A 450,875-nucleotide genomic window follows, 5' to 3' on the forward strand; every position below is an offset into this window, starting at 1 on the left:
TCGTTCGGGTCAGCACCCGGCGACAACCTGTGAGCTGACGAACGGGATCGTCTCGATCCCGGCAAGGCTTCTGACCACGAATACGGGGAAATAATAACCATGTCCGCAATAAATGAAAAGGCGGTAAACGGGACGCAGCTGCAACGCACCCATAAAAAAATCTACCGCCATTTGATGCCGCTGCTTATCGTGGCGTACATCATCAGCTTTATTGATCGTACCAATATTGGCATGGCGAAAGCGACCATGTCGGTGGATATCGGCCTTTCCGCAACCGCATTCGGCCTCGGGGCCGGGTTGTTTTTTCTCACCTACGCAGTGCTGGAGATCCCCAGTAACCTGTTTCTCACCCGGATTGGCGCACGGCGCTGGATAGCTCGCATCATGATTACCTGGGGCATCCTCTCCTGCGGTATGGCGTTTGTCACCGGGCCTACATCCTTTTACGTGATGCGCCTTCTGCTCGGCGCCGCCGAAGCGGGACTCTATCCGGGCATTATTTACTACCTCACCCTCTGGTTTGGCCGCGAAGAGCGCGCAAAAGCCACCGGCCTGTTCCTGCTGGGGGTCTGTCTGGCCAATATTATCGGCGCGCCGCTGGGCGGATTGTTATTAAGCCTTGATGGCATGTCCGGCTGGCACGGCTGGCAGTGGATGTTCTTTATCGAAGGGCTGCCTGCGATAGCGCTGGCGTTCGTCGTCTGGCGCAGACTGCCGGATAAACCAGCCGACGCCCGCTGGCTGGACAGCGACGATGTGCAAGCCATTAACGCAGTACTGGCGAAAGAAGCCGAGGAAACGCGCCATACGCCGAGCCGTTTCTCCCTGAAAACCGCGCTGTCCACCCGAGTGTTTTTGTTGCTGGTGCTGATTTACTTTACCCACCAGTTTTCGGTTTACGGCCTGAGTTATTTCCTGCCGGGGATCATCGGTAGCTGGGGCCAGCTTACTCCGCTGCAGATTGGTCTGCTGACCGCCATCCCGTGGATTGCCGCCGCCGCGGGTGGGATCCTGCTGCCGCGATTCGCCCGCACGGAACAGCGTTCCCGCAGCATGCTGATGGCCGGATATCTGGTCATGGCGACCGGCATGGCGATTGGCGCCATTGCCGGCCACGGTGTGGCGCTGCTTGGCTTCTCGCTGGCCGCTTTCATGTTCTTCGCTATGCAATCCATCATCTTTAACTGGCTCCCGTCCATCATGAGCGGGCATATGCTGGCGGGCAGCTTCGGCCTGCTCAACTGCCTCGGGCTGTGCGGGGGCTTTCTCGGGCCGTTTATTCTCGGCGCGTTTGAGGACCGCACCGGTGCGGCAACGTCCGGCTTATGGTTCGCTGTCGCGCTATTGATTATCGGCGCGCTGGTGTCCCTGTTTCTCAAAAGTTCCTCATCCCCAGGCTCCGTATCGGCGAAACAGGCCCACGGCGAAAAAGTGTAATCAGGAGGCCATTATGCGCATTGAAGTGTTACTGGATTTAAAAACCCGACTCGGCGAAAGCCCGGTCTGGGATGTCGAACAGCAGCGTCTTTGGTGGGTGGACAGCCTCGACGGGCGCCTGTTCGCCTGCAACGCGCAGGGCGGCGCGATCAAGAGCTGGGACGTGCGACAGAAAATTGGCTCTTTCGCCCTGCGCCAGAACGGCGAAGGCGCGGTGGTGGCGCTGCAGAATGGCGTTCATCTGCTCGACTTCGCCAGCGGCGAGCTGACGCTGTTGCACCATCCGGAAGCGGACCGACCCTTTAACCGGCTCAACGACGGCAAAGTCGATCGTCAGGGACGCTTTCTGTTCGGGTCAATGGATATGCGCGAAGAGGAACCGAGCGGCGCGCTATATCGCCTGGACCCCGATCTGTCCCTGCACGTGCTGAAGAAAGACATTATCGTCTCTAACGCCCCCTGCTGGAGCCCCTCCGGCGAGACCTTCTATTTTGCCGATACCTGGACGGGCGAAATCTGCGCCTGGGACTACAACACCGCGACCGGCGATCTTTCCGGCGAACGGGTCTTTTGCCATGTCGATCGCAGCGAAGGCGGCGCGGCGGACGGCGCCACCGTGGACAGCGAAGGCTATCTGTGGAACGCGCTGGTCTACGCGGGCAAGCTGGTGCGCTATACCCCGGAGGGCAAGGTCGATCGCATCATTGAGATGCCGGTGAAAAAAGTGACCAGCGTGATGTTCGGCGGCGAAAACCTTGATGTGCTGTACGTCACCTCCATGGCGCAGCCGCCCCTGCCGCGCTTCCCGGCAGATAATCAGCTGCGCGGCAGCCTGTTCGCCATTTACGACCTGGGCGTGACCGGCGTAGCGGAACGGCGCTTCGCCGGCTAAACGAACCACCGGCTCGCCGCGATAACAATAATACCCGGCGAACTGACTCTGACCCTGACACCAGGCGGCGCGCATCATGCTGTCGCGACGCCGCGGAGTAAACACGACTATGACAACAATCAATCACACACCTGCCGGCGAACAACGTGGCAAAAAGCGGCTGATACATCGCTTCTCCTGGGTTTCGCTACTGGTTTGCTGGCTAATCTGGGTGCTTAACGCCTACGATCGCGAGATGATCCTGCGCCTTGGCCCGGTCATCTCTAAGGAGTTCTCGCTCTCGCCGGAACAGTGGGGCAATATCGTCGCCCTGATCATGGTAGCCCTTGCGGTGCTGGATATTCCCGGCTCCATCTGGAGCGATCGCTACGGGTCTGGCTGGAAACGAGCGCGCTTTCAGGTACCGCTGGTGCTGGGCTATACCGCGCTGTCTTTTATTTCCGGGATTAAAGCGATCAGCCACGGGCTGACGGCCTTTGTGCTGCTGCGCGTGGGCGTCAACCTTGGGGCCGGCTGGGGCGAACCCGTCGGCGTCAGCAACACCGCGGAGTGGTGGCCGAAAGAGAAGCGTGGTTTTGCGCTGGGGGTGCATCATACCGGCTATCCGATTGGCGCGCTGCTGAGCGGCGTGGTGGCAAGCCTGGTGCTTGCCACGTTTGGCGAAGGCAGCTGGCGCTACTGCTTCCTGCTGGCGCTGCTCGTCGCCATCCCGCTAATGATCTTCTGGGCAAAATATTCTACCGCCGACCGCATCAACACGCTTTATCAGCATATCGACAGCCAGGGGTTGACGCGCCCGGCGACGCAGGAAAGCAGCCATGTCGCCAAAGGCGAAGGGATGAAGACCTTTTTACGCACCCTGCGCAACCGCAATATTTCGCTGACGGCGGGCAATACCCTGCTGACGCAAATCGTCTATATGGGCATTAACGTTGTACTGCCCCCGTATCTTTATCACGTCTCCGGCCTGTCGCTGGCGGCGTCCGCCGGGCTGAGTATTATCTTCACGCTTACCGGTACCCTGGGTCAGGTAATCTGGCCCTGGCTGTCGGATAGCTTTGGCCGTAAACGAACCCTGATCGTCTGCGGTCTGTGGATGAGTATCGGCATTGCGCTGTTCTATTTCGCCACCAATATGCCGTGCCTTATCGCCATTCAGCTATTTTTTGGCCTGGTGGCCAATGCCGTGTGGCCTATCTACTACGCCATGGCGTCGGACTCCGCCGAAGAACGCGCCACCTCTACCGCTAACGGAATTATCACCACGGCGATGTTTATCGGCGGCGGCATTTCGCCATTGCTTATGGGCTGGCTCATTCAGTTTGGCGGCGGCTGGGAAAATCCAGCGGGTTATATCTACGCCTTCTTTACCATGGCGGGATGTGCGCTGCTGGGGATGTTATTACAGCTCATGACCACCGATAAAACGCCGCGCAAAGCGCATTAACGCAGGAGAACGTATGAAGATTGTTATCGCGCTGGATTCGTTTAAAGGTAGCTGTAGCGCGCAGGCCGCTTGCGCAGCGGTAGCCCAGGGATTGCGCCGGGTTGACCAGACGCTGGTGCTGGTCGAAATGCCCGTGTCCGACGGCGGAGAGGGACTGCTGTCGACTCTGGCGGATAGTCCGTTGCTTGAGGGGGCGGTGTGGCAACAGCAGCGCTGTACCTCGCCTTATGGCCTCTCCCTGCAGGCGGATTTCCTGATCCTGCCCGGCGAGCGGGCCATTATCGAGATGGCGCAAAGCTGTGGGCTCGAACTCACGCCGCCAGCGCAGCGGGATGTGCGTCAGGCCAGCAGCTACGGGCTGGGCGAACAGGTAAAGGCGGCGCTGGACGCCGGGTGTCGGCATTTGATTATCGGCCTGGGCGGCAGCGCGACCAACGATGGCGGCATCGGTTTTGCCCAGGCGCTCGGCGCGCGCTTCTGGCGTAAGGACGGCACCCTGCTGCCGGCTCCCGCGGCAGGTCAGGACCTGGCGCATATTCAGCGCATCGATTTGAGCGGTCTGGACCCGCGTCTACAGCAAAGCGAAATACAGGCCTCCTGCGATGTCACTAACCCTCTGCTTGGCGAGCATGGCGCCACCTGGGTGTATGGGGCGCAGAAAGGCGCGGACGAGGCGGCGCTCAGCGAGCTGGAGGCGGGAATGGCGCATTATAGCCAGCTGCTTACGCAAACCCTCGGATTCGACGTCAGCGGACGGCCCGGCGCCGGGGCCGCGGGCGGTATGGGGGCTGCGCTTATCGCCTATACCGGCGCCACGCTGCGTCCGGGCATTGACCTGGTGCTGGAGCTGCTTAACGCCGACGGCCATCTTCGCGATGCCGCGCTGACGATCGTGGGTGAAGGCTGGCTCGATCGGCAGAGCGCCTTTGGTAAGGCTCCGGTGGGCGTGGCAGGCAAAGCCGCACGCCATGGCGTGCCGGTTGTGGCCCTTTGCGGCGGGCGTGATGAGAGCAGCCGGCAATTATATCAACACCATATTGACGCAATGTGGTCTATTTGCCAGCGCCCTATGGCGCTGGCAGAGTCGATGAACACATGCGAACCGCTCCTCGCCGACGCCGCGGAGAATGTTCTACGAACCTTTCTGAGCGGGTGGCGCGGAGAGGCACATAAGCGGATAACTGTATGATTATTACAACAGCGCTGGCTAATGAAATTGTCGCCCGGGCAATGGCGATAATTCATCATAACGTGAATGTCATTGACCATCATGGACAGATCATTGCCTCAGGTGAACGGCATCGTATCGGCGAACAGCATGAAGTCGCCCGGGAGGTAATACGCACCGGGAAACGCATTTGTATTAACAACGCCGCGGAAGCCGCGCGTTTTCACAACGTGCATCCTGGTATTAATCATCCCATTATCTATGACGATCGCGTGGTGATGGTGGTAGGCATCAGCGGCGATCCCGCGGCGATAAGCCGCTATGCTGAACTGGCGGTGCTCACCGCCGAACTGCTGGTCCGCCAGGCCATAGAGATGCGGGAAACCAACTGGCGGCAACGTCTGCGTGACACCTTGTTTTGTCAGTATCTGGAACAAGGGGCTACGCCCGCCGGGCAAGAAGCGCTTCATCGCCTGCTGGAACTTGGTTTCGATTTTGATACACCGCGGGTTCCGATCGTAGTGACCGTGCAGGTCGAACAGCATCAGTTAAGCGACATACTGAGTACGCTGTTGCGGGAATTCTCGCAGCTCTCCGGCGTAAGTGACGTTATTTTGCTGGGCAGCCATGAAATATTGATCCTCAACGCGCTAAGCGAAGCCCAGGAAACCCTGCTGCGGGGCATTGAGTTTGTACTGAGTAATCAGATAAGCCATTACCATATCGGGATTGGCGTGCAGGCGGACAGCGCCCCGGACATTCGCGAGGCCATTCGGTTCGCCCGCTCGGTGATCGAAGTGGGTAGCAAAGTGCAGCCGCAGCGGCAGATCTACTACTTTCGCGAAATGGCAATGCTCTGCCTGTTCAGGGTGCTGGAAGACAGCTATATGGTCAATTTTTTTATCAATAACGTACGCCAGCTGCTTGAGCATGATTCCGGCGAAGTACTGCTGGATACCCTGAGCAGCTTTATTGCCAATAATGCCGAACCGGGCAAAACGTCGCTGCTGTTGGGGATTCATCGTAATACGCTCACCTATCGGCTGCAGCAAATTAAAAAGCATATACAGCTCGATCCGATGGTCTTCACCGACCTGACGCAGCTGGCGGTGTCGGTACACTGTTATCGCCGGCTGAATCCGCGCCAGAGCGAATGGATTGATAGCTTAAGCTAACGTACGGTAGATTCGAATTGATGCCCCATCCGCCAGGATAAGTGGCCACCATGGCCACTTCTTTCCTGGCGTGGGTAGGAAACTACGCTTTTGACGACGGCGACAGCCACTGATATACCGCAGACAAATCCTCTCCGGCATATCCCGCGTCCGCCGCCTGCTGCCACAGTTCGGCGATGTTTTCCAGCCCCGGCATGGTGTGCGGCTCGGCCAGGGAAAGCGCCAGCCGGGCATCTTTCAGGGCATGCGCCAGCTGCATCTGCGGGGTAAACTGCTCGCTGGCGATGGCGTCCAGTTTCACTTTGACATAGGGCGCCGCCAGCGGGCCGCCTTCCAGGGCGCTCCACAGCTGGTCGGGGGTGAAGCCCAGCGTCTTCGCCAGCTGGGCGCTTTCCGCGATGCCCTGCATCATCGAAATCAGCCAGGCATTGAGGACCAGCTTCATTTTCTGGCTGTTGCCCGCCTCGCCAAACCACAGCGTCCCGCGGGAGATAGCCGCAAACACCGGTTCGGCAGCGGCGCCCTTTTCCCTATCGCCGCTGGCGAGCACCAGGATCTGTGCCTTCTCCGCTGGGGCTTTGGTCCCCGACACCGGGGCATCGATATAGGTCATCGCTGGCTGAAGTTCCCGCAACAACGCGATGGCCTGCCGGGTCTCCGGCAGGCCAATGGTGCCCATCTGGCAATAGATCGCCTGCGGCTGACAGGCGGGCGCGATTTGCGCCAGTACCTCGAGGGTGGCCTCGCCGTCGGCGAGCATACTGATGATCACCTCGGCATCGGCCACCGCCTGCTGCGGCGTGGCGTGCAGAGATAACCCATGCGCCTGTAAATCTTCGCCGCGGGCTGGCGAACGGTTCCAGCCGGCAACGGTAAAGCCGTTTTTCAGCAGGTTACTGGCAAAAGCGTGTCCCATGGCGCCGAGTCCCAGCACCGCGACCTTTGGTAATGTACTCATCTTGTCTGTCCTGATTCGCGTCTTAATAAAAGCGGACCTCTACTATCGCATCTCTGGCACGGATGTCAGTAGCAATAACGGGCATGAAAAGTGACACTGTCACTGATGTTCTCAAGGCTGACGAAGCCATTCCAGTAAGCGGCGCATCGCTGGCGACAGGCTGGCGTCATCCTGGTAGCACAGGCACAAACGGCGCTGCGCCCAGCGGTCCTGTAACCCGATGACGGCAAACGAATAGCGCTGCCGGTAACGCTCGGCAATAACGCGCGGCAGGATCGCCCCGCCGGCGCCGTGCGCCACCATCTCGCAAAGCCCTGCAAAATGGCTCATCCTGACCCGAACGTTTAGCGCCTGGCCGAGTTCAGCTGCGTGCTGTTCGATATGCTGCTGTAGCGCACTGGTCTGATAGAGGGCGACCAACGGCTCGTTGAGCACCGCCGCAAACGCCACTTCCTCTTTTTCGGCCAGAGGGCGAGCTGGCGGCACGATCAGCACCAGCGGGTCGTCAGCGACGGGATCGAGGCGCAGCGGCCCGGGGTCGACCGCATCGGACACCACTCCGGCCTGCGCCACGCCCGCCAGGATACAGCTGACGATATCCGCGCTGGTGCGTTCTTCGGTTTCGATCTGCACCGCCGGGTGCGCTGCCATCCAGGCGGCGAGCTTCCCCGGCAGAAAAGCCGACATCGCCGAGGTGTTGGCGAACAGGCGCAGCGTCCCCCGCTGACCGCAGGCGAAGGCGTGCATCGCCTGGCGCAGACGCTGCTGCTGCGCAAGAAGCGGGCGGGCATGGCGCGCCAGTACCTCCCCGGCCTCTGTCATCGTCACTCCGCGGGCATGACGGTGCAACAGCGGCACGCCGATCTCGGCCTCCATCTTGCGCAGCCTCTCACTGGCGGACGCCAGGGCCAGATGGGCATTCGCCGCTCCGCCGGTGATACTGCCGGTATCCACGATGGCGATAAATAGCCGCAGATCGGCCAGATCCAGTCGCATCAGGCCCTCCTTTCCCTTCGGTTTTTCCGTAGTCTATGGCCAACATACCGCATTGTGGCCCTCACGACCAGCTGTTTCAATGCCCCTTTCTACCCTGAAAAGTGAGCCATAATGTTCGATTTACACACGATCTCTTTCCTGTTGATCTTTATTGCCGCCGGGCTGGTCAAAGGGGTGACCGGCATGGGATTGCCCACCGTGGCGATGGGCCTGCTTGGCCTGCTGATGCCGCCGCAGGCCGCAGCGGCGCTGCTGGTGCTTCCCTCGCTGCTCACCAATCTCTGGCAGTTACTGGCAGGCCCGGCGCTGGCGCAGATTGTACGCCGTCTCTGGCTTATGATGACCGGGATTATTATTGGCACGTTGGCCGGGTCCTCACTGCTGATCGGCCTCAATCCTCGGTGGTCGGCGCTGGCGCTTGGCGCCGCATTGATAGTCTATGCCGGGTATGCGCTCTGCAGTCCGGTGTTTCAGGTTTCCGGCCGCGTGGAGAAGTGGCTGTCGCCGCTCATGGGCGGGCTGACCGGCGTTATCACCGGGGCGACCGGGGTATTTGTTATTCCGGCCGTTCCCTGGCTACAGGCGCTGGGCTTTCGTCGCGACGAGCTGGTGCAGGCCCTGGGGTTGTCGTTCACCCTTTCCACTCTGGCGTTGGCGGCCGGCCTCGCCCTGCACGATGGCTGGCATGATGATGCATGGCTATTGTCTGCGCTGGCGCTGTTGCCGGCGCTGCTCGGCATGTGGCTGGGACAGCGGATCCGCTCGCGTCTCAGCCCGCAGCGCTTTCGTCAGGGCTTTCTGTTGTTCCTGCTGGCGCTGGGGATAGAGCTGATCGCCCGGGGATGGCTGGTCTGAATCCTCTAGCGGCGGGTAATGTGCTTCACATTGTACTTACTGGTGTTCTGGTAGATCTCTGAGAAATCGACGATCGCCCGGTTCTGGGCGTAGCTGATCGACTGCACCCGCAGCAGGAGGCTGTTTGGCGCCACCTGCAGCAGCTCCGCCTGCTCACGGGTCGCCAGCACCGGGGTATAGCTGCGGTGGCTCTCGATGATGGTGATATGGCACTCTTTTTTGAAATAGTTGAACTTAGACTGCTCGAGGTTACCCACGCTGAGCCAGGGGAAGGTGGCGAAGGGGATATAGCTGTTTTCCACCAGGATTGGGACCTCATCGATCAGCCGCAGCCGTCTGACGTAATACACTTTCTCCCCCGGCTGGATCTTTAACTGCTGGGCAATGGCTGGCGGGGCATCAAGCAGCGTAAATTCAATAACTTTGTTACGGTAGTTGGTGACGCCCACCACCTGCATCTGGTAGTTAAAGCCCTCCAGTTCCCCGCCATGATAGTTACTTTTACGCACAATACAGGTTCCGCTGCCGTGCCGCCGCGCGATCAGCTTTTCTTCCTCCAGTAGCGCCAGCGCTTTGCGCAGCGTCATCACCGAGACCTTCAGCTCCGCGGCGAGCGCTTTTTCGCTGGGCAGCATATCGCCGACGGCATAGTCGTCGCTGTTGATGCGGGTCCTCAGTTCAGTGGCAATCTTTTTATAAATCACTTTTAGATGTCTCGATGGAGTGGCGCCAGTCAACGGTAACCATGAATAACTTCATGTAATTAGATGATTATTTTTATCTTGCAGCGAAAAAATCAACAATGACACATCTATAAATCACGCCATATTTATATATCTGTCCAGCAATAATATATATGACTTTCGTCACAGATGGCCCTTTTCCTGCTCGGGATCCCGGTGGTCTGCTCCTAGTCTGATAAGCCTATTCATCAGGTGATGACAGCGGTCTGCAAAGACGAGAGGACAACCATGATTGGAGTGAAAAAGCTTCAGGACTTTTCCAAGGCGATGATCGGGCCGGTGCTGTATCTGCCAGCTATCGGCCTGTTGATCGCCCTGTTCAGCATGACGACCAACCGGCTGTGGGTGGATGAAAGCAGCGGGCTCTACCTGATGGGGAAATTTGTCTCCAGTATGCTCTGGGCGCTGATGAACCATCTTGGGTTTCTGTTCTGCCTTGGGCTGGCCAGCGGTCTGGCGAAAACCCGCAAGGCCGAAGCGGCCTTCGTGGCGGCCATGACCTGGCTGATGTACCTGGCGGCGAATAATAGCTGGCTAACCCTCACCCATCGCCTGGCGACCGGAACCACCAACGCGCAACTGTACGGCAGCGGACAAACTTTTATCTTCGGTTTTCAGGTTATCGATATGGGCGTATTCCTTGGGATTATCCTTGGCTGCGCTGTCGCCTTTGTCCATAATCGCGTGGTTGGGATTGAGTTTCGCGGCGCGCTGTCGATCTACGGCAACAGTAAGCTGGTGCTGATCGTGATGCTGCCGCTGGTTGGCATGTTCGCCATCGCCACCGTCTATCTCTGGCCGGTAGTGGAGCTGGGCATCTCGGCGCTGACCGGCTTTATGAAATCCTTTGGCGCCATCGGGGTCTTCCTGTACGGCTTTCTCAACCGGTTCCTGATCCCCACCGGGCTGCATCATCTGATCTGGTCGCCGTTCGTTTTTACCTCTATCGGCGGTCAGCTGCTGATCGATGGTCAGACCGTCATTGGCGCTAAGCCTATTTTCCTGGCCGAAATCGCCCGCCACCCCGTTGACGCGCTCAGTGATTCCGCCCGTTTCCTCACCTATGGGATGGTGAAGATTTTTGGCACCGCCGGCATGGCGCTCGCCTTCTACCGTACGGCGAAAGCGGAGAATAAGCAGCGGTTGAAAGTCACGCTGATCCCCTTGATTGTTACCTCCGTCCTGGTGGGGATCACCGAACCTTTTGAGTTTCTCTTTATCTTCACCGCCCCGTTGCTGTGGCTTATCTACTCCCTGCTGGACGGTTTTTTCCAGATGCTGGCCTGGCTGCTTCACGTCAGGGTCTGCGCCACTAACGGTCTCATCGATTTCGTCGTCTATAACCTCCCGGCGGGAGTCAGCGCGACGCGCTGGCCGGTGTTTGTCGCCCTCGGTCTGCTGGAAACCGCGACCATGTACCTGGTCGGCACCTTCTGTATTACCCGTCTGCGGCTGCTCACCCCGGGCCGCGAAACCGCAGCCGAAGATGAGCATTCGCAACAGGCTAATAGCGAGCATCCGGATAAAGGCGCGCTGGTGATTGCCGGGCTGGGAGGAAAAGAGAATGTCTGTGCGGTGGGCAACTGTTTTACCCGTCTACGGGTTGATGTGCGGGACCCCGCCCTTATCCAGCAGACGCTGTTGAAAGAGAGCGGCGGGAGCAGCGTGCTGATTAAAGGAAACCATGTCCAGGTTATCTATGGCCTGGGAGTTAACAAAATTCGAACGGCGGTCAACGCCAGTCTGGGTGTTATTGAATAACGAGGTGGTAAATGAAAGATAATTTTGTGGTCACCATTGCCGGCGGCGGCAGTACTTATACCCCTGGGATTGTGATGATGTTACTGGAAAATATGTCGCGCTTTCCCCTGCGGGAGATCCGTCTGTATGACAACCATCACCAGCGTCAGAAGACTATCGGCGACGCCTGCGCCATCCTGGTGGCTGAACGCTTTCCACAGGTTAAGTTCAGCTATACCACCGATCCGCAGGCGGCCTTTACCGACGTCGATTTCGTGATGGCGCATATTCGCGTTGGCCTGTATGAGATGCGGGAAAAGGATGAAAAGATCCCGCTGAAATATGGCGTCCCGGGCCAGGAGACCTGTGGCCCGGGTGGGATTGCCTACGGTATGCGCTCGATTGCCGGGGTGCTGGAGCTGGTCGATTATATGCAGCAGTACGCTCCAGGTGCCTGGATGCTCAACTACTCCAACCCGGCGGCTATTGTCGCGGAAGCGACCCGTCGCCTGCGGCCCGACGCGCGCATCATCAACATCTGCGATATGCCGGTGGCTATCGAGGGTCTGTTCGCCGACATCCTCGGCCTGCCGTCGCGCAAAGCGCTGAACGTTCGTTACTATGGCCTGAACCACTTCGGCTGGTGGACCAGCATCACCGATAAAGCCGGTAACGATTTGATGCCGGCGCTGAAGCGTCACGTGGCGGAGCAGGGATACAGCAGCCCAAAAGAAGACTTTCAGCATAAGGCGCCGAGTTGGATCGAGACCTTTAAAAAGGTGAAGGATGTGTTTGCCCTCGATCCGACGACGCTGCCTAACACCTATCTGAAATACTATCTCTACCCGGACTATGAAGTGGCGCATTCCGACCCGGAGTTTACGCGGGCCAACGAGGTGATGGCCGGACGCGAAAAAGAGGTCTTTGATATGGCCCGGGAGATCACCCGTCGCGGCACGGCGGAAGGCGCGCATTTCCATGCCGGGGCCCATGCCACCTTTATCGTCGACCTTGCCTGCGCCATCGCCTTTAACACCCAGGAGCGGATGCTGTTGATCGTCGAGAACAACGGAGCCATCGCCAACTTCGATGAGACGGCGATGGTGGAAGTCCCCTGCCTGGTGGGCGTCAACGGTCCGGAACCGCTGGCGATGGGGAAAATCCCGGCATTCCAGAAAGGGTTGATGGAGCAGCAGGTGGCAGTTGAGAAACTGGTGGTTGACGCCTGGATTGAGGGCAGTTACCAGAAACTGTGGCAGGCCATCGCCCTGTCGAAAACGGTGCCCAGCGCTTCGGTGGCGAAAGCCATCCTCGATGAACTGATCGTCGCCAACGAAGGCTACTGGCCCGCACTGCACTGATCTTTTTCGTGATGGGTAAGATGCAGAGAATCCCCCTTCTCTGCATTTTTACCCGGTGTTTCCCCCGGTGATGCATTCATCCTTAACCTCCGCCCCCGTGGGCAAAGCGAACCGCTCATTTCCCCTTCAGACCGGAGGTAAAAGGCCTCTATCTTCATTTTGCCCCGATCGTGACAATGAAATATAAATTCTATTCTTCAATATTATGGCGTAAAAATGTGATCTGCGTAGTATTCTCCGATTTACATTAACCCACTGAAAACAACATCGTTATTACCTCACTGTAAATTTAACCTGCTTTTCATGGGGATATACTCCCTTTAGCCTTTGTGATTGGCTTCATGCATTTACCATTCTGCAACACTGATTTGAAATTAAATTTTCATAATGTGATCTTGTTGCATGTTCATTCCATTTCTTTGTGCCATATTCTTACCACGGTAAATCGCCGGAGCGACAGCAACGTGCCACACCAGAGCGCTGTTCATCGGCAAATGTCGTCGCGACTGACGCACTAAAGACCGCTAACCCGCAAAGGAGAACGGATATCGACTACATCCATGTCAACACCAAGCCGTAAACCTCTTTGACCGCCATTGCTTAGCGTACCCTGCCTTGTGCTGAGCAATTACACAAAGAAGAAAATCATTTAATTCAGTTAGATACGACAACACAGGCGTGATAAATCCTGACTGGGGAGATGTATTTTTATCTTGTGTCGTTCAACAAAATAAAGGGACTACCATGTCATTTATAACAAACCTGAACCAGCAACAGAGAAAACGACTTCATCAGATCACCTTAGTGGCCACCTTCGGCGGCCTGCTTTTCGGTTACGACACCGGCGTTATCAACGGCGCCTTTTCCTCACTGAAGCAGTACATGGCGCTGACCCCAACCACCGAAGGGCTGGTAATGAGCGTTCTGCTGGTCGGCGCCGCGCTGGGAAGCGTGTTTGGCGGCAAATTTGCCGATTACTTCGGCCGGCGTAAATATTTACTCTTTCTCTCCTTTGTTTTTCTCATCGGCGCGTTGCTTTCCGCCGCGGCCCCCGATATCACTACCCTGCTGATTGCCCGCGCCCTGCTGGGCTATGCCGTCGGCGGCGCTTCGGTCACCGCCCCCACTTTTATTTCAGAAGTGGCGCCTACCGAGATGCGCGGCAAGCTGACCGGCCTGAATGAAGTCGCCATCGTCATTGGCCAGCTGGCGGCGTTTGCCATCAACGCGATCATTGGCATCATCTGGGGCCATCTGCCGGACGTCTGGCGCTATATGCTGCTGGTACAAGCGATTCCGGCCATCTGCCTGTTCGTTGGCATGTGGCGCGCGCCGGAAAGCCCGCGCTGGCTGATCAGCAAAAATCGTCATGATGAAGCGCTGCATATCCTCAAACAAATCCGCCCGGCGGAACGCGCGCAGAAGGAGTACGATGACATCTCTACCCTGATCAAAATTGAAGCTGGTAATAAGTACAGCGCCCAGAGCACCTTTGCGACGATTGTCAAAACACCCTGGATCCTCAAAATTTTGCTGGTCGGCATTACCTGGGCCGCACTGCAGCAAACCACCGGCGTTAACGTCATTATGTATTACGGTACGGAAATCCTGAGTGCCGCCGGTTTTTCCGAACGAACCTCGCTGATCTGCAACGTGCTGAACGGTGTTTTCTCCGTGGGCGGTATGCTGATCGGGGTACTGTTCCTTGTCGACCGCTTCAAACGTAAGACAATCATCATCTACGGTTTCGCCATTATGGCAACCCTGCATCTGATTATCGCCGCTGTCGATTACACCCTGGTGGGTGACCTGAAAGCTACCGCCATCTGGCTGCTGGGCGCGCTGTTCGTCGGCGTGATGCAGGGCTCCATGGGCTTTATTACCTGGGTGGTATTAGCCGAACTGTTCCCGCTGAAATTCCGCGGACTGTCGATGGGGATCTCGGTATTTTTCATGTGGATCATGAACGCGGTGGTCAGCTATCTGTTCCCGCTGCTGCAGGCAAAACTGGGCCTTGGGCCAGTCTTCTTTATCTTCGCCGCCATTAACTATTTAGCCATTCTTTTCGTGGTCTTTGCCCTGCCCGAGACCTCCAATAAATCGCTTGAGCAGTTAGAAGCAGAGCTGTCAGCAAACCATGAAGATAAAAAATCCACTCGTCTCACCAGGGAGGTTGGTTATGATCGATAACATCACGCTGGATAATCTGCATATTGGCTGCAAAGCCAGTAATAAAGCGGAAGTCATCGCCATGATCGGCGCGGAGTTTAAAGCCAAAGGCTATGTCAATCAGGAATGTGTCCACTTTCTGCTGGAGCGTGAACATCAGGTCTCGACCTTTTTAGGCAATGGCATCACCCTGCCGCATTTGCCGAAATCCGCGACGGATATCATCCTTAAAACCGGGATTGAGATCTATCAGTTTCCTGATGGCGTAATCTGGGATCGGAGCAATGTAATGTTTATTGCCATCGGCGTGATCGCGAAAGAGAAAGAGCATATTGACGTACTCAAGGAAATTGCCTCGATATTTAGCGATGAGCTGATCGCTAACGCACTGTCATTAATCTCCGACAAACATGATTTCCTGAAAATTCTGCAGCATAACGCCTTGCCCCATTAAGTATGACACCGACCGGAGCTCTGGCCCCGGTCGGATTTTCACCCCTCGCCCAGCAAACATGGCGAATAATCTGATTCTCCCCGTTATAACCTCAATGGTAATAATAACCAGAGAAACCAACGTATTGCTACTTGCTTGAAGTACGCGCATTAGCGCAGGCATCTCATAACTAAAAAACCATTAAAACAATGAGTTAAATATTCTCCAGGGCTACTGACCCTCAGGTTTATTGCTCGCGCTGTTAGCACCGTACGCCAGTGATTCCTGCGGTATTCCATTAGTTTTGATTTATATCAATACCTGTTCGATCGTTAAAATGCATTTTACAGCGCGATTATTTTAGCAGGGTGAATACGACATTGGTTTTACGATTGGGATATTTATTTAGCCGACCCGCAAGTCTGTGGGGATGGCTGATGTGTAATGCGTTTAACGGTATTGCGATTGTCCTCTGCTTTCGTGGCATAAGCAGCGTCACCGGTTTCAGCGAGGCGATCTGGCAGGTCATCATCACGCTGGCTATTATCATATCGACCTGGTACAGCGCTAACTATTTTGCTGCGCTGGAAGCTCGACGCGATAAACGACGCTATCTGCTGCTGGCCTGGGTGGTCATGACCATTCTGTTGAATTTTATTCACCTTGGCGGTGGTTAACGCCATTTATTAAAGGATCATACCATGACGCTGGCGATGCTGTTGGTGCTTATCAGCCACCATAAAGGGCTGACGCTCTTGCTGATCGTAATTATTGCGCTGCTGTTTATTGCGCTCACTCCGCTGGTCAAAAAACTGTTGAGTCACCTTCACGATCGTTCCTGAATTTTCTTTTATGACCGCCTACAGGGGGCCTTCTCTTCGTCATCTCCGTTTATCCCGCCACCCGCTCCCCCAGAATACAGTTTGTGGCAACGCCAGAAAAAGAAATGAGAACCATTATCATAAAAGCTGTGCTAACGTGTCAGCCCAACAATAACGCCAGAAGCAACAAAACAGGGGGACAGACGAGGTGAAGTTGAGTTCAGGGAGCATCACAACAGGTCGTACGAGCGGGCTGCTGACGCTGGCGATTGGCGCACTCTTCTACAGCAGCGGCAGTATTGCCCGGCCGGATCTTCAGCCGCTGGGGCCGAACGTTGCGGATAAAGGGTCGGCGTTTTACCACTTTACGCAACGCCAGTATGACTCTGCCGATGGCGAACGTCACTACCGGGTATGGACCGCAGTGCCGGACAAAGCCCCGCCCGCCGCCGGCTATCCGGTACTATATATGTTGGATGGCAACGCGGTGATGGATAAACTCGACGACGCGTTTCTGCAGCAGCTCTTCGCCGGCTCCCCGCCGGTGATCGTCGCTATCGGCTACCAGACCGCGCTGCCCTTTGATACCGCAGCCCGCGCCTGGGATTACACCCCACCGCTAAAGACGCATGAGCCTCGCGCCGGGAAACCCGCGCTACCGCCGCGTAAAACCGGCGGCAATGATGCTTTTCGCCAGCTGCTGACCGAAACGATGGTTCCCCAGACGGAAGCTAACCTGAAAATAGATCCCCACCAGCGCGCTATCTGGGGCCACTCCTACGGCGGATTGTTTGTGCTCGACGCGTGGAGGAAGGCTTCGCCGTTCGGGATCTACTATTCCGCCAGCCCGTCGCTAGGTCAGGCCCTGCAATCGCCTTTGCAGGCAAGCCAAAGTCTTGATGCCGTCCGCTTTCGCGGGAAATCGCTGTACCTACTCGAGGGTGACGGTAAAGCCCGTGGAGAGCCGTCCGGGCACGAGGCCTCGCTTGAGGTGTTGCGTCAAACCCAACAGCAGCTTGCCAGTAAAGGGTTGACCGTAGCCTTCTGGCGCTACCCCGGTCTGACGCACGGTCAGATGTTCGAGGTCTCGCTGCGTTCGGCGCTGCTGCATCTTTCCGGGCAGGCAGCGCTTGCGCATCAGTAACGCCCTTACGCCCACCAGCGGAGGGTGGGCGCATCAGCGCCGGTCGGGCAGGTGTTTGATATCGACCGGCTCGCCGAACAGAAATCCCTGCATCTCGTCACATCCCTCCTCTTCGAGGATCTGCAGTTGTCCAGCCGTTTCCACCCCCTCGGCGATAAGCGGCGTATTGATCGAATTGCCCAGCGAAATAATGGCTCGCACGAATGAGCGTACCTGAGGGTTGCTCTCCACATCTGTCATAAAGCTGCGGTCGAGTTTGATGACGTCGAAATGAAAATCGCGCAGCATGCTCAGGGAGGAGTAACCGGTGCCAAAGTCATCCAGCGCAATACTGATCCCCATTTTTTGCAGATGATGCAGAACGCTGAACGCCAGCTGTTTATTGATCACAAACGCCGTTTCGGTGACCTCAAACTCCAGCAGACTGACCGGGTAGGCGGTACGCATCAGGATCTCGCGGACTTTTTCGATAAAGCTACGATGGCGCAACTGCACCGGAGAGATATTGACCGAAACTTTTCTGTTCAAACCATTTTCCAGCGATTCGTTACACACCTGCTCGAGCACCCAGTAACCTAAGGGCACGATAGCGCCGCTCTCTTCGGCGATGGGAATAAACACGTCCGGCGGGATCGTCCCCAGCTGCGGATGCTGCCAGCGCAGCAGCGCCTCGTAACCGGTGATGCTACGATCTTTGATGTTGCGGATAGCCTGATAGTGGAGCGAAAACTCCCCGGCGTGAATACCGCGCCGGATATCGGCGGCCATCATATTGCGCTGCCGCGTCTTGTCATCCATTTCACGTTCATACCAGCAAATCTTATGGTCGAGGCTGCTTTTTGCCCGATACATAGCCAGATCGGAATTGCTCAGTATCGTATTAATATCCGTGCCGTCCTCCGGGTAGACTGAGATGCCAATGCTGGCGGAGAGAACCACTTCCGTCGCGGCAAACGTCTGCTTACCGCTGAAGCAGTGCCACAGGCGCGCAGCAAAGGCATCCACTTCACCCTCATCGGAAAAAGGTTTAACGGCCACAAACTCATCGCCGCCGAAGCGGGCGACCATCTCCTCCTTCTGCAGCGTTTTGAGCACGGCGCCCGCCACGCGCTGCAGCAGCTGGTCACCAATCAGATGGCCCTGCAGATCGTTAATCTCTTTAAATTTGTCTAAATCGATCGTGAAAATGGCAAAGCGGCGGGCATCATTTCCAGTGATCAGCTTCTCCACCCGATCAAAAAACTCCACTCGATTGGGTAAACCGGTTAACGCATCGTAGCGCGCCATCCAGGCGATGCGGTCGTTAATCGCCTTCTGTTCACTAATGTCGCGGGTAATTTTGGCAAAACCCAGCAGGGTGTTCTGCTCATCGCGGATGGTATCGATCATGACATGCGCCCAGAATCGGGACCCGTCTTTGCGATACCGCCAGCCTTCCCCTTCAAACTGCCCGCTACGCAGGGCGATTTCCAGGTTTTTTGCGGGTACACCGGAGAGTTGCTCAGCTTCGCTATAGAAGAGACCGAAGTGGCGACCGATGATCTCGTCGCTCAGGTACCCTTTTGCCCGGCGGGCGCCCTCATTCCAGCTAATGACCGTGCCGTCGGCGCTCAGCATATAGATGGCATAATCTTTAACGCTTTCAATAAAGTGGCGATAGGCAATATCCGTCAGGTGATCGTTACTCATGGTACAGCGCTCTCTGTGGCTCGGTCGTGGCAAAACGCATTAGATATAGCAGAATTACGCCTATTAAGAATACAAGGATATGGCCTTTTGTTGGCCTCTTTCTGACCCGGACACCGCAGTAGGCGCGGCGGACGCTCTCGTTAAGCGTAGTGGACCAGGCCGTCCGAAGGAGTGATATTCCCCGCGATTTTTGCACTTAGGTCGCCCACTAATAGTTACTTTTATTGATTAAAAAGTTTGATTGAAAGAATAAATAAAAGGAGTAATGTTAATAATACTTTCTATGGAGGTTAAATATGTTGCGTGATTATTTAAAAGTGGAAAAAGAAGACCAGCTTGTTGAACAACAGAGTCGGCATGACAATAGCCAGCATTATTCTTCGGTGACCGAATGGGTTATTTTAAGTAAAGATGGCCAGCGCAAAGGCCGGGTATCCCTGTTCGACCGCTTCACCACCCGCCGCTCCTGGAGCGACAGTTTCCGCATTACGCAGTTCGATAATGCGGGTAAAGTGGTGGTGGATAAACTCACTGACGCGCTGTAAATCCTTCGGATTCCCGGCCTGACGGGAGAATATTAATACGCAAAATTAACACCTGCATAAAATATATTGATGCGTCGCCATCATGTTATTTTCTTTCTGCATACCGATAATCTAATGGGTAATTTTCGCCATGGTGCACAGCGCGAATTTTTAACCCGAAAAAATGCTGAATATAAGCCCGCTGGTCGGGCTTTTTTGCATGGTGCTCGCCATCCACGCCACAAAATGCCAAGGACATCCCGCGCTGGATTGTATACGATGTATATACGAATCATTACGGTATATATCTATGGGAATCGTCAAAATCTCCGATCTGCTGCACGATGATATTCGTGATGCCAGCAAAGCCATGTCCCGCTCCGTCAATGCCCAGGCGGAATACTGGATCCGTCTGGGCATGATGAGCGAACTCTACCCTGAGCTTAACCACCAGCAGATCAAACTGCTGATGCTGAAATCCGGCTCTGACCGTCTGCTGGAGGTGATCAATGCCATCAATAATCATTAAAACCGCCGACGAACTCGCCCGGCAGCGCCATGCCGGCCAGCTGCTGGCGTCAGTGTTTGATATGCTGGATACTTTTATCGTTCCCGGCGTAACGACGATGGCGATTAACGATCGAGTGGAAGATTTTATCGTCAACCAGCTGCACGCCCGCCCGGCCAGCAAGGGGCAATACGATTTTCCCTATGTGTTGAACACTTCCATTAACGATGTGGTGTGCCACGGGATCCCCAAAGCGACCGAACATCTGCGCTCCGGGATGATTGTTAACGTCGATATCACCCTCGAGAAAGCGGGCATGATTGCCGACTCCAGTAAGATGTACCTGATAGGCGATGTCTCCCCGCTGGCCCGCCGGCTGGTAAAGACTACCTATGAAGCGATGTGGAAAGGCATTGAGGTGGTGAAGCCTGGCGCGACGCTGGGCGATATTGGCCACGCTATTCAGCGCTGGGTGGAGGAACATGGCTATAGCGTGGTCAGAGAATATTGCGGTCACGGCGTCGGTCAGGAAATGCATGAGGAACCGCAGGTGCTGCATTACGGCCGCCCCGGAGAAGGCGCCGTGCTGCAGGAAGGCATGGTGTTCACCATTGAGCCGATGGTCAACCAGGGCGACAGCCGTATCAAAACCAAAAAAGATGGCTGGACGGTGGTTACCCGCGATAAAAAACTCTCCGCGCAATGGGAGCACACCGTGGCCGTCACCGCCAACGGTTTTGAGGTGCTGACGTTACGCGACGATGAACAGTCTCGGATCCGCTGAGTTGCTTCCCTTTCTCTATGACGGTGGGCCGCTTTCCGATCCCGGAGCTCGCTTGGGCGCCAGACGACACCTGATTCTGCCGCCGGGCGGCGGCAATAATTGTTTTCATGAATGATTTGCTGCGCGCGCGTCTGCCCGCTGGTGATGCGCGCATAAACCGCACAACGGTTTATCCTTTACCTCCTTGCATCAGCTTATTCTTCATTGCCTTTATCCCGCCTTAGCGATAGCGAATAATGACATCCGCTTCACTATGCTGCGCATTTCGCCAGTGAATACTGACCTCACCACGATTGTCCGGCATGGCGTAGCGAGGACGGTTGTTTGTCAAGGCGACCTGTTCCGGTGAATGGTGCTGGCACGAGACATCGATACGATCGTGCCGGGGGGCGATAACACAGGCCGGATTGATGACCCGTCCTGAAAAATGAACCTGGCCGGAAAGCGCAGCAGACGACGCCAGCGGCGCCAGGCACAGACATAGCAGAGCGAGACGGAATGGAGACATAGCAATCTTCCTTGATAACGGGTGACACTGCGCGGCACAGCATCGTTTCTGTGCCCTACAACCTGCGGCTTCCTGCCGTCACTCCACGCTACTGCAAAATAGCGGCAGCGTAAATGATTATTCCGGGCCACCCGGTCAACTGCCGGGAATAACAGCAACTTTTTCGTAAAATTTGCTCAGAACAGTTATCTCCCGGAAATAATGCATTATACGTATGGGACTCTTTTTAATATTTAATGAGATTATACTTACACCAAAAAATAAATAATGTTACAGCTTAACACATCTTATCAATGGGCCTTTACGATGTTCTCCGTATAATCCCGCCCCCGACGGTAATATACATTAGCGATGCTTACCGTTTTTTGTGAACAGAAATAAAAAACATGCTTTAAAAATGTTAAACGCTTTTGTTAACTTGTGATTATTTAATAAGGTTTGAGTATGAAAGAAAAAGGCACCCTGCTGGTTGTTGGTTCACTGCTGGCCTTAAGTCTGGCTACTGTGACCACCGCCCGCGCGGCGGGTACACTGAATTTCACCGGTAAAATTATTAACGAGTCCTGCCAGATCGCCAATAACGGTGGCGATGTTAATGTCGATTTTGGCAACGTCGATATGTCGGCGCTGAAATCCCATGAAGCGAAAACCGCAGAAACGCCGTTCACCATCAACCTCACCGGCTGCCCACTGGCGCAGAACATCAGTATCAGCCTGGAAGGTACTCCGGACACCAACGCTAACGGCACCAGCGCCGCCGTGCTGGCGCTCTCTGACGCCGCGGATACCGCCAAAGGGGTGGGCATTGAAGTCTTCTCTTCCCCTGACGGCTCAACGGAAGGCACTCAGCTGACCTTTGACAAGCAGAGCAAAACGGCGGTTTCGCAAGCCGACGAAAACGGTGATATTGCATTTAACTTTATTGCCGATCTGAAGAGCGATTCCTCACAGGATGTCACTGCCGGCAATATTAATGCCACGGCCAATATTGATATTGTGTACGAATAGAATGTCCTGATTGCCACTTTTCCAAGGGCAGCGTCCCCCTGCCCTTATTCTCATTCCTCGTGACCGGATCCTCAATTATGCAGTGTTATAAAGCGGCTTTTATCCTGAGCCTTCTCTTTTGCCCGTTCCTGGCGTCTGCCGCCGGGGTTGCCATTGCCGGCACTCGTGTCATTTATAATGAACAAAGCCATGAGGCAGACATCACGGTAAAAAACACCAATCCTCACGATCCGGTGCTTATTCAGAGCTGGGTAGGCGATCTGGCTGATAATAATAAATCACCGTTTATCGTCACCCCGCCATTGTTCCGTCTGGATGCCGGAGACAGCAACGATCTGCGCGTGTTATTAACCTCGGCGCAACTGCCAAACGATCGGGAAAGTTTGTTCACCCTGAATATCAAAGTGATTCCTGCCAATACCGCGCCGGCTGGCGAGAACATTCTGCAATTTGCTATTAAGAATCAACTGAAGCTCATTTATCGCCCGGCAGGGCTCCCTGGCTCGGCGCTCGACGCGGCGCAGCACCTGCGCTGGCGGGTCAGCGGCAACCACCTGCAGGCGGAGAATGCCTCCCCCTATTATGTGACTATCACCACGCTCACCTGCGCGGGCCAGAACCAGAAAACGCCGCTTGAGCGCAGCGTGATTGCTCCTCACAGCCGTGAAGAGTATTCCCTCCCCGGCGAGGCCTGCGCCCGCGAGGTGAGCTGGCGCACTCTGGATGACTTTGGCGCTGTGCAGACGTTTAGCGCCCCCGTTTCGGCGCAATAAGCGTCTGATGTCGCGATGCGCCACGGCCCGGCTCATACCGTTACCGTCGTCAGCCTCTCCATCCTGCTGGGCGGACAGAGCGCGCTCTTGCACGCCCAGGCGACCTTTAATATGGATCTGCTGGAGAAAAACGACCATTTGCCGGCAGTGGATCTGCAACGCTTCAATCAGCAGGCGGGCCAGCCGCCAGGCGCCTATCCGGTGAGCTGGCAGGTCAACGGCGTCACGCTGGACGCCCGTAAGACCGTCACGTTTCGCCAGAACGATCGCGGACAGCTCATGCCCTGCCTTAAGCCGGAAGATCTGCTGCAGGCCGGAGTTAACCCGGCCGTGCTGTCCCAGGCGCCCGGCGCAACGTCCCGCTCATGTCCCGAACTCAACGCGCTGCTGCCGGGCAGCACGGTCAATTTCGATTTTGCTCATCAGCGGCTGTTAATGACCATTCCTCAGGCGCTGATGACGCACCGGGCGAGGGATAATGTTCCCTCTGCGCTGTGGGACGAAGGTATTAGCGCCTTTCAGAGTAACTATCGTTATTCAGGCGCCAGCCAGCGTACCCGCGAGGGCAGCACCGAGCGCGATAACTATCTGATGTTGAAAAGCGGCGTGAACGTCGGCGCCTGGCGCCTGCGCGCCAGCAATAGCCTGACCGCCAACAGCGATGATAAGCCCCAGTGGACGACCAGCGGCGCCTGGCTTGAGCGCGACCTGACGCGCTGGCAGAGTGAACTGACCCTCGGGGATACCTTCACGTCGGGCGATGTGTTTGACGCGGTACAGTTTCAGGGAATATCCCTCGCCTCCAGCGATGCGATGCTCCCGGACTCGCAGAAAGGTTTTGCCCCGACCATCCGCGGGATTGCCAGAACCAACGCCCAGGTCACGGTTCGGCAAAATGGCTACGTGCTGTATCAAACCTACGTCACCCCCGGCGCGTTCGTGATTGACGATCTTTATCCCACCGCCAGCAGCGGCAATCTTGAGGTTGCCGTCAAAGAGTCGGATGGCGAAATCCGCCGCTTCACCCAGCCGTATGCTTCGGTGACCAGCATGCAGCGCGAAGGCAGCCTGAAATACAACCTGGTCGCCGGGCGCTACCATAGCGACGATGCCAGCCAGCGGCCGTTGATGATGCAGCTGTCGCTGATGCGCGGGTTCGCCCATAACCTGACGCTGTTTGGCGGACTGCAGAGCGCGGCGCAATACCATAACCTCTCGCTCGGCGCAGGACAGGGGCTGGGAGAAGCCGGGGCGCTCTCGCTGCAGCTGTTAAACGCCCGCGACCGGCACCAGCAGGATCCTATCGATGGCCGGGCCTGGCAGCTCCAGTACAGCAAAGGTTTTGATCGTCTTGGCACGCAGTTCACCTTCACCGGCTGGCGTTATTCGCATCAGCGCTATGCCACGCTGAGCGAGGCGTTTTCCAGCCCGGGTAGCGAAGACGACCTGCAGGATAGCGACAACAAAAAAGCAACCCTGCAAATCACCGCCAGCCAGAGCCTGCCGTACGATATCACCCTCTATCTGAGCCTCGACCAGGACAGCTACTGGTCAGGGGGCGCCTCACAGCGTACCGCCAATATGGGGATCAGCAGCCAGGTTCACGGTATCGCGTGGTCGCTCAGCTACAGCGACTCCCGCAGCAGCCACGGTGACGAGGAGGATGACGAGCCGCATTCCGACAAAGTGGTGACATTGTCACTTTCCGTGCCGTTGAGCCACCTGCTGCCGGGGAGCTATGCCGGCTATACCCTGACCTCCTCCCGCCACAGCGTTGGCAGTCAGATGGTCAGCCTCAACGGCACATTGCTGGACAATCACGCGCTTAGCTACGCCGTCAGCCAAACCCGCGATCGGCAAAACGGGTCCAGCGGCAGCCTGACGGCCGGGTACAGCAGTGGAAGAGGCGATCTGAATCTCGGCTACAGCCACGATTCGCAGGCCGCTCGTCTGAACTACGGCGCCAGCGGGGGCATTCTGATTCACCGCCACGGGGTAGTCTTTACACCGGAAATGAATGGCGCTGTCGTCCTGATTGACGCCGGTGGCGCCGGGGGTGTGACCCTCGCCAACCAGAAAACCATCGCCACCAATGGTGACGGGTACGCCGTGCTGCCCTTCGCCACCGCCTATCACCGCAACGACGTGTCTCTCGACAGCCATTCGCTGCCGGAGAATGTGGATCTGGCCAACAGCACCGTGACGCTGGTCCCTACCAAAGACGCGGTGGTTCTGGCGCGCTTTCACACCCACGTTGGCTATAAGGCGCTGTTTACGCTGCAGTCGCGGGGACAACCGCTGCCCTTTGGCAGCGAAGTACGCGCTAAGGACACCAACAGCATCGTTGCCAGCGAGGGTCAGGTGTACCTGGCCGGCCTGGCGCCAAAAGGCACCCTGTATGCGCAATGGGGGCCAGGCCCTCAGCAGCGCTGTAGCGCCCGCTACGATCTCACCCCGACGCTGGCGCAGACCCCCCATCCACTCATCTTACAGCAGACGTTATCATGTCCTTTTTAACTCTCCTGCGTCGGGTCGCCCTGACGCTGTTATTTATTCTGTTACCGGCCGCCAGCGGATGGGCCTGTACGCCAGTGTTTGTCCGCGGCCAGGCCTCCCCCCTTCGGCTGAACGTGGGGCAGCTCACGGTTCCGGCTGACGCCAGACCCGGCACCCCGCTGTATCATAAAAGTTTCGCCTGGAACCGCCTTAGCGACGGCGGCGAACAGTGGATCCGCTGCGCGGACGATCCGCACGGGCTGTCACCGCTGCTGCTGGACAGTCTGCTGTCCGGGGGAGTGACGCGACCGACGGTTTATCAAACTAACCTCGCCGGCATTGGCGTTCGCGTATCGCTGCGCGCTATCGGCGGCTATGGCGGCTTTCCTGACCGGCCGACGCCCTCGCCGTTTAGCCAACGGGTGGACAATCCCGCCGCCTTGCCCGATGCGGTGTGGAAACTGGGCTATTTCCGCCTGACGATTGAGCTCATTAAAACCGGTCCCGCGGCGACGCCGGGCGAGCTTGAGTATCACAGCGAGCGCTTTTTAATGGCGGAGCATACCCCGCTGGCCGCGTTAGACTTAACCGGCAGGATCAGCACCGCGGGATGTTCAGTGAATGACGCCACGCCAGCCCTGATCAAGCTCCCTGCGGCGATGCTTGACCACTTCGGCGGCGTCGGCAAAACCACCGGCGACACCCCTTTCGCGCTGCAGCTGGATTGCAACAGCGCGGTCACGATTTCCCTGCTAGTTGACGGCGCGGAGCCCCTCACCGCCCGGGGGCATGGCGTTCTGCGCAATGACGCCACCGACGATCGGGCGCAGGGTATTGGCGTGCAGTTGCTTTACCATCGTCAGCCGGTCGTACTGAATCATGAGATGACGCTGGGCAGCGCGAGCGCGGGCCGGTTTACCCTGCCGCTCACTGCCCGCTACTACCAGACACGTTCCCGGATCACCGCCGGCCAGGTGTCGGCCGTCGCGACCTATACCTTGCATTATGACTAGGCGATGGCGAACCGACGGATGAAGCGGATGAAGGAATTGCTCTGACCGGCGAATAGTAAGAGAATAGCGCCTACACGCGACGATCTGAGTACACGGGAGTTCATCATCAGCCATTCTCGTCGATTCCCCTTAGCCAGCAAAGTGGCGCTGGCAGGCGCGGCGCTCATCGCCGCTGGCATGCTGTTCAGCTGCACCAGTAAAGCCCCTAAATCCCTTGTCACGCCGCCGAACGCTGCCGCCGTCAAAGCCGGGCAGGCGCACCGGGAGCCGGTGCGCGGCGTGTGGCTCACCACCGTTTCGCGCCTTGACTGGCCGCCGGTCGGGTCGATTATCGCCAGCACGCCGGAGAGCCGCATCACGCAGCAGAAGCTGGCGCTGATCGCTAAACTCGATAACCTGCAGCGCCTGGGGATCAACACCGTCTTTTTCCAGGTGAAACCGGACGGTACGGCGCTCTGGCGGTCTGATATTCTGCCGTGGTCCGATATGCTGACCGGCAAAATCGGCGAATATCCTGGCTACGATCCGCTGCAGTTTATGCTGGATGAAGCGCACAAGCGCGGCATGAAGGTTCACGCGTGGTTTAACCCCTATCGCGTCTCGGTCAACACCAAACCGTCGACGATTGCCGAGCTGAACAACACCCTCACCCAGGTACCGGCCAGCGTGTTCGTCCTGCACCGTAACTGGATCCGCACCGCCAGCGATCGCTTTGTTCTCGACCCGGGCATTCCCGAAGCGCGTGACTGGATCACCAGCATCGTCGCTGAAGTGGTGCAGAACTACCCGATTGACGGCGTGCAGTTCGACGACTATTTCTATACCGAAACCGCCTCTTCCCCGCTTAACGACAACGAGACTTTCCGCCGTTACGGGCAGGGCTATGCCTCGAAGGGCGACTGGCGGCGGCATAACACCCAGCAGCTCATAGCCCAGGTTTCCACCACCATCAAAAAGCTCAATCCGAACGTCGAGTTTGGCGTGAGCCCGGCCGGGGTGTGGCGCAACCGCTCGCACGATCCGGCGGGGTCGGATACCCGGGGCGCGGCCGCCTATGATGAATCCTATGCCGATACCCGCAGCTGGGTGCAGCAGGGACTGCTCGACTACATCGCGCCGCAGATCTACTGGCCGTTTGCCCGCGATGCCGCGCGCTATGATGTGCTGGCCAACTGGTGGGCCGAGGTGGTTAAACCGACGCATACCCGGCTGTATATCGGCGTGGCGCTGTACAAGGTGGGTGAACCGTCCAAAAACGAGCCTGACTGGACGGTGGATGGCGGCGTGCCGGAGCTGAAAAAGCAGCTCGATCTCAATGAGACTCTGCCGCAGATCCAGGGCACCATCTTGTTCCGCGAAAACAACCTCAATCAGCCGCAAACCCGGCAGGCGGTTAACTATTTGCGCAGCCGCTGGGGGCAGCCGCAGAGCTAGCCGCCAGCCGGCTCTGCTATAGCGCCTGCAGCCCTTGCTGCAGGCGGGCGTGCAGCTTCAGCATGTTCTCTGTAATGGCCTGCCAGACGTGGCTGGAAAAGTCCGCCGGCAGCGTCCGGCGAGCGCTTTCGATTGCCTGCGGCACATGCCCGGCAAACTCCTGGAGGATCGCCAGCATCTGCTCCCGGGGAAAGTTCACCGCTTTGGCCGTCGCCAGAAAATGACGCGGATAGATGGCGTTAATCTCTGTTTTACGCCCTTTTGTGGCATTGAGCCCCATCGACAGCTTCAGATCGCGCAGATGCAGTCCCGTGCCGCCCAGCACCGGAAACGCCGAAATAATGTCGTAGAACGGTGTTAAGCGGTAGCTGCCGCCGGGCAACAGGTAAATTGAGAAGTTTTTTGCGTGACCGTCCGTCGCCCCCGTCAGCCACTGGAAGACCATGAACTTCATAAAGTCATAGCGATCTTTCAGCGCTTCACTCGAGCCCAGCAGAAAGGTCATGATCGCGGCGATACCCGGCCCGCCGTCAGACTCATATTTCATCGCTGAAGGAAGACCAAAAGCCTGACACAGATCCTCCTGCGGCAGACGCAGCAGCACCCGTCCCTCCTGCGCCCAGCGCCGGTCGAAGCGGGTTACCGCCAGGGCGCGGATCCGCGGGGTGGTGATGATCTCCGCTTCCGGCACCGCCAGGCCCAGTTCTCTGGCCAGCGCCAGGCACAGATACTCATTATCCACGCTTTCACGCAGATCCAGCGTCGCATTGGGCTGCTTGATCTCGCCGATGGGCAGCTTAATGATATGCGTGGTCGGCGTGGCGCCCTGCGGAATACACCACTGCTCGCCCATCCGCAGCAGCGCCGTTTTCTCCTGGGCGCCGGCCACCGAGATACGGAAATCGTCCTGGCTGGTAATCATCCCGAGGGGGATATCCGACTGGTAAGCGGTCAGCAAAGCGGTGAGCTGCGCCTCGTCCAGCGTCTGCCAGCGTAATCCTTCCAGGTGCGCCTCTTCCCCCGGCGGCAGGAGGGTCACCGCCCCTACGCTATCCCGCCCGACTTCGGCCAGCAGATCGAACGGCTGCTTCGAGCGCGCCTGATAGCGCCTGACGATCCGGTCGCGGACCTGCGGGCTGTCGGGCAGCAGGTTATCAAAATAGTGATACACCGCGTCGGCAGTGATATTGCCATACTGCAGCGGCAGTGAGAGGGAGAGCGGTCTGGCGCGCGGGCTGCGCAGCCACTCTTCGTCATAGCGAAAACTGTGCGCCCCGTTAGCCTGGCGGGTTAAGGTTCCCACGCGCACATTGTTCATCCAGGTGGTAAGCGTCGCCATTACCAGTCAAGGTCCGTGTTGTTATCGGGAGCCGGCGCCGTCTCAGCAGCTTTGGCGTTCAGCGTCATCACCACCCCCAGCGACTGGAGGATCTTAAACAGCGTGGTTAAGGTGGTTTTGTCGGGGTGATTTTCAAAATTGGACAGCGTGGCCTGCTTAATGCCGATCCGCCTGGCCAGCGCATCCTGGGTCCAGTGGTTCTGCTGGCGCAGCAGCTTCAGGTAATTGGCCAGCTGCACGGGACTGTATATCTGCGGGGAATTCATCGCCTTGTTCCTCACCATCATTTATCCCCCTGTCGGGATAAACTTGGTTTTATACCCTACAGGGGATAATGTCAAGGATATCCCCTGGTGGGGATAAGAGAATAATTATCCTTGTGTGGGGATAAAACAGGAAGGATGATCGCCGGAGCCACCTGTACATGCCCGGTGGCGGCTGCGCCTTACCGGGCCTACGGGCTGTCTCTGCCCGCTCCGTAACGATCCAGGCCGGGCAAGCGCAGCGCCGCCCGGCAGCGGGCAGCCAGCTCTGTTGCCGGTTTAATGCCCGGTGGCGGCTGCGCCTTACCGGGCCTACGGGCTGTCTCTACCCGCTCCGTTACGATCCAGGCCGGGCAAGCGCAGCGCCGCCCGGCAGCGGACAGCCGGCTTAGCTGCCGCGGTAGGTCGACCACCCGCCCGGGGCGATGAGAAACGGCAGATGGAAATGGTCCTCTGCCGCCTCGCCGATAACAAAATCAATCTGCGCCCGGGTAAAGACGCTCTCGCGCCCGGCGCGGGCAAACCACGCCCCGGTTTCCGCTGTTAAGCAATAGCGCCCCGCCGGCAGCGGCGCGGCGCTAAAGGTGGCGATACGCCCCTGGGCGTTGGTCACCAGGTTCGCCAGCGTCTCGCCCTCCCGGCTCAGGCTGACCGTTACGCCTTCTGCCGGCGTACCGGTGGAAATATCCAGAATATGGGTGCTCAGGGTGCTCATTCGCCAATCACTCCTTCCAGTCTTAACATCGTAATCTCTCGCAGCTGGGCAAGCGCCTCGGCCACTTCTTCGTCGGCGGTATGCTGCAGCCGGCGCGTCAGCGCCTGCAACATCTCATCGCCGCTGCGCCCTTTGGCGCGGATTAAAAACACCCGGCCAAAGCGGGCTTCGTAGCGGGCATTCCCCTCCCGCAGGGCCTGCGCGAGCCGCTCATTCTCGCTGTCCACCGCCGACTGCTCCTGGCGCGACAGCGCCGCATGCGCCTGGCCGCCGGTCGGCTTTTCACCGATCCGCGGATGGGCGCTGAGCGCCGCGTTCAGCTCGTCCTCTCCCCAGTTAGCCATCGCCTCCCGGGCGGCCTGCAGCAGCGCATGGCGGCTGGCGAAAGGTCGCAAGCTCACCAGCGTCTCGCCCCAGGCCGGGATCGCCACGCAGGGGGCCAGCAGCCCCGCCGCCTCATCTTTGCTCAGGCTGTTAAACTGACTCAGCGCGATCATCCTGACTCCTTAACGATTTCGTCGCCGCCTGCTCCTGCGGCAGAATAAGGTTCAGCGCTATCGCTACCAGCCCACCGCTGGTGGCTGCCGAACCGAACAGATCGCCGACCATCGGCGGAAAATGGCTGAGAAACGCCGGCACCGACTCCACGCCAAGACCCGCGCCAAACGCCAGCCCCACGATCAGCACATCGCGACGGCTCAGCGGGGTCTGGGTAATAATCCGGATCCCGGCCGCCACCACGCAGCCAAACATCACCATCGTGGCGCCCCCCAGCACCGGCGCCGGGATCTGCCGCAGCAGTTCGCCCACCGGGGGAAACAGCCCGAGCAGGATCAGAATCACGCCAATGTAGCGTCCGACATAGCGGCTGGCCACCCCGGTCATCTGGATCACGCCGTTGTTCTGCGCGAAGGTGGTGTTCGGAAAAGCACAGAGCATGGCGGCCACCATACAGCTGACGCCATCCGCCAGGATACCGCCCTTCAGCCGGTTACGGAAAGCGCGATCGTCAACAGACTGTTGCGAAATCAGCGAGTTGGCCGTCAGATCGCCCACCGCCTCCAGAATACAGACCAGCGACACCAGGGCGACCGGCAGAAATATCGCGCTGTTAAACTGAAAGCCGAACGGAAACAGCGTCGGCAGGCGAAACAGGGTGTCGCCCAGGCTGTGAAGATGGAACTGACCGCTCAGCCCCGCTGCGATGCAGCCCACGGCAATGCCCACCACCACCGAGGAGAGCCGCAGCCAGCGGTTTTTGGCGCAGCTCAGCAGGACGATAACCCCGAGGGTGCCCGCCCCGAGCGCGATGTTGCTCATGCTGGCGAAATCCTCTGCCTTTTCCCCACCGCACCAGTTGATGACGCTGACCTTGATCAGGCTGATGCCGATCAGCGCAATCACGCTGCCGGTAATGATGGGAGTAAAGATTTTCTTCAGCGGTTCGATAAAGCGGCTGACAATCACCGGCACCAGAGCGGCGACAAAGTTAACGCCAAACAGCATCGCCATCATATCCTGCGGCCCGCCGCCCTGCGCTTTTACCCACATCCCTCCGGCCACCGTCACGCCGAGGAAGGCAAAACTGGTGCCCTGCATGCAGATCATCCCGGCGCCGATGCCCCATACCCGATTGGACTGCAGAAAAGTGCCAATGCCCGAGGCCAGCAGCGACATACTGATGAGATACGGCAGCCAGTCGCCAAGCCCGAGGGTAGCGCCGATGATCAGCGGCGGCGTGATGATCCCCACCAGGCCCGCCAGCACATGCTGGAGAGCGCTGAAAAAGGCCGGAAGCGGTGGGATCCGCTGTTCAAGGCCGTAAAGCAGGCCACTGTGATGTTTGTCAGACATAGTGATATCCCGTAGCAAAGAGAAGTGCATGGGCTAGTGCACAAAGCAGGCCAGAGACGATAAAAGGGCACCAATAAATTTATTATCACTCCAAAATCATCAACTTAGATTACGCTCGTGATGCATCACCCCTCTCCGCTGCTGAACCAGGCGTCTGAAACGATAGATTCTTAATGCAACATACAGAAACTTTTGATTCATAAAAAGGCAACCAATACCTCATATTGCACCGATGCGGTGCGTCATGAGCCATCGCTGTGCCTCAGGCAGGCGGTTTTCCTCCCTCCGGCGAACTGGTACGCAAATTGCTGTAGTCAGTCACAACATCGGGAGAAGGAGAAAAAAATGAAAGCAATCGTGATTGGCGCCGGCATCGGCGGTTTAAGCGCGGCAGTGGCGCTCAAACAGTCGGGGATCGACTGCGACGTCTATGAAGCGGTGAAAGAGATCAAACCGGTCGGCGCAGCGATTTCCGTGTGGCCCAACGGCGTGAAGTGCATGGCCCACCTCGGCATGGGCGACATCATGGAGACCTTCGGCGGGCCGCTGCGCCGGATGGCGTATCGTGATTTCCGCAGCGGCGAGAACATGACCCAGTTCAGTCTCGCCCCGCTGATCGAACGCACCGGCAGCCGCCCCTGCCCGGTCTCCCGGGCAGAACTGCAGCGGGAAATGCTGGATTACTGGGGACGGGACAGCGTGCAGTTCGGCAAACGCGTCACCCGCTGTGAAGAAGACGCCGACGGCGTGACGGTATGGTTTACCGACGGCAGCAGCGCCAGCGGCGATCTGCTGATTGCCGCCGACGGCAGCCATTCCGCACTGCGTCCGTGGGTGCTGGGCTTTACCCCGCAGCGCCGCTACGCCGGCTACGTCAACTGGAACGGTCTGGTGGAGATAGATGAAGCGCTGGCGCCCGGCGATCAGTGGACCACCTTTGTCGGCGAAGGCAAGCGCGTCTCGCTGATGCCGGTCTCCGCCGGCCGGTTCTACTTTTTCTTTGATGTGCCGCTTCCGGCGGGTCTGGCGGAGGATCGTGACACCCTGCGCGCTGACCTCAGCCGCTACTTTGCCGGCTGGGCGCCGCCGGTGCAGAAGCTGATCGCCGCCCTCGACCCGCAGACTACCAACCGCATTGAAATCCATGATATCGAACCTTTCAGCCGCCTGGTGCGCGGCCGCGTCGCGCTGCTCGGCGATGCCGGACACAGCACCACCCCGGATATTGGCCAGGGAGGCTGCGCGGCGATGGAAGATGCAGTGGTGCTGGGCGCCGTTTTCCGCCAGACCCGAGATATTGCGGCCGCCCTGCGCGAGTATGAAGCCCAGCGCTGCGACCGGGTTCGTGATCTGGTGCTGAAGGCGCGCAAGCGGTGCGATATTACCCACGGGAAGGATATGCAGCTCACCGAAGCCTGGTACCAGGAGCTGCGTGAGGAGACCGGGGAGCGCATTATCAACGGCATGTGCGACACCATCCTCAGCGGGCCGCTGGGCTGACCGTCGCCATGGATTCGATCACCGCACTCAGCGTCTGAATGGCCATTTGCGCGGGCCGCGAAAGCTGACGCGAGGGCGCAGTACACAGCGCCAGGGTCAGCGGTCGCAACAGCGTACTGCGCAGCGGGACAAAGGCCAGCTGTCCACGCTGGACCTCGTCCAGCACGTCGAGCAGGCTAAGGAGCGTCACGCCGCTGCCGCGTAGCACCAACGACTTGATAAGCCGGATATCATTGCAGCTGATGGTATTCTCCGGCGCAAAGTCATGGTGGCGATAGAGGAGCGCCACCCGCTCATGGACGATCAACGGCGCGCCGGGCACGATATGCCGCTCCAGGCTGAGCTCGCCCAAAGACAGCGCCTTCGCCCCCGCCAGGGGATGGTCCGGACGCATCACAATCCCCACCTCCAGTTCGGCAAAGGCCAGCACGCTGAGTCCAGCCTGCCCCTGCGGATCGAGGATCAGGCCGACGTCCAGGTCCGCCTGACGCACTTTCTGGCTGACGGTGTGGCTGTCAGCCACCTGCAGATCCAGCTCCAGCCACGGCCAGCTGGCGATGATCTCCGCCAGCGCGGCGGCGAAGCCCCCTTCCGCCAGCGCCTGCACCATGCCAACGCTAACGCTTCCGCGCTTCATCCCCTGCAGCTCATCGAATTTCTGCCGCGTCTGGCGAAACTCCTTTTGCCAGCGCAGCAGGTTGTCATACAGCAACTCACCGGCGGTGGTCATCCGCAGTCCCTCCGGCAGGCGCTCGAACAGCGGGGTGCCGAAGGCCTCCTCGGCCTGCAGGATCTGGCGGTTAATCGCCGAGGCGGAAATATGCAGCTGCTCGGCGGCCCGGCGCAGACTGCCGCAGCGGGCCACGGCGATGAAATAGTGCGCGAAACGGGAAAATGGACTCATGGCGCCCCTGTACTCTTTTTTGCAACAGCAGAGTGAATTAATGGTGATGGATGTGAACACCCTAATATGACAACAATAATCTCACAACAATAAAACAATCACCGATGTGAGCAGGAAGAGAAATCATGAAGACAACCACCCCCACGCCCCCCGCCCATTGCACCTTTGACCCGGAAGACTGGCTGCGGCTGGCCCGCTGCTGGCACCCGGTGGCCCGCGCCTGCGATATTGCCGGCGCCCCGGTGAAAGCCACCTTGCTGGACGAACAGCTGGTTATCTATCGTATTAAAGGCCAGGTGGTGGTCGCCCGCGACGTCTGCCCGCACCGCGGGGTGCCGCTGACCCTGGGATTTCATGAAGAGGAAGGTATCGTCTGCCCCTATCATGGCCTGCGCTTTGGCGAGGATGGCCGCTGCAACCGCATCCCCTCCAGTCCGGGGCAACCCATTCCGGCCAAACTGCATCTCACCAGCTTCGCCGTGGAGGAGCGCTACGGGCTGATCTGGACCTGCCTGGCCTGCGATCCGGACAATCCGCCGCCGTTACCGACCATGCCGCACTGGGACGACGCCGGCTTTCAGCAAATCAACTGCCCGGCCTTCGAGGTAAAGGGATTTGCCGGCCGCCAGGTCGAAGGCTTTCTCGATGTCGCCCACTTCGCGTGGATCCACACCGACACCTTCGCCGATCCGGACAACCAGCAGGTGCCGGACTATACCCCGCAGGAGACGCCGTTCGGCTTTGTTGCCGACTACTGGAGCTCGGTGGGCAATTACCCGGCCAGCTCTGATTTCCGCGCGCCGGAAGGGTTCCAGTGGCTGCGTCACTTTGAAATGCATCTGCCGTTCACCGCTACGCTGACCATCCATTTTCCCGCCGACGCCAGGCTGGTGATCATGAACGCCGCCTCGCCGGTGTCGTCCCGGGTGACGCGGATGTTTGCCCCTATTGCCCGCAACTTCGATCTGCACGTGCCGGTGGAAGACGTACATGCGTTCAACCTGCGGGTATTTGAAGAGGACCGCCTGATGGTCGAGACCCAGCGTCCGGAACGGTTGCCGCTGGATCTGACCCTGGAGGCGCATATTCCGGCAGACCGCAGCTCTATCGCCTACCGGCGCGGGCTGAAGAAGATGGGTTTTGGCGATTTCTTTCTGGTATGAGTGGAGGTCATATGCGCGACATACTCCCGGTGGTGGTCGATGGCCTGTGGCGCCAGGGCGCGAAAAACCTGGCCGTTCGTCTGGTGAGCGCCGAGGGGCAACCGCTGCCGGCGTGGACGCCCGGCGCCCATATCGATCTCCATCTTCCCTGCGGGCTGATCCGTCAGTACTCCCTGACCGGCAGCCCGGCCGAACGGGATCGCTATCTGCTCTGCATCGCCCGCGAGTCGCAGTCTCGCGGTGGCTCCCGTTATATTCATGACACCCTGCGCCCGGGACAGCCATTGATGATCTCTGCCCCGCGCAACCACTTTCCGCTGCACGAGGGCGGCCATGTGGTGCTTCTCGCCGCCGGGATCGGCATTACGCCGCTGCTGGCGATGGCCCACGCCCGGGCGGCGGGCGGCGCCAGCTTTACGCTGCACTATTACGTTAGCCGTGCGCAGGAGGCCGCCTTCGCCACCGAGATCGCCCGCCAGCTAGCGGGTGGAATCTGCCAGATCCACTGCTCAGACGAGGGGCAGAGTCCGCGCCAGCGGCTGGCGCAGGATCTGGGGGCTCCGGACGCCGACACCCGGGTCTACTTCTGCGGTCCGCCCGGATTTATGGCCCGGGTTCGCGATACCGCGCGGGCGGCCGGATGGGAGGAGGCGCAATTGCACAGCGAAGCGTTCCAGCCGCCCGCCCCGACGGCGGCGTCGGCGGCGGACGGAACCTTCACCATCACCCTCACCTCCACCGGGGAGCGCTGGCCGGTGCCGGGCGACAAAACCATCGCCCAGGTGCTGCAGGAGCATGGCGTCGCGGTGCCGCTCTCCTGCGAGATGGGGATCTGCGGCGCCTGCCTGACGCCGGTACGCGAGGGAACCGTCGACCACCGGGATACCGTGCAGTCGGAGGCGGAAAAACAGGCCGCAGAGCAGCATATTGCGCTGTGCTGCTCCCGCAGCCTGTCGGCCAATTTAGTTATCGATCTCGCGGGATAAGCGGCCCGTCACCGGCTGGTCGGCGCGGGCGACCGGTTTCACCCGTACGGCGGCGAAGACAATCACCATCGCGCTCAACAGCAGCAGACCGCTGCCGGTGAAGACGCCGCTGGCGCCGTGCAAATCAAACACCGCCCCGCCGCCGGCGGCCCCGGCGCTGATGGCCAGCTGAATAGAGGCGACCAGCAGACCGCCCGCGCTTTCTGCTTCATCCGGCACGGTGGTGGCAAGCCAGGTGGACCAAGCCACCGGCACCAGGCCGAAGGCAAATCCCCACAGGGCGACCAGCAGCCCGGCCAGCACGGTCAGATGGCCAAACGTCACCATCAGCAGCGCCAGAACGCTCATCATCAACGGCACCAGCGCCAGGGTCAGGCGCAGGCTACGGCTCAGCAGATAGCTCGCCACCGAAGTGCCGATAAAGTTAGCGACACCGAAGCCGAGCAATATCAGTGAAACCCCTTCGATACTGGCCTGCGCGACGGTCTCAAGGAACGGCCGCAGGTAGGTAAAGAAGGCGAAATGGCCGCTGAAAATCAGGATCGTCGCCAGCATGCCGCCCAGCATACCGGGACGGCGCAGCACCCTGAACAGCGTGGAGAAGGTCCCGACGCTCTCCGGGCGCATGGAGGGCAGCACCCACAGCTGCCAGAGCAGCGCCAGCAGGCTGGGTATCGCACAGAGAATAAACACGTTGCGCCAGCCGATCAGCTCCCCGAGGTAGCTGCCGAGCGGCGCGGCCACCACCGTGGCGACAGACACCGCGGAAAAGATGATCGCCAGCGCCTTTGGCACATGGGCCGCCGGCACCAGACGCATCGCCGTGGCGGTGGACATCGCCCAGAAGCCGCCGATGGCGATCCCCAACAGCAGACGGCCCAGCAGGAGAAACGCCAGCGAATCGGCAAAAGCGACCATCAGGCTGGAGACTATCTGCAGTACGGAAAAGAACATCAGCACCCAGCGGCGATCGATATTGCGGGTGGCGGTGGCGATCAGCAGGCCGGTAACTAACGCCACCAGCGCCGTCGCGGTGACCGCCTGTCCGGCCATCCCTTCACTGACGCCGAGGCTGCTGGCCATCGGCGTTAACAGGCTGGCGGGCAGAAACTCGGCCACGATCAGGCCGAACACCCCGAGGGCCAGGGCATAGACGGCGCGCCAGGCAGGTTTGGCGGGTGACAGGCTCGCGTCAGCAGCTATGCAGGAACTCATATACAACTCTCCAGGTTTATTAACATCCTGGTCATCTTAGGGACTTACTTTCGGACGATATATGATGCATACTCTTCAGTTATTGATTATTCGTCCGGAATTGCCATGAGCCAGCCTGCCATCGACCTGACCAGCGAACTGTTGCGCGGTATGCGCCTCTCCGGCGTTAACTACCGGCGCATCGAAACCGCACGCCCGTTCGGCGTCGGCTTTAGCGCCGTGGCGGGTAAAGCCCAGTTCCATTTCATCAGCCGCGGGCCGGTGCTGCTGCGCATGGCCAGCGGAGAACAGTTCACCCTCGAGAGCGGCGATGCGCTGTTTATTCCCAACGGCGACGGGCACGCCCTGCTCTCGGATCCGCAGGCCACGGTGGTCAATGTGGCGCAGCTGCCCAGCGAAACGGTGTGCAGCACGGTAAGTTGTATCAACGCTGGCGACCAGCCTGACTGCCCGGAGCGCGCCGTCATTTTCAGCGGTTGTATGGACTTTGAGCTCGGCGGCATGCAGCCGCTGGTCAAGGCCATGCCCGAGGTGATGCGGGTCAGCAGCCTGCTAAACACCTGGCCGGAGATCCAGCCGCTGTTGGTAGCGATGGAGCGGGAATCGCTCACCCGCCAGGCAGGCTATGCCGGGATCCTCGCCCGGCTGGCGGACGTGGTGGCCGCGCTGATTGTCCGCGGCTGGGTAGCGTGCGGGTGCGGCAACGCCACCGGCTGGGTACAGGTCCTGCGCGATCCCCGGCTGGCGAAAGCGATCTACGCCATGCATCAGCGCCCGGGGTTCAACTGGAAAGTGGAAGATCTGGCGCGGGAGGCGGGTCTTTCACGTTCGCTGTTCGCGGAACGTTTTCTCGCCGCCACCGGCACCACCCCCGCCCGCTATCTCACCGAGCTGCGTATGCGGCTGGCGGTGCAGTACATCACCCATGAAGGCCAGGCGCTGGAAAAAGTCGCCTTCAGCCTCGGGTATCAGTCGCTGGCGGCCTTCAGCCGGGCTTTCAAACGCATCACCGGCCAGCCGCCGGGGGCCCTGCGCGCCACGGCACGCTAGAGTCAGCCTTTATGTAAAGCGATACACGCCGTTGCCGACACGAAAGCGCTGCCCCTTAAGCGCCGGGTTGGCGACGCGGAACACCAGTTCGGTCAGCTGGTTGGCAGCCCCTTCACGGAAGATAAATTGCTGGCCGCCCACGTCCAGTCCCTGCTCCCCCAGTGGCGGAAAGCCCAGCAGCGCCTGCCAGCGATCGCGCACCGCCTGCGGATTGACCACCTCGAACACCGCCTGCTCAAGCGTAATGTCGCCCAGCGGATGCGGCGCGTCCAGCCTCTGGGCGCGCAGCCGCGTCAGCCGGGTGGCGTCGTCTTCTCCCCACTGCAGCACAAAGGGATAGACCAGCCCGGCAGTGTCGCCATCGATGGTGAAGATCCGCCAGCGGATGATATTGCCCTGCGGATCGTTGCGCTGGCCATCGACAATCGGTGACACTGTCACCCCTGTGCGACGCAACTGGTCATGGGTGGCGTCGATGTCGTCGCTGCGCAGCGCCACCCGAAACAGCGCCTCATTCTCCGGCAGCAGCCGTGCGGCGTCGCGCGAAAGGAGGAATTTGTCCGTCGCGGCGCGCAGTTCGTCCGGGTCGGCAATGGCGAGGAATTCGATATACGTCAGGCCAAAATAGCTCAGCGCATTACGGGTTCCCCACCCCGGATGCCGCCCTCCGGCCACCGCCCGCAGCTGCTGCCCGGCAAAGATTTCAATCGCCGCTTCCGGCTGATTCACAAACTGTACGGCGTGGTCCCACTGTAAGGTTGCCATGATCTCTCCCGCGGTTGTGCCTGGTCAGGCGTCTGCGGCAAAAGATAGTGCCGGGATGATGGGATTGGCAAACAAGAATTAAATATATCGAAAGCAGGATAGGTAATTTATATCAACGCGGTATGTCGCATCTGACGGGCGATGAAACGGCGGGCAAAGAACCGCCCGCCGCGGGGTCAGACCGACCCTTCTTTCTCAATCACCAGAATACGCGCCGCCCCCTGCGGGTGGGCGACATGCTCGCATCCCACCCCGGCGTAGAAGATATCGCCGGCGTTTAGCATGATGATCTGCTCCTCGCCGTCGACTTTCACATGCATCGCCACCTGACCATCCATCACGGCAAACACCTCCTGACCATCATTGATGTGCCAGATATAGGGTTGGTCGGTCCAGTGTAGACGCACGGTGGTGCCGGAAAAATTGGCAATATCCAGCGCGCCCCACGCGCGGTCGGCGGTGAAATCTTTACTGCTCCAGCTCTGCATGATGGTGTCCTGTGGTAAGGGTTATTTTTTCTGCCAGTTTGCCCAGGGATCCGCTTTCTCCACCGGCGCGTCATCATCAAGGGAGGCGAGATACATAGCCTCCACCTCTTTGCGCGCCCACGGCGTCCGGCGGAGAAATTTGAGGCTGGACTTAATGCTGGGATCGCTTATAAAGCAGTTAATGTTGACCTGGCGGGCCATTTCCGCCCAACCATAGCGCGCCACCAGGGCATTGAGCAGCGCTTCCAGCGTCACGCCGTGCAGGGGATCTTTCGAGCTATGCATTACGATACGTCCGTTCCGCATTAAAAAGTGCGCCTACCTTACTGGCTCTCACCGACGGGCGCAACAGACTTCATTACGCGCTTCGCGCCTATATCTATTTAACGCAAAAGCACTGAACCCCGCGCGGTCATAAATTAGAAAATAACGTTATTGGTTGCTTATTTGGCCTTGAGGCAAGCTGTGTTCAGCCCCGGACAGAGGAAATCACCATGCGCTGCTGTTGTGCCCGAACCCAGAACCTGAATCTACCCATAACTTATTACCCCGTTTTCGGAGAACACAATGAACGCGACCACCCTGCCGATTCTCGACCTGGCCCGCTACGCGGACCCCGCGGATAAAGCGGCCTTCCTGGCCGACCTGCGTCATGCCGCCCGCGACATCGGCTTCTTCTATTTGATCAACCACGGTGTCGACGACGCGCTTCAATATGAAGTTCAGCGCCAGTCCCAGCGCTTTTTTGCTCTCGATGAGGCGCAAAAACAGCAGGTGGCGATGATCCACTCCCCCCATTTTCGCGGCTATAACCGCGCGGCCTCTGAGCTGACGCGCGGCCAGCCTGACTGGCGAGAACAGTTTGATATCGGCGCCGAACGTCCGGCGCTGACCCTCAGCGACGACGCCCCGCGCTGGCAGCGCCTGCAGGGTCCGAATCTGTGGCCTGCCGCTCTGCCGTCGCTTAAACCGGTATTACTTCACTGGCAACAGCAAATGACCCAGGTGGGCATCCGCCTGCTGCGCGCCTTTGCCGAAGCCCTGCAGCTCCCTGAGAATGCCTTTGACCGGCTCTACGGCGAGAAACCCAACGAGCATATCAAACTGATCCGCTATCCCGGCCAGCAGGAGACCCAAAGCAGCCAGGGCGTCGGCGCCCATAAAGATTCGGGGTTTCTCAGCTTCCTGCTGCAGGACGAGCAGAAAGGACTGCAGGTAGAGGTCGCGCCTGGAGAATGGATCGACGCCGTGCCGCTGGCCGGCAGCTTTGTGGTCAATATTGGCGAACTGCTGGAGCTGGCGACCAACGGATATTTGCGCGCTACCGTCCATCGCGTGGTGTCGCCGCCGGCGCAGCAGCAGCGCCTCTCCATCGCCTTCTTCCTCGGCGCCCAGCTTGACGCGGTGGTGCCGGTTTACACCCTGCCGCCCGAGCTGGCGCGTGAAGCACGAGGGCCGGACAGCGACCCGCACAATCCGCTGCTGCGCGATGTCGGCTGGAATTATCTCAAGGGCCGTCTGCGTTCCCATCCGGACGTGGCGGAACGCTACTATCAGGACGTGTTTCGCGAACGCGCCGAGCAATTGATCGTTTAACCATAACTAAAAAGGAACACACCATGAAATATGCCGCTTTTAAACTGGCAGGGGTCGCACTGTCTCTTTCTCTGGCATGGACGTCTGTCCAGGCTGCCGCGCTGCGCGTCGCCGCGGACCCGGTTCCCCACGCGGAGATCCTCAACTACATCAAAAAAATCGATCCCAGCCTCGATCTGAAGGTGGTGGAGCTGACCAGCGGGGTCAACGCCAATGAACTGCTGGCCAGTGGCGATGTGGATGCCAACTACTTCCAGCATGTCCCTTACCTGAAGGATCAGGAGAAAGCGCTGGGTAAAACCTTTGCCGTCGCGGCCACCGTGCATATTGAGCCGCTGGGGATCTATTCGCATAAGCATAAAGATTTCTCATCACTGCCGGAAAACGCCACCGTGGCGGTGCCGAATAACACCACCAACCTGAGCCGGGCGCTGTTCCTGCTGCAGGCGCAGAAGCTTATCAAGCTGGACCCCAAATTTACCGACCCGGCCACCACCCTGGCGACGCCGAAGGATATTGTCGAGAACCCGAAACACCTGAAGATTCTGGAGATTGAATCGCCGCAGATCCCGCGCTCCCTCGACGATGTCGACCTGGCGGTGATTAACGGTAACTACGCGCTGGAAGCCGGCCTGGTGCCAGCGAAGGATGCCCTGGGGCTGGAAAGCGCCGAGCATAACCCGTACGCCAATATTCTGGTGACCACCCCAGCCCTGGCGAATGACCCGCGCATTAAGGCGCTGGCGAAAGATCTGACCTCGCCGCAGGTGGCGGAGTTTATCCGTAAAACCTACAACGGCTCGGTGATCCCGGTGGCCCCTCAGTCATGATAACCATCGAAGGGCTGAGCAAAACCTACGCCGGAACCGGCCGACCGGCGCTGAACGATATCGCGTTGCAGATACCGAAAGGGGCAATATACGGCATTCTCGGGCGCAGTGGCGCCGGCAAAAGTACGCTCATCCGCTGTCTCAATTTACTGGAGCGGCCCACCTCGGGCCGCATTCTGGTGAACGGACAGGATATTACCCAGTTGAACAAGGCGGCGCTGCGGGATTATCGCCTGCGCACCGGGATGATTTTCCAGCACTTCAATCTGCTGCATGCCCGCACCGTCGCTGACAACGTCGCGGTGCCGCTGGAGATTGCCGGAGTGCCGAGGGCCGCTCGCGAGGCCCGGGTGCGCGAACTGCTGGCGCTGGTGGATCTCAGCGAAAAGGCCGCCGCCTTCCCGTCGCAGCTTTCCGGTGGGCAAAAACAGCGCGTCGGCATCGCCCGGGCGCTGGCCGCCCGGCCGGAAGTGCTGCTGTGCGATGAGGCGACCAGTGCGCTGGATCCCGAGACCACCGCCTCGGTGCTGGCCCTGCTGGCGGATATTAACCAGCGCCTCAATCTGACCATTGTGCTGATTACGCACCAGCTGGAGGTGGTGAAAACCATCTGTGACCACGCGGCGCTGCTGGAACAGGGCGAGATTGTCGAAAGCGGTAAACTCGCCGACCTGCTGGTGACCCCATGGTCGCGGCTGCGCCAGTCGCTGCTGCACGACCCGCAGGCTGAACAGGAATTTCTTACCCGCCACGGCGTTCAGGGGAGGCCATTATGCGGAGTAGCATGAGCTGGGAAGATTTGTGGCCGTTATTACTCGACGGCACGCTGGATACGCTTTATATGGTGGGCCTGGCGACCCTGTTTACCGTGCTGATCGGGCTGCCCACCGGCGTGCTGTTGTTTATTTCCCGCGCCAACGGGCTGGCGCCGATGCCGAAACTGAACGCGCTGTTAGGCGCGGTGATCAACATCGGCAGGTCGCTGCCGTTTATCGTGCTGCTGATCGCCCTGATCCCCTTTACCCGCCTGATCGTCGGCACCACGCTGGGCAGTACCGCCGCCATCGTGCCGGTGACCATCGGCGCCTTTCCGTTCTTTGCCCGTCTGACGGAAAACGCGCTCGACGAGGTGGACTACGGGAGAATTGAAGCCATTCTGTCGATGGGCGGCAACGTCTGGCACGTCATTTTTAAATCCCTGCTGCCGGAAGCCCTGCCAACGCTGCTGGCCGGGATCACGCTGACCATCGTGATGCTGATTGGTTTCTCCTCCATGGCCGGTGTGATCGGCGGTGGTGGACTCGGCGACCTCGCCATCCGCTACGGCTATCAGCGGTTTAATAATGAAGTCATGTTTGGCACAGTGCTGATCCTGGTGGCGATGGTCCAGGGGGTGCAAATGGCCGGCGATCGGCTGGTGCGCCGCCTGGCCCACCGCCGCTAGCCGTCAGTCATTAGTTCCAGCCGCTCTCTTCCGCCAGCTGGCGGATCAGAGTGGCGGCGTCACACTCGCGGATCAACCCCACCCCCTGCCCGGCCCAGTGGGCGCCATACTCATGGACGCCCTGGGCTTTCGCGGCGGCGGCCAGCGCTTTGCCGATATCATACGCCAGCGGATAATCCGGCACGGCGCTCGCCGGATAGCCTTCCCCCAGCGCACAGAAGGCATTCGCCAGACAGCGTGCCGGACGCCCGGATATCGCGGAGGTCAGCACCGTACGCCCGTCAAGACTGTTGTGGATCGCCGCGCGGTAGCCGGCGTCGGCGGCCGATTCCGGACACAGTAAAAACGCCGTACCGAGCTGTACGCCCTGCGCCCCCAACTGCATCACGCTGGCGATCCCCGCTCCGTCCATGATGCCTCCGGCGGCCACCACCGGGATGGTTAGTCGACGCCGCAGAAGTTGCACCAGGGTGAAGGTGCTCAGCTGCGCGTCAGGCGCCTGCGGAGCAAAGATCCCCCGGTGCCCGCCCGCCTCATAGCCCTGAGCGACCACCACGTCGATCCCCTGCTGTTCAATCAGCAGCGCCTCCTGGAGCGAAGCCGCTGTCGCCAGGGTAACGATCCCCTGCCGCCGCAGACGCTGGATCGTCTCACCTTCAGGAAGACCAAAATGAAAGCTCACCACCGCCGGCGACAGGTCGAGAAGCAGCTCCAGCATCGGCGCATGACCGATAAATGTCTGGTAGATCTCGCTTAACGAATCCGGTGGCGTACTGCCATAGCGGGCAAAATGGGGACGTAATGTTGTTGCCCAGTCGGCTTCCCGCCGGGCGTCGCGCCGGGGCGGCGCATGGCAGAACAGATTGACATTGAACGGACGGTCCGTCAGCTGGCGGGTGGCGACTATCATCGCTTCCGCCTGGGCAACGGTTGAAGCGCCCAGCCCCAGCGAGCCCAGCGCGCCGGCATTACTTACCGCGGCAGCCAGCGCGGGGGTGGAGACGCCCGCCATCGGGGCCTGAATCAGGGGATAATCAATATCAAGAAGCGAAAGCAGCGGGTTGCTCATGGTTTCCTCATGCATTAACGATGCCGGAGGCTTACCATCTCCTTTAAAGATGGTAAGATCAACATTATTATCGTATTGAGAAGAAAAATATGAACCACAGCACACTCGAGATCTTCATTCAGGTGGCAGAAACGCAGAGCGTCACCCAGGCAGCAAAACGGCTGGGCCGCGCACAGTCCAATATCACGACCCGCATTCAGCAGCTGGAAGAGGAGCTTGCCGTTGAGCTCTTCGTTCGCGGCAACAAAAAAATGGTGTTGTCCCCGGCAGGCGTGCAGTTTCTCAGCTATGCCCGGCGGATCCTGAGCCTGGCGGAAGAGGCAAAGCAGGCTCTGCATCCGACAACCCCAGGCGGCAGTCTGCGTCTGGGCGCGATGGAGGCGACCGCCGCCAGCCGGCTGCCGCCGCTGCTTACCCGCTTCCAACAGCAGTGCCCGCAGGTGGATATCACCCTCATCACCCAACCGACCCGCCAGTTAACCGAGGGGGTGTTAACCGCCGCCCTTGATGCCGCGCTGGTCTGCCTGCCGCCAGGGGCCGATGGGCAACCGGCCTGTCCCGCCGAGCTGGCATTCACCCCGGTGTTTTATGAAACCCTGATGCTGGTCCGTCCGCAGACCCCGGGTCCGCTGCGGTTTGCGGCATTTGCCAGCGGCTGCAGCTACCGCGCGCTGGGAGAACGCTGGCTGGCGGAACAGCAGGCGGCCGTCGAGGTGCATGAGGTCAATTCCTATCACAGCATGCTTGCCTGCGTGGCGTCCGGGCGCTACGCCTGCCTGCTGCCGGAGAGCGTGCTGTCGCTGATGACGCTTCCCGAAAACTGCCTTAGCGAACCGCTGTGCGAGGCGACCACCCAGCTTATCTGGCGCAGCGGCTTGAGCGCCCCCGCCCTGAGCGAGTGGCGCAAGCTGCTGCAAAGCGTGGCGATTGGCTAAGCCTGGCGTTCGGTAAAGACCAGCCCTGCGGCAATCAGCAGCGCCAGCGCCGCGGCATAGAGCGCCGGGTTAAATGAAGCCGCGATCTGATACAGCGCGCCGGCGATAAGCGGCCCGGCAATCTGTCCCACACCGTACAGTGCAGTCATCGCGGCAATCATATTGAAGCTCACCTGATGGCTGAGACTTTTCGCCTTCGGTAGCGCAATGGTTACGGTGCCCATAAAGGTAAAGCCCACCAAAAGCGCGCTTAGCACGCAAAACAGCAATGAAGCGCTGCAGGCTGGAAGGATCACGCCAAGCGCCTGGACGAGCAGGTTGCGGGTCAGCGCTTGCCGGTATCCCCACTTTAGCACCAGCTTATGCCAGATGAGGCAGGACGGCGCGGCCGCCAGACCAAACAGCGCCCACAGATGGACCGGGTCAACGCTCTGCAGCGAACCGGACAGAAACAACGGCAGATAAGTGGCGGTGATGATATAGCCGAAGCCCGCCAGACCGTAAACCATCAAGAGTCGCCACGCCGCGTGACGGGTATCGCTCCCGGACGCAGGCAGGGAGGTCTCAACATGGGAAACCCTCACCAGTGCAGCCGGCGGAGTCAGTAGCCAACGGATCGCCAGCGCCAGCAGCAGACCGGCGCATAATGCGCAGAGCAGCCAGATCTGCTGGCTGGTGAGGTTCAGGGCATGTCCAAGGGCGATCCCCTCCGCGGAGATAAATATCCCCAGCCCCACCCCGGCATACAGCAACGGCGCCCCGTGATGATGCCCCATATGTTCCAGCAGCCACAGCGAACCTGCAATTAGCGTTATCGCGCTCAGCGCGCCGGCGACGGCGCGCAGCGTAATAATGGTCCACGGCGAGCTCACCCAGGCCAGCAGCGCCAGGCTGGCGATGGTCAACCCGGCGGAGATAATACTCAGTCGGGTGGCGGCCCCAGGCTGCACCCGCGCCAGCAGCAACGCACCGACCAGATAGCCAGCGTAATTGGCCGACGCGGCGAGATTGCCCTCGTGCAGGGTTAACAGACCTTCATTAGGCATAAGCGGCAGCACGCCGGTGAAGGCAAAGCGCCCGTAGCCCATGCCGATCATCAGTACTATCGATCCAGCCAGTGCCAGCCATAAGGCCTGGCGCGATTGGTTATTCATCCACCACCCCACAATGATTCTCAATTTAAGAATAATAAGATTGAATTATTCTTTTTTTATTATGATGAAGAGGTATTGTTGGCGCAAGGCGGATGTTAATCCGCTATGGTATTTACAGAGAGAAGGTGGCGCCTGGGCACGTCTTAACACACGCCGGGCCGATTTACCGGTACAGTATCAACTCAACTTATGCTCACGGGAGTCATTATGTCGTTCTGTCATATGCGCATTGCCAGGCCGGTCAGTGAACTGGACACCACCGCCAGCATGTATTGCGCCGGGCTGGGACTCGAGCAGCTCGGCAGCTTTACCGATCATGAAGGATTCAGCGGGATAATGCTCGGCGCGCCCGAAGCGGGCTGGCATCTGGAATTCACCCACTGCCGCCACCATCCCGTCACCCCCTCGCCAGGCGATGAAGATCTGCTGGTGCTGTACTATCCACAGCAGGCGGCATGGGAGGCACAGTGCGCAGCCATGGACGCCGCCGGATTTCTGCGCGTTACGGCGTTTAACCCTTACTGGGAGGTCAATGGCGTCACTTTCGTCGACCGGGACGGCTACCGCACGGTATTGCAAAACCGCGCCTGGGGCATGGTGTGTGATTCGTCGGGTATGGCGGCGAGCTGACGCTGAGCGAGGCGGGCGTTAAGCGCTGTAAAAGCAGTTATTTACATTCGTACAAATATCGTTCCCGTCGGTTACCGATAAAACGCTGTCGCGCCTCGCCAGCGTCCTCACGGCGCGCTATGCTACACATCCCGTTGTATTAACCTCTTATCCCTATGAGCACTTCCGTCAGCACTACACAACTCAATTTGCGCATTATTTCGATCGTTGTTTTTACCTGTATCTGCTATCTCTCCATTGGTCTGCCGCTGGCCGTACTGCCGGGCTATATTCACTATCAGCTGGGCTACAGCACCTTTGTGGCCGGAATTGTGATCAGTCTGCAGTACATATCGACGCTGATAAGCCGGCCGCACGCCGGGCGCTACACCGATATCTGGGGGCCGAAAAAAGTGGTCAGCCTTGGGATCGTCTGCTGCCTGCTCAGTGGCGCCTTCACGCTACTGGCGGTAGTCCTGCAGGCAACGCCGATGCTGGCCATTGCCGCGCTGCTGGCGGGCCGGGTGTTTCTCGGCGTCGGCGAGAGCTTTACCGCCACCGGCGCCACCCTGTGGGGGATCAAAACCGTCGGCGCGATCCACACGTCACGGGTTATCTCCTGGAACGGCGTGGCGACCTATGTGGCGATGGCGGTCGGGGCGCCGCTGGGAGTTACCCTCAATCACTATTTTGGCATCAGCGGCTTTGCTACGGTGGTAGTGCTGGTCGCGGCCATCGGTCTGCTGTTCGCTCGTACCCGCCAGGACGTCAAGGTGACCGCCGGCGCCAGAGCGCCCTTTCACGCGGTGGTGCGAAAAATCTGGCCTTACGGCCTGGGGCTGGCCTTTGGCACCGTCGGTTTCGGCGTTATCGCCACCTTTATCACCCTCTACTTCGCCGCGCACAGCTGGCAGGGCGCCGCGTTTACCCTTTCGCTGTTCAGCGTCGGCTTTATCTGCGTTCGCCTGGTGCTGGGAAATACCATTACCCGCTTTGGCGGAGTCCCGGTCTCCCTGGCCTGCTTCATCATCGAAAGTCTCGGCCTGCTGCTTATCTGGCTGGCGCCATCAGCATGGATGGCCGGCGTCGGCGCCTTTCTCACCGGTTCGGGTTTCTCGCTGGTCTTTCCGGCTTTAGGAGTTGAGGCGGTAAAACAGGTGGAAGAGCAAAATCAGGGAACCGCCCTCGGCACCTACTCGGCGTTTCTTGATCTGGCGCTGGGCCTGACCGGGCCACTGGCCGGCTGGGTCGCCGGGTTCTACGATCTCGCCACGCTGTATATGCTGGCGGCGATCGTGGTGGCGCTCGCATTCCTGCTGATTTTCCGCGTACATCGGCAACAGCGGCTTGTCGCCAGAGAGTAGTGTGGCTCGGCTCGCGGGCCGCCGCGGTCCGATGACGCCGGCAAAAAATGAATCGGCAATTGACGACGATTCGGCTTCCGTGCCAACATCCCGTCAGCGTCTGGCAACAGATGCATGGACGGTACTGGTAGACAACAGAGTTCGCGCAACGATCCAGCCCGGTACCGTAGTCCAATCCGAATCACTGACCCACACGGTGAATTCCTGATTCTGGCGGGAAACACAGACATGCACCAAAGTTTTAATCAGCGCGTTCATTTCTATTACTGCGTCCTGGTCGCGCTGAAGATGCACGGAAAATCGAAAAAAGCGGGTGGTATCAGGGGAAAGAATAACTTTCTGCTGAAATGGCTGCGCCGGGCGCAGGATAACAACATTTTTCCTCCCGATATCACCAGTGAAATCGAATGGCTGCGAGGAAAAATTATTCAGGCTGGCTATGACACCGATCTCGAGCCGATGCTGGATTTTGTCTACGCCACCGCCAGCCGCGCCGAGGCGCTCAAAAACGCCGAATAGGCTCCTGCGCCCGCCACGGGCGCAGAGACGTTCCCTGCCATGTCTCAATCCCAGGTTCGGCCAACAGCGCAGGCGCAATCCAGCCACGTTCTATTTTGTGACACTGTCACGCACAAAGGTGACCGCTGAGGTTCATTAACCGCTGACATGCCGCCTGACGCGTTCTATGCTTTACCCTGTCTCCCTCCTCACACAGGAACTGCACCCGATGGCCGACTGGAATCCTTCGTTGTATCTGCAATTTGACGCTGAACGTACCCGCCCCGCGGCCGACCTGCTCTCGCGTATTGCCCATCTGCAGGTCGAGCACGCCGTCGACCTCGGCTGCGGGCCGGGAAACAGCACCCGCCTGCTACGCGCCGCCTGGCCGTTGGCGACGATCGTCGGTATCGATAACTCCCCGGCCATGCTGGTCCAGGCGGCGCAGGCCTTACCCGACTGCGAATTCATTGATGCCGATATTGCCCGCTGGCGGCCTGCGCAACCGCCAGATGTGATCTATGCCAACGCCTCTCTGCAGTGGCTGACGGATCATGAGACGCTTTTCCCCCATCTGGTAAACCAGCTGGCGGACAACGGAACGCTGGCAGTGCAGATGCCGGATAACTGGCAGGAACCTTCCCATACCCTGATGCGTCAGGTTGCCAGCGAGATGGGGTTGCCGGACCGTGGACGCCAGCCGTTACTCCCGCCCGCCGCCTGGTACGATCTGCTCAGCCGCCAGGGTTGCGAAGTTGATATCTGGCGCACCACCTATTTTCATCCCCTTGCTTCTCATCAGGCGATTGTCGACTGGCTGCAGGGCACCGGGTTACGCCCCTATCTGGCAGGCCTGGACGAGCAGGCCGGAAGCGCGTTTCTCACACGCTATCTCGCATTGCTGGCCACACACTACCCGTTACAGTGTAACGGGAAGGTGCTCCTGCGTTTCCCACGGCTGTTTATCGTGGCGCGAAAGATCGCCGCCTGACCGTTGGGATAGGTGGGCAGAAAAGCGGAGTGATGAAAGGTGTAAAGGAACGGCTATACCATCCTGATTTTCAGGATTGATAATCCCGAACGTTGCGATATTCAATATCTTAGTCAGCGTGCGACAGTGATGACTCCTTTAACCTGCAAAGAGAACCACTATGAGTACTCCTCCTGTCGATCGCCGAACGCTGGCTGCTATCGCGCCAAAGCTAGCCGAGCTTACCGAAACGGTGCTGTTTGGCGATATCTGGGCGCGGAGCGAGCTGTCGCCCCGCGAACGCAGCCTGATCACCCTTTCCGCCCTGACGGCGCAGGGCAAAACTGAACAGCTGCCGTGGCACATCGCGTTCGGCTATCAGAATGGCCTGAGCCGGGAAGAAATTGTCGAATTGTTTACCCATCTGGCGTTCTATGCCGGTTGGCCGGCTGCGGCCAGCGCCCTGACCTGTCTGAACGCGCAGGAGGCGTCATGCCCCTGACCCGAATTTCGCTTGGCACCGCCTGGCATCCCGCGGAGTTTGCTCAATTGTCGGCGCTCTTTCATGAGTGTCTGGTGGCGGAGTTCGACGTTCCGTCAGCAGACAGATTTCAGTTTATCGAACGGGCCGCCGATGAGCAGCGCATTTACGACCCGCACTACCTCAGCGAAGGACGCAGCGCCCGCTTCGTGCTGTTTCATATTTTCGCTGGAAAACCGCGCAGCCGGGCGCAGAAACAGGGACTCTATCGTCGGCTCTGCGCGCGGTTAGACGATGAGATGGCGGTCAGCCCGCAGGACGTGATGGTGGTTATCCAGTTTAACCAACTGGAGGACTGGAGTTTTAGCGCAGGGAAGATGGCGGATGAATGAGACAGGCGGCGCCGCAAGAGGCGCCGCGTTTCAGCACTATATCATTTGCTACCATGCACAACAGCGATCGTTCCATGAATCACGATACATGATGTTCCCTTCTGTGTATATCCAGGTGATCGTCTCATAACGGAAATCAATGTCTTCAAGGTGAGTACTTGTCATTCCGGCCGGATGTAAATTTGGTGTGATTGTCGTAATCTTAATATTCGCCATCGCTATGTTAAAATATTCAACCTCCAGTCCCGCCTCATTTATTCTGTACATTTTTAGCGTTGCCGATCTTAATGTTCGACCTTCACAAAGAGCCCTAAATAACAAAAGTGTTGTTCTGTCAAACTCTTTTTGAATTTTAACCGGTGTATGAAGACGGGTTCCCGTCAGCTTTCCTGTATTATTATCGGTAGGTAATCAAACATGATGATTCACTGCGCGCAATTCGATGGAACCCGTGCGTGTGGGCATCAGGCAAGAACCTATAATAGGCGAATCATTCTCATCAGTTAACCATAAACATGCTGGATTTGACATTACCCCTCCTCTTTCATATCAGTTTTTAACTTTAAACCAAACGACAACGTGAAACCCAATGATTAATAAAACATAAAGTCCTATTAAGTTAATGGCAATATCAGGAAAAAGAGAGACTGCAATCATGCTAAATATAATGATTAATAATACAATACCCCATCCCCATAAAAAAAGAATGAATTCTTCTTTTAACCATCTTTTCAAGAAATCCATCCATTCACCTCATTAATTTAATAAGTAATTCAGCAAGTTCATCATCAGAAATAATCATCGGATTTAAATAAGGAACGCCTGTGATGACAGATTAGATCATTCATTGTTCCGGCACATATTTCTTATGTTCATCTGGCCTTTCAATATACTTATAAAACGATGGCCTTGATAGTAATATTGACTCTACTCTTTTGTTTATATTCCCTCGCACCCTGCCCGGTTTAAAATATCTCGGTTAGCTATTACTTCGTATTGTTTCATATTTTCGCTGGAAAACCGCGCAGCCGGGCGCAGAAACAGGGACTCTATCGTCGGCTCTGCGCGCGGTTAGACGATGAGATGGCGGTCAGCCCGCAGGACGTGTGGTGGTTATCCAGTTTAACCAACTGGAGGACTGGAGTTTTAGCGCAGGGAAGATGGCGGATGAATGAGACAGGCGGCGCCGCAAGAGGCGCCGCGTTTCAGATGATATAATTTACTACCACGCGAGATGATGCACCAGCGAGAGATCCCAGGCCGTTGCCAATAGCGAAAGAAACATAATCACATTGACCACTGTTTCAAGACGTTTTTCCATCGTTGCTTCTCCTGAGCCTGTTTCCCCTGTTATAGCGGGAAAAGCTTAACAACCTCTTACCGCTTCAGGACTCAAGCGTGATCCTGTAGCGTACGTAATCGTCAGCCGGGGTAAACTCATCATACAGATGACGGGCGGGATTATCACGGCGCGTATGCCAGTACAGCCGCGACCAGCCTTTGTCCGCCCCTTCGCTTTGCAGCGACTTAATCATGGTTCTGGCAATACCCTGTCCACGGAAGGCGGGATCGACAAACAGATCCTCCAGATAGCAGATCGGCGTGGTAACCCAGGTTCCCTCATGAAGAACACAGATAGCGAAGCCGACCACCGCATCATCCACCACCGCGACTCTACCCAATACAGACGAGTTTACATCCAGCATCCGCTGCCAGGTGCATTCGGTCACCTCTTCCGGCTGCGGGCAACCGTAAAAACGAGTGTAGCCTTGCCAAAGCTGAAGCCATTCGGCTTTGTCGTGGGGCCGTACTTCCCGGATATCGATGACCATGAGAGTTTCCTTACAGATGAATGCATTAGCCTGCGAATATTGGCAGGAGATATGAGTTGAGGTCATTATTTTCCTGCGCAGATATTTGTTCAAGCGCTTCGGCCATAATTCTCCTGCTGTTCGGAACGATTTGGCACTAAAAAGCCGTATGCAGAGGAGCCACTGACCGGCTGTTACAGGTTAGTATAATAGTATGTTGTAACTAATAAAAATCCTGCACAACCCGGCCGCAGCCGGGTGTATAGATGGACTATCAGCAAAGAGGTTTGACGGCGTCGCGCATACCGCAGGTCAGGATAGCGTCAAGGTCGGCAGTCACCAGCTCCACCAGCCCCGGGATCTGGCTCAGATCCTGCTGCCAGTGATCCGCCACGCTGAGCACGGCGGTGACCAGCTCGCGAGTGCTCATCTGGCCATCGCGATGGCGGGCCCACAGCGTTTGATAGCGCGATATCCAGTCGGCGTCATCCTGTACTGGATAGCTCTCACCATCCCGCTCTCCCCGGTAAAAGGCGATCAGCGCCGCCAGGGCAAAGGTCAGACGCGGCGGCAGCGCGCCATGCGCTTTCTGCCCCGCCAGCAGCTGCGGCAGAATACGGGTGCGGTACTTGGTCATGCCGTTGAGCGCAATCGAGAGCAGCTGATGTTTAATATAGGGATTACGGAAGCGCCCTGTCACGGCGCTGGCGAATGACACCAGCTCATCGCGCGGCAGATCCAGCACCGGAATAATCTCGTCATAAATCGCTTTTTCGACAAACGCGCAAATCTCCGCATCGTTCATCGCCTCACCCACGGTGTCGATCCCGGCCTGGAAGGCCACCGGCACCAGCGCGGTGTGCGCCCCGTTAAGGATCGCCACTTTGCGTTCTTTATACGGCTTGATATCGTCCACAATGCGCACATTCAGCGGCAGTTTATCGAGACGCAGCTCGGCCTCCAGCGAGGCAGGTCCCTGGATAACGAACAGGTAGAAATGCTCAGCGGTATCAAGGAAAGCATCTTTATAGCCGGTCTGCGCCTCGAGAGCCTCCACTTCATCACGCGGATAGCCGGTCACAATGCGATCCACCAGCGTCGAACAGAAGGTATTCGCTGAGGTCAGCCAGGTGATAAATGCCTGCGGCAGTTCCCATTCGCTAGCATAGCGCAGCACCAGCGCCTGCAGCGCCTCGCCGTTATAATCGATCAGCTCGCAGGGAATAATCACCCATCCCTTGTCGGCCGCACCGGCGAAATGCTGGTAACGCTCAAACAACAGACGGGTCAGTTTCGCCGGATAACTGACCGGCGGCGCGTCGTCAAACCGATCCCCGGCATGGTAGCTGATGCCCGCCTCGGTGGTGTTGGAGAAGACAAACCGCATCTCCGGGTTATGCGCCAGGCGTAAAAAAGCGTCGAAGTCTGCGTAAGCGCTGATCTCCCGGTTGACCGAGCGGATAAGACGCGCATCGCTGACCGCTTCGCCCTGCTCGTTCAGGCCGCGAATAATAGTCGTGTACAGGCCATCCTGGGTGTTCAGCGAAGGCGGAAAATCTGTGGCGATAGGCCGCACGACCACGATGCCCGCATTCAGGTCGGTATGCTCGTTGAGCAGGTCGATCTGCCAGTCAACGAATGCGCGCAGGAAGTTACCTTCCCCAAACTGGATGATACGGTCAGGGTACTGCGCGCCGGGGAAATCACGACGGTTTAAAGTTTTCACAATGGGTTCCCTCTAATAGTAGTCATACAACCTGAGTAATTGGTCCAATAAGTTATCAGGTTTTGCTACCAGTGAAACCCTGTTTTGATCAAAGCAATCTGCAATAGCGGCCGTCAGGGCAGAAACTTATAGAATAGTGAGGTGGCAGTCATTTCGCCGTCGGGCATCAGCGCATAGCGCGGAATTTCCCCCACTTTTTCCCAGCCGCAGCGGGCATAGAACTGTTCCGCCCCGCTACCGGTCGCCGTGTCCAGCACCAGCACCGTCTTCCTTTCCCGCCGGGCAATGCGCTCCAGCTCGCTCATCAACGCCTGGGCGATCCCCTGGCGGCGGACATTTTGGTGAACCAATAATTTGGCGACATCCGCTCGATGGGGCTGGTTTTCCGGTTGACTGGTGATAAGTTGCACGGTGCCAACGGGACGTTCTTCCGCGTCGAAGGCGGCCAGCACAATGCGCTCCCCGGCCGCCACGCTGTCGGCAGTGCGTTGCCAGAACGTTATCGCCGTTTGCGGCGCGAAAGGCAGCATAAAGCTCACCGAGGCGCCGCCGTTGACGCAGCTTGCCAGGATCTCGCTTAATGCCGGGAGGTGATGGAGAATATCGTCACGCGAGAGCGTGCGCAGTGAAAAGGATGTGGTCATAAAAGCTCCCTGTTATCGACCACATCACTATGTTTTTAACCAAAAATTAGCACAAGCAGGATCCCTATAGGATTTTCTTATGGCGCGCTTTCGGTCAGCGTCGGCATACAAATTTGGTTACGACCGCTCTGTTTGGCTTTCACCATCTCATCGTCCGCCGCCAACAGCAGCTGGTTAAACAGCTCGGTGATGCGGGCGTGGCCTACCTCGCGCGTCTCCAGTCCCAGACTGATGGTCAGGTGGATCGGGTTCTGGCCCAGGCCGAAAGGCTGCGACTCCACCCCGTGACGGATCTTTTCCGCCAGCAGATAGCCCTGCTGGGCGCTGTCGACGACGGCGGCCACCGCAAACTCTTCGCCGCCGATACGGGCCACCATCCCCTGCTCACCCACCAGCTGTCGAACCTGCTGGGCAAACTGGGTCAGCACGCAATCGCCGCCTTCATGGCCCAGAGCATCATTCACCCGTTTGAAGCCATCGATATCCAGCACCATCACCGTCAGCAGCTTATCCGCCGGCAGCGTCTGACGCTTCAACGCTTCGCTCAGTCCGGAACGAGAATAGACGCGGGTCTGAAAGTCAAAATCGGCGCGCAGGGCCAGCTGCTTCACCAGCGTGTTAATCGCTTCGACACTGGATGCGACAATCACCGGGCTAATCAGCATGGCGGCAATTCCGAGGCGGGTGGAGAACAGCTGCCACGGCTGCATTCGCGCATCTGGCGAAAAGTGAATTAACGAATTAGCGACCAGCAGTATTTCGCCGATGCCAGTGAGAAAAGTCAGCAGACAGGTCAGCGGCAGCGGATAGCGTACAGCGCACCAGATCAAAGCCGGTAACGGGAAGGTAATGCTGCCCGCGCCGCCTACCGCCACGCCAAGCGCAATTGACAGGACCAGCGCCAGCACCGGCAGCAGCTGGCGAAAGCGAAAACCGCTTAATGCCGAAGGCAGCGTCAGGGTCAGAATAAAGGGCAGGATTAATACCGCCGTCGAGAACTGTTCGCTAAACCAGTCCGCCAGCTGGGGAACGAAGGTGGCGCGTTCAACATCCACCGACCCCAGCGCGCCGACCGCTGCGCACAGTAAGGCGGCTAACAGGCAGAAACAGAATAAATTAAGCGCGTTTATCGGGCCCGGCATGGAGTCGGCGCGACGTTTATCCCACAGTACCAGCTGCGCCAGCGTCACAATAAAGACAATATTGGAAAAGTTAATCAGCAATGAGGCAAAGCCCATACCCCAGCGCGAGGTTAATCCGTCATAGACCAGCATTGCCGCAAAACAGACGGCATAAAAATAGCTGCGGTTAAGCCATACATAGCGTGCAAAAATCCCGGCCATCACTGCATTGAGCGGCCAGAAGAAAGAGAGCTCCTGCACCAGACGCAGCATAGCGCCAAGAAAATGCAGCAGTAGCGTTAACGTAAATAAGACCAATGCATCGCGCACGGGTTGTTCTTCACGAAACAGCGTAAATGACCGAATCGACAGTGAAGACATTCAGTAATTATCCGTCTAATTGTTTCAGGAAATTATTATGTTAATAGTTAGTTAGCGGATTATCATAACATGAGAATATTTATCAGGCATACTCCGGCGCCGATCAAATGCAAATTAGCGCACAGACGGCGCATTCATTTGTAGCACCAGCCAGCGGTGGATGACCTGCACGATATAGTCCTGCTCCGGCTCGCTCAGCGCGCGGCCGTGGGGAATGGCATGCCATTTTTCCAGGCAGCCGCGACAGCAGGTAGCGGTTGCGTGCTGGGCGATAAACACCGGGTGACCGCGCATCGGCGTCTGCTTGCCATCATTGATCGGCGCAGCGGGCGCCAGCCGCTGGCGAATAAAGTCTGCGGCATGCCGATCGATAATCTCCGGTCCCTTATCGAGACAATATTGCCGCTCTTTCCCCCCCAGACGGAAGCGTGAGCGAAACGTCGAGCGCGCCAGGCGCGCAAACAAGCGATCCTGATCGACCATCAGAACACCGACCTCCCCATCCGCTGAGTCAGTTTTTCCAGCATCGCCACGCCGGCCAGCGAGTTCCCGGCGTCGTCAAGCTCCGGGCTCCACACGGCGATCGCCATCTCCTGCGGAACAATCGCCACGATCCCGCCGCCGACGCCCGATTTCGCCGGCAGGCCAACGCGCCAGGCGAATTCACCGGCGTTCTGGTACATGCCGCTGGTCATCATCAGGGCATTCACCTGGCGGGACTGGATGGGCGCAATAACCGGCGCGTCGAGATGCGGGGCAATGCCGCGGTCGGCGAGAAACAGAAAGGTTCGCGCCAGCTCAACGCAGCTCATCTCCAGCGAACAGTAGTGGAAATAGTTCTGCAGCACGGTGGCGACGTCGTTATGGAAGTTACCAAAGGATTTCATCAGCCAGGCGATGGCGGCGTTGCGCGCCGAATGCTCAAACTCTGAGCGAGCCACCACCGGATCGTAGGCGATATCGGCCACGCCGCTCAGACGGCGGACAATCTCCAGCATCCGCTGACGCGGGGCGCTGAGTCGGCTCTGCAGCATGTCGCAGACCACCAGTGCCCCGGCGTTGATAAACGGGTTGCGCGGTTTGCCCTGCTCGATCTCCAGCTGCAGAAGCGAGTTAAAGGGCTGGCCGGAAGGATCTTTCCCCACCCGCTGCCAGATCTCCTCCTCCTGATAGTGGTTCATGGCCACCACCAGGCTCAATACCTTGGAGATTGACTGGATGGAAAAACGTTCATGGGCATCGCCAGCGGCAAAGTGCTGACCGTCCACCGTACTGATCGCGATACCAAGCTTGTCGCCGCTGACGCTGGCCAGCGCCGGAATATAATCCGCCACTTTTCCGCGGCCAATCAGCGGCCTGATTTCTGCCAGAATGGCTTCCAGCATTGCATTATTGATTACCGTCGCCACACGCGGCTCCTTGCCCACCATCAAAATTCGGTGGGCGAGTATAGCAGACGTGGACGACGGTCGTCAGGGGCTAACGTTGATTAGCGACGGTCTTTCCAGACGGTCTGCGCATTACAGAACTCGTGCAGGCCAAAATGCGACAGCTCGCGGCCAAAACCGCTCTTCTTCACGCCGCCGAAGGCCACGCGGGCGTCGCTGGCGCAGTAGCCATTGAGGAAGACGCCGCCGCACTCCAGCTCGCGGGCAAAGCGCTGGGCCTGCGCCTCGTCGGTGGTATAGACCGTGGCGGACAGGCCAAACTCGCTGTCGTTGGCGAGGGCCAGTGCATGGTCAGCGTCGCGAGCGGTGGTCAGGGTTGCTACCGGACCAAACAGCTCCTGACGAAAGCCGGTCATCCCGGCGGTGACGTTGCCCAGCACCGTTGGCGCATAGTAGTTGCCCGCCCCTTCGATTTTTTCCGCGCCCAGCAGCAGAGTCGCTCCTTCATCAAGGGTCGCCGTTACCTGCTGGTGCAGTTCATCGCGTAAATCGAACCGCGCCATCGGTCCGACGTAGTTTTGCTCATCGCGCGGGTCGCCCATCTTCAGCGCTGCCACGGCGTCGACAAATTTGCGGGTGAAGGCCTCGGCAATGCCGGCTTCGAGAATAAAGCGTTTCGACGCCGCACACACCTGGCCGCTGTTCTGATAGCGGCCGGTGACGGCGGCTTTTACCGCTTCATCGAGATCGGCATCGTTGAGCACGATAAAGGGATCGGATCCTCCCAGCTCAAGCACGCATTTCTTCAGCGCCGCGCCCGCCTGGGCGCCAATCGCCTTCCCGGCGCGGACGCTGCCGGTGACGGTCACCGCCGCGATGCGGTCGTCATTGATAATCTGCGAAACGCCGTCATTGGTGGCGTTCACCCAACCAAATACACCATCCGGCAGGCCGGCGGCGGCAAAAATTTCGCCCAGCAGACCGGCGCTGCCCATCACGTTCGGGGCATGCTTCAGCAGATAGCTGTTGCCGGCCAGCAGGATCGGCACCGCGCCGCGCATCACCTGCCAGACCGGGAAGTTCCACGGCATCACCGCCAGTATGGCGCCCAGTGGACGATACTCAATTACCGCCTGGTTATTTTCCACCAGGGTAGCTTCCGTCGCCAGCATCGCCGGGCCGTGTTCAGCGTACCAGTCGCAGAGGTTGGCCGATTTCGCCACCTCGCCGCGCGCCTGAGCGATCGGCTTGCCCATCTCAAGGGTGATCATCTGGGCCACCTCTTCGCCACGGGAGCGCAGCGCGGCCCCGATGCGGCGCAGGGCGTCGGCGCGGTCGGCAAGCGGCGTCTGACGCCACTGGCGATAGCCCGCCGCGGCGAGCGCGATCGCCGCGTCGACCTCGCGTTCGCTGGCCCACGGCAGCGAGGAGACCACCTCACCGGTAGTCGGATTGACGGAGACGGCGTGCGTTGCAGATAAATTCATCATTATTCTCTCTCGTTGCTTGCGAAGTGTCCGTATTCTGGCTTACCTTTCCATTCATTGAAAATGAATAATATTAAGCAACACATTCACAAAAGAAGAATATCATGGACCTGACTCAGCTAGAGATGTTTAACGCTGTCGCCAGCACCGGCAGCATTACCCAGGCGGCGCAGAGAGTGCATCGCGTGCCGTCCAACCTCACCACCCGCATCCGCCAGCTGGAGGCCGACCTCGGCGTTGAGCTGTTTATCCGCGAGAACCAGCGCCTGCGCCTGTCGCCTGCGGGACACAGTTTTTTGCGCTATAGCCAGCAGATCCTCGCCCTGGTGGACGAGGCGCGAATGGTGGTGGCGGGCGACGAACCCCAGGGGCTGTTTTCACTTGGTTCGCTGGAGAGCACCGCGGCGGTACGGATCCCCAGCACTCTGGCCCACTTTAATCAGCGCTACCCGAAAATTCACCTGGCGCTCTCAACCGGCCCTTCCGGGACGATGATCGACGGCGTACTGGAAGGCGCCCTGAGCGCCGCGTTTGTCGACGGCCCGCTGGTGCATCCGGGCCTGGAGGGGCTGCCGGTGTTCCCTGAAGAGATGATGATCGTCGCCCCCTACGGCCACGCACCCATCACCCGCGCCAGCGAAGTGAACGGGGCCAACGTCTACGCCTTTCGCGCCAACTGTTCCTATCGCCGGCATTTTGAGAGCTGGTTTCATGCCGACAGAGCGACCCCGGGCAGGATCCACGAGATGGAGTCTTACCACGGGATGCTGGCCTGCGTCATCGCCGGCGCCGGCCTGGCGTTGATCCCGCGCAGCATGCTGGAGAGTATGCCCGGCCATCAGCAGGTTTCCGCCTGGCCGCTGGCCGAAGAATGGCGCTGGCTCACCACCTGGCTGGTGTGGCGCCGGGGCGCCAAAACCCGCCAGCTGGAGGCGTTTATAGCGCTGCTGAACGAAGATCGGCAAACAGTGGTTTCTCCATAAACACGCTGAGCGGATCGGGTTGATACGGCGCAAACGCGCAGCGGGTCTGGTAGCCGTTGCGCGTGTAGAGGGCGATGGCCGCATGCTGATGGATACCGGTCTCCAGGCGCAGGGTATGGCAGTCGCGCTGACGCGCTTTCGCTTCCAGCGCCGCCAGCAGCTTTTCTCCCAGCTGCTGGCCGCGGTGCTGAGGATCGATATAGACCCGCTTCATCTCGCCAAAGCCTTCCTCACTGAGGACAATAGCCCCGCAGCCAACGGCCTCGCCCTGCGGGCTGCGGATCGCCAGGGCGATGACCGTCTGCGGCGGCAGCTGGCTAAGGTCCAGCAGGTGGTTGCTCTCCGCCGGGTAGAGGGTCTCCTGCCAGGCGTCGAGGGCGGCAATCAGGGCGATAAATTCGGCGTCGGTAGGGGCGATGTCGGTGATGGTGTACATAGGTGAGCTCCTTTTTTACCCCACTGTAGCGCGGCCGGCGGCTTTTCCCGACATAGCATTAACTTATATTGCCGCCCACCTATTGCGCTAACCCACTGAAACACAGTAATTTTATCCCCTGCCGTTCGTACTTGAGATCTGAATATGCACACCAAAGCCCGTAAAGTGATGATTATTGGCGCCGGCAATGTCGGCGCGTCGGCGGCCTACGCCCTGCTCAACCAGAGCATTTGCGAGGAGCTGATCCTCGTCGACCTTAACCAACAGCGCGCTGAGGCCCACGCTCAGGACCTGAGCGACGCCGCGGCCTACCTGCCGGGGATGATGACCATCTCCACCCGCGAGGCCAGCGACTGCGCCGATGTCGATATCGCGGTGATCACCGTCTCCGGCGGCGCGCTGCGCCCCGGCCAGAGCCGGCTGGATGAACTGACCTCCACCGCGAAGATTGTGAAGAGCATTGTGCCGACGATGATGGCCAACGGATTTAACGGCATCTTTCTGGTGGCCACCAACCCCTGCGACATCATTACCTGGCAGGTATGGCAGCTTTCCGGCCTGCCGCGCAGCCAGGTGCTGGGCACCGGCGTCTGGCTGGATACCACCCGCCTGCGTCGCCTGCTGGCGCAGGAACTGGAGATTGGCGCCCAGAGCATCGACGCCTTTATCCTCGGCGAGCATGGCGATACCCAGTTTCCGGTGTGGTCGCACTCCTCGGTATATGGCACGCCAATCGCCGACCTCTACCAGCAGCGCACCGGCCTGCCGCTCGATCGCGAGGCGATGGCTGACAAAGTGCGCAAGCTGGGATTTGAGATCTACGCGGGTAAAGGCTGCACCGAATATGGCGTGGCAGGGACCATCGCCGAGATCTGCCGCAATATCTTCACCGGCAGCCACCGCGCGCTGGCGGTCTCCTGCATTCTTGACGGTGAGTACGGGGTCAGCGGCGCGGCGGCTGGGGTGCCGGCGGTGCTGGCCCAGGGTGGCGTGAAGCAGATCATTGAACTGCAGCTGGCCGGCGAAGAGCAGGCGAAGTTCAGCCAGTCGATCGCGGTGATCAAGGCCAATATCGCCCGTCTGCCCTGACGGCAGCCTGCGAGTCAGTCGGCAATGATCAGCTGCGGGGAAAGGGTCTCCAGCGCCTCGCGGGTTTTATCCGGCAGGTGGGCGTCGGTCACGATATCGGTCAACGACGCCAGCGGAGCGATGTTGAACAGTGACCAGGCGCCGTATTTGGAGCTGTCCGCCAGCAGGATACGCCGCCGGGCATTGGCCATCAGATCGCGCTTCAGGGCGGCCTTTTCCTCCGTCGGGGCGGTGATCCCCTTCTCAAGGTCCCAGCCGTTGCAGCTGACGAAGGCGAGATCGGGCCAGATGGTCTGCAGCAGGCGGCGGCCGTGATCGCCGATGCACGACTGGCTGCTGTCATCGATGCGCCCGCCGATAATCGTCACTTCGATCTGCTTAAATTCCGATAGGAACAGCGCGATATGTAAATCGCTGGTGATCACCCGCAGCGGCAGATGGGTGATCTGCCGCGCCAGCTCAATCATGGTGGTGCCGGCGTCAAGCACAATGGCGTCGCCGGCTTTCACCAGCGCTGCCGCCGCACTGGCGATAGCCTGCTTCTCAAGCGGACTGCGCTGGGCTTTCTCCAGCGTCGTCGGCTGGGAAGGAATAAACCGGTTCAGCGTCACCCCGCCGTGCGTTCGGCTGATCACCCCTTCCTGATCGAGTTTGATCAGGTCGCGGCGAATGGTGGCCGGCGAGGCGTTGGTCGCCGCCACCAGCTGGTCGACTGTCACCAGATTATGGCTTTTCAGGAAGTCCATAATCTGCTCTAACCGGTTATATCCCTTCATGTTATTCCTGCGCGATGTGCATGGCGAGCTCAATGGAGGTTGCCATGCTCTCAGACTTCGCTTTACCTGTCCAGGCAATATCAAACGCAGTGCCATGATCCGCGGAGGTACGGATAAACGGCAGCCCGGCGGTAATATTCACCCCGTCATAGAATCCCAGCAGCTTCAGCGGAATATGCCCCTGGTCGTGATACATCGCCACTACCATGTCGTACATGCCTTCGTGACACTGCATAAACACCGTGTCCGGCGGACAGGGGCCGGTCACCTCCACTCCCTTCGCCCGCATGGCGGCGACCGCCGGGGCGACGATACGGATCTCTTCATCGCCAAACAGGCCGTTCTCCCCGGCGTGCGGGTTAACGCCGGCGACCGCGATGCGCGGACGCGGATAGCCGACGCGGCGCAGAAAGCGATCCGCCACGCCAATCACCGTCTCAATCCGCGGCTGGTTGAGGGTATCGAGGAACTGGCGCAAGGAAATATGGGTAGTGATATGGATAACCTTAAGCTTCTCGGTATAGAGCACCATGGCGTAATCGGTAGTCTGCGTCAGGTGGGCCAGCAGTTCGGTATGGCCGGGATAAGCGTGCCCGGCGAGATGCAGCGCCTCTTTATTCAGCGGCGCGGTAGCGATGGCCGCGACCGCGCCCTCCAGCGCCAGCGCGGTCGCCCGCCTGATGCAGCGAAACGCGAGATCCCCTGCCTGGGCCTGGACTTCGCCAGGGCGCAGCCCCTGCGGGTCGCTGAGTGGTTCATCAATGACGTTGATGGTCGCTGGGGAAAAACTCGCCTCGGCGGGATGGTCAATGATGCGCAGCTCCGCCCGCGGCGTGATATTTAGCGCCAGGATCCGCCGCAGCGTCTGCGCGCAGCCCACCACCACCACCGGCGCGCCGCTCAGCGCCCCCTCGGCGAGGGATTTGATAATAATCTCCGGACCAATCCCTGCAGGGTCGCCCATTGTCACTGCAATCATCTTAGACACTCAGTTTCTCCTCAATAAAATTCACAACATGTAATAGCGTGGTGTCGGTGCCGAATCCTCCGGCTTTGGTCATCACCGGCCGCGACCAGCGGCCGCCGAGAAAATGCCCGTATGGAACGCACTCCGCCACCCGGCCGCGGATCTGAAACCCTGTGGCGCCGAGCGCGTGTGCGACGGCGATGGCCACATCGCCGCCGGAAAGATACAGCGCGCCAGGGGAAGACTGCGCCACCGCCTGCGCCGTGACGTCGGCAAGCCAGGCGCAGATGTGCTCCCCGTAGGCGGCGCGGCTGAGACCGCGTTCACGGCACCGGGCTTCAATCCCGTGCCGGGCGGCGTGATTCGGGCGGGTGGTCACCACGCAGTGCTGGCCCTCGCGCAGCACCTCGGCGATCCGTGAAGCTTCCTCCTTCGGCGATCCGCTAAAGGTCTGTTCGACATCAATTTCAATCACCCGTACTCGGGAATGGACCTGCAGCGCAGCAACCTGACGCTGCGCCATCTCGCTCATCGAACCGACCACCGCCAGCAGCGGGCCCTGCTCGCTGCGGCGCAGGCGGCGAGCCAGCGCCTCGCAGAGACCCGCCGAGCCGACCAGCAGGGTCTCCCGCGCATGGGGCGCAACGGCGTCGATCACCTGGTCCAGATGGCTGTCTTCCCAGGCGTCGACAATCAACACTCGCTTCTCCTCGCCCGCCGTCGCTAATGCCGCCGGAAGCTGGCCAGCGTTCAGGGTCAGACAGGGAAGACGGCTCTGCATGGCGATAATTTCGCTAATCTCCGCCCGGCTCACCGGCGTTTTCGGATCGCTGGCAAATTCGGTCTGATCGAGGGGCACACCATGCACATAGCAGCGCCCGTCCCGGGTATGCCGCCCGGCTGCCGGATAAGCCGGGGCCACCACCGCCATCCGGCAGCCTTGCGCCGCCATCATTGCCTCCAGTTCGCCGCCGGGATTACCGCGCAGCGTGGAGTCAATCTTCTTTAACTGCCAGTGCGGGACGAATGTCGCCGCGCCGCGCAGCAGAGCGGCGACCTTGTCCGCCGCCGCCGCGGCGCTCATCGCCCGGCTGTCGCTGTTGAGAATTAATGCCCGGGCGGTTGATGGCTGTCCGGCGGTGAAGGCCACTTCCACCGACATACCCGCCTCCGCCAGGCTGACCCCGGCGTCATTGGCCCCGGTAAAGTCATCCGCCAGCACCAGCACTCTGTTATTGCCGTCGTTCATTGTCCTGCCTTGTAGTCGATAAAATCTTAAATTGATTATATTCAATCATATTTGATTAAATGTGATCAAGCTCAAGTTATTAAGCTGCCGTATAAATTATAACTTTTCCCCATCAGACGAGTGGAAAGATTTATGAATGATTGAATTCAATCAATTACTACCAAGGAGAAACGCGTGGCGACGATACACAGCACAATCATCAGCGGGGCTGGCGCCTCATCGGCCCTGCTCCCGCTGCTGGCCGGTAAAACCTCAATCCTGCTGGTGACCGACAAGAACGTCGGGGCGCTGGAGGCAACCCAGGCGATTCATCGCCTGCTGGCGGCTGAAGGGCGTGAAGTTGAGGTCATTGACAGCGTGCCAGCGGAGCCCAACCATCACGATGTTACGCAGATCGTCAGCCAGCTGGGCGCCAGCCAGCCGCAGATGGTCGTTGGTATCGGCGGGGGGAGCGTACTGGATGTAGCAAAACTGCTGTCAGTACTTCTGCACCCTGAGGCGCCCTCGCTGACGTCCCTGCTGGCAGGCGAGCAGCCGCAACGACGAATTTGCTCATTGTTAATCCCGGCTACCGCGGGCACCGGATCCGAAGCGACGCCGAACGCCATTCTGGCGATCCCCGAGCCGCAGACGAAGGTGGGGATCATCTCCCCGGTGCTGCTTCCGGACTATGTCGCCCTGCTGCCGGAGCTGACCACCAGCATGCCGCCCAGCATCGCGGCGTCGACCGGAATCGATGCTCTGTGTCATCTGCTTGAGTGCTTTACCTCCACCGTCGCCAACCCGGTGAGCGATAACGCGGCGTTAATCGGTTTACACAAGCTGGTACGCCATATCGAGCGTTCGGTAAATCAGCCGCAGGATCTGACGGCGAAGCTGGAGATGCTCTGGGCCTCGTGGTACGGCGGCGCAGCGATCAACTATGCCGGCACTCACCTGGTGCATGCGCTCTCCTATCCGCTTGGCGGTACCTGGCACCTGCCGCACGGGGTGGCCAACGCCATTCTGCTGGCGCCCTGCATGCGGGTGGTCCGCCCTCACGCGGTGGCGAAGTTCGCTCAAGTCTGGGACCTGATCCCCGATGCAGATCGCACGCTCAGCGCGGAAGAGAAATCCCATGCGCTGGTCGCATGGCTGGCGGCACTGGTCAAACGACTGCCGCTGCCGGACAACCTGGCCGCGCTAGGCGTGCCTCAGGAGAGTATTTCCGCCCTCAGCGCAGCGGCGCAAAACGTCAAACGCCTGATGAACAATGCCCCATGCAGCGTCAGCCGCGAAGAGATCGCGGCCATCTACCAAACGCTGTATCCAGAACATGCCTAACAGGAGAAAGTTAAATGAGGAAAGCTATTAGCGGCGTACTCACCGCCATTGTCACTCCCTTTACCGCCGAGGGAGCGCTTAACTTGCCGGCGCTACGCCAGCAGGTGCAGCGCCAGCTCGCCGCAGGCAACGGTATTTTCTGCGGCGGCACCAACGGCGAGTTTTTTGTCCTCAATGAGGAAGAGAAGATCGCCATCGCCAGAACCTGCGTGGAAGAGGCGGCCGGTCGCGCGCCGGTGGTGGCCCATATTGGGGAGGTTTCCACCCGGGAGACGCGCCGGCTGGGCCAGCAGATCGCCCGCCTCGGAGTTGACGCGGTATCGGCCATTACCCCGTGGTTCGTGCCCTTGAAGCAGGAAGAGCTGATTAACCACTATACGGCGATCGCCGACGCGCTGAGCGTCCCGCTCTTTCTTTACAACATTCCCGCCCGCACCGGCAACACTATTGCCCCGGAGACCGCGCGCCAGCTGGCCCGCCACGAGAATATCGTCGGCATTAAGGATAGCGCCGGCAGCTACGACAGCCTGAAAGGCTTTCTCGACGCGGTGCGCGATATCGACGGTTTCGACGTTCTGAACGGGCCGGACTCGCTTATCCATCAGGGATTTGTCGACGGCTGCTCGGCCTGCATCTCGGGGCTTGCCAACGTCGCCCCCGCTGAAATTAACGCCATCTGGTCGCGCTTTCACGCCGGGGATATCGCCGGATCGCGCCAGGCCCAGGAGCAGGTAACGGGCCTGCGCACCGATCTGTATAAAGTGGCGTTCTCGCCTGCGGCGGTGAAGAAAGCCCTGCAGCTAATGGGTCACGAGGTGGGCGACAGCCGCTACGCGGTGCAGTTTAGTGACCACCAGCTGCAGCAGATTAAAAATATCATTAACACCTACCTTCACTAATTTACGTATCCGCCCCGGCCATCACTGGCTGGGGCAAGGTCTTGTATTTGCGACGCTCATTGTCGCCAGTAAACAGGAAACGGTTATGAAAGTAATTTGCACCTCGCCCTCATTCGCCAAATACGACGATGCGCCCATTTCGGCACTGAAAGAGGCCGATCTTGAACTGGTCATGTTGCCTGCCGATGCCTCTATAGAGATGCTGGCTCAGCATCTGCCTGATGCCATAGCGATGATTGTCGCCTTCACCGACATCAATGAATCGCTGCTGGCAAAGGCCCCGAGGTTAAAAATTGTCTGCAAACACGGCGTTGGTGTGGATAACATCGATCTTAACGCTACACGTCAGCGCAAAATTTTTGTCACTAACGTTCCTGATGCCAACAAGCATGCGGTGGCCGATTTTGCTTTTGGCTTAATTCTCAATACTGCCCGCCAGATTTATCAGGCAATCAGTGAAACGAAAGCAGGCAACTGGCCTCGTATTTTTGCCACTGATGTATATGGCAAAACCCTGGGGATCGTCGGTTTAGGCCATATCGGTAAGGAAGTGGCGCGACGTGCGCGCGGATTCAATATGCGAGTGCTCGCCACCGACGCCTGGCCAGACAGAGAATTTGCACAACAACACCAGATTGAATATGTCTCACTGGATACCCTGACGGCGCAAAGTGATTTTATTAGCCTGCATACCCCTTTAACCCCGGAAACTGAAAATATGTTTAATGCCGCCCGGCTACAGCAGATGAAATCAGGGGCATTCCTGATCAATGTTTCCAGAGGCGGTATTGTTGATGAACAAGCGTTGTATGAAGCACTAAAATCAGGACACCTCGCCGGAGCCGCAGCTGACGTTTTTCTCGAGGAACCTTGCGCTACGCACCCTTTATTTACCCTGGCGAATTTTGCGCCAACATCTCATATTGCTGGATATACGGATGGCGCAATTAGCAATATTAGCGCGCGCTGCGTCAACAATATTATTACCTGCGTCTGTGGTGGTGAACGACCTGAAAACATTATGAATTCGCTGTAAATAACGAGGTGGGAAGCATGCCATTCCCACCAATATAACGAACATCTACTTAGAGCCGAATATATGAACACGACAGCTAACACTACTCGTATTCGCTGGTGGATAGCCGGGTTAATGTGGTTGGCTATTGCCATCAACTATATCGACCGGACAGTATTATCTGCCGCAGCCCCACATTTAATCGATGAACTGAAACTCGACCCCGAAATGATGGGGTTTATCATGGCTGCTTTTTTTTGGTCATACTCGTTATTACAGATCCCCGCCGGGTGGTTCGCCGATCGTTTTGGTCAGAAAAAAGGTCTTGGTTTAGCCGTCGCCTGGTGGTCAATTGCCACCTCGATGATGGGTGTTGCCACGGGTTTTAAATCACTTCTGGCACTGCGTCTGGCTTTAGGTGTTGGCGAGGCCGCCGCCTACCCCAGCAACGCAGGGATCGCCGCACGCTGGTTTCCGGATAAAGAACGTGCCACCGTATCCGGACTCTTCGATAGTGCGTCCAAATTTGGCGGGGCGATTGCCATGCCGCTTATCGTCTGGATGATCTACACCTTTGACTGGCGACTGACCTTTTTGATTATCGGCAGTGTGGGCATTTTATGGGTTATCGCCTGGTATTTTATCTATGCTGAAAACCCGGAAGAACACAAACGCATCAGTCCTTCAGAAGTGCGTATTATTCGCGATGGCCAAAAACAACATCACGGCGACAAAACTGTATTGCCCATGAAATGGTATAAGCTCTTGCGTTATCGTAACATTTGGGCAATGTGCATCGGCTTTTTTACCATCAATTATACCTCCTATTTTTTTATTACCTGGCTTCCTACTTACCTGGTAAAAGAAAAAGGTATGGATTTTATTAAAATGGGAATGGTAGCCGCTCTGCCTTTATTATGCGGGATGGTGATTGAAGTTTTTGCTGGCTGGGCCTCGGATCGTCTGGTACATAAGAAAGTACTGTCTCTAACAGCGACCCGTAAACTGTTTTTGACTATCGGCTTGCTTATGGCACTTTGTATCGGCTTTGCACCATTTACCGACTCTGTGTTTATGACCGTCTTTCTCTTGTGTGTCGCAAAATCAGGCACGACGGTCGCCGCATCGCAGGTTTGGGCCTTACCGGGTGATGTTGCACCCAAAAATAGCGTCTCAATTGTCGCTGGGCTGCAAAATACGGTTTCGAATATGGGAGGCGCAGTCGGTCCGATCATTACGGGTGCGATCGTTGCTGCGACAGGCTCATTCAACTGGGCACTGATTTTCTCGGCCATTCTTGTCGTTATCGGGATAATCAACTACCTGTTCCTGATGGGTAAAATTGAACCTATCAATGACAAAGGTGGAAAATCACCCGTCCTTAATGCCGCAGAACAACATTAAGTCCAATCCGCCCGGTAGAGGACGCCACCGGGCGTAAACACATTGTTAACCTCGCAGGTAAACCGTTCCGCGCATATAGGTGGTGGCCTGGCCGCTAATCAGCACTCGGTCGCCCTGCCACTGGCAGCGCAGGTCGCCGCCGCGGGCGGAGCCCTGGCGCGCCATCATGGTGGTTTTCCCCAGTTTTTCGCCCCACCAGGGGATCAGCATGCTATGGGCGGAGCCGGTCACCGGATCCTCCGGCACCCCTTCACCCGGGCAGAAGAAGCGGCTGACAAAGTCATACTCCTCATCCGGCGCGCTGACGCAGATCATTTTGCCAAGCGTCTGCAGGCGCGCCATGTCCGGCCGCACCGCTTCAACCTGCTGACGATCCGCCAGCAGCACCAGATAATCGCGCCCTTCACGTACCTCGACGGCGGCCTCGAGTCCTAGCCCGGTCAGCAGATCCGCCGGCGGGTTTTCCACCGGAGAGGTCGACCACGCAGGGAAATCGAGCGTCAGCCAGTCGCCATTACGGGTGACCCGCAGCTCACCAACAAAACGGGTGCTAAAGAGAATCGTCGCCGAAGGATGGTCGAGATATTCGAAAATAACGTGCGCAGCGGCGAGGGTCGCGTGGCCGCAGAGATTGATCTCAGCGAGTGTGGTAAACCAGCGCAGCTCATAGCCCTCGTCGGTACGGACAAAGAAAGCCGTTTCGGATTGATTATGCTGCTGGGCCATTTTCAGGAGCACATCGTCGGCTAACCACTCGCTGAGCGGGCAGACGGCCGCGGCATTGCCGCCAAAGTTTTTATCGCTGAAAGCATCGACCAGATAAAATTGAATTTCCTGCATACCCTGTCCTTACTTTTTTTACTTTCCTTCAACATGACATAAAAGCGCCCCCTTGACACTATCCATAGCAAAATTAATCGCTTAACCGCAGCCAGCCCCTTGCGATGAAATGAGACGCAGATCACAAAATGATTGTCTTTTCGCCAACAATCGTTTTAAGATCAGCGTCACATCTTTCCCTGAATCACCAGTCCAGAGCTTATGACTACGAATACGGTCTCACGCAAGGTAGCGTGGCTACGTGTCGTGACGTTGGCCATCGCCGCGTTTATTTTTAACACCACAGAATTCGCCCCGGTCGGTCTGCTGTCGGATATTGCCGACAGCTTCGGCATGGAAACTGCCCAGGTGGGCATGATGCTGACCATCTACGCATGGGTGGTGGCGTTAATGTCGCTGCCGTTTATGCTGTTGACCAGCAAAGTGGAGCGCCGGCGGTTGCTCATCGGCCTGTTTATTCTGTTTATCGCCAGCCATGTGCTGTCGTTCTTTGCATGGAATTTTGACGTGCTGGTCATCAGCCGCATCGGCATCGCCTTCGCCCATGCGGTGTTCTGGTCGATAACGTCGGCGCTAGCCATCCGCATGGCCCCCCCGGGCAAACGGGCGCAGGCGCTCAGTCTGATCGCCACCGGTACCGCGCTGGCGATGGTGTTTGGGATTCCGATCGGCCGCATCATCGGCCAGTATTTTGGCTGGCGAATGACCTTCCTGGCGATCGGCCTGGGCGCGTTAGCCACCCTGGTCTGCCTGGTGAAACTGCTGCCGACTCTGCCGAGCGAACACTCAGGCTCGCTGAAGAGCCTGCCGGTGCTGTTCCGTCGCCCGGCGCTGGTCAGCGTATACATTCTGACTGTGGTGGTGGTGACCGCACATTATACCGCCTACAGCTATATCGAACCCTTCGTCCAGACGGTGGCGGGTCTGAGCGGCAATTTTGCCACCGTGCTGCTGCTGATCCTCGGCGGGGCCGGGATTATCGGCAGCATTCTGTTCGGCAAGCTCGGTAACCAGCACGCTTCGGGGCTGATAAGCCTCGCCATCGGCCTGCTGCTGGCCTGTCTGCTGCTGCTTCTGCCGGCCTCGCATAACCCGCACCACCTGATGCTGCTCAGCATCTTCTGGGGGGTGGCGATCATGATTATCGGTCTCGGCATGCAGGTGAAAGTGCTGGCCTCCGCCCCGGACGCCACCGACGTCGCCATGTCGCTGTTCTCGGGCATCTTTAATATCGGCATTGGCGCCGGCGCGCTGGTGGGCAGCCAGGTGAGTCTGCATCTCTCTATGGCCTCCATCGGCTATATCGGCGCTATCCCGGCGCTGGCAGGCCTGATCTGGGCCCTGCTGATCTTCCGCCGCTGGCCGGTATCGCTGGAAGAACACCAGCCGCACCACTCTTAATTTAGCCGCAAAAAAAGCCCGCCGGTATCGCTCCGGCGGGCTGTTGTCTCTCTGCGCATCACCGCGGTCAGGGATGCCAGGTCGAAATGATCTCCAGCACGCCATTAATAATAAATTGCACGCCCATGCAGACCAGCAGGAAGCCCATCAGTCGTGAGATGGCCTCAATGCCGCCTTTGCCTACCAGACGCATAATCGCCCCCGAACTGCGCAGGCAACCCCAGAGAATGATCGCCAACAGGGCAAAGATAATCGGCGGCGCCGCCAGCACCACCCACTCCGGGAAGTCCACCCCGTGTTTAACGGTCGAGGCGGAACTAATGATCATCGCGATGGTGCCCGGACCGGCGGTGCTTGGCATCGCCAGCGGCACAAAGGCGATATTGGCGGTCGGCTCATCCTGTAGTTCTTCCGATTTGATCTTCGCTTCCATCGAATCGTGGGCTTTTTGCTGGGGGAACAGCATACGGAAACCGATAAAGGCCACAATCAACCCCCCGGCGATTCGCAGCCCAGGTATTGATATGCCGAATGTATTCATCACCACCTGGCCGGCATACCATGACACCATCAGGATGGCGAAGACATACACCGAGGCCATCAACGCCTGCTTGTTACGCTCGGCGTTGTTCATATTGCCCGCCAGGCCGAGGAACAGCGCCACGGTAGTCAGCGGATTCGCCAGCGGTAAAAGCACCGCCAGGCCGAGCCCTATCGCTTTAAACAAATCGAACATAGTTAAATAAAGTCCCGTAAATATTCATTTTTTAAAGATGGTTTCAGTCCGTGAGTATACCGGCTTCAACAATTCCAACGCCAGCCAGCTGATAAATCACTTTCGACAAAAATTAACAAGCGTTAGAAAATTCACAAACAGTGACACGCGTCGAATTTTTTTATTTTAGCAAATCGTGGCATCGGCTAATTCATAATGTTGACTTATGATTGCCTGGGCAATAGTATCACTCGCAACTAAATCATTGCCTGGGCAACCATCATGAAAAATACCAGCGACCTGTTCAACGAGATGATTCCGCTGGGCCGCTTGATCCAGATGGTTAACCAGAAAAAAGATCGCCTGCTCAACGACTACCTCTCACCCATGGATATTACCGCGACCCAGTTTCGGGTGCTCTGTTCCATTCGTTGCGAGGTATGTATTACCCCCGTTGAGCTGAAAACCGTGCTTTCCGTCGACCCGGGCGCGATGACGCGTATGCTCGACCGCCTGGCGTGTAAAGGCTGGATTGAACGGTTACCCAACCCCGCTGACAAGCGCGGTGTGCTGGTGCAGTTGACGCCAGACGGCGCAGCCCTTTGCGAGCAGTGTCATCAGGTTGTGGGTCAGAAGTTACACCAGGAGTTAACAAAAAATCTGTCGGCGGACGAAGTCGCCATGCTTGAGCAACTCCTCAAGAAGGTCCTGCCGTAAAAATAAGAAGAGGTAAGATGATGTCCAGACGTAATAATGACGCCATCACTATCCATAGTATTTTGTCGTGGATCGAGGATAACCTGGAATCGCCCCTGTCGCTGGAAAAAGTGTCTGAGCGCTCAGGTTACTCCAAGTGGCACCTGCAACGTATGTTTAAGAAAGAGACTGGCCATTCCCTCGGCCAGTACATCCGCAGCCGTAAGCTGACGGAGATTGCGCAAAAGCTCAAGCAGAGCAATGAGCCAATCCTGTACCTGGCGGAACGCTACGGTTTCGAATCGCAGCAGACCTTGACGCGAACATTTAAAAACTATTTTGATGTTCCGCCCCACAAATATCGCATAACGAATGTACCTGGCGAATCCCGCTATCTGCATCCGCTAAATAACTGATGTTAATCGCCTGTAATATCAAAGACGTATTGAGGAAATCATGAAACTATTCGCTGCCGCAGCTATCGTCCTTCTGTCGCTGGCATCCAGCTTCAGCTTTGCGGAGCAAACCACCACGCCGGTGCGTCAAAACCAGCGTGATACAATGATTATCCCTTCCGAACATAATGATTCGCCGTTTGATTTCAATCATATGGCGGCTGGTAATGATAAATCTGACGAACTTGGCGTGCCGTACTACCAGCAGCACGACCTGTGATGCCATTACACGCATAATTGTGTATAGCCCCGTCTCCGGGGCTTTTTTTTATCCGCGCGCCATGCCAGGCCGCACCAAACGTAAGCCAAAGACATTAATGTAGAGCCCGGCCATAATCAGCACCGCCCCGGTGAGCTGCAGTCCGCTCAGCGTCTCCCCGAGCAGCAGCGCAGCGCTGGCCATTCCCACCACCGGCACCAGCAGCGACAGCGGCGCCACCCGCCAGGTTTCATACCGCCCCAGCAGCGATCCCCAGATGCCATAGCCGACGATAGTGGCGATAAACGCCAGATAAAGCAGCGACAGTATCGTCAGCAGATCGATGTGTTACAGACTCGCCAGCATGGTCTGCGGACCATCGATCAACAATGAGGCCAGCATAAACGGCAGCACCGGGATCAGCGCGCTCCAGACCACCAGCGACATGATTGGCGGCCGGCTCGTCTGGGACATGATTTTCTTGTTGAAAATATTGCCGCAGGCCCAGCTGAGCGCCGCCGCGAGGGTCAGCATAAAGCCCACCAGCGGCACATGTTCCCCGCCAAGGCTGCCCTCCACCAGCACCAGCACGCCAAAGATCGCCAGGGCGATCCCCGCCAGCTGCTTGCCCTGCAGACGTTCGCCAAAGACGAAGGCGCCAAGGATGATGGTGAAGAAGGCTTGCGCCTGCAGCACAAGGGAGGCCAGCCCGGCCGGCATACCCAGGCCGATAGCGCAGAACAGAAAGGCGAACTGACCGAAACTTATGGTCAGGCCATAGCCCAGCAGCAGGCGCAGCGGAATAGCTGGCCGGGCGACAAACAGCAGCGCCGGGAAGGCGACCAGCATAAAGCGCAGCCCCGCCAGCATCAGCGGCGGCATATTGTGCAACCCCAGCTTAATCACCACAAAGTTAAGCCCCCACACCACCACTACCAGCAGCGCCAGTAGTCCATCTTTCCTCGTCATACCCCTGCCTCTGTCGTTATTGGAATTTTTGTGAACAAAATCAAAGTAGCGAAAAAGCGGCCGCCGGGATAGATCATTATTTTTGGCAGGCCCGGAAGTGCGCCCGTCGACCGCGATGACCTGTACAAGGCGTAATGACCGTGTTATTTGTGATCGAAGACATAAAATTATAACAACATGACAGGCAAGGAAATCATGATCACCACTCTCCGGCGCTCCACCATCGCGCTGCTGGCATCGTCGTTACTGTTGACTATCGGCCGCGGGGCCACACTGCCGTTTATGACCATCTATCTCACCCGACGCTTTCAGCTGGAGGTGGATGTGATTGGCTATGCCCTGTCGCTGGCGCTGGTGGTTGGGGTGTTGTTCAGCATGGGTTTTGGCATCCTCGCTGACAGGTTCGATAAAAAGCGCTATATGGTGTGGTCAGTGCTGGTGTTCATTCTCGGCTTCAGCGCAATACCGCTGGTCAATAACGCCCTCCTGGTGGTGATCTTCTTTGCGCTGATCAACTGCGCCTACTCGGTCTTTTCCACCGTCCTGAAAGCCTGGTTCGCCGATCGGCTGACGGCAGAGAAAAAAGCGCGCATCTTCTCGCTGAACTACACCATCCTCAACATCGGCTGGACCGTTGGGCCGCCCATCGGCACCCTGCTGGTAATGCACAGTATCAATTTGCCGTTCTGGCTGGCGGCCGCCTGCGCCGCCTTTCCGCTGGTGTTTATTCAGCTGTTTCTTCAGCGGGATGACGCCGCCGCGGCCCAGCCGGGCGCCGCGCCCTGGTCGCCTTCGGTGTTGCTGCGCGACCGGGCGCTGCTGTGGTTTACCTGCTCCGGGCTGCTGGCCTCCTTCGTCGGCGGCGCCTTCGCCTCCTGTCTCTCGCAGTATGTGCTGGTGGTCGCCAGCAGCGATTTCGCCGAGAAAGTGGTGGCCGTGGTGCTGCCGGTCAACGCCGCGGTGGTGGTTGCTCTGCAGTACGCGGTTGGCCGGCGGCTGAGCGCGAGAAATATCCGCCCGCTGATGACCTTCGGCACCGTCTGCTTTGTGATCGGCCTTGTGGGCTTTATGTTCTCTGGCGCCAGCCTGTGGGCGTGGGGGATCTCGGCGGCGATCTTCACCCTCGGGGAAGTGATTTATGCCCCCGGGGAGTATATGCTGATTGACCATATTGCCCCGCCGGGGATGAAGGCCAGCTACTTCTCCGCCCAGTCGCTGGGGTGGCTGGGGGCGGCATTCAACCCGATGCTGACGGGGTTGATCCTCACCCATCTGCCGCACTGGTCGCTTTTTGTCATTCTTATCGTGGCGATTGTCGCCGCCTGGCTGATGATTTTCCGCGGGATCAATGCCCGCCCCTGGCAACCGGATTCTCCGCTGGCCAACGCCTGACGCCAGCTGGCATGCGGCTGTCAGGTTGCTGTCGGGCCGTTGTCGGGTCGCTGTCGTGGTGGCTGGCGGCCCGGTTCACCATACTCCATCACAGGTTTACATCCGCAGAACGTTATGGAGCATACGAATATGAACAGCAACAATCAGGTCAAACAATTACGGCTGCAGCGCGCCTGGTCCCAGGAGCAGTTGGCCGAAATGGCGGGTCTCAGCGTCCGCACGATCCAGCGCATTGAGAATGGCGAACGCCCGGGGCTGGAGACCCTCAGCGCCCTCGCCGCGGTCTTTGAGGTGACGGTGGCCGAGATCGGCGGCGAAGCCCGGCGGGAAGACGCGCCGGGCCAGGAAGCCTCACTGGATCTGCGCATAGAGGAAGCCAAAGCGCGGGTGCATCAGGAGAGCCGCTTTTTCCGTTCGCTGTCGGTGGCGCTGGTGGTTTGCGTGCTGCTGGCGGTGCTTAACCGCTTCACTAATCCACAGTACTACTGGTCCGGCTGGGTCGCCCTGATCTGGGGCGCCCTGCTGGTGGTGAGAGGATTACGCCTGTTCGTGTTCGGCGAATGGATTAAAAACTGGCGCCAGGCGCGCCTGCAGCGGCTGCTGCGCAAATAGGCCGCAAACCGGCGGCGCGACCGCCGCCGGCATGGTCAGATGGTCACCATGGCGCGCACGCCGTCGCTCTCCATATCACCACCCTTGCCTTGCTGGACGATGGCGCCGCGCGACATCACCAGGTAGTGGTCCGCCAGTCCGGCGGCAAAGTCATAGAACTGCTCCACCAGCAGGATCGCCATGTCTCCGCGGCTCGCCAGCTGGCGGATCACCTCGCCAATCTCTTTGATGACCGAGGGCTGGATCCCCTCGGTGGGTTCATCAAGGATCAGCAGCTGTGGGCGGCTGGCCAGCGCGCGGCCAATCGCCAGCTGCTGCTGCTGGCCGCCGGATAAGTCACCGCCTCGCCGCTGCTTCATGGTCCTGAGCACCGGGAAAAGCTGGTAGATCTCCTCCGGCACCTGCTGCGCTTCGCGGGCGGGAAAGCGCGACAGCCCCATCAGCAGGTTTTCTTCCACCGTCAGGCGCGGAAATATCTCGCGCCCCTGGGGGACGTAGGCGACCCCGGCCTGCACCCGCTGGTGCGGTTTGCGATGGGTGATGTTCTGATCCTGCCAGCGTACCTCACCGCTGCGCGCCGGGATCAGCCCCATCAGGCATTTCAGCAGCGTGGTCTTACCGACGCCATTGCGCCCCAGCAGGCAGGTGACTTCGCCCTGGCGGGCGGAAAAATCCACCCCGCGTAAAATATGGCTGCCGCCGTAGTATTGATGTAGCTGACTCACCTGTAACATTGGCGCTCCTTAACGTCCCAGATAAACTTCAATGACCTGCTCATTGGCCTGTACCTCCCGCAGCGATCCCTCCGCCAGCACCTGGCCCTGATGCAGGACCGTCACCCGGTCGGCGATGGTCTCGACAAATCCCATGTCGTGCTCCACCACCATCAGGGAGTGCTGTCCAGCCAGGGTACGAAACAGCTCCGCCGTATACTCCGTTTCCGCATCGGTCATGCCGGCCGCCGGCTCATCAAGCAGCAGCAGATGCGGCTCCTGCACCAGCAGCATGCCGATCTCAAGAAACTGTTTCTGACCATGGGACAACAGACCGGCCTGGCGGTAGCGCTCGCCGTCAAGACGCAACAGGCGCAGCACCTCATTCAGCCGATCGTCCTGTTCGCTGCTTATCCGGGCGCGCAGGCTGGCCCACACCGATTTATCCCCCTTCATCGCCAGGGCGAGATTTTCCGCCACCGTCAGCGCTTCGAAGACCGTCGGCTTCTGAAACTTGCGCCCGATGCCCTGGCGGGCGATGGCCACCGGGTCAAGAGTGGTCAGATCCACCGACTGGTCATAGAGCGCTTTGCCGCTTTGCGGCCGGGTCTTGCCGGTGATCACGTCCATCAGGGTGGTCTTGCCCGCCCCGTTGGGGCCGATCACACAGCGCAGTTCGCCGACGCCTATCGCCAGCGACAGATCCGTCAGCGCCCGGAAACCGTCAAAGCTGACGTTGATGTTCTCCAGCTGCAGCACCGGATCGGTTTGTTCGCGAAAGCGATCGCCGGGCAGCTGGCGGGTAAATAGTCCTTCATCCGGTTGCATTAGCGGTCTCCTCGACGCAGCAGGCCCATCACCCCGCGGGGTAAAAACAGGGTCACAATGATGAAGATGAGGCCGAGAAACAGCTGCCAGTACTCTGGCATCGCCACGGTGAAAATGCTTTTCGCACCGTTGACCAATCCGGCGCCAAGCACCGGGCCAATCAGGGTGCCGCGCCCGCCGAGCGCCACCCAGATGGCGGCCTCGATGGAGTTGGTCGGCGACATTTCGCTGGGGTTGATGATCCCCACCTGCGGGACATATAACGCCCCCGCCAGACCGCAGAGCACCGCCGACAGCGTCCACACCAGCAGCTTGAAGCCGCGCGGGTCGTACCCGCAGAACATCAGCCGGTTTTCGGCGTCACGCACCGCGGTGAGGATCCGGCCAAACTTACTCTGCGCCAGCGCCGAGCCCAGCCACAGGGTCAGCAACAGCAGCAAAACCGTGGCCATAAACAGGCTGGCGCGGGTGCCGGTGGCGGTGACAGGAAAGCCCAGCAGCGTGGTAAAACCGGTGAAGCCGTTATTCCCGCCAAACCCGGTCTCGTTGCGAAAGAACAGCAGCATACCGGCATAGGTCAGGGCCTGGGTCATGATCGAGAAATAGACCCCTTTGATCTTCGAGCGAAAGGCAAACCAGCCGAAAACCAGGGCCAGCAGACCGGGAACCAGCACCACCAGCGCCATCGCCCAGGCGAAATGCTGCGTGCCCCACCAGAACCAGGGCAGCTCGCTCCAGGAGAGAAAAGACATAAACGCCGGCAGACCGTCGCCCGCCGCCTGGCGCATCAGGTACATCCCCATGGCGTACCCGCCGAGGGCAAAGAAGATCCCGTGCCCCAGCGACAGCATGCCCGCATAGCCCCAGACCAGATCCAGCGCCACCGCCACAATGGCGTAGCAGAGGATTTTGCCGCTCAGCGTCAGCAGCCAGCTCGGCACCGCCAGCGGATGGGAGGCCGGCAGCAGCGCCAGGAATGGCATACTCAGCAGCCCCAGCACCAGCAGGATCCCCAGCCAGCGCAGAGGCCGCGGCGCGCGCTGCGCCAGCGTTAAGGTGATTGGTTGGCTCATTAGTCGATAACCCTCCCTTTCAGCGCGAACAGACCCTGCGGTCGTTTCTGAATAAACAGAATAATCATCACCAGGATCAGGATCTTGCCCAGCACCGCGCCCATTTGCGGTTCGAGAATTTTGTTGAAAATGCCCAGCCCAAAGGCCGCCGCCACGCTGCCGGCCAGCTGGCCGACGCCGCCCAGCACCACCACCAGAAACGAGTCGATGATGTATCCCTGACCCAGTTCAGGCCCGACGTTGCCAAGCTGCGACAGCGCCACGCCGCCCAGCCCGGCAATACCGGAGCCGAGGCCAAAGGCCAGCATATCCACCCGCCCGGTAGGCACGCCGCAGCAGGCGGCCATCGCCCGGTTCTGCGTCACGGCGCGGACGTTCATCCCCAGACGGGTGCGGTTCAGGATGAGCCAGGTAAAGCACAGCACCAGCAGGACGAACGCCAGTACCGCCAGCCGGTTCCACGGCAGGATCAGGTTCGGCAGGACCTGCACGCCGCCGGAGAGCCAGGCCGGGTTTGCCACCTCCACGTTCTGCGCGCCAAACAACATCCTCACCAGCTGGATAAGCATCAGGCTGATCCCCCAGGTGGCGAGCAGCGTTTCCAGCGGCCGACCATACAGATGACGAATAATGGTGCGCTCCAGCGCCATGCCGATCCCGGCGGTCACCAGAAACGCCACCGGCAGCGCGACCAGCGGATAAAAGGCCAGCCATTGCGGCGCGAGCTGCGCCAGCGCCTGCTGTACCAGCCAGCAGCTGTAGGCGCCGATCATTAACATCTCGCCATGGGCCATGTTAATCACCCCCAGCAGGCCATAGGTGATCGCCAGCCCCAGCGCGGCCAGCAGCAGCACCGAGCCCAGCGACAGCCCCATAAAGGCCTGGCCCAGCAGATCGCCGAGCAGCAGACGATGTTTGATCTTTTGCAGGCTATCGCTGGCCGCCTCGCGCACCGCCGCATCCGGCTCATGCTGGGCATCGGTAAAGGGGATCAGCAGCGCCTGGGTTTCCGGATCCGCGGAATGGCCGAGCATCGTCACGGCGGCCAGCCGCGCGCTGGCCTCAGGCTGAGTGAGCTGCAGGCGCGCCAGCGCCACCTCCAGCAGACCCCGCACATTATCATCGGTTTCCGCCTGCAGCCGCTGTTGCAGCAGCGCGGCCATGGCCGGAGTCGCTTCCCGCTGTAGCGTTCGTGCGGCGGAAGCTCTCTCCGTGACGTTGTCACTTAAAATAAGGTGGCTGGCCAGCGCGCCGGCAGCCAGATTGCGCAGCCGGTTGGTCAGACGGACCGGCCGGGTTTCGCCCTGCGGCGCGGCGACAGCGCCCAATGGCTGTAATCCGCCCTGTCGGGTGCGGAAAGCATGTTTTCCGTCGTCCATCACCAGGCTCTCGGTGGTCAACGCCCGCAGCAGCGGCAGACGATCCGCCTGCGGCGCTGCCGCCCACTGGGTCAACAGCTGCGCCTGCTGGCTGCGACTGGCGGCAACGAAGTCGTCCGCCTCCGCGGCCTGCGCCCGCCATGGCAGCAAGGTCAGCAGTAGCGCCAACACACTCATGAGACGCAATGCGTTCATGTCGTTCTCCTCTGGTCAGCGGCCGACGGGCGCGACGCTCCCGCCCCGTCGGCCGTGGCGCTTACTGGCTGACGGTTTTCACCGGATGGTCAGGTTTCTTATCATTACCGGGGATCCACGGGCTCCACGGCTGCGCGCGGACGGGCTCATCGGTCTGCCAGACCACGTTGAACTGGCCGTTGCCTTCAATTTCACCGATCATCACCGGCTTATGCAGATGGTGGTTGGTGGCATCCATGGTCAGGGTAAATCCGGACGGCGCTTTGAAGGTCTGCCCGGCCATCGCCTCGCGTACTTTGTTAACATCGGTGGTGCCCGCTTTGGTCACCGCCTGCGCCCACATATGCAGGCCCACCCAGGTCGCTTCCATCGGATCGTTGGTCACCACCGTATCGGCATTCGGCAGCTTGTGCGCTTTGGCATACGCGCGATAATCGGCGACGAAGGCTTTGTTGGTCGGATTATCGACGGATTCAAAGTAGTTCCATGCCGCGAGGTTGCCGACCAGCGGTTTGGTATCGATGCCGCGCAGCTCCTCTTCCCCCACCGAGAAGGCCACCACCGGTACATCGGTCGCTTTCAGACCCTGGTTAGCCAGCTCTTTGTAGAACGGTACGTTGGAATCGCCATTGATGGTGGAGACCACTGCCGTTTTGCCACCGGCGGCGAATTTTTTGATATTGGCGACGATGGTCTGGTAATCGCTGTAGCCGAACGGGGTGTAGACCTCCTCGATATCTTTGTCCTGGATCCCTTTGGCATGCAGAAAGGCGCGGAGGATCTTGTTGGTGGTGCGCGGATAGACGTAGTCCGTCCCCAGCAGAAAGAAACGTTTAGCGCCGCCGCCGTCCTCGCTCAGCAGGTATTCCACCGCCGGGATAGCCTGCTGGTTAGGCGCCGCGCCGGTATAGAAGACGTTGGGGGACATCTCTTCCCCTTCGTACTGCACCGGGTAGAACAGCAGGCCGTTCAGTTCCTCAAACACCGGCAGGACCGATTTACGCGAGACCGACGTCCAGCAGCCAAACACCACCGCCACTTTATCCTGGGCCAGCAGCTGGCGCGCCTTCTCGGCAAACAGCGGCCAGTTGGAGGCCGGGTCGACCACCACCGGCTCCAGTTTCTTGCCCAGCACCCCGCCTTTGGCGTTGATGTCGTCGATGGCCATCAGCGCGACGTCTTTCAGCGGCGTTTCGGAAATCGCCATCGTCCCGGAGAGCGAATGCATGATCCCGACTTTGATGGTGTCGGCGGCATAGGCCTGAAAGGAGAGACCCATAGCCATAACAGAGGCGGAGAGTGCAAAAGCTTTTAATAACGTTCTACGTTGCATGATTCACTCCTGAGTAGCGCAAAAAATAAAGAATTAACAGCTAACCAGAGGTGATAAGGCAAAAAAGGTGCCAGGTTGTGAAAACAGCAGGATGCGGCGCAGGTGGGCGATAGTGGCGAAGAGGATGGCAGCGTTGCCTCATCACGGTGCAACGCTGCGCTAAGAAAGCAATTACCAGACGTCGGCGGCGATGGAGGTCACCAGACGGACCTTTTGCCATTGCTGGTCTTCGCTGAGGGCATTCCCCTCTTCAGTGGAGGCGAAACCGCACTGCGGGCTGAGGCAGATCTGCTCGAGCGGCACGTACTGCGCGGCCTCGGCGAGACGCGCTTTTACCCCTTGCGGATTCTCCAGCTCGCCGTTTTTGGTGGTGATCAGCCCGAGGACCACCTGCTGGTGGCCGGGACGAATAAAGCGCAGCGGCGCGAAATCCCCGGAGCGGTCGTTGTCGTACTCCAGGAATAAGGCATCGACATTAACGCCGCCAAACAACACCTCGGCAACCGGCTCGTAACCGCCTTCCGAGATCCAGGTTGAACGGAAGTTACCCCGGCAGACGTGCAGGCCCACCGTCAGATCGGCCGGCTTACCCTCCAGCGCCTGGTTCAGCACCCGGGCATAAATACGCGCCAGCGCATCCGGATCCTCGCCGCGCTCGCGTACCTGCTGGCGCTGGGCATCGGAGCACAGATAGGCCCACACGGTATCGTCCAGCTGCAGATAGCGGCAGCCGGCGTCATAAAACGCGCGGATGGCGTCGCGCCAGGTGGTGGCCAAATCGTCGAAGTAGTCGCTAAGATCCGGGTAGACCGTGGCATCGATATCTTTCCGCCCGCCGCGGAAGTGCAGCACGCTCGGGCTGGGAATGGTCATCTTCGGCTGCGCGTCGCCGCTGATGCTTTTCAGATAGCGGAAATCCTCCAGCATCGGGTGGTCGCCAAACGCCAGCTTGCCGGTGACGCGAACGCCGTGCGCTTTGGTCTGCACGCCGTTGAACTGGATCCCCTGCTCGGCATCGTAACGTTCAACGCCCTGCAGGCCATCGAAGAAATCGAAATGCCACCATGCGCGACGAAACTCACCGTCGGTGACCACATGCAGGCCGCAGTCGCATTGCTGCTGAACCAGATGACGGATCGCGTTATTCTCAATCTCGCGTAGCTGAGCGGCGTCGATAATCCCCTCAGCCAGCTGCTGACGCGCCTGTTTAATGCTGTCCGGGCGCAAAAAACTGCCGACGATGTCTGCGCGGAACGGGGCCTGTTGACGTTGCATGCTGTCTCCTTAGCGGTGGGCGCGTTAGTTGCCCACCGTGATAGTTCATTATTTGAATTTTTAGACTTCTGGATGGCTATATGTCCAGATACTGGCATGCAGAGTGGTGGGCCGCAAACGAGAATATTTCATGGTACATGAAAAAATTTCATTTACCGGAAACAAACGCATAGCCCTCATCTTCCCAGCCGGTGAGTCCGCCGAGCATCATTTTCACCGGCCGCCCGAGCTCAGCCAGCTTCAGCGCGGCAACGTCAGCGCCGTTGCAGTGCGGCCCGGCGCAGTAGACCACAAAGAGGGTATCCGCCGGCCAGGCGGCCATTCGCTCGGCGGTGATCTGGCTGTGCGGGAGATGCTGCGCGCCTGGCAGGTGACGTCTGGCGAAGGCTTCCTCACTGCCGACCACGTGCAGCAGGACGAAGTCGACCTCGCCGGCACGCTGGGCGCTGTGCACATCGGCGCAGTCGGTCTCAAGATGCAGCTTATGGCTGAACCAGCGGATAGCCTCAGCGGAGGTGGCGGGGGTAAATTGGGTTACTACACTCATGGCGTCTTCTCCTTGTCTGTGATAACACTACTTTACTGACGCCCATCACCCTGATCTGCCGGCAACCATGACAGAAAACGCTAACATTCTGACAACCCCTTCTGTGACACCGTCACGTCATCAGGTGATCGCCCTCGCCTACGATGGCCTGTGCACCTTTGAGTTTGGCGTAGCCGTGGAGATCTTCGGCCTGCCGCGCCCGGAAATGGGCGACAACTGGTACCAGTTCGCCGTCGCCGCCGTCGATGAAGGGCCGCTGTGCGCTACCGGCGGCATCCGCCTGATGACCGACGGCGGTCCTGAACTTCTCGCCCAGGCGGATACGATCGTGGTCCCCGGCTGGCGCGGCGTCGACGCCCCGGTCCCCGAGGCGCTGTGCGCCGCGCTGGCTTCCGCCCACGCCCGCGGATGTCGGATTATTTCTATCTGTTCCGGGGTGTTCGTTCTCGCCGCCGCCGGGCTGCTCAATGGCCGCCAGGCGACAACCCACTGGCGCTACACCGCGGCGCTGCAGTCCCGTTTTCCGCAGATCCAGGTGGTGGAGGACGTCCTTTACGTGGGCGATGCTTTGCTGATGACTTCCGCCGGCAGTGCGGCGGGGATCGACCTTTGTCTGCATCTGGTGCGTGAAGATTTCGGCAGCGAAGCCGCCAACGTCGTCGCCCGCCGCCTGGTCGTCTCTCCCCATCGCGACGGCGGTCAGGCGCAGCAGGTCCTGCGCCCGGTAGCCCGCAGCCGGGAGAGCCTGCGCCTCGGTCAGCTGTTTGACTATCTGCACCAGCATCTTGCCGCCAGCCATACCGTCGCTTCCCTCGCCCAGCGCGCCGGCATGGGGACGCGCACCTTTTTGCGCCGCTTTGAGGAGGCCACCGGTAAAACGCCCGCCCGCTGGCTGCTGGAGGAACGACTGCTGCGCGCCCGCCAGCACCTGACGGAGAGCACGATGGGCATCGATCAGATCGCTGAGCGCTGCGGGTTTGCCAGCGCCGGCACCCTGCGCCACCATTTTCGCCAGCACTTCGCGCTCAGCCCGCTGCAGTACCGTAAACAGTTTACGCCTTCTCCGATTGCAAAATCGTCGCAGCCACGGACAATAGACGGCCACAGTAAACCGGTCGCCAGGAGGGTCGATGATGAAGAAAGAGTGTCGGGTAGTGATCTATAAAGAGGGGCTGCTGGGCAGTCTGTTTTTTGGCGAAGCCAAGGCCGACCCTGACAAAATGAGCCAGTTTCTCAGCAGCTATACCCGTGAGGGATGGGAAGTGAAAACCATGTCGGTGGAGCGCCGCCGTACCGCCCTGTTCTGGTCGCGGGAAGCGTATCTTTTCGTGCTCGAACGCCCCCTCTGACAGCCTGCGCCTGGTTTACACGTTTAAGCCAGGCGTTTCTAAGCGTCACCTTTCAGGGCTGACGGATATAGCCCTGCTCCTGCATTTTCTGCATGCCTTCCTCGCTGGCGCAGACCATGCCGGTAGTCAACATGGCAAAGCCAAAGCGCTGATAAAACGTAATTTTATCGGCCACCGCATAGATAAATATTTTGCCAAAGGGCAGGAGTTGCTCCCGGATGGCCAGCATCAGCTGTTGCCCGTAGCCCTGTCCCTGACGAGCGGGGACGATCGCCACATCCGCCAGATAGCTGCTCCAGGTGCAGTCGCTGATGGCTCGCGCCACGGCAATCAGCTGACCGTTCTCATAGCCAAACCAGCAGAAGGTGCTCTGGCGGAACGCCTGCTCCAGTTGCTGAACATCACGCTCATTCAGCCCGGCCTCGGCGATGATCGTTCGCACTCGCTGCCAGTCCACCCGCACGATCGCCTCTTTACCCTCAATCACCATCATGACCTTGTCTCCCGTCGTCTCCCGGAAGCAAGATCTAGCATGCCGCGGCAGGATATGCCAGATGGAAAGCCGGACTGAAGCAGTCGGTACAGGGTGGAAGGGGCAAAAAAAAAACCGCCATATGACTGGCGGTAAATCAATGCTTGCATGGATAGATTGTGTTTTGCATTTTTCGCAGACAGATAAGCTTTACCTCTCTACGTTTGCTGCCGAAGTTAGCATGCTCAACTTCAATAAAGCCTCAACGACCAGCAGCTAAAGCTTCTCCACCAGCGCTTTCAGCTGCGCCAGGGTCTGCTGCCGGTCCTCCGCGGCGGCGACAGGCCAGGCCGACTGGCGCACGATGAGCCGGGTCGGCAGCAGCTCGCGGATCCGCAGCTGCGGGGCCGCCATCAGGGCAATCAGCCGCTCCACCGCCCTTTTGCCCAACAGATCGAAGTCCTGCGCCACCGTGGTGAGCGGCGGCTGGAAGTAAAGGCTGTCGGCGGTGTCATCGTAGCCGGTCACCGATACCGCCTGGCTGCCGCTGCGATTGAGCTGGGCCAGCGCGCTGAGCACGCCGAGCGCCATCTGATCGTTTGCCACCACTATGGCGCTGATCCGCGGCTGCAGGTGGAGGAGCTCGAAAGTTTTCTGCCAACCGCTGGCGGCGCTCCAGTCGCCAAACACCGTAGTAGAGCGGGCAATATTCAGACTGTGCAACGCCTCGCGCCAGCTGGCGAGACGCAGACGGGCGGAAACCGAACTTTCCGGTCCCGCCAGCAGACCAAATTCGCGATGCCCCAGCTCCCACAGGTGGCGCACGCAGGCCCCGCAGCCGTCGCGGTGGTCGAAGCGCACGCAGCAGACATCGGCCTCCGGGGAGACATCGAGAAACAGGCAGGCCATATCCGGATTGTCTTGCACCAGCCGCTCGGCAGTGGCGCTCTCCAGCGGCAGACTGACGATCACCCCGCGAATATGCTGGGCGCGCAGCTCGTCCAGCCGGGCCTGCAGCGCGACAAAATCAGCCTGCGCCGGCATCGCTATCGCCACTTCCAGCTGATGCAGGCTGGCATGGCTCTTTATCGCGGCGGCGATCTGCGAGGGGGCGTGCAGCGTCAGCGAGGCGGTAATCAGCCCGATGGAGGGCGCCGCTTTGCCGGCAAGCAGCTGCGCCGAGCGGTTAGGCACATAGTGCAGCGCCTGCATCGCGCGGATCACCTGCTCGCGGGTGCGGGCTGACACCACCTCAGGACGGTTCAGCACCCGGGAGACCGTCTGCTGGGACACGCCCGCGGCGCGGGCGACATCCTCCAGGGTTGCGGTACGACGCGGCATCTTTTCTCCTCAGCAATAACAATGTCGTGCGCTAACATTTTATGTTTAACGCGCGACAAAAAACAGCGCTTCGCCCCCGCTTTCGTGATCGTCTGTTAATTTCGATTCCCCCGAGATTGCTGGACAAAACAAATTGCCCGATAACGTTAACCATCCTGTTTAGCGAACGACAATTTCTGACTTACCGGGGTTTAATATGCAAATTAGCGATACCGGCCGCAGCCACATTCCTGACTTTCACGCCGTCCTCGCCCGTGAAGACTGGCAGAACCAGACCATTACCCACCTTAACCGCCTGCCAGCGCATCCCGTTTTCGCCAGCTGGCGCGATGAGCTTGCCGCCCGCGATAACCTACCTTCATCCCGCCGCCGTCAACTGGACGGCGAGTGGCAGTTCTCTTACGCCCGTAGCCCGTTTGCCGTCGATGCGCAGTGGTTGACGCAGGATCTACCGGACTGCCGCGGCACGCCTGTGCCTTCCAACTGGCAGATGGAGGGCTATGACGCGCCGATCTACACCAACGTCCGCTATCCCATCGACACCACCCCACCGCGGGTGCCGGAGGATAACCCGACCGGCTGCTACTCCCTGCACTTTACGGTTGAGGACACATGGCGCGAGAACGGGCAAACGCAGATTATTTTCGATGGCGTCAACTCGGCGTTTCATCTGTGGTGCAATGGCGTGTGGGTCGGCTATTCGCAGGACAGTCGCCTGCCGGCGGCGTTCGATCTCAGCCCCTTTCTGCGTCCGGGCGACAACCGCCTGTGCGTGATGGTCATGCGCTGGAGCGCCGGCAGCTGGCTGGAAGACCAGGATATGTGGCGGATGAGCGGTATTTTCCGCTCGGTATGGCTGCTGAATAAGCCGCAGCAACGGCTATGCGACGTGCAGTTGACGCCAGCCCTTGACGCCCTCTATCGCGACGGCACTCTGCAGGTCCAGGCGACCGTCGAAGCGACTGAGGCGGCGCTTGCCGGGCTCAGCGTCGGGGTTAGCCTGTGGCGCGGCGAGGAGCAGATCGCCGCCGGGCGGCAGCCGTTAGGTACCCCGACGGTGGATGAGCGCGGCCACTACGCGGAACGGGTCGATTTCTCCCTGGCGGTGGCGACGCCGGCGCACTGGAGCGCGGAAACCCCGAACTGTTATCGCGCCGTGGTCACCCTGTGGCGCGGCGACGAACTGCTGGAGGCCGAAGCGTGGGACATCGGTTTTCGCCGCATCGAGATTGCCGATGGCCTGCTGCGTCTCAACGGTAAACCGCTGCTGATCCGCGGCGTTAACCGCCATGAGCATCATCATTTGCGCGGGCAGGTGGTCACCGAGGCGGATATGGTGCAGGACATTCTGTTGATGAAGCAGAACAACTTTAACGCCGTGCGCTGCTCGCACTATCCCAACGCGCCGCGCTGGTATGAGCTGTGCAACCGCTACGGTCTGTACGTGGTCGATGAAGCCAATATTGAAACCCACGGCATGGTGCCGATGAATCGGCTGTCCGACGATCCGGCGTGGCTGCCAGCCTTCAGCGCCCGCGTCACCCGGATGGTACAGAGCAACCGCAACCATCCGTGCATTATCATCTGGTCGCTGGGCAACGAGTCCGGCGGCGGCGGCAACCACGAAGCGCTGTACCACTGGCTGAAACGCAACGATCCGAGCCGTCCGGTGCAGTACGAGGGCGGCGGCGCGGATACTACCGCCACCGATATTATCTGTCCGATGTACGCCCGCGTCGAACGCGACCAGCCGATCCCGGCGGTCCCCAAATGGGGGATCAAAAAATGGATCAGCCTGCCCGGTGAGCAGAGGCCGCTGATCCTTTGCGAGTACGCCCACGCGATGGGCAACAGCCTCGGCAACTTCGCCGATTACTGGCAGGCCTTTCGCGAGTATCCGCGGCTGCAGGGCGGGTTTATCTGGGACTGGGCCGACCAGGCGATCCGCAAAACCTTTGCCGACGGCAGCGTCGGCTGGGCCTATGGCGGCGACTTTGGTGATAAGCCTAACGATCGCCAGTTCTGTATGAACGGTCTGGTGTTTCCCGATCGCACGCCGCATCCGTCGCTGGTGGAGGCGAAGCACGCCCAGCAGTATTTTCAGTTCACGCTGCTGTCGACCTCGCCGCTGCGGGTGCGCATCATCAGCGAATACCTGTTCCGCCCAACCGATAACGAAGTGCTGCGCTGGCAGGTGCAGGCGGCCGGTGAACCCCTGTATCACGGCGACCTGACCCTGGCGCTGCCCCCTGAGGGCAGCGACGAGATAACGCTGCTCGATAGCCTGATCCTGCCTGAAGGCGCCCGCGCGGTGTGGCTGACGCTGGAGGTGACCCAGCCCCAGGCGACCGCCTGGTCAGAAGCGGAGCACCGCGTCGCCTGGCAACAGTTTCCCCTGCCCGCCCCGCTGGCGCTGCCGGCGCCCACCGTGTCTGCCGGCGCTCCGGATCTTATCGTCAGCGATGAGGTCTGGCAGATCCGCGCCGGTTCGCAATGCTGGACCATCGATCGCCGGACGGGTCTGCTGAGCCGCTGGTCGGTTGGCGGTCAGGAGCAGCTGTTGACTCCCCTGCGTGACCAGTTTATTCGCGCGCCGCTCGACAACGACATCGGGGTCAGCGAAGTAGAGCGTATCGACCCCAACGCCTGGGTGGAGCGCTGGAGAAGCGCCGGCCTGTACGATCTTGAGGCGCACTGCGTCCAGTGCGATGCGCAGCGCCTGGCAAATGAAACCCTCGTCGACTGCCGCTGGCACTACCTGCGCGGCGAAGAGGTAGTGATTGTCAGCCACTGGCGCATGCACTTCACTGCTGACGGAACCCTGCGGTTGGCAGTGGACGGCGAACGGGCGGAAACCCTGCCGCCGCTGCCGCGGGTCGGGCTGCACTTCCAGGTGGCGGATCGGCAGGCGCCGGTGAGCTGGCTGGGTCTGGGGCCGCATGAGAACTACCCCGACCGGCGGAGCAGCGCCTGCTTCGCCCGCTGGGAGCAGCCGCTGGCGGCGATGACCACCCCCTACATCTTCCCGACGGAAAACGGCCTGCGCTGTGATACCCAGGCGCTGGACTGGGGGCGCTGGCACATCAGCGGTCATTTCCACTTCTCCGTTCAGCCATGGAGCACCCGTCAGCTGATGGAGACCGACCACTGGCACAAGATGCAGGCCGAAGACGGCGTGTGGATCACCCTCGACGGCCTGCATATGGGGGTGGGAGGCGATGACTCCTGGACCCCCAGCGTGCTGCCGCAGTGGCTCCTGAGCCAAACGCGCTGGCAGTACGAGGTCTCATTGCGTTGCTTTTAATCCGTGGGGGCGACAGCCCCCACCCCACAAACAGAATAACAAGGGATCATGGTGATGAAATTCTCAGAACTGGCGCCACGAGAACGGCATAATTTCGTCTATTTCCTGCTGTTCTTTTTCTTTTACTATTTCATTATGTCGGCCTACTTCCCGTTTTTTCCGGTGTGGCTGGCGGACGTTAACCATTTAACTAAAACGGAAACCGGGATCGTTTTCTCGTCTATCTCGTTATTCGCCATTATTTTTCAGCCGGTGTTCGGCCTGATGTCGGATAAGCTCGGCCTGCGCAAACATCTGCTGTGGACCATTACGGTACTGTTAATTCTGTTCGCGCCATTCTTTATTTTCGTTTTCTCTCCGCTGCTGCAGATGAATATTATCGCTGGTTCGCTGGTAGGCGGGATCTACCTGGGGATTGTTTTCTCCAGCGGCTCCGGGGCGGTGGAAGCTTATATCGAACGCGTCAGCCGGGCCAACCGCTTTGAATATGGCAAAGTGCGGGTCGCAGGCTGCGTCGGCTGGGCGCTATGCGCCTCGATAACCGGCGTGCTGTTCGGCATCGATCCCAATATCACCTTCTGGATCGCCTCCGGCTTTGCGCTGGTGCTCGGTCTGCTGCTCTGGCTGTCGCGGCCGGAAAGCAGCAACAGCGCCCAGGTTATCGAGGCGCTGGGCGCCAATCGCCAGGCCTTTTCGCTGCGTACGGCGGCAGAGCTGCTGCGTATGCCGCGCTTCTGGGGCTTTATCGTCTATGTGGTGGGTGTCGCCAGCGTCTACGACGTGTTTGACCAGCAGTTCGCCAACTTTTTCAAAAGCTTTTTCGCCAGTCCGCAGCGCGGTACCGAAGTGTTTGGCTTCGTCACCACCGGCGGCGAGTTGCTCAACGCGCTGATCATGTTCTGCGCGCCGGCCATCGTTAACCGCATCGGCGCCAAAAACGCCCTGCTGACCGCGGGGATGATCATGTCGGTGCGTATTCTCGGGTCGTCCTTCGCCTCATCGGCAGTCGAGGTGGTGATCCTCAAGATGCTGCATATGTTTGAGATCCCCTTCCTGCTGGTGGGAACTTTTAAATATATCTCTTCCGCCTTTAACCCGCGCCTCTCGGCCACCCTGTTCCTGATCGGTTTTAATCTGTCAAAACAGTTGTCCGGGGTGGTGCTTTCCGCCTGGGTGGGCCGGATGTACGACACCGTCGGCTTCCATCAGGCCTATCTGATCCTCGGCTGCATAACCCTGAGCTTCACCCTGCTCTCGTTCGTCACCCTACGCGGCGGCAACCGTCTGCTGCCGACCGCAGAGACGCAGAGCCCCGCCTGACTCCAGCGCCCCCGTCAGGGATGACGGGCTTCACTCGACAATCCGCGTCTCACCGCCGCGATTCTCCAGCGCATAGCGCTGACAAGGCGCCCCGGCGGCGATAAGCTCCGCCAGCTCCGCCGAGTGGCTGGTCAGCCAGATCTGGCTGTAGCGCGAGGCCTCGATAATCAGCCGGGCCAGCGCGGGCAACATGTCGCGATGCAGGCTGTTCTCCGGTTCATTGATCGCCAGAAACGCCGGCGGGCGTGGACTGAGCAGCGCGACGGCGAGGCACAAAAAGCGCAGCGTACCGTCGGACATCTCCGCCGCCAGCAGCGGGCGGCGGATCCCTTCGCGACGCATTTTCAGAGCGAAACGCGAGTGCTCGTTTTCACAATAAAACTGGCAGCCGGGAAAGGCGTCGGCAAGGATTTCATGCAAAATCTCCTCCGCGCCGATCTCGACAATGGTCTGAAAGGCGGCGGCGAGATTCTGGCCATCGCTGTCGAGGACTGGCGAACGGTAACCCACGGCCGGCTGACGCAGCGGCGAATGACGGCCAATCGCGAATTCATGATAAAACCGCCAACGGCGCAAGGTCTCCCGCACTCGCGATACTTCGGGGAAACGGTGCGGCTCGCCAAGCTGACCGAACACCGACTCATTTTCATAAATACTCTCGGTGAAAGTACTTTTCTCCCCGGTGACATCGACGAGAAACGCCGCCTGATTCTTGCGCTGCAGTACGCGGGAGGAAGGCCGGCGGGAGTAGCCGGCCAGCCAGATATTCTCTTCTTTAACGATAGGATCGAGCATGAATTGCGTCGGATAGGGCAATTTTTCAGGGAAGCCTATCTGCAGCTCATAATCGAAGCTGTCGGTCCGGCAGGCGATTTGCAGCCGGCGGGGGTGACGATCGAGGGGCGAACGCTCCCCGGACCACATCATATTCTCCAGACCGCCCTCTTCGCTGATAAACCCCGAAAGCCTGCCCTCAGCGGCAGCGGTCAGCAGGTGGATGGCGTTATAAATATTGGATTTACCGCAGCCGTTAGGGCCGAAGACAATGTTCAGCGGCCCGAGCTCCAGCGCGATATCCTTCACTGAGCGAAAATTTTGAATACGAATGTACTGAATCATTATGCGTCCGGCCCTGGAAATAGAAGGCTGCCACAGTAGCACAGCGGCGCCCGGCATACCCTCTTACGCCCCCTTTCGGGCAGGGTTTAACAGAACATTTTTTTCATTCCACGGGTCAGGGCGACCCGCGTCAGCTTATCGCTATCCTGATGGGCGTCGCTGAAAACGCCAAAAAAATAGCGTTCATCGTCAATGGTTTGGCTAACAATTCGGTAGCTCAACGGTTGCCCGGATAGCGCACCGTACTGCGCAGGCGTCACCGAGACCTCGGTCGCGTCATCGGCGACGCTGACCAACAGCCCGTCCGCCTTACCGCCCACCAGCATGACCTTAATTATCGGGTGCACTAGTTCCTCCCGGGATGGCATATAGCGTTGGCGAACCGCAGGGACCGGCGGGCGTGGTGATCGGCAAACAGCGACGCCCGACAGAGTGCGGTACTTAGTACTTTCTTATAGTTCATCACGGCCTTGAGTCAAAAAATAGCGTGCTTAGGCAGGGCTAGATATTGATTATTCGAAATAAAAGATGACAAATGATGAAGGAAAAAAGAGGAATTGTGAATCAGCAAAACGCCGGGTTATTCTTATTTGTCGCTTCTTTACTCGCCTTTATCGGCCCTCACTCAAGGATGTATTGTGGTTATGCGTTATATTCGCCTGTGTATTATCTCCCTGTTAGCCACCCTGCCGCTGGCGGTACACGCCAGCCCGCAGCCGCTTGAGCAAATTAAACAAAGCGAAAGCCAGCTGTCGGGCCGCGTAGGCATGATAGAAATGGATCTGGCCAGCGGCCGCACGCTGACCGCCTGGCGCGCCGATGAACGCTTTCCCATGATGAGCACCTTTAAAGTAGTGCTCTGCGGCGCAGTGCTGGCGCGGGTGGATGCCGGTGACGAACAGCTGGAGCGAAAGATCCACTATCGCCAGCAGGATCTGGTGGACTACTCGCCGGTCAGCGAAAAACATCTTGCCGACGGCATGACGGTCGGCGAACTCTGCGCCGCCGCCATTACCATGAGCGATAACAGCGCCGCCAATCTGCTGCTGGCCACCGTCGGCGGCCCCGCAGGATTGACTGCCTTTTTGCGCCAGATCGGCGACAACGTCACCCGCCTTGACCGCTGGGAAACGGAACTGAATGAGGCGCTTCCCGGCGACGCCCGCGACACCACTACCCCGGCCAGCATGGCCGCGACCCTGCGCAAGCTGCTGACCAGCCAGCGTCTGAGCGCCCGTTCGCAACGGCAGCTGCTGCAGTGGATGGTGGACGATCGGGTCGCCGGACCGTTGATCCGCTCCGTGCTGCCGGCGGGCTGGTTTATCGCCGATAAGACCGGAGCTGGCGAGCGGGGTGCGCGCGGGATTGTCGCCCTGCTTGGCCCGAATAACAAAGCAGAGCGCATTGTGGTGATTTATCTGCGGGATACCCCGGCGAGCATGGCCGAGCGAAATCAGCAAATCGCCGGGATCGGCGCGGCGCTGATCGAACACTGGCAACGCTAACCCGGCGGTGGCCGCGCGCGTTATCCGGCCCGCAGCACCTCGCAGGCGTGCCGGGCGATATGACTGGCGGCGGCATCGGAAAGATGCCGGTCGGTAATGATGGTGGTGAACCGGGTCAAAGGTAACGCCATAAACGTGGCCACCTGATTGTATTTCGAACTGTCGCACAGCAGGATGCTTCTCGCGCTGACCTGGCTGACGGTCTCCTTGACGGTAACCTTGTTCTCATCAGGGGTGAATATCCCGCGACTGTCCCAGCCGCTGGCGGAGATAAAGGCCGTATCGATAGCCAGGTGGCGTAACGTACGCGCCGCCGATTCGCCCACGCAGGAGCGGTTCTCCCGGCACAGAGTGCCGCCGGTGTGGATCACGCCGCACTGGCTGGCATCGATCAGCAGCTGGGTTATCTCAAAATCATTGGTGACCACCTGGAGATCGTTCCGGTCGAGGATCGCCCGCGCCAGCGCCAGGGTGGTAGTCCCGGCATCCAGATAGATGCAACTGTTTTTAGCGATATGACTCGCCGCCAGCGCGCCGATCGCCTGTTTCTCCTCACTCTGCAGCGTGCTTTTCACCAGATGACTGGGTTCCGCAGCCAGCCGGCTGACGGCGCGCACGCCGCCCGAGACGCTGACCAGCAGCCCCTGCTCCTCCAGTTTACTGACGTCCCGACGGATGGTCATATGGGACACGCCGAGGATCTCCGTCAGCTCGTTAATGCTTACCGCCCCACGCTGCTCCACCAGGGCTAAAATACGCTGATGTCGTTCTATTGGAATCACCGCTCTCCCCTTACCATTTTTTCACACCAGGCGTCACCACCCAGGCTACGGCCCTGGCGACACCCGGTGTTGTTATCGCGCTTTGCCGCTGTTTTTACGCTATTTTAGGGCAAGAATCGCCGTTGTGCAGCCTCTTTCCACCTGTGAATTTTTTATATTCATGTGGGTTATTCGTGATAACTCTCACATATTTTCACATGATAACGCTTTATTCTATCATTAAATCACATTAATTAACTAATATTCACAAGGAGACCAGCATGGCTGCACACACTAATGTCTGCGTGATTGGACTGGGTTCAATGGGCATGGGCGCCGCCCGCGCCTGCCTGCAGGCGGGCCTGAACACCTGGGGCGTTGACATCAATCCCGACAACTGTCGCGCACTGCTGGCGGCGGGCGCCAAAGGCGCGGGCCCCAGCGCGGTGCCGTTCGCCGCGGAACTGGATGCAGTTGTGCTGCTGGTGGTCAATGCCGCCCAGGTGCGGGGGATCCTGTTCGGCGAGAGCGGCCTCGCCGCCCATCTGAAGCCGGGCACCGTCGTGATGGTGTCGTCCACCATCGCCTCCGCCGATGCTCAGGCCATTGCCGAGGCGCTGGCGGAGTACCAGCTATTGATGCTCGACGCGCCGGTATCGGGCGGCGCCGTGAAAGCGGCCGCCGGCGACATGACGGTGATGGCCTCCGGGAGCGATGCCGCCTTTGCCCGCCTCGCGCCGGTGCTGGACGCCGTGGCCGGCAAAGTCTACCGCATCGGGAGCGACATTGGTCTTGGCTCGACGGTAAAAATTATCCATCAGCTGCTGGCCGGGGTGCACATCGCCGTTGCCGCCGAAGCGATGGCGCTTGCCGCCCGCGCCGGGATCCCACTGGAGACGATGTATGACGTGGTCACCCACGCGGCGGGTAATTCCTGGATGTTTGAGAATCGCATGCAGCACGTCCTGGATGGCGATTACTCGCCAAAATCCGCTGTCGATATTTTTGTCAAAGATCTCGGGCTGGTGAATGACACTGCCCGGGCGCTGACCTTCCCGCTGCCGCTCGCCACTACCGCGCTGAATATGTTCACCTCCGCCAGTAATGCCGGATTCGGTCGGGAAGATGACAGCGCGGTGATCAAGATTTTCAACGGCATCACCCTGCCGGGCCATAAACAGTGAGGAGAGACAACATGCAGCTTGGTGTCATTGCCGATGACTTCACCGGCGCCACGGATATTGCCAGCTTCCTCGTGCGCAACGGCATGCCGACGGTGCAACTGAATGGCGTGCCGACCCGCGATCTTCCGCTGACCAGCGAGGCGGTGGTCATCAGCCTGAAAACTCGCTCCTGCCCGGCGGAAATGGCCGTCAGCCAGTCGCTGGCGGCCCTGCGCTGGCTGCAGGCCCAGGGCTGTCAGCAGTTTTATTTCAAGTACTGTTCCACTTTCGACAGCACCGCGCAGGGCAACATTGGCCCGGTGCTGGATGCCCTGCTGGCCGAGCTGGGTGAGACGCGGACGGTGATTTCCCCGGCGCTGCCGGTTAACGGCCGCACGGTCTATCAGGGATATCTGTTCGTCGGCGAGCAACTGCTGAATGAGTCCGGGATGCGCCACCATCCGGTGACGCCGATGGAGGATGCGCACCTGGGCCGCTTAATTGAGCGCCAGGGGCGCGGAAAAGCTGCGCTGATTGCCTGGCCGATTGTCGCCCGGGGGCCGGAGGCGGTCGCCGCCGCGCTGGCGGCAGTCAACGATCCGGCGGTGCGCTATGTGGTGCTAGACGCCCTCAGTGAACAGGATCTGCTCACCCAGGGCGTGGCGCTGCGGGAGATGAAGCTGGTCTCCGGCGGTTCCGGCCTCGCCATCGGCCTCGCCCGCGACTGGGCGCAGCGCCATGGCGCCCGGGGTGAAAGCGCTCAGGCCGGCATGCCGCTGGTCGGCCCGGCGGTGGTGCTCTCGGGCTCCTGCTCGGTGATGACCAACAGCCAGGTGGCGGCCTATCGTCAACAGGCCCCCGCCCGCGCCGTCGACTTAAGCGCCTGCTTTACCGATCTGGAGAGCTACGTCAGGACGCTGACTGACTGGGTGGACGCGCAGCGCGATGCGCCGCTGGCGCCGATGATCTATGCCACCACCGAGCCGCAAACGCTGCAGCGGATCCAGGCGCAGTATGGCGACAAGGCCAGCAGCGAACGGGTGGAACAGCTGTTTGCCGCTCTTGCCGCCGCCCTGAAGGCGAAAGGATTTACCCGCTTTATTGTGGCCGGAGGGGAAACGTCGAGCATTGTGGCGCAGACCCTGGGGGTTGAGGCGTTCCATATTGGGCCGACCATCTCCCCTGGCGTGCCCTGGGTGCGTGACACCCGCCAGCCGCTCTCCCTGGCGCTGAAGTCAGGTAACTTCGGCGATATCCAGTTCTTTGCCCGTGCCCAGCAGGAGTTTCGTCATGACTGAGCAACAACTGCGAGAGGAAATGGTGCAGATTGGCGCCTCGTTATTTAGCCGCGGCTATGCCACCGGCTCCGCTGGCAATCTGTCGCTGCTGCTGCCGGACGGCAACCTGCTGGCGACGCCGACCGGCGCCTGCCTCGGCGAACTGCAGGCTCAGCGGTTGTCGGTGGTGACGCTGCAAGGAGAATGGATCTCCGGCGACAAACCGTCGAAAGAGGTCACTTTTCACCGGGCAGTCTATTTGCACAACCCGGCCTGCAAGGCGATCGTCCACTTGCACAGCCACTATCTGACCGCGCTCTCCTGCCTGCAGGGGCTCGATCCGCACAACTGTATCCGCCCCTTTACCCCCTATGTGGTGATGCGCGTCGGCGACGTCCCGGTGGTTCCCTACTACCGGCCGGGCGATGACCGTATTGCCCAGGCGCTGGCCGGGCTGGCGCCCCGCTATAACGCCTTTTTACTGGCCAACCACGGACCGGTGGTTACTGGCTCATCGCTGCGCGAAGCCACCAACAATACCGAGGAACTGGAAGAGACCGCACGGCTGATATTTACCCTCGGCAACCGCGAGATCCGCTACCTGACCGCTGACGAAGTGAAAGAACTGAGATAAAACCATGCCAAAATTCGCTGCAAATTTATCCATGCTGTTTACCGAACTGCCGTTCCTGGAACGCTTTGCCGCCGCTGCCCGGGCGGGATTTGAAGCCGTTGAGTTTCTGTTTCCCTATGAGTATGCCGCCGGGGAAATCAGACAGCGCCTGCAGGAGAACCAGCTGCAGCTGGTGCTGTTCAATACCCCACCCGGCGACGTCAACGCCGGAGAATGGGGGCTCGCCGCCATCCCCGGGAGAAGCGCGGAGGCCCGACGCGATATTGAGCTGGCGCTGGAGTATGCCTGCCAGCTCGGTTGCCCGCAGGTGCATATCATGGCCGGCGTGGTGCCGCCGGGAGCGGATCGCGCAGCCTGCGAGGCCGTGCTTATCGATAATCTGCGCTACGCCGCGGAGTGCTTTGCCCGCCACGACAAGCGGATACTCATCGAAGCGCTGAATCCGCAGACCAAACCGGGCTATCTCTACCACAGTCAATATCAGACGCTGGCGATGGTGAAACGGGTCGACAGGCCGAACCTGGCGGTGCAGTTAGATCTGTTTCACGCGCAGAAGGTGGACGGCAATTTAAGCCATCTTATTACCGAATATGCCGGCCAGTATCGCCATATTCAGATTGCCTCCCTGCCCGACCGTCATGAACCGGATGAGGGCGAAATAAACTATCCGTGGCTCTATGCGCTACTGGATAAAACCGGTTATGACGGCTGGATCGGCTGCGAATATATCCCCCGGACAGACACGCTTTCCGGGCTGGGGTGGTTCTCGCCCTACCGGAAAAAATAAACGCCGTTTTCTAAAAAAATAACTCTCTGTACACCTGTTAATACCCGAGGCAAACCTATGTCGACATCGGCGCTGTTACTTATTGCGTTAGCCAGCGTAGTGCTGTTGCTCCTGTTAGTGATCAAAGCGAAAGCACATCCTTTTGTGGCGCTCCTGATCGTCAGCCTGCTGGTGGCATTCGCCGCCGGCATTCCGGCAGATAAAATTATAACCACCATTGAAAAAGGCATGGGCGGCCTGCTTGGCCACATCGCCAGCATTATTATTCTGGGCTCAATGCTGGGGGTGCTGATTGAAATGTCCGGCGGCGCCGAATCGCTGGCGAAAACGTTGACCGGCGTACTGGGTGCAAAACGAACCATTGCCGCCTTAACCATTGTGGCTTTTATTCTCGGCACCCCGGTCTTTTTTGAAGTCGGCTTTATCATCATCATTCCGTTAATCTACGGCTTCAGCAAAGTCGCCCACGTGTCGCCGCTGAAGTTTGGCCTGCCGATGGCCGGCGTGATGTTAACCGTCCACGTGGCGCTGCCCACCCATCCTGGCGCAGCGGCTGCGGCAGGCATTCTGCATAGCGATGTCGGTTGGCTGATGCTGGCGGGGATTGGGGTGTCGGTGGTCGTCGGTATCGTGGGCTATTTTGTCGCCCGGTTTATCAATCGGCGCCATTATCATCTGTCGATTAACGTGCTGGAGCAGCAACAAACGGCGGAAGTACCGGATCTCTCGGTTAACGCGCAGCAGACCCGTCTGCCGCCGCCGAATGCGCTGGTTATCGGTGGGCTGATCGTGGTGCCCATCATGCTGATTGTTTCCGGGACGCTGTGTCAGGCGCTTCTGCTGCCGGAAAACGCGGTTCGCCAGCTGATGACCGTCATTGGTACCCCGCCGGTCGCCCTGCTGATCTCCCTGGGCCTGGCCAGCTGGACGCTGGGCATCCGTCGGCGGATGAGCCTGAAAAAGCTGGGCGAAGTCACCGGCAGCGCGATCCCCTCGTCGGCGGACGTGATCCTCGTCGCCGGCGCCGGCGGCGCCTTTGGCGGCGTACTGGTCGCTTCCGGCATCGGTAATGCCTTAGCCGAGGCGCTGGAGACAATACATCTGCCGCTGATGCCCGCCGCTTTTCTGCTATCGCTGGTGCTCAGAGCCTCGCAGGGTTCGGCCACCGTGGCGATCCTCACCACCTCCGGTCTGCTGTCGCAGGCGGTTGTCGGTCTGGAGCCGCTGCAGCTGGTGCTGGTGACGCTGGCGACCTGCTTCGGCTCGCTCGGGCTGTCGCACGTCAACGACGCCGGGTTCTGGGTCGTCACGCGCTATCTCGGACTCTCGGTGCCGGATGGACTCAAAACCTGGACCGTCTTGACAACCATCATGGGGGTGACGGGCTTTCTCATCACCTGGCTGCTGTGGTTTGCGCTTTGATGTTAACCTGGGTGGCTCCGGCCACCTTAACTTCGCCCCGGCACAGGCCCTGACCCACTACCGCTGTCAGACCGCAGACCCGCTGCCGACAGCGTCACCGGGATAAAATAGCGTACGCGATAGCGCCTGTCCCCTGCCTCTTCGCCTTCCGCATGGCGGGTTATAAAACATTCAATGTCATAGCCGTCCCGACGACTTACCCCCAGGGATGGCAGCAGTTCCATATACAGATCGCTGGATAAACGAGCATAACGTGACCAGCTGCCGTAGAATTCAACCCCGACATAAAGCCCTGACCGGGTGGTCAGCGAGCTGTTCATGGCCAGCGCGGGGGGCAGCTTTCCCGCCTCATGACAGCCGACAAAAGCGTTAACCTCGACGTTAAGCTCATTTTTGCTCGCCGCGGCGTAGTCGGAAAGTACGGAAAGCGAGCCTCCGCCAGCGGTGAAAAAACGGTCAACCTTTTGTCTGATGCTCGTCTTAGCGGTGCTTTGCAACACCAAATCCGACAGGCGCAGTTCATACTTCATCGGATAGCCGTAATAGACCTGTTCCGGCAGAGAAAAAAAACGAGCCAGAGGTAGGCTCTCTCCGTCCGGGTGAAACTTTTTCAACAGCTTTGCCGTGTCCCAGTGCGCCGCGCAACGGTATTCACGTGGCGAGAGCGAAAAGCGCTTCTTAAACTCCCGGGAAAAGGTCTGCGGCGAGTCATAGCTTAACTGCCAGGCAATAGCGGCGATCGGTTGCCGTGTTAAGCGCAGACTGACCGCTGCGATGGTCAACCGCCGCAGACGAATATACTGCCCGATGGGTAACTGGCCATACTGGTAAAACACGTCGTACACAAACCGACGCGAATAGCCCATATACTGCGCCAGGTCATCGATCGCCGGGTTACAATAGATATTATCCTCCAGCCACGCCAGCATTTTCAAATAGAGCATCTGCTTCATGAGTACGGCATACATCCTGTATTCTTGTCCTCCGCTAATTTTAACAACAGAGCGCGGCTATCACTAAGCTTTTTATGCATCGCAAAAATAAAAAAACAGCAAACGGCTTTAAATAGTGAAAAATATATGCTTAAGGTTTTGTTTATTAGGAACTTTCGCATATCAATATACCGTTATCTCACTTTCTCCACCAGATATTGCATTAATGGAAAACATCCCTTAGATTACGACGGCTAAAAATAGTACCTGCATCATCATTATATTCTTTAATTTATCCAGATATGTTTTTTAATGCCCACAGGGAAGTTATATGACTAATTTTTTGTTCAATATAAAAAATCACTATTTGCGAGTCGCTATTGCTGAACTGGTTGATGAAGCGATGAAGGCCGCCGGGCGGCCACACTATCAGTTTTCTCAACAATGGGATGCAGGATCGATGGCGCAAGCTGATGTGATATTCACGGAAATGGTCGCGGGGGAGTGGTACTTGTGCCAGGATCTTTTTCAGCATGCCCCGGAACAATATACGCTTTTTATTTTCCCGGACAATGAACACGCTACCGTAGATGAGGGTTTACCGAATTGTCTGCAGCATGCGGTATTTATGCCGCCTCACGCTCGCGTTCAGCGGCTGAAAGATGAGATAGCTAACGCCATTGAGCGTCCGCTGCTACCGCGGCAAGACCCGCCGTTCAATCGTCTGCGGCGTTGCATTAATTGCGCCTGCAGGTCGGTCAGCGACGCGCAAACCAAAGTCATTTACGCGTTCAGTATTGGCCTGAGCCCGCATGAAGTCGCCGCTGCGCTAAATATTAGTCCCAAAACGATTCATTCACATAAAAAGAATATTATGAGTAAATTTAATTTGAATAGCCGTCAGCAGTTTAACAACCTTGTGCAACTGCTCGCCAAACGCTGATACAACTCGTCATTTTATTCTGTCAAACAATCATCTTCTGGAACGGAAAACATACCGTCTCTTGCGCCTTTCCTGAATATAGGAAAAGCCACTCCATAAAGAAATGATGGGACATAAAATCAGACACAAAATAATAAAGAAGTCGCTCATATCAAACCTGACAAAAGAATTTAATTTAGAGTGATAATATTCACTCGATTATATTCAGGCAAGACCAGCGCCTCATTTTTGAGAGTGGGAAATAGAATGGTAGGATAATTCCTGGTAGCGAATATTAACAGGTAAAATAAGACGCAGCGCCAGTGTCTGAGGAGGGAATGAGAGGCCTGTTAGCGTCTTTTTGCATTGAGGATGAGAAAAAGATAGCCAAATGTGTAATTCCCTGTACAGTGAAGGGAATCACAAAGTGAAGCTCGCGTTCCGCGTAGCGGACATCACGGTTGGTTGAATGTTTGTACATATCAGCCTCGCCCTCCTTTAGGGTCAGGCCATACTCATCTTGCATGCTGAGCGCGGATGTCCTTACGCCGCGGGAGCGATCGTAACAACTATGCTAACCACCCTGATTTACCGCAGCCAGGTTCATCCTGACCGCCCGCCCGTCGATCTCGACGCTTTAGTCCATCGCGCCAGCAGTAAAAATTTGCCCCTTGGCATCACCGGCATTCTGCTGTTTAACGGCCTGCAGTTTTTCCAGGTCCTGGAAGGGACTGAGGAGGCACTTGAGTCGCTGTTCAGCGAAATCCAAAGCGACCCGCGTCATCGCGACGTAGTGGAGCTGATGCGCGATTACTCAGCCTACCGACGTTTTCACGGCACCGGAATGCGCATACTGGATCTCCGGCTGTTTGAAACCGATGGCGCGCTGGAGGAAATTCTGCGCTTTAGCACGTTTGGGGTCACCGAACCGGTCAACGACCGGATGTTCCGGCTGCTTAGCGCCTTCATTGCCGACGGCGGCCGCTATTGCCTGCCCGAGCCGCTGCAGCCCTCTCGCTGGATGATGATGCCCGCGTCAGGTACGGCCGCGCCGCAGCACCTGCCCGGTCAACCTTGCCAGTTTGCTCTGCAGGCTATTGTCGAGCCGGCTAAAAAGCGAGTTTCTTCCTTTGAGGCTCTGATCCGCAGCCCAACCGGCGGCTCTCCCGTGGAAATGTTTGCCGCCATTGCGGCGGAGGATCGCTACCGTTTTGATCTTGAAAGCAAAGCGTATGCATTCGCTCTCGCCGGCCAGCTGCCGCTCGGGAAACATCAGCTGGCGATTAACCTGTTGCCCGGATCGCTGTATCACCACCCTGACGCCGTAGGCTGGCTGATGGACAGCCTGCTGGCGGCCGGCCTCAGACCGGATCAGGTACTGATCGAGGTGACCGAAACAGAGGTGATCACCTGCTTTGACCAGTTCCGCAAGGTGCTCAAAGCCCTGCGCGTCGCGGGCATGAAGCTGGCCATCGACGACTTTGGCGCAGGTTATTCCGGCCTGTCGTTACTGACCCGTTTTCAGCCTGATAAAATCAAAGTGGATGCGGAACTGGTACGCGATATCCATATTAGCGGCACCAAACAGGCGATTGTCGCCTCGGTCGTTCGCTGCTGCGAGGATCTTGGCATTACGGTGGTGGCTGAAGGTGTCGAAACCCTGGAGGAGTGGTGCTGGCTGCAGTCGGTGGGCATTCGCCTGTTTCAGGGCTTTCTCTTTTCCCGACCCTGCCTTAACGGCATCGGGGAGATCTGCTGGCCGGTAGCGCGCCAGGCAATGGACCTGTAAGGCCGCGCACCCGGGCATCGTCACTGCCAGTGGGGAAGCTTTTCGCTCAGCGCCGCCAGGGCATATCGTACCGCTTTCGCCACCACGGTCTCACAGTCGCCGGCAAAGCACATCCGTTTGGTTTCAGTCTGGCCGCGAAAATTCCAGGCAAACCATACCGTGCCGGCGGGGGTACCATCTTCCCCGCCCTCCGGTCCGGCGTAGCCGCTGACGGCGATGGCGATATCGGCCCCGGCGAGCGCCAGAATACCAGAGGACATTTCCTGAACGCAGGCTTCGCTGACGGCGCTGTGTACCGCCAGGGTTTCCGCGCGAACCTGCAGCACGTTGCGCTTGGCTTCATCGCTGAAGGTCACTACGCCGGTATCATAAAATGCCGCGGTATCCGCCTGGGCACAGAGCGCTGCCGCCAGATTCCCTCCGGTGCAGGACTCCGCCGTGGTCAGTCGCCAACCGCGCGCGATCAGCGCCCGAGCCACTTCAGCGGTTAGTTCATGCGTACTGTTTGCGTCGCTATCGATCTCGTCAGTCATTCTTCCTCCTCGCCGAAATTGAAAGAAATAGCAGACTCACTGCGTCTGTTAACAGAATAGCATATCGATTTCTTTGTCGTCGGGAGGCCATTTATATTTTCAGGGGGGAAAGGATAAAGGCCCGCAGGGCGGGCCTTTAAGGTAACATCCTCGGAACAACGGTGAATCAAACTTTATGTTCTATCACGCGCCCCTGATTCTCGATCGCAATTTTACGCGGTTTTTCGCTCTCCGGGATCTCCTGGTGGATGGCTATTTTTAAGATGCCGCTATCCAGCTGCGCCTGATTAATTTGGGCGTGTTCAGGAAGAGAGAAACTGAGCTGGAAATTAGCGCGGCGGATACCTTTATAAATCCAGCGTTCACCGCTGTCTGTCGAGGCATCGGTTTCCTGGCGTTTCCCGGAAATATGCAGATTCCCCCCTACGGTTTCTATTTCCAGCTCATCATCTTTCCAGCCAGGCACGCTGACGCTGAGCAGGAAATTGCTGTCGTCGACTTTCTGTAAATCATAAGCCGGTAAAGTGCCCACCGGCGTATCGCCCGTTAACTGGCTGAAAAGACGGTCAATACGATTAAAGCGATCGGCAAAAAGAGAATCAGCAAATACCGGGAGTGCTGACAAGGTTTTGAGTGCCATAATTAACCTCCTGAATATCCATTCAAAAGCTCAACATAAAGGCAAGCATTGCTTGTCCGCTATATAAAATAATATCTAAGGCGCGTTTTTCAAGACCCGAAATAAAAAAATTTTCTTCGCCAGCCTCAGTGAAAAATAAGCATGCCGGTGGCGAAGTTACCCCCGCCCGACGGCGGGGGCTGTGGCGCTTCTGAGTCCCATAACTGATGCTGTTTAACATTCAATAAACAGAAGCGACATGTATATATAACTTGTTTAAGGGGATGTCAACGTCCGAATCGCTCCCCCCTTGCCGTTGTGTATTCTCCCCTTGAACAGCGCGGTTAGCAACCCGGCTGCCTGTCAGAATCCCCTTGCCAACAGCGGCGCTTCGACGTGGTATTCGCCTTGTTGCCGTCAACCGGACGCCGCTGGTGAAAATATACCCGGCCGGGTAAGGAACCTTTCATCCGACACCGTGCCTAATGATCTGCATACGCACTTTCTGAGGCACCGCCATGGCCAGCATTTTTATCTCAACCACCCTGTTCGCCCTCTTCGCGTCGATGTTGATCGGCCTGGGAATGGTGTGGAAAAGCATTTCCAACAATCCTGATAACTGATTCTGTTGTACGCCGTTGCTGTTCACCCTCCGCAGCGGCGGGTCTACCCCGCCCCTTTTTATCAATGACCACCCCAGGTTTCGCTCAGGCGCAATCTCCTCAAGGACCCGCGCCTGCAAAAGGTATTTTTGGAAAAGCAATTCATACAGTGAATAAGTAACTCTGATTAATATATTTGAGACCAGAATTAACGCATGCAATATAAGCAATTTAAGCAGTTTGTGCCAAATTAGCGGTCATGCTCGCGCAACGCTAAAAAATAAGTCATTGATTAATATACCATTAATTTTACTCGCCAGCTCAAAGTCCAAAATTAGACTTATTGCATTTGTTGATTATTAGAAATATCCTAAAGGCATACGCATTTAATGTTCTCCACTTTAAATGCATGACAACTTTCACGATCGCCATGACTATGCCTGATATTTTAATTAACACTGAAAACATATTTCTTAATCGCGGAATTTGCGAACTGCTTAGCGAGATCGCGAAAGAAGAACACATCCGTGAACCGTATTCCGTTGTGGACTGTTCCACAGATATATTAGGTCCGATTGATATGCTGTTCACAGAAATGGCCGCTGGTGAACATTATCTATGCCACCCGTTTTTCAAAAAACTTCCTCCGCACACGTCTATTTTTATTTTCGTCGCCACCGACAGCGCTTTGCAGGTTGAACAGTTACCACTTTGTCTACGCGATGCCACTTTTATCAGCATGAACAGCGGCTTGCGCCGCGTAAAAAATCAGATTGCAAAACGTCTGACGGAGTCGACAACATCTAGTTGCGGTGGGCTGGAAAAAGACAGCAGACGCTGTGTCAAATGCCCTCGGTTAACCTTGACCAAATCACAACTTTATATTATCGATGCGATCAGAACGGGAATGAACAATCAGCAGATAGCGCAAAAACTGGGCATCAGTCATAAGACGATCTTCTCTCACAAAATCAATATTATGAAAAAATTCCAAATAGCTACCAAACAAGAGTTAACGAGATTCTCATCTGTTGCTCTTGCGCTTTCCGCAGGAAGGATCGGTTAACGTCGGAATTTATTAAAGCGCATCTTCATTTTTCTTCTTTCTCTAACATAGGACAGGCCAAAAAACAAAGATGTAAACAATAACACCACCGCCAGGACTAATAATAGTAAGTTACTCATAACAACCTTTTAAAAGATAAAGATGACTTTTTAAATAATAAGGGGTGGATATTTTCAAATACAACCCAGCGACAACCATTTCAAACAAAGGTAAAACTCTGTGCGATAATTCTGAAAGATAATAAAAAGAGTAAAAACGATTTCCTTTATCAGACAGGCGTTAGGGTAATAACGATGAAGCATAAACGGACAATGCCAGGCCTAACGCCCAGCGTGTACTGTCGCGACGTCAGGCAAGATGACGGCCTGAAATAATGGTCTACTAACGTGGAAGGAGCGTGGTATTTGGGCAGGTGAAAACACCGTTTTGCAGCTGATCTATACTGTTAGTCAGACATCACGCTGGAGGTGGCTATGTGCGGACGTTTTGCGCAAGCGCAAAGCCGGGAGGAATACCTGGCGCATCTCGTTGAAGCGGCCGAACGAGATATTGCCTGGGACCCGGCGCCTATCGGGCGCTATAACGTCGCGCCCGGGACAAAAGTTTTACTCCTCAATGAACGCGATGAGCAACTCCATCTCGATGCCGTTTACTGGGGCTATGCGCCAGGATGGTGGGATAAACCGCCGCTGATTAATGCCCGGGTTGAGACTGCAGCCTCCAGCAGGATGTTCAAGCCGCTGTGGGAGCACGGACGGGCGATCTGCTTCGCCGACGGCTGGTTTGAGTGGAAAAAGGAAGGAAATACAAAGCAGCCATACTTTATCCAGCGTAAGGATGGCCAGCCAATTTTTATGGCCGCGATTGGTCGGACTCCGTTCGAACGTGGGGACCATGCCGAAGGATTCTTGATCGTGACGGCCGCCGCCGATCGCGGTCTTGTCGATATTCATGACCGTCGGCCGTTGGTCCTGGCGCCTGAAGCCGCCCGGGAATGGATGAGGCAGGATGTCACCGGCGCGGAAGCGGCGGAGATTGCCAGCATCGGAGCCGTCCCCGCCGACGATTTTACCTGGCACCCGGTAACGCGGGCGGTCGGCAATGTGAAAAATCAGGGGCCCGAATTACTTGCCCCTCTCAGCCCATAACAAACGTAATCAAAGCGGCGGATAACGCATCATGTTCAGCGAAGAGATAATTAAATTTTATACCGCCCTGGAGTAGTGCCGAACATCCGACGGAACAAGGCTATGAAGGCACTCACATTGTCATATCCCAGATCCAGCGCTATCGCCGTCACTGGCTTGCCGGCAGCCAGTAGCTCAAGAGCCCTGAGTAAGCGTATCCGCTGTCGCCATTCATTGAAGCTAAAACCCGTTTCGGCTCGGAATCGTCGCGTGAGCGTGCGTGATGACATGCCGGCCCAGGCTGCCCATTCTTCCAACCTGCGCCCGTCGTCCGGGTTTGCTGACAGCGCCTGCGCGATTCTGAGCAATCGGCTATCTTGCGGCATTGGAAGCCCAAGATTAACCCTGGGAAGGGAACCAATTTCATCAAGAATAACGCCAGCTAAACGTTTTTGGGACGCAGTAAGCTCTACACCTTGCCATGCAGCCGCTCGCGTTATCGCTTCACGCAGCAGATTTGTCATTGAGAGAACAGATGGCTTATCAGGTAGCTCGCCACAGGCTTTGGCAGAAACATAAACACTCCATCCTGAATATGGACCGTGCGAGCGCAGGCCGTGCGGAACACCTGGCGGTATCCAGACGGCATGTGTTGCCGGTACCACCCAGCGACAATCACCGCCATCGACCGTAAGTAGCCCACGTATGGCACCGATTAACTGCCCACAGCTGTGATGGTGGCGTGGAGTCTCCCGTATTACCTCAGACTGACGTACCGCGACGAGTAAAGTGGGTCCCTGGGGTGAAAACACCGGTTCGAATGGAATCAATGGATCGTGCATATTGGCGTGTTTGAGGTGTTTAATGTCTTTTATACCGTACTGAAGCCAGTTAGTCGATTGTAAAGTATTCATCACTTTCACAGAGGACTAACCATCAAAATGATTACTATTACTAGGGTATTGGATGACATTATCAACCACCAACAGATACCACTGGATCGGATACTCAGTCGCTATTTTAGTCCCGGTTTTCGGCAGCGTACTGATAACAAGTGGGAAGGATTAGATGGCTTTGCTCAGCATGCGCGTAGACTCCGGGAAATTATCGCCTTCGCTAAAATTGAGTTACATGACGAACTTCGTAACGGGAATCTTTATGCCACAAGGCATCGCGTTCTGTGCACCAGGCGCAGCGGAGAAGAGGTGGACATGGAAGTTTATATGTTCGCTGAAATAGATGATTCCGGGCGCTTCATTCGTATCGAAGAAGCCACGCTAATGCTTAAAGGGAGAGAGAGCGATAAAGATTTAGGCAGCGTGAGGTAAAAGAAATATAAGGTTACGACTAGATCAGACAAAAAACCGGGCAGCGCGCCCGGTTATCTTGTCAGACTAAAATTGCCCTACGCACTCAACCCGCGATTTTTCAGCATCGGCTCAATCTGCGGATCGTGCCCGCGCCACTGGCGATAAAGTTCAGCTAAATCAGTGCTGTTCCCGCGTGATAAAATCGCCTCACGGAAACGCTGACCGTTCTCACGGGTCAAACCGCCCTGCTCCACGAACCATTGATAGCCGTCGTCGGCCAGCATCTGGGTCCACAGATAGGCGTAATAGCCTGCCGCATAGCCGCCGCCGAAGATATGGGAGAAATAGCTGCTGCGATAGCGCGGGGGGACCGCCGCCAGATCCAGGTTCTCTTCCCGAAGCACCAGTTGCTCAAACGCGTCCACCTCCTCCGGTAATGCCGAGGTCGACAGGCTATGCCACCGCATATCGAGTAACGCAGCAGCCAACAGCTCGCTCATGTCGTACCCTTTATTGAAGGTTGCCGCACGCAACATATTGTCGCGTAGCGCCTGCGGCATCGGCTCCCCGGACTGGTAGTGCTTCGCGTAGTGGGCAAACACCTGCGGCTGGCTGGCCCAGTGTTCGAAGATCTGCGAAGGAAATTCGACAAAATCGCGCGGCGTATTGGTCCCCGAGAGACTGGCGTAGCGCTGGCTGGCGAACAGCCCATGCAGGGTATGGCCGAACTCATGAAACAGGGTGATCACCTCATCCCACGACAGCAGCGCGCTCTGCCCTGCCTGCGGGCGGACGTAGTTGCAGACATTGTAGATAACCGGGCGCTGCGCGCGCAGAGTCGACTGTTCGACAAACACATCCATCCATGCGCCGCCGCTCTTTGAGTCACGAGCGTAGTAGTCACCGTAAAACAGCGCCATCCCTTCGCCGTTGTGATCGAAGATCTCCCAGACCCGCACATCCGGGTGATAGACCGGTATATCGAAGCGCTCAACAAAGCGCAGCCCAAAGAGCTGCGTTGCCGTCCAGAAGACGCCGTCGTGCAGCACCCGCTCGAGGGCAAAATAGGGTTTGAGCTGCGCGTCATCAATGGCATAGGCAGCCCGCCGCACCTGCTCGCTGTAGTAAAGCCAGTCCCATGCCGTCGCGCGAAAACCCCCGCCTTCGTTGTCGATCACCTGCTGGATGTCCGCCAGCTCTCGTTCCGCCCGCGCCCGCGCCGCCGGCGCTATCCGGCGCATAAAGCCCAATGCCTCCGCCGGGGAAGCCGCCATTTGATCGGTCAGCGCCCAGCTGGCGTAATCAGCGGCGCCCAACAGCTCAGCCTGCTGCGCGCGGATCGCCGCCAGCCGCAGTACCAGGTCACGCGTATCATGCTCATCGCCCTGCTGATTGCGGGTCCAGCCGGCGGCGAAGAGATTCTCCCGCGTTTGCCGGTCGCGCAGCGCAAGCAGCTGCGGCTGCTGGGTGGTATTGGTCAGCGTCAGCAACCAGCGGTCGCTAAGCCCTCTTTCACGCGCTGCGTCAGCCGCCGCCGCTATCTCCTCATCGCTCAGGCCAGCCAGTTGATGCCGGTAATCAACCACCAGGCCGCCGCTTTTTGCCGCTCCCAGCAGTCGCTGCTGGAACTGACTTTGCAGCGTAGCCGCTTCGGTGTTCAGTGTGCGCAGCGCCGCCTGCTGCTCGGGAGCCAGCGTCACCCCGGCGTGAACAAAACGTTGCCACGTCAGGGTCAGGAGACGATAGGACTCGCTGTCCAGCGCCAGCGCGTCGCGCTGCTCGTAGACGCTGTTCACGCGCTGAAACAAGGCCGCATTAAGCCAGATGTCATTCCCCAGCTCGGCGAGTTCGGCGGAAAATTGTTCATCCAGTGATTGAATATAAGGATTGGTATGGGCGCCAGCCATGGCGAAAAAGACCCGCGTCACCCGCGCCAGCAGCTGACCACTCTGCTCCAGCGCCTCGAGCGTGTTGGCGAAACTGGCCGGCTGCGGATTGTCGATAATAGCGCGAATTTCGGCCCGCTGCTGCCGGACGCCCTCATCAAACGCCGGGCGATAGTGGCTGTCGTCAATCACATCGAACGGCGGCGCCTGGTAAGGCAACGTACTGACGCTAAAAAAGGGGTTTCGTTCGGACATCTTTCTCTCCTGTACAGGCTAATGCTGTAAGATTAGGCCTCTCCTTAAGGGGTCGCAATGATTTCCGTTACCGGTCGCCGCCTGTGCGTGCTATGGTATGAAAACACAAAAAGCGTTGAGGAACAGTAAGATGATTATCATGGTCACCGGCGCCACCGCCGGTTTTGGTGAAAGTATTACTCGCCGTTTTATCGCTAACGGTCATAAAGTGATTGCCACCGGTCGTCGTGAAGAGCGCCTGAAGACGCTGAAAGACGAGCTGGGCGATAACCTTTATATCGCGCAACTTGACGTCCGCAACCGCGCCGCCATTGAGACGCTGATTGCTGACCTGCCCGCCGAGTGGCAGGCTATCGATGTGCTGGTGAACAACGCCGGCCTGGCGCTTGGTCTGGAGCCGGCGCACCGCGCCAGTGTGGAAGACTGGGAAGATATGATCGACACCAATAATAAAGGGCTGGTGTACATGACCCGCGCCGTGCTGCCGGGGATGGTGGAGCGCAATCGCGGCCATATCATCAATATCGGCTCTACGGCAGGCAGCTGGCCTTACGCCGGCGGAAACGTCTATGGGGCGACCAAAGCCTTTGTCCGTCAGTTTAGCCTCAATCTTCGTACCGACCTGCACGGCACCGCGGTGCGCGTGACCGACATCGAGCCGGGTCTGGTGGGCGGCACCGAGTTTTCTAACGTCCGCTTTAAGGGCGATGACGCTAAAGCCGAAAAAGCTTACGAAAATACCCAAGCGCTAACGCCGGAAGATGTGACCGAGGCGGTCTGGTGGGTCGCCACCCTGCCGAAACATGTCAACATCAACACCCTGGAGATGATGCCGGTGAGTCAGAGCTTTGCCGGACTCAGCGTTCACCGTCAGGGCTAACCGTCAGCCACCCGGCCTGCGGGCCGGGTATGGGCGGAAACGCAAAAAACGCGTAAAATAGTGCGCATAACCCCCTAAAAAGTAACCATCAATGGCCGCAGAATCGCAACTGAATCCGACGCAACCCGTCAATCAGCAAATTTATCGCATCCTCCGCCGGGATATCGTTCACTGCCTGATCCCGCCTGGTACACCGCTGTCGGAGAAAGAAGTCTCCGTGCGTTTTGCGGTGTCTCGTCAGCCGGTGCGCGAAGCCTTCATTAAGCTGGCGGAAAACGGACTTATCCAGATTCGTCCCCAGCGCGGTAGCTACGTCAATAAAATCTCATTGTCGCAGGTGCGTAATGGTTGCTTCGTCCGCCAGGCGATTGAGTGCGCGGTGGTTCGCCGTGCCGCCGGCATGATTAACGAAGAGCAACTTTATCAGCTGGAACAGAATCTTCACCAGCAGCGTATTGCCGTTGATCGGCAGCAGTTAAACGACTTTTTCCTGCTCGATGATGAATTTCACCAGAAGCTTTCGATTATCGCCGACTGTCAGCTGGCCTGGGAGACGGTGGAAAATATTAAAGCCGCCATCGATCGCGTCCGCTATATGAGTCTGGACCATGTCACCTCTCCGGAGATGCTTCTGCGCCAGCATCATGAGATTTTCACCGCGCTGGAAAAACGCGATGCCGAGGCGGTAGAAAAAGCCATGAGTATCCATTTGCATGAAATCAGCGAATCCGTACTGCTGATTCGCCAGGAGAACCGCGACTGGTTTAGTGAAGAATAAGAGCCAGACGGCTGCCGGCATGGCCGACGCAGCCGTCGTCATTGAAGGGATTATCTAACGACCAATACCGGCGTTTTGGCGTAGCGCAGAATTGACTCGGCGTTGGAGCCCAGCAGATGGGTGGAGATCCCCGGTTTGCGGGAACCAATCACAATGACATCGAACTCTTCGTTGTTACTGAGAGCCAGAATTTCGTCACGCACGTTGCCAAAGACTACGCGGGTATGGATCCGCGTCATGGGGATGGCGAACAGTCGCGCCACCTCGCGCATTTTTTTCTCCGACTCTTCTTTCATATAGGCTTCAAACTTACGAATATCCGCCGTAAAACCGCGCAATAGCGAACGGCTGCTGTTCGGCAGAACGTTGAGCAAGGTGATCTCGCCATTTTCGGCCGAAGCGAGAAATTCCGCGTGACGCACCGCTTTATCGCTTAAATCCATTTCAAAGACATCAACAGGCAATAAAATTTTTTTATACATGGCCCGTACTCCTTTCGCAGAGAAAGTTCTTTTTCAATAACTTAACTATGCCATTATTGCGGTGAAATACCAGTCATTGTTCGGAAAAATAACAGCTAATTATCTTTAGTAAATCAGGGAAATATAGAGTTATGTATAGACATTGCGTTCGATCATATTCTGCGTCTGCTAAAACCGATCGCTAGCAAAAAATAGACATCAGCGGAGTATCGTAGAAATAACTGAAGAGCCGGTGTCGACCCCGGGACCGACACCGGAAAAAGATTATTGCGCGGCGGCCCACGCGGCGACGGTAGCTTTAGCCCCCTGCCGCTGCAGCGCTAAGTAGGCGCGGGTCACCGCCGTGACAAAGCGTAACTCCTGCGGCAGTTCGACGCCGAAAATCGCCTCAATACCCAGCAGCGCTTTGACTCGCGCTTCGCCATCGGCGCTGGCAGCCACCGCTTGCTGGATAACCGGCAACAACGGGTCGCATATCTCGATTGCCTGGCCCGCATCGTCAACGCCGCCAACGTAGCGCATCCACCCTGCCACGCCCAGCGCCAGCAGTGTAAAATCACGCTGATGCACCAGATGCCAGCGTATTGAGTCCAGCATGCGCTGGGGCAACTTCTGGCTGCCGTCCATGGCTATCTGCCAGGTGCGGTGCTTCAGCGCCGGATTGCAGTAACGGTCAATCAGCAAACTGGCATAGCGTGACAGATCCACCCCCTGCACCTTCAGCGTTGGTGCCTGTTCGTCCAGCATCAACGACAGCGCCGCGCGACGGTAGTTATCGTCCTGCATACAGTCGTTGATATGCTGATAACCGGCCAGATAGCCGAGATAAGCGAGGAACGAATGGCTACCATTGAGCATTCTCAGCTTCATCTCTTCGAAAGGCACCACGTCGGCGACCAGTTCCGCTCCCGCTTTCTCCCACTGCGGACGTCCGGCAACAAAGTTATCCTCAATCACCCACTGACGGAAAGGTTCGCAGGCCACCCCGGCCGGGTCGCGAACCCCGGTCAGCTGGGTAATTTTATCGAGGGTTTCGGCAGTCACCGCCGGGACAATCCGGTCCACCATGGTCGACGGAAAGGTGACATTCTGCTCTATCCATGCGGCAAGATCCTCGTCTAAAGCCCGGGCGTAGGCGCAGACGACGTTGCGCATCACGTGACCATTTTCCGGCATGTTATCGCAGGACATCACGGTAAAAGCAGGCAGGCCGGCCGCCCGGCGGCGAGATAAGGCCTCCACCACTACCCCCGCCGCCGATTTTGGCTGGTGCGGGTTATGCAAATCGGCGGCGATCAGCGGGTGATCGAGCTGCAGTTCGCCGCTGGCTGGCGAATGGCAATAGCCTTTCTCAGTAATCGTCAGGGAGACAATGGCCACCTGTGGCTGACACATCGCCGCCAGCACCGCTTCGAGACCATCAACCCCGGCGTGCAGCGCCTGCTTCACCACACCAACCACGCGCGCGGTCCAGGCGTCGGCGGACATTTCGGCGACGGTATACAGCAGATCCTGCTGCTGGAGATCGGCGATCTGCTGCTCGCCGCCAATCAGATTAACTTCGGTGTAGCCCCAGTCGCTGCCGTGCTCGCTGGCCAGTATATCGGCATACACAGCCTGATGAGCGCGATGAAACGCGCCAAAACCAAGATGAACGATACGGGGGATCAGTGCGCTGCGATCGTAGGTCGGCAGCGTGGCGTTAGCGGTTAAGAGGGTGTTTTCCATGATGACTCTCGTTGTTATGTAGCCCATCAACCATTCTCGGGGAGAACTCTCGAGGAGAATGCCTTTGTGCCTCAACCATCTCACGCAATTGGTATAACATCTTTGATTTCTGTCAACTACCATACAAGAAGATCTCGCCTGATAAAGCACAGGGCACATGGCTGCAATCGCCGCAGTGACAGGATAGCGCAGGTAACGGGAGGAGAAGAACATGGCGGCCGCGCGTCCCTGCGGGCCTGCTGTTGACGAATCGCCGAGCGTTGCTAATCGATGCGAGTTTTGACGATAAAGAAGTAGCACAGCGCCCCGGCAAAGGTCACCCCGGCGGCGATCACCAGCGCCAGATTGAAAGAGTGAGTCGTATCCACTACCCAGCCGGTCACGATCGGCGCGAAAGAGGCAAACACAAAGCTGCCGAAGTTCTGGATCGCCGCCACCGAAGCCACTTTATGCTCCGCCACCATTACCTGCACCAGCCCCCAGGCGGACGTCCCGGCAAAATGAACGCAAAACAGCGCCATGGAGATAAAAGCCACCGCCTGGGCTGGCGTGGACGATTGCACCACCAGCAAGGTGCCCAGCGCCGACAGCACCAGACCGATAACAATCGCCGTTTTGCGGGTTTTCGCCTGATCGTAGCCTCTGCGCGCCAGGGCATCGACCACCAGGCCGTTGACCCACATCCCCACCGCCGCGGCAAGAAACGGGATCGCCGCCACCCAGCCGGTACGGGCCAGGCTTAACCCCTGCTGCGCCTGCAAATAGCCGGGTAACCAGGCGATATACAGCCAGCCGGTGTAGTTCACACCGGAAAAGCCGAGGATCATCCCCCAGGTAGTCCGCCGTTTAAACAGAGCCAGCCATTCGCTAAACTTCAGCGCCGGGCGGGCCGCCTCCTCACTGGCCAGATACTGCTGCTCCTCCTCCTGCAGGGTAAACTGCCGACGGTTACGGTAGCCCACATACCAGCACAGGCCGACCACGATCCCGGCTAAACCAATCACCACAAACATCGTTCGCCAACCCCAGGCCAACTGCATGATGACCAGGGCCGGCGGGGCGATAGCCTGGCCCAGCACCGTCGAGGAGTTGAATATTCCCACCGCCGTGCCGCGCTCTCTTTGCGCATACCAGTCGTTGATCGATTTCACGCCGGCTGGCATAAACGGCGCTTCGCCGATCCCGAGGCCAATGCGCAGCAGAATAAAATGCGAGAACGAATTGACCATCCCGGTCAGGGCCTGCATTGCGGACCAGAAAATCAGCCCGGCGCCCAGCACAATCCGTGGCCCCAGGCGATCCAACAAAATACCGGAGGGCAGTTGCGCGAAGCCGTAGGAGAGCGAAAAGGCGGAGAGCAGCACCCCGAACTCGGTGGCGCTAAGGCCCAGGTCGGCGCGTATCGCCTCCCCGGCGACGCTCAGCGAAGAGCGGTCAAGAAAGTTGACGATACCGGCGATAAACAGCAGCGTCAGGGTGATCTTCTGCACCCGACGGATGCGTAACGGCGTCGCCCCGGTCCGGGCGGCAAGAGTCTCGATAGCCATCGTTGTTCCTTACAGAGTCATATGAAATAGGATGTCTGATAAGTAAGGCAACAGGTCGACTACCATACAAGAATTAGGGTTGAAAAAAGCGGCAGGGATCACACATGACGGGCTTAGGCCCGTCCCCACCCCGCCACGATGATTAGCATGCCGCACAGGGCGATGGCCGCGCCCGCCCAGTCATAATGGGTTAATTTTACCCCATCAACGACCCGCAGCCAGAGCAATGCGGTACAAACGTACACCCCACCGTAGGCGGCATATACCCGCCCGCTGGCGGCCGGATGGAGCGTCAGGAGCCAGACGAATAGCGCCAGCGCCAGGGCGGTGGGGATCAGCAGCAGCGGCGTTGCCCCGCGCTTGAGCCATAGCCACGGTAGATAACAGCCGACGATTTCACACAGAGCGGTAGCAAAGAACAGCAGCGTTGTTTTGAGCATTAAAAGATTCGTAAAAGAGACAAAGCGTTGAACCATTCTACGCGATAATGGCCTCTGCCCCACGCTGTTTTGCCGGCTATGCCCGACAAAAGAGCTGTAGTAAACTGAACCTGAGGGTTAACCCATCACTTAAAGGAAATCGTGATGAACATGACACTGAATAAACGCTGGTGCCTGACCGCCATTCTGGCGTTAAGCGCTGTGGTCTACACCTCCAGCTCCTATGCCGCCACCGACCGGCTGGTGATTGAATCTGGCGACAGCGCGCAGAGCCGTCAGCAGGCGTCGATGGAAAAAGAGCAATGGAACGACACCCGCAGCCTGCGCCAGAAGGTGAACAAACGGGCGGAAAAAGAGTGGGATAAAGCCGATGTCGCTTTCGACGCGCAGGATAACTGCCAGAAGAGCGCCAACGTCAATGCCTACTGGGAGCCAAACACTCTGCGCTGTCTTGACCGTCGCACCGGCCGCGCGATCAATCCCTGAGCCGCTCCCTGACCACGCTGGCGCCTGCGGGCGCCGCCTTTCTGTAATCCCTTTTCCGTTTTGACCACAGGAATCTCCATGACCGACGCGCTACACGTCAAACTCCGCCCGCTTGAGCGCGAAGATTTGCGCTTCGTCCACCAGCTCGATAACAACGCCAGCGTCATGCGCTACTGGTTTGAAGAGCCGTACGAGGCCTTCGTTGAGCTCTCCGATCTGTACGACAAACATATTCACGATCAAAGCGAGCGCCGCTTTGTCATCGAATGCAATGGCGATAAAGCCGGACTGGTGGAGCTGGTTGAAATCAACCATGTGCACCGCCGGGCCGAGTTTCAGATCATCATCTCCCCCGACTTCCAGGGAAAAGGTCTCGCCACCCGCGCCGCACGCCTGGCGATGGACTATGGCTTTACCGTGCTAAATCTGTATAAGCTGTATTTAATCGTTGATAAAGAGAATGAAAAAGCGATCCATATTTACCGCAAGCTCGGCTTTATGGTCGAGGGTGAACTGATCCATGAGTTTTTCATTAACGGCGAGTACCGCAACACCATCCGCATGTGCCTGTTCCAGCACCAGTATCTGGCCGAGCACAAAACGCCCGGGCCGTCCCTGCTGAAGCCGACGGCTCAGTAATAATCAATACGGTTTTTAATGGTGTAGTGGCGGGTCAGCGGCGGCTGGACGCTTTCATCGATCACCTGCAGCTCACAGCTCAGCGGATTGTCGTGATCGTCGTAGTCGCAGGTCTGACGCACCGTGCCCAGCGTGCGATCGTTGAAGGTGCTGATGGCGGTATAGTCCAATTTCTTACGCGGATCCTTTGACGGCGTTGAGGCGACGGTAAATCGCTCCTCTTTGGCGGTGGTGGTTTTTCCCAGCGGATAGCCATCGCTGTCATAGCGGTAGGTGGCGGTGGTCTCTTTGCCGCGTGCGCTGATAATAAAACCGTTATCATCCGTCTCCCAACTCACCCCGGCGGCAGGCATCTCCGCCAACTGACACTTGCCCTGCAGGCGCAGCCGCTTCTCGTGGGTGCGCCCGTCGACGTAATAGTTGGCGTCCAGCAGCAGCGTGGCGCCGGTTTTGTTCTCCACATCTTCCAGGGTCAGCAGATCGAAACACCCTTCCCTGGAGAGCTGAGCGCTCACCTTCTTGACCACCACATCGTGTTCATCCAGCAGCGTCTGGCTAAAATCTTTCACCGGCCCGCGCAGGGGATCAAACTCAAACTCATTGGAAAAACTCGCCATCTCCGGGGTGAAGGCGTCCGGGGCGCTTTTACGGTCGCATGCCGTCAGCAGCAGCGCTGCCGGGATCAGCCAATACAATCTTTTCACAGACGATTCCTTTTGTGTACATCCGATCATATTAGCAAATACAATTGTTTACACCAGTTCTGCTATGCTTAAATCTGGATAACATCGATAAGGAGCGTAAGATGAAACTATCCCTCTGCACCGGCGCTGCGCTACTGCTGTGCTCCACGGCCGTACTGGCGGCTCCCGACTCCTGTGAACGGGTCAAAAGCGACATCCAGCAGAAGATCATCAACAATGGCGTACCGGAAACCGCCTTCAGCCTGGCCATTGTGCCAAACGATCAGGCAGACCAGCCCGGGGTTCAGGTGGTCGGTCATTGCGCCAACGACACCTTCAAAATCACCTATACGCGTAACAGCGACAGTCCCGCCGAAAACGACGCTCAGTAAGCCCTCTTCGGTTTCAAATGAAAGATCTTATCCCTGCATTGACCAGGGATAAGGTCTACTGGCTACCCATAACGTATTATCGCTCACCCCTGCGTCTGTTAATGGCACAGCGGCCCTTCTCCGTACAACATAACGATCATGGAGTGAGCAATGTCGAATCAGGAATCTCCCGGCGGCGTCAGCCGACGCGCGCTACTCAAATCCACAGCCCTCGGTTCCCTCGCGCTGGCCGCCGGCGGGCTGACCCTGCCCTTTACGCTGCGCCGCGCCGCGGCGGCGGTACAACAGGCTACCGGCGACAACACCCGCATTGTCTGGGGCGCCTGCTCGGTTAACTGCGGCAGCCGCTGCGCCCTGCGGCTGCACGTGCGTAATGATGAAGTGGTTTACGTCGAAACGGATAATACCGGCGACGACCGCTACGGCGACCATCAGGTCCGCGCCTGCCTGCGCGGGCGTTCGATTCGCCGGCGCATTAATCATCCGGATCGCCTTAACTATCCCATGAAGCGCGTCGGCAAGCGCGGAGAAGGCAAATTTGTCCGCATCAGCTGGCAGGAGGCGCTGGATACCCTCGCCGACCGCCTGAAGAGCGTGGTAGCACAGTATGGCAACGAAGCCGTATACATTAACTACTCTTCAGGGATCGTCGGCGGCAACATCACCCGTTCGTCGCCTTCCGCGTCGCCAGTGGCGCGTTTAATGAACTGCTACGGCGGCTCGCTTAACCAGTACGGTACCTACAGTACTGCGCAGATTGCCTGCGCCATGCCCTACACCTACGGCAGTAACGACGGCAACAGCACCTCGGATATTGAAAACAGCAAGCTGGTAGTGATGTTGGGCAACAATCCGGCGGAGACCCGGATGAGCGGCGGCGGCATTACCTGGTATCTGGAGCAGGCCCGCGAGCGCTCTAACGCGCGAATGATCGTCATCGATCCGCGCTACACCGATACCGCCGCCGGTCGGGAAGATGAGTGGATCCCCATTCGCCCCGGCACCGACGCCGCGCTGGTGGCCGGTATCGCCTGGGTGTTGATTAACGAAGATCTGGTGGACCAGCCTTTCCTTGATAAATACTGCGTTGGCTACGACGAGAAAACGCTCCCGGCCGGGGCGCCGGCGAATGGTCATTACAAAGCCTATATCCTCGGCGAGGGCGACGACGGGATCGCTAAAACGCCGCAGTGGGCCTCGCGTATTACCGGTATCCCCACCGAGCGCATCATTAAGCTGGCGCGCGAAATCGGCATGAGCAAGCCGGCCTACATTTGCCAGGGCTGGGGGCCCCAGCGCCAGGCCAACGGCGAACTCACCGCCCGGGCGATCGCCATGCTGCCGATCTTAACCGGCAACGTCGGCATCAACGGCGGCAATAGCGGCGCCCGCGAATCAACCTACACCATCACCATTGAGCGCCTGCCGGTGCTGGAAAACCCGGTGAAGACCGCCATCTCCTGCTTTACCTGGACCGACGCCATCGCGCGCGGTCCAGAGATGACCGCCAGCCGCGATGGCGTACGCGGAAAAGAGAAGCTGGATGTGCCGATCAAGTTCCTGTGGAACTACGCGGGCAACACCATCATCAACCAGCACTCCGACATCAATAAGACCCACGAAATTCTGCAGGATGAAAGCAAGTGCGAAACCATTGTGGTTATCGACAACTTTATGACCTCGTCGGCGAAATACGCCGACCTGCTGCTGCCCGACCTGATGACCGTTGAGCAGGAGGATATCATTCCTAACGATTACGCCGGCAATATGGGCTATCTGATTTTTATTCAGCCCGCCACCTCAGCGAAGTTCGAACGCAAACCGATTTACTGGATCCTAAGCGAAGTGGCGAAACGACTCGGCGACGACGTGCATCAACGTTTTACCGAGGGACGTACCCAGGAACAGTGGCTGCAGTATCTGTACGCCAAAATGGTGGCGAAAGATCCGGCGCTGCCGGCCTACGAGGATCTGAAGCGAATGGGCATCTACAAGCGCAAAGACCCGAACGGCCACTTCGTCGCCTATCGCGACTTCCGGCGCGATCCTGAAGCGCATCCGCTCAAAACCCCGTCCGGCAAAATTGAAATCTACTCCAGCCGACTCGCAGAGATTGCCGCCCGCTGGCAGCTGGAGAAAGACGAAGTTATCAGCCCGCTGCCGGTCTACGCCTCCACATTTGAAGGCTGGGACGATCCGCTGCGCAGCCAGTATCCGCTGCAGCTGTTTGGTTTCCACTATAAAGCGCGCCCCCATTCCAGCTACGGCAACGTTGATGTATTACAAGCGGCCTGTCGCCAGGAAGTATGGATCAATCCGCTTGACGCGGAAAAACGCGGGATTAAAAACGGCGATATGGTGCGCGTTTTTAATCAGCGCGGCGAAGTCCGTCTTCCGGCGAAAGTGACGCCACGCATCATGCCGGGGGTCTCGGCGATGGGCCAGGGCGCCTGGCACGACGCCAATATGACCGGAGATCGGATCGACCATGGCGCCTGCATGAATACCCTGACCACCCACCGCCCGTCGCCGCTGGCGAAGGGGAATCCACAGCATACCAACCTGGTCGATATCGAGAAGGTTTAAGGAGTAAACCATGAGCACGCAATATGGATTCTTTATCGACTCCGCTCGCTGTACCGGATGCAAAACCTGCGAGCTGGCCTGTAAGGACTACAAGAACCTGACTCCGGAGGTCAGCTTCCGCCGGATCTATGAGTATGCCGGCGGCGACTGGCAGGAGGACAACGGCGTCTGGCAGCAGAACGTGTTTGCCTATTACCTCTCCATCGCCTGTAACCACTGTGAAGATCCGGCCTGCACCAAGGTCTGTCCGAGCGGCGCGATGCATAAGCGCGAAGACGGTTTTGTGGTTGTCAACGAAGAGGTATGCATTGGCTGCCGCTACTGCCATATGGCCTGCCCGTACGGCGCCCCGCAGTATAACGCCGACAAAGGCCATATGACCAAATGCGATGGCTGTCACGAGCGCGTCGCCGAGGGGAAAAAGCCGATCTGCGTCGAGTCCTGCCCGCTGCGGGCGTTGGATTTCGGGCCAATTGCCGAACTGCGCGCTAAGCATAGCCAGCTGGCCGCGGTAGCGCCGCTGCCGTCGGCGCACTTTACCCGGCCGAGTATCGTTATCAAACCTAACGCCAATGCCCGGCCGTGTGGCGATACCACCGGTTACCTGGCGAACCCGAAGGAGGTGTGAGATGGGAAACGGATGGCATGAATGGCCGCTGGTGCTGTTTACGGTGCTGGGTCAGTGCGTGGTCGGCGCGACCATCGTCAGCGGTCTTGGCTGGCTGGCGCTGGGGGACCAACGGGAAGCCCGGCGGCGGCTGGTGCGCAATATGTTTTTTATCTGGCTGTTGATGGGCATTGGTTTTCTTGCTTCGGTGATGCATCTCGGTTCACCGCTGCGCGCGTTTAACTCGCTGAACCGCATCGGCGCCTCGGCGCTGAGCAACGAAATCGCCAGCGGCGCTCTGTTCTTCGCCGTGGGCGGATTCTGGTGGCTGCTGGCGGTGCTGGAAAAAATGCCGGCGACGCTGGGTAAAGTCTGGCTGGCGATCGCCATGCTGTTAGGGCTGCTGTTTGTCCTCGCAATGACCCGGGTTTACCAAATCAATACCGTGCCAACATGGTACAATGGCTACACCACCAGCGCGTTCTTTCTGACGGTGCTCCTCAGCGGGCCGCTGTTTGCCGCCCTGCTGCTGCGGCTGGCGAAAGTCGACTTTAACGGCTGGTTTTTTGCCGGACTGAGCGTGGCCGCGCTGGTCATCAGCGCCGCAGTTATCATTATGCAAAGCGCCGGGCTCAGTACCCTTCACAGCTCGGTTCAGCAGGCGGCCACCCTGCTGCCAGATTACGGCAAACTCCAGGCGCTACGCCTGGTACTGCTGGCGCTGGGCCTCGGCTGCTGGCTATGTCCGCTGATCCGCCGCCAGCCGCCGCGCGCTACGGGGCTGCTGATCGGCCTGCTGCTGGTCTTGATCGCCGAATGTATTGGCCGCGGCCTGTTTTATGGTCTGCATATGACCGTCGGTATGGCGGTTGCCGGTTAATGAGACGGCGCGCAGGCGCGCGCCGCAGAAAGGAATAAGTGATGATGCCGATCCCAAATCGCGACGCCGTCGCGTTAAGCGCCCGCACCCTGGGCGCGCTGTTCTCTTATGCGCCGAATAGCGCGGAAATTGCGCCGCTGGTCGCCGCCTTCCAGGACGGGAGCTGGCAGCAGCAGTGGCCCTTCCCGGTCGCAGCCCCGCTGGCGTCAGGGTTTGCCGCATCGGCTGAAGAAACGTTGCCGGAAGCCTGGCAGCGCCTGTTTATCGGGCCATGGGCCCTGCCGGCGCCGCCCTGGGGCTCTGTCTGGCTGGATAAAGAGTCTGTGCTGTTTGGCGATTCCACGCTGGCTCTGCGCCAGTGGATGCGCGAGAACGGTATCGCGCTGGAGGCCGATGGCAACGAACCGGAAGATCATTTCGGCACCGTGCTACTCCTGGCGGCATGGTTGTGCGAAACGGAGCAGGATGCGTTGTTCGCTCAGCTGCTGGCCTGGCACCTGCTGCCGTGGTCCGGGCGTTTCCTGAGCGTCTTTGTCGACCATGCCGCCCACCCCTTCTATCAGGCGCTGGGTCAGCTGGCGCAGGCGACTCTGGCGCAGTGGCAGGAGAATCTGCCGATCGCCGTGGCGCAAAAACCGCTCTATCGTTAACCCTTCGCCGCGCCGGTATCCGGCGCGGTTTTATTTTGCCGCTTCCCAGCCTTTCACCCGCACTTATCGCTTTTGCATCTAAGGTTATTCCCTATCACAATAAGCCAATGTTTTCTGAACCTCGCCGTGACTAATGCATCGTCTTCATCCCTATCCTGATGTGCAGGTGATGTTTCGCCGCCTGCTGATCGCCACCCTGATTGGCCTTCTCGCCGCCCTGGCGGTGGCGCTGTTTCGCCACGCTATGGTGGTGCTGGAAACGCTGTTGCTCAGTAATGACAGCGGGAGCCTGGTCAACGCCGCACAGTCGCTGCCGGCGTGGCGTCGGCTGGTTACCCCCGCGCTGGGCGGCCTGACGGCGGGAACCTTACTCTGGCTCTGGCAACGACGCAGCGTCGCGCGTCCGCATGCCGCCACCGATTATATGGAAGCCCTGGAGACCGGCGACGGCTGTTTCGATACGCCGGCAAGCCTGGTGAAATCACTGGCGTCATTGCTGGTCGTGGTGACCGGCAGCGCGATTGGCCGGGAAGGCGCCATGATCCTGCTGGCCGCGCTGGCGGCCTCGCTGTTTGCCCGTCGCTTCACGCCGCAGAGTGAATGGAAGCTATGGGTCGCCTGCGGCGCGGCTGCCGGGATGGCCAGCGCCTATCATGCCCCGCTGGCCGGCAGCCTGTTTATTGCTGAAATTCTCTTTGGTACGCTGATGCTGGCCTCGCTTGGGCCGGTGGTGATCTCGGCGGTGATCGCCCTGCTGTTGACGCAGTTTCTTAATGGCGGCGCCGCGCCGCTGTATCACGTCGTGTTACAGCAAAACCTCAGCGCCCTGCACTATGGCTTAATGCTGGCGACTGGCCTGCTGGCCGGGCTGTGCGGGCCGCTGTTTATCTGGCTGATGGACTACAGCCACCGCGGGTTCGTTAAACTAAAGCTGGCGCCGCCGTGGCAGCTGGCGCTGGGCGGGCTAATTGTCGGCGGCTTATCGCTCATCACCCCGGCAGTATGGGGCAACGGCTACAGCGTAGTGCAAAGCTATTTGCTGCTGCCGCCGTCCGGTGCGCTGCTGGTGGGCATATTTATCTGCAAACTGCTGGCGGTGCTGGCCAGCAGCGGCTCCGGCGCGCCTGGCGGGGTCTTCACCCCGACGCTGTTTGTCGGCCTGGCGATGGGCATGCTGTTTGCCTGCTTCAGCAGGCTGTGGCTACCGGGAAGTGAAGAAATGGCCATCATGATGGGTCTGACCGGCATGGCGGCGTTTCTGGCCGCCACGACCCATGCGCCGATCATGTCAACCCTGATGATTTGCGAGATGACCGGGCAGTATACGCTGCTGCCCGGTCTGCTGATAACCTGCGTCGTGTCGTCTGTGCTGTCGCGGACGTTACGCCGGGATTCGATCTATCGCCATCACGTTGCCGAGCATGTCTAAGTCGACGTAGCGGCTCAGCTCACGCTGTTCGGCGCGCGGTAGATAAGGCAGCTCGCCGATCAGCGGCGCCGGCAGCTTTTTGCTGAGGACATCGATGATTTCGGCGTAGTGCGCCAGACCGGGGTTGATCCGATTGGCCACCCAGCCAATCAGCGGTAAACCGTCATTGGCGATCGCCTGGGCTGTCAGTAGCGCATGGTTGATGCACCCCTCCTGGATCCCCACCACCATCAGCACTGGGAGCTGCTCCTGAACCACCCACTCGGAGAGCGGCCGCAGGTCGTTCATCAGGCTGCGCCAGCCGCCGGTGCCTTCAACCACCACGTGTTCGACCTGCGCGGCCAGACGCTGCAAACCATCGGACAGCAGACCGTAGTTGATCGGGCAGCTATGCGCCACGCTGCTCTCGTCTTCGCTTAAGGCGATGGGGTTGACAGCCTCATAGGGTAAGGCCAGCGTGGAGACGCTCTGCAACACCAGCGCATCTTTGTTACGTAAACCGTCCGGCGTCTCTTTGCTGCCCTTCGCCACAGGCTTATACCCGGCCACGCTTTTGCCTCTGGCAGCAAGTGCCTGCAACAGCGCACGGGAAACCACTGTCTTCCCGACAGAGGTGTCTGTACCTGTAATAAAGAAACGCTTAAACATCACTAACCCCACAGTTTTGTCGATGAAATATACGGGAGAGAAATAATCAACGGTGGGCAAAGTCTACGTGAAGCCGTCTGAGGTCAGCTTGAGATAGCGCAATTTTTGGTGTGACTATGAAAAAATGTTAACCCTGTAACAGTCGTATGAGTAAGGATCCGTTATAGAGCGCATCTTTAACCAGCGCCGCGCCAGCCATCGTTCCGCGGTTGGAGAACTGAGTACTTTCAACGGTAATATGCCGGCTATAGGCTGGGAGAGATTGTTGCCGAATACAGCTGGAAATTGCCGGAAAAAGAATTTCTGCCGCCAAATTGAACGGCGAGCCAATCAGAATTTTCTGCGGATTAAACAGATTGACCATGATCGCCAGAATCCGCCCAACGTGATTACCCACGTCGCTGATGATGTCCCGGGCTAACAAATCGCCCTGCAGCGCCGCCTGACAAAGCCACTCCACGCTCAGCGGACGCTGGTGCAGCAGCGAGCTCATCGACTGCGCCATGCGCATCTGCGCCAGCTCCAGCACGCTTTCTACGCTGGCAATTGTCTCCAGGCAACCATGGTTGCCGCAGTAACAGCGTTTGCCGTAGGGATCGACCTGGGTATGGCCAATCTCCACCAGGCTGCTGCTGCCGGCGTGCAGCAGGCGCCCATCGGTGATCACCCCGGCGCCGACGTTATGATCGATGACCACCTGAATGACGTCCCGGGCGCCGCGCGAGGCGCCAAACAAAGATTCCGCCATGGTCCAGGCGCTGATGTCATGCTGAATATAGACTGGCACCCCGGTATGATTGGCCAGCGCTTCGCCGAGCGGGACATCTTTAACATCCTCATAAAACGGCATGCGATGAATAATGCCATTTTCGGTATCGATAATACCGGGCATCGTCATGGCGATGGAGGTAAGGCGTTCCAGCTTCTTTTGATGGCGAATAAAGAAGCGATCAATATGGTCGATAACGCGCGTCAGAAACGGCGTGCTGTCGGTGAGCGCCAGCTCCAGCTGATCCTCCACCACCAGCTGACTGCTTAAATCACGCAGCGAAAGATGGATCTCACCGCGGCTGATGCGCACCGCCAGATAGTGCCATGCCTCGGTCTCCACCATCAGCCCCACCGCCGGGCGGCCGCGGCTGCCGGGCTCCTGGATCTCGGTCTCCTGAACCAGATGCGCTTCCAGCATTTCGCGGACGATTTTGGTGATGCTGGCCGGCGCCAGTTGCGCAAATCGGGAAAGGTCGATACGCGATACCGGGCCGAGCTGATCAATCAGGCGATACACGGCGCCCGCATTGGTCTGCTTTATTTGATCGATATGGCCTGGTTGACTATCCGCTACCACCATTGACTCCCTTATTTTCGCGCTTCGAAATAAACTTTCGGCTATGGTGAAGCACTTCGATGGTGAACGTCAAATTTTTACTTAGCCTTGTGATTTACCGCACATTTCCAACCCCTTTTCGCCTCAATTATGCTCGCTTTTCCAGGAGAGCAGCGCCTCACGAAAGCGTTTTGCCAGTGCCCCTTGCTCATGGTGTTTAGACCACACCAGCCACATCTCCGATACCGCATCCTGTTCGTCGATCGGCAGCCAGCGCATTTCACTGAGCTGGACGCGCTGAAAGGAGGCCGGGAGGATCGATACCCCCAGGCCGGCGGCCACCAGACCAATAATCGTCATTGCCTCCCCCACCTCCTGGGCAATCTTCGGCGTGTGGCCGTAGCGGCGCAGCAAGCCGAGGATGTCGTCATACAGGCCAGTGCCGACGTGCGGGTCGAAAAAGACGAAGGGCTCGCGCGCCAGCGCCGCCAGGCTGACCGAGGGCTGGCGGGCCAGCGGGTGATTCGCCGGGACCATCGCCAACAGCGGCTCGCGCAGAACCCGCTCCCACGCCAGGGTGTCCGGCAGTTGAGTATTGCGCAGCAGCCCCAAATCCAGAGCCCCCTCGCTCAGGGGCACTATCTGTTCGCGGGTGTTAGTCTCGCGGGTGAGAATATGCACATCCGGAAGGCGTTGGCGAAACATCGATAGCGTATCGGAGACGGCCTTAATAAAAGGGGCCGAGGAGGTAAAGCCGATGCGCAGCTCACCCGTTTCGCCATGGTGTAGACGGGCGGCGCGAGCAGCCGCCTCATCCACCTGGGCGAGGATTTGTCGGCTATCGGCGAGAAACTGCTTTCCGGCCGCCGTCAGGCTGACGCTGCGGTTGGTACGGGCAAACAGGCGAGCGCCGGTCTGCTGCTCAAGGATCTGAATCTGCTGACTTAGCGGTGGTTGAGAGATGTTCAGTCGCGCCGCGGCGCGGCCAAAATGTAGCTCCTCGGCGACGGCGACAAAGTAGCGCAAATGACGCAACTCGATATTCATATTTAAAACGTCTTATTTGAGATTATTAATATATTAGACAGAATATTTACATTTTCATACCCTAAAAATGTGAGCTGAATGGTCACAACACTCTGTTGGTAAGCAGCAACTTCTACGCAAGGAATTCTCTGTGAGTCGTACAACAACCGTTGACACCGTGCCGGCGGGCGAGGTCAGCGTCGCTGGTGCATCCCGCCCGGATCCGTTTATTAAACGTGGCACCCCGCAGTTTATGCGCGTCACTCTCGCGCTGTTCTCCGCCGGTCTGGCCACCTTTGCCCTGCTCTACTGTGTGCAGCCGATCCTGCCGGTGCTGTCGAACGAGTTTGGCGTGTCGCCGGCCAGCAGCAGTATTTCGCTTTCAATTTCCACGGCGATGTTGGCGGTGGGCCTGCTGTTTACCGGCCCGCTGTCGGACGCTATAGGCCGCAAGCCGGTGATGGTCACCGCCCTGCTGCTGGCCGCCTGCTGTTCACTGTTGTCGACTATGATGACCAGCTGGCACGGCATCCTGATTATGCGCGCTCTCATCGGCCTGTCGCTGAGCGGCGTAGCGGCGGTCGGCATGACCTATCTGAGCGAGGAGATCCACCCCAGTTTCGTCGCCTTTTCGATGGGACTCTATATCAGCGGCAACTCCATCGGCGGCATGAGCGGCCGCTTGCTGACCGGGGTCTTTACCGATTTCTTCGGCTGGCGCGTGGCGCTGGCGGCGATCAGCGGCTTTGCGCTGGCCGCGGCGATTATGTTCTGGCGTATCCTGCCCGAGTCGCGCCATTTCCGCCCGACCTCGCTGCGACCGAAAACGCTGCTGATTAACTTCCGTCTGCACTGGCGCGACCGTGGCCTGCCGCTGCTGTTCGTCGAAGGTTTTCTGCTGATGGGCGCTTTTGTCACCCTGTTTAACTATATTGGCTACCGGCTGATGATGTCGCCGTGGTCGTTAAGCCAGGCGGTGGTAGGCCTGCTGTCGGTAGCTTATCTCACCGGGACCTGGAGTTCACCGAAGGCAGGGGCCATGACCGTACGCTTTGGCCGCGGGCCGGTGATGCTTGGCTTTACAGCGGTGATGCTCTGCGGCCTGCTGCTGACGCTCTTTTCTTCCCTGTGGCTTATTTTCATCGGCATGCTGCTGTTTTCCGCTGGCTTCTTCGCCGCGCATTCCGTCGCCAGCAGCTGGATTGGCCCACGCGCCCGCCGCGCCCGCGGTCAGGCATCATCGCTGTATTTGTTCAGCTATTATTTGGGTTCAAGTCTTGCCGGGACGTTAGGCGGGGTATTCTGGCATCACTACGGCTGGAACGGCGTCGGTGGGTTTATCGCGCTGCTGCTCCTTGCCGCGCTGTTGACCGGCACCTGCTTACATCAGCGACTGAAATAGTCGCGTGTGACGTGGCCTGTGGGCCACGTTTCACCACATGCCCATTATGGAAGACAAGCCCATCAGCTCTCTGACGGCATCAACGGACAGCAGTGCAATAAACAGCCAGGTGAACGGATTCATAAACCACCCCCGAACCTCCAGACCTGTGTAATCGATCACAGTTTAGTACCGTTATGTTACCGTTTTCTGTCACACCGATCACAGAGGTGAGCTTATTCTCCCGCCATGTGTCTTTCCCTTCCCCTGTGCGCAACGCTCGACCCGCCGGGCGTATCAGGATAGTGTAGAGGCAAAGCGATAATCTCTTTATTCACCTGTCACGGACCGAACGCCACTATGACTGAAAATACGCCTTATCAGCAGCTTACCCGTACCTTTCAGCGCCTGTCGCGCTTTTCGCATCTCGCCGCCATCGCCGGCTGGGATATGTTCGCGATGATGCCTCCGGGCGGGAGCGTCGCCCGCGGCGAAGCGCTGGCCGAGCTCCGCGTGCTGCAGCATCAGATCCTGACCGATAAAAAAGTGGGACAATGGTTACAGGAGGCCCGCCAGCAGGATCTTAATGATGTTGAACAGGCCAACCTGCGGGAAATGCAGCGTCAGTACGATCAGGCGGCGCTGCTGCCGGAGAGCCTGGTGGAAGCAAAATCGCTGGCCGGCAGCCGCTGCGAACATGCCTGGCGCAGCCAGCGTCCCGCCAATGACTGGACGGGCTTTGCCGACAACCTACGCGAGGTGGTCAGACTGAGCCGTCAGGAAGCGCAGATCCGCGCCGATGCCAGGGGCGGCTCACGCTACGACGCGCTGCTGGATATTTTCGAACCGGATATGACCAGCGCGCGGCTGGACAGCCTGTTCGCCGATCTCAAATCGTGGCTACCTTCCCTGCTTAGCCAGGCGGTGGAGAAGCAGGCGAAGCAGACGCTAATCGCCCCGCAGGGGCCTTTCCCCATTGCTGAACAACGGGAGCTGGGCCTGCAGGCGATGCGTATCCTTGGCTTTGACTTCGACGGCGGGCGCCTCGACATCAGCGCCCACCCGTTCTGCGGCGGCGTACCCCAGGATGTGCGCATCACCACCCGCTACAACGAAAACGACCTGCTCAGCGCTCTGTTCGGCGTGATCCACGAAACCGGCCACGCCCGCTACGAGCAGAATCTACCTCGCCCGTGGGTCGACCAGCCCGTAGGACTCGCCCGCTCCACCGCTATCCACGAGTCGCAGAGCCTGTTTTTTGAAATGCAGCTGGGACGCAGCGAGCGTTTTCTTAATCGCCTGTTACCGGCGGTGCGCGAGCGGTTTGGCGATCGGCCGGCCTTTAGCCAGGACAACTTTGTCGCCTGGAATCAGCAGGTGAAACCCGGCTTTATTCGCGTCGATGCCGATGAGGTGAGCTACCCGGCGCATGTCATCCTGCGTTATGAAATTGAACGTGCGCTGATCGACGGCGAGATTGAGGTAGATGATATCCCGTCGCTGTGGGACGAGAAAATGCATCACTGGCTGGGGCTGTCGACCACCGGAAACTATCGGGATGGTTGCATGCAGGATATTCACTGGACCGACGGCGGATTCGGCTATTTCCCTTCCTATACCCTGGGCGCGATGTATGCCGCGCAGTTGATGGCCGCGGCCCGCCGCGCGCTGCCGACATTAGATCGCGATATTGAGGAAGGCGATTTCAGCGCCCTGTTCGACTGGCTGCGGCAGAATATCTGGCAGCATGGCAGCCGCTTCACCACCTCGCAGTTGATTCAGCAGGCCACCGGTGAGGATCTTAATAGCCGCTACTTCCGCGAGCACCTGACCACTCGCTACCTGTAATCATACGCGCCGGGCTACCCGGCGCGTCCTGTCGTTCCCGCCTTGTACATTCGGTTACACGCCGATACCAAACACTCACGGAAAGCTCGAAAAGACAAGCATATAGTGATTTCACCGGCCCCGCAGTGGGGTTGAAATTAAGAAAACTTTTCGAGGATATCAGAATGAAAAAAGTATTAGCTCTGGTCGTTGCCGCTGCTATGGGTCTCTCTTCCGCCGCTTTCGCTGCTGACGCAGTAAGCACCACTCAGGCACCGGCTGCCACCCACAGCACGGCTGCCAAGACCACCCATCACAAAAAACACCACAAAGCCGCGGCAAAACCGGCCGCAGAGCAGAAAGCTCAGGCTGCCAAAAAACACAAAAAAGCAGAAGCTAAACCAGCCGCTGCTCAGAAAGCCCAGGCCGCTAAAAAACACAAAAAAGTAGCAGCTAAACCAGCTGCTCCGCAGAAAGCTCAGGCGGCGAAAAAGCATCACAAAGCTGCGGCTAAACCGGCAGCCCAGAAAGCGCAGGCAGCGAAAAAACACCACAAAACCACTAAACACCAGGCCGCTAAACCGACTGCACAGCCGGCAGCATAATTCCTCCCGGTGAACCAACCTTCTTAATAATCGGCGCTGTTTCAGCGCCGTTTTTTCTGGAGAGCACTATGCTGCGGCGCTATCGTTTTGAGCTCATCCTGATCCTGCTAATTATATGCGCAGTGGTTGCAACCCGTTTTTTCCTCTCTTAATTATTTATCCCGCGCCCGCATTTTGCTGCTTCTACCAGCTTTTCATTAAAATGAATACCGTGCGGCTATCGCTGACCCGCTCCCCGCTTCCCATTATCCTGTGACTCTCTGCGGCGCAAAAAAATGTCCGGCGCCAGAAGACGCCAGACATGTTAGTCGTAATATATCGCACGCCTGGCCCTTGCCGGGTGGCGCGCCCATCACAATGCACGCACGGCTTCCATCACCAGATAGCCGGTCGCGCCCCAGATAGCGACTGAGACCAGGGAAACATAAACCAGTGCGCGAATACCTTTTTTAGACATAAGCCCTCCGAACGCAGGGGAAATAGAGTTCAGGCTATCATCGCCGGTACTACCTCTCTATTTACTCAACGGCAGGGCGACGGTAACAACGTTTTCGGTGAGAAAATGTTTCGCATTGAAAATAATTACGAGAGGCGTAAAGAAGTGCGAATTCCGGTGAAGATCTGGTGGGTAAAAGTATTATTTTTGGGCATTATGCTGACAAACCAGGAATAATCCCACGGATGAATTGCTGCATTATTAACCGAATTCAGTACGTTCTGATACATGAATTTTGTTGCGCAAGACGCCACTTTCTGCGGAAATAGCACAAGCAGAACACTGGTATTAACCGCTTGAAATCAGGAGGTTTTACCAGCGCCAGACCCCACCGCGCGCTGATGTGGTATACGGTTTGGCCTGTTTAGAATTATTGTTTACTTTCAAAAACTTAAATCTCCTGCTACTGTCAATAGACATCATAGCCTCCCCAGAGAGTGATATGCGTAGAGACGTTCTGTTATTACTGTGTTCATTTTATCTGTTACCTCTGGGCGCACATGCCGATGATAGCGGACTGAGCGCCAAAGATATTAAGACGTTGTTTTTCGGTCACGATGACCGCAAAGCGGTGAACCGCCCCGAGGAGAGTCCGTGGGACGCGATTGGCCAGCTGGAAACCGCCAGCGGCAATCTGTGTACGGCGACGCTCATCTCTCCGCATCTGGCGCTGACCGCGGGCCACTGTCTGTTAACGCCCCCGCGCGGCAAGCCGGACAAAGCGGTCGCCCTGCGCTTTATTTCCCGCAAGGGCAACTGGGTCTATGAGATCCACGGCATTGACGGGCGAGTCGATCCCAGCTTAGGCAGACGCCTGAAAGCCGATGGCGACGGCTGGATTGTCCCTTCCGCTGCGGCGCCGTCCGATTTTGGTCTGATCGTGCTGCGCTATGCTCCGTCTGGCATTACGCCGATCCCGCTCTTTCCGGGCAGCAAGGCCGATCTCACCGCCGCGCTGAAGGCGGCGGACCGTAAAGTTACCCAGTCTGGCTATCCTGAAGATCATCTCGATAATCTTTACAGCCACCAGGATTGCATCGTGACAGGGTGGGCGCAAACCAGCGTACTGTCGCATCAGTGTGACACCCTGCCTGGCGACAGCGGCTCGCCGCTGCTGCTGAAAACGGAGGACGGCTGGCAGGTGATCGCCGTGCAGAGTTCGGCCCCCGGCCCGCAGGATCGCTGGCGGGCGGACAATCGCGCCATTGCGGTGACTGGCTTTCGCGATAAGCTGGAGGCGCTTGCCGGTGAGTAATGGACCGAGGCCGGTGAAGAATATCATTATTGACATCGTCCTGGCGGAAATGATTTTCCGCCAGCCGAAAGCAGTGAACCTGCGCAGCCCTCAGCGTCACCTGACACAATTACAGCGGGGCCAGGCGTGAAGGAAGTTTCCATTTGCCGCCTGGCTTTGCAGGCGGCGAGACGTCAGGCGAGTTTAATTAACACCATGCCGGCTACCAGCAGGATAACCCCCGCCCAGCCTTTGTTATTCAGACGCTGACCAAACAGCACCCAGCCGGCGGCGATGGTCGCCGCGATACCGAAGCCGCCCCACAGCGCATAGGCGACCGAGAGATCGATCCCTTTAACCGCCTGCGACAGGGCGCTGAACGCGCCCAATACTGCCGCCAGGGACAGGATGCCGTAGATCTTGCGGCGGAAGCCGTCGGAAAACTTCAAAAAGACGTTGGCAATAATTTCCAGCACAATGGCGATTGCCAGCCAGGCGGCGTGGATCCACTCAAACTGCTGCATGGGCCACCTCCTGCTTGGAAGACGCTTTTTTCTGGGTGCCGGACTTAATTAAGACGATCCCTATCACCAGGGTGGTCAAGCCGGCTATTTTCAGCAGGGACAGACTCTCATCAAACAGCAGCACGCTGAACAGGGTAATCAGTAAAATACCGATCCCTTCCCACAACGCATAGGCCACACCGAGGGCAATCTTTTTAACCGCAAAGGCAAGAAAAATATATGACAGGGCAATCATGGCCAGCATTAAAATAAAGCCGGTGTGCCCGCCGCTCACGCTTGCCCATTTCATAGACAAGGTGCCGGTAATTTCAGCAATAATTGCTAAAGCTAATAAAATCCAATAAAACATGATCCCTTCTCCTGCTTGAGAATATAATCCATTACCGTTTACGCGAGACGTAAACAGGAAAATTTCTGACGTAGATATCGCTGTGCGCTTGGCGCCAGCTCAGGCAGAAAGAAGGTGACTATAGCGCCGAATGCCAGTGCTGTTCGCCGGCAAAACGGGAAAAAGTGAGGGATACTGCGGGGTGATTTAAAATATACATCCTGAACTGATTGTCCATAAAATTACAATTATCCGCGGTGTTGCTTCTCGTCCGGTGCGGATGAAAATTGTCCTCAGTAGTTAAACACAGGTAGATTTGTAGCATAGTGCTACATTTAATTCAAAGACTTTGCAATTCTTTACGCCGCGGTTTTTGTTCAATGCGTTTGTTCTGCAAAAAAGCGTCATTATGCTAATGTAACGCAACCTGTTAATAGGCAAGGAAGTTTGAGGTCGGGATCCTATGGCTAAACCCATTATTACACTTAACGGATTAAAGATGGTCATCATGTTGGGCATGCTGGTGATCATCCTTACCGGCATTCGCTTTGCGGCGGACATAATCGTCCCGTTTATCCTGGCGCTTTTTCTGGCGGTGATCATCAATCCTCTGGTCCAGCTACTGGTCCGCTGCCGGGTGCCGCGCGTGCTGGCGATCTCGCTACTGATTGGCCTGATTGTTATGTTAGCCATTGTGCTGCTGGCCTCGCTGGGGACCTCGCTCAACGAGCTGGCGCGCACCCTGCCGCAGTATCGCAACTATCTCTATGAGCCGATGCAAACCATCGCGCCCTGGCTGCAGCGTATGGGATTCACCGTTTCGGTGGTCGAGCTCAATAAGTACATCGACCCTAACGCCGTAATGACCCTGGTCACCAGCCTGCTCACTCAGCTGTCGAATGCCATGTCCTCTATTTTTCTGCTGCTGCTGACGGTGGTGTTTATGCTGCTGGAGGTGCCGCAGCTTCCCGCTAAGCTGCAGCAGTTAATGTCCAGACCAGTAGAAGGCATGGGCGCCATCCAGCGGGCCATCGACAGCGTATCGCATTATCTGGTGCTGAAAACTGCGATAAGCCTGATCACCGGCCTGGTGGTCTGGGGCATGCTGGTGCTGCTGGATGTGCGCTTCGCCTTTATGTGGGGGCTACTGGCCTTCGCGCTGAACTATATTCCCAATATCGGTTCCGTGCTGGCGGCCATTCCGCCGATCCTGCAGGTGCTGGTGTTCGGTGGTCTGTACGAGGCGCTGGTAGTGCTGGCCGGCTACCTGATCGTCAACCTGGTATTCGGCAATATTCTCGAACCTCGTATCATGGGGCGCGGGCTGGGCCTCTCGACGCTGGTGGTATTCCTGTCCTTAATCTTCTGGGGATGGTTGCTGGGTCCGGTTGGCATGCTGCTCTCGGTGCCGTTGACGATTATCGTCAAAATTGCCCTCGAGCAGACCAGCGGCGGGCAGAGTATCGCTTTCTTATTAAGCGATGTCAGTAAACAGTAGTCCTTCCGCAGGCCGGCGAAGCGCCGGCCTGCTCCCTGCCCTACACTCTCTCCGTAGACCACTACGCCTTATGTATTATTGATCCGCATCACAAACGTTGCGGCGAAATCGTTACTCTGATGCTAACGATCGGCCACCGCGCTTAATTGATGCTCATAGCCTCGCGTCGCACACTAATCTCCACCAGGACAAACAAAACGATTTGTCGAATCAGGAGGTTATTAATGAATGCCGAACAAACGACGGGGCGGGTCTGGAACCGTCGCCGAACGGAAAAACAGCGGCGGCTGGCCGAGGCGAACATGCCAGGTAAGGTCATCCCGACTGACCAGTTGGTCAGCGTACTGGAAAACCTGCTCGCCCCCGGCGACCGGGTTGTGCTGGAAGGCAACAACCAGAAACAGGCCGATTTCCTCTCGCGCATGCTGGCGGAAGTTAATCCGCAAAAAATCCACGACCTGCATATGATTATGCCCAGCGTCGGGCGCAGCGAGCATCTGGACCTGTTTGAAAAAGGTATTGCCCGCAAGCTGGATTTCTCTTTCTCCGGCACCCAGAGCCTGCGTATCTCGCAGCTGCTGGAAGATGGCCTGCTCGAAATCGGCGCCATCCATACCTATATCGAACTCTACTCGCGCCTGTACGTCGATCTGTCGCCAAACGTCGCGCTGATTGCCGGCTATAAAGCTGACCGCAAAGGCAACCTGTATACCGGACCGAGTACCGAAGATACCCCGGCGCTGGTGGAAGCCGCCGCCTTCCACGACGGCATTGTGATAGCCCAGGTCAACGAACTGGTGGACGACGAATGCGATCTGCCGCGCGTCGATATTCCCGGCTCGTGGATCGATTACGTGGTGGTTGCCGACAAGCCGTTCTTTATCGAACCGCTCTTCACCCGCGATCCGCGCCTGATTAAGCAAGAACACATACTGATGGCGATGATGGCGATCAAGGGCATCTATGCGGAACATCAGGTGCAGTCGCTTAACCACGGTATCGGCTTTAATACCGCCGCCATCGAGTTGCTGTTGCCGACCTATGGCGAGCAGCTCGGCCTGAAAGGCAAAATCTGTAAACACTGGACCCTGAATCCGCATCCAACCTTAATCCCGGCCATCGAGAGCGGCTGGGTGGAGAGCGTGCACTGCTTCGGCGGCGAACTGGGGATGGAAGAGTACATCCGCGCCCGCCCGGATATCTTCTTTACCGGCCCGGATGGCTCGATGCGCTCTAACCGCGCCTTCTGCCAGCTGGCGGGCCAGTACGCGGTAGATATGTTCATTGGTTCAACCCTGCAGGTAGATGGTCTGGCTAACTCCTCGACCGTCACCCGCGGCCGTCTTTCCGGCTTCGGCGGCGCGCCGAACATGGGCCACGACCCGCACGGTCGCCGCCACGCCACCCCGGCATGGCTCAATATGATCACCGAGCCGGACCCGATGCAGCGCGGGAAAAAGCTGGTGGTGCAGATGGTCGAAACCTTCCAGGCCGGCGTGAAACCAACCTTCGTTGAGACGCTGGATGCAGTTGAGGTGGCGAAAACCTCCGGCATGCCGCTGGCGCCGGTAATGATTTATGGTGATGACGTCACCCACGTCCTGACCGAAGAGGGTATCGCCTACCTGTACCGTGCGGAGAGCCTTGAAGAGCGCCGGGCGATGGTCGCCGCGGTGGCCGGGATCACCGATATCGGCCTTGGTGTGGACGCCAAACGCGTCGCCGCGCTGCGTCAGAGCGGCAAAGTGGTCTACCCGGAAGATCTCGGGATTCGCCGCAGCGATGCCACCCGCTCCCTGCTGGCCGCCGGCAGCGTCGCCGACCTGGTGGAGTGGTCCGACGGACTGTACAACCCACCGGCAAAATTCCGGAGCTGGTAATGAAAAATCTCTCCCCCCTGCACGCAGAAAGCCGCGTCAGCTGGCTGGCGCATACCGCCAGCGCCTGTCTGATTGACGAAGCCCGTCTGAGCCCGAAACCGGGTCTGGTGGATAGCCGCGGCAACGGCGCGCATCAGGACCTGAATCTGGCGCTGATGGAGCGCTCCGCCCGCAGCCTGCAGCCGACCTTTCACGCGCTGGCCGAGCAAAGCTGGCGTCGCCCGGCGGACATCGCCCTGCGCGAAACCGTCGGCCGCCTTGGCCGCGAAGGCGAAGCGCAGATGATGCTGGCGACGGGTGGGGTTAACACCCACCGCGGCGCTATCTGGGCGCTAGGCCTGCTGGTCAGCGCGGTGGCGATGTTGGGTGGAGAGGGTCAGTCACAGGCGATCGCCGACGCCGCCGCCGCCCTCGCCCGCCTGCCCGACGGCTTCGCGCCGAAAAGCTTTAGTAAAGGGCTTCGCGCCAGCCGCCGCTGGCAGGTGCCAGGCGCCCGCGAGGAAGCGCAGTGTGGTTTCCCGCATATCACCCGCCTGGCGCTGCCGCAACTACAGCAAAGCCGGGCGCGAGGCGCCAGTGAGCCGCAGGCGCAGCTTGATGCGCTGATGGCCATCATGACCTCGCTGAGCGATACCTGCGTGCTGTCGCGCGCCGGTATGGCCGGGCTGCAGGCCATGCAGCAAGGCGCTTGCGAGGTGCTGGCGGCTGGCGGTTGCGCCAGTTTCGTCGGGCGCGCCGCCCTGGCCCGCCTGGACGCAATCATGCTGGCGCAAAACGCCTCGCCGGGAGGCGCCGCCGATCTCCTTGCCGCCACCCTGTTTCTCGACAGAGTTGGCGGCTAACGCATTCAGAGGATGTTATGGAACAGATTACATTGTCATTTCCTGCCAGCCGCGCCCTGAGCGGCCGAGCGCTGGCAGGAGTCGTGGGTTCAGGCGATATGGAAGTACTTTATACCGCCGCACAGAGCGCCACGCTCAACGTACAGATCACCACCTCAGTGGATAACAGCCAGGCGCGCTGGCAGGCGCTGTTCGACAGGCTGAACCTGATCAACGGCCTGCCCGCCGGGCAGTTGATTATCCACGACTTCGGCGCCACGCCGGGCGTCGCTCGTATTCGTATTGAACAAGTATTTGAGGAGGCCGCTCATGCGTAACGATCGCAGCTTTATCGAACTGCGCGCTCGCGAACGCGCCCACGCTCTGCTGGACGACGGCAGCTACCGCGAACTGCTGGATCCGTTTGAAGGCATTATGTCGCCGTGGCTCGGCGCCCAGGGCATCGTCCCGCAGTCCGACGACGGTATGGTGGTCGCCAAAGGCACGATCAACGGCCAGCCTGCGGTGGTGATTGCCATCGAGGGCACCTTCCAGGGCGGCAGTATGGGCGAAGTGTCCGGCGCCAAAATGGCCGCCGCGCTGGAGCTGGCGGCGGAAGATAACCGCAACGGTATCCCGACGCAGGCGGTGCTGTGCCTCGAAACCGGCGGCGTACGTCTGCAGGAGGCCAACCTCGGTCTGGCCGCCATCGCTGATATTCACGCGGCGATTGTCGATCTGCGCCGCTACACGCCGGTAGTCGGCATCATCGCCGGCACCGTCGGCTGCTTTGGCGGTATGTCTATCGCCGCCGCGCTGTGCAGTTACCTTATCGTCACTCGTGAAGCCCGTCTCGGCCTCAACGGCCCGCAGGTTATCGAGCAGGAAGCCGGCATTGAAGAGTACGACTCCCGCAACCGGCCGTTTATCTGGAGCATGACCGGCGGCGAAATTCGCGCCGCCAGCGGACTGGTCGACGCGCTGGTTAACGATGGCGTTAACGCCGTTAAAACCGCAATGAATGAGGCGATCGCCAAAGGCGTACCGGTACAGCACCGCAGCGACAACTATGACGATTATCTGCGTCGCTTGAGCCAGTTCGACACCCGCCAGCAGGCGGATACCGCGCAGATTAAACAGCTTTTTGCCCGGGAGGATAAATAATGAGTCAGTTCCCAAACCGCGCCGCGCTGTGGCTGAACAAACTGGCGCCCGACGCGCCGCTGATGAGCGGCCTGTGCCCTTCCGTCCAGGTGGCAGACGGCCAGATTAATGGCGAAAACGTGCGTTTTATCGCCGTGGTCCCGGATGCTAACAACCACTACCCGCGCGCCGCCGGCGGCGAAGTTGGCCTGCTGGAAGGCTGGACGCTGGCGAAAGTGGTTAATGAAACCATTGCCGCCGACGCCGACCAGCCAGTCAAACGGCCGATCGTCGCCGTGATCGATGTGCCAAGCCAGGCCTATGGCCGCCGCGAAGAAGCTTTCGGCATTCACCAGGCGCTGGCCGGGGCGGCTGGCGCTTATGCCAAAGCCCGTTTGGCCGGCCACCCGGTAATTGGCCTGATCGTCGGCAAAGCGATGTCCGGGGCGTTTCTGGCCCACGGCTACCAGGCCAACCGCCTGATCGCCTTTAACGATAGCGGCGTGCTGGTCCACGCGATGGGTAAAGCGTCGGCGGCGCGCATTACGCTGCGTACCGTAGAGGCGCTGGAGAAACTGGCGGCTACCATTCCGCCAATGGCCTACGACGTCAGCAACTATGCGACGCTCGGCCTGCTCTCCGCCCTGCTGGATATTAATAATCCGGATGCCCCTGACGACCACGATCTGTCGTTGGTCAGCAACACGCTGCGCGACGCCATCGCTGATGCGCGCACCGATGCCTCACTGAAGTGCCGCCTGGGCGCGGAAAACCGCCGCAGCTCGCAGCTGGTCCGCGATCGCATGCGCGCCAGCTGGTAAGACGTTCGTACGTAAGTAGTAGAAGAAAACCTGCCGGAAGCCGTCCCCCGGAGCGCGTAATAACCGCGCCGGGTAGGGACGGCTTTTAGAAAAAATAACAATCGCGCCAGTACTCTATCTTATTTACAGGTGATTTATGACTTATGTGATTATTCATGCTCTTGCCCCGATTTTCGTTATCATGCTGCTGGGCTTCTGGGCCGGTAAGGCCGGGATGGTAGATAACAAAAACGTCTCGCTGCTTAATATTTTTGTAATGGATTTTGCCTTACCCGCCACGCTGTTTAGCGCGACGGTACAAACGCCGTGGGCCGGGATCGTCGCCCAGTCGCCGCTGGTGCTGGTGTTGACCGGCGCGATGTGGATCACCTATGCCGCGATCTACTTCCTCGCCACCAGCGTGTTCAAACGCACGCCGCAGGATGCCGCGGTGCTGACCCTCACCGTCGCCCTGCCAAACTATGCCGCGTTAGGTCTGCCGATCCTCGGCAGCGTGCTGGGTGAAGGCGCGTCAACCTCACTGTCGGTGGCGGTCTCTATCGCCTGCGGCTCGGTGCTGATGACCCCGTTCTGCCTGCTGATTCTGGAACGTGAAAAAGCCCGCGCCGCGGGAGAAAACAGCGGTTCTACGCTGGCGATGCTGCCGGTGCTGATGTGGCGTTCGGTGAAAAAACCGATCGTCTGGGGCCCGCTGCTTGGGGTGGTGCTTTCCGCGATCGGCATTAAAATGCCGGACCTGCTGCTGGCGTCGATCAAACCGCTGGGCCTGGCCGCCACCGCCGCCGCGCTGTTCCTCACCGGGGTGATCCTGTCGGCGCGTAAACTGCAGCTCAATGCGCTGATCGCTACATCAACCATCGTGAAACTGCTGGTGCAGCCGTTTATTGCCTGGGGTCTGGTGATGTTACTTGGGCTGCACGGTTCCATTGCCATTACCGCGATCCTGATGATAGCCCTGGCCGCCGGCTTCTTCGGCGTGGTCTTCGGCAACCGCTTCGGCGTCCAGTCTCCGGATGCTGAAGCCGTGCTGCTGTTGAGCTCGGTTCTGTGTATCCTGTCGCTACCGCTGTTTATCTCTTTGACTTCAGGACTGTAAACCATGTCAGCAACGCCGCGTCCCCATGATCTAGTTTGGTTAAACCACGCCAGCGCCCTGGAAGACATTGCCGAGCCGTGGGTGGCTCAGCAGTGGCGAGCCGCGCTGCCGGTGGTGGTGAGGCGCGACGTTGACGACCAGGCCCGCGTCCCGGTTGGGGTGCGGGGCATGAAGCGCGAGCAGCGCGCCGCCGGCTGGGTACAGGCGCGCAATATCGTGCGCAGCGTCACCCCGGAGATGCTTGTTGATCGTGAGGTCTTACTCCATTCGCCTTTTGTCTCGCAGCCGCCGGTCCAGGGGGCTATCGCCCTCACCTTACACCGCTGGCCCTGGGGCTGGGGCGTCACCGGCAGTACCGGCTACGCGCTGGCAACCGAGATCCCGGTGCTGCATGCGGCCAGCGATCTGGATCTGCTGATCCGCGCGCCACAGCCGCTGGACCGCGAGGCGCTGCTGGAATGGCAGACCCGGGTGGCCCAACTCCCATGCCGCGCTGATACCCAGGTCGAAACGCCGTACGGCGCCTTCGCCCTTAATGAATGGCTGCGCGACGGGCGCGCGCTGCTGAAAACGTCCCGCGGCGCGCGCTTAACCGCGACGCCGTGGCACAGGGAGGAATAATGAAGATTTTATTTACCTTTCCCGGTCAGGGCGGCCAGCGTCCCGGCATGCTGGCGATGATCCCCGATCGCGAGGCGATCCTCACCCAGGCGCGCGCCGTGCTGGGGGATGAAGTCGCTACTCTCGATAGCGCCGACGCGCTACAACACACCCGTGCGGTCCAGCTCTGTCTGCTGATCGCCGGTGTCGCCTGGGCGCGCGAGCTACAGCGTCAGGGCGTGGATCCGCAGATGGTCAGCGGCCTGTCCATCGGCGCGTTTCCGGCCGCGGTGATTGCCGGCGCGCTCGATTTCGCCAGCGCGCTGCGGCTGGTAGCCCTGCGCGGGGACTTAATGGAACAGGCGTATCCTGAAGGTTACGGACTGACGGCGATTATGGGCCTGACCCGCCCGCGGATTGAAGCCCTGCTGCAGGGCCACGAGGTTTATCTCGCCAACCTGAACGCCGAAACGCAGTTCGTGATTGCGGGCCGTGATGAGGCAATGGCCGAGGTGGCGCAGCTGGCGCTGCGGGCTGGCGCCAGTATAGCCCAGCGGCTGGCGGTCAGCGTGCCCTCGCACTGCGCGCTGCTGGATAAACCCGCCGCTGAGCTGGCGAAAGCTTTTGCCGGCGCCAGCTTAAGGCGCCCACGGTGCGCCTATTTAAGCGGCTCGACGGCGCGCGTGCTGTGGGATCCGCAGCGGATCGCCGACGATCTGGCGATGAACATGGCGCGCCCGGTCCACTGGCAGGAGGCGATGGTCGCCGCCGATGAGCGCGATGCGCGCTTAGCCATTGAGATGCCGCCCGGCGGGGTGCTCACCTGCCTGACCCGCCAGGCGGGCTGGCGCGGGGAGACCATTGCGCTGGAGCGCAGCGGCCTGGACGTCGCCCGCCATCTGGCGCAGCGGCTTAGCGATTAATACTGCGGGCGTACATGCGCCCTTCCGCCGCCAGCGCCAGCAGGTCGGCATCGCGCTCGCGATGGTGCGAATAGACGATAGAGATCAGCTGGCGCATCTGGTAGGGTTCCGCCAGCTTTAGCAGCTGTACATCCTTCTCATAAACTTTCTTCATCCGCCCCGGCAGCAGGGCAAAACCGACGCCAGCCTGCACCAGGCTAATCATCGAGAAAATATCATTCACCCGGGTGACGATCTCCGGCTCGAAGCCGGCGATGTGGAATGCTTCCCGGAATCCGGCATAGGTGGCGAACCCCTCCGCCAGCGAAACAAACTTGCGGTCGGCGTAATCGCGCAGATCGGCGAGCCGTGAGGCATCCAGCCGTTCGGTCGCCGGGGCGGCGAGAAAAATATCGTCCTCAAACAGCGGCACCACGTCGAAAGCGGTATTATTGAACTCCCCTTCGTTGGTGGCGATCAGGATGGCATCGAGGGCATCGTCTTCCAGCATATCCAGCAGCATCTGATTTGAACCCATCGTCAGGTCCAGCTCCAGCTCCGGGCGACGCAGCTTCATCCCCATAATGATGCGCGGAACGGTTTCCAGGGTCAGCGAATAGAGGGTACCGATGCGCAACCGCCCCTGACCGACGCCTGCAACCTTGCGCGTCGCCTCGAGCCCGCGGTTCATCAGACTTATCACATCCTGGCAGTATTCAAGCAGCGTCCACGCCGCCTGCAGCGGCAGCAGGTTGCGCCCTTTGTGGACAAACAGCGGGCAGCCCACCCCCTCTTCCAGGGTATGCAGCGCGCGGTGAACGCTGACGCTGCTGAGTTTCATCGCTTCGGCGGTTCTGGCGATATTACCTTTCGCCATAAACATCATAAAGACCGACAGCTTGCGGAAGGTGATCTCCTGGTTAATATCCTCTTGCATGGCCCTTCCACACTCCTGGTTTAATTTTCTTATTTCAATTCAAACCAGTATAACAATAACCACGAAAACTATTTTGATTGCGACCACTATTGTCGACCGATGCCACCAGCAACCAAAAAAATCACGTATCACCTTGTGAATTTAATCAGTTGTCCGCCGATCATCGGACCGCAATCGGCGTAATCACTTTCACGATACGCAGATATGGGCAAAAAAACGCGCGCTCTCGCCCGCACCAGCCTTAACACGGAGCAGGTGCCCAGTGCCTGTAAAACACGACAGCCGGTCGCTTATCGGGCCCATACCAGCTGTACGTACGCAAAACCATCAGAAATCCGGTGATAATGAGATCGGCTTCGCCGACAATTGCGTGGCCAACATCGGCATTACTGGCAAGGAGATATCAATAGATACTAAGGTGAAGACTATCAGGCCGCTCAAAATCAAGTTAAAGATAATCTTTTAATAAGGTTGACCTTAATTTTCGTCCCGGACAGGCGGTTATGTAAATAACGAAAATAATGAGGTTGAGCCTTTCCCGGAAACGACTGCTTCAGACATTGTACAGTACCATCAAAAACGGGGATGTGGGTTGGGTATGAATGTTGTATGATGCCGGCAAGGATAGCCGCTTAAACATTGAGGGATTAATGATGGCAGTTTACAAGCTTAGTACACGAATAAGATCTAATGTTCCAACAGATTCTTTGCTTTATGACCTGTGTATTTATCGTATGGACTCTCGCAGGAATAAATATTCCCTGATAGATGTGAAGCAACAGCCATTTTCTGGAACTTATGAAACACAAACTCACATGACAGGAAATGTAGATGAGTCACTCTCGACAATTTATATTATGGAAATGAATCTTTACCGCAAAACCATGTTGCATACGGTCTGTGTGACCCCCGTTCCATTCACTAAAATGTACACACTTGAAGCCTTTGCATCAGGCAACGCCTGGTCTTCGGTAAAGCGAGAGAACCTCTGTTATTTTGAGACAAAAGGCACAATGAAGCCTGCAAGCGAGGGTGGGGAAACAAAGGAGATAAGAATTACTATTCCTGAACGTCCATTTATTGCGCGAGAGTATCCCATAGGTTCACCGCAAGATCCGTTTAAAAAAAAGAAGATAGAATCAGAAATTCAGGACAGATTCTATAATCTCTCATATCCTTCTCAGTCCGGAGCGAGCGTGTGCGGCCCTGCTGCATTCTTTTACTGTCTGCAACAAGACCGTCCTGATGTATATGCCCAGGCCGCCAGGGAACTGTGGCGATATGGAAAAACTAAAATAGGCGCACTGACAATCTCACCAGGAGAGGGATGTAGACATCCAACGGGTATGTTTTTTACCAGTGATGGGCAGCCAAGAATATTAGGACTAGACTGGATAACGCTTGCTGGCCTGAGGGATTCAGAGAATGCAGCGCTGAGCTTCGATGCTCTCGATTCTCCAGTGGCAGGTATCACCATGTGGCCCACACTAGCGGAATGGTTTGAAAAAGCAGGTTATGAAATGGTCTTTAGTAATGTAGGAATCACTCAAGCTGGTGTCCAAGGAATCCGAGATTTAAATAGGTATGTAGCGCAAGGCTTTAAAGTCGTCACATTAATAAATGACGGACTGCTCGAAGGCAGTACAAATAACACAACGTTACCTACACACTGGGTTGTATGGGATAGTTCTGTAACACAAGACGATAATGGATATGTTAATTTAAAATTATTTTCTTGGGGCCGTTCAACTTACTGGATAAAAAAGGGAAAAGATGTGCGTTTTTTTTCTCAACAGATTCTTTGGGGGAATGGTTTTCAAGCCATTGAAGTGATTATGAAAAAATTGAGCGTTGTATGTATTACCTCTTTATTGTCAGCTTGTGTTTTACATGCTGACGTTACTCCATATGGTAGCTCACTTGCTGATGCAGCAGTTGGGAAAGCTTATTCCAGTGAAATAATAATAAAGGGAGGCGCCGTATCAGCTTTAGATGAAAACGGGAAGGAAAGATTTGTAGGTGAAATAACCCCATCCGACACCGGATTAACTTTGAGTTATTGTAATGATTCTCCTGCGCATAATTGTGTCAGGGTGCAGGGAGTACCCGTAAAACATGGGATCGTCACCATACGAATATCAGGCGGACTGTTTGGTACAAATGTAGCGACAGGCGGAGAATTTGATAAAACCTATACGATTAGGATTAAGAATTCAGAAGATTCTTCTTAAGATATTTTATGAGGTGCTGTTGCCATCATGCATCAAAATACCTTGCCCCCAGGTAATTAACAAAATAACCAGGAAGTTCAATAATTATCGAAATCCAAACTGATGCCAGTCGCAAAGGGAAGACCATGGTCTTCCCTTTTGTTCACTGTCGAGTTTGCTTTTACAGCGCCATATCGTGCTGCGGCGAGGCCTCGCGCGGCGTCTCTGCCGGCTTGGCGGTCGCGGTAGGCGCAGCCGCTGGCATCTGGATCACCGGCGGTTTCGTCAGCTGCAGGGTCGCAGCGGTGTCATCCCAAACCTGCTGGGTCAGCGCCACGTTACCGTTCAGCTTCTGGCCGTAGCTCGGCACAATAGCGTGAATGCGGCTCTGCCACTCCGGCGAGTTAAACTGCTGCGGGAACATCTGCTTGAGCACGTTCAGGGTGATCGGCGCGGCGGTGGAAGCCCCCGGCGAAGCGCCGAGCAGCGCGGAAATGGTTTTCTGCTGATCGACCACCACTTCGGTACCGAGCTTCAGCACGCCGCCCTTCTCTGCGTCTTTCTTGATGATCTGTACGCGCTGGCCGGCCTGGATCAGTTTCCAGTCTTCTTTACGCGCGTCCGGGTAGTACTCTTTCAGCGCAGCGAAACGGTCATCATCGCTGAGCATCACCTGGCTAACCAGGTATTTCACCAGATCGAAGTTGTCGAGACCGACGTGGGTCATCGGCAGCACGTTATTGGTGGTGGTAGTGCTGAGCAGGTCGAAGAACGAACCATTTTTCAGGAACTTGGTCGAGAAGGTGGCGAATGGCCCGAACAGCACCACGCGCTTACCGTCGAGGTAACGAGCGTCAAGGTGCGGCACCGACATCGGCGGCGCGCCGACTGAAGCCTGGCCATACACTTTCTCCAGGTGCTGCGCAGTGACCGCCGGGTTCTCGGTCATCAGGAACGAGCCGCCCACCGGGAAGCCGGCATAGTTGTCCGCTTCCGGGATACCGGTTTTTTGCAGCAGCTTCAACGCGCCGCCGCCGGCGCCGATAAAGACGTATTTGGCGTCAATAGTCTGCGCTTCCCCGCTCTGCACATTCTTAATCGTTACGTGCCAGGAGTTGTCGGCATTACGTTTGAAATCCGTTACCTCAGAGGAGGTCTGCAGGGTGAAGTGGTTATTTTTCTTCAGGCTGCCGATCAGCTGGCGAGTGATTTCGCCGTAGTTGACATCGGTACCCACCGGCGTCCAGGTGGCTGCCACTTTCTGCTGCGGATCGCGGCCTTCCATCACCAGCGGCGCCCACTGTTTAATTTGCGCGTGATCGGTGGAGAATTTCATCCCCTGGAATAAGGTGGTCTGCTGCAGCGCGTTATAACGCTTCTGCAGATAATCCACATTATCACCCCAGACGAAGCTCATATGCGGCGTGGAATTAATAAACGAGTGCGGATCGTGCAAAATACCGCGTTTCACCTGTGCCGACCAGAACTGACGGGAAATCATAAACTGCTCGTTAATATCGAGCGCTTTGCTGACGTCAATCGACCCGTCCGCCCGCTCCGGCGTATAGTTCAGCTCCATATTCGCCGAGTGGCCAGTACCGGCATTATTCCAGCCGTTGGAAGACTCCAGCGCCACGCCGTCCAGTTTCTCCACCATGGTCAGATCCCAGTCCGGCTGCAGCGCCTGCAGCCAGGTGCCGAGCGAGGCGCTCATGATCCCGCCGCCAATCAGCAGGAAGTCGGTTTTTTTCGAGGTATCCGCTTCAGCATGCGTCGCCGCGCTGACGAACATCGCTAATGCGGTTAAGGAAATAATCGTTTTTTTCATTGCAGGCATAATAGAATTATCACGTAGCACACGGTCATAAGAGGCAGCATATTAACGCACTTTTACTTTATTTTAAAATATCATTTACACTCTCGCATTTTAAACCAAACAGTTATTTAACTTAAAAAATCAATTTTAAAAATAGAGCGAAGACGGATAAAAAATAAGGTCGAAAATTCAATATCTATTGCCGGGTAAAATAAAAGATAAGAATTTCTTTAATTACAAAAGTCCAGGCGCGCATGCTCATCGCGCGCCTGGCAGAGAAGGGATTACTGGGCGGGAGTGACAGCGCTACGCTGGGCTTCACGCAGGGCGAGACGCAGATGATCGTGATGTTTGGTTAGCAGCTCCCGCGCGTGCCAGGCGTCAAGCCCGCTGAGCAGCATCAGGATCGCGGTGCGGCAGTGCTGATGACAGCTGGCCAGGGCGGCCTTTGCTTCACTGCGCGTGCAATCGGTGGCCGCCATCACAATCGCTATCTGCCGCTCCGCCCAGTGCGAATTGTCAGCCTGCACGTCCACCCGCAAATTGCTGTACACCCGACCGTCACGGATGGCGAGTCCGGTTGTCAGCATATTGACGATCTGCCTCTGGGCCAACTGAGCCTTCGGATTGGCTAACCCCGCCACCGCCTCCGGCCCGGTCTGCGGAGCAATAATGATATCCGCCAGCTGCGCCGCCTCGCTGGTCGGCTGCTGGGTGATGACCGCTATCGGGGCGCCCAGCGACCAGGCGTGGCGCATCGCCCCCCACACCCATGGCGTCTTGCCGCTGACGGTCAGCGCCAGCAGCATATCGCGGTTGCTGAAGTCCAGCGACTGCAGCTCAAAGGCGCCCAGGTCATAATTATTCGCTGCAGTCTCCCGCTCGGCCATCGCCGTCGTCTGCCCACCGGCAATCAGCCCCACCAGCGCGTGTTTACCTTCCGGCGAATAGTCGCTGACCGCCTCAATGGCCGTCCGGCCCGAAGCGCCGGCGCCAATAATGACCAGGCGCCCTCCCCGGCTTATCGTCGCGGTGGCGATATCAATCAGCCGGGCGATATCCGGCAGACAGGCGCCGACCGCCTCCGATATCTGCTTATCATCCTGATGCAGCATCGCCAGCATATCGGCGGTGGCGAGGCGATCGATGTGGGTGGTCTCCGGGTGACGACGAGCCTGCATTGACGCGGTTAGCGAACTGCTCATAACAACCTCCATTTACGACAGAAAAAGCGCATCTCGGCAAAATCAGCGGCCTGATGCATATCCTTATATTCATCAGGACTATTTAACCTCTGCCGCCACTATAAGTGGAATGTTCTGCGCTTTACCGCCGTCGGGGTCACAGTTTACCGTCCCCAACGCGCGTTTACGGGTGATTGTCGGTTATCTGAGCAATTCTGTCTGAGGTCTCATCTTCACCACCCGCCTGCATAGCCAGCCAGAAGGATTGCTGGCAAAGGTTATAAAACTGTTTGCGCATCGGGTTGATCTCCTGGCCGGCGGCGTCGATAACCTGCCAGTCAATCCAGCACTCCGGGCAGGATGCGCTATCCTGCTGCGCGATCTCGAGCTCATAGCGGCGCTGGATCACCACCCCGCTGCGATGCCGCCAGCGGGCGATCTCCCACTCTGCTTCCGCTTCATTATCCTGTTCACGATGCTGCGCCAGACGTTCAACGTGCCGCTGCCGGAGGATATCCCGGACCAGAGAAGCCAGTTCCATAGTGTCTCCCTTAAGCCTGTGGCGAAAAGTCGCAGTGTACCGCGCGCTGGAGGAGTCTGCCGTAGCAAAAGCGGCCTTTTGCTTTGATTACACGGCTTTATGTATGCCGCGCTATCGGCGATAATAATCTTTCACTGAATCTACCCGGGGTCGTCATGAAGGCTTCAGAGCACCCGCCTCGCGTTCGCCAACGCGCCTTACCGTTAAAGCTGAGCACCGCCGTGTCCTTGATGATCGGCAGCGTCATCGGCGCCGTGCTGCTGCTGGTGTATGCCTTGTGGTATATGCAGATCAGCAACGCCACCCGCGACGGTCTGAAAGAGACCGCGCTGGCGGTGGCGCGCACCATGGCCGATATGCCGCAGGTGAAGCGCGGACTGGAGGCGCCCCCGCAGCAGCAGATCATTCAGCCGCTGGCGCAGGCCATTACCCGCCGCAACGACCTGTTGTACGCTATCGTCACCGATATGCAGGGTATTCGCTATTCGCATCCGGACAGCTCAATCATCGGCAAACCGTTCATCGGCCACGATATTCAGCCGACGCTGCAGGGGAAAGAGAATGTCGCCATCAACCACGGGGTGCTGGCCCCGGCGCTACGGGTGTTTACGCCGGTGTTCAACGAACGGCATCAGCAAATCGGCGTGGTGGTGGTCGGCATTTCACTGAGTAAAGTGGACGAACAGATCGCCAACAGCCGTTGGGACGTGCTGCTGACCATCCTGTTCAGCGCGCTGGTCTGCGCGCTGGGCACCTGGAGCCTGGTTCGCGGCCTGAAGCGCGTGCTGCTGGGGCTGGAGCCGCACGAAATATCCACCCAGTTTCAGCAGCGTCAGGCCATGCTTCACGCCCTCAAGGAGGGGGTGGTAGCGGTCGATGCCCATGGCGAGGTAAATCTCATCAACCCCGCGGCGGAAGAGATCCTCTTTTCCGGCCCGGATAAGACTCTCGTTCACAGCCCCCTGCTCGACGATCTGCAGACCGTGCTGCAGAGCGGCGAGCCAATGTTCGACCGCGAACTGGGGTGCAATGGTCTGCTGCTGATCGGCAATACAGTGCCCATTCGCAGCCAGGGTGCGGTGGTCGGCGCCATCTGTACCTTCCGTGATAAAACGGAGGTCAGCCAATTGCTGCAGCGACTGGACGGCATGATGAGCTATGTGGATGCCCTGCGCACCACCTCCCATGAGTTTATGAATAAACTGCACGTGATCCTCGGTCTGCTGAATATGAAAAGCTACGGCAAACTCGAGGAATACGTGCTGCAGACCGCCCACCGCTACCAGGCGGACATCGGCGACATTCAACATCGCATTAAATCCCCGGTGGTGGCCGGCTTCCTGATAAGTAAAATTCAGCGCGCCACAGAGTGCGGCTTTACCCTGACGCTGGCGGAGGAGAGCCTGGTGCCGGATTGTCCGAACGAGAAACAGGTCACGGTGCTGGTGACGGTGCTGGGCAACCTTATTGAGAACGCGCTGGACGCCATGAGCGGCCAGGCGGAGGGTGAGATCGGCCTGCTGCTGCACTACCAGGACGGCTGGCTAAGCGGTGAAGTGAGCGACGATGGGCCGGGGATCCCGGAGAACAACATCGACGCTATCTTTAACAAAGGCTTCTCCACCAAAGGCGAGAATCGCGGCGTCGGGCTGTTTCTTGCTAACCAGCAGTTGCGCGAGCTCGGCGGCACCCTCGCCGTCGAATCGGAACCCGGCGTATTTACCCAATTTTTTGTTCATCTCCCCTGGGATAGTAAAAGGAAACCTGCGTGATAAATGTTTTAATTGTTGACGATGATGCCATGGTGGCCGAACTGAATCGCCTGTACGTGGCAAGGGTTCCCGGCTTTCGTTGCAGCGGGAGCGCTTCGACGCTCAGTCAGGCCCAGGAGATGATTAACGATCCGCAGCAGGAGATCGATCTGGTGCTGCTGGATGTCTACATGCAGCAGGACAGCGGGCTCGATCTGCTGCCAACCATCCGCGAGTCGGGGCGCGCCATCGACGTTATCATGATTACCTCGGCGGCGGATGCCGCCACGGTACAGACCGCGATGCATTACGGGGTGGTCGATTACCTGATTAAACCCTTCCAGTTTCCGCGCTTTGAAGAGGCGCTCACCACCTGGCGGGAGAAGCGCAAGCTAATAACCGGCCAGCCCTATTACGAACAGGCCGATGTCGACCGCCTGCTGCACGGCGGCGCGCCGGAGGCCAGCGACGCGCGCAAGCTGCCTAAAGGGTTAACCGCGCAAACGCTGCGCACACTCTGCCAGTGGATTGACGCCCATCCGGATGTCGAATTCTCTACCGATGAGCTGGCGGCGGCGGTGAATATCTCCCGCGTTTCCTGCCGCAAATATCTGATTTGGCTGGCGCAGATCAATATTCTCTATACCACTATCCACTACGGCGCTACCGGGCGGCCGGTCTATCGCTACCGCCTGGTCGCCGAACAGTACAGTTTGCTTAAGCAGTACAGTCAATAACCCGATAGCCGCTGTCCAGCGACGCAAAACGCAGCCGCTGCGGCGATGAGAGAATAATGTCGCGATTTTTGGTAACGAAAATCGCGTCGATATCCTGCCGCTGACGCAGCGCTGCGCAGCCCTTCTCCACGCCGAGGCCGAACAGCAGCGTGGTCCAGATGTCGCCGTCTAAAGAATCCGCGGAAATGACCGTCACGCTGTCGAGTTCGTTGTCCAGCGGATAACCGCTGCGCGGGTCGAGAATATGGTGCCAGCGTTTGCCATCCTGTTCGAAATAGCGCTCGTAGGTCCCGGAGGTGACTACCGATTGCCCGTTGACCGTCAGGGAACCGATCAGCGCCTGCGCGTCGGCAAATGGTTTTTTCAGGCCAATGGCCCATTCGCCGAGGGTATGCACATTGCCGCCGAGGTTGATCAGCGCCTTCTCCACCTGCTGCTGACGGAGAAAATCGCGCACGCGGTCAGCGATATAGCCTTTGGCGATCGCCCCGAGATCCAGCTCCATCCCCGGCTGTTGGAGAAACACGCTGCAGGTTGCCTCATCAAGGATCACCTCCTGTGGGCGGGTCAGCGCCAGTCGGGCTCTGATATCAGCCGCGTCAGGCACGCTGTGCCCGTGAAAACCAATTCGCCACAGCTTCACCAGCGGGCCGATGGCGAGGTTAAAGGCGCTGTCGCGCACCATGCTGGCTGCTTTGGCGCACTGGATCAGCTGAAAGACCGGTCGGCTGACGGTGACCGGATGACGCCCGGCGGCATGGTTGATATCCATCACCTGCGACTCGGCGCGGTTAACGGTGAGCAGGTCTTCGTAGCGCTTGATAAGCTGGAAAACGCGGGAGGCCATCGCCTCATCGTGGGAACAGAGTTTGAGCAGGATGGGCGAGCCCATCAACACGGCGGAGTAGCTATAGACGCGGTTATCGGACATCGGGCTCTCCTTAGAAGGGGCAAGCCGGGCGGCGAAAGCGCCAACCCGGCAGGAGCAAGGTTACAGGTTATCCTCTGGCACGTTTCGCCGCCTGATGGCCCGCGAGGGTACCGAAGATGATGATATCCGCCACCGCGTTACCGCCGATACGGTTGCCGCCGTGGATCCCGCCCACCACTTCACCGGCGGCGTAGGCGCCGCGAATCGGCTGCTGCGCCACATTCAGCACTTCGCCATCGGTATTAATGGTCACGCCGCCCATGGTGTGGTGCACCCCGGGTGCGATGCGAATGGCGTGGAACGGGCCTTCGTTAATCGGCGCGCGCAGCGCGGTGGTCCGGCCAAACTGTTCATCATGCTGTTTTTCCACCGCCCCGTTGTAGCATTCGAGGGTGGCGAGGAAGGCATGGTAATCCATCCCCAGTTTCTCCGCCAGTTCCCGCGGTGAGCTGGCGCTGGTGACGAAGCCTTTGGCGATGTACTCGTCGGCAGCTTTGTTTTTCGCCCGCACATGCTCGTCGAAGACGATGTAAGCATAGTGTTCCGGCAGAGCGATAATCGCCGCCGAGACTTTATCGCGGGTCTCCATCTCGTTGAAGAAGCGGTTCCCCTGCTGGTTAACGAGAATAGCGCCGCCGCCGCGAATCGATTCGGAAATCAGATACGAGGTCTGCTGCTCGACGGTCGGGTGAATCTGAATTTCGCCCATGTCCACGGTGCCGGCGCCGATGCGTTCCAGCAACGCGATACCGCTCCCGGTAGCCCCTTTGTGGTTAGTGGTGACGAAGCCTTCAAGGTCAGGACGATACTTCCCGACCATCGCGCTGTTAGCGCTGAAGCCGCCGGTGGCCACTACGATGCTTTTGGTCTGTACTTCAATGACCTCTTTTTCGTCGTTGATCAGACGTACACCGCTAACCTCATCCCCGCGCATCAGGATCTCTTCCACCGAGGTATCCAGCAGGACGTCAATACCGCGTTTGGTGATGTTGCGCACCAGGCCGCTAATCAGATAGCCGCCGACCGCTGACCCGTCGCGCGGACGGTGGGTACGGTCAATGCTCATCCCACCGGTGGTGGTAATGTCGTTGAGCATAATGCCCCGGTCCGCCAGCCACTCAATGGCTTGCGGCGCGTTTTCAACGAAACGGCGCAGCAGCTGCGGGTTGTTTTTGTTGTGGCCGCCCTTCAGGGTTTCCTGATAGAACAACTCCTTACTGTCTTTGATACCTTTCACGCGCTGGAAGCGGGTTTCCGCGGCGTTCATCCCGGCGGAAGCCTTGATGGTGTTCCCGCCGATGGTTGGCATTTTTTCAACGATCAGCACGCTGGCCCCTTCGTCGTGTGCCTGAATGGCTGCCGCCAGACCGGCGCCGCCGCTGCCGACTACCACCACATCATAGCTTTTCGGCGCGGCGTCATTGCCGCCCTCTTCCGCCGCCAGCGCTTTACTCGATTTCAGCATCGCTTTGGCGACCGCTTTTTTCACCGCCTCGCTCTGGCTGGTGGCCCCGGAAATGGCATCGACGTGCGGGGTATTGGCGGTGAGAATACGTTCGCGGATCTCTTCGAAGCTGGTGGTGAATTCCACGGTCTGGACCGGGCTCGCCGCCAGTTCGATATCGGCAATATGGTCATTTTCGAGGCTGACGTTGATCACCAGCTCATTGGCGTCATCGTGGACGGTCTCAACAAACATCCCCGGTTTAAATTTGGCGTCGCCCATGCTCATGTCGCGGATCATCGCTTCCACCAGCGAGAAACGCCATAGCGGTTCCGGAATGTGCAGCGCTTCACGCTGGGTGCTGTCGATAAACAGCTCCAGCTCTTCGCCGGCGGCGATACGTGACGCCCAGTCCGGATAGGCGATGCAGGCGCGGCCCACGGCGATCAGGTCATAACCATGATCGAGGCCCTGCTCGGCATCAGCGGCGTTCACCACCCCGCCGACGCCCATCACCGGCACCTGGGCGAGGATGTCAGAGCGCATCGCGCAGTATTTCTCGATCAGCGGCGTCGCATCGCTGGTATCGACGATAGACGGACGCAGGGTGGCACCCACCGAGAAGTGCAGATAGTCGACACCGCGGGCGGCCAGCTTTTCCAGCAGATACATGGTGTCGTCAAAGCGGATCCCCGGGACCTCCATCTCCTCCGGCGAGAAGCGATAGCCGATGATAAAGGCATCGTCAGCATACTGGCGGGCCATTTTGTGGGTAATATCCAGCACCGCCAGTGGGAAACGGGCGCGGTTGTCGCGGCTACCGCCCCACTCGTCATCGCGCTGGTTGGAGTTCGGCGAATAGAACTGCTGAATGAGATAGGTATTGGCGCCGTGAATTTCGACCCCGTCGAAACCGGCGAGAATGGCGCGACGAACGCCGTCGCCAAACTTGGCGATCATCCCTTCCACTTCTTCTCCGCTCAGCGCCCGCGGCATGGCGGCGCCCTCACGCGGCGCGGCAATAGCGCTCGGCGCCACCGGCTGGCGCCCCCCGATCAGCTGCGGGTCGACCATACGGCCGCCGTGGTAGATCTGCAGAATCGCTTTTGAACCCTCGGCTTTGATCGCCTCAGCGATTTTCGCCAGGCCGGCAATTTTTTCATCATTATCAATGCCGATCGCGCCCGGGAAGGCCAGACCGTAGTCATCAATAAAGCAGCACTCGACAATAATGGTACCGATGCTTCCGGCGCGCGCGCGGTAGTACTCCACCAGCTCGCTGGTGACAGTACCATCGAAATAACCGGTGCAGGTGGTCATTGGCGCCATGAGCAAACGGTTTTTCAGCTCGGTACCATTTGGTAAAGTAAATGGCTGCAAAATACGTTCGTTACTGGTCATAAGTTACGCTCCAGATTTTAAAATATTAAAAGCTCAGAATGAGGTGACGGAATCATTAATGGTTTTGGTTTTTTAATTCCTGTTGTCATGCCAATAATATAGCGCGTTTTTTAATTACTAAACCAATTACATTAGTTATAAAACTATTTAACCCCAGCAATAACATCGCTACCTCTATTGTATTATTAAAATAATAAATAGCATTTACATAATACAAATGCGTGATAACAATTAGGATACTTTTGTTAACATAAACAATGACAAAGAAACAACAAAAAATACAATAAAATCATAAAGATACTAAAACATAAAATAATTTCAGCATTTATTGTTCATTTTTCTTTTAACATCTATCGATATTTTAGCCCAAATAACACCTCATCATATAGGGTTATACTGATAATAAAAAAATAGTGAAATCACCGGCTTTTATTGATCTTGATCAATTGCAACGGCCATTGAAAGCGCAATATATAAATAACCAACAAATTTAATTTAACGCCTCATAAAACGCGTTAAATAAGCGCCCTGTCGATACTCAGAAATGCAAAATAAAAACTAAAGTAACTTTTGTAATTAAAGAAACCACTGAGCAAGACGCTGGCGTAAACGTTATTTTCAACAACTTGCAGATACTCATTATGAAAGAGAAAAAGACAACCATACCGCCTGCCGGTGCAGTCAAGCCAACGACTGCGAATAAAAAACCTCTCCTGATGATGGCGCTGCCGATTATCGTTGCCGTGCTGTTATTGTTCGTCCCGGTCCCCGAAGGCCTGCCGCCGTACGCCTGGCACTACTTCGCTATCTTTGTCGGGGTGATCGTCGGGTTGATTTTTGAACCGCTGCCCGGCGCCGTTATCGGTATCACCGGCGTGGTAGTTATTGCCTTGTGCAGCCAGTGGCTGCTGTTCAGCCCGGATCAGATGGCCGCGCCAGGCTTCAAAATGGCTGGCGCCTCCTTTAAGTGGGCGGTGAGCGGCTTCGGCAACTCCACCGTGTGGCTTATCTTCGGCGCGTTCATGTTCGCCGCCGGCTACGATAAAACGCAGTTCGGCCGCCGCCTGGCGCTGATTCTGGTGAAATATCTTGGCCGTCGCAGCCTGACGCTCGGCTACGCCATCACCTTCGCGGATCTGCTGCTGGCGCCGTTTACGCCGTCTAACACCGCACGCAGCGGGGGGACTATCTACCCGATTATCGCTAACCTGCCGCCGCTGTACGGTTCAAAGCCAAACGATCCGAGCGCACGTAAAATCGGTTCCTATCTGATGTGGGTAGCGATCACCGCCGCCTGTATTACCAGCTCGATGTTCCTGTCGGCTTTGGCCCCGAACCTGCTGGCCCTGGCGCTGGTCAAAAGCATTGTTGGCATCAATATCTCCTGGGGCACCTGGTTCATCGCCTTCCTGCCGCTGGGTATCCTGCTGATTCTGGCTATGCCGCTGCTGGCCTACTGGTTCTACCCGCCGGAAGTGAAAGTCAATAACGAAGTGCCACTGTGGGCCGCGCGTGAACTGGAAAAACTGGGCAAACTGTCGCGCAATGAAATTCTGCTGCTGGTATTCGTCTGCTTCGCGCTGATGATGTGGATCTTCGCCGCCGACTGGATCGAACCGGCGCTGGCTGCCCTGCTGGTTATCGTGCTGATGCTGTGGACCGGCGTGCTCTCCTGGAGCGATATCACCAACAACAAAGCGGCATGGAACACCTTTGTCTGGTTCGCCACCCTGGTGGCACTGGCCGACGGCCTCTCCTCCACCGGCTTTATCGCCTGGCTGGGTAAAGAGGGCGGCGCGCTGATGAGCGGCATCTCCCCGGGGATGGCGACCATCGTCCTGCTGCTGGCGTTCTACCTGCTGCACTATCTGTTTGCCAGCACCACCGCGCACACCACCGCGCTGCTGCCGGCCATGCTGACCATTGCCTCGACTATCCCGGGAATGAATATGGAAGTGTTTGTCCTGCTGATGGTCACCTCGCTGGGCGTGATGGGGATCATCACCCCGTACGGTACTGGCCCAAGCCCAATCTACTACGGCAGCGGCTACCTGCCGACCAAAGATTACTGGCGCCTCGGCACCATCTTTGGCGCCATCTTCCTGGCCGCCCTGCTGCTGATTGGCTATCCGTGGATGTCCATGATGTTCTGATTCATAACCGCCGGGACTACCCCGGCGGTTTTTATCTTTATGGAGTAAGTGACTATGTCGACTAAACCGTTTGTTTATCAGGATCCGTTTCCGCTGGCGCACGACGATACGGAATACTATCTGCTCAGCAAAGAGCACGTCTCCGTCGCCGAATTTGACGGCCAGCAGGTCCTGAAAGTAGAGCCGCAGGCGCTGACCTTGCTCGCACAGCAGGCCTTCCACGACGCCGCCTTTATGCTGCGCGTCTCCCATCAGCAACAGGTCGCCTCGATTTTGCTCGACCCGGAAGCCAGCGATAACGATAAATATGTCGCCCTGCAGTTCCTGCGCAACTCGGAAATTGCCGCCAAGGGCGTGCTGCCCACCTGCCAGGATACCGGCACCGCGATCATTATGGGGAAAAAAGGCCAGCGCGTCTGGACCGGCGGCGGCGATGAAGCCGCCCTGGCGCAGGGCGTTTACAACACCTATACCGAAGATAACCTGCGCTACTCACAGAACGCGCCGCTGGATATGTATAAAGAGGTTAACACCGGCACCAACCTGCCGGCGCAGATCGATCTCTACAGCGTCGACGGTGAAGAATATAAGTTCCTGTGCATGGCGAAAGGCGGCGGTTCCGCCAACAAAACCTATCTGTACCAGGAGACCAAGGCCCTGATCACCCCGGCGAAGCTGAAAAACTACCTCGTTGAGAAGATGCGCACTCTCGGCACCGCCGCCTGCCCGCCGTACCACATCGCGTTTGTGATCGGCGGCACCTCGGCGGAAGCGACGCTGAAGACCGTCAAACTGGCCTCGACCCGCTATTACGACGGTCTGCCGACCGAAGGTAACGAACACGGTCAGGCATTCCGCGACGTGCAACTGGAGCAGGAATTGCTGCAGGAAGCGCAGAACCTCGGCCTCGGCGCGCAGTTCGGCGGGAAATACTTCGCCCACGATATCCGGGTGATCCGTCTGCCGCGCCACGGCGCCTCCTGCCCGATCGGCATGGGTGTCTCCTGCTCCGCCGACCGCAATATCAAAGCCAAAATTAACCGCGACGGTATCTGGATCGAGAAGCTGGAGAGCAATCCGGGAAAATATATTCCTGAACATCTGCGTCAGGCCGGCGAAGGCGAAGTGGTAAGCATCAACCTGAATCAGCCGATGAGCGAGATCCTGGCGCAGCTGTCGGCACATCCGGTCTCCACCCGCCTGAGCCTTAACGGCACCATTATCGTGGCCCGCGACATCGCCCACGCCAAGCTGAAGGAACTTATCGACAACGGCGAGGCGCTGCCGCAGTACGTCAAAGATCACCCGATCTACTACGCGGGCCCGGCAAAAACGCCAGCCGGTTACGCTTCCGGCTCCCTCGGCCCAACCACTGCCGGCCGCATGGACTCTTACGTTGATCTGCTGCAGTCCCACGGCGCGAGCATGGTGATGCTGGCGAAAGGCAACCGCAGCCAGCAGGTGACCGATGCCTGCCATAAACACGGCGGCTTCTACCTTGGAAGCATCGGCGGCCCGGCGGCAGTGCTCGCCCAGCAGAGTATCAAGAGCCTCGAGTGCGTGGCCTATCCGGAACTGGGGATGGAAGCTATCTGGAAAATCGAAGTGGAAGATTTTCCGGCGTTTATCCTCGTCGATGATAAAGGCAACGACTTCTTCCAGCAGATCCAGAATAAGCAGTGCGCGGGCTGTAAACAGCACGGCTAACGCTATCCTCTGACGCTGATATCAGGCCGTCGCCGTTTGGGCGACGGCTTTTTTATGTCCGCGTTTCCCCAGCTTGAATTCACTTCGCACCAGGCTATGCTCAACTACAAGCCCTCCGTTTTTTACTGAAAAATAACAATAATTCTTATCTCAGGTGCCTCAATGAACAGGATGAGCATCGTTATCCTCTGGGCGCTGGCGCTGCTGGTGCTCCAGCCGGCGCTGGCCGCCGAACCGCGACAGCAGCCAACCGCGCGCGAGCAGGCACGCACGGTCACGATTTTCCACCAACCTGTCGTCATGTTGCAGGCCACCTTTGGCCAGACCACGCCCGAAGAGCGCGTTTTGCGCACCCGCAGCGCCCTGCGCGCCTTCACCGAAGATGATATTCGCCAGCCGCTGCGGGTCGTGCCGGTTATCCGCTATGGTCAGCCAGGCAGACTGTTTCTGATGAACGGCAAACCGGTGCTGCTGCTGAGCCAGGCGGATCTCGACGAGGGCGATGATTTAACCCTCGACCAGGCAGCCCAGCGGGTGCTGGCGCGTATGGAAGCCCAGCGCACCAGCCTCCAGGAGCAGTTCAACAACCGCTATCTGTTCATCTCCGCCGGTAAAGCCCTGGCCGGGGCGCTGCTGCTGGCGCTGTTCCACTACGGTGCCTTCCGCGCCTGGCGGCGGGTGCGACGCTTTTTCCTGCTGCAGATCCTCGAAAAACGTAGCGCCATACCCCAGCACTGGCGGCGCTATCTCGGCAATATTGAAGTTCGACTCTATGCTGTGCTGGTCATCTTTCTCGGCATGCTGGCCTGTTATCTCTGGCTGAGCTGGGCCTTCAGCCTGTTTCCCTGGACGCGGGTGTGGAGCGAATCGCTGGGGGACTGGTCGCTGGGGGTGATCCGCGACCTCTCTCTGTCGATTGTCGCCTCCCTGCCGGGGCTGATGATCGTGGTGCTTATTTTCCTTCTCACCTGGCTTATCATTCGCCTGGTGAAGGTGGTTCTCGACCAGGTCGCCGCCGGCCGCATTCAGGTTCCCGGCATTCATCCGGAGACCGTTAGCGCCACCCGTCGACTTATCTCGGTGGTCATCTGGTTGTTTGCCCTCTCCGCCGCCTACCCGTTCCTTCCCGGCGCCAACTCTCTCGCCTTCAAAGGCATTAGCGTGTTCTTCGGCCTGATGCTGACCCTCGGGTCAACCGGAGTGATGACCCATGCGATGAGCGGCCTGGTGCTGATCTACTCTCGGGCGCTGCGCAAAGGGGATTGGATCCGCCTCGCCGATAATGAGGGTCAGGTCAGCGAGATTGGCGTACTGGCAACCAAAATTCTCACCCGCGAAAATTACATCGTTACCGTCCCGAACGCGGTGGTGGTGAGCGGGAAAATTATTAATCTCAGCGCCGAAAGCGCCGACGGTGGAGTCAACCTCACCACCAGCGTCACCATCGGCTACGATACGCCGTGGCGTCAGGTCCATGCGATGCTGGAGCTGGCGGCGAGACGCACCCCGGGGATCGATCAGCAAATTGCGCCGGTGGTGCGTAAGCTGGGATTGCTCGACTGGTATACCTCGTATGAGCTGCAGGTGCGCTTACTCCCCACAACCAAGCTGCCGGATGGCCGCAACGCATTGCATAGCAGCATTATTGATGTGTTTAACGAATTCGGCGTGCAGATTATGTCGCCGAACTTTGTGATGCAGCCAAAGGCGGCGGTAGTTGTGCCGCAGGAAGCCTGGTACGCCGCCCCGGCCGTCGCGCCGCAGGAGCCTGAGAAATAAGGGTTAACGTAGCGGCATTTTCGCCGGGTGGCGGCTGCGCCTTACCCGGCCAGGGGTTCGTGCGGCCTGTCACTCATTTACCCACTTGCGCGACTGAAACTGCCGGTGCTGGCGGCCTCAACATCGCTGAGATGTTCCCGGAAGGCCGGGGCAGCCCGCATGGATGCGGGCTGAGGGCCGTGTTTTGCAGGGACGCTGCCTCGGCCCGACCCGCAGCCTGCAGGGATAAGTCGAAGGTACCGCGCAGCGGCGATTTTGCTGGCCGGAGCCCGGGGGTACAGGGGGCGGCGGCGACTGGCCGCCCCCTGTGCGCTCCCTGCGCCATACGAAACATAACGCAGAAGATCAACCGGGAGCGCAATCTGCCCGGAATTAACATAGAAGTTGTAGCCCTGCCAAACGTTGTGGCCCTGCCAAACATAGTGCGAACAGGGACATTTCCGGTTGTGCCTTTATTTCGCCGGGTGGCGGCTACGCCTTACCCGGCCTTCGGGGTCTACAGGCGATCTTCGCTTCCCAGGCCCGGCAAGCGCTGCGTCGGAGGGCAATCTATCGGCGCCGTACCCGCCATTTCGCCGGGTGGCGGCTGCGCCTTACCCGGCCTACAACGACTGCCGGGCAATCCTACTCGGACGACGACTCAACCCTGCGCGGCGTCGATGTCGTCAAACACCTGCTGCGCCAGATGCATCGTGGCATTGGCCGCCGGCAGCCCGCAGTACAGCGCAGAGTGCATGATCAGCTCTTTCAGTTCATCGCGGGTCACCCCGTTGTTAAACGACGCGCGTAGATGCATCTTCAGCTCCGCCTCGCGATTGAGAGCGATCAGCATGGCAATAGTGATCATGCTGCGGGTATGGTGATCGAGCCCCGGACGCGTCCAGGTCTCGCCCCAGGCATAGCGGGTAATAAAGTCCTGAAACTCATCATTCAACGGCGTCAGATGCTGCAGCGTACGGTCGACGTGGGCGTCGCCCAATACTTTGCGCCGTACCGCCATCCCGTCCTGATAGCGCTGTTTATCATCCATGGCGTTCCCCCTGGAAAAAGCTCAGCAGCGCCGAAGTAAAGCTTTTCGGCGCCTCAATGTTAGACAGATGCGATGCCGCCAGAACCACCACCTCGGAGGCGGGGATCTGCTGCTGCAGGAAATGAGCGTCACCGACCGTGGTGACAGGGTCACTTTCCCCGGCGATGATTAGCGTCGGCAGCGGGATCTGCCCCACTTCGCCCCGCAGGTCGGCGGCGGCCAGCGCCTCACAGCAGGCGGCATAGCCTTCAGCATCGGTATGGGTCAGCTGGTGACAAAGCGCCTCGACCACCTCCGGCGCCTTCTGGCGAAACGCGTGGGTGAACCAGCGGTCTGCCGCTCCGGCGGCCACCACCGCCATCCCCTCCTGACGTACGGCCCGCGCCCGCGACAGCCAGCTGGCCTGATCGCCAATGCGCGCCGCGGTGTTGGCGACCGCCAGACCATGAAAACGCTCCGGCGCAAAGCGTCCCAGCCACAGGCCGGTCAGACCGCCCATCGAGATCCCGCAGAACCAGGCGCGGTCGATATTCAGGTGATCGAGCAGCGCAATCACATCCTCCCCCAACTGGGCGAGGGTCACTTTGCCATTTTTTGTCGTTTTACCGTGGCCGTGCGTGTCGTAGCGCAGCACCCGGAAATGGGCGGTTAACGCCTCGATCTGCGGCTGCCACATCGCCCGGGTGGTGCCCAGCGAATTGGAGAGGACGATAACCGGCGCGCCATCCGGCCCGTCGAGTTGATAATCAAGATTCATCACGTTGCTCCTGATAACGCGCCAGCACCTGGCGCACAAAGCGTTCGGCGCTGCCGGTCGCCGTTGCCGGGTCCAGCAGCGTGGTTAAGCGTTCACGAGAGAGATACTGACTGACCTGTGGGTCAGCCGCGAGCAGATCGACCAGCGGGTAGTGACGGTCCAGCGCCTGGCGGCACAGCGCTTCGATGTGATGATGCGCCTCGGCTTTGCCAATGAATTCCGCCAGCGCCAGAGTCACCGCCTCAGCCATAATCAGCCCGTGGGTGATATCGAGATCGGCGCGCATTTTCTGCGGGAAAACCTGCATGTCGCGCACCAGCGCCTCGCTTTGCGCCAACGCCCCGCCCACCAGGGTAATTAGCTCCGGCAGGGTCTCCCACTCCGCCTGCCAGCCGCCCAGCGCCCGCTCATGCTGCTGGAGTTGGCTGGCGTAGAGCGTCGCCATCAGCCCCGGCGTACGCTGGGCGGCGGTCAGGATCGCCGCGCAGGCCACCGGATTGCGCTTATGCGGCATCGTCGACGAGCCGCCGCGGCCTTCCGCCACCGGCTCGCCGATCTCAGCCACTTCGGTCTGCATCAGCAGGGAGAAATCGTTAGCGAATTTCCCCAGCGTGCCGCAGACGCCGGCGAACCAGGCGCCCGCCTCCAGCAGCCGATCGCGCTGGCTGTGCCACGGAGTATCCGGCAGCGACAGACCGAGGATCTGCGCCAGCGCCAGGCCAACCGCCGGCCCTTTCTCTTTTAGCGCGTCCAGAGTGCCCGCGGCGCCGCCAAACTGCAGCGCCAGCAGCCGCGGACGCATCTCGCGCAGCCGCTGCTGCCAGCGCAGGAGCGCGTCGAGGGTGCCCGCCAGCTTCAGGCCAAAGGTCACCGGCAGCGCGTGCTGCATCCAGGTCCGGCCCGGCATCACGGTATCGCGATAACGATCCGCCTGGAGAGCCAGGGCCGCCAACAGCTGCTCAAGCAGAGTCTCAGCGGCATCCAGCGCCCCGCGCAGCTGGAGCACCAGTCCGGTGTCGATGGCGTCCTGGCTGGTAGCGCCCCAGTGAACGTAGCGCGCAGCCTCGGGATCTTGCGCTTTTACCTGCGCCGTCAGCTGTTTCACCAGCGGGATGGCCAGATTACCGGCTCCCACCGCCGCCTCGCCCAGCGCGGCAAAATCGATGGCCTCGTGGCGGCAGGCCGCGACAATTGGCCCGACCGCTTCCGGCGGCACCATCCCGCAGGCGGCCTGCGCTTGCGCCAGCGCCGCTTCAAAATCCAGCATGCCCTGCACCCGCTGCGCGTCGCTGAACCAGTCGGTTAGCGGACTGCTGCGCAGCATCGGGGTCAACAAACTCATTCTGGCTCCTTAAACGCGTTCAATAATCAGGGCGATCCCCTGTCCGACGCCGATGCACATGGTGCACAGGGCGTAACGACCGCCGGTCCGTTTCAGCTGATAAGCCGCGGTCATCGCCAGCCGGCCGCCGGAGGCGCCGAGCGGGTGGCCCAGCGCAATCGCCCCGCCGTTAGGGTTCACGTGGGCGGCATCGTCCGGTAAGCCCAAATCACGGGTCACCGCCAGCGCCTGCGCGGCGAAGGCTTCATTCAGCTCCATGACATCCATCTGGCCTAATGTCAGGCCGGTCTGCGCCAGCACCTTGCGCACCGCCGGCGCCGGGCCAAAGCCCATGATCCGCGGCGCCACGCCAGCCGTCGCCACGCCGACCACCCGGGCCAGCGGCTGAAGATCGTTAGCCGACAGCGCCGTCTCGCTGGCCAGCAGCAGCGCGCAGGCGCCGTCGTTAACCCCGGAGGCGTTACCGGCGGTAACGCTGCCGTCGGCGCGCACCACGCCGCGCAGTTTAGCCAGCGCCTCCAGCGAGGTGCTGCGCGGGTGCTCATCGCGGCTAAACAGCAGCGGCTCGCCTTTGCGCTGCGGCACCTGGACGGCGATCAGCTCATCGGCGAAACGCCCCGCCTCTTGCGCCGCGGCGGTGCGCAACTGACTGCGTAAGGCGAACGCGTCCTGATCGGCACGGGAGATGGCAAACTCATCGGCGACGTTTTCCGCCGTCTCCGGCATGGAATGCACGCCGTACAGGGCTTTCATCTGCGGGTTAATAAAGCGCCAGCCGATGGTGGTATCCTCCATCTGCATGCTGCGGCTAAAGGCGCTCTCCGCTTTCCCCATCACAAACGGCGCGCGGGACATGCTCTCCACCCCGCCGGCGATCATCAGCTGCGTCTCCCCGCTTTTAATCGCCCGCGCCGCAACGCCGATCGCGTCAAGGCTGGAACCGCACAGGCGGTTGATGGTGCTCCCGGGCACGCTCTCCGGCAGGCCGGCCAGCAGCAGCGCCATTCGCGCCACGTTGCGGTTGTCTTCCCCGGCCTGGTTGGCGCAGCCAAAGATCACATCGTCAATGCGCGAGGGATCCAGTCCCGGGTTCCGCGCCAGCAGCGCTTTCAGCGGCAGCGCCGCCAGGTCGTCAGCGCGCATCGTCGCCAAGGCACCGCCGAAACGGCCAAAGGGTGTACGCACCGCATCACAGATAAATGCCTGATTCATCATAGGTTCCTTACGCGCTTTCCGCCAGTTGTTGAAAGGTCAGCGCCACCGGAGTGATGCGCTGCAGCTCTTCAAAAGAGAGGCCGTTAAAGATTTCCCGCACCACCGGGCCGCGGTCGGTGATGTCGATCACCGCCAGGTCGGTATAGATCCGGCTGACGCAGCCGACGCCGGTCAGCGGGTAGCTGCACTGCGCCACCAGCTTGCACTCGCCGTCACGGGTCAGGTGGTCCATCATCACAAACACCTGGCGGGCGCCGATGGCCAGATCCATCGCCCCGCCAACGGCCGGGATCGCATCCGGCGCACCGGTGCTCCAGTTGGCGAGGTCGCCGCTGGCGGAAACCTGATAGGCCCCCAGCACGCAGATATCGAGATGACCGCCGCGCATCATGGCGAAGGAGTCGCCGTGGTGGAAATAGCAGCCGCCCTGCAGGAGGGTGACATACTCTTTACCGGCATTGATCAGCTCGGGATCTTCTTCCCCGGGCTGCGGTTTCGGCCCCATCCCCAGCAGGCCGTTTTCGCTGTGCAGGAATACCTCTTTGTCAGCGGGCAGGTAATTGGCGATGCGGGTCGGCAGGCCGATGCCGAGGTTGACGTAAGCGCCTTCGGGAATATCGCGGGCCACGCGCTGGGCCATTTCGTCACGGGTCAGTTTTTGCATGTCGGGCTCCTCAGGCGCGTTGTGCGGCAGTCAGGTTTTCCAGCGAGAAGACGCGCTGGACGAAAATGCCGGGGGTGATGATGTGTTCCGGGTCGAGGTCGCCCAGCGCCACCAGCTGCGAGACCTCTACGATGGTGGTTTTCGCCGCTGTCGCCATGATCGGGCCAAAGTTGCGCGCCGCCTTGCGATAGACCAGGTTGCCCCAGCGGTCGCCCTGGTGGGCTTTAATCAGCGCGAAATCGGCTTTGATCGGGTACTCCAGCACGTAGTGGCGACCGTCGATTTCCCGTGTCTCCTTGCCTTCCGCCAGCGGCGTGCCGTAGCCGGTGGGGGTAAATACCGCCCCCAGCCCGGCGCCAGCCGCCTGGATCCGCGCCGCGAGGTTGCCCTGCGGCACCAGCTCCAGCTCCACTTTGCCGCGACGGTAGAGATCATCGAAAATCTGCGAATCCACCTGGCGCGGAAAGGAGCAGATCATTTTGCGCACCCGGCCCGCCTTGAGCAGCGCGGCGAGCCCCACTTCCCCGTTGCCGGCGTTGTTATTTATGATGGTCAGGTCGCGAGCGCCCTGGTCAATCAGGGCGTCAATCAGAAAGGTCGGCTGGCCGGCGGGGCCAAAGCCGCCGATCATAATAGTCGCCCCATCGTGGATCCCGGCGATGGCCTCGCTCAGCGTCGATACGCTTTTATCAATCATCAGGTCGCTCCAGTGATGTGCGGTAATCGCACTTTTATTCGTTGTTCGCACAAAATGTGACCTGCTTAACGATGTCGGTCAAGGGCGATAATCGAAATATGGTGCGATAATCGAACATCGGTTATCTTTAGCGAAAGAATGTGATCGATGGCAAATATGGGGAACAGAAATGGACAAGCATCCAGACGATTTACTGACCGGCGACGGCGATCCGTTTAAAGGCGATCCTAACTTTATGGCCTCCCTGGCGCGGGGTCTGGAGGTGATTCAGGCGTTCACGCCGCAGCGGCCCCTGCTGTCTATCTCACAGATCAGTCAGAAGACCGGCATTCCGCGCGCCGCGGTGCGCCGCTGCCTGTATACCCTGAGCAAGCTGGGGTTCGTCTATGCAGAAGACGGTAAGAATTTCCAGCTGCGGCCGCGGATTCTGGCGCTGGGCCACGCCTGGCTGGCCTCGACGCCGCTGGCGCGTTCGGCGCAGCCGGTGCTGCGGCATCTGAGCGAAATGCTCAATGAGTCCTGCTCCATCGCCACCCTCGACGGCGACGATATCCTGTATATCGCCCGCGCCTCCAGCTCGCGGATTATGACCATCGACCTGGATATCGGCAGTCGCCTTCCGGCGTGGGCGACCTCGATGGGCCGGGTGCTGCTGAGCCATCAGCCGGAGGAGAAGCTCAACGATATGCTGGCCCGGGTGACCATGATCCGCTATACCCCACAGACGGTGGATTCGGTGGCGAAGCTGCGCGCCGAACTGAAACGGGTGCATCAGCAGGGGTATGCCCTCAACGATCAGGAGCTGGAGATGGGGCTGCGCTCCCTCGCGGTCCCGCTGTTTAACGCTCAGGGGCAGGTCCAGGCGGCGCTCAACGTCGGGGTGCATGCGGGCCAGATGACGGCCCGCGAGATGATCGAGCGCGTGCTGCCGGAGCTGCAAAAAGCCGCCCGCGAGCTGACGCTGCTTCTGCGCTAACGACTGCGCTTGGCGTGCTGCTCCCAGGTCTCCTGCTTCGCCTGCGCCGATTTACGCAGCGCGACATAGCAGGCGCCGCTGCCGCCATGATGCGGAAGCGCGGCGCAGAAGGCCTGCACCTCCGGCAGCTCTTCCAGCCAGCGCGCCAGATAGCTGCGGATAATATTGGCGTGGGACTGGTCGTCGCGGCCTTTGCCGTGAACGATCAGCACATTGCGTAACCCCTCTTTCTGCGCCTGCACCATAAAGGCGAAGAGCATCTGCCGGCACTGTTCCACCGGCTGGCGCAGCAGGGAGAGGCTCGCCTGCTGGCTGTATTTCCCCCGCCGCAGCTTATCCAGCACGCCGCTCTGCAGCCCTTCTCGCTTAAACTCCAGCGGCGTGGCGAGCGGCACGATATCGAGATAGCCGGTGGTGAGAAAATTATCCAGCTGCAGGGTATCGACGCGTTGCGGGGCCCGGCTGTTACGCCCGGGATGCCAGTGCACGTCATTATTACGTTTCAGAGGCTGGACATCTTCCATGGCGTCAAGAAACAGGGATTTGTCATCAAGGTTCATGGGCTCTCCTCCAGCGGCTGTCGCCAGCTACTATAGCCGCCTCGCGCTCCCCTCTCAACGCGTTTAGCCGCGTTCGCTGGCAAAGTGAGCGCGACGGACGATTAAGGAAACAATTGTCGGCTCTGGCGGCGGAACAGGGTGATTAACGACGCCGTGAGCGGCGTCTGCCGGGTATCGCGCCGCTGGATCAGATAATAGGTGGCGGTGGGTAACACTTCACGGATGGGGATCATCACCAGTTTGTCGGCCATCAGCGGGTCGTTGCCCAGCTCCACCGGCAGGATGCTGAGAAAATCACTTTTCACCACCAGGCTGATGCAGGATGAGAACGTTTCGCAGACGATCCCCACCTTTGGCTCCCGTCCCAGCTGTTCGAAGCGCTCCTGCAGCTGCTTGAAGTAGCTGCCGCGCGGCGTCGGCATGGTCCAGTGGTGATCCATCAACTCCCCCAGCGAGGTGGCCTGCGCCGCCGGATGGCCCGCGCGGGCGAACACCGCGAACGGTTTCTCAAACAGTTTCTCAAAGCTGAACTCATGGTCGTACGGCCCGGGGTAATAGGTATTGATGGTGAAATCCAGCTCTCCCTGGCGCAGCTCATTGATCATCGCCAGCAGTTGGCCCTCCATGATCCGCACCTTTACCTGCGGATGCTGCTGATGAAAGCGGCAGATCACCGACGGCATCAGCGACCGGGCGACGCTGGCGCCGAGGCCAATATTAATTTGCCCGGCCTGCTCGCCCTGGCGCTGCAGCAGTTCGTCCTGCGCCGCCCGCAGCTCCTCAAGGATCAAGCTCGCATGTTGGTAAAAGCTTTCGCCGTTTTCGGTCAGCGCCACCCCCTGACTGCGGCGGACGAACAGCTGGGCGGAAAGCCCCTCCTCCAGCTCTTTAATCGCTTTGGTCAGGGCCGGCTGCGAGACCGCCAGCGCCCGGCTGGCACCGCGAATACTCCCTTCCCGGGCCACTTCGACGAAGGCGCGGATATGATGAAATTTAATCTGAAATGCCATGCTTTCGGTGATAACCATTGTTTATCAGACAGAAGAAATTCACATCTACTGTAATCCATCAGGCTGTGGCAGGTTAAGTGGGATACGGCCTGTAAAACGCAAGTGATAAACAAAAGCTATCACATCGTGAACGCCGTCACATTTTTTACTTATGACAGGATAAGCTATGCCGCAACTTGATGAATACCTCCGCCAGCTGGCGCCCTCCATGACCCAATGGCGCCGCGATTTTCACCTGCACGCTGAATCCGGCTGGCTGGAGTTTCGCACCGCCAGTAAGGTCGCGGATATTCTTGACGGGCTCGGCTATCAGCTGGCGCTAGGCCGCGACGTCATCGATGCCGACAGCCGGATGGGGCTGCCGGACGAGGAGACCCTGGCCCGGGCTTTCGAACGCGCCCGCGAACAGGGCGCGCCGGAGCGCTGGCTGCCGGCGTTTGAAGGTGGTTTCGCCGGCGTGGTGGCCACGCTCGACACCGGGCGGCCCGGGCCAACCCTGGCCTTTCGCGTCGATATGGATGCCCTCGATCTCAACGAACAGCATGACGATAGCCACCGCCCCCATCGCGATCATTTCGCCTCCTGCAACGCCGGCATGATGCACGCCTGCGGCCATGACGGCCATACCGCCATCGGGCTGGGGCTGGCGCATGTGCTCAAGCAGTATGCCGCCCAGCTCAATGGCGTCATTAAACTGATTTTCCAGCCTGCTGAAGAGGGTACCCGCGGCGCCCGCGCGATGGTGGCCGCCGGCGTGGTTGATGACGTGGATTATTTCACGGCGATCCATATCGGGACCGGCGTGCCGGCAGGTACCGTCGTCTGCGGTGGAGACAACTTTATGGCCACCACCAAATTCGACGTGCAGTTCAGCGGCGTGGCCGCCCACGCCGGCGGCAAGCCCGAGGACGGGCGCAACGCGCTGCTGGCCGCCGCCCAGGCCGCCCTTGGCCTGCACGCCATCCCGCCGCACAGCGCCGGCGCCTCGCGGGTCAACGTCGGGGTGATGCAGGCCGGTACCGGGCGCAACGTGGTGCCCTCTTCCGCGCTGTTAAAAGTGGAAACCCGCGGCGAAAGCGAAGCCATTAATCAGTACGTGTTCGAGCGGGCGCAGCACGTCGTCGCCGGGGCGGCGGCGATGTACGAAGCCCGCTACGAACTGCGCATGATGGGCGCGGCGACCGCCAGCGCACCGTCGCCGGCGTGGGTGGACTATCTGCGCGAACAGGCCGCCCGGGTGCCCGGCGTGCAACAGGCGGTGGATCGCATCGCCGCCCCGGCGGGCTCCGAAGACGCCACCCTGATGATGGCCCGGGTCCAGGCGCGCGGCGGCCTCGCCTCGTACATGATTTTCGGCACTGAACTCAGCGCCGGTCACCACAACGAAAAGTTTGACTTCGACGAGAGCGTGATGGCGGTAGCGGTCGAAACCCTGGCGCGCGTCGCGCTTAACTTTCCCTGGCAGCGGGGGGTGTAATGGAAGCCATTTTTCAGTTTGTGGACGAGGTGGTTGAGGCACAACGCGACACTTACTGCGCCATCGCCGACGACATCTGGGACCACCCGGAGACCCGCTTTGAGGAGTTCTGGTCAGCCCAACGGCTGGCCGACGCCCTGGAGGCGGAAGGTTTTCAGCTCACCCGCGATGCTGGCGGGATCCCGAATGCCTTTATCGCCAGCGTCGGTGAGGGCCAACCGGTCATTGCCCTGCTCGGCGAATTTGACGCCCTGGCGGGACTCAGCCAGCAGGCCCACAGCGCGGAACCGACGCCCTTGACACCGGGAGCCAACGGCCACGGCTGTGGGCACAATCTGCTCGGCACCGCGGCATTCGCCGCGGCGGTCGCCGCCAAAGGCTGGCTGCAGCAGCACGGCGACAGCGGCACTCTGCGCTTCTACGGTTGTCCCGGCGAGGAAGGCGGTTCGGGAAAAACCTTTATGGTGCGCGAAGGGTTGTTTGATGATGTCGATGCGGCGCTGACCTGGCATCCGGAAGCCTGGGCCGGGATGTTCAGCACCCGCACCCTCGCCAACATTCAGGCGGCATGGCGATTTACCGGCACCGCGGCCCACGCCGCTAATTCGCCGCACCTGGGCCGGAGCGCGCTGGATGCCGTCACCCTGATGACCACCGGCAGCAATTTCCTCAATGAACATATCATCGAGAAGGCGCGCGTCCATTACGCCATTACCGATACCGGCGGCGTCTCGCCCAACGTGGTGCAGGCGCAGGCGGAAGTGCTGTATTTGATCCGCGCGCCGGAGATGGCCGACGCTGAGCAAATCTTCGCCCGCATAGAGAAGATTGCCCAGGGGGCCGCGCTGATGACCGAGACCCAGGTCAGCTGCCGCTTTGAAAAAGCCTGCTCCAGCTATCTGCCCAACCGCACGCTTGAGGCGGCGATGTATCAGGCGGTCTGTCATTACGGTACCCCCGCCTGGAGCGACGAGGAACGCGCTTTTGCCGCGGCGATCCGCGCCACTCTAAGCGCCAACGATATTAACAACAGCCTGAACAATATTGCCGGCACCAGTGGCGAGGAAGGCAAAACGTTCGCTCGTCGCCACCGCGACACCTTGCTGATTGATGAGGTGGCGCCCTGGGTGGCCACGGATAACGTCCTCGCCGGATCCACCGACGTCGGCGATGTTAGCTGGAAAGCGCCGGTGGCCCAGTGCTTCAGCCCGTGCTTCGCGGTGGGTACCCCGCTGCACAGCTGGCAGCTGGTGAGCCAGGGCAGAACCTCCATTGCCCATAAAGGGATGTTGCTGGCGGGGAAAGTCCTCGCGGCGACCGCCATCCGTTTATTCAGCGACAGCGCCCTGCTGGCGGCCAGCCAGCAAGAGCTCAGGCAGGTACTGGCCGAACGCCCCTATCGTTGCCCGATCCCGGCGGAGGTGAGTCCGTCCGTTTTACGATAACCACTTAAGACAGGCTACTCCTGGCCAACGCTGACCGGCATCGCGGCACGCACCGACCATAATAACCGCCGGCAGTACGGGAGCAGGCCTGCCCAACACAACAACGACAACAGAGGAATGCCCATGAGTATGTCATCCATACCGTCATCTTCCCCCGGCGGAAAGCGCTATGGCTGGGTAGAGAAGATCGGTAACAAGGTCCCGCACCCGTTTTTGCTGTTTATCTATCTCATCGCCGTGCTGATCGCTGCCACGGCAATCCTCTCCGCCCTCAACGTTGGGGTACAAAACCCAACTGACGGTTCGCGGGTGGTGGTCAAAAACCTGCTCAGCGTGGAAGGATTGCACTGGTTTTTGCCGAACGTGATTAAAAACTTCAGCGGTTTCGCGCCGCTGGGCGCGATCCTCGCCCTGGTGCTGGGCGCCGGCTTTGCCGAGCGGGTGGGCCTGTTACCGGCGTTGATGGTCAAGATGGCCTCGCACGTCAGCGCCCGCTATGCCAGCTATATGGTGCTGTTTATCGCCTTTTTCAGCCATATCTCTTCCGATGCGGCGCTGGTGATTATGCCGCCGCTGGGGGCGCTGATGTTTCTTGCCGTCGGTCGGCATCCTGTCGCTGGTCTGCTGGCGGCGATAGCCGGCGTGGGCTGCGGCTTTACCGCCAATCTACTGATTGTCACCACCGACGTGCTGCTCTCCGGGATCAGCACCGAGGCGGCAAAGTCCATCGATGCCTCTTTGCACGTCAGCGTGATCGACAACTGGTACTTTATGGCGACCTCGGTGATCGTTCTGACGCTCGTCGGCGGACTGATCACCGATAAGCTGGTCGAGCCGCGGCTGGGCCAGTGGCAAGGCAGTCGTGATGAAAAGCTGCAGACGCTGACGCCCGGGGAGCGGTTCGGCCTGCGCATCGCCGGCGTGGCGACGCTGGTATTCGTGGCGGTCATCGCCCTGATGGTGGTCCCCGAAAACGGTATTCTTCGCGATCCGGTTCAGCATACGGTCATGCCCTCGCCGTTTATCAAAGGCATCGTGCCGCTAATTATCTTTTTCTTCTTTGTCGTGTCGCTGGCATACGGCATCGCCACCGGCAAAATTCGCCGCCAGGCCGACCTGCCGCAGTTGATGATTGAGCCGATGAAAGAGATGGCCGGGTTTATCGTGATGGTCTTCCCGCTGGCGCAGTTCGTGGCGATGTTCAACTGGAGCAACATGGGCAAGTTTATGGCCGTCGGGCTGACGGATCTGCTGGAGAGTTCAGGCATGAACGGTGTTCCGGCGTTTGTCGGTCTTGCGCTGCTGTCGGCTTTTCTGTGTATGTTTATCGCCAGCGGCTCGGCCATCTGGTCGATTCTGGCGCCGATCTTCGTGCCAATGTTTATGCTGTTGGGCTTTCACCCGGCGTTTGCGCAGATCCTGTTTCGTATCGCTGATTCATCGGTGCTGCCGCTGGCGCCGGTGTCACCGTTTGTGCCGTTGTTTCTCGGCTTTCTACAGCGCTACCGGCCGGATGCCCGCCTCGGCACCTACTACTCGCTGGTGCTCCCTTACCCGCTGATTTTTCTCGCCGTCTGGCTGCTGTTGCTGGTGGGCTGGTATCTGGTGGGACTGCCGATCGGCCCTGGCATCTATCCGCGGCTGTCTTAACCCACCGATGCGCCAGGGACGGCCGCCTTAGCTTAACGCGATATCTTCACTTTGAACTTACGGGTCGCTTCCCCGGCTCCGGCGAATATGCCGAAAAGCGCGCGATACCCTCGCTCAAGCAACAGCGACATACCGTGAATAACCAGACCGCTGAAGATCAGTACGATTACGCCAGTCAGTATATATTGCATAGCTCCACCTCTGAGTTATTAACCGCGCCGCGCCGACGCGGTAGCACTTTCCCGAGCGCGCACAGCGGCGCGGAGGACCGACGTCGTCAGCTTAAAAGTAGCAAAAACCCTGTCCGGTAACCCGCCAGGATCGATCCAAAAATAAATCATCGTGGCGATCGCAGAATGCCTCCACGGCGGATAGCCCGCCGTGCTATCTGGCGATGCGGTTTTACCTTTTGGGAGTATAGTTGACTGCCGTCAGCGCGTGGTATCGTGTGCCTCTCATGTACGATGGTGGATGACAGAAACGATGTTGACCTTGCTGCAGGATAAAATGGATACCCCGCTGGGGCCGTTGTGGGTGCTTTGCGACGAACAGTTTAATTTGCGCGCCGTCGAGTGGGACGAGCACCGCGATCGGATGGAAACGCTGCTCGACGTTCACTATCGCCGGGAAGGCTATCAGCGCGTCGACTGCCGCAATCCCGGCGGTCTCAGCAGTAAGCTGAGCGACTATTTTGCCGGCGATTTAGCCATTATCGAGACTCTGCCTACCGCCACCGCCGGCACCCCTTTTCAGCGCCAGGTCTGGCAGGCGTTACGCGATATCCCCTGTGGCCAGGTGATGCACTACGGCCAACTGGCCGAGGCGCTCGGTCGTCCCGGCGCCGCGCGCGCGGTGGGCGCCGCCAATGGCGCCAATCCGGTGAGTATCGTGGTGCCCTGCCATCGGGTCATCGGGCGCAACGGCACCATGACCGGCTATGCCGGCGGCGTACAGCGTAAAGAGTGGCTTTTGCGTCACGAGGGCTATCTGTTGCTTTGACTGAAAATGCCTTTTCTGGAATTTTCAGGTAATTTTACAATCAAAAGTGGCGTAATAATCTGTTTTTAATCAAATAGATACACAAGCAATTTGATTTACCCTGCTGATATTACGTGTTTCCGGGCCTGAAGACTTACCTGCTGATCAAAAAGATGTTAAAATTGACCAATATCAATTAAGGCCTGAGCAGACATATGATCCCTGAGAAGCGAATTATTCGACGCATTCAGTCTGGCGGTTGTGCAATCCATTGTCAGGATTGCAGCATTAGCCAGCTCTGCATCCCCTTTACTCTGAACGAGCATGAGCTTGATCAGCTGGATAATATTATCGAGCGGAAAAAGCCTATCCAGAAAGGTCAAACCTTGTTCAAAGCCGGTGATGAGCTGAAGTCGTTGTACGCTATTCGCTCCGGGACCATCAAAAGCTATACCATCACCGAGCAAGGTGATGAGCAGATCACTGGCTTCCATCTGGCGGGCGACCTGGTGGGCTTTGACGCCATCGGCACCGGTCTGCACCCGAGCTTTGCGCAGGCGCTGGAAACCTCAATGGTCTGCGAGATCCCCTTCGAAACCCTTGACGATCTTTCCGGAAAAATGCCCAATCTGCGTCAGCAGATGATGCGCCTGATGAGCGGTGAGATTAAAGGCGACCAGGATATGATCCTGTTGCTTTCCAAAAAGAATGCCGAAGAGCGCCTGGCCGCGTTTATCTATAACCTTTCTCGTCGTTTCGCCCAGCGCGGCTTCTCACCACGTGAGTTCCGGCTGACCATGACCCGCGGCGATATTGGCAACTATCTCGGCCTCACCGTCGAAACCATCAGCCGTCTGCTGGGCCGTTTTCAGAAAAGCGGCATGCTGGCGGTGAAAGGCAAATATATCACTATTGAAAACAGCGATCTGCTGGCCCAGCTGGCCGGGCAGGCGCGCAACGTCGCTTAATCTCTGCGCAATACCTGGTCACGATCGGCAATTTTTTCAGATTTGTTGATCTGACCAGGCTCCTCCCCTGTTTCAATTCATCCATATAGGTTATCTTTTTAATAACTGACGGTAGCTGCAGTTGTAAGGAGACCCTGTATGGCGAAGTATCAGAGCATGCTGGTAGTAATCGATCCTAACCAGGACGACCAGCCGGCGCTAAGGCGAGCGGTGTACCTGCACCAACGGATTGGTGGACGCATCAAAGCCTTTTTGCCGATCTATGATTTTTCCTATGAAATGACCACCCTGCTGTCGCCGGATGAGCGGACGGCAATGCGCCAGGGCGTCATTGCCCAACGAACGGCCTGGATCCGCGAGCAGGCGAAATTCTACCTGGAATCGGGCGTGCCGATTGACGTGAAAGTGGTGTGGCACAACCGCCCCTTCGAAGCGATTATTCAGGAGGTGGTCAGTGAGAAACACGATCTGCTGCTGAAGATGGCCCACCAGCACGACAAACTGGAGGCGGTGATCTTTACCCCGACGGACTGGCATCTGCTGCGTAAATGCCCTTGCCCGGTGTGGATGGTCAAAGACCAGCCGTGGCCGGAAGGCGGCAAAGCGCTGGTCGCCGTCAATCTCGCCAGCGAAGAGAATTATCACAACACCCTTAACGAGAAGCTGGTTCGCGAGACGCTGTCGCTGGCGGAAGAAGTCAACCACACTGAAGTGCACCTGATCGGTGCCTACCCGGTGACGCCGATCAATATCGCGATAGAACTGCCGGATTTTGATCCCAGCGTCTACAACGACGCGATCCGCGGCCAGCATCTGCTGGCGATGAAAGCGCTGCGGCAGAAGTTTGGCATCGATGAAAAATTCACCCACGTCGAAAAAGGACTGCCTGAAGAGGTGATCCCGGACCTCGCCGAGCATCTGCAGGCGGGGATCGTGGTGCTGGGAACGGTCGGACGTACCGGCCTGTCGGCGGCGTTCCTCGGCAATACCGCGGAACAGGTTGTCGACCACCTGCGCTGTGACCTGCTGGTGCTGAAACCGGAGGCCTACCAGACGCCGGTGGAACTGGACGACGACGACGACGATTAACCGCCACCGCTCATCTTCCCCCGCCTCGCGGGGGATTTTTTTGCTTGCTGCCAGCCAGGCACAAAAAAAGGGCCGTTGGCGGCCCCTGTCGCTGTCCAGCGAGAATGGCTTAGTGGATACCCAGACGCCAGGCCAGATCGATCTCTTCTTTCAGCTCCAGCGAGGAGAGCGCCATCAGGTCAGCAAACTCCAGCTCCAGCAGTTTAAGTTTTTTCAGATACTGCGCTGGGGTCATGACGGTAGTGTCGCGGCGTAAGAATTCGATGGCCATCTGCGTTGGGGTTAACTCGGTATCCATAATATCCTCTGTCTGATGTAAGAACAGGAACATTATATCACCTCTTGCTGCTTATTTTATGAACAATTCCAGGCATTCCCCTGCATATAAAAAAGCCGTCTCACAGGAGACGGCTTATAAACAAACGTTGTAAAACAATTATGTTACATTACAGCGCTTTCAGGATCGCATCGACGCTGGCTTTAGCATCGCCAAACAGCATATGTGTGTTCTCTTTAAAGAACAGCGGGTTCTGTACGCCGGCGTAACCGGTGTTCATTGAACGCTTAAAGACCACCACATTCTGCGCTTTCCACACCTCGAGCACCGGCATGCCGGCGATCGGGCTCTTCGGATCGTCCTGCGCCGCCGGGTTGACGGTATCGTTGGCGCCGATCACCAGCACGGTGTCGGTGTCGCTGAAATCGTCGTTGATCTCATCCATCTCCAGCACGATGTCGTAAGGCACTTTGGCTTCCGCCAGCAGGACGTTCATATGCCCCGGCAGGCGCCCGGCCACCGGATGAATACCAAAGCGTACTTTGATACCCCGCGCCCGCAGCTTCTCGGTAATTTCTGCTACCGGATACTGCGCCTGAGCCACCGCCATACCGTAGCCCGGGGTGATGATCACCGAGTGCGAGTTTTTCAGCATCTCCGCCGTCTCTTCGGCACTAATCTCGCGATGCTCGCCCACTTCTTCATCGCCGCCGCTGGAGGAACCATCGGTGCCGAAGCCCCCGGCGATCACGCTGATAAAGGAGCGGTTCATCGCCTTACACATAATGTAAGAGAGGATGGCGCCGGAAGAGCCCACCAGCGCGCCGGTGACGATCAGCAGGTCATTACTCAGCATAAAGCCCGCCGCCGCTGCCGCCCAGCCCGAGTAGGAGTTGAGCATCGAGACCACCACCGGCATGTCCGCACCGCCGATAGAGGCCACCAGGTGCCAGCCAAAGGCCAGCGCGATCGCGGTCATCACCAGCAGGCACAGGACCTGGGTGCCGGTGCTGTCAGAGCGAACAAAAATCACCATCAGGATGAAGGAAACCACCAGCGCCGCCAGGTTCAGCTTATGGCGATTGGGCAGCATCAGCGGCCTGGAGGAAATTTTGCCGCGCAGTTTACCAAACGCCACCACCGAACCGGTGAAGGTCACCGCGCCGATGAAGATCCCGAGGAACACTTCGGTCAAATGAATATTGACCAGAATTTGCTCCATACCGGTTTCATGCTGCAGGTAGCTGTTGAAACCCACCAGCACCGCTGCCAGACCCACGAAGCTGTGCAGGATAGCCACCAGCTCCGGCATTTCGGTCATCTCGACCTTCTTCGCCAGACGAATACCGATCGCCCCGCCGATCACCATCGCAAGAATAATCCAGCCGACGTTGCCGGCGTCCGGCCCCAGGATGGTAGCGATCAGGGCAATGGCCATCCCGGCGATGCCGAAATAGTTGCCCTGCTGCGACGTTTCGTGTTTCGACAGGCCCGCCAGGCTGAAAATAAACAGGATTGCAGCAACAATGTATGCAGCCGTTACTAATCCACCAGACATGTGCTACCCCTTATCCTTTGCGAAACATTTTCAGCATGCGCTGAGTCACGGTAAAACCACCGAAAATATTAATGCTGGCGATCAGCACCGCGATAAAGCTCAGGAAGCTGACCCAGCCGCCGTGGCCTATCTGCAACAACGCGCCAACCACGATAATGCCCGAAATGGCATTGGTCACCGACATCAGCGGCGTATGCAGCGCATGGGAGACGTTCCACACCACGTAGTAACCCACCACGCAGGCCAGCGCGAAGACGGTGAAATGGCCGAGGAACTCTTTTGGCGCCACGTTGGCCAGCCAGCCGAAGAGAATAATCGCCAGCGCCATCAGCGCATATTTGCGCCACGGCGACGCCGGTTTCACCGCTTCTTTCGGCGCTTCCACTTTTTTCGCCGCGGCCTGCGGCTGAGCGGAGACCTGAATCGGCGGCGCCGGCCAGGTGATTTCACCTTCGCGAACAACGGTCACGCCGCGCACTACCACGTCATCGAAATCGATAACGATATTGCCGTCTTTCTCTTTGCACAGCAGCTTCAGCAGGTTCACCAGGTTGGTGCCGTAGAGCTGGGAGGACTGGGTCGGCAGACGGCCAGGAAGATCGGTGTAACCGATGATTTTCACGCCGTTGGCGGTGGTCACCACTTCGCCCGGTACGGTGTACTCACAGTTGCCGCCGTTTTGCGAGGCCAGATCGACCACCACGCTGCCCGATTTCATGGAGTCGACCATTTCGCGGGTGATCAGCTTCGGCGCTGGTTTGCCCGGGATTAACGCCGTGGTGACAATGATATCGACCTCTTTCGCCTGCGCGGCGAACAGCGCCATTTCAGCCTTAATAAAGGCCTCAGACATCACCTTGGCGTAGCCATCGCCGCTGCCCGCTTCCTCTTTAAAGTCCAGCTCGAGGAACTCGGCGCCCATACTCTGCACCTGCTCCTTCACTTCCGGACGGGTATCGAAGGCGCGAACAATAGCGCCCAGGCTGTTGGCGGCGCCAATCGCCGCCAGACCGGCTACCCCGGCGCCAATGACCATCACCTTGGCGGGCGGAACCTTGCCTGCCGCCGTAATCTGCCCGGTAAAGAATCGACCAAATTCATGCGCCGCTTCAACGATAGCGCGGTACCCGGCGATGTTGGCCATTGAGCTGAGCGCATCCAGCGACTGGGCGCGGGAAATACGCGGCACGGAATCCATCGCCATTACGTTGATATTACGGGCCGCCAGTTTTTCCATCAGCTGCGGGTTTTGCGCCGGCCAGATAAAACTAATCAGCGTGGTCCCCGGATTCAGCAGGGCAATTTCATCGTCATTCGGAGCATTGACCTTAAGGATGACATCAGACTGCCATACCTCGTCGCCGGTCACGATTTCAGCTCCTGCCTCGGCAAAGGCCTCATCGTCAAAGCTGGCCAGCTTCCCGGCGCCGCTTTCTACCGCGACGCTAAAGCCGAGTTTGAGCAATTGCTCAACGGTCTTCGGCGTGGCGGCGGCCCGGGTCTCCTGGGCTAGCCTTTCTTGTGGTACACCAATACGCATAGTTTTCCCTTCCATCGGTTTTTGATGATGGTTTACTTTTCTGCCCAACAACGCCAGGACGGCAAAATCTTCCTCGCCATCTTTCGCTGTCTACAAAATGAAACAGTAACAAACTTTTTATAACCTACTGAAAATACCGATTGTGATCTACTACGATAAAACACAAATTTTGATTTTATTGCTTATTGTCAGCTCAGATGGGTCCGGGCAGCAATATTTACCTGAATTTGCCGCCCAGGCCTGATAATCCGCTTATCCTGCGGTATAAAACGCCATTTATCGCCATTGAGATCATTGTGTTAACATTACATTAACTAATAAAAGTGGTATTGATTATCGTTTTTGCTGGTCAAGCGCCTGTTTTTTCAACATATCGAAAAATGTTATCTTTCCGTAGTATACGATTCGGGCGGCAAGCAAAAATTGACGCAGACAGTCACGGCGATTAAATGCAATAATCAAACGTTTTCAGTCAACAACAACACCAGTATATGGTTTGCGCAAGGCAAAGGATTATTTTTATGAAGCTTAAAAACACCCTCCTGGCGTCTGCTCTCCTGACAACCGCCACGTTGTCTGCCCATGCAGCGACCGAGTTGACCCCGGAGCAGGCGGCTGCGCTGAAGCCCTACGATCGCGTTGTCGTCACCGGCCGGTTTAATGCCATTGGCGATGCGGTACAGGCAGTATCGCGCAAAGCCGACAAAGACGGCGCGGCCTCATTCTATGTTGTCGACACGTCGGACTACGGCAATGGCGGCAACTGGCGCGTCACGGCTGACCTTTATAAAGAAGACGCGCCGAAAGCGGATGCGCCGAAGAATCGCATTATCAACGGCGTGATGGAGTTGCCGAAAGATCAGGCCGTTGAGCTGATGCCTTACGACACCGTCACCGTTCAGGGCTTCTATCGCAGCCAGCCGGAAGTCAACGACGCCATCACCAAAGCGGCGAAAGCAAAAGGCGCCTATGCGTTCTTTATCGTCCGCCAGGTTGACGCCAACCAGGGCGGCAACCAGCGCATTACCGCTTATATCTACAAAAAAGATGCTGAAAAACGCGTGCTGCAGAGCCCGGACGCTATCCCGGCTGACTCTGAAGCTGGCCGCGCAGCGCTGGCCAAAGGCGGCGAAGCGGCGAAGAACGTTGAAATTCCGGGCGTTGCCACCACCGCCGCGGTGGGTTCGGGTACCGGCGTTGGGCGTTTCTTTGAGACTCAGTCTTCGAAAGGTGGACGTTACACTGTCACCCTGCCGAACGGCACTAAGGTCGAAGAAGTGAACAAAGTGACTGCGGCGCAAATGGTGCCGTTCGATAACATCCAGTTCACCGGCAACTACGGCAACATGACCGAGATCTCCTATCAGACGGCGAAACGCGCGGCGAAGAAAGGGGCGAAGTACTACCACATCACCCGCCAGTGGCAGGAACGCGGCGGCAACATCACCATCAGCGCCGATTTGTACAAATAATCGCTGCTGGCTGGCTAAAAAGGCGGCGCATTGCCGCCTTTTCATTTTTTTTCATCCCCCGCCATTGCATGGCCCCCGGACACTCCGTAAAATCCCGCGCCTTAGCGCAATCCTCCATTTTTATGCGATTTCGCAAAATAAATATTCTGGAACAGCCATTTTCACCTCGGGAATGCAATGGAAAAGAAACTGGGCCTGAGCGCCCTGACCGCCCTGGTCCTTAGCTCAATGCTCGGCGCTGGCGTATTCAGTTTGCCGCAAAATATGGCTGCCGTGGCCAGCCCCTCCGCTCTGCTCATTGGCTGGGCCATCACCGGCGTCGGGATCCTGTTTCTCGCTTTCGCCATGCTGCTGTTGACCCGTATTCGTCCCGACCTCGACGGCGGGATCTTCACCTACGCTCGCGAAGGATTCGGCGAACTGATCGGCTTCTGCTCCGCCTGGGGATACTGGCTGTGCGCGGTGATCGCCAACGTCTCCTATCTGGTTATCGTCTTTTCGGCGCTCAGTTTTTTCACCGATACCCCTGAGCTGCGCCTGTTTGGCGATGGTAATACCTGGCAGTCTATCGTTGGCGCGTCGGTTCTGCTGTGGGTCGTCCACTTTCTGGTCCTGCGCGGTGTCCAGACGGCAGCGGGGATTAACCTGGTGGCCACCCTCGCCAAGCTTCTGCCGCTGGGCGCCTTCGTCGCGCTCGCCGCCCTGGCCTTTCAGCTGGATACGTTCCGCCTCGATTTTAGCGGCCTGGCGCTGGGCGTGCCGGTATGGGAGCAGGTCAAAAACACCATGCTGATCACCCTGTGGGTGTTTATCGGCGTGGAGGGGGCGGTAGTCGTGTCCGCGCGGGCGCGACACAAGCGCGACGTTGGCCGCGCGACGCTGCTGGCGGTGCTGTCAGCCCTCGCGGTGTATCTGCTGGTCACCCTGCTGTCGCTGGGCGTTGTGCCGCGCAGCGAACTGGCCGAAATGCGCAACCCGTCGATGGCGGGACTGATGGTCAGGCTGATGGGGTCATGGGGGGAGATCGTCATTGCCGCCGGGCTGATCGTGTCGGTGTGCGGCGCTTATCTCAGCTGGACCATCATGGCCGCGGAGGTGCCTTTCCTCGCCGCCACTCATAAAGCCTTCCCGCGCCTGTTTGCCCGTCAGAATAGCAACAACGCCCCCTCCGCCTCATTGTGGTTGACCAATATCAGCGTTCAGGTATCGCTGGTGCTGATCTGGCTGACCGGATCGGACTACGGCACGCTGCTGACCATTGCCTCTGAGATGATTCTCGTGCCCTATCTGCTGGTCGGCGCCTTTCTGCTGAAAATCGCCACTCGCCCGCTGCATAAAGCGGTGGCTATCGGCGCCTGTATTTATGGCATATGGTTATTATACGCGTCGGGGCCTGTGCATTTGCTGTTGTCGGTGGTACTTTACGCTCCGGGTCTTCTGGTCTTTTTGTACGCCCGACGTACGCACCAGCACGATCGTTCGCTCAAACGCCGCGAAGTGGCGCTAATTGGTTTATTGCTGGTTGCCGCTGTGCCGGCAACGTGGATGCTGGTGGGGTAAGCGGTCGCCCTGCCGCAGAACGCATAGGAGATACCCATGGCTGAACAACAGCCCCGCCCGATTCTGATCACAGGAGCAGGCCGCCGCATCGGCCTCGCTCTGGCACACCATTTTCTGCAGCAGCGCCAGCCGGTCATCGTCAGCTATCGTACGCCCTATCCGGCGATTGACGGCCTGCGCGAAGCGGGCGCGCTCTGCCTGCAGGCCGATTTTAGCAGCGATGACGGCATTCTGACCTTCGCTGAAGCGGTCAAATCACACACCGACGGTCTGCGCGCCATCATCCATAACGCCAGCGACTGGATGGCGGAAAAGCCGGGCGTCCCGCTGAGCACCGTCATCAACCGCATGATGCAGATCCACGTCAACGCCCCCTATCTGCTCAACCATGCGCTGGAGGCGTTGCTGCGCGGCCACGGCCATGCCGCCAGCGACATTATCCATATCACCGATTACGTGGTGGAGCGCGGGAGCGACAAACATATCGCCTATGCCGCCAGCAAAGCCGCCCTGGATAACATGACCCGCTCCTTCGCTCGCAAGCTGGCGCCAGAGGTTAAGGTCAACGCCATCGCGCCGTCGCTAATCATGTTTAATGAGGGTGACGACGAGGCCTATCGTCAGCAGGCGCTGGATAAATCGCTGATGAAAATCGCCCCTGGCGAAAAAGAGATTAGCGATCTCATCGATTACCTGTTTACCAGCCGCTACGTTACCGGCCGCTCATTCGCTGTCGACGGCGGCCGCCCGCTGCGCTAGTGGAAACGGCTCCAGCCGAGGATTAACAGCCAGGCGCACAGCCCCCAGCATCCCACCGCGCCTGCCAGCGCCAACGGCAGGCGCATGATCCCGGTGAAATACCACAGTGACAGCAGATAGATAAAATAGGGAAGAATCGACCACATGCCGAAAACGATGGTCGCGCGCAGGGCTTCGATCCCCCGCTCGCTGGCGACAATATAATGGGCGATGAGCGCAAAGGTGGGAAACAGCGGGACCAGGCCAGCGATAGCGTAGTTTTTGGTTTTCGCCAGCACGCCAATCAGCACCACCACCAGCGCTCCCAGCAGCCCTTTGATTAACAGCCCCATGCCCGTATGCCTTAACAGTGAATCAATAAGTTAGGGCAGCATAGCGGATTTAACGCTGTTTATAAAAGAGTAATGGCGGGTAAAATAAGTGCGGTGTATGTTACTTCTTTTACTGATGTGCAATAGACATGAATAAAATCGTTTTTGTTGAGGATGACCCTGAGGTAGGCACGCTGATCGCCGCCTATCTCGGCAAGCATGATATGGATGTGGTGGTCGAGCCTCGCGGCGACCGCGCTGAGGAGGTGATCGCGCGGGAGAAACCGGATCTGGTGCTGCTGGACATTATGCTGCCCGGCAAGGACGGAATGACGCTCTGTCGCGATCTGCGCGGGCAATGGCAAGGGCCGATTGTCCTGCTGACTTCGCTCGACAGCGATATGAACCATATCCTCTCCCTGGAGATGGGCGCCAGCGATTATATTCTGAAAACCACGCCGCCAGCGGTACTTCTCGCGCGACTGCGTCTGCATTTGCGCCAGCATATTGCTCCGGCAGGCGCCGGATCCGCCTCCTCAACGCTCACGCCACATAAAACCATCTCCTTCGGCTCGCTGACCATTGACCCGGTCAACCGCCAGGTGCTGCTTGGCGGAGAAAACGTCGCCCTGTCGACCGCCGATTTCGATCTGCTGTGGGAGTTGGCCACCCACGCCGGGCAGATTATGGACCGCGACGCACTGCTGAAAAATTTACGCGGCGTGACCTATGACGGGATGGATCGCAGCGTCGACGTGGCTATCTCCCGCCTGCGCAAAAAACTGCTCGACAACGCCACGGAGCCCTATCGTATTAAGACCGTTCGCAACAAAGGCTACCTGTTCGCCCCTCACGCCTGGGATAACTAAGCAGCCCTGCTGCGGCCCTGCGAGGGGCCCGCTCATCGCGCGCTCGCCGGCGGCAAAGTTATCACGTTTGCTGCCTGCTGCGTTCGTCCCTGGCGCGCACATTCATCACCGGAACTTGTCATATTGATTAAATCAATAGAATTAGCCGTACAGAACCCCATCACATAACCCCTCAATATGATTGTGCTCAAGGACTTACCGCTGTCAGAGTGGCATAAAGCCTGAAAACACAGGACTTTTGCATGATGAAATACGTTGTACTTTTGGCACTCTCACTGTTCACTTCTCTCTCTGGCTGGGCTTTTTCCCTCGACAACGCCGATATTCGACTCCTCTGTCCGCAGCGCGGGCAAATCGAGGTGATCCTTCATCGCTATGAACATACCCAGCAATCCTGGGGGCAGCATCACTTTGAAACCGGCGGCGGCCACGTTCGCCAGGGGCCGCTGCTGGTGATCCCGTTTGCCAACCTCGATCAGATGATTTACCACCAGACCACCGGCGAGTTTGCTTACTGGTATGCCGAAACGGAAAAGCTGGTGCGCTGTCGGCTGCTGAGTCTGACGACCACCTATCCGGTAGACATTCCTTATTATCGTGAGTAGCGTATCCATCGACGCACAAAATACGATTGCCCTGCTCCCCCCGAGGGTGAAGAAATCACCGCATCGAGTGACACTGTCACCTTTTCACCGTTCTGTCTCCAGGCTGGCTATTGTCAGGGGGCATAAACCCTGCTTTGATAGCGTATCTATGATTTCCCCGCGCCTCGCCCGGGGATATCGATAACATTGACTCCCCGACGCGCAGAAGATGCCCCTGGGGCGCCAGACAGGTTTCTCTTGAATACGCGGTAATGTAATGAAAAAGCTGTTCGTGCAGTTCTATCTTCTGCTCTTCGTCTGCTTTCTGGTGATGACCATGCTGGTCGGTCTGGTCTATAAATTTACCGCGGAGCGCGCCGGACGGCAGTCGCTTGACGATTTGATGAAAAGCTCGCTGTATCTGATGCGCAGCGAGCTGCGGGAGATACCGCCACGCGACTGGAGCAAGACCCTTAAAGAGCTGGACCTGAATTTATCGTTTGATCTGCACATCGAGCCGATCAGCAAATTTAAGCTGTCGGAAAGCTCGATGCAGCACCTGCGCGCCGGCGATATCGTCGCCCTCGACGATCAGTACACCTTTATTCAGCGCATTCCCCGCAGCCACTATGTGCTGTCGGTGGGTCCGGTGCCCTATCTCTATTTTCTGCATGAGATGCGCCTGCTGGACGTGGCGCTGATGGCGTTTATTGCTATCTCGCTGGCCTTTCCGGTGTTTATCTGGATGCGCCCGCACTGGCAGGACATGCTGCGCATTGAGACGGCCGCCCAGCGCTTTGGCGAAGGTCACCTCAGCGAGCGCATTCACTTCGACAGTATGTCCAGCTTCGAGCGGCTCGGGGTGGCCTTTAACCAAATGGCCGATAACATTAATGCGCTTATTGCCAGCAAAAAGCAGCTGATTGACGGCATCGCCCATGAACTCAGGACACCGCTGGTACGCCTGCGCTACCGTCTGGAGATGAGCGAGAATCTCAGCGAGGCGGAATCGCAGGCGCTGAACCGCGATATCGGTCAGCTGGAGGCGCTGATTGAAGAGCTCCTGACCTACGCCCGCCTCGACCGCCCGCAGACGGAGCTCAGCCTGACGACTCCCGATTTTCCCGCCTGGATCAGCGATCACGTCGAGGATATCCAGATGGTTAACCCACAGCGCGAGGTCGCCCTGGCGACGCTGACCCACGGTAACTACGGCGCGCTGGATATGCGACTGATGGAGCGGGTGCTGGATAATTTGGTCAATAACGCCCTGCGCTACAGCAGCCAGCGGGTGGCGGTCAGCCTGACGCTGCAGGGTTCGCGCGCATCGTTGCTGGTTGAGGATGACGGCCCGGGAATCGCCCCCGAGGAGCGCGAGCGGGTGTTTGAGCCCTTTGTCCGCCTTGACCCCAGCCGGGACCGGGCGACAGGAGGCTGCGGCCTCGGCCTGGCGATTGTCCACAGTATCGCCCAGGCGATGGGCGGCGAGGTGCGCTGCGAGGCCAGCCCTCTCGGCGGCGCCCGCTTCTGCTTTAGCTGGCCGGTCTATCATCAGCTGCCTGATTTCACCTCTGCCTGAATAAAACTTGCGCAGAAGCCGCGGGCTGGGTATGCTGCAAAAATCTAATAGTATGTTGTAACTAAGGTGGTAATAATGGCCAGCTACGACCTCGTTGAACGTCTGAATAATACCTTTCGCCAGATCGAGCTGGAGCTGCAGGCGCTCCAGCAGGCGTTAAGTGACTGCCGTCTGCTGGCGGGCCGGGTATTTGAACTGCCGGCGATCGGTAAGGATGCCGAGCACGATCCGCTGGCCACTATTCCGGTGGTGCAGCACATCGGCAAGACGGCCCTGGCGCGCGCCCTGCGCCACTACAGACATCTGTTTATCCAGCAGCAATCGGAAAACCGCAGTAGCAAGGCCGCCGTACGCCTGCCGGGGGCTATCTGCCTGCAGGTTACCGCCGCGGAGCAGCAGGATCTGCTGGCGCGTATTCAGCATATCAATGCCCTGAAGGCCACCTTCGAGAAGATCGTCACCGTCGACTCCGGCCTGCCCCCCACCGCCCGTTTTGAGTGGGTACACCGTCATTTGCCGGGGTTGATCACCCTTAGCGCCTACCGCACGCTGACGCCCCTCATCGACCCGAGCACCATCCGCTTCGGCTGGGCCAATAAGCACGTCATCAAGAATCTGACCCGCGACCAGGTGTTGATGATGCTGGAGAAAAGCCTGCAAGCGCCGCGGGCGGTGCCGCCGTGGACCCGGGAGCAGTGGCAGAGCAAACTGGAAAGGGAGTATCAGGATATCGCCGCCCTGCCGCAGCGGGCGCGGCTGAAAATAAAACGACCGGTGAAAGTCCAGCCGATCGCCCGCGTCTGGTACGCCGGCGAGCAGAAACAGGTACAGTACGCCTGCCCCAGCCCGCTGATCGCCCTGATGTCCGGCAGCCGGGGGGTCAGCGTACCGGATATTGGCGAGCTGCTGAACTATGATGCCGACAATGTGCAGTATCGCTACAAACCGGAGGCGCAGTCGCTGAGATTGCTTATCCCGCGCCTACACCTCTGGCTGGCTAGCGAATAGCCAGGCTGCCGACCATCTCTTCCGGGCGCACCCAGCTGTCGAATTCGGCTTCCGTCAGGTAGCCCAGCGCCAGCGCCGAGGCTTTGAGAGTCAGCCCCTCATGGTGCGCTTTTTTAGCGATTTCCGCCGCCTTGTCGTAGCCGATATGGGTATTCAGCGCAGTAACCAGCATCAGCGACTCATTGAGCAACTGACTGATCCGCTCGCGATTCGGTTCAATACCCACCGCACAGTGCTCGTTAAAGCTCGCCATACCGTCCGCCAGCAGACGCACCGACTGCAGGAAGTTGTGGATGACCATCGGGCGATAGACGTTAAGCTCAAAGTTGCCGGAAGCACCGCCGATATTCACTGCCACGTCGTTGCCCATCACCTGGCAGCAGACCATGGTCAGAGCTTCGCACTGGGTTGGGTTAACCTTGCCCGGCATAATCGATGACCCTGGCTCGTTTTCCGGGATGGCGATTTCACCAATGCCGCAGCGGGGGCCGGAGGCCAGCCAGCGGACATCGTTAGCGATTTTCATCAGCGAGGCCGCCAGGCCTTTCAGCGCGCCGTGGGCATGGACCAGGGCATCCACAGTGGCCAGCGCTTCGAATTTGTTCGGCGCGGTGACAAATGGCTGTCCGCTGAGCGACGCCAGCTCGGCCGCCACCCGTACGGCATATTCCGGATGGGTATTCAGCCCGGTTCCTACCGCCGTCCCGCCCAGCGCCAGCTCGGCAAGATGCGGCTGACTGGCTTCAATGTGCTTCAGGCTATGGTCCAGCATCGCCACCCAGCCGGAGATCTCCTGGCCTAAGGTGAGCGGCGTGGCGTCCTGCAGATGGGTGCGGCCGATCTTGACGATATCCCTGAAGGCCACCGCTTTTTCATTGAGCGTCGCCCGCAGCGCCTGCAGTGACGGGATCACTTTTTCCCGCAGGGCAATCAGCGCCGCGACGTGCATGGCGGTGGGGAATACATCATTTGAGCTCTGGCTCTTATTCACATCGTCATTGGGATGAATTTTTCGCGCCATCCCCCGTTCTCCGCCGAGCAGTTCACTGGCGCGGTTGGCCAGCACCTCGTTCATATTCATATTGCTTTGGGTGCCGGAGCCGGTCTGCCAGATAGCCAGGGGGAACTCCTGCGCGTGCTTTCCGGCCAGCACTTCGTCAGCGGCGGCGACGATCGCCCCGGCTTTTTCCGCCGTCAACAGTCCGAGATCCTGGTTAACCTTCGCCGCCGCCCGCTTGGTCAGCGCCAGGGCGTATATCAGCTCCCCGGGCATTTTTTCGGTCGAGATGCGGAAATGCTCCAGCGAGCGCTGGGTCTGGGCGCCCCAGAGTTTATCGGCCGGGACCTCGATGGCGCCCATCGAGTCTTTTTCACTGCGATGCGTTGTCATTACTTTCTCCTTGGATGAAAAGTGCGTCATAGCGACAAAGCTCACCTGCTTAAAAGACTAAGTATTGGCCAGATTGATAAGTTGTTTTGGTGGTTCGTGCCGCGAAGCGACATAAAAAAAGCCGCCCCGAGGGGCGGCCCAGACCGCTGACAAAATGCAATCGTCGGGATTGCCCGGCGGCGCTACGCTTGCGCGGGCCTACAGAGAACTGCATAACTTATTGATATTGCTGTTTTTCGTAGGCCGGGTAAGGCGAAAGCCGCCGCCCGGCAGAAAGGCGCTCACCCTAACGAAATCAGGTTTGTCATCGACCAGCGCCGCCCCGAAGGGCGGCCTGGGTTACTTCACGCAGCGGGCGCACTGCGAGGTCTGGATCTGCTGGAAGAAGTCATTGCCTTTATCATCAACGAGGATAAAGGCCGGGAAATCCTCCACTTCAATTTTCCAGATAGCCTCCATACCCAGCTCCGGATAGGCCACGCACTCGAGGCTCTTGATGCTCTGCTGGGCCAGCACTGCCGCCGGGCCGCCGATGCTGCCGAGGTAGAAGCCGCCGTGTTTGTGGCAGGCGTCGGTGACCTGCTGGCTGCGGTTGCCTTTCGCCAGCATGATCTTGCTCGCCCCATGGGACTGCAGCAGATCAACGTAAGAGTCCATGCGGCCTGCGGTGGTCGGCCCCAGAGAGCCGGAGGCGTAACCGTCCGGCGTCTTGGCCGGACCTGCGTAGTAGATCGGGTGATCTTTGACGTACTGCGGCAGCGCCTCGCCGTTGTCGATAAGCTCCTTCAGCTTAGCGTGGGCGATATCGCGGGCGACGATGATAGTCCCGCTCAGCGACAGGCGGGTGGACACCGGATACTGTGACAGCTGCGCCAGGATCTCGCTCATCGGCTGGTTAAGATTTACCTTCACCGCTTCGCCTTCCCCGGCCTGGCGCAGATGCTCAGGGATATATTTCCCCGGGTTGCTCTCCAGCTTCTCGATCCAGATGCCGTCGCGGTTAATCTTGGCTTTGATGTTGCGGTCGGCGGAACAGGAAACCCCCATCCCTACCGGGCAGGAAGCGCCGTGACGCGGTAGACGGATCACGCGGATATCGTGGGCAAAGTATTTGCCGCCGAACTGCGCGCCGAGACCAAGGTTCTGCGCCTCCAGCAGCAGCTCCTGCTCCAGTTGCACGTCGCGGAACGCCTGGCCGTGCTCGTTACCTTCGGTCGGCAGGCCATCGTAGTATTTGGTGGACGCCAGCTTCACGGTCTTCAGCGTCGCTTCCGCCGAGGTACCGCCGATCACGAAGGCGATATGGTACGGTGGACAGGCGGCAGTACCGAGGGTGCGCATCTTCTCGACGAGGTAATTTTTCAGCTTCGCCGGGGTGATCAGCGCTTTGGTTTCCTGGTACAGATAGGTTTTGTTCGCCGAGCCGCCGCCCTTGGCGATGCAGAGGAATTTGTACTCATCGCCATCGGTAGCATAGAGATCGATCTGCGCCGGCAGGTTGGTGCCAGTGTTAACCTCTTTATACATATCCAGCGGCGCGTTCTGCGAGTAGCGCAGGTTGTCCTGGATATAGGTGTTGTACACCCCCTGCGCCAGGGCGGCTTCATCGCCGCCGCCGGTCCACACGCGCTGGCCTTTTTTACCCATGATGATCGCGGTGCCGGTGTCCTGGCAGGTGGGCAGAATACCTTTGGCGGCGATATCCGAGTTGCGCAGGAACTGCAGCGCGACGTATTTATCGTTTTCGCTGGCTTCCGGATCGTTAAGGATATCCGCCACCTGCTGCTGATGCGCAGGGCGAAGCATAAAGGAGGCGTCGTGGAAAGCATGCTGCGCCAGAAGGGTCAGCGCCTGAGGGTCAACTTTTAGCACTTCCTGGCCGGCGAATTCGGCGACGGAGACGTAATCACTGCTGAGGAGATAATACTCGGTGTCATCCTTTTTGAGCGGAAAAGGATCCTGGTAAACAAACGGTTTATTCGACATTGTACTCTCACTTACTGCTTTGGCTGATTATGTTTCAGGCAGGGACTCCATGTGCCTGTAGAAAAGCGAGTCGAACAATCTTACACAATTTTTTAACAAAAACTGAGACAAGGACGACTTTTTCTTTCAGCAGTTGCTTCTCCACCGTTTGCTGGTTTAATAGGGCGATAAAATTTACTTTGTTTGAAACAGGGATTGAGAATGCAAAAGCTGATTAACGCCGTGCAGAACTATGCATGGGGAAGCCACACCGCCTTAACTGAACTGTATGGCATCGCCAACCCGGACAATCTGCCGATGGCAGAGCTGTGGATGGGGGCGCATCCGAAGAGCAGCTCGCAGATCCTGGCGGCCGACGGCCAGCCGCGTTCACTGCGCGAGGTGATTGACGCGGATAAAGCCGCTCTGCTCGGCGACAAGGTTGCCGCCCGCTTTGGTGAACTGCCGTTCCTGTTTAAGGTACTGTGCGCCGCTCAGCCGCTCTCAATTCAGGTGCATCCCAACAAGCAGGCCTCGGAAGAAGGTTTCGCCCGCGAGAACGCCGCCGGTATCCCGCTCTCCGCCGCCGAGCGTAACTACAAAGATCCGAACCACAAACCGGAGCTGGTTTTTGCCCTGACGCCGTTCCTGGCGATGAATGCATTTCGCGAGTTCAGCGAGATTGTCACCCTGCTGCAGCCGGTGGCTAGCGCGCATCCGGCAATCGGCGCCTTCCTGCAGCAGCCGGACGCGACTCACCTGAGCCAGCTGTTTGCCAGCCTGCTAAATATGCAGGGTGAGGAAAAGGCCAAGGCGCTGCAGGTGCTGCGCGACGTACTGGCCCGTGAACAAGGCGAACCGTGGCAGACTATCCGCCTGATCGCGGAATTCTATCCGGACGACAGCGGCCTCTTCTCCCCGCTGCTGCTGAACGTGGTGAAGCTGAACCCAGGCGAAGCGATGTTCCTGTTTGCTGAAACGCCGCACGCCTATCTGCAGGGGGTGGCGCTGGAGGTGATGGCCAACTCGGATAACGTACTGCGCGCCGGCCTGACGCCGAAATACATTGATATTCCTGAGCTGGTTGCTAACGTCAAGTTCGAGGCTAAACCGGCGGGTGAGCTGTTGACCCAGCCGCAGCGTCACGGCGCGGAACTCGACTTCTCGATCCCGGTGGAAGATTTTGCCTTCTCCCTGCATGACCTCTCCGCCGAGGCCAGCGATTTGGCCCAGGCAAGCGCGGCGATCGTGTTCTGCGTCGACGGCGAAGCCGTACTGCGCAAAGGCGACCAGAGCCTGACCCTCAAGCCGGGCGAGTCGGCATTCGTGGCCGCCAGTGAATCGCCGGTGCAGGTCAGCGGCCGCGGCCGCGTGGCGCGCGTTTTCAATAAGCTCCAGTAAGCGACTGACCCTTCAGGTCGCGCTTACTGTTGGTGATAACTCAGCCAGGCGGTCTCTCCGCCTGGCTTCATTTATGGATAAATGCTATGAAAAAATCGCTGGTCGCAGCAGGAGTCATCGTGGCGCTGGGCGTGGTATGGACAGGCGGCGCCTGGTTCACCGGTAAACAGCTGGAAGGCCGGATCGCCGATATGGTGCAGCAGGCAAACGCCCAGCTGCGCAGCAGCGCGCCGGAGTCAGGTCTGGAGCTGAGCTATCAGGACTACCAGCGCGGGCTGTTCAGCAGCCATCTGCAGCTGGTGGTGAAGCCGATCGCCGGTCAGGCTAACGGCTGGCTGGCCGCCGGGCAGAGCGTGGTGCTTGACGAAGTGGTCGATCATGGCCCCTTCCCGCTGGCCTCGTTAAAAGCCTTTAATCTGGCGCCGGCAATGGCTTCCGTCCACACCACGCTGGTGAAAAACGACGCCAGCCAGGCGCTGTTCGAGATAGCCAAAGGCGACACCCCCTTTACCGTCGATACGCGCATTGCCTACAGCGGCGACAGCCAGTCGGCTATCGTCCTTAACGCCCTCGACTACGCTAAAGGCGATGAGAAAGTCACCTTCAGCGGCGGTCAGTTCCAGCTCGACGCCGACCGCGACGGCAAAAACATCAGCCTGAAGGGCCAGGCCGGCAGCGGGCAGATCGATGCGCTCAATGAATATAATCAGAAGGTACAGCTGCGCTTCGTCAACCTGACCACCGACGGCGCCACCGAACTGGCCAGCTTCAACGAACGTATCGGCCAGCAAAAAATGACCCTCGATAAACTGGCCATCAGCGTCGAAGGCAAAGAGCTGGCGCTGATCGACGGCATGGCGCTGGACGGCGGCTCGACGCTGACCCAGGACGGCAAAGGCGTGAACAGCCAGGTGAACTACACCGTCAACAGCCTCAAGCTGCAGGGGCAGGATATGGGCAGCGGCAAACTCACGCTGAAAGTGGATAACGTCGACGGTCAGGCGTGGCACCAGTTCAGTCAGCAGTACAGCGCGCAGTCTCAGGCGCTGCTGGCGAAACCGGAGCTGGCGCAGAATCCGGAGCTGTATCAGCAGGCCCTCACCGAAACGCTGTTCAATGCGCTGCCGATCCTGCTCAAAGGCAACCCGTCGGTGACCATCTCTCCGCTGAGCTGGCGCAATGCCAAAGGCGAAAGCACCCTCAACCTCTCGGTTCTGCTGAAAGATCCGGCCCAGGTGACCGCTCCGCCGCAGACCCTGGCGGACAGCCTGGATCGCGTGGTGCAGTCCCTCGACGGCAAAGTGGTGATCCCGGTGGATATGGCGACGGAGTTTATGACTAAGATCGCCGGTCTGGAAGGCTATCAGCCGGCCGATGCCGCCAAGCTTGCCGATCAGCAGGTCAAAGGCCTGGCGGCGATGGGCCAGATGTTCCGCATTACCACCATGGAAGATAACGCCATCAGCAGCAGTCTGCAGTACGCGAACGGCCAGGTGACGCTGAACGGACAGAAAATGCCGCTGCAAGATTTTGCCGCGATGTTTGGTCTGGAAGCGCCTTCGCTGCCGGACAGCGCGCCGCAGGAAGGCCAGCCGCAGCAGGATGACGCCGCCCCGCAGCCGTAACTTATCGGTACAGGAGACGGCCAGCGCGCGCCGTCTCCCTTATTTTCGCGTCACCAGCCGCGGGGGCATAATCTGGTTTCGCGTCTCGCCAGTCCCCTCTTCCAGCCGCCGCAGCATCGAATCCGCCAGGCTTTTCCCCATCTCCCGCGCCGGGGTGGTCACCCAGGTGAGGGGCAGGTCGTCGAGGGCGGCCTCCGGCACGTCGGCAAACGCCGCCAGCGCCACCCGCTGCTCAAAGTAGCTCTCAACGCCATCTTCCCCGCTCTGTCTTCCAGCCCGTAACAGACCGAACCACGCGCCGGTGGCTACCACGTTGTTGTAGCACAGCACCGCGGTAATGGTCGGATTCTGGCGCAGCAGGCCGGTCATCGCCTCCGCCGCCTGCTTCTGACTGGACTCGCACTCCAGCACCCATTCGCTGTGAAACGGCAGGCCGTATTTCAGCAAGGTGGCGCAATAGCCGCCGACCCGCTCGGCGCGCGTCAGCGAAGCACTCTGCCCGCCGAGCCAGGCGATCCGCTGATGGCCGCGGCGGATAAGATGCTCCGTCACCAGCTGCGCCGCCTGCATGTTGTCCGGGCGGATCAGGTCGACATCGTCAAGATAGCTGGCGCGGGAAGCAAACACCAGCGGCACCCCCGCCTCCGCCGCACGCTCGCGCAGCTCGCTCCCGCGGTCGATCGCCCCGGCGATAATCACCCCGTCCACCCCCTGCGCCGCCAGCGTATCAAACCGCTGGGCCATCTTCTCGCCGCTGCGGCCTCCCTGGGTGAGAAATACCATTTTCCCCTGCCTCTCCAGGGCATCGGTGAGGCCGGCGGTTAATTCAGCATAAAACGGTTTTGACAGGTCGCTGACGATAAGGCCAATCACGCCGCTCTGCCCACCGCGCAGCGAGGCCGCCTGACGATTGCGCACAAATCCCAGCTGTTCGATAGCCTGATTAACCCGCTCGCCGGTGGCGCTGGAGATGCGCCCTTTGCCGCTCAGTACCAGTGAAACGGTACTCACGGAGACGCCGGCGGCCAGCGCCACATCATTGATGGTGATCTTTTTTGCGATTGCCATAACCTGCTGGCTGACTCCCTTGCCTGTCGATAAAACGTTTTATCTTGCCGTGGCGTTAGTTCTTCCCGACCACTTGAGAATCAGGAACCGTGCTATGACGGCGAAAACCGCACCAAAAATCACCTTGTGGGAATTTTTCCAGCAGCTGGGAAAAACCTTTATGCTGCCCGTGGCGTTGCTCTCGTTTTGCGGGATCATGCTGGGGATCGGCAGCTCGCTAAGCAGTCACGATGTTTTGACTCTGCTGCCGTGGCTGGATATGCCGCTGCTGCAGGCCATCTTTATCTGGATGAGCAAGGTCGGCTCCTTTGCCTTCAGCTTCCTGCCGGTCATGTTCTGTATCGCCATCCCGCTGGGTCTGGCGCGAGAGAACAAAGGCGTCGCCGCCTTCGCCGGCTTCGTTGGCTACGCGGTCATGAACCTGGCGGTCAACTTCTGGCTGACCGCGAAGGGTATTCTGCCCACCACCGACGCCGCGATCCTGAAGGCCAACAATATCCAGAACATTATCGGCATTCCGTCAATCGATACCGGGATCCTCGGGGCGGTGATCGCCGGGATTATCGTCTGGCTGCTGCATGAACGCTTCCATAACATTCGCCTGCCGGACGCCCTGGCCTTCTTCGGCGGCACCCGCTTCGTGCCGATCGTCACCACCGTGGTGCTGGGGCTGGTCGGGCTGGCGATCCCGCTGGTGTGGCCAGTCTTCGCCATGGGGATCAACGCCCTCGGGAAGATGATCAACAGCGCCGGGGATTTTGGGCCGATGATCTTCGGCACTGGCGAGCGACTGCTGCTGCCGTTTGGCCTGCACCATATTCTGGTGGCGCTGATCCGCTTTACCGAAGCCGGCGGCACCCTCGACGTCTGCGGCCACAGCGTCAGCGGCGCGCTGACCATCTTCCAGGCGCAGCTGAGCTGTCCGACGACCCACGGCTTCGCCGAAAGCGCCACCCGTTTCCTGTCGCAGGGTAAAATGCCGGCATTCCTCGGCGGCCTGCCGGGAGCCGCGCTGGCGATGTACCACTGCGCCCGTCCGGAAAACCGACATAAAATTAAAGGCCTGCTGATCTCCGGGGTCATCGCCTGCGTGGTCGGCGGCACCACCGAGCCGCTGGAGTTCTTGTTCTTGTTTGTCGCGCCGGTCCTGTATGTCATCCACGCGCTGCTGACCGGTCTCGGCTTTACCATCATGGCGGTGCTCGGGGTAACCATCGGCAACACCGACGGCAATATCATCGACTTCGTGGTGTTTGGCATTCTGCATGGCCTGGCCACCAAGTGGTATCTGGTGCCGGTGGTGGCGGCTATCTGGTTCGCGGTCTACTATGCCATCTTCCGCTTCGCCATCACCCGCTTCAATCTGAAAACGCCGGGCCGCGACATCGACACTGCCGCCAGCGTGGAGAAAGCCGTCGCCGGTACCATCGGCAAATCCGGGTATAACGTACCGGCGATTCTGGCGGCGCTCGGCGGCGCAGAGAACATTGTTTCGCTGGATAACTGCATTACCCGTCTGCGCCTGTCGGTGCACGATATGAGCAAAGTGGACGCCGCCGCGCTGAAAGCCCATCGCGCTATCGGGGTGGTACAGCTCAACCAGCATAATCTGCAGGTGGTTATTGGCCCGCAGGTACAGTCGGTAAAAGATGAGATGGCCACGCTGATGAATACCGTGCAGGCCTGATCCCACTAGTCCCCCTCCGCTACGGAGGGGGCGCTCGCTAAGGAAGCTCCAATGTTTGATTTTGCCACCCCTATCGATCGCCACGGCACCTGGTGCACGCAATGGGACTATGTCGCCGACCGGTTTGGCGCCGCCGATCTGCTGCCGTTCACTATTTCCGATATGGATTTCGCCACCGCGCCCTGTATTCTCGACGCCGTCAGCCAGCGGCTGGCCCACGGGGTGTTCGGCTACAGCCGCTGGCGCAACGAGGCGTTTCTCGGGGCGATTGTCCACTGGTACGCCAGCCGCTTTAACAGCGACATCGATCCGCAATCTGTGGTCTACGGACCGTCGGTTATCTACATGGTGGCGGAAACCATCCGCCAGTGGTCGAAAGAAGGCGACGGCGTCGTGGTCCACACCCCTGCCTACGATGCGTTCTATAACACCATCACCGCTAACCGGCGGCGGATTGCCCCGGTGCCATTGATCCTGAAGGATAATCGGTGGCGCTGCGATATGGACCGCCTGGAGGCGGCGCTGGCGGAGCCAAAGAATACCCTGCTGCTGCTGTGCAGCCCGCACAACCCAACGGGGAAAGTCTGGCGTCGCGAGGAGCTGGAGACCATGGCGGCCCTGTGTCAAAAACATGGCGTCAGGGTGATTAGCGACGAAATTCATATGGACATGACCTGGGGCGAACACCGCCATATCCCGTGGAGCGAGGTCGCTCATGGACCATGGGCGTTGTTCACCTCCGGTTCGAAGAGCTTCAATATTCCGGCCTTTACCGGGGCCTACGGCTTTATCCCCGAAGAGAACGAGCGCGACAGCTACCTGCAGGCGCTAAAGGGTCGCGACGGGCTCTCTTCCCCTTCCGTGCCGGCGCTGGTCGCCCATATCGCCGCCTACCGCGACGGGGCTCCCTGGCTCGATGCCCTGCGCGACTACCTGCAGGCGAATATGCGCTATGTCGCCGACACGCTCAACAACGCCTTCCCCGCGCTCTGCTGGCAGCCGCCGGAGGCCACCTACCTGGCATGGATCGACCTGCGCCCGCTCAACGTTGACGATCGCGCGCTACAGCAGGCGCTGATCGCCGAACAGAAGGTGGCGATTATGCCGGGTTATACCTATGGTCCTGAGGGCAACGGCTTTCTGCGACTCAACGTCGGCTGCCCGCGCGAGAAGCTGGAACGCGGTGTCGAAGGACTGATTGCCGCCCTGCGCAGCCTCAGCTGATTCGACGCGCAATCTACAGGTCATCGCGCCGGCGAAACGCCAGGTAACCGGCGCCGAGGGTAAAGACAGCGACAATCACCACCAGCAGGATAAACCCGTGGTGGTTGCTTGCCAGCGGGATCCCACCGACGTTCATGCCGAAGAAACCGGCGACGATGTTAATCGGCAGCGCGAGGACGGTGATCACCGTCAGGGTATAGAGGGTGCGATTGCTCTGCTCCAGCTGGCGGGCGCCAATCTCCTCCTGCAGCAGACTGATGCGCTCGATCAGGCCCGACAGATCGTTAAGCACCACGCTAAACTCTTCGGTGAACTGACGAAACGCCTGCACCACCGCGCGATCCATCCACGCCGGCGGCCGGTTAAGCAGCCGGAACATCGCCGCCGGCTCCGGCGCCAGCAGCCGCTGGAAGCGTAAAAGCATCCGCCGTAGCCGCGCCAGATCGGCCCGGTTGCGCTGCACGTGATTGCTCAGAAGACGCTCTTCAATAAGGTCAACATGGCGGCTGGCCTGGCGGACGACCTGCTCCAGCACCTCCTCCTGCTCCTCCAGCAGAAAGGCCAGCAGCTCAGTAGACGTGTTCACCCTGAGCGTCTGCAAGCGCGGCAGCATCCATTCGATAAACCGCAACGGTTTGAAGCGCGCCGTCACCACCAGCCTGGGGCTACAGTAGAGCCACAGCGTGGCGGTTTCCGCGCTGGTATCCTGCGGACGAAACAGCACATCGTTAAGCACAGCGAACAGATTTTCCCCCTGTCGCTCAATGCGGGTGGTGTGCGAGCCGCTGCGGATCTCCTCGAAGAAAAAATCGGCCACCGGAAAGTGGCTGGTTAACCATTTCTCGGCGGTGGCATGATTAAGATTCAGGTGTAACCAGATAAACGCCTTGTCATCGGCGAGCGCCTGATAGCGGGCGCATACCTCGCCAGAGGCGATCGGCTGCGGGGGGCGCTGTTCATGAAACAAATAGCCATGCACCAGGCCGGAAACTTCACTATCAAAATCGGGCTTTAACATCTTCGCGGTGACGTCTTGACTCATGGCTCCCTCAGGACAGGCACTGGCACCGTTGATGCCCGAATATTGTCATCTTTCGCTATTTTCCGCGGGCTGGCAAGGTTAATAATCTGGTCATAAAACAGTAACCTGGCTGACATATGACGGCCAGTATCACGCTTCATCCCCTCGCCGCGCAGGCGATGCGATGGAGGCGAACAGAAGGTCTTCTTGCCTTTATGCTCAGGCGGTTATTAAAATAAATTTGATTATCCTCAAAACTTTTTTAGGCAGAAAGCGGTATTAATTTGCGCGCTTAATCATTGCTTTCACCCAGGTTTATTGAGGAGGAGACCATGAAAACCTATGACCGTAATCGTAACGCTATTGCTACCGGCAGCATGGTAATGATCGCCGGTAACGGGACGACGGGCGTGATTAAAGCTATCCATGGCGAGGGGAAAACCGCTGAGCAGCTGCGCCGGGCGGACTGCGTTGAAATCGACGGCTGCGAGGGCCGCTTCTGCCCGTTGGATCTGATCCGTCTCGGCTTCCATTAATTCCTGCCGCCAGGTCGTTAGTATCAGGCCACCTGTGGTGGCCTGCTCTTTTCCCGGGAAATAAAGCGTCTAGCGAAAGCTCCACTGAACACTCATCACAAAGATCGCCGGCACAATAATGCCGCCTTCCACACCGAAATAATCGGTGAAATTATATTGCAGGCCATGATAGAGGTAGGGCGAAAAACCGATGCCGGTGATTTTTTTGGCGGTGCGGTAGGTGCCGGAATCCCCACAGTGGCTGAAGGCATCAAAGAAAAATTCCCCGGTATAGGCATACACCCCTTTCAGTACCCAGCCGGTATCGTTTTTCAGCCAGTCGCGGCGCACGCCGAGGGTCAGGCAACGATCGTCAAAGCTGTTTTTCATCGTTCCGACCAGCACGCTGTATTTTGAATCCTGAGAAAACTTGCGCTCCACCGAGAAAAAGTTGTTATTGAAATGTTCGTTATATTGTCCGTGGTTACCCGTCATATGATAGACATAGGAACCGGTATTCATCGAATAGAGGTTTAATTCCCCGGCCTGCGCCGACGGCATGGCAACCATTAGTAGCGCTGATAACAAAATCCATAATTTATTTACCATTCAGTAACCTATGCCATACCCGTAAAAAGAACCCGGCATGCTAGCACCGCTTAGCTAAACCAAAGGGCAATCAGATAAACCGACGCTCTTCGCGGCGGGAAAATATGACGCTATCTGCACTATAGCAGTCGCCCTCTCGCCTGGTGAGCACCTGCGGTTATACTGGAGAAACATTTCTCTAATCGTTAAGGACCGCTGTGTTAGCCACTCTCCTCGTTGCGCTGGTCGCTATTATTCATCTCGCCATCCTGGTGCTGGAGATGTTTCTCTGGGAAGCCCCCGCCGGGCGCCGGGCCTTTAACCTCAGCGCCGATTTCGCCCGGCAGACCCGGGTGCTGGCGGCCAACCAGGGCTTGTATAACGGCTTTCTGGCCGCCGGCCTGGCATGGGGGCTGTGGCTGGGGGCGCCGGGGGTGCAGGTGGTTATCTTTTTCCTGGCCTGCGTGCTGGCCGCCGGGATTTTCGGCGCGCTGACCGCCAGCCGCAAAATTCTCTATATTCAGGCGCTGCCCGCGCTGCTGGCGCTGGTTGCCGTGCTGACGCAAGCGTAGGGCCTTGATCCAAAACAGAGAAAGCAGGCGCTAAGGCGGGTACTATTTGCCCCCTTTGGTCGGTCATCGACCGTTAATACCTTCTGAGTTCAGAGGCATTTTTATGACATGGCAATCCTTCAAACAGGCCTGGCTTATCCGATTCTGGTCTCCTGTCCCGGCGGTCATTGCCGCGGGCATTCTCTCTACCTACTATTTTGGCATCACCGGCACCTTCTGGGCGGTGACCGGCGAATTCACCCGCTGGGGTGGTCAGCTGCTGCAGCTGCTGGGCGTCCACAGCGAACAGTGGGGCTATTACCAGCTGATACATCTCGAAGGGTCGCCGCTGACCCGCATCGATGGCAGGATGATCATCGGCATGTTCGGCGGCTGCCTGGCCGCCGCGCTGTGGGCGAATAACGTCAAACTGCGCTTGCCACGCAGCCGGATCCGCATTGCGCAGGCCGTGGCGGGCGGCATCATCGCCGGGTTCGGCGCACGGCTGGCGATGGGCTGCAACCTGGCGGCCTTCTTCACCGGCATTCCGCAGTTCTCCCTGCACGCCTGGCTGTTTGCCATCGCCACCGCCATCGGCTCCTGGTTTGGCGCCCGCTTCACGCTGCTGCCCCTTTTTCGCATCCCGGTAAAAATGCAAAAAGTGTCCGCCGCCTCGCCCTTAACCCAAAAACCGCAGCAGGCGCGCCGCCGCTTCCGCCTGGGGATGGTGGTCTTTTTCGCCATGATCGGCTGGGGCCTGCTCACCGCCGCAGACCACCCGGCGCTCGGCCTGGCGATGCTGTTCGGTATTGGCTTTGGTCTGCTTATCGAGCGCGCGCAGATCTGCTTTACCTCCGCCTTTCGCGATATGTGGATCACCGGCCGGACGGTGATGGCGAAGGCGATTATCTTCGGCATGGCGGCGAGCGCCATCGGTATCTTCAGCTATGTGCAATTGGGGATGGCGCCGAAAATTATGTGGGCCGGTCCTAATGCGGCGATTGGCGGGCTACTATTTGGCTTTGGCATCGTGCTGGCCGGCGGCTGTGAGACCGGCTGGATGTACCGGGCGGTGGAGGGCCAGGTTCACTACTGGTGGGTTGGGCTGGGCAACGTCATCGGCTCAACGCTGCTCGCCTGGTGCTGGGACGATATCGCCGCCCCCCTCGCCACCCACTGGCAGAAAGTCAACCTGCTGAACGCCTTCGGTCCCTTTGGCGGACTACTGGCCACCTATCTGCTGCTGCTGATCGCCCTGCTGCTGGTGATCGCCTGGGAGAGACATTTTTTCCGCCGCCAGGCGGCGGTCCGGACCGTGAAGGAGAGCGCATGAAAAACATCATCCCTGATTATCGCCTGGATATGGTCGGCGAACCCTGCCCGTATCCGGCGGTCGCTACCCTGGAGGCAATGCCTTCCCTGCAAAAAGGCGAGATCCTCGAAGTGGTCAGCGACTGTCCGCAGTCGATCAATAACATTCCGCTTGATGCAAGGAACCACGGCTACACGGTGCTGGATATTCAACAGGATGGCCCAACCATTCGCTATTTGATTCAGAAGTAGCGCCGTTTTCCCGCCGGCGGCCTTCCCCGCCGGCGCTTGTCTCCTCGTTCCCGCCTCGCCGTTCGCTTACGCATCGCTGACCAGGTAGCCAAACGATTGCAATAGATTGTAACACTTGAAACCGTGTTCCAGTTACACAATAACCATTAATATAACGCGCCTATATTATTAAAATGCGAATAAGTTATTTAGTGAATGGTTTCTGCCGCTATCGGCCAAAGCCGCACACAGCGACACGATAAGGATCGAAATGGAACTGCTGGTCAGGCTGGGTCATTTTTTTGAGCAAGCGCGTTCTGACGCCGACTATGCCACCTTCGCCAATGAACTGCGTCGGCATCAGGTCTCCTACTACATCTATTTTGTTTCCACCGGCAATATGAATTTCGTAATGGCAAACGACGAGGTGGTCTCGGTAAAAAGCGCCCGCGGGCTGCTGCGCGTTCGGGCTGAGGCCAGCCATTGTCTGACCAGGGCCGCCGTTATCCGCCACTTTGCCCGGGCCATTAACTTTGAACAGTACTGCCGGGATCTTGCCAGCGCCGGGGTATTTAAGTGGATCGTCGATCTGGAAGAGGAGACCCGGCACTACTGGTCGAAGGATAATACGCTGTTGTATAAAGAGTGCCTGATGCCCCCCTGAGCCGGTCTCAGGGGGAGGCGGCGAGGGTCAGCCTTTAATCGCGGGTCTGCACCCAAAAGGCGTGGATCAGGCCAGGAATATAGCCCAGCAGGGTCAAAATGATATTGAGAATAAACGCCCAGCCGAAGCCTTTTCCCAGCAGCACACCCAGCGGCGGCAGAATGATAGTGAAAACGATTCTCCAGAATCCCATAACCTCTCCCTTCGTCTAACGTCAATTTTTTACTAAGCTATTCAATAGTTAAGCATAGACGCTTTTCGTCGTTTCGCCAGCAGGCAGCCCCCTCATCTCTGGTAACAAAAATCATTCCCTGCCGTCACGGGCAAAAAAGACCGGGAAAACATTCACTTTTCCCCTCTCCGGCCCGCAGGCCCTGGCATAGCGCACAGATTGTCAGTTGACCAATCAGGGGGACAGGGCTAAGCCTGGAGGAGTTTCATCACATCGAGTCGTTTTACCAACCGGAGAATATCCATGAGTAAACTTGGGATTAATGGATTTGGTCGTATCGGACGTCTGGTGTTACGTCGTTTATTAGAAGTCGACAGCAGCCTGGAAGTGGTGGCTATCAACGACCTCACTTCGCCAAAGGTGCTGGCCTACCTGTTGAAGCATGATTCAAACTACGGCCCCTTCCCGTGGAGCGTCGACTTTACCGAAGATGCGCTGATCGTCAACGGCAAAACCATTACGGTGTATGCCGAAAAAGAGGCGCAGCATATTCCATGGCAGGCGGCAGGCGCCGAGGTGATTGTGGAGTGTACCGGGTTCTACACCTCGGCCGAGAAATCGCAAGCCCATCTCCAGGCCGGCGCGCGCAAAGTGCTGATTTCCGCCCCCGCCGGCGAGATGAAAACCATCGTCTACAACGTCAACGATGACACCCTGACCCCGGATGACACCATCATCTCCGTGGCCTCCTGCACCACCAACTGCCTGGCGCCGATGGCCAAAGTTCTGCAGGATGCTTTCGGCATCACCGTAGGCACCATGACCACCATCCACGCCTATACCGGCACCCAGTCGCTGGTGGACGGGCCGCGCGGAAAAGATCTGCGCGCCTCCAGGGCGGCGGCGGAAAACGTTATCCCGCACACTACCGGCGCGGCAAAAGCCATTGGCCTGGTGATCCCTGCCCTGAGCGGTAAGCTGAAAGGCCATGCCCAGCGCGTACCGACCAAAACCGGCTCAGTGACGGAGCTGGTATCGGTGCTGGAGAAAAAGGTGACTGCGGATGAGGTCAATCAGGCGATGAGGCAGGCGGCTGAGGGCAATGAATCCTTTGGTTACACCGAAGAGGAGATCGTCTCTTCCGATATCATCGGCAGCCATTTCGGTTCGATCTACGATGCTACCCAGCTGGAGATTGTGGAGGCCGGCGGCGTATAGCTGGTGAAAACCGTCGCCTGGTACGATAACGAATACGGCTTTGTCACCCAACTGATCCGCGTGCTGGAGAAATTTGCCCGCTAAGTGAACGGCGGACAGCCTGCGCTGTCCGCCGGTTCTGTGTGGAGTGCCTCAGGCCTGCAGATAGACCACCTGGGTCTGCAGGTACTCATTCAGGCCGTGGCGGCCATCTGCCCCGCCGATCCCCGACTTACGCCAGCCGGCGTGGAACCCCTGCATCGCCTCAAAGTTCTCACGGTTGATATAGGTTTCGCCAAACTTCAGTCCCTTAATCGCTTTCATCGCCACGTTCAGATCGCGGGTATAGATTGAGGAGGTCAGGCCATAATCGCTGTCATTGGCCATCGCCAGCGCCTCATCGAGGGTCGAAAAGGCCACCACCGGCAGCACCGGACCGAAGGTTTCCTCATGGATAATGTCCATCTCCTGACGTACATCCAGCAGCAGGGTCGGCGGATAAAAATAGCCTTTGCCCTCCAGCGGCTGACCGCCCAGCGCCACCCGCGCCCCCTGCGCCACCGCCTTCGCCACTTTGCCCGCCACCTGGTCCCGCGCCGCCGCGTTGATCAGCGGCCCCATCGCGATGTCATCCCGCGTCGCCGGGTCGCCAAACTGGACGGCCTTCATCGCCTCACCGAGGCGGTTGACGAAGCGGTCGTATATTCCGTGCTGAACATAGACCCGCTCGACGCAGTTACACACCTGCCCGGTGTTAATCACCCGCGAGTCCACTACCGCTTTCACCGCCAGCTCCAGATCCGCATCGTCCATTACAATGGCAGGCGCTTTGCCGCCGAGCTCGAGGCACACTTTGGTGATATTTTTCGCCGCAGCGGCCATAATTTTTTCTCCCGCCGCCACGCTGCCGGTCATGCTGACCATCGCCACCTTCGGATTGCCGGCCAGCTCCTGGCCAACGGTTTCTCCGCGGCCAAGCACAAGGTTAAAGACCCCTTTCGGCAACCCAACCTGATGGACAATCTCGGCAAAGGCGATGGCATTATTGGGCGTAAATTCGCTGGGCTTAATGACGATGGTATTTCCAGTGATCAGGGCCGGCGCCAGCTTGCGGGCGATAAGAAAGAACGGGAAGTTCCACGGCAGGATCCCGGTGGTCACCCCCAGCGCGCGTTTAAAGACAAGGATATTCTCCCCCGGGCGATCGCTCTGCACGATCTCACCTTCGTAACGGCGCGCCCATTCTGCCATATAGTCGAGATAGTCCGCGGTGAACGCAACCTCCACCGCCGCCAGCTGCTGGATCTTGCCGCCTTCAGCGACAATCAGCCCGGCGATCTCGTCGGCACGCTGGCGGATACCGGCGGCAATTTTGCGCAGCCAGCCCGCACGCTCAATGGCCGGCAGCGCTTCCCAGCCGGGCTGGGCGCGCTCGGCGGCGTCAATCGCCAGCCGCGCCTCTTCGGCAGTCCCGTCCGGGATCCGCGACAGCAGCGCTTCGGTCGCCGGGTTAAGCACGTCGATCCAGCCGTCGCCGCGACCGGAAACGAACTGGCCATCAATATACATCGGGTGTTGAACGGGTGCTGTCATGGCTGCTCCTGTGGTGCATTTGTATTTAACAGGTGATTTTTTTGTTAAATATCGGGCGGATAAGCCGCTGTTCGGCAGCACATTGACGCAGTTCTGTGAGCTGATTCATAAAAACGGGCCAAAAATGCCCGCTTGAGGTAACATTTTAATAACACAAATTGCCCGTTTGCGACGAATCTGCCGTAAACGGGCATTTTTCAGCCGAGGGTGCGGGCCTGCAGGGCCCCGGCAAGCTGGGCGTCCTCCCGCAGCTGTCGCCAGGCGTCGAGGATCTCCGGCGGGAAGGTGACATGGCTGATGAAGTCTTTTCCCCGCGGACCGTACCCTTCAGGGGTATCCTGCAGGCGCGGCAGCTCGCCCAGCAGCAGCCCCAGGTAGCGGGTGACCGGCCAGAGCCCCGCTCCGCCGCCCGCAAACCCCAGTTGGCCATCGGTCTGCTCCAGCACCGGCGAGCAGCCGGGAAAGCTCAACCACTGCGGCGGCGTCGTCGCCCCCTGCCAGACGCGGGCGAAGGTAGCCATGGTTCGCCGCTGCATAGTCGGGTCCTGAATGACGATCCCGCGACGATGGGCGAGCCCCCGGCTCTCCAGCGTGGTCCGGGTAAAACGGGCGTTCTCACCGCAGTTGGTTGACTGGTCCTCCACCACCAGCCGCGAATGGGGGATGTGCCAGTAGTCATGAGCAATGTCGGCCAGAATATGCGCTTCCGGGCGGCCATCCACCGGCAACGTACGGTAACGGGGATCCTGGCGCACCGCCTCGTAGAGATAGCCCGTAGAATGTCCCACGCCGCCGCTGATCAGCAGCGGGACCGCCTGCGCCGCCGCCAGACGGCAGGCGGCGTCGATGGTTGGGATCACGGCGTTGCCGGCCAGCACTACCACGTCCACCTGCGGCAGCGCGGGCAGCGTCGCCAGATCGTCCTGCGCCAGCCAGGCGCCGACCTGGTTAGCCGCCGCCAGCGTCGCTGCCGACAGCGGAGGAAATTGTTCTGCCATTCTGTCTCCTTAATCCTCTCTCAGCCGAGCGGAGAGGATGCTTTCGCTATCATAAACGCCGCCTGCCGGAAGGCATAGCGGCGTCGATTTGTAACCATTTTGAAATAACAAGAAACATCTAAAAACAGGCGGGTTGCACCTGAACAACTCACTATGAAAATAACAAAAAACAGCAAAATCAGGTGGAAAATAAAAAATAGCGTCGCGGTTATACCAGTTCAAAGCGCGCCATAACGCCCAGTTTGCCAGCGATAAACTTGCCAATTGTAACCTTCAACCCTAAGTTGCTTAACAATTACACAACCTTTTCACATCAGGTTGCACCCTGCTCGTACAGAGTGACACCTGACCTATCTACCGTGGCGGGAGAACGTTTCGTAATGAGCAATCCACAAGACAACACTGCATCCATTCTGCAGAAAAACAAGAAGGTACTGATCGCGAGCCTGACAGGCAGCGCCATCGAATGGTTCGATTATTTTCTCTATGGCACCGCCGCCGCGCTGGTGTTCAACAAAATCTTCTTTCCGATGGTCGACCCGGTTATCGGCCTGATCCTCTCCTGGCTCTCCTTCTCGCTGACGTTTTTTATCCGCCCCATCGGCGGCGTGATTTTCGCCCATATCGGCGATCGCATCGGCCGCAAGAAGACGCTGGTGCTGACCCTGTCGCTGATGGGGAGCGCCACGGTGGCGATCGGCCTGCTGCCCACCTACGAGATGGTGGGCCTCTGGGCGCCGGCCCTGCTGATTACTCTGCGCATTATTCAGGGCATGGGTATCGGCGGCGAATGGGGCGGCGCGCTGCTGCTGGCCTATGAATACGCGCCGGAAAAGCGGAAAGGCTTTTTCGGCAGCATTCCCCAGGCCGGGGTGACCATCGGCATGTTGATGGCGACATTTATCGTCTCGCTGATGACGCTGTTCGATGAGGCGCAGTTTCTCGCCTGGGGCTGGCGCATACCGTTCCTGCTCAGCTCCGTCCTCGTTTTTCTCGGCCTGTGGATCCGTAAAGATATCGACGAAACGCCCGCCTTTAAGCAGGTGAAAAAATCCGGCCAGGTGGCGAAGGCCCCGCTGCGCGATACGCTCAAGCACCACTGGCGGGAAGTGCTGATCGCCGCCGGCCTGAAAGTGGTGGAGACCGCCCCCTTCTATATCTTCTCCACCTTTGTGGTCAGCTACGCCACCACCACCCTGAGCTATCAGAAGTCGCAGGCGCTGGAATCCGTGACCCTGGGCGCGCTGGTGGCCACCGTGATGATCCCGCTGATGGGGCTGCTGTCAGACAAGGTGGGTCGGCAAAAGATGTACACCCTGAGCGTGGTGCTGCTGGGGCTGTTTATCGTCCCGTGGTTCCTGCTGCTCGACACCGGCACCGGCTGGGGCATCATGCTGGCGACGATCGTTGCCTTCGGCATCCTGTGGGCGCCGGTAACCGCGGTGCTCGGCACCCTGTGCTCTGAGATTTTCAGCGCCAATGTGCGCTATACCGGGATCACCCTCGGCTACCAGCTGGGCGCCGCGCTGGCCGGGGGCACCGCGCCGCTTATCGCCACCGGTCTGCTGGCAAAATATGACGGTGACTGGCGGCCGGTGGCCATTTATCTGGGCGTTACGGTGGCGATTTCGCTGCTGGCGATATTCTGCGCCAGCCGGATGAAGTCCGCGCTGGGCGCGGCCCCCTCCCGGGCGGAAAGCGCCTGACCGCCGCCCGCCAGGGCTACTACGGCGCCGACTATCCCGCCCGGCGGCGCTGCGCTTGCGCGGGCCTGGGGGGAGATCGCACCGCGGGGGATACCGCTTATCCCAGGTCCGGTAAGCATGTAGGCCCGGTAAGGCGCCAGCCGCCACCGGGCACAAACAGGCGTCAAGTCTTCCCCCCTGCTTAGCCGGCCGCCAGGGCCGGCGGGTGTCAGGCGCTCTGGTTGTCCAGCTGAAGCTGCCCCTCGCGCCGCTGCTTCAGCTTCCAGAAGCCCCACAGCGCGATAAACCACAGCGGAGAAGCCAACAGCGCCAGCAGCGTGTCCGGGTCAAAGATCATGATGAAGATAGCGAACGCGAAGAACAGCAGGCTCACCCAGCTCATCACCACCCCGGCGGGCATCTTAAAGATCGACCCGGCGTGCAGGTCCGGACGCTGACGGCGGTAAACCAGATAGGCCACGAGGATCATCCCCCAGCTGAACACCACCATAATCGCCGCCAGGGTCGAGACGATGGTGAACAGGGTCATCACGTTCGGCACCAGAAACAGCAACAGCGTGCCGATCAGCATGCAGAAGCAGGAGAACAGCAGGCTGCGCACCGGAATGCGGGTACTGCGCGACAGGATACGAAACTGCCAGTGCGCATGCTTCTCCACCGACAGGCCGTACAGCATGCGGGTGCTGGAGAAGACCCCGCTGTTGGCCGAGGACATCGCCGAGGTCAGCGCCACAAAGTTAATCACCGCCGCGGCGGCAGGCAGCCCGGCCTTGGCGAACAGCGTCACGAAGGGGCTGGTCTCCGCCGACACCCCCGGCCACGAGGCGACAGCGATGATCACCACCATCGACAGCAGATAGAAGATGATAATCCGCAGCGGCAGAGCATTGATCGCCTTGGGCAAAATGCGCTGCGGATCGCGGGTCTCCGCCGTCATGGTGCCCAGCAGCTCAATGCCGGTAAAGGAGAAGATCGCTATCTGGAAGCCGGCGAAAAAGCCGGTGATGCCGTGAGGCATAAAGGCCGTCGGGTCGGTGAGATGGCTGAGGGAGGCCGTCACGCCGTCCGGGGAGGTCCAGCCGGTGGCAATCATCCAGCCGCCGGTGCCGATCAGGGCGATAATGGTGATCACCTTGATCAGGGCGAACCAGAACTCCGCCTCGCCGAACATTTTCACCGACAGCAGGTTAAGCAGGAACAGGATCGCCAGCATGCTGAGGGCCGGCATCCACGCCGACAGTTCCGGGAACCAGTACTGCATATAGCTCCCGCAGACCACCACGTCGGCGATACAGGTCACCACCCAGCTTAGCCAGTAGGTCCAGCCGAGGTAAAAGCTGGCCTGCGGCCCGAGATACTCGCCGACAAAGTCGGCAAACGAGCGGTAGTCATGGCGGGTGAGCAGCAGCTCGCCCATCGCCCGCATCACCATATAGGTAAAGAACCCGACCAGCACATAGATAACCAGGATCGAGGTGCCGGCGACGGCGATGTTGCGCCCCGCCCCCATAAACAGTCCGGTGCCGATGGCGCCGCCGAGGGCAATCATCTGGATATGGCGGGCGCTGAGCCCGCGCTTAAGCTGTGACGCGCCTTCACCTCCGGCGGCAGGTGACGCCTGATGTTGATGTTCAGTCATGGTGTTTCCTCAGGCTGGTTGCGGGAGACGAAGGGCAGCGGCGCGGAGCAACAGCCCGGCGCGCTGGCCGGTGGCGACCCCGGCGTTGGGAAAGAGGATATAGGGGGCCCGGGCCTGCACCACCCAACGTTTCTCTGCCTGGCGGGCGATCTCATACCCTGCCGGGAGCGCGGTGAAGTTTTCAACGTCTGCCGCGAGATTAAGCGTAAATTCCCCCTCGCGCTTGATGATGCTCTCCTCGACCAGGAAGTAGTCCACCGGCGCTTTGTCGCGCGGCGGCAGCGGCGCGTCAGCGATCCAGGCCCGGATCGCCGCGTCGGCGGCGGCGAACAGGCTGAGATCGTTGGCGCCGAACGGCATCACTTTCCCCAGCTCCAGGGTGGCGCTTTGCGCGGCGAACTTTTCGCAGGTGAAATGGGTGAAGGTGCCGCCCGCTTCGGTATGGCGCACGACGGCGTCCATCCCGCTGGCCTGCAGCAGCTGATAGAAATCGGGCGAAAAATCCCCGGCGTGGGCCGGGAGCAGCGCAAACTGGCGATACAGCGATCCGCGAATGGCGGTGTGCATATCGAGATGACCACGGTTGACCGGCCCCGCCGCATCGGCGGCGCGATAAAAAGCCTGCACCGCCTGCTCCAGCGCAAAAGCCCGCCGCGACTCATTTCCCGGGGTGACCGCCAGATGGCGGCCGCCGAACAGGCGATTCAGGTCGTTATGCAGATAGCGACGCGCGGCGCGGATCGCCGGCAGATTACCAAAGACGATCAGCAGCGCCTGCGTGAGCGGCTGCCGCCCCTGGCTCAGATCGTGGGTTAGCTGCAGCAGCAGTTCAATCGGCGCGGTCTCATTGCCATGCACGCCGGCGGAGAGGATCGTCGCCTGGCGCCAAGGCGCCGTCGGCAGCAGCTGTAAAATGCCCTCGCCCAGCCAGCGGGCCTCGATGCCCGCCGGAAAGGTCCACGCCTGCAGGCGGCAGTGCAGTAAATCGTTAACCAGGTGCTCCATCTGCCGCTCCTTAACGCTGAAAATCATAGACCGCGCCCAGGCGCAGGATCTGCGTCAGCTCATCCAGCGCCTGATAAACCTCGCGCAGCAGCTGCGGGTCCGCCAGATCGCGGGCATGCAGCCGGTCGCGATAGTGTTTTTCCACCCATGCCGTCAGCTGCTGATAACGTTCGTCGTTCATCAGGCTATGGGCGTTGACCGCCTGGCGCTCCGCCTCGTTGAGCACCACTCGCAGCCGCAGACAGGCCGGGCCGCCGCCGTTGCGCATGCTTTCCCGCAGGTCAAAGACCGCCACTTCATCGATCGGCGATGCGCTGTCGGCGGCGAGATCGCTGAGATAGCGCCAGACGTTTTCCCGCTGGCGGCACTCCTCCGGCACCACGATCAGCATCTTACCGTCAGGTTTGCTCAGCAGCTGGCTGTTGAACAGGTATGAGGCCACGGCGTCATCGAGCGAAACCCGCTCGTCCGGCACTTCCACGCTGGTGAACGGGATATCCAGACTGTCGCTTTTAGCCCGCAGCGTGGCCAGCACCGCCGCCTGATCGACAAACGCCTGCTGATGGTGGAACAGCACATGGCGATTGCTGACCGCGATGACGTCGTTATGAAACACGCCGCGATCGATAGCCTGCGGCGCCTGCTGGGCAAACACCGTGTAGCGCGGATCCAGCTGATGCAGGCGGGCCACCGCCTCACTGGCCTCGAGGGTCTGCCGCGCCGGATACTTCACCGGGGCGATACCGCCGCTGGCGCGTCGACCATAGACGAAAAACTGCACCCCCTGCCGGTCATATTCCCGGCAGAAGCGGTTATGGTTGGCCGCCCCTTCATCGCCGAGGTCGCCATGCTGCGGCAGCGCCGCATGGTGGGCAAAGTAGCGCGGATCGGCGAACGTGGCGCCAAGGATCGCCGAGGTGGTGGGCGCCTCCTGCATACGGTGCAGCTTATTGTTCAGGTTGGCGACGGTGAAATGGACTTTGCCATCGGCGCTGTCCGCCGACGGTGAGACGGTCGCCGCGTTGGCGGTCCACATCGACGAGGCGGAGCTGAAGGCGGAGAGCAGCTGCGGCGCCGCGTGGGCCGCCTGCCGGATAACCTGCTCATCGCTGCCCTGGAAACCCACTTCACGCAGCAGACGCAGATTCGGCCGCGGCTGCGGCGGCAGAATGCCCTGCACGAAGCCGCGATCGGCCAGGGCTTTCATTTTATACAGCCCCTGCAGCGCCGCCTTTTTAGGGTTAGAGAGACCATCGCGGTTATTTTGCGAGGCTTCATTGCCGACGGAGAGTCCGGCGTAGTGGTGCGTCGGGCCGACCAGGCCATCAAAGTTTGCTTCAAAACCAGACATATGTCCTCACAGGATCCGTTATCAGAATGGCAGGCCCGGCGATACCGTCGCCGGAAGCGTCAGCGTATCGCTGACCAGAGAGGCCATCGGCCAGGCACAGTAATCGGCGGCATACCACGCTGCCGCGCGATGGTTACCGGAGGCGCCCACCCCGCCAAACGGCGCTTTACTCGATGCGCCGGTCAGCGGCTTGTTCCAGTTGACGATCCCGGCTCGCGCCTCGTCCGCCAGCTGATCAAACTGCGCCGCATCGCTGGAGATCAGCCCGACGGCCAGGCCATAGCGGGTCTGATTGGCGAGGCGAATCGCCTCCGGGAAGCCGTCGTAACGGATAATCGTCAGCAGCGGGCCAAAGTACTCTTCATCCGGCACCTCAATGCCGGTGACGTCGACGATCCCCGGGGTCAGCACCGTGGAGCGCGGGTCAGGCTGGCGCATGCGCAGCAGCACCTTGCCGCCGAGCCCCTCCAGTTTTTGCTGCGCCGCCAGCATGTTCTGCGCAGCGTCGAGAGAGATCACCCCGCCCATAAACGGCGCCGGCTGATCATCCCACTTGCCGGCGCGGATCTGCGCGCTGGCCTCTACCAGCCGCTGCAGCAGCGCATCCCCCTGCTCGCCGCGCGGCACGATCAGCCGGCGCGCGCAGGTGCAGCGCTGCCCGGCAGAGATAAACGCCGACTGGATAATCACATGTAGCGCCGCATCGATATCGGCCACGTCGGCGACGATCAGTGCGTTGTTGCCGCCCATCTCGAGGGCCAGCATCTTCTCCGGCTGGCCGCCGAAGTAGCGATGGAAGTGGAAACCGGCCGCCGCGCTGCCGGTGAACAGCACGCCGTCGATATCACGATTTTCCAGCAGCGCCTGGCCGGTGGCTTTTCCGCCCTGCAGCAGGTTGATCGCCCCGTCGGGGATGCCCGCCTGCTGCCACAGCTGGACGGTCATTTCAGCGGTAGCCGGCGTCAGCTCGCTGGGTTTAAACACAATGGTGTTCCCGGCGATCAGCGCCGGAATGATATGTCCGTTGGGCAGGTGGCCCGGGAAGTTGTAGGGGCCAAAGACCGCCATCACGCCGTGCGGTTTGTGGCGCAGCAGCGCTTTACCGTCCGGCAGCGTCGACTCATGAAAGCCCGTCCGCTGGTGATAGGCTTCGATGGAGATCGCGGCCTTGCCGATCATCGCCTGCACTTCGGTGCGGGTCTCCCACAGCGGCTTGCTGGTCTCGCGGGAAATCAGGGTCGCCAGCGCCTCTTTATGCGTCTCCAGCAGCGCGGCAAAACGCTGTACGACGTCAATACGCTCGGCCAGCGGCCGGTGCGACCAGGGATAAAACGCCGCGCGCGCCGCGGCGCAGGCCGCCTGGACGTCGTCAGCCCCCGCGCTGGCCGCCTGCCACAGCAGCGACTGATCCTCCGGGGCCAGTTTGCTCATCGTTGCGCCGCTGCCTGGCAGCCACTGCCCGGCTATAAACTGTGCTTTTACCGCCATGATCTGTTGTCCTCTGGATTCAGGGTTACCGTATAAACGCGGTCGGTTTCACTGACCTGCAGCGCGTCCAGCGCGGCGCTGTCAAGCGAGACCTGCTCTTCGTGGGCCACCAGCAGCGCCCGAAAGTTGTCGAATTGACCGTTGGCGACGAGGGTCGGCGCCGGCAGGTCGCCCATCAGCTGCCGGACAGGCAGGCGCTGGCTGTCGCGCACGGCGCGGATCTGATCGGTGTCCGCCTCCAGCACCGGACCGGCATCGAAAATATCCACCGAGCCGCGCCAGCTGAAACCCTCTTTCTCGAGGATCGCCCGCGCCGGGGCGGTATTGGGATGCACCTGACCGATGACCCCGCGGGCCGCTTCCGGCAGCAGTGAGATATAGATCGGGTACGCCGGCATCAGTTCGGCAATAAAGGTTTTCATGCCGGTGCCGGTCAGCCGGTCGGCATCGGCGAACGGGATGTCGAAGAAATGATGGCCCAGCGCATCCCAGAACGGCGACTGTCCCTGCTCATCGCTGCAGCCGCGCAGTTCGGCAAACAGGTGCGGGGAGAACCACTCGCGAAAGGCGGCGATAAATAAAAAGCGCGCCTTGGAGAGCAGCAGACCATTGCGGTTGCGCTGATACGCCGGGTCGAGAAACAGCGTACACAGCTCACTATGCCCGGTGTGGTCATAGCTGAGATTAAGCAGCTCCTGGGGCTTATAGACTCCCAGCGCTTTCGAGGCGCGTACCGTTTTCTGAATGCGAAAATTGTAAAACGGCTCGTCCAGGCCCACTGCGACCTCAATGGCGCTCACCCCCACCACCCGCGCCAGCGCGGTGTCCTCCAGCACAAACAGGAAACCCTGCTGGCTGCGCGGCAGTTCGCCGGCGAAGGTCTCGATACTGCGCCGGATCCGGGCCGCCAGGCGCCCGACGTCATGCGGTAAAGAGGTCATGCCGACCCCCGCCCGCGCGGCGAGGCGGACGATGTCGTCGAGATCGTTTTCCCGTACGGGACGAAATAGCATCACAGGCCGTCCTCCCGGTTAGCGGGTTAAGCGGGCAACGGCGCGATCAAGGCGCACGAAGGCTTCCGCAATATCCGCCAGCGGGATATTGAGCGCCGGCGCGAAGCGCAGCACGTCCGGGCCGGCAATCAGGGCGATCAGCCCCTCTTCCGCCGCCAGGTTGGTCAACGTTTTGGCCTTGCCGCGCAGCGGCCCCGCCAGCTCAGCGCCGATCAGCAGACCGGTGCCGCGCACGGCGCTGAACGCATCGTAACGGGCAGAGATCGCATTCAACTGGTCAACGATCAGCGCATGGCGCTCGCCAACGCCCGCCAGCAGCGGCGCATCGAGATGGGCCAGCACGGCGTTAGCGACGGTTGCCGCCAGCGGGTTGCCGCCGAAGGTGGTGCCATGGGTGCCTGGCTGGAAGACCTGCGCCCAGGCCTCTTTCGCCAGCATCGCGCCGATCGGGAAGCCGCCCCCCAGCCCTTTGGCGCTGGTGAGAATGTCCGGGACGACGTTGTAATGCTGGTAGGCGTAGAGATGGCCGGTACGCCCGGCGCCGGTCTGCACCTCATCGAATATCAGGGTGGCATGATGGCGATCGCAGAGGGTACGCAGCGCCTGCAGGAACGCCGGGTCCGCCGGGATCACCCCGCCTTCGCCGATAATAGGCTCGACGATCACCGCGCAGGTGCGCGAGGAGATCGCCGCGGTGACCGCCTCGATATCGTTATAGGGCAGATGGGTAATGCCCTGCGGCAGCGGAGCATAATCGCTGGAATATTTCGGCTGGCCGCCAACGGAGACGGTGAACAGCGTGCGGCCGTGGAAGGCGTGGTTGAAGGCGATGATTTCGCTTTTTTCACCGCCAAACTTATCGTGGGTATATTTCCGCGCCAGCTTAAGGGCCGCCTCGTTGGCTTCGGCGCCGGAGTTGCAGAAAAACACCTTGTCGGCAAAGGTCGACTGCACGAGGGTTTTTGCCAGCTGCAGCACCGGCTCGTTGGTATAGCCATTGCCGATATGCCACAGTTTCGCCAGTTGATCCTGCAGGGCCTGAGCCAGCGCCGGGTGAGCATGGCCCAGGGCGTTCACTGCGATGCCGCCCGCCATATCGATATACTCTTTCCCCTGCTGGTCCCAGACGCGGGAGCCCGCCGCTCTGACCGGAATAAACGGCGCGGGGGCAAAACAGGGAACCAGGTAAGCGTCAAAATCTTCGCGAGTCATACTGCCTGACATAATTTATCTCCGGAACGTAAGACGACGGAAAACGCTCCCGTCGCGTTGGACAATCGACATTAACCCTGCCCCTCGGCTTATTTTGGGCACGAGCGCACCCGCTGCGATGGTAAAAATATTCACCACAGAAAAATAAAGCCCTATTCTTTTTACGGGTAATTGTTAATTCATGGTTAATGCCATGTTGTTGTGTGGGCTAATGCTGGCCTGTGAACAACAAGATTGTCAATACGGGCAAAAGCAATTTATTCACTTTTTGAAGATCATCAAGATAATGAAAAACATAGAAAAAATATTTTCTTATGCACTTAAGTGAATAAAAAGTGAATTAAAATGCACAGCTTGCGGGTGGTTGACGTGCGTAGTTATTCACTCAAAAAATAAAAAATCTAACAAAAATTTAAAAATCGGAATTGCCGTCAAATACCGCTTTATAAAATTGGTGATACCATTCATTGCACAGAGTTTACTGCTGTAGCTATTCCACGGTTTTACACGACATAAATAACACTGAGAAACAGGACTCTTATGGAAAAGTTATCTTACGCATCTGAAAGTAGTACATCTCCATGGACCACCTACCTGCGCCAGATCGACCGCGTCGCGCCTTATCTCGGCGATCTTGCCTACTGGGTGGAAACCCTGCGCCATCCGAAGCGCGCGCTGATCGTCGACATTCCTGTGCAAATGGACGACGGCACCATCCGCCACTTCGAGGGCTATCGCGTTCAGCACAATCTGTCGCGCGGACCGGGTAAAGGTGGTGTTCGCTACCATCCGGATGTCGATCTTAACGAAGTCATGGCACTTTCTGCCTGGATGACCATTAAGTGCGCCGCGGTCAATATTCCTTACGGCGGGGCCAAAGGCGGCATCCGCGTCGACCCCTTCTCCTTGTCGGAAGGTGAACTGGAGCGTCTGACCCGCCGTTACACCAGCGAAATCGGCATTATTATCGGGCCGCAGAAAGATATTCCGGCGCCGGACGTCGGCACCAATGGCAAAGTGATGGCATGGATGATGGACACTTACTCCATGAACCATGGCACCACCATCACCGGCGTGGTCACCGGCAAACCGATCCACCTCGGCGGCTCCCTCGGTCGTGAAAAAGCCACCGGACGCGGCGTGTTTGTCACCGGCCGGGAAGTTGCCCGTCGCGCCGGTATCGAAATTGAAGGCGCCAAAGTGGCGCTGCAGGGCTTTGGTAACGTCGGTAGCGAAGCGGCCCGCCTGTTCGCCGGCGTCGGCGCTCGTATCGTGGTTATTCAGGATCATACCGCGACCCTGTATAACGAAGGCGGAATCGATATGGCCGCCCTCACCGCCTGGCAGGCGGAGAAAAAGCAGATTGCCGGTTTCCCGGGCGCCCAGGAGATCGATAAAGACGCCTTCTGGACCACTCCGATGGACATCCTGATCCCGGCGGCGCTGGAAGGGCAAATCACCCGCGAGCGCGCGGAGAAGCTGACCTGCAAACTGGTGCTGGAAGGGGCCAACGGCCCAACCTATCCGGAAGCGGACGACGTGCTGGCCGAGCGCGGCGTGATCGTGGTGCCGGACGTTATCTGCAACGCCGGCGGGGTGACCGTCAGCTACTTTGAGTGGGTACAGGACATGGCCAGCTTCTTCTGGAGCGAAGAGGAGATCAACGCCAAGATGGACCGCATTATGACCGACGCTATCGTGCACGTCTGGGATAAAGCCGCCGAGAAAGAGTGTACGCTGCGCACCGCCGCCTATATCGTGGCCTGCGAGCGCATCCTGATGGCGCGTAAAGACCGCGGCATCTACCCGGGCTGATCCCCATCAGCAACCGCATCAGGGGTGGCCTTGCGCCGCCCCTTTTTTTCTTTGCCGCGCCGTTAACCGCCGAGGATGTGCGCTATCTGACGAGGAGTTGTTCGGCAAAGGTGACAACGTCACGCAAGTAATAACCATCCGCTGCCCGTAGGGGATTATTTTTCGATTAAATCAAAATCGCCCTGGGTATAGCGTAAGCCAGTGACGTTGTCGGCAGTGAAAATATGTTCGATGGTGAGGATGTCCTCCGGCGCGAGGGTAATATTCGCGGCGCCGGCATTGTCGCGCAGGTGAGCAATTTTCCTCGCCCCCGGGATAGGCACGATATCCTCGCCTTTGCTCATCACCCAGGCAAGGGCAATCTGCGCAAGGGTCGCGTCATAGCGGGTGGCCACCTGCTGAAGGCGCTCAAGCAGCAGCTGGTTTTTGCGCATGGTTTCGGCCTGGAAGCGCGGCAGATGGCGGCGGAAATCATCCGCTGCCAAAACGCCGGGATCGGTAATTGTCCCCGTCAGGAAGCCGCGGCCAAGCGGGCTGTATGGCACAAAGCCGACCCCCAGCTCGCGGCAGGTGTGGAGAATACCGGCCTCCGGCTCGCGGCTCCATAGCGAATATTCCGTCTGCACGGCAGCGATCGGATGTACCTTGCAGGCCCGGCGCAGCGTCTGAGCAGATACTTCCGACAGACCGATATGGCGAATTTTACCCTCTTTAACCAGATCGGCCATAGTGCCCACCACCTCTTCCACCGGTACCGCGGGATCGACGCGGTGCTGATAGAGCAGATCGATGGTCTCGACATTCAGTCGCTTCAGCGACCCTTCCACTGATTCGCGAATATGTGCCGGACGGCTGTCAACGCCGGCCATCCGCTCCAGACCCTGGCCGGTCGGCAAAATACGAAATCCAAATTTGGTGGCAATCTGCACCTTATCGCGAAAACCTTTAATCGCTTTTCCGACCAGAACTTCATTATCGAAAGGACCATATACTTCGGCGGTATCCAGGAAGGTCACGCCCATGTCCATGGCGGCATGGATCGTATTTATCGCCTGCGACGTTTCAGCGCCGCCATAGGCAAAAGTCATCCCCATACATCCGAGACCTAATGCGGAAACCTGAAACTTCTCTTTTCCAAGATAACGTGTTTTCATCTTATTTTCCTTAATTGCTGAATGGCATTAAATATATACTTCCCTTTCATATTGATAACAATTAATCTATTCCGAACGCGGTGTTAGCTGGAAATTAACAATGAAAACCTTGCCCGATCTGCAACAAATAGAAATATTAATACTCATAGTGAAACATGGCAGTTTTCGTCAGGCCGCTAAAGCGTTAAACCTTTCCCCACCGGCCCTTACCGTCGCTATTAATCATCTGGAAGAAAAGTTAGGCGTGCGCCTGCTAAATCGCTCAACGCGCAGTTTGTCATTAACCGCAGTGGGTGAGGAATTTCTTAATAATATAACGCCGGTGGTCAATGATTATCGCCGGGTGGTGGACAGTCTGAATTATCACCGTCTGACTCCGGAAGGCGTGGTGAAAGTTAATTTACCGCGCATTGTTATTGACCTGTTTTTTCAAGACTATTTTATCGCCTTTAAAAACGCCTGTCCCAATGTGACGCTCGAACTGTATGCCACCGATCGGAAAGTCAATATTATCGAGTCCGGTTTTGACGCCGGCATTCGCTATTCGCAGGATGTGCCCAAAGAGATGATTGCCATCCCCTTTGGCGAGAAACTATCGCTGATCCCGGTGGCCAGCCCGGACTATATACGCGAAGCCGGAGAGCCCGATACCCCGCAGTCATTAGTTAATTTCCGCTGCATTAACCGCTGTTTTCCTGGTGGTGAGAAGTACCGCTGGGAGTTTATTGGCCCCAGCGGCGAGCTTAGCGAGGTCGCGGTTAAAGGCGATCTGGTCGTCGATGCCGATAGCGCAATGATCCAGGCCGCGGAGAGCGGATTAGGCATCGCCTTTGTCTATCAGTCGCTGGTGACGCAGCAGCTGAGCGCGGGCAGCCTGGTCCATTTGTTACCCGGCTACCGCTATCCTGCCGACCATTTCTGCGTCTACTACCCAAGCCGGAAACATATTCCCGCCCCCCTGCGGGCCTTTATCGCCTGGGTGATGGCGCAGAATAAAAATATCCTCGGTCAGCAGACCGCACGACACGGATCGCGGCCGGAAGATTAACTACAATTAACGTACATACCGTTAACCAATTTCTATCTTTCATCTTGAACTCCGGCGGTTATCCGGCATAAAATCGTTAGAGCTCTAACGATATTGACAGACGACCTATGGACAATCGACAGCTTACCTTCTCTCATCTTTTATACCTCACCGCGCACCACTGGCGGCTGGCGGTCAATCGTCGGCTGAAAAATCTCGGTCTCAGCCAGGCCAGCTGGGTGGCGGTAGCGTCCATCGCCCGCCACCAGCAGCCGCTGTCGCAAAGCGAACTGGCGCAGGAGCTGGGGGTGGAGAGCCCGACCATTGTGCCGTTGATCCATCGTCTGGTCGCCCTCGGACTGGTTGAGCGCATCACCACCGCCAGCGACAAACGTAAGCGACTGCTGGTGGTCACCGACAAAGGGAAGGCCCTCTATGAACAGGTCAAAACGGTGGCTGACGATCTGCGCGAAGAGATCCTGACGGCGATTACCCCACAGGAGCAGGAGCAAACCCAGCGGGTGCTGGAAAAGCTGTTGCGCGAAGTGGAGAAGAAATAATGCCCCGTCGCCAGGATAACCCCTACGCCCCGCATGACTGGGCGCCGCATGAAAAACCGGCTCTGCTCGGTTCGCCGTCGACGCCGCTGCACAGTCCGGCGAAACGCCTTGCCTACGGCGTGGTCGGTCTGCTGGTATGTCTCACCGGCGCGCTGGGCAACGCAGTGGTCACCGCCAACCTGCAGCTGCTGCAGGGTACCTTCGCCGCCTGGTCGACAGAAATCGCCTGGCTGCCGGCGGTATACGTGATGACCAACGTCTCCATCAACCTGCTGCTGGTGAAATTCCGCCAGCAGTTTGGCCTGCGCGCTTTCACCGAAGGCTTTCTGGTGCTCTATGTGCTGGTCACCTTTTTCCACCTCTTCGTCAACGATCTCAGCTCAGCGATGATGGTTCGCGCCGCCCATGGCATGGTGGCCGCGGCGCTCAGCTCGCTGGGGATTTACTACCAGGTACAGGCCTGGCCTGCGCGCCATCGCCTGAAAGGGCTGACTATCGGCATCACCGGCTCGTCGCTGGCCATTCCCCTGGCGCGCCTCTTTTCCACCGAACTGCTGCAGACCGATGAATGGCGCGGTCTCTACTTCTTTGAGCTGGGCCTGGCGCTGGTGTCGCTGGCCTGCGTCATCGCGCTAAAACTGCCGCCAAGCGATCGTAAAAAAGTGTTCGAAAAAAAGGATTTCATTACCTTCTTTCTGCTGGCGCCCGGCATGGCGCTGGTGTGCGCCGTGCTGTCGCTGGGGCGGCTCGAGTGGTGGTTTGAAGCGCCGTGGATCGGCTGGGCGCTGGCGGCGGCGGTAATACTGATCGTCGCTGCGATTACCTTCGAGCATAACCGCAGCAACCCCCTGCTCAATACCAAATGGCTCTCCAGCGGCAGCATCGTGCGTCTGGGCCTGATTATGCTGTTGATCCGCATCGTGCTGGCGGAGCAGAACACCGGGGTCATCGGCTGGCTGCAGTACGTTGGCCTGCAAAACGAACAGATGACTAACCTCGCGTGGTCGATTTTCGCCGGTATTCTGTGCGGGATCATTGCCAGCTGTCTGACGCTCAACCCGCAGAAGCTCTACTGGCCGACCGCCACCGCGCTGGCGCTGATCATGATAGCCTCGCTGCTCGACAGCCAGTCCAACGCCCTCACCCGTCCGGAACAATTAATGTTCAGCCAGTTTTTACTCGGCTTCGGCAGCGCCTTCTTTCTGGCCCCGGCGATGCTCGCCGGGATTGGCGGCGTGTTTGCCGACCCGCGCAACCTGGTCAGCTTCTCGGTGCTGTTCGGCATGAGCCAGAACATTGGCGGGCTGCTCGGCTCGGCGATCCTCGGCACCTTCCAGACCTGGCGTGAGAAATTCCACTCCAGCCAGCTGGCGGACCAGATAACCACCCTTAACCCGCTGATCGTCGAGCGGCTGCAGCAGTACAGCCAGATGTATCAGAGCCAGATTGGCGACAGTACGCTGCTCAACGTTCAGGCCACCACCCTGCTGCAAAACGCCGCGACGCTGCAGGCCAATATTCTCGCCTGGAATGATACCTATCTGCTGACGGCGGCGATCTCCGCCGGGACACTAGTGTGGGTTTTCTGGCGCTTAATTCGCTTACGACTGACTGCCCGTATCGCGTTGCAACGCGCTACCGGCAGCAAATAATTATCATCATTTCATCTCTGGAGTCGTTATGAGTCAGCAGGATGCGGCCAAACAACAGGCCAACACCCGGAATAATATTCGCGTGGTTTCCATTTTTACCGCCGCGGCGATAGGCCTCGTCGGCGTGCTGGTGATCCTCTACGCCTGGCAACTGCCGCCGTTCACTCGCCATAGCCAGTTTACCGACAACGCCTATGTGCGCGGGCAGACCACCTTTATTAGCCCGCAGGTCAACGGCTATATCACCGCCGTCAACGTCAAAGATTTCGCGATTGTCCAGCCGGGCGAGGTGCTGTTCCAGATAGACGATCGCATCTATAAACAGCGGGTGCATCAGGCCCAGGCTACCCTGGCGATGAAAGAGGCCGCGCTGCGCAATAACCTGCAACAGCGCAAAAGCGCCGAGGCGACGATCGCCAAGAATGAAGCCGCGCTGCAAAACGCCCGCGCGCAGAATCTGAAAATCCAGGCCGATTTAAAACGCATCCAGCAGTTAACCGCCGACGGTTCGCTGTCGATCCGCGAACGTGATTCGGCGCGGGCCAGCGCGGCGCAAGGGGCGGCGGATATTGAGCAGGCGAAAGCGGCGCTGGAGATGTCGCGCCAGGACCGTGAATCGACCATCGTCAATCGCGATTCGCTGGAGGCCGACGTGGCCAGCGCCAAAGCGGCGCTTGAGCTGGCGCAGATCGACCTGCAGAATACCCAGATTATCGCCCCCACCGGCGGCCAGCTGGGGCAGATCTCGGTGCGTCTTGGCGCCTATGTCAGCGCCGGGACCCATCTGACCTCGCTGGTTCCGCCGCAGCACTGGGTGATTGCCAACCTCAAAGAGACCCAGCTGGCCGAAGTACGCGTTGGCCAGCCGGTCACCTTCACCGTAGACGCGCTCAACGGCGAGACCTTCCACGGCAAGGTGCAGAGTATCTCCCCGGCGACCGGGGTGGAGTTCAGCGCCATCTCTCCGGACAACGCCACCGGCAATTTCGTCAAGATCGCCCAGCGCATCCCGGTGCGTATTACGGTCAACGACGGGCAAAACAACAGCGAACGCCTGCGGCCGGGGATGTCGGTGCAGGTGACTATTGATACCCGTGCGGAGAAACAACCATGATCCGCCCGGTCGCCCTTGCTATCGTTCTGGCGCTGGTCGGCTGTCAATCCGCCGATGTGCAACGCGCGCAGCCGACCCTGACCATTCCTGCCGCCTGGCGGGCCGACGTTGGCCCGGCCAGCCCGGTGGAGGGCGTATGGTGGCGCAATTTTCATGACAGTACCCTCAATCAGTATGTCGACCAGGCGCTGCGCTATAACAGCGATGTGCTGATCGCCTGCGAGCGGGTGAATGAGTATCAGGCGCGCGCTTACGCCGCCGACAGCAGCCTGTTTCCGTCACTGGACGCCAGCCTCACCGGCACCCGCGCCCGGACGCAGTCCGCCGCCACCGGCCTGCCGATCCACAGCACACTGTATAAGGGCGGCCTGACCGCCAGTTATGATGTCGATATCTGGGGAGCGAACCGCAGCGCGGCCAACGCCGCCGGGGCCAGCCTTGAGGCGCAGAAAGCCGCCGCCGCCGCCGCCAATTTGAGCGTCGCCAGCTCGGTGGCCGTTGGCTACGTCACGCTGCTGTCGCTGGATGAGCAGCTGCGGGTGACCCAGCAGACGCTAACATCAAGGGAAGACGCGTGGCGCCTGGCCAAACGTCAGTTTGAAACCGGGTATACTTCACGCCTTGAGCTGATGCAGGCGGATTCGGAGCTGCGGTCAACGCGGGCGCAGATCCCGCCGCTACAGCACCAGATTGCGCAGCAGGAAAATGCGCTCAGCGTGCTGCTCGGCGATAACCCTGGCGCGGTAAAACGCGGCGAGTTCGCCCAGCTTACCCCGCTGCGTCTGCCGTCGCAGCTGCCGTCCACCTTGCTCAACCGCCGCCCGGACATCGCTCAGGCCGAGCGCCAGCTGGTGGCCGCCGACGCCACGCTGGCCTCGTCGCAGGCGCAGCTGCTGCCCTCTATTAACCTGACCGCTACCGGCAGCCTGCAGGACCGGACGCTGCCGGATCTGCTGGACAACCCGCTGCGGCTGTGGAGTCTTGGCGGCAGTATTCTGGCGCCGCTGCTAAACCGCCAGGCGTTAAATGCCCAGGTGGACGTCTCCATGGCCCAGCGCAATCAGGCGCTCTATAGCTATGAGAAAACGGTGCGCAGCGCGTTCAAAGAGGTCAATGACAGCCTGGACGCCATCAGTCGCTATGGCGAACAGTTAACCGAGCTTCAGGAACAAGAGACCGTTGCCCAGGAAACCTTACGTATTGCACAAAACCGCTACCGTAACGGCTACTCTTCTTATCTGGATGTGCTTGATGCCCAGCGAACGCTGTTCTCCACCCAGCTTAGCGTGGTGCAGGTGAAGAACAACCTGCTGCTGGCGCAGATCGATCTGTACCGGGCGCTGGGAGGCGGCTGGTCTGACTCATCAGGGAGCTAAATGGGGAAGCGTCATATGCAACAACAGTGGTCGGCAGTAGACAATTATTTGATTAAGGCCTTAATTCCCAGCGATCCTGTGCTCGATCGGGTACTGGAAAACAACCATCGTGCCGGGCTCCCGGCACACGATGTCGCCGCCAATCAGGGTCAGTTTCTCGCCCTGCTGGTACGGCTAACCCAGGCTAAGCGGATACTGGAGATCGGCACCCTCGGCGGCTATAGCACCATCTGGATGGCGCGCGAGCTTCCTGCCGACGGCCAACTCCTCACCCTGGAGGCCGACGCGCATCATGCCCAGGTGGCGCGGGAGAATCTGCAGCTGGCGGGCGTTGACCAGCGGGTCACGCTACGGGAGGGACCCGCGCTACAGTCCCTGGAGTCGCTTGGCGAATGTCCCGCTTTCGACCTGATCTTCATCGATGCCGATAAGCCGAATAACCCCCATTATCTGCGCTGGGCGCTACGTTATTCCCGCCCAGGAACCTTAATTATTGGCGATAACGTGGTACGCGACGGCGAAGTGGTCAACCCACAGAGCGCCGACGAGCGCGTTCAGGGCGTGCGTCAGTTCATTGAGATGATGGGCGCCGAGCCACGGTTGACGGCAACGGCGCTGCAAACCGTGGGCACTAAAGGCTGGGACGGCTTTACTCTGGCGTGGGTAAACGCTTAAGCGTGGACGCCTGACCAGTAGCCCCGGTAAGCGCAGCGCCACCGGGGACAACCAGCCAGGCTATGGGGTAATTTGCTCCATCGCCTGCAACACTCGCTTGTCCGAGATAGGATACGGGGTGCCCAGCTGCTGGGCGAAGAAGCTGACCCGCAGCTCCTCGATCATCCAGCGGATCTCCCGGACATCGTCGTCCTCACGGCGGTTCGGCGGTAGCTTATTCAGCCACTGCTGCCACGCCTGCTGCACGCTCTCCACCTTAAGCATCTGCGCCCGATCGCGGTGCGGATCGATAGCCATCTTCTCCAGACGCTTTTCAATCGCCTGCAGATAGCGCAGCGTATCGCCAAGACGGCGGAAACCGTTGCCGGTGACAAAGCCGCGATACACCAGACCCGCCATCTGCGCTTTGATATCCGACAGCCCCAGCGCCATGGTCATATCCACCCGGCCTTTCAGCCGTTTGTTGATATTGAACACCGCGGTGAGGATCTGCTCGACCTGTTTAGCGATCTCCACCACCGTGTCGTTGAGCTCGGCTCGCACTTTATCGTGCAGCTGACTAAAGCCCTCTTCCGTCCACACCGGACCGCCCGCCTCGTCAATAAGCTTATCAACGCCGCAGGAGATGCAATCGTCAATCAGATCCAGCACTTTGCCGTACGGGTTAAAGTAGAGCCCAAGCTTGGCTTTATTCGGTAGTTTCTCGTGCAGATACTTAATCGGCGACGGGATGTTGAGCAGCAGCAGGCGACGCAGACCGCGCCACATGGCCTGCTGCTGTTCCTGTGGATTATCAAACAGTTTGATGGCCACGCTGTCGCGCTCGTCCACCAGCGCCGGCCAGGCTTTCACCTTATAGTTACCGCGCTTCTGTTCGTAACTTTCCGCCAGGGTGCCAAAGCTCCAGATATGCAGCCCGCTTTGCTCAATACCGTCATCAGCGACCGCCGACAGCGTCTCCTGCACTTTGCCCTTCAGGGCGTCTTTCAACGCCTGCAGCGAGCGCCCTTCCTGCAGCTTCTTGTTTTTATCATCCACCACCCGGAAGGTGATTTTCAGGTGATCGGGCACCTGATCCCACTGCCAGGCTTCGCGGTCGATGGTCACGCCGGTCATCTTACGCAGCTCGCGCTCCAGCGAATCGAGCAGCGGCAGCTCAAGCGGCGTCGCCCGGCCAAGAAACGCTTCCGCATAGTTGGGAGCCGGGACGAAATTGCGCCGTACCGGCTTCGGCAGCGATTTTATCAGCGCGATAATCAGCTCGCGACGCAGACCAGGGATCTGCCATTCAAACCCGGCCTCCTCTACCTGGTTGAGCAGCGGCAGCGGAATATGCACCGTTACGCCATCGGCATCGGCGCCAGGTTCAAACTGATAGCTAAGACGCAGCTTGAGGTTGCCCTGATGCCAGAAATTCGGGTAGTCCAGTTTACTGACCTGCTCCGCCCCCTCTTTAATCAGCATGCTCTTTTCAAAATTGAGCAAGTCTGGCGTTTCGCGGCTGGCCTGCTTCCACCACTTATCAAAGTGGCGAGCGGAGATGACATCGTGGCTAATGCGCTGGTCGTAAAACTCGAACAGCGTCTCGTCATCAACCAGGATGTCGCGACGGCGCGACTTATGCTCCAGCTCTTCGATTTCCGCGCGCAGCTTCAGGTTATCGCGGAAGAAGGCGTGACGCGTCTGCCAGTCGCCCTCCACCAGCGCATGGCGGATAAACAGTTCGCGGCACAGCGCCGGGTCGATCTGGCTGTAGTTGACCTTACGCGCGGCGACGATCGGCAGGCCGTAAACGGTGACCTTTTCCGTCGCCATCACCGCGCCCTGCGCCCGCTCCCAGTGCGGCTCACTGTATGAGCGCTTGATCAGGTGCTGCGCTACCGGCTCCACCCACTCCGGCTCAATGCGGGCGGCAATACGCCCCCACAGCCGGCTGGTCTCCACCAGCTCGGCCACCATCGTCCACTTCGGCGGCTTTTTAAACAGGCCGGAACCCGGGAAAATAGAGAACCGCGCATTACGGGCGCCGGTATACTCCTGTTTATCGGCATCCTTCATGCCGATGTGCGACAGCAGACCGGTCAGCAACGCAGTATGGATCTCGCGATATTCCGCCGGCTCACTGTTGATCGGCAGGCCAAGCTCTTTCACCACCTGGCGCAGCTGGGTGTAGATGTCCTGCCACTCGCGCACACGCAGATAGTTAAGAAAATCGACCCGGCACTGGCGGCGGAACTGATTCGACGACAGCGCCTTCTGCTGCTCGCCGAGGTAGTTCCACAGATTGACGAAGGCGAGGAAATCGGACTCTTTATCGTGGAAGCGGCGGTGTTTTTCGTCAGAGGCCTGCTGTTTGTCCATCGGCCGCTCGCGCGGGTCCTGGATCGACAGCGCGGAGGTGATGATCATCGCTTCCCGCACGCAGCCGTGCTTCTGCGCCTCCAGCACCATGCGCGCCAGACGCGGATCCACCGGTAGCTGGCTGAGCTGGCGGCCCAGCGGGGTTAGTTTATAAGCCGTTGCCTGCGCATCGGTGGTGATGGCGCCCAGCTCTTCCAGCAGGCGTACGCCGTCCTGGATATTGCGCTTATCCGGCGCTTCGACAAACGGGAAGGCGGCGATATCGCCTAAGCCCAGGGCGGTCATCTGCAGGATGACCGACGCCAGGTTGGTGCGCAGAATCTCCGGGTCGGTAAATTCCGGGCGCGACAGGAAATCGTCTTCTGAATAAAGACGAATACAGATCCCTTCCGAAACGCGGCCGCAGCGGCCCTTACGCTGGTTGGCGGACGCCTGGGAAACCGGCTCGATCGGCAGGCGCTGCACCTTGGTGCGGTAGCTGTAACGGCTGATACGCGCAGTACCGGGATCGATAACGTATTTAATGCCCGGCACGGTCAGCGAGGTTTCCGCCACGTTGGTCGCCAGCACGATGCGTCGTCCGCTGTGCGGCTGGAAGACGCGGTTCTGCTCGCTGTTGGACAGGCGGGCGTACAGCGGCAGCACTTCGGTATGGCGCAGATCCAGCTTATTCAGCGCATCGGCGGTATCGCGAATTTCCCGCTCACCGCTCATAAAGATCAGAATATCGCCGGGCCCTTCGCGCCCCAGTTCGTCAACCGCATCAAAGATCGCCTGTAACTGATCGCGCTCGGTATCGTCCGCCTCTTCCACTATCGGCCGATAGCGCACTTCCACCGGGTAAGTCCGCCCGGAGACTTCGATAATCGGCGCATTATTGAAATGCTTTGAGAAACGTTCCGGGTCGATGGTCGCCGAGGTAATGATGATTTTCAGGTCCGGGCGGCGCGGCAGGAGCTCTTTCAGATAGCCGAGCAGAAAGTCAATATTCAGACTGCGCTCGTGCGCCTCATCGATAATGATGGTGTCGTACTGCATCAACAGACGATCCTGCTGGATCTCCGCCAGCAGGATACCGTCGGTCATTAGCTTAACCATGGTGTTTTCGCTGACGTGGTCGCTGAAGCGGACTTTATAGCCGATGCAGCCGCCCGGCTCGCTCTGCAGCTCTTCGGCAATACGATTGGCGACGGTCCGCGCCGCCAGGCGACGCGGCTGGGTATGGCCGATGAGTCCTTTCAGCCCGCGGCCCAGCTCCATGCAGATTTTGGGCAGCTGGGTGGTTTTACCCGAACCGGTCTCCCCGGCGACGATCACCACCTGGTGGTCGCGCACCGCCTCGAGAATCTCTTGTTTTTTCTGGCTAACCGGCAGGTTTTCCGGATAGGTGATGGCCGGACGCGCCGCTTCGCGCAGCAGGACTTTACCGGCTGCCTGGCTTATCTCCAGCGCCATCTCCTGCAGAATGGCCTGTTGCGATTCAGGATTTTTAACCTTCTTCACGCCGTGCAGACGGCGGGCAAAGCGCGTTTTGTCGCGCAGCATTAGGCCGTCGAGCTGTTGATAAAGCTGGGGGAAGGTGATTTTTTGTTGTTCTGTCATAGCGTTATCGGGCAGAGCTCTGCCGGGAAAATCTCTTTTGAAGTATTGCCTTAGAGTACCACATCTGTGTCATTCGTGCCTTGTTCAAAAAATCTGAACATAGGATTCGATATATTGCGCTATCTCTGTGGCGCGATTGTGAATACAGTGTCAACAAGCACCAGGGCATTGACCCGTCAATCACATTAAAAAAAGGAAACACCCATGAGCAAAGTATTAGTTCTGAAATCCAGTATTCTGGCAGGGTACTCACAATCTGGTCAGCTTTCCGACTATTTTGTTGAACAATGGCAGGAAAAACACCCTGGCGATGAGATCACCGTGCGTGACCTGGCCGCCAATCCGATCCCGGTTCTGGATGGCGAACTGGTTGGCGCCCTGCGTCCGAGCGACGCGCCGCTGACTCCGCGTCAGCAGGAAGCGCTGGCCCTTTCCGACGAGCTGATCGCCGAACTGAAAGGCAACGATGTGATTGTTATCGCTGCGCCGATGTACAACTTCAACATCCCGACGCAGTTGAAAAACTATTTCGACCTGGTGGCTCGCGCCGGCGTCACCTTCCGCTACACCGAGAAAGGGCCGGAAGGTCTGGTAACCGGTAAACGCGCGGTCGTCGTTACCAGCCGCGGCGGTATCCATAAAGATACTCCGACCGACCTGGTCACCCCGTACCTGTCCACCTTCCTCGGCTTCATCGGCATCACCGACGTGAACTTTGTGTTCGCCGAAGGTATCGCTTACGGCCCGGAAGTCGCGGCCAAAGCGCAGTCTGACGCGAAAGCGGCCATCGACAGCGTGGTTGCAGCCTAATATTTCACTCCTCTCGCTTCCTGCGGGAGGAGAGTTTTACTTTTTCTCGTAGCGTAAATACCCCACCACGCCTCCGCCGCCATCTTTTGGATGATTCACGCCGTCGTTGACCTCCACGCAAGGGAAATCGAAAGGCGAAACGCCGTCAATGCAGGCCACATTCACCCCATACTGCTGTGGGTTTGATCGCCGTTGATGAAAGGTGTAGATCCCGCATACCGAGCAGAAAAAGTGCACGGCTTCCCCTGTATTAAAGCGATACTCTGTGAGCTTATCCCCTCCGCGTACCACCTCTATTCCTGAACGCGGCGAAGAGACCGCGACCGCCCCACGCATGCGACAATATGAGCAGTTACAGCGCCGAACGTTGTTGAAGCCGTCGCTGAGTTCCACGGTAAACGCCACCGCACCGCAGTGACAGTGAGCGGATAATTTCTCTGCCATAATTTTACCCCTCAGGTTGCGGCTTTTGGCCGCAGGTTTTCATCAAACGCCAGCCGCTTACGCCCTGCTTCGACTTCCCGTAATGGCTCCACCTGGTGCAGCGTCTGCTTACAGCGTTCCACCAGCGCCTGGTATTCACGGGTACCTTGTTTTTTCCACGCCAGCTCCTGTTCGCTCAGGGTGCGAATCGCTTTTGCCGGGCTGCCGATAATCAGATGGTTGGCGGGCATCTCGGCGTTGGCTTTGACAAAGGCCGAAGCGCCGACAATGCTGTTTTCGCCAATGACCGCCCCGTCGATAATCACCGCGCTCATGCCCACCAGAGCGTTGCGGCCAATCACGCAGCCGTGCAGAATAGCGCCGTGGCCGATATGGCCCTCCTCTTCCACCACCGTATCCTGGCCGGGGAAGCCATGCATCACGCAGTTATCCTGAATATTGGCGCCGTCTTTGACCACGATGCGCCCGAAGTCGCCGCGCAGGCTGGCGTTGGGCCCAACATAGACCCCTTTGCCGAGGATCACGTCGCCAATCAACACCGCGGTCGGGTGAACGTAACTCTCCTCCGGCACCACCGGCGTCAGTCCGTCAATCTGATATATCGGCATGCAACCTCCTTATGCGCCCGGCAAACCGCCAAAGCGCTGATAATAGAGCGGACCCGGCGCCGGGAGCTCGCCCACCGAGCTCTCACCTTTCTCGCTGACGAACGCCAGCGCGCCGGGACTCACGCGTTGATAAATATTGATACACAGCTGGCGGGCGGTTTGCCCTGCCCAATGCGCCGGCAGGAGCTCTTCCGGCAGCAGCGGGTCTTTGAGCACCACCCGGCGATAGAAATGGATAAGGAGCAGTTGGATCTGGAAACAGCGATCCGGCGTCAACTCTGACGGGTCGCAATCGCGCAGCAGCGGCAGTAGAGGTCGGAACAAGGCGATAAACGCCTCGTACATCTCATTTTGTTCGGTGAGATGCCAGCACTCCTCCACCCGGCTGCGCAGGGCCGCCCTGGAGAGCGCCAGCGGCGAATGGGCTTCAAAACAGATGACGTTTTCGGCGACGCCCGCTTCGTGGAGCAGAGACTGGACATCGGCCAGCTTTTGCGACGGCGAGGCCAGCAGGCTCGGCGCCAGCGCGCCAAACCCCTGCCACAGCAGCTGCTTTTTAACGTCGGCGAGCACATTTTTCTCCAGGCCTTCCGAAAGCAGCAGCAGCCAGGTACCGTCCCATTCCGGGGCACTGGCGCGATAAATTTTATGCTCCGCGCGCCGGGTCAGGCGCAACCCTTTATCACTCAGGCGATAGAAGCTGCGCCGGCCGATGCGGACAACATCAAGCCACTCTTCTTTATTGAGGCGAAACAGCGCGGTGCGTACGAAGCGCTCGCCGAAGCCTAATCCTTCCAGCAGCGCCGCGACGCTGCCCAGCCACACTTCCCCACCGCGTTGTAATAAAGCGTCGCCATACAGCGAGGCAATTAATGACGTGCCGCTGATGGGCATCGCCGTCACCGCTTGTTGAATAAAGGCGTCGAGTTTACTCATCTGATTCATTCTGTTGTTATATTTTTCCTTTATGAATCATAGCACAGGAAACTCCCCGGCTGACGGCGCAAACGCTTCAGCCGGGTGCCTGCCGCGCAGCCGGAGAGAGGATTAACCGCTAACCACCGCTTTTCGCAGGTCGAATACCCGACAGGCTTTCCCTTCCGAGCGCGGAATGCTGCCGCAGTTGACGATAGTAATATCGGTGGAGATCCCGACCATCGACTTAATGCGGTGACGCAACTGATGGCAAATCTGGCAGCGTTGTTCATGACTCAGCGCCAGCCCGCTCTCTTTCAGCTCAACGCGCACCGCCAGCGAATCCAGATGACCGCGGCGATTGACCTCTAACTGATAGTGCGGCGCCAGGTGTTCAAACTTGAGGATCTCCTCTTCCAGCTGCGAGGGGAAGACGTTAACCCCGCGGATAATCAGCATATCGTCGCTGCGTCCGCTGATGCGGTCCATGCGGCGCATGGTCCGCGCGGTTCCCGGCAGCAGGCGCGTCAGATCGCGGGTACGATAGCGGATCACCGGCAGCGCTTCTTTGGTCAGGGTGGTAAACAGCAGCTCACCATGCTCGCCATCTTCCAGCGGCGTACCGTCGTCCGGGTTGACGATTTCCGGGAAGAAGTGGTCTTCCCAGATAGTCGGGCCGTCAACGGTTTCCAGACACTCCATCGCTACGCCCGGTCCCATGACTTCCGACAAACCGTAAATATCCAGGGCGGTGATCCCCAGCCGGCGCTCGATTTCCGCGCGCATCGCCAGCGTCCACGGCTCAGCGCCAAAGACGCCGACCCGCAATGAACAGCCGCGGGCATCGCCGCCCATCTGGCGCTCCAGCTCTTCAATCAGATTCAGACAGTAGGACGGCGTCACCATGATCATATCCGGCTGGAAATCGCGGATCAGCTGCGCCTGTTTTTCGGTCTGTCCGCCGGACATCGGGATCACCGTCGCGCCCAAACGTTCCGCGCCGTAGTGCGCGCCAAGGCCGCCGGTAAACAGGCCGTAGCCGTAGGCGACGTGAATTTTATCTTTTGCTGAACCACCGGCCGCGCGCAGCGAACGGGCGACAATATTGGCCCAGTTATCAATATCGTTTTGCGTATATCCCACCACCGTCGGTTTGCCGGTGGTGCCGGAAGAGGCGTGAATGCGCACCACCTGCTCCATCGGCACCGCGAAGGTATCGAAGGGATAGTTGTCGCGCAGATCCTGTTTGGTGGTACAGGGGAATTTTTGCAGATCGTTTAATTCCCGAAAGTCGTCAGGGTGCACGCCGGCGGCGTCGAACTTGCGGCGATACATCGGCACATTTTCGTACGCATGCTTCAGCGTCCATTTCAGGCGCTGGGTTTGCAGGGCCTGCAGTTCGTCACGCGACGCGGTTTCAATCGGATCTAATTTTGTAGTAGTTATCATTGTAGGGTACTCGCAGGTAAATTAGCTCACACTCGCTCGAGGATCATGGCAATGCCCTGACCCACGCCAATACACATCGTACACAGCGCATAGCGCCCGCCCCGGCGTTGCAGCTCAAGGCTGGCGCTCAGCGCTAACCGCGCGCCGCTCATGCCCAGCGGATGGCCTAACGCGATGGCGCCGCCGTTGGGATTCACGTGCGCCGCATCGTCCGGCACGCCGAGCTGTCTGAGCACCCCCAGCGCCTGGGCGGCGAAGGCCTCATTCAGCTCAATCAGATCCATATCGTTAATATTGAGTCCCGCCCGCTCCAGCACTTTACGCACCGCCGGTACCGGCCCCAGTCCCATCAGGCGCGGTTCGACACCCGCCGTCGCCATCGCCACGATACGCGCCCGCGGCGTGAGCCCCTGGATAGCGGCCTGCTGTTCGCTGGCGATGATCAGCGCCGCGGCGCCATCGTTGACGCCTGAAGCATTGCCCGCAGTAATGACGCCGCCCTGGCGGAACGGCGCTTTCAGTTTCGCCAGCTGCTCAAGCGTGGTTTCCGGGCGCGGATGCTCGTCCTCGCGCACGTCGCTAACCGCCCCTTTCCGGCCGACAATCTGCACCGGCACAATCTCCTGCGCCAGAATGCCGTCGCGCTGGGCCTGCGCCGCGCGCTGCTGGCTGCGCCAGGCGAAAGCGTCCTGATCGGCCCGGCTGATATTTAACAATTCAGCTACATTCTCGGCCGTTTCCGGCATGCTGTCAGTTCCGAAGTGTTGCGCCATGAGCGGGTTCACAAAACGCCAGCCAATCGTGGTATCAAAGAGTTCCGCCTGACGCTGGTACGGCGCGCTGGCTTTTCCCATCACGAAAGGCGCACGCGACATCGATTCCACGCCGCCGGCAATCAGCAGATCGGCATCGCCGGCTTTGATCGCCCTGGCGGCAAAGCCGATGGCATCCAGACCCGATCCGCACAGGCGGTTAATCGTGGTGCCCGGCACGGTATGCGGGTAACCGGCCAACAACGTCGCCATGTGCGCCACGTTGCGGTTATCTTCCCCGGCCTGATTCGCACAGCCGAAAATCACATCATCAATTGCTGCCGGGTCGAGCTCGGGATTACGACTCAGGAGCTCACGCAGCGGGATTGCCGCCAGGTCGTCGGCGCGCACACTGGCCAGCGCGCCGCCGTAGCGGCCAATCGGCGTACGGATCCCGTCACAAATAAAGGCGTCGCGCATTACACGTCTCCCGTGATTGTGCCGCCGATGCGGTGCGATTTGCCGCGGAACAGGGCCACAATCTTTTGCTGTTGATTAACAATTTCGATGTCGTAGACGCCGGTCAGCTTGCCCTGCTGTTTGACTCTGGCGGTGGCGACCAGCCGGTCGCCGGCGAACGCCGGACGAAGAAAATCAATGCTTGCCGCCGAGGCCACCGCCGCCAGCCCCTGGCTGTTACAGGCGTAGGCGAAAGCGGTATCGGCAAGCGTAAATAGCTGACCACCGTGACAGGTTTGATGGCCGTTAAGCATGTCCGCCGAGACGGTCATACTCATCTGCGCAAAACCGTCGTCTATTTCGATAAGTTCGATCCCCATCTTTCTGGCGCAGGTATCTTTTTCGTACATCACGCGCGCGTTGCGCCACGGATCATTGCTCATGGTGCTTCTCCATCAGCGCCTTCTGGCGCAGCAGGGAACTGGGGCGATAGCGCTCCTCGCCATAATGGTGTTGCAGGTTCTCCAGCAGTTGCAGCACCCGCCGCCAGCCAAGGCGTTCTCCCCATGCCAGCGGGCCATGCGGATAGTTGACGCCAAGGCGCATCGCGGTATCGATATCCTGCGGGCTGGCGACGCCTTTTTGTACCGCATCCAGCGCTTCGTTAATCAGCATCGCCACCGTGCGCCACACCAGCAGGCCGGGATAATCGGCAATACGCAGCACTTTCTTGCCCTGCTGCTGGAAGTAATGCACGGCCTTATCAGTGGCCGCAGGCGCGTTGGTTGCCGCTGCGGCCAGCACCACCGTATCGCTGGCGCACAGGTCATACACCACCACCGGGCGGTGATGCTTAATACTCAGCGCCAGGGCGGTCTCGCCTTCGGTCTCCAGCAGCAAGACATCGTCTAATTCAGTGACATTGTCACTTCTGACGGTAACGGATTCAGCACCCATCATTACCGGCGGTAGCGCCGCGTCCGGCAGTGTCTCAACGGGCCAGCGATAGACGCCGTGGCCGCTCTTTTTACCTAGCCGCCCGGCCAGCGCCAGCTCTTGCTGGAGGAGCGATGGCAGGTAGCGGCGGTCCTGCCAGAAGGCGTTAAACACCGAACAGGTCACGGCGAAGTTGACGTCCTGGCCAATCAGGTCAGTCAGCGCCAGCGGTCCCATCGGGAAGCCGCCGCCGTCACGCAAAGCGGCATCGATAACCTCCGGGGCGGCGACCTGCTCTTCCAGCGCGCGCCAGGCCTCAGCGTAGAACGGACGCGCTACGCGGTTAACGATAAAACCGGGCGTTGAGCGGCAGCGCACCGGCTGTTTCCCCCAGCCGCTTACGCACTGGCACAGCTGCTCCACCACTTCTGTGGAGGTCGCAAGACCACTCACCACCTCGACCAGCTTCATCACCGGCGCCGGATTAAAAAAGTGCAGTCCGGCCACCCGCTCCGGGTTTTTGACCCCGGCGGCGATAGCGGTAATCGAAATAGACGAGGTATTACTGGTCAACAGCGTTGACGGCGCGCAGATCTCCGCCAGCTGCGTGAACAGCGCCGTTTTGACCTCCAACCGTTCAGAGGCCGCTTCGATCACTAAATCCGCATCGGCAAGCGCGGCTAAATCGTGGGCCGGATGCAGGCGCGCCAGCAGCGCATCGGCCTGCTCTGACGCCAGTTTGCCCCGCGCAACGCGTGACGCCAGACGCCCGGCGATACCCTCTATCGCCAGGTCTACAGCCTTAGGGTTAATATCAAAAATACGCACCGGATGCCCGGCTGCGGCAGCCACTTCGGCGATGCCGGCTCCCATGGTGCCGCTGCCGATCACCGCCACGGTGGCTAAGGATGTCGTCATCATCTATTTCCCGCTGAACTGTGGTGGCCGTTTGGCCAGAAACGCGCTGACCCCTTCGCGGTAATCATCGCTGCGCCCGGCCAGACGCTGATAATCGCGCTCCAGGTCCAGCTGCGCGTCGAGACTGTTGGTTTCAGAGGCCAGCAGCGCCTTTTTAATCAGCCCAAGACCAAACGTCGGTTGCGCCGCCAGATGGCGCGCCAGTTGCAGACTGGTATCCGCCAGTTCTGAATCGTCCACCAGTTGCCAGATAATCCCCCACTGCGCGGCCTGTTCCGCGCTGAGGCTGTCGCCCAGCAGCGCCAGCCCCATCGCGCGCGCACGGCCGGCCACCCGCGGCAGGAACCAGCTGCCGCCGCAGTCCGGCACCAGGCCGAGCTTGCTGAACGCCATCACAAATTTGGCCGAACGCGCGGCCAGCACGATATCGCAGCCCAGCGCCAGGGTAGCGCCCGCGCCGGCGGCCACGCCGTTAACCGCGCAGATGACCGGTTTCGGCAGCGCCGCCAGACGGCGTACCAGTGGGTTGTAAAAGCGTTCTACCGACATGCCGAGATCCGGCGGCGGGCCGCTGGGGTCGACATTGCGGTCGTTCAAATCCTGGCCGGCGCAAAAACCGCGGCCGGCGCCGGTGATCAGCAGGCAGCGCACGCCATCATCGCGCTCGGCCTGCTTCAGACATTCCGCCAGCTGGTGATGCATCAGATCGTTAAAACTGTTGAGGCGGTCCGGGCGATTGAGGGTAATGGTCATGACGCCCTGTTCCACTGCGCTGAGAATGAAAGCTTCCACGATTAGCGTCCTTTAAATTCCGGGGTACGTTTTTGTAAGAAGGCGTCGATGCCTTCGCGGCGGTCCTCGGTGGCGCTCAGCAGGCTAAACAGCTGGCGCTCCTGTTGTAGACCGGCCTGCAGGCTGACTTCCTGCGACAGGCGCAGCGACTGTTTTGCCGCCCGTAGCGCCAGCGGCGAATGGCGGGCAATGGTGGTTGCCAGTTTCAGGGCATACTCATCGGTTAACGCCGCCGGATGGATATCACTGACCAGCCCGGCCTGCTGCGCCTGGCGGGCGTCAATACTCTCGCCGCTCAGCACCATCCGGCTGGCCAGCGCCTTGCCAACGCTGCGGATCAGCCGCTGGGTGCCGCCCGCGCCCGGCATTATGCCGAGGGTAATTTCCGGCAGGCCAAAGCGGGCGTTGTCCCCGGCGACAATCAGGTCGCACAGCAGGGCCAGCTCGCAGCCGGCGCCGAGGGCGTAGCCGTTGACCGAAGCGATGAGCGGTTTAGTAAAGGCATCAATTCGCCCCCATAACCGTGGGCGAATATCATCCAGGGTGGCAGGAAGATCTTTTTCCGCCATTTCATTGAGGTCAGCCCCGGCGGCGAAAAAACGCGCGTTACCGCGAATAACGCAGACGCCGACGCTGTCATCAACTGCCGCCGCCTCCAGCGCCTCGGCAATCTGGGTTAATAAGGCATTGTTCAGCGCGTTGCGGGCCTGCGGGCGGTTCAGCGTCAACTGAAGCACCCGGCCATGACGGTGGATCAGCAGGTCGCTCATGCCATCCCCCGCGCGTCAAAGTCGACCACCACATCGCCGCTGGTCGGCAATGACTGGCAGCTCAGCACGTAGCCCGCCGCCAGCTCATCCGCTTCCAGGCTGTAATTGGCGGCCATCGCCACTTCACCGCGCAGCACTTTGCATTTACAGGTGGCGCATACCCCGCCCTTACAGGCGAACGGCAGATCGGCGCCCTGACGCAATGCGGCATCCAGGATGCTGTCGTCTTCGGCGCTGAGGGCGATAAGCCGATCGCGCCCGTCCTGGCGGATGGTCACCGTGCGCCCTTCCGCCTGCACGCCGGCAGCGCGCTTCACATTGCCGCCTGGTGTATTAAAGCGTTCGAGATGAATCGATTTCTCCGCTACGCCAAGTTCACGTAACGCCGCTTCCGCCTCATCCATCATCGCCGCCGGGCCGCAGATAAAAGCCTCGTCGAAACGGCTGAAATCCAGCAGATGGTCAGCGAGCTGGCGCAGTTTGTCGCCGTCAATGCGCCCCTGTAGCAGATCGCTGTCCATCGACTCCTGGCTAAACAGGTGGATCACCTGCAGGCGCTGCGGATAGCGGTCTTTTAAATCGGCCAGCGCCTGGCGGAACATCATGCTATGGCTGCTGCGGTTGCCGTAGATCAGCGTGAAGCGGCTTTGCGGCTCGGTCGCCAGCGTCGCGCTCATGATCGCCATCATCGGCGTGATCCCGGAACCGGCGGCAATCGCCAGATATTCACCCTGCCGTTCAGCCTGCGGTTGATAACCGAAATGCCCCTGCGGCACCATCACTTCCAGCTCCATACCCTGCTGGATATCCTGCTGGGCGTAGCGCGAAAAGCGCCCGCCGTCGATAGCTTTGACCGCGACGCTAATTTCGCCGGGCGTGCGGCTGCGACAAATGGAGTAACAGCGGCGCAGTTCTTCACCGCCCAGACGGGCTTTTAGCGTCAGATGCTGGCCCGGGCGAAAGCAGTACTCCGCCTGCAGGGCTTGCGGGATCGCAAAAGTGATGGTCACCGCATCGCGGGTTTCCGGCTCGACTCTCGCCACCTTAAGCGAATGGAACGTCGTCATGGCAACCTCAAATACATTTAAAGTAATCAAAAGGTTCCCGGCAGCTGTCGCAGCGATAGAGCGCTTTGCAGGCCGTGGAACCGAATTCGCTAATCAGCGAGGTATGGGCGCTGCCGCAGCGCGGACAGCTCACCTCAGCGGGCATGTCCGCATGGCAGGCGTGCCCCTGGGGCGGGCTGATGCCGTACAGGCGAAGGCGCTCGCGGGCATCCTGACTCATCCAGTCGGTGGTCCACGGCGGATCCAGCTGCAGGACGATATGTACCGGCTGAAAACCATGCTCGCTCATGACCGCGCGGATCTCCCCCAGCAGATGCTCCGTCGCCGGACAGCCCGAATAGGTCGGGGTAAAGCCAATCACCCAGCCGTCGCCATGGCGCGCGACGCTGCGTACCATACCGAGGTCGGTGATGGTGAGTACCGGCACTTCCGGATCCGGGATCGCGCTTAATAATCCCCAGATGGTGCGAACCTCTGCAGGAGCGATATCGGCAAGACGTTGCATAGTCACCTCACTTACCACTGCAGTCCGGGATGCGAACGCTGCAGATACTGCATCTCCGCCAGCAGCGGGCCGAGATGTTCACTGTGCAGCCCCTGTTTGCCGCCGCTGCGGAAGGCCGCTTCCTGCGGGATTTGTAAGCCGGAGTCGAGCAGCGCCGTGTGTACCGCGCTTTGCCATTCGGCCTGAAGCTCACGCGGATCAACCGCAATACCCTGCTCAACCAGGCTGAGCTCCACTTCATCGGCAAGGAACAGTTCGCCGGTGAAGCGCCACAGATTGTCGACCGCCTGCTGCATTTTGCGATTTGATAACTCGGTGCCGTTACCCAGACGCTCCAGCCAGCCGCGGCTGAAGCGCAGGTGGTAACGCACCTCTTTCAGCCCTTTGGCGGCAATGGCCGCCAGCTGCGCGTCGCGGCTGTTCACCAGCCGGCTGTACAGGGCGACGTGCCAGACATCGATAAAGAACTGGCGGGCGATGGTGTCGGCAAAATTGCCGTTTGGCTGCTCCACCAGCAGCAGGTTGCTGTACTGGCGCTCATCGCGACCAAAAGCCAGCGTATCTTCGTCGCCGCAGCCGTTAAGCTCGGCGGCATAGCTTAAAAAATTGCGCGCCTGGCCGAGCAGGTCGAGGCCGATGTTGGCCAGCGCAAGATCGATCTCGAGCTCGGGAGCATGGCCGCACCAGGCGCCTAAACGCTGGGCCAGAACCAGACCATTGTCGCCAAGCCGCAGGGCGTAGGTGGCTACGGGGTTAGGGATATTCATCGCCGCCTCACATATGTTCCATGCCATCCGGCACGGTATAGAAAGTCGGATGACGGTAGACTTTGCTTTCCGCCGGGTCGAAGAATTCGCCGCGCTCTTCCGGCTGCGAAGCAACGATTTCGCTGGCCTTCACCACCCAAATTGAGCAGCCTTCGCTGCGGCGGGTATAGGCATCGCGGGCATTCTCCAGCGCCATTTGATCATCGGCGGCGTGCAGACTGCCGACGTGACGATGGGATAACCCCTGTTTGCTGCGAACGAACACTTCATATAACGGCCAGTAAACTTTGCTCATGTTGTCTCTCCTCATGCCGCGCTGCGGGCCTGCTGTTTTTGCGCATGGGCCAGCGCGGCCTCGCGCACCCACTCGCCCTCTTCCCAGGCCTTACGCTTGGCGGCCAGCCGCTCGTGATTGCAAATGCCACGGCCGCTAATCACCTCGTTAAATTCCTGCCAGTCGATTTCGCCGAAGCGGTAGTGGCCGCTGGCTTCATCAAACTGCAAATCCGGGTCCGGGACGGTCATACCGAGGATCTCTACCTGCGGCACGGTGTTATCGACGAAGCGCTGACGTAGCTCGTCGTTGGAGTGCAGTTTGATTTTCCACGCCATGCTGCGGGCGCTGTTCGGCGAGTTGTCGTCGTTGGGGCCAAACATCATCAGCGCCGGCCACCAGAAGCGGTTAATGGCGTCCTGCAGCATCTGCCGCTGCGCGTCATTGCCCTGCGCCAGCGCCATGCAGGCTTCAAATCCCTGACGCTGGTGAAAGCTCTCTTCTTTGCAGATTTTGACCATCGCCCGGGCATAGGGGCCGTAGGAGGTCCGGCACAGCGCCACCTGGTTGACGATGGCCGCGCCATCGACCAGCCAGCCGATCACGCCGATATCCGCCCAGCTGAGGGTCGGGTAGTTAAAAATGGAGGAGTATTTCATCTGCCCGTCGAGCATCTTCTGATACAGGTCTTCCCGGGCGCAGCCAAGGGTTTCCGCGGCGCTATAGAGATACAGCCCGTGTCCAGCCTCATCCTGTACCTTAGCCAACAGGATCGCTTTGCGGCGCAGCGTCGGCGCGCGGGTGATCCAGTTGCCTTCCGGCAGCATGCCGACGATCTCCGAGTGCGCGTGCTGGCCTATCTGCCGAATCAAGGTCTTACGGTAGGCATCCGGCATCCAGTCCTGCGGTTCGATGGCCGTTTCCTGCACGATGCGCTGGTCAAAGCGTTGTTCTTCTGTCACGTCATCACCTTTATGATTCCGATATTCACAACAAAAACATTTATGTGAATCACTTTGTTTATTGAAGGTTACATATTGGTTAAATAAAACCACAAATTTTGTTTGCTCTTTTTGTGATAATCTCCGCAAAACCTTTTGTAAACCACAATTAATACAGTAAGTTAAGCATAAGGCGTAACGCCATCGCGATCACAATGTTAATAATTTATTAAATACGGGCTTGCATTTTATGATTCATAAAAGAACTATTTATAGATATCACACGTAACACATTTGGAGATTTGCGATGCAGCAGTTAGCCAGCTACTTATCCGGCGCCTGGCAGACCGGCCGGGGCCGCGCCCGTACTATCCATCACGCCATCACCGGCGCGGCGCTTTGGGAGGTGACCAGTGAAGGCCTGGATATGGCGCAGGCGCGCCGCTTCGCGATTGAGCGCGGTGGTAAAGCCCTGCAGGCGATGACCTTTATTGAACGCAGCGCGATGCTGAAAGCGGTGGCGAAACACCTGCTGGAGCAGAAAGACCAGTTCTACGCCATCTCCGCGCAAACCGGCGCCACTCGCGCCGACAGTTGGGTGGATATTGAAGGCGGTATCGGTACCCTTTTCACCTATGCCGGGCTCGGTAGTCGAGAATTACCGGACGATATCCTGTGGCCGGAAGACGAGCTCATCCCGCTCTCCAAACAGGGCGGTTTTGCCGCGCGTCATGTGCTGACATCAAAATCAGGCGTCGCCGTCCATATCAACGCCTTCAACTTCCCCTGCTGGGGAATGCTGGAAAAACTGGCGCCCACGTGGCTTGCCGGTATGCCGGCGATCATTAAACCGGCAACCGCTACCGCCCAGCTCACCCAGGCAATGGTGAAAGCGATTGTCGACAGCGGCCTGGTGCCGGAGGGCGCCATCAGCCTGATTTGCGGCGGCGCGGGCGATCTGCTCGACCACCTCGATAGCCAGGACGTGGTGACCTTTACCGGGTCAGCCGCCACCGGCCAGCAGCTACGGGCGCACCCTAACCTGGTAGCCAAATCCATTCCCTTTACCATGGAAGCAGATTCACTCAACTGCTGCGTGTTAGGCGAAGACGTCACTCCGGAGCAACCGGAATTCGCGCTGTTTATTCGGGAAGTGGTCCGCGAGATGACGGCGAAAGCCGGGCAAAAATGTACCGCTATCCGCAGAATCATTGTGCCACTGGCTCAGATTAATGCGGTTAGCGATGCACTGATCTCCCGCCTGCATAAAGTAACCGTCGGTGACCCTGCGCAGGAGGGCGTTAAGATGGGGGCCCTGGTTAATAGCGAACAGCGTCAGGACGTACAGGAGAGCGTCAATAAGCTGATAGCCGCTGGCTGCGAAGTACTGCTCGGTGGAGAGGCGGATCTCAGCGCGGCCGGCGCATTTTTCCCGCCGACCCTGTTGTACTGCTCACAGCCGGATGAAACGCCGGCGGTTCACGCCATTGAAGCTTTTGGTCCGGTGGCGACGCTGATGCCGTATCGTGACCGCCAGCATGCGCTGACGCTGGCGCGCGCCGGCGGCGGCAGTCTGGCGGGGACGCTGGTCACCGCCAGCGGCGAGCTGGCGCGCGAGTTTATCCTCGGCGCCGCCCGCGCCCATGGCCGTATTCAGATACTGAACGAGGCGTCCTCGGTCGAGTCAACCGGCCACGGTTCGCCGCTGCCGCAGCTGGTGCACGGCGGCCCCGGCCGCGCTGGCGGCGGAGAAGAGCTTGGCGGGCTGCGTTCGGTGAAACACTATATGCAGCGTACCGCGGTCCAGGGCAGCCCAACGATGCTGGCGACCATCGGTCAACAGTGGGTGCGCGGCGCCCAGGTGAACGAAGACCGTATTCACCCGTTCCGCAAATATTTCGAAGAGATTCAGCCTGGCGACAGCTTATTAACCCCGCGCCGAACCCTGACCGAAGCGGATATCGTTAACTTCGCCTGCCTGAGCGGCGATCATTTCTACGCGCACATGGACAAAATCGCCGCCGCCGAGTCGATTTTTGGCGAGCGGGTGGTCCACGGCTATTTCCTGATCTCCGCCGCGGCCGGGCTGTTCGTCGATGCCGGCGTCGGGCCGGTTATCGCCAACTACGGGATGGAAAACCTGCGCTTTATTGAGCCGGTCAAACCGGGCGACACCATTCAGGTTCGCCTCACCTGTAAGCGGAAAACGGTCAAACGTCAGCGCAGCGCCGATGAGAAAGCCACCGGCGTGGTGGAATGGGCGGTGGAGATTTTCAATCAGCACCAGCAGGCGGTGGCGCTGTATTCCATTCTGACCCTGGTGGCGCGTCAACAGGGAGATTTCCCGGCGTGATAGCGAAAAATAGACCGCTGACGCTCTGTTGGCCGACCCTGTAGCCATTGATACAGCAATCGGTTTGCAACGGTTTCGCCCCGGGAAGTCCTTTATGTTATCCGTGGCTTCAGCGCACATTGCGCTCCCGGTTAATCGTCTGCGTTATGCCTGGCATAGCGCAGGGAGCGCACAGGGGGCGGCCAGTCGCCGCCGCCCCCTGTACCCCCGGGCTCGGGCCAGCAAAATCGCCACTTCGTGGTGCCTTCGACTTTTCCCTGCAGGCTGCGGGTCGGGCCGAGGCAGCATCCCTGCAAAACACGGCCCTCAGCCCGCATCCATGCGGGCTGCCCCGGCCTTCCGGGAACGTCTCAGCGATTTTGAGGCCGCAACACCGGCAGTTTCAGCAAGAATGGTGAATAAATTAACGGCAGGCCGCACGGCCCCCAGGCCGGGTAAGGCGTCAGCCGCCACCCGGCAAAAAAATCAGCGCACGTTCTCAATGCCTCTGCGGAGGCATTTTTTACGTCCGTCTGGCAAAACTGACAAACAAGCTGGCAAAAGCAAACAAACGCCCCGGCGCCGCTGGCTGGTAGCTTAAGGGTAACAAAGCCGACATTCGCAGCGGCAAGAGACAACACAACAATAAGATGAGGTCACAATGGCAAACGGCTTGAAATTTTCTCCTCGTAAAACCGCGCTGGCGCTGGCCGTGGCGGTGGTTTGCGCCTGGCAATCACCGGTCTTCGCTCACGGTAGCGAAGCCCACATGGTACCGCTGGATAAAACGCTGCAGGAATTCGGCGCTGATGTGCAGTGGGATGACTACGCGCAAATGTTCACCCTGATAAAAGACGGCGCTTACGTCAAAGTAAAGCCCGGCGCCAAAACGGCGATCGTCAACGGTAAATCCCTTGACCTACCGGTGCCCGTGGTAATGAAGGAAGGTAAAGCCTGGGTTTCCGATACCTTTATCAACGATGTGTTCCAGTCCGGTCTCGATCAGACCTTCCAGGTGGAAAAGCGCCCGCACCCGTTAAACTCGCTCTCGGCGGCGGAAATCAGTGAAGCAGTGACCATTGTCAAAGCCGCGCCGGAGTTTCAGCCGAATACCCGCTTTACTGAGATTTCCTTACACGAGCCGGACAAGGCGGCGGTATGGGCCTTTGCCCTGCAGGGAACGCCGGTCGATGCTCCCCGCACCGCCGATGTGGTGATGCTTGATGGCAAACATGTCATTGAAGCCGTCGTCGATCTGCAAAACAAAAAAATCCTTTCCTGGACGCCGATCAAAGGCGCCCACGGGATGGTGCTGCTCGATGATTTTGTCAGCGTGCAGAACATCATCAATACCAGCAGCGAATTCGCTGAGGTGCTGAAAAAGCACGGTATTACCGATCCTGGCAAAGTGGTCACCACCCCGCTCACCGTTGGCTTTTTTGATGGCAAAGATGGCCTGCAGCAGGATGCGCGTCTGCTGAAGGTGGTCAGTTATCTGGATACCGGCGACGGCAACTACTGGGCGCACCCGATTGAAAACCTGGTGGCGGTGGTCGACCTTGAAGCGAAGAAAATCATCAAAATCGAAGAAGGTCCGGTGATCCCGGTACCGATGGAACCCCGTTCTTACGATGGCCGCGACCGCAACGCCCCGGCGGTGAAACCACTGGAGATAACCGAACCGGAAGGCAAAAACTACACGATCACCGGCGATACCATTCACTGGCGGAACTGGGATTTTCATCTGCGCCTGAACTCGCGCGTCGGGCCCATTCTCTCGACGGTGACTTACAACGATAACGGCACAAAACGCCAGGTGATGTATGAAGGTTCCCTCGGCGGGATGATCGTCCCCTACGGCGACCCGGACGTCGGCTGGTATTTCAAAGCCTATCTGGACTCCGGCGATTACGGCATGGGCACCCTAACATCGCCGATTGTTCGCGGTAAAGATGCGCCGTCAAATGCGGTACTGCTGGACGAAACTATCGCCGATTACACCGGCAAACCGACCACTATTCCAGGTGCGGTGGCCATATTCGAACGCTATGCCGGGCCGGAATATAAGCACCTGGAAATGGGCAAACCCAACGTCAGCACCGAACGCCGGGAGCTGGTGGTGCGCTGGATCAGCACCGTCGGCAACTACGACTATATCTTTGACTGGGTGTTCCACGACAACGGCACCATCGGTATCGATGCCGGCGCCACCGGGATTGAAGCGGTGAAAGGCGTGCTGGCGAAGACCATGCATGATCCCAGCGCCAAAGAGGATACCCGCTACGGAACGCTGATCGACCATAATATTGTCGGCACCACTCACCAGCACATCTATAACTTCCGCCTCGACCTCGATGTGGACGGCGAGAACAACACCCTGGTGGCGATGGACCCGGAAGTGAAGCCCAACACCGCCGGCGGCCCGCGCACCAGTACTATGCAGGTGAATCAGTACACGATTGACAGCGAGCAGAAAGCGGCGCAGAAATTCGACCCTGGCACCATTCGCCTGCTGAGCAACACCAGAAAAGAGAACCGCATGGGCAACCCGGTCTCATACCAGATTATCCCTTACGCCGGCGGCACGCACCCGGCGGCGACCGGCGCCAAATTCGCCCCGGACGAGTGGATATATCATCGCCTGAGCTTTATGGATAAACAGCTGTGGGTGACGCGCTACCACCCGACAGAGCGATATCCGGAAGGGGAATACCCGAACCGTTCCGCCCACGATACCGGCCTGGGCCAGTACGCGAAGGATGATGAGTCGCTGACTAACCACGATGACGTCGTGTGGATCACCACCGGCACCACCCACGTGGCGCGCGCCGAAGAGTGGCCGATCATGCCGACCGAGTGGGCGCAAGCGCTGCTCAAGCCGTGGAACTTCTTTGACGAAACCCCTACTCTGGGCGAAAAGAAAAAGTAATCTTAACCGGCGGTGAAATCCAGCAGGATCTTACCGCCTCTTCCCGGCTGGCCGGCGGCGGCAATCGCCGCCCGCCAGTCGTTCAACGCTATGCGCTGGGCCGGCGGCTGGGAGGTCGTCGGCAGGCGCTGCCAGATTTCGTCGAACGCTGCCCGCCACGCCGCTACGCTGAGTGTCGGCAGCGCCTCCCGCAGATGAAACTTGCGCACCGTCGCGCTACCGCGCGTCTGGGTCAGCGGCCGCCCGGATAACAGCCCATAGGAGATCAGGGTCGACGACCCGGGCAGCACCGACAGCAGCGTATTCGCCAGTTCGCCGCCCACCGCGTCAAACACCAGATCGCTGTGCTGGCTGACCTTCTCCATCAGCGCCCGGTCGGTATCGAGGATCGGATAGATCCCGGCCTGTTCCAGGCGCGCCCGATGCTGCGGCGAGCGAATAATCCCGCTCACCGAGCGGGCGCCCATCGCCAGCGCCCACTGCCCCAGCAGACTGGCGCAGGAGGACGATGCCGCGGTCAGCACGAGGTGTTTTCCGGCAACCGGCCAGCGCTTGAGCATCAGCATCGCCGTCAGCGGATTGATATACCCGCGGGCGGCCAGCAGATCGTCAACCGCCGGCGGCACCGGCACCAGCCAGGTCTCATCCAGATCGATAAACCGCTGCCAGGTGCCGCCCCCGCGCAGGGGCAGCACCCGCTGGCCCGCGGCCAGCCGGCTGCCGTATGGCGCGGCGACCACCTCGCCAAGGCCTTCATAGCCGGCGACGGCCGGCAGTCGGGTGCGGTGGCGATAGGCGCCGGTCACGGGGATCAGATCCGAAGGATTCACCGGGGCAAAGCGCATCCTGACCCGCACCCGTCCGCCCGCCAGCGGCGCCAGCGGCAGGCGTTTCAGGGTCAGCACGGCGGCCGGCGGCCCGTAGCGGTCATAAACAATGGCGTCGTTGAACATCGACTGGCTCCAGACAGCGAAAGGCGGGATCATAGCAGATCCCGCCGCCAGTGGCTCACGCCCGCGGCCAAACCTGGGGGAACAGCGGGGAATCCAGCGGGTCGCCGTCCCGCAGGGTCAGCTCGGGGAACGGTGGCGACGTCACGCCGCCGCGATCGGCAAACGAGGCGTCATCCCCCACCCAGCGGGCGGAGAAGACCCGTCGCGCCCGCGCGCCGGGGTTGCCGCGGGCGCCATGGACGGTGCGAAAATGGAAGGCCACCGCATCCCCCGGCTCCAGCGCCCAGCTGACGATATCGTATTCGTCCTCATGGGCGTCGATATCCGGCAGGGTGCTGAACCGGGTGTGCTCGTAAAGCTTAGTGCCATTGAAACGGGTAGGACTGAACTCCTCCTCCCAGCGATGCGACCCGCGAATGCAACGCAGCGAGGTGGCCTCCGCCACCGGGTCCAGCGGGATCCAGAAGCTGACGTTCTGCCTGCCGGAGACGCAATAGTAAGGCTGGTCATGATGCCAGGGAGTCACCGTGCTGCCTCCGGCCGGTTTGACCAGCGTATGTTCATGGAAAAATTTCGCCGTCTGCGACTGCATCAGCGCCGCCGCGATCTCGGCGGCCGCTGACTGAAAGACAAACTCGCTAAACGCCGGGATCCGCGACCAGTTGCAGTAGTCCTGAAAAAAAGGCGGCGAACCATCTTTGGGGATCACCGTGCGCGCATGACCATACTCGCTGGGGCTGGCCATCAGCGCCGTGACCCCTTCGGCGAGGCGCTCGACCCAGGGGGTAAAGACGCCTTTTAATAACACCGCGCCATCCGCCTGCCAGCGGTCGATGGTCGCTTGATCGATGTGGGGAGAGTGTTGATTGTGCATCGCTTGGGTTCCTGTGTTGAGGGATCAGGTGAGCGGTTCCGCCGGTTCGGCACGCATCCACGCGCAAAGCTGTCTCAGCATCGTCATACAGCGCTCGGTCTGCGCGATGCTGATGTACTCATCGGCCTTATGGCCCTGGGCCATGCTGCCCGGTCCGCAGACCAGGGTCGCGACGCCCATCTCATCGAACAGCCCTCCTTCGGTGCCGAACGCCACGGTGGAGAAGCGGTCGCTGCCGCACCACTGCGCCAGCCAGCGGGCGAAGTCGGACTGCGGATCGCTGAGCAGCGGCGGATAGTGGCTTAACAGCTGGAACTGGATGTCGCTCCCGCTGCCTACCCGGCGCATCTCCGGCAGCAGCTGGCGATGGGCGTAGGCCGCCAGCGCCTCGGTGACCGCTTCGGGACGCATCCCCGGCAGGTAGCGGATCTCAAAATCAAAGCGGCAGGACTGCGGAACAATGTTCAGCGCGGCCCCACCCTGAATGGTGCCCACCTGCAGCGTGCTGAAGGGCGGCGAAAAGCGGCTGTCCTGCTGCCGGGCCAGACGCACGCCCAGCCGATCCAGGTGGTTGATCAGTCTCGCCGCGTAGCGGATGGCGTTCACCCCCTGCGGGGCATAGGCCGAATGGCAGGCCTGCCCCTCGATGCAGCAGCGCATGGCCAGTTTGCCTTTATGACCGAACACCGGCTGCATCTCTGTCGGCTCGCCGATGAGGCACAGCGCCGGTTTCTCCGGCGAGGCCTGCAGAAAATCCACCAGGCTGCGCACGCCGAGACAGCCGACCTCTTCGTCATAGGAGAAGGCCAGATGCAGTGGCATGCGCAGCGGCGCCGCCAGAAAGTCATCCACTGCCGCCAGCACGCAGGCGAGAAACCCCTTCATATCGGCGCTGCCGCGGCCATAGTAGCGGCCATCGCGCTCGGTGAGGCTGAAAGGCGGAACGCTCCAGGCCTGGCCGTCCACCGGGACCACGTCGGTGTGGCCCGAGAGCATCACCCCACCGCCGCCGGACGGCCCCAGCCGGGCGTAGAGATTGGCCTTACCGCCCGACGGGTCATAAAAGCGGCGGGACGCCACGCCGCGGGCAGCGAGAAAATCGGCGATCCAGTCGATCATCGCCAGGTTCGAATGGCGGCTGGTGGTGTCAAAAGCCAGCAGCGCGGCGAGGATGTTATTCATCGCCGGGGACGCCATAGGCGGGCGCATCGCGAGGGTCGAGCGCCCGGGTAATATAGGCGTCCATTTGCGGCTCCCAGGCCAGCCACAGTTGCTCAAGGGCCGCCAGCGGATCCTTCTCCGCCCAGTCAATACGCAGATCGACCACCGGCCACGGGTAATCGTCCACCACCTTCACCGCCGCCGAGTGGACCGGGCCGGCCTCGCCCCCGGCGGCAATCCCCGCGCGCAGCCCGGCCAGCAGCCGGCTGGCCAGTTCACCGCTCGCCGTCTCGAAGGCGGCCACCATCGCGGCGATCACCTCGTGACTGGCCAGCATGTTGCCCGCCGCCACGCAGTTATCTCCCGCCAGGGTGCCACCGATCCCGAGAGTATGTTCTCCGCTGAACGCCGCCACTTCACCGTTGGCATCAATCGCCGCGACCTGGCGATATTCGCGGAAGCGGTCCTCCGCCAGGGCCAGGTTCAGAGCCTGCTCAACGGAGGCCCCCGCCTCAAGCGCACCAAGAATATGCGGCCCCAGCGACGGTAAGGTTATGTTCTGACTGGCGACTGCGCCGACGCCAGGCAATAGCCACGGACAGCGCGATCCCACGGCCATGCTCGACGAACTAATGGCAATGCCCAGCTGACCTGATTCCGGGCAGCGGGCGCTAATAGAGAGAGTCATTCTGCTGCCTCCCCCTGCCAGTCGTCAGGGATCACCGCCGTAACGTCAATCTCCATCAGCCACTGCGGCTGCGCGAGGGCCGACACCACCACCCCGGTGGAGATGGGAAAGACGCCTTTTAACCATTTGCCCACCTCCTGATAGACCGGCTCGCGATAGCGGGGATCGATCAGATAAGTGGTGGTCTTGACGATATGCGAGAGGTCGCTTCCCGCCTCTTTCAGCAACTGTTCAACATTCTTCATCGCCTGCTCCGCCTGCGCCCGCGGGTCGCCGAGGCCAATCAGATTGCCGGCGAAATCGGTGCCAACCTGGCCGCGAACGTAGACGGTATTGCCGGCCCGCACCGCCTGGCACAGATCGTTGTTCAGCGCCTGGTTCGGGTAGGTCTCTTTGGTGTTAAACATGCGAATACGGGTATGAGTTGGCATCAAAGCACTCCTTAAGGAAAACGGTTAACAGGACGGCTGGTAACGCTGGTACTGGCGCTGAATGGCGATCTGATCGGCAATATATTTGGCATCGTGCCAGACGCCCCAGATAAAGGTGGACCCGCGCCGCGAGAGCCAAGGCAAGCCGAGGAAATAGACGCCCGGCTCCGTCGACACGCCGCGATGATGCTGTGGCCGCTGTGCATCATCGAAAGCGTTGACCTTCAGCCAGCGATAGTCGGTGGTGTAGCCCGTCGCCCAGATGATGGTGCCGATCCCGGCCTCCGCCAGATTGAGACTGAGCAGCGGGTCGGTAACGCAGGCCGGATCGGGCAGAAATTCGCGGGCGGAGGGCTCTTCGGGCAGGTCCATGCCGTTGCGGGCCACCCACGCGTCCGCGGCGTCGAGCAGCGCAAGGTAGGAGGCATCGCCGCGGCGGATATTCTCCGCCAGGTCGTGGTGAAACAGTGCTTTGTCACCGTCAAAGCCGCGGGTCTGCCCCACTAACGTGACCCCCTGATGCGCCAGCTGGCGAAAATCGACGGTATGGCCGCCGCGCGCGCCGCTCACCGCGATAGTGACATGCTCTTTACCCGGCGCATTGGCCGCGGCATCCCACATTCCCAGCACCCCGAGCCACCAGCAAAAATCGCGCTGACGATAGCGACGCGGCGGGCGGTCGTGCGCTCCCACCGACAGCCACACCGCGCGTCCGGCTCGCTGTAGCTCATCGGCAATCTGCACGCCGGAGGAGCCTGCGCCAATCACCAGCACACCGCCCTCCGGTAGCTGCTGCGGGTTAAAATAGTGCGCGGAGTGGAGCTGCTGAATAGCCTGACTCTGTGGGGCGATGGCCGGGATCACTGGCCGCTGAAACGGCCCGGTGGCCGCTACGATCCGCTGCGCTTCAATCACCCCCTGCGAGGTGTCGATACGAAAGCCCGGCCGTCCGACGAGGCGTTCGGCGCTGAAAACCTCCACCCCGGTACGGATCGGCGCATTGAAGCTGCGGGCATAGGCGGCAAAATAGTCTGCCACCTGCTCTTTGCCGACAAAGCTGTCTGCCGGGCAGTCCGGGAACACCATGCCCGGGAACCGATCGTGCCAGGCCGGGCCGTTGGCGACCAGCGAATCCCAGCGTCCGCTGCGCCAGGCCTGGGCAATACCCTGCTTTTCCAGCACCAGGTGGGGGATATCCAGCCGGGTCAGATGCTCGCTCATGGCGACGCCCGCCTGCCCCGCGCCCACCACCAGGGTATCGATCTCGGTAATCTGTTCAGTCATTTCGCTATCCTTCAAGCACAGTTGCCGACGACGTCGCCGGAATTGACGGCTTTCAGGTTATTTAACTGTGACGAATTGGTAAAATATTATAAAACGATCGACTGAATAGAATTTTACGAGGCTGAGTGACGACAAAAAATAAGGCCTGCCGGATCGACAGGCGTTATTTCAGGCGTGAGTTGGGGTTAATTCGATGCTGCGACAATAATCCATAAACAGTTGCGTCGGCCGCGTGGGCTCATTATTCGCGAGATGCGCCATAATTAAGGTCGAGGCGGGCATCTCGTCGGCAATATCCCGCTGCACCACTCTTTCACCATCGTAGGTCATATCGCAGCAGGGCCGGGTGACCAGCACCGAAAAACCCAACCCCTGACCCACCATACAGCGCACCATTTCAATGGAGGGGGAACTGTAAGCCACTTCCGGGTGATAACCCTTTTCCTTAAAGATGGAGATAAAATAATTTTTACTGGGGACCGCATCGAGGAGGATCATCGGCTCGCGGCTCAGCTCCTGCAGCGTCACCTGCGCCTTCTGCGCCAGCGGATGCGCGGCGGGCAGCAGCGCGTAGGGTTTATGTGGGGCATTGAGCCGCTCTTTATTGATCGAATGGCCGAGCTCCAGATCGTAAACCAGCGCCAGGTCGAAGCGGCCGCGGTGCAGGCCATGCATCAGCTCATGCTGTTCGCCGTCGTACAGATGCAGGGTGATTTCCGGATAGCATTTCTTAAACCCGGCCACCAGCTTCGGCATATACAGCGGAGCCACCGATTCGAAGCAACCGATGGAGATCATGCCAGAAACCAGCTCTTTATCCGCTCGCGAATTCTGTTCGAACTCCCAGGACAGGCGCAGCAGCTCTTTCGCTTTATCGTAGATCCGCCGACCGCTGGAGGTGAGCGAAACGCCCTGCGCATGGTGGCGAATAAACAGCTGCTGGTCGAAGGTGCTCTCCAGATTCTTGATGGCAATCGAAATCGACGGCTGCGCAATGTGCAGCTGGCGGGAGGCCTCGGCGATACTCTCCGTCTCCACCACGGTGACGAAATATTTGAGCTGCTTCAGGGTAAATCGGTTCATAGCATCACCATTGATAAAATATGGTCCGGCGCACACGGGGAATAGTTTTCCTCTAAGTCCCAAGCAATCCGCGTGCCACCCCCGGAAAAGAGCGGCGCATTGCCCGACAAGGGGCGACAATATTTATTATTGCTCTACGCCCGCGTGGTTTATTTCCGCCATTGCACCATCATGCGCCACGCTGCACGCCAGACTGGCAGCGCCTGCCCCAGTTTCGCGCAAAATAACCTGTCTGCGCAAAATAGCGTTATTGAATTACAGTCATTGTTTTTAAATTGTTTGCGCAAAGTATCTTAACAATCACTTTAAATTCCATATCGTTAATATCTCTGTATAGTTTTTTTAAACTTAAAGACCAAAAATTTACTAATTGCCTCTGAAAGCATCCTGCCAGCATAGTGTATTCGCACGATGAATACCGGTGGCTCCCCATTACGGCACAGCCGAGCCACTTTCATTTTTGATAATTATGACGAGTGAAATAGCCCATGACGTTTAACTGGAACTACATGTTAAGCCTGCTCAGCGATGCCGATTTTTGGTGGGCCACCTGGACCGTCATTAAATTAAGTCTGCTGACCTGGGGCTGCAGTATTGTGCTCGGATTTATTCTGGCGCTGGCCAAACAGTCGCCGCGCGGCTGGTTATCCACCCCAGCCCGGCTGTATATCTGGTTATTTCGCAGTATGCCGCTGCTGGTCCTGCTGATTTTTGTCTACAACATGCCGCAGGCGCTGCCCTCCTTCGCCCCGGTGCTGAACGATCCCTTCTGGGCCGGCCTGCTGGCGATGGTCCTCAGCGAAGCGGCTTATATCGCCGAGATCCACCGCGGCGGATTGCTCTCCATCCCTCGCGGGCAGAGCGAAGCCGCACGGGCCCTGGGGTTGCGCTACGCCGGGATCCAGTGGCGGGTGATCATCCCCCAGGCGCTGCGCGTCGCCCTGCCGGCGCTGGCCAATGAATATATCGCCATCGTGAAGCTCAGTTCGCTGGTGTCGGTGATCTCCCTGACCGAAATATTGATGGTCGGCCAGCAGCTCTACTCGCAGAACTTTCTGGTCATGGAGACGATGACGGCCGTGGCGTTTTATTACATCTTTATCGTCACGGTGTTCGATTTTCTGCTGAAACGGCTGGAGAACTACCTTGACGTGACCCAGCGCAATACCGCTCGTCCGGTAGATGCCGAGATGCAGCGGCTGGCCAGCGCCCGCCGCCCGGCGATGGCGCGCAGCGTCGCCCAGAGTCATGAGCCGGCGCTGCAGGCCTCTAAGCTGCATAAGGCCTACAACAACGTCGAAGTGCTGGGGGCGGTGAGCCTGCAGATCCAGCCCGGCGAGGTGGTCTCGGTCATCGGTCCGTCAGGCTCGGGGAAAACCACCCTCATTCGCCTGCTGAACGGTCTTGAGCAGATCGATAACGGCGAAATTCAGATTAACGGCCAACCCTTTATTCACCTCGACCGTCAGGGGCAGCAGAAGCCGCGCTTTATGGAGAATGCCGAACATCGCCTGAACATCGGCATGGTGTTCCAGAGCTTTAACCTGTTCCCGCATCTGACCGTGTTCGGCAATCTGCTGCTGGCCCCGCGCTATCACCATCTGGCAAGTGACGCGGAGCTCCGCCAGCACGCCTGCGAACTGCTGCACAAAGTGGGCATGCTGGAGCACGCCTGGAAGTATCCGCACCAGCTCTCCGGCGGACAGCAGCAGCGGGTGGCGATCGCCCGCGCCCTGATGATGCGTCCGCAGATCATGCTGTTCGATGAGCCCACCTCGGCGCTGGATCCGGAAAAAGTGAATGAAGTGCTGCAGGTTATCGAATCCCTGGCCCACGAAGGCATCACCATGGTCATCGTCACCCACGAGATGAACTTCGCCTTCAAAGTGTCCGACCGGATCGTGTTTATGGAGAAAGGCCGGGTGGTGTGCGATGACACGCCGCAGGCGATGCGTAGCGGGCAACACCCGCGGGTCGAGGCCTTTCTCAAAGATGTTTCTCTGGCTTAACTATCGGAACGTGAAGAGGAAAAACTATGATTGCGCAGTGGCAAATTGATCAGTTTCATCAGCAGGGTTTTCTGGTGGTCGAAGAGGTGCTTTCCAGCGCCGACATCGCCGCCCTGCAGAGCGATTTCGACGGCTGGGTCGAGGAGAGCCGCGGTCACGCGACGGTGTGGGGAGAAACCCTCGACGGGCGGCCGCGCTTCGATATCGAGCGCGATCATGCTCCTGACCATCCGTCGCTGCGCCGGGTCGCCTCCCCGACGGAGATCTCCGAGGCCTATCACCATACTGCGCTGAACTCACGGATGGCGACCATCGCCGCGCAGCTGATCGGCGGCAGCGGCACCCGCTTTCATCACAGCAAAATTAACTCCAAGCTGCCGCACACCGCCACCGAGGTGAAATGGCATCAGGATTTCCTTTTCACCCCACACAGCAATGACGACATCATCACCGCCCTGCTGATGGTCAGCGAGGTGACGCCAGAGAATGGTCCGCTCAACGTGGTGCCGGGCAGTCATCAGGGGCCGCTGTGGTCCCACTGGCAGGAGGGGCGCTTCACGGGGGCGGTGGATGATGAGGTGGTGGCGACGCACTGCCAGCAGCCGCAGGCCTGTTTTGGCCCGGCGGGCTCAGTCTGCTTTATGCATACCCGCCTGCTGCACGCCTCCAGCCCCAACGAGACCGCCCTGCCGCGCACCCTGTTCATCAGCGTCTACGCCGCGGAGGATGCGCTACCCTACGGCGAAAACCCGCTGCCGAGCCGCCATGCCGGCCAACTGGTCGCGGGAGAAGAGAGCGGTCTGGTGCGCAGCACCAATAACCAGCTTCGTCTGCCGCAGAAGCCGCGCGGCGCTTCGTTTTTTGTTCAGCAGGCCGGCGCCGATCGCGCCAGCATGTAATTTGCCCACACTCCGGAGGTTTTATGACACGCATTTTCGCACCACGCCCGCTGACCCTGCTGCTCTGCGCAGCGGCTGCTCTGACATCCTTTAGCGCACTGGCCTTTCAGCAAAGCGGTAAGATCACCGCCGGTTCGGACATGACCTTTTTTCCTTACGAGTACATGGAAAACAATAAGCCAGCCGGTTTTGACATCGAGCTGCTCGATGGTCTGGCGAAGACTATGGGCCGTGAAGCAGTGAATATCGATACCCGCTTCCCCAACCTGATCCCCGGGCTGCAGGGCGGGCGCTTCGATATCACCAACTCGTCGATGTACATTACCGCCGAACGCCTGAAGGTGATCGATATGGTGCCGTACCTGAAAAGTGGGGAAGCGATCCTCGCCCGCAAAGGCGGCGACTACCAGCCTAAGACGCCGGAAGACTTCTGCGGGCATAAAATCGGCTCGATGGGCGCCACCTCGTGGCTGGCGCAATTGCAGAAGCTTTCCGCCGACTACTGCGTGAAGAAGGGGTTGAAGCCGATTGCGCTGAGCGTTTATACCACCGACCCGCAGACCACCCAGGCGCTGTTGTCGCGCGCGGTGGATGCGCAGATCACCGACGCCGCCGTGGCGCGCGGGGTGGTGGAAAAACTGGGTGACCGGGTGGTTATCTCCTCTGACACGCTGATCTATCCGGTGCTGAACGGCTTTGGCGTTAAAAAAGGCAATACTGAGGTGAAAACCGCCCTCGAAGAGGCGCTGAAAAAATACAGCGCGACGCCGGAATATGCCGCCCTGCTGAAGAAATATCACTTCCAGGCGCCGACGGCGGACGATCTGCAGACCCTGATGCCGAAAGCGGAGTAATGCCCATGCGCGATTCCGATGAAGAGCAGATCCGCATCGACCTGGCGGCCACCTTTCGCATCATTGCCCATCTTGGCATGCATGAGGCGGTGGCCAACCATTTCAGCGCCGCGCTCTCCGCCGACGGGAAAACGTTTTTACTCAACCCGAAGTGGAAACACTTTTCGCGCATCCGCGCCAGCGATCTGCTGGTGCTGAACGCCGATGATGAACGTTGCGCCGCGCGCCCTGACGTCGATGCCACCGCGTGGGCCATCCACGGGCAGATCCATCAGCGACTGCCCGACGTGCGGGTGGTGCTGCATCTGCACCCGGTGTACACCACCAGCCTCGCCTGTCTGGCGACGCCGCAGATCCTGCCTATCGACCAGAACACGGCCCGCTATTTTAACCGGGTCGCCGTCGATACCCTGTACGGCGGGATGGCGGACACCGCGGCAGAAGGCGCCCGGCTGGCGGGGCTGCTGGCGGATAAACGCCGTCTGCTGATGGGCAACCATGGGGTGCTGGTGACCGCCCCGACCATCGGCGAAGCGTTCGACGATATCTGGACCCTGGAGCGCGCCTGTCAGATCCTGATCACCGCCTGGTCAACCGGCCAGCCGCTGAAGGTGCTGTCAGACGCGGTGGCGGAAAAAACCGCCCAGGACTGGGAGAAGATTGCCGATTTCTCCAGGCAGCACTTTGCCGAGATGAAGCAGTTGATGATCGACCTCGATCCCTCCCTGGTGGACTAACCCCGCGCCAGCCCGGGTCAGCCCGGGCCGTCGCTGGCCGCCGCCAGCAGCGGCACGATGATATCGCTGAGCGGCGTCGGAATGCCGTGCTGACGCCCGCGACGCTGCACCACGCCGTTACGAATATCCCACTCCAGCGGTCGGCCATTGAGGCGATCGATCAGAATAGAGGTGCTTAAGTCGGCAGGCGCCCGATGAAAGCCGGCGATAATCTCCTCCGGCACGTTGTCGCTCAGGGCGGCCCCTTCCGCCCGCGCCACCTGTAGGCATTCGCGCAGATAAGCCAGTCCGAGGGCAGTGATGTCCTCCCGGGCGAACATCCCGGCGCGGCGTCCGGTCAGCACCATCAGTCCGGCAACCGCGTTCTGCAACAGTTTGCGCCAGGCCACGGTGGTAAAATCAGCCGCCAGGTCCACCGCGCAGCGGGTTCCCGCCAGCGCCTGCTGCACCCGCTCTGCCCCCGGCAGATCCGGCAGCGTCAGGCGCGGCGTGGCGCGCAACCAGACAGAGGCATCGGCATCGCGCTGGGCCGGGAACCAGACCACCGACGGCAGCACCGTCGCGCCGCCGGTCAAGGGGGCAAACTGCTGGCGCTGCTCAACGCCGTTTTGCAGCACGCACACCACGGTGTCAGGGGAACACAGGGCCGTCAGCCAGGGGGCGATGGCCTCCGTCTGGGTGGTTTTCACCGCGACAAAGACCAGGTCGAAGGGGGCGGCTATCGCCATCGGGTCGGTGTGCACCGGGCCGGGCACCACGATCTCACCCTCGTCAGTGCGCAGCACCAGCGCCGAATGCGCGGTACGCCCGCAGACCATCGGCGCCCTCCCCCTCTCAAACAGGGCGGCGGCAATCGTGGTGCCGATGGCGCCGGGACCAATTAGCGCAACCTTAGGAAATGCTGTCATGCCGAAGACCTCCTGATGATTCACCGCCCAGATTAGGCAAAGATTGCCCTCCACAGTAGCGAGAAAGACCGGAAGTCGGCAAGGGGCGCGTCGGGAAAAGCCTTTCGCCTTCCCCGACGGAGGGCTAGTAGCGCACGCAGACGGATTTGGTTTCGCACCAGCCGTCGAGCCAGTCAGGGCCGAAATCGCGGCCGGTTCCAGACTGCTTCATGCCGCCGAAAGGCAGGTTGGCGTCAATCAGGGTATGGCTGTTGACCCATACCGTTCCCGCCTGCAGACGGTCGGTGTAGTTCAGGGCCTGGGTCAGATCGCGGGTCCAGACGCTGGCGGTCAGACCAAAATCGCTGTCGTTGGCCAGGCGCAGCGCCTCCTCGCCATCGGCCACTCGCACCAGGTTCACCACCGGGCCAAAAACCTCCTCACGGCTGAGACGCAGTCCGGCGTCGGGGTTTACCACCAGCGTCGGCGGAATATAGTACCCTCCCGCATCTGGTCCGGCGCTGCCGCTGATAATCTCTGCCTTCTGCTGGCGAGCCTCTTCGAGGTAGGCCGCCACCTTGTCGCAGTGGGCCCGGGAGACCACCGGGTTGATCTGCGCCGTCTCCTGCATCCCCGGCCCCACCTGCAGCGATTTCACCGCCTGCTCGAAGCCGCTGACCAGGGTATCAAACAGCGGCGCTTCGATGTAGATCCGCGAGCTGGCGGCGCAGACCTGCCCCTGATTGAGGAAGCTTCCGGTCATCAGCCCCTCAATAACCCACTGGGGGTCGGCGTCTTTGAGCACAATCGCCGGATTCTTGCCACCCAGCTCCAGCGTCACGCGGGTCAGGCGGTCGGCAGCCACGCGGGCAATCTGTTTCCCGGTCGCCGTCGAGCCGGTAAAGCTAACCTTCGCCACCTGCGGATGGGCGGTCAGCGCCGCGCCGCAGCCGGCGCCGCTGCCGGTGACCACGTTGAACACCCCGTCAGGAACGCCCGCCTGGGTCGCCAGCTCCGCCACCCGCAGCAGGGTCAGCGGGGTGGTTTCCGAGGGTTTGATGACGATCGAACAGCCCGCCGCCAGGGCCGGCATGACCTTCCACATGCCGATCATCAGCGGGAAATTCCACGGGACGATGCCCGCCACCACCCCGACCGGCTCTTTTTTGGTCCACGCCTGGTAACGCGCCCCTTGCGGGAACGGGATCGAAACGTCCAGCGTCCGGCCGCTGATCTTGGTGGTCAGCCCCGCGGTGTAGCGCATCCAGTTCAGGGTGCAGCCGACCTCAAAGGCGCGGGAGATGGCAATGGATTTCCCCTGCTCGAGGGTTTCCAGTTGCGCCAGCTCTTCGCCGTGCTGCTCCACCAGATCGGCAAAACGCAGCAGGATGCGTTCACGGTCAGCCGGGGTGCGCCCGGCCCAGCGGCGATCGACAAAAGCGCGCCAGGCGGACATCACCGCCCGGTCGACATCCGCCGGGCTGGCGTCGGCGGTGGTGGCAATCGCCTGCCCGGTGGCCGGATCCCAGACGGTTAACCGGTTTTCGCTCTGCGCGGCGCAGGGGGCGCCGTCGATATACAGGCCATGCTGACGGTCTAAAAACTGCTGGACGCTGGCAAGCAGCGCTATCTGTGAGGTGGACATACCCTTTCCTTATTCATCGCGGATAGTGCTTTCAGTCTATGTCTGGTTGGCGGTTGGCGCTTTTTTCTCTGTGACATTCGTTTGCGCCGCTGTGACAGTCGCCGCAATTCCGTCGTCTGCCCTCGCAGAAATGTGCCGCGGGTAATAGTTCTTTCATATACCCGCCATCGCGCCCTTGCCTGAGGCGACACAAATGCAACAATGCGGAAACATTGTTATTACAGGAGAAGGGCGAATGATGACCACGGCAGAGGGAGGGCTGGCGTATCAGCGCTGGCTGGCGACGATCAATCAGGTCTGCGGCCATTTCGCCGCCCGGCCGTTGGAGGAGAGTTTCCACGGCGAGATTGACGCCCGCTACGCCGGCAGCCTCAAGGTCAGTACCGTCACCGCCGCCGGCGTCAATCTCTACCGCACGCGCAATGAGATAAAACGCGATAACGACGCCTGGTTCTATACCGTGTTTCAGCTCGCCGGCGAAGCCATCCTCGAACAGGACGATCGCCAGGTGACGCTGGCGGCAGGCGATATCACGTTAATCGACGCCGCCCGCCCATGCTCCATCGTCTGGCAGCAGACCTCGCGTCAGGCCTCGCTGCTGCTGCCGCGCCAGCGGGTGGCGCCCACAGGGGACATCACTACCGCCTGCCGGCTGGACAAATCTCTGCCAATGGTCCAGCTCAGCCAGCGACTGCTGCTGGAAAGCATGGGCGGCACGACGCTCTCCGCCAGCGAGAGCGAAGCCGCGCTGGAGGCGATCGCCTGCCTGTTGCGCCCGGTGCTGCATCAGCGCGATCCTGCCCCTTCCCGGCGGGAAAAGCAGTTTCAGAAGATTATTGCGTTAATCGATGCGTCCATTCAGTCGGAGCATCTGCGTCCGGAGTGGCTGGCCAGCGAGACGGGCATGTCGGTACGCAGCCTGTACCGGCTGTTTGCCGATCAGGGGCTGGTGGTGGCGCAGTATATTAAGAACCGGCGGTTGGATCTGTGTGCCCAGGCGTTACAGAACGTCCATGACGATGAAAAGCTGGCGGGGATCGGCTACCGCTGGGGCTTCAGCGACCACAGCCATTTCTCCACCGCCTTTAAGCAGCGCTTTGGCGTCACCCCGGGGGAATACCGCAAGCGCTGTCGCTAATTATTTGCGCAGCCACTGGCCGTTCAATCCCTGGACGTACTCCCCGGGCTGCGCGCGGGCCACCAGCTTCTGCCCGGCCATTTTCGCCACTTCATCCACCGGCAGATTGTTGTCATCCGCCAGCTGCTGGTAGCTTTCGCTGCGCGCGGCGTTAATCTGCTTTACCAGCGCCAGCGTCTCTTTATCCTGACGCAGCGGCGCGAGATAGCCGTTCAGCGTCTCCCCCACTCGTCCCTGCTGGCGCGCTTCGCTCAGGGTCAACGCCAGCGCGGGCGCGCTGAGTAAAGCCAGCGTCAGCGCCGCGGTTAACAGTCGTTTTCTCATCGTCGCCTCAGAACAAATCGCTGCGGGATTTGAGCAGGTTTTCCACATCCTTATCGACCTTGATATGGATCTCATGCTCAATTTTGACATTCATATTGATGGTGATGGGCTCTTTCGACGCCGCGATTTCGATGCGCGGCGTACAGCCGGCGAGCAGCATCGACGCCACCATGGCCAGTAACAGCTTCTTCATTTAGGTTCCTTACATGTCTTACCGTCCGTACAGCGCCGTACGGGCAGCGTAGCATTCTGCTCGAGCCACGCCTGCAAATTGTCGCCGAAGCGCAAACTGCGCCACAGGTCGAAAATATTCTCTTCATGAGCGTAGTTTAAATGCACGGTACTGCTTTTCCCGTCCACCCGGCTGGTGCCGTTGATGCTGGCCTTAAGCGTCAACACGCCCAGATTATTGAGGTTAATCTGCGTCCACGAGCGGGAGATTTCCATATAGCGCAGCCAGTTAATCGCCGCCCCGGCGGAGACGTTATCCGCCACCAGCGCATCGGCGGTGTCTTTATCCAGCCGCAGGGTCATCGGTCCGTCATTGCGCAGCCAGCCGTCGTGGATGATCCATTGATTATTCTCCAGCCACAGCGGCAGCGCGCCGCTCACCGCGCCGGACATGGCGAACTGTTTCACCTTGACGGCGCTGGTCAGTTCGCTGCTGGAGATATGCTGCAGGCGGATCAACGCCGGGTCGCGCTGCGGCATACGCAGCTGCAGCAACGTCAGTTTCCCGCCTAACAGATCGACGCTGACGTCGCTGAGCTGCAGCGGATTGGCCTCGCTCCACGGCCAGGTGCCCTGCAGGTCCGCCGTCAGATTACGCGCGGTGACCTGGTTGACGATTTCGCCAATGCGCAGGGAGACCGGGCGGCGGATGCCCAGCTGCCAGTGACCGTCGCTGAAGCGGAACGGCAGGACGAAGTCGACGCCGTTGATCTGGTTATCCGGCATCCAGGCGCTGCCGCCCTTCAGGACGCCATGGCCGCCCGCCTCAAATCCCTGCCCGGCTGCCGCCGAGAAGGCCACCTGCGCGTAGAGACTGCCTTCGCGCAGGTTCATCTTCCAGTCCGGCGGCACCAGCGGCTGGAACACCGTTAGCGACTGTTTTGGCCACCACGCCTGGCCGCGCAGCCGTTCGCCATCCCAGCGCCCGGACAGACGCACCGGACCGATAGCCTCGGCATGCAGGGCGCCGGTGAACTGGAACCACGTCGGGTCCCGACCGTCGAGAGCGAATTTCAGCGTTGAGGCCGGGAGATAGCTGCCGCCGGAGAAGGTGGTTTTGGCGGCGTCCAGCGACAGCGCGCCGGTCAACCGCGGATGCTCAGCATCGCGCAGCCAGCGGATCGGCTGCTCGAGGGTCAGACGCGGGGTGCTGACCCGCATTGTGCCGTACTCAAGCTTATCGAAGCCGGTGGAAAGGCTGCTCAGGGTAATAGCATTGTCGCGCCATTCCCCGCTGCCCTTCACATCCCAGCGCGCCTGCATCGGGGTAAAATGTCCCTCGCCCCAGTAGCGCCACTGCCAGCGGCCGCTGTCGGGCAGAAAATCGCTCGCCTGACCGTCCAGATGCAGCGTAAAGTCGCCCATCTGCTGCTCATGGGCGCGAAGGATCGCCTGCAGGCGGCCATCGACGCCCTGCTGGGTGACCTTCACCCCGGCCAGCGGCCAGCGGATTTCGTCAATATTCAGCGCGTCGATCACCCGCCCGCGCGAGCGCAGCAACGCACCGGGGTGAAAAGCCAGCTGCGGGCTGATCAGCGGCCCGCTGAGCTGAGCCGGCAGCGCCGCGTATAGTATCATCTCCCCCAGCTTGGCCTCGCCGGTGAGCCGCAGCGGCAGATCGCTGTTATCCATGCTCAGCTTGCCCGGACCAATATTCAGTACCGCATTGCCCTTCCCGGCATGCCCCTCGGTGAGAACATTCAGGCGACCGCTGACGATCATCTGTTCGGTGCCCTGCTGCCAGTTACCCACCGACAGCGCCACCCGCCCGCGCAGCGGATACGCCTCGTAACGGGTGCGCCAACGGCCGTCGCTGATGGTGATCCGCTCCGGGGTGATCTCCCACGGCAGGTCCAGAATAGGCTCTACCTCACCCCGCGGGGTGACCAGCAGCTGGCCGCGATTGTGCTGCCACTCGAGCTCAGCATCGATCCATTCCGCAGTCTGCGGGAATTCGAAGGTGCCCTGCATCTGGCCGTCGACCGGCAGACCATCCGGCACCAGCGGCAGATGGAAGGTCCCCACCAACTTCACCGGCGGCTGATCGTCAGTCAGCCGGGCGCTGAACTGGCTGACGGTGAGCGCCTGGCCGCGCAGGCGCGCCTGCAGACTCAGTTCCTTCCCGGCAAAGCCGATATCCTGCTGCGCAGGCGTTAATGACATTACCAGCCGCCCCTGCCATTTCTCCCACGGCGAGAGCCGCAGATTGTCAATGGTTAACCAGCTATAGGGCAACATCGATTGCCATTCGGCAAGCGTGCGCGGTGAACCGGGAGAGGGATCGCTGGCCGGCAGTTTGCTCAGGCAGGCGCTGTTGATCTCCAGCTGGCCAATATGCAGCCGCCAGCGGCTGGGACGCGAGAGACGGGCATCGGTCACCCGGGCGATTTCACAGTCGCCCACCAGATAACGCAGATCGGGGATCAGCAGGGCCGACCGCGTCAGGCGCGGGCTCTCCTGCAAAGAGATACGCGTGCCCACGGGCAGCCAGATGCCCGCCAGCGTCGGCACCCAGTGGGTTAGCGTCAACAGCAGGGTTAGCGGCAATAACACCAGAACTAACACCAGCGCGATGGCGGCTTTATATTTACCCTTCATGGGCAGTTAATATCCTGATTCAACATAAGTAAAAGCCGAAAGGCGTCCATTGTGACACGTTCGACCAGTGAGTGAAAGTTTACGGCCTGTTAAAGCATAGTTGCCAGCCGGACTCGCGGCGCGACGTTCGGCCATTATCATTTAACTGTTGTTTAAGTCGCCCCTGCCACACTCCAGCCAGACGGGAATAGCTTGCGGGAGAGGCGGTGTCGTTAATTATCTCGCTCATAGAGAGCGCACAGGACCACTATCCATGGGTATTGCTGATTGTTTTTCTGCTTACCTTCACTAAATCCTGCGCATTGGTCTCGCTGGCAATCCCCGGCACCTCCGGCCTGCTGCTGCTGGGAACATTCGCTTCCGCCAGCCTCGGACATTTCCTGTTAATGTGGTCCAGCGCCAGCCTCGGCGCCATCGGCGGATTCTGGCTATCGTGGCGGCTGGGCATTCGCTACCGTCATCGCCTCACCCATCTACGCTGGCTGACCGCCGAGCGTCTGGCCCGCAGCCGCCTCTTCTTTCAGCGCTATGGCCCGTGGGCTATCTTTTTCAGCCGCTTTCTCTCTCCCCTGAGGGCTACGCTGCCCTTCGTTAGCGGCGCCAGCAGTCTGCCGCTGTGGTCGTTTCAGCTGGCTAACGTCAGCTCCGGTCTGCTGTGGCCGCTTCTGCTGCTCGCCCCCGGCGCTTTCAGCCTCAGTTTGTGGTGAAAAAACTTTGTCTTTCAAAGAGATTCCGCAAGTCCGCGATATGCTCTAGAATTAGGATTAGCACCCTCTCATTAAACTATTTTTTAATAATTGTACGATTATTTTAAATATGCTACCGTGACGGTATAATCACTGGAGAAAAGTCTTATGAAAATCGCGGTTTATAGTACGAAGCAGTACGATAAAAAGTACCTGCAGCACGTTAATGATGCATACGGCTTTGAACTGGAATTCTTCGATTTCCTGCTGACAGCGAAGACTGCCAAAACCGCCAACGGTTGCGAAGCGGTATGTATCTTCGTCAATGACGACGGCAGCCGCCCGGTGCTGGAAGAGCTGAAGGCCCACGGGGTGAAATATATCGCCCTGCGCTGCGCCGGGTTTAACAACGTCGACCTTGAGGCGGCAAAGGAGCTTGGCCTGCGCGTCGTGCGCGTTCCAGCTTACTCTCCGGAAGCGGTCGCTGAGCATGCGATCGGTATGATGATGTCGCTCAACCGCCGCATCCACCGCGCTTACCAGCGTACCCGCGATGCCAATTTCTCCCTCGAAGGCCTCACCGGCTTCACCATGTACGGCAAAACCGCCGGGGTGATCGGCACCGGGAAAATTGGCGTAGCGATGTTGCGGATCCTCAAAGGCTTCGGCATGCGCCTGCTGGCGTTCGACCCGTACCCAAGCGCCGCCGCGCTGGAGCTGGGGGTGGAATATGTTGACCTCGCCACGCTGTACAAGGAATCGGACGTGATCTCCCTGCACTGTCCGCTGACCGACGAAAACTACCACCTGCTCAATCGCGAAGCCTTCGATCAGATGAAAGACGGGGTGATGGTGATCAACACCAGCCGCGGCGCCCTGATCGACTCTCAGGCGGCCATCGACGCCCTGAAGCACCAGAAAATTGGCGCGCTGGGGCTGGACGTTTATGAGAACGAACGCGATCTGTTCTTTGAAGACAAATCCAACGACGTGATCCAGGACGATGTCTTCCGCCGCCTCTCCGCCTGCCATAACGTGCTGTTTACCGGCCACCAGGCGTTCCTCACCGCCGAGGCGCTGATCAGCATTTCGGAGACCACTCTGGGTAACCTGCAGCAGGTCGCCAACGGCGAAACCTGTCCGAACGCCATCGTCTAATGCCTTTCCCTTTTGTGCTCCTCTCCCGGGGGGAGCACATTCAGATAATCCCCACAGATCCCCGCTGCGATACCGTTACACTGGCTTGGTTTTATTAGTTATGTGAATGTCTTGGAGTGAAAATGAACAAATTTGCGGCGCTTCTGGCGGCAGGTATGCTGCTGTCCGGCTGTGTCTATAACAGTAAGGTGTCCACCGGTGCGGAACAGCTGCAGCATCATCGTTTCGTGCTGACCAGCGTCAACGGCCAGGCGGTCAACGCCAGCGACCGGCCGCTGGAGCTCAGCTTCGGTGAGAAGATGGCTATTACGGGCAAGATGTATGTATCCGGCAATATGTGCAACGGCTTTAGCGGGGAAGGTAAAGTGTCGGACGGCGAGCTGAAGGTCAAATCGCTGGCGATGACCCGGATGCTGTGCCACGACGCCCAGCTCAATACCCTGGATGCGACGATCGGCAAGATGCTGCGCGAGGGTGCGCAGGTCGATCTGACGGAAAACCAGTTGACGCTGGCGACCGCCGACCAGACGCTGGTCTATAAGCTCGCCGACCTGATGCACTAGCCGGCGTTGAGGTGCCGCTGACGCTGCCCCGCGACGGGGCCGCTGTTAGTAGCCGCAGCTGCCGCCCGCCAGCGCCTGCTCGCTGCAGCGTTTGCCGTTCGGCAGCGCGCACATGCCAATCGCCGAACCATCGAGCTGACGAGCCACCGATAACGAGCCGCCTATCATGGCGCAGTTGGCCTGACCGGCGTCGCTCATCGCCGCCCGCATTCCCGGCGTGACGTGCGCCGCCGTGGCCTGCTGAACGGGTTCACTACTGCACGCGGACAGCAACAGCGCCGCACATCCTACTAACATCGCAGCTCGCATTCTCTCTCCCCTCGGAAACGTCTTAAAAAAGCAAACCCCAGAATAATAGGCAGCGTGGCGGGCGGCGTCGAGAGGGGAAGTACGTATTTATGCGCCTCATTAACATTTTCTAGCAAATTTTCGCCGAAAGCTTGATCTGCCTCGGCCATGTCGCCCGACGCAGGTGGTTCCTCTCCCGGCAGGCAGCCATTTTCTCCGCGAACCACGCAAAATATTGATCTGGTCACGGGTACCCGGCGCATTGAGGACACAAATGCAAAAATGGCGGGGTCAGCGGTTTGCTAAACTACCCCTTATATAATTACAGGGCGCGTCGCGGTTTCACGCGTCCATTCTTTTGCGCAATGTAAGGGTGTCTTCATATGATTACGATTGATGGTAATGGCGCGGTCGCTTCCGTCGCGTTTCGCACCAGTGAAGTTATCGCCATCTACCCGATCACGCCCAGTTCAACGATGGCGGAACAGGCTGACGCCTGGGCCGGCAATGGGCTGAAAAACGTCTGGGGCGATGTTCCCCGCGTGGTCGAAATGCAGTCGGAGGCGGGCGCCATTGGCGCCGTACATGGCGCGCTGCAGACCGGCGCCCTCTCCACCTCCTTTACCTCATCGCAGGGCCTGCTGCTGATGATCCCTACGCTGTACAAACTGGCCGGCCAGCTGATGCCGTTTGTGCTGCACGTCGCCGCCCGCACTGTCGCTACCCATGCGTTGTCGATCTTCGGCGACCATTCCGATGTCATGGCCGTCCGCCAGACCGGGTGCGCCATGCTGTGCGCCAGCAGCGTTCAGGAAGCGCAGGATTTCGCGCTAATCTCGCATATCGCCACCCTGCAAAGCCGGGTGCCGTTTATTCATTTCTTTGATGGTTTCCGTACTTCGCACGAAATCAACAAAATCGCCCCGCTGGCGGATGACACTATTCGCGCCCTGCTGCCGCAGGATAAGATCTCTGAGCATCGCCAGCGCGCGCTCAACCCGGAACACCCGGTGATCCGCGGAACCTCGGCCAACCCCGACACTTACTTCCAGTCCCGGGAAGCTACCAATCCGTGGTACGACGCGGTGTATGACCATGTCGAGAAAGCGATGGACGATTTCGCTGCCGCCACCGGCCGTCAGTACAAACCGTTTGAGTTTTACGGCCACCCGCAGGCAGAGCGCGTGATCGTCATTATGGGCTCGGCCATCGGCACCTGCGAAGAGGTGGTCGATGAGTTGCTGAGTCGCGGCGAGAAAGTCGGCGTGCTAAAAGTCCGCCTCTATCGCCCGTTCTCCGCCGCCCACCTGCTGGCGGCGCTGCCGGAGAGCGCCCGCGCGGTTGCCGTACTGGATCGCACCAAAGAACCCGGCGCGCTTGCCGAACCGCTTTACCTCGACGTGATGACCGCCCTGGCGGAAGCCTTTAACCGCGGCGAGCGCGAGACGCTACCGCGCACTATCGGCGGCCGCTACGGTCTCTCCTCCAAGGAGTTTGGTCCGGAATGCGTGCTGGCGATATTCAGTGAACTGCAGGCCGCCCAGCCGAAGCCGCGCTTTACCGTCGGGATCTATGATGACGTGACCAACCTGTCACTGCCGCTGGGCGAAAATACCCTGCCGGCAGAGGCCAAGCTCGAGGCCCTGTTCTACGGCCTCGGCAGCGACGGCAGCGTGTCAGCCACCAAAAACAACATCAAAATCATCGGCAACTCGACCCCATGGTTCTCCCAGGGCTATTTTGTCTATGACTCGAAGAAAGCGGGCGGCCTCACCGTCTCGCATCTGCGGGTCAGCGAAAAACCGATTCGTTCATCGTATCTGATTTCGCAGGCTGATTTCGTCGGCTGCCACCAGCTGCAGTTTATCGATAAATACCAGATGGCCGAGCGGCTGAAGCCCGGCGGCATTTTCCTGCTCAACACGCCGTACAGCGCCGTTGAGGTCTGGTCCCGCCTGCCCCAGGAAGTCCAGGCCACCCTGAATCAGAAAAAAGCGCGTTTTTACGTGGTCAACGCGGCAAAGATCGCCCGCGAATGCAGCCTCGGGGCGCGCATTAATACCGTGATGCAGATGGCCTTTTTCCATTTAACCCAGATCCTGCCGGGTGATAGCGCGCTGGCGGAACTGCAGGCAGCCATCGCCAAAAGCTACAGCAGCAAAGGTCAGGAGCTGGTGGAGCGCAACTGGCAGGCGCTGGCCCTGGCCCGTGAATCACTGGCGGAAGTACCGCTCCAGCCGGTGAACGCCAGCAGTCCGAACCGCCCGCCGGTGGTCTCCGACGCCGCGCCGGATTTCGTCAAAACGGTCACCGCCGCGATGCTGGCCGGCCTCGGCGATGCGCTGCCGGTCTCCGCTCTGCCGCCGGACGGCACCTGGCCCATGGGCACCACCCGCTGGGAGAAACGCAACATCGCCGAAGAGATCCCCATCTGGAAGGAAGCGCTGTGTACTCAGTGCAACCACTGCGTCGCCGCCTGCCCGCACTCGGCGATCCGCGCCAAAGTGGTCGCCCCGGAAGAGATGGAGAACGCCCCTGCCAGCCTGCATTCGCTGGATGTGAAATCCCGCGATATGCGCGGGCAGAAATACGTTCTGCAGGTCGCCCCGGAAGACTGCACCGGCTGCAACCTGTGCGTCGAAGTGTGCCCGGCAAAAGACCGCCAGAACCCGGAGATCAAGGCCATCAATATGATGTCCCGCCTGGAGCATGTGGAAGAGGAGAAGGTCAATTACGAGTACTTCCTCAACCTGCCGGAAATCGACCGCAGCAAACTTGAGCGCATTGATATTCGCACCTCGCAGCTGATCAGCCCGCTGTTTGAATACTCCGGCGCCTGCTCGGGCTGTGGCGAAACGCCGTATATCAAACTGCTGACCCAGCTCTACGGCGACCGAATGCTGATTGCCAACGCCACCGGCTGCTCCTCCATTTACGGCGGCAACCTGCCCTCGACACCGTACACTACCGACGCCAACGGCCGCGGCCCGGCGTGGGCCAACTCGCTGTTTGAGGATAACGCCGAATTCGGGCTCGGCTTCCGCTTGACCGTCGACCAGCATCGCCAGCGCGTGATGCGCCTGCTGAGCGAATTCGCCGACAAACTGCCGGTAGAGCTGAACGCGGCGCTGCACGCCGAGGCGACGCCGGAAGTTCGCCGCGAACAGGTGGCGGCCCTTCGTCAGGCGCTGGCCGGCGTGGCGGGAGCTGAAGAGCTGCTGACCGATGCCGACGCGCTGGTGGAGAAATCCGTCTGGCTGATCGGCGGCGACGGCTGGGCTTACGATATCGGCTTCGGCGGCCTGGACCATGTACTGAGCCTGACGGAAAACGTCAATATTCTGGTGCTGGACACCCAGTGTTACTCCAACACCGGCGGGCAGGCGTCAAAAGCCACCCCGCTGGGAGCAGTGACTAAGTTTGGCGAGCACGGCAAACGCAAGGCGCGTAAAGATCTGGGCGTCAGCATGATGATGTACGGTCATGTTTATGTGGCGCAAATTTCGCTGGGCGCGCAGCTGAACCAGACGGTAAAAGCGATTCAGGAAGCGGAAGCCTATCCGGGGCCATCGCTGATCATCGCCTATAGCCCTTGCGAAGAGCATGGCTACGATCTGGCGCTCAGCCACGACCAGATGCGTCAGCTGACCGCCACCGGCTTCTGGCCGCTCTACCGCTTCGACCCGCGTCGGGCAGATGAAGGCAAGATCCCGCTGGCGCTAGATTCCCGTCCGCCATCAGACGCGCTGGCCGAGACGCTGCTTAATGAGCAACGTTTCCGCCGCCTGAACGCCCAGCAGCCTGAAGTGGCGGAGCAGCTATGGAAAGACGCCGCCGCCGATCTGCAGAAGCGCTATGACTTTCTCGCCCAGCTGGCTGGCAAAGCGGAGAAATCGCCAAGCGAAGGTTAACCGCCCCGTCACCTTTGTCCATAAAAAAAGCCCGAACACAACGTTCGGGCTTGTCGTTTTACCGATAAACAACATCATTCCGCAGAATGAGACGGCAACAATAAATTATTGGCATGACAATAAAGGCATATAACGCGCAAATAATACGTGATTAGCCCGGGCATGTATAATTTTTATTTTGTATATTATCTATAAATGCATTCAGCATAACTATCACCATTTCATTGGTATTATTTATTTTAGATTTTACTTATATCGTAACAATTGAGTCTTACCGGATCTCAGACCGCTCCTTTAGCATGAGTTCACTTCCCACCCGGAAGTTAAAACATAAAAACAGTTAAAGGAATTTCTTCATGAAAAGAAAAGTACTGGCCCTCGTTATTCCGGCTTTATTAGCCGCCGGTGCCGCGCATGCGGCGGAAATTTATAATAAAGACGGGAATAAATTAGATCTCTATGGCAAGGTAGATGGTCTGCATTATTTCTCCAGCGACTCGAAAAAAGACGGCGATCAAACTTATTTACGTTTTGGCTTTAAAGGCGAAACCCAGATCAACGATATGCTTACCGGCTATGGCCAGTGGGAATATAACGTTCAGGCCAACAACACCGAGACCTCCAGCGATCAGGCGTGGACCCGTCTGGCATTCGCCGGTATCAAAGTGGGCGATTACGGCTCCTTCGACTACGGTCGTAACTACGGCGTGCTGTACGACGTTGAAGGCTGGACCGATATGCTGCCGGAGTTCGGCGGCGACTCCTACACCTATGCGGATAACTTTATGGCAGGCCGCGCCAACGGCGTCGCAACCTACCGTAACAGCGATTTCTTCGGTCTGGTGGAGGGTCTGAACTTCGCCCTGCAGTATCAGGGTAAAAACGAAGGCCAGAACGCGCAGGATATCAACGTCGGCACCAATAACCGCAGCAGCGACAGCGATGTTCGCTTCGACAATGGCGATGGTTTCGGCCTCTCTACTTCCTACGACTTCGGCATGGGCATCAGCGCGGCGGCAGCTTACACCTCGTCTGACCGTACTAACGATCAGATGACCCAGACCAACGCGCGCGGCGATAAAGCGGAAGCCTGGACCGCCGGCCTGAAGTACGACGCCAACGATATCTACCTGGCGACCATGTACTCTGAAACCCGCAATATGACCCCGTACGGCAATGACGGCGTGGCCAATAAAACACAAAACTTCGAAGTCACCGCGCAGTATCAGTTCGACTTCGGCCTGCGTCCGGCCATCTCCTACCTGCAGTCCAAAGGCAAAGATCTGTACAATAACGGCCGCTATGCCGATAAAGATCTGGTCAAATATATGGACGTTGGCGCGACCTATTACTTCAACCGTAATATGTCCACCTATGTTGATTACAAAATCAACCTGCTGGATGGTAACGACAAATTCTACGAAGACAACGGTATCTCTACCGATAACATCGTCGCCCTGGGCCTGGTTTACCAGTTCTGATGCGCCTGCCCGCCGGTTCCGGCGGGCTTTCCCCCACCCGCCTCGCTGCAGATAAAACAAAACGCTATATCTCGCGGACTAAAATAGCCGTCCGTTTAATGATATAGTCATGGCCAGTCAGTGCTTGCCCGAGGACGTCCATCATGCACCACCATCCGGTTAAATCTTCCCGAATTATCTCCGTCGCCTACGATGACGCCTCCGCCACACTGGAAATCTATTTCTATCACCAGCCGCCATTACAATATACCGGGGTCCCACCGCGTATTTTTCATGATTTTTTACAGGTGGTGTCAAAAGGCCGGTATTATGATGGGGTGATCAAAGGAAAATTTCCCGAACGCAAGCTACGTTAATGTCAAAGTGTGACTGCGGTCATGATACAAAACGTGCCCTAATACCGTACAATATGAAGGGATACTTAAACAGGAGGTTTTATGAGCAGAATGATTCTTGTCCCTATCGATATCTCTGATAAAGAATTTACTGAACGCATTATCAGTCACGTTGAATCGGAAGCGCGGATTGACGACGCCGAGGTGCATTTCCTCACCGTGATCCCTTCTCTGCCCTATTATGCCTCACTGGGAATGGCCTATACCGCTGAGCTTCCCGGCATGGATGAGCTGCGTGAGGGTTCTGAAACGCAATTGAAAGAGATCGCGAAGCAGTTCTCCATCCCGGAAGACCGGATGCATTTTCACGTCGCGGAAGGATCGCCAAAAGATAAAATCCTTGCGCTGGCCAAGTCGCTGCCAGCCGACCTGGTGATCATCGCTTCGCACCGACCGGATATCACAACTTATCTGCTGGGCTCCAACGCCGCCGCGGTGGTTCGTCACGCCGAGTGCTCGGTACTGGTGGTCCGCTAACGCCGCAGCCCGCCGCCCGGCGGGCTTTTTATTTCCGCATCAGCCGCCCCCGCCTGGCTGCTCGCTGCCGAAAGTGCCGGAAAGATGCTGACATTCCGCCCCTGAATCCGTACCATACACGCCACGGTTGCCTGTCAAACCTCAATAATTGCTACGCGCCAGCGCCACGTTGTTCAGCGGCTGGCAGAATGCGTGCTCTTCTGATGCCACACTATGAATTGAGCCACTATTACATGCTGCAAAACCAAGAAATCAGTAAAAAAGAAAAGTACAACATCGATAAGCTGCAGAAACGTCTGCGCCGCAACGTCGGTGAGGCGATTGCCGACTTCAATATGATTGAAGAGGGCGACCGCATTATGGTTTGTCTTTCAGGCGGCAAGGACAGCTATACCATGCTGGAGATCCTGCGCAATCTGCAGAAAAGCGCGCCCATCTCCTTCTCGCTGGTGGCGGTGAACCTCGATCAGAAGCAGCCAGGGTTCCCGGAGCATATTCTGCCGGCGTATCTGGAGCAGCTGGGGGTTGAATACAAGATTGTCGAAGAGAACACCTACGGCATCGTCAAAGAGAAGATCCCGGAAGGAAAAACCACCTGCTCGCTGTGCTCTCGCCTGCGTCGCGGCATCCTCTATCGTACCGCCACCGAGCTCGGGGCGACCAAGATCGCCCTCGGCCATCATCGCGACGATATCCTGCAGACGCTGTTTTTGAATATGTTCTACGGCGGCAAAATGAAAGGGATGCCGCCGAAGCTGATGAGCGACGACGGCAAACACATCGTCATCCGCCCGCTGGCCTACTGCCGCGAAAAGGACATCGAGCGCTTCTCCCAGGCCAAAGGCTTCCCGATTATTCCGTGCAACCTGTGCGGTTCGCAGCCAAACCTGCAGCGCCAGGTGATCGCCGATATGCTCCGCGACTGGGATAAGCGTTATCCTGGGCGCATTGAAACCATGTTCAGCGCGATGCAGAACGTGGTGCCTTCGCACCTGAGCGACGTCAATCTGTTTGATTTTAAAGGTATCACCCACGGCTCAGAGGTGGTGGATGGTGGCGATCTGGCGTTTGACCGGGAAGATATTCCCCTGCAGCCCGCCGGCTGGCAGCCGGAAGAAGAAGACGCCCGTCTCGATGAGCTGCGTCTGAACGTGGTGGAAGTGAAATAACCCTCACGCGTCTCAGGCAGCCGCCTGAGACGCACTCTCCTGCCCTTACTTCAGCAGTCGTACGCGGCAGGATTTACCTTTGATCTTGCCATTTTGTAACTGCTTATACGCCTTCTGCGCCATATTCTGGCGGATCGCCACATAGACGTGGGCCGGGTGGACGGTAATTTTGCCGATATCGGCACCATCAAAGCCCATATCCCCGGTCAGGGCTCCCAGCACATCTCCCGGGCGCATTTTCGCCTTTTTCCCGCCGTCGATACACAGCGTCGCCATCTCCGCCGTCAGCGGCGCGATGGTGTTGCCCGTCGGCGCCGGCAGCCAGTTCAGGGAAAGCTGCAGCATGTCGGCCAGAATAGTGGCGCGCTGCGCCTCTTCCGGCGCACAGAAGCTGATGGCCAGCCCTTGTTCACCGGCGCGGGCGGTACGGCCGATGCGGTGAACATGCACCTCCGGATCCCAGGCCAGCTCGAAATTCACCACCAGCGCCAGGGATTTGATGTCCAGACCGCGGGCAGCGACGTCGGTCGCCACCAGAACCCGGACGCTGCCGTTAGCGAAGCGCACCAGCGTCTGATCGCGATCGCGCTGCTCAAGGTCACCATGCAGCGACAAGGCGCTCTGCCCGGCGGCGTTGAGCGCATCGCAGACCGCCTGGCAATCGCGTTTGGTATTGCAGAACACCACGCAGGATGCGGGCTGATGCTGGCTGAGCAGGCGCTGCAGCAGGGCAATCTTACCGTGGCGGGAAACTTCAAAGAACTGCTGCTCAATCGCCGGGAGCGCATCGACAGTGTCGATCTCAATTGTCTGCGGATTGCGCTGCACCCGGCCGCTGATCGCCGCGATTGCCGCCGGCCAGGTAGCAGAGAACAGCAGCGTCTGCCGGTCAGCCGGTGCGAAGCGGATCACCTCATCAATGGCATCGCTAAAGCCCATATCGAGCATGCGGTCCGCTTCGTCCATCACCAGGGTCTGCAGCGCGTCAAGGGAGACCGTTCCCTTCTGCAGATGATCGAGCAGACGGCCCGGGGTGGCGACGATAATATGCGGGGCATGCTGCAGGGAATCTCGCTGGGCGCCAAAGGGCTGCCCGCCGCAGAGCATCAGAATCTTGATGTTCGGCAGGCAGCGCGCCAGGCGGCGCAGCTCGCCGGCGACCTGATCGGCCAGCTCGCGGGTCGGGCACAACACCAGCGACTGGGTCTCGAAGCGCGCCGGATCGATATGCTGCAGCAGACCCAGCCCAAATGCGGCCGTTTTTCCGCTGCCGGTTTTTGCCTGCACGCGCACATCTTTCCCCGCGAGGATCGCCGGCAGGGCGGCGGCCTGAACCGGGGTCATCGACAGATAACCCAGCTCGTTAAGGTTGGCTAATTGGGCGGCAGGTAAAACAGTCAGGGTAGAAAAAGCGGTCACAATGTATTCTCGTATTAAAAGGCAGACAATCTGCAGGCGCGTATCCTCGCAGATCTCCGCGCCTGATGCGACAATTTAATCGGCTCTTCGTCAGGCGGCGGATCGGGCTGGGGCTGCGGACGCGGTCGTGGATCGGGTAAAGGAGCCGGATCGTTCGGCTCGGGCGAGATAGGGATAGACTGGGCTGTCAGCTCTGAAGCGTAATACATAGAGGCCTCCCGGAGAGTGATACGGGCGTACCCGCAGGCGTCAACGGCCAGAAACCGTCGGGTGTCTTAGTAAGGGTAGAAGCTGGTCCGGAGAGCGCAAAAAAAAAGCCGACTCAACAAAGCCGGCGTCGTACGAATCAATTGTGCTATGCAGTAATTCAAAAAAGGAAGTAAGACAATATGGAGCGCAACGCCCATCGCTTGACGTTGCATTCACCTGCGAGAGAGATATTGCCCTGAATGGGTAGATGGTTTATTGATTTCGCTCAAACATTGCCGGGTTTTCCCGGCACTACAGCCGCTAAAAGGCGATTCTTTACAGCCATTTACTGCGATGTAACCACCACGCAACACCACCGATGACAACGACTAACATCAAGCAGAAAAGGCTAAACCCCAGATGCCAGCTGTTGCCAGGGATCCCGCCGAGGTTGACGCCGAACAGGCCGGTTAAAAAGGTGCTGGGTAGAAACACCATCGCCATCAATGACATGGTATAGGTCCGCCGCGCCAGCGACTCCTGCATAATCTGGGCGATCTCGTCGCTCATGATCGCCGTCCGCGCGATACAGCTGTCGATCTCATCCAGACCGCGCCCCAGCCGCTCGGCAATATCCTGCATTCGCCGCCGCTGATCGTCACTCATCCACGGCAGCCGCTCGCTGGCCAGCCGGGCATAAACGTCGCGCTGCGGCGCCATATAGCGGCGCATCACAATCAGCTGCTTACGCAGCAGCGCGAGAAATCCGCGCGGCGGCACCTGCTGATCGAGCAGGTCGTCTTCCAGGTCGATAATGCGATCGTGCAGTTGTTCGATAAACTCGCTGGCATGATCGGTCAACGCATCGCATACCTCCACCAGCCAGCTGCCGCCGTCCGTCGGGCCATTACCTTCCTTCAGGTCGCCCAGCACATCGTCCAGCGCCAGCACTTTGCGCTGACGAGTGGAGACGATCAGCCGCTCATCCATATACAGGCGCATCGCCACCAGCTGGTCGGGCCGCTCATCGGTACTGCCGTTGATACAGCGCAGGGTGATCAGCGCCCCGTCGCCGATCCGCGTCACCCGCGGCCGGGTGCTCTCTCCCGCCAGGGCATCGCGTACGTTATTGGGCAGCAACGGGGTGGCCGCCAGCCAGTCGGCGCTGTCGCTATGGGTATAGTTGAGATGCAGCCAGCAAGGCTTGTCTTTGTCGATAATATCGTCATCGGCGAGCGGCTTAACGCCCCCCTGCCCGTCGAGCACCCACGCGAAGATCGCGTCCGGTATCTGCAACTCCGAGCCTTTAATCGCGTCCACTCAACCTCCGTTAATCCATATCTGCTAAATTACGCGCCTTCTCTATAAGGTACGCGAAAGCGCGCATTCTTGCTTTTAATGACCCGGAAATACAGGCCTAGTCGCTTCATTGAAAAGCGCTTTCGCCCCCGGTCGCGGCGCTCCCCTCATTTAACGTTAAAACTTAGTGAAATCAAGTTCTTCACGATTCAACACATACAGAGCGACGTTTTGCCGTTTATTTTGCAACTTCTTGCTGTATTATGCTGTTTATTGCGTTAATTTGCGGAGTCAATGGGCATGCATAAGCTCGCCAGGCAAAAACATATTCTCGACAGGCTTAGCGAAACCGGTCAGCTGAGCATTAGCGAACTGGTTGCAGAGCTGCAGGTGTCGGCCGATACTATTCGCCGCGATCTGAGCGACCTGGAACAACAGGGCGTGCTGCAGAAAAGCCACGGCGGGGCCATCGCCCTTAACGTCCCGGCCATGACGCGCCAGGGCAGAAACGCTCTTCTCACCCAGACCAAGCAGCGCCTGGGTCAGCAGGTCGCCGCGCGCATTCCCTCTGGCTCGACGCTGTTTCTCGACGCTGGAAGCACGCTGTTGGCGGTGGCAGCCCAGCTGAAAGGGCCGTTGACCGTGATCACGGCATCTCTGGATATCGCTCAGCTGTTCAGCGACCGTGCCGATATCCAGCTGATCCTGCTTGGCGGCCAGTGGGATAGTAAACAACGGCTGTTCGCCGGCAGCGCCACCCTGGCGCTGGTCACCCGCTACCGGGCCGATATCGCCATTCTCGGCGCCTGCGCGCTCCATGCCGGGCTGGGGCTGAGCGCCAGCCAGGAAGCTGATGCCGACGTTAAACGCGCCATGCTGGCCGCCAGCGCCGAGCACTGGCTGGTGGCGGACCATACCAAACTCAACCGCTGCGAACCGTGGCGGGTGGCCGGGCTCAGCGACATTCACCATCTTTTTCTTGATCGTCCCTGGGCTGAGCTGGGGGATGACCCCGCCCTCTCTGTACATATTGCTGACGCTTAACAACGTGGAGAACCTGATGAGTAACAACACGATAAATATCGCCCTGATTGGCTACGGATTCGTCGGTAAGACCTTCCACGCGCCGCTTATCCGTTCGGTGCCGGGGCTGAACCTGGCGTTCGTCGCTTCCCGCGATGAAGAGAAGGTCAAACGCGACCTGCCGGACGTCACGGTGATCGCCTCCCCGGAAGCTGCGGTCCAGCATCCGGACGTTGACCTGGTGGTCATCGCCTCCCCTAACGCCACGCACGCCCCGCTGGCCCGCCTGGCGCTGAACGCCGGCAAACATGTGGTGGTGGATAAGCCCTTTACCCTCGATATGCAGGAGGCCCGGGAGCTGATCGCCCTGGCGGAGGAGAAACAGCGTCTGCTTTCCGTCTTCCATAACCGCCGCTGGGACAGCGACTATCTCGGGATCCGTCAGGTGATTGAGCAAGGCACCCTCGGCGCGGTGAAACACTTCGAGTCGCATTTCGACCGCTTCCGCCCGGAAGTCCGCGTCCGCTGGCGCGAGCAGAACGTCCCGGGCAGCGGCTTGTGGTTTGACCTGGGGCCGCACCTGATCGACCAGGCGCTGCAGCTATTTGGTTTGCCGCAGTCGGTGCAAGGTAACATAGCCACCCTGCGCGACGGGGCGGAGATCAACGACTGGGCGCATGTGGTATTAAACTACCCGGCGCATAAAGTGATTCTGCACTCCAGCATGCTGGTCGCGGGCGGCTCGTCGCGCTTCACCGTGCACGGCGATAAAGGTAGCGTTATCAAAGCGCGGGCCGACCAACAGGAGAGCCAGCTGCTGGCGGGCGTGGTACCGGGCAGCGCCGGCTGGGGCCAGGATGACGACCCGCTGGTTATCTATGATGCCTCGCTGCAGGCCCACGCGCAGGCTACCCCGCAGGGGGATCAGCGCCAGTACTATATGCTGATCCGCGATGCGCTGAAGGGCCAGATCGCCAATCCGGTGCCGCCGGTGGAAGCGCTGGCGGTGATGGCCGTTCTGGAAGCGGCGGTGCGCTCTGCTGAAAGTGGTATGGTGCAGACCCTGGACCTGTCCGACGACGAGCGCAACACGCTGCGCTAATCCGCCCTCTTCTCCGGTTACCTGCGCGGCCCGCAGGTAACCGCTACTTTTGCGCCACCTTAGAAAAAATCACTATCTATCCGCAGATTAACATTGCTTTATCCTGCTCCATGGCGCAAAGCACCGCTGGAAATTTCAGCCAATTGGGAGGAGGATAGAATGCAGATCGATCGTAATGAAAAAGAGGTTGCTGACGCTGTGGACGCGGCAACCGTACTACCGGACAGGAGAAGCGCATGTATTACACGTTAGGAGATACCACTCTCCATTTTTATCGCTATCAGTGCAAATTTTACGTCGCCCACTGGGAAGGGGGTAACGTGATGAGCGAAAAATTTAAATCGTTTATCGAACAGATCACTGAGAAGACCGGGCTGGATGCGAAACGCGTTGAGACCGCCGCGCGCGATTATTTTACTAACGTGGATTAACAGGCAGTGCTGTTCGTAAGAGACAAGCTGGTACGGTAGCCGCGCAGGCTAACCCCACCTTTCACCGCCAGGACGCCTCGCGCCGCCTGGCGGCTTCTCTATTCTGCCAGCATTAAACGGTAGTCAGTTTTGCCAGAATGGCGGCGAAGGCGTCATTAACCTTATCGCCGGCGAGCAGTTTTTTACGCAACGTGAAGCTTCTGCCGCTGGAACGGATCAGCAGCCGGACTTTCGCATCATTATTGCTGCGTTCAACTACGGCAACATCCCGCAAGGGAATAACGTAGGTATCGGCATAAAGCCCCGGCGTAAATATCATCGACTCGCCGCTCACGCCAATCACCACCCGATTTTGCAGACGATAGCCATTGCACAGCGCAACAATACCGGCGGCAATAAATACTCCGCCTATCCCCATGCCAATCATTAAAATAATGATCCCGGCGATGAGCGCCAGCGCCCCTTGGGGATAAAAGCCTGAGGCATTAAAGGTTAATAGCTGCTGGTTATCAGCCTCGCCCACTGCCGTGGTTGATCGCCAGGGCGTAAATCCGGCGTTAATCCGCGTTTGCAAGCTGAACAGACTACCCACCAGAAAGATCACGCTGGCGGGCACCATCACGATGCCGCCAACAAACGCCAGGACGATGGCCAGATAAGGGTAGCGGCCTGACAGCATTATGCTGATCGCCTGAACCACCACGGCAATAAACAGGGCCAGCACCAGCCAGGACCATACGCCGTCCGCCCGACTATGGAAGTTCAGCTGTCCTTCATCAAGTAATAAATTTCGCGCGACAAAACAGATAATAATATTGACGAACAGGCCTATCCAGGCCAGCTTGTGCACATGCTTCATACCCTACTCCATTATGGTTTTTACTATTCCATTTCCAGGCATTATTAAATACAGTCTCAATGCCGGCTGGATAGTAGCAAAGCGGTACGCAAGATCAATAAAAAGCGCGCGGTCTCCTCACATTCTAATTTATATTCAGCGTGATATTGTTAATTATCATTTATCGTAATTATATAAACCATCCTATATATTGGCGCTATATATTTTCAGCGCAATAATATCGCCCTGCCGCCAGGCAGGGCGTCGCAGATTAACGCTCCTCAAGCGCCGCCACCGGCGCCGGCGCGCTTTTCCTGCGCAGCAGATAGCCTGCAGCAAGGATCAGCAGCCATACCGGGATCAGGCAGACGGAGATGCGGATGTCCGGGGTCAGATACATCACCCCGAGGATCGCGGCGAGAAACAGCAGACACAGCCAGTTTGTCAGGGGATAGGCGAAACTCTGGAAAGCCGTTACCTTCCCCGCCCGCTGCATGGCGCGGCGGAACTTAAGATGAGTGATGCAGATCATCGCCCAGTTGATGACCAGGGCGGCCACCACCAGGGCCATCAGCAGGGCAAAGGCTTTCCCGGGCATCACATAGTTAATCACCACGCAAAGCGCCGTGGCGACGGCGGATACCGCCAGGGCGGTCAATGGGATCCCGCGGTGGTTCACCCGCAGCAGCGCACGCGGGGCGTTGCCCTGCTGAGCCAGGCCGAACAGCATCCGGCTGTTGCAGTAGACGCAGCTGTTGTAGACCGACAGCGCGGCGGTGAGCACCACCAGATTGAGGGCGTTGGCCACAATATTGCTGTCAATGGCGTGAAAGATCAGCACAAAGGGGCTTCCCCCTTCCACGACGTTCCGCCACGGGTAGAGTGACAGCAGGACCGCCAGCGACCCCACGTAAAACAGCAGAATACGGTAGATCACCTGGTTGGTGGCTTTGGGAATGGTTTTATGCGGTTCGTCGGCTTCCGCCGCGGTGATCCCCACCAGCTCAAGCCCGCCGAAGGAGAACATGATCACCGCCATGGCCATCACCAAGCCCGTGATGCCGTTAGGGAAAAATCCCCCGTCCTGCCACAGGTTGGCCACCGTCGCCGCCGGGCCGCCGTGACCGCTAAATAACAGATAGCAGCCAAAGGCGATCATGCTGATGATGGCGGCCACTTTGACAATCGAGAACCAGAACTCCAGCTCGCCATACACTTTGACGTGCGTCAGGTTGATGGCGTTGATCGCCACGAAGAAGATCGCCGCCGACAGCCAGGTGGGTACCTCCGGCCACCAGTACTGAATATAGATCCCCACCGCCGTCAGCTCCGCCATGCTTACCAGCACGTACAACACCCAGTAATTCCAGCCGGACATAAACCCGGCGAAGGGCCCCCAGTAGCGGTTGGCGAAATGGCTGAACGACCCCGCCACCGGCTCCTCTACCACCATTTCGCCAAGCTGACGCATGATAAAGAAAGCGATAACCCCGGCGATGGCGTACCCCAGCAGGACCGACGGGCCTGCCATACGGATCGTTTGCGCGATACCTAAAAACAGTCCGGTGCCGACCGCCCCCCCGAGGGCGATCAACTGGATGTGGCGGTTTTTTAACCCGCGTTTTAACTGATGCTCTTGCTGCGTTGTCATCTCTGACCTGCCCCTGTCTGTAAAAAGTCACGTTCGCCGGTAGCAACTTTCAGGCCAGCGGAGCGCCTTGCAGCGTCAGACAAAAATTAATTAATTGAAATATATTCAAATATTCTTTTTAAATCAGTTCCGGTAGCTGGTCATGTCGGCGCCGACCTGGCGCATCACACGCGAAAACTGGCCAGATAACGCACAGATCATGAGAAAAAGAGCGGATTAATGCATGAACCTGACCCGTTTTGGTGCATCCGGTTTGCCGCCGTCCGCTCAGGCTTCACGCCAGGCAAAAAACTGTTAGGCTGGTAGCCACTTTTACGTTCCGCTAGTGGCCACTATGTACAACATCGACGACTATGATCTGAAAATACTTACCCTGCTGCAGGCCAATGGCCGTTTAACCAATCAGGAGCTGAGCGAGCTTATCGGCCTGTCCGCTTCCCAGTGTTCGCGCCGCCGTATCGCCCTTGAACAGGCACAGCTTATCCTCGGCTACCATGCGCGTCTGGCGCCGGATGCCGCCGGGCAGGAGATGCTTGGCCTGATTGAGGTGCGTCTGCTGAATCACACCCCGCAATGCGTGGAGAGCTTTCATCAGATGCTCAGTGAAGTGGACGCCATTCTGGACGCCTGGAAAACCACCGGCGACGCCGATTATCTGCTGCGGGTAACGGTCCCGGACCTGCCCGGTCTGAGCCATTTGATCAGCCATATTCTGGCGCAAAACAAAGGGGTGGCCCATCTGAAAACCGCCGTCGTGCTCAACCGCCTTAAAGAGAACGGCCAGCTGATGCCGGGCACGACCCCGCTGCGCTGAACCGGGGCACAGTGCCCTGCGCTGGTGCAGACGCGGGGCCAGACAATGCGCGACAAGCGGCAAGTTCGCACAATTCACGCATTCGGAAACCATAAAACGCACGCCCCGTGCAATTTTCTCTTCCTGTCAGAACAACAGGTTAGGCTAAACCACGGGTATTTTTTCCGCAAACGCTCGCCAGGGCACGCTCCTCTGGTGCGATTTTTGCAAACAAGAGCTTATCCTTGTTAACGAAAAGATAGTGCTTATTTATGGATAATATCCTTTCCCCTGAAAAACTGACCCACACCTGGCTGGAGGATACCCTGGCGCTGCTGTTCGGCACGCTGATGATCTCCTTTGGCATTATTTTATTTCGCCAGGCTGGCGCCCTGACCGGCGGGACGGCGGGCATGGCCTTTCTGATCCACTATGCCACCCACCTGCCGTTTGGCGTGGTCTTCTTCGTCATTAACCTGCCATTCTACTGGCTCTCTGTCCGGCGGATGGGCGCCGCCTTCACGCTGAAAACCTTCTGCGCGGTCGGACTGGTGTCCCTGTTCTCTGACCTGCACGGTTACTTTATCCATGTCGATCGCCTGAATCCCTATTACGCCACCCTCTTCGGCAACATCATGGTCGGCATCGGCTTTGTGGTGCTGTTTCGCCATAAAGCGAGCCTCGGCGGCGTTAATATTCTGGCCCTCTATCTGCAGGACAAAAGCGGCATCCGCGCCGGTAAATTCCAGATGGTGGTTGACGCCTGCATCGTCACCGCCTCGCTGTGGGTGGTTAGCCTGCCGATGCTGCTGGTCTCTGTCCTCGGCGCCGTGATTTTGAATTCGATTATCGCCATGAACCACCGTCCCGGACGCTACGCGGTGTAATGGCTTCACCTTTGACGGTCATTTCAGGAGTAACCACTGTGTTTCAGAACGTTGACGCCTATGCGGGCGATCCTATCCTGTCGCTGATGGAAGCCTTTCAACAGGATCCCCGGGCAGACAAAGTTAACCTCAGCATCGGGCTGTACTATAACGAGCAGGCCATTATTCCCCAGCTGGAGGCGGTCCGTCAGGCCGCTGACCGGCTGCAGAGTCAGCAGCAAAAGGCCAGCCTTTATCTGCCGATGGAGGGGCTGGCGCCCTATCGCCGCGCGGTCCAGACCCTGCAGTTTGGCGACAATCATCCGGCGTTGCGTGCCGGACGCATCGCCACCATCCAGACACTGGGGGGCTCCGGCGCGCTAAAGGTGGGCGCTGATTTCCTCAAGCGCTACTTCCCCGACTCCGCGGTCTGGGTCAGCGATCCAACCTGGGAGAACCACGTTGCCATCTTTGCCGGCGCCGGCTTTGAGGTACATACCTATCCCTGGTTCGACAGCGCCACCCGCGGGGTGAACTTCCCCGCTATGCTCGCCGCCCTCCAGCAGCTGCCGCCGCGCAGCATTGTGCTGCTTCACCCTTGCTGCCATAACCCGACGGGGGCCGATCTCACCCGCGAGCAGTGGGATCGCGTGATTGAGGTGCTGATCGGCAGGGAGCTGATCCCATTCCTTGATATCGCCTACCAGGGCTTCGGCCGCGGACTGGACGAGGATGCCTATGCCATTCGCGCCATCGCCAGCGCCGGGCTGACGGCGCTGGTCAGCAACTCGTTTTCCAAGATATTTTCGCTGTATGGCGAGCGGGTTGGCGGCCTGTCAGTGGTCTGTGACAATGCCGATATCGCCGGGCGCGTGCTGGGCCAGCTGAAAGCCACCGTGCGGCGCAACTACTCCAGCCCGCCGGGGTTTGGCGCCCAGGTGGTGTCGCAGGTGCTCAACGATCCCGAGCTGAATGCCCTGTGGCAGGAAGAAGTGGAGGCCATGCGCACCCGCATCAGCGCCATGCGCGTCGCGCTGGTGAAGGCCCTGCAGGCAGCCCTGCCGGCGGGGGATTTTTCCTATCTGCTGACCCAGCGCGGCATGTTCAGTTACACCGGCTTTAGCGCCGATCAGGTAGACGTTCTGCGTCAAGAGCATGGCATCTATCTGATCGCCAGCGGTCGGGTCTGCGTGGCCGGGCTCAACCACGGCAATATTGCGCGGGTAGCCAGCGCCTTCGCCGCGGTCTGCGCACGCTAGCCGGGTCAACCCCGGCGCGGTAGAGCGATTAATCGCGACGCAGCCGGCGAGCCAGGCGGGTCCCCAGCGTCTGAATAAGCTGGACAATAACAATCAGCACCAGGGCGGTGGTGAGGGTGGCAAAGGCGTCGAAACGCTGATAGCCGTAGGTGATCGCCAGGTCGCCAATTCCGCCGCCGCCCACCGTTCCTGCCATGGCGGTCGCACCAAGCAGGCCGATGGTCGCCGTGGTAAGGGCCAGAATCAGCGATGCCGCCGCCTCCGGCAGCATAAAGTGCCAGACCGTCTGCAGGGGGGTCGCGCCCATAGCATCCGCGGCTTCGAGGATCCCCTCATCCACCTCCAGCAGTGAGCTCTCCACCAGCCGGGCAATGTAGGGGGCGACAAAAACGATCAGCGGCACGATGGCCCCCGCGGTGCCGATAGTGGTGCCCACCAGCAGTCGGGTAAAGGGCAGGATCACAATCAGCAAAATGATAAACGGCAGCGAACGCAGCACGTTAATCAGCGGATTCAGCGCCTGATGCACCACCGGGTTGGCCACGATGCCGCCGGGACGGCAAACCACCAGCACAATCCCTAACGGTACGCCGATCAGCGCGCCAAAGCCCAGCGAGACGGCGACCATAATCAGGGTGTCATGCAGCGCCAGCAGAAACTGCTCACCGGTGATGGCGGTATCAATAAGATCAAACATGGGTGATTTGCACTCCTGCATCGACCAGATGGGTGATGGCGCGGTCGGTTTCGTCAGGCTCGCCGAGGAGCTGCACAATCATAAATCCCAGAATCCGGCCCTGAACTTCAGACATGCTGGCAAACAGGATATTCACCTCGACAGCATACTCGCGGATCAGGTGGTTAATAATCGGCTGCTGCGCCGTCGCGCCGACAAATTCGAGGCGTAAAGCCCGGGCGCCGTTATCGCGCTGCAGGAACGACGCCACCCGCTGCGGCAGGCGGTCGTGCACCACCGACTGCACGAAACTGGCAGTGACCGGATGCTGCGGCTGAGCAAAGAGATCAAAAACCGCCCCCTGTTCAACGATACGGCCCGCCTGCATCACCGCCACCTTGTGACAGATTTTCTGGATCACCGACATCTCATGGGTGATCAGTACGATGGTGATGCCATACCGACGATTAATCTCCTGCAAAAGCAGTAAGATCTGCACCGTAGTGTGGGGGTCGAGCGCCGAGGTGGCTTCATCGCATAGAAGGACCGACGGGTTGGTGGCCAGCGCCCGGGCAATACCGACCCGCTGCTTTTGTCCGCCCGACAGCTCATTAGGGTAGCTGTGGATTTTGTCGCTCAGATCGACGAACGCCAGCAGTTCCGCCACCCGCGCCTGGATAAAGGCCTTGTCGCGCCTCTGTAAAATAAGCGGGATGGCGATGTTATGAAAAACGGTTTTCGAATTCAGCAGATTAAAATTCTGAAAGATCATGCCGATATCTTTTTTGATGGCCTGCAGGCGCTGGCCGCTGCAGTCCTGTAGCGGCTCGCCGTTTAACAGTACCTCGCCCTCGCCAGGTGTTTCCAGACGATTAATCAGCCGTAATAAGGTGCTTTTTCCTGCCCCGCTGTAGCCAATAATGCCAAAAATATCGCCTCGCTCAATGCTGAGATTAATATCCTGCAAGGCCAGAACCGGATGTCCTTTCCTGGAAAAGCTTTTACTGACGTGGCGAAATTCTATCATCGCGTTATTCATTTTAAATAGTCAGGCAGCAGGTAACCATCATACTGCGGATGGCTGAGAATATATTTTTTGAACTCGGCCGAGTGGTAGCCATCGATAATATCTTTGGCAAACTGCGCCTTCTGATTTTTACCGGCGACGGTCACGACATTAATAAAATGGCTGGTGGCTGCTTCCAGCTTTAATGCCGAGGTCAGGGACATACCGCTGGAGACGGCAAAATTGCCCTGAATCAGGCCATAGTCGACGTCCGGCAGAGCGCGAACCTGCTGGGCATTATCCATCTCTTTTAGGACAATTTTGTAAGGATTATCTACGATGTTACGCTGCGAAAAAGTGGCCGGATCGCTGTCTGGTTTAATTTTCACCCAGCCAAGGCTCTCCAGCACCAGTACCGCGCGATATTCATTTGACGGCTGGTTTGGTACCGACACGACGGTGCCCGCCGCCGGGGTCCCCAGGGTGGTCAGTTTCCCACCATACAGCCCCATCGGCGGCGTGGGGACCTGCACAATGCCCACGTTATCGATCCCCAGCCGCTCATTAATTGCTTTCAGATATACCGGATGCTGCATAATATTCGCTTCGATATCGCCGCGGGCTACCGCGTCATTCACCTGAATACCGTCGCTGAAATCCTTATATTCGATTTTATACCCTTTACTCAATAAATAGGGCGCGACGCCTTTCTCAAATTGTTCTTTATACGGCCCGGGGTTAAAGCCGACGCGGATAAGATGAGCGTCGGCGGCGGCATAAAAAGAGGTGGCCGACAACAGGGCGAGAGCGATCCCGCGCGCAACTGACTTGTTCATAAGGTATTTTCCTGGAGGGTTGGCGATATTGAACGATTAAATCACAGCCGATTGTGGGTTGTAAGCCAGAACGCCGAATTTCCTTTTGCTAATTCCTCATTAACTTTTGCTATACCGACATATCTTAAAAACAAGAATCTTTTGCGTATATTGTTATTTAGCCAGCCGCTATAAATCCCTTAAAGATGGTCAATTATTCGTGATTTAAACCGGGAATGTTATGCCTGATTTTACTGCTTCGCCGCTGGTGGACGCCCTGGAAGAGAATTTGTTCAGCCTGCTGGAAAAACTGGCCGCGGAGGTCAACACCGAAGCGCTGCCGCTGATCGATCTTTCCAGCGGCAGTCCGGATCAACCCACCCCGCCGGAAGTGATCGACTCGCTGCAGAGCGCTATTCATCGTCGTGAAAACCATGGCTACCCGTCGTTCTGGGGCAAACCACAGGTCCGCGAGGCGATCGCCCGGTTCTATCGCCGGCAGTATGATGTGGAACTCGATCCGCACAGCGAAATCGCCGTGTTTCAGGGGTCGCATATCGGTATAGGCGGCATCCCGCGGGCGCTGCTCAGCCCCGGGCAATACCTCATCTCCACCGATCCCTGCTATCCGATTTACCGCTCGGCGGCGCTTCAGTCCCAGGCGGCGTTTTATGGCCTGCCGCTCAGGGCGGAGAACCATTTCCTGCCGGATTTTAACGATCTTCCCCGGGAAGTCGCTGACAAGGCCGGGCTGGTGGTGCTTAACTATCCGCATAATCCAACCGGCGCCCTCGCCACGCCGGCGCTGTTCGCCAGCGCGCTGCAGTTTGCTCGTCGTCACCAGGTGCCGATCCTCCATGATTTTGCCTATGCGGCCATCGGCAGCGCGGCCAGCGATGCGCCGCTGAGCCTCTTCTCCCAGCCTGACGCGAAAGCATGGGGAGTGGAAACCTATACTTTTTCCAAGACCTTTAATATGGCCGGCTGGCGCTTCGGCTTCGCGGTCGGCAACGCCTCGATTATCCGGGCGTTTAAAAAGCTGCACACCCATAGCTACAGCACGGTGTTTGGCGCGATTCAGGATGCGGCGATCGCCGCGCTCAGCCTGCCGGCCGAACGGATTGCGCAGCTAACGGCGGTCTATCATCAACGTCGGGAGTGGGTTCTGCGTCGACTGGTTGCGCTGCGCTGGCCGGCGCGTGACGCACAAGGCACTTTCTTCCTCTGGCTCGGCGTGCCGCCCGGCTACCGTTCGCAGGAGTTTGCCCGCCTGCTGCTGCAGGAAGCGCATATTCTGGTGGCGCCGGGCACTGGTTTTGGCGCAGGGGGAGAAGGATTTATTCGCATCAGCCTGACCGCAGGGGACGAGGCGCTGAGCAACGCGCTGGACCGTCTTGCCCGGCTGGCGCTGTTTTAGTCCGCCGCAGGGAGAAGCAAAAACGCAACCCTGGCCGTCGGGGATTACCCGGCTGACGAGTCCATCACCGACAGCACGATTTTGCCCTCAAGATGCCCCTGCGCTGCTCGCTCATGCGCCATCTGCGCCTGCGCAAGGGGGAAAACGCTGTCAATTGCAACCCGGATGACCCCGGCGTCCAGCAGGTCGGCAAGCCGGGCGAGCTGCGCGCCGCTGGAGCGTACCTGGGTGGTGGAGACCGTCACTCCGCGCTGTCGCGCCTCTTCCGCCCCGGCAAAGCCGAGCGGAAAGATCGGGTACAGCGCGCCGCCGGGTCGCAGGGTACGCAAAAAACGGCCGCTGGCCGGCCCGCCCGGCGCATCAATGACCAGATCCAGGTCACGCACCGTCTCCTCCACTGCAGTGGTTGTATAGTCGATAACGCTATCGGCGCCGAGCTGACGTAAAAAGGCTTCATGGCGGCCCGCGGCGACGGCAATCACCTCGGCGCCCTGCCACTTCGCCAGCTGCACGGCGAAATGACCGACTCCCCCTGCCGCGCCGTTGACCAGGACGCGTTTACCCGCCAGCGGCACCGGCCGATGCGGCCCCGGCTGCAGCGGATTCGCCACCTCATGCCCGGGATCGATCATGAACTGCCAGGCGGTCAGGAGCGACATCGGCACCGCGGCAGCCTGCTGATGGCTCAGGGTTAGGGGTTTGCGAGCGAGGTCGCTGACCGGCACGCTAACGTACTCGGCGTAAGCGCGACTGCCCCCTGCCGCCCCTTCGGGAAAACGCGCCATAGCATACACTTCGTCGCCGACCGCCACCTCCCGGACGTCATCCGCCCGCGCCACCACCACCCCGGAGAGATCGGTCCCGAGGATCAAGGGAAAGCGGACCTCGGGCCGCCACTCCGGGGGCAGCTGTTGATAGCCATCGCGCAGATAGCTGTCCGGCGGGTTCACGCCCACCGCGTGCACCTGTACCAGTACTTCACCGGCCTGCAGGACCGGCATGGGCGCATCCTCATAGCTCAGGACTTCCGGCCCGCCAAAGGCGTGCTGTTGAACAGCCTTCATCATCTGCGTCGACATCGCTTTCTCCTCATATGGAAATGCGTTATATTTAACGGAGCACTGTTCCGAATATATGGAGCAGTGCTCCGATTGTCAAGGAACGCCAATGAGAGCTGATGCCAGAAAAAATTATGACCTGTTGATCGAGGTGGCCCGGGACGTCTTTGTGGAGCAAGGCGCTGAGGCCTCGCTGCGCGATATCGCCCGCCGGGCGGGCGTCGGAATGGGAACCCTCTATCGCCACTTTCCCAACCGCGACAGCCTGCTGGAAGCCCTGCTCCGCAGCCGCTTTGCGGCGCTAACCGCCCGGGCTGAGTCGCTTCTGCTCGCCGCCGATCCTGCCGCGGCGCTGCTGGAGTGGCTGGCCGAGAGCGTGGCGTTTACCCATCAGCATCGCGGGATCATCGCCCCGCTGATGAGCGCCATCGACGATCCTGAGTCCGCCCTGCATAGCGCCTGCGTTGCCCTGCGCGCCGCCGGTACGTCGCTGCTTACCCGCGCGCAGCAGGCCGGGCTGGCACGGCCAGATCTCAGCGGAGAGGAGCTGTTCGATCTGATCGCCGCGCTTGCCTGGCTGCGGGAGCAACCGTCCCATGCCCCGCGCGCAGAGCGGATTTTAGCGGTGCTGGCCGACGCGATCCTGACTGCCGGCTAGCGGCGGCCGGTCACCGACGAGACAGCGCGCCTGGCGGGTAACCAGAACACCAGCCTTTAACGATCAAACGCCCAGCGAGCCCCGCTGGTCAGCGCCCGCTTGAAGGCGGGACGGCCGGGGCCTGCCAGCCAGCCGGCGAAGGTGTGCAGCTGCGGGTGCAGCTGGCGCAGGGCGTCGAGGTCGGCGTGCCCGGCCAGCCGCCCGTCGTCCACCAGCCCGGTCAGCTTGTGCAGAAAAGGACTGGCGGCCAGCACCTCGTCGGAAAATCGCGAATAGGGGATCGGCCGTCCCGCCGCCGCGGAGAATAACACCTCCAGCTGACGACCGGTCACGCTGTCGCTGGCGATCTCGAACGTCTTGCCGGCAAACCGCGCCGGCGCGGCAAAAACCGCCGCGACAAGATGGCCGATATCCTCCACCGCCAGCACCTGCATTCTCCCCTCCGGCAACATAAAAAATTGAAAACGACCTTCATCAAGGCCAAAACCAGGCATCACCAGCAGCTCCATAAAGGTGGCGGGCCGCACGATGGTCGCCGCCAGCGGCAGGCGGCGAATATGCCGTTCAATTTCCGCTTTGGTGTCATAATGCGCTACGCCGGTCGGCGTCTCCCCCGTCGCGCTGCCGGAGCTGTACACCAGATGCTTCACCCCGCACTCGACGGCGAGATCGGCGATGGTTATCCCGTAGCGTACCTCCTGCTCATCGGTCACCGTCCCTCCCGGCGAACTGGGCTGGACGCTGAAGACGCCGTCGACCCCTGCCATCGCCGACCGCATTGCCGCCCGGTCTTCAAAGGTACCCACGACCAGCTCGGCTCCCCGCGCCGCCAGCGCAGCGGCCCCGGCGGAGAAAGGATCCCTGACCAGCGCCCGAACCCGCCAGCCGCGGTGCAGCAGCGCCCGCGCCACCGAGCCGCCCTGCTGACCGGTGGCGCCAAAAACCAACACGGTTTGCGCATTATTCATCACTGTTCCCCTTATCTGCAGCCTGTTTCCCGGCCTCTCGCCAGCGATAGTCACCTTGCTTATCCTTCTCCAGCCAGCCGCAGGAAGGCCCGGCAAAATGCCCGGTGAACCATTGAGCATGATGGCTTGCCCCCCACGCCATCATCTCCCGTCGCGAGACTTCCGCCTGCCGGGGATCGCCGCAGAACGCTGAATTCCACTGCGGATGGGCAAACTGGATCGGGGAATGCAGAAGATCGCCGGAGAAACAGGCGTAGTCATCTCCGGCGGCGAGGACCAGCGCGGCATGGTCCGGACTGTGGCCGGGGGTGGGAATAAAGTCGATCCGTCCGCCGACCCGCGGCCGGGTCGCCACATCGACGGTCTCCAGCTGGCCGGCCTCAATCACCGGCAGCAGGCTGTCAAGCCACAGCGCCCGGTAGCGTTCGCTGTTTTTCACCCGCGACAGCTCTTTTGCCGAGCACAGATAGCGGGCGTTGGGAAACAGCGGCACCCAGCGATCGTCCTGCCAGACGGTATTCCATCCGACATGGTCGGTATGCAGGTGAGTCAGTAGCACCAGGGTCACGTCCTCCGGGTTCACTCTCGCGGCGCGGAGATTCTCCAGATACGGCGTGTTAAGTTGATGATAGAGCGGATTGCCGCCGCGCTCCCGACCATTGCCGGTGGCGGTATCGATAACAATCAGATCGTAGGGGGTCTGCACCACCCAGCTGTGGATTGACAGCGCAATCGGCTGAATAACGGCCTCCGCCTCCGCTACCGGGAACGCCTCTGGATAGAGCGCTGCCGGCTGCAGGGAAATCTCGCGCTCCGGCACTTTGAAAATCAGGCTATCGCCTGTCTGGTAAGTTTGCATCACTCCCTCCGCGCGCATTGCGCTGGTTGATTTATCGGGGTGATATTCACTATGCTGCCGGGATAACCCACATTCAAATTGATTATCATAATGAACAAAATCATTGAAAATGATTTTAGTCGTATCGATCTGAATCTGTTGACAGTCTTGATGGTGCTGTACCGCGAAGGGAGCGTCACCCGCACCGCAGAGGTGCTGCATCTTGGCCAGCCGGCTATCAGCGGGGCGCTGAAACGGCTGCGCGAGATGTTTGACGACCCGCTGTTCGTGCGCAGCGCCAGAGGCATGCTGCCGACGCCGCGGGCGCAAGCGCTGATGACCGACCTGCAGCCGCTGATGGAAAACCTACATTCGGCGATGTTTGGCGTCGGAGAGTTCGTCCCGGCGCGCGCGCAGCAGCTTTTTCGCATCGGCCTCAGCGACTGGAGCGAACACTGGCTGATGCCCCCGCTGTTACCCGGGCTGATGCAGGAGGCGCCCGGAGTGTCACTGCAGTCGATAGCCACCGACCCCTTCCAGGTTCGCCAGTTGCTGGAGGAGGAGCGCATTGATGTCGCGGTGTCTGTCAACAAACAGAGCCGTGGGGAGATCGTCAGCGAGCCGGTGATGTCCATGGGAGTCACCACCCTGTGGTCGCCGCAGCAGATCCCCTGCCGCGGTCCGCTGTCGGTGAGCGACTTTGTCGCCTGGGAACATGTGATGGTGGCCTATCGCGAAACCGGCCACGGTGAAATTGACCGCCAGCTCGCCAGCCAGGGGCTCGCGCGGCGCGTGCGCTTTGCCACGCAGAATTTCTCCACCTTTCCCCTGCTGCTGACCACCCTGCCGCTGTTCGCCACCGTCCCGCAGGGGCTGGCGCAGCGCTGGCAGGCGCAGTATGCGCTGCGCGCGGACGCTCCGCCGGTAGCGTATCCGGAATTTACGCTGTGCATTTTGCGGCACAAACGGCGGGCGCAGGATCCGGCGCTGAACTGGCTGGTGACGATGTTAAAACAGGCCATGCGCGGCCAATAACCGGGCCGATGCCCCGGCATCAGGCCTCGCTGTGCGGGGGTTGCAGCACACGCCTGCTCCAGTCATAAAACGCGCGCACCGCCGGCGGCAGATAGCGGTTTTGCGGATAGACCAGCGACAAGGGAAGATCAGAAGCGGCCTGCTCCAGACAGGCGACCAGCGCCCCGCTCTGCAGATAAGGTTGCGCCAGATAGCTGGCGACGCGGATCAGGCCCAGCCCCTGAATGCCAGCCTGAATGTAGGCATCGGTATCGTCGACCACCAGCGTCTCCCGCATGCGGATCGCGCAGTCGCCTTCATCGAGGGAGAAAAGCCAGTCGATGGTCCGCCCGGTACGGTGATTCAGGTAGCCCACCGCCCGATGCTGGTGCAGTTCGTCGATGCTCTGCGGCCGGCCGTGGGCCGCGAGCCAGGCCGGCGAGGCGAGGACCATCCAGCGGTAGCGGGCCAGAGGACGCGCCACCAGGGTGGTGGAATCTTCGATCCGCCCGGTACGGATCACGCAGTCGAATCCCTCCTGAATAATATCTTCCACGTTGTCGCTTGAGCAGAGGATCAGCTCCAGATCGGGATACTGCTGCAAAAACTCGCCGATCCTCGGCAGAATGCAGTGGCGGGCAAGGGATTGCGGCATCCCTACCTTGAACCGCCCGGCGGGCTGAGCCGAGCGCCCGGGAAAGGAGGCTTCCATCGCCGCCATCTCGGCCAGCAGCCTTTTACACTCCTCATAATACCGGCGACCCTCCGCCGTCACGCTGAGCTTGCGGGTGGTGCGCTGGAGAAGCTGCGCCCCGAGCCAGGCTTCCAGCTCCTTCACCACCCGCGATACCGTGGAGCGCGGCTGCCCGAGCACCTCCGCCGCGCGGGCGAAGCTGTGGGTATCCACGACCGCAACATAGACCTGCATGGCATCCAGTTTGTCCATTTCGTTACCCCCCCGGCGCTCATTATCCCATTATTACGAACAGTCTAACCCGAAACGCTGTACTTATCGAATGTCGACCGTCCCCCTACACTGAGCCTGTAGCCCGTCAACACAAGGCTTAACTGAGCAAGGAGTTAAAATGAAAACTGATAATTTTAATCATGCGGAAAAGGTATTGGTGCTGGGAGCGGGACAACTGGGCGCCGCCGTTCTCGATGCGCTGGTGCCTGCGGTAATCGAGCGCCAGGGCACGGTCTCGGTCATCGTCTCGCCGGCGGCCTGGGATGAAGCCGGCCAGCTGCGGTCGGCAAACCATCAGGCGCTGGCCGACGCCGGAGCCACCTTCCTCGCCGTCGACATCGCCGGTAGCGCCATGGAGACGCTGGCCGATCAGTTTCGCGGATTCACCACCGTGATTAACTGCATGGGGTTTGTCGCCGGTCCGGGGACACAGCTGAAAATTACCCGCGCGGTGCTGGCGGCCGGGGTACCCCGCTATTTTCCCTGGCAGTTTGGCGTCAATTACGATGTGGTAGGCAAAGGCAGCGGTCAGCCGGTCTGGGACGAGCAGTACGATGTCCGGACCCTGCTGCGCGCGCAGCGGGCCACGGAGTGGGTCATTGTCTCCACCGGGATGTTTACCAGCTTTCTCTTCGAACCAGACTTCGATGTAGTGAATTTATCCAACCGAACCCTTCACGCCCTTGGCAGCTGGGATACCCAGGTGACCGTCACCTCACCGACGGATATTGGCCGCCTGACCACGGCGATTTATCTGCATCAGCCGCGGATCGTCAACGAGGTGGTGTTTGTTGCCGGTGAAACGACCTCTTACCGGCAGTTGGCGGATACCGTGGAGCGCGTAACGCAGCAGACGTTCAGCAAAGCCGTCCACACCCTGCCCGCCCTGCTGGAGCAGCTGCGGACAGACCCGGATGACGCCATGCTGCGCTATCGCGCCGCCTTCGCCCGGGGGGATGGCGTGTGGTGGCCGATGGGCGACACCTGGAATGCCCGCCACCAGCTGCCGACCCAGGACATTGCCGGCTGGCTGCAGACCGCGCGCTGATTTTCTCTCACAGGACAGAATGACGATGAACAAGTTAATTCCACTGATCGTATTGAGTTGTCTGCTGCCCCTGGCGGCAAATGCCAGAACCATCACCGCCACCGGCGATACCCTGGACCATGCGGAGAGCAAAATCCGCCAGCAGGCCGCCCGCGAGGGCGTGACTACCTATCGCATCACTGAAGCGCGAATGGGCAACAAAGTGCATATCACGGCGAAAATCGCGGACTAAAGCACCGGCGTCAGGCTCAGGGATGAGCTGCCGGCAGCCCGCGCGCCAGGTCAGGCGCTCATTTTTTCCCGGCGACGATCGCGGCCCGGCGGCGCGCCATACAGGCGAGCGTATTCCCGGGTGAACTGCGACACGCTGATATAGCCCACCTCCCCGGCAGCCTGCGCAATACTCATCCCTTCCGCCAGCATCAGGCGGCGGGCGTGGATCAGGCGTAACTGCTTCTGAAACTGCAGCGGCGACAGCGTGGTCATGGCGCGGAAATGACGGTGAAAGACAGAGACGCTCATCCCGGCGGCGTCGGCCAGCGCGTCGACGCTGACTGGCTGCATAAAATCCCGGCGCAGCATCGCCACCGCCCGACGGATCCGCGCCGAATGGCTGTCTACGGCGCCCAGCGCCCGGATGGCCGGCCCATGGACACTCTGCAACAGCCAGTAATGCAGCTCCCGCCGCAGACCTTCCCCCAGCACCGCCAGCGCCCCCGGTTGATCAAACAGCCTTGCCAGCCGGTAAGCGGCATCCGTCACATCGGCGTTCATCGGTTCGATACCAACGCGGGGCGCCTCATCCGGCCCTGACGGCCCGGCCTCCTGCAGCTCGCGCAGGATAGCCAGGTCCAGCTCCAGCACCAGCGCGTAATAGGGAAAACGCTGACTGGCCTCGGTGATCTGGCTGGTAGTGGGAACATCCGCGGCAATCACCATCGCCTCGCCCGGACCATAGTCAAAGCTGGCCAGGCCGGTGGTCACGCTCTTACGCCCCTGGAGCAGCATGGCCACCAGCGGCCTGGCGATAGCCGCCTGCAGGTCACCAGGATGCAGGGCCCGCACCAGAGTAATACCGGGAACCGGGGTAACTGCCACCCCGCTGCTATCGACATGAGCATCGGCAAACCGGCGGCAGAGATCGAACAGAGCGTCGCGCATAAGATCCTTTCAGGCAAGTTTTAAAGCCTGAGTATGCGCTATTTCCCAGCAAAAGGGAGTGAACGGAGAGAAATGGGCAAAAAATAACAAGGATTGGGCAACCCGGCCCGGTGAGCCTCTCCTATTGTAAGGACTCCACATATCAGAGAGGACCGAACATGACTAAAATTGCACTTATTACCGGCGCCAACGGCGGCCTTGGCCGTCAGACCGCACTGGATATCGCCCGCCAGGGTGGGGATGTCATCGTCACCTACCGCGGCAGTCTCGAACAGGCGGAAGCGGTGGTCGCCGACATCCGCGCCCTGGGCCGCAAGGCCATCGCCCTGCCGCTGGATATGGCGCAAACCGCCAGCTTCCCGGCCTTCGCCGACAGCCTCGGCAGCGCGCTGGCCAGCGTCTGGGGGCGGGCCACTTTCGACCACCTGATCAATAACGCAGGGCACGGCGAATTCGCCCCGCTGGCCGAAACGCGCGAAGCGCAGTTCGACGGGCTGTTTAACGTCCACGTTAAGGGGGTATTTTTTCTCGTACAAACCCTGCTGCCGCTGCTGGCAGACGGCGGGCGGATCGTTAACTTTTCCTCCGGGCTGACCCGCGTCTCCTATCCTGGCTTCTCCGCCTACGCCGCCGCCAAAGCGGCTGTGGAGATGCTGAGCGTGTACATGGCCCGCGAGCTGGGCGGGCGCGGCATCACCGTCAATACCATCGCCCCCGGCGCTATCGCCACCGATTTTGGCGGTGGGCTGGTGCGGGACGACGCAGAGGTAAACGCGCAGTTTGCCGCCATGACGGCGCTGGGACGGGTGGGCGTTCCCGAGGATATTGGGCCGATGATCGCCAGCCTGCTACGCGACGATAACCGCTGGGTGACCGCCCAGCGGATCGAGGTGTCGGGCGGACAAACCATCTGACGACTCAGGCTGGCAGGATGCGCTCCAGCGCCAGGCCTGCCAGCCGCACGGTCTCCAGAAGACGCGGCAGACTATCCCCTTCCCGCGCTTTCGCCGACAGGCCAAGCATCAGCGTATCCATATAGTCAGTCACCCGCAGCGCGTCCTGCGGGCGATGGCGGGCGATGTACTGCTGGATTTTGGCTCTTGCCGCAGCATGCCATTCGCCTGCCGCCACCCGGGCATCAGCATCCTGACAATGTACCCCCTCCAGCACCAGGCAGCCGGCGGCGGCCGGATCGGCCACATAGCGGCGAGCCGCCTCCTGCAGTACGGCGATGAGCGACGCCGCCACCGGCTGGTCGTCTCGCAGCAGGGCATCAATGGGAATGGCCCCGGTCTGGCTGTAGCGCTGCAGGACGCGGGTATACAGCCCGAGCTTACTGCCAAAAGCGGCATAAAAGCTCGGGGGGTTGATGCCGAAAGCCTGGGTCAGATCGGCCACGCTCACCGCGTCGTAGCCTCGCGCGTGGAAGAGGCGTTGCGCCGTTTCAATGGCCTGTTCCGCATCAAACTGGCGGGGACGTCCCGGAGTGCGCCCTGGTTTTGTAGTGGTCACTATATTAATCCTTGACAGCCTTTTTTGCCGCAGCATATTGTAATCATCACTACAATATCATGAGGTGTGGGATATGACAGCGTTTCACAATAAATCAGTGCTGGTTTTAGGCGGGAGTCGGGGAATTGGCGCAGCGATCGTCAGGCGTTTTGTCGCCGATGGCGCGTCGGTGGTGTTTAGCTATTCCGGTTCGCCGCAAGCGGCCGAGCGGCTGGCGGCAGAGACCGGCAGCACGGCGGTGCAGGCGGACAGCGCCGATCGCGATGCGGTGATAAGCCTGGTCCGCGACAGCGGCCCGCTGGACGTGTTAGTGGTCAATGCCGGGATCGCGCTTTTCGGTGACGCTCTCGAGCAGGACAGCGATGCCGTCGATCGCCTGTTCCACATCAATATTCACGCCCCCTACCATGCCTCCGTCGAAGCGGCGCGCCGCATGCCGGAAGGCGGGCGCATTATTGTCATCGGCTCAGTCAATGGCGATCGCATGCCAGTGCCGGGAATGGCGGCCTATGCGCTCAGCAAATCGGCCCTGCAGGGGCTGGCGCGCGGCCTGGCGCGGGATTTTGGCCCGCGCGGCATCACGGTCAACGTCGTCCAGCCCGGCCCAATTGATACCGACGCCAACCCGGAGAACGGCCCGATGAAAGAGCTGATGCACAGCTTTATGGCCATTAAGCGCCATGGCCGTCCGGAAGAGGTGGCGGGAATGGTGGCGTGGCTGGCCGGTCCGGAGGCGTCGTTTGTCACTGGCGCCATGCACACCATCGACGGAGCGTTTGGCGCCTGATACCTCAGGGCGGCGATGCGCGCTTTGCACCGCCGCCGCGAGGACGTCATCGCCTGTCAGGGATCTTCAGGCCAGGCTGTCGACCGCCATAAAAAAGCGATCTTCGGTAAGCATAAGCCGCGCTTCCGGGGACTGGTGCGCCTTGCGGATCATCCAGCCCTCCTCCGGGGCCAGGCTCAGATAAAACACCTCCCGGGAGCCCGCGCCGTCGGGCGCCTCAAGACTCAGGGTCACGATCCCCTTTTCCACGCCATCCAACAGCTGCTGCGGCACGATATTGACGCTGCGCTCGCCGTTTTGCAGACGAATGGCCGGGATATCGTAGCGGCAGATGCCGCTGTTGAGGCTGTAGCCAAGGGTACTCAGGTCGTGGAGATGGCGGGTCGAAATCACCACCTCAATACCGGTTCCATCAAACCACTGACTTATCTGCTGTGCCAGCGCCGCCATCTGCTGACGAAACCTGGCGATATCCGCGGCGGCCGACCCGTCGAGGGCCGCTGTCCGCCGCGGATTTTGCTGTTGCTGCAGTTTCTTAAAAAAACGTTCCCTCGCTGTCACGTTATCTCCCTGTGCTGTGATGAAACCGGTTGGGCTGGATGAAGATGGTTATCGCCCGTTCGCTGGTTACGAAGGTTGAGGGCGAACTGGCGCGATGGCCCCGCCGCAAATGTTTGTTTTTTTACGTTACTTCGCCGCTTCAGGCCTGAGCCGTAGCTGGTTGTGTTCGGCGGTGAAAATGCGCGGCTTGTCCGGATCCAATTCCTCACGCGCCAGCACCTGCTTCCAGGTATTTCTTTGTGTGTCCGGATGGCGGAACAGGCCGACAACCGCCACGAACGTCGCCTCCGCTTCCAGCGGCATATTCAGACTGGCGTCCCCTCCGGGACCGATCACCACATCGCGACTGGCGAGGAGATCGGCGGCGAGCAGAATATCCCCCTCCTCCAGCAGCTGCTGGTAAACCAGCCGGTCAAAGGTCTGGCGATCTTTAAGCTGATAGATGCGCACCACCACCGGTTCAGAGAGCGAGTGATTCTCTCTGGCATCGGTGTTGAGCGCTTCGCGCGCGGTAAAGTCCAGATGCAGCGTATTAATTTTCTTATAAAAAACGGCGTTGAAGGCAGACTTTGTTCCCTCCGAGACGCGCTGGGTGAGTCCGCATCCGCTCAGGCAAAGCGCAAGCAGGGGCAGCAGACAGGCGGTTTTAGTCAAACTTATACGTAACACGTCGGTTTCCTTGTAGAAAGGTGGCAGGCTGCAGGCCCGTATAGGTACCCAGCTCGGTGGTAAAGGTCTGAGGAATATCGCCCTCACTCTCGCCCTCACCCACGCCCAGCACGCCGTTCATACCGAGCCAGAACGGCTCGTCCCCCAGCGGCGGGACAGCCAGCAGTCGGGTCGGCGCGGTCAGGGTGATGTTGGCCCGGAATCGCCAGCCGAGGTATACCCGCAGCAGGATGAGAAAGTCCCGAAACAGCGGGCCGTCAGGCTTCCAGCCCTGCGCCTCCGCGGGATTGTCGGTGGTAAGGGCAACGAGGAGCTGGCTGCTGGCATCCATCGCTTCGTCACCCAGCGGCGTATTGCCGTCCAGGAAGAAGTCGTCATCGCCGTAAAACCCCAGCGGCTGGCTGATCGCCACCGGACGCAGGCTGTACGGGCTCACCCTGACGGTGGTCTCCGGGGCCAGCAGGGTGACTAGCGCCTGGATCCCCTGCTGGGTTTTGCCCGGCTGACGCAGCACGCCGGTTAGCGCCAGAAAGCGCGACGCCGGCGAGGCGATATGCTGCGTCGTGCCGGGGATGCCCAGCCCCGCCAGGCCCAGTAGCGACTGCGAGAGACGATCGGTGCCGCCGGGCTCAAAGGTGGCGGGCCAGGAGTATTTCCGCCAGATGCGGTAAAACTGCGTCATGATCCGATGGCTGAAGATATCCAGTAAGCCCTGCAGCGCTTCATGCCCTTCCCTGTGCTGGGCGATATCATCGAGATATGCCGTCGGGAGCGGCGAATCGACACCGTACAACCCCATAAAGGTGGTGCGGATGACCGGCGGCCTGCTGTCATCGGCCTCATCGTATTCCACGGCTTTCAGTTCGCTGGCGGGAAATCCCATTCCCGGATGCGGGTAAAAACGCACCGGATCGTCAGCCGGATGGCTGGTTCCCCCCATCAGCGGTTGGCCGGGACGCCGTTTTTCCAGAAGCTGGCAGAAGCGGTAAAAATTGATCCGCGGCAGGTCGGCCTCCAGCCGCGGGGTCAGCCGGGAATGCGGCGGCTGTGCTTCTCTTCCCATTCCAGTCGTTCTCCGGTTGGTTGCAGAATGATAATCAGGCGGTTGAACAAGTAGATGTCGGTGTAGAGCGCGAAGAAGCGGCTAAGCATCTCGCCAAACAGGCATATATCGCCACGTCCGGCAAAGCCGTGACTGTCGAGGGTGACTTCAATCTGCACGCCGCGCACCAGATGGCCCTGTGCAAAGCGCTCTGTTGCGCGGTGCTTCACGTCGAGGATGGCTTCCAGACGCCGACGATTCATCTCGCTGTCGGTCCATTCATACAGCGCCAGGGTGCCGCGCAGGACCTCCGCGTTATCCATCAGGGAAAGAAAACTGCTGCCCAGATGGCTCAGCACCCGCCAGTGAAAACGGTCCTGGGCGGGGGAATAGCACGGCAGCGTCGGCGCGCAGAGGTTCCGCACTGCAATACTGGCGGAAGTGGTTTTCATCACCGTATCGAGCACGGTGCTCTGCAGCGCGCGACGCGGCAGCTGGCCGTTGGTTCCGGTGAGGGTCAGCGACAGGCTTTCATCTTCCGGTACGGTATGATTATCAAAGGCTTCTCCGCCGACGATAAGCCAGGTGTTGTACAGCCCGGAGGGGCCACGGCGCACCCGGGTATGATAGTAATAGTCCGCCGCGTCATGACGCATCATGCCGCCTTTGTGGCGAAAACTTGAGAACGGCGCGTAAACCTGCTGGTGTGAGGAGATCACGGAATCGACGGTGTAAATTTCGGTGTGGCCGTCCTGCACGCGCATCGGGCGCAGCGGGTATTCGGTCTGCAGGTAATTGATGGTCAGCGGATCGGACTCCAGCGGAAACAGGTTGATCACTGGCACGCAGTGCAGGCGCAGCTGCTTTTCGCTGAAGCGGAAGTCATGTTCCCAGCGTTCCGCCAGCACGACGTCGATTTCAAACCACGCCAGTCCGGCCGGAAAAACCACCGTCTCCAGCCCGCGCAGATCGATGAACATGAACTTTTCGCGGAAGGTAAAATACTCCAGCAGCAGCTGGTAACCGCGAAAACTGCGGCCATCTTCAGGCCAGAGGCCGTCATCCTCGCCAAATCCCAGCGCGCTGAAATACCCGTCCAGCGGCCTTCTGTCCACCTCATCGGGGATGCGCAGCCACATCCGGGCCACATTGAGGGTAAAGGCCTCGTGCATGGCGCAGGCCAGCGGCGCATCGGCGTTGCAGTACAGCGGGATATGACTGAGATCGACCCGGCGCCAGTCCGTCAGCTGGCTGCAGGTAAAGCGCAGCGTGATCACCGACCGGCCATCCGTATCGGTGGCCAGCTGGACGCGCTCCAGGGATAACGGCTGCAGAGCGATCGCTTTGGTGGTGGTGTACCGGCAGCGCGTGCCCTTTTCACCGATCGGCCGGGAAAGCACTTCAAAACCTTTGCCTATCGTCATCGATTCTTTCATTTCCGGCCAGTCGGGGGTGAACTCCACGACCGACATCGAGGGAATGGTACGTAAATAATGTGGCCACAGCAGACTGACCACGCCTTCGGTCAGCTCAGGCAGATCGTCATCGAGTTTCTCGCGCATGCGGCCCATCAGGAAGGCAAAACCTTCAAACAGGCGCTCGACAAAGGGGTCGCGGGCGCCCGCTTTGTCGAGATTGAGCATTGCCGCCTGCTCAGGATGAGCGCGGGCAAACTCTTCACCCGCTTCCAGCAGGTAGCGCATTTCAGCGTCGTAATAACGCAGGGTTAAATCGTCCATAAATCACCAGAATGAGTAATAGCTTTCAGATATGCAGAGAACCGCAGGTGCAGGGAGTGCAATGTGAATGATGCGTGAATTATGCGCACAGCACCGCGGCGCGAGCAGGATCCAGAGCGATGAGCCCGGCAAGCAATGACTCCATTTCTGGCAGCAAGCGATTTTTTTCTGCCTCACTGCGCCCGGCCTTGCCTCTGAGCAGCCGGAGTCGGCGGGCTTTGACCTCAAAGATAAGCTCCGGCTTCCATTGTTCGAGCGTCATTTCCCGGGCGCGGCTGTCGAGTTCCGCCAGCAGATGCAGCGCCATTTCATTTTTTCCGTACTGCTCGCTGACCCGCGCCATCAGTAAGCGCATCAGCCACCGATTGCGGCTGGTGGTATAGCCCGGCTGCGCCTGTAACCAGTTCAGCGCCGACTCAATACCTTTATCGTCCGCGCGGGTGAGCACTTCTGGCTCCAGCGACAGCACCTCATCAGCGCTGGTCGCCGCCATTACCGGCTCATCTTGCCATCCGGCCATCTCATCCAGGACACGTTCGTTAAGCCAGTTGAGCGTCACTTCATCGGCGAATGGCGTACCATCGTTAAACGCCAGGGTTTCCAGCCCCGGCAGACGAGCCAGCAGCCCTTTCATATCCCGGCACAGGATATCGGCCCGTACACTGTCAGCATCCAGTTTCAGCAACGCCTGCCAGGCGTACCACTGCACATCCAGCCACAGATGGTTGACGCCTTGCGCCAACAGCGTGTCCGTATGCTCCAGCAGTTCCGACCAGCTTTTCTGTAAATACAAACGCTTAAGATGGGCTTTACTCTCAGGCTTGGGAGGCAATAGCCGTGTCCGGCCGGAGGCATCCAGCGGCGGTAACTCCGTTAACGTATCCCAACGCACACTCTTCATCAGATGATGACCTGCCAGCCATCCGCCGGGACACTCACGCAGATATTTCGCCAGCACCTTAGCCTGATCGAGCAAATCACGACCTGACGTGACGGTATGCATTACCGGTGCGGTGTCCGTATGTTGGGGTAGCAGATCGTGTTCTTCGCGGCTGGTCTGCGGCACCAGACTGTGGGCTCCGCCGCTTTGCACCAGGCGGTTCTCCAGTATCTGATATAGCCCGGAAAGATCGGGGCGAGATGCTTCAGCCAAGCCGGAAAAAGTGGCTTCCGCCAGCAATAACGCCCCGATAATGACCTGCATAGTGGTCATGTCGACTTCCGGATAAAGAGACAGACTGTCCGACATCCGGCGACTGCCAAGCCATTCCAGCGCTGATTTACAGCTACGTTCACGCTGTGGATGGAGCATAGCCCCAAACCGCTCAAGCATTGCCGCCAGCAGCGTAACGCCCTCCGCCAGACCGGTTTCACCATCCCGCTGCAGACGCGCCCACACGTAAAAGGTGATCACGCGCAGATCCTTGCAGGTCTGAGTCAGCAGTTTTTCTGCCAGCTGGCAAATCAGTTCGGTATCGACGCCGGAGATCTTATTGACCTCATCGCGGATACGCTGAAAATCATCGTCATAGCCCGGATCGTCCCCGGTTGGTTGGGCGTCACTGATTGGCGCAAGCCAGGACTGCCACTGCGCCTGACGTGACCGGGCCTGCTGGCGCAGTACGCTTTCATCCAACTGACTGGCGGCAACCAAATTTTGTAAAATACTCATAATTCCATCTCATCCATGTCACTATTCCCTACCCCCGTCGTCAGGACCTGTGCGCTCTCTGCCGCATCGACAATAAAAATCTGATCCGGCAGGGTCAATCCGCGCAGCGCCAGAAGCGCCAGCGGGCCACTCCCAAGCTGGGAGCGCAATACCCACTGCAGGGTGCGGCCATCCGGAGCGGAGAAGCTCATCATCCACTGGCTGCGATCCAGCGGATGGCGTTTACCCTGCTCCAGCCAGCGAATAAAACCCCAGGTACCGCTGTAGTCACCGAACAGGCGCGTGCCCGCATTGACGGTGGTCCAGGTAAGCAGAGTGCCGGGTTTATACGTCTCCCCCGGCCAGCGGAAAGTCTGCCAGTCGGCCATCTGATTGAAATAGCGCAGCTTTTGGCCGTCTATCGTCAGCTGTGTCTCGACAACCTCCGGGGCAGGCCTGGCCTGTAACTCAAAGCTGATCCCCTGGCTGCCGTCGGTGAAAAGAATGTCGGACAGCTGGCTTAGCTGGTTGATCGCGCGCAGAAAGGCCGGATTAAAGACCAGGCCGTGACTGTTGACCTTATCCGGCACCCATTGACTGCCTTCTTTATGCAGGACACCGTTCAGCTCCGTCGTGAGAAAACGTTCGATTCGCCCGCTGTCTTTGCGCACAAACTCAGCCAGCATCGGCAGGGAGGCGTCGCTTTTGCTGGCGGCAAACGGAAAGCGTCCGTCAAAGGCGGTGTGCCAGTTGGCGACCACCGAGCGGCGCCATTTATCATTCAGACTGGCCGCCGACGGCAGAAGCACGGTTTCCCAGGCCTGAGTCAGCGGCTGCACAAACAGAGTATTACCGAAGCCACTCCACTCTTCGCCAAGGCTTGCCGAAATCAGGCTACCGTACTGTTGCGTGTCGGTCAGGTCGACGCTTTTCCCCTGGAAGACGGTCTGCGCCAGGGTCTGCATCATCTCCTGCGGATCGGAAGCATTCGCAACCTGCTGCAGGCGCAGGCGCACGCGGGTGATACGGGTCAGATAGGTTTGCAGGCTCAGGGTGCTATCGGCCGACATGACGTTGCTGCCCGTGTTTTTCCCCATCAGCTGGAGCAGTGGGCCGAACGTGTCATCCAGAGGCCCCTGCGGGCCCGCGGCCGACTGGTCGATGACCGGCTTGTCTTTCCCGCCCACCAGATCTTTGGCCGATTTAATAAGGCTGTCCGACAGCCCCTCCCTTTGTTGCCCCGCCTGCCCCTGCCAGGCAAGGGTATTCATCAGGGCAATCAGCGGCGACTGGCGGACATCGCTAATCAGCGTGAGCTGGTCGGTAACATCGGCGATATTGGTCGCCGGATTAAGTCGCAGACTGTTGAGAAAATTCAGCCAGCTGCCGGCGAAATCGGTGAAGTAGCGTCGGGTCAGACGCGCTTTCAGCGCCTCCGGCGACAGGTCTGTCGACACCGTTTTGCGCGAATCGCTCAGCACCCAGTCGATTTCCTCCCGGCGCGAGCTGGCTGCCTTATCAATGGCCTGCTGAATGCCGCCTTCCCATGCCTGGCGGGTAAACATCCCCGGGACCACTTCATCGGTGGTAAACAGGCGGCGCGCGTCGGTGCCACTGGTCATGTCTTCCAGCGATACATCGGCAAAATTACGACGCACGGATTTGAGCATGTTCTCATATAAGGTGCTTTCGGCATTGCGGCGACCTAGCTGCTGCAACAGAACCTGACGGCTCTGACTCACCCGTTGCGCATCCGGGATGATCTTCCACTCTGGCCGCTCGGGCAGCAGGGAGAGATAAAAGGCCCACAAATCCGGCGCCAGACTTTGCCACAGACCGGTCGAGATCCCCATTCGCGTCGGCTGGACCGTTTTCATGGTCTGCGCGAAAAATGCGCCATCGGCTTTATCCGGACGAGCCATCATCAGCCAGGCTTTCAGCTGGTCATAGCCCGGTTTCGCCAGCCTGGCTCGTTGGTCGCTATTGGGGGCGGAGTTGACCAGCGCGCTGAGCGCCTGCTGCAACGCGGCATTGGCCGGGTCACGTATCAGGCGATGATTTGCCACACCGTACCAGGGCAGGACGGCGTTTAATAGTTGCTGATGATGGTCCAGACCAAAGCGCCGATACCAGGGCGCTCCCTTCTGCCCATCGTGCACGAGACGGCCGGCCTCATTGCGCAGGGCATGGAGGGCCGTCAGTTGATAGTCAGAAACGGAGGGGTGGGCCACCAGGTCGCGGGCTTTTCCCGCTACCGAAGCAATCTGACTGTAATTGAGGGCAAAGGAGAGCAGCAGTCCCGCCGCCCACAGGCCGAGGATGGCCAGCAGACCGCACGCCAGGCCCCGCTCCCACGCCATTCCCACGTGATGCCCGCGTAAACGGCGGCAGTCATCGACGATCCCCAGCCAGGTGGCGGGCAGCGTCAGGAGATGAGGCTGGCCCGCAGGCGAGGTATCCGCCTCCTGATACGGATCTACGGTACGAGGCTCTGGCAGGCTAAACATCAGGCCTCGCAGCGCAAGCCGCTGCCGCGAGGCGGTCAGCCACGGCGCCAGCTGCCAGCGCCATTGCGCGATCCCCCCGTCGATAAGCTGCTGCCCCAGACGCAGCAGGAAGTCGTGGCGGGTCTCCTCCGCGATCTGGCGCATCCCCTGCTCCCGCAGCGTGGGCAGCATCTGCGCAAGCTGACGGGCGACATCGTCCTCGGTAGCGCGTAACGGGAAGCTAACCCCTACCGCCTGCACCGCGCGGTCAGCCTGCGGCCACTCACTATCGCACAGTTTCCACAGCCAGACCGGGGCGGCATAGCCCAGCAGTTCGCTGATTTTTTCCAGCCCGCGCAGGTCGCTCTCGCTTATCTGCGGCGTCAGGGTCAGAGACGACGGCATCACCCGCACAATCCCGTCCAGAGGACGACCGCGGCGCAGCTTGCGCAGCGCGATGTATTTTTCTCGGTCAGGCTCCGATGCAAGGCTGCCGCCGTAAATCAGCACGGTGCGGTTGCCTTCAAGCCAGTGCTGCTGACGCAGGCCAGGCACCAGTTGTTCGATTGCCGCCTCGTCGCCGGTGACTAAAAGCAGGCGGACTTTGCGCCGCCAGCGCAGGCGGTAACGTGCGTGAAGGTGCTTTTTCAGCGGGGCATAAAGGGCTTCGCCCCCGGCAGGCCTGGTGGGTTGCCGCACAGGCGCTGCTGAAGGCTTAACCTTATCTTTTATCAGCAGTCGAAAGGCCATAAACCCCAGTACCAGCAGGCTGAGTGCCATCCCCCAGATAATAAAGCCCGTGGCGATAAGCGGGCGCAGCGTTTCCCACTGCGTGGCACGATCCATCGCCCATAGCCACCATGCCAGCCCGCCCAGGAGCACCAGAAGCGTGACCGCAGCAATACAGACGATAACCGTAGCCGCCACAGAGATAGCGGCAGGTTTATTGACGTTGTCCATCAGGTTTTACAATTCCAATTGCGAGGGTATTCAAGGGATCGCGGGCTAGCCAGCCACACGGTTGTTGGTAGTGCGCGGCGTAGATCGCCGCCAGCGACAGGACGGTCAAGCCTTCCATCTCGCCGATGTCTCCCCAACAGGCATCCTGGCGATACAGGTTGATATCCCAACCGCTGTGCGCCAGCGCTTCCAGCCCCGGCTGAAAAAACAGCGCACAGGCTTCCGGGGGGCCGCTCAGTTCGTTCTGCTCCAGCACACGAGCGGCTACAGCAGTCAGGGCCTCCCCTTTTTCTGCGCAATAGATTTCTCCCCTGGTCAGGTGCACCGGACCGTCCCGTCCGGCGAGCCACAGTACTGCAGACTCTCCGGCGGGTTGCACCGCCCCCGTCTGGGCGACAACCACCTGACATCCGGCGATAAGCACAGTGTCATGGGGGTCAGCTTCCGCCAGAGCGTGTGCTATCTCCGCGAGGCTGGCCTCCCCACGCCAGGCATCCGGGCGTGATGGTAGTGTCATCTGCGCAACAGTGAGGGTCATCTGTGCACGAAACGCCTGCCAGGCGAGCTCCGTTCCCTGCCAGTAGCAACGCAGCGGCGGCGTAAGCGTTCTTTCACTGCGCTGTCGTTGCCATTCCATCACCAGTAGTTCCGCCAGCCGTTTTTCGCGGGCGATAGCCTCAGAAACTGAAAGGTATGGCGCTCGCAGCGCCCTGCCGCCGCCCTCGTTCTCTTCCTCTGGCGGACGCTGGTGACGGCTTAGCACCCGCAGCCAGTCAGTGGTCGTTTTGCCCATGGGCCCCAGTAACAGACCTTCCTGTAGCCCGATCGGCTGCCGATGCTCCGCCCACCATTGCTGTTGTTCGTATGCCACCAGTTGGTCATAGAACCTGGCGTTATGCACGCTCATGCGGTAGTACAGCAGCCGGATCAACCAGCCGGTACCTGCCAGCACCAGAGCCAACAGGATCCCGGTGGCGGCCAGGGCGCTTTTCCCTTCTGACGAGGGAAGTAAAGCGCTGACCCCGCCGCTAAGCAGGACCAGCAGGGCCGAAGCCGATAGCCACCTGGCCGTACCAGGCGGTCGCGCGTCTCTGTACGGGGGATACTCCGGTACCGGCCTCACTGATCAACCCCGCAGTCTGGGTTAGAGCTGACCAGCGTGCAGCCGCAGGCGCAGCGATGACCGTGCAGCGCAACCGGCTGGCCATCAATCGTGGTTCGTGCGCTGCCTTCAGCAATGGTCGTCATACCGTGTTTGTTACACTTGACCGGGTCGCCCTTGCAGGCGAACCCCAGCCCAAAACACTGATAATGCCCCATCAGCACCCTGCCCCCATACTCCCGCAGGGTATCGCCTTTGCGAATGACTTTATTCATCGGATCCTCCTTATCCGCGTTCAGACCGTTGTCGTCAGAACGTCCTCCAGCCAGCTGGCCGGCAGCGCGGCTTGCCCCCGCGCCAGCTGCTCGTCCGCTTTCCGCGCCTTTTGCTGTGCGACAACGGTTCCCGGCTCGTGGGTAAATGCCCGCAGCTGCTCCCCTCCGGGCAGCTCCGGCAGCGCTTCCCCGGTTATCTGGTCCAGCACCGCCACCTCCAGCGAGCGCACGGCGCCTGTCGCAGCCAGCCCGGCCAGCTTGCTGGTCAGGCGCTTTTGCCGGAAACTGAGCACGACACCCGCGGTCACGGTCGCAAAACCCACCAGGTCTCCGGCGAGCACCAGCGGCGAGAGCGGTTTACTGCAGCGCTCGCTGAAGTAAATCATCCGGTAGCGGAAGTAACCGGTCCACATCTCGCGCGTGCCGAGCGCGGCATACATAAACCAGGCGCGTGAGTCATGCACCTGGTCATCAAACAGCGCCCTCACCAGCCCGGCAGGCTGCTCCGCGTTGCTGGCCTCCCCGGCATCGGGAAAGAGGACGGCCACCCGGGCTTCTCCGTCACGCTTCATGCGCCGGTATTCCTGCGCTTCATCATCGGTATTGAGAACGAAAATCACCGGCTGCAGCACGGTATCCAGCACCAGCTGCGCCAGGTTATCCGGAATACGGTAACCGTCGTGGTAATCCTTTCCGAACTCCTTCGCCGCGTCGAACAGCTGGGTTTGATCCATCTTTGGGTCAAAATCCTTCACGCCCGGCTGCAGAACCAGCTCGTCCATCCTGTCAGGAGACTGGTTTGCTATCTGGTTCTGGCGAGCACTGAGCACCTTCTCCTGTTCTTTATCACGAATCACTTCTGCCGCCTTCCGTGCGGCAGGCAGCGCTTCGGTATTCGTGGCGCGCTGATAGAAGGGCGTTTTCAGCATCGAGCCTCTGGCATAGCGGTCGATGCGCCAGGCGGTGATCCAGGCCATCTGCTCAGCAATGACGGTTTCCAGACTGCCGCCGGCGGCAGGTGGTTCGTAGTGAGAGGCTGCTTCGGGATCGAACGTTTTCGGCGTGGTTTGGCCCAGGGTAAGTTCGCGCCAGGCGTTGAAGCGTGCACTTAAAACTTCAGATACAAAGAACTGAGAATCTAGATCAAGAGGAATGACTCTCCAACTTTGTGACTTAAATTTTTCAGGCAACGCCTGTTTAGGAACCTTTAACGGAGCGCCACAGTTAAACGCTGCTGAATACATGTCATGTAACACTATTTGAGACAACAAATGCCCATCATGTTCAGCATTCCCCTTCCCCTGCTCCCCCGGCGGATATCCTCCACCAATATCCGAGTGCATTCCCGGGTAAACCACCTCAATGGCACAGGGCGGGTATTTGCCGTTTGCCCGGCGCACAGAGTCCAGCGGAAAGCAGAGACGCTGCTCATGCCCGGAGACCAGGTGAACACATTTTTTTATCAGCCCGCCATAGGTTTCATCATCCGGCAGCTCCATCGTGCCGTCTGCCCAGGACATATGCCCGTCGGCAACCGGCACCACATGCGCCACCCCGACGGAGGCCACCGTATCCAGCAGCCCGAGAAACTCCACGCTGACGGGCAGCTGCATCCCGCCTGTCTGCAGGCACTGCGGCGGTTTTTCACCTTCCGCCGCCGGCGGGGGCAGCAGTTCGCTCAGCCAGCGCACAAAGGTGCGCGCCGCTGCCGCGCCGCGGGAAAAACCATAGACATACAGCTTGATGCCTGTCAGTTTCGGCTTGCCCGGCTCAGGCTGAATCAGCATCGGCATCAGTTTCGGGGCAAGACCATTCAGCAAGCGAGTGAACTCTTCATAGCGGTTATGGCTGCCGCCAAACCACAGCCGGTTCCAGCTGGTGCTCATTTCTTTCAGTGAACGACGACTCTCTGTGGTGGTCAGCCATTTTTCGGTGGCACTAAACATCAGCACATCGATTATGCGCAGCAGCGCCCAGTTAATCCGATCCTCCCCCTTAACTGCCCCCACCAGACCCATGGTGGAATAGTCCGGGTCATTCACTTCCGGGAAGGGGGTGCCCACGCCGGGCATATAGAATTTAAAATATTTCCCGTCCCCCTCGGCGTCATCATCAAACAGCTTGCTCTGATCGTCAGACGGCACCCCGCCAGCCGTTCCCGTTCCAATAGTCGCCCGAAACAGCCGGGCGATATTGGTCGGATGTTTCGGCTTCGCGATAAAAAAGTCATGATTTAAGTTATTGCCGGTACCGTCGAAAAACAGGCTGATGTGCAGCGTCTTGCAGCACGGCGGCTCCACGCGACGTCCGGCAGCCAGGCACAGTTCCTGGTGATAGCGCCGCTCGTCGCTGTTCTGCTGATGGCAGTTCTGCCCAACCTGCAGCGCCCGGCCCGGCAGACGTCCCTGCGGCGGAAACGGCGGCGGGACCCAGGCGGTATGGGTTTCGGTTATTTCGGACATACGGCGGGCTCCTTCATCCTGACGGGCTCTTTTATCGGATAGTTCACATTTCTCGGTGACCAGCAGCTGGTAGTCACCTTCACGTCATCGCAGGGTAAAAAGTGCACCGTAATGCCGCACACATCCTGGCCGTTATAGTCAGGCAGCGGAACGGTTTTGCTGTGCTGACGGTTCTGAGCCTTCATTTTCTTAACCCAGGCAAGGTACTTTTCATCATTACCAAAGCCAGGGGAACCTTCTGTATCACCCACCCCGGTTTCCCAGTCAACGCGCACCGTCATACCCGGCGTCCAGCGGGCGGGCACGCTGAAGCAGCAGCCGCCACCGCCTCCCTGGAACGGGCCTATAATGTCGATGCCCGACTGGCCATTGATACTGAAGTGGTTAATTGCCCATTTTGTGTGGTTGATGGCTTTTATTGTTCCGCCACCGCCGCCTCCGGCCTGTGCGGCAGGCTGTGCGCAGCCGGTTAACAGCAGCAGACCCGCCAGCAGCGGGCTGATTAATGCAGATTTCATCGGACTCTCCCTGTCGGTTTGAGGGTGATTAAGTGAGGGTGATGCCAGCCTGAATAAACGGGGCGTGCTACTTCGGACAGACGGCGGGCTCCTTCATCCTGACGGGCTCTTTTATCGGGTAGGACGGACTGCCGTAGGTGTAGCAGCTGGTGGTCACCATCACGTCATCGCAGGGTAAAAAGTGCACCGTAATGCCGCACACATCCTGGCCGTTATAGTCGGGCAGCGGAACGGTTTGGCTGTGCTGGCGTTTTTGGGCATCAATGTCTGCTATCCAGGCTTTATATTTAGCCCTGTCGGCAAACCCCGGGAAACCCGCGGATGAACCCTGCCCGGTTTCCCAGTCAACGCGCACCGTCATACCCGGCGTCCAGCGGGCGGGCACGCTGAAGCAGCAGCCGCCTCCGCCCCCCTGAAACGGGCCTATTGAATCGATGCCCGACTGGCCGTTGATACTGAAGTGGTTGATTGCCCATTTTGTGTGGTTGATGGCTTTTATTGTTCCACCACCGCCGCCTCCGGCCTGTGCGGCAGGCTGCGCGCAGCCGGTTAACAGCAGCAGCCCCGCCAGCAGCGGGCTGATTAATGCAGATTTCATCGGACTCTCCCTGTCGGGTGAGGGTAATGAAGGGATGGTGATGTCACCCCGGGGAAACGAAGGCGTGCTACTTCGGACATACGGCGGGCTCCTTCATCCTGACGGGCTCTTTTATCGGGTACGACGGACTGCCATAGGTGTAACAGCTGGTGGTCACCTTCACGTCATCGCAGGGTAAAAAGTGCACCGTAATGCCGCACACATCCTGGCCGTTATAGTCGGGCAGCGGGACAGTTTTGCTGTGCTGCCGATGACTGGCTTTTATTTTCTTTTCCCATTCAAGATATTTATTCCAGTTTTCATATCCCGGGAAATCATCAGTTGAAGCTTCCCCACTTTCCCAGTCAACGCGCACCGTCATACCCGGCGTCCAGCGGGCGGGCACGCTGAAACAGCAGCCGCCTCCGCCCCCCTGAAACGGGCCTATAATGTCGATCCCCGACTGGCCATTGACACTGAAGTGGTTGATCGCCCATTTTGTGTGGTTGATGGCGTCAATGGTGCCACCGCCGCCTCCGGCCTGTGCGGCAGGCTGTGCGCAGCCGGTTAACAGCAGCAGCCCCGCCAGCAGCGGGCTGATTAATGCAGATTTCATTGGACTCTCCCTGTCGGTTTGAGGGTAATGAAGAGAGGGGTGTACTCAGCCAGACCAGGCTTTTCATTCTGAAGGTCTCTCACTGGTTTTTACGTCGGCAAGCCACTTCTTCATTACCCAGTCTTCACGAGCGTCATCCAGAAGAAGACCCTGGCGTGTCGCCTCCACCATGCCCTGGTAACAGGCCGAAAACAGTGACTGTCTTGAGTCAAACATGCCCGCAGGCGGAGCACAGTGCGACAACATGACGATGACATCGCTGATACACATCAGATGCTCAAGCTGGCGATCGCTGAGTTCTATTTTTGGCGCCTTTTCATCGCGTTCCGGCAGGAGACCACTGCCCTTGATGCCTTTCGCCTGGCCGTCAAGATCCTGCCACGCCCAAAACAGGGCCGGACGCATCAATGGCTCTTGCTGCTCGTCACTGAGAATGTGCGTAAACAACAGCGGAAATACCCGGGTATCGTAAAAGCGTAAAATTCCGCTGCGCCCTTCCTGCAGAATATCCATACACTGCGTGAGCCAGTTCGCTAGCGCCGAAAAGGGCCAATATGTGCAGAACAGGAGCAGCGGCGCCTGGATGGCAAGTTGCTGGCTGATATCCTGTAACCAGCGCATTTGCTCAAGATCATCAAGCGTAAAGCGCGCCACCAGCGGAGCATCATCGACAATAAATGCTTCCGGAAGTCCATGAAAAAGCGACTGCCACTCAACTGACAGCGAATTCAGCGCCGGAATAACGGAAAAATCCACCCCCGCCTGATCGATAATGACATGCAGATAATCCGTTCCGAAAGCCCGACAGGTTCCGGCGACCTCCTCAATCCATTGTCTGGTCATCTATGCCTCCCGCGGCACGAAGCCCTGCGCCAGCGCCTGGGCTTTTTTAAGGCACTCTTTACACACCGATGCCGGTAGCTCAGGCAAGGGAAACTCCTCGCTGACCGGCCCCTGCAAATCATGCTGCCCCTTAAGGCTAATCACCCCCGGTCCGTGGATCTGTACCTCTCCCTGCGGGGTAAGACGGATATATGCGCCGCCGCAACCCAGGGTGATGCCATTTTTAGCCGTCAACTGCAGATGCCCCTGGGTTGACTGGACTGTGATATCTTTTAGCGCGGTCAGCGATAGAATATCGCCGTGCGACTCTACTTGCAGCGGACCTTTGGCGGAGACCAGCCTCATCCCCTCCTGTTGCGCCAGCAGTGAAATAGCCTGGCTGGCATTCAGAGAACAGCGCTGTGCCGTGGTGATGTTGACCTCTCCCAGGCTCTGCAGATACAGCCCGTTACCGCTGTGCAGGAGGGTTGTTTCCGGCGTGACTGCGGCAATCCCCTGCGGGGCCGACATCAGCAATGTCGGCTGTTTAAGATCGCTGGCGCCTGTGGTCAGTGCGCTTAATGGGCCGGTGTCTGGGATAACATTATGATGGGTTTGCGTAAGGCTTCCCCATTCCGTGACCTGATTCACCGCACCTTTCAGCAAACTGACCGCCGGCTCCATCGCCAGCACCTGCCCCTGAGCCTGCGCCTGTCCGTCCGCGCTGATAAACATCCCTTTCTGTGCCCGGATAGCTCCCCAGCTGTCGGTTCTCAGCTCAAAACCGTCCCCGCGCGGCTGCTTTTCAGCATCCACGAGATGGCCGAGGTTCAGCTGGCTCTTGCCGCCATACTCCGTCGAGAGCTTGATATGCTCTTTCCCGCGCTCATCGTCGAGGCGGATTTTGTTGTTGGCCGGGGTGCGCAGGACGTTACGTTTGTCATTGCGAATGGTGACGTGGTCGCCGTGCGCCGAGTCGTGCAGCACGCCCGCGATATACGGCCAGTCAGGGTTACCATCCTCAAAGCCAATCGCCACCTCCGTCCCCGCCAGCAGCGGCAGGTGCAGGCCGTAAGTGTCTCCGGCATACGGCCGCGACTGACGGACCCACAGGCTCTCGAACCCGGTTTCCCAGCGCGCCCGATCAAACAACATATTCACCCGGTAGCGCCCGTGTTTGTCGATATGCCCGTAGGTGTCGTTTTCCCGGGTGCTGGTCACGCGGGCCGGCAGCGTCCCGGCCATCACCGGACGCGCGCCGGGCTCAGGCCTGTAGCCGACGTCCGGGCTGTCCGGTATGCCGGCAAACTCCACCGCAAAGTCGGCATCGCGCCGGGCGTGGCTGTGCATCGCCGTGACGAGCACGCCATCAGCAAACTCCCCGGCCACCTCCTCTCCGCCGGTGACCTTCAGCACCTGTCCCGGGCAGAGCGTCGGGCAGCTGGTGGTGGCCTGCATCCGGGTCTGGCCGTTCAGATAACGCTCATGACGAAGCCGGGCGTAAAACGCCCCGGACTCCGGCGCCGGATGGCGGTCATGGACATTCCCCGCGGTCAGGTAGTTATCTCCCCAGTGGTAAGCCTCACCAAAGGTGGTGGTCTCCCCGCGGGTGACATCCACCTGCGCGTTCATGTCCGCCGTCGCCTCGCGGTAGTTGTAGTCGCGGGTACTGACCTGCTGCTCCACGACGCGGTGGCGGCATGCCATCTCCCACACCGCGTCCACCCCGGCCGACTGCTGCCCTGACGGCGGGACCGAAGGCAACGTCAGCCCCTTCTCATAGCCCTGCTGACTGTCGCAGAACTCAGCGACGTCGATGTGCAGCCGCGTGTCGGCGGTAAACCGAAACCAGATCCCCACCTCACCCAGCAGCCGGGTGATAAAGCGCAGGTCATCCTCGCCGTACTGCATCACCTGCTCGCGGCGCGGATACGTTTTTGTCAGCGAGAACAGAAAATCCTGACCGCGCAGGCCGTGGCGCTCGCGGAGGATTTTTTCCACAATCTGCGGAACGGACTGGTCCTGGTAAATGGCGTTCTGGTGCGAGCGGTTAAGCAGCGCCAGGCGCGGCTGAAGCGTCAGCGCGTAGTGCGTTTCATCCCTGGAGGTACTGAGCCGTTCAAACCCCGTCACCACGCCCTGGATCACCCGCACGGGTTGCTGAACATTGATGCCGAAGCCCTGAGCCACCGGCGCCTGCAGCGTCAGGGAGGCTGCCTTCATCAGCATCATCTCTTTGCTGATGGCATGGTCTGCGCTGGTGAATTCAATACGGTAGCGGAACGGCTGGCTCAGGGCTTCATCGCCCTCGAAGGCCAGCACATCAAGCCCGGCTTCACATCCCTTCACCGAAAGCAGGTGGTGGTTGTGGCTGAACAACAACGATTTCACGCTACTCATCGGCGATTGCCCCCTCGTCAAACGCCATCACGACGCCTTCCTCTTCGTGATACCCCAGCGTCACCTGGCGCGGTTTCTGCCCCGCCGCCATATGGCTCAATAGCTGCTGACTCAGCGCCGGCAGGATCTGCTGATTCAGCAGACTGTCGACGTTGCGGGCGCCGGTATCCGGCAGCAGGCAGGCCTCGGTTAGCGCGTCGAACAGGCTCTCGCTGAGGGTGGTGGTGATTCCGTAATGGCAAGCCAGACGCTGACTTACCTGCCCGAGCTTCATGCCGACAATGGCGCGCAGCGCTCCCGCCGGCAGCGGACGGTAAATCACCGTCTGGAAGCGGGCCAGCAGCGCCGGCTGGAAGTGGCCGCGCAGCACCGGGCGCAGCAGCTCGTGCAGGTCTGATTCGCTGGCCTGCGGCTGTTCATCCAGCAGCTGCATCAGGAGGTCGCTACCGAGGTTGGCGGTCATCAGGATCACGGTGTTGCGAAAGTCGATTTCACGCCCCTCGCCGTCGCGCATTACCCCCCGGTCGAAGACCTGGTAGAACAGGTTCATCACATCGCGATGGGCCTTTTCCACCTCATCGAGCAGCACCACGCTGTAGGGGCGTTTGCGCACCGCCTCGGTCAGGATCCCGCCCTGGCCGTAGCCGACGTAGCCGGGCGGAGAACCCTTCAGCTGGCTGACGGTGTGCGGCTCCTGGTACTCGGAGAGATTGATGGTGATCAGCGCTTTCTCGCCGCCGAACAGCGCATCGGCCAGGGCGAGCGCCGTTTCCGTTTTGCCGGTGCCGCTCGGCCCGACCAGCAGGAACACCCCTTGCGGACCGTTCTCCGGCGTCAGGCCGGTTTTCGCGGCGCGCAGGCGCCGGGCAATAGCGCTCAGGGCCGCCTCCTGGCCAACCACCCGTTTGCCGAGACTCTCTTCCAGACTCAGCAGCTCCGTCTGCTCATCTTTCATTAGCGAGGAGAGCGGCACGCCGGTCCAGTCGGCAATCACCGTCGCCACGGTGCGGACGTCGACGTCCAGCCCGAGCAGCGGATTGCCCTGCTGGACGGCGATAAGCGCGGTTTGTAGATCGCTAATTTCCGCCTGGCGGGAGATATCGCGGCGACAGGCGAGCAGCGCTTCCGTCAGCTGCAGCTCCTGACCATACTGAGTTTCAAGGGTATCCAGCGCCAGAATAAGGCGGATCTCCTCCTGCTCAATGGCCGCCAGCCGATCGCCGCGGGCGCTGTTGCCCAGCGCAATATCTTCCAGCAGCGCCTGCTTCTCCATTGCCAGCGCGGTGAGCTGCGCCTTCATGCGGGTCAGCGGCTGAGGCACGGTATCCAAACTCATACGCAGGCGGGCGGAAGCGGTGTCGAGTAAATCCACTGCCTTGTCCGGCAGCTGGCGGCCGGTGAGATAGCGTCGTGACAGCGTCACGGCGGCGCGCACCGCATCATCCGTGATATGCACGCCGTGGTGGTCGGCATAGCGGGACTTCAGGCCGCGCAGCATCAGGCAGGCGGTGTCGTCGTCCGGCTCATCCACCTTGACCATCTGAAAGCGGCGCTCCAGCGCGGCGTCGCGCTCGAAGTACTGCTTGTATTCAGACCAGGTGGTGGCGGCGATGGTCCGCAGCTCGCCCCGGGCCAGCGCCGGCTTCAACAGGTTGGCGGCATCCGCGCCGCCCGCCTGATTACCCGCGCCGATGATCGTGTGCGCCTCGTCGATAAACAGTAGCACCGGCGAAGGCGACTGCTGTACCGCCTCAATGATATTTTTCAGCCGCTGCTCGAACTCGCCTTTGACCCCGGCGCCGGCCTGCAGCAGACCGAGGTCAAGGGTGCGCACCGACACCGGCTTCAGCGCGTCGGGGACGTTGCCTTCGGCAATGCGCAGCGCCAGGCCTTCCACCAGAGCGGTCTTGCCCACGCCCGGCTCACCGACGAGGATCGGGTTGTTTTTTCGCCGACGGGAGAGAATATCCACCATCTGGCGGATTTCCGTGTCACGTCCGAACACCGGGTCAATCAGGCCGTCTCTGGCTTTGGCGGTGACGTCGAGAGTGAATTTGTCCAGCGCGTTCTGCAGCGCCGGGTTGAGCCCATCCGCTTTCAGTTCGCTGCCCGCGGGACGCCCCACAAATTCCACGTCCCCGCCATGGGGCTGCGCCAGCGCCGCTTCCTGCTGCGCTGGCGGACGTTCGTCGGACTGGGCATCAAGCAAGGGGCGCAGGCGTTCCAGCTGACGCTGGCCCAGCGTTAACAGCGGCCACAGGCCATCGCACTGGATCAGATTCTGTTTTTCAACCAGCGCCATCAGCAGGTGAACACTGCGGATCTGCGCTTCGCCGCTGAGCGAGGCAATCAGCCAGGCCTCCTGCATCAGCCTCAGGGTATGGTCAGAGAGCTGGGGACGATGACGTACCGAGCGCGGCTGTTTATCCAGCCAGTTCAGCAGATCCTCCCACAGCGCATCCATATCCCATTCATAGCGCCGCGCCAGCACCGTCAGATCGCCTTCCCCCTGTTCCAGCAGCTTAAGCAGCCAGTGCTCGGGCAGGATCTCGGCATGCGCCCGGGTCTGGCACAGGGAGGCCGCCCCCTCCATTGCGCGGGCACAGCAGGGATTAAGACGGCGTAACAGGTTGGCTGGATTTTCCATGAGATCCTCTCTTATTGGTTCCGGACACGCTACCGCCCGTCGCTGTTCCCGAACAGGAACCCCAAGCGCACAAGGTCAGGCAGACAGATTGTGTTTTTCTTTGCTGAGAACCCGTATCTCAGGCGCTCAGCAAAAAACGGCGGGCAGAGAAAGGCTGCCCGCATCAGGCGATCGCCAGCAATAATCCCCGGCCGCAGAGATAACGATGCGGCCGGGATGAGCGAACGTCGCCTGCGCGCCAGCGGCGCGAAATATGACGGGCAATTACGCGGTGGCGCGTTCGTTCCAGCTATCGGAGTGAATGATGTTGCCGTCTTTATAGGTCCAGGTGATCTTCTCGTAGCGCAGCTCAATCTGTTCCAGATGGTTGTGCTTCTCGTAGGCGGGGTTTTTGATGTCGTGCATCAGGGGATTCACTTTCACCACCTTGACGTTCTCAAGTTTGGTATTGAAATACTCCACTTCCTGGCCGGCATCGTTGATTCGGTACCACTTGAACTCAGCGGATTTCAGGGTCTGGCCGGTGGTCACTGCCTTGTACAGGTAGGGGCTGGAGGAGTCGATCTCCTTGGTGAACAGGAACGGCGTATGAATACGCGTGCCGGTCAGTTTGCCGGTGTTGTTATCGGTCGGGATGTACAGGTTATGCTCCTGAGCCACCACTTCGATACTGCCTTCACGATCCTGAACGTCGACAGACCCTTTAATGTCCGCGCCGCCGTCGTCTTTCAGCCAAAGATAAACAGGAATTGCCATGGAATTACTCTCCATTGTGTAGTGAAGCGCCATCATCCTGGGATGACGCAGAGGGTTGGTCCGGTAACCGGCAGGCGTCTACCTGCGGCACCAGACTGATTTCGACACGACGGTTCAGCGCACGGCCTTCCGGCGTATCGTTTGTTGCAATTGGTCGGCTTTCGCCATAGCCCTGAACGGCAAAGCAGCTGTCCGGCACGTCGCCGGTATCGCGCATCCAGTCGCGGACCGATTCCGCACGTTTCAGCGACAATAGCTGGTTGGCTTTTTCCTCACCCACGCTGTCGGTGTGACCCGCCACCACGATCAGCCACCCGGGCCTGGCCTTAATGTCCATCAGCGAGCTGACCAGCCGCTTTGTCGAACCAGGCTTCAGTACCCATTTCCCGGTATCGAATAGCGACATGCTGTCAAGGCGGATGACATCCGGCGCGACGCGCTGCACCGGCCTGGGCGGCGGCGGAGGCGGCACGTAACCGCGAATCGCCTCCAGCAACGGCAGGCGAATCTGCTCCCCGTGATACAAGCCCAGACTCAGGCGCAGCGGGACGCCGTTACGCGCCCAGCTATCAAGCAGCGCGGCATCTTCACGCAGCACCCTGACAGCGCTGGCTTTTGGTCGATAATCATCCATCGCAATCCGCTCATAACGGGCAATATCGACGCCCACGCGCTGCAGCAGTTGTCGATTATTCCAGCCACTGCTGAGCAGCGCGGCGACAGCCGCGAGGGTGAAAACCGCGAGCGCCGCGCGCCAGGCCCTGCCTCGTGGCGTGAGTCCCCGTCCCGCCGGTAACTGCGGCAGGATGAATTCCGGCAAAGCTGAAGCGTCCCCGGTGTCGCTCTCATCTGGCTGCCAGCCAGCTACCCGCGACAGGCCGCTATGTCGGGATAACCACGTCGTCCAGGCCGACGATGCCAGACTTCCAGGCAGCGAGGGCCCGAGGCCCCACAGCACGGCCGCAGGGGTCAGAGGTGGCAGGTCGGTATTCTCTTCCGTCAACACGGCATGGACGTACTGTTCAGACCAGCCCATCAGGCTGTTCATCAGCACCTGCTGCTCCAGCGCGGCCGCCCCGCCGGCGCGTACCCAGGCCGGTACGGAACAGGGGGCGCAGGAGGGCTGCCAGACTTTCACCGCTTCACCCGGTATCGCCGCCTGCCACAACAGGTCGCGACTCATCGCGCTGCCCACCTGCCCCTGCAGCGCCAGCGGTACGGCATACCCCGTCTGCTGGCGCAGCTGGCTGAGTTGCCAGCGCAGGGCCAGCAGAGCGCTGGTCAGCGCATCGCTTTGCGCATGCCGCTGCGGGCAGACGCAGAGCAGCACCGACAGCTGAGGCCCCCATTCCGGCCGCTGGCTCAATACCTGGCGCGCGACCTGCTGCAGCTCCTCCGTCTTTTCCACGCGGATCCAGCAGCCCTGTTTGACCACTCGCACCGGTGACGCTGGCGGCCAGACACACGGCAGGTCGCCGCAAACGAGGACCACCGGCTGGCGATAAGCGCCCTCCGGGAGAGGGGCCAGGGTTGATGCGACGTTACGTCCGGTACGACGACTGGCGATGCGCCAGATCCCGATGATCAGGGCCAGCGTGACCAGCAGAATGAGCCACGCCCCCCAGCGGGGAACCGGCAAAAATAGCAGGCACACCAGCGCACTCAGCAGACTGGCCCACAGCGCCAGCCCACGCTGCTGCGCGGGGCTCATTTCACCTCCCCCGGTAACAAGGTCAGCAGCAGGTGATCGAGCCAGTGGTTGAGCCCCCACCACAGGGCGAGTACCACTACCACGCTCAGGCCAATACGTACCGGCCATGGGGCCAGCCAGCCGCTTATCCCCAGACCGGCGCGACTCTCTACCAGTACGGGAGCGGTAGCCGGGCACTGAAAAGGAGGAACACGCTCACCGAGCGCGTTGACCAGCTTCAGGCGCTCGGGGTCGTGGAGGGAGCGAAAGCTGCCAATAAAACCCAGCAGCATCACCCGCTGAAAACAGGTGACCACGGCCAGGTTGGGCGCCGGTTCACGCAACACATCACGCATCCGCTCGCACAGGGTGTCGCCGGCGTCCATGGTGCCGAGGAAGTGCCCCTGCAGCGGAATGTCATACCACTGCAGGCAGGCCTCATCCTCCACGCCGCGACCTTTCACGGCTTCATCGAGCAGCGCGCACTGGGCGGTGAGAATATGCTGACAGCTGGCGTCATCAAGCCCGCTCGCCTTCAGCTCATGTTGCACGCGCTCGACATCAGCGATACAGCGCTGCCATAGCGTGTACCCTTCCTCATCGCGGAACTGCGGGCCGTGGCGCAGGCTGATAACCTGCAGCCAGGTGTTCTGCAGCAGCGCATCAATATCAATGGACGCGGCGTTGCCGCGTTTAGGCTCATTCACGTTCGTAGTACCGCAAAAAGTTCAAGTTCAGGCTCACCGAGCATCCCCGGGACGTAAAACATACAGGTGCCGCTCTGCAGCATTTCCGTCGCCAGAGGGTGGGACACATCGAGGCTGAAATACTGATTTTCCAGACGCAGCGGGATCGCCGCCGGCACATGACGCAATGGCGTGAGGGGCACCCCTGTCCGCGAGGAGTTGACGATGGCTTTGACATGATCCGGACTGCCCACTTTGCACTGTCGCGGAAACTGCTCCTGCAGTTGGGCGACCGGTACCGACGAACGAACCGACAGGTAGTAATCAGCCCCTTCCCGCAGCCGGGCATCGTGCAGACGCGCCTGCCAGAAGTGCAGCCGGGCATCATGCTCCAGCGCAATCGCCACCACCCGCGATGGCAGGCTCGCCTCCAGCAGGTCGCTCAGTAAATCAAACAGCGGCGGAAAAACCGCGTTCAGCTGGTCATGCTGATAGATCGGGACGGCATTCGCCTGATGGGTGAGCGAAAAGGTCAGCAGGCTACCAGCCAGGCGCGCCAGCTCCGGGTAGAGGCGTTCCGGCGGGCTTTGCCGGTAACGCAGAAAGTACCCCAGCACCGGTTCGGCGCTGTTCAGCGCATTCAGCAACCAGAACAGAGAGACATCGGCTACGGCAAAATCAGCCATCCGTTCATTGCTTTCGCGACGCATGGCCATCAGGCGCGTCAGACGAGCCCGGAGCTGGATGAGCAGCTGTTCAAGCTGCGTCGCCAGCCAGCGGCTGCCCTGGATCTGCAGCAGCGGCGGGAGAAACGTCTCGTCGATAAGCCAGGCCCCCTGCGAGTCCCGCTGCAGGCGAACAAGCGGACAGGTCAGGTAATCGCTGTTGTCCTGGTGGGCGAAGCGGAGGGTCAGCTCCGGCTGTATGACGGCAATCTGCCGGGTATCATCCCCAAACTGGTTACGGACATCGCGCCAGCGCTGCCGGAAGCGCGCCGGCCTTTCGGCCACCTTCTCCGGCTTCAGACAGTTGCCGCCATTCGCCTGCATCAGGGGCAGCGCCAGCACGATCACCGCCTCGCCGGATGCGCCGTCCAGCGACAGCGCGGACGGCAGCGCATCGGCATTGTCCGTATCAATCATCGTGCCATCCTGGAACCGGACCTGCAGCCTGTGAGCCTGCAGGCGGCCCAGTTTGAGCATCTCTGGTTCGAAGGTCGCCTCAACCACTCCCCAGGGGTGGTTAAGACCCATCCGGGCAATCACTTCCGCAGTCCAGGCTGCATACGCAGCCTGCTGTTGAAAATGCTGAGGCGACACCATAATGCCCCGGCCCCACAACGGACGTTCCGTTTTCATCATCGTCCGAACCTACGCCTTCGCCTTTGGCATCTGGCTAACCAGCGACAGATTGACGTCCATCCCCTCGACCTGGAAGTGCGGCACCGCGTACAGCTTCACGCGGAAGAAGCCCGGGTTATCCTCGATATCTTCCACCACCACGCTGGCATCGCGCAGCGGATGGGAGGCCTGCAGCTCGTCGCCGGGGTCGGTCATTTCTGTCACCAGGCTCCGCACCCAGGTGTTCAGCTCCAGCTCCAGCAGCCGCCGGTCCTTGGTGGTGCCGATATTCTCGCGCTGGATCATCTTCAGGTAGTGCGCGATGCGCGACAGCAGGAAGATATAAGGCAGACGCGCGTTGATACGGCTGTTGGCGGTGGCGTCGGCGGTATCGTACAGCGCCGGTTTCTGCGCGGAGTTGGCCGAGAAGAAGCAGGCGTAATCGCGATTTTTGTAGTACGACAGCGGGATAAAGCCCAGGCTGGCGAACTCAAACTCCCGCGTTTCCGGGATCATCACCTCGGAAGGAATTTTCACCTGGTTGCCGGTGCCCAGATCGTACAGATGGATGGGCAGATCTTTCACCGCGCCGCCGGCCTGCGGACCGCGAATTTGCACGCACCAGCCGTTATTGACAAAGCTCTTCACCATATTGGAAGCGAAGGAGAACGCCGCGCTGGTCCAGAGATACTTTTCGTGGTCCGGACCTTTCACCTGCTCGACATAGTTGAAGCTGCGCACCGGCACGGTGTCCGGACCGTACGGCAGACGACCCAGCACGCGCGGCATCACCAGACCGATGTAGCGGGCATCGTCGGTTTCGCGAAACGCCTTCCAGCGGATATATTCCGCACGATCGAAGTAGTTGCCGATATCCTTAATGGCAGCCACCTCTTCCATGGTCTCTTTCAGGAAGAAGGCCGGGCCGACTGCGCCGATAAACGGCATATGGGCGGCCGCAGAGACGCGGGAGATATTGCGCAGCAGCGCCACATCCTGCGGGCTGGCGTCGAACTCATAGGCCGAGATCACCGAGCCGATCGGCTCGCCGCCGGGAGTGTCATACTCCGCGGTATAGGTGTGCCAGTAGAGGCCGCTCTGGATAAGCTCCGGCGCGTCCTCAAAGTCCTGGCGCAGATCGTCTTTGGCGACGTCGAGGATCTCCGTTTTGACGTTCTGCCGATAGTCGGTGTTGTCCACCAGCTGTTTGAGGCCGCGCCACAGGGATTCGACCTGCTGAAACTCCTGATGGTGCATCACCGCGTCCAGCTGACGGCTTATCTGGAAATCCAGCTCGGCGATATGGTGGTCGATCAGCGTTTTGTCGAGCTTTTCCACCCGCTGGCCGGACTGACGGATGCGTTCCATAAACACCTGCATCGCCGCGGTGAGACGTTCCGCCGCCGGCGCCTCGGAGAGCGCGGCATCGTCCAGAAAGTCGTTGATATCCCCGAGGCGAGACGCCGGGGCGAGATTAATTTTTTCAAACAGCGAGGCGTAAACGCCCTCGCCCGCGCTGTTTTCCTGCAGCGTGGTTTGCCCCTGAACAGGGGCGTTTTCTGTGGTAACAGACATTAGCATTTTCCCGGTTAATCCATTAACAGACTTGCCCCGCACTTATTTCGGGGCAAGCGCACTCATTTCGTCGCGTAATTCCTGGGACAGCGCCGGATCTTTCAGGATTGCCTCAAGCTCTTTTCTGAAAGTGGCGTTATCAAGCAGATTGGATTTGAGATCGCGTAATAAATTACGCATCGCCAGCATGGCACGGAGTTGCGGAATTTGCCGGGCAACCTGCTCCGGTTCAAAATCTTTGATGTCGGTAAAACGCAGTCTGACGTTCTCCTCTTCGCCATTGCCGGCCAGCGTATTCGGCACCGAGAGGTTAACTTCCGGGCTAAATTCCGAAAGTACGCTGTTAAAATTATTTTTATTGACGTTGATTTTTTCTCTTTCCGATAAAGGCCGGTTTTCCTTCCCATGACTAAAATCGCCAATGGTAAGCAGCTTCAGCGGCAGTTCGACCTTCTTTTGCGCGCCGCCGGTATGAAGAGATAATTTGAGATTAATGCGCGCCCTGGGGACTTCATTCTGGAACGTATCAGCCATAGCAGTTCCTTTCCTTAAGGAATAATTATTGAAGATATATTGATGTGAAACGTGACGATGATAAAGCAAAAATGGATTACCGATCAACTTAACCACCTAATAATTATATTTATTCATAAACACCTACTTTCACCACGAAAATAAAAGCACCATGAATATCAATATTTAAAATGTGAAACAACAGTCAATGATAAATTCAATAAATAATGCACCAAAGGAATGTTTGCAATGGATACTATAAGGCGGGCTAAAACATTAAGCGGATGAATAAAGGAAACCATAGAGACGACCGGGGCAATATAATTCGCTCATTATGCAAATTTAGCGTAACAACGCAATAAATTACTCAGAGGGATAATATCTGGCTTCCATCCGATTGCCCCTTCGCGGCGGACGCTTAATAGTGCTGGCGCGAAATATAAACGGTAACAATATTCTTCTGCTCCCCTTACTCCCCACAAACCGATTTTTTGCGGATAACGAGCCACAGCGCGATGTCGAACAAAGTTGTCGTTAGCAAAAAAACATGAGCCCGGTTACAAGACGCACACGACACCGTCGTCGGCATCCTGAACGGTTCGCATTCTGCAAGTCGCCAGGCTATATCTAAGACACCTTTCGCCCACAACGAGACACAAAGATGAGCAAGAAAATCCTAATGCTGGTCGGCGATTATGCCGAAGATTACGAAACGATGGTTCCTTTTCAGGCACTGCAGATGATTGGCCACCAGGTCGATGCCGTCTGCCCGGATAAAGCCGCTGGCGACTATGTCATGACCGCAATCCATGACTTTGACGGCGCCCAGACTTATAGCGAAAAGCCGGGCCATCGCTTCACGCTGAACGCTGACTTCGCCGCAGTAAAGGCCGAGAACTACGATGCGCTAGTGATCCCCGGCGGCCGGGCGCCGGAGTATCTGCGCCTGAACGAGGAGGTTATTAAACTGGTACAGGCATTCGACGCCGCGCGTAAACCTATCGCCGCCGTCTGCCACGGCCCGCAGCTGCTGGCCGCCGCCGGTATTCTGCAGGGACGGACCTGCAGCGCCTATCCCGCCTGCGCCCCGGAAGTGCGTTTGAGCGGCGGGCACTATGCGGATATTGGTATCGACCAGGCGCATGTGGACGGTAACCTGGTTACCGCCCCCGCCTGGCCGGCTCATCCACAGTGGCTGGCGAAATTCGCCGCCCTGCTGGCGGAATAACCATACTGAGCCGGTGTTTTTGTTGAGCCACCCGCTCCCCTGCGGGAATCTATGCCTCAGCGCGGTGTTTAGTCTCGGGTAAACGCGCTGTTGTATGTTATACCGATGGCGGGGATGCGCCACGATTTACCGCTTATCTTCAGGGGCCGGTTAAAAAACCAGCCCCTGAAAGATTTATCGCTGCCCTGACGGGCATCATCAATTCAGCAACGCGATCTGCTTGACCACTATGTCATTGATTTTATAGATTATTTTAGGAGTTACGCGTTCTTTGATATCGCGGTCAACAAATACCCGAATGCAATATTTGATGATTTGATACTGATTTAACTTATCACCACATTCAATTAACGGTTTTATTTCGTAGCGGTTCTTAAGATCTTTCACCAAAAGCTTAACTTCGGTTTTATCCAGGTCTTTAAAGGCGCAGTCGGAGACAATATCAACGGCAAATTCATGTGGTTTGAAATGAGGCTGTAATACAGAAGTCAATAACCCGGTGAGTTGACTCTTCCACGCCTTATTTTCCTTGTCAGCGATGTTAGCTTTATACACAGAGTGTTTGGCCTCATAGACCTTCGACCATGGGTGTCGGTTAATAATGTCATCAAGTATTTTTTTATTAACCGCCTCGGTATCGCTGATATCTATCCATTCACCAACCTTGTCATTCAAAAAATAATCATCACTGCACGCCAGATAAAAATCCTTCAGCGCGTCGATGAAGCTTTCATCGCTATGGTCAACGATACGGTCGGTAACGTCAGCGATAATGACATTTTGTGGATCCTTGCTTTGCATAATCTCACATAATGTGCTCAACATCGTCGCAAAGGCGCGGTTTGTTTTATGGTAATATACCTGCGAAAAAAGGCTGGAGCGCGCCCCAATAAACTCAGCGATCGAATCAATCCCACTCTCTTTGTAAGCAAGGTACAATTTTCCCTGTTCCTCGACCGGGACAATTGACATAAACAAGCGATTGTAATCGTAGATGCCACACTTGACGCCGGAGAAATAGCCATCTCTGAGCAAGTAATCCATCCGGTCGGCATCGATCGGACAGGAAGAGATGATCGAGGTCATTAACGGCAGGATATCTGTTGCCTTTCCATTAATTTCCTCAATGATCTGTTGGTCACCGTATCTTTTTTCGATGATTTTTAACACATTTTCGATATTTATTTCGTCATCGACCTTACCTTGTTTTCTCAGATCATGATAAATCATCAGGCTGAACAACAGCGAAAGCTGTTCATGTTCAACTTTCTGTTCTGGCTCGCTTAATACATCAATGATTGAATGGTAGGCTATGGGGAGAACATCGGAGAATTCGTGCTTACCAGGCATAAAACTCTCAAACTGGTGGGATACCGGCCCGTGCCCGATGTCATGCATCAGGGCAGCGAGTCTCAACTCCTGAATGTTGTGTTTTGGTATCTGATCGATATGACCAAACACATGGCCATCATCATATTTCTTTTGATACCGTATCGCATTCAGGCGTAAATTATTGAGTATTTCACTTGATAAATGCAGCACCCCGAGAGAGTGTTCGAAGCGGCTGTGCACCGCAGAGGGAAACACCTTATATAAAAAAGAGTTCTGTTTAATGTTGCGTAAGCGCTGGAACAGGGGGTGATTGATAAAGGCAATCTCGAGTGTCGTCAAACGAATAGTGCCGTGAATGGGATCAAGGATCTTACTGGTCAATTCATTTTCAAAATCCATATCTTAAATCCTTTCATACGTGCATTAAATATATTTAGCATATTGACTGTTTATTCAACAATAATCTTGCGCATTCAGGCAATAAGGTCAATCACTAATATTTAACGAGCAATGCGGCAGATCTTTATTTCCTTATCTCTGCACAGGGTCGCGCTATATCGGCATCCACTGACATATCGATTGACTACGGATGAAAACAGCCTCGGTTTTCTTCGCTCAGATGCGCATTCCACCGGACACTTCAACTCGCTGGGCATTCACCCAGCGATGATCATCGGATAACAGCGAGGCGATCATCGGCCCGATATCCTCTGGCAGGCCAGGTCGGCCCAGCGCCGTCATATTCGCCACCGCCTGAGCGACCTGCGGGTTATCCCGCACCACCCCGCCGCTGAAATCGGTGGCGATGGCGCCGGGCGCCACGCAGTTCACCGTGATCCCGCGACTGCCCAGCTCAAACGCCATATAGCGAGTCAGGGTTTCCACCGCGGATTTCATGATCGCATAGGGCGCCCGGTTCGCCATCACGATGCGGGTGAGGCCGGACGAGACATTCACTATTCGCCCGCCATCGGCCAGCAGCGGCAATAGTTTTTGGCTGAGGAAGAAAACGCTCTTCACGTGGATGCGATACAGCGCATCGAATTCCGCTTCCGTGGCGTTAAGAAATCCCATGCCGCTGGCGTTGCCGGCATTATTGACCAGATAATCAAATTTATCGGCGCCCAGCTCCGTCAGCGCGCCCTGAAAAGCGCTAACAAATGCGTCAAAGGTGTCGATTTCGCCGGCGCTGAAAGGCAACGCGATCGCCCGGGCGCCCAGTGCTTCAACTCGTGTAACCACCTCGTTCGCCTCGGCAAGACGCGTTTTGTAGGTCAGTACTACATTTACGCCGCGCTGTGCCAGCGCTTCGACGGTCGCGCGTCCCAGGCCGCGGCTGCCGCCTGTCACCAGGGCGATTTTTGCGCTATTGTTCATGTTTTCTCCTTTTCTCTCTGCTGAAAACATGAGCGATTATAAGCCCCTGAATGCCGACGATAAGACCGCGTTGGGCGACAGGATAGTTTTGCCTGCTGGAACAATGTCATGGATAAACTGGATACTCTGACCTTGTTTGTGCGCATCGTCGAACGGGGCTCATTCAGTGCCGCCGCCGCGGATCTGGGGGTTTCCCGGCCAGTAGCGACCGCGGCTATTAAAGCGTTGGAGGTCATTCTCGGGGCGCGGCTGCTACATCGTACCACCCGGCACGTACGGCCGACGGCAGAAGGCTCGCTGTATTATCAGCGCTGCGTGTCCATTCTGGCGGCCCTTGAGGAGGCCAACCGCAGCGCCGGGGGGAGCATCTCCGGCACCATTCGGGTAGACGTGGCGGGCAACCTGGCGCGGACCCTGCTTCTGCCCGCACTGCCGCAGTTTCTCGCCCGCTACCCGGACATTACGCTGCAGATCGGGGAAAGCGAGCGTGACGTCGATCTGGTTCGCGAGGGAGTCGACTGCGTCATTCGCGGCGGCCATCTCCCCGACAGCGAGATGATCTGCCGGCCGCTCGCCGGGTTGCAGGAGATCACCTGCGCCAGCCCGACCTATCTCGCCCGGTACGGCACCCCGCATACGATTGAAGGACTGACGGGCCACGTGATGATCGGGTTTGTTTCATCGCGCGCGCACCGTACCTTGCCGCTGATCTTTACCCAGAATGGCCGCCAGAGCGAGGTCAGTTTGCCCTGTCGGCTGCTGACCTCCGATGCCGACGTCGGCGCCGAAGCGGCAAGGCTTGGCTTTGGCCTGTATCAGGCCCCCTTGCCCCGCCTTGAGGCCGATCTGGCGTCGGGCGCGTTAACGGAAGTGCTGGCCGATTTTCGCCCTGCGCCGTTGCCGCTCTCCCTGCTCTATCCCAGTAATCGGCAGCTCTCTGCCCGGGTACAGGTATTTATCGACTGGGTGACGGCGCTGATGAAGCCTCCCCTGGCGCAGCAGGCATCCGGAAGGCTAAAATAACGTTTGCTATTATTCACGGCACGTGCGTTAATCGTTGAGTCGATTTACCAGACAAAAAGTTATTATCTGAGTACGTGTTCTCATCTCCAGGCGTTATCCCTGATACCACCTTCCTTTGAGCAGTCCCGTTAGTAGTTTGCTTTTTCTGTAAACAGGCCCTGTCAGATCCTTGTCGGCTCCTTAAACAGACCGCCATCTGACCCAAAACCCGGCTTACCACCAACTAAAATCAGCCGCGTTAATTTTCCTGTAACGACCATTGTCTTTTCAACAGAACATCACCCATACAAGGTTTACATTATGATCGAACATATCCATTTTAGATGCCCATGCTGCCATGGCTCCCAGTACAGAACGTCCCAGTTTGACGTCACTGAAAAAAACCCTTTTGGTGCGAAATGCATTTTCTGCAAATCAGCCATGATGACATTAGATACCATCCGTCCTCATCACCTGGGCGTGCACTCCGCTGCCCAGGCACAGCAATAAGATGATGAAGCCGGTGAACGCGGGTGGGGAAATTTCCCCGGTGATTCGCCCGGGGGCAACATCTGTTCCCTCACCCGCAGCGATCATCGGTGGCATGGCTTAGGCGGGTATCAGGCAACGCTTCTATCAGGGTAGTCACGTTCTCCCCGGCGCCAGTTTCCACATTAAAATAGTCCACCGCACGCAGAATAAGCCGCAAGCCCCTGCCGCCTTCCGCTAACGGATCGACATCAAAGTGCTCATCGTTACGCGCCAGCGCCAGGCGTTCGGCAGGAAAGATCTCTCCCGCATCGATAAAGCGCAGCGTCACGCGGTCATTGGCAGCGAAAATTTCCCGGGAGACTGCCGCTTTAAAGGCCACTGCGACGGAAGCATCCAACCGACATGTCACCGGCCAGAGGATCAACTGTCACCAGTCAGCTGCCCGTGACGATCGACTACCGCATTGACAACCGTCGCGGCAAACACGTGGGTGCTAACCAGCATACCGAGCCCGTCGCCGCGGCGCAGGCGGGGAGATGAAGATGGAGCCAATCGGTGCCGCGGTCAGTCGTGGATTTTCACCCCCAGACATCCGCGAACGAACTCAGGGTTGAAGTGTTTTACCGCTTCGCCAACATAGCCTAAATCCAGGGCGCTGATTTGCGCCATTTCGTTATCTGTTAATACGAAATCCCAGATAGCAAAATTTTCTTCAATGCGCTCCTGGCGGGTGGATTTAGGGATCACCGTGACGCCACGCTGCACGTTCCAGCGCAGAACAACCTGCGCAATGGTTTTCTGGTGCGCATCGGCGATCCCCTGCAGCAATGCATCTTGATACGGATTATGTCTGCCACCGCCTAACGGCGCCCACGCTTCAGGCTGAACGTGATAATGCTTCATGGCTTCCAGCGCCGCGGGCTGCGCGAAATAAGGATGCAGTTCAACCTGGTTCACCATTGGTTTAATTCTGACAGTTTCGCAGAAGTTAGCTAACACATGGGGGTAAAAATTGGAGACGCCGATCGCTTTCAGGGTACCGGCCTCATAGGCCTCTTCCAGCGCACGCCAGGCGCTGAAATAATCGCCCATCGCCTGATGTAGCAAATAAAGATCAAAGTATTCCAGGCCCGATTTTTTTAATGACGCGGCAATCCCGGCTTTCGCCATCCCGGTGTTGGCCATGTCCTGGACCCACAGTTTGGAGGTAATAAACAGCGCCTCGCGGGTACACAGACCTTCGGCGATGGCTTCGCGCACGGCCTCACCCACCGCATCTTCATTATCGTAGACGGCAGCGGTATCGATGAGGCGATAACCGGTGCGAATGGCGTTCAACACCGCCTGCTTACACTCCGCTTTATCGGTCACCTTGAAAACGCCGAAACCCAGCATCGGCATTTTGCGAGCGTTACTTAATACTGAATATTCCACGGTGAAGCTCCCCTCTTGTTAAAACACCATGGTAAGACAGGAACGCGGTCACGATTAGCCTGTCATTCCTGATTTGACTTATGCATTCAATTCATTAATCGCAGTGCGCTGAGATGATCTGATTTTGACAGAGAGCAGAAAAGTCACCCCTGCCGCGCCCAGCAGTAACAGACCGCTCAGTGCAAAAGTGCTGTGCCATCCCAGACTATCAAACACCAGGCCGCCTACCGTTGACCCGAGGGCTATCGATAGCTGGATCACGGCGACCATCAGCCCGCCGCCCGTCTCCGCATCCTCGGGCAGCGTCCGCGCAATCCATGTCCACCAGCCGGTGGGCGCCGCCGTCGCCAGCAGGCCCCACAGGCTTAACAGTACGGCGACCGATCCCGTGTGGTGTCCGGCCAGCAGAAGCGTTCCGGCAATTGCGGCCATTAACAACGGGATAGCCACCAGCGTCGGATAAAATCGGGCATTCAGAACGGTCGTAATAAGCAGCGTGCCGATAAAACCGGCGATACCCATTGTCAGCAATATCAGGGACAGACCAGAAGGACTGACCTGGGTCACCGTCTCCAGAAACGGTCGCACATAGGTAAATAAGGTAAACTGTCCCATAAAGAACAGTCCGCAGGCCAGCAATCCCAGGGATAGCGTAGAAAGACGGAACAGACGCAGCACCGATCCCTGCCGCTGTGGTGCGCGCGGACTTTTCATCGACGGCAGGCTAATGCATTGCCAGACGAAGGCCAGCACCGCCAGCGGGACAAGACATAAAAAGGCGCCGCGCCAGCCGACGGTGGCCCCCAGGTAGCTGCCCAGCGGCGCTGCCACAACGGTGGCCAGCGCGTTGCCGCCGTTAAAGATGGCCAGTGTGCGGGGGACCTGGCGTTGCGGCACCAGCCGAATGGCCGTTGCCGCCGACATCGACCAGAAGCCGCCGATGACGATCCCAATGAGCGCTCTGCCCAGCATATAAACCGGGAAACTGGACGCCAGGGCAATAATCACCCCAGAGGCTGCCATCAACGCCGTGAGCCCCAGCAGCAGCCATTTACGGTCCAGCGATCCGGTAAGACGGGATATCGTCAGGCTGGTCAGTACCGCCAGCGCGCCAGAAAGCGCAATGCCCTGACCGGCTAATCCCTCGGTAATGTGTAAATCACCCGCGATGGGTGTCAACAGACTGACCGGCATAAATTCTGAAGCAATGAGCACAAATACGCAGAGCGTCATCGCCTGGACGCCGCTCCAGTGTGCCCGGGTGTGACCTAATGCAGACATTATTTCTCTCCGACAAGACAAAGCCGCCCGCAGGCGCGTGGCGGCTTTGGGGATGTCTCCGGCACAGGAGATCTATTTCAGGTTGGTTTTAAAAAATTGCGCGAACGTCGCAAAGGGAATTTTGCCCGCGACGTTGTCATAGAGATCGACGTGGTTTGCGCCTGGGACAATCACCAGCGCTTTCTCTTTACTGCCGATGGCCTTAAAGGCATCTTCGGCAAAATAGCGTGAATGGGCTTTTTCGCCGGTCACGATAAGCGTCGGAATAGTCACTTCACTGGCGTAACTCAGCAGCGGCATATTCATAAACGACAGCGGCATCGTCGCATTCCATGCCCCGGTTGAATTAACCGAACGCGCATGGAAACCTCGTCGCATACGGTAATAATCGAAGAACTCTTTCAGGACCGGATTGGGGTTGGCGGGCAAGGTTTCCGGCAAAATACGATCGGCAGCGCTGACGTTGCCTTTATCATCAACATATATGTCATGCCCACCGGGGGCGGAAGTGCCGTTTGCCGCATCCTTCCAGCGCTGCGCGTTCAAGTACTGCAGTACCACTCGGCGGTCGGCTGTCGTGTAGCGGTCTTTGCCATCGCCTACCCCATGCCCCATCGCGCGGCTCATGTCATACATGACGCTGGTCGCCACCGCTTTGACGCGGGTGTCCATCGCCGCGTCGTTCATGGCCATACCGCCCCAGCCGCAAATGCCGAGCAAACCGATACGGTTGCGATCCACCTCTTTTTGCAGGCCCAGAAAGTCCACCGCGGCACTAAAATCCTCGGTATTGATATCCGGTGAGGCCACGTTGCGTGGGTAGCCACCGCTTTCGCCCGTATAGGATGGGTCAAACGCCAGGGTGACAAACCCCTGTTCGGCCAGCGTCTGGGCATACAGGCCGCTGGACTGCTCTTTTACCGCGCCGAAGGGACCGCTCACGGCAATAGCTGCCAGTTTGCGTTCACCGCGATCCTTCGGCAGGTAGAGATCGCCAACCAAGGTTATCCCGTAGCGGTTCTGGAAGGTCACCTTACGGTGATCCACTTTCAAACTCTCAGCAAACGTTTTATCCCATTGTTCAATCAGTGAAACAGGCGCATTCGGGTTAGTTGTCTCAGCAGAGCTCATCGTTGTGACTCCAGTTAATGAGGCGCAAAGCAGCATGGCGGGTATCGCGGCTGTCAGTTTTTTGGTGAAAACTGTCATCAAAATTCCCCTAAATAAAGGTGATCAATGCAAGTCTCCATTAGACAATGCAGCTTTGCTTTATTGTCGTTCGCTTAGTGTAGCCAGCAGTAATGGTTCTTATTAGGGGGCGAAAAATGCTAAGATTAATACCATATTGTTCTAAATGGCATGCGGATGACGAGACGGGAGAATGGCGAAACGGGAAAACTATAATGACCTCTATCTGTTTATGCAGGTGGTGCGGGAAGGCAGTTTTACCGCCGCAGCGCAACGACTTGGCCTGGCGCAGTCCGGTGTAAGCCGTGCGGTTCGTGAACTTGAAGAGCGGCTGGGCGTTCAGCTTCTGGTGCGCACCACCCGCCGATTGTCGCTCACTCAGGCGGGTGAGCAGCTCTATCACAACGTCGAATCCGGTTTCGACGCCTTAGATATGGGACTCGCCACGCTGGCCCACTATCGTCAAACGCCCTCCGGTACGGTACGCATCAATGCCAGCCAGCATGCCATTGATAAAGTCCTGCTGCCGAAGCTGGCAGTATTTAAACACCGCTATCCCGATATCAGACTGGAACTGATCAGCGAAAGCCGGTTTGTCGATATTATTGCGCAGCGATTCGATGCGGGCGTGCGTCTGGGCCCGGAAGTCGGGAGTGGCATGATTGCGGTACGCATTTCGCCCGATATGGAGATGGCGGTGGTGGGTACACCGGAACATTTTCGCCGCTACGGCTTTCCACAAACGCCCGCCGATTTAGTCGCCCACCCCTGCATCGCTTATCAGTTCGGCGACGGTAGCCTTTACGCCTGGGAACTTAATGTGGATGGCAAAAAAATCACCAACCCGCCTCAGGGACAGTGGGCTTTCGCCGATAGCTATATGGAGGCCAAAGCGGCGAGGCTCGGTCTGGGGCTGGCCTATGTCCCGGAAGAGCTGATTACCGACGATCTAGCCCAGGGCACACTTATCCGGGTGCTCCAGCGTTATAGCCAGCGTCTGGAAGGTTCATATCTCTATTACCCGCACCGCAATGTGTCGCCCGCGCTGAGAGCGGTCATTGATACATTGCGAATGTAGCTGAGGTTGCCTGCAGGCAGCAGGCAACCGGTAGCGGCCGGTGACAGCTTCTGTACTCGGACCTGTCATTTAATTCCGATCGATGCAAACAGTAATGCCAGACGGAAATGAATTTATATAAATATTAATTTTGTGAGTTATGTACTTCATTATAAAGTTTAGAAGCAGCACCTCTGCGTAACAAGCTAAAAAAGCAAATAATCGTAAAGATGAAGGGGTAAATAGCCAAAACCCATGCCAGTTTTTGATTTTTAATAATATTATTTATAGTATCACTCAACGAACCACTTGAAAAGTTCTCACAAATCCTGTCAACCGAGCGCACACTTATCCCCGCTTTTTCTGAGAAAACCGTTTTATCGAAATCTTCACTTTCACACTGTTTTTTATCGAGCTTCCACTCAGTCCAGTTCAGGGGAAGGTAATTATTGGTCCAGATCGAACTCTCAGCAATATGATCATTAATCCAAACCCATGACTTGTCGTCGCCTAATCGTACTAGTGCGGATGGCTTCAATGCCAGCAACATAAAATTTGATAATAGCAGCATAGTTAACACACAAGAGAAAAATACACCAACACTAGCGATAAATAATGGTTTTATTGCCTTAAGCGTTGATATTTCAAACCATCCTTTCGCGGCTGTGACATGACGAATATCTATATTTTTCTTTTTCGTCCAGTTAATCAGTGATTTAATCTCTTCTTTATTCTTTGCGCCAACATTAAATAAAACATTAAAACGTTCAACATCATTTCTCTCATTGAAATATGCATTTATTTTACCGTCGTGAAACGTTTTCCCTCCCAGGCAGAACTCCCATAGCCGGTTCAATAAAGAATATGCGGATCCTGCCCGTTTCCAGAGAAACACTCCTAATAAACCAAAAGTAACAAAAATTAACGCGCTATTTATCAGTCCATCAAAATTCCATATCGAAGAAATTAAACTTTCCATCTAGCCCCTCTTAATCATCCCGCTAATCGTATGCTCAGCAATCACACCACAGCATCATTACAAAATAAATATTTTTTAACTGCAACTTTTCTTATCCAGCGCACAAGGTCATTGCCGATATCTTCTTATACGCAGGCCACAACTATACGTCACGCTCTTCTGCTACTTGAGCCTTACATTCCACCTCAGTGCTGCTACGCTATCTCTGAGAAAATGGCGAAGGAGATATAATGAAAGTCCTCAATATCCTGATCCGTCGATGCGTGCTGATTGCCCGCTTTGAAGATACCGTTTCGTTCTACGAAAATCTCATCGCGCAGAAGGCAAGGTTGCGTTTCGACTATCCCGAATACGATCTCAAACTGGCGCAGGTGGGTTCCGTGCTTTTAATTGGCGGAACCGAGCAAAGCCTGGCTCCGTTTCGCGCCACCGAGGCCACTTTCCTGGTAAACGACATTACCGCCTGGGAGAAACATCTGCCTTCCACCGGGGCAACGATTATCAACCTGGTGAAGGCCGTGCCCACCGGCTGGAACATGCTGGTTCGGCATCCGGATGGCATGGTTGCCGAATACGTTGAGCATCATGATAAAAACCCGGCGGATGAGATCTTCTGATGCTTCGCGACCAGATGGTAGAACCTGGCATCAGTCGGCCATACTGCCAGAAAAGTGAGACTTTCTACTGTGGCGCGAGAAGGAGAGCAGGAAAAACTGGCGCGGCAAGACGCGCCAGCTCGGGGATCAGCGATGGTTGCCTGGCATCATCAGGCAACCAGTACCGGTTAGTGCTTCACGATATACATGGTACGGCTGTAGGCCACATCTTCCGGGTTGGTGATCGGGTAGCCTTTCAGCCACGGCTTAATCAACCGGCCGTTAGTGTACTGGTAGATCGGCGCGATCGGCGCTTTGACCATAATGATCTTTTCCGCCGCGTTGTAATCGTCGTTACGCGCTTTGGCCGAATTCTCTACCGCCGCCTGGGCGAGGATTTTGTCGTACGCCGGATCGTTAAAGCGCGAAATATTTCCGCTGTGGGTGGAGGTCAGCAGCGACAGGAAGGTGGACGGCTCGTTGTAGTCCCCCACCCACGAAGCGCGGATCACGTCGAAATTGCCGGTGTTACGGCTGTCGATATAGGTTTTCCACTCCTGGTTCTGCAGCTTCACTTCCACGCCGAGGTTTTTCTTCCACATCGACGCCACCGCGATGGCAATCTTCTGGTGGTTCTCAGAGGTGTTATACAGCAGCGTCAGCTTCAGCGGACGATTCGGGCCATAGCCCGCGGCAGCCAGCAGGGCTTTCGCCTGGGCATTAAGCTCAGCCTGACTCATGCTCTCAAACTGTGACGGCTGGGGGGTGAAGCCCGCCGTCACGTCCGGCGTGAAGCGCCAGGCCGGTTTTTCCCCGGTCCCCAGTACTTTCTCCGCCATCACCCGGCGATCGATGGTCATGCTCAGCGCCAGGCGTACCCGCTCATCCGCCGTCGGCCCCTTTTGGGTATTGAAAGCGTAATAGTAGGTACCCAGCTGCGGCGGGGTATACACCTGCCCCGGAATATCCTTCAGCAGTTTCTGGTACATATTTTTCGGGAAAGACTCGGTGATATCGATATCCCCTGCAAGATAGCGCTTGGTGGCGGCGGACTCCTGGTTAATCGGCACAAAGGTGACCTGCTGGATCACCGTTTTGGCGTTATCCCAGTAGTGCGTGTTCGGCACCGCCACCAGCTTCTCATTGACCACACGGTCTTTCAGAACATAGGCGCCGTTGCCCACCAGGCTGCCGGGCCGCGTCCAGTTCGCCCCGCTGTCGACATTCGCCTTTTGCACCGGATAGAAGGCAAAGCTGGCGGTCAGGTTGCTGAACCACGGCAGTGGTTTATCCAGCTGCACCCGCAGGGTGTGGGCGTCGACGGCGGTGACTCCCAGGGTCTCCGGCGCGGCTTTGCCGTCAATAATGTTCTGCGCGTTAGCGATCCCCGCCAGCGCCGCGAACCAGGCGAACGGCGAAGTGGTTTTCGGATCCACCAGACGCTGCCAGCTATAGACGAAATCTTCGGCAGTAACCGGCGTGCCGTCGGACCAGCGGGCATTATCACGCAGGGTAAAGGTCCAGACGCGGTTATCGTTGCTCTGCCAGCGGGTCGCTACGCCTGGAACCAGGTTGCCTTTCGCATCCTGATTGACTAAACCTTCAAACAGATCGCGGATCACCTGGATTTCCGGCAGGCCCACCGCTTTGGCGGGATCTAACGAGGCGGGTTCATCTTTGATATGGCGCACTAACAGCTGTTTTTCCGCCAGTACCGTGCCCGGCGGTACGTCAGCCGCCCAGGCCAGAGAAGATACGCTGGCTAACCACAGCGCGCCGCATGTCAAAGCGACAGGATACTTCATAAGATCCCCTTTAAAATGAAAAAAATACCGCCAACAGAGCGATAATTATTTGTTTCATCACCTGAAATTGCAAACGACATATGATAGAAAATTGATGTGCCGTCGGATTTCACGCCTCAGGGAATGGGTTTGATCCCGATACGCTTTTCGCCAACACTAAATAATAACGACACACAGGAAGCCCTATGTCTATTTCACGTCCTCGCCCGCAGCGCGGCGACTTTCCGCCGGGAACCCGGCAGTATGGCAGCTCGGAACTGGGCGCGCCGCTGCTGTGGTTTCCTGCGCCGCAGGCCGACAGCCGTAGCGGGCTGATTATTGCCGGTACCCACGGTGATGAGAATTCGTCGATTGTGACCCTCTCCTGCGCCCTGCGCACCCTGAAACCCGAGCTGCGCCGCCACCACGTGGTGCTGACGGTCAATCCTGACGGCTGTCAGCTCGGGCTGCGCGCCAATGCCCGCGGCGTTGACCTCAACCGTAACTTTCCAGCAGCCAACTGGAAGCAAGGGGAAACGGTTTACCGCTGGAATAGCGCGGCGGCGGAGCGCGACGTGGTGCTGTTGACCGGCGAGCAGCCGGGTTCGGAACGGGAGACCGAGGCCCTGTGTCAGTTGATCCATCAGATTCATCCGGCGTGGGTGGTCTCCTTTCACGATCCGCTGGCCTGCATCGAAGATCCGGGCCACAGCCCGCTGGGTCGCTGGCTGGCCGACGCCTTCTCCCTGCCGCTGGTGGGCAGCGTGGGCTACGACACGCCGGGCTCCTTTGGCAGCTGGTGCGCCGATATCGGACTACCCTGCATCACCGCCGAGTTTCCGCCGGTCTCCGCCGACGAGGCAACGGAGCGTTACCTGCCGGCGATGACCGATCTGCTGCGCTGGCAGGCTTAAAGATGAAGCACGCCGGTGCTGAACCGCAGCGCCGGCTCAACGTCCACCGCCAGCCATGTCGGGCCGTCGAGGTCAGCGAAGCGCGCCAGCGGCGCCAGAGGGAGCGCGGCGGCGATCCCGCGCGAGGTGCAGAGCATACAGCCCAGCATCCGTTCAAATCCCTGCCGTTCCGCCTCCCCGGCCAGAGCCAGCGCTTCGGTCAGGCCGCCCGTTTTATCCAGTTTGATATTGACCATCTCATAGCGCCCGCGCAGCCGCGGCAGGCTCTCCCGGGTGTGGCAGCTCTCGTCGGCGCAAATCGGCAGCGGATGAACGAAGTTTTCCAGCGCCGAGTCGTCGTCGGCGGGGAGCGGCTGCTCAAGCATCGCCACACCGAGGTCCGCCAGCAGCTGACAGCGCGCCGCCAGCCCCTCGCTGTGCCAGGACTCATTGGCGTCAACAATCAGCGTAGCCTCCGGCGCCGCCTGGCGGATAGCGATTAGCCGCTCGCTGATCAGTCGATCGTCGAGCTTCACCTTCAACAGCTGGGCCCCTGCCTGCCACAGCGCCGCGGCGCTGGCCGCCATCTGATCCGGCGTGCCAATGACCACCGTCTGGGCGGTAATCACCCGGTTAGGCAACGCCACGCCCAACAGCTGGGCCAAGGTTTTGCCTTCGCGCCGGGCCTGCAGATCCCATAGCGCGCAGTCAATGGCATTGCGGGCGGCGCCTGCCGGCAGCAGCCGCTGCAGCTGTTCGCGGGTAAGCCCCGCCTCCAGTTGCTCGCCGATCGCCATCACCTGGGCCATGACCGAGGCGATGCTCTCGCCATAGCGGGGATAGGGTGTGCATTCGCCTACCCCTTTCACGCCGTCCTCTTCCAGTTCCACTACCACCACTTTTGCCTCGCTGCGGCTACCGCGGGCGATCACAAAAGGGGTATGGAGCGGCCAGGCTTCCTCATACACTCGCACGTTACGCATTCCCTTGTCCTCTCTGGTAAATGTTAAATAGGGTTTGCCGTGTAGCTGGCGGATGTCATACACTACTCGCGACGTTAACTATATGTAAACAGGAAGATAACCATGTCACAAACCGTGCATTTCCAGGGCAACCCCGTTTCTGTTCAGGGCACCATTCCGCAGGCAGGCGCTAAAGCGCAGCCGTTTACGCTGGTCGCCAAAGATCTCTCTGACGTCGCGCTGAGCCAGTACGCCGGCAAACGTAAAGTACTGAATATTTTCCCGAGCATTGATACCGGCGTGTGTGCCGCATCAGTGCGTAAATTCAACCAGCTGGCCGCTGAACTGGACAACACCGTAGTGCTGTGCATTTCCGCTGACCTGCCGTTCGCCCAGTCCCGCTTCTGCGGCGCGGAAGGCCTGAGCAATGTGGTCACCCTGTCCACGCTGCGCGGCGCGTCCTTCCTCGCTGACTACGGCGTCGCCATCGCCACCGGTCCGCTGGCTGGCCTGGCTGCCCGTGCGGTGGTCGTTATCGATGAAAACGATCAGGTCGTCTACAGCCAGCTGGTGAATGAAATCACCGAAGAGCCGGACTACGACGCCGCGCTGGCCACCCTGAAAGCCTGATAACAGATTGCCCGGGCGCATCGCGCTCGCGGACATTCGATCTGCCCAGCCCTCGCTCTGCGAGGGCTTTTTATTGCCGCGGCGCATAGCGGGAGATAGCCCGCGCCATCGCCGGGCCGGTCAGCAAAATGGTAAACAGCCGCAGCGTCTGTAGCGCCATAATAAACGACATGTCCGCCCGGGTGCCGGCGGCGATAATCGCCACCGTGTCCAGCCCGCCGGGGCTGGTGGCCAGATAGGCGGTCATAAAGTCCATCTGCAGAATGTGGGTCAGGGCAAGGGCCATCAGGGCGCACATCAGGATCAGTCCGATGATGGAGGCGATAATCTGCGGCAGCGTCTTGAGGGCCAGCAGAAAAATGGCTTTATTAAACTGGAGCCCCACCGTCCAGCCCAGCACCGCATAGGCCATCGCCAGCAGCCACTCCGGCAGCTCCAGCATCAGCCAGCCGCCGCCCTGGGCCAGGGCGCCAAGCAGCATCGGCAGCAGCATGGCCCCGGAGGGGATGCGCAGCCGCATGCCCAGCCAACAGGCCACCGCCGTCAGCAGCAGCGTGAAAGGGAAATTCAGGGTCAACGATGGAAACCAGACAATATCCTGAGTCATCTCCTGTGCTTCATTGCCCAGGGCATAGCGCACCACCAGCGCCGCCGCGCCGACGACAAACAGCACCCGCAGATACTGCATCAGCGCCACCAGCCGCACATCGGCCCCGTACTCCTGGGCCATCACCACCATTGCCGACGCGCCGCCGGGAGAGCTTCCCCAGGCGCCAGTGGCGCCCGGCAGCGCGCTGTAGCGGACCAGCAGCCAGCCGGTAAGGCCGCTTATCGCCAGGGTGGTCAACAGGATCGCCAGCACCAGCGCCCAGTTGTTGAATAGCACGCCAAAAACAGAGGGATTAATCGCCCGGGCGATCATGCAGCCGACGATGGCCTGCGCCGCCAGATAACAGGGGCGAGGGATGCTCAACTTCACCCCGCGCAGGCTCAAAATGAGACCGGCGATCAGCGGCCCCAGCAGCAGCGCTGCCGGCAGGTGTATTCGTAACAGCAGCGAGGAAAAGAGAACAGAGAGCAGCAGCAATATCAGCCAGTGCCCGATCGCGCGACGCGACGCCAAGATGCACCACCCCGGAAAAAGGATTAAAAAACCAGTATATACAGGTTTGGCCCGCTTTGCAGGCCGGGATGCCGGCGACGTGGGTCGCCGGCCTGGCGGGATTATTCGTCGCCCTTTTTCTGACTCAGACCATATTCACGCAGTTTATTGGCGATGGCGGTATGCGACACCCCCAGCCGCTTCGCCAGCTTACGTGTGCTGGGGTAGCTGCGATAGAGCTGGGTCAGCACCGAGCGCTCAAAGCGGCGGGTGATGTCGTCCAGCGACCCTTCCATGGCCTCCTCGCCCACCGGCAGCGAGGCGACGTCATGGTCCGGCAGCAGAATGTCCTGTGGACGCAGCTCAAATCCTTCCAGCTGGGTCAGTGCGCGATAGACGGCATTCTTCAGCTGGCGGACGTTGCCGGGCCAGCTGTAGCGGGTAAGCACCGTACTGAGATCGGCAGAGAGCTTCGGCCGCGGGATCCCCTGCTCGTCGGCAAAGCGGGCCACGAACAGCTCCGTCAGCGGCATGATGTCCTGCGGGCAATCGCGCAGCGGCGGCAGATACAGCGTCAGGACGTTGAGGCGATAGTAGAGATCTTCGCGGAAAAGCCCTTTCTGCACCAGCTCGATCAGGTTTTTCTGCGTCGCGCAGATCACCCGCACATCGACGTGCACTTCATGATCCTCGCCAACGCGGCGGAAGGTGCCGTCGTTGAGAAAGCGCAGCAGCTTAGTCTGCATCCGCGGCGACATCTCGCCAATTTCATCCAGCAGCACCGAGCCGCCGTTGGCCTGCTCGAAGAAGCCCTTCTTGCCCTGCAGCGCGTCGCCAAACAGCTCGCTCTCGACCGCGTCCTCGGGAATGGAGCCACAGTTGAGCGCCAGATAGGGTTTGCCCGCCCGCGGACTGGCCAGATGGCAGGCATGGGCCAGCAGATCTTTACCGGTGCCGGTGTCGCCGACAATCAGCAGCGGCGCGCTGAGCATCGCCAGCTTGCGCGCTTGCTCCACCACGTGGCGCATTTTCGGCCCCACCGCGAGGATCTGACTGAAGGCGCTGGTATCCTGGCTGGTCATGGTCTGCAACTGGCGTCCCATGCGCACGGTTGAGCGCAACATCGCCACGGCGCCGGTCAGCACTCGCTCGTTATGCTCGCCTTCCAGATAGACCGGAGTCACTTCCAGCAGGTAGTTCTGCCCATTCACCACCACATGCTCCGCATGCGTCTCCTGCGGGCTGCTCTCCAGCCAGCGCTGAACGTTAAAATCGGCGATCAGCTGGGCCACCGGGTGGTTACGCAGCTTCGCCTGGCTTTGGCCAAACAGCAGGCAGCTGGCGGGGTTCGCCAGTTCCACCCGACCTTTGGTATCCAGCGACAGCACCGGCTCCGGCATCGCTACCAGCAGCGCGCTGAGCGCCAGGTGTTCACGTTCAGACGGCATCCAGGGCACGGTGCGCACGTCCGTCACGCCGGCGATACGGCGGATCTCAGCCATCAGGCTGCTGAACGTGGCGAATTCCAGTTCGGCGAAATTGAGGTAAATTCGGCCAATAGGGTCAATATCGATACCGCGCAGGTCAATACCGCGCAGCACCAGCAAATCGAGCAATTCACGAGTCAGACCGAGACGGTCTTCACAAAAGACTTCAAGACGCATGGGAGTGTTCACCCTAAAAGTGCCAATGACGGGAGAATAATAGGCCAGGAATAGGTTTTCGGGAAGCTAACTGTCAACAATTATTGACAGTGTGGCGGAAAAATGGGCGCTGTGGCGTAAAGTCAGACGGTCAGTGGTTAAATCACCGGCCAGGCGGCCGGTGAGTCTTGGGTCAGGCGTGGAAAGCAGGCAGCCACTGACGGTTCTCAGCGATCACCTCATCCAACGCCAGTTCGAGCTTCTCGCCGCTGACGATCAGCGGATTCAGCATCAGAGCACGCCATGCGGTGTGGCGGTTGCCGGTGAGCGCGGCCTCGATAGTCAGCCGTTCAAATGATTTCATCAGCTGCAGCAAACGCAGGGTATCTTCCGGGAACGGCGCCACATTGAGAGGTAGCGGACCAGAAGCGGTAATCAGCGAGCTGACCTCTACCGCGCAGTCATCCGGCAGGCCATTGATGGCGCCGTTATTACGCGTATTGACGTGCATGATAATCCGCTTGTCGTTGTAGATGGCATTCATCAGCTCGCAGGCCGCCTCGGAATAGTACTGGCCGCCGCGCCCTTCCTGCGCCTTCGGTTTGACCGCCAGGTGAGGGTCGCGGTACTGGTCAAACAAGATTTTTTCCAGCTGCTTAACCACTTCCCCGCGGGTTCCTTCGCCGCCCGCCTCCGCCAGCTCCTGGCGCAGCAGATCGTCTTTCATGTAGTAATAACGCAGATAGGCGCAGGGGATCATGCCTAAGCCCTGCAGCAGATGCGACGGCCAACGGAACGGCGGAATGTTGCGCGGCACCAGCGGATCCCGACCGGCGTTGATCTCGGCTATCACCTCCGGCAGCCATTCTTTACCTTTGTGCAGGATCTGGCGCACGAAGATAAAGTGGTTCAGGCCGGCGACCTGCATCACCACCTCTTTTTCGTCAGCGCATTGCAGCAGAGTGGTTATCCCTTTTTGCATAATCACCGGCACGTTACACAGGCCGACGGCTTTGATGCGGCTGTGGCGCAGGATCGCTTCGGTCACCATCCCCGACGGGTTGGTAAAGTTCAGCAGCCAGGCGTCGGGACACAGTCGCTCCATATCGGCAGCGATCTCCAGGGCGATGGGAATGGTGCGGCAGGCGTTGGCGAAGCCGCCGAGGCCATTGGTCTCCTGGCCGATCAAGCCATACTTGAGGGAGATACGTTCATCGCTGATCCGGGCGTCAAGGCAGCCGGCGCGAAACTGCGAGCAGACGAAATCGGCATCGCGCAGCGCGCTTTCCCGGTCAAGGGTGGCCACCACTTCAATAGTCAGCCCGGCTTTGGCGATCATTCGCCGCGCCAGTCCGGCGATAATCTCGACTTTCTCTTTGCCCTCTTCAATGTCCACCAGCCATAGCGAAGCGACCGGCATTTCGTGATAGCGGTTGAGCAAACCTTCAATCAGTTCCGGGGTGTAGCTGGAGCCACCGCCGATCACCACAATTTTGAGTCCTGACATGGTATACCTCGGTTTAGTTACGATATAACTATTTAAAACCGGCAAAACTGGCCTAACAAACGAATTAAATCGGCCTATGCATGAACTCAATTAATGCATAAGGGAGACAATCTGTGCTTGAGCAACAAAGCATCCTTGCGCTGCTGCAGACCTTTGAGGTGACCGCCCGCCACCTGAGCTTTACCCTTGCCGCGCATGAAATGAACCTTACCCAGGGAGCGGTCAGCCATCGGATCCGCAGGCTGGAGATGCACATCGGGTTTCGCCTGTTTATCCGCATGACGCGTAAACTGGCGCTGACAGAGGAAGGTAAGCGGCTGCTGGCGACGTTAAGCCATTCGCTGCGGGCGATTAACGATGAAATTGAGGATATTCGCGATCAGGATCTGCGCGGCACACTGCATATTGGTATTGCGCCGACGCTGGCCCATCTGTGGCTGATGCCGCGTCTGCCGCGCTTTCAGGCGCAATGGCCGGGACTGAATCTGCAGTTTCGCGTGCGCGCCGGGGTGATGGATTTTAACGAGGAGCGGGTGGATCTGGCAATTTACTACGGCGCCACGCGCTACCCCGATCTTTATCAACAGCGGCTGATGGCGGAAAGTTTGCTCCCGGTCTGCTCCCCGCGTTATCGCCAGCAGTATCGTCCGCTGAGCGGCGGCGACCCGGCGGCGCTCGTCTGGATCCATGCGTGCGAATCCACCGACGTACAGGATCAATTTGCGGAATGGCGCCTGTGGTGCCAGCACAGCGGACAGGCGTTACCTTTTGACGGCCGGTATTACGCGGTGAATAACCACTCGCTGGCCATCGAGATGGCGCTCAATGGACTCGGCGTGGTGATGGGGCGTAAAACGCTGATCCAGCCGCTGCTCGACGCAGGCAGGCTGGTGGCCTTGTCTGAAAATGAAGCGCCCTCGCCCTTTGGCTATGACCTGATTTGTCCGCAGGAGAACCGTTCCCGCCCGCGCTTTCGCGCCTTCAGCGAGTGGCTGGCGGCGGAATGCGCCTAATCGAATATTGCCAGGGTGCGCGTGCCAGAGCTTGACTTCGAAGGCCGGGCAAGGCGAAGCCGCCGCCCGGCGATGTCTCTGAGCGGAGGTTACTTCTCCGGGCGGGTTTTGCTTTTCTGCAGGGTCTCTTTCAACTGCCCAATCAGCTCGCGACGAAAATCGCCGAGTCGCGGTTTATCATCGGCGATCCACGGCAGCGGGCGGCACAGCTCCATCGCCTTGATCCCGAGACGGGCTGTCAGCAGACCGGCGCCAATGCCCTGCGCGGCGCGCGCCGACAGCCGGGCCGCCAGATCCTGCGACATCCAGTCCATGCCCACCTCGCGCACCAGTTCGCTGGCGCCAGCGAAAGCGATATTGAGCAACACCAGGCGAAACAGTCGCAGACGGCTGTAATACCCGAGCTCAATGCCGTACAACGTGGCAATTCGGTTGATCAGCCGCAGGTTCCGCCAGGCGATAAACGCCATATCCACCAGCGCCAGCGGGCTGACGGCAATCATCAGCGTCGACTCCGCCGCCGAACGGCTGATTTCCCGCCGCGCCTGGGCATCGAGCACCGGCTGCACCAGCTGCGCATAAAGGCTCACCACTTCGCGATCGCTTTGCGTTTCGTGGATCGCGGCATACCAGCGCTGCAGCGCCGGATGCGACTTATCCAGCCCGGCCTGCTGCGCCAGCTTCTCACAAAACGCTTTCGCTTTACCGACCGCGTGACTGTGCAGCATATCGCGCGCTTCATCGCGTTCGTGGGCGCGCTGGCGCAGTCGCCACAGACGGCGCCACTCGGTGGCTACAGATCCGACGCCGGCTCCGACGATCAGCGCCCCGGCGACGCAGCCGCCCAGCGCAATCCAGTCCTGGGTCTGCCAGGCGTTAGCCGTCCATTGCACGCCTTGCGCCACGACGCTGACGCCGAAGATCGCCAGTCCGGCGCTGACCATCCGCCGCCACAGGCTGCGTTTGGGTCGCAGGACCGACTCCACCACCGCTTCCGCCGCCCCCTCTTCCTCTTCGCCGGTCACCAGCCGCGCTGGCGCGAAGTTGTCCGCCTCCAGGGTGTCGAAGGCGCGAGCGCCTTTCAGCGGCGGAATTTTCTCCGCTTGCAGCGGCCCATCAAAATCAATCCGCGGTTTTAACGGTTCGCTCATCGCAGTTTATCTCCAATCAAAAATTCCAGCGCCGCGTCGAGACGAATGTGCGGCAAAGGCCGATCGACATCCATGACCTGCGGACGAAAGTTTTCAAACTGAAATCCCTGCTGCTGCCAGAAGGCCTGGCCCGGCAGGCGCGCCGGCACCTCTCCGGGATAGATGGTCAACGGCTGGCCGTCGCTCAGGCGATTGCCGCGCAGGGCGGGAATTTTCTCGCCATTCACCTCAATCAGCCCGCTCTGGGTCGCCTGAATAGACGCCAGCCCCAGGCAATCCATACTGATCCCTTCAAAGGCGGCGTTCTGCCACGCGTCCTGAATCAGTTGCTGCAGGAGCGACACCATATTGCTGTGCTGATCGATCGTGACGTGATCGGCTTTGGTAGCGGCAAACAGCAGCTTGTCGATAACCGGCGAAAACAACCGGCGGAACAAGGTGCGCTGCCCGTAATGGAAACTTTGCATCAGCTGGGTCAGCGCCAGGCGCATATCGTTAAACGCCTGCGGCCCGCTGTTGAGCGGCTGCAGACAGTCCACCAGCACAATCTGCCGGTCGAAGCGCAGGAAGTGCTCTTTGTAGAACCCCTTCACCACCCTTTCGCAATAGTATTTGTAACGTTCGCGCAGCATGCCGGCGTTGCTGTGTTTATCGGCCTGCGCCAGCTTGGCTTCGCCGACGGCGTCGACGTCGGGCCACGGGAAAAACTGCAGCGCCGGCGCGCCCGCCATTTCTCCGGGCAGGACAAAGCGCCCGGGTTGGATAAAGTGCAGCCCTTCACGCTTACAGGCGTGGAGATAGTCCGTCCAGGCGGCAGCGATATCCGCCAGCCGAGCCTCGTCGGCAGGGGCTAGCGGATCCAGCCCGGCGCACAGCTGCCGCCAGCGGGCCGACCACTCCGCACGCTGTCCCTGCAGGAGCCCGGTCATCTGTCGCGACCAGCTCAGATAATCCTGCGCCAGCATCGGCAGGTCGAGCAGCCACTCGCCCGGATAGTCGACAATCTCCAGATACAGCGTGGAGGTATCTTTAAAATGGCGCAGCAGGGAGTCATTCGAACGGTAGCGCAGCGCGAGACGGATCTCGCTCACCCCGCGCGTCGGGGTTGGCCACATGGGGGGCTGGCCGTACAGCTGGGCCAGCCCTTCGTCGTAGGTGAATCGGGGAATGCCAAAGTCCCGCTGCGGCACGCGCTTGACGCCGAGCAGCCGCTCTTCGCGTGCGGCGCTCAGCAGCGGCAGGCGGGCGCCGGTGTGGATATTCAACAGCTGGTTGACCAGCGCGGTGATAAACGCCGTTTTACCGCTCCGGCTCAGGCCGGTCACCGCCAGACGTAAATGCCGGTCAACCCCGCGGTTGACCAGCGCATTCAATTCAGTTTTCAGTCGCTTCATCGCCAGTCCGTTATGCCCTGAAGGTATGTCTCGTCATCATAAGCGATCTGCCGGGGATAAGCAGGACAACGTTAATCCTTTTGCGCCTTCCCCACGGCGGCATTATTTCATCCCGCGCGTGACGCGGTTGGCCAGCCGGCTGAGCAGCGGCTCCAGCGCCACCGCCAGCAGCATTTTCAGCGGCCGACGCGCGACCGATTTAACCGCCCAGCCGGCAACGCCCGCCGGGCCATAACGCAGCGCGGTCAGCAGCGCCAGCTTACCGACGATTTTCAGACCGGGCTTCACCTGCTGCCCGGCGCGTTGCCATTTGCTATTCATGCGTTGCCTCATTCGTTAGAAACAGGGTTTACAGCTGGCGAAAGCGGCTGCGCAGCGTAAAGGTGTCGGAGGTCACATACCGCTCCATTTCACGCAGACGCTGTTCACCGGAGGCCAGTTCGGCATCCACGGCGGCCAGCAGATCGCCATTGCTCGGCGCTTTATGACCGTACAGCTCGCTGTCCGGTATCGGATCCAGAGCAAAAGTCAAAATGATGTAGGCCACCAGGACAAAGAAAAAGAGGCCGAAAATCATCGCCAGCACGGTAATCAGACGCACCAGCTTCACCGGGACATCAAGATGCTGAGCAATACCCGCGCAGACGCCCTTTACCATCCCGCGCTGCGGGATACGCCACAGTTTTTTATTCAGATCCAGCCCGGCCATTATTTGTCCCTCCAGTTCGGATGTTCGGCGTCCAGGATCGCTTCCAGCGCCTGAATGCGTTCGCGCATCCGCTTCGCGTCATCGGTCAACTGCAGCAGCCGTTGCTGCTCATTTTGCGTCAGACTACCGTTGGCGCCGCGATTGTTGTAGTGCAGCCACAGCCAGACCGGCAGAACAAACAGCACAAACAGCGTCAGCGGAATGGCGAGAAAAAGCATGCTCATGTGTACTCCTTACAGGGGGTGAGCCGCGGCGCAACGCCGCGCCGCGCAATCATACTTACTGGTTGGACTGATTCATTTTGGCTTTCAACGCCGCCAGCTGCTCGCTGATTTCATCGTCCGCTTTCAGTTCGGCAAACTGCTGATCCAGCGTCTGCTGCTTGCCAAAGCGGTGGCTCTCCGCTTCCGCTTCCATCTGATCGATGCGACGCTCAAAAGATTCAAAGCGCGCCATCGCCTCATCCAGTTTACCGCTGTCCAGCTGGCGACGCACATCGCGGGACGAACTCGCCGCCTGATGGCGCAGCGCCAGCGCCTGCTGACGGGCGCGGGTTTCGCTGAGTTTGTTCTCCAGCTCGCCAATCTCTTTTTTCATCCGCGCCAGGGTTTCATCCACCAGCTGCACTTCATGATCCAGCTGAGCGATAAGGTCGGTCAGCTTTTGTTTTTCGATCAGCGCCGCCCGGGCCAGATCTTCTTTCTCTTTGCGCAGGGCCAGCTCGGCTTTTTCCTGCCATTCCGCCTGCTGGGCGACCGCCTGCTCAATACGACGGGACAGCTGTTTCTTTTCCGCCAGCGCGCGGGCCGATGTCGAACGCACCTCAACCAGCGTGTCTTCCATCTCCTGGATCATCAGACGCACCAGCTTTTGCGGGTCCTCCGCTTTCTCCAGCAGGGAGTTGATGTTGGCGTTCACGATGTCGGCAAAACGAGAAAAAATACCCATAATTTCAATCCTCATAGTTCTGGTTTCAGGCATTCACCTGTGGCTTAGCTAATACAAATGGCGTGCCAACTTTTTATCTTATTGATTTTAAACAGGGTGGTTGCGAAACGTGCTGGGCATTGCTACAGTCACCTGGTTAATTACACTACTTAATGGCGAAATTCATCATGGCGCAGTACAAGGATAATCTGCTGGGCGAGGCCAACAGCTTTCTCGAGGTGCTGGAACAGGTTTCCCGGCTGGCCCCGCTGGATAAACCAGTGCTGGTCATCGGCGAGCGCGGCACTGGGAAAGAGCTTATCGCTAACCGTCTCCACTACCTCTCCAGCCGCTGGCAGGGGCCGTTTATCTCGTTGAACTGCGCGGCGCTGAACGATAATCTGCTCGACTCGGAGCTGTTCGGCCACGAAGCCGGGGCTTTCACCGGGGCCAGCAAGCGCCATCCCGGGCGCTTCGAGCGCGCCGACGGCGGGACGCTGTTTCTCGATGAGCTGGCGACAGCCCCAATGCTGGTGCAGGAGAAGCTGTTAAGAGTGATTGAATATGGCGAGCTGGAGCGCGTGGGCGGCAGCCAGCCGCTGCAGGTTAACGTCCGGCTGGTGTGCGCCACCAACGCTGACCTGCCGCAGATGGTCGAGGAAGGTCATTTTCGCGCCGACCTGCTCGACCGCCTGGCCTTCGACGTGGTACAGCTCCCCCCGCTGCGCGACCGGCAGAGCGACATCATGCTGCTCGCCAACCAGTTTGCCATCCAGATGTGCCGCGAACTCGGTCTGCCGCTGTTTCCCGGCTTTAGCGAACGAGCGACCGCGACGCTGCTCGGCTACCGCTGGCCGGGGAATATTCGCGAACTGAAGAACGTCGTTGAGCGCTCGGTGTATCGCCACGGCGACAGCGAACATGAGCTGGACGCGATTATTATTAACCCTTTTCGTCAGTCCCCCGGCTCTCCGCCGGAAGCCGCGCCCGGCGATGAGCTGCCCGCGCTACCGCTGGATCTGCGCAATTTCCAGCTCCAGCAGGAAAAACGCCTGCTGCAGCGGAGTCTGGAGCAGGCGAAGTATCATCAGAAGCAGGCGGCGGAGCTGCTGGGATTAACCTATCACCAGCTCCGCGCGCTGCTGAAAAAGCATCAGCTGTGAGAGGCGCGCGGCAGCAGCAGCGCGCTCACCGCCATCGCCCCCAGACATAAGACGGCGTTAAACCACAGGGCATACTGGGCGGCATGGGCCATGCCCAGCGGTAAAAACAGCGCGAAAAGTGACGCTGTCACGGCGATACCCATCGCCCCGCCCAGCGAGCTGCCCATCTTATAGATCCCCGAGGCGACGCCGATTTTGTTCTCCGGGGCATTGGCCACCGCGGTATCCGTCGACGGCGTGGCGTAGCAGCCCAGCCCGAGGCCAAACAGTACGTTGCTGGCGAACACCACCCCGATATACAGCGCCTTTTCGAGAAAGGTGCAGGATATCAGCGCGATGGCGATAGCGGTCAACACCGGACCGGCTATCATCGGCAGCCGGGCGCCATAGCGCTGCAGCAGCTTCTCGCCGACCCGGATCATCGCCAGGACGGTCACCAGATAGCCGAGGGTCATCATCCCGCTCTCCAGCGGCGTCAGGTGGTGCCCTTGCTGCAGCCAGATGCTGGCGATCATCATGGTGCCAATCGCTCCATTGAGCAGAAAGTTCGACAGCACTGCCGCACCGTAGGCCCGGTTACGAAACAGCGCAAAATCAATCAGCGCCGCCTCGCCTTTGCGCATGCCGTTGCGGATAAATATCGTCCCGGCCGCCAGCGCCCCGGCCAGCATGGTCAACGACAGCGGGCTGCTCCAGCCCCAGCCGTGGCCCTTGCTGATAAACAGATTCACCAGCACCAGCGCAACAATCAGGCTCAGCAGACCGCCGACGTCCAGCTTATGCTGGCTGGCGCTGGCGCTGCGGCTCTCCGGCGTGCCGCGCAGCAAAAACAGCGCCAGCAGGGCAACGGCGATCGAGAAGACGAAGATCCAGCGCCAGCCCAGTCCGGTGGCGATAGCCCCGCCAACGAAGGAACAGAGACCGCTGCCGCCCCACGAGCCGATGACCCAGAAGCTGACCGCCCGCTGCCGCGCACGCCCCTCATACCAGGTCTTAATCAGCGCCAGCGTCGCCGGCATAATGCAGGCTGCCGACAGCCCCTGCAGCACCCGGCCGGCCAGGAACAGCCCCGGTCCCTGAGCGACCACCAGCATGGCGCTGCCGACGATACTCAGCCCCAGCCCGAGGGTGGTCATCCGCATCCGGCCAAACTTGTCCGCCAGGCCGCCGCTGGCGACCACGAAGCAGCCGCTGAACAGCGCGCTGAGACTGACGGCCAGAGTTAAGGTTTCAAGAGAGATATCAAGGCTGCTTTTCATCGCCGGCACCACGTTAATCACCGACTGGGCGAACAGCCAGAAGGTTAAAACGCTTAACACAATCCCCACCAGCAGGCGATCGTTGCCGACAAACGGGGTGTCGCTTATTGTGACAGTGCTCATCGCATGGCCCTCCCGTTTCTCGTGATTAGCGCAGATAGCGTTCCGTCAGGCCACACCACAGCGCCGCGCCGGTCAGCAACAGCGCGTCGTTGAAGTCATACCCCGGGTTATGCACCATGCAGCGATCCGGCTCATCGCCAGCGCCGATGGTGAAATAGCTGCCATGCGGGTGCTGCTCCAGCATGAAGGCAAAATCTTCACTGCCCATAAACGGCTTCACCTCGCCCACCTGCCCTGCGCCAAACAGCGCTGTCGCCACCTCCCGCACCATGGCGTTCGTCGCCGGATCGTTACGCAACACCGGACTGCCGTTGACGTGGGTCAGCGTGGCGGTGGCATTGAAGCTCTCCGCCTGGGCCACGGCGATATCATGGATCCGCTGCAGCACGGTCTCGCGCACCTGCTCATTGAGGGTGCGCACCGTGAGCTTCATCAGCACGTGATCGTTAATGATATTGGGCGCATGACCGGCCTGGATGCTGCCGACGGTCACCACCGCCGGTTCAAACGGGGTGATATTGCGCGAGACAATGGACTGTAGCGCGAGGGTAATATGGCAGGCCACCAGCGTGGCATCCACCGTATGCTCCGGCACCGCGCCGTGGCCGCCAACGCCCTTCACTTCAATATGCAGCGTATCGGAGGAGGCCATCATCGCCCCGTCGCGCAGGCCGATCTTGCCCAACGGCTGACCCGGCATATTGTGCAGGCCGAAGATGGCGTCGCAGGGGAACTGATCAAACAGACCGTCCTCGACCATTACCCGCCCGCCGTACAGCAACTCTTCCGCGGGCTGGAAAATCAGCTGCAGCGTGCCGGTAAACTGCCGGGTGCGCGCCAGATATTCAGCTGCGTAGAGCAGCGTGGTGGTGTGCCCGTCATGGCCGCAGCCGTGAAAGCGCCCTTCAACCTGGCTTGCCCACGGCTTACCGCTCCGCTCCTGCATCGGCAGGGCATCCATATCCGCCCGCAGGCCAAGGCGTTTTTTCCCCTCGCCGACGCGCAGCGTGCCCACCACTCCGGTGCCCGCCAGGCCGCGGTGAACCTCGTATCCCCACTCGCCAAGCAGTCGGGCGACCTCGCTGCTGGTCTGGTGCTCTTCAAAGCCGATCTCCGGCTGCTGGTGGAACCGACGACGCAGAGCAATAAATTGCGCCTCGTTAACCTGCAATGCTTCTAGCAACGGATGTGTCATTTTTGTTATTCCTGTGTTGTGTTTGCACGACACTTTCGAGTTTATGCGGGTGCCTCAGCTTGCAGGCGCGCTTTTTTGTTTTATATTGACGAAAAATCAATGAGTGTTTTTCATACATATCGGTTATGACAAAAAACAACCGGTTGTTTTTTGTCTACAGAGGAGAGTCATGTGGAGCACCATTCAGGCGACTTTAGCGTCACCGTACGCGATGTGCGTCAGCTGACCCAGCCGGAAAGCGATCTGCTGACGCTGCTGTGGGTGCTGGAGGGAAGCGTAAATCTGGCGGTGGCGGAAGGTGCGTCGCAGCCGCTCGCCGCCGACGGGCTGGCGATCGTTAACCGCAACCGTCGCTGGAGCCTGCGCAGCGCCGGGGCCAACGCCGTGATGATCCTCACCCTCTCCGCCAGCTGGCTGGCCCGCCTCGATAATGCCTTTTTTGCCGTCGATTACCAGATAACGCCGCGCACCCGGGATGCCGATGACGGCCTGCGCCGCCTGATGCGCCAGCTGCTGGTGAGCGGCCTGGTCAATCATCCTGGCCATTACCGACTGGAGGCCAACCGCTGGCTGAGTGAGATAGCGCTGCTGCTGGCCACGCGCTTTAGCCAGCCCATCGCCTCCACGCCCCGGCGCGATACCGAAAAATGGAGCCGGAGAATAGCCAGCGTGGTGGCGCGGATCGACGCTAACTATCAGCGTCGCCTCTCGTTGCAGGAGGTAGCGGCCGCGGAATTTGTCTCCGAGGCCTGGCTGTCACGCTTATTTCGCAAAGAGGTCGGGGTAAGTTTTGTCCAGTACCTCACCGCGCTGCGCCTGCGCCACGCCGCCGACCAGCTATTAACCACCCGCAAAACCGTCCAGCAAATCGCCCGCGAACAGGGATTCGCCAGTACGCGAATGATGAGCGATTTGTTTAAGCGCCAGCACGGCGTGACGCCGCGCCAGTATCGTGAACAGCATCCTCTGGAGCTTGCCCGACCGCGCCCGCCGCAGGCCGATCGCTGGCAGCCGGTGGCGGCCGACCGGCTGTATGCGCGACTCAATGAGCCGGAACCACGCGACCGGGAAAGTCCCCCCCTGCCGATCAACCCACCGCAGACCCGGGAGATCAATCTGCGCGATCGTCCAGCGCGCCCCGCAGCGCTGCGCCATACCCGGATGGTGGTGACCGTGCGCGAACTGGACGATCTGCTGCGTGAAGATGTGCGCCGGGAACTCGAACAGCTGCACCACGCCCTGCCGGTGTATGCCATCGATATCAACGATCCCTTTCTCAGCAGTCGGCTGTTCGGCACCGGCTGGGACGATCCGCAGATGGCCGGCTACGCCTGCTGGTACAACCTGCAGCAGATTTTTAGCTGGCTGGCGGCGATGGGCTGGCAGGTGATCCTGCACACCGGCGTCACCACCCGCAGTGACCTGCTGCAGCGCTTCCTGCAGCTCGCCGCCAACCATTTTCCGCCAGCCACGCTCAACAGCTGGCGCTTTGTCTGGCACTGGTCGCCGCAGGCCAGCGAAGCTGCGCGCCAGGCCGCCTGGCGGCAGCAGCGCGGGGTCCTTCATCGCCTGCTGCCGCAGCCGCAGCTGGGGATCTGGCACCGCTTTGCTCCCAGCGATCCCGGGAACGATCCGCTGTTCCACTCGCCGCTGCTGGCAGAGGCGGATTTTCTCGCCTGCCAGGCAGATGCCAACGAACAGCTGGATCTGGCCCAGGCAGACAGCAGCCGCCTGGCCTCCAGCGAACATTACCCGCTGCACAAGCTGCGGCAGATCCACAGCGCCCTGCGCCAGCGTCAGCTCAACCTGCCGCTGTGGCTGCTCTCCTGGAATACGCTGACTGGCGATACGCGGGATACCAACGGCCGCTTTTTTCGCGGCGCGCTGCTGATGGATAATCTGCTGGGGGTTGCGGACCAGGTCTGGCTGGCGGGCTTCTGGTTAAATTCAGGCCTCCAGGGCGAAGCTCGCGCCAACGGCAAGCTCGATACCTCCAGCCTGGCGCTGCACTATCTGCACGGCCTGCCGCGCCCGGTTTACTGGGTACTCTGGCTCTGGCGGCGGCTGCGCGGCGAGATCCTGGTTCACGATAAAAACCTGCTGCTGCTCCACCACCAGGGTCACTACCAGCTGCTGCTGCGCAATACGGTGGTCTACAATCCCTGGCTCTCCAGCGAAGCGGCCTTTATCCAGCGCTTCAGCCAGCCCTACAGCGTGCGGCTGCAGGGCCTGGATGGCAGCTGGCGCATCAAACAGCACCTGTTCGATCAGCACCACGGCGCGTTGTTCCCGCTGGTGGACGCCTTTCGCAGCCGCAGCGGCCCTGACGCCGAGGATTATCAGTGGCTGATGCATCAGGCCCGTCCGGCGCTCAGCGTGGATGAAGCCAGGCTCGATGGCTATTGGCTGCGGATCGACTCGCTGCAGAGCAATGCGCTGGTGCTGTACGAGTTTACCCCTCAGTCGCCCACAGCCCCCTGAAGTAAACCGTGAATTTTCCGCTGGCTCTCCGTCGTTGCCGGATTAAAGACCAGCAGGGAAAGATCGGGACGGCCTTCCACGGCAAAGGAGGTAAATTCCAGGTCGAGCGGACCCATCTGCGGGTGATTAATGCGCTTATAGCCCTCGCCGTGGCCGGCGACGTCATGGCTTTGCCAGAAACGGGCGAACTCGACGCTCTGCTGGCTGAGCTCCGCGATCAACTGGTCAGTTTCTTTCGTGGCGCCCATCCGCGTGACGTCGGCGCGGAAGGCGTTGACGATAAGCTGCCCCACCCTCTGCCAGTCCTCCAGAGTGCAGCGGGCCTCCGGCCGGGTAAACAGGCGGCGCAGCACGTTGCGCTCCGCCAGCGGCAGTTGGCTGTAGTCGGTCAGCACCCTGGCCGCCGGTGCGTTCCAGGCGATGACGTCCCAGCTGGCGGTGCGGATAATCGCCGGAATGGTGAAAGCGTCAAGCACCCGCTGCAGCCGCGGCGTCATATCATCCGTCACCGTCAGACGCGTCTGCGGCGGATGGCCAAAGGCGAGAATAAACAGATGCTCGCGCTCCGGGGTGGTCAGCCGCAGACCGCGGGCGATCCGCTCCAGCACCTCGCGGGAAGGCGCCCCGCCGCGCCCCTGTTCAAGCCAGGTATACCAGGTCGGGCTGATGCTGGCGAGCTGCGCGACCTCTTCGCGGCGCAGCCCCGGGGTGCGCCGGCGTCCCGCCGGGAAGCCAAACGTTGCCGGATCGAGACGCTGGCGGCGGGCGCGGAGAAAATCGCCTAAAGCATGGTTGTCAGAAGTGTTCATCATCTGCCTGTGGGTTCTGCCTGTTAGAATTTATACCCCGATAATGTCTCTACTTTTATAGTATGACATCGCAGGTAGGATACGCCTGAAACCCATTCAGGAGATCCATGATGCGTATATTTCTTACCGGCGCGAGCGGATTTATCGGCTCACGTATTCTTCCGGCGCTGCAGGCGTCGGGCCATCAGGTTATCGGCCTCGCGCGCAGCGAAAGCACCGCACAGGCCCTGAAGGCGGCCGGCGCCGAGGTGCATCGCGGCACGCTGGATGCCCCGGAGTCGCTGCTGGCTGGCGTCGGGAACGCCGACGCGGTGATCCATACCGCCTTCGACCACGACTTCAGCCGCTTTGCCGCTAACTGCGAGAAAGACCGCCAGGCGATCCTGGCCCTGGGCCAGGCGCTGCGAGGCAGCACGCGGCCGCTGGTGATCACCTCCGGCACGCTGATGGGCGACGACGGGAGCGGCGCCCCGGCCCGGGAGTCGTTCTTCAACTCAGGGCACCCCAGCCCGCGCACCGCCTCAGAGCTCGCCGGCCAGCAGTTGCTGGAGGCGGGAGTGGATGTCAGGGTGGTCCGCTTACCGCAGGTGCATGACACCGTGCGTCAGGGACTGCTGACCTGCTACATCGAACGCGCGGTCGCCAACGGGGCGGTAGCCCTGCGCGGCGAGGGAAGCAACCGCTGGTCAGCCGCCCATGTCGATGACGTCGCACGTCTGTATGTCAGCGCGCTGCTTCAGGGCGCGGCCGGCGAGCGCTATCATGCGGTGGCCGAAGAGGGGATCGCATTACGCGATATTGCCGCGGTAATTGCCCACGGATTAAACCTGCCGCTGACCCACCTGGATGACTCGCAGGTCGACGCCTGGTTCGGCTGGTTTGCGCCGTTTACCGCCCTTGACCTGCGCGCCAGCTCGGCATGGACCCGCGAGCGCTTGCAGTGGCAGCCGGTTGGCCCCGGGCTGCTGGAGGACCTGCAGAACATGGACTATCATAAAGTGACACTGTCACAATAATCGAAACACGCTCCCCCTGTATCACACCCGACGGGTACGGCTAGTCGCCCGTCGGGTCATCGGCTTTCTCCCCGCTATACTGAATCTATTCTCTAGCGTCCGCACGTCGTCGCCGTTTGGTCAACCGCGGCCAAACAGAGCTGACTGGCGATATCGGCGATAAAAAGTTACCATGTTTCACTATACAGACTCGGTTCCGCGACTATTTTAATCAATTGACTGAATACTATACGCACCCGGTAACCGCATTATCCCTCAGGCTTGTTGAAGGCGGTGGTGAATGTCTATTAATCTTAATAAGATAGAGTTCAGCTCTATAATCAAACAGAAAATATGCGCCTGAAATTGTCATCTCTCCTGGCAGCCGTTTCCCTGCTGTGTGGGCCAGCTTTTGCCGCCCCTGCGCTCCCCGACCGCGCCGATATCCGCGATAGCGGTTTCGTCTATTGCGTCAGCGGCCAGGTTAATACCTTTAACCCGCAGAAAGTCAGCAGCGGCCTGATTGTCGATACGCTGGCCGCTCAGATCTACGATCGTCTGCTTGACGTCGATCCCTATACCTACCGGCTGGTCCCCGAGCTGGCGGAGAGCTGGGAAGTTCTCGATAACGGCGCCACCTACCGCTTTCACCTGCGCCGCCACGTCCCGTTTCAACGCACGGCGTGGTTTACCCCGACGCGGGACTTTAATGCCGATGACGTCATTTTTACCTTTGGCCGTATTTTTAACCGCGACCATCCGTGGCACAACGTCAACGGCAGCAGTTTTCCCTACTTCGACAGTCTGCAGTTTGCTGACAGCGTGGAGAGCGTCCGCAAGCTGGATAATCAGACCGTGGAGTTTCGCCTCAAGCGGCCGGACGCCTCGTTCCTCTGGCATCTGGCCACCCACTATGCGTCAATTACCTCTGCCGAATATGCCGCCCGCTTAATGCAGGACGACCGCCAGGAGCAACTGGATCGCCAGCCGGTTGGCACCGGCCCGTTCCAGCTATCCGATTACCGCTCCGGACAATATGTTCGCCTGCAGCGCCACCCCGGCTACTGGCGCGGCAAACCGTTGATGCCCCAGGTGGTGGTCGACCTTGGCTCCGGCGGCACCGGCCGCCTGTCGAAACTGCTGACCGGAGAATGCGACGTGCTGGCCTGGCCAGCCGCCAGCCAGTTGACGATCCTGCGTGACGACCCGCGCCTGCGCCTGACGCTGCGCCCGGGAATGAACATCGCCTGGCTGGCCTTCAACACCGCTAAGCCGCCGCTGGATAACCCTGAGGTGCGCCATGCCCTGGCGCTGGCGATTAACAACCAGCGCCTGATGCAGTCCATCTACTATGGCACCGCGGAGACGGCGGCGTCCATGCTGCCGCGGGCCTCGTGGGCCTACGATAATGACGCTAAAATTACCGAATATAATCCGCAGGAGGCCCGCGCCCGCCTGAAAGCCCTGGGGCTGGAAAACCTGACCCTCAAGCTGTGGGTGCCCACCAGCTCGCAGGCGTGGAATCCCAGCCCGCTGAAAACGGCGGAGCTTATCCAGGCGGATATGGCGCAGATTGGCGTTAAGGTGATTATTGTGCCGGTAGAGGGACGTTTCCAGGAGGCGCGCCTGATGGATATGAGCCACGACCTGACGCTCTCCGGCTGGGCGACGGACAGTAACGATCCGGACAGTTTCTTCCGACCGCTGCTGAGCTGCGCGGCCATCGCCTCGCAAACCAACTTTGCCCACTGGTGTAACCGGGAGTTTGACGACGTGCTGCAAAAAGCGCTGCTCTCGCAGCAGCTCTCCTCGCGGATGGACGCTTACAAAGAGGCGCAGCGGATCCTCGCCCGCGAACTGCCGGTCCTGCCGCTGGCCTCGTCGCTGCGGCTGCAGGCCTACCGCTATGATATGAAAGGCCTGGTGCTCAGCCCTTTCGGTAACGCTTCGTTCGCTGGCGTATCGCGGGAAAATACCGAAGAGGTGAAAAAGCCATGATTATTTTTACCCTGCGCCGTCTGCTGCTGCTGCTGATCACCCTCTTTTTTCTGACCTTTGTCGGTTTCAGCCTGAGCTATTTCACCCCTCATGCCCCACTGCAGGGCGCTTCCCTGTGGAATGCGTGGCTGTTCTGGTTTGAAGGGGTGCTGCACTGGGATTTCGGCGTATCCAGCATTAACGGCCAGCTGATTTCTGAGCAGTTGCGCGAGGTTTTCCCGGCGACCATGGAGCTGTGCATCCTCGCCTTCGGCTTTGCCCTGCTGATAGGCATTCCGGTGGGGATGATCGCCGGCGTAATGCGCAATAAATGGCCCGATACCCTGATCAGCGCCGTCGCGCTGGTCGGTTTCTCGATCCCGGTCTTCTGGCTGGCGCTGCTCCTGACCCTCTTCTTTTCCCTGACCCTCGGCTGGCTTCCGGTCTCCGGTCGCTTCGATCTGCTGTATGAGGTGAAAAACGTCACCGGTTTCGCGCTGATCGACGCCTGGCTTTCGGACTCGCCGTGGCGCCATGAGATGATCGTCAGCGCCGCCCGGCATATGGTGCTGCCGGTATTGACCCTGGCGGTCGCCCCCACCACTGAAGTGATCCGCCTGATGCGCATTAGCACCAGCGAGGTGTATGACACTAACTATGTAAAAGCGGCCGCCACCCGCGGCGTGTCGCGACGCAAAATTCTACTGCGCCATGTGCTGCACAACGCCCTGCCGCCGGTGATCCCGCGTCTCGGCCTGCAGTTTTCCACCATGCTCACCCTGGCGATGATCACTGAGATGGTGTTCAGCTGGCCTGGACTGGGCCGCTGGCTGATCAACGCCATTCGCCAGCAGGACTACGCGGCGATCTCCGCCGGAGTGATGGTGATTGGCGCGCTGGTGATTATTGTCAACGTGATTTCCGATATTCTCGGTGCCATGGCTAACCCACTGAAACATAAGGAATGGTATGCCCTACGATAGCGTTTATCTGGAAAAGCGTCCGCCCGGCGCGCTGCGCACCGTATGGCGTAAGTTCTATGGCGACACCACGGCGATGATCGGTCTGTACGGCTGCGCGGGCCTGCTGCTGCTCTGCGTCTTCGGCGGCTGGTTCGCCCCCTACGGCATCGACCAGCAGTTCCTCGGCTACCAGCTGTTGCCGCCGTCGTGGTCGCGCTATGGCGAAGTCTCCTTCTTTCTGGGAACCGATGACCTCGGCCGCGATGTGCTGAGCCGACTGCTGAGCGGCGCGGCGCCCACCGTCGGCGGCGCTTTTGTCGTCACCCTCGGCGCCACGCTGTTTGGTCTGGTGCTGGGTGTGATTGCCGGATCGACCCACGGCCTGCGCTCGGCGGTGATGAACCATATCCTCGACACCCTGCTCTCCATCCCCTCGCTGCTGCTGGCGATTATCGTCGTCGCCTTTGCCGGGCCGCATCTGAGCCATGCGATGTTCGCCGTCTGGCTGGCGCTGCTGCCGCGCATGGTGCGCTCCGTCTACAGCATGGTCCACGATGAGCTGGAGAAAGAGTACATCATCGCCGCCCGCCTCGATGGCGCCTCGACGCTGAATATTCTGCTGTTCGCCATCCTGCCCAATATCGCCTCCGGCCTGGTGACCGAGATCACTCGCGCCCTGTCGATGGCCATTCTGGATATTGCCGCGCTGGGCTTTCTTGATCTCGGCGCCCAGCTGCCTTCGCCGGAATGGGGAGCCATGCTGGGCGATGCGCTGGAGCTTATCTATGTGGCGCCGTGGACCGTGATGCTCCCCGGGGCGGCGATTATGCTCAGCGTACTGCTGGTCAACCTGCTGGGCGACGGTATTCGCCGGGCGATCATTGCCGGGGTAGAATAATGCCGTTACTCGATATTCGTCACTTAACCATTGAATTTAAAACCAGCGAAGGCTGGGTAAAAGCCGTCGATCGCGTCAGCCTGACGCTGACCGAAGGCGAAATCCGCGGCCTGGTGGGGGAATCCGGCTCCGGGAAAAGCCTTATTGCCAAAGCTATCTGCGGCGTGACCAAAGACAACTGGCGGGTCACGGCCGACCGCATGCGCTTCGATGACATCGACCTGCTGCGACTGTCGAACCGCGAGCGCCGGAAGCTGATCGGCCATAACGTGTCGATGATTTTTCAGGAGCCCCAGTCGTGCCTCGATCCCTCTGAGCGCATCGGCCAGCAGCTGATTCAGAGTATCCCCGGCTGGACCTACAAGGGCCGCTGGTGGCAACGGCTGGGCTGGCGCAAGCGCCGGGCCATCGAGCTGTTGCACCGCGTCGGCATTAAAGATCACAAAGATGCCATGCGCAGCTTCCCCTATCAGCTGACCGAGGGCGAGTGCCAGAAGGTGATGATCGCCATCGCCCTAGCCAACCAGCCGCGTCTGCTGATTGCCGACGAGCCGACCAACGCCATGGAGCCGACCACCCAGGCGCAGATTATTCGCCTGCTGACGCGGCTCAACCAGAACAACAACACCACCATCTTGCTGATCAGCCATGACCTGCAAATGCTCAGCAAATGGGCGGATAAAATCAACGTCATGTACTGCGGGCAGACGGTGGAGAGCGGGCCCAGCGAAGAGCTGATCACCCTCCCACATCATCCCTACACCCAGGCGTTAATCCGCGCGATCCCGGATTTCGGTAGCGCCATGCCGCATAAAAGTCGCCTCAACACCCTGCCTGGAGCGATCCCGCTGCTGGAGCAGTTGCCTATCGGCTGTCGGCTGGGGCCGCGCTGCCCGTACGCCCAGCGGGAGTGTATCGAAACGCCGCGTCTTACCGGGGCGCGCAACCATCTGTACGCCTGTCATTTCCCGTTGAACATGGAGAAAGAGTGAAATGGTCGAAACATTGCTGGAAGTTCGCCAACTCAGTAAGACCTTTCGCTACCGCACCGGCTGGTTTCACCGTCAGACGGTTGAGGCGGTTAAACCGCTGAGTTTTACCCTGCGCGAACGGCAGACGCTGGCGATTATCGGCGAGAACGGCTCCGGGAAATCGACCCTCGCGAAGATGCTGGCGGGCATGGTGGAACCCACCAGCGGCGAACTGCTGATTGACGATCATCCGCTGACTTTTGGGGATTACTCCTACCGCAGCCAGAAGATTCGCATGATCTTTCAGGATCCGTCGACCTCGCTGAACCCGCGTCAGCGCATCTCGCAGATCCTCGATTTTCCGCTGCGACTGAATACCGATCTCGACGCCGAAGCGCGGCAGAAGCAGATAATCGACACCCTGCGCATGGTCGGTCTGCTGCCGGACCACGTCAGCTACTACCCCCATATGCTGGCGCCCGGTCAGAAGCAGCGTCTCGGCCTCGCCAGGGCGCTGATCCTGCGCCCGAAGGTTATCGTCTGCGATGAGGCGCTGGCCTCGCTGGATATGTCGATGCGCTCCCAGCTTATCAACCTGATGCTGGAGCTGCAGGAGAAACAGGGCATCTCCTATATCTATGTCACTCAGCACCTGGGAATGATGAAACACATCAGCGATCAGGTGCTGGTGATGCATAACGGCGAAGTGGTCGAGCGCGGCAGCACTGCCGATGTGCTGGCCTCGCCGCTGCACGACCTGACCCGGCGCCTGATCGCCGGCCACTTCGGGGAAGCCCTCACCGCCGACGCCTGGCGCAAAGACGGGAAATAGCTGGCAGGCAACGGCAGGGGCGGCCCTCACGCCGCCCTTGTCATTCAGGTAGAAGGGAAAAGACTCTGCGCCGGCAGCGACCGGCGGTCAAAGCGGCGCAGCGCGTAGTAAAGAACCCCGGTGCCAAACCAACCTATTATCCATGAGACATCGTTACCGGCGAAGATCCACGTGAGCGAACCATGGAACAACGGGTTCTCAATGAACGGCAACTGGATAAGCACACCGACGATATACAGGGTGATCGCGTACAGGTTCCAGAACCCGTAGCGTTGCTGCGGGTCGCTTAGCGCCGGAATATCGATGGCGCCCTTCGAGATAAGATAATAATCCGTCAGACAGATGGCGCTCCACGGCACGAAGAACGCCAGCAGAAACAGAAGAAAATGCGTGAAATGCTTTAAGAAAGCGGGTTCGCTAAGCAACGCGATAATGCAGGAAGCCGTCACCATCAGCACCACGAATGCAATGCGACACTTTTGCGACAGCACGGTTTGCCGGCGGAAGGCGGAAACAATGGTGGTCAGCGACATAAAGCTGCCGTACGCATTGAGGGTAGTGAAGGTAATTTTACCAAAACAGATGGCGAAATAGATAACCAAGGCCATCGCCTGACTCTTACCTAATCCCACCAGATAGCTCACCTCGTGACCAGGGAACGCGCTGCCGGCAATGGCCGCTGTCAGAACCCCGAGCGTCATCGACGTTTGGGTACCCAATACGGTGCCGAAAAACACTGAGCACCACGTTTTCGTGGCGGAAACATCGCGTGGCAGGTAGCGCGAATAGTCGGATACATAGGGGCAAAAAGCGATCTGCCACGATGAGGAGAGCGATACGGCTAATAAAAACGTCGGCAGCGAAAAATGGTTATTGTGCGCGAGCGCACTGAGATCGGCCGAAAGTAGCAGCGTGATGAACATATAAACGAAGGCGAGAATTCCGACGATACTCGCCAGTTTGCCCAGCTTGTGGATCACCTTATAACCGAGGACCGCGATAACGATAATAATCGCACTGAATATCAGCATCCCGGCTACGTGGCTGATATTCAGTAGTTTAGCCATTGCCTGCCCGGCCAATACGGTGCCGCTGGCAGAAAAACCGATATACATGACGCAAACCAGCACCAGCGGCACCACCGCGCCAAAAACCCCAAACTGGGCGCGGCTAAGGATCATTTGCGGAAGTCCCAGTCGCGGTCCCTGCAGCGCATGCAGAGACATCACCGCCGCCCCCAGCATCTGACCGACCAGCAGCCCGACCAGCGACCACACTACATCGCCGCCCAGCACAACGGCTAAAGCGCCAGTGACAATCGCCGTAATTTGCAGATTGCCGCCAAACCAAAGGGTGAACTGGCTAAAAGGGTGTCCATGCCGTTCGCTTTCCGGGATGTAATCAATCGACCGCCTTTCACTCATTCCAGCATAATTGCTCTTTGACTGCCCGTCTGTAGACGAAAACGAAGACATAGGTTCCTCACTCAAGTTATTAATATCACCTCACTCAATCGTTCTTGTATATACAAGCATTGACAACACACCGCCTTGCATGCACTCTCATTTTGTGACGAATATGTAAAATATTTGTATTGCAGAAAGTTACTAAACTAGCTCAAGGCGGTGCTTATTGTTGACGCCGGAAGCGATTAACTAAGGTATGCTGCCCATGATGGTCCCTTTTCAACTTTCGACGCTCCCCGTCACGCCGTGGAAAAACGGCGCCGGAGAGACGCGCGAAATCATCTGCGTACCCGCTCCAGATGCCCCTTTTCTCTGGCGAGCGAGTATTGCCACCCTGCAGGCGGATGGCCCTTTCTCCCCCTTTCCTGGCGTCGACCGGGTCATTACTCTGCTGGCGGGGCAGCCGCTACGGCTGTGTGGCGAGAATATCGACCAACCGCTGGCGCTCTGGCAGCCGTGGGCTTTCCCCGGCGAATGGGCGCTGTCCAGCGTCGGGATCGTTGCGCCAGGGCTGGACTTCAATATCATGACTCAGCGCGGGCGCGCGTCGGCGACAGTTCAGGTCGTTAGCGACCTGCAATGCCCTGCCAGCGAGGGGGTCGCTTATGTTCTACAAGGCGAGTGGGATCTGGCCGGGCGACGCTGCGCGGCCGGCAGCGGCCTCTGCTGGCGCGGTGGATCCCCGCGGAATCTGCGTCCCGTGGGCAGCAATGGACGCCTGCTGCTGGCGGAGATCGCGCTCAAATAATCGTCAGGAGAGATGATATACTGCAGCTATCGCGATGTACTTTTGCCCCGCGCGGCGCGGACCGGCTGAAAAATATCGTGACACAAGGGGTCGTCAGTGGGATATAATTCCCGGCTAAATTTGAGTTATTTTGAAATAACAATATTAACGTTATGATTGTTAAAGTAAAAATAAGCAATAACGATAAGGATTAAAGCTATGGGTTTTCTTTCCGGTAAGCGCATTTTGATCACTGGCGTCGCCAGCAAACTGTCCATCGCCTACGGCATCGCGCAGGCAATGCACCGCGAAGGCGCGGAACTGGCATTCACCTATCAGAATGAGAAACTGAAAGGTCGCGTAGAAGAGTTTGCTGCCGCGCTGGGTTCTGACATTGTGCTGCCGTGCGACGTTGCTGAAGATGAGAGCATCACCGCGCTGTTCACCGAGCTGGAAAAAGTCTGGCCAAAATTCGATGGTTTCGTCCACTCAATCGGTTTTGCCCCGGCTGACCAGTTAGACGGCGACTACGTTGACGTTGTCACTCGCGACGGCTTTAAAATCGCGCACGACATCAGCGCTTACAGCTTCGTGGCAATGGCCAAAGCCTGCCGCGGCATGCTGAACCCGGGTTCGGCTCTGCTGACGCTCTCCTACCTGGGCGCAGAGCGCGCGATCCCGAACTATAACGTGATGGGTCTGGCCAAAGCCTCTCTGGAAGCTAACGTCCGCTATATGGCTAACGCCATGGGTCCGGAAGGCGTTCGCGTCAATGCCATCTCTGCCGGTCCTATCCGTACGCTGGCCGCGTCCGGTATTAAAGATTTCCGTAAAATGCTGGCGCACTGCGAAGCGGTCACCCCGATCCGTCGCACCGTCACCATTGAAGATGTGGGTAACAGCGCAGCCTTCCTGTGCTCCAACCTGTCTGCGGGGATCTCCGGTGAAGTCGTTCACGTTGACGGCGGGTTCAATATCGCCGCCATGAACGAGCTGGAACTGAAATAAGTTCCTTCCCCTCCTCGCCCCGGTGAGGAGGGTTCTTCCCTCCCCCACGCCTTACACCCCACCTGTTATTCCAATCGGCTATTTGTTAGCACGTATCAATATTTTCTCCTGCTTCCGGGTTACGCCAGGATAGTTCTGCATAAACGATCCGCGGAACGGCGGTTCGCCACATACCGAACAAGGAAAGCCCATGGAGCCACGCCGCGTGAATGGCAAAAATCACTGGTATCACGAAACCCAGTCAACAATCTGCCCGGTGGATGTCCTGCCGCTCGTCCCTGAAGCCGCCCATGTTGAAGACCGCTTTTTGCTGGACCTGACGCTGCCGGCCGCCTGGCTACGTGCCCACGCTGACTGGCTACACCCCGCACGCCAGCTGGCCGAACTGCTATTTCCCGACCAGGTGGCGGTGAGCCGCCTGCAGACCTTTACCGCTTACGATCGACTCAGCACCGCGCTCACCGTCGCCCAGGTCTACGGCGTCCAGCGGCTGTGTAACCACTACGCCGCCCGCCTTGCTCCCCTGCCAGGCCCCGACTCCTCGCGCGAGAGCAACCGTCGTCTGGCGCAAATCACGCAATATGCTCGTCAGCTTGCCGGTTCGCCCTCGGTTATTAACGCTCTCTCCCGTAGCCAGCTGGACGAAGTGGGCTTAACCAGTCGGGACATTATTCTGTTCAACCAGATTATCGGATTCGTCGGCTTCCAGGCGCGGGCGATTGCCGTCCTGCAGGCGGCCCAGGGCTTTCCGGTGCGCTGGATCCCCGGTATGCCCCAGCAAGAGGAGGCACCCGCGGAACTGTTCGCCCCGCCGCCGGGAGCATGGCAGGCAGACATTGCGGATCCCGACCTGCAGTATGCCGATGATGAGCGTCAGCGGCGCATCGCCGGCTGGCAGTCGCTGCCCGGTCTGGGCGAGCTGGCGCCGCTGCTGGCCTGCGACCCACAGTTATTCGCGCCTCTGGAGACCTTGATCCGCCAGCTCAGCACGGATGATACCTTTGGCCCGCAGGTCGCCTTACTCACGGCGCGCACCAATGGCAGCCCCACCTGTTTTGACGCCTGGCTCCCCCACTGGCAGGGTGAAGAGGAGTTCGCCAGCCATCTGCGGGAGGGCGACCAGGCCCTCCATCACTGGCTCCAGCAGCATCCTCAGGCCCGGTCTCTCGTGACCGCGGTGCAGCTGTTAACCCGCTCGCCTGACCGGTTTAGCGCCGCCCAGTTAACGCCCCTCGCGGAATATCGACTCTCTGAGCAACAAGCAATCGATCTGTTGATCTGGAGCGGGCTGTGCGGATGGATGAATCGTCTGAAAATCGCCCTCGGCAATGTGCGTCAGCAGACGTAAATTGCTGAAACAGCGCTTGCTGCGGCAGGCATATTCGCGTAAAAATGTCAGCCGCTCTTTTAGCCACGAAAATACCTAATTATGTTTCAGGATAACCCGCTGCTAGCGCAGCTTAAACAGCAACTGCATTCCCAGACGCCGCGCGCGGAAGGGGTCGTTAAGGGCACGGAAAAGGGCTTTGGCTTCCTAGAAGTGGACGCTCAGAAGAGCTACTTCATTCCGCCGCCGCAGATGAAAAAAGTGATGCATGGCGACCGTATCGTCGCGGTGATCCATTCTGAAAAAGAACGCGAAAGCGCCGAGCCGGAATCGCTGGTTGAGCCCTTCCTGACTCGTTTTGTCGGTAAAGTCCAGAAGAAAGACGATCGCCTCGCTATCGTTCCTGACCATCCGCTGCTGAAAGACGCCATTCCCTGCCGCGCCGCCCGCGGCGTTGAACACGATTTTAAACAGGGTGACTGGGCCGTCGCCGAGATGCGCCGTCATCCATTAAAAGGCGACCGCGGGTTTTACGCGGAGTTGACCCAGTTCATCACTTTTAGCGACGATCACTTCGTCCCATGGTGGGTAACCCTGGCGCGCCATAATCTTGAGAAAGAGGCACCGGACGGCGTCGCCACCGAGATGCTCGACGAGGGGCTGACGCGCCGCGACCTAACCGCCCTCGACTTCGTCACCATTGACAGCGCCAGCACCGAAGATATGGACGATGCGTTGTATGCCGAATCCACTGCTGATGGCAAACTGCTGCTGACGGTCGCCATTGCCGACCCGACCGCCTGGATTGCCGAAGGCAGCAAGCTGGATAACGCCGCAAAAGTGCGCGCCTTTACCAACTATCTGCCGGGCTTCAACATTCCAATGCTGCCGCGCGAGCTGTCGGACGACCTCTGCTCCCTGCGCGCTAACGAAGTGCGCCCGGTGCTGGCCTGCCGGATGACCCTGGCGGCCGATGGCACCATCGAAGACAATATCGAGTTCTTTGCCGCCACCATCGAATCGAAAGCCAAGCTGGCCTATGACGACGTCTCTGACTGGCTGGAAGGCCGCGGCAGCTGGCAGCCGGACAGCGAGGCGATCGCGCAGCAAATTACGCTGCTGAAGGACGTGTGCCAGCGTCGTAGCGAATGGCGTCAGACCCATGCGCTGGTGTTCAAAGACCGTCCGGACTACCGTTTTGTTCTCGGCGAAAAAGGCGAAGTGCTGGATATCGTCGCGGAACCGCGTCGCATTGCCAACCGCATTGTCGAAGAGTCGATGATCGCCGCCAACATCTGTGCCGCCCGCGTTCTGCGCGACAAGCTCGGCTTCGGCGTTTATAACGTTCATACCGGTTTCGATCCGGCGAACACCGAGCAGTTGGCCGCCCTGCTGAAAACCCATGATGTGCACGTCGACCCGACGGAAGTGCTCACCCTGGAAGGGTTCTGCAAGCTGCGCCGGGAACTTGACGCTCAGCCGACCGGTTTCCTCGACAGCCGCATTCGCCGCTTCCAGTCGTTTGCGGAAATCAGCACCGAGCCGGGCCCACACTTTGGTCTTGGGCTTGAAGCCTATGCCACCTGGACCTCGCCGATCCGTAAGTATGGCGACATGATCAACCACCGTCTGCTGAAAGCCATCATTAAAGGCGAGACCATTGCGCGTCCCCAGGATGAAGCCACCGTGCAGATGGCGGAGCGCCGTCGTCTCAACCGGATGGCCGAGCGCGACGTCGCCGACTGGCTGTACGCCCGTTTCCTCAACGATAAAGCCGGGACCGATACCCGCTTCGCGGCGGAGATCATCGACGTCAGCCGCGGCGGGATGCGCGTGCGTCTGGTGGACAATGGCGCGGTCGCCTTTATTCCGGCCCCGTTCCTCCACGCCGTGCGCGACGAACTGGTGTGCAGCCAGGAGAACGGTACCGTGCAGATCAAAGGTGAAGTAGTCTATAAAGTGACTGACGTTATCGATGTCACTATCGCTGAAGTTCGCATGGAAACCCGCAGCATTATTGCGCGTCCGGCGGTCTGACGCCCCTTCACAGCGGTTCCTGCGGGAACCGCTGCTTCTTTCCTCTCTATCCAGCCATTTCCGTCGCACCGATTAAGGTTGTGCGTTTTTTTCGCTTCTCTTTTTCATTCATTTTTAGCATCATTGATTTCATTCGTTTTTGTTACCAGGATAATGCCATGTCAGATGTGAATGCCCACCTGCTCGCTCAACGTATCGATACCGTGCTGGATATTCTGGTTGCCGGTGATTACCATTCTGCGATCCATAATCTGGAGATCCTCAAAGCGGAGCTGCTGGCGCTGGCGGCGGACGATGCTGAACAACAAAACCAACCCAAGGCGCCCTGGGAAATCTGAATATCAGCCATGCCGCAGCCGGCCATATGGACCGGTTGCTCGCCATATAGCCCCCTAACAGTGATGTTGCTATGAACGCCCGACAACAAAGTATTTTGCAAGTGGTCATCGATAAAGGCCGCATGAGCGTCGCCGATCTGGCGAAGATGACCGGTGTCTCTGAGGTTACTATTCGTCAGGATTTGAATTTGCTGGAAAAGCAGAGCTATTTGCGTCGTACTCATGGCTATGCCGTACCGCTGGACAGCGAAGATGTCGAAACCCGCATGATGACCCATTTCGCCATTAAGCGTGAGCTGGCCAGCCGGGCTGCGGCGCTAGTGAATACCGGTGAAACGGTATTTATCGAAAACGGCAGCAGCAATGCCCTGCTGGCGCGTACGCTGGCCGAGCGCGGCGATATCACCATCATTACCGTCAGCAGCTATATCGCCCATCTGCTGAAAGAGACCCCAGGAGAGGTGATCCTGCTGGGCGGAATTTATCAGAAACGCAGTGAGAGTATGGTCGGTCCGCTAACCCGTCAGTTCATCCAGCAGGTGCATTTCAGCAAAGCCTTCATCGGGATCGACGGTTGGCAGGCGGAAACCGGCTTTACCGGCCGCGATATGATGCGTGCGGACGTGGTGAACGCCGTGCTGGAGAAGCATTGTGAGGCAATTATTCTTAGCGACAGTTCAAAATTCAGCGCGGTACATCCCTATCCGCTCGGTCCCGCCGGCCGCTTTAATCGCGTTATTACCGACGATCGCTTACCGGACGCCTGTCGCGAACAATTGCTCCGCAGCGGCCTGACCGTCGATATCGTGCCCTACATCTGATCCTCCGCCGCCCCATCTCCTGCCAAAGCGCCGGAAGGGGCGCTTTATCGCTCTGAGAGTATTCCGAGCCGCTAATTAAGACTTTTTACCTGACGATAAATTTTAAAAAAAGTAAAATTATTATTAGCGATATAACAGGAAGTGACTATCACCTGCGTGATTTTCGTGACACCTGCGCACCTTAACTTCATGGAATTGCCCTAAAGCTGCTTTATCAGGCTATGCTTAAAGGAGCGCTGTAATCCATGAATAGATTATTCAGGAGAAAAAAAATGATGACTTCAACGAGCAAAAAAATGGCTGCTGTCGTTCTGGCTGTCACTGTAGCAATGTCTCTGAGCGCTTGCTCTAACATGTCTAAACGCGATCGTAACACGGCTATCGGTGCTGGCGCCGGCGCTATCGGTGGTGCGGTGTTAACTGACGGTAGCGCGCTCGGTACCCTGGGTGGCGCAGCAGTCGGTGGTATTATTGGTCACCAGGTCGGCAAATAATTTAATTATCTGACGAAATAAAAGAATAATTCACACGAATTGACTTACGCACGTTAAATCATTCAAGGCCGCGGCATTTACCGCGGCCTTGTTATTTCAACCAGACCATTGGAGCAGAGGGAAAATAGCGATCAGCCACCGGCTAACTTGACCTTCATCCCTTTCGCCTCAAGCAGCGACTTGAGTAAATCCCGCTTATCGCCCTGGATCTCGATCACGCCATCTTTCACCGCGCCGCCGCAGCCGCACTTTTTTTTCAACTCTGCCGCCAGAGCGGTTAGCGCAGCATCATCGGCATCAATCCCGCTAATCAGACAGACGCCTTTGCCCTTGCGGCCGCTGGTCTGGCGCTGGATCCGCACAATGCCGTCGCCTTTCGGGCGCACCGGCGCCGGTTTCGCCTCGTCGATACGCCCGGTTTCGGTGGAGTAGACCAGACGGCTGTTGGAATCGCTCATTATGCCCCCTTGCGCAGAGAATCGTTGATCGCCCGCAGCGTCGCGGCTGGATCCGCCGACTGAGTAACCGGGCGACCAATCACCATATAGTCTACCCCAGCTTCCTGAGCCTGCTCAGGAGTCATAATTCGCCGCTGATCGCCAGCGTCGCTGCCCTGCGGACGAATCCCCGGGGTCACCAGCTTAAACGCCTGCCCCAGCTCATGCTTAAAGCGCACCGCCTCCTGGGCTGAACACACCACCCCATCAAGGCCGCAGCGTTGGGTCAGCGCCGCCAGCTTCGCCGCGTAGTCAGCCGGAGATAAGGTAATGCCCAGATCCTGTAGATCGCTGGACTCCATGCTGGTGAGCACCGTGACAGCGATCAGCAGCGGCGCATCTTTGCCAAAAGGCAGCAGCGCTTCGCGCGCGGCGGTCATCATTCGCGCGCCGCCGGAAGCATGGACATTCACCATCCATACGCCCAGCTCAGCCGCTGCGGCCACCGCGCGGGCGGTGGTGTTGGGAATATCGTGAAACTTAAGGTCCAGGAACACCTCAAACCCACGCTGATGCAGATCGCGGACAAACTGCGGGCCCAGCAGGGTGAACATCTCTTTGCCCACCTTCAGGCGGCAGTCGCGCGGGTCGATGCGGTCGACAAATGCCAGCGCTTTATCGCGATTATCATAGTCGAGCGCAACCACAACGGGAGAGGATGTGACAGCGCGGGAAGATGGGATAGCTGTAGACGTCATGACCAGACCTTAGTGTTGATGGGCGCCGGGGTGGCGCAAAAAAGGTAAACGGGCAGCATTCTACCTGTGAAGCGAACAAAATAACAGACTGCCGTACCTGCCCTGACCGGACGATGGCGCTGCCGGGGCCGCGCCTGGAGAGGAGTGAAGCGATAAGTATGTTGTAACTAACGGAGGGCTTTTTTTTGGCTTTACTGGCCGTCGAGACCGCGAATAGGTTTAATGGTCGCCCACGAGCGGCAGGACGGACAATGCCAGTAAAGTGTATGAGCGGTAAACCCGCATTTCTGGCAGCGATAGCGTGGTTTGCTGCGCACCTGCTCACCAACCATGTTTCGCAGCACTCCAAGGCTTTCTTTCGCCCGCCCTTCTTCCGCTTCGTTGAGATGGTAGTCCATCAGCTTATGGAAGACGCGCATGGTCGGGTGGCGTTCCAGCTGCCGGGTGACGTAGTTTTGCGCCGCTTCGACGCCTTCCCGTTGCTCGAGGATCTGCGCCAGCATCAGTTCGGCGGTCGCCCCGGCGTTCTCCTCCACGCAGCGGCGCAGAAAAACTTCCCATTCATCGGTTTTGCCGAGCTGCTGGTAGCAGGTCTGCAGCATCTCCAGCGTTTCACCCACCAGCTCTTTATCCTGATCGATAACCCGCTCGAGGCTCTCCACCGCTTTGGCGTAGTCGCCCTTTTCCATCCACACCCGGCCCATCATGATCGATACCCGGGCGCTGGTGCGGTCCGCGGCGGCGCCTTTTCTCAACAACGCCATCGCTTTATCCAGATCGTTGGCTGCCATCTGCTGCAGGGCCAGTTCGCACCAGAAGTTGGCGATTTCGCCACGATGTTTCTCTTTTCCCAGCTTCACCAGCCGTTCAGCCACTTCAATAGCCGACTGCCAGTCGCTGGTCGCCTGGTAAATCTGCAGCAGTTGCTGCAGCGCGCCGAGGCGGAAATCGGTCTCGTCCACCAGCTGTTTGAACATGTCTTCCGCGCGGTCATACAGTCCGGCGGCCATATAATCCCGTCCCAGCTGCTGCACCGCTAACAGGCGCTGATCGTAGGTTAACGACGCGCTTTCCATCAGGCTCTGGTGAATTCGGATCGCGCGGTCGACCTCGCCGCGCGAACGGAACAAATTACCGAGCGTCAGGTGCGCCTCAACGGTACCGGTATCCTCTTTCAGCATATCAAGGAACAGGTCGACGGCTTTATCCTGCTGGTTGCTGAGCAGGAAGTTAACCCCCGCCACGTAATCTCGCGACAGGCGGCTCGCATCGTCCTGTTTGGACTGTTGTGCACTTCTGCGCCCCATGTACCAGCCGTAAGCGGCGGCAACGGGTAAAAGCAGAAACAACAACTCCAGCATAAGAGGTTATTCCTTCACCGCAGGCACGCCTGCGTCGACAGCCGCCGGGCTGACGGGGGCAATCTGATGCTCAAGACGCTTAATTTTCCGCTCCGCGCGCGCCAGTGAGACACGCACCCGCAGCCAGAACAGGCCGCAGATCAGCCAGCCAATGGCAAAGCCCGCGGCAAACAGCACCGCCAGCAGCGTCGATATGCGGAATTCACCCTGAGCGAGTAAATAGTTGAAAGTGACCTGTTGGTCATTCTGCGCCCCCAGCGTCACTGAAATGACGAAGATTGCTAACACCAGTAAGAAAATGAGTAAATATTTCACATGACTTCCCGTTATGTGGGTTGCGCGAAAAAAGCCCGCTTTCAGCCCTATAAAGTATCATTTTCGCCGCAGCGGTGGAATGAAAAAGCATGGCAACTCTTCAGGATATGCGGTCGGATGCCGCTAAAATCAACATTATTCCGCTTCAGGCATCCGTTTTTTAATATCCTGCGCCTCTTCTCCGGGCGGCGAGAGCGGCCCACAAAGGCGCTGCGTCAGCCAGCAGGCCACCGTGACCAGCAGCCAGGAGATCAGCGTGGCGACGATGAGATCCAGCGGCCAGTGCATGCCCAGCGCCAGGCGACTGCCCATCACCGCCGTCGCCCACACCAGCAGCACCGCGATTGTGCCCCAGCGGCGACGCGGCCACAGCAGCCCCGCAGCGAGTAACGCCCAGCTGGCGGCAAACATGGTGTGACCTGACGGGAAAGCAAACCCCGTCTCCTTCTGCCAGTGTTTGCGTAAAAATGACGGAATGTCCTGCGCCTGCGCCAGCTGTTCATGCACCAGTTTAGCGCGTTCTTTACGCTTTAACGCGTAGAATTGCGTCACCGGCACCTGCCTTGTGTTTTCCAGCCAGATGACGAACGGTCTCGGCTCCTGGACCCGCGCCTTGACCCAGGATTTCGCCCCCTGTCCCGCCAGGATAGCGGCGGCAAGGATAAGGAACAGGATCAACGCCGCGCGCAGGCGAAAGCGCAGACACCAGAGGAACCAGCCGCAAAGCACGACATGAGTGATAATTCCCCACGGCTGGGTCACCGTTTCCGTCACCCACCACAGGCTTTTCAACATGGCAACCGGCAGTCCAGGCTGCCACAGCCACCCGGAAAGCCAGACCGTGAGGGGCATAACCAGCAGCAGCGCCGCCGCGAGAGCAGTTCGTCGGGCTATCAACAGCATTTTCTCTCCTTCTCCTTGTAGATGAACATCATAGCGGAAAGTAGATCGTTTGTGCGCTTTCCACACGGCTAACCGTTCGCGATTAGGAGAACGTCCAGGCGTTGTGGCAAAATAGTGGGAAACAGAAAGCACAGTCAGGTGCTGACAGAATCTGGAGAATCACATGCAGCTTAAACGTGTGGCAGAAGCCAAACTGCCAACCCCCTGGGGCGATTTCCTGATGGTGGGTTTTGAAGAACTGGCAACCGGACAGGATCATGTCGCGCTGGTGTATGGCGATATATCAGGGCAGTCGCCGGTCCTCGCCCGCGTACATTCAGAGTGTTTGACGGGCGATGCCCTGTTTAGCCTGCGCTGTGATTGCGGCTTTCAACTGGAGGCGGCTCTGTCGCATATCGCTGAAGAAGGTCGGGGGATCCTGCTGTATCACCGCCAGGAAGGACGCAACATTGGTTTATTGAATAAGATCCGCGCCTACGCGCTGCAGGATCAGGGCTACGACACTGTCGAAGCGAACCATCAGCTTGGCTTCGCCGCCGATGAGCGCGATTTCACCTTGTGCGCCGACATGTTCAAATTGCTCAACGTTGAGCAGGTGCGGTTATTAACCAATAACCCGAAAAAAGTGGAAATTCTTACCGAAGCCGGGATCAACATTGTGGAGCGGGTGCCGCTGATCGTCGGGCGTAACCCGAAAAACGCTCACTATCTGGACACCAAAGCCGCCAAGATGGGCCATCTGCTGAACAGCAAGCCGACGGAATAAACCGGTGGAATAACCGAAAAAGGGCCAGCGATGCTGGCCCTTTGTTTCACAGCATATTACGAATAACGTAGTGCAGGATGCCGTCGTTGCGGTAGTAGGTGAGTTCGGTCGCCGTGTCGATACGGCACCGACAAGGGATCGCTTCCTGCGAGCCGTCAGCGCGAGTCAGGGTCACCGGCACCGTAGCGCCAGGCTGAAGCGACTGCAGATTGCTGATATCAATCCGCTCTTCTCCGGTCAACCGCAGCGTTTTGCGGGTGACGCCCTGCGGGAACTCCAGCGGCAAAATGCCCATTCCGATCAGGTTGGAACGGTGGATACGCTCGAAGGACTCGGCGATCACTACCCGAATCCCCAGCAGGCGCGGCCCCTTCGCCGCCCAGTCACGGCTGGAACCTGATCCATACTCCTTACCGGCAATCACCGCCAGCGGTGTGCCCTCAGCCTTGTACAGCATCGCCGCATCGTAGATCGCCATCGGTTCAGGATCCGGCAGATGGCGGGTCATGCCCCCTTCCACCCCTGGGACCATTTCGTTACGGATGCGGATATTGGCGAAGGTGCCACGCATCATCACCTCATGGTTACCGCGACGGGAACCATAGGAGTTAAAGTCGCGCCGGGCAACCCCATGCTCCTGCAGATAGCGGCCTGCCGGACTATCGGCTTTGATGCTCCCCGCCGGCGAAATGTGGTCCGTGGTGACTGAGTCGCCCAGCATGGCGAGGATCCGCGCGCCGCGAATATCCTCTACCGGCAGCGGCTCGGCGCCCATCTCGTCAAAGAACGGCGACAAGCGAATATAGGTCGAGTCCTCCTGCCAGTCGTAGGTATCTGACGCCTCCACCTTGATCGCCTTCCACTCCTCAGTGCCGGAAAACACTTCCGCGTACTCTTTGCGGAACATCTCGGTGGAGACCTGTTCCACCGCGCGGGCAATCTCCTCCCCGCTCGGCCAGATATCTTTCAGATAGACCGGCTCGCCATTCTTGCCCTGTCCCAACGGCTCGCGGGTGAGGTCGATATTCATGTTCCCCGCCAGCGCATAGGCGACCACCAACGGCGGCGAGGCCAGCCAGTTGGTTTTCACCAGCGGATGAATACGCCCTTCGAAGTTACGGTTACCGGAGAGCACTGCCCCGACGGTCAGATCGCCTTTTTTGATCGCTTCTTCGATAGGTTCAGGCAATGGACCGGAGTTACCGATACAGGTGGTGCAACCATATCCCACCAGATTGAAGCCGAGCTGGTCGAGGTAAGGCGTCAGGCCGGCATGGGCCAGATAATCCGACACCACTTTCGAGCCTGGGGCCAGGGAAGCTTTCACCCACGGCTGCGGCTGCAGGCCGCGTTCGACGGCTTTTTTCGCCAGCAGACCGGCGGCCATCAACACGCTGGGGTTAGAGGTATTGGTGCAGGAGGTAATCGCTGCAATAGCCACCGCGCCATCCGGTAGCGAATAGTGATGCCCGTTCAGCGTATAGTCAACCGGCTGACGCTGACGCTGAAGGTGGTTAACCTCCAGCTCGCCGCTGGCGGCGAAGGCTTTCGGAACATCGCCCAGCGCCACGCGATCCTGCGGTCGCTTCGGCCCGGCGAGGCTCGCTTCGACGCTGCTCATATCCAGCGCCAGGGTACTGGTAAAGACCGGCTCATCGCCAGGCTGGCGCCACATGCCCTGGGCTTTAGCGTAGGCTTCCACCAGCGCGACCTGTTCTTCGCTACGGCCGCTGAGACGCATATAGCTGAGCGTTACGTCATCGATAGGGAAAAAGCCACAGGTGGCGCCATACTCCGGCGCCATATTGGCGATGGTCGCCCTGTCGGCAAGGGGTAAGGTATCCAGGCCGTCACCGTAGAATTCAACAAACTTGCCGACGACGCCATGCTGACGCAGCATTTGGGTAACCGTCAGTACCAGGTCAGTGGCGGTGATGCCTTCGCGCAGTTTGCCGCTGAGCTTAAAGCCCACAACATCGGGGATCAGCATTGACACCGGCTGGCCCAGCATAGCGGCTTCCGCTTCAATCCCGCCCACACCCCAGCCCAGCACGCCAAGACCATTAATCATGGTGGTATGGGAGTCGGTGCCCACCAGCGTATCCGGCCACGCCATCCACTGGCCGTGAACCTCCTCGCTCCAAACCGCCCGGCCAAGGTATTCCAGGTTCACCTGGTGGCAAATACCGGTGCCCGGCGGCACCACGCTGAAGCGGCTGAAGGCCTGCTGCCCCCAGCGCAGAAAAGCGTAGCGTTCGTGGTTCCGCTCCATTTCCAGGCGGACGTTGTCTTCGAAGGCCTCATCGTCGCCGAAGCGGTCAACGGTCACCGAGTGGTCGATCACCAGGTCAACCGGCGATAGCGGATTAACCTTCGCCGTATCGCCGCCAAGGCGTTTCACCGCCTCGCGCATGGCGGCCAGATCCACTACCGCCGGCACGCCGGTAAAGTCCTGCATCAGGACGCGTGCCGGACGGTAGGCGATTTCCCGGTCGGCATGGGCCTGTTGCAGCCAGCCGGCCAGGGCGCGAATATCTTCTTCAGTTACCGAGTCACCGTCCTGCCAGCGCAGCAGGTTCTCCATCAGCACCTTCAGCGACTTGGGCAGTCGACTGATCTCGCCCAGCTGCTTCTCCGCCAACGGCAGACTGTAGTAATGCCAGGTTTTATCGTTGACCTGCAGCGTGTCCTTACTGGCTTCTCGTAGGGTTGACGACATAGCTCCTCCTTTATCTCAGGGATGGCATACCCTGATTCTCCTCAGGGTCTCCATTAAAGATAACACATACTGAGCATAACACTTTGATAACAACCCAAATTGCTAAATACGGCGAGACAGAGAGAGAGGAAACGGGAATTATCCGAGAGCAGGCGAAATAGCACCAAAATAGTGCAAAGAGGGCGTATGCCGATATTGTATTAGTACACGAGGACAAAAAAAGAGCTAATCGGCCAGCGGGCAGTGATTAGCTCTGGTGAGTGATTTCAGGTTGGATGAATCCAGCGGCAAAATATATTCTCCCTGTATTGCCGGTCACTGATTTTATATTACAGTTTCCTTTCACTGTCATAAAAATGACATGTATCTACAACGATGACCTACAGCTTTAGCTGACAATCCAGATGTTGCAGATGGTGAGCGCGATGATGCTCCAGAACATCGCCAACCCTACCAACACTACGCCCCATACGCGACTACGCAGAACGGGATCGATTTCGGTTTTGTCATTCTCGTATGACATCGCCAGTTTCATGTAATCGATATTACTTATCATATTGTCACCACCAATTGCTCAAATCATCAGGTACAGATAAATCTTAATTATGGATAAAAGATTAATCCAGTGAATTTAGGCCTGATGGAATATATTTAACCGGTTATTTGATCGCGGCGGGCATAATGAAAAACGTGTTGCCAAAAATTATTAATTTTGTGATTGGTTCGAGGTTTAAGTTGTTAAATACAGTCCATCATAGTTAATGGCACTCCTCGCAGGGAGTGCCATTATTATTTTCAGGGTTATTTTTCCGGAAGTTTTATATCTTTGAACATCGCTTCAATATCTTCATTCGAGCGTAAAGCCACCGCGGTATCTACCACGTCCCTGGTCAAATGGGGAGCAAAACGTTGAATAAAATCATACATGTAGCTTCGTAAGAAGGTGCTACGGCGGAAACCTATCTTAGTGGTGCTGTGGCTGAAAATACCGTTCGCATCCAGCTTCACCAGATCCGGGTCAGAGACCGGATCCACCGCCATGCTGGCGATTACCCCTACCCCCAGCCCCAGGCGAACATAGGTTTTGATGACGTCGGCATCGGTGGCGGTAAAAACAATGCGCGGCGTCAGGCCCGCACGGTTAAACGCGGTATCCAGTTCGGAGCGGCCGGTAAAACCAAAGGTATAGGTTACCAATGGATACTGGGCCAGTTCCTCTATGGACACCGAGCCCTTGGTGGCCAGAGGATGCTCGGGGGTCACTACAATCGACCGGTTCCAGTGATAGCATGGCAGCATCACCAGATCGTCATACAGATGCAGCGCCTCGGTGGCGATGGCGAAATCGGCATTGCCTTTCGACACAGCCTCCGCGATCTGAGTCGGCGAGCCCTGATGCATATGCAGCGACACCCGCGGGTAGCGTTCAATAAACCCCTTGATCACTCCCGGTAACGCATAGCGCGCCTGGGTATGGGTGGTGGCGACGTAAAGAGACCCTTTGTCAGGCCAGGTATGCTCTCCGGCGACAGATTTGATGGCATCGACTTTCGACAGCACTTCGCGGGCGATGCGGATGATCTCCTGCCCGGCCGGCGTCACCTGGGTTAAGTGTTTACCGCTGCGGGCAAAGATCTGAATGCCCAGCTCATCCTCCAGCATGCGGACCTGCTTACTGATACCCGGCTGGGAGGTATAGAGCCCTTCGGCGGTGGATGAAACATTCAGGTTATGGTTAACCACCTCAACGATGTAGCGAAGCTGTTGTAGTTTCATGGCTGATATCCGTTTGCGCGTAAAATGAAGCCGCTTAATACACTTTACGTTCAGGCAACTTGTCGCCGATGAAGGCCCTGGGCTCCCGGCAGTTGGCCATAGTGGCGCCGCAATGCATCCTGAAAGCGATGATGTATAAGACGTTTTAATAATAAAAAAGGCATTAACTATAACCACTATATCATTTATATCAACACTGTATAGACGCTAACGAAAAATAATATAGGTGGTTATAAGGGGAGGAAATTAACGCAAAGAGGGGAAGACGACACGGCAGAGAAATGCACTCTCTCTGCCGGTCGCCTGAGCAGGAAAAGCGCGCTTTTCCTGCCCGAACGAACGCCATTACTTTTTGGCTTCCGTCCACTTACCGTCGATAAAGAAAGCTGACCAGCCGGTCGCTTTGCCCTCTTTTTCAGACGCCACGTACTGCTGCTTGGTTTTACGGCTAAAGCGTACCAGCGTTTTATTGCCTTCCGGATCCTGCTGCGGCGCATCGGCGAGATAACGCAGTTTTTCCGGCAGACGATCGCGGAAGCGGTACAGCTCCTCCACCAGCGGCGCACGCGTTTCCCGTGATTTCGGGAAGGTGTTGGCCGCCAGGAAGACGCCCGCCGCCCCGTCGCGCAGCACAAAGTAGGCGTCAGACTTCTCACACGGCAGCTCCGGCAGCGGCACCGGATCTTCCTTCGGCGGAGCCACTTCGCCATTGCGCAGGATCTTACGCGTGTTCTTACACTCGTCGTTGGTACAGGCCATGTACTTACCGAAACGCCCCATTTTCAGGTGCATTTCAGACCCGCACTTCTCGCACTCCACCACCGGGCCGTCATAGCCCTTGATGCGGAATTCGCCCTCTTCAATCTCGTAGCCGTCGCAGGTCGGGTTATTACCACAGACGTGCAGCTTACGCTTAGGATCGATAAGGTAGCTGTCCATCGCCGTCCCACACTTCTGGCAGCGACGTTTGGCGCGCAGCGCGTTGGTTTCCGCGTCATCGCCTTCCAGCACGTTGAGGACTTCGTTCTCCGGCACCAGGTTGATGGTGGTTTTGCACCGCTCTTTCGGCGGCAAGGCATAGCCCGAACAGCCGAGGAAAACGCCGGTGCTGGCGGTACGGATCCCCATTTTACGGCCGCAGGTCGGGCAGTCGATGCTGGTGAGCACCATCGGGTTCGGCTGCATGCCGCCCTCTTCCGGATCTTTCTCTGCCGTCGCCAGCTGGGTGGTAAAATCGCCGAAGAAGTGGTTCAGCACCTCTTTCCACTCGGCCTGGTGGTTCGCAACCTGGTCGAGGCGATCCTCCATCTGCGCGGTAAAATCGTAGTTCATCAGATCGCGGAAGTTTTCTTCCAGCCGGTCGGTAACGATCTCGCCCATTTTTTCGGCGTAAAAACGACGATTTTCCACCCGCACGTAGCCGCGATCCTGAATGGTCGAAATGATCGACGCGTAGGTCGACGGACGGCCAATCCCGCGTTTTTCCAGCTCTTTCACCAGCGAGGCCTCGCTGAAACGCGCCGGCGGCTTGGTAAAGTGCTGCGCAGGCGTCAGCTCCACCAGGCTCAGGCGGTCGCCCTGTTTGACCAGCGGCAGCGTCCGGTCTTCATCGCCCTTGCGCAGCGCCGGCATGACTTTTGTCCAGCCGTCGAAACGTAAAGTGCGACCGCGCGCTTTCAGTTTGAAATCACCCGCAGCCACGGTCAGCGTGGTGGAGTCGTACTGCGCCGGCGTCATCTGACAGGCGACAAACTGGCGCCAGATCAGCTGATAAAGCTTCTGCGCATCCGCTTCCATATCTTTCAGCGTTTCCGCCAGCACGTTCACATCAGACGGACGAATCGCTTCGTGCGCTTCCTGCGAGTTTTCTTTGCTGGCGTACTGGTTCGCGCTATCCGGCAGATATTTTTTGCCAAATTTGTCGCTGATGTAGCCGCGAACCATGTTCAGCGCGTCCTGACTCAGGTTGGTGGAGTCGGTACGCATATAGGTGATGTGCCCTGCCTCATAGAGTCGCTGAGCCATCATCATGGTCTTTTTCACGCCGAAGCCCAGACGGGTGCTGGCCGCCTGCTGCAGGGTGGAGGTGATGAACGGCGCGCCCGGCTTGCTGCTGGTCGGCTTATCTTCACGCTCCAGTACGCTGTAGCTGGCTTTTTCCAGCAGCGATACCGCCGCCATGGTCTCATCGCGGCTGACCGGACGGAACGGCTTATCGTCCTTATGGGTCACCTGCAGCGGCAGGGCGTCACCTCCCGGCGTGGTGGTGCTGGCGTCGACTTCCCAGTACTCTTCCGGGACGAACGCTTTAATTTCACGTTCACGCTCCACCACCAGGCGGACCGCGACGGACTGCACGCGCCCGGCAGAAAGACCACGGGCGATTTTTTTCCACAGCAGCGGCGAAACCATATAGCCCACCACGCGGTCCATAAAACGACGCGCCTGCTGGGCGTTAACCCGATCGATATTCAGTTCGCCCGGCTTTTCAAAGGCCTGACGAATAGCGTTTTTGGTGATCTCATTGAACACCACGCGGCTGTAACGCTGTTCATCGCCGCCGATGACTTCCCGCAGGTGCCAGGCAATGGCTTCCCCTTCGCGGTCAAGGTCGGTTGCGAGATAGATGTGGTCAGCTTTTTCCGCCAACTGTTTGAGTTCTGAAACTACCTTTTCTTTACCCGGAAGTACTTCATAGTGCGCATTCCAGTCATGCCATGGGTCCACGCCCATACGGTTAACCAGAGCACTACGTTCGTCCTTTTTAGGCTTTTTAGCCCCTTTGGTGGCGGTAGAGTCGGCGCTCTTTTTGGAAGCTGATCCACTGGTCGGCAAATCGCGGATATGACCGACGCTGGATTTCACCACGTAGTCATTACCCAGATACTTATTGATCGTTTTGGCTTTTGCCGGGGACTCAACGATAACGAGAGCTTTACCCATATTCACCTTTACCTAATTTGATTCATCCAGGAATACATCGCACATTCATACACCCTCCACTGGCGACTGCCTCATATGTTGCGGCACCGTCGGTGAATATCAACCCTGAACACCCGTTTCATCTCCGTAAAACCAGGCGCTTGAGTTTGCTGACTTTTTCTCGTCAGGTGACATAGCACGAAGAATTTTTGGCCGAATGTCAAGCAAATCTGTTGCCAGATCGCCGAAAGCGTCACACTGTACCTGATAAAATTCGTTACGCAACTTTATTAGCATGCAAAAGCAAATCCCGCCAGTAAACGGCTGTTTCTCCACTGGTTACCATTACCCCTGATTTATGCATGGAAAATTTGCCCCACGCCGCCGCGCGGCGTAAACTACGCGCGGAGAAAAAGAGGAGTCCGTTATGCAAGGTACAACCCAACCAATTGATCGCCAGACGCTGCTCGAAAAAGCCAACAAACTTATTCGCGAACATGAGGATACGTTAGCCGGTATCGAAGCCACCGACGTCGTTCAGCGCAACAATGTCCTGGTGTTTAGCGGTGAGTTTTACCTTGATGAGCAGGGACTACCGACGCCGAAGAGTACAGCGGTATTTAACATGTTTAAGTATCTTGCTCACGAACTGTCGGACAAGTACCACCTGGTCGATTAAGACCAGTGAAAACAATAACGCGAGGCCCAGGCCTCGCGTTATGTTATTTACATCAGCGGTTTCTGACCGCGCTGCCACCAGCGCAGCAGAAGCCGATCGGCGCTCTCCGCCGCGCTACCGGTAAAGCGGTCGAGCATCTTCTTACGCTGTTGATAACGCACCCCGATCACCTCGTGGCTCTCCATCAGCCCCAGCAGCAGCTCATCGCTGGTTTCAACCGCATCCACCAGACCTTTTTCCAGCGCCTGCACCCCGTACCAGTGTTCGCCGGTGGCCACCTGCTCAATATCAAGTCCCGGACGCATCCGGTGGACGAAATCCTTGAACAAATGATGTGTCTCATTGAGATCCTCGCGGAACTTGCGCCGCCCTTCCTCGGTATTTTCGCCCAGCATGGTGAGCGTTCGTTTGTACTGCCCGGCGGTGTGCAGTTCGATATCGATATCTTTATTCTTCAGGAAGCGGTGCAGGTTCGGGATCTGCGCCACCACACCAATAGAGCCGAGGATCGCAAACGGCGCCGAGACAATTTTGTTCGCCACGCAGGCCATCATATAGCCGCCGCTGGCCGCCACTTTGTCGACCGCCACCGTCAGCGGGATCTGCTTGTCGCGCAAGCGCTGCAGCTGAGAGGCGGCCAGACCGTAGCCGTGCACCACCCCGCCGGGGCTTTCCAGGCGAATCACCACCTGATCGCGCGCTTTCGCCGCCGCCAGTACCGCGGTGATCTCTTCCCGCAGGCTATTGACCTCATGGGCATCCATACTGCCTTTGAAATCCAGCACCCAGGCGCGCGGCTTGCCTTCCGGCTCGGCATTACCCAGCTTCGCCCGCGCTTTGGCCGCCTTCGCCTCTTGTTTTTGCTTTTTCTTCTGCGCCTTATGCCACTGCTTCTGCTGCGGGCCGTCCAGCAGCGCCACCGCCAGCGATTCCTTCATCTCTTTATAATGCTCGCTAAGATTGGTCACCCGCAGCTCGCCGCGCTGCTTCTTGCGCTGAGCGAGGTTGACGATAATAGCGGCAATCACCGCGATGGCGACGACAACCGTCGCGATCTTGGCTAAAAATAAGCCGTACTGAGCAAGTAATTCCACGTTTTCACCTTGTGTAAAGCACTGACGTTGCTGCACAGTGTACCTCAGCCGCTGGCGAGAAGTCTTTGTGCTTTGTGTTCTCTGCGCAGCGGATTCTGTTTTTTTTCGCGCGGCTGAAATCGTTGCAAGATATTAATTTTGTGAATACTTTCCGCTTCGCCGATTGCAATGGCGGGCGCTTTCAGGCATAACAGCGCAAAAGTGAGATACCAAAGATGAAGCGCGATCGGGAACCGATCGCCCAAGGAGTTGCCGTGCATTATCAACCACAACGTCACTTGCTGAAAGATCGCATCATCCTGGTCACCGGGGCCAGCGACGGGATTGGTCGTGAAGCGGCCCTGACCTACGCGCGCTATAGCGCCAGCGTTATCCTGCTGGGTCGCAACGACGACAAACTGCGCACCGTCGCCCAGGAGATTGAGCGTGAGGGTGGTATTCCCCCTCGCTGGTTTACCCTCGACCTGCTCACCTGTACGCCCCAGGCGTGCCAGCAGCTGGCGCAGCAGATCAGCATGCACTATCCCCGCCTTGACGGCGTGCTGCATAACGCCGGCCTGCTCGGCGACATCTGCCCAATGGAAGAGCAGAAGCCGGAGGTCTGGCAGCAGGTGATGCAGGTGAACGTTAATGGCACCTTTATGCTGACCCAGGCGCTTCTTCCTTTATTACTCCGTTCGGAATCGGGCTCGCTGGTCTTCACCTCATCCAGCGTCGGTCGTCAGGGCCGCGCCAACTGGGGCGCCTATGCCGTTTCCAAATTCGCCACCGAAGGGATGATGCAGGTGCTGGCCGACGAGTATCAAAGCCGCCACCTGCGGGTAAACTGTATCAACCCCGGCGGCACTCGCACCGGAATGCGCGCCAGCGCGTTCCCGACGGAAGATCCGCTGAAACTGAAAACCCCCGCTGACATTATGCCCGTCTATCTGTGGCTGATGGGTGACGACAGTCGTCGCAAGACGGGAATGACCTTCGACGCCCAACCGGGACGTAAACCAGGAATTGCCCAATGAGTGATGAACGCTACCGCGAACGCCAGCAGCGGCTGAAAGATAAAGTTGACGCCCGGGTGGCGGCGGCCCAGGACGAGCGCGGCATTGTGATGGTCTTTACCGGCAACGGCAAAGGCAAAACCACCGCCGCCTTTGGCACCGCGACCCGCGCCGTCGGCCATGGCAAAAAAGTCGGCGTGATCCAGTTTATCAAGGGGACCTGGCCTAACGGCGAGCGTAATCTGCTGGAGCCTCACGGCGTCGAATTTCAGGTGATGGCCACCGGCTTCACCTGGAACACCCAGGATCGCGACAGCGACACCGCCGCCTGCCTGGCGGTCTGGGAGCATGCCCGCCGTATGCTCGCTGACGACCAGCTCGATCTGGTGCTGCTGGACGAGCTGACCTACATGGTGGCGTATGATTACCTGCCGCTGGAGTCGGTGCTGAGCGCCCTGCGTGAGCGCCCTGCCCATCAGTCGGTGATCATCACCGGCCGCGGCTGTCATCGCGATATTATTGAACTGGCCGATACCGTCAGCGAACTGCGTCCGGTCAAGCATGCATTTGATGCCGGGATTAAAGCGCAGATGGGGATAGACTACTGAGGGCCTGATAGCGCGGAAGGAAGTAAGCGTTCCGGCGGCAAGTCACCGGAACGCATAACATTAACCGTTAGTCTTATTGCGAGTACTGGAACGACGGTTGCTGTTGTTACCCTGGCGCGGATTAGCGCTGGTCTGGCTGTGACGCTTCACCGCCCGACGGATCTGATTGGCTTTCAACCGCCGACGGTCTTTCTCGACGGCAACCTTAGAGCTGGTTTCCGGCGTGAGCTCCACCAGCTCGCGCAGGTAGTTGGTCTGCGCCAGGTCCAGCTCGGTATAGCCGCCGCGCGGCAGGCCTTTCGGCAGCAGAATATCGCCGTAGCGCACGCGGATCAGACGGCTGACCTGCACGCCGACCGCTTCCCACAGGCGACGCACTTCGCGGTTACGCCCTTCGGTCAGGGTAACGTTATACCACTGGTTAATCCCTTCGCCGCCGGTGAATTTGATGGTTTTAAACGCTGCCGGACCATCTTCTAACTGTACGCCGCGCGACAGCTGGCGCAGCTTATCATCATCCACCTGGCCGAAAACGCGAACGGCGTACTCACGCTCGACTTCACGGCTCGGGTGCATCAGGCGGTTGGCCAGTTCGCCATCGGTGGTGAACAGCAGCAGGCCGCAGGTATTCACGTCCAGACGACCAACGGCAATCCAGCGGGCGCCGCGCAGTTTAGGCAGACGATCAAATACCGTCGGGCGTCCTTCCGGATCGTTACGGGTGCACAGCTCGCCTTCCGGCTTATAGTAAGCCAGCACGCGGCAGATCTGCTCGGCAGACTCTTTCACCGAGATCAGATGACCATCGATACGAATTTTTAAACCAGGGACAATTTCCACACGATCGCCGAGGGTGGCGATTTTGCCGTCGACGCTGACGCGGCCAGCTTCGATTTTCGCTTCAATTTCACGGCGGGAGCCGTGGCCGGCGCGGGCCAGCACTTTTTGCAGTTTCTCGCTCATTGAGCTTCCTTAAGGTGTCGCCTTCCCAGGCGTCTGGTATGCTTTCAAAAACAACGAGTTAGCCTAAAACTCAACTTAACTCACTGATCTGTAAATATTTCATGGCACACAGCATGGCAAACAACGTACCACACAAGCTGTCACACAATGATTCGTGGGCGCACATACTACACGAATTTTAGACTAAATGATTCAACAAGTTTTGTGCGCTTGAGTCTCGGTACTGATAGCCGAAAGCAAGCGGAAGTGATCATGAATCAGATCCGCCCTTTCATACCCCTTGTACAGAATGGAACGATGAGCCTCGAAGAGTTCAAACACAAAATTCAGGGTTACCGCGCCGCCACTAAGCAGGACTTTGATGAATATCTTTTGAATTGGCTTAAAGGTGGCCTTTAAGAGGCTAAAAAGTTACCAGAATTAGGCAGGTACCATAGACAGATTACAGGTGAACCTTTATCGCCTCTAGACACCGCGAACAAGGCGCTAGGCTACGCCAACTCCTATATGGGGCATATGTATAATGGTAACGATATTTCCGCCAGGATGATGACCGCTGCACTCAGAAAGCAGATGTTAACAGTTAATGAATCCGACCTTGATCAGGTTCACCATATCGCCAGCCAGATAGATATGAATCAGGCCCTTATGTCACAGGCTTATGAAGCATTCTATTCAGGTGATTTGACACGATACCAGCAGATCATTAATTCGATGGGATCAGCTTTACAAAATACAATCCCGGCAGTTACCCCAGCACCAATGGAGCAAAATACAGCGACAACTGCCGAGACTGAACCAGCACACTGCCCAAGATTGTTGGAAGCGTGGAATGACTATATAAAGGATAAGGGTCAAAAGTGGCGCAAGCAAACAGCAAATGAGAATCAGCGTTTCTTTGATGTCCTCTATCATGTTGTGGGTGATGTCCCTGTTGATAGCGTTAAGAAACAGGATTTAAGGGATTCTCTCAAGGTGGCAGAGAATCTGCCTACTCGAACTAAACTACCCTACTCCAGAATGAGTCTTGCCGAGTGCATTGATTACGATGTCCCTGAGGATAACCTGATCGCCAGTGAGCATGTCCACAAACATTTAAAGCTATGGCGTTCATTGTTCAAAACGTATCAAGTCGATCAGAAAGATGTTCTTACCAAATCCCCTACTGATGGGATTAGTTACGAGGTTAAATCCAACCGGGGTGGGAACTATACAACCAATGAACTGAGTCGAATCAAAGAGCATCTCTTTGCACTACCAAACAGTGATTATCGGAAATGGCACTTACTGCCCCTGATTTATACAGGTGCTCGACGTGGTGAAATAGCGGATATCCGTAAGCACCACATACAGAAAGATGAGGAGACCGGGCGCAGGTATATTTATTGAAGGTGGGTAAACCGAACACGCCCGTCGCCAGGTTCCAATACATAAGACTATTGAGGCGGGGCTTTTGGCTTGTGTAAAAAACCTCAAGGATTCCGACCGTGTATTTGGCAAACTTCCCAACTACACCACCGTAACCACAGATTGGGTGGATATGATGAATGGACTAGACATCCCCGATTACAACGAGTTCGGACTCAAGCGCCGGGTCCACTCACTGAGACACACATTTATAATTAATGCTATTGCATCCGTTGGAAACGCCGCACTGGTCCAGTTTGTTGTTGGTCACAGCAGAACACAATCGCTACGTTTTACGACACTAACAAACACTCTATAAAAATGGTATCAATAAATCACCCTATTGAAACAATGATACCAATAATTAATTATGATACCGTTAATTGATACCTAGAGAGGGATGATATGAGCCGTACATTTGCATACTGCCGAGTTTCCACCAGCGAACAGACAACCGAAAACCAAATCATGGCTATTCGTCAGGCTGGCTATGATGTGATTGATAATCGTGTTGTATCAGAAGTTGTTTCTGGTGGTGTTCAGGCTATGCAGCGTAAAGCCTTTGCCGATATGGTAAATCATAAACTGGAGTCTGGTGATCGGCTGGTTGTGCTCAAACTGGACCGCTTAGACCGTGACAATATCGACGTGCAACACACTATCGCAATGTTGCTAGACAAAGGAATTGACGTTGTATCGTTGGATCTGCCTGCGAGCAACCTTGCCAGTGCCAAATGAAAGTTAATGCTTCAGATGTTCTCGGCGTTTGCTGAATTTGAAAAATCCCGCATCACAGAGCGCACTAAAGAGGGGCTAGAGCGTGCTAAGAAAGAAGGTAAGAAGCTAGGTCGCCCAATTGCTACAGACACCCGCCAACGAGTTCAGGAAGCCAAAACTGGTGGGCTGAGCCAGGCCAAGGTTGCTGCTGCTTTAGGTTTAGGGATTGCCACGATAAAACGTCATTGGAACATCTGATATTATTGTATTAACGGAGTAGCTATCGTTATGGCATTGAATTATTTGTGTAGACTACTCTTGTTCAGAGACTAAGGTAGATAAGGGAGCTAAGTATGTCCAAAACTAGAGATAATCATTATGTACCTCAATGGCATCAAAAAGGGTTTATGGAGGAACGGGAACAACAACTCTGTCACTTAACGCGACGTGAAATCAACATTCCCGGAGGCGAGACAAAGTTGGTCGAGTCAAAAAAATGGCAGACTCCAACCCAGCGGTTTTATGAGGTTGATTTATACTCAACTTTTTTTGGCTCTGAAATAAATGATGACATAGAACGACAATTATTCGGCCCTATAGATAACAATGGTTCAACAGCTATTCGAGCTTTTCTCGGAGATGATCAAGCTAAGTGGCATAATAGTTTTCGTGATTTGTTTACGTACATTGACTCTCAGAAATTACGAACGCCTAAAGGTTTGGATTGGATTAAAAGCAAATACTCTGAGCTAAATCAAAGTCAACTCATGATGGAAATGCAATCACTTAGAACAATGCATTGTACATTATGGGCCGAGGGAGTACGGGAGTTAGTTTCAGCATCAGAATCTGAAACCAAATTCATTCTTTCAGACCATCCAGTAACTGTTTACAACTATGCTTGCCCTCCCGATTCTGAACTTTGTGTTTATCCTAATGATCCAGACATTACGCTTAAAGGCTCACAGACAATATTTCCTTTAGACAAAAATCGCTGTTTGATTCTGACAAATCTTGAGTATGCACAAGATCCAAAAAATATAAACCCAATTCAGCAACGAACTAATGCCACTCGACAAAGACATAGTATGGTTAACACCATTAATTTCATTAACAGCCGAAAACTTACTGATGATGAAGTAAAAAAAATAAACTACATCATAAAAAGCAGATCTAACAAATCCATTGCCGCAGGTCGAGAAGATTGGCTTTATCCTGAAAAAGACATTAAGAATGATTGGGCTGAATTACGCCATGTGCTTTTACCATCATTGAATGGGGTATTGGGTTTTGGAGGAGAAATGTATGTTAAGTTTGAGGATGGCTCAGTACATTATCAAGATGCGTTTGGTAGAACATCTAGTGCACACGAATTTCTCCAGAAAAAGACAAGTAAAGAGCGAATAGGTCGTAACTCTATTTGTGGGTGTGGCAGTGGTAGAAAATACAAATATTGCTGCCTTAATCTTGCTGAAAATTTGCGTACATCATGGGATGTATTAAGCATAAGAGAAAGAAACCTCGCATTTTGCAATTGTATTAAAGATGTATTGGGTTTAAATAAAGGTAAAACGTGGCTAGATGTCAGAAAAGAACTCACAGAGGAACATATAACAAAGATTTATGAATTCTATGCAATCCTATGGCCTATTGATACAGACATATATAATCTATTACCAAAATCTGATGGAAAATTACGAGCTTTGTATTCAGGGCCTGTAGATATCCGTACCATAGTTGAAAATGCAATACCAATGGCTTCATTATTTGATGAGTTTTTGATTGAATCCCCTATATGTAACCCTAATGTTACCAATCCTGATTTTAGCCCCATAAATCACCCATCACAATATAAATATCAGTCACTCAAGGATTTTTTATTCTTCCTTCACATGGAGCCATTTATTGGACTTGGCTTGATAAATATCATTCCTGAACCAGCCGAATTTGATATTGAACTTATGCGAGCAATGTTAGACATGGCTAGGGATAGAAGCCAAAGAAAAGAGCATATACACGAGCAAGATCTGCAGCGACATTTCATATTAGCCACTGAGGATTTACTAAACTCAACGGTACTAATGCCTAGGTCTATAAGAGTTGATTTCCTTATGAGCCAGTTCGATTTGGCTGAAGAGTTAGCAACTGATATTATTTCTATGTCAGAGTCGAAAGCAGATTCATCACCTCTAATGCTATTACAAAAGCCACCAACAGGTAGTAGTGGGCAATTAATGATGTCACGTAACGGACCTAATTATGAAATGGCTTTATTTATAGCCCAGGCAACTGGATCAGTGATTGTAACTGATAGCATTTCGAGATGGAATCAGCTATATTCTGCACAGCACCGCAATCAAGGTATATCTGCTTACCCATGGAGTAAAACACTTGATACTTTCAATTCTGTGCCTCTAGACATTCAGTTTGACCGCACATTTTTAAAATCCCAAGGTCTATTCTCCAAGACCAGAAACCTGCTTAAATGCATTGACCAAACAATATTGAGAAATAATCGTTCACCATCACATCTACAGAACCTCGCTGCTCACATAAATGACCTTATGAAACAGCTAAATGTAGAGAGTGAGTCCTTGGTTCTTAAAAATATGATGATTTCCGCACCGGAGGGTGGTTTTCATGATAGAAATGTTCAGCGATTATTGGCACGTTCAAGTTGTTTAAAATACGATGACAATGTCAGGTCAATTTTGGGCCTTGATATTACAACTTAGCAATAACAGCCGTTTGAGCCCTCTGCAAAAAGTTGCATAACTTCATGATTAACATGGCTTATAACTGAAAAATACAAAAAGGGCTACGCCGATGAAAGCGGTAGCCCTGTGGTTATTTATCAATAAAAGCTGAGAATAACGCTCAGTAATTTAAATGTCAGTTGAGATAATGGATAAAGAACCCTGCTAAACGCACCGTATCATTCTCTATGAGGTTTGATCTCCTCTGATCTCCTCCCTGAAAACAGTGCCAGGCTAAACTGAAGTCTTCGGTCTTTCTTCCATCTCACAGAGAGGCACATCGCCATGAAAAAGACCCGCTATACCGAAGAACAGATAGCATTTGCGCTGAAACAGGCCGAAACCGGCACTCGGGTGGAGGAAGTCTGCAGAAAGATGGGCATTTCTGAAGCCACATTTTACAACTGGAAGAAAAAGTTTGGCGGCATGGGCGTGACAGAGCTGCGCCGCCTGCGCCAGCTTGAGGAAGAGAATCAGCGTCTGAAACGTCTGGTGGCCGATTTAAGTCTGGACAAGGAGATGCTGCAGGAAGTTATCAAAAAAAGTTCTGAGGCCGGCTCAGAAGCGTCAGGCGGTGCATTTTCTGCGGGAGGCTTACCGTATCAGTGTCCGGCGGGGATGCGGACTGCTGATGCAGAGCAGAACCGTTTACCACTGGCAGAGCCGGCGGGATGATCGGGCGGTAACCCTGCATATCCGGGAAATAGAGGAAACCCGGATCCGCTACGGTTGCCCGCGTATTCATATTCAGCTGCGGCGGGAAGGCTGGCCTGTTAACCACAAGAAAACACACCGGATTTACTGTCTGGAAGGCCTCAACCTGCGCAGAAAGCGCCCCCGCAGGCATGTCAGTGCAGCACATCGTCAGCAACGTCCAGTCCTGACCGGAGTCGATAAGTGCTGGTGTATGGATTTCGTGTCGGATAACCTGTTTAACGGACGACGTTTCCGGGCGCTGACTGTAGTGGATAATTTTAGTCGGGAGTGTGTGGCGATCCATGCCGGGAAGTCGCTGAAAGGTGAGGATGTGGTCGGTGTGATGGAAAGGTTGCGGGTGCTGGGCAAGCGCCTGCCGGTACGTATTCAGACAGATAACGGCAGCGAGTTTATCTCGAAAAGTCTGGATAAATGGGCGTATGAGCACGGTGTTACAATGGACTTCTCCCGCCCCGGAAAACCAACGGATAACCCGTTTATTGAATCATTTAACGGCAGTCTGCGGGATGAATGCCTGAACATTCACTGGTTTCTCTCGCTGGAAGATGCGCAGGACAAACTCGACAACTGGCGCAGGGAATATAATCATGAGAGAACGCATTCATCATTAAATGACATGACTCCGGCTGAATTCATCCGAAGTCTCCGGAAAGACGAAGATCTCTGATATAGCACTGCACTGATTTTGGGCCAGGGTCAGAAAGACGAAGATCTCTGATTTAGCACTGCACTGAATTTGGGCCAGGGTCAGTGCATAAAAAATGGGATTCTAAGTGAAATTAAAGCTGTCACACAAAACGATGATTGCCCTTTATGCTAACAAGGCAATTCATTGATTTGTAATGATATTAATTTTTCCTATGCGCCTTCCCAGGCGTCTGGTATGCTTTATGAAACAATGAGGCCAAAAGCACAACTCATTGTTACGTATATACTTTTAACGTAAAGTCTCGTCGGCGCGTTCAGGATATCCACCGCGAGGCCGTATTCGTGGCCGAACATACTACACTAACTTCGTCGGGAAAGCTTCTGTTCGCCGCGCCCCGTCTTTAGTATGGAACAGATTTTCCTCATTCTCCTGTGCCCATTCACGCATACGGATCTTTATCGGACAGCGCCCCCTCACTACGCGCGCTCCTCAGCAACGGCCGGGCGCTGGCCAAGCAGCCAGTCGCGAAAACAGCGGTTGGCAGGCGCCAGCAGCGCGGTCTCGTGGTAAACCAGATGATAGGCCAGCGGACAGGCGATGGGCTGCGCCAGAGGATTAACCAGCCGCCCCTGCGTCAGCGCAGGCGCTATGAATGAGCGTCGCAGCAACGCCATCCCCATACCGGCGAACGCCGCCTCCGTCACGCCGTTGGAATCAGTGAACACCGGCCCACGCCGCGCGAAGTGCGGCGCCAGCCCCACGGCCTCACACCACAGCGCCCAGTCTTCACGATGTTCATCGTGCAGCAGCGGATACTGCAGTAGATCGCTCGCATCGGTGAGCGTCCGGCGCGGAGCAATCAGTTGCGGGCTACAGACCGGCATCAGATCGTCATCCAGCAGGCGGTAAGCCTGCAGTTCCGGCCAGCCGCCGACACCATGACGCACGGCAAAATCGATCCCTTCACTCAGCACATCCACTCGCCGGTTGGTGGTGCCGATCTGGATCTCTATCTGCGGATAGCGTCGTTCAAAATCAGCCAGCCGCGGCAGCAGCCACTGAATGGCGAAGCCGCTGGTACAGCTGATAGCTACCTTTTCTGGTCCCGGGGGCACCTGCAGGCGCTGGGTGGCGGCGGCTATCTGATGAAACGCCGGCTGAACGGCCCGCAGGTAGATCTCTCCCACCGCCGTTAACTGTAACCGTCGCGGAGTACGGATAAATAGCGGGACATTCAGCGTCTCCTCAAGGCGGGCAATCTGCTGGCTGACGGCGCTGGGCGTGACGCAAAGCTCACTGGCGGCCAGCTTCAGGCTGAGCAGCCGCGCCGCCGCCTCAAAGCAGCGCAACGCATTCAGCGGCGGGAGTTTCATGGGTATGGAACCTCAGTTAAGAAAAACTTAATCATGTAAGCATAACGCGTTTGTCGCACGCTGCACGTGGGTTCTACAGTTGACTTCCTTCGTGACTACAAGGAGTCAATCATGCGTATTATCGACTATGGCCGCCTGCTGCTGCTCGCCGCCCTCTGGGGCGCCAGCTTTTTGTTTATGCGCATCACCACCCCGGCCTTCGGGGCGTTGAACAGCGCTTTTCTTCGCGTACTGTTCGCCGCTATCGCGCTCGGGCTGTTACTCGGCGTGCAGGGTAAATGGAGCGGGTATCAGGGAAAATTCACATCCACTCTGCAGCTGGGGGTCATTAATTCAGGCCTTCCTTTTCTCATGTACTGCCTTGCCGCGCAATGGCTGCCGGCAGGGTACTCCGCCACGCTTAACGCCACGGCGCCGATGATGGGGGTGCTGATCGGCGCGTTATGCTTTGCAGAACCGTTAACCCTGCGCAAAGGCGGCGGCGCGATACTGGGCGCCATTGGCGTGGCGGTGATCGCGCGCCCGACATCTGGCCTTAGCGCCGCCCTGCTGCTGCCGGGGATTGGCGCCTGCCTGACCGCGACCGCCTGTTACGGTCTGGCCGGCTTTCTGACCCGCCGCTGGATCCAGCAGCGAGGCGGCCTCGAGGCTGAACGCGTCGCGCTGGGTAGCCAGGTCGGCGCCACGCTGTTTCTGTTTCCTTTCTTTCTCTGGTCCTGCTGGCATGGGCCTGCCGTAGACTGGCGGCAGAGTCTGCCGTGGATAGCGATAGTCATGCTGGGCGTGGTCTGCACGGCGGCAGGGTATATTATCTACTTCCGCTTGATTGCAGATATAGGGCCGCTGCGTTCGCTGTCGGTGACCTTTTTGATCCCACCTTTTGCGGCGCTGTGGGGCTATCTCTGCCTCGGAGAGACAGTGGAGGAAGGATTGATTCTCGGCGCGCTGCTGGTTTGTGTAGCGCTATGGATGATTATCGTGCCGTCGGGGCGAAAACGCGGGGTACCGGACGGCGCATGATGCACCGCCCGGCAGATAGCCTTAGAGAAACGGCCTCACGTCGCCGACGCCTTCGCGCAGCACCACCGGGGTGTCTTCAGTGAGATCGATAACCGTGGTCGGCTGCTGCCCAAGGAAACCGCCGTGAATGATGAGGTCCACCACTTTCTCCAGACGATCTTTGATCTCTTCCGGGTCGGATTCGGTAAAGTCGCTGCCGGGCAGCATCAGCGACGTGGAGAGCATCGGCTCGCCTAAGGTCTCGAGCAACGCCTGAGCGATGGGGTTAGACGGGACGCGCATGCCGATGGTTTTACGCTTCTCCTGCAGCAGCCGACGCGGCACCTCTTTGGTCCCCTTAAGGATAAAGGTATAGTTGCCCGGCGTGTTGTTTTTCATCAGGCGAAACGCCACATTATCCACAAAAGCGTAGGTTGACAGCTCGGACAGATCGCGGCACATCAGGGTAAAGTTGTGGCCGTCCGGCAGCTGACGAATGCGGCAGATCCGCTCCATCGCCCCCTTGTCTTCAATTTTGCAGCCCAGCGCGTAGCCGGAGTCGGTAGGATAAACGATCACCCCGCCCTTACGCACAATCTCCACCGCCTGGTTAATCAACCGCGCCTGCGGGTTATCCGGATGGATATAAAAAAACTGGCTCATACTTCCCTCTCAATTTTTATTCGGCGGCCGCTTCCCAACTGTGCCAGACGCCTTCCACGCCGGCAGGAAGCCAGAGCTTACGGCCAAGTTCGATCCACGCGCAGGGCTGATGAAAATCGGATCCCTGCGACGCCAGAAGACCAAACTGCACGGCCAGGGTGGCCAGCTGGGCGCGTTCATGGGGCGCCTGCTGACACTGGGCCACTTCCATGGCATCACCGCCCTGCTCGCTAAAGTGGGCCAACAGCCGCTTCAACCACTTGGCGGAGAGATCGTAGCGCCCGGGATGGGCAATCACCGCCTTGCCGCCAGAATGATGAATCACATCAATCGCTTGTTTTATTGTACACCACTGCGGCGGCACGTAACCGGTTTTCCCGCGGGCAAGGTATTTTTTGAAGACTTCCGCCATGTTTTTCGCATGGCCGGCCTCCACCAGAAAACGGGCAAAATGGCCGCGGGTGACGGCGCCACCGTCCGCCAGTCGCAGCGCCCCTTCCCAGGCGCCGGGGATCCGCGCCTTCTCCAGGCGCTCGGCAATCATCTGACCGCGCTGCTGGCGCCGCGCTTTCTGCTCCTCCAGCAGGGCGGTCATCGTTGGGTGCGCAATATCAATATTCAGACCCACAATATGAATCTCGTGATTCTCCCAGAGGGTGGAAATCTCGACGCCGTTCACCAGGGTCAAGGGTAATCCGGCGCGGGCGATCTCCTCCCGGGCCGCCGGGATCGCCGCCACGCTGTCATGGTCGGTGATCGCCAGGGTGCCGACGCGCATCTCATGGGCGCGATGGACCAGTTCCTGCGGAGTCAGCCGCCCGTCAGAGGCGGTGGTATGGCTGTGCAGATCGTAAATCACTGCGTATTGGCTGTCGCTCAAAAGGACTCCTGCTGGACATCAACGTAAATAAGCGCATTATCATACCGACAGGCAGAGAAAATCTGCAAACAAGGGTTGACTTTATTCCATTGAACTAGTTAACTAGTACGCAAGTTCACATGAAGGGGTATCACGATGAAAATGCACTTTATCACTCTGCACAGCTGGTGGCGCACCTCCTGACGACGGGCGGCGTGATCGCGTTTTGCATTCAGCATACAGATACCCGGCCCGCCAATGAGCGGGCTTTTTATTGGACAAAAATAATACGAACAGGCGAGAACAATAATGCAAACATCCAAACCGGCACTCGAGCTTCTCACCAGCGACGCCATCTACCGGGAGAACCCGACGGCGTTATTCCACCAACTGTGCGGCGCCCGTCCGGCGACGCTGCTGCTGGAATCCGCTGACATCGACAGCAAAGATGACTTAAAAAGCCTACTGCTGGTCGATAGCGCGCTGCGCATTACGGCCCTTGGTGACACTGTCACTATTCAGGCCCTCTCCGCCAACGGCGCGGCGCTGCTGGAACTACTGGACGGCGCGCTGCCCTCCGGGATCAACAATCAGCGCCAGCCCAACGGCCGCATCCTGACCTTCCCGGCCGTCAGCGCCCTGCTCGATGAAGACGCCCGTCTCTGCTCACTGTCGGTGTTTGACGCCTTCCGTCTCCTGCAGGAGCTGGTGAGCGTTCCGGACAACGAGCGCGAAGCGATGTTCTTCGGCGGCCTGTTCGCCTATGACCTGGTGGCCGGTTTTGAAGATCTTCCCCAGTTGCAAAGCGACACCACCTGCCCGGACTACTGCTTCTATCTGGCGGAAACCCTGCTGGTCATCGACCATCAGACCAAGCATACCCGCATTCAGGCCAGCCTGTTCACCCCGCTGGAGAGTGAAAAACAGCGCCTGGAGCAGCGCCTGAGCCAGCTGCGTCAGCAGCTGAACGAGCCGCCGGCGCCGCTACCGGTTACCACCGTGGCCGAAATGCGCTGCGACGTTGACCAGAGCGATGAAGAGTACGGCGCGGTGGTGCGCAAAATGCAGCGCGCGATCCGCGCCGGGGAAATCTTCCAGGTGGTTCCTTCCCGCCGCTTCTCGCTGCCCTGCCCATCGCCGCTGGCCGCTTATGATGTGCTGAAGAAGAGCAACCCCAGCCCGTACATGTTCTTTATGCAGGACAATGATTTCACCCTGTTCGGCGCCTCGCCGGAAAGCTCGCTGAAGTATGATGCCGTCAGCCGTCAGATTGAAATCTACCCCATCGCCGGCACCCGGCCACGCGGCCGCCGCGCCGACGGCTCGCTGGATCGCGACCTCGACAGCCGCATCGAGCTGGAAATGCGCACCGATCATAAAGAGCTTTCCGAACACCTGATGCTGGTGGACCTGGCGCGTAATGACCTGGCGCGCATCTGCACCCCGGGCAGCCGCTATGTCGCTGATTTAACCAAGGTTGACCGCTACTCCTTCGTGATGCATCTGGTCTCCCGTGTAGTAGGCGAATTGCGTCAGGATCTCGACGTCCTCCACGCCTATCGCGCCTGCATGAATATGGGCACCCTCAGCGGCGCGCCGAAGGTCCGCGCCATGCAGCTGATTGCCGCCGCCGAAGGTAAACGCCGCGGCAGCTACGGCGGCGCGGTGGGCTATTTCACCGCCCACGGCGACCTCGACACCTGCATCGTCATCCGTTCCGCCTACGTGCAGGAAGGTATCGCTACCGTCCAGGCCGGAGCCGGCATTGTGCTCGACTCGGTTCCCCAGTCGGAAGCGGATGAGACCCGAAATAAAGCCCGCGCGGTGCTGCGCGCCATTGCCCAGGCCCATCACGCGAAGGAGATTTTCTGATGGCTGACATTCTGCTGCTCGATAATATCGATTCTTTTACCTATAACCTGGCAGACCAGCTGCGCGCCAACGGCCATAACGTAGTGATTTATCGCAACTCCGTTCCGGCGCAGGCGCTGATTGAGCGTCTGGGCACCATGGACAACCCGGTGCTGATGCTCTCCCCGGGCCCGGGTACGCCAAGCGAAGCCGGCTGCATGCCGGAGCTGCTGACCCGTATGCGCGGCAAGCTGCCGATCATCGGCATCTGCCTCGGCCACCAGGCCATTGTCGAAGCCTACGGCGGCTATGTCGGCCAGGCGGGCGAGATCCTCCATGGCAAAGCCTCCAGCATTGAGCACGACGGCCAGGCGATGTTTGCCGGTCTGGCTAACCCGCTGCCGGTGGCGCGCTACCACTCGCTGGTCGGCAGCAATATTCCCGCCGGGCTGACGATTAACGCCAATTTCAACGGTATGGTGATGGCGGTGCGTCACGATGCGGACCGGGTGTGCGGCTTCCAGTTCCATCCGGAATCGATCCTTACCACTCAGGGCGCGCGGCTGCTGGAGCAGACCCTGGCCTGGGCGCTGCAGAAGCTGGAGCATACCAACACCCTCCAGCCGATCCTTGAGAAACTGTACCAGGCGGAAACCCTGAGCCAGCAGGAGAGCCACCAGCTGTTCTCCGGCGTCGTGCGCGGCGAAGTGAAGCCTGAGCAACTGGCCGCCGCGCTGGTCAGCATGAAAGTGCGCGGCGAGCAGCCGCAGGAAATTGCCGGCGCCGCTACCGCGCTGCTGGAAAACGCCGCGCCGTTCCCGCGCCCGGACTACCTGTTTGCCGACATCGTCGGCACCGGTGGCGACGGCAGCAACAGCATCAATATCTCCACCGCCAGCGCCTTTGTCGCTGCGGCCTGCGGGTTAAAAGTGGCGAAACACGGCAACCGCAGCGTCTCCAGTAAATCAGGCTCTTCTGACCTGCTGGCGGCCTTCGGCATTAATCTCGATATGAACGCCGATAAATCCCGCGCCGCGCTTGATGAGCTGGGCGTCTGCTTCCTGTTCGCGCCGAAGTACCACACCGGTTTCCGCCACGCGATGCCGGTCCGTCAGCAGCTGAAGACTCGCACCCTGTTCAACGTGCTGGGCCCGCTGATCAACCCGGCGCATCCGCCGCTGGCGCTGATTGGCGTCTACAGCCCGGAACTGGTGCTGCCGATCGCCGAGACCCTGCGCGTGCTGGGTTATCAGCGCGCGGCGGTGGTGCACAGCGGTGGGATGGATGAAGTTTCACTGCATGCGCCTACGGTGGTGGCCGAACTGCATAACGGGGAAATTAAAAGCTATCAGCTGACCGCCGACGACTTCGGCCTGACGCCTTACCATCAGGCGCAGCTGGCGGGCGGCACCCCGGATGAAAACCGTGACATTCTGACGCGCTTGCTACAAGGTAAAGGTGAAGCCGCTCACGAAGCCGCCGTCGCCGCCAACGTCGCCATGTTGATGCGTTTACACGGGCATGAAGATCTGAAAGCTAACGCTCAGCAGGTACTGGATGTGCTGCACAGCGGCGCGGCCTATGACAGAGTGACCGCCTTAGCGGCAAGAGGGTAAATAATGCAAACCGTTTTAGCAAAAATCGTTGCCGACAAAGCGATTTGGGTGGAAGCCCGCAAACAACAACAACCGTTAGCCAGTTTTCAGAATGAGATCGTCCCGACGCAGCGCAATTTCTATGACGCGCTGGCCGGCACCCGCACCGCGTTTATTCTCGAGTGCAAGAAGGCCTCGCCGTCGAAGGGGTTGATTCGCGAGGATTTCGATCCGGCAGCGATCGCCAGCATCTACAAGCACTACGCCTCGGCGATCTCGGTGCTGTGTGATGAGAAATATTTCCAGGGCAGCTTCGATTTCCTGCCGATCGTCAGCCAGGTCGCGCCGCAGCCGATCCTGTGTAAGGACTTCACCATCGACCCTTACCAGATCTACCTGGCGCGCTACTATCAGGCCGACGCCTGTCTGCTGATGCTCTCGGTGCTCGACGATGAACAGTATCGTCAGCTCTCGGCGGTGGCTCACAGCCTGAATATGGGCGTGCTGACCGAAGTCAGCAATGAAGAGGAACTGGAGCGCGCCATCGTCCTGAAGGCGAAGGTGGTGGGCATTAACAACCGCGACCTGCGCGATATGTCGATTGACCTTAACCGCACCCGTCAGCTGGCGGCGCGTCTCGGCCCGGATGTCACGGTGATCAGCGAATCCGGCATCCATACCTATGCCGAAGTGCGCGAGCTGAGCCACTTCGCCAACGGCTTCCTGATCGGCTCCGCCCTGATGGAGCAGGCGGATCTGGAAGCGGCGGTTAAACGCGTGCTGCTCGGCGAGAACAAAGTGTGCGGCCTGACGCGCCCGCAGGATGCCCAGGTGGCCTGGGAGTCCGGCGCCATTTACGGTGGGCTGATCTTCGTCCCGACCTCGCCGCGAGCGGTGAATGACGCCCAGGCCAAAGCGGTGATCGCCGCTGCGCCGCTGCAGTACGTCGGCGTCTTCCGCAATGCGCCGCTGGAGGAGGTGGTCGCCCGCGCGCAGGCTCTGGGGCTGGCCGCCGTGCAGCTGCACGGTGATGAAGACCAGGCCTATATCGACGCGCTGCGCGACGCCCTCGCGGACAACGTCCGCATCTGGAAAGCGCTGAGCGTCGGCGAAACCTTCCCGGCCCGTACGCTCCGCCATGTCGACAAGTACCTGCTCGACAACGGCCAGGGCGGCAGCGGCCAGCGCTTTGACTGGAGCCTGCTGCAGGGCCAGGATCTGCGCAACGTCATGCTGGCGGGCGGCCTCGGCGCCGATAACTGTGTGGAAGCGGCCAAAAGCGGCTGTGCCGGACTCGATTTCAATTCAGGCGTAGAGTCGCAACCCGGGATTAAAGACGCCAGCAAGCTGGCCTCGGTATTCCAGACGCTGCGCGCATATTAAGGAGCAATAATGAGCACTTTACTGAACCCCTACTTCGGCGAATTCGGCGGCATGTATGTGCCGCAGATCCTGATGCCCGCCCTGCGCCAGCTGGAAGAAGCCTTTGTCAGCGCGCAGAAGGACCCGGCCTTTCAGGCGGAATTCACCAACCTGCTGAAAAACTACGCCGGTCGTCCGACGGCCCTGACCAAATGCCGGAATCTGACCGAAGGCACCCGCACCACCCTGTACCTGAAACGCGAAGATCTGCTGCACGGCGGCGCGCACAAAACCAACCAGGTGCTGGGCCAGGCTCTGCTGGCCAAACGGATGGGCAAAACCGAAATTATCGCCGAGACCGGCGCCGGCCAGCACGGCGTCGCCTCAGCGCTGGCCAGCGCCCTGCTCGGCCTGAAATGCCGTATCTACATGGGGGCCAAGGACGTCGAGCGCCAGTCGCCGAACGTCTTCCGTATGCGCCTGATGGGCGCCGAGGTGATCCCGGTGCACAGCGGCTCCGCCACGCTGAAAGATGCCTGTAACGAGGCGCTGCGCGACTGGTCCGGCAGCTACGAAAAGGCGCACTATATGCTGGGCACCGCCGCCGGTCCGCACCCGTTCCCGACGATTGTGCGTGAATTCCAGCGCATGATTGGCGAAGAGACCAAAGCGCAGATCCTTGAAAAAGAGGGCCGCCTACCGGACGCGGTGATCGCCTGCGTCGGCGGCGGATCAAACGCCATCGGCATGTTCGCTGATTTTATCGAGGAAACCAACGTCGGCCTGATCGGCGTGGAGCCCGCCGGACACGGTATCGAGAGCGGCGAGCACGGCGCGCCGCTGAAGCATGGCCGCGTTGGGATCTACTTCGGTATGAAGTCGCCGATGATGCAGACCGCCGACGGCCAGATCGAAGAGTCTTACTCCATTTCCGCCGGGCTGGACTTCCCGTCCGTTGGGCCGCAGCACGCGTTTCTGAACAGCACCGGTCGCGCTGACTATGTGTCGATCACCGACGACGAAGCGCTGGACGCGTTTAAAGCGCTTTCCCGCCACGAAGGGATTATCCCGGCGCTGGAGTCCTCTCACGCTCTGGCCCACGCGCTGAAGATGATGCGCGAGAACCCGGAAAAAGAGCAGCTGCTGGTGGTTAATCTCTCCGGCCGCGGCGACAAAGACATTTTCACCGTACATGACATCCTGAAAGCGCGAGGGGAAATCTGATGGAACGCTATGAGACGCTGTTTGCCCAACTGAAAAATCGCCAGGAAGGCGCCTTCGTCCCCTTTGTCACCCTTGGCGATCCGGGACCGGAGCAGTCGCTGAAAATTATCGATGCGCTGATCGAAGGCGGCGCCGATGCCCTTGAACTGGGGATCCCTTTCTCCGACCCGCTGGCGGACGGCCCGACCATCCAGGGCGCGGCCCTGCGCGCCTTCGCCGCGGGAGTGACCCCGGCGCAGTGCTTTGAGATGCTGGCGGCGATCCGCCAGAAGCATCCGACCATCCCAATCGGCCTGCTGATGTATGCCAACCTCGTCTTCAGCCCGGGCATCGATGCGTTCTATGCCCAGTGCGCCCGCGTCGGCGTCGACTCGGTGCTGGTGGCCGACGTGCCGGTGGAAGAGTCCGCCCCGTTCCGCCAGGCGGCGATGCGCCATAACATCGCGCCGATTTTCATCTGCCCGCCCAATGCGGATGACGATTTACTGCGCCAGATTGCCTCTTATGGCCGCGGCTACACCTATCTGCTGTCGCGCGCCGGAGTGACGGGTGCGGAAAATCGCGCCGCGCTTCCGCTGCACCACCTGGTGGAGAAGCTGGCGGAATATCACGCCGCGCCGCCGCTGCAGGGCTTTGGTATCTCCGCGCCGGAGCAGGTGAGCGCCGCTATTGACGCCGGAGCCGCCGGGGCTATCTCCGGTTCCGCCATCGTCAAAATCATCGAACGCCACCTCGATGAGCCGCAGACCATGCTCGACGAGCTGAAAGCCTTCGTCCAGAGCCTGAAGGCAGCGACCAAAACCGCCTGACCATCAGCCGCCTGGCATCGCGCCAGGCGGCGATGATTTCTGCAAACTGTCGGCGTATTTGCGCGTTAAGCGAAACAGCGCCTGCACTTCATCTTCCGGCCACTGCGCCAGCACCTGATTCATTAACCGCCGCCGCGCTACCGCAATACTGTCGATCATCTGTTGTCCGCTGGCGCTAAGCGTCACTTCGCTGATCCGTCGATCATGACGGTTCGGTTGCTTACAGGCGAGTCCCTGGGCTTCCAGTTTTTTCACCTGGCGGCTGACGGTGGTGTAATCGCGCCCTAAATGATCCGCCAGCTCAACCACCCCCACCGGGCCATGGCGCCCTACTGCCACAAGCAGCGGAAACAGCATCTGTTCCAGCTGGACGCCGGCTGCCTGCAGGATCTGCTCATCGCGCAGCGGCTGGTTCATTACGCTGATGATATCCAGCAGCGCGCCGTGAAAGTCGGTAATGTCGTAGTCATTATGTGCATCTTGCATGTATTAATTTTCCGCGTATAGTGCTGCAAAACAATATGTGTATTTTACACATAATTCCCGACAGGAGATAATTTATGAAAGCAGCCGTGGTTTTTGATCTCGCAGAAGGCCCGGTTTGGGCCGATTTTATCGACCCGCAGCCCGCGCCCGGCCAGACGCTCATTGACGTCCGCGCCGCCGCGATAAGCCATGTGGTTAAGGCCCGGGCATCCGGACGCCATTACAGCTTCGACGGCAATCTGCCCTTTGTGCCCGGTATCGATGGAGTCGGCACCACACCTCAGGGCCAGCGCGTCTACTTCGCCTTCCCCACCGCCCCCTTCGGCAGTATGGCGCAGCGGGCGCCGGTCGCCCTGCAGAATTGTCTGCCGCTGCCGGATGCGCTCGATGATATCCAGGCGGCGGCGATGGCCAACCCCGGTATGTCCGCGTGGGCATCGCTGGTGACACGCGCCCAGCTTCAGGCCGGCGAAACGGTGCTGATTAATGGCGCCACCGGCAGCGCCGGTCAGTTGGCGGTACAGATTGCCCGCTATCTGGGAGCGAAAAAAATCATTGCAACCGGACGGAATGCGCAGACGCTGGCGGCGCTGGACGCCGATGAGTGTATTCAGTTAACCGCTGATGATAAAACCTTGAGCGGGCAATTTTCAGCGGTCAGCGCCGCGCAGATCGATGTGGTCATCGATTACCTGTGGGGACACAGCGCGGAATTATTATTGCCGGCACTGGCGAAATATACCCCTGCCGGCAGTCCGGTGCGCTATGTGCAGGTGGGTTCCCTGGCTGGCGCCGATATCGCGTTAAATGGCGCAGTGCTGCGTTCCGCCCCACTCCTGCTGATGGGCAGCGGGATCGGTAGCCTGTCGGTATCGCAACTGCTGGCGGCGACCGGTGAAATGCTGCAGGCGGCGGTGCCGGGGAAATTGACCATCGCCACCACCCCGCGGCCACTGCAGGAGATCGCGGCGGCCTGGCCGCAGGACGACAGCCAGAAGCGCACGGTTTTCACCCTCGGATAAAAAATCGCTTCCGCACAAAAGATGGGGTTGATATCTTAAATGAGAAATATTATCTTTCTCATCACTGAATAGTTGAGTAAATCACTCAGGTATTCAGTACGACATTGCTCACATTGCTTCCAGTATTTTTGCCCGCACTTGTGCGGGCTTTTTTTATTCGCGACACACCTCACGCACCCGCTGCCGCAGCCAGCGGTGGCCGGGGCCTGCTCCAGACGCGGATGCCACGCCTGCGAAACCGTAATCACCTCGGTACTGACCGGCAGCGGATCGAGAGCCGCCAGCAAATTAAAATCGGGATCGTTCATTATCGCTCCAGTCGCCAGACAGGGCGTTTGCTGCAAGATATGAGTGCACTGGCGGCGTCTTCCGCCCGATCTCGGGCCTGATTATAGTGAAGACCTCCCTTCTGCAGCGAGAGACATCATGAAATCCGATCAGCACAACACTATCCTCATCGTCGGCGCCTCGCGCGGCCTTGGCCATGCTATGGCGGCGACGTTCCTGCAGCACGGCTGGGAGGTCATCGGCACCGTGCGCGATTTATCATCCCACACGCCGCTCCACGACCTGGCCAAGACGCATCCCCTGCGGCTACGCCTGGCGACGCTCGACATCCGCGATGAAGCCCAGCTTACCGCGCTGCAGGCGACGCTTCCCGCCGCGAGCCTCGACATACTGTTCGTCAATGCTGGCACCACCAATCGTGACCCGTCGCAGACCATTGGCGACGTCTCCACCGAGGAGTTTTACCAGGTGATGCTCACCAATGCCCTGGCGCCGATGCGGGTTATCGAGCGCCTGCAGCAGGCCGTTAAACCGCAGGGGCTGCTCGGCGTCATGTCCTCTGGCCAGGGGAGCCTGACCAATAACCTTACCGGCCAGCGGGAACTCTACCGCGGGAGTAAAGCTGCGCTGAATATGTTTATGCGCAGCTTTGCCGCTCGCCCCTCCTCGGCCTCCCATCCGCTGGTGGTGATGGCCCCGGGATGGATCCGCACCGAGCTCGGCGGGGCAGATGCCCCGCTGACCATCGAAGAGACGATCCCACGCCTGGTGAACGTCCTGCTCGACAAACGGCAACGTCCGGGACTGGAGTATCTCGATTACCAGGGCCGTACCGTGCCCTGGTAATCCGTGCCGGAACAACCATCATATGGCCGCCCGGAAGTTAACCCCGCCCGGCGCGGCTTGCTACCGACCTTATTCTGCAGCACATTCCCTATATTTCCGCTTTATCGTTCAAAAAATGTGAATTATGTAAATCGAAGTGAAGAAAGTTGTTTTAAGGTCAACTTTTCTATGTAAATATTAAGGCAAATGATAACTATTCTTTTTATCATTTATAGATTCACACCGGGTCAGCGCAAGCCAGACGACGAATAACGTCGCTTTTGCGCGGTGTGATATGTGCTCATAACAAAAAATAAGCCTGCATTTATCATGGAAAAAAACGCTTCTCTGCCTTTCGGCAGTTTCAACTCATTGGCATTGTTTACAGGTCTGTGTCTGGGAGCCTCGCCGGCAGCAGGCATCGCAGCGGAAAATTCGGTCAAAAATAGTGAAGAGACGCTGGTAGTGGAAGCCGCTCCGCCTTCACTCTACTCCCCCGGCGCTTCCGCCGATCCCAAGTTCAATAAACCGCTGGTCGATACCGCCCGCACCATCACCGTGATCCCGGAACAGGTGATTAAAGATCAGGGCGTCACCAACCTGACTGACGCCCTCAAAAACGTTCCCGGCGTGGGGGCGTTTTATGCCGGGGAGAATGGCAGCTCAACCACCGGGGATGCCATCTTTATGCGCGGCGTGGATACCTCTAACAGCATCTATGTGGACGGCATTCGCGACATCGGCAGCGTGACGCGCGATACCTTCAATACCCAGCAGGTGGAAGTCATCAAAGGGCCCGCCGGCACGGACTATGGCCGCAGCGCGCCCTCCGGCTCGATCAATATGATCAGCAAGCAGCCGCGCCTTGACTCCGGGATCGACGGCTCGGCCAGCATCGGCAGCGCCTGGTCGCGCCGGGGCACTCTCGACCTGAACCAGGCGTTTAGCGACAACGCTGCGTTCCGTCTGAACCTGATGGGGGAAAAAACCCATGACGCTGGTCGGGACCGCATTGAAAACGAACGCTATGGCATCGCACCGTCGCTGGCCTTCGGCCTTGATACCCCAACTCGTCTGTATCTGAACTATCTGCACGTCCGGCAGAACAACACCCCGGATGGCGGGATCCCTACCGTCGGCCTGCCGGGCTATTCGGCGCCTTCGCCGAAGTATGCCGCACTCAACTCCGCCGGGAAGGTCGATACCAGCAATTTCTATGGCACCGACTCCGATTACGATAAATCTACTACCGACAGCGGTACCCTGCGCTTCGAACACGATCTGACGGAGAACACCACCGTGCGCAATACCACCCGCTGGTCGCGAGTGAAACAGGAGTATCTTTTGACCGCGGTGATGGGCGGCGCGAACAATATCACCGCCCCCGATATCAATGACGTCAACACCTGGAGCTGGTCGCGTCTGGTTAATACCAAAGATGTCAGCAACCGCATTCTGACCAACCAGACCAATATCACCTCGACTTTCAATACTGGCTCGATAGGCCATGACGTCAGCGCCGGCGTGGAGTTTACCCGGGAAAACCAGACCAACTATGGCGTTAACGCCAGGACCGCGCCGGCGGTGAATCTCTACCATCCGGTGAGCAACCTGTCGATTGGCGGGCTGGACAGAAACGGGGCGAACGCCAACGGCCAGACCGATACCTTCGGGATTTATGCCTTCGATACGCTGACGCTGACCGAGCGGATTGAGATCAACGGCGGGCTGCGTCTCGACAATTACCATACCAAATATGACAGCGCCACCGCCTGCGGCGGCAGCGGACGCGGGGCTATCGCCTGCCCACCCGGACAGTCGACAGGCAGCCCGGTCACCACTGTCGATACCGCTAAATCCGGCAATCTGGTTAACTGGAAAGCCGGGGCGCTGTACCGCTTAACCGAGCAGGGCAATGTCTACGTCAACTACGCCATCTCACAGCAGCCGCCGGGAGGCAGCAGCTTCGCCCTGGCCGCCAGCGGCAGCGGCAACAGCGCTAACCGAACCGACTTTAAGCCGCAGAAGGCAAAATCCAGCGAGCTGGGCACCAAGTGGCAAATCTTCGACAATCGTCTGCTGCTCAGCGCGGCATTATTCCGCACCGATATTGAAAACGAAGTGGCCGCCAACGATGACGGAACCTGGTCGCAGTACGGCAAAAAGCGCGTGGAGGGGTATGAACTCTCCGCGACCGGAAACCTGACCCCGGACTGGACGATTATCGCCGGCTACACTCAGCAGCATGCGACAGTGACGGAGGGACAGAACGTTGCACAGGATGGATCTTCCGCCCTGGCCTACACCCCGAAACATGCCTTTACGCTGTGGACGCAGTATCAGGCCACCAGCGATCTGTCCGTCGGCGGCGGTGTGCGCTATGTCGGAAGCCTGCGCCGGGGCAGCGATGGTGCAGTTGGTACCCCGGATCACACCGAGGGCTACTGGGTTGCCGACGCCAAACTGGGCTATCGGGTCAACAGCAACCTCGATCTGCAGCTCAATATGTATAACCTGTTTGATACCGATTACGTGGCCTCCATCAACAAGAGCGGCTATCGCTATCATCCGGGCGAACCCCGGACCTTTATGCTGACGGCGAACGTCCATTTCTGAGTCTGCGCGTGGGGCCGTTGCGCCCCACTTTTTAGAGAGAACACCGCGATGATGTATCACATTCCTGACGTGCTATCGACAGACCAGGTGGCGGAATTTACCCGGCAGCTGGCGCAGGCCGAGTGGGTCGACGGGCGGGTTACGGTGGGTAGCCAGGGGGCGGCCGTCAAACAGAACCAGCAGATCGATACCCGAACGCCGCTGTATGCCCGCCTGCAGGCCGCTGTGCTCGATATGCTGCGCGGCCATCCGCAGTTTTTTTCCGCCGCGCTGCCGCGGACGATTTCCGCGCCGTTGTTTAACCGCTATGGGCCAGGGGAGACCTATGGTTTTCACGTCGATGGCGCCGTTCGCCAGAACGGCGAGGCGGGCTGGATGCGCACTGATCTGTCAGCGACGCTGTTCCTTTGCGATCCGGAGAGCTATGAGGGTGGCGAACTGGTGATTGAAGACACCTATGGCCAACATCGGGTGAAGCTCCCGGCCGGGCATCTGGTGCTCTATCCCGCCAGCAGCCTGCACTGCGTCACCCCGGTCACCCGCGGCGTACGCCAGGCCTCTTTCCTGTGGATCCAGTCGATGGTCCGCGACGATAAGCAGCGTGCGATGCTTTACGACCTGGACCGCACCATCCAGTCTCTGAAGGCCCGCTTTGGCGACGGAGAAGAGGTCCTCTCCCTGCTCAACATGTATCACAACCTGCTGCGCCAGTGGACGGAAGTGTGATCCGCTGTTGATGACAGAGGCTTGCGGCAGACAGGTGTGACGAGACAATGAACTGGCCATCCGTTGGCCAGTTTACAGAAGAATTTAGAACCGATAGCCTGCGGAGAACATAAACACCCACGGATCCAGACGGGTGCTGACTTTCTGGTCCACGCCGCCGGCTTTGAATTTCACATCGGTATCGATATCCATGTACCACACCGACATATTCAGCAGCCAGTCGCGGTTAATCAGATAATCTAGGCCGACCTGCCCCGCCGCGCCCCAGGAGTCCTTCAGGCTCAGATCGGAAAGCCCGGCCGCCTTGCCGGTATCGTTAAAGTCTTCATTAAAGAAGGTGGTGTAGTTGATACCGGCCCCCACGTACGGGCGCACCTTGCTTTGCGCATCGCCAAAGTACCACTGCGCCATCAGGGTGGGCGGCAGCTGATGGACGGTGGCGATAGTCCCGGTTGGCCCGGTGCCGACCTTATGGCGGAACGGCGTCGCGGCAAGCAACTCCACGCCAATGTTATCGGTCGCCATATAGGTAAAGGTTAAACCCAGCTGGGTATTGTTACTGACGTTGAAACTGCCAAGGCTGCCTAACACATTGTCAGAGCCCTCCGTCGGTCGGACGGTGGCGGTCCCGGCACGAATGAAAAACTCACCCGCTTCATGCGCCCAGACGCTGCCGGTAGAAAGCGTGCCAAGAATCAATGCCGCCGCTGCTAACTTCTTCATATCCACTTCCTCATTATGGTTTTTCAGCGCGGCCAAATATACCTATAACGAGTTACGTTTGATCTGTTTTAGATCACACTAAATCCTCAGATTTAACATTTATTGATCCAGATTAATTTTTGCTACCGATCGCAATGCCTTGAATTGTTCGCACATCAATTTTCACTTTTCGCGCAAAAATTTATTTCTGCCTCTCTTGCCGTCGCTGAGGCGGCTGGATAAGTTAACTGCCGACAATCTGTGTTGATGCGTTTTTTTCAGGTGTAATTATGAGTGAAATCAACCCGTGCATGACGTGCGGTGCCTGTTGTGCGTATTTTCGAGTCTCTTTCTACTGGGCGGAAGCCGACGACGCGGGCGGCCTGGTGCCCTCCGCGCTGACCGAACCGCTGACCCCTTTCCTGCGCTGCATGAGCGGCACCAATCAGCGCCAGAACCGCTGCGCGGCCCTGTCTGGCGATATCGGCGACGCCGTTCACTGCACTATTTATGAAAACCGGCCTTCGCCGTGTCGCGAATTCGCCATGTCCGGGGAAAATGGCGAGGAAAACGATGCCTGCAACCGGGCGCGGGCGCGCTACGGCCTGCCACCATTGCGGCCTCTTTACAAAGATATACCTGCCCTGACCGGCGCAGAGAGTGCTACGACGGAACGATTTGCGGTACAATCGCCGGCTAGTTAACACCTGCGACACTCAAGGAGAATGCATGTCTATCACGGCGAAGTCCGTCTACCGTGACACCGGGAATTTTTTTCGTAATCAGTTCATTACTATTTTACTGATTGCGCTGTTGTGCGCGTTTATTACGGTAGTACTTGGCCATGCCTTTTCACCCAGCGACGAGCAGCTGTCGATACTCAGCGAAGGCGATAACCTCGCCGGTAGCGCCGGGCTTTTCGAGCTGGTGCAGAACATGACGCCGGAGCAGCAGCAGGTTCTGCTGCGCGCCTCGGCGGCATCAACCTTCTCGGGTCTGGTAGGTAATGCGATCCTCGTCGGCGGCGTCCTGCTGCTGATCCAGCTGGTCTCCGCCGGTCATCGCGTTAGCGCCCTGCGCGCCATCGGCGCCTCGGCGCCGGTGCTGCCCAAGCTGCTGCTGCTGATCCTGTTCACCACCTTCCTGGTGCAGATGGGGATGATGCTGGTGCTGGTGCCCGGCGTGCTGCTGGCCATCGTGCTGGCCTTTGCGCCGATCATGCTGGTACAGGACAAAATGGGCATCCTCGGCGCCATGCGCAGCAGCATGCGCCTGGCGTGGGCCAATCTGCGGCTGGTGGCGCCGGCTATTATCGGTTGGCTGGTGGCGAAAACCCTGCTGTTACTGTTTGCTTCCAGCTTTGCCGCCCTGACGCCAAACGTCGGCGCGGTGGTGATTAATACCATCAGCAACCTGATTTCCGCCCTGTTGCTGATCTATTTATTCCGCGTGTATATGCTTATCCGCAGCTAATTTTAACCAGGACCGGGGCCTTCCCCGGTCCGTCCTGAAAGACGGGATCGATGTATGAAGCAGTTTCTGGATTTTTTACCGCTGGTGGTCTTCTTTGCCTTTTATAAGCTTTACGATATCTACGCCGCCACCACGGCGCTGATTGTGGCGACCGCCGTCGTGCTGATCTACAGCTGGGTGCGCTACCGGAAAGTGGAAAAAATGGCGCTGATCACCTTCGTGCTGGTGGCCGTCTTCGGCGGGTTAACCATCTTCTTCCATAATGATGAGTTTATTAAATGGAAGGTGACGGTGATCTATGCCCTGTTCGCCGGCGCGCTGCTGTTCAGCCAGTGGGTGATGAAAAAGCCGCTGATCCAGCGCATGCTGGGTAAAGAGCTGAGCCTGCCGCAGCAGGTCTGGTCGCGACTTAACCTGGCCTGGGCGGTGTTCTTTATTCTCTGCGGGCTGGCCAATATCTATATCGCCTTCTGGCTGCCGCAGAATATCTGGGTAAACTTTAAGGTCTTTGGTTTAACCGCCCTCACGCTGGTCTTTACCTTGCTGAGCGGGATCTACATCTACCGTCATATGCCGCAGGACGACCACCACTAACCCCTCCGCCGGCGCGCCATCGCGCGCCGCGCTCGCCCCCTATAAGCTTACTGCACTGGCAAACATTCCCTGCAACCACACAACCTCAGCGCATACGCTGACAGCTTCCCGGCCACACTGTGTAGGCTCTCTTCACGATTTCTCTCAACTGCATAAAAAGTTGCGGTAATTGTGAGGATTTTATGGAGATTCATCTCGTTACATTGTAATGATAATTGTTATCATTAATATTCTCGATCTCATTTTGCATTGTTTTGAAAAGGATATTTACATGAGATCGCCGCAATATTCTGTGCCCACGACCCTGGCGCTGGTCATATCCAGTCTCCTCGCGCCTAACGCCTTTGCTGAAGAATCAGAACAAGATACCGAAACGATGATTGTGCGCAGTACGGCGGAAGAGGCGCTTAAGCAACAGCCCGGGGTGTCGATTATCACGGCTGAGGATATTGCTAAGCAGCCGCCGGTCAACGATCTCTCAGACATCATCCGTAAAATGCCCGGGGTGAACTTGACCGGCAACAGCGCCAGCGGCAGTCGGGGCAACAACCGCCAGATTGATATCCGCGGCATGGGGCCGGAGAACACCCTGATCCTGATAGATGGGGTACCGGTCACGTCACGTAACGCGGTTCGCTATAGCTGGCGCGGCGAACGCGATACCCGGGGCGACAGCAACTGGGTACCTGCCGAAATGGTCGAACGGATTGAAGTTCTCCGCGGTCCGGCAGCCGCGCGCTATGGTTCCGGCGCGGCGGGCGGAGTGGTCAATATCATTACCAAACGTCCGACCAACACCTGGCACGGTTCGCTGTCTTTCTTCACCAACCAGCCGGAAAACAACAAAGAAGGCACGACCAATCGCGCTAACTTCAATCTCAGCGGCCCACTGGCCGGCGAGGCGCTGACGATGCGCCTGTATGGCAATATCAATAAAACGGAACCCGACGCCTGGGATATTAACCATGCGCAAAACGGCTCTTACGCTGCGGGGCGCGAAGGGGGCCGCAATAAAGACATTAACGCGCTACTGTCATGGAAAATGACCCCGCAACAAATTCTCGATTTCAGCTACGCCTATAGCCGTCAGGGGAATATCTATGCTGGCGATACCCAGTACAGCAACGGCAATCTTAGCCCGAACGGGCTGGTGGACTCCCTGTACGGCCACGAAACTAATCGCCTCTATCGCCAGTCCTGGGGACTGACCTACAACGGTCTATGGGATTGGGGCCAGTCCAAAGCCGGTGTTTACTACGAGAAAACCAACAATACCCGCCTGCAGGAAGGCTCTACCGGCCGCGTCGAAGGCATGATCAACAGTGAAGATTATGCCACCAGCCGTCTGGAATCCTGGCGTACTACCTCGGAATTCAATGTGCCTTTCTTCTGGCTGGCGGACCAGACGCTGACGCTGGGAATGGAATGGAACCATGATCAGCTTGACGACCCGGCATCAATGCAGGCCACTAACAGCAACGGCGAGACTATCCCTGGGACCTCGGGCGACCCTACGCAACGCAGTACCAAAAACAGCGCCACCCTCACCGGTATCTATCTGGAAGATAATATCGAAGCCGTGCCCGGCACCAACCTGATCCCCGGCATTCGCTTCGATTATCATAATCAGTTTGGCAGTAACTGGAGCCCCAGCCTCAATCTGTCCCAGGAGCTCGGCGATATGTTCACGCTGAAGGCCGGTATCGCGCGCGTGTTTAAAGCGCCAAACCTCTATCAATCCAGTAAAGGCTATTTGCTCTCCACCCGCGGCAACGGTTGTCCAAACACGATTGCTGAAGGCAGCTGCTATCTGCTGGGTAACCCTGACCTCGACCCGGAGATCAGTATCAACAAAGAGATCGGCATCGAATTTAACCTTAATGGTTACGCTGCCGGAGTCACCTGGTTTCGCAACGATTACAAAAACAAAATCGTCTCCGGAACAGAGGTACTGGGCTATACCTCCAGCGGCAATAATATTTTGCAATGGCAGAACGGCGGCAAAGCCGTGGTCGAGGGGCTGGAAGGAAATCTGCAGATCCCGGTGCTGAGAGATGTCCTCAGCTGGCGGACCAATGCCACCTGGATGCTCAAATCTGAAAGTAAAGAGACTGGCAACCCGCTGTCGGTTATCCCGAAATATACCGTTAACACGATGCTCGACTGGCAGGTAAACGACGCCCTGTCTGCGAATGTGAACTGGACGCTTTATGGCCGTCAGAAGCCGCGTCAGTATGCGGAGATCCGCAACGAAACCGGGACCCTTGCCACCACCGAGGTTGGCGCCTATTCCATCGTGGGTATTGGTACTCAGTATCAGCTAAACCGGGATATTCGCCTGAATGCCGGAATAAGTAATCTATTTGATAAACAACTGTATCGCGAAAATGCCGGCGCCTCGACCTACAATGAGCCTGGCCGCGCGTATTACGCCGGCGTTACCCTCTCCTTCTGAACCACCGCGCCCGCGCCAGCGGGCGTATTCCCCTATTCTCACTGCGCTATTTTCATAGTAGCATCCCGCTGATCGTCTTTGACCACAACAGAGTAGAGCATGACAACAACAGATCTCGCCCCAAAGGGCGAAATGGTTTTACGCACCCTGGCAATGCCGGCGGATACCAATGCCAACGGGGATATTTTTGGCGGCTGGCTGATGTCGCAGATGGATATTGGCGGCGCCATTATGGCCAAAGAGATCGCCCAGGGTCGCGTGGTGACCGTGCGGGTGGATGGGATGACCTTTTTACGTCCGGTCGCCGTTGGCGACGTGGTGTGCTGCTACGCCCGCTGCGTGAAGCGCGGCAACACCTCGGTGACAATCAATATCGAAGTGTGGGTGAAAAAAGTTTCTTCAGAACCGATTGGCCAGCGCTACAAGGCGACGGAAGCGCTGTTTATCTACGTTGCCGTTGATAATCAGGGAAAACCACGTCCTCTGCCAGCGGAATAAGAAGGTGCCCGGCTTGCCGGGCACCTGACTTACAGAAAGCCCAGCAGCGAAAAGAAGAAGTAACCGATGACAATCACGATCACCGGCAGCACGTACAGTGGGAAATACTGCACCAGGATCGTATGGCGCGGTACCACAATGCGTTCAGCGAGCTGCTCGCGGGTTAACCCATCTGCGCCTTTGGCCTGTTCGAGGATCAGCTGATCCTCAATCCCCTCGCGGAGAAATTTCGCCTGCCGCGCCATTCGCGCGCCGGAAGCCTGCAGGGCCATGCCGACAAACACCAGAATGAAGATGATCCAGAAGCCGATGTTCAGGCTATGGTGAAAATCCGGCAGCGGCGAGTTGTACCAGAAAAAGTTCAGGAACGGCGTGTTAAAGCGCATCATCTCAATCATCACGTGCGCAAAATCCATCATTACCGCATCAATGCCGGGTTTCTTTTCACTGTGCTCATACATAAATTTGAGCACAGAAATCAGCGTCGACAGCACGGCGGGAATAAAGATAACCCATCCTAAAATGCGTTTGATAACCGCTATGCGTCCAGCTTGTTGGTACGTCATGAGTTCCCCTTGTTAAAGACGCGTTGGTGGTTCGCCTGCTGCCTGTTGCGTGGCGCTGGCTTCCCTCGCTCCCCCGAGTATGTCGGGTATAAGTCTATCTGCCACGGCGAATTTCGCCCAATAATGCGCGGTATGATATACCATGATTGCCGATTCGTTTATCTGATTACGCAACAGGAGAAGGACATATGTCAGCGAAGCGCCGCATTGAGGCCGCGATATTTGATATGGACGGGTTGCTGATTGACTCGGAGCCGCTCTGGGATCAGGCGGAGGTCGAGGTCATGGAGAGCCTGGGAGTGGATACCCGTCGCCGCGATGAACTGCCCGACCTGCTCGGTCTGCGAATCGACCTGGTGGTGGATCTGTGGTACGCGCAGCAGCCGTGGCACGGCGTAGACCGGGCGGAAGCTACCGCGCGCATTATTCGTCGCGCCATTGAGCTGGTGGAAGCCTCACGCCCGCTGCTGCCGGGCGTACGCGAGGCAGTGGCCCTGTGTAAAGCTCAGGGCTTAAAGGTGGGCCTGGCCTCGGCCTCGCCGCTGATGATGCTGGAGAAAGTGCTCGATATGTTTGAACTGCGCGACCAGTTTGATGCTCTCGCCTCCGCGGAGCATTTACCCTGGAGCAAACCGCACCCGCAGGTCTACCTCAACTGCGCCGCTGCCCTGGGAGTCGACCCGCAGCGCTGCGTCGCGCTGGAGGATTCGGTCAACGGCATGATCGCCAGCAAAGCCGCGCGCATGCGGTCTATCGTGGTGCCGGAAGCGGAGAACAGCCGCGACCCGCGCTTTGCGCTGGCGGACGTCAAGCTTCCGTCACTGCTGGCACTCACTGCTGAGAACTTGCTCGGCTAAGACCGCTGGCGGGTGCAACAATCGCTGTCACGCCGCCAGCTACAAAATCAAAACATTGTTTCATTTTAATTGTAATTTTGTTTTCCTCCCTCTATGCTGGTCACAGGTGGCGTCATCGTACGCCAGTAGATCAGCTGACAGAGGTGAATATGGTACTGAACGCCTTCGACCTGACGGGTAAGGTCGCCATCGTGACCGGTTGCGATACCGGCCTGGGACAGGGAATGACGCTGGGCCTGGCGCAGGCCGGGTGCGATATCGTCGGCATCAACCGTAAAATTCCCCATGATACGGCCGCCCAGGTGCTGGCGCTGGGCCGCCGCTTTCACGCCATTCAGGCGGATCTCAGCCAAGAGAATGATATGAGCGGTCTGGTCGACCAGGCGGTGGCGGCGATGGGCCGGGTCGATATTCTGGTCAACAACGCCGGAATTATCCGCCGCCATGATGCCCTGACCTTCACGGAAAGCGACTGGGACGCGGTGATCGACCTGAATCTCAAAGCGGTTTTCTTTCTCAGCCAGGCGGTCGCCAGGCAGTTCATTCGCCAGGGGGAAGGCGGGAAAATCATTAACATCGCCTCGATGCTGTCGTTTCAGGGCGGGATCCGCGTCCCCTCCTACACCGCCTCGAAAAGCGGCGTGCTGGGTTTGACCCGTCTGCTGGCCAACGAATGGGCTGGCCAGGGTATCAACGTCAACGCCATAGCGCCCGGGTATATGGCCACCAACAACACCCAGGCGCTGCGCGAAGATGAAGAGCGTAACCAGGCGATCCTCGAGCGCATTCCCGCTGGTCGCTGGGGAGCGCCGAAAGACCTGCAGGGGCCGGTGGTGTTTCTCGCCTCATCAGCGGCCGACTATATTAACGGCTATACGCTGGCCGTCGATGGCGGATGGCTGGCGCGCTGAGAGTTTGTGACAAAGAGTTACACCGTCACCTCTTCCGTACACTGTATAAAAACCCTATACTGTATGAATCGACAGTTTAGGGTGTGTTATCATGACGGCGGAAGGCCATCTCTTCTTTTCAATCGCCTGCGCAGTATTTGCCAAAAACGCAGAGTTAACGCCGGTGCTGGCGCAGGGCGACTGGTGGCATATTGTGCCCTCGGCGGTATTGACCTGCCTGCTGCCGGACATCGATCACCCAAAGTCGTTTCTTGGCCAACGGCTGAGCTGGATCTCAAAGCCCGTGGCGCGGGCCTTTGGCCACCGCGGCTTCACCCACAGCCTGCTGGCCGTCTTTGGCGCGCTGACGCTGTTCTATCTGAAAGTGCCTGACAGCTGGATTGTCCCGGCAGACGCTCTCCAGGGCCTGGTGCTGGGCTATCTCAGCCACATTCTCGCCGATATGCTCACCCCCGCCGGTGTGCCGCTGCTGTGGCCCTGTCGCTGGCGCTTCCGGCTGCCGATCCTTGCGCCGCGCAAGGGCAATCAGCTCGAACGCGCCTTGTGTATGGCGCTGTTCGTCTATGCCGTCTGGATGCCGCAGACGCTGGCGGACAACAGCGCGATACGCTGGTCATCCGGGGTGATCAATTCCCTGCAGATCACCTTCAATCGCTTTATAAGTCACCAGAGTGGGCGATAAAGCGGCGGAAAACGCCATTTGGTTATAACCCATTCCATTTGAATATAAGTCCTTGATAACGCCTTCTGCTAACCTTGCCGTCATAAGAGCTGGTTATCCACCAGCCCAGGTTATAAAAATATCAGGAGAACGGGGATGAACTTTCCATTAATAGCGAACGTAGTCGTGTTCGCCGTATTACTGTTTGCGCTGGGGCAAACACGCCATAAACAGTGGAGCCTGGCCAGAAAAGTGCTGGTCGGTCTGGCGACTGGCGTGGTCTTTGGTCTGGCGCTGCAGCTGATCTACGGGTCTGACAGCCAGGTGCTGAAGGATTCCATCCAGTGGTTCAATATCGTCGGCAACGGTTACGTCCAGCTGCTGCAAATGATTGTTATGCCGCTGGTCTTCGCCTCCATCCTTAGCGCGGTGGCCCGCCTGCACAATGCCTCGCAGCTGGGGAAAATTAGCTTCCTGAGCATCGGTACTCTGTTGTTCACCACCCTGATCGCCGCCCTGGTTGGCGTGCTGGTGACCAATGTGTTCGGCCTCACCGCCGAGGGTCTGGTCCAGGGCAGCGCGGAGACCGCCCGTCTGAACGCCATCCAGAGCAACTATGTGGGGAAAGTAGCGGATCTCAGCGTCCCGCAGCTGATCCTTTCCTTCGTGCCGAAGAACCCGTTTGCTGACCTGACCGGGGCTAACCCAACCTCCATCATCAGCATCGTCATTTTCTCGGCGTTCCTCGGCGTCGCAGCGCTTAAGTTGCTGAAAGAGGATGTGGAAAAAGGCCAGCGCGTGCTGACCGCGATCGATACCCTGCAGGGCTGGGTAATGAAGCTGGTTCGTCTGGTCATGCAGCTGACCCCTTACGGTGTGCTGGCCCTGATGACCAAAGTGGTTGCCGGGTCGAATTTGCAGGACATCATCAAGCTTGGCGGCTTCGTGGTAGCCTCGTACATTGCGCTGGGTATTATGTTTGTCGTCCACGGCCTGCTGCTGGCGATTAACGGCGTCAGCCCGCTGAAGTACTTCCGTAAAGTCTGGCCGGTGATCACCTTCGCCTTTACCAGCCGCTCCAGCGCCGCCTCCATTCCGCTGAACGTTGAGGCGCAAACCCGTCGTCTCGGCGTACCGGAGTCGATTGCCAGCTTCTCCGCCTCCTTTGGCGCCACCATCGGCCAGAACGGCTGCGCTGGTATCTATCCGGCAATGTTGGCGGTGATGGTCGCGCCGACCGTGGGCATCAACCCGCTGGATCCGATGTGGATTGCCACCCTCGTGGGCATCGTCACCGTCAGCTCGGCGGGCGTCGCCGGGGTGGGCGGCGGCGCGACCTTCGCCGCGCTGATCGTCCTGCCGGCGATGGGCCTGCCGGTGACCCTGGTAGCCCTGCTCATCTCCGTCGAACCGCTGATCGATATGGGGCGTACCGCGCTGAACGTTAACGGCTCAATGACCGCCGGGACGCTGACCAGCCAGTGGCTGCGCCAGACCGACAAGTCGATCTTCGATAGCGAGGAAGAAGCCGAACTGGCGCATCGCTAAACGGCAAGCACAAAAAAAACCGCTGATCATTCAGCGGTTTTTTTATTTCTGCAGCCGACTCAGGCTTCAATCTCACCTTCCTGACGCACCTGGTTAGCCCAGCGCTGCGCCGACTCCGGCACGCTGAATGCCGGTGAGCGACGGAAATGCTCCCCCATCAGCAGAAAAGCGACATACTTCCCGCGCAAAATCCAGACATCGCGAAAATGGTCCATTTTCACGGCATGTTCCGGGGGCGCAGGCTCCACGCGCGGCACGTAGCTAATGACAGGGCGATTTTGTTGGCGCAATGGTTTCATAACAAATGGATTCACTAAACATAGCGGGAAACAGAAACCTCTATCATAGCCGATTGTGGCCCCGTTCGTCGCCCCTTCGCCGCCGATGCGCATTTTAGGATAACTCCCTGCCCCCTCGCCGGGCGCAGACAGCGTAATGTTCTATAGTTAGAAGGGTTTTGGTCTATCAACGACCACTTTTAGCAATGAAAGCAGGAGACGAGTAATGTCTGATAAGCACCCGAACCCTCACCAACAGCAGGCACCGGTCCACGACAGCGAGGAAGCGCAGCCGGGTCTCGATTCGCTGGCGCCGGACGATCGGGAGTGGCGCCCCACGCCGAAACCTACCGCTCCGGGCGTCGAACCCACCGCCCCAGGCAGCCTGAAAGCGCCCGATACTCATAACAGCAAACTGGATTCCCTGGAGGCGCAACGCAAAGGGGGGGAAGATTTTCCGCTGACCACCAACCAGGGCGTGCGCATTGCTGACGATCAGAATTCGCTGCGCGCCGGTAGCCGCGGCCCAACGCTGCTGGAAGATTTTATCCTGCGGGAGAAGATCACCCACTTTGACCACGAGCGTATTCCGGAGCGTATCGTTCATGCCCGCGGCTCTGCCGCCCACGGCTACTTCCAGCCCTACAAAAGCCTGGCTGCGTTGACTAAAGCCGATTTTCTTTCGTCAGCCGATAAAATCACCCCGGTGTTTGTACGCTTTTCCACCGTGCAGGGCGGCGCGGGGTCGGCGGACACCGTCCGCGATATTCGCGGCTTCGCTACCAAGTTTTACACTGACGAAGGGATTTTTGACCTGGTGGGCAACAACACACCGGTCTTCTTCATCCAGGACGCGATGAAGTTCCCCGACTTTGTCCACGCCGTGAAGCCTGAACCCCACTGGGCCATCCCACAGGGGCAGAGCGCCCACGATACTTTCTGGGACTATGTTTCCCTGCAGCCGGAAACGCTGCACAACGTGATGTGGGCGATGTCGGATCGCGGCATCCCGCGCAGCTATCGCACCATGGAAGGCTTCGGGATCCATACCTTCCGTCTGATTAATGCCGAGGGCAAAGCCACCTTCGTTCGCTTTCACTGGAAACCGGTCGCCGGCAAGGCGTCGCTGGTGTGGGATGAAGCGCAGAAGCTGACCGGCCGCGACCCCGATTTTCATCGCCGCGATCTATGGGAGGCCATCGAAGCCGGGGACTACCCGGAATTTGAGCTTGGCCTGCAATTGATCCCCGAAGAGAATGAATTTGCTTTTGACTTCGACCTGCTCGATCCCACCAAGCTGATCCCCGAGGCGCTGGTGCCGGTGCAGCGGGTTGGCAGAATGGTCCTCAACCGCAACCCGGATAACTTCTTTGCCGAAAATGAACAGGCGGCCTTCCATCCCGGACATATCGTCCCGGGCATTGATTTCAGCAACGATCCGCTGCTGCAGGGGCGTCTCTTCTCTTACACCGATACGCAAATTAGCCGCCTGGGTGGGCCGAACTTCCATGAAATCCCCATCAACCGTCCGACCTGCCCGTATCATAATTTCCAGCGTGACGGGATGCACCGGATGGACATTGACACCAATCCGGCCAACTACGAGCCCAACTCGATTAACGACAACTGGCCGCGCGAGACGCCGCCTGCCGCCAAACGCGGTGGCTTTGAGTCCCTCGCCGAGCGCGTCGACGGCGAAAAAATCCGCCAGCGCAGCCCTTCGTTCGGCGAATATTACGCCCAGCCGCGTCTGTTCTGGCTGAGCCAGACGCCGATTGAACAGCAGCATATTATCGATGGTTTCAGCTTCGAACTCAGCAAAGTGGTCCGCACCTGGATCCGCGAGCGGGTGGTCGATCATCTGGCCCACATTGATACTAAGCTTGCGGAAGCGGTTGGGGCGAACTTAGGCATCGAACTGAGCGACGATCAGCGCAACATTACCCTGCCCGCCCCGGTCAATGGCGTGGAGAAAGATCCCAGCCTCAGCCTCTACGCCGACGCCGAAGGAGATGTGAAAGGTCGCGTGGTGGCAGTCCTGCTCAACGAACGCACCTCAGCGCAGGATCTGGTTCAGCTCCTGCAGGCGCTGCAGGCCCAGGGCGTGCACAGCAAGCTGCTCTACTCGCGAATGGGCGAAGTCATTGCCGACGATGGTTCTCCGCTGCCGATCGCCGGCACCTTCGCCGGTTCCCCGTCGCTGACGGTGGATGCGGTGGTGGTGCCCGGCGGCGACCTCAGCGCCCTGAGTCAGAGCGGTGACGCGCGCTATTACCTGCTGGAAGCCTATAAACATCTGAAGCCGATCCTGCTGGCAGGGGATGCGCGGCAGCTGACGTCCGTTCTGCATGTTCCGACCCAGGGTGAAGAGGGGGTCATCGTCACCGATGCGCTCGACACGCCAGCGGCGGACAAACTGCTCGCCCTGATGACGGCCCACCGCGTGTGGTCGAGAAGCCCGAAAATCGCCGCTATTCCGGCGTAGTAAAAAGCCCGGCACGCTGTGCCGGGCTTGATTCACTTTCCCTTTCCCCCGTCGGGCTTACACGTCGCGGTAGGTTCCCAGACGATAACCCCGGTCGGCCACCGCCGCTTTCAGCGAGGCAGATGTCAGCACATCAAGCTCATCCAGTCGCGGATAGCAGTAGGCGCTGCCCATAATGATCCGATCGACATAAGCCGGATGACACATCACCTCCAGGGAGCGCTCCCCGCGGGCGATGGAGGCATCCAGCGTCTGCAGAAACAGTTCCTCAGAGACCGCTTCGCCGTAAAACTCGCTGCTGAAGCCGGCGCTGCTGCGCGCCGCCTGCTGGTCGAGCCCACTCTGCGCCGCCACCTGGCGGTCAATGCGTAACGCAATGCCCTTCTCGCGGGCAAAGGCCGCGACGATGGGATAAATCTGGGCGAACATATGCACATGGTGATGGCTGTCGATATGCGTCGGCTCATGGCCGAAGAGTTCGACAAAACGACGGTACTGACACGCCAGCTCGTGGGCGATCTCTTCCAGCGGCAGGATATCTTCTTCCGCCTGCTGCCAGATCCATTTGCCCAGACGGCCATCGCGGGTTAATCCCGGCATGGCCGACAGCGGCTCGCCCAGCGTCAGTACAAAGTGCATACCGACCGCCAGCTCCGGAGTACTGCGGCTCAGCTGGGCGGCGTGGTCAATGGCTGCGCCGTTGACCAGCGCGGTGGTCGATGCCACCACGCCGTTGCGACAGGCCTCGATAATGCCGTAGTTCTGCCCTTTACTGAGGCCGAAGTCGTCGGCATTGACGATCAATACGCGTTCCATTTGCTACTCCCGTTACGATTTTAGTTTTTCGATCGTCGCCGCAAAGTTCGGCAGCCATTTTTCATGCGCCAGAATCATCTCCCGCGCCAGCTGTTCGGCGTCACGATCGGAATGGATCAGCGGGCTTAAGTTCAGCGCCAACAGGACATCGTTCAGCTCACCGCTGATCGCCGCCTGGCTGGCCGCCACTTCGAACCCCTTGATGGTGTAGATAAGCCCTAACACCTTCTCATCGAAATGAGTAATGCGCGGCGTCGGCTTCGCGCCGTCGCGGCCTAAGGTGCAGCTCATCTCTACCGCCCAGTCCGCCGGGATATTATCGACATGACCATGATGCGGGATATTCACATAGTGCTCAGTCTGCTTGTCGTTATAGATGGCATTGATTACTTCGCAAGCGGCATCAGAGTAATAGGCCCCGCCGCGCTGCTCCAGCTCCTTCGGCTTAACGTTAAGATCCGGGTTTTTATACAGCTCGAACAGCTGTTTCTCCACCTTCTGCACCACCTGGGCGCGCGCACCGCCTTTGTAGTACTCGCCCATCTCAATCGCCAGCATCTCTTTTGGCTTAAAGTAGTAGAGCAGGTAAGAGCATGGGATCAGGCGCAGGGAGCGGATCAGCCCTTCGCTAAACGGCAGGTCGAAGATGTTTTTCACCGAGTTCGCGGTCAGACGGCCGGAGGCCACGCCGTCCAGCAGTTCATCGAAGCGCGAGACGCCGTTAACCAGCACGTCGCGGACGAACACCAGGTGGTTCAGACCAAACAGGTCGATATTCAGCTCATCGCTCGGGCTCAGCTGCAGCACGTCGGTGATGAACATCTTCATGCCGATAGGAATGTTGCACACCCCGATAAAGCGTTTGAAATTGGTGTGGCGATAGACCGCCTCGGTGACCATGCCCGCCGGGTTGGTAAAGTTGATGATCCATGCGTCGGGGCAAATTTCCTGCACATCTTTCACGATGTCGAAAATCACCGGGATGGTGCGCAGTCCTTTAAACAACCCGCCCGCCCCGTTGGTCTCCTGGCCCAGGTAGCCGTGACTCAGCGGGATGCGCTCATCTTTTTCACGCGCCTTCAGCTGGCCCACGCGCAGCTGGGTGGTGACGAAATCTGCGCCCTGCAGCGCTGCGCGGCGATCCAGCGTTTTATAGACTTTCATCGGCACGCCGGCTTTTTCCACCATCCGCTGGCACAGCGCGTGGATAATATCGAGCTTCTCCTGTCCCTCTTCGACGTCTACCAACCACAGTTCGCTTACCGGCAGTTCATGATAACGTTTCAGAAATCCTTCCAGTAATTCCGGGGTATAGCTGCTGCCGCCGCCAATAGTGACTACTTTTAATTTCTGGCTCATCTTTTTCTCCCTTAGGCGCTGCGCCTGGACGCAGGCCGCTCTCCGCAACAATGCGGACAGTTAACTTGAATGATTTTCGGTATAAACCTGGCGGCGAACGCCGCGCGGGTTTAATTAATACTGGTCAAATGTTTGCGATAACTGCTCGGCGTAAACGACGTCAGTTTTTTAAAGGTTTTAATAAACAAGCTCGGGCTGCTGTAACCTGATTCATACGCAATATCCGTCACCGAATAATTGGTAATTTCCAGCTGTTTTTTGGCAAAGTTGATACGGATATCATTAATTATCTGCATCGGCGTTTTACCATAATAGCGCTGGGTCGCCCGGGTTAAATATTCCTGCGTTTTTCCGGATAAGCGAACCATATTTTCAAGAGCGCCTTCACCGAATTTCAGCTTATCATGCATGGCTTCCACGGTATTTTTTAACCATTGCGGCGTCACGTCGGCAACCGGCTCTTCACGATAGTGGCGTAAACGGTTAATGACATAAAAGGAGACCAGCTCGATAAATTCGTCAAATTCCGTTTCGCGAAAATTGAGTGAGGCGATGACCGACTCAACGTAGCCGAGAAAAGCGCTCTGCACGGCGTAGACTTGCGAAGCCACCAGACCAAACGGCAGCAGCGGCAGGTAGTGTTTCTCAAAGAAGCGTCTGCTGATGCCGACGTTAAGGATGCGCGTCGCCCCGAACTCGTAAAAGCTCTGGTGGTGCGAGCCCATCGGGATAAAGACGAAATCCCCGCGCTCCAGCAGCACCCGTTTGCCATTGATCTCCTGGTAATAGCGCCCGGTTAACACCACGGTAAATTCGTAGTAATCATGCTGGTGAAGCCCGCTCACGCTTTCCGTTTTGTTATAGATGACCACATGAAAGTTCTTCCCGTTGAACAGCTGTTGTTCTCTGGCGGTACTGATCTCGGTGGTCATCATTCTGGGCTGCCTCATCGTCGCGATGGCCTATTGTACCTTCTCGTGCAGCTCAATCAATTCGGCCACCAGCTCACGAGCCAGCATGGAGGTCATCAGATGGTCCTGGGCATGCACCAGCACCAGGCTGACCTTCATTTTCCCTTCGCCCTCGTCGCTTTCGATAAGCTGGGTCTGCACGCGATGCGCCTCGCTCAGCGCCTGGCGCGACTGCTCCATCATCGCTTTCGCTGCGGCAAAGTCGCCCTGCTTCGCCTGCTTCAGCGCGGCATAGGCCAGGCTGCGGGCTTGTCCGGAGTTGATAATCAGCCCCATCACTACCTCTTCGAGGTCATTTTCCGGGGTCTCTACCGCGTTGATGTTGTCCAGATCAAACATAATATTTCCCTCATTTATCAGGCGGTACGGGACGCTGCCCGTACCGCGCGGTATCAGAATTTCAGTGCGTTAGCGATGTCTTCTTCGCTCTCTTCCTGCTCGATAACGGTCTGCGCTTTATTCGACAGCACCACAAACGGCAGGTAGACCAGGGTAGCGACGCCAAGGTTGAACAGGGCCACCAGCAGGGCGGCAACGCTGCCGTTACTGTTAAAGAACGCTCCCAAACCGGTCGGCATAGTCCACGGCGCCAGGTTGGTCACCGGTGGGATAATCCCCAGGCTGTAGGCCGCCAGCGTAATGGCCGCCAGAATCGGCTGAACCAGCACGAACGGGATGAACATCACCGGGTTCATGATGATCGGCAGACCAAACAGAATCGGTTCGTTAATCTGGAAGATGCCTGACGGCAGCGCCAGCTTAGCAACCTGACGATGGTCAGCGCGGCGAGAAGCGATAAAGATGGCGATAATCAGACCCAGCGTCGCCCCGGAGCCACCCAGCAGGATGTAGGAGTCGAGCATCGGCTTAGCCCAGAAGTGGAACTGTTTGCCCGCTTCGATGGCCGCATCAACAGAGCCGTACTGGTTGTACAGCGCGATGTTTTCCAGCGCCCACGGCGTCATGATGCCGTTATCCAGGGCGGTAAGCGCCAGAGAACCGTGCACACCGAAGAACCACAGCAGAGAGTTAAAAATAACGTATGCCCAGCCAACCACGCTGCCCATCGCCGCCAGCGGCGTCGAGATAGAGTCCATGATGATCTGGTGGAAGTTGCTGCCATAGCTCGCCAGGGCCCACGAGATAATGCCGAAGATGGAGAGGATCAAGAAGCCCGGGATCAGCGCTGAGAAAGAGCGTGATACCGACCCCGGCACGCTGTCCGGCAGTCTAATCACCCAGTTGCGACGGATCACGAAGGTGAACAGTTCCGCAACGACCAGACCGATAATCATCCCGGAGATGATGTTCTGCCCGCCCAACCAGTTGGCGCCCACCGCATAGGCTTCGCCCACGCTATACGGGGTCACGGTCATGAAGGCCGCCACCGCCAGCAGGCCAGCTGCCATCGGGTCAACTTTGCGCTCTTCCGCCAGCGCGGAGCCGATAAAGAACGGCGCCATTAGCGACATAATCCCGAGGGTGCCGTTATAGACGTTTCCGCCGATAGCCTTAAAGCCGTTTAAGGTTTCAATGGTGGAGGCATCCAGGCGAATGCCCATGGAATAAAAGAAAGAGCCTTCGCCGAAGCTCAGAAAAACGTTGTTAATTAACACAAACATGGCCCCGGCGAGGGTCAACGGCATTAATTTAATAAATCCATTTTTTATTGCATTAATATGCGGCTGCTTTCCTATTTTCACTGCAAAAGGAAGGAGTACCTTTTCAAGCGAATCGATCACTTTACTCATAGTCAATACCCTTAAAAGCCGCAATAAACTATTACGGCGATGATGTATGAAATTACTCTTTGACGGGAAAATAAACTCATTATTTTTTGACGTCCGGCAACAGTCAGCCGCCAGGCGTCAAAATACATCGAGTTTTAAAAGTTAAAATTATTGTGCTGCAGCTTTCTTAATAGCCGCGACGGCGGCTTTCAATACCCCTAAACCATCAACTTTGCCATAGAGAAGGGAGTCGATAACTTCAACCGGTTTATTCGGCAGCAGGCGCTGAATTTCCGGTAACATATACGCAATTTGTGGCCCTAATAATACTACGTCGGCTTCCGGCCCTTTTTCGCCCGCGAGGGTTTCGGGATAGGCTTCAATAATGACCGGGACTTCATATTTTTCCGCCTGCGCCCGCATTTTGGAGACCAGCAGTGACGTGGACATGCCTGCCGAGCAGAAGAGATAAATGTGTTTCTTTTCCATGAACGCTTCCTCAATGTGTGAGACCAGGGCCTTCAGTAACCGCTGAGAGCCGGTAAGACTGGTAACATCCGGTTAATTCTGTTTATGAGTTGAGTATACGGCAAGCTGAGCCGCCAGGATAATTCGCTGTTGAACAGAATTGTCTCTCATTGACCTCCGGTTTTGACTACCCTCACATTTTCATCCAAATAATTCGCGCAATTAAATAAGCATCATTACTCACAAAAAAGCCCGACCAGTGGTCGGGCTTACGTAGAAGTCAGTAAACAGTAGGAAGCTTACCTGGCGTTGCGCGGGTCGGTATCATACTCGGCGCAGGTCTGGTAGCCGGAGTTCATGACGTGACCCGTTTCGTCGAGGGCCACAAAGTAGGTTTCAACTTTACCATCTCGTTGACCGAGGATATAGGTCTGGCAGGTGCCGCGGGCATGGACCATGGTGACTTCCGTTGAAGGTTTGCCGGCGATCTGCATCACCTGCTGACGCGACATCCCTTTCTTCACATCTTTCACCACCGGCTGGGTAAACTGGTCTTTGGTACGATCGTAAGCGGTACAGCCCGCCAGTAAGGTTAACGCGACGGTGACGCCCAGTATTCCTGCTAAGCTTTTGTTCATTTTGGTTCCTCTTTTCTACTGTGTAACGATAAGCCTGGAATAAATAGTGTTATTTTTCAAGCCGAACAGCGAAATCATGTCAGGTTATGTTATTGCGTAAACAGGATTGATCTGCCGACGTCGGACGGCGGCGCAATGCGCGGTACAGCATCTATAATGAAAACCTATGTCATTGATTGCCTTCTTTTCCGGCAGTCAAAACCACGGTCCTTGTCGTTTCAGCGGCAAAGAGGTAGCTTTAAGCCAACAGCTTGCCAAACAGATTCACTTTCGGAGGGCGCGATGACGCTACAACAAGAGATTATTCAGGCGCTGGGCGCAAAGCCGCAGATTGATGTCGCAGGCGAGATCCGCCGCAGCGTCGATTTCCTGAAGTCATACCTGCAGACCTACCCGTTTATTAAATCGCTGGTGCTGGGTATCAGCGGCGGTCAGGACTCCACCCTGACGGGAAAACTGTGCCAGATAGCGATAAACGAACTGCGTGCCGAAACCGGCGACAGTAGCCTGCAGTTTATCGCCGTCCGTTTACCCTATGGCGTGCAGGCTGATGAGCAGGACTGCCAGGACGCCATCGCATTTATCCAGCCTGACCGGGTGTTGACAGTCAATATTAAAGCTGCGGTGCTGGCCAGCGAACAGGCGCTGCGCGAAGCAGGCATCGAACTGAGCGACTTCGTTCGCGGAAATGAAAAAGCCCGTGAGCGAATGAAGGCCCAGTACAGCATCGCCGGAATGACCAAAGGAGTTGTGGTCGGTACCGACCATGCGGCGGAAGCGATTACCGGCTTTTTCACCAAATATGGCGACGGCGGCACCGACATCAACCCAATTTTCCGCCTGAACAAACGTCAGGGCAAACAGCTGCTGGCCCATCTCGACTGCCCGGAACATCTGTATAAGAAGCTGCCCACCGCCGACCTGGAAGACGATCGCCCCTCCCTGCCGGATGAAGTGGCCCTGGGTGTCACCTACGAGAACATCGACGATTATCTGGAAGGCAAAACGCTGGACCCGAGCATCGCCAAAACGATCGAGGGTTGGTATCTGAAAACCGAACACAAGCGTCGGCCGCCGATCACCGTCTTTGACGATTTCTGGAAAAAATAGTCTTTCCCCCCGCCCCGGCCTGCGCCGGGGTTATTTTTTGTCCTTTTCGCCGCAAAAATGGCCTGCTATACTGGATGGATAGACAGTATCAGGAGTTATTGTGGCCAGAAAGCAATCAGCCCCGCGTCTCGAGTTTGAGGCGGCGGCGATCTATGAATATCCCGAACATCTTCGCCCGTGGCTGGAGGCGCTGCCGAAGCTGCCGGGCGTCTATCAGTTTCACGGCGACAGCGACACGATGCCGCTCTATATCGGTAAGAGCGTCAACCTCCGCAGCCGGGTGTTATCCCACCTGCGCACCCCTGAAGAGGCCGCGATGCTGCGTCAGTCGCGGCGTATCACCTGGCAGCGCACCGCTGGCGAGCTGGGAGCGCTGCTGCTGGAGGCGCGCTTGATTAAAGAGCAGCAGCCGCTGTTTAACAAGCGGCTACGGCGTAACAAGCAGCTCTGCGCCTGGCTACTTACGGACGACCGGCCGCAGATTGTCTATGCTCGTGAGGTTGATTTCTCGCACCAGCAGCATCTCTATGGCCTGTTCGCCAACCGGCGGGCGGCGCTGCAGATGCTGCAGAGCCTCGCTGACGAACAGCGCCTCTGTTATGGCCTGCTTGGTCTGGAACCGCTCAGCCGCGGCCGCGCCTGCTTTCGCTCCGCGCTGGGCCGCTGCGCCGGGGCCTGCTGTGGAAAGGAGAGCGTGGAGGCGCACAGAGAGCGCCTGCTGGCGCAGATGAGCAGACTGCAGCTGGTGTGCTGGCCGTGGGCGGGGCCCGTGGCGCTGGAGGAGCGCGGCCCGGACATGACGCAGTATCACGTCATTCATAACTGGCTGTGGCTGGGCGCCGTTGAATCGCTCGACCAGGCAGCGGAGTTGACCCGTCTGCCCGCCGGATTTGACCAGGATGGTTACAAGATCCTCTGTAAGCCTTTGCTCAGCGGAGACTATCCGCTGCATCCGCTTGGCTGAGAAGCCACCAATAAAAAACCGCCGGCCCTGCCCAACGCCTGATGGCATTATTGGGCAAGACCGGCGGTCTTGATTCAGTGCGCTACATTATTCAGCAGGTGCAGGCATTTTACCTGCCGGCGCGTTGCGTTCTGTCAGATGCTTCTCAAAATTAGCATTGAACTGTTTTTTCTGCTCTGGGGTCAGAATGTTGTAGATCTTGTTCTGCGTTTCCAGGCGGGACAGCGCCATCGCTTTATGCTGCGCTTCCATCTTATCGATCTGCGCTTCCGCCTTCGCCTTATCGAAGGTGTCGCTGGCGATCAGATCGTGCATCGCGCGGCGTTCTTCAAGGGACGGACGTTTCATATTTTCGCGCTGGCTCTTCATGATGTCGCGGATCTGCTGCTTCTGCGCATCGGTCAGGTTCAGGCCTTTAAACATCATGTCATGCTGACCCGGGCCGCCTTTATGATGCATCATCATCGGCTTGCTGTCGCTCGGCGCGGTGGTGGTATCGGCGGCGTGTGCCAGGTTAGCCGCGCCCAGAGCCAGAGTAGAGGCAACAAACAGTGCAGTGAGTTTCTTCATCATTCAATCCTTACTTTACGTTATTCTTACGGCGCGTTGCCGTGTTGACGAGATTAACTTTACGACGTTAATCGTCAATTAGTCAGAGCAAGAGTAAAACAATGAAAGTGTAAAAAACAGTTTCTCGCCAATTATGGAGAAAATAAGGAATTTAGCCGAAGAATTGCAATAAAAAATAAATAACTTACTGTTTTGCAGAGAAATTATGGAGAGTATAAAGTAGGAGAGATTAAAAACAAAGCATTTTACCAGGAATAATCTGCAAATTTACACTGGGGCACGAAAAAATAAGATGGCGAAAAAAGACGCGCGCAATAAAGCAGGCCGCCCGGCGGACGGCTTGCCCTCAGGATAATTTCTCCAGCATCAGGCCGGCGCGCAGTCCTTTCGCCACCGTCGGGTTAGGAAACAGAACATACTCCGTCTCAGGCCCCACCACATACCGCGTCTCGCCCTCCTCCGCCAGCAGCGTGCCGGGTTCGAAGGGGGTGAAGTTCAGCGTCTGATCCGCCATATGCAAGCGGAAATCATCGCTATGGCGGGTTAGCTGCTGTACCACCCGGTAGCGCAGCGGCGCTGGGGCGTCGGCAATGGCCAGATCCCCCACCAGCAGCCGGGAGAGCGCCCGCTGGACGGCGGCAAACTGCGTCAGATCGTTTTCCCCCAACGGCAGCGCTTTGCCCAGCTCAAGGGTGCAGGCCAGCGCCGCGAACCGTTCGCAGCTGAAGTGGGTGAAGGTCCCGCCGGGCTGGCGATGAAACACCAGCGCCTCCAGCCCGGCGCCGCCCAGCCAGTGAAGAAAATCCTCCTCCCACGGCGTATCGCGGGCCGGGAGCACGCCGAAGCGCGGATGTAGCGACCCGCGGATCGCGGTATGCAGATCGAGGTGCCAGCGCGGGCCATCGTGGTCGCGATAAAAGCGGGCCACCGCCTGCTCCAGCCGCTGCGCCCGCTGCGTCTCCTCACTGAGCGGAAACTGCCGCCAGCGCTCGCCAAACATGCGGTTCATATCGCTGTGCAGATAGCGCTTATTCGCCCGCAGCGCTGGTGGGTTGCCGACGATCACCAGCAGCCGCCAGCGCAGCGGGAGCGCCTCCCGGACCAGTCGCTGCACCAGCTGGTCGACTATCTCCACCGGCGCCGTTTCGTTGCCATGAATGGCGCAGGAAAGTACCAGCCCGCGCTCGCAGCGCGCATGCGGCGTCAGCTCAAGGATCCCTTCCCCGAGCCAGTGCCAGCGGAAATGGGCCGTCTCGCCGTGAAAGTGATGGGGCAATCGCCCCGCCAGGGTTAATGCCAGAAAATGTTCCACCGCGCCCCCTTATTGCTGAAATGGATAAACCGAACCGAGCTGCAGGATCTGGGTCAACCGATCCAGCGCGTCGCACCCTTCCCGCAGCAGCTGCGGGTCGGCGAGGTCGGCCTGGGTGAGACGATCGCGATAGTAGCGATCCACCCAGTCATTGAGGGTGGCAAACAGCGTATCGTTCATCAGGACGTGCGGATTGACCGCCTGATACTCCTCGGCCGTCAACACCACCCGCAGGCGCAGGCACGCCGGACCGCCGCCGTTGGCCATGCTCTCGCGCAGATCGAACACCCGCAGGTCGGCGATGGGGTTATCCCCGGCCAGCAGCTCATTGAGGTATTCCCAGACGCCGGCATGCTCCTGCGCTTCCTGAGGCAGGATAAGCGCCATGCTGCCATCCGCCCGGCTCAACAGCTGGCTGTTGAACAGATAGGTGGCAACCGCCTCTGCCACCGAGACCCGGCTGGCGGGAACCACCAGCGGCGTAAAACCCGGCACCCGCTGCGCCAGCTGCTGGAGAAGCGCGGTCTGGTCGGCAAAGGCCTGCTCATGGCAGAACAGGACCTGACGGTTGCTCACCGCGATGACGTCGTTATGAAAAACCCCCGTGTCGATCGCCGCCGGATGCTGGCGGGCGAAGATCAGCTGGCGGGGATTGACCTGATTGAGGCGCGCTACCGCCTGGCTGGCCTCAAGGGTTTGCCGCGCCGGATAGCGACGCGGCGCCTCCTCGCTCCCCCGGCGGCGGCCATAGACAAAGAGCTGGACGCCGGGAGCGCCATACTCGCCGCCGAGACGATTATGGTTCGCCGCCCCTTCGTCGCCAAACCAGGCCGAGGCGGGCAGCGCCGGGTGGATAGCAAATCGCGTGCGGTCGGGGAAAATCGCCTGCAGCAGCGCCTCTGTAGTCGGTGCTTCGCTGGCGCGGTGGAATTTATCCTGCAGATTCGCCACCGTCAGATGCACCAGGCCATCCAGCGAATCGGCGGAGGGACACACAGTCGCCGCGTTCGCCACCCACATCGCCGAGGCCGAACTCACCGCCGACAGCAGATCCGGCTCCTGCTGCGCCGCCCGGGCCACCACCTGCTCATCGCTGCCGCTAAAGCCCAGCTGGCGCAGAAGCGGCACGTTGGGACGCTCGTGCGGCGGGATCACCGCCTGCGGGTAGCCAGCGTCGGCGAGGGCTTTCATTTTTTTCAGCCCCTGCTTGGCCGCCAGCTGCGGGTTAGACACCCGATAGCGATGCCGGGTGGAAGCCTCATTGCCAAAGGAGAGCCCGGCGTAGTGATGGGTCAGCCCGGGCAGACCGTCAAAGTTGACTTCGCGGGCGGTCATGACGCCTCCCCGGCCAGAAAGTCGAGCCCCGGGCTCAGGCTGGCGGGCAGCGTCAGGGTCGGCGATTCAAGGCTGGCCATCGGCCAGGCGCAATAATCGGCGGCATACCAGGCCCCCGGACGTTGGTTACCGGACGCCCCGGTGCCGCCGAACGGCGCGGTACTCGCCGCCCCGGTCAGCGGTTTGTTCCAGTTAACTATCCCTGCCCGCGCCTCGAGCAGCAGTCGATCAAACTTCTCCCGTTCCGGGGAGATTAACCCACAGGAGAGGCCGAAGCGGGTAGCGTTGGCTAAGGCAATCGCCTCCTCGAAAGTGTCGTAGCGCCAGACCCCAAGCAGCGGGCCAAACACCTCTTCATCCTCGACATTGGCCACGTCGCTCATGTCGACAATCCCCGGCGTTAGCAGCGACGTCCCGGCCTGCAATAACCGCGGCTCCAGCAGGGTGATCGCGCCAGCGGCGACCCGCTGCAGCCAGGCCTGATGCACTTTCTGCGCGGCTTGTTCAGAGATAAGCCCGCCGAGAAACGGCTGCGGCTCGGCGTCCCACGCCGCCGGGATCAGCCGTTGGCTCACCGTCACCAGCCGGGAGAGGAAGGCATCGCCCGCCTCTCCGCGTCGGACCAGCAGACGTCGGGCGCAGGTGCAGCGCTGGCCAGCGGTAATAAAGGCGGACTGGATGGTCAGATGCACCGCGGCATCCACGTCCCGCGGATCGTCGACGATCAGCGGGTTATTGCCGCCCATCTCCAGCGCGAGGATCTTCTGCGGCTGCCCGGCCAGCTGGCGATGCAGATGAAAACCGGTGGTTGAGCTGCCGGTAAACAGCAGTCCGTCGATATCCGCCTGGCCGCTGAGCGCCTCGCCGGTTTCCCGACCGCCCTGCACCAGGTTGAGCACCCCGGCGGGCAGGCCGGCCTGCTGCCATAGTTTCACCACCGCTTCGCCGCTGCGCGGGGTGAGTTCGCTGGGTTTAAAGACCACGGTATTGCCCGCCAGCAGCGCCGGCACGATGTGCCCGTTCGGCAGATGGCCGGGAAAGTTATAGGGGCCAAACACCGCCAGTACGCCGTGCGGCCGGTGACGCAGCGTGGCGGCGCCGTCGGGCAGGTCGCTGTGCTGTTCGCCGGTGCGGACGTGGTAGGCCTTCACCGAGATCGCCACCTTGTTGATCATCGCCGTCACTTCCCCGGCCGCCTCCCAGCGCGGCTTTCCGGTCTCGGCGCCGATAACCGCCGTCAGCTCCGCCTTACTGGCTTCCAGCAGAGCGGCAAACTTTTCAACGATCGCCTGACGGGCGGCAAACGGCAGCCGCGCCCAGGACGGGAACGCCTGGCGGGCAGCCGCCACCGCCTCGGCAACCTGCCCGGCATCCGCCGCCTCGCCCTGCCAGACAACCTTCAGGTTAACCGGATCCTGTTTACTGAAACCTGGCCCACGGCCGGGCCGCCACTCGCCGTTAATCCACAGACTCATGCAGTTTTCTCCTCAGGGATCAGGCGCACCATGCGCACCTGGTCGCCGGCATGACACTTCAGCATATCCAGTTCGCGGGCGCTGAGGGTCAGGGTGTCGCCATCCGGATCGGCATGCACCAGCAGAGCGCGGAACTGGTGATACTGTTCATTCGCCACCAGGCACAGCGGCCAGTCACCGGGCGGGGTTTCGCCGGCCTCGGTGGTCACCAGACGGCTTTTGCGGATCGCCCGCACCCGGTCGATGTCGCACTCCAGAGTCGGGCCGCCGTCGAAAATATCGATGTAGTTCAGGTAGCGGAACCCCTCTTTCTCCAGCACCGTCCGGGCCGGGGCGGTCTGCGGATGAACCTTGCCGATCACCGCCTGTGCCTCAGGGGAAAGGAAATCGATATACAGCGGATGCTTGGGCATCAGGGCGGCAATGAAAGCCTTCTGTCCGGTGCCGCACAGGTAGTCGGCACGGGAAAACTCCATGGCGAAAAAGCGTTTGCCCAGGCTCTCCCAGAACGGCGAGTAGCCCTGCTCGTCAATCACCCCGCGCATCTCGGCGACCACCTTCTCATTGAAGCGCTCGCGAAAGGCGGCCATAAATAAGAAGCGTGATTTCGACAGCAGATAGCCATTGCCCTCTTTGCGCCACTGCGGGTCGAGGAACAGGGTACACAGCTCGCTGCTGCCGGTATGATCGTTGCTGAGAAACAGCGTCGGCAGCGCCTGATAGACGTTGAGCTCCTTCGAGGCATGGACCTGGGTGCCGACCCGGTAGTTATACCAGGGATCGTTGAGCCCCACCGCCACCTCGATCGCGCAGATGCCCACCACCGCGCCGCTTTCGCTCTCCTCCAGCACAAAGACATAGCCCTGCTCGCTTTTCGGTAGCTCGCCGCGCCAGGTCTGCTGCGAGCGAGCGATCCGCGCCGCGAGGGTCGCTTCATCCACCGGCAGCGAGGTCAGCCCGCCGCCGGTCTCCGCTGCCAGCTTCAGCAGCCCGGGCAAATCGCCCGGCTCCACCGGTCGAATAACCATCATGATGAGACTCCTGCCACGAAACGCGCGCAGGCCCGCTCGACGCGATCCAGCCCGCTGTTCACCTCTTCTTCACTGACGTTCAGCGCCGGCGCGAAACGCACCACGTTGGCGCCGGCGATCAGAATCATCACCCCCTCTTCCGCCGCCAGGTTACTGAGGGTTTTCGCCTTCCCGGCCCAGGCGTCGTTTAGCACGCAGCCGAGCAGCAGTCCCAGGCCGCGGATCTCCTTGAACAGGCCATAGCGGGCGTTAATTGCCTGCAGGCGTTCACAAAACCACTGATGGCGCTGTCTGACGCCGGAGAGCACTTCCGGGGTGTTGACGATCGACAGCAGTTCGCCGGCCACCGCCCCGGCCAGCGGGTTACCGCCGTAGGTGGTGCCGTGGGTGCCGACGGTCATCACGCTGGCGCAGGCCTCTGTCGCCAGCAGCGCGCCGATAGGGAAACCACCGCCCAGCGCTTTGGCGGTGGTCAGCACATCGGGCGTCACGCCGTAGTGCATATAGGCATACAGCTCGCCGGTGCGCCCGACCCCGGTCTGCACTTCATCGAAAATCAGCAGGGCGTTGTGCTGGTCGCAAAGCTGACGCAGGCCGCGTAAAAACTCGACGCTGGCCGGCACCACGCCCCCTTCGCCCTGCACCGGCTCGACGATCACCGCGCAGGTCTGGTCATTGATTAAGGCCTTTGCCGACTCGAGATCGTTAAATACGGCATGCTGGATCTGCGGCGGCAGCGGGGCGAAATCCCGGGAATAGGCCGGCTGACCGCCCGCCGAGACGGTGAACAGCGTCCTCCCGTGGAAAGCGTTCTGAAAGGCGACGATGCCACTTTTCTCGCTGCCAAAGCGATCGTGGGCATATTTACGCGCCAGCTTGAGCGCTGCCTCATTGGCCTCGGCGCCGGAGTTACAGAAGAAGACCCGGTCGGCGAAGGTAGCATCGATAAGCATTTTGGCCAGACGCAGGATCGGCTCATTGGTGTAGCCGTTGCCGGTATGCCAGAACTTGCCGGCCTGGTCGGTCAGGGCTTGCACCAGACGCGGATGGGCATGCCCCAGCGCGTTCACGGCGATACCGCCGGCAAAATCGATATACTCTTTGCCCTGCTGATCCCACAGCCGTGACCCGGCGCCCCGCACCGGAATAAACGCCGCTGGCGCGTAGACCGGCATCATCCATTCATCAAAGTGGTTACGCGTAATTGACTGAGACATATCGACCTCTTCCGGTAAATTAAAAGTAGCAATAATGTTAATAAATATGAGTTATTACGCTGTAAATGTAGATTGCACGGTTCGTGCCAGCCAGCGATAAAAATGCATAAATCGGATGAGATAACGCAGAATCAATGAGTTACAGCTGAACGCTATTCACATAAAATGCATATTTAGTGAATAAGTATCCGACAAAGGGGGATAAACAGTGATTAAAGAAGATAAATTATGCAACGGTAAGATATAATTCTGTAATTGTGATCCTCTGCGAAATTTATCGTATCTATTTGCCCTTTTTTGGCGCGGCATGCCCGCAAAAGGGGCACCCACGGCACGCTCATGCGCAGCGATTGGCAGAATGACGCATCCGGTGGCAGCCAGCCTGGCGAATTTCTGCTACCATCCCTGCACTATTCACCTTGCACAGTGGCAGCGACTATGAAATTCGTCTCTTTTAATATCAACGGCCTGCGTGCCCGCCCACACCAACTGGCCGCCATCGTCGAAAAACACCAGCCGGACGTGATTGGCCTGCAGGAAACCAAAGTTCACGACGACATGTTCCCTCTCGAAGAGGTTGCCAGGCTCGGCTATAACGTCTTTTATCACGGGCAGAAAGGCCATTATGGCGTCGCGCTGCTGACCAAAGAGACGCCGATTGCCGTCCGCCGCGGTTTCCCGGACGATGGCGAAGAGGCTCAGCGCCGCATCATTATGGCGGAGATCCCGTCGCCCTTCGGCAACGTCACAGTGATTAACGGCTATTTCCCGCAGGGTGAAAGCCGCGATCATGAAACCAAATTCCCGGCCAAAGCGGCGTTCTATCAGAATCTGCAGAACTATCTGGAGACCGAGCTCAACAAAGAGAATCCGGTGCTGATCATGGGCGATATGAACATCAGTCCTACCGATCTGGACATCGGTATCGGTGAAGAGAACCGCAAACGCTGGCTGCGCACCGGCAAATGTTCCTTCCTGCCGGAAGAACGGGAATGGATGGACCGCCTGCTGGGCTGGGGCCTGGTGGATACCTGGCGTCAGGCTAACCCCGACAATCATGAGCATTTCTCGTGGTTTGATTACCGCTCCAAAGGCTTCGACGATAACCGTGGGCTGCGCATCGATCTGCTGCTGGCCAGCCAGCCTCTGGCGCAGCGCTGCGTGGAAACCGGGATCGATTACGAGATCCGCGGGATGGAAAAACCGTCCGACCACGCGCCGGTGTGGGCCACCTTCCGGCCATAATTCACGCCCTTCTCTCGCCTCCCGCTGTGCGGGGGGCAGAATTTCCTGAGCAAAATCAACAAAGCGACGGTAAACCATTGTGACGGTCGTCGGAACAGGATACTGTCGCGCGCACTTTTTGATGTCCACTGCGTCCAGACTGTACAGGAGCACCTCTCATGCAAAAGAAGCCGTCATCCGGCCATTGGTAAAGGGCTGGGACTTCTCGCGCTGGTGGCCACGCTGGCCGTTATCAGCCACCGCGTCGGTCTCCACGATCTGCTGACTCATCTGCATCTGCTTCAGGACACCCTCCGCCATCAGGGCGCCTGGGGATATCTGGTCTATGCTGCGCTGTTTATCATTGCCACCCTGTGTCTGATCCCCGGCAGCCTGCTGGTGATCGCCGGCGGGATGCTCTTCGGCCCGCTAACAGGCTCCCTGCTCTCGTTTGCCGCCGCCACCCTCGCCTCTTCGCTGTCGTTTTTAATCGCCCGCTGGCTTGGGCGCGATCTGCTGCAGCGCTATGTGGGCCATACCACCGTCTTTCAGGCGATTGAGCGCGGTATCGCCCGCAGTGGCTGCGATTTCCTGATCCTCACCCGCCTGGTGCCGCTCTTTCCCTACAATATTCAGAATTACGCCTACGGCCTGACGGCGATCCGCTTCTGGCCCTTTGCCCTGATCTCGGCCGTGACCACCCTGCCGGGTCTGGTCATCTATTCGGTGATGGCCAGCGAACTGGCCCGCGAGGGGGTGACCCTCGCCTTCGCGCTAAAACTGAGCCTCGCCGGCGGGCTGCTGTTTGCCCTGGTGCAGATAGGCAAACGGTTTGCCCGCGCCCGTCGCGTGGCGGCGTGCAGTGAGGAGGTGCGCCATGACCCAACCTGATCGCCGTCACCTGCGCCGCGCCCGGCTGGCCCTTGCCGTCGTGGTCGCCGCCGCTCTGGCCGCCTGGCTGTGGTTCCCTGGCGGGCGTACCTTTCTGCAGCAGAGTCTGACGGCGTTAGCCTCCCTGGATCCGCAGCAGGTCAGAGGGTTTATCGCCGCCTGGGGGCCGCAGGCCGCGCTGGTCTCATTTGCGCTGATGATCCTCCAGGCGATCGTCGCTCCGCTGCCGGCTTTCCTGATTACCCTGGCGAACGCCGCCCTGTTCGGCGCCTTCTGGGGCGGGGCGCTGTCGTGGTTCAGCGCTATGGTCGGGGCCGGGCTCTGCTTCTGCATCGCCAGAGCGCTGGGGCGCGAAGTGGTGGAGAAACTCACCGGCCGCGCGATGCTGCGCAGTGCCGACGGCTATTTCACCCGCTTTGGCCCGCAGACGATCCTGGTCTGCCGCCTGCTGCCGTTTGTCCCGTTTGACCCGGTCAGCTATGCCGCCGGACTAACCTCGCTGCGCTTCTGGCCCTTTATGCTGGCCACCGGCGTGGGCCAGCTCCCGGCGACTATCGTTTATTCCTGGGCCGGGAGTCTGCTCACCGGGGGCACCTTCTGGCTGGCCACCGGGCTTTCGCTGCTTTTTGCCCTGGCGGTGGTCATCTCTATCGCCAAAAATATTTACCGTGAACGTCATAAGAGATCGTCGCCATGAGCTTACCCCCGCTGGATTCTGTCCCCCTGATCCTTCGTCCGCAGGTGTGGCTGCACCGCCGGCATTACGGCCAGGTGCTGAGCCCCATTCGCTGGTGGGGTCGGATCCCGTGGCTGTTTTACCTGGTTTCGCTGTTCGTGGGCTATATTGAACGCCGCCGCTCGCCGCTGGATCCGGTGCTGCGCTCGCTGGTCAGCGCCCGCATCGCCCAGCTGTGCCACTGCGAATTCTGTATCGATATCACCAGCATGATCCTCGCGGCGCGGAGCGGTAGCCAGGACAAGCTGCTGGCGGTCGCCGACTGGCGCAGCAGTACGCTGTTCAGCGAAAAAGAGCGCCTGGCGCTGGCCTATGCCGAAGCCGCCACCCAGACGCCGCCGGCGGTGGATGATGCCCTGCGTAGCGCGATGGCCGCGCATTTTGACGCCCGGGCGCTCACCGAGCTGACCGCCCTGATCGGCCTGCAAAATTTATCAGCGCGGTTCAATGCCGCGATGGCGATCCCGGCTCAGGGGTTGTGCCAGATACCCACTTCTTCCTCGCAGAATAAGGAGTAACGATGCGCCGTTTGCGTGATTACAGCCTCTGTCTGTGCCTGCTGCTGCTCTGGCCGCTGGCGGTTAATGCCGACGACAGCTGGCGGCAGATTCAGACGGAAGCCCGCGGACAGACCGTCTGGTTTAACGCCTGGGGCGGCGACCCGGCCGTCAATCGCTATCTGGCGTGGGTCAGCGAAGAGGTCAAACGCTATTACGCAATCGACCTGCGTATTGTGCCTGTCGCCGACGCCGCCGACGCAGTGAAACGCATCCAGACCGAGGCGCAGGCCGGTCGTCGCCAGGGCGGGTCAGTGGATCTGCTGTGGATCAACGGCGAAAACTTTCGCACGCTTAAGCAGGCCGATCTGCTGCTCACCGGCTGGGCCGAATCGCTGCCCAACTGGCGCTATGTCGATCAGCAAAAGCCGGTACGGGAAGATTTTTCTGTCGCCACCGAGGGCGCGGAGTCGCCGTGGGGCAGCGCCCAGCTGACGTTTATCGCCCGCCGCGGGCAAACGCCGCAGCCGCCCACCAGCCCGCAGGCCCTGCTGGCCTTCGCCAGAGCCCATCCGGGCAGCGTAACCTACCCGCGGCCGCCGGACTTCACCGGTACCGCCCTGCTGGAGCAACTGCTGATCGCGCTCACCGACCAGCCAGCCGCCCTGCGCCAGCCGCCGCAGCCGGCGACCTTCGCGGCGGTCACCGCCCCGCTGTGGCGCTATCTCGATGCGCTGCACCCGGCTCTGTGGCGGGCGGGCAAGGATTTCCCGGCGTCGCCGGCGCGGATGGACGCCATGCTCAACCAGGGCACCCTCCGCCTGTCGCTGACGTTTAACCCGCTGCACGCCCGGCAGAAAGCCGCCAGCGGCGAATTACCGACGGACAGCTACAGCTTCGGTTTTACCGCGGGGACCCTCGGCAACGTCCATTTTGTTACCATCCCGGCTAACGCCCGCGCTGTCGCTGGCGCCAAAGTAGTGGCCAATTTCCTGCTCTCCCCTGAGGCGCAATTGCGCAAGGCCGATGCCGCCGTCTGGGGCGATCCGAGCGTACTGGATCCGCAGCGTCTGCCTGACGGCCAGCGCCAGGCGCTGGCGGCAGCCCTGCCGCAGGATCTGCCGCCGGTGCTTGCTGAGCCTCACGCGGCATGGGTTGACGCGCTGGAGCAGGAATGGCTGCGCCGCTACGGTACACACTGATCCTGCTGGCCTGGGGGGCGATGGCGGCGATCTATCTGCCGCTGTTCCCCGCCGCCGGGGAACTGGTGGGCGCTGCGCGCTCCCCGGCCCACTGGCGTGCGCTGTTCGCCGACCCGCAGCTGGGCCAGGCGCTGGCCGCCACCCTCGTCTCCACGCTGTTGTCCGTCGGCGGCGCGCTGCTGATCGCCCTGACCATCGTCGCCGCCCTCTGGCCTTCGGCCCGCTGGCGGCGGCTGGCTTCCCGTCTGCCGCTGCTGCTGGCGGTGCCCCATCTCGCCCTGGCGACGGCGGCGCTGCTGCTGTTCGCCGAAGGGGGCTGGCTCTGGCAGCGGCTGCCGTTTCTGACGCCGCCGGTTGACCGGTACGGCATTGGGCTTGGCCTGACGATGGCCCTGAAAGAGAGCGCCTTTGTGCTGTGGGTGATCTATGGCCTGCTGGGAGAGAAACGCCTCGCCGACCAGGCGACCGCCCTGAAGAGCCTCGGCTACGGCCGCTGGCAGTGCCTGCGTTGGCTGGTGCTGCCCGCCCTGCTGCCCGCCCTCGGCATGGTGCTGCTGGCCACCACCGCCTGGAGCCTGTCGGCGGTAGACATCGCCCTGGTGCTGGGGCCCGGCAATCCGCCCACCCTCGCCGTGCTGGCGTGGCAATGGTTAAGCCAGGGCGATGAGCTGCAGCAGGCCAAAGGGGCGCTGGCCAGCCTGCTGCTGATGGCGATCCTCGGCGGGCTGGCGCTGGTCGCCTGGGGCGGATGGCGGCTACAGCGCCAGTACCAGCCCGATCTGCGCGGTGTTCGTCACCCGCATCCTCATGCCCTGCCCGGCCGCCTGCTGGCGGCGCTGCTGCCGCTGAGCGGTCTGCTGGGCGCGCTATTGCTGGCGGGGCTGGCGCGCTCGGCGCCGCCGCAGATGGATGCCCTCGGCAACAGCCTTGGGCTGGCACTGGCGGCCTGCGCCCTCGGCGCGGCTGTCTGCCTGCTGTGGTTGGCCTGCGGCCCGGCGCGAGGCGATGGCTGGGTCTGGCTACCGCTGGTCCTGCCGGCCCTGCCGCTGGCCGACGGCCAGTACCGGTTGGCGCTGTACGCCTGGCTTGACGGTGACTGGTGGACCGTCCTGTGGGGCCATCTGCTGTGGGTGGTGCCATGGATGCTGTTTATTTTGCGCCCGGCCTGGCGCCAGCGCGATCCGCGGCTGACGGTTGTCGCCCGCACGCTCGGCTGGGGATCCACGCGTATTTTCTGGTTGCTGACCCTGCCTTCGCTAACTCGCC

At 58.8% G+C, this 450,875-nt stretch carries 433 protein-coding genes, 8 pseudogenes and 1 other annotated feature (1 of these 442 only partly in view); of the genes and pseudogenes, 221 read left to right on the plus strand and 220 right to left on the minus strand.

The genetic code is table 11. The features are described 5' to 3' along the window. The first annotated feature begins 99 nt into the window (after positions 1 to 99). The 5 genes from OHJ17_RS12780 to OHJ17_RS12800 all read left to right on the plus strand — a co-directional run bounded on the left by OHJ17_RS12780 (position 100) and on the right by OHJ17_RS12800 (position 6,119). Positions 100 to 1,437, plus strand: a complete 1,338-nt coding sequence (locus OHJ17_RS12780) for an MFS transporter (RefSeq protein WP_004143425.1) — start codon at positions 100 to 102, stop codon at positions 1,435 to 1,437. A gap of 13 nt (positions 1,438 to 1,450) precedes the next feature. Beyond that, a complete protein-coding gene (locus OHJ17_RS12785; protein WP_032412230.1) occupies positions 1,451 to 2,329 on the plus strand; it encodes an SMP-30/gluconolactonase/LRE family protein in 879 nt (292 codons plus the stop codon). Between the two features lie 76 nt (positions 2,330 to 2,405). Then, positions 2,406 to 3,776, plus strand: coding sequence for an MFS transporter (locus tag OHJ17_RS12790; protein WP_072196917.1), 1,371 nt, complete (start codon positions 2,406 to 2,408; stop codon positions 3,774 to 3,776). 13 nt (positions 3,777 to 3,789) lie between these two features. After that, a complete protein-coding gene (locus tag OHJ17_RS12795; RefSeq protein WP_004176182.1) occupies positions 3,790 to 4,965 on the plus strand; it encodes a glycerate kinase in 1,176 nt (391 codons plus the stop codon). Continuing rightward, a complete protein-coding gene (locus OHJ17_RS12800; protein WP_002904834.1) occupies positions 4,962 to 6,119 on the plus strand; it encodes a CdaR family transcriptional regulator in 1,158 nt (385 codons plus the stop codon). The genes OHJ17_RS12795 and OHJ17_RS12800 overlap by 4 nt, the downstream gene beginning before the upstream one ends. 82 nt (positions 6,120 to 6,201) lie before the next feature. On the opposite strand, the gene OHJ17_RS12805 is transcribed toward OHJ17_RS12800, so the two are convergent. Both OHJ17_RS12805 and OHJ17_RS12810 read right to left on the minus strand, forming a co-directional pair. Next, positions 6,202 to 7,077, minus strand: coding sequence for an NAD(P)-dependent oxidoreductase (locus OHJ17_RS12805; protein WP_032433106.1), 876 nt, complete (start codon positions 7,075 to 7,077; stop codon positions 6,202 to 6,204). A gap of 111 nt (positions 7,078 to 7,188) precedes the next feature. Beyond that, entirely contained in the window at positions 7,189 to 8,073 is an 885-nt protein-coding gene (locus OHJ17_RS12810; RefSeq protein ID WP_002904829.1) for a LysR family transcriptional regulator, read from the minus strand. 111 nt (positions 8,074 to 8,184) lie between these two features. Between OHJ17_RS12810 and OHJ17_RS12815 the strand changes: the two genes are divergently transcribed. Continuing rightward, positions 8,185 to 8,928 (plus strand): sulfite exporter TauE/SafE family protein, encoded by a 744-nt coding sequence (locus tag OHJ17_RS12815; RefSeq protein ID WP_002904827.1) that lies wholly within the window; start codon positions 8,185 to 8,187, stop codon positions 8,926 to 8,928. A 5-nt stretch (positions 8,929 to 8,933) separates the two neighbouring features. Here OHJ17_RS12815 and OHJ17_RS12820 read toward each other — a convergent pair whose 3' ends face one another. Further along, positions 8,934 to 9,632, minus strand: coding sequence for a GntR family transcriptional regulator (locus OHJ17_RS12820; RefSeq protein ID WP_002904825.1), 699 nt, complete (start codon positions 9,630 to 9,632; stop codon positions 8,934 to 8,936). A 267-nt stretch (positions 9,633 to 9,899) separates the two neighbouring features. Between OHJ17_RS12820 and OHJ17_RS12825 the strand changes: the two genes are divergently transcribed. From OHJ17_RS12825 to iroE, 7 genes are all read left to right on the plus strand, one after another. Further along, positions 9,900 to 11,432, plus strand: coding sequence for a PTS transporter subunit EIIC (locus OHJ17_RS12825; RefSeq protein ID WP_004224762.1), 1,533 nt, complete (start codon positions 9,900 to 9,902; stop codon positions 11,430 to 11,432). Positions 11,433 to 11,443: 11 nt separating this feature from the next. Further along, positions 11,444 to 12,772 (plus strand): 6-phospho-alpha-glucosidase, encoded by a 1,329-nt coding sequence (locus OHJ17_RS12830; RefSeq protein ID WP_023282578.1) that lies wholly within the window; start codon positions 11,444 to 11,446, stop codon positions 12,770 to 12,772. A 744-nt stretch (positions 12,773 to 13,516) separates the two neighbouring features. After that, entirely contained in the window at positions 13,517 to 14,962 is a 1,446-nt protein-coding gene (locus OHJ17_RS12835; RefSeq protein ID WP_004143440.1) for a sugar porter family MFS transporter, read from the plus strand. After that, complete coding sequence (locus OHJ17_RS12840) at positions 14,952 to 15,395, plus strand: PTS sugar transporter subunit IIA (RefSeq protein WP_002904819.1); 444 nt, start codon at positions 14,952 to 14,954, stop codon at positions 15,393 to 15,395. Before OHJ17_RS12835 ends, OHJ17_RS12840 begins: the two co-directional genes overlap by 11 nt. Before the next feature lie 416 nt (positions 15,396 to 15,811). Further along, positions 15,812 to 16,051, plus strand: a complete 240-nt coding sequence (locus OHJ17_RS12845; protein WP_002904816.1) for a hypothetical protein — start codon at positions 15,812 to 15,814, stop codon at positions 16,049 to 16,051. A gap of 24 nt (positions 16,052 to 16,075) precedes the next feature. Further along, positions 16,076 to 16,216 carry a hypothetical protein gene (locus tag OHJ17_RS12850; RefSeq protein WP_002904814.1) on the plus strand — a complete coding sequence of 47 codons (141 nt, stop codon included), beginning with the start codon at positions 16,076 to 16,078 and terminating at the stop codon, positions 16,214 to 16,216. A 187-nt stretch (positions 16,217 to 16,403) separates the two neighbouring features. Beyond that, on the plus strand, positions 16,404 to 17,339 hold the full coding sequence (gene iroE / locus OHJ17_RS12855) for a siderophore esterase IroE (protein ID WP_002904812.1): 936 nt from the start codon (positions 16,404 to 16,406) through the stop codon (positions 17,337 to 17,339). Between the two features lie 33 nt (positions 17,340 to 17,372). Here the strand turns inward: iroE and OHJ17_RS12860 are convergent, their stop codons facing one another. Continuing rightward, complete coding sequence (locus tag OHJ17_RS12860; protein ID WP_032433103.1) at positions 17,373 to 19,028, minus strand: putative bifunctional diguanylate cyclase/phosphodiesterase; 1,656 nt, start codon at positions 19,026 to 19,028, stop codon at positions 17,373 to 17,375. A gap of 296 nt (positions 19,029 to 19,324) precedes the next feature. On the opposite strand from OHJ17_RS12860, the gene OHJ17_RS12865 reads away from it, so the two are divergent. The 3 genes from OHJ17_RS12865 to map all read left to right on the plus strand — a co-directional run bounded on the left by OHJ17_RS12865 (position 19,325) and on the right by map (position 20,844). Then, positions 19,325 to 19,573 (plus strand): hypothetical protein, encoded by a 249-nt coding sequence (locus OHJ17_RS12865; RefSeq protein ID WP_002904810.1) that lies wholly within the window; start codon positions 19,325 to 19,327, stop codon positions 19,571 to 19,573. Positions 19,574 to 19,862: 289 nt separating this feature from the next. Then, positions 19,863 to 20,081 (plus strand): ParD-like family protein, encoded by a 219-nt coding sequence (locus OHJ17_RS12870; protein WP_002904808.1) that lies wholly within the window; start codon positions 19,863 to 19,865, stop codon positions 20,079 to 20,081. After that, entirely contained in the window at positions 20,062 to 20,844 is a 783-nt protein-coding gene (map, locus tag OHJ17_RS12875) for a type I methionyl aminopeptidase (protein WP_004179825.1), read from the plus strand. Before OHJ17_RS12870 ends, map begins: the two co-directional genes overlap by 20 nt. A gap of 220 nt (positions 20,845 to 21,064) precedes the next feature. On the opposite strand, the gene OHJ17_RS12880 is transcribed toward map, so the two are convergent. Next, entirely contained in the window at positions 21,065 to 21,352 is a 288-nt protein-coding gene (locus OHJ17_RS12880; protein ID WP_004176193.1) for a hypothetical protein, read from the minus strand. 444 nt (positions 21,353 to 21,796) lie between these two features. Here OHJ17_RS12880 and OHJ17_RS12885 point away from each other — a divergent pair, with 444 nt between their 5' ends. The 5 genes from OHJ17_RS12885 (at position 21,797) to OHJ17_RS12905 (ending at position 28,076) form a co-directional block, all read left to right on the plus strand. Continuing rightward, entirely contained in the window at positions 21,797 to 22,360 is a 564-nt protein-coding gene (locus tag OHJ17_RS12885) for a fimbrial protein (protein WP_004143457.1), read from the plus strand. A gap of 77 nt (positions 22,361 to 22,437) precedes the next feature. Next, positions 22,438 to 23,133 (plus strand): fimbrial biogenesis chaperone, encoded by a 696-nt coding sequence (locus tag OHJ17_RS12890; protein WP_032433101.1) that lies wholly within the window; start codon positions 22,438 to 22,440, stop codon positions 23,131 to 23,133. Between the two features lie 15 nt (positions 23,134 to 23,148). Further along, the gene (locus OHJ17_RS12895; protein ID WP_032433099.1) at positions 23,149 to 25,650 is read left to right on the plus strand and encodes a fimbria/pilus outer membrane usher protein; all 2,502 of its coding nucleotides are present in this window, start codon (positions 23,149 to 23,151) and stop codon (positions 25,648 to 25,650) included. Continuing rightward, entirely contained in the window at positions 25,638 to 26,642 is a 1,005-nt protein-coding gene (locus OHJ17_RS12900) for a fimbrial protein (RefSeq protein ID WP_032433097.1), read from the plus strand. Before OHJ17_RS12895 ends, OHJ17_RS12900 begins: the two co-directional genes overlap by 13 nt. Positions 26,643 to 26,783: 141 nt before the next feature. After that, positions 26,784 to 28,076 carry a glycoside hydrolase family 10-like protein gene (locus OHJ17_RS12905; protein WP_002904794.1) on the plus strand — a complete coding sequence of 431 codons (1,293 nt, stop codon included), beginning with the start codon at positions 26,784 to 26,786 and terminating at the stop codon, positions 28,074 to 28,076. Between the two features lie 16 nt (positions 28,077 to 28,092). Here OHJ17_RS12905 and OHJ17_RS12910 read toward each other — a convergent pair whose 3' ends face one another. From OHJ17_RS12910 to OHJ17_RS12930, 5 genes are all read right to left on the minus strand, one after another. Then, a complete protein-coding gene (locus OHJ17_RS12910; RefSeq protein ID WP_002904792.1) occupies positions 28,093 to 29,415 on the minus strand; it encodes a type II toxin-antitoxin system HipA family toxin in 1,323 nt (440 codons plus the stop codon). Beyond that, positions 29,415 to 29,681 (minus strand): type II toxin-antitoxin system antitoxin HipB, encoded by a 267-nt coding sequence (gene hipB / locus OHJ17_RS12915; RefSeq protein WP_002904790.1) that lies wholly within the window; start codon positions 29,679 to 29,681, stop codon positions 29,415 to 29,417. Before hipB ends, OHJ17_RS12910 begins: the two co-directional genes overlap by 1 nt. 385 nt (positions 29,682 to 30,066) lie before the next feature. After that, entirely contained in the window at positions 30,067 to 30,393 is a 327-nt protein-coding gene (gene uraH / locus OHJ17_RS12920) for a hydroxyisourate hydrolase (protein ID WP_002904788.1), read from the minus strand. Beyond that, positions 30,390 to 30,890, minus strand: coding sequence for a 2-oxo-4-hydroxy-4-carboxy-5-ureidoimidazoline decarboxylase (gene uraD / locus OHJ17_RS12925; protein WP_032433095.1), 501 nt, complete (start codon positions 30,888 to 30,890; stop codon positions 30,390 to 30,392). The genes uraH and uraD overlap by 4 nt, the downstream gene beginning before the upstream one ends. Next, positions 30,868 to 32,247, minus strand: coding sequence for a nucleobase:cation symporter-2 family protein (locus OHJ17_RS12930; RefSeq protein ID WP_032433093.1), 1,380 nt, complete (start codon positions 32,245 to 32,247; stop codon positions 30,868 to 30,870). The genes uraD and OHJ17_RS12930 overlap by 23 nt, the downstream gene beginning before the upstream one ends. Before the next feature lie 345 nt (positions 32,248 to 32,592). On the opposite strand from OHJ17_RS12930, the gene hpxO reads away from it, so the two are divergent. Beyond that, positions 32,593 to 33,747, plus strand: coding sequence for an FAD-dependent urate hydroxylase HpxO (gene hpxO, locus OHJ17_RS12935; protein WP_002904783.1), 1,155 nt, complete (start codon positions 32,593 to 32,595; stop codon positions 33,745 to 33,747). On the opposite strand, the gene hpxR is transcribed toward hpxO, so the two are convergent. Continuing rightward, positions 33,728 to 34,651 (minus strand): LysR family hpxDE operon transcriptional regulator HpxR, encoded by a 924-nt coding sequence (gene hpxR / locus OHJ17_RS12940; RefSeq protein WP_002904781.1) that lies wholly within the window; start codon positions 34,649 to 34,651, stop codon positions 33,728 to 33,730. The genes hpxO and hpxR overlap by 20 nt on opposite strands. 125 nt (positions 34,652 to 34,776) lie before the next feature. On the opposite strand from hpxR, the gene hpxD reads away from it, so the two are divergent. Continuing rightward, a complete protein-coding gene (hpxD, locus tag OHJ17_RS12945; RefSeq protein ID WP_002904779.1) occupies positions 34,777 to 35,814 on the plus strand; it encodes a molybdenum cofactor-independent xanthine hydroxylase subunit HpxD in 1,038 nt (345 codons plus the stop codon). Positions 35,815 to 35,825: 11 nt separating this feature from the next. Next, the gene (hpxE, locus tag OHJ17_RS12950) at positions 35,826 to 36,800 is read left to right on the plus strand and encodes a molybdenum cofactor-independent xanthine hydroxylase subunit HpxE (RefSeq protein ID WP_032433090.1); all 975 of its coding nucleotides are present in this window, start codon (positions 35,826 to 35,828) and stop codon (positions 36,798 to 36,800) included. On the opposite strand, the gene OHJ17_RS12955 is transcribed toward hpxE, so the two are convergent. Beyond that, complete coding sequence (locus OHJ17_RS12955; RefSeq protein ID WP_032420035.1) at positions 36,777 to 38,015, minus strand: MFS transporter; 1,239 nt, start codon at positions 38,013 to 38,015, stop codon at positions 36,777 to 36,779. The two genes, hpxE and OHJ17_RS12955, sit on opposite strands and share 24 nt — an antisense overlap. 105 nt (positions 38,016 to 38,120) lie before the next feature. On the opposite strand from OHJ17_RS12955, the gene OHJ17_RS12960 reads away from it, so the two are divergent. After that, positions 38,121 to 39,065 carry an AraC family transcriptional regulator gene (locus OHJ17_RS12960; protein WP_004184016.1) on the plus strand — a complete coding sequence of 315 codons (945 nt, stop codon included), beginning with the start codon at positions 38,121 to 38,123 and terminating at the stop codon, positions 39,063 to 39,065. Positions 39,066 to 39,074: 9 nt separating this feature from the next. Here OHJ17_RS12960 and OHJ17_RS12965 read toward each other — a convergent pair whose 3' ends face one another. The 3 genes from OHJ17_RS12965 to OHJ17_RS12975 form a co-directional block, all read right to left on the minus strand. After that, positions 39,075 to 39,830 (minus strand): VOC family protein, encoded by a 756-nt coding sequence (locus OHJ17_RS12965; protein ID WP_004176214.1) that lies wholly within the window; start codon positions 39,828 to 39,830, stop codon positions 39,075 to 39,077. Positions 39,831 to 40,006: 176 nt separating this feature from the next. After that, positions 40,007 to 40,318, minus strand: a complete 312-nt coding sequence (locus OHJ17_RS12970; RefSeq protein WP_002904646.1) for a cupin domain-containing protein — start codon at positions 40,316 to 40,318, stop codon at positions 40,007 to 40,009. A 21-nt stretch (positions 40,319 to 40,339) separates the two neighbouring features. Continuing rightward, positions 40,340 to 40,603 (minus strand): VF530 family protein, encoded by a 264-nt coding sequence (locus OHJ17_RS12975; RefSeq protein WP_032433088.1) that lies wholly within the window; start codon positions 40,601 to 40,603, stop codon positions 40,340 to 40,342. Between the two features lie 282 nt (positions 40,604 to 40,885). Between OHJ17_RS12975 and OHJ17_RS12980 the strand changes: the two genes are divergently transcribed. From OHJ17_RS12980 to OHJ17_RS12995, 4 genes are read left to right on the plus strand one after another with little or no spacing between them, the layout of a single operon-like run. Beyond that, the gene (locus OHJ17_RS12980; protein WP_032103225.1) at positions 40,886 to 41,914 is read left to right on the plus strand and encodes an isopenicillin N synthase family dioxygenase; all 1,029 of its coding nucleotides are present in this window, start codon (positions 40,886 to 40,888) and stop codon (positions 41,912 to 41,914) included. Positions 41,915 to 41,937: 23 nt separating this feature from the next. Next, positions 41,938 to 42,744: a MetQ/NlpA family ABC transporter substrate-binding protein gene (locus tag OHJ17_RS12985; RefSeq protein ID WP_004143504.1), complete on the plus strand. Its 807-nt coding sequence runs from the start codon at positions 41,938 to 41,940 to the stop codon at positions 42,742 to 42,744. Beyond that, positions 42,741 to 43,532, plus strand: a complete 792-nt coding sequence (locus OHJ17_RS12990) for a methionine ABC transporter ATP-binding protein (RefSeq protein ID WP_004176216.1) — start codon at positions 42,741 to 42,743, stop codon at positions 43,530 to 43,532. The genes OHJ17_RS12985 and OHJ17_RS12990 overlap by 4 nt, the downstream gene beginning before the upstream one ends. Further along, entirely contained in the window at positions 43,529 to 44,188 is a 660-nt protein-coding gene (locus OHJ17_RS12995; protein WP_072196916.1) for a methionine ABC transporter permease, read from the plus strand. Before OHJ17_RS12990 ends, OHJ17_RS12995 begins: the two co-directional genes overlap by 4 nt. Before the next feature lie 10 nt (positions 44,189 to 44,198). Here the strand turns inward: OHJ17_RS12995 and OHJ17_RS13000 are convergent, their stop codons facing one another. Beyond that, positions 44,199 to 45,257, minus strand: coding sequence for an NAD(P)H-dependent flavin oxidoreductase (locus OHJ17_RS13000; protein ID WP_032420197.1), 1,059 nt, complete (start codon positions 45,255 to 45,257; stop codon positions 44,199 to 44,201). An 89-nt stretch (positions 45,258 to 45,346) separates the two neighbouring features. Here OHJ17_RS13000 and OHJ17_RS13005 point away from each other — a divergent pair, with 89 nt between their 5' ends. Next, positions 45,347 to 46,192, plus strand: a complete 846-nt coding sequence (locus tag OHJ17_RS13005; RefSeq protein ID WP_025861917.1) for a LysR family transcriptional regulator — start codon at positions 45,347 to 45,349, stop codon at positions 46,190 to 46,192. Here OHJ17_RS13005 and OHJ17_RS13010 read toward each other — a convergent pair. After that, positions 46,189 to 47,346 (minus strand): YbfB/YjiJ family MFS transporter, encoded by a 1,158-nt coding sequence (locus OHJ17_RS13010; protein ID WP_114504143.1) that lies wholly within the window; start codon positions 47,344 to 47,346, stop codon positions 46,189 to 46,191. The two genes, OHJ17_RS13005 and OHJ17_RS13010, sit on opposite strands and share 4 nt — an antisense overlap. A gap of 207 nt (positions 47,347 to 47,553) precedes the next feature. Here OHJ17_RS13010 and OHJ17_RS13015 point away from each other — a divergent pair, with 207 nt between their 5' ends. The 6 genes from OHJ17_RS13015 (at position 47,554) to OHJ17_RS13040 (ending at position 51,660) form a co-directional block, all read left to right on the plus strand. After that, positions 47,554 to 47,976, plus strand: a complete 423-nt coding sequence (locus OHJ17_RS13015; RefSeq protein WP_004213413.1) for a VOC family protein — start codon at positions 47,554 to 47,556, stop codon at positions 47,974 to 47,976. A 155-nt stretch (positions 47,977 to 48,131) separates the two neighbouring features. Beyond that, positions 48,132 to 49,319 (plus strand): MFS transporter, encoded by a 1,188-nt coding sequence (locus tag OHJ17_RS13020; protein ID WP_032433086.1) that lies wholly within the window; start codon positions 48,132 to 48,134, stop codon positions 49,317 to 49,319. A 228-nt stretch (positions 49,320 to 49,547) separates the two neighbouring features. Further along, positions 49,548 to 49,838 carry a hypothetical protein gene (locus OHJ17_RS13025; RefSeq protein ID WP_002904624.1) on the plus strand — a complete coding sequence of 97 codons (291 nt, stop codon included), beginning with the start codon at positions 49,548 to 49,550 and terminating at the stop codon, positions 49,836 to 49,838. Positions 49,839 to 50,046: 208 nt separating this feature from the next. Continuing rightward, the gene (gene tam / locus OHJ17_RS13030; RefSeq protein WP_032433085.1) at positions 50,047 to 50,808 is read left to right on the plus strand and encodes a trans-aconitate 2-methyltransferase; all 762 of its coding nucleotides are present in this window, start codon (positions 50,047 to 50,049) and stop codon (positions 50,806 to 50,808) included. A 160-nt stretch (positions 50,809 to 50,968) separates the two neighbouring features. Next, positions 50,969 to 51,289 carry a carboxymuconolactone decarboxylase family protein gene (locus OHJ17_RS13035; protein WP_002904619.1) on the plus strand — a complete coding sequence of 107 codons (321 nt, stop codon included), beginning with the start codon at positions 50,969 to 50,971 and terminating at the stop codon, positions 51,287 to 51,289. After that, a complete protein-coding gene (locus tag OHJ17_RS13040) occupies positions 51,280 to 51,660 on the plus strand; it encodes a tautomerase family protein (RefSeq protein WP_009308902.1) in 381 nt (126 codons plus the stop codon). Before OHJ17_RS13035 ends, OHJ17_RS13040 begins: the two co-directional genes overlap by 10 nt. A gap of 48 nt (positions 51,661 to 51,708) precedes the next feature. Here OHJ17_RS13040 and OHJ17_RS13045 read toward each other — a convergent pair. The 3 genes and pseudogenes from OHJ17_RS13045 to OHJ17_RS13055 all read right to left on the minus strand — a co-directional run. Beyond that, positions 51,709 to 52,191, minus strand: a pseudogene (locus tag OHJ17_RS13045) (Hcp family type VI secretion system effector). An 18-nt stretch (positions 52,192 to 52,209) separates the two neighbouring features. Continuing rightward, complete coding sequence (locus tag OHJ17_RS13050) at positions 52,210 to 52,404, minus strand: hypothetical protein (RefSeq protein ID WP_032433083.1); 195 nt, start codon at positions 52,402 to 52,404, stop codon at positions 52,210 to 52,212. Between the two features lie 4 nt (positions 52,405 to 52,408). Beyond that, a pseudogene (locus tag OHJ17_RS13055) lies at positions 52,409 to 52,492 on the minus strand (hypothetical protein); the annotation flags it as partial. A 158-nt stretch (positions 52,493 to 52,650) separates the two neighbouring features. On the opposite strand from OHJ17_RS13055, the pseudogene OHJ17_RS13060 reads away from it, so the two are divergent. Further along, positions 52,651 to 52,835 (plus strand): annotated as a pseudogene (locus OHJ17_RS13060) (tautomerase family protein); the annotation flags it as partial. 210 nt (positions 52,836 to 53,045) lie between these two features. Here the strand turns inward: OHJ17_RS13060 and OHJ17_RS13065 are convergent. The 7 genes from OHJ17_RS13065 to sad form a co-directional block, all read right to left on the minus strand. Then, positions 53,046 to 53,492, minus strand: a complete 447-nt coding sequence (locus tag OHJ17_RS13065) for a GNAT family N-acetyltransferase (RefSeq protein ID WP_023341529.1) — start codon at positions 53,490 to 53,492, stop codon at positions 53,046 to 53,048. Positions 53,493 to 53,745: 253 nt separating this feature from the next. After that, positions 53,746 to 55,197 (minus strand): tagaturonate reductase, encoded by a 1,452-nt coding sequence (locus tag OHJ17_RS13070; protein WP_004176226.1) that lies wholly within the window; start codon positions 55,195 to 55,197, stop codon positions 53,746 to 53,748. 113 nt (positions 55,198 to 55,310) lie between these two features. Continuing rightward, positions 55,311 to 55,841 (minus strand): GNAT family N-acetyltransferase, encoded by a 531-nt coding sequence (locus OHJ17_RS13075; RefSeq protein ID WP_002904601.1) that lies wholly within the window; start codon positions 55,839 to 55,841, stop codon positions 55,311 to 55,313. Between the two features lie 77 nt (positions 55,842 to 55,918). After that, positions 55,919 to 57,343, minus strand: coding sequence for a GGDEF domain-containing protein (locus OHJ17_RS13080; RefSeq protein ID WP_004148352.1), 1,425 nt, complete (start codon positions 57,341 to 57,343; stop codon positions 55,919 to 55,921). A gap of 114 nt (positions 57,344 to 57,457) precedes the next feature. Further along, positions 57,458 to 57,826, minus strand: a complete 369-nt coding sequence (locus OHJ17_RS13085; protein WP_004190206.1) for a DUF4186 domain-containing protein — start codon at positions 57,824 to 57,826, stop codon at positions 57,458 to 57,460. After that, positions 57,826 to 58,728, minus strand: a complete 903-nt coding sequence (glsB, locus tag OHJ17_RS13090) for a glutaminase B (protein WP_223175345.1) — start codon at positions 58,726 to 58,728, stop codon at positions 57,826 to 57,828. The genes OHJ17_RS13085 and glsB overlap by 1 nt, the downstream gene beginning before the upstream one ends. 104 nt (positions 58,729 to 58,832) lie before the next feature. After that, positions 58,833 to 60,221, minus strand: a complete 1,389-nt coding sequence (gene sad, locus OHJ17_RS13095; RefSeq protein WP_072196915.1) for a succinate-semialdehyde dehydrogenase — start codon at positions 60,219 to 60,221, stop codon at positions 58,833 to 58,835. 101 nt (positions 60,222 to 60,322) lie between these two features. Between sad and ptrR the strand changes: the two genes are divergently transcribed. Beyond that, entirely contained in the window at positions 60,323 to 61,201 is an 879-nt protein-coding gene (gene ptrR / locus OHJ17_RS13100) for a putrescine utilization regulator PtrR (protein WP_004143535.1), read from the plus strand. On the opposite strand, the gene OHJ17_RS13105 is transcribed toward ptrR, so the two are convergent. Then, complete coding sequence (locus OHJ17_RS13105) at positions 61,155 to 61,637, minus strand: GNAT family N-acetyltransferase (RefSeq protein ID WP_002904493.1); 483 nt, start codon at positions 61,635 to 61,637, stop codon at positions 61,155 to 61,157. The genes ptrR and OHJ17_RS13105 overlap by 47 nt on opposite strands. A 144-nt stretch (positions 61,638 to 61,781) precedes the next feature. Here OHJ17_RS13105 and OHJ17_RS13110 point away from each other — a divergent pair, with 144 nt between their 5' ends. Continuing rightward, positions 61,782 to 62,726 carry an L-lactate dehydrogenase gene (locus OHJ17_RS13110; RefSeq protein ID WP_002904491.1) on the plus strand — a complete coding sequence of 315 codons (945 nt, stop codon included), beginning with the start codon at positions 61,782 to 61,784 and terminating at the stop codon, positions 62,724 to 62,726. A 14-nt stretch (positions 62,727 to 62,740) separates the two neighbouring features. Here the strand turns inward: OHJ17_RS13110 and OHJ17_RS13115 are convergent, their stop codons facing one another. The 3 genes from OHJ17_RS13115 to dtnK are packed head-to-tail and all read right to left on the minus strand — an operon-like array spanning position 62,741 to position 65,718. Next, entirely contained in the window at positions 62,741 to 63,502 is a 762-nt protein-coding gene (locus OHJ17_RS13115; RefSeq protein WP_002904489.1) for a DeoR/GlpR family DNA-binding transcription regulator, read from the minus strand. A 1-nt stretch (position 63,503) separates the two neighbouring features. Then, the gene (locus OHJ17_RS13120; RefSeq protein WP_004151623.1) at positions 63,504 to 64,490 is read right to left on the minus strand and encodes a D-threonate 4-phosphate dehydrogenase; all 987 of its coding nucleotides are present in this window, start codon (positions 64,488 to 64,490) and stop codon (positions 63,504 to 63,506) included. Beyond that, the gene (gene dtnK / locus OHJ17_RS13125; protein WP_032433081.1) at positions 64,483 to 65,718 is read right to left on the minus strand and encodes a D-threonate kinase; all 1,236 of its coding nucleotides are present in this window, start codon (positions 65,716 to 65,718) and stop codon (positions 64,483 to 64,485) included. The genes OHJ17_RS13120 and dtnK overlap by 8 nt, the downstream gene beginning before the upstream one ends. 174 nt (positions 65,719 to 65,892) lie before the next feature. Here dtnK and OHJ17_RS13130 point away from each other — a divergent pair, with 174 nt between their 5' ends. From OHJ17_RS13130 to OHJ17_RS13145, 4 genes are all read left to right on the plus strand, one after another. Beyond that, positions 65,893 to 67,041 (plus strand): iron-containing alcohol dehydrogenase, encoded by a 1,149-nt coding sequence (locus tag OHJ17_RS13130; protein WP_267302311.1) that lies wholly within the window; start codon positions 65,893 to 65,895, stop codon positions 67,039 to 67,041. Between the two features lie 14 nt (positions 67,042 to 67,055). Beyond that, positions 67,056 to 67,940 (plus strand): dihydrodipicolinate synthase family protein, encoded by an 885-nt coding sequence (locus tag OHJ17_RS13135; RefSeq protein WP_014907630.1) that lies wholly within the window; start codon positions 67,056 to 67,058, stop codon positions 67,938 to 67,940. A gap of 85 nt (positions 67,941 to 68,025) precedes the next feature. Further along, on the plus strand, positions 68,026 to 68,976 hold the full coding sequence (locus tag OHJ17_RS13140; RefSeq protein WP_025368133.1) for a phosphoglycerate dehydrogenase: 951 nt from the start codon (positions 68,026 to 68,028) through the stop codon (positions 68,974 to 68,976). Between the two features lie 63 nt (positions 68,977 to 69,039). Further along, positions 69,040 to 70,359 (plus strand): MFS transporter, encoded by a 1,320-nt coding sequence (locus OHJ17_RS13145; protein WP_004179768.1) that lies wholly within the window; start codon positions 69,040 to 69,042, stop codon positions 70,357 to 70,359. A 45-nt stretch (positions 70,360 to 70,404) separates the two neighbouring features. Here the strand turns inward: OHJ17_RS13145 and OHJ17_RS13150 are convergent, their stop codons facing one another. Further along, positions 70,405 to 71,199, minus strand: coding sequence for a PhzF family phenazine biosynthesis protein (locus tag OHJ17_RS13150; protein WP_032433078.1), 795 nt, complete (start codon positions 71,197 to 71,199; stop codon positions 70,405 to 70,407). A gap of 201 nt (positions 71,200 to 71,400) precedes the next feature. Between OHJ17_RS13150 and OHJ17_RS13155 the strand changes: the two genes are divergently transcribed. Next, positions 71,401 to 72,600, plus strand: a complete 1,200-nt coding sequence (locus tag OHJ17_RS13155; RefSeq protein WP_004205967.1) for a sugar transporter — start codon at positions 71,401 to 71,403, stop codon at positions 72,598 to 72,600. 67 nt (positions 72,601 to 72,667) lie between these two features. On the opposite strand, the gene OHJ17_RS13160 is transcribed toward OHJ17_RS13155, so the two are convergent. Then, positions 72,668 to 73,336 (minus strand): MarC family NAAT transporter, encoded by a 669-nt coding sequence (locus OHJ17_RS13160; RefSeq protein WP_004205969.1) that lies wholly within the window; start codon positions 73,334 to 73,336, stop codon positions 72,668 to 72,670. A 261-nt stretch (positions 73,337 to 73,597) separates the two neighbouring features. Between OHJ17_RS13160 and marR the strand changes: the two genes are divergently transcribed. The 3 genes from marR to marB are packed head-to-tail and all read left to right on the plus strand — an operon-like array spanning position 73,598 to position 74,686. Next, complete coding sequence (marR, locus tag OHJ17_RS13165) at positions 73,598 to 74,032, plus strand: multiple antibiotic resistance transcriptional regulator MarR (RefSeq protein ID WP_017900358.1); 435 nt, start codon at positions 73,598 to 73,600, stop codon at positions 74,030 to 74,032. A gap of 20 nt (positions 74,033 to 74,052) precedes the next feature. Then, entirely contained in the window at positions 74,053 to 74,427 is a 375-nt protein-coding gene (gene marA / locus OHJ17_RS13170) for an MDR efflux pump AcrAB transcriptional activator MarA (RefSeq protein ID WP_002904397.1), read from the plus strand. A gap of 40 nt (positions 74,428 to 74,467) precedes the next feature. Beyond that, the gene (gene marB, locus OHJ17_RS13175) at positions 74,468 to 74,686 is read left to right on the plus strand and encodes a multiple antibiotic resistance protein MarB (protein ID WP_032433077.1); all 219 of its coding nucleotides are present in this window, start codon (positions 74,468 to 74,470) and stop codon (positions 74,684 to 74,686) included. Positions 74,687 to 74,734: 48 nt separating this feature from the next. Here the strand turns inward: marB and eamA are convergent. Continuing rightward, a pseudogene (eamA, locus tag OHJ17_RS13180) lies at positions 74,735 to 75,634 on the minus strand (O-acetylserine/cysteine exporter). Between the two features lie 195 nt (positions 75,635 to 75,829). Between eamA and ydeE the strand changes: the two are divergent. Next, positions 75,830 to 77,026 carry an efflux MFS transporter YdeE gene (gene ydeE / locus OHJ17_RS13185; protein ID WP_023313140.1) on the plus strand — a complete coding sequence of 399 codons (1,197 nt, stop codon included), beginning with the start codon at positions 75,830 to 75,832 and terminating at the stop codon, positions 77,024 to 77,026. 129 nt (positions 77,027 to 77,155) lie between these two features. After that, the gene (locus OHJ17_RS13190; RefSeq protein ID WP_002904389.1) at positions 77,156 to 77,638 is read left to right on the plus strand and encodes a helix-turn-helix domain-containing protein; all 483 of its coding nucleotides are present in this window, start codon (positions 77,156 to 77,158) and stop codon (positions 77,636 to 77,638) included. A 35-nt stretch (positions 77,639 to 77,673) separates the two neighbouring features. Here the strand turns inward: OHJ17_RS13190 and urtE are convergent, their stop codons facing one another. The 7 genes from urtE to OHJ17_RS13225 form a co-directional block, all read right to left on the minus strand. Further along, positions 77,674 to 78,372, minus strand: coding sequence for an urea ABC transporter ATP-binding subunit UrtE (gene urtE, locus OHJ17_RS13195; protein ID WP_004176246.1), 699 nt, complete (start codon positions 78,370 to 78,372; stop codon positions 77,674 to 77,676). Positions 78,373 to 78,381: 9 nt separating this feature from the next. Beyond that, the gene (gene urtD / locus OHJ17_RS13200) at positions 78,382 to 79,179 is read right to left on the minus strand and encodes an urea ABC transporter ATP-binding protein UrtD (protein WP_004148342.1); all 798 of its coding nucleotides are present in this window, start codon (positions 79,177 to 79,179) and stop codon (positions 78,382 to 78,384) included. Next, a complete protein-coding gene (gene urtC, locus OHJ17_RS13205) occupies positions 79,179 to 80,252 on the minus strand; it encodes an urea ABC transporter permease subunit UrtC (RefSeq protein WP_004176247.1) in 1,074 nt (357 codons plus the stop codon). Before urtC ends, urtD begins: the two co-directional genes overlap by 1 nt. After that, positions 80,252 to 81,826 (minus strand): urea ABC transporter permease subunit UrtB, encoded by a 1,575-nt coding sequence (gene urtB, locus OHJ17_RS13210; RefSeq protein WP_032433076.1) that lies wholly within the window; start codon positions 81,824 to 81,826, stop codon positions 80,252 to 80,254. The genes urtC and urtB overlap by 1 nt, the downstream gene beginning before the upstream one ends. A gap of 61 nt (positions 81,827 to 81,887) precedes the next feature. Then, positions 81,888 to 83,159: an urea ABC transporter substrate-binding protein gene (urtA, locus tag OHJ17_RS13215; RefSeq protein WP_023282557.1), complete on the minus strand. Its 1,272-nt coding sequence runs from the start codon at positions 83,157 to 83,159 to the stop codon at positions 81,888 to 81,890. A gap of 171 nt (positions 83,160 to 83,330) precedes the next feature. After that, positions 83,331 to 84,434 carry a cobalamin-independent methionine synthase II family protein gene (locus OHJ17_RS13220; RefSeq protein ID WP_032433074.1) on the minus strand — a complete coding sequence of 368 codons (1,104 nt, stop codon included), beginning with the start codon at positions 84,432 to 84,434 and terminating at the stop codon, positions 83,331 to 83,333. A gap of 148 nt (positions 84,435 to 84,582) precedes the next feature. Continuing rightward, positions 84,583 to 84,981, minus strand: coding sequence for a rhodanese-like domain-containing protein (locus OHJ17_RS13225; protein ID WP_004214783.1), 399 nt, complete (start codon positions 84,979 to 84,981; stop codon positions 84,583 to 84,585). 67 nt (positions 84,982 to 85,048) lie between these two features. On the opposite strand from OHJ17_RS13225, the gene ftrA reads away from it, so the two are divergent. Together ftrA and OHJ17_RS13235 are read left to right on the plus strand one after the other, a co-directional pair. Next, the gene (gene ftrA / locus OHJ17_RS13230) at positions 85,049 to 86,146 is read left to right on the plus strand and encodes a transcriptional regulator FtrA (protein ID WP_004198831.1); all 1,098 of its coding nucleotides are present in this window, start codon (positions 85,049 to 85,051) and stop codon (positions 86,144 to 86,146) included. Then, positions 86,115 to 86,330, plus strand: coding sequence for a DUF4177 domain-containing protein (locus tag OHJ17_RS13235; protein WP_004205985.1), 216 nt, complete (start codon positions 86,115 to 86,117; stop codon positions 86,328 to 86,330). The genes ftrA and OHJ17_RS13235 overlap by 32 nt, the downstream gene beginning before the upstream one ends. Before the next feature lie 52 nt (positions 86,331 to 86,382). On the opposite strand, the gene OHJ17_RS13240 is transcribed toward OHJ17_RS13235, so the two are convergent. Then, positions 86,383 to 86,823, minus strand: a complete 441-nt coding sequence (locus OHJ17_RS13240; RefSeq protein ID WP_002904139.1) for a GNAT family N-acetyltransferase — start codon at positions 86,821 to 86,823, stop codon at positions 86,383 to 86,385. A 61-nt stretch (positions 86,824 to 86,884) separates the two neighbouring features. Here OHJ17_RS13240 and OHJ17_RS13245 point away from each other — a divergent pair, with 61 nt between their 5' ends. Then, complete coding sequence (locus OHJ17_RS13245) at positions 86,885 to 87,082, plus strand: hypothetical protein (protein ID WP_002904137.1); 198 nt, start codon at positions 86,885 to 86,887, stop codon at positions 87,080 to 87,082. On the opposite strand, the gene OHJ17_RS13250 is transcribed toward OHJ17_RS13245, so the two are convergent. Beyond that, entirely contained in the window at positions 87,079 to 88,143 is a 1,065-nt protein-coding gene (locus OHJ17_RS13250) for a LacI family DNA-binding transcriptional regulator (protein WP_004183956.1), read from the minus strand. The two genes, OHJ17_RS13245 and OHJ17_RS13250, sit on opposite strands and share 4 nt — an antisense overlap. Before the next feature lie 196 nt (positions 88,144 to 88,339). On the opposite strand from OHJ17_RS13250, the gene OHJ17_RS13255 reads away from it, so the two are divergent. Further along, complete coding sequence (locus OHJ17_RS13255; RefSeq protein WP_032433071.1) at positions 88,340 to 91,447, plus strand: beta-galactosidase; 3,108 nt, start codon at positions 88,340 to 88,342, stop codon at positions 91,445 to 91,447. Between the two features lie 54 nt (positions 91,448 to 91,501). Further along, complete coding sequence (locus OHJ17_RS13260; protein WP_004176258.1) at positions 91,502 to 92,767, plus strand: MFS transporter; 1,266 nt, start codon at positions 91,502 to 91,504, stop codon at positions 92,765 to 92,767. Positions 92,768 to 92,797: 30 nt separating this feature from the next. On the opposite strand, the gene OHJ17_RS13265 is transcribed toward OHJ17_RS13260, so the two are convergent. Both OHJ17_RS13265 and OHJ17_RS13270 read right to left on the minus strand, forming a co-directional pair. Then, positions 92,798 to 93,886 (minus strand): AAA family ATPase, encoded by a 1,089-nt coding sequence (locus OHJ17_RS13265; protein WP_001620097.1) that lies wholly within the window; start codon positions 93,884 to 93,886, stop codon positions 92,798 to 92,800. An 86-nt stretch (positions 93,887 to 93,972) separates the two neighbouring features. After that, positions 93,973 to 94,233 (minus strand): hypothetical protein, encoded by a 261-nt coding sequence (locus OHJ17_RS13270; protein WP_004176262.1) that lies wholly within the window; start codon positions 94,231 to 94,233, stop codon positions 93,973 to 93,975. Positions 94,234 to 94,530: 297 nt separating this feature from the next. On the opposite strand from OHJ17_RS13270, the gene OHJ17_RS13275 reads away from it, so the two are divergent. Continuing rightward, on the plus strand, positions 94,531 to 95,391 hold the full coding sequence (locus tag OHJ17_RS13275) for a broad-spectrum class A beta-lactamase SHV-11 (RefSeq protein WP_004176269.1): 861 nt from the start codon (positions 94,531 to 94,533) through the stop codon (positions 95,389 to 95,391). A gap of 20 nt (positions 95,392 to 95,411) precedes the next feature. On the opposite strand, the gene OHJ17_RS13280 is transcribed toward OHJ17_RS13275, so the two are convergent. Next, positions 95,412 to 96,173: a DeoR/GlpR family DNA-binding transcription regulator gene (locus OHJ17_RS13280; protein WP_002210513.1), complete on the minus strand. Its 762-nt coding sequence runs from the start codon at positions 96,171 to 96,173 to the stop codon at positions 95,412 to 95,414. A 260-nt stretch (positions 96,174 to 96,433) separates the two neighbouring features. On the opposite strand from OHJ17_RS13280, the gene ltnD reads away from it, so the two are divergent. From ltnD to OHJ17_RS13305, 5 genes are read left to right on the plus strand one after another with little or no spacing between them, the layout of a single operon-like run. Further along, entirely contained in the window at positions 96,434 to 97,336 is a 903-nt protein-coding gene (gene ltnD / locus OHJ17_RS13285) for an L-threonate dehydrogenase (protein ID WP_002903955.1), read from the plus strand. Between the two features lie 11 nt (positions 97,337 to 97,347). Then, positions 97,348 to 98,613 (plus strand): 3-oxo-tetronate kinase, encoded by a 1,266-nt coding sequence (gene otnK / locus OHJ17_RS13290; protein WP_004224682.1) that lies wholly within the window; start codon positions 97,348 to 97,350, stop codon positions 98,611 to 98,613. Further along, positions 98,606 to 99,226 (plus strand): 3-oxo-tetronate 4-phosphate decarboxylase, encoded by a 621-nt coding sequence (locus OHJ17_RS13295; RefSeq protein ID WP_002210516.1) that lies wholly within the window; start codon positions 98,606 to 98,608, stop codon positions 99,224 to 99,226. Before otnK ends, OHJ17_RS13295 begins: the two co-directional genes overlap by 8 nt. Positions 99,227 to 99,230: 4 nt before the next feature. After that, complete coding sequence (locus OHJ17_RS13300) at positions 99,231 to 100,013, plus strand: HPr family phosphocarrier protein (protein WP_004183945.1); 783 nt, start codon at positions 99,231 to 99,233, stop codon at positions 100,011 to 100,013. A 57-nt stretch (positions 100,014 to 100,070) separates the two neighbouring features. Then, positions 100,071 to 101,435, plus strand: a complete 1,365-nt coding sequence (locus tag OHJ17_RS13305; RefSeq protein WP_029602383.1) for a GntP family transporter — start codon at positions 100,071 to 100,073, stop codon at positions 101,433 to 101,435. 26 nt (positions 101,436 to 101,461) lie between these two features. Here the strand turns inward: OHJ17_RS13305 and OHJ17_RS13310 are convergent, their stop codons facing one another. Next, the gene (locus OHJ17_RS13310) at positions 101,462 to 102,388 is read right to left on the minus strand and encodes a helix-turn-helix domain-containing protein (protein WP_032103266.1); all 927 of its coding nucleotides are present in this window, start codon (positions 102,386 to 102,388) and stop codon (positions 101,462 to 101,464) included. Positions 102,389 to 102,698: 310 nt separating this feature from the next. Between OHJ17_RS13310 and kbvR the strand changes: the two genes are divergently transcribed. Next, a complete protein-coding gene (gene kbvR, locus OHJ17_RS13315; protein ID WP_002903816.1) occupies positions 102,699 to 103,310 on the plus strand; it encodes a LuxR family transcriptional regulator KbvR in 612 nt (203 codons plus the stop codon). A 30-nt stretch (positions 103,311 to 103,340) separates the two neighbouring features. On the opposite strand, the gene OHJ17_RS26460 is transcribed toward kbvR, so the two are convergent. Beyond that, a complete protein-coding gene (locus OHJ17_RS26460) occupies positions 103,341 to 103,460 on the minus strand; it encodes a small membrane protein (protein WP_004195995.1) in 120 nt (39 codons plus the stop codon). Between the two features lie 400 nt (positions 103,461 to 103,860). On the opposite strand from OHJ17_RS26460, the gene OHJ17_RS13320 reads away from it, so the two are divergent. Then, positions 103,861 to 105,078, plus strand: coding sequence for a diguanylate phosphodiesterase (locus OHJ17_RS13320; RefSeq protein ID WP_004143607.1), 1,218 nt, complete (start codon positions 103,861 to 103,863; stop codon positions 105,076 to 105,078). Positions 105,079 to 105,098: 20 nt separating this feature from the next. Here OHJ17_RS13320 and OHJ17_RS13325 read toward each other — a convergent pair whose 3' ends face one another. The 3 genes from OHJ17_RS13325 to OHJ17_RS13335 all read right to left on the minus strand — a co-directional run bounded on the left by OHJ17_RS13325 (position 105,099) and on the right by OHJ17_RS13335 (position 106,798). Beyond that, entirely contained in the window at positions 105,099 to 105,611 is a 513-nt protein-coding gene (locus tag OHJ17_RS13325; RefSeq protein ID WP_004179742.1) for a 2-oxo-tetronate isomerase, read from the minus strand. A gap of 166 nt (positions 105,612 to 105,777) precedes the next feature. After that, complete coding sequence (locus OHJ17_RS13330; protein WP_002903808.1) at positions 105,778 to 106,251, minus strand: Hsp20 family protein; 474 nt, start codon at positions 106,249 to 106,251, stop codon at positions 105,778 to 105,780. A 445-nt stretch (positions 106,252 to 106,696) separates the two neighbouring features. After that, on the minus strand, positions 106,697 to 106,798 hold the full coding sequence (locus OHJ17_RS13335) for a hypothetical protein (protein WP_223174615.1): 102 nt from the start codon (positions 106,796 to 106,798) through the stop codon (positions 106,697 to 106,699). Between OHJ17_RS13335 and OHJ17_RS26405 the strand changes: the two genes are divergently transcribed. From OHJ17_RS26405 to OHJ17_RS13345, 3 genes are all read left to right on the plus strand, one after another. Then, positions 106,758 to 106,853: a YnaM/YnfT family protein gene (locus OHJ17_RS26405; RefSeq protein ID WP_271229884.1), complete on the plus strand. Its 96-nt coding sequence runs from the start codon at positions 106,758 to 106,760 to the stop codon at positions 106,851 to 106,853. The genes OHJ17_RS13335 and OHJ17_RS26405 overlap by 41 nt on opposite strands. A 219-nt stretch (positions 106,854 to 107,072) precedes the next feature. Beyond that, entirely contained in the window at positions 107,073 to 107,195 is a 123-nt protein-coding gene (locus OHJ17_RS13340; protein WP_020316505.1) for a hypothetical protein, read from the plus strand. 67 nt (positions 107,196 to 107,262) lie between these two features. Beyond that, positions 107,263 to 107,898: a helix-turn-helix transcriptional regulator gene (locus OHJ17_RS13345; RefSeq protein WP_004179740.1), complete on the plus strand. Its 636-nt coding sequence runs from the start codon at positions 107,263 to 107,265 to the stop codon at positions 107,896 to 107,898. Here OHJ17_RS13345 and OHJ17_RS13350 read toward each other — a convergent pair. Both OHJ17_RS13350 and OHJ17_RS13355 read right to left on the minus strand, forming a co-directional pair. Further along, positions 107,895 to 108,017, minus strand: coding sequence for a small membrane protein (locus tag OHJ17_RS13350; protein ID WP_004143611.1), 123 nt, complete (start codon positions 108,015 to 108,017; stop codon positions 107,895 to 107,897). The two genes, OHJ17_RS13345 and OHJ17_RS13350, sit on opposite strands and share 4 nt — an antisense overlap. 54 nt (positions 108,018 to 108,071) lie before the next feature. Beyond that, positions 108,072 to 108,200: a hypothetical protein gene (locus OHJ17_RS13355; RefSeq protein ID WP_004219446.1), complete on the minus strand. Its 129-nt coding sequence runs from the start codon at positions 108,198 to 108,200 to the stop codon at positions 108,072 to 108,074. 171 nt (positions 108,201 to 108,371) lie between these two features. Here OHJ17_RS13355 and OHJ17_RS13360 point away from each other — a divergent pair, with 171 nt between their 5' ends. Continuing rightward, on the plus strand, positions 108,372 to 109,046 hold the full coding sequence (locus OHJ17_RS13360) for an SOS response-associated peptidase (protein ID WP_023313134.1): 675 nt from the start codon (positions 108,372 to 108,374) through the stop codon (positions 109,044 to 109,046). A 50-nt stretch (positions 109,047 to 109,096) separates the two neighbouring features. Here OHJ17_RS13360 and OHJ17_RS13365 read toward each other — a convergent pair whose 3' ends face one another. Next, the gene (locus OHJ17_RS13365) at positions 109,097 to 109,939 is read right to left on the minus strand and encodes an AraC family transcriptional regulator (protein ID WP_004179738.1); all 843 of its coding nucleotides are present in this window, start codon (positions 109,937 to 109,939) and stop codon (positions 109,097 to 109,099) included. 27 nt (positions 109,940 to 109,966) lie between these two features. Here OHJ17_RS13365 and OHJ17_RS13370 point away from each other — a divergent pair, with 27 nt between their 5' ends. After that, entirely contained in the window at positions 109,967 to 110,353 is a 387-nt protein-coding gene (locus OHJ17_RS13370; RefSeq protein WP_021465457.1) for a nuclear transport factor 2 family protein, read from the plus strand. 77 nt (positions 110,354 to 110,430) lie between these two features. Here OHJ17_RS13370 and dcp read toward each other — a convergent pair whose 3' ends face one another. After that, a complete protein-coding gene (gene dcp / locus OHJ17_RS13375; protein ID WP_032433067.1) occupies positions 110,431 to 112,476 on the minus strand; it encodes a peptidyl-dipeptidase Dcp in 2,046 nt (681 codons plus the stop codon). Between the two features lie 130 nt (positions 112,477 to 112,606). Here dcp and ydfG point away from each other — a divergent pair, with 130 nt between their 5' ends. Then, on the plus strand, positions 112,607 to 113,356 hold the full coding sequence (ydfG, locus tag OHJ17_RS13380) for a bifunctional NADP-dependent 3-hydroxy acid dehydrogenase/3-hydroxypropionate dehydrogenase YdfG (protein ID WP_002903733.1): 750 nt from the start codon (positions 112,607 to 112,609) through the stop codon (positions 113,354 to 113,356). Positions 113,357 to 113,447: 91 nt separating this feature from the next. Continuing rightward, positions 113,448 to 114,134 carry a GntR family transcriptional regulator gene (locus OHJ17_RS13385; RefSeq protein WP_002903730.1) on the plus strand — a complete coding sequence of 229 codons (687 nt, stop codon included), beginning with the start codon at positions 113,448 to 113,450 and terminating at the stop codon, positions 114,132 to 114,134. Positions 114,135 to 114,184: 50 nt separating this feature from the next. Here OHJ17_RS13385 and OHJ17_RS13390 read toward each other — a convergent pair whose 3' ends face one another. From OHJ17_RS13390 to OHJ17_RS13405, 4 genes are all read right to left on the minus strand, one after another. After that, positions 114,185 to 114,616 (minus strand): universal stress protein, encoded by a 432-nt coding sequence (locus OHJ17_RS13390; protein WP_004183938.1) that lies wholly within the window; start codon positions 114,614 to 114,616, stop codon positions 114,185 to 114,187. Between the two features lie 264 nt (positions 114,617 to 114,880). Next, on the minus strand, positions 114,881 to 116,344 hold the full coding sequence (locus OHJ17_RS13395) for a mannitol dehydrogenase family protein (RefSeq protein WP_004224666.1): 1,464 nt from the start codon (positions 116,342 to 116,344) through the stop codon (positions 114,881 to 114,883). Between the two features lie 263 nt (positions 116,345 to 116,607). After that, on the minus strand, positions 116,608 to 117,891 hold the full coding sequence (locus tag OHJ17_RS13400) for an MFS transporter (protein ID WP_002903724.1): 1,284 nt from the start codon (positions 117,889 to 117,891) through the stop codon (positions 116,608 to 116,610). A 113-nt stretch (positions 117,892 to 118,004) separates the two neighbouring features. Then, entirely contained in the window at positions 118,005 to 118,367 is a 363-nt protein-coding gene (locus tag OHJ17_RS13405; protein WP_004219442.1) for a YnfA family protein, read from the minus strand. Between the two features lie 108 nt (positions 118,368 to 118,475). Between OHJ17_RS13405 and OHJ17_RS13410 the strand changes: the two genes are divergently transcribed. After that, positions 118,476 to 118,817 (plus strand): DUF1283 family protein, encoded by a 342-nt coding sequence (locus OHJ17_RS13410; protein ID WP_002903720.1) that lies wholly within the window; start codon positions 118,476 to 118,478, stop codon positions 118,815 to 118,817. Positions 118,818 to 118,895: 78 nt separating this feature from the next. Then, positions 118,896 to 119,456 (plus strand): spermidine N1-acetyltransferase, encoded by a 561-nt coding sequence (gene speG / locus OHJ17_RS13415; RefSeq protein ID WP_002903719.1) that lies wholly within the window; start codon positions 118,896 to 118,898, stop codon positions 119,454 to 119,456. Here the strand turns inward: speG and OHJ17_RS13420 are convergent. After that, positions 119,450 to 120,160, minus strand: coding sequence for a YnfC family lipoprotein (locus OHJ17_RS13420; protein ID WP_004183934.1), 711 nt, complete (start codon positions 120,158 to 120,160; stop codon positions 119,450 to 119,452). The genes speG and OHJ17_RS13420 overlap by 7 nt on opposite strands. A 101-nt stretch (positions 120,161 to 120,261) precedes the next feature. On the opposite strand from OHJ17_RS13420, the gene OHJ17_RS13425 reads away from it, so the two are divergent. The 6 genes from OHJ17_RS13425 (at position 120,262) to clcB (ending at position 126,683) form a co-directional block, all read left to right on the plus strand. Next, positions 120,262 to 120,531: a DUF1161 domain-containing protein gene (locus tag OHJ17_RS13425; RefSeq protein ID WP_002903714.1), complete on the plus strand. Its 270-nt coding sequence runs from the start codon at positions 120,262 to 120,264 to the stop codon at positions 120,529 to 120,531. A gap of 150 nt (positions 120,532 to 120,681) precedes the next feature. Beyond that, the gene (gene ynfE, locus OHJ17_RS13430; protein ID WP_267302321.1) at positions 120,682 to 123,117 is read left to right on the plus strand and encodes a selenate/tellurate reductase subunit YnfE; all 2,436 of its coding nucleotides are present in this window, start codon (positions 120,682 to 120,684) and stop codon (positions 123,115 to 123,117) included. 10 nt (positions 123,118 to 123,127) lie between these two features. After that, positions 123,128 to 123,745, plus strand: coding sequence for a DMSO/selenate family reductase complex B subunit (locus OHJ17_RS13435; RefSeq protein ID WP_032433063.1), 618 nt, complete (start codon positions 123,128 to 123,130; stop codon positions 123,743 to 123,745). Position 123,746: 1 nt separating this feature from the next. After that, entirely contained in the window at positions 123,747 to 124,604 is an 858-nt protein-coding gene (locus OHJ17_RS13440; RefSeq protein WP_002903710.1) for a DmsC/YnfH family molybdoenzyme membrane anchor subunit, read from the plus strand. A gap of 41 nt (positions 124,605 to 124,645) precedes the next feature. Further along, positions 124,646 to 125,254: a Tat proofreading chaperone DmsD gene (gene dmsD / locus OHJ17_RS13445; RefSeq protein WP_004209765.1), complete on the plus strand. Its 609-nt coding sequence runs from the start codon at positions 124,646 to 124,648 to the stop codon at positions 125,252 to 125,254. Positions 125,255 to 125,387: 133 nt separating this feature from the next. Then, positions 125,388 to 126,683 carry a voltage-gated ClC-type chloride channel ClcB gene (gene clcB, locus OHJ17_RS13450; RefSeq protein WP_015874769.1) on the plus strand — a complete coding sequence of 432 codons (1,296 nt, stop codon included), beginning with the start codon at positions 125,388 to 125,390 and terminating at the stop codon, positions 126,681 to 126,683. Here the strand turns inward: clcB and bioD are convergent. The 3 genes from bioD to OHJ17_RS13465 all read right to left on the minus strand — a co-directional run bounded on the left by bioD (position 126,636) and on the right by OHJ17_RS13465 (position 129,705). Next, positions 126,636 to 127,331, minus strand: coding sequence for a dethiobiotin synthase (gene bioD / locus OHJ17_RS13455; RefSeq protein ID WP_002903703.1), 696 nt, complete (start codon positions 127,329 to 127,331; stop codon positions 126,636 to 126,638). The genes clcB and bioD overlap by 48 nt on opposite strands. 127 nt (positions 127,332 to 127,458) lie before the next feature. Continuing rightward, positions 127,459 to 128,679 (minus strand): sugar metabolism global transcriptional regulator Mlc, encoded by a 1,221-nt coding sequence (gene mlc / locus OHJ17_RS13460; RefSeq protein WP_114505186.1) that lies wholly within the window; start codon positions 128,677 to 128,679, stop codon positions 127,459 to 127,461. 123 nt (positions 128,680 to 128,802) lie between these two features. Next, positions 128,803 to 129,705, minus strand: coding sequence for a LysR family transcriptional regulator (locus OHJ17_RS13465; protein WP_002903700.1), 903 nt, complete (start codon positions 129,703 to 129,705; stop codon positions 128,803 to 128,805). Between the two features lie 130 nt (positions 129,706 to 129,835). On the opposite strand from OHJ17_RS13465, the gene OHJ17_RS13470 reads away from it, so the two are divergent. After that, entirely contained in the window at positions 129,836 to 131,086 is a 1,251-nt protein-coding gene (locus OHJ17_RS13470) for an MFS transporter (protein ID WP_004176293.1), read from the plus strand. 30 nt (positions 131,087 to 131,116) lie between these two features. Here the strand turns inward: OHJ17_RS13470 and OHJ17_RS13475 are convergent, their stop codons facing one another. Next, positions 131,117 to 131,209 (minus strand): KPN_01571 family protein, encoded by a 93-nt coding sequence (locus OHJ17_RS13475; protein ID WP_004206050.1) that lies wholly within the window; start codon positions 131,207 to 131,209, stop codon positions 131,117 to 131,119. Positions 131,210 to 131,425: 216 nt separating this feature from the next. Between OHJ17_RS13475 and OHJ17_RS13480 the strand changes: the two genes are divergently transcribed. From OHJ17_RS13480 to OHJ17_RS13495, 4 genes are all read left to right on the plus strand, one after another. Then, complete coding sequence (locus OHJ17_RS13480) at positions 131,426 to 132,913, plus strand: carboxypeptidase M32 (RefSeq protein WP_039110630.1); 1,488 nt, start codon at positions 131,426 to 131,428, stop codon at positions 132,911 to 132,913. A gap of 164 nt (positions 132,914 to 133,077) precedes the next feature. Continuing rightward, positions 133,078 to 133,497: an acid resistance repetitive basic protein Asr gene (gene asr / locus OHJ17_RS13485; RefSeq protein WP_002903693.1), complete on the plus strand. Its 420-nt coding sequence runs from the start codon at positions 133,078 to 133,080 to the stop codon at positions 133,495 to 133,497. A gap of 938 nt (positions 133,498 to 134,435) precedes the next feature. Then, entirely contained in the window at positions 134,436 to 135,248 is an 813-nt protein-coding gene (locus tag OHJ17_RS13490) for a trypsin-like serine peptidase (RefSeq protein WP_002903687.1), read from the plus strand. 13 nt (positions 135,249 to 135,261) lie between these two features. Continuing rightward, positions 135,262 to 135,378, plus strand: coding sequence for a hypothetical protein (locus tag OHJ17_RS13495; protein WP_002903685.1), 117 nt, complete (start codon positions 135,262 to 135,264; stop codon positions 135,376 to 135,378). 43 nt (positions 135,379 to 135,421) lie between these two features. Here the strand turns inward: OHJ17_RS13495 and kpnF are convergent, their stop codons facing one another. Both kpnF and kpnE read right to left on the minus strand, forming a co-directional pair. Beyond that, the gene (gene kpnF, locus OHJ17_RS13500; RefSeq protein WP_002903683.1) at positions 135,422 to 135,751 is read right to left on the minus strand and encodes a multidrug efflux SMR transporter subunit KpnF; all 330 of its coding nucleotides are present in this window, start codon (positions 135,749 to 135,751) and stop codon (positions 135,422 to 135,424) included. Beyond that, positions 135,738 to 136,100 (minus strand): multidrug efflux SMR transporter subunit KpnE, encoded by a 363-nt coding sequence (kpnE, locus tag OHJ17_RS13505; protein ID WP_002903681.1) that lies wholly within the window; start codon positions 136,098 to 136,100, stop codon positions 135,738 to 135,740. Before kpnE ends, kpnF begins: the two co-directional genes overlap by 14 nt. Before the next feature lie 442 nt (positions 136,101 to 136,542). Between kpnE and OHJ17_RS13510 the strand changes: the two genes are divergently transcribed. The 9 genes from OHJ17_RS13510 to mdcH all read left to right on the plus strand — a co-directional run bounded on the left by OHJ17_RS13510 (position 136,543) and on the right by mdcH (position 144,861). Continuing rightward, the gene (locus OHJ17_RS13510) at positions 136,543 to 137,577 is read left to right on the plus strand and encodes an AI-2E family transporter (RefSeq protein ID WP_002903679.1); all 1,035 of its coding nucleotides are present in this window, start codon (positions 136,543 to 136,545) and stop codon (positions 137,575 to 137,577) included. A gap of 224 nt (positions 137,578 to 137,801) precedes the next feature. Then, the gene (mdcA, locus tag OHJ17_RS13515; RefSeq protein WP_004176297.1) at positions 137,802 to 139,457 is read left to right on the plus strand and encodes a malonate decarboxylase subunit alpha; all 1,656 of its coding nucleotides are present in this window, start codon (positions 137,802 to 137,804) and stop codon (positions 139,455 to 139,457) included. Further along, positions 139,457 to 140,299, plus strand: coding sequence for a triphosphoribosyl-dephospho-CoA synthase (locus OHJ17_RS13520; protein ID WP_032433060.1), 843 nt, complete (start codon positions 139,457 to 139,459; stop codon positions 140,297 to 140,299). Before mdcA ends, OHJ17_RS13520 begins: the two co-directional genes overlap by 1 nt. Before the next feature lie 17 nt (positions 140,300 to 140,316). After that, complete coding sequence (gene mdcC / locus OHJ17_RS13525; protein ID WP_004143106.1) at positions 140,317 to 140,616, plus strand: malonate decarboxylase acyl carrier protein; 300 nt, start codon at positions 140,317 to 140,319, stop codon at positions 140,614 to 140,616. Beyond that, positions 140,609 to 141,442 (plus strand): biotin-independent malonate decarboxylase subunit beta, encoded by an 834-nt coding sequence (locus tag OHJ17_RS13530; RefSeq protein WP_032105170.1) that lies wholly within the window; start codon positions 140,609 to 140,611, stop codon positions 141,440 to 141,442. The genes mdcC and OHJ17_RS13530 overlap by 8 nt, the downstream gene beginning before the upstream one ends. Then, positions 141,442 to 142,242: a biotin-independent malonate decarboxylase subunit gamma gene (mdcE, locus tag OHJ17_RS13535; protein ID WP_004224637.1), complete on the plus strand. Its 801-nt coding sequence runs from the start codon at positions 141,442 to 141,444 to the stop codon at positions 142,240 to 142,242. The genes OHJ17_RS13530 and mdcE overlap by 1 nt, the downstream gene beginning before the upstream one ends. A 136-nt stretch (positions 142,243 to 142,378) precedes the next feature. Beyond that, entirely contained in the window at positions 142,379 to 143,338 is a 960-nt protein-coding gene (locus OHJ17_RS13540; protein WP_004148291.1) for an AEC family transporter, read from the plus strand. 3 nt (positions 143,339 to 143,341) lie between these two features. Continuing rightward, a complete protein-coding gene (locus tag OHJ17_RS13545) occupies positions 143,342 to 143,959 on the plus strand; it encodes a malonate decarboxylase holo-ACP synthase (RefSeq protein WP_004152239.1) in 618 nt (205 codons plus the stop codon). After that, on the plus strand, positions 143,959 to 144,861 hold the full coding sequence (mdcH, locus tag OHJ17_RS13550) for a malonate decarboxylase subunit epsilon (RefSeq protein WP_038434949.1): 903 nt from the start codon (positions 143,959 to 143,961) through the stop codon (positions 144,859 to 144,861). The genes OHJ17_RS13545 and mdcH overlap by 1 nt, the downstream gene beginning before the upstream one ends. Here mdcH and OHJ17_RS13555 read toward each other — a convergent pair. After that, the gene (locus tag OHJ17_RS13555) at positions 144,851 to 145,777 is read right to left on the minus strand and encodes a LysR family transcriptional regulator (protein WP_002903632.1); all 927 of its coding nucleotides are present in this window, start codon (positions 145,775 to 145,777) and stop codon (positions 144,851 to 144,853) included. The genes mdcH and OHJ17_RS13555 overlap by 11 nt on opposite strands. A 602-nt stretch (positions 145,778 to 146,379) precedes the next feature. Here OHJ17_RS13555 and OHJ17_RS13560 point away from each other — a divergent pair. Further along, positions 146,380 to 148,008 (plus strand): hypothetical protein, encoded by a 1,629-nt coding sequence (locus OHJ17_RS13560; RefSeq protein WP_009486295.1) that lies wholly within the window; start codon positions 146,380 to 146,382, stop codon positions 148,006 to 148,008. 160 nt (positions 148,009 to 148,168) lie between these two features. Here the strand turns inward: OHJ17_RS13560 and mqo are convergent, their stop codons facing one another. The 3 genes from mqo to OHJ17_RS13575 form a co-directional block, all read right to left on the minus strand. Next, positions 148,169 to 149,779, minus strand: coding sequence for a malate dehydrogenase (quinone) (gene mqo, locus OHJ17_RS13565; protein ID WP_076750587.1), 1,611 nt, complete (start codon positions 149,777 to 149,779; stop codon positions 148,169 to 148,171). 308 nt (positions 149,780 to 150,087) lie between these two features. Further along, positions 150,088 to 151,008, minus strand: coding sequence for an N-acetylmuramic acid 6-phosphate etherase (locus OHJ17_RS13570; RefSeq protein WP_004183912.1), 921 nt, complete (start codon positions 151,006 to 151,008; stop codon positions 150,088 to 150,090). Between the two features lie 163 nt (positions 151,009 to 151,171). Beyond that, on the minus strand, positions 151,172 to 151,528 hold the full coding sequence (locus OHJ17_RS13575) for a hypothetical protein (RefSeq protein ID WP_004176301.1): 357 nt from the start codon (positions 151,526 to 151,528) through the stop codon (positions 151,172 to 151,174). A gap of 155 nt (positions 151,529 to 151,683) precedes the next feature. Between OHJ17_RS13575 and OHJ17_RS13580 the strand changes: the two genes are divergently transcribed. Next, positions 151,684 to 153,300, plus strand: coding sequence for a sensor histidine kinase (locus OHJ17_RS13580; protein ID WP_023301966.1), 1,617 nt, complete (start codon positions 151,684 to 151,686; stop codon positions 153,298 to 153,300). Next, a complete protein-coding gene (gene dcuR / locus OHJ17_RS13585; RefSeq protein WP_004176303.1) occupies positions 153,297 to 154,016 on the plus strand; it encodes a two-component system response regulator DcuR in 720 nt (239 codons plus the stop codon). The genes OHJ17_RS13580 and dcuR overlap by 4 nt, the downstream gene beginning before the upstream one ends. Here the strand turns inward: dcuR and OHJ17_RS13590 are convergent. Continuing rightward, positions 153,997 to 154,947, minus strand: a complete 951-nt coding sequence (locus OHJ17_RS13590; RefSeq protein WP_002903618.1) for an FAD:protein FMN transferase — start codon at positions 154,945 to 154,947, stop codon at positions 153,997 to 153,999. The genes dcuR and OHJ17_RS13590 overlap by 20 nt on opposite strands. Positions 154,948 to 155,014: 67 nt before the next feature. Continuing rightward, positions 155,015 to 157,792: a flavocytochrome c gene (locus OHJ17_RS13595; protein WP_032412127.1), complete on the minus strand. Its 2,778-nt coding sequence runs from the start codon at positions 157,790 to 157,792 to the stop codon at positions 155,015 to 155,017. Between the two features lie 641 nt (positions 157,793 to 158,433). On the opposite strand from OHJ17_RS13595, the gene OHJ17_RS13600 reads away from it, so the two are divergent. The 3 genes from OHJ17_RS13600 (at position 158,434) to OHJ17_RS13610 (ending at position 163,431) form a co-directional block, all read left to right on the plus strand. Further along, on the plus strand, positions 158,434 to 159,945 hold the full coding sequence (locus OHJ17_RS13600; protein ID WP_004148278.1) for an anion permease: 1,512 nt from the start codon (positions 158,434 to 158,436) through the stop codon (positions 159,943 to 159,945). 54 nt (positions 159,946 to 159,999) lie between these two features. Then, a complete protein-coding gene (gene fumA, locus OHJ17_RS13605) occupies positions 160,000 to 161,652 on the plus strand; it encodes a class I fumarate hydratase FumA (RefSeq protein ID WP_004152246.1) in 1,653 nt (550 codons plus the stop codon). A 162-nt stretch (positions 161,653 to 161,814) separates the two neighbouring features. Beyond that, positions 161,815 to 163,431: a mechanosensitive ion channel family protein gene (locus tag OHJ17_RS13610; RefSeq protein WP_032433057.1), complete on the plus strand. Its 1,617-nt coding sequence runs from the start codon at positions 161,815 to 161,817 to the stop codon at positions 163,429 to 163,431. Positions 163,432 to 164,071: 640 nt separating this feature from the next. On the opposite strand, the gene pcaC is transcribed toward OHJ17_RS13610, so the two are convergent. The 6 genes from pcaC to OHJ17_RS13640 are packed head-to-tail and all read right to left on the minus strand — an operon-like array spanning position 164,072 to position 169,136. Further along, positions 164,072 to 164,461 (minus strand): 4-carboxymuconolactone decarboxylase, encoded by a 390-nt coding sequence (gene pcaC / locus OHJ17_RS13615; RefSeq protein ID WP_004143067.1) that lies wholly within the window; start codon positions 164,459 to 164,461, stop codon positions 164,072 to 164,074. Next, the gene (gene pcaD, locus OHJ17_RS13620; RefSeq protein ID WP_004151556.1) at positions 164,454 to 165,218 is read right to left on the minus strand and encodes a 3-oxoadipate enol-lactonase; all 765 of its coding nucleotides are present in this window, start codon (positions 165,216 to 165,218) and stop codon (positions 164,454 to 164,456) included. The genes pcaC and pcaD overlap by 8 nt, the downstream gene beginning before the upstream one ends. Continuing rightward, the gene (locus OHJ17_RS13625) at positions 165,208 to 166,560 is read right to left on the minus strand and encodes a 3-carboxy-cis,cis-muconate cycloisomerase (RefSeq protein ID WP_032433055.1); all 1,353 of its coding nucleotides are present in this window, start codon (positions 166,558 to 166,560) and stop codon (positions 165,208 to 165,210) included. Before OHJ17_RS13625 ends, pcaD begins: the two co-directional genes overlap by 11 nt. A 9-nt stretch (positions 166,561 to 166,569) precedes the next feature. Then, the gene (gene pcaF, locus OHJ17_RS13630) at positions 166,570 to 167,772 is read right to left on the minus strand and encodes a 3-oxoadipyl-CoA thiolase (protein ID WP_020316477.1); all 1,203 of its coding nucleotides are present in this window, start codon (positions 167,770 to 167,772) and stop codon (positions 166,570 to 166,572) included. Positions 167,773 to 167,782: 10 nt separating this feature from the next. Beyond that, positions 167,783 to 168,439, minus strand: a complete 657-nt coding sequence (locus tag OHJ17_RS13635; protein WP_004151559.1) for a 3-oxoacid CoA-transferase subunit B — start codon at positions 168,437 to 168,439, stop codon at positions 167,783 to 167,785. 10 nt (positions 168,440 to 168,449) lie between these two features. Continuing rightward, complete coding sequence (locus OHJ17_RS13640) at positions 168,450 to 169,136, minus strand: 3-oxoacid CoA-transferase subunit A (RefSeq protein WP_023287596.1); 687 nt, start codon at positions 169,134 to 169,136, stop codon at positions 168,450 to 168,452. Positions 169,137 to 169,305: 169 nt separating this feature from the next. Between OHJ17_RS13640 and OHJ17_RS13645 the strand changes: the two genes are divergently transcribed. Further along, positions 169,306 to 170,112, plus strand: coding sequence for an IclR family transcriptional regulator domain-containing protein (locus tag OHJ17_RS13645; RefSeq protein WP_004151560.1), 807 nt, complete (start codon positions 169,306 to 169,308; stop codon positions 170,110 to 170,112). On the opposite strand, the gene smrA is transcribed toward OHJ17_RS13645, so the two are convergent. Together smrA and OHJ17_RS13655 are read right to left on the minus strand one after the other, a co-directional pair. Further along, complete coding sequence (gene smrA, locus OHJ17_RS13650) at positions 170,109 to 170,672, minus strand: DNA endonuclease SmrA (protein WP_004143055.1); 564 nt, start codon at positions 170,670 to 170,672, stop codon at positions 170,109 to 170,111. The two genes, OHJ17_RS13645 and smrA, sit on opposite strands and share 4 nt — an antisense overlap. 101 nt (positions 170,673 to 170,773) lie before the next feature. Continuing rightward, positions 170,774 to 171,682, minus strand: a complete 909-nt coding sequence (locus OHJ17_RS13655; RefSeq protein ID WP_032415663.1) for a LysR family transcriptional regulator — start codon at positions 171,680 to 171,682, stop codon at positions 170,774 to 170,776. 166 nt (positions 171,683 to 171,848) lie between these two features. Here OHJ17_RS13655 and OHJ17_RS13660 point away from each other — a divergent pair, with 166 nt between their 5' ends. The 3 genes from OHJ17_RS13660 (at position 171,849) to abgT (ending at position 176,254) form a co-directional block, all read left to right on the plus strand. Next, complete coding sequence (locus OHJ17_RS13660; RefSeq protein WP_015958358.1) at positions 171,849 to 173,159, plus strand: M20 family metallo-hydrolase; 1,311 nt, start codon at positions 171,849 to 171,851, stop codon at positions 173,157 to 173,159. Continuing rightward, positions 173,159 to 174,604 (plus strand): M20 family metallopeptidase, encoded by a 1,446-nt coding sequence (locus OHJ17_RS13665; RefSeq protein WP_004190329.1) that lies wholly within the window; start codon positions 173,159 to 173,161, stop codon positions 174,602 to 174,604. Before OHJ17_RS13660 ends, OHJ17_RS13665 begins: the two co-directional genes overlap by 1 nt. A gap of 123 nt (positions 174,605 to 174,727) precedes the next feature. Then, on the plus strand, positions 174,728 to 176,254 hold the full coding sequence (gene abgT / locus OHJ17_RS13670; protein WP_002903400.1) for a p-aminobenzoyl-glutamate transporter: 1,527 nt from the start codon (positions 174,728 to 174,730) through the stop codon (positions 176,252 to 176,254). Between the two features lie 32 nt (positions 176,255 to 176,286). On the opposite strand, the gene OHJ17_RS13675 is transcribed toward abgT, so the two are convergent. Beyond that, on the minus strand, positions 176,287 to 176,445 hold the full coding sequence (locus tag OHJ17_RS13675; protein ID WP_002903398.1) for a hypothetical protein: 159 nt from the start codon (positions 176,443 to 176,445) through the stop codon (positions 176,287 to 176,289). Positions 176,446 to 176,737: 292 nt separating this feature from the next. On the opposite strand from OHJ17_RS13675, the gene ogt reads away from it, so the two are divergent. From ogt to uspE, 3 genes are all read left to right on the plus strand, one after another. Next, positions 176,738 to 177,253 carry a methylated-DNA--[protein]-cysteine S-methyltransferase gene (gene ogt, locus OHJ17_RS13680; protein WP_004224598.1) on the plus strand — a complete coding sequence of 172 codons (516 nt, stop codon included), beginning with the start codon at positions 176,738 to 176,740 and terminating at the stop codon, positions 177,251 to 177,253. Positions 177,254 to 177,447: 194 nt separating this feature from the next. After that, positions 177,448 to 178,200: a fumarate/nitrate reduction transcriptional regulator Fnr gene (gene fnr, locus OHJ17_RS13685; protein WP_002903394.1), complete on the plus strand. Its 753-nt coding sequence runs from the start codon at positions 177,448 to 177,450 to the stop codon at positions 178,198 to 178,200. Between the two features lie 138 nt (positions 178,201 to 178,338). Beyond that, entirely contained in the window at positions 178,339 to 179,289 is a 951-nt protein-coding gene (gene uspE, locus OHJ17_RS13690; protein ID WP_002903391.1) for a universal stress protein UspE, read from the plus strand. Between the two features lie 109 nt (positions 179,290 to 179,398). Here the strand turns inward: uspE and OHJ17_RS13695 are convergent, their stop codons facing one another. The 3 genes from OHJ17_RS13695 to pntA form a co-directional block, all read right to left on the minus strand. Continuing rightward, complete coding sequence (locus OHJ17_RS13695; protein WP_004887037.1) at positions 179,399 to 179,587, minus strand: YdiH family protein; 189 nt, start codon at positions 179,585 to 179,587, stop codon at positions 179,399 to 179,401. 148 nt (positions 179,588 to 179,735) lie between these two features. Beyond that, positions 179,736 to 181,124: a Re/Si-specific NAD(P)(+) transhydrogenase subunit beta gene (gene pntB, locus OHJ17_RS13700; RefSeq protein ID WP_002903386.1), complete on the minus strand. Its 1,389-nt coding sequence runs from the start codon at positions 181,122 to 181,124 to the stop codon at positions 179,736 to 179,738. 10 nt (positions 181,125 to 181,134) lie between these two features. Next, complete coding sequence (gene pntA, locus OHJ17_RS13705) at positions 181,135 to 182,664, minus strand: Re/Si-specific NAD(P)(+) transhydrogenase subunit alpha (protein WP_004148265.1); 1,530 nt, start codon at positions 182,662 to 182,664, stop codon at positions 181,135 to 181,137. 521 nt (positions 182,665 to 183,185) lie between these two features. On the opposite strand from pntA, the gene ydgH reads away from it, so the two are divergent. The 3 genes from ydgH to folM all read left to right on the plus strand — a co-directional run bounded on the left by ydgH (position 183,186) and on the right by folM (position 186,455). After that, positions 183,186 to 184,136, plus strand: a complete 951-nt coding sequence (ydgH, locus tag OHJ17_RS13715; RefSeq protein WP_002903384.1) for a DUF1471 family protein YdgH — start codon at positions 183,186 to 183,188, stop codon at positions 184,134 to 184,136. Positions 184,137 to 184,313: 177 nt separating this feature from the next. Next, on the plus strand, positions 184,314 to 185,696 hold the full coding sequence (locus OHJ17_RS13720) for an amino acid permease (RefSeq protein WP_004183892.1): 1,383 nt from the start codon (positions 184,314 to 184,316) through the stop codon (positions 185,694 to 185,696). A 36-nt stretch (positions 185,697 to 185,732) separates the two neighbouring features. Further along, a complete protein-coding gene (gene folM, locus OHJ17_RS13725; protein WP_004179681.1) occupies positions 185,733 to 186,455 on the plus strand; it encodes a dihydromonapterin reductase in 723 nt (240 codons plus the stop codon). On the opposite strand, the gene OHJ17_RS13730 is transcribed toward folM, so the two are convergent. Continuing rightward, the gene (locus OHJ17_RS13730) at positions 186,452 to 186,787 is read right to left on the minus strand and encodes a GlpM family protein (protein WP_002903379.1); all 336 of its coding nucleotides are present in this window, start codon (positions 186,785 to 186,787) and stop codon (positions 186,452 to 186,454) included. The two genes, folM and OHJ17_RS13730, sit on opposite strands and share 4 nt — an antisense overlap. Positions 186,788 to 186,915: 128 nt before the next feature. Between OHJ17_RS13730 and rstA the strand changes: the two genes are divergently transcribed. From rstA to tus, 4 genes are all read left to right on the plus strand, one after another. Then, on the plus strand, positions 186,916 to 187,635 hold the full coding sequence (gene rstA, locus OHJ17_RS13735; RefSeq protein WP_002903377.1) for a two-component system response regulator RstA: 720 nt from the start codon (positions 186,916 to 186,918) through the stop codon (positions 187,633 to 187,635). Positions 187,636 to 187,877: 242 nt separating this feature from the next. Beyond that, positions 187,878 to 188,240, plus strand: a complete 363-nt coding sequence (locus OHJ17_RS13740; protein ID WP_002903374.1) for a hypothetical protein — start codon at positions 187,878 to 187,880, stop codon at positions 188,238 to 188,240. 256 nt (positions 188,241 to 188,496) lie between these two features. Continuing rightward, a complete protein-coding gene (rstB, locus tag OHJ17_RS13745; RefSeq protein ID WP_004140030.1) occupies positions 188,497 to 189,798 on the plus strand; it encodes a two-component system sensor histidine kinase RstB in 1,302 nt (433 codons plus the stop codon). A gap of 75 nt (positions 189,799 to 189,873) precedes the next feature. Beyond that, positions 189,874 to 190,806: a DNA replication terminus site-binding protein gene (gene tus / locus OHJ17_RS13750; protein ID WP_032432993.1), complete on the plus strand. Its 933-nt coding sequence runs from the start codon at positions 189,874 to 189,876 to the stop codon at positions 190,804 to 190,806. Here tus and fumC read toward each other — a convergent pair. Both fumC and fumA (OHJ17_RS13760) read right to left on the minus strand, forming a co-directional pair. After that, the gene (fumC, locus tag OHJ17_RS13755) at positions 190,796 to 192,196 is read right to left on the minus strand and encodes a class II fumarate hydratase (RefSeq protein WP_002903315.1); all 1,401 of its coding nucleotides are present in this window, start codon (positions 192,194 to 192,196) and stop codon (positions 190,796 to 190,798) included. The genes tus and fumC overlap by 11 nt on opposite strands. Positions 192,197 to 192,535: 339 nt before the next feature. Beyond that, the gene (gene fumA, locus OHJ17_RS13760; RefSeq protein ID WP_002903313.1) at positions 192,536 to 194,182 is read right to left on the minus strand and encodes a class I fumarate hydratase FumA; all 1,647 of its coding nucleotides are present in this window, start codon (positions 194,180 to 194,182) and stop codon (positions 192,536 to 192,538) included. Positions 194,183 to 194,383: 201 nt separating this feature from the next. Between fumA (OHJ17_RS13760) and manA the strand changes: the two genes are divergently transcribed. Both manA and OHJ17_RS13770 read left to right on the plus strand, forming a co-directional pair. Beyond that, positions 194,384 to 195,562, plus strand: coding sequence for a mannose-6-phosphate isomerase (gene manA, locus OHJ17_RS13765; RefSeq protein ID WP_032432991.1), 1,179 nt, complete (start codon positions 194,384 to 194,386; stop codon positions 195,560 to 195,562). 86 nt (positions 195,563 to 195,648) lie between these two features. Continuing rightward, entirely contained in the window at positions 195,649 to 197,187 is a 1,539-nt protein-coding gene (locus OHJ17_RS13770; RefSeq protein WP_032418507.1) for a YdgA family protein, read from the plus strand. Between the two features lie 39 nt (positions 197,188 to 197,226). Here the strand turns inward: OHJ17_RS13770 and OHJ17_RS13775 are convergent, their stop codons facing one another. Continuing rightward, positions 197,227 to 198,255: a Mal regulon transcriptional regulator MalI gene (locus tag OHJ17_RS13775; protein WP_004148253.1), complete on the minus strand. Its 1,029-nt coding sequence runs from the start codon at positions 198,253 to 198,255 to the stop codon at positions 197,227 to 197,229. A 94-nt stretch (positions 198,256 to 198,349) separates the two neighbouring features. Here OHJ17_RS13775 and malX point away from each other — a divergent pair, with 94 nt between their 5' ends. Together malX and OHJ17_RS13785 are read left to right on the plus strand one after the other, a co-directional pair. After that, positions 198,350 to 199,942 carry a maltose/glucose-specific PTS transporter subunit IIBC gene (gene malX, locus OHJ17_RS13780; RefSeq protein WP_002903245.1) on the plus strand — a complete coding sequence of 531 codons (1,593 nt, stop codon included), beginning with the start codon at positions 198,350 to 198,352 and terminating at the stop codon, positions 199,940 to 199,942. A 51-nt stretch (positions 199,943 to 199,993) separates the two neighbouring features. Further along, complete coding sequence (locus OHJ17_RS13785; protein WP_004140039.1) at positions 199,994 to 201,166, plus strand: MalY/PatB family protein; 1,173 nt, start codon at positions 199,994 to 199,996, stop codon at positions 201,164 to 201,166. A 13-nt stretch (positions 201,167 to 201,179) separates the two neighbouring features. Here OHJ17_RS13785 and OHJ17_RS13790 read toward each other — a convergent pair whose 3' ends face one another. After that, positions 201,180 to 202,208, minus strand: a complete 1,029-nt coding sequence (locus OHJ17_RS13790) for a CorA family divalent cation transporter (protein WP_004179669.1) — start codon at positions 202,206 to 202,208, stop codon at positions 201,180 to 201,182. Positions 202,209 to 202,519: 311 nt separating this feature from the next. Here OHJ17_RS13790 and ydfZ point away from each other — a divergent pair, with 311 nt between their 5' ends. Continuing rightward, positions 202,520 to 202,723: a putative selenium delivery protein YdfZ gene (gene ydfZ, locus OHJ17_RS13795; RefSeq protein ID WP_004151566.1), complete on the plus strand. Its 204-nt coding sequence runs from the start codon at positions 202,520 to 202,522 to the stop codon at positions 202,721 to 202,723. A 69-nt stretch (positions 202,724 to 202,792) separates the two neighbouring features. Here ydfZ and OHJ17_RS13800 read toward each other — a convergent pair whose 3' ends face one another. Further along, positions 202,793 to 203,272 (minus strand): hypothetical protein, encoded by a 480-nt coding sequence (locus OHJ17_RS13800; protein ID WP_004179667.1) that lies wholly within the window; start codon positions 203,270 to 203,272, stop codon positions 202,793 to 202,795. Positions 203,273 to 203,508: 236 nt separating this feature from the next. Between OHJ17_RS13800 and OHJ17_RS13805 the strand changes: the two genes are divergently transcribed. The 4 genes from OHJ17_RS13805 (at position 203,509) to OHJ17_RS13820 (ending at position 206,047) form a co-directional block, all read left to right on the plus strand. Beyond that, positions 203,509 to 203,862, plus strand: a complete 354-nt coding sequence (locus OHJ17_RS13805; RefSeq protein ID WP_002903236.1) for a DUF1304 domain-containing protein — start codon at positions 203,509 to 203,511, stop codon at positions 203,860 to 203,862. Positions 203,863 to 203,965: 103 nt separating this feature from the next. Next, positions 203,966 to 205,174, plus strand: coding sequence for a selenium metabolism membrane protein YedE/FdhT (yedE, locus tag OHJ17_RS13810; RefSeq protein ID WP_002903234.1), 1,209 nt, complete (start codon positions 203,966 to 203,968; stop codon positions 205,172 to 205,174). Further along, positions 205,171 to 205,404 carry a sulfurtransferase-like selenium metabolism protein YedF gene (gene yedF, locus OHJ17_RS13815; RefSeq protein ID WP_002903233.1) on the plus strand — a complete coding sequence of 78 codons (234 nt, stop codon included), beginning with the start codon at positions 205,171 to 205,173 and terminating at the stop codon, positions 205,402 to 205,404. Before yedE ends, yedF begins: the two co-directional genes overlap by 4 nt. A gap of 250 nt (positions 205,405 to 205,654) precedes the next feature. After that, positions 205,655 to 206,047 (plus strand): DUF1398 domain-containing protein, encoded by a 393-nt coding sequence (locus OHJ17_RS13820; protein ID WP_004224558.1) that lies wholly within the window; start codon positions 205,655 to 205,657, stop codon positions 206,045 to 206,047. 34 nt (positions 206,048 to 206,081) lie between these two features. Here the strand turns inward: OHJ17_RS13820 and OHJ17_RS13825 are convergent, their stop codons facing one another. Beyond that, positions 206,082 to 206,240, minus strand: a complete 159-nt coding sequence (locus OHJ17_RS13825) for a YqaE/Pmp3 family membrane protein (protein ID WP_002903230.1) — start codon at positions 206,238 to 206,240, stop codon at positions 206,082 to 206,084. A gap of 282 nt (positions 206,241 to 206,522) precedes the next feature. Between OHJ17_RS13825 and gap the strand changes: the two are divergent. Next, positions 206,523 to 207,521: pseudogene (gene gap, locus OHJ17_RS13830) on the plus strand (type I glyceraldehyde-3-phosphate dehydrogenase). 48 nt (positions 207,522 to 207,569) lie between these two features. On the opposite strand, the gene aldA reads toward gap, so the two are convergent. Further along, positions 207,570 to 209,009, minus strand: a complete 1,440-nt coding sequence (gene aldA / locus OHJ17_RS13835; RefSeq protein WP_023287591.1) for an aldehyde dehydrogenase — start codon at positions 209,007 to 209,009, stop codon at positions 207,570 to 207,572. Between aldA and OHJ17_RS13840 the strand changes: the two genes are divergently transcribed. After that, positions 209,008 to 209,145 carry a hypothetical protein gene (locus OHJ17_RS13840; RefSeq protein ID WP_004140057.1) on the plus strand — a complete coding sequence of 46 codons (138 nt, stop codon included), beginning with the start codon at positions 209,008 to 209,010 and terminating at the stop codon, positions 209,143 to 209,145. The two genes, aldA and OHJ17_RS13840, sit on opposite strands and share 2 nt — an antisense overlap. A gap of 61 nt (positions 209,146 to 209,206) precedes the next feature. Here the strand turns inward: OHJ17_RS13840 and OHJ17_RS13845 are convergent, their stop codons facing one another. Then, entirely contained in the window at positions 209,207 to 210,007 is an 801-nt protein-coding gene (locus OHJ17_RS13845; protein WP_032432990.1) for a YdcF family protein, read from the minus strand. Positions 210,008 to 210,387: 380 nt separating this feature from the next. Between OHJ17_RS13845 and OHJ17_RS13850 the strand changes: the two genes are divergently transcribed. Continuing rightward, positions 210,388 to 211,713 (plus strand): MFS transporter, encoded by a 1,326-nt coding sequence (locus OHJ17_RS13850; RefSeq protein WP_023287589.1) that lies wholly within the window; start codon positions 210,388 to 210,390, stop codon positions 211,711 to 211,713. Between the two features lie 208 nt (positions 211,714 to 211,921). Here the strand turns inward: OHJ17_RS13850 and OHJ17_RS13855 are convergent, their stop codons facing one another. The 6 genes from OHJ17_RS13855 to OHJ17_RS13880 are packed head-to-tail and all read right to left on the minus strand — an operon-like array spanning position 211,922 to position 219,433. Next, the gene (locus OHJ17_RS13855) at positions 211,922 to 213,352 is read right to left on the minus strand and encodes an amino acid permease (RefSeq protein WP_002903059.1); all 1,431 of its coding nucleotides are present in this window, start codon (positions 213,350 to 213,352) and stop codon (positions 211,922 to 211,924) included. A gap of 9 nt (positions 213,353 to 213,361) precedes the next feature. Then, complete coding sequence (gene astE / locus OHJ17_RS13860; protein ID WP_004176358.1) at positions 213,362 to 214,357, minus strand: succinylglutamate desuccinylase; 996 nt, start codon at positions 214,355 to 214,357, stop codon at positions 213,362 to 213,364. Between the two features lie 10 nt (positions 214,358 to 214,367). Next, positions 214,368 to 215,708 carry an N-succinylarginine dihydrolase gene (gene astB, locus OHJ17_RS13865; protein WP_004224541.1) on the minus strand — a complete coding sequence of 447 codons (1,341 nt, stop codon included), beginning with the start codon at positions 215,706 to 215,708 and terminating at the stop codon, positions 214,368 to 214,370. A gap of 21 nt (positions 215,709 to 215,729) precedes the next feature. Further along, the gene (astD, locus tag OHJ17_RS13870) at positions 215,730 to 217,196 is read right to left on the minus strand and encodes a succinylglutamate-semialdehyde dehydrogenase (protein ID WP_004210329.1); all 1,467 of its coding nucleotides are present in this window, start codon (positions 217,194 to 217,196) and stop codon (positions 215,730 to 215,732) included. Beyond that, positions 217,187 to 218,209, minus strand: a complete 1,023-nt coding sequence (gene astA, locus OHJ17_RS13875; RefSeq protein ID WP_004140076.1) for an arginine N-succinyltransferase — start codon at positions 218,207 to 218,209, stop codon at positions 217,187 to 217,189. The genes astD (OHJ17_RS13870) and astA (OHJ17_RS13875) overlap by 10 nt, the downstream gene beginning before the upstream one ends. An 18-nt stretch (positions 218,210 to 218,227) precedes the next feature. Further along, a complete protein-coding gene (locus tag OHJ17_RS13880; protein WP_029602607.1) occupies positions 218,228 to 219,433 on the minus strand; it encodes a bifunctional succinylornithine transaminase/acetylornithine transaminase in 1,206 nt (401 codons plus the stop codon). A 169-nt stretch (positions 219,434 to 219,602) separates the two neighbouring features. Here OHJ17_RS13880 and OHJ17_RS13885 point away from each other — a divergent pair, with 169 nt between their 5' ends. After that, complete coding sequence (locus OHJ17_RS13885; protein WP_004224524.1) at positions 219,603 to 219,749, plus strand: hypothetical protein; 147 nt, start codon at positions 219,603 to 219,605, stop codon at positions 219,747 to 219,749. Positions 219,750 to 219,961: 212 nt separating this feature from the next. Next, entirely contained in the window at positions 219,962 to 221,236 is a 1,275-nt protein-coding gene (locus OHJ17_RS13890) for a Glu/Leu/Phe/Val family dehydrogenase (RefSeq protein WP_004151574.1), read from the plus strand. Between the two features lie 155 nt (positions 221,237 to 221,391). On the opposite strand, the gene OHJ17_RS13895 is transcribed toward OHJ17_RS13890, so the two are convergent. Beyond that, the gene (locus OHJ17_RS13895) at positions 221,392 to 222,390 is read right to left on the minus strand and encodes an aldo/keto reductase (protein WP_032432988.1); all 999 of its coding nucleotides are present in this window, start codon (positions 222,388 to 222,390) and stop codon (positions 221,392 to 221,394) included. 100 nt (positions 222,391 to 222,490) lie between these two features. Here OHJ17_RS13895 and OHJ17_RS13900 point away from each other — a divergent pair, with 100 nt between their 5' ends. The 6 genes and pseudogenes from OHJ17_RS13900 (at position 222,491) to OHJ17_RS13925 (ending at position 228,794) form a co-directional block, all read left to right on the plus strand. Next, a complete protein-coding gene (locus OHJ17_RS13900) occupies positions 222,491 to 223,438 on the plus strand; it encodes a LysR family transcriptional regulator (protein ID WP_004183866.1) in 948 nt (315 codons plus the stop codon). Positions 223,439 to 223,545: 107 nt separating this feature from the next. Continuing rightward, entirely contained in the window at positions 223,546 to 223,977 is a 432-nt protein-coding gene (locus OHJ17_RS13905) for a MarR family winged helix-turn-helix transcriptional regulator (protein ID WP_002902969.1), read from the plus strand. After that, positions 223,977 to 225,629: pseudogene (locus tag OHJ17_RS13910) on the plus strand (MFS transporter). Before OHJ17_RS13905 ends, OHJ17_RS13910 begins: the two are co-directional and overlap by 1 nt. A 28-nt stretch (positions 225,630 to 225,657) precedes the next feature. Next, complete coding sequence (locus OHJ17_RS13915) at positions 225,658 to 226,743, plus strand: HlyD family secretion protein (RefSeq protein ID WP_002902965.1); 1,086 nt, start codon at positions 225,658 to 225,660, stop codon at positions 226,741 to 226,743. After that, positions 226,740 to 228,119, plus strand: coding sequence for an efflux transporter outer membrane subunit (locus OHJ17_RS13920; protein WP_032432987.1), 1,380 nt, complete (start codon positions 226,740 to 226,742; stop codon positions 228,117 to 228,119). The genes OHJ17_RS13915 and OHJ17_RS13920 overlap by 4 nt, the downstream gene beginning before the upstream one ends. Next, a complete protein-coding gene (locus OHJ17_RS13925; RefSeq protein WP_021469855.1) occupies positions 228,120 to 228,794 on the plus strand; it encodes an O-methyltransferase in 675 nt (224 codons plus the stop codon). It begins immediately after the preceding gene. Positions 228,795 to 228,854: 60 nt separating this feature from the next. Here the strand turns inward: OHJ17_RS13925 and hrpA are convergent, their stop codons facing one another. Then, positions 228,855 to 232,700 carry an ATP-dependent RNA helicase HrpA gene (gene hrpA, locus OHJ17_RS13930; RefSeq protein WP_228958399.1) on the minus strand — a complete coding sequence of 1,282 codons (3,846 nt, stop codon included), beginning with the start codon at positions 232,698 to 232,700 and terminating at the stop codon, positions 228,855 to 228,857. A 261-nt stretch (positions 232,701 to 232,961) separates the two neighbouring features. Between hrpA and azoR the strand changes: the two genes are divergently transcribed. Then, positions 232,962 to 233,567 (plus strand): FMN-dependent NADH-azoreductase, encoded by a 606-nt coding sequence (azoR, locus tag OHJ17_RS13935; RefSeq protein ID WP_002902889.1) that lies wholly within the window; start codon positions 232,962 to 232,964, stop codon positions 233,565 to 233,567. Positions 233,568 to 233,603: 36 nt separating this feature from the next. Here azoR and OHJ17_RS13940 read toward each other — a convergent pair whose 3' ends face one another. From OHJ17_RS13940 to paaA, 14 genes are all read right to left on the minus strand, one after another. Further along, entirely contained in the window at positions 233,604 to 234,014 is a 411-nt protein-coding gene (locus OHJ17_RS13940) for a GFA family protein (protein ID WP_085903398.1), read from the minus strand. Positions 234,015 to 234,022: 8 nt separating this feature from the next. Next, positions 234,023 to 234,619, minus strand: a complete 597-nt coding sequence (gene paaY / locus OHJ17_RS13945; RefSeq protein ID WP_002902883.1) for a phenylacetic acid degradation protein PaaY — start codon at positions 234,617 to 234,619, stop codon at positions 234,023 to 234,025. A 9-nt stretch (positions 234,620 to 234,628) separates the two neighbouring features. Further along, on the minus strand, positions 234,629 to 235,555 hold the full coding sequence (paaX, locus tag OHJ17_RS13950) for a phenylacetic acid degradation operon negative regulatory protein PaaX (RefSeq protein ID WP_020316482.1): 927 nt from the start codon (positions 235,553 to 235,555) through the stop codon (positions 234,629 to 234,631). Between the two features lie 111 nt (positions 235,556 to 235,666). Further along, entirely contained in the window at positions 235,667 to 236,983 is a 1,317-nt protein-coding gene (gene paaK, locus OHJ17_RS13955) for a phenylacetate--CoA ligase PaaK (RefSeq protein ID WP_004148224.1), read from the minus strand. 26 nt (positions 236,984 to 237,009) lie between these two features. Next, positions 237,010 to 238,215, minus strand: a complete 1,206-nt coding sequence (pcaF, locus tag OHJ17_RS13960) for a 3-oxoadipyl-CoA thiolase (RefSeq protein ID WP_016947251.1) — start codon at positions 238,213 to 238,215, stop codon at positions 237,010 to 237,012. Next, positions 238,215 to 238,637: a hydroxyphenylacetyl-CoA thioesterase PaaI gene (paaI, locus tag OHJ17_RS13965; protein ID WP_004140110.1), complete on the minus strand. Its 423-nt coding sequence runs from the start codon at positions 238,635 to 238,637 to the stop codon at positions 238,215 to 238,217. Before paaI ends, pcaF (OHJ17_RS13960) begins: the two co-directional genes overlap by 1 nt. After that, on the minus strand, positions 238,627 to 240,051 hold the full coding sequence (paaH, locus tag OHJ17_RS13970) for a 3-hydroxyacyl-CoA dehydrogenase PaaH (RefSeq protein WP_072196964.1): 1,425 nt from the start codon (positions 240,049 to 240,051) through the stop codon (positions 238,627 to 238,629). The genes paaI and paaH overlap by 11 nt, the downstream gene beginning before the upstream one ends. Further along, the gene (gene paaG / locus OHJ17_RS13975) at positions 240,052 to 240,840 is read right to left on the minus strand and encodes a 2-(1,2-epoxy-1,2-dihydrophenyl)acetyl-CoA isomerase PaaG (protein WP_004140117.1); all 789 of its coding nucleotides are present in this window, start codon (positions 240,838 to 240,840) and stop codon (positions 240,052 to 240,054) included. Between the two features lie 2 nt (positions 240,841 to 240,842). Then, positions 240,843 to 241,610: a 2,3-dehydroadipyl-CoA hydratase PaaF gene (gene paaF / locus OHJ17_RS13980; protein ID WP_009760646.1), complete on the minus strand. Its 768-nt coding sequence runs from the start codon at positions 241,608 to 241,610 to the stop codon at positions 240,843 to 240,845. Then, positions 241,607 to 242,677 (minus strand): 1,2-phenylacetyl-CoA epoxidase subunit PaaE, encoded by a 1,071-nt coding sequence (gene paaE, locus OHJ17_RS13985; RefSeq protein ID WP_032432981.1) that lies wholly within the window; start codon positions 242,675 to 242,677, stop codon positions 241,607 to 241,609. The genes paaF and paaE overlap by 4 nt, the downstream gene beginning before the upstream one ends. A gap of 7 nt (positions 242,678 to 242,684) precedes the next feature. Next, positions 242,685 to 243,182 carry a 1,2-phenylacetyl-CoA epoxidase subunit PaaD gene (gene paaD / locus OHJ17_RS13990; RefSeq protein WP_032432979.1) on the minus strand — a complete coding sequence of 166 codons (498 nt, stop codon included), beginning with the start codon at positions 243,180 to 243,182 and terminating at the stop codon, positions 242,685 to 242,687. A gap of 11 nt (positions 243,183 to 243,193) precedes the next feature. After that, on the minus strand, positions 243,194 to 243,949 hold the full coding sequence (paaC, locus tag OHJ17_RS13995) for a 1,2-phenylacetyl-CoA epoxidase subunit PaaC (protein WP_004224493.1): 756 nt from the start codon (positions 243,947 to 243,949) through the stop codon (positions 243,194 to 243,196). A 7-nt stretch (positions 243,950 to 243,956) separates the two neighbouring features. Next, positions 243,957 to 244,244: a 1,2-phenylacetyl-CoA epoxidase subunit PaaB gene (gene paaB / locus OHJ17_RS14000; protein WP_004224492.1), complete on the minus strand. Its 288-nt coding sequence runs from the start codon at positions 244,242 to 244,244 to the stop codon at positions 243,957 to 243,959. Positions 244,245 to 244,255: 11 nt separating this feature from the next. After that, complete coding sequence (paaA, locus tag OHJ17_RS14005) at positions 244,256 to 245,185, minus strand: 1,2-phenylacetyl-CoA epoxidase subunit PaaA (protein ID WP_032432977.1); 930 nt, start codon at positions 245,183 to 245,185, stop codon at positions 244,256 to 244,258. A 286-nt stretch (positions 245,186 to 245,471) separates the two neighbouring features. On the opposite strand from paaA, the gene paaZ reads away from it, so the two are divergent. Then, positions 245,472 to 247,517, plus strand: a complete 2,046-nt coding sequence (paaZ, locus tag OHJ17_RS14010) for a phenylacetic acid degradation bifunctional protein PaaZ (protein ID WP_020802307.1) — start codon at positions 245,472 to 245,474, stop codon at positions 247,515 to 247,517. 640 nt (positions 247,518 to 248,157) lie between these two features. Beyond that, positions 248,158 to 250,425: a primary-amine oxidase gene (gene tynA, locus OHJ17_RS14015; RefSeq protein ID WP_032432975.1), complete on the plus strand. Its 2,268-nt coding sequence runs from the start codon at positions 248,158 to 248,160 to the stop codon at positions 250,423 to 250,425. 2 nt (positions 250,426 to 250,427) lie between these two features. On the opposite strand, the gene OHJ17_RS14020 is transcribed toward tynA, so the two are convergent. The 7 genes from OHJ17_RS14020 to OHJ17_RS14050 all read right to left on the minus strand — a co-directional run bounded on the left by OHJ17_RS14020 (position 250,428) and on the right by OHJ17_RS14050 (position 256,899). Beyond that, positions 250,428 to 251,411: a zinc-dependent alcohol dehydrogenase family protein gene (locus OHJ17_RS14020; RefSeq protein ID WP_004224482.1), complete on the minus strand. Its 984-nt coding sequence runs from the start codon at positions 251,409 to 251,411 to the stop codon at positions 250,428 to 250,430. Positions 251,412 to 251,433: 22 nt separating this feature from the next. Then, positions 251,434 to 252,252, minus strand: a complete 819-nt coding sequence (locus OHJ17_RS14025; protein WP_004224479.1) for a phytanoyl-CoA dioxygenase family protein — start codon at positions 252,250 to 252,252, stop codon at positions 251,434 to 251,436. A gap of 24 nt (positions 252,253 to 252,276) precedes the next feature. Beyond that, the gene (gene argE, locus OHJ17_RS14030; RefSeq protein WP_023279025.1) at positions 252,277 to 253,449 is read right to left on the minus strand and encodes an acetylornithine deacetylase; all 1,173 of its coding nucleotides are present in this window, start codon (positions 253,447 to 253,449) and stop codon (positions 252,277 to 252,279) included. Next, complete coding sequence (locus tag OHJ17_RS14035) at positions 253,427 to 254,101, minus strand: DUF1028 domain-containing protein (protein ID WP_032432974.1); 675 nt, start codon at positions 254,099 to 254,101, stop codon at positions 253,427 to 253,429. Before OHJ17_RS14035 ends, argE begins: the two co-directional genes overlap by 23 nt. Further along, the gene (locus OHJ17_RS14040; RefSeq protein WP_004190423.1) at positions 254,098 to 254,532 is read right to left on the minus strand and encodes a RidA family protein; all 435 of its coding nucleotides are present in this window, start codon (positions 254,530 to 254,532) and stop codon (positions 254,098 to 254,100) included. Before OHJ17_RS14040 ends, OHJ17_RS14035 begins: the two co-directional genes overlap by 4 nt. A gap of 24 nt (positions 254,533 to 254,556) precedes the next feature. Beyond that, positions 254,557 to 255,816: a flavin-containing monooxygenase gene (locus OHJ17_RS14045; protein ID WP_022065437.1), complete on the minus strand. Its 1,260-nt coding sequence runs from the start codon at positions 255,814 to 255,816 to the stop codon at positions 254,557 to 254,559. Between the two features lie 168 nt (positions 255,817 to 255,984). Then, positions 255,985 to 256,899, minus strand: coding sequence for a LysR substrate-binding domain-containing protein (locus OHJ17_RS14050; RefSeq protein ID WP_004190428.1), 915 nt, complete (start codon positions 256,897 to 256,899; stop codon positions 255,985 to 255,987). A gap of 488 nt (positions 256,900 to 257,387) precedes the next feature. On the opposite strand from OHJ17_RS14050, the gene OHJ17_RS14055 reads away from it, so the two are divergent. Genes OHJ17_RS14055 through OHJ17_RS14070 form a run of 4 tightly spaced genes read left to right on the plus strand, consistent with a single transcriptional unit; the run spans position 257,388 to position 261,398 of the window. Next, positions 257,388 to 258,908: an amino acid ABC transporter permease/ATP-binding protein gene (locus tag OHJ17_RS14055; RefSeq protein ID WP_004224471.1), complete on the plus strand. Its 1,521-nt coding sequence runs from the start codon at positions 257,388 to 257,390 to the stop codon at positions 258,906 to 258,908. 26 nt (positions 258,909 to 258,934) lie between these two features. Continuing rightward, the gene (locus tag OHJ17_RS14060) at positions 258,935 to 259,807 is read left to right on the plus strand and encodes a phytanoyl-CoA dioxygenase family protein (protein WP_032432972.1); all 873 of its coding nucleotides are present in this window, start codon (positions 258,935 to 258,937) and stop codon (positions 259,805 to 259,807) included. A gap of 23 nt (positions 259,808 to 259,830) precedes the next feature. Further along, entirely contained in the window at positions 259,831 to 260,661 is an 831-nt protein-coding gene (locus tag OHJ17_RS14065) for an ABC transporter substrate-binding protein (protein ID WP_008805135.1), read from the plus strand. A 5-nt stretch (positions 260,662 to 260,666) separates the two neighbouring features. Then, entirely contained in the window at positions 260,667 to 261,398 is a 732-nt protein-coding gene (locus OHJ17_RS14070) for a class II aldolase and adducin N-terminal domain-containing protein (protein WP_023279027.1), read from the plus strand. A gap of 17 nt (positions 261,399 to 261,415) precedes the next feature. Here OHJ17_RS14070 and OHJ17_RS14075 read toward each other — a convergent pair whose 3' ends face one another. Continuing rightward, entirely contained in the window at positions 261,416 to 262,306 is an 891-nt protein-coding gene (locus tag OHJ17_RS14075; protein WP_009309007.1) for an oxidoreductase, read from the minus strand. A 124-nt stretch (positions 262,307 to 262,430) separates the two neighbouring features. After that, complete coding sequence (locus OHJ17_RS14080) at positions 262,431 to 263,930, minus strand: aldehyde dehydrogenase family protein (protein WP_032432970.1); 1,500 nt, start codon at positions 263,928 to 263,930, stop codon at positions 262,431 to 262,433. Between the two features lie 235 nt (positions 263,931 to 264,165). On the opposite strand from OHJ17_RS14080, the gene feaR reads away from it, so the two are divergent. Next, on the plus strand, positions 264,166 to 265,068 hold the full coding sequence (feaR, locus tag OHJ17_RS14085; RefSeq protein ID WP_004151588.1) for a transcriptional regulator FeaR: 903 nt from the start codon (positions 264,166 to 264,168) through the stop codon (positions 265,066 to 265,068). Here the strand turns inward: feaR and OHJ17_RS14090 are convergent, their stop codons facing one another. The 3 genes from OHJ17_RS14090 to OHJ17_RS14100 are packed head-to-tail and all read right to left on the minus strand — an operon-like array spanning position 265,069 to position 268,221. Further along, positions 265,069 to 265,392: a YdbL family probable chaperone protein gene (locus OHJ17_RS14090; RefSeq protein WP_002902522.1), complete on the minus strand. Its 324-nt coding sequence runs from the start codon at positions 265,390 to 265,392 to the stop codon at positions 265,069 to 265,071. A 7-nt stretch (positions 265,393 to 265,399) separates the two neighbouring features. After that, positions 265,400 to 265,585, minus strand: a complete 186-nt coding sequence (locus OHJ17_RS14095; RefSeq protein WP_004140145.1) for a YnbE family lipoprotein — start codon at positions 265,583 to 265,585, stop codon at positions 265,400 to 265,402. Then, positions 265,582 to 268,221 carry a YdbH family protein gene (locus tag OHJ17_RS14100; RefSeq protein ID WP_016947234.1) on the minus strand — a complete coding sequence of 880 codons (2,640 nt, stop codon included), beginning with the start codon at positions 268,219 to 268,221 and terminating at the stop codon, positions 265,582 to 265,584. The genes OHJ17_RS14095 and OHJ17_RS14100 overlap by 4 nt, the downstream gene beginning before the upstream one ends. Positions 268,222 to 268,427: 206 nt before the next feature. Between OHJ17_RS14100 and OHJ17_RS14105 the strand changes: the two genes are divergently transcribed. The 3 genes from OHJ17_RS14105 (at position 268,428) to hslJ (ending at position 270,628) form a co-directional block, all read left to right on the plus strand. Then, positions 268,428 to 268,928, plus strand: coding sequence for a DedA family protein (locus tag OHJ17_RS14105; protein ID WP_002902516.1), 501 nt, complete (start codon positions 268,428 to 268,430; stop codon positions 268,926 to 268,928). A 147-nt stretch (positions 268,929 to 269,075) separates the two neighbouring features. After that, positions 269,076 to 270,065 carry a 2-hydroxyacid dehydrogenase gene (locus tag OHJ17_RS14110; RefSeq protein WP_002902515.1) on the plus strand — a complete coding sequence of 330 codons (990 nt, stop codon included), beginning with the start codon at positions 269,076 to 269,078 and terminating at the stop codon, positions 270,063 to 270,065. Between the two features lie 122 nt (positions 270,066 to 270,187). Beyond that, on the plus strand, positions 270,188 to 270,628 hold the full coding sequence (gene hslJ, locus OHJ17_RS14115; protein WP_009309014.1) for a heat shock protein HslJ: 441 nt from the start codon (positions 270,188 to 270,190) through the stop codon (positions 270,626 to 270,628). A 45-nt stretch (positions 270,629 to 270,673) separates the two neighbouring features. On the opposite strand, the gene OHJ17_RS14120 is transcribed toward hslJ, so the two are convergent. After that, complete coding sequence (locus tag OHJ17_RS14120; protein WP_004140155.1) at positions 270,674 to 270,937, minus strand: putative hemolysin; 264 nt, start codon at positions 270,935 to 270,937, stop codon at positions 270,674 to 270,676. Between the two features lie 362 nt (positions 270,938 to 271,299). On the opposite strand from OHJ17_RS14120, the gene nifJ reads away from it, so the two are divergent. From nifJ to ttcA, 5 genes are all read left to right on the plus strand, one after another. Then, entirely contained in the window at positions 271,300 to 274,827 is a 3,528-nt protein-coding gene (gene nifJ, locus OHJ17_RS14125; protein WP_032432968.1) for a pyruvate:ferredoxin (flavodoxin) oxidoreductase, read from the plus strand. 356 nt (positions 274,828 to 275,183) lie between these two features. Further along, complete coding sequence (gene ompK37 / locus OHJ17_RS14130; protein ID WP_004176397.1) at positions 275,184 to 276,308, plus strand: porin OmpK37; 1,125 nt, start codon at positions 275,184 to 275,186, stop codon at positions 276,306 to 276,308. 143 nt (positions 276,309 to 276,451) lie between these two features. Continuing rightward, positions 276,452 to 276,664 (plus strand): KTSC domain-containing protein, encoded by a 213-nt coding sequence (locus tag OHJ17_RS14135; protein WP_002902432.1) that lies wholly within the window; start codon positions 276,452 to 276,454, stop codon positions 276,662 to 276,664. An 81-nt stretch (positions 276,665 to 276,745) separates the two neighbouring features. After that, positions 276,746 to 277,180: a universal stress protein UspF gene (uspF, locus tag OHJ17_RS14140; protein ID WP_004140161.1), complete on the plus strand. Its 435-nt coding sequence runs from the start codon at positions 276,746 to 276,748 to the stop codon at positions 277,178 to 277,180. A 233-nt stretch (positions 277,181 to 277,413) separates the two neighbouring features. Further along, complete coding sequence (gene ttcA, locus OHJ17_RS14145; RefSeq protein WP_002902422.1) at positions 277,414 to 278,349, plus strand: tRNA 2-thiocytidine(32) synthetase TtcA; 936 nt, start codon at positions 277,414 to 277,416, stop codon at positions 278,347 to 278,349. A 45-nt stretch (positions 278,350 to 278,394) separates the two neighbouring features. Here ttcA and dbpA read toward each other — a convergent pair whose 3' ends face one another. The 3 genes from dbpA to zntB all read right to left on the minus strand — a co-directional run bounded on the left by dbpA (position 278,395) and on the right by zntB (position 281,277). Then, positions 278,395 to 279,768, minus strand: a complete 1,374-nt coding sequence (dbpA, locus tag OHJ17_RS14150) for an ATP-dependent RNA helicase DbpA (protein ID WP_004151591.1) — start codon at positions 279,766 to 279,768, stop codon at positions 278,395 to 278,397. 14 nt (positions 279,769 to 279,782) lie between these two features. Beyond that, the gene (locus OHJ17_RS26410; RefSeq protein WP_303632692.1) at positions 279,783 to 279,959 is read right to left on the minus strand and encodes a proline-rich small protein YnaL; all 177 of its coding nucleotides are present in this window, start codon (positions 279,957 to 279,959) and stop codon (positions 279,783 to 279,785) included. Between the two features lie 334 nt (positions 279,960 to 280,293). Further along, positions 280,294 to 281,277 carry a zinc transporter ZntB gene (gene zntB / locus OHJ17_RS14155; RefSeq protein WP_004148192.1) on the minus strand — a complete coding sequence of 328 codons (984 nt, stop codon included), beginning with the start codon at positions 281,275 to 281,277 and terminating at the stop codon, positions 280,294 to 280,296. A gap of 279 nt (positions 281,278 to 281,556) precedes the next feature. On the opposite strand from zntB, the gene OHJ17_RS14160 reads away from it, so the two are divergent. The 3 genes from OHJ17_RS14160 (at position 281,557) to OHJ17_RS14170 (ending at position 283,812) form a co-directional block, all read left to right on the plus strand. Beyond that, the gene (locus tag OHJ17_RS14160; protein ID WP_004213984.1) at positions 281,557 to 282,300 is read left to right on the plus strand and encodes a DeoR/GlpR family DNA-binding transcription regulator; all 744 of its coding nucleotides are present in this window, start codon (positions 281,557 to 281,559) and stop codon (positions 282,298 to 282,300) included. After that, entirely contained in the window at positions 282,263 to 283,381 is a 1,119-nt protein-coding gene (locus OHJ17_RS14165; RefSeq protein WP_045326772.1) for an oxidoreductase, read from the plus strand. Before OHJ17_RS14160 ends, OHJ17_RS14165 begins: the two co-directional genes overlap by 38 nt. Before the next feature lie 236 nt (positions 283,382 to 283,617). Then, a complete protein-coding gene (locus OHJ17_RS14170; protein WP_004176404.1) occupies positions 283,618 to 283,812 on the plus strand; it encodes a hypothetical protein in 195 nt (64 codons plus the stop codon). 112 nt (positions 283,813 to 283,924) lie between these two features. On the opposite strand, the gene OHJ17_RS14175 is transcribed toward OHJ17_RS14170, so the two are convergent. After that, on the minus strand, positions 283,925 to 284,671 hold the full coding sequence (locus OHJ17_RS14175; RefSeq protein WP_002902411.1) for a hypothetical protein: 747 nt from the start codon (positions 284,669 to 284,671) through the stop codon (positions 283,925 to 283,927). 250 nt (positions 284,672 to 284,921) lie between these two features. Beyond that, the gene (locus OHJ17_RS14180; protein WP_002902408.1) at positions 284,922 to 286,301 is read right to left on the minus strand and encodes an amino acid permease; all 1,380 of its coding nucleotides are present in this window, start codon (positions 286,299 to 286,301) and stop codon (positions 284,922 to 284,924) included. A 334-nt stretch (positions 286,302 to 286,635) separates the two neighbouring features. Between OHJ17_RS14180 and OHJ17_RS14185 the strand changes: the two genes are divergently transcribed. The 3 genes from OHJ17_RS14185 to OHJ17_RS14195 all read left to right on the plus strand — a co-directional run bounded on the left by OHJ17_RS14185 (position 286,636) and on the right by OHJ17_RS14195 (position 289,219). Continuing rightward, positions 286,636 to 287,115, plus strand: coding sequence for an Lrp/AsnC family transcriptional regulator (locus OHJ17_RS14185; RefSeq protein ID WP_002902405.1), 480 nt, complete (start codon positions 286,636 to 286,638; stop codon positions 287,113 to 287,115). Between the two features lie 251 nt (positions 287,116 to 287,366). Continuing rightward, positions 287,367 to 287,981: a YitT family protein gene (locus tag OHJ17_RS14190; RefSeq protein ID WP_032432669.1), complete on the plus strand. Its 615-nt coding sequence runs from the start codon at positions 287,367 to 287,369 to the stop codon at positions 287,979 to 287,981. Positions 287,982 to 288,019: 38 nt separating this feature from the next. Beyond that, complete coding sequence (locus OHJ17_RS14195) at positions 288,020 to 289,219, plus strand: amino acid aminotransferase (RefSeq protein ID WP_002902399.1); 1,200 nt, start codon at positions 288,020 to 288,022, stop codon at positions 289,217 to 289,219. 28 nt (positions 289,220 to 289,247) lie between these two features. Here the strand turns inward: OHJ17_RS14195 and OHJ17_RS14200 are convergent, their stop codons facing one another. From OHJ17_RS14200 to OHJ17_RS14210, 3 genes are read right to left on the minus strand one after another with little or no spacing between them, the layout of a single operon-like run. Further along, entirely contained in the window at positions 289,248 to 289,916 is a 669-nt protein-coding gene (locus OHJ17_RS14200) for a methionine ABC transporter permease (RefSeq protein ID WP_021469281.1), read from the minus strand. Beyond that, complete coding sequence (locus OHJ17_RS14205; RefSeq protein ID WP_032432966.1) at positions 289,909 to 290,922, minus strand: methionine ABC transporter ATP-binding protein; 1,014 nt, start codon at positions 290,920 to 290,922, stop codon at positions 289,909 to 289,911. Before OHJ17_RS14205 ends, OHJ17_RS14200 begins: the two co-directional genes overlap by 8 nt. Before the next feature lie 8 nt (positions 290,923 to 290,930). Further along, the gene (locus OHJ17_RS14210) at positions 290,931 to 291,737 is read right to left on the minus strand and encodes a MetQ/NlpA family ABC transporter substrate-binding protein (protein WP_002902393.1); all 807 of its coding nucleotides are present in this window, start codon (positions 291,735 to 291,737) and stop codon (positions 290,931 to 290,933) included. 220 nt (positions 291,738 to 291,957) lie between these two features. Here OHJ17_RS14210 and OHJ17_RS14215 point away from each other — a divergent pair, with 220 nt between their 5' ends. Beyond that, positions 291,958 to 293,133 carry an aminotransferase class I/II-fold pyridoxal phosphate-dependent enzyme gene (locus tag OHJ17_RS14215; protein WP_032432964.1) on the plus strand — a complete coding sequence of 392 codons (1,176 nt, stop codon included), beginning with the start codon at positions 291,958 to 291,960 and terminating at the stop codon, positions 293,131 to 293,133. Between the two features lie 44 nt (positions 293,134 to 293,177). Here the strand turns inward: OHJ17_RS14215 and OHJ17_RS14220 are convergent, their stop codons facing one another. After that, a complete protein-coding gene (locus OHJ17_RS14220) occupies positions 293,178 to 294,212 on the minus strand; it encodes an NADP-dependent oxidoreductase (RefSeq protein WP_004176407.1) in 1,035 nt (344 codons plus the stop codon). An 88-nt stretch (positions 294,213 to 294,300) separates the two neighbouring features. Between OHJ17_RS14220 and OHJ17_RS14225 the strand changes: the two genes are divergently transcribed. Continuing rightward, positions 294,301 to 294,849, plus strand: coding sequence for a TetR/AcrR family transcriptional regulator (locus tag OHJ17_RS14225; protein ID WP_004179582.1), 549 nt, complete (start codon positions 294,301 to 294,303; stop codon positions 294,847 to 294,849). A gap of 56 nt (positions 294,850 to 294,905) precedes the next feature. Here OHJ17_RS14225 and OHJ17_RS14230 read toward each other — a convergent pair whose 3' ends face one another. Together OHJ17_RS14230 and OHJ17_RS14235 are read right to left on the minus strand one after the other, a co-directional pair. Next, positions 294,906 to 295,817, minus strand: a complete 912-nt coding sequence (locus OHJ17_RS14230; RefSeq protein WP_015958266.1) for an NmrA/HSCARG family protein — start codon at positions 295,815 to 295,817, stop codon at positions 294,906 to 294,908. Next, entirely contained in the window at positions 295,810 to 296,679 is an 870-nt protein-coding gene (locus tag OHJ17_RS14235; protein ID WP_072196968.1) for an MBL fold metallo-hydrolase, read from the minus strand. Before OHJ17_RS14235 ends, OHJ17_RS14230 begins: the two co-directional genes overlap by 8 nt. Positions 296,680 to 296,766: 87 nt before the next feature. Here OHJ17_RS14235 and OHJ17_RS14240 point away from each other — a divergent pair, with 87 nt between their 5' ends. After that, positions 296,767 to 297,690, plus strand: coding sequence for a LysR family transcriptional regulator (locus tag OHJ17_RS14240; RefSeq protein WP_032432684.1), 924 nt, complete (start codon positions 296,767 to 296,769; stop codon positions 297,688 to 297,690). Between the two features lie 19 nt (positions 297,691 to 297,709). Here the strand turns inward: OHJ17_RS14240 and OHJ17_RS14245 are convergent, their stop codons facing one another. Further along, on the minus strand, positions 297,710 to 298,615 hold the full coding sequence (locus tag OHJ17_RS14245) for a LysR family transcriptional regulator (protein WP_032432962.1): 906 nt from the start codon (positions 298,613 to 298,615) through the stop codon (positions 297,710 to 297,712). A 139-nt stretch (positions 298,616 to 298,754) separates the two neighbouring features. On the opposite strand from OHJ17_RS14245, the gene OHJ17_RS14250 reads away from it, so the two are divergent. Both OHJ17_RS14250 and OHJ17_RS14255 read left to right on the plus strand, forming a co-directional pair. Continuing rightward, positions 298,755 to 299,684, plus strand: coding sequence for an aromatic alcohol reductase (locus OHJ17_RS14250; RefSeq protein WP_032432961.1), 930 nt, complete (start codon positions 298,755 to 298,757; stop codon positions 299,682 to 299,684). Positions 299,685 to 299,709: 25 nt separating this feature from the next. After that, the gene (locus OHJ17_RS14255) at positions 299,710 to 299,916 is read left to right on the plus strand and encodes a YdgH/BhsA/McbA-like domain containing protein (RefSeq protein WP_004176413.1); all 207 of its coding nucleotides are present in this window, start codon (positions 299,710 to 299,712) and stop codon (positions 299,914 to 299,916) included. Between the two features lie 50 nt (positions 299,917 to 299,966). On the opposite strand, the gene OHJ17_RS14260 is transcribed toward OHJ17_RS14255, so the two are convergent. Then, positions 299,967 to 300,845: an AraC family transcriptional regulator gene (locus OHJ17_RS14260; RefSeq protein WP_004151595.1), complete on the minus strand. Its 879-nt coding sequence runs from the start codon at positions 300,843 to 300,845 to the stop codon at positions 299,967 to 299,969. Between the two features lie 158 nt (positions 300,846 to 301,003). On the opposite strand from OHJ17_RS14260, the gene OHJ17_RS14265 reads away from it, so the two are divergent. Beyond that, positions 301,004 to 301,759, plus strand: coding sequence for an SDR family NAD(P)-dependent oxidoreductase (locus OHJ17_RS14265; RefSeq protein WP_032432959.1), 756 nt, complete (start codon positions 301,004 to 301,006; stop codon positions 301,757 to 301,759). 4 nt (positions 301,760 to 301,763) lie between these two features. On the opposite strand, the gene OHJ17_RS14270 is transcribed toward OHJ17_RS14265, so the two are convergent. Continuing rightward, positions 301,764 to 302,357, minus strand: coding sequence for a TetR/AcrR family transcriptional regulator (locus OHJ17_RS14270; RefSeq protein WP_015958263.1), 594 nt, complete (start codon positions 302,355 to 302,357; stop codon positions 301,764 to 301,766). 73 nt (positions 302,358 to 302,430) lie between these two features. Between OHJ17_RS14270 and bdcA the strand changes: the two genes are divergently transcribed. Beyond that, on the plus strand, positions 302,431 to 303,144 hold the full coding sequence (bdcA, locus tag OHJ17_RS14275) for an SDR family oxidoreductase (protein WP_023279036.1): 714 nt from the start codon (positions 302,431 to 302,433) through the stop codon (positions 303,142 to 303,144). A 66-nt stretch (positions 303,145 to 303,210) separates the two neighbouring features. Here bdcA and OHJ17_RS14280 read toward each other — a convergent pair whose 3' ends face one another. The 21 genes from OHJ17_RS14280 to tssB all read right to left on the minus strand — a co-directional run bounded on the left by OHJ17_RS14280 (position 303,211) and on the right by tssB (position 330,252). After that, positions 303,211 to 303,705, minus strand: a complete 495-nt coding sequence (locus OHJ17_RS14280; RefSeq protein ID WP_004179572.1) for a hypothetical protein — start codon at positions 303,703 to 303,705, stop codon at positions 303,211 to 303,213. A 126-nt stretch (positions 303,706 to 303,831) separates the two neighbouring features. Next, on the minus strand, positions 303,832 to 304,374 hold the full coding sequence (gene tssJ / locus OHJ17_RS14285) for a type VI secretion system lipoprotein TssJ (protein WP_004176417.1): 543 nt from the start codon (positions 304,372 to 304,374) through the stop codon (positions 303,832 to 303,834). Further along, positions 304,352 to 305,437: a type VI secretion system baseplate subunit TssG gene (tssG, locus tag OHJ17_RS14290; protein ID WP_004190503.1), complete on the minus strand. Its 1,086-nt coding sequence runs from the start codon at positions 305,435 to 305,437 to the stop codon at positions 304,352 to 304,354. Before tssG ends, tssJ begins: the two co-directional genes overlap by 23 nt. After that, positions 305,401 to 307,155: a type VI secretion system baseplate subunit TssF gene (gene tssF / locus OHJ17_RS14295; RefSeq protein WP_032432957.1), complete on the minus strand. Its 1,755-nt coding sequence runs from the start codon at positions 307,153 to 307,155 to the stop codon at positions 305,401 to 305,403. Before tssF ends, tssG begins: the two co-directional genes overlap by 37 nt. A 79-nt stretch (positions 307,156 to 307,234) precedes the next feature. Beyond that, complete coding sequence (tssA, locus tag OHJ17_RS14300) at positions 307,235 to 308,827, minus strand: type VI secretion system protein TssA (RefSeq protein ID WP_023287567.1); 1,593 nt, start codon at positions 308,825 to 308,827, stop codon at positions 307,235 to 307,237. Next, the gene (locus OHJ17_RS14305) at positions 308,824 to 312,252 is read right to left on the minus strand and encodes an ImcF-related family protein (RefSeq protein ID WP_023287566.1); all 3,429 of its coding nucleotides are present in this window, start codon (positions 312,250 to 312,252) and stop codon (positions 308,824 to 308,826) included. The genes tssA and OHJ17_RS14305 overlap by 4 nt, the downstream gene beginning before the upstream one ends. Continuing rightward, positions 312,236 to 313,375 (minus strand): hypothetical protein, encoded by a 1,140-nt coding sequence (locus OHJ17_RS14310; RefSeq protein ID WP_023287565.1) that lies wholly within the window; start codon positions 313,373 to 313,375, stop codon positions 312,236 to 312,238. Before OHJ17_RS14310 ends, OHJ17_RS14305 begins: the two co-directional genes overlap by 17 nt. Beyond that, the gene (locus OHJ17_RS14315) at positions 313,372 to 313,629 is read right to left on the minus strand and encodes a PAAR domain-containing protein (RefSeq protein WP_002902252.1); all 258 of its coding nucleotides are present in this window, start codon (positions 313,627 to 313,629) and stop codon (positions 313,372 to 313,374) included. The genes OHJ17_RS14310 and OHJ17_RS14315 overlap by 4 nt, the downstream gene beginning before the upstream one ends. 20 nt (positions 313,630 to 313,649) lie before the next feature. Beyond that, positions 313,650 to 316,091, minus strand: a complete 2,442-nt coding sequence (locus tag OHJ17_RS14320) for a T6SS phospholipase effector Tle1-like catalytic domain-containing protein (RefSeq protein WP_032432956.1) — start codon at positions 316,089 to 316,091, stop codon at positions 313,650 to 313,652. Beyond that, on the minus strand, positions 316,079 to 316,609 hold the full coding sequence (gene tli1 / locus OHJ17_RS14325) for a T6SS immunity phospholipase A1-binding lipoprotein Tli1-KP (protein WP_023287563.1): 531 nt from the start codon (positions 316,607 to 316,609) through the stop codon (positions 316,079 to 316,081). Before tli1 (OHJ17_RS14325) ends, OHJ17_RS14320 begins: the two co-directional genes overlap by 13 nt. A 67-nt stretch (positions 316,610 to 316,676) precedes the next feature. Next, positions 316,677 to 317,207: a T6SS immunity phospholipase A1-binding lipoprotein Tli1-KP gene (gene tli1, locus OHJ17_RS14330; protein WP_023287562.1), complete on the minus strand. Its 531-nt coding sequence runs from the start codon at positions 317,205 to 317,207 to the stop codon at positions 316,677 to 316,679. Positions 317,208 to 317,274: 67 nt separating this feature from the next. Then, on the minus strand, positions 317,275 to 317,802 hold the full coding sequence (tli1, locus tag OHJ17_RS14335) for a T6SS immunity phospholipase A1-binding lipoprotein Tli1-KP (protein ID WP_023287561.1): 528 nt from the start codon (positions 317,800 to 317,802) through the stop codon (positions 317,275 to 317,277). Between the two features lie 63 nt (positions 317,803 to 317,865). Continuing rightward, positions 317,866 to 318,645 (minus strand): DUF4123 domain-containing protein, encoded by a 780-nt coding sequence (locus OHJ17_RS14340; protein ID WP_004214314.1) that lies wholly within the window; start codon positions 318,643 to 318,645, stop codon positions 317,866 to 317,868. Next, the gene (locus tag OHJ17_RS14345) at positions 318,646 to 321,015 is read right to left on the minus strand and encodes a type VI secretion system Vgr family protein (protein WP_072223230.1); all 2,370 of its coding nucleotides are present in this window, start codon (positions 321,013 to 321,015) and stop codon (positions 318,646 to 318,648) included. It lies immediately after the preceding gene. Between the two features lies 1 nt (position 321,016). Further along, positions 321,017 to 323,671: a type VI secretion system ATPase TssH gene (gene tssH, locus OHJ17_RS14350; RefSeq protein WP_032432951.1), complete on the minus strand. Its 2,655-nt coding sequence runs from the start codon at positions 323,669 to 323,671 to the stop codon at positions 321,017 to 321,019. 264 nt (positions 323,672 to 323,935) lie between these two features. After that, positions 323,936 to 324,427: a type VI secretion system effector Hcp gene (gene hcp, locus OHJ17_RS14355; protein ID WP_002902160.1), complete on the minus strand. Its 492-nt coding sequence runs from the start codon at positions 324,425 to 324,427 to the stop codon at positions 323,936 to 323,938. Between the two features lie 4 nt (positions 324,428 to 324,431). Beyond that, on the minus strand, positions 324,432 to 326,138 hold the full coding sequence (locus OHJ17_RS14360; RefSeq protein WP_032432949.1) for an OmpA family protein: 1,707 nt from the start codon (positions 326,136 to 326,138) through the stop codon (positions 324,432 to 324,434). Beyond that, the gene (gene tssL, locus OHJ17_RS14365) at positions 326,135 to 326,824 is read right to left on the minus strand and encodes a type VI secretion system protein TssL, short form (protein WP_004176431.1); all 690 of its coding nucleotides are present in this window, start codon (positions 326,822 to 326,824) and stop codon (positions 326,135 to 326,137) included. Before tssL ends, OHJ17_RS14360 begins: the two co-directional genes overlap by 4 nt. Continuing rightward, complete coding sequence (gene tssK, locus OHJ17_RS14370; protein WP_250950012.1) at positions 326,821 to 328,164, minus strand: type VI secretion system baseplate subunit TssK; 1,344 nt, start codon at positions 328,162 to 328,164, stop codon at positions 326,821 to 326,823. The genes tssL and tssK overlap by 4 nt, the downstream gene beginning before the upstream one ends. Positions 328,165 to 328,173: 9 nt before the next feature. After that, positions 328,174 to 329,718: a type VI secretion system contractile sheath large subunit gene (gene tssC / locus OHJ17_RS14375; protein WP_032421271.1), complete on the minus strand. Its 1,545-nt coding sequence runs from the start codon at positions 329,716 to 329,718 to the stop codon at positions 328,174 to 328,176. A gap of 42 nt (positions 329,719 to 329,760) precedes the next feature. Further along, positions 329,761 to 330,252 carry a type VI secretion system contractile sheath small subunit gene (tssB, locus tag OHJ17_RS14380; protein WP_004176434.1) on the minus strand — a complete coding sequence of 164 codons (492 nt, stop codon included), beginning with the start codon at positions 330,250 to 330,252 and terminating at the stop codon, positions 329,761 to 329,763. Positions 330,253 to 330,892: 640 nt separating this feature from the next. On the opposite strand from tssB, the gene OHJ17_RS14385 reads away from it, so the two are divergent. After that, positions 330,893 to 331,459: a DJ-1/PfpI family protein gene (locus OHJ17_RS14385; RefSeq protein ID WP_004190556.1), complete on the plus strand. Its 567-nt coding sequence runs from the start codon at positions 330,893 to 330,895 to the stop codon at positions 331,457 to 331,459. 198 nt (positions 331,460 to 331,657) lie between these two features. Here the strand turns inward: OHJ17_RS14385 and OHJ17_RS14390 are convergent, their stop codons facing one another. Both OHJ17_RS14390 and OHJ17_RS14395 read right to left on the minus strand, forming a co-directional pair. Further along, positions 331,658 to 333,190 carry an HD domain-containing protein gene (locus OHJ17_RS14390; RefSeq protein WP_032432947.1) on the minus strand — a complete coding sequence of 511 codons (1,533 nt, stop codon included), beginning with the start codon at positions 333,188 to 333,190 and terminating at the stop codon, positions 331,658 to 331,660. Positions 333,191 to 333,406: 216 nt separating this feature from the next. Then, positions 333,407 to 334,168 (minus strand): SDR family NAD(P)-dependent oxidoreductase, encoded by a 762-nt coding sequence (locus OHJ17_RS14395; RefSeq protein WP_032432946.1) that lies wholly within the window; start codon positions 334,166 to 334,168, stop codon positions 333,407 to 333,409. Between the two features lie 108 nt (positions 334,169 to 334,276). Here OHJ17_RS14395 and OHJ17_RS14400 point away from each other — a divergent pair, with 108 nt between their 5' ends. Next, on the plus strand, positions 334,277 to 335,191 hold the full coding sequence (locus OHJ17_RS14400) for a LysR family transcriptional regulator (RefSeq protein ID WP_032432945.1): 915 nt from the start codon (positions 334,277 to 334,279) through the stop codon (positions 335,189 to 335,191). 300 nt (positions 335,192 to 335,491) lie between these two features. Continuing rightward, positions 335,492 to 335,680, plus strand: a complete 189-nt coding sequence (locus tag OHJ17_RS14405) for a cold shock small protein YmcF (RefSeq protein WP_004176439.1) — start codon at positions 335,492 to 335,494, stop codon at positions 335,678 to 335,680. 70 nt (positions 335,681 to 335,750) lie between these two features. Here the strand turns inward: OHJ17_RS14405 and OHJ17_RS14410 are convergent. Next, positions 335,751 to 336,014, minus strand: a pseudogene (locus tag OHJ17_RS14410) (ATP-binding protein); the annotation flags it as partial. 50 nt (positions 336,015 to 336,064) lie between these two features. Between OHJ17_RS14410 and OHJ17_RS14415 the strand changes: the two are divergent. Next, positions 336,065 to 336,202 carry a glycosyl hydrolase family 2 gene (locus OHJ17_RS14415; protein WP_004218009.1) on the plus strand — a complete coding sequence of 46 codons (138 nt, stop codon included), beginning with the start codon at positions 336,065 to 336,067 and terminating at the stop codon, positions 336,200 to 336,202. 24 nt (positions 336,203 to 336,226) lie between these two features. Here the strand turns inward: OHJ17_RS14415 and OHJ17_RS14420 are convergent, their stop codons facing one another. The 3 genes from OHJ17_RS14420 to OHJ17_RS14430 all read right to left on the minus strand — a co-directional run bounded on the left by OHJ17_RS14420 (position 336,227) and on the right by OHJ17_RS14430 (position 339,586). Continuing rightward, complete coding sequence (locus tag OHJ17_RS14420; RefSeq protein WP_009309077.1) at positions 336,227 to 337,096, minus strand: aldo/keto reductase; 870 nt, start codon at positions 337,094 to 337,096, stop codon at positions 336,227 to 336,229. A 78-nt stretch (positions 337,097 to 337,174) separates the two neighbouring features. Next, positions 337,175 to 338,377: an MFS transporter gene (locus OHJ17_RS14425; RefSeq protein ID WP_045326769.1), complete on the minus strand. Its 1,203-nt coding sequence runs from the start codon at positions 338,375 to 338,377 to the stop codon at positions 337,175 to 337,177. 72 nt (positions 338,378 to 338,449) lie between these two features. Continuing rightward, positions 338,450 to 339,586, minus strand: coding sequence for an alpha/beta hydrolase (locus OHJ17_RS14430; RefSeq protein ID WP_250950013.1), 1,137 nt, complete (start codon positions 339,584 to 339,586; stop codon positions 338,450 to 338,452). 172 nt (positions 339,587 to 339,758) lie between these two features. Here OHJ17_RS14430 and OHJ17_RS14435 point away from each other — a divergent pair, with 172 nt between their 5' ends. Then, the gene (locus tag OHJ17_RS14435; protein WP_032432941.1) at positions 339,759 to 340,643 is read left to right on the plus strand and encodes a LysR family transcriptional regulator; all 885 of its coding nucleotides are present in this window, start codon (positions 339,759 to 339,761) and stop codon (positions 340,641 to 340,643) included. A 124-nt stretch (positions 340,644 to 340,767) separates the two neighbouring features. Here the strand turns inward: OHJ17_RS14435 and OHJ17_RS14440 are convergent, their stop codons facing one another. Further along, a complete protein-coding gene (locus tag OHJ17_RS14440; RefSeq protein WP_032432938.1) occupies positions 340,768 to 341,601 on the minus strand; it encodes a DUF6216 family protein in 834 nt (277 codons plus the stop codon). 230 nt (positions 341,602 to 341,831) lie between these two features. On the opposite strand from OHJ17_RS14440, the gene OHJ17_RS14445 reads away from it, so the two are divergent. Then, positions 341,832 to 342,218 (plus strand): hypothetical protein, encoded by a 387-nt coding sequence (locus tag OHJ17_RS14445; protein ID WP_004190575.1) that lies wholly within the window; start codon positions 341,832 to 341,834, stop codon positions 342,216 to 342,218. 167 nt (positions 342,219 to 342,385) lie between these two features. Here the strand turns inward: OHJ17_RS14445 and OHJ17_RS14450 are convergent, their stop codons facing one another. Beyond that, positions 342,386 to 344,002: a peptide ABC transporter substrate-binding protein gene (locus OHJ17_RS14450; protein ID WP_004888568.1), complete on the minus strand. Its 1,617-nt coding sequence runs from the start codon at positions 344,000 to 344,002 to the stop codon at positions 342,386 to 342,388. Next, on the minus strand, positions 343,999 to 344,115 hold the full coding sequence (locus OHJ17_RS14455; protein WP_004148146.1) for a hypothetical protein: 117 nt from the start codon (positions 344,113 to 344,115) through the stop codon (positions 343,999 to 344,001). The genes OHJ17_RS14450 and OHJ17_RS14455 overlap by 4 nt, the downstream gene beginning before the upstream one ends. Positions 344,116 to 344,187: 72 nt before the next feature. Between OHJ17_RS14455 and mpaA the strand changes: the two genes are divergently transcribed. Next, on the plus strand, positions 344,188 to 344,895 hold the full coding sequence (gene mpaA, locus OHJ17_RS14460) for a murein tripeptide amidase MpaA (protein WP_004152134.1): 708 nt from the start codon (positions 344,188 to 344,190) through the stop codon (positions 344,893 to 344,895). Here the strand turns inward: mpaA and ycjG are convergent. Further along, complete coding sequence (gene ycjG / locus OHJ17_RS14465) at positions 344,892 to 345,857, minus strand: L-Ala-D/L-Glu epimerase (protein ID WP_004176448.1); 966 nt, start codon at positions 345,855 to 345,857, stop codon at positions 344,892 to 344,894. The two genes, mpaA and ycjG, sit on opposite strands and share 4 nt — an antisense overlap. A gap of 102 nt (positions 345,858 to 345,959) precedes the next feature. On the opposite strand from ycjG, the gene tpx reads away from it, so the two are divergent. Continuing rightward, positions 345,960 to 346,466 carry a thiol peroxidase gene (gene tpx, locus OHJ17_RS14470; RefSeq protein ID WP_032432937.1) on the plus strand — a complete coding sequence of 169 codons (507 nt, stop codon included), beginning with the start codon at positions 345,960 to 345,962 and terminating at the stop codon, positions 346,464 to 346,466. Positions 346,467 to 346,536: 70 nt separating this feature from the next. Here the strand turns inward: tpx and OHJ17_RS14475 are convergent, their stop codons facing one another. The 3 genes from OHJ17_RS14475 to OHJ17_RS14485 form a co-directional block, all read right to left on the minus strand. Further along, the gene (locus OHJ17_RS14475; RefSeq protein WP_004183734.1) at positions 346,537 to 347,589 is read right to left on the minus strand and encodes an AbrB family transcriptional regulator; all 1,053 of its coding nucleotides are present in this window, start codon (positions 347,587 to 347,589) and stop codon (positions 346,537 to 346,539) included. 101 nt (positions 347,590 to 347,690) lie between these two features. After that, complete coding sequence (gene tyrR / locus OHJ17_RS14480) at positions 347,691 to 349,232, minus strand: transcriptional regulator TyrR (RefSeq protein ID WP_002901979.1); 1,542 nt, start codon at positions 349,230 to 349,232, stop codon at positions 347,691 to 347,693. Positions 349,233 to 349,404: 172 nt separating this feature from the next. Further along, positions 349,405 to 350,718, minus strand: coding sequence for a 6-phospho-beta-glucosidase (locus tag OHJ17_RS14485; RefSeq protein WP_114505184.1), 1,314 nt, complete (start codon positions 350,716 to 350,718; stop codon positions 349,405 to 349,407). A gap of 158 nt (positions 350,719 to 350,876) precedes the next feature. Between OHJ17_RS14485 and OHJ17_RS14490 the strand changes: the two genes are divergently transcribed. Next, positions 350,877 to 351,731 carry a LysR substrate-binding domain-containing protein gene (locus OHJ17_RS14490; RefSeq protein WP_024623007.1) on the plus strand — a complete coding sequence of 285 codons (855 nt, stop codon included), beginning with the start codon at positions 350,877 to 350,879 and terminating at the stop codon, positions 351,729 to 351,731. A gap of 89 nt (positions 351,732 to 351,820) precedes the next feature. Here OHJ17_RS14490 and OHJ17_RS14495 read toward each other — a convergent pair whose 3' ends face one another. From OHJ17_RS14495 to pspA, 6 genes are all read right to left on the minus strand, one after another. Then, positions 351,821 to 352,882, minus strand: a complete 1,062-nt coding sequence (locus OHJ17_RS14495; RefSeq protein ID WP_032432935.1) for a TIGR01620 family protein — start codon at positions 352,880 to 352,882, stop codon at positions 351,821 to 351,823. Next, positions 352,879 to 354,276 carry a YcjX family GTP-binding protein gene (locus tag OHJ17_RS14500; protein WP_002901917.1) on the minus strand — a complete coding sequence of 466 codons (1,398 nt, stop codon included), beginning with the start codon at positions 354,274 to 354,276 and terminating at the stop codon, positions 352,879 to 352,881. The genes OHJ17_RS14495 and OHJ17_RS14500 overlap by 4 nt, the downstream gene beginning before the upstream one ends. A gap of 102 nt (positions 354,277 to 354,378) precedes the next feature. Next, positions 354,379 to 354,597, minus strand: coding sequence for a phage shock protein PspD (gene pspD, locus OHJ17_RS14505; RefSeq protein WP_002901915.1), 219 nt, complete (start codon positions 354,595 to 354,597; stop codon positions 354,379 to 354,381). Positions 354,598 to 354,625: 28 nt separating this feature from the next. Continuing rightward, positions 354,626 to 354,985: an envelope stress response membrane protein PspC gene (pspC, locus tag OHJ17_RS14510; RefSeq protein ID WP_002901913.1), complete on the minus strand. Its 360-nt coding sequence runs from the start codon at positions 354,983 to 354,985 to the stop codon at positions 354,626 to 354,628. After that, complete coding sequence (gene pspB / locus OHJ17_RS14515) at positions 354,985 to 355,209, minus strand: envelope stress response membrane protein PspB (protein ID WP_002901911.1); 225 nt, start codon at positions 355,207 to 355,209, stop codon at positions 354,985 to 354,987. Before pspB ends, pspC begins: the two co-directional genes overlap by 1 nt. A gap of 55 nt (positions 355,210 to 355,264) precedes the next feature. Then, positions 355,265 to 355,933 (minus strand): phage shock protein PspA, encoded by a 669-nt coding sequence (pspA, locus tag OHJ17_RS14520; protein WP_002901908.1) that lies wholly within the window; start codon positions 355,931 to 355,933, stop codon positions 355,265 to 355,267. A gap of 152 nt (positions 355,934 to 356,085) precedes the next feature. On the opposite strand from pspA, the gene pspF reads away from it, so the two are divergent. Beyond that, entirely contained in the window at positions 356,086 to 357,075 is a 990-nt protein-coding gene (gene pspF, locus OHJ17_RS14525) for a phage shock protein operon transcriptional activator (protein ID WP_020802484.1), read from the plus strand. On the opposite strand, the gene OHJ17_RS14530 is transcribed toward pspF, so the two are convergent. Then, complete coding sequence (locus OHJ17_RS14530; RefSeq protein ID WP_023341379.1) at positions 357,066 to 358,457, minus strand: MFS transporter; 1,392 nt, start codon at positions 358,455 to 358,457, stop codon at positions 357,066 to 357,068. The two genes, pspF and OHJ17_RS14530, sit on opposite strands and share 10 nt — an antisense overlap. Positions 358,458 to 358,482: 25 nt before the next feature. Beyond that, complete coding sequence (locus OHJ17_RS14535) at positions 358,483 to 359,652, minus strand: M20 aminoacylase family protein (RefSeq protein ID WP_023328659.1); 1,170 nt, start codon at positions 359,650 to 359,652, stop codon at positions 358,483 to 358,485. A 171-nt stretch (positions 359,653 to 359,823) separates the two neighbouring features. Here OHJ17_RS14535 and OHJ17_RS14540 point away from each other — a divergent pair, with 171 nt between their 5' ends. Then, positions 359,824 to 362,133, plus strand: a complete 2,310-nt coding sequence (locus tag OHJ17_RS14540; RefSeq protein ID WP_032432934.1) for a helix-turn-helix domain-containing protein — start codon at positions 359,824 to 359,826, stop codon at positions 362,131 to 362,133. On the opposite strand, the gene OHJ17_RS14545 is transcribed toward OHJ17_RS14540, so the two are convergent. Continuing rightward, entirely contained in the window at positions 362,112 to 362,942 is an 831-nt protein-coding gene (locus OHJ17_RS14545) for a helix-turn-helix transcriptional regulator (RefSeq protein WP_019705465.1), read from the minus strand. The genes OHJ17_RS14540 and OHJ17_RS14545 overlap by 22 nt on opposite strands. A gap of 107 nt (positions 362,943 to 363,049) precedes the next feature. Here OHJ17_RS14545 and OHJ17_RS14550 point away from each other — a divergent pair, with 107 nt between their 5' ends. From OHJ17_RS14550 to sapF, 6 genes are all read left to right on the plus strand, one after another. Next, entirely contained in the window at positions 363,050 to 363,958 is a 909-nt protein-coding gene (locus OHJ17_RS14550) for an SDR family oxidoreductase (protein ID WP_004190601.1), read from the plus strand. 333 nt (positions 363,959 to 364,291) lie between these two features. Next, positions 364,292 to 365,935, plus strand: coding sequence for an ABC transporter substrate-binding protein SapA (sapA, locus tag OHJ17_RS14555; protein ID WP_016947420.1), 1,644 nt, complete (start codon positions 364,292 to 364,294; stop codon positions 365,933 to 365,935). Next, complete coding sequence (gene sapB, locus OHJ17_RS14560) at positions 365,932 to 366,897, plus strand: putrescine export ABC transporter permease SapB (protein ID WP_002901816.1); 966 nt, start codon at positions 365,932 to 365,934, stop codon at positions 366,895 to 366,897. Before sapA ends, sapB begins: the two co-directional genes overlap by 4 nt. After that, positions 366,884 to 367,774 carry a putrescine export ABC transporter permease SapC gene (gene sapC, locus OHJ17_RS14565; protein ID WP_004151901.1) on the plus strand — a complete coding sequence of 297 codons (891 nt, stop codon included), beginning with the start codon at positions 366,884 to 366,886 and terminating at the stop codon, positions 367,772 to 367,774. Before sapB ends, sapC begins: the two co-directional genes overlap by 14 nt. Continuing rightward, on the plus strand, positions 367,774 to 368,766 hold the full coding sequence (gene sapD, locus OHJ17_RS14570; protein WP_004140266.1) for a putrescine export ABC transporter ATP-binding protein SapD: 993 nt from the start codon (positions 367,774 to 367,776) through the stop codon (positions 368,764 to 368,766). Before sapC ends, sapD begins: the two co-directional genes overlap by 1 nt. A gap of 1 nt (position 368,767) precedes the next feature. Continuing rightward, on the plus strand, positions 368,768 to 369,577 hold the full coding sequence (sapF, locus tag OHJ17_RS14575) for a putrescine export ABC transporter ATP-binding protein SapF (protein WP_004140269.1): 810 nt from the start codon (positions 368,768 to 368,770) through the stop codon (positions 369,575 to 369,577). Positions 369,578 to 369,621: 44 nt separating this feature from the next. Here the strand turns inward: sapF and OHJ17_RS14580 are convergent, their stop codons facing one another. Continuing rightward, complete coding sequence (locus OHJ17_RS14580; RefSeq protein WP_004210729.1) at positions 369,622 to 371,001, minus strand: purine-cytosine permease family protein; 1,380 nt, start codon at positions 370,999 to 371,001, stop codon at positions 369,622 to 369,624. A 247-nt stretch (positions 371,002 to 371,248) separates the two neighbouring features. Here OHJ17_RS14580 and OHJ17_RS14585 point away from each other — a divergent pair, with 247 nt between their 5' ends. The 7 genes from OHJ17_RS14585 to osmB all read left to right on the plus strand — a co-directional run bounded on the left by OHJ17_RS14585 (position 371,249) and on the right by osmB (position 377,795). Beyond that, positions 371,249 to 371,791 carry a HutD/Ves family protein gene (locus tag OHJ17_RS14585; protein ID WP_016947419.1) on the plus strand — a complete coding sequence of 181 codons (543 nt, stop codon included), beginning with the start codon at positions 371,249 to 371,251 and terminating at the stop codon, positions 371,789 to 371,791. Positions 371,792 to 371,989: 198 nt separating this feature from the next. Further along, positions 371,990 to 372,778, plus strand: a complete 789-nt coding sequence (gene fabI, locus OHJ17_RS14590) for an enoyl-ACP reductase FabI (RefSeq protein WP_004140277.1) — start codon at positions 371,990 to 371,992, stop codon at positions 372,776 to 372,778. Between the two features lie 190 nt (positions 372,779 to 372,968). After that, a complete protein-coding gene (locus OHJ17_RS14595) occupies positions 372,969 to 374,126 on the plus strand; it encodes a CMD domain-containing protein (RefSeq protein WP_004151905.1) in 1,158 nt (385 codons plus the stop codon). Positions 374,127 to 374,207: 81 nt separating this feature from the next. Further along, entirely contained in the window at positions 374,208 to 376,142 is a 1,935-nt protein-coding gene (locus OHJ17_RS14600) for an exoribonuclease II (RefSeq protein WP_002901787.1), read from the plus strand. Between the two features lie 158 nt (positions 376,143 to 376,300). Then, positions 376,301 to 376,480, plus strand: coding sequence for a YciZ family protein (locus OHJ17_RS14605; protein WP_002901786.1), 180 nt, complete (start codon positions 376,301 to 376,303; stop codon positions 376,478 to 376,480). A 71-nt stretch (positions 376,481 to 376,551) separates the two neighbouring features. Beyond that, positions 376,552 to 377,301, plus strand: coding sequence for a DNA-binding transcriptional regulator YciT (locus tag OHJ17_RS14610; RefSeq protein WP_002901785.1), 750 nt, complete (start codon positions 376,552 to 376,554; stop codon positions 377,299 to 377,301). A 275-nt stretch (positions 377,302 to 377,576) separates the two neighbouring features. Then, a complete protein-coding gene (osmB, locus tag OHJ17_RS14615) occupies positions 377,577 to 377,795 on the plus strand; it encodes an osmotically-inducible lipoprotein OsmB (RefSeq protein ID WP_002901783.1) in 219 nt (72 codons plus the stop codon). 131 nt (positions 377,796 to 377,926) lie between these two features. Here osmB and yciH read toward each other — a convergent pair whose 3' ends face one another. The 5 genes from yciH to pgpB form a co-directional block, all read right to left on the minus strand. Continuing rightward, on the minus strand, positions 377,927 to 378,253 hold the full coding sequence (gene yciH / locus OHJ17_RS14620) for a stress response translation initiation inhibitor YciH (RefSeq protein WP_002901782.1): 327 nt from the start codon (positions 378,251 to 378,253) through the stop codon (positions 377,927 to 377,929). After that, positions 378,253 to 378,990 (minus strand): orotidine-5'-phosphate decarboxylase, encoded by a 738-nt coding sequence (pyrF, locus tag OHJ17_RS14625; RefSeq protein ID WP_004151907.1) that lies wholly within the window; start codon positions 378,988 to 378,990, stop codon positions 378,253 to 378,255. Before pyrF ends, yciH begins: the two co-directional genes overlap by 1 nt. A 191-nt stretch (positions 378,991 to 379,181) precedes the next feature. After that, positions 379,182 to 380,351 (minus strand): lipopolysaccharide assembly protein LapB, encoded by a 1,170-nt coding sequence (gene lapB, locus OHJ17_RS14630; protein ID WP_002901781.1) that lies wholly within the window; start codon positions 380,349 to 380,351, stop codon positions 379,182 to 379,184. Between the two features lie 6 nt (positions 380,352 to 380,357). Beyond that, positions 380,358 to 380,666 (minus strand): LapA family protein, encoded by a 309-nt coding sequence (locus OHJ17_RS14635; RefSeq protein ID WP_002901780.1) that lies wholly within the window; start codon positions 380,664 to 380,666, stop codon positions 380,358 to 380,360. Positions 380,667 to 380,801: 135 nt separating this feature from the next. Further along, positions 380,802 to 381,569 (minus strand): phosphatidylglycerophosphatase B, encoded by a 768-nt coding sequence (gene pgpB, locus OHJ17_RS14640; RefSeq protein WP_002901779.1) that lies wholly within the window; start codon positions 381,567 to 381,569, stop codon positions 380,802 to 380,804. Positions 381,570 to 381,732: 163 nt separating this feature from the next. On the opposite strand from pgpB, the gene ribA reads away from it, so the two are divergent. After that, positions 381,733 to 382,335, plus strand: coding sequence for a GTP cyclohydrolase II (ribA, locus tag OHJ17_RS14645; protein WP_002901778.1), 603 nt, complete (start codon positions 381,733 to 381,735; stop codon positions 382,333 to 382,335). A gap of 46 nt (positions 382,336 to 382,381) precedes the next feature. On the opposite strand, the gene acnA is transcribed toward ribA, so the two are convergent. The 4 genes from acnA to topA form a co-directional block, all read right to left on the minus strand. Beyond that, on the minus strand, positions 382,382 to 385,054 hold the full coding sequence (gene acnA / locus OHJ17_RS14650) for an aconitate hydratase AcnA (RefSeq protein WP_016947418.1): 2,673 nt from the start codon (positions 385,052 to 385,054) through the stop codon (positions 382,382 to 382,384). Between the two features lie 388 nt (positions 385,055 to 385,442). Continuing rightward, entirely contained in the window at positions 385,443 to 385,610 is a 168-nt protein-coding gene (locus tag OHJ17_RS14655) for a YmiA family putative membrane protein (RefSeq protein WP_002901776.1), read from the minus strand. A gap of 245 nt (positions 385,611 to 385,855) precedes the next feature. After that, the gene (cysB, locus tag OHJ17_RS14660) at positions 385,856 to 386,830 is read right to left on the minus strand and encodes an HTH-type transcriptional regulator CysB (protein WP_002901772.1); all 975 of its coding nucleotides are present in this window, start codon (positions 386,828 to 386,830) and stop codon (positions 385,856 to 385,858) included. Positions 386,831 to 387,175: 345 nt separating this feature from the next. Continuing rightward, positions 387,176 to 389,773 carry a type I DNA topoisomerase gene (topA, locus tag OHJ17_RS14665; RefSeq protein ID WP_002901763.1) on the minus strand — a complete coding sequence of 866 codons (2,598 nt, stop codon included), beginning with the start codon at positions 389,771 to 389,773 and terminating at the stop codon, positions 387,176 to 387,178. A 406-nt stretch (positions 389,774 to 390,179) separates the two neighbouring features. On the opposite strand from topA, the gene OHJ17_RS14670 reads away from it, so the two are divergent. Next, positions 390,180 to 390,431 (plus strand): YciN family protein, encoded by a 252-nt coding sequence (locus OHJ17_RS14670; protein WP_002901761.1) that lies wholly within the window; start codon positions 390,180 to 390,182, stop codon positions 390,429 to 390,431. Between the two features lie 47 nt (positions 390,432 to 390,478). On the opposite strand, the gene sohB is transcribed toward OHJ17_RS14670, so the two are convergent. Then, a complete protein-coding gene (sohB, locus tag OHJ17_RS14675) occupies positions 390,479 to 391,525 on the minus strand; it encodes a protease SohB (protein WP_002901758.1) in 1,047 nt (348 codons plus the stop codon). Between the two features lie 44 nt (positions 391,526 to 391,569). After that, entirely contained in the window at positions 391,570 to 391,785 is a 216-nt protein-coding gene (locus OHJ17_RS14680) for a hypothetical protein (protein WP_004210741.1), read from the minus strand. Between OHJ17_RS14680 and OHJ17_RS14685 the strand changes: the two genes are divergently transcribed. Beyond that, positions 391,780 to 392,541 carry a YciK family oxidoreductase gene (locus OHJ17_RS14685; RefSeq protein WP_004196459.1) on the plus strand — a complete coding sequence of 254 codons (762 nt, stop codon included), beginning with the start codon at positions 391,780 to 391,782 and terminating at the stop codon, positions 392,539 to 392,541. The two genes, OHJ17_RS14680 and OHJ17_RS14685, sit on opposite strands and share 6 nt — an antisense overlap. Next, positions 392,538 to 393,128, plus strand: coding sequence for a cob(I)yrinic acid a,c-diamide adenosyltransferase (gene cobO / locus OHJ17_RS14690; protein ID WP_002901749.1), 591 nt, complete (start codon positions 392,538 to 392,540; stop codon positions 393,126 to 393,128). Before OHJ17_RS14685 ends, cobO begins: the two co-directional genes overlap by 4 nt. Positions 393,129 to 393,188: 60 nt before the next feature. Here the strand turns inward: cobO and rluB are convergent, their stop codons facing one another. After that, positions 393,189 to 394,091 carry a 23S rRNA pseudouridine(2605) synthase RluB gene (gene rluB, locus OHJ17_RS14695; RefSeq protein ID WP_002901746.1) on the minus strand — a complete coding sequence of 301 codons (903 nt, stop codon included), beginning with the start codon at positions 394,089 to 394,091 and terminating at the stop codon, positions 393,189 to 393,191. 252 nt (positions 394,092 to 394,343) lie between these two features. On the opposite strand from rluB, the gene OHJ17_RS14700 reads away from it, so the two are divergent. From OHJ17_RS14700 to OHJ17_RS14720, 5 genes and pseudogenes are all read left to right on the plus strand, one after another. Next, on the plus strand, positions 394,344 to 394,490 hold the full coding sequence (locus OHJ17_RS14700) for a hypothetical protein (protein ID WP_162823327.1): 147 nt from the start codon (positions 394,344 to 394,346) through the stop codon (positions 394,488 to 394,490). A gap of 117 nt (positions 394,491 to 394,607) precedes the next feature. Further along, entirely contained in the window at positions 394,608 to 395,480 is an 873-nt protein-coding gene (locus OHJ17_RS14705) for a site-specific integrase (RefSeq protein WP_188117719.1), read from the plus strand. A 423-nt stretch (positions 395,481 to 395,903) separates the two neighbouring features. Further along, positions 395,904 to 396,473: pseudogene (locus tag OHJ17_RS14710) on the plus strand (recombinase family protein). Positions 396,474 to 396,568: 95 nt separating this feature from the next. Beyond that, a complete protein-coding gene (locus OHJ17_RS14715) occupies positions 396,569 to 398,950 on the plus strand; it encodes a DUF4238 domain-containing protein (protein WP_045326765.1) in 2,382 nt (793 codons plus the stop codon). Between the two features lie 306 nt (positions 398,951 to 399,256). After that, positions 399,257 to 400,355 (plus strand): IS3 family transposase gene (locus tag OHJ17_RS14720; protein ID WP_085956092.1). Its coding sequence is split into 2 segments (ribosomal slippage): positions 399,257 to 399,510 and positions 399,509 to 400,355, totalling 1,101 coding nucleotides; the frame shifts between segments, so codons are not numbered across the junction. 458 nt (positions 400,356 to 400,813) lie between these two features. Here the strand turns inward: OHJ17_RS14720 and gcvA are convergent. Further along, positions 400,814 to 401,710 (minus strand): transcriptional regulator GcvA, encoded by an 897-nt coding sequence (gcvA, locus tag OHJ17_RS14725; protein WP_016947409.1) that lies wholly within the window; start codon positions 401,708 to 401,710, stop codon positions 400,814 to 400,816. A 111-nt stretch (positions 401,711 to 401,821) separates the two neighbouring features. Here gcvA and OHJ17_RS14730 point away from each other — a divergent pair, with 111 nt between their 5' ends. Continuing rightward, the gene (locus OHJ17_RS14730) at positions 401,822 to 402,730 is read left to right on the plus strand and encodes a DMT family transporter (RefSeq protein WP_023287497.1); all 909 of its coding nucleotides are present in this window, start codon (positions 401,822 to 401,824) and stop codon (positions 402,728 to 402,730) included. Between the two features lie 21 nt (positions 402,731 to 402,751). Here OHJ17_RS14730 and OHJ17_RS14735 read toward each other — a convergent pair whose 3' ends face one another. Next, positions 402,752 to 403,372 carry an L-threonylcarbamoyladenylate synthase gene (locus tag OHJ17_RS14735; protein WP_002901738.1) on the minus strand — a complete coding sequence of 207 codons (621 nt, stop codon included), beginning with the start codon at positions 403,370 to 403,372 and terminating at the stop codon, positions 402,752 to 402,754. Positions 403,373 to 403,388: 16 nt separating this feature from the next. Continuing rightward, positions 403,389 to 404,252, minus strand: coding sequence for an RNase RNM (gene rnm / locus OHJ17_RS14740; RefSeq protein ID WP_002901735.1), 864 nt, complete (start codon positions 404,250 to 404,252; stop codon positions 403,389 to 403,391). Positions 404,253 to 404,411: 159 nt separating this feature from the next. Further along, positions 404,412 to 404,507 (plus strand) — a sequence feature (Trp leader region). Positions 404,508 to 404,540: 33 nt separating this feature from the next. Here rnm and OHJ17_RS14745 point away from each other — a divergent pair. Genes OHJ17_RS14745 through trpA form a run of 5 tightly spaced genes read left to right on the plus strand, consistent with a single transcriptional unit; the run spans position 404,541 to position 411,072 of the window. Next, complete coding sequence (locus OHJ17_RS14745) at positions 404,541 to 406,103, plus strand: anthranilate synthase component 1 (protein WP_004190758.1); 1,563 nt, start codon at positions 404,541 to 404,543, stop codon at positions 406,101 to 406,103. Further along, positions 406,103 to 407,698, plus strand: coding sequence for a bifunctional anthranilate synthase glutamate amidotransferase component TrpG/anthranilate phosphoribosyltransferase TrpD (gene trpD / locus OHJ17_RS14750; RefSeq protein ID WP_114505231.1), 1,596 nt, complete (start codon positions 406,103 to 406,105; stop codon positions 407,696 to 407,698). Before OHJ17_RS14745 ends, trpD begins: the two co-directional genes overlap by 1 nt. A 3-nt stretch (positions 407,699 to 407,701) precedes the next feature. Continuing rightward, complete coding sequence (gene trpCF / locus OHJ17_RS14755) at positions 407,702 to 409,060, plus strand: bifunctional indole-3-glycerol-phosphate synthase TrpC/phosphoribosylanthranilate isomerase TrpF (protein ID WP_023287496.1); 1,359 nt, start codon at positions 407,702 to 407,704, stop codon at positions 409,058 to 409,060. A gap of 9 nt (positions 409,061 to 409,069) precedes the next feature. Then, on the plus strand, positions 409,070 to 410,263 hold the full coding sequence (gene trpB, locus OHJ17_RS14760; protein ID WP_004224270.1) for a tryptophan synthase subunit beta: 1,194 nt from the start codon (positions 409,070 to 409,072) through the stop codon (positions 410,261 to 410,263). Further along, complete coding sequence (gene trpA, locus OHJ17_RS14765; RefSeq protein ID WP_002901728.1) at positions 410,263 to 411,072, plus strand: tryptophan synthase subunit alpha; 810 nt, start codon at positions 410,263 to 410,265, stop codon at positions 411,070 to 411,072. Before trpB ends, trpA begins: the two co-directional genes overlap by 1 nt. 3 nt (positions 411,073 to 411,075) lie before the next feature. Here the strand turns inward: trpA and OHJ17_RS14770 are convergent, their stop codons facing one another. Then, positions 411,076 to 411,558: a MarR family winged helix-turn-helix transcriptional regulator gene (locus tag OHJ17_RS14770; protein ID WP_023279917.1), complete on the minus strand. Its 483-nt coding sequence runs from the start codon at positions 411,556 to 411,558 to the stop codon at positions 411,076 to 411,078. 74 nt (positions 411,559 to 411,632) lie between these two features. Between OHJ17_RS14770 and OHJ17_RS14775 the strand changes: the two genes are divergently transcribed. Beyond that, positions 411,633 to 412,580 (plus strand): quinone oxidoreductase family protein, encoded by a 948-nt coding sequence (locus tag OHJ17_RS14775; RefSeq protein WP_023287495.1) that lies wholly within the window; start codon positions 411,633 to 411,635, stop codon positions 412,578 to 412,580. A gap of 35 nt (positions 412,581 to 412,615) precedes the next feature. Here OHJ17_RS14775 and OHJ17_RS14780 read toward each other — a convergent pair whose 3' ends face one another. Continuing rightward, the gene (locus OHJ17_RS14780) at positions 412,616 to 412,888 is read right to left on the minus strand and encodes a hypothetical protein (protein ID WP_023279116.1); all 273 of its coding nucleotides are present in this window, start codon (positions 412,886 to 412,888) and stop codon (positions 412,616 to 412,618) included. Between the two features lie 118 nt (positions 412,889 to 413,006). Here OHJ17_RS14780 and OHJ17_RS14785 point away from each other — a divergent pair, with 118 nt between their 5' ends. From OHJ17_RS14785 to ybiX, 3 genes are all read left to right on the plus strand, one after another. Next, a complete protein-coding gene (locus OHJ17_RS14785; RefSeq protein WP_023287494.1) occupies positions 413,007 to 413,714 on the plus strand; it encodes an SDR family NAD(P)-dependent oxidoreductase in 708 nt (235 codons plus the stop codon). Positions 413,715 to 414,023: 309 nt separating this feature from the next. Further along, positions 414,024 to 416,309: a catecholate siderophore receptor Fiu gene (locus tag OHJ17_RS14790; RefSeq protein ID WP_114504173.1), complete on the plus strand. Its 2,286-nt coding sequence runs from the start codon at positions 414,024 to 414,026 to the stop codon at positions 416,307 to 416,309. A 48-nt stretch (positions 416,310 to 416,357) separates the two neighbouring features. Further along, positions 416,358 to 417,035 (plus strand): PKHD-type hydroxylase YbiX, encoded by a 678-nt coding sequence (gene ybiX, locus OHJ17_RS14795; RefSeq protein ID WP_004140326.1) that lies wholly within the window; start codon positions 416,358 to 416,360, stop codon positions 417,033 to 417,035. 84 nt (positions 417,036 to 417,119) lie between these two features. Here the strand turns inward: ybiX and ompW are convergent, their stop codons facing one another. Further along, positions 417,120 to 417,758 carry an outer membrane protein OmpW gene (ompW, locus tag OHJ17_RS14800; protein ID WP_002901634.1) on the minus strand — a complete coding sequence of 213 codons (639 nt, stop codon included), beginning with the start codon at positions 417,756 to 417,758 and terminating at the stop codon, positions 417,120 to 417,122. A gap of 269 nt (positions 417,759 to 418,027) precedes the next feature. Here ompW and OHJ17_RS14805 point away from each other — a divergent pair, with 269 nt between their 5' ends. The 5 genes from OHJ17_RS14805 (at position 418,028) to yciA (ending at position 422,757) form a co-directional block, all read left to right on the plus strand. Then, positions 418,028 to 418,441, plus strand: coding sequence for a YkgJ family cysteine cluster protein (locus OHJ17_RS14805; RefSeq protein ID WP_016947402.1), 414 nt, complete (start codon positions 418,028 to 418,030; stop codon positions 418,439 to 418,441). Between the two features lie 25 nt (positions 418,442 to 418,466). Continuing rightward, complete coding sequence (locus OHJ17_RS14810) at positions 418,467 to 419,210, plus strand: YciC family protein (protein WP_002901632.1); 744 nt, start codon at positions 418,467 to 418,469, stop codon at positions 419,208 to 419,210. Between the two features lie 54 nt (positions 419,211 to 419,264). Then, on the plus strand, positions 419,265 to 419,804 hold the full coding sequence (locus OHJ17_RS14815) for a septation protein A (RefSeq protein ID WP_002901631.1): 540 nt from the start codon (positions 419,265 to 419,267) through the stop codon (positions 419,802 to 419,804). 271 nt (positions 419,805 to 420,075) lie between these two features. Further along, positions 420,076 to 422,259 (plus strand): TonB-dependent siderophore receptor, encoded by a 2,184-nt coding sequence (locus OHJ17_RS14820; protein ID WP_032433860.1) that lies wholly within the window; start codon positions 420,076 to 420,078, stop codon positions 422,257 to 422,259. A 99-nt stretch (positions 422,260 to 422,358) separates the two neighbouring features. Beyond that, complete coding sequence (yciA, locus tag OHJ17_RS14825; protein WP_002901629.1) at positions 422,359 to 422,757, plus strand: acyl-CoA thioester hydrolase YciA; 399 nt, start codon at positions 422,359 to 422,361, stop codon at positions 422,755 to 422,757. Between the two features lie 29 nt (positions 422,758 to 422,786). Here yciA and OHJ17_RS14830 read toward each other — a convergent pair whose 3' ends face one another. Further along, positions 422,787 to 423,323 carry a YniB family protein gene (locus tag OHJ17_RS14830; RefSeq protein ID WP_002901627.1) on the minus strand — a complete coding sequence of 179 codons (537 nt, stop codon included), beginning with the start codon at positions 423,321 to 423,323 and terminating at the stop codon, positions 422,787 to 422,789. Positions 423,324 to 423,511: 188 nt separating this feature from the next. Between OHJ17_RS14830 and hxpB the strand changes: the two genes are divergently transcribed. The 4 genes from hxpB (at position 423,512) to OHJ17_RS14850 (ending at position 427,300) form a co-directional block, all read left to right on the plus strand. Beyond that, a complete protein-coding gene (hxpB, locus tag OHJ17_RS14835; RefSeq protein WP_004140335.1) occupies positions 423,512 to 424,180 on the plus strand; it encodes a hexitol phosphatase HxpB in 669 nt (222 codons plus the stop codon). A 149-nt stretch (positions 424,181 to 424,329) separates the two neighbouring features. After that, positions 424,330 to 425,091, plus strand: a complete 762-nt coding sequence (gene kduD / locus OHJ17_RS14840) for a 2-dehydro-3-deoxy-D-gluconate 5-dehydrogenase KduD (RefSeq protein WP_004176511.1) — start codon at positions 424,330 to 424,332, stop codon at positions 425,089 to 425,091. A gap of 91 nt (positions 425,092 to 425,182) precedes the next feature. Continuing rightward, positions 425,183 to 425,773, plus strand: a complete 591-nt coding sequence (locus tag OHJ17_RS14845; protein WP_002901611.1) for a metal-dependent hydrolase — start codon at positions 425,183 to 425,185, stop codon at positions 425,771 to 425,773. A gap of 135 nt (positions 425,774 to 425,908) precedes the next feature. Beyond that, positions 425,909 to 427,300, plus strand: a complete 1,392-nt coding sequence (locus tag OHJ17_RS14850) for an L-cystine transporter (RefSeq protein WP_029602478.1) — start codon at positions 425,909 to 425,911, stop codon at positions 427,298 to 427,300. Positions 427,301 to 427,359: 59 nt separating this feature from the next. On the opposite strand, the gene cedA is transcribed toward OHJ17_RS14850, so the two are convergent. Then, a complete protein-coding gene (cedA, locus tag OHJ17_RS14855) occupies positions 427,360 to 427,599 on the minus strand; it encodes a cell division activator CedA (RefSeq protein ID WP_004151919.1) in 240 nt (79 codons plus the stop codon). Between the two features lie 205 nt (positions 427,600 to 427,804). Between cedA and katE the strand changes: the two genes are divergently transcribed. Then, positions 427,805 to 430,063, plus strand: a complete 2,259-nt coding sequence (gene katE / locus OHJ17_RS14860) for a catalase HPII (RefSeq protein WP_002901554.1) — start codon at positions 427,805 to 427,807, stop codon at positions 430,061 to 430,063. 57 nt (positions 430,064 to 430,120) lie between these two features. Here katE and chbG read toward each other — a convergent pair whose 3' ends face one another. The 8 genes from chbG to osmE form a co-directional block, all read right to left on the minus strand. Next, a complete protein-coding gene (gene chbG / locus OHJ17_RS14865; protein ID WP_032432926.1) occupies positions 430,121 to 430,879 on the minus strand; it encodes a chitin disaccharide deacetylase in 759 nt (252 codons plus the stop codon). Positions 430,880 to 430,891: 12 nt separating this feature from the next. Continuing rightward, positions 430,892 to 432,238, minus strand: coding sequence for a 6-phospho-beta-glucosidase (locus OHJ17_RS14870; RefSeq protein ID WP_004148093.1), 1,347 nt, complete (start codon positions 432,236 to 432,238; stop codon positions 430,892 to 430,894). Between the two features lie 110 nt (positions 432,239 to 432,348). Next, complete coding sequence (gene chbR / locus OHJ17_RS14875; protein WP_002901552.1) at positions 432,349 to 433,173, minus strand: transcriptional regulator ChbR; 825 nt, start codon at positions 433,171 to 433,173, stop codon at positions 432,349 to 432,351. A gap of 27 nt (positions 433,174 to 433,200) precedes the next feature. Continuing rightward, a complete protein-coding gene (chbA, locus tag OHJ17_RS14880) occupies positions 433,201 to 433,548 on the minus strand; it encodes a PTS N,N'-diacetylchitobiose transporter subunit IIA (RefSeq protein ID WP_002901550.1) in 348 nt (115 codons plus the stop codon). Between the two features lie 53 nt (positions 433,549 to 433,601). After that, the gene (chbC, locus tag OHJ17_RS14885; RefSeq protein WP_004148091.1) at positions 433,602 to 434,960 is read right to left on the minus strand and encodes a PTS N,N'-diacetylchitobiose transporter subunit IIC; all 1,359 of its coding nucleotides are present in this window, start codon (positions 434,958 to 434,960) and stop codon (positions 433,602 to 433,604) included. Between the two features lie 11 nt (positions 434,961 to 434,971). Then, on the minus strand, positions 434,972 to 435,088 hold the full coding sequence (locus tag OHJ17_RS14890; protein ID WP_004217133.1) for a hypothetical protein: 117 nt from the start codon (positions 435,086 to 435,088) through the stop codon (positions 434,972 to 434,974). Positions 435,089 to 435,107: 19 nt separating this feature from the next. After that, complete coding sequence (chbB, locus tag OHJ17_RS14895) at positions 435,108 to 435,428, minus strand: PTS N,N'-diacetylchitobiose transporter subunit IIB (RefSeq protein WP_002901547.1); 321 nt, start codon at positions 435,426 to 435,428, stop codon at positions 435,108 to 435,110. Positions 435,429 to 435,706: 278 nt separating this feature from the next. Further along, positions 435,707 to 436,045, minus strand: coding sequence for an osmotically-inducible lipoprotein OsmE (osmE, locus tag OHJ17_RS14900; RefSeq protein ID WP_002901544.1), 339 nt, complete (start codon positions 436,043 to 436,045; stop codon positions 435,707 to 435,709). Between the two features lie 282 nt (positions 436,046 to 436,327). Here osmE and nadE point away from each other — a divergent pair, with 282 nt between their 5' ends. Both nadE and cho read left to right on the plus strand, forming a co-directional pair. Continuing rightward, positions 436,328 to 437,155 (plus strand): ammonia-dependent NAD(+) synthetase, encoded by an 828-nt coding sequence (nadE, locus tag OHJ17_RS14905; protein WP_025368232.1) that lies wholly within the window; start codon positions 436,328 to 436,330, stop codon positions 437,153 to 437,155. A 100-nt stretch (positions 437,156 to 437,255) separates the two neighbouring features. Beyond that, on the plus strand, positions 437,256 to 438,119 hold the full coding sequence (gene cho, locus OHJ17_RS14910) for an excinuclease Cho (protein ID WP_032432924.1): 864 nt from the start codon (positions 437,256 to 437,258) through the stop codon (positions 438,117 to 438,119). A gap of 87 nt (positions 438,120 to 438,206) precedes the next feature. On the opposite strand, the gene spy is transcribed toward cho, so the two are convergent. The 6 genes from spy to OHJ17_RS14940 form a co-directional block, all read right to left on the minus strand. Further along, on the minus strand, positions 438,207 to 438,692 hold the full coding sequence (gene spy, locus OHJ17_RS14915; RefSeq protein ID WP_004217130.1) for an ATP-independent periplasmic protein-refolding chaperone Spy: 486 nt from the start codon (positions 438,690 to 438,692) through the stop codon (positions 438,207 to 438,209). A 343-nt stretch (positions 438,693 to 439,035) separates the two neighbouring features. After that, positions 439,036 to 440,001 carry a succinylglutamate desuccinylase gene (gene astE / locus OHJ17_RS14920; RefSeq protein ID WP_004224242.1) on the minus strand — a complete coding sequence of 322 codons (966 nt, stop codon included), beginning with the start codon at positions 439,999 to 440,001 and terminating at the stop codon, positions 439,036 to 439,038. Between the two features lie 9 nt (positions 440,002 to 440,010). After that, positions 440,011 to 441,336 (minus strand): N-succinylarginine dihydrolase, encoded by a 1,326-nt coding sequence (gene astB, locus OHJ17_RS14925; RefSeq protein WP_032432922.1) that lies wholly within the window; start codon positions 441,334 to 441,336, stop codon positions 440,011 to 440,013. Continuing rightward, a complete protein-coding gene (gene astD / locus OHJ17_RS14930) occupies positions 441,333 to 442,811 on the minus strand; it encodes a succinylglutamate-semialdehyde dehydrogenase (RefSeq protein ID WP_032432920.1) in 1,479 nt (492 codons plus the stop codon). The genes astB (OHJ17_RS14925) and astD (OHJ17_RS14930) overlap by 4 nt, the downstream gene beginning before the upstream one ends. Further along, positions 442,808 to 443,842, minus strand: coding sequence for an arginine N-succinyltransferase (astA, locus tag OHJ17_RS14935; protein ID WP_002901491.1), 1,035 nt, complete (start codon positions 443,840 to 443,842; stop codon positions 442,808 to 442,810). The genes astD (OHJ17_RS14930) and astA (OHJ17_RS14935) overlap by 4 nt, the downstream gene beginning before the upstream one ends. Then, on the minus strand, positions 443,839 to 445,059 hold the full coding sequence (locus OHJ17_RS14940; protein ID WP_002901489.1) for a succinylornithine/acetylornithine transaminase: 1,221 nt from the start codon (positions 445,057 to 445,059) through the stop codon (positions 443,839 to 443,841). The genes astA (OHJ17_RS14935) and OHJ17_RS14940 overlap by 4 nt, the downstream gene beginning before the upstream one ends. 438 nt (positions 445,060 to 445,497) lie before the next feature. Between OHJ17_RS14940 and xthA the strand changes: the two genes are divergently transcribed. The 6 genes from xthA to OHJ17_RS14970 all read left to right on the plus strand — a co-directional run. Beyond that, complete coding sequence (gene xthA, locus OHJ17_RS14945; protein ID WP_002901486.1) at positions 445,498 to 446,304, plus strand: exodeoxyribonuclease III; 807 nt, start codon at positions 445,498 to 445,500, stop codon at positions 446,302 to 446,304. Between the two features lie 213 nt (positions 446,305 to 446,517). After that, positions 446,518 to 447,174 (plus strand): TVP38/TMEM64 family protein, encoded by a 657-nt coding sequence (locus tag OHJ17_RS14950; protein ID WP_032432919.1) that lies wholly within the window; start codon positions 446,518 to 446,520, stop codon positions 447,172 to 447,174. Beyond that, a complete protein-coding gene (locus OHJ17_RS14955; RefSeq protein ID WP_032432917.1) occupies positions 447,161 to 447,871 on the plus strand; it encodes a TVP38/TMEM64 family protein in 711 nt (236 codons plus the stop codon). Before OHJ17_RS14950 ends, OHJ17_RS14955 begins: the two co-directional genes overlap by 14 nt. After that, positions 447,868 to 448,428, plus strand: a complete 561-nt coding sequence (locus tag OHJ17_RS14960; protein ID WP_032432915.1) for a carboxymuconolactone decarboxylase family protein — start codon at positions 447,868 to 447,870, stop codon at positions 448,426 to 448,428. The genes OHJ17_RS14955 and OHJ17_RS14960 overlap by 4 nt, the downstream gene beginning before the upstream one ends. Positions 448,429 to 448,430: 2 nt before the next feature. Next, complete coding sequence (locus OHJ17_RS14965) at positions 448,431 to 449,609, plus strand: ABC transporter substrate-binding protein (RefSeq protein WP_004209927.1); 1,179 nt, start codon at positions 448,431 to 448,433, stop codon at positions 449,607 to 449,609. Continuing rightward, positions 449,582 to 450,875, plus strand: the 5' portion of a protein-coding gene (locus OHJ17_RS14970) for an ABC transporter permease subunit (protein WP_032432913.1). 242 nt of this gene lie beyond the right edge of the window; 1,294 of the gene's 1,536 nt are visible here — the first part of the coding sequence; the start codon lies at positions 449,582 to 449,584; its stop codon lies beyond the right edge, outside the window. The genes OHJ17_RS14965 and OHJ17_RS14970 overlap by 28 nt, the downstream gene beginning before the upstream one ends.

Source organism: Klebsiella sp. KP20-425-1 (assembly GCF_025813515.1).
In the GTDB taxonomy this organism is placed as follows: Bacteria; Pseudomonadota; Gammaproteobacteria; order Enterobacterales; family Enterobacteriaceae; genus Klebsiella; species Klebsiella pneumoniae.

What these genes read in the sequence shown, in the direction of transcription:
- OHJ17_RS14050 (WP_004190428.1), bottom strand. Translation starts at nt 256,899, where the DNA reads ATGAACCGATTTACCCTGAAGCAGCTCAAATATTTCGTCACCGTGGTG.
- OHJ17_RS13320 (WP_004143607.1), top strand. Translation starts at nt 103,861, where the DNA reads ATGCTAACCACCCTGATTTACCGCAGCCAGGTTCATCCTGACCGCCCG.
- OHJ17_RS13770 (WP_032418507.1), top strand. Translation starts at nt 195,649, where the DNA reads ATGAAAAAATCGCTGGTCGCAGCAGGAGTCATCGTGGCGCTGGGCGTG.
- pntB (WP_002903386.1), bottom strand. Translation starts at nt 181,124, where the DNA reads ATGTCTGGTGGATTAGTAACGGCTGCATACATTGTTGCTGCAATCCTG.
- smrA (WP_004143055.1), bottom strand. Translation starts at nt 170,672, where the DNA reads ATGAACCTTGATGACAAATCCCTGTTTCTTGACGCCATGGAAGATGTC.
- OHJ17_RS13640 (WP_023287596.1), bottom strand. Translation starts at nt 169,136, where the DNA reads ATGATTGATAAAAGCGTATCGACGCTGAGCGAGGCCATCGCCGGGATC.
- ynfE (WP_267302321.1), top strand. Translation starts at nt 120,682, where the DNA reads ATGTCGAATCAGGAATCTCCCGGCGGCGTCAGCCGACGCGCGCTACTC.
- OHJ17_RS13560 (WP_009486295.1), top strand. Translation starts at nt 146,380, where the DNA reads ATGTTGTATGATGCCGGCAAGGATAGCCGCTTAAACATTGAGGGATTA.
- bioD (WP_002903703.1), bottom strand. Translation starts at nt 127,331, where the DNA reads ATGTTTAAGCGTTTCTTTATTACAGGTACAGACACCTCTGTCGGGAAG.
- OHJ17_RS14700 (WP_162823327.1), top strand. Translation starts at nt 394,344, where the DNA reads ATGAATCAGATCCGCCCTTTCATACCCCTTGTACAGAATGGAACGATG.
- uspF (WP_004140161.1), top strand. Translation starts at nt 276,746, where the DNA reads ATGAGCAGAATGATTCTTGTCCCTATCGATATCTCTGATAAAGAATTT.
- ribA (WP_002901778.1), top strand. Translation starts at nt 381,733, where the DNA reads ATGCAGCTTAAACGTGTGGCAGAAGCCAAACTGCCAACCCCCTGGGGC.
- argE (WP_023279025.1), bottom strand. Translation starts at nt 253,449, where the DNA reads ATGGCGTCCCCGGCGATGAATAACATCCTCGCCGCGCTGCTGGCTTTT.
- OHJ17_RS12895 (WP_032433099.1), top strand. Translation starts at nt 23,149, where the DNA reads ATGCGCCACGGCCCGGCTCATACCGTTACCGTCGTCAGCCTCTCCATC.
- OHJ17_RS13395 (WP_004224666.1), bottom strand. Translation starts at nt 116,344, where the DNA reads ATGGAAAACACCCTCTTAACCGCTAACGCCACGCTGCCGACCTACGAT.
- trpB (WP_004224270.1), top strand. Translation starts at nt 409,070, where the DNA reads ATGAGCACTTTACTGAACCCCTACTTCGGCGAATTCGGCGGCATGTAT.
- cedA (WP_004151919.1), bottom strand. Translation starts at nt 427,599, where the DNA reads ATGAAACCATTGCGCCAACAAAATCGCCCTGTCATTAGCTACGTGCCG.
- OHJ17_RS13820 (WP_004224558.1), top strand. Translation starts at nt 205,655, where the DNA reads ATGGAACTGCTGGTCAGGCTGGGTCATTTTTTTGAGCAAGCGCGTTCT.
- pspD (WP_002901915.1), bottom strand. Translation starts at nt 354,597, where the DNA reads ATGAATAGCAAATGGCAACGCGCCGGGCAGCAGGTGAAGCCCGGTCTG.
- OHJ17_RS14035 (WP_032432974.1), bottom strand. Translation starts at nt 254,101, where the DNA reads ATGACTCTCTCTATTAGCGCCCGCTGCCCGGAATCAGGTCAGCTGGGC.
- manA (WP_032432991.1), top strand. Translation starts at nt 194,384, where the DNA reads ATGCAAAAGCTGATTAACGCCGTGCAGAACTATGCATGGGGAAGCCAC.
- OHJ17_RS13220 (WP_032433074.1), bottom strand. Translation starts at nt 84,434, where the DNA reads ATGCAACGTCAACAGGCCCCGTTCCGCGCAGACATCGTCGGCAGTTTT.
- OHJ17_RS14670 (WP_002901761.1), top strand. Translation starts at nt 390,180, where the DNA reads ATGCAAGGTACAACCCAACCAATTGATCGCCAGACGCTGCTCGAAAAA.
- OHJ17_RS14405 (WP_004176439.1), top strand. Translation starts at nt 335,492, where the DNA reads ATGATCGAACATATCCATTTTAGATGCCCATGCTGCCATGGCTCCCAG.
- OHJ17_RS13105 (WP_002904493.1), bottom strand. Translation starts at nt 61,637, where the DNA reads ATGTACACCATCACCGACATCGCCCCTACCGACGCCGAATTTATCGCC.
- OHJ17_RS13085 (WP_004190206.1), bottom strand. Translation starts at nt 57,826, where the DNA reads ATGGTCGATCAGGATCGCTTGTTTGCGCGCCTGGCGCGCTCGACGTTT.
- OHJ17_RS13155 (WP_004205967.1), top strand. Translation starts at nt 71,401, where the DNA reads ATGACTACGAATACGGTCTCACGCAAGGTAGCGTGGCTACGTGTCGTG.
- OHJ17_RS12870 (WP_002904808.1), top strand. Translation starts at nt 19,863, where the DNA reads ATGGGAATCGTCAAAATCTCCGATCTGCTGCACGATGATATTCGTGAT.
- OHJ17_RS14040 (WP_004190423.1), bottom strand. Translation starts at nt 254,532, where the DNA reads ATGCCAACTCATACCCGTATTCGCATGTTTAACACCAAAGAGACCTAC.
- OHJ17_RS14870 (WP_004148093.1), bottom strand. Translation starts at nt 432,238, where the DNA reads ATGAGCCAGAAATTAAAAGTAGTCACTATTGGCGGCGGCAGCAGCTAT.
- chbA (WP_002901550.1), bottom strand. Translation starts at nt 433,548, where the DNA reads ATGTTTGATCTGGACAACATCAACGCGGTAGAGACCCCGGAAAATGAC.
- OHJ17_RS13625 (WP_032433055.1), bottom strand. Translation starts at nt 166,560, where the DNA reads ATGAGTTTGTTGACCCCGATGCTGCGCAGCAGTCCGCTAACCGACTGG.
- OHJ17_RS13880 (WP_029602607.1), bottom strand. Translation starts at nt 219,433, where the DNA reads ATGTCAGGCAGTATGACTCGCGAAGATTTTGACGCTTACCTGGTTCCC.
- ltnD (WP_002903955.1), top strand. Translation starts at nt 96,434, where the DNA reads ATGGCTGCACACACTAATGTCTGCGTGATTGGACTGGGTTCAATGGGC.
- urtB (WP_032433076.1), bottom strand. Translation starts at nt 81,826, where the DNA reads ATGAACGCATTGCGTCTCATGAGTGTGTTGGCGCTACTGCTGACCTTG.
- tssF (WP_032432957.1), bottom strand. Translation starts at nt 307,155, where the DNA reads ATGGACGATTTAACCCTGCGTTATTACGACGCTGAAATGCGCTACCTG.
- OHJ17_RS14845 (WP_002901611.1), top strand. Translation starts at nt 425,183, where the DNA reads ATGACGGCGGAAGGCCATCTCTTCTTTTCAATCGCCTGCGCAGTATTT.
- OHJ17_RS14940 (WP_002901489.1), bottom strand. Translation starts at nt 445,059, where the DNA reads ATGTCTCAGTCAATTACGCGTAACCACTTTGATGAATGGATGATGCCG.
- mdcA (WP_004176297.1), top strand. Translation starts at nt 137,802, where the DNA reads ATGAATGCCGAACAAACGACGGGGCGGGTCTGGAACCGTCGCCGAACG.
- OHJ17_RS13000 (WP_032420197.1), bottom strand. Translation starts at nt 45,257, where the DNA reads ATGAGCAACCCGCTGCTTTCGCTTCTTGATATTGATTATCCCCTGATT.
- urtA (WP_023282557.1), bottom strand. Translation starts at nt 83,159, where the DNA reads ATGCAACGTAGAACGTTATTAAAAGCTTTTGCACTCTCCGCCTCTGTT.
- OHJ17_RS14240 (WP_032432684.1), top strand. Translation starts at nt 296,767, where the DNA reads ATGAACAAAATCATTGAAAATGATTTTAGTCGTATCGATCTGAATCTG.
- OHJ17_RS13400 (WP_002903724.1), bottom strand. Translation starts at nt 117,891, where the DNA reads ATGGCTATCGAGACTCTTGCCGCCCGGACCGGGGCGACGCCGTTACGC.
- hrpA (WP_228958399.1), bottom strand. Translation starts at nt 232,700, where the DNA reads ATGCTGCGCGACAAAACGCGCTTTGCCCGCCGTCTGCACGGCGTGAAG.
- OHJ17_RS14705 (WP_188117719.1), top strand. Translation starts at nt 394,608, where the DNA reads ATGTATAATGGTAACGATATTTCCGCCAGGATGATGACCGCTGCACTC.
- tssH (WP_032432951.1), bottom strand. Translation starts at nt 323,671, where the DNA reads ATGGAAAATCCAGCCAACCTGTTACGCCGTCTTAATCCCTGCTGTGCC.
- katE (WP_002901554.1), top strand. Translation starts at nt 427,805, where the DNA reads ATGTCTGATAAGCACCCGAACCCTCACCAACAGCAGGCACCGGTCCAC.
- OHJ17_RS14805 (WP_016947402.1), top strand. Translation starts at nt 418,028, where the DNA reads ATGAGTGAAATCAACCCGTGCATGACGTGCGGTGCCTGTTGTGCGTAT.
- OHJ17_RS14225 (WP_004179582.1), top strand. Translation starts at nt 294,301, where the DNA reads ATGAGAGCTGATGCCAGAAAAAATTATGACCTGTTGATCGAGGTGGCC.
- OHJ17_RS14500 (WP_002901917.1), bottom strand. Translation starts at nt 354,276, where the DNA reads ATGAAGCGACTGAAAACTGAATTGAATGCGCTGGTCAACCGCGGGGTT.
- OHJ17_RS13675 (WP_002903398.1), bottom strand. Translation starts at nt 176,445, where the DNA reads ATGCAATATATACTGACTGGCGTAATCGTACTGATCTTCAGCGGTCTG.
- OHJ17_RS12805 (WP_032433106.1), bottom strand. Translation starts at nt 7,077, where the DNA reads ATGAGTACATTACCAAAGGTCGCGGTGCTGGGACTCGGCGCCATGGGA.
- OHJ17_RS13115 (WP_002904489.1), bottom strand. Translation starts at nt 63,502, where the DNA reads ATGAAGGGATATAACCGGTTAGAGCAGATTATGGACTTCCTGAAAAGC.
- pyrF (WP_004151907.1), bottom strand. Translation starts at nt 378,990, where the DNA reads ATGACGTCTACAGCTATCCCATCTTCCCGCGCTGTCACATCCTCTCCC.
- OHJ17_RS14020 (WP_004224482.1), bottom strand. Translation starts at nt 251,411, where the DNA reads ATGATCCCGCCTTTCGCTGTCTGGAGCCAGTCGATGTTCAACGACGCC.
- OHJ17_RS14790 (WP_114504173.1), top strand. Translation starts at nt 414,024, where the DNA reads ATGGAAAAAAACGCTTCTCTGCCTTTCGGCAGTTTCAACTCATTGGCA.
- OHJ17_RS13390 (WP_004183938.1), bottom strand. Translation starts at nt 114,616, where the DNA reads ATGTATAAAAAAATTTTATTGCCTGTTGATGTCTTTGAAATGGATTTA.
- marA (WP_002904397.1), top strand. Translation starts at nt 74,053, where the DNA reads ATGTCCAGACGTAATAATGACGCCATCACTATCCATAGTATTTTGTCG.
- OHJ17_RS13385 (WP_002903730.1), top strand. Translation starts at nt 113,448, where the DNA reads ATGGCCGCAGAATCGCAACTGAATCCGACGCAACCCGTCAATCAGCAA.
- astA (WP_004140076.1), bottom strand. Translation starts at nt 218,209, where the DNA reads ATGCTATTTCGTCCCGTACGGGAAAACGATCTCGACGACATCGTCCGC.
- sapA (WP_016947420.1), top strand. Translation starts at nt 364,292, where the DNA reads ATGCGCCTGAAATTGTCATCTCTCCTGGCAGCCGTTTCCCTGCTGTGT.
- OHJ17_RS14250 (WP_032432961.1), top strand. Translation starts at nt 298,755, where the DNA reads ATGAAAACTGATAATTTTAATCATGCGGAAAAGGTATTGGTGCTGGGA.
- OHJ17_RS13510 (WP_002903679.1), top strand. Translation starts at nt 136,543, where the DNA reads ATGGCTAAACCCATTATTACACTTAACGGATTAAAGATGGTCATCATG.
- OHJ17_RS14025 (WP_004224479.1), bottom strand. Translation starts at nt 252,252, where the DNA reads ATGCACAATCAACACTCTCCCCACATCGATCAAGCGACCATCGACCGC.
- spy (WP_004217130.1), bottom strand. Translation starts at nt 438,692, where the DNA reads ATGATGAAGAAACTCACTGCACTGTTTGTTGCCTCTACTCTGGCTCTG.
- OHJ17_RS13080 (WP_004148352.1), bottom strand. Translation starts at nt 57,343, where the DNA reads ATGTCTTCACTGTCGATTCGGTCATTTACGCTGTTTCGTGAAGAACAA.
- OHJ17_RS13465 (WP_002903700.1), bottom strand. Translation starts at nt 129,705, where the DNA reads ATGAATATCGAGTTGCGTCATTTGCGCTACTTTGTCGCCGTCGCCGAG.
- hipB (WP_002904790.1), bottom strand. Translation starts at nt 29,681, where the DNA reads ATGAATTCCCCGCAGATATACAGTCCCGTGCAGCTGGCCAATTACCTG.
- OHJ17_RS14385 (WP_004190556.1), top strand. Translation starts at nt 330,893, where the DNA reads ATGAGCAAGAAAATCCTAATGCTGGTCGGCGATTATGCCGAAGATTAC.
- OHJ17_RS14135 (WP_002902432.1), top strand. Translation starts at nt 276,452, where the DNA reads ATGCACCACCATCCGGTTAAATCTTCCCGAATTATCTCCGTCGCCTAC.
- OHJ17_RS13555 (WP_002903632.1), bottom strand. Translation starts at nt 145,777, where the DNA reads ATGCAAGAGGATATTAACCAGGAGATCACCTTCCGCAAGCTGTCGGTC.
- uspE (WP_002903391.1), top strand. Translation starts at nt 178,339, where the DNA reads ATGGCGAAGTATCAGAGCATGCTGGTAGTAATCGATCCTAACCAGGAC.
- OHJ17_RS13300 (WP_004183945.1), top strand. Translation starts at nt 99,231, where the DNA reads ATGCCAAAATTCGCTGCAAATTTATCCATGCTGTTTACCGAACTGCCG.
- OHJ17_RS13255 (WP_032433071.1), top strand. Translation starts at nt 88,340, where the DNA reads ATGCAAATTAGCGATACCGGCCGCAGCCACATTCCTGACTTTCACGCC.
- OHJ17_RS13005 (WP_025861917.1), top strand. Translation starts at nt 45,347, where the DNA reads ATGAACCACAGCACACTCGAGATCTTCATTCAGGTGGCAGAAACGCAG.
- OHJ17_RS12890 (WP_032433101.1), top strand. Translation starts at nt 22,438, where the DNA reads ATGCAGTGTTATAAAGCGGCTTTTATCCTGAGCCTTCTCTTTTGCCCG.
- OHJ17_RS13855 (WP_002903059.1), bottom strand. Translation starts at nt 213,352, where the DNA reads ATGACTGAACATCAACATCAGGCGTCACCTGCCGCCGGAGGTGAAGGC.
- OHJ17_RS12880 (WP_004176193.1), bottom strand. Translation starts at nt 21,352, where the DNA reads ATGTCTCCATTCCGTCTCGCTCTGCTATGTCTGTGCCTGGCGCCGCTG.
- OHJ17_RS13065 (WP_023341529.1), bottom strand. Translation starts at nt 53,492, where the DNA reads ATGGTCATCGATATCCGGGAAGTACGGCCCCACGACAAAGCCGAATGG.
- OHJ17_RS13850 (WP_023287589.1), top strand. Translation starts at nt 210,388, where the DNA reads ATGAGCAATCCACAAGACAACACTGCATCCATTCTGCAGAAAAACAAG.
- fnr (WP_002903394.1), top strand. Translation starts at nt 177,448, where the DNA reads ATGATCCCTGAGAAGCGAATTATTCGACGCATTCAGTCTGGCGGTTGT.
- OHJ17_RS14830 (WP_002901627.1), bottom strand. Translation starts at nt 423,323, where the DNA reads ATGACGTACCAACAAGCTGGACGCATAGCGGTTATCAAACGCATTTTA.
- pntA (WP_004148265.1), bottom strand. Translation starts at nt 182,664, where the DNA reads ATGCGTATTGGTGTACCACAAGAAAGGCTAGCCCAGGAGACCCGGGCC.
- OHJ17_RS12985 (WP_004143504.1), top strand. Translation starts at nt 41,938, where the DNA reads ATGAAATATGCCGCTTTTAAACTGGCAGGGGTCGCACTGTCTCTTTCT.
- OHJ17_RS14780 (WP_023279116.1), bottom strand. Translation starts at nt 412,888, where the DNA reads ATGAACGATCCCGATTTTAATTTGCTGGCGGCTCTCGATCCGCTGCCG.
- OHJ17_RS13015 (WP_004213413.1), top strand. Translation starts at nt 47,554, where the DNA reads ATGTCGTTCTGTCATATGCGCATTGCCAGGCCGGTCAGTGAACTGGAC.
- OHJ17_RS12900 (WP_032433097.1), top strand. Translation starts at nt 25,638, where the DNA reads ATGTCCTTTTTAACTCTCCTGCGTCGGGTCGCCCTGACGCTGTTATTT.
- OHJ17_RS14770 (WP_023279917.1), bottom strand. Translation starts at nt 411,558, where the DNA reads ATGCAAGATGCACATAATGACTACGACATTACCGACTTTCACGGCGCG.
- OHJ17_RS14160 (WP_004213984.1), top strand. Translation starts at nt 281,557, where the DNA reads ATGCATAAGCTCGCCAGGCAAAAACATATTCTCGACAGGCTTAGCGAA.
- paaK (WP_004148224.1), bottom strand. Translation starts at nt 236,983, where the DNA reads ATGATAACTACTACAAAATTAGATCCGATTGAAACCGCGTCGCGTGAC.
- OHJ17_RS14340 (WP_004214314.1), bottom strand. Translation starts at nt 318,645, where the DNA reads ATGACCAGACAATGGATTGAGGAGGTCGCCGGAACCTGTCGGGCTTTC.
- OHJ17_RS14320 (WP_032432956.1), bottom strand. Translation starts at nt 316,091, where the DNA reads ATGTCCGAAATAACCGAAACCCATACCGCCTGGGTCCCGCCGCCGTTT.
- OHJ17_RS14545 (WP_019705465.1), bottom strand. Translation starts at nt 362,942, where the DNA reads ATGAACACTTCTGACAACCATGCTTTAGGCGATTTTCTCCGCGCCCGC.
- ogt (WP_004224598.1), top strand. Translation starts at nt 176,738, where the DNA reads ATGTTGACCTTGCTGCAGGATAAAATGGATACCCCGCTGGGGCCGTTG.
- OHJ17_RS13295 (WP_002210516.1), top strand. Translation starts at nt 98,606, where the DNA reads ATGACTGAGCAACAACTGCGAGAGGAAATGGTGCAGATTGGCGCCTCG.
- urtE (WP_004176246.1), bottom strand. Translation starts at nt 78,372, where the DNA reads ATGTTACAGGTGAGTCAGCTACATCAATACTACGGCGGCAGCCATATT.
- OHJ17_RS13530 (WP_032105170.1), top strand. Translation starts at nt 140,609, where the DNA reads ATGCGTAACGATCGCAGCTTTATCGAACTGCGCGCTCGCGAACGCGCC.
- OHJ17_RS13900 (WP_004183866.1), top strand. Translation starts at nt 222,491, where the DNA reads ATGAAAACCTTGCCCGATCTGCAACAAATAGAAATATTAATACTCATA.
- marB (WP_032433077.1), top strand. Translation starts at nt 74,468, where the DNA reads ATGAAACTATTCGCTGCCGCAGCTATCGTCCTTCTGTCGCTGGCATCC.
- OHJ17_RS14450 (WP_004888568.1), bottom strand. Translation starts at nt 344,002, where the DNA reads ATGAAGTATCCTGTCGCTTTGACATGCGGCGCGCTGTGGTTAGCCAGC.
- topA (WP_002901763.1), bottom strand. Translation starts at nt 389,773, where the DNA reads ATGGGTAAAGCTCTCGTTATCGTTGAGTCCCCGGCAAAAGCCAAAACG.
- kbvR (WP_002903816.1), top strand. Translation starts at nt 102,699, where the DNA reads ATGACTAATTTTTTGTTCAATATAAAAAATCACTATTTGCGAGTCGCT.
- astD (WP_032432920.1), bottom strand. Translation starts at nt 442,811, where the DNA reads ATGAGTCTGTGGATTAACGGCGAGTGGCGGCCCGGCCGTGGGCCAGGT.
- paaY (WP_002902883.1), bottom strand. Translation starts at nt 234,619, where the DNA reads ATGCCGATATATCAGATTGACGGACTGACGCCGGTGGTGCCGGAGGAG.
- rstB (WP_004140030.1), top strand. Translation starts at nt 188,497, where the DNA reads ATGAAAAAGCTGTTCGTGCAGTTCTATCTTCTGCTCTTCGTCTGCTTT.
- hpxO (WP_002904783.1), top strand. Translation starts at nt 32,593, where the DNA reads ATGAAAGCAATCGTGATTGGCGCCGGCATCGGCGGTTTAAGCGCGGCA.
- OHJ17_RS14530 (WP_023341379.1), bottom strand. Translation starts at nt 358,457, where the DNA reads ATGAGCACTGTCACAATAAGCGACACCCCGTTTGTCGGCAACGATCGC.
- OHJ17_RS13250 (WP_004183956.1), bottom strand. Translation starts at nt 88,143, where the DNA reads ATGCCGCGTCGTACCGCAACCCTGGAGGATGTCGCCCGCGCCGCGGGC.
- mqo (WP_076750587.1), bottom strand. Translation starts at nt 149,779, where the DNA reads ATGTTCGTCAGCGCGGCGACGCATGCTGAAGCGGATACCTCGAAAAAA.
- urtD (WP_004148342.1), bottom strand. Translation starts at nt 79,179, where the DNA reads ATGCAACCGGATGAAGGACTATTTACCCGCCAGCTGCCCGGCGATCGC.
- paaF (WP_009760646.1), bottom strand. Translation starts at nt 241,610, where the DNA reads ATGAGCGACCTGCTGATCCACCGTCATGGCCGGGTGCTTCAGTTGACG.
- nadE (WP_025368232.1), top strand. Translation starts at nt 436,328, where the DNA reads ATGACGCTACAACAAGAGATTATTCAGGCGCTGGGCGCAAAGCCGCAG.
- OHJ17_RS14065 (WP_008805135.1), top strand. Translation starts at nt 259,831, where the DNA reads ATGACACGCATTTTCGCACCACGCCCGCTGACCCTGCTGCTCTGCGCA.
- mdcC (WP_004143106.1), top strand. Translation starts at nt 140,317, where the DNA reads ATGGAACAGATTACATTGTCATTTCCTGCCAGCCGCGCCCTGAGCGGC.
- OHJ17_RS13775 (WP_004148253.1), bottom strand. Translation starts at nt 198,255, where the DNA reads ATGGCAATCGCAAAAAAGATCACCATCAATGATGTGGCGCTGGCCGCC.
- OHJ17_RS14955 (WP_032432917.1), top strand. Translation starts at nt 447,161, where the DNA reads ATGACCCAACCTGATCGCCGTCACCTGCGCCGCGCCCGGCTGGCCCTT.
- OHJ17_RS14550 (WP_004190601.1), top strand. Translation starts at nt 363,050, where the DNA reads ATGATGCGTATATTTCTTACCGGCGCGAGCGGATTTATCGGCTCACGT.
- OHJ17_RS13325 (WP_004179742.1), bottom strand. Translation starts at nt 105,611, where the DNA reads ATGACTGACGAGATCGATAGCGACGCAAACAGTACGCATGAACTAACC.
- OHJ17_RS13645 (WP_004151560.1), top strand. Translation starts at nt 169,306, where the DNA reads ATGGACAAGCATCCAGACGATTTACTGACCGGCGACGGCGATCCGTTT.
- mdcE (WP_004224637.1), top strand. Translation starts at nt 141,442, where the DNA reads ATGAGTCAGTTCCCAAACCGCGCCGCGCTGTGGCTGAACAAACTGGCG.
- OHJ17_RS14170 (WP_004176404.1), top strand. Translation starts at nt 283,618, where the DNA reads ATGTATTACACGTTAGGAGATACCACTCTCCATTTTTATCGCTATCAG.
- OHJ17_RS13920 (WP_032432987.1), top strand. Translation starts at nt 226,740, where the DNA reads ATGATCCGCCCGGTCGCCCTTGCTATCGTTCTGGCGCTGGTCGGCTGT.
- OHJ17_RS12910 (WP_002904792.1), bottom strand. Translation starts at nt 29,415, where the DNA reads ATGGCGACGCTTACCACCTGGATGAACAATGTGCGCGTGGGAACCTTA.
- rstA (WP_002903377.1), top strand. Translation starts at nt 186,916, where the DNA reads ATGAATAAAATCGTTTTTGTTGAGGATGACCCTGAGGTAGGCACGCTG.
- OHJ17_RS14255 (WP_004176413.1), top strand. Translation starts at nt 299,710, where the DNA reads ATGAACAAGTTAATTCCACTGATCGTATTGAGTTGTCTGCTGCCCCTG.
- OHJ17_RS13540 (WP_004148291.1), top strand. Translation starts at nt 142,379, where the DNA reads ATGACTTATGTGATTATTCATGCTCTTGCCCCGATTTTCGTTATCATG.
- OHJ17_RS13145 (WP_004179768.1), top strand. Translation starts at nt 69,040, where the DNA reads ATGAACACGACAGCTAACACTACTCGTATTCGCTGGTGGATAGCCGGG.
- OHJ17_RS13570 (WP_004183912.1), bottom strand. Translation starts at nt 151,008, where the DNA reads ATGAGCAGTTCGCTAACCGCGTCAATGCAGGCTCGTCGTCACCCGGAG.
- fumC (WP_002903315.1), bottom strand. Translation starts at nt 192,196, where the DNA reads ATGACAACGCATCGCAGTGAAAAAGACTCGATGGGCGCCATCGAGGTC.
- sapC (WP_004151901.1), top strand. Translation starts at nt 366,884, where the DNA reads ATGCCCTACGATAGCGTTTATCTGGAAAAGCGTCCGCCCGGCGCGCTG.
- ftrA (WP_004198831.1), top strand. Translation starts at nt 85,049, where the DNA reads ATGACAGAAAACGCTAACATTCTGACAACCCCTTCTGTGACACCGTCA.
- glsB (WP_223175345.1), bottom strand. Translation starts at nt 58,728, where the DNA reads ATGCTGGAAGCCATTCTGGCAGAAATCAGGCCGCTGATTGGCCGCGGA.
- tli1 (WP_023287561.1), bottom strand. Translation starts at nt 317,802, where the DNA reads ATGAAATCTGCATTAATCAGCCCGCTGCTGGCGGGGCTGCTGCTGTTA.
- OHJ17_RS13330 (WP_002903808.1), bottom strand. Translation starts at nt 106,251, where the DNA reads ATGGCACTCAAAACCTTGTCAGCACTCCCGGTATTTGCTGATTCTCTT.
- pspC (WP_002901913.1), bottom strand. Translation starts at nt 354,985, where the DNA reads ATGGCCGGGCTGGATCTGAATAAAAAACTGTGGCGTATCCCGCAGCGC.
- OHJ17_RS13575 (WP_004176301.1), bottom strand. Translation starts at nt 151,528, where the DNA reads ATGGAACTGGCTTCTCTGGTCCGGGATATCCTCCGGCAGCGGCACGTT.
- ydfZ (WP_004151566.1), top strand. Translation starts at nt 202,520, where the DNA reads ATGAAAACCTATGACCGTAATCGTAACGCTATTGCTACCGGCAGCATG.
- OHJ17_RS12800 (WP_002904834.1), top strand. Translation starts at nt 4,962, where the DNA reads ATGATTATTACAACAGCGCTGGCTAATGAAATTGTCGCCCGGGCAATG.
- OHJ17_RS13720 (WP_004183892.1), top strand. Translation starts at nt 184,314, where the DNA reads ATGGAAAAGAAACTGGGCCTGAGCGCCCTGACCGCCCTGGTCCTTAGC.
- asr (WP_002903693.1), top strand. Translation starts at nt 133,078, where the DNA reads ATGAAAAAAGTATTAGCTCTGGTCGTTGCCGCTGCTATGGGTCTCTCT.
- OHJ17_RS14165 (WP_045326772.1), top strand. Translation starts at nt 282,263, where the DNA reads ATGACCCCGCCCTCTCTGTACATATTGCTGACGCTTAACAACGTGGAG.
- pspB (WP_002901911.1), bottom strand. Translation starts at nt 355,209, where the DNA reads ATGAGCATGCTTTTTCTCGCCATTCCGCTGACGCTGTTTGTGCTGTTT.
- OHJ17_RS26460 (WP_004195995.1), bottom strand. Translation starts at nt 103,460, where the DNA reads ATGAGCGACTTCTTTATTATTTTGTGTCTGATTTTATGTCCCATCATT.
- OHJ17_RS13600 (WP_004148278.1), top strand. Translation starts at nt 158,434, where the DNA reads ATGAAAGAGAAAAAGACAACCATACCGCCTGCCGGTGCAGTCAAGCCA.
- osmB (WP_002901783.1), top strand. Translation starts at nt 377,577, where the DNA reads ATGACTTCAACGAGCAAAAAAATGGCTGCTGTCGTTCTGGCTGTCACT.
- OHJ17_RS14260 (WP_004151595.1), bottom strand. Translation starts at nt 300,845, where the DNA reads ATGCGCGACGCTCTGTTCGATCTCTGCCGCCGGTTTGCCGATGCTCAT.
- OHJ17_RS14400 (WP_032432945.1), top strand. Translation starts at nt 334,277, where the DNA reads ATGGATAAACTGGATACTCTGACCTTGTTTGTGCGCATCGTCGAACGG.
- pspF (WP_020802484.1), top strand. Translation starts at nt 356,086, where the DNA reads ATGGCGAAATTCATCATGGCGCAGTACAAGGATAATCTGCTGGGCGAG.
- tli1 (WP_023287563.1), bottom strand. Translation starts at nt 316,609, where the DNA reads ATGAAATCTGCATTAATCAGCCCGCTGCTGGCGGGTCTGCTGCTGTTA.
- OHJ17_RS13840 (WP_004140057.1), top strand. Translation starts at nt 209,008, where the DNA reads ATGGCTGCTCCTGTGGTGCATTTGTATTTAACAGGTGATTTTTTTGTT.
- osmE (WP_002901544.1), bottom strand. Translation starts at nt 436,045, where the DNA reads ATGAACAAAAGCTTAGCAGGAATACTGGGCGTCACCGTCGCGTTAACC.
- OHJ17_RS14965 (WP_004209927.1), top strand. Translation starts at nt 448,431, where the DNA reads ATGCGCCGTTTGCGTGATTACAGCCTCTGTCTGTGCCTGCTGCTGCTC.
- OHJ17_RS12780 (WP_004143425.1), top strand. Translation starts at nt 100, where the DNA reads ATGTCCGCAATAAATGAAAAGGCGGTAAACGGGACGCAGCTGCAACGC.
- OHJ17_RS12990 (WP_004176216.1), top strand. Translation starts at nt 42,741, where the DNA reads ATGATAACCATCGAAGGGCTGAGCAAAACCTACGCCGGAACCGGCCGA.
- OHJ17_RS14415 (WP_004218009.1), top strand. Translation starts at nt 336,065, where the DNA reads ATGTCACCGGCCAGAGGATCAACTGTCACCAGTCAGCTGCCCGTGACG.
- OHJ17_RS13020 (WP_032433086.1), top strand. Translation starts at nt 48,132, where the DNA reads ATGAGCACTTCCGTCAGCACTACACAACTCAATTTGCGCATTATTTCG.
- OHJ17_RS14055 (WP_004224471.1), top strand. Translation starts at nt 257,388, where the DNA reads ATGACGTTTAACTGGAACTACATGTTAAGCCTGCTCAGCGATGCCGAT.
- OHJ17_RS14580 (WP_004210729.1), bottom strand. Translation starts at nt 371,001, where the DNA reads ATGAGTGAAAGGCGGTCGATTGATTACATCCCGGAAAGCGAACGGCAT.
- OHJ17_RS13590 (WP_002903618.1), bottom strand. Translation starts at nt 154,947, where the DNA reads ATGTCCGATAACCGCGTCTATAGCTACTCCGCCGTGTTGATGGGCTCG.
- kpnF (WP_002903683.1), bottom strand. Translation starts at nt 135,751, where the DNA reads ATGCAGCAGTTTGAGTGGATCCACGCCGCCTGGCTGGCAATCGCCATT.
- hslJ (WP_009309014.1), top strand. Translation starts at nt 270,188, where the DNA reads ATGAACAAATTTGCGGCGCTTCTGGCGGCAGGTATGCTGCTGTCCGGC.
- OHJ17_RS14535 (WP_023328659.1), bottom strand. Translation starts at nt 359,652, where the DNA reads ATGACACATCCGTTGCTAGAAGCATTGCAGGTTAACGAGGCGCAATTT.
- OHJ17_RS14360 (WP_032432949.1), bottom strand. Translation starts at nt 326,138, where the DNA reads ATGAGCCCCGCGCAGCAGCGTGGGCTGGCGCTGTGGGCCAGTCTGCTG.
- ttcA (WP_002902422.1), top strand. Translation starts at nt 277,414, where the DNA reads ATGCTGCAAAACCAAGAAATCAGTAAAAAAGAAAAGTACAACATCGAT.
- OHJ17_RS12885 (WP_004143457.1), top strand. Translation starts at nt 21,797, where the DNA reads ATGAAAGAAAAAGGCACCCTGCTGGTTGTTGGTTCACTGCTGGCCTTA.
- OHJ17_RS12790 (WP_072196917.1), top strand. Translation starts at nt 2,406, where the DNA reads ATGCTGTCGCGACGCCGCGGAGTAAACACGACTATGACAACAATCAAT.
- paaC (WP_004224493.1), bottom strand. Translation starts at nt 243,949, where the DNA reads ATGAATATCCCTAACCCCGTAGCCACCTACGCCCTGCGGCTTGGCGAC.
- yciA (WP_002901629.1), top strand. Translation starts at nt 422,359, where the DNA reads ATGACAACAACAGATCTCGCCCCAAAGGGCGAAATGGTTTTACGCACC.
- tssA (WP_023287567.1), bottom strand. Translation starts at nt 308,827, where the DNA reads ATGAGTATTTTACAAAATTTGGTTGCCGCCAGTCAGTTGGATGAAAGC.
- OHJ17_RS14395 (WP_032432946.1), bottom strand. Translation starts at nt 334,168, where the DNA reads ATGAACAATAGCGCAAAAATCGCCCTGGTGACAGGCGGCAGCCGCGGC.
- ompW (WP_002901634.1), bottom strand. Translation starts at nt 417,758, where the DNA reads ATGAAGAAGTTAGCAGCGGCGGCATTGATTCTTGGCACGCTTTCTACC.
- OHJ17_RS13240 (WP_002904139.1), bottom strand. Translation starts at nt 86,823, where the DNA reads ATGATGGTGATTGAGGGTAAAGAGGCGATCGTGCGGGTGGACTGGCAG.
- OHJ17_RS12975 (WP_032433088.1), bottom strand. Translation starts at nt 40,603, where the DNA reads ATGCATAGCTCGAAAGATCCCCTGCACGGCGTGACGCTGGAAGCGCTG.
- OHJ17_RS13140 (WP_025368133.1), top strand. Translation starts at nt 68,026, where the DNA reads ATGAAAGTAATTTGCACCTCGCCCTCATTCGCCAAATACGACGATGCG.
- OHJ17_RS13890 (WP_004151574.1), top strand. Translation starts at nt 219,962, where the DNA reads ATGGAAAAGTTATCTTACGCATCTGAAAGTAGTACATCTCCATGGACC.
- OHJ17_RS13275 (WP_004176269.1), top strand. Translation starts at nt 94,531, where the DNA reads ATGCGTTATATTCGCCTGTGTATTATCTCCCTGTTAGCCACCCTGCCG.
- OHJ17_RS13075 (WP_002904601.1), bottom strand. Translation starts at nt 55,841, where the DNA reads ATGACCACATCCTTTTCACTGCGCACGCTCTCGCGTGACGATATTCTC.
- OHJ17_RS13345 (WP_004179740.1), top strand. Translation starts at nt 107,263, where the DNA reads ATGACTATGCCTGATATTTTAATTAACACTGAAAACATATTTCTTAAT.
- azoR (WP_002902889.1), top strand. Translation starts at nt 232,962, where the DNA reads ATGAGCAAAGTATTAGTTCTGAAATCCAGTATTCTGGCAGGGTACTCA.
- yedE (WP_002903234.1), top strand. Translation starts at nt 203,966, where the DNA reads ATGACATGGCAATCCTTCAAACAGGCCTGGCTTATCCGATTCTGGTCT.
- OHJ17_RS14245 (WP_032432962.1), bottom strand. Translation starts at nt 298,615, where the DNA reads ATGGACAAACTGGATGCCATGCAGGTCTATGTTGCGGTCGTGGATACC.
- OHJ17_RS13635 (WP_004151559.1), bottom strand. Translation starts at nt 168,439, where the DNA reads ATGCAAAAACTGACCCGTGACGAAATGGCCCAGCGCGTGGCCCGCGAT.
- pcaD (WP_004151556.1), bottom strand. Translation starts at nt 165,218, where the DNA reads ATGAATCTTGATTATCAACTCGACGGGCCGGATGGCGCGCCGGTTATC.
- cobO (WP_002901749.1), top strand. Translation starts at nt 392,538, where the DNA reads ATGAGTGATGAACGCTACCGCGAACGCCAGCAGCGGCTGAAAGATAAA.
- OHJ17_RS14220 (WP_004176407.1), bottom strand. Translation starts at nt 294,212, where the DNA reads ATGTCGACGCAGATGATGAAGGCTGTTCAACAGCACGCCTTTGGCGGG.
- OHJ17_RS13660 (WP_015958358.1), top strand. Translation starts at nt 171,849, where the DNA reads ATGCCGCAACTTGATGAATACCTCCGCCAGCTGGCGCCCTCCATGACC.
- OHJ17_RS14445 (WP_004190575.1), top strand. Translation starts at nt 341,832, where the DNA reads ATGAAAGTCCTCAATATCCTGATCCGTCGATGCGTGCTGATTGCCCGC.
- astB (WP_032432922.1), bottom strand. Translation starts at nt 441,336, where the DNA reads ATGACCGCCCGCGAAGTCAACTTTGACGGTCTGCCCGGGCTGACCCAT.
- OHJ17_RS13730 (WP_002903379.1), bottom strand. Translation starts at nt 186,787, where the DNA reads ATGGGGCTGTTAATCAAAGGGCTGCTGGGAGCGCTGGTGGTGGTGCTG.
- OHJ17_RS14120 (WP_004140155.1), bottom strand. Translation starts at nt 270,937, where the DNA reads ATGCGAGCTGCGATGTTAGTAGGATGTGCGGCGCTGTTGCTGTCCGCG.
- trpA (WP_002901728.1), top strand. Translation starts at nt 410,263, where the DNA reads ATGGAACGCTATGAGACGCTGTTTGCCCAACTGAAAAATCGCCAGGAA.
- OHJ17_RS12845 (WP_002904816.1), top strand. Translation starts at nt 15,812, where the DNA reads ATGTGTAATGCGTTTAACGGTATTGCGATTGTCCTCTGCTTTCGTGGC.
- OHJ17_RS13580 (WP_023301966.1), top strand. Translation starts at nt 151,684, where the DNA reads ATGAAGGCTTCAGAGCACCCGCCTCGCGTTCGCCAACGCGCCTTACCG.
- OHJ17_RS14485 (WP_114505184.1), bottom strand. Translation starts at nt 350,718, where the DNA reads ATGTCAGGACTCAAAATTGTGGTGATCGGCGGTGGCTCCAGCTACACC.
- OHJ17_RS14305 (WP_023287566.1), bottom strand. Translation starts at nt 312,252, where the DNA reads ATGGACAACGTCAATAAACCTGCCGCTATCTCTGTGGCGGCTACGGTT.
- OHJ17_RS14265 (WP_032432959.1), top strand. Translation starts at nt 301,004, where the DNA reads ATGACTAAAATTGCACTTATTACCGGCGCCAACGGCGGCCTTGGCCGT.
- OHJ17_RS14735 (WP_002901738.1), bottom strand. Translation starts at nt 403,372, where the DNA reads ATGAGCCAGTTTTTTTATATCCATCCGGATAACCCGCAGGCGCGGTTG.
- OHJ17_RS13520 (WP_032433060.1), top strand. Translation starts at nt 139,457, where the DNA reads ATGAAAAATCTCTCCCCCCTGCACGCAGAAAGCCGCGTCAGCTGGCTG.
- hcp (WP_002902160.1), bottom strand. Translation starts at nt 324,427, where the DNA reads ATGGCAATTCCTGTTTATCTTTGGCTGAAAGACGACGGCGGCGCGGAC.
- clcB (WP_015874769.1), top strand. Translation starts at nt 125,388, where the DNA reads ATGCATCGTCTTCATCCCTATCCTGATGTGCAGGTGATGTTTCGCCGC.
- malX (WP_002903245.1), top strand. Translation starts at nt 198,350, where the DNA reads ATGACGGCGAAAACCGCACCAAAAATCACCTTGTGGGAATTTTTCCAG.
- OHJ17_RS14785 (WP_023287494.1), top strand. Translation starts at nt 413,007, where the DNA reads ATGAAATCCGATCAGCACAACACTATCCTCATCGTCGGCGCCTCGCGC.
- paaD (WP_032432979.1), bottom strand. Translation starts at nt 243,182, where the DNA reads ATGCAACGTCTTGCCGATATCGCTCCTGCAGAGGTTCGCACCATCTGG.
- ycjG (WP_004176448.1), bottom strand. Translation starts at nt 345,857, where the DNA reads ATGCGTAACGTGCGAGTGTATGAGGAAGCCTGGCCGCTCCATACCCCT.
- astD (WP_004210329.1), bottom strand. Translation starts at nt 217,196, where the DNA reads ATGGCGGTAAAAGCACAGTTTATAGCCGGGCAGTGGCTGCCAGGCAGC.
- OHJ17_RS14100 (WP_016947234.1), bottom strand. Translation starts at nt 268,221, where the DNA reads ATGAAGGGTAAATATAAAGCCGCCATCGCGCTGGTGTTAGTTCTGGTG.
- OHJ17_RS14070 (WP_023279027.1), top strand. Translation starts at nt 260,667, where the DNA reads ATGCGCGATTCCGATGAAGAGCAGATCCGCATCGACCTGGCGGCCACC.
- OHJ17_RS13545 (WP_004152239.1), top strand. Translation starts at nt 143,342, where the DNA reads ATGTCAGCAACGCCGCGTCCCCATGATCTAGTTTGGTTAAACCACGCC.
- astA (WP_002901491.1), bottom strand. Translation starts at nt 443,842, where the DNA reads ATGATGGTTATTCGACCGGTGGAGCCGGGCGATTTGCCCGGGCTGCTG.
- hpxD (WP_002904779.1), top strand. Translation starts at nt 34,777, where the DNA reads ATGAAGACAACCACCCCCACGCCCCCCGCCCATTGCACCTTTGACCCG.
- OHJ17_RS14810 (WP_002901632.1), top strand. Translation starts at nt 418,467, where the DNA reads ATGTCTATCACGGCGAAGTCCGTCTACCGTGACACCGGGAATTTTTTT.
- OHJ17_RS13435 (WP_032433063.1), top strand. Translation starts at nt 123,128, where the DNA reads ATGAGCACGCAATATGGATTCTTTATCGACTCCGCTCGCTGTACCGGA.
- dmsD (WP_004209765.1), top strand. Translation starts at nt 124,646, where the DNA reads ATGATGCCGATCCCAAATCGCGACGCCGTCGCGTTAAGCGCCCGCACC.
- OHJ17_RS12955 (WP_032420035.1), bottom strand. Translation starts at nt 38,015, where the DNA reads ATGAGTTCCTGCATAGCTGCTGACGCGAGCCTGTCACCCGCCAAACCT.
- chbR (WP_002901552.1), bottom strand. Translation starts at nt 433,173, where the DNA reads ATGATGACCACCGAGATCAGTACCGCCAGAGAACAACAGCTGTTCAAC.
- OHJ17_RS13480 (WP_039110630.1), top strand. Translation starts at nt 131,426, where the DNA reads ATGACTGAAAATACGCCTTATCAGCAGCTTACCCGTACCTTTCAGCGC.
- OHJ17_RS13905 (WP_002902969.1), top strand. Translation starts at nt 223,546, where the DNA reads ATGGACAATCGACAGCTTACCTTCTCTCATCTTTTATACCTCACCGCG.
- OHJ17_RS12795 (WP_004176182.1), top strand. Translation starts at nt 3,790, where the DNA reads ATGAAGATTGTTATCGCGCTGGATTCGTTTAAAGGTAGCTGTAGCGCG.
- OHJ17_RS14215 (WP_032432964.1), top strand. Translation starts at nt 291,958, where the DNA reads ATGCCTGATTTTACTGCTTCGCCGCTGGTGGACGCCCTGGAAGAGAAT.
- astE (WP_004176358.1), bottom strand. Translation starts at nt 214,357, where the DNA reads ATGGAGCACCTGGTTAACGATTTACTGCACTGCCGCCTGCAGGCGTGG.
- OHJ17_RS14850 (WP_029602478.1), top strand. Translation starts at nt 425,909, where the DNA reads ATGAACTTTCCATTAATAGCGAACGTAGTCGTGTTCGCCGTATTACTG.
- mpaA (WP_004152134.1), top strand. Translation starts at nt 344,188, where the DNA reads ATGTCTATTTCACGTCCTCGCCCGCAGCGCGGCGACTTTCCGCCGGGA.
- sad (WP_072196915.1), bottom strand. Translation starts at nt 60,221, where the DNA reads ATGATGAATTTATCTGCAACGCACGCCGTCTCCGTCAATCCGACTACC.
- paaB (WP_004224492.1), bottom strand. Translation starts at nt 244,244, where the DNA reads ATGAGCAAAGTTTACTGGCCGTTATATGAAGTGTTCGTTCGCAGCAAA.
- OHJ17_RS13305 (WP_029602383.1), top strand. Translation starts at nt 100,071, where the DNA reads ATGTCGACATCGGCGCTGTTACTTATTGCGTTAGCCAGCGTAGTGCTG.
- tynA (WP_032432975.1), top strand. Translation starts at nt 248,158, where the DNA reads ATGGCAAACGGCTTGAAATTTTCTCCTCGTAAAACCGCGCTGGCGCTG.
- OHJ17_RS14960 (WP_032432915.1), top strand. Translation starts at nt 447,868, where the DNA reads ATGAGCTTACCCCCGCTGGATTCTGTCCCCCTGATCCTTCGTCCGCAG.
- sapF (WP_004140269.1), top strand. Translation starts at nt 368,768, where the DNA reads ATGGTCGAAACATTGCTGGAAGTTCGCCAACTCAGTAAGACCTTTCGC.
- OHJ17_RS14110 (WP_002902515.1), top strand. Translation starts at nt 269,076, where the DNA reads ATGAAAATCGCGGTTTATAGTACGAAGCAGTACGATAAAAAGTACCTG.
- ptrR (WP_004143535.1), top strand. Translation starts at nt 60,323, where the DNA reads ATGGACCTGACTCAGCTAGAGATGTTTAACGCTGTCGCCAGCACCGGC.
- OHJ17_RS13785 (WP_004140039.1), top strand. Translation starts at nt 199,994, where the DNA reads ATGTTTGATTTTGCCACCCCTATCGATCGCCACGGCACCTGGTGCACG.
- hpxE (WP_032433090.1), top strand. Translation starts at nt 35,826, where the DNA reads ATGCGCGACATACTCCCGGTGGTGGTCGATGGCCTGTGGCGCCAGGGC.
- OHJ17_RS14715 (WP_045326765.1), top strand. Translation starts at nt 396,569, where the DNA reads ATGTCCAAAACTAGAGATAATCATTATGTACCTCAATGGCATCAAAAA.
- OHJ17_RS13895 (WP_032432988.1), bottom strand. Translation starts at nt 222,390, where the DNA reads ATGAAAACACGTTATCTTGGAAAAGAGAAGTTTCAGGTTTCCGCATTA.
- fumA (WP_002903313.1), bottom strand. Translation starts at nt 194,182, where the DNA reads ATGTCGAATAAACCGTTTGTTTACCAGGATCCTTTTCCGCTCAAAAAG.
- chbG (WP_032432926.1), bottom strand. Translation starts at nt 430,879, where the DNA reads ATGGAACGCGTATTGATCGTCAATGCCGACGACTTCGGCCTCAGTAAA.
- OHJ17_RS13885 (WP_004224524.1), top strand. Translation starts at nt 219,603, where the DNA reads ATGGTTAATGCCATGTTGTTGTGTGGGCTAATGCTGGCCTGTGAACAA.
- tssK (WP_250950012.1), bottom strand. Translation starts at nt 328,164, where the DNA reads ATGATGAAAACGGAACGTCCGTTGTGGGGCCGGGGCATTATGGTGTCG.
- OHJ17_RS14730 (WP_023287497.1), top strand. Translation starts at nt 401,822, where the DNA reads ATGCGTATTATCGACTATGGCCGCCTGCTGCTGCTCGCCGCCCTCTGG.
- mdcH (WP_038434949.1), top strand. Translation starts at nt 143,959, where the DNA reads ATGAAGATTTTATTTACCTTTCCCGGTCAGGGCGGCCAGCGTCCCGGC.
- tssG (WP_004190503.1), bottom strand. Translation starts at nt 305,437, where the DNA reads ATGGGAAGAGAAGCACAGCCGCCGCATTCCCGGCTGACCCCGCGGCTG.
- OHJ17_RS13360 (WP_023313134.1), top strand. Translation starts at nt 108,372, where the DNA reads ATGTGCGGACGTTTTGCGCAAGCGCAAAGCCGGGAGGAATACCTGGCG.
- acnA (WP_016947418.1), bottom strand. Translation starts at nt 385,054, where the DNA reads ATGTCGTCAACCCTACGAGAAGCCAGTAAGGACACGCTGCAGGTCAAC.
- OHJ17_RS13595 (WP_032412127.1), bottom strand. Translation starts at nt 157,792, where the DNA reads ATGACCAGTAACGAACGTATTTTGCAGCCATTTACTTTACCAAATGGT.
- tssC (WP_032421271.1), bottom strand. Translation starts at nt 329,718, where the DNA reads ATGTCTGTTACCACAGAAAACGCCCCTGTTCAGGGGCAAACCACGCTG.
- OHJ17_RS14605 (WP_002901786.1), top strand. Translation starts at nt 376,301, where the DNA reads ATGTCAGATGTGAATGCCCACCTGCTCGCTCAACGTATCGATACCGTG.
- OHJ17_RS14595 (WP_004151905.1), top strand. Translation starts at nt 372,969, where the DNA reads ATGGAGCCACGCCGCGTGAATGGCAAAAATCACTGGTATCACGAAACC.
- tpx (WP_032432937.1), top strand. Translation starts at nt 345,960, where the DNA reads ATGTCACAAACCGTGCATTTCCAGGGCAACCCCGTTTCTGTTCAGGGC.
- OHJ17_RS14745 (WP_004190758.1), top strand. Translation starts at nt 404,541, where the DNA reads ATGCAAACATCCAAACCGGCACTCGAGCTTCTCACCAGCGACGCCATC.
- sapD (WP_004140266.1), top strand. Translation starts at nt 367,774, where the DNA reads ATGCCGTTACTCGATATTCGTCACTTAACCATTGAATTTAAAACCAGC.
- marR (WP_017900358.1), top strand. Translation starts at nt 73,598, where the DNA reads ATGAAAAATACCAGCGACCTGTTCAACGAGATGATTCCGCTGGGCCGC.
- feaR (WP_004151588.1), top strand. Translation starts at nt 264,166, where the DNA reads ATGATGACCACGGCAGAGGGAGGGCTGGCGTATCAGCGCTGGCTGGCG.
- OHJ17_RS13365 (WP_004179738.1), bottom strand. Translation starts at nt 109,939, where the DNA reads ATGAATACTTTACAATCGACTAACTGGCTTCAGTACGGTATAAAAGAC.
- gcvA (WP_016947409.1), bottom strand. Translation starts at nt 401,710, where the DNA reads ATGAAACTCCCGCCGCTGAATGCGTTGCGCTGCTTTGAGGCGGCGGCG.
- OHJ17_RS14435 (WP_032432941.1), top strand. Translation starts at nt 339,759, where the DNA reads ATGGCGAAACGGGAAAACTATAATGACCTCTATCTGTTTATGCAGGTG.
- speG (WP_002903719.1), top strand. Translation starts at nt 118,896, where the DNA reads ATGACCGACGCGCTACACGTCAAACTCCGCCCGCTTGAGCGCGAAGAT.
- OHJ17_RS14060 (WP_032432972.1), top strand. Translation starts at nt 258,935, where the DNA reads ATGATTGCGCAGTGGCAAATTGATCAGTTTCATCAGCAGGGTTTTCTG.
- OHJ17_RS14180 (WP_002902408.1), bottom strand. Translation starts at nt 286,301, where the DNA reads ATGACAACGCAGCAAGAGCATCAGTTAAAACGCGGGTTAAAAAACCGC.
- bdcA (WP_023279036.1), top strand. Translation starts at nt 302,431, where the DNA reads ATGACAGCGTTTCACAATAAATCAGTGCTGGTTTTAGGCGGGAGTCGG.
- OHJ17_RS13025 (WP_002904624.1), top strand. Translation starts at nt 49,548, where the DNA reads ATGCACCAAAGTTTTAATCAGCGCGTTCATTTCTATTACTGCGTCCTG.
- trpD (WP_114505231.1), top strand. Translation starts at nt 406,103, where the DNA reads ATGGCTGACATTCTGCTGCTCGATAATATCGATTCTTTTACCTATAAC.
- OHJ17_RS13260 (WP_004176258.1), top strand. Translation starts at nt 91,502, where the DNA reads ATGAAATTCTCAGAACTGGCGCCACGAGAACGGCATAATTTCGTCTAT.
- OHJ17_RS13800 (WP_004179667.1), bottom strand. Translation starts at nt 203,272, where the DNA reads ATGGTTGCCATGCCGTCGGCGCAGGCCGGGGAATTAAACCTCTATTCG.
- OHJ17_RS13235 (WP_004205985.1), top strand. Translation starts at nt 86,115, where the DNA reads ATGAAGAAAGAGTGTCGGGTAGTGATCTATAAAGAGGGGCTGCTGGGC.
- OHJ17_RS14425 (WP_045326769.1), bottom strand. Translation starts at nt 338,377, where the DNA reads ATGTCTGCATTAGGTCACACCCGGGCACACTGGAGCGGCGTCCAGGCG.
- OHJ17_RS14655 (WP_002901776.1), bottom strand. Translation starts at nt 385,610, where the DNA reads ATGATAAGTAATATCGATTACATGAAACTGGCGATGTCATACGAGAAT.
- lapB (WP_002901781.1), bottom strand. Translation starts at nt 380,351, where the DNA reads ATGCTGGAGTTGTTGTTTCTGCTTTTACCCGTTGCCGCCGCTTACGGC.
- OHJ17_RS14610 (WP_002901785.1), top strand. Translation starts at nt 376,552, where the DNA reads ATGAACGCCCGACAACAAAGTATTTTGCAAGTGGTCATCGATAAAGGC.
- OHJ17_RS12860 (WP_032433103.1), bottom strand. Translation starts at nt 19,028, where the DNA reads ATGAGTAACGATCACCTGACGGATATTGCCTATCGCCACTTTATTGAA.
- OHJ17_RS14495 (WP_032432935.1), bottom strand. Translation starts at nt 352,882, where the DNA reads ATGAGCGAACCGTTAAAACCGCGGATTGATTTTGATGGGCCGCTGCAA.
- kduD (WP_004176511.1), top strand. Translation starts at nt 424,330, where the DNA reads ATGGTACTGAACGCCTTCGACCTGACGGGTAAGGTCGCCATCGTGACC.
- OHJ17_RS14080 (WP_032432970.1), bottom strand. Translation starts at nt 263,930, where the DNA reads ATGTCCACCTCACAGATAGCGCTGCTTGCCAGCGTCCAGCAGTTTTTA.
- OHJ17_RS13135 (WP_014907630.1), top strand. Translation starts at nt 67,056, where the DNA reads ATGAGGAAAGCTATTAGCGGCGTACTCACCGCCATTGTCACTCCCTTT.
- OHJ17_RS12995 (WP_072196916.1), top strand. Translation starts at nt 43,529, where the DNA reads ATGAGCTGGGAAGATTTGTGGCCGTTATTACTCGACGGCACGCTGGAT.
- tyrR (WP_002901979.1), bottom strand. Translation starts at nt 349,232, where the DNA reads ATGCGTCTTGAAGTCTTTTGTGAAGACCGTCTCGGTCTGACTCGTGAA.
- ybiX (WP_004140326.1), top strand. Translation starts at nt 416,358, where the DNA reads ATGATGTATCACATTCCTGACGTGCTATCGACAGACCAGGTGGCGGAA.
- OHJ17_RS13410 (WP_002903720.1), top strand. Translation starts at nt 118,476, where the DNA reads ATGAACATGACACTGAATAAACGCTGGTGCCTGACCGCCATTCTGGCG.
- dcp (WP_032433067.1), bottom strand. Translation starts at nt 112,476, where the DNA reads ATGTCCGAACGAAACCCCTTTTTTAGCGTCAGTACGTTGCCTTACCAG.
- dtnK (WP_032433081.1), bottom strand. Translation starts at nt 65,718, where the DNA reads ATGAACGACGGCAATAACAGAGTGCTGGTGCTGGCGGATGACTTTACC.
- OHJ17_RS14200 (WP_021469281.1), bottom strand. Translation starts at nt 289,916, where the DNA reads ATGTTTGATCTTATTGATACCGCCATCACCGGTGAGCAGTTTCTGCTG.
- fabI (WP_004140277.1), top strand. Translation starts at nt 371,990, where the DNA reads ATGGGTTTTCTTTCCGGTAAGCGCATTTTGATCACTGGCGTCGCCAGC.
- OHJ17_RS12835 (WP_004143440.1), top strand. Translation starts at nt 13,517, where the DNA reads ATGTCATTTATAACAAACCTGAACCAGCAACAGAGAAAACGACTTCAT.
- hxpB (WP_004140335.1), top strand. Translation starts at nt 423,512, where the DNA reads ATGTCAGCGAAGCGCCGCATTGAGGCCGCGATATTTGATATGGACGGG.
- xthA (WP_002901486.1), top strand. Translation starts at nt 445,498, where the DNA reads ATGAAATTCGTCTCTTTTAATATCAACGGCCTGCGTGCCCGCCCACAC.
- kpnE (WP_002903681.1), bottom strand. Translation starts at nt 136,100, where the DNA reads ATGTTTTATTGGATTTTATTAGCTTTAGCAATTATTGCTGAAATTACC.
- hpxR (WP_002904781.1), bottom strand. Translation starts at nt 34,651, where the DNA reads ATGAGTCCATTTTCCCGTTTCGCGCACTATTTCATCGCCGTGGCCCGC.
- yciH (WP_002901782.1), bottom strand. Translation starts at nt 378,253, where the DNA reads ATGAGCGATTCCAACAGCCGTCTGGTCTACTCCACCGAAACCGGGCGT.
- paaI (WP_004140110.1), bottom strand. Translation starts at nt 238,637, where the DNA reads ATGAGCAATGATCCGTGGCGCAACGCGCGCGTGATGTACGAAAAAGAT.
- OHJ17_RS13040 (WP_009308902.1), top strand. Translation starts at nt 51,280, where the DNA reads ATGCCCCTGACCCGAATTTCGCTTGGCACCGCCTGGCATCCCGCGGAG.
- OHJ17_RS14315 (WP_002902252.1), bottom strand. Translation starts at nt 313,629, where the DNA reads ATGAATAAAGTCATTCGCAAAGGCGATACCCTGCGGGAGTATGGGGGC.
- OHJ17_RS14440 (WP_032432938.1), bottom strand. Translation starts at nt 341,601, where the DNA reads ATGGAAAGTTTAATTTCTTCGATATGGAATTTTGATGGACTGATAAAT.
- uraD (WP_032433095.1), bottom strand. Translation starts at nt 30,890, where the DNA reads ATGATCGCGCTGAGTCAGTTTAACAGCCTGAGCAAAGATGAGGCGGCG.
- ydfG (WP_002903733.1), top strand. Translation starts at nt 112,607, where the DNA reads ATGATTATCATGGTCACCGGCGCCACCGCCGGTTTTGGTGAAAGTATT.
- OHJ17_RS13245 (WP_002904137.1), top strand. Translation starts at nt 86,885, where the DNA reads ATGGAAAGCCGGACTGAAGCAGTCGGTACAGGGTGGAAGGGGCAAAAA.
- OHJ17_RS13655 (WP_032415663.1), bottom strand. Translation starts at nt 171,682, where the DNA reads ATGGCATTTCAGATTAAATTTCATCATATCCGCGCCTTCGTCGAAGTG.
- OHJ17_RS13035 (WP_002904619.1), top strand. Translation starts at nt 50,969, where the DNA reads ATGAGTACTCCTCCTGTCGATCGCCGAACGCTGGCTGCTATCGCGCCA.
- pcaC (WP_004143067.1), bottom strand. Translation starts at nt 164,461, where the DNA reads ATGGATGATAAACAGCGCTATCAGGACGGGATGGCGGTACGGCGCAAA.
- OHJ17_RS12825 (WP_004224762.1), top strand. Translation starts at nt 9,900, where the DNA reads ATGATTGGAGTGAAAAAGCTTCAGGACTTTTCCAAGGCGATGATCGGG.
- OHJ17_RS13010 (WP_114504143.1), bottom strand. Translation starts at nt 47,346, where the DNA reads ATGAATAACCAATCGCGCCAGGCCTTATGGCTGGCACTGGCTGGATCG.
- ompK37 (WP_004176397.1), top strand. Translation starts at nt 275,184, where the DNA reads ATGAAAAGAAAAGTACTGGCCCTCGTTATTCCGGCTTTATTAGCCGCC.
- OHJ17_RS13925 (WP_021469855.1), top strand. Translation starts at nt 228,120, where the DNA reads ATGGGGAAGCGTCATATGCAACAACAGTGGTCGGCAGTAGACAATTAT.
- ydgH (WP_002903384.1), top strand. Translation starts at nt 183,186, where the DNA reads ATGAAGCTTAAAAACACCCTCCTGGCGTCTGCTCTCCTGACAACCGCC.
- OHJ17_RS13425 (WP_002903714.1), top strand. Translation starts at nt 120,262, where the DNA reads ATGAAACTATCCCTCTGCACCGGCGCTGCGCTACTGCTGTGCTCCACG.
- chbB (WP_002901547.1), bottom strand. Translation starts at nt 435,428, where the DNA reads ATGGAAAAGAAACACATTTATCTCTTCTGCTCGGCAGGCATGTCCACG.
- OHJ17_RS13110 (WP_002904491.1), top strand. Translation starts at nt 61,782, where the DNA reads ATGCACACCAAAGCCCGTAAAGTGATGATTATTGGCGCCGGCAATGTC.
- astB (WP_004224541.1), bottom strand. Translation starts at nt 215,708, where the DNA reads ATGTCTGGTTTTGAAGCAAACTTTGATGGCCTGGTCGGCCCGACGCAC.
- OHJ17_RS14210 (WP_002902393.1), bottom strand. Translation starts at nt 291,737, where the DNA reads ATGAACAAGTCAGTTGCGCGCGGGATCGCTCTCGCCCTGTTGTCGGCC.
- OHJ17_RS12815 (WP_002904827.1), top strand. Translation starts at nt 8,185, where the DNA reads ATGTTCGATTTACACACGATCTCTTTCCTGTTGATCTTTATTGCCGCC.
- tus (WP_032432993.1), top strand. Translation starts at nt 189,874, where the DNA reads ATGGCCAGCTACGACCTCGTTGAACGTCTGAATAATACCTTTCGCCAG.
- urtC (WP_004176247.1), bottom strand. Translation starts at nt 80,252, where the DNA reads ATGAGCCAACCAATCACCTTAACGCTGGCGCAGCGCGCGCCGCGGCCT.
- OHJ17_RS14600 (WP_002901787.1), top strand. Translation starts at nt 374,208, where the DNA reads ATGTTTCAGGATAACCCGCTGCTAGCGCAGCTTAAACAGCAACTGCAT.
- pgpB (WP_002901779.1), bottom strand. Translation starts at nt 381,569, where the DNA reads ATGCTGTTGATAGCCCGACGAACTGCTCTCGCGGCGGCGCTGCTGCTG.
- OHJ17_RS14075 (WP_009309007.1), bottom strand. Translation starts at nt 262,306, where the DNA reads ATGACAGCATTTCCTAAGGTTGCGCTAATTGGTCCCGGCGCCATCGGC.
- OHJ17_RS13740 (WP_002903374.1), top strand. Translation starts at nt 187,878, where the DNA reads ATGATGAAATACGTTGTACTTTTGGCACTCTCACTGTTCACTTCTCTC.
- sapB (WP_002901816.1), top strand. Translation starts at nt 365,932, where the DNA reads ATGATTATTTTTACCCTGCGCCGTCTGCTGCTGCTGCTGATCACCCTC.
- aldA (WP_023287591.1), bottom strand. Translation starts at nt 209,009, where the DNA reads ATGACAGCACCCGTTCAACACCCGATGTATATTGATGGCCAGTTCGTT.
- OHJ17_RS13440 (WP_002903710.1), top strand. Translation starts at nt 123,747, where the DNA reads ATGGGAAACGGATGGCATGAATGGCCGCTGGTGCTGTTTACGGTGCTG.
- pspA (WP_002901908.1), bottom strand. Translation starts at nt 355,933, where the DNA reads ATGGGTATTTTTTCTCGTTTTGCCGACATCGTGAACGCCAACATCAAC.
- nifJ (WP_032432968.1), top strand. Translation starts at nt 271,300, where the DNA reads ATGATTACGATTGATGGTAATGGCGCGGTCGCTTCCGTCGCGTTTCGC.
- OHJ17_RS14175 (WP_002902411.1), bottom strand. Translation starts at nt 284,671, where the DNA reads ATGAAGCATGTGCACAAGCTGGCCTGGATAGGCCTGTTCGTCAATATT.
- OHJ17_RS14230 (WP_015958266.1), bottom strand. Translation starts at nt 295,817, where the DNA reads ATGAATAATGCGCAAACCGTGTTGGTTTTTGGCGCCACCGGTCAGCAG.
- uraH (WP_002904788.1), bottom strand. Translation starts at nt 30,393, where the DNA reads ATGAGCACCCTGAGCACCCATATTCTGGATATTTCCACCGGTACGCCG.
- OHJ17_RS14205 (WP_032432966.1), bottom strand. Translation starts at nt 290,922, where the DNA reads ATGATAGAATTTCGCCACGTCAGTAAAAGCTTTTCCAGGAAAGGACAT.
- OHJ17_RS14390 (WP_032432947.1), bottom strand. Translation starts at nt 333,190, where the DNA reads ATGGATTTTGAAAATGAATTGACCAGTAAGATCCTTGATCCCATTCAC.
- OHJ17_RS13355 (WP_004219446.1), bottom strand. Translation starts at nt 108,200, where the DNA reads ATGCTTCATCGTTATTACCCTAACGCCTGTCTGATAAAGGAAATCGTT.
- OHJ17_RS12840 (WP_002904819.1), top strand. Translation starts at nt 14,952, where the DNA reads ATGATCGATAACATCACGCTGGATAATCTGCATATTGGCTGCAAAGCC.
- OHJ17_RS13915 (WP_002902965.1), top strand. Translation starts at nt 225,658, where the DNA reads ATGAGTCAGCAGGATGCGGCCAAACAACAGGCCAACACCCGGAATAAT.
- OHJ17_RS12850 (WP_002904814.1), top strand. Translation starts at nt 16,076, where the DNA reads ATGACGCTGGCGATGCTGTTGGTGCTTATCAGCCACCATAAAGGGCTG.
- OHJ17_RS14185 (WP_002902405.1), top strand. Translation starts at nt 286,636, where the DNA reads ATGTACAACATCGACGACTATGATCTGAAAATACTTACCCTGCTGCAG.
- paaX (WP_020316482.1), bottom strand. Translation starts at nt 235,555, where the DNA reads ATGAGTAAACTCGACGCCTTTATTCAACAAGCGGTGACGGCGATGCCC.
- folM (WP_004179681.1), top strand. Translation starts at nt 185,733, where the DNA reads ATGGCTGAACAACAGCCCCGCCCGATTCTGATCACAGGAGCAGGCCGC.
- tam (WP_032433085.1), top strand. Translation starts at nt 50,047, where the DNA reads ATGGCCGACTGGAATCCTTCGTTGTATCTGCAATTTGACGCTGAACGT.
- OHJ17_RS12980 (WP_032103225.1), top strand. Translation starts at nt 40,886, where the DNA reads ATGAACGCGACCACCCTGCCGATTCTCGACCTGGCCCGCTACGCGGAC.
- OHJ17_RS13310 (WP_032103266.1), bottom strand. Translation starts at nt 102,388, where the DNA reads ATGAAGCAGATGCTCTATTTGAAAATGCTGGCGTGGCTGGAGGATAAT.
- OHJ17_RS14190 (WP_032432669.1), top strand. Translation starts at nt 287,367, where the DNA reads ATGGATAATATCCTTTCCCCTGAAAAACTGACCCACACCTGGCTGGAG.
- OHJ17_RS12810 (WP_002904829.1), bottom strand. Translation starts at nt 8,073, where the DNA reads ATGCGACTGGATCTGGCCGATCTGCGGCTATTTATCGCCATCGTGGAT.
- OHJ17_RS12930 (WP_032433093.1), bottom strand. Translation starts at nt 32,247, where the DNA reads ATGTCTGACAAACATCACAGTGGCCTGCTTTACGGCCTTGAACAGCGG.
- OHJ17_RS13845 (WP_032432990.1), bottom strand. Translation starts at nt 210,007, where the DNA reads ATGGCAGAACAATTTCCTCCGCTGTCGGCAGCGACGCTGGCGGCGGCT.
- OHJ17_RS13790 (WP_004179669.1), bottom strand. Translation starts at nt 202,208, where the DNA reads ATGAGTCAAGACGTCACCGCGAAGATGTTAAAGCCCGATTTTGATAGT.
- fumA (WP_004152246.1), top strand. Translation starts at nt 160,000, where the DNA reads ATGTCGACTAAACCGTTTGTTTATCAGGATCCGTTTCCGCTGGCGCAC.
- OHJ17_RS14820 (WP_032433860.1), top strand. Translation starts at nt 420,076, where the DNA reads ATGAGATCGCCGCAATATTCTGTGCCCACGACCCTGGCGCTGGTCATA.
- pcaF (WP_016947251.1), bottom strand. Translation starts at nt 238,215, where the DNA reads ATGCGCGACGCCTTTATTTGTGACGGGATCCGTACGCCGATTGGCCGC.
- OHJ17_RS13825 (WP_002903230.1), bottom strand. Translation starts at nt 206,240, where the DNA reads ATGGGATTCTGGAGAATCGTTTTCACTATCATTCTGCCGCCGCTGGGT.
- OHJ17_RS12970 (WP_002904646.1), bottom strand. Translation starts at nt 40,318, where the DNA reads ATGCAGAGCTGGAGCAGTAAAGATTTCACCGCCGACCGCGCGTGGGGC.
- otnK (WP_004224682.1), top strand. Translation starts at nt 97,348, where the DNA reads ATGCAGCTTGGTGTCATTGCCGATGACTTCACCGGCGCCACGGATATT.
- OHJ17_RS12865 (WP_002904810.1), top strand. Translation starts at nt 19,325, where the DNA reads ATGTTGCGTGATTATTTAAAAGTGGAAAAAGAAGACCAGCTTGTTGAA.
- ydeE (WP_023313140.1), top strand. Translation starts at nt 75,830, where the DNA reads ATGATCACCACTCTCCGGCGCTCCACCATCGCGCTGCTGGCATCGTCG.
- OHJ17_RS13150 (WP_032433078.1), bottom strand. Translation starts at nt 71,199, where the DNA reads ATGCAGGAAATTCAATTTTATCTGGTCGATGCTTTCAGCGATAAAAAC.
- OHJ17_RS14890 (WP_004217133.1), bottom strand. Translation starts at nt 435,088, where the DNA reads ATGTATTTTGACGCCTGGCGGCTGACTGTTGCCGGACGTCAAAAAATA.
- OHJ17_RS13050 (WP_032433083.1), bottom strand. Translation starts at nt 52,404, where the DNA reads ATGGATTTCTTGAAAAGATGGTTAAAAGAAGAATTCATTCTTTTTTTA.
- chbC (WP_004148091.1), bottom strand. Translation starts at nt 434,960, where the DNA reads ATGAGTAAAGTGATCGATTCGCTTGAAAAGGTACTCCTTCCTTTTGCA.
- OHJ17_RS13610 (WP_032433057.1), top strand. Translation starts at nt 161,815, where the DNA reads ATGAACAGGATGAGCATCGTTATCCTCTGGGCGCTGGCGCTGCTGGTG.
- OHJ17_RS13350 (WP_004143611.1), bottom strand. Translation starts at nt 108,017, where the DNA reads ATGAGTAACTTACTATTATTAGTCCTGGCGGTGGTGTTATTGTTTACA.
- OHJ17_RS14430 (WP_250950013.1), bottom strand. Translation starts at nt 339,586, where the DNA reads ATGACAGTTTTCACCAAAAAACTGACAGCCGCGATACCCGCCATGCTG.
- OHJ17_RS14680 (WP_004210741.1), bottom strand. Translation starts at nt 391,785, where the DNA reads ATGCACGGCAACTCCTTGGGCGATCGGTTCCCGATCGCGCTTCATCTT.
- OHJ17_RS13490 (WP_002903687.1), top strand. Translation starts at nt 134,436, where the DNA reads ATGCGTAGAGACGTTCTGTTATTACTGTGTTCATTTTATCTGTTACCT.
- OHJ17_RS12960 (WP_004184016.1), top strand. Translation starts at nt 38,121, where the DNA reads ATGAGCCAGCCTGCCATCGACCTGACCAGCGAACTGTTGCGCGGTATG.
- OHJ17_RS14585 (WP_016947419.1), top strand. Translation starts at nt 371,249, where the DNA reads ATGATGGTCCCTTTTCAACTTTCGACGCTCCCCGTCACGCCGTGGAAA.
- OHJ17_RS12830 (WP_023282578.1), top strand. Translation starts at nt 11,444, where the DNA reads ATGAAAGATAATTTTGTGGTCACCATTGCCGGCGGCGGCAGTACTTAT.
- paaH (WP_072196964.1), bottom strand. Translation starts at nt 240,051, where the DNA reads ATGATGACGACATCCTTAGCCACCGTGGCGGTGATCGGCAGCGGCACC.
- OHJ17_RS14045 (WP_022065437.1), bottom strand. Translation starts at nt 255,816, where the DNA reads ATGACTGAACAGATTACCGAGATCGATACCCTGGTGGTGGGCGCGGGG.
- OHJ17_RS13225 (WP_004214783.1), bottom strand. Translation starts at nt 84,981, where the DNA reads ATGAGTGTAGTAACCCAATTTACCCCCGCCACCTCCGCTGAGGCTATC.
- paaZ (WP_020802307.1), top strand. Translation starts at nt 245,472, where the DNA reads ATGCAGCAGTTAGCCAGCTACTTATCCGGCGCCTGGCAGACCGGCCGG.
- OHJ17_RS13265 (WP_001620097.1), bottom strand. Translation starts at nt 93,886, where the DNA reads ATGATTCAGTACATTCGTATTCAAAATTTTCGCTCAGTGAAGGATATC.
- OHJ17_RS14775 (WP_023287495.1), top strand. Translation starts at nt 411,633, where the DNA reads ATGAAAGCAGCCGTGGTTTTTGATCTCGCAGAAGGCCCGGTTTGGGCC.
- OHJ17_RS13190 (WP_002904389.1), top strand. Translation starts at nt 77,156, where the DNA reads ATGAACAGCAACAATCAGGTCAAACAATTACGGCTGCAGCGCGCCTGG.
- OHJ17_RS14815 (WP_002901631.1), top strand. Translation starts at nt 419,265, where the DNA reads ATGAAGCAGTTTCTGGATTTTTTACCGCTGGTGGTCTTCTTTGCCTTT.
- OHJ17_RS12785 (WP_032412230.1), top strand. Translation starts at nt 1,451, where the DNA reads ATGCGCATTGAAGTGTTACTGGATTTAAAAACCCGACTCGGCGAAAGC.
- OHJ17_RS13405 (WP_004219442.1), bottom strand. Translation starts at nt 118,367, where the DNA reads ATGGTTCAACGCTTTGTCTCTTTTACGAATCTTTTAATGCTCAAAACA.
- OHJ17_RS12965 (WP_004176214.1), bottom strand. Translation starts at nt 39,830, where the DNA reads ATGGCAACCTTACAGTGGGACCACGCCGTACAGTTTGTGAATCAGCCG.
- map (WP_004179825.1), top strand. Translation starts at nt 20,062, where the DNA reads ATGCCATCAATAATCATTAAAACCGCCGACGAACTCGCCCGGCAGCGC.
- trpCF (WP_023287496.1), top strand. Translation starts at nt 407,702, where the DNA reads ATGCAAACCGTTTTAGCAAAAATCGTTGCCGACAAAGCGATTTGGGTG.
- tssB (WP_004176434.1), bottom strand. Translation starts at nt 330,252, where the DNA reads ATGGCTGATACGTTCCAGAATGAAGTCCCCAGGGCGCGCATTAATCTC.
- abgT (WP_002903400.1), top strand. Translation starts at nt 174,728, where the DNA reads ATGAGTATGTCATCCATACCGTCATCTTCCCCCGGCGGAAAGCGCTAT.
- OHJ17_RS13370 (WP_021465457.1), top strand. Translation starts at nt 109,967, where the DNA reads ATGATTACTATTACTAGGGTATTGGATGACATTATCAACCACCAACAG.
- OHJ17_RS14095 (WP_004140145.1), bottom strand. Translation starts at nt 265,585, where the DNA reads ATGAAGAAGCTGTTACTGGCCATGGTGGCGTCGATGCTGCTCGCCGGC.
- OHJ17_RS13160 (WP_004205969.1), bottom strand. Translation starts at nt 73,336, where the DNA reads ATGTTCGATTTGTTTAAAGCGATAGGGCTCGGCCTGGCGGTGCTTTTA.
- yedF (WP_002903233.1), top strand. Translation starts at nt 205,171, where the DNA reads ATGAAAAACATCATCCCTGATTATCGCCTGGATATGGTCGGCGAACCC.
- OHJ17_RS13695 (WP_004887037.1), bottom strand. Translation starts at nt 179,587, where the DNA reads ATGGATACCGAGTTAACCCCAACGCAGATGGCCATCGAATTCTTACGC.
- paaE (WP_032432981.1), bottom strand. Translation starts at nt 242,677, where the DNA reads ATGACGACGTTCCATTCGCTTAAGGTGGCGAGAGTCGAGCCGGAAACC.
- tli1 (WP_023287562.1), bottom strand. Translation starts at nt 317,207, where the DNA reads ATGAAATCTGCATTAATCAGCCCGCTGCTGGCGGGGCTGCTGCTGTTA.
- OHJ17_RS14090 (WP_002902522.1), bottom strand. Translation starts at nt 265,392, where the DNA reads ATGAGAAAACGACTGTTAACCGCGGCGCTGACGCTGGCTTTACTCAGC.
- OHJ17_RS13475 (WP_004206050.1), bottom strand. Translation starts at nt 131,209, where the DNA reads ATGAATCCGTTCACCTGGCTGTTTATTGCACTGCTGTCCGTTGATGCC.
- rluB (WP_002901746.1), bottom strand. Translation starts at nt 394,091, where the DNA reads ATGAGCGAGAAACTGCAAAAAGTGCTGGCCCGCGCCGGCCACGGCTCC.
- cysB (WP_002901772.1), bottom strand. Translation starts at nt 386,830, where the DNA reads ATGAAACTACAACAGCTTCGCTACATCGTTGAGGTGGTTAACCATAAC.
- pcaF (WP_020316477.1), bottom strand. Translation starts at nt 167,772, where the DNA reads ATGAATCAGGCATTTATCTGTGATGCGGTGCGTACACCCTTTGGCCGT.
- OHJ17_RS13665 (WP_004190329.1), top strand. Translation starts at nt 173,159, where the DNA reads ATGGAAGCCATTTTTCAGTTTGTGGACGAGGTGGTTGAGGCACAACGC.